At 61.4% G+C, this 453997-nt stretch carries 442 protein-coding genes, 2 tRNA genes and 12 pseudogenes (2 of these 456 running past the window's edge); 275 read left to right on the plus strand and 181 right to left on the minus strand.

Annotated features, from left to right (window positions below; all coding sequences use genetic code 11):
* The 8 genes from malQ to glgB form a co-directional block, all read left to right on the plus strand.
* A protein-coding gene (malQ, locus tag AC2YB9_RS04905; protein WP_487267639.1) for a 4-alpha-glucanotransferase crosses the window boundary here: on the plus strand, positions 1 to 1484 show its 3' portion. It extends 484 nt beyond the left edge of the window; the window shows 1484 of its 1968 coding nt (coding positions 485–1968); the start codon falls outside the window, past its left edge; the stop codon is at positions 1482 to 1484.
* A gap of 16 nt (positions 1485 to 1500) precedes the next feature.
* Complete coding sequence (gene treY, locus AC2YB9_RS04910; RefSeq protein ID WP_487267640.1) at positions 1501 to 3771, plus strand: malto-oligosyltrehalose synthase; 2271 nt, start codon at positions 1501 to 1503, stop codon at positions 3769 to 3771.
* 9 nt (positions 3772 to 3780) lie between these two features.
* Entirely contained in the window at positions 3781 to 5427 is a 1647-nt protein-coding gene (gene treZ / locus AC2YB9_RS04915; protein ID WP_487267641.1) for a malto-oligosyltrehalose trehalohydrolase, read from the plus strand.
* 75 nt (positions 5428 to 5502) lie between these two features.
* The gene (glgX, locus tag AC2YB9_RS04920; RefSeq protein ID WP_487267642.1) at positions 5503 to 7650 is read left to right on the plus strand and encodes a glycogen debranching protein GlgX; all 2148 of its coding nucleotides are present in this window, start codon (positions 5503 to 5505) and stop codon (positions 7648 to 7650) included.
* A 109-nt stretch (positions 7651 to 7759) separates the two neighbouring features.
* Positions 7760 to 9727, plus strand: a complete 1968-nt coding sequence (locus AC2YB9_RS04925; protein ID WP_487267643.1) for a maltotransferase domain-containing protein — start codon at positions 7760 to 7762, stop codon at positions 9725 to 9727.
* Positions 9728 to 11569, plus strand: a complete 1842-nt coding sequence (treS, locus tag AC2YB9_RS04930) for a maltose alpha-D-glucosyltransferase (RefSeq protein ID WP_487267644.1) — start codon at positions 9728 to 9730, stop codon at positions 11567 to 11569. It begins immediately after the preceding gene.
* Positions 11566 to 12963 carry a maltokinase N-terminal cap-like domain-containing protein gene (locus tag AC2YB9_RS04935; protein ID WP_487267645.1) on the plus strand — a complete coding sequence of 466 codons (1398 nt, stop codon included), beginning with the start codon at positions 11566 to 11568 and terminating at the stop codon, positions 12961 to 12963. Before treS ends, AC2YB9_RS04935 begins: the two co-directional genes overlap by 4 nt.
* Before the next feature lie 4 nt (positions 12964 to 12967).
* Complete coding sequence (gene glgB / locus AC2YB9_RS04940; protein WP_487267646.1) at positions 12968 to 14860, plus strand: 1,4-alpha-glucan branching protein GlgB; 1893 nt, start codon at positions 12968 to 12970, stop codon at positions 14858 to 14860.
* A gap of 152 nt (positions 14861 to 15012) precedes the next feature.
* Here glgB and AC2YB9_RS04945 read toward each other — a convergent pair whose 3' ends face one another.
* A complete protein-coding gene (locus AC2YB9_RS04945; protein ID WP_487267647.1) occupies positions 15013 to 16392 on the minus strand; it encodes an FAD-binding oxidoreductase in 1380 nt (459 codons plus the stop codon).
* Positions 16393 to 16397: 5 nt separating this feature from the next.
* Positions 16398 to 17492, minus strand: a complete 1095-nt coding sequence (locus AC2YB9_RS04950; protein ID WP_487267648.1) for a pyridoxal-phosphate-dependent aminotransferase family protein — start codon at positions 17490 to 17492, stop codon at positions 16398 to 16400.
* Between the two features lie 67 nt (positions 17493 to 17559).
* Here AC2YB9_RS04950 and AC2YB9_RS04955 point away from each other — a divergent pair, with 67 nt between their 5' ends.
* On the plus strand, positions 17560 to 18183 hold the full coding sequence (locus AC2YB9_RS04955; RefSeq protein ID WP_487267649.1) for a class I SAM-dependent methyltransferase: 624 nt from the start codon (positions 17560 to 17562) through the stop codon (positions 18181 to 18183).
* A gap of 44 nt (positions 18184 to 18227) precedes the next feature.
* Here the strand turns inward: AC2YB9_RS04955 and AC2YB9_RS04960 are convergent, their stop codons facing one another.
* Positions 18228 to 20441, minus strand: a complete 2214-nt coding sequence (locus AC2YB9_RS04960; RefSeq protein WP_487267650.1) for an NADP-dependent isocitrate dehydrogenase — start codon at positions 20439 to 20441, stop codon at positions 18228 to 18230.
* 137 nt (positions 20442 to 20578) lie between these two features.
* The gene (locus AC2YB9_RS04965) at positions 20579 to 21817 is read right to left on the minus strand and encodes a YibE/F family protein (protein WP_487267651.1); all 1239 of its coding nucleotides are present in this window, start codon (positions 21815 to 21817) and stop codon (positions 20579 to 20581) included.
* Position 21818: 1 nt separating this feature from the next.
* Between AC2YB9_RS04965 and AC2YB9_RS04970 the strand changes: the two genes are divergently transcribed.
* Positions 21819 to 22589, plus strand: coding sequence for a phosphotransferase (locus tag AC2YB9_RS04970; protein WP_487267652.1), 771 nt, complete (start codon positions 21819 to 21821; stop codon positions 22587 to 22589).
* Between the two features lie 3 nt (positions 22590 to 22592).
* Here AC2YB9_RS04970 and AC2YB9_RS04975 read toward each other — a convergent pair whose 3' ends face one another.
* Positions 22593 to 23327, minus strand: coding sequence for a YqjF family protein (locus AC2YB9_RS04975; protein WP_487267653.1), 735 nt, complete (start codon positions 23325 to 23327; stop codon positions 22593 to 22595).
* Positions 23328 to 23494: 167 nt separating this feature from the next.
* Here AC2YB9_RS04975 and AC2YB9_RS04980 point away from each other — a divergent pair, with 167 nt between their 5' ends.
* Positions 23495 to 23764: a hypothetical protein gene (locus AC2YB9_RS04980; protein ID WP_487267654.1), complete on the plus strand. Its 270-nt coding sequence runs from the start codon at positions 23495 to 23497 to the stop codon at positions 23762 to 23764.
* Between the two features lie 25 nt (positions 23765 to 23789).
* Positions 23790 to 25427: an ABC-F family ATP-binding cassette domain-containing protein gene (locus tag AC2YB9_RS04985; protein ID WP_487267655.1), complete on the plus strand. Its 1638-nt coding sequence runs from the start codon at positions 23790 to 23792 to the stop codon at positions 25425 to 25427.
* Positions 25428 to 25475: 48 nt separating this feature from the next.
* On the opposite strand, the gene AC2YB9_RS04990 is transcribed toward AC2YB9_RS04985, so the two are convergent.
* Positions 25476 to 27560 (minus strand): S9 family peptidase, encoded by a 2085-nt coding sequence (locus AC2YB9_RS04990; RefSeq protein WP_487267656.1) that lies wholly within the window; start codon positions 27558 to 27560, stop codon positions 25476 to 25478.
* Between the two features lie 50 nt (positions 27561 to 27610).
* On the opposite strand from AC2YB9_RS04990, the gene mshB reads away from it, so the two are divergent.
* The 4 genes from mshB to AC2YB9_RS05010 are packed head-to-tail and all read left to right on the plus strand — an operon-like array spanning position 27611 to position 31178.
* Complete coding sequence (mshB, locus tag AC2YB9_RS04995; protein WP_487267657.1) at positions 27611 to 28519, plus strand: N-acetyl-1-D-myo-inositol-2-amino-2-deoxy-alpha-D-glucopyranoside deacetylase; 909 nt, start codon at positions 27611 to 27613, stop codon at positions 28517 to 28519.
* A complete protein-coding gene (locus AC2YB9_RS05000) occupies positions 28516 to 28875 on the plus strand; it encodes a hypothetical protein (RefSeq protein WP_487267658.1) in 360 nt (119 codons plus the stop codon). Before mshB ends, AC2YB9_RS05000 begins: the two co-directional genes overlap by 4 nt.
* A 9-nt stretch (positions 28876 to 28884) precedes the next feature.
* The gene (locus tag AC2YB9_RS05005) at positions 28885 to 29418 is read left to right on the plus strand and encodes a flavin reductase family protein (RefSeq protein WP_487267659.1); all 534 of its coding nucleotides are present in this window, start codon (positions 28885 to 28887) and stop codon (positions 29416 to 29418) included.
* Positions 29415 to 31178, plus strand: a complete 1764-nt coding sequence (locus AC2YB9_RS05010) for a VanW family protein (RefSeq protein ID WP_487267660.1) — start codon at positions 29415 to 29417, stop codon at positions 31176 to 31178. The genes AC2YB9_RS05005 and AC2YB9_RS05010 overlap by 4 nt, the downstream gene beginning before the upstream one ends.
* A gap of 44 nt (positions 31179 to 31222) precedes the next feature.
* Here the strand turns inward: AC2YB9_RS05010 and AC2YB9_RS05015 are convergent, their stop codons facing one another.
* On the minus strand, positions 31223 to 32185 hold the full coding sequence (locus tag AC2YB9_RS05015; protein ID WP_487267661.1) for a GNAT family N-acetyltransferase: 963 nt from the start codon (positions 32183 to 32185) through the stop codon (positions 31223 to 31225).
* A 95-nt stretch (positions 32186 to 32280) separates the two neighbouring features.
* Here AC2YB9_RS05015 and fdxA (AC2YB9_RS05020) point away from each other — a divergent pair, with 95 nt between their 5' ends.
* The gene (gene fdxA / locus AC2YB9_RS05020) at positions 32281 to 32604 is read left to right on the plus strand and encodes a ferredoxin (protein ID WP_487267662.1); all 324 of its coding nucleotides are present in this window, start codon (positions 32281 to 32283) and stop codon (positions 32602 to 32604) included.
* 3 nt (positions 32605 to 32607) lie between these two features.
* The gene (dapC, locus tag AC2YB9_RS05025; RefSeq protein WP_487267663.1) at positions 32608 to 33705 is read left to right on the plus strand and encodes a succinyldiaminopimelate transaminase; all 1098 of its coding nucleotides are present in this window, start codon (positions 32608 to 32610) and stop codon (positions 33703 to 33705) included.
* A 1-nt stretch (position 33706) separates the two neighbouring features.
* On the opposite strand, the gene AC2YB9_RS05030 is transcribed toward dapC, so the two are convergent.
* Both AC2YB9_RS05030 and dapD read right to left on the minus strand, forming a co-directional pair.
* Positions 33707 to 34531, minus strand: a complete 825-nt coding sequence (locus AC2YB9_RS05030) for a VldE C-terminal domain-containing protein (RefSeq protein ID WP_487267664.1) — start codon at positions 34529 to 34531, stop codon at positions 33707 to 33709.
* On the minus strand, positions 34531 to 35469 hold the full coding sequence (dapD, locus tag AC2YB9_RS05035; RefSeq protein ID WP_487267665.1) for a 2,3,4,5-tetrahydropyridine-2,6-dicarboxylate N-succinyltransferase: 939 nt from the start codon (positions 35467 to 35469) through the stop codon (positions 34531 to 34533). Before dapD ends, AC2YB9_RS05030 begins: the two co-directional genes overlap by 1 nt.
* Before the next feature lie 36 nt (positions 35470 to 35505).
* On the opposite strand from dapD, the gene AC2YB9_RS05040 reads away from it, so the two are divergent.
* Together AC2YB9_RS05040 and dapE are read left to right on the plus strand one after the other, a co-directional pair.
* Positions 35506 to 36228 carry a VOC family protein gene (locus tag AC2YB9_RS05040; RefSeq protein WP_487267666.1) on the plus strand — a complete coding sequence of 241 codons (723 nt, stop codon included), beginning with the start codon at positions 35506 to 35508 and terminating at the stop codon, positions 36226 to 36228.
* Positions 36229 to 36251: 23 nt separating this feature from the next.
* A complete protein-coding gene (dapE, locus tag AC2YB9_RS05045; RefSeq protein WP_487267667.1) occupies positions 36252 to 37319 on the plus strand; it encodes a succinyl-diaminopimelate desuccinylase in 1068 nt (355 codons plus the stop codon).
* A gap of 72 nt (positions 37320 to 37391) precedes the next feature.
* Here dapE and AC2YB9_RS05050 read toward each other — a convergent pair whose 3' ends face one another.
* Positions 37392 to 39233: an ABC transporter ATP-binding protein gene (locus AC2YB9_RS05050; RefSeq protein WP_487267668.1), complete on the minus strand. Its 1842-nt coding sequence runs from the start codon at positions 39231 to 39233 to the stop codon at positions 37392 to 37394.
* A 159-nt stretch (positions 39234 to 39392) separates the two neighbouring features.
* Here AC2YB9_RS05050 and AC2YB9_RS05055 point away from each other — a divergent pair, with 159 nt between their 5' ends.
* Complete coding sequence (locus AC2YB9_RS05055) at positions 39393 to 40148, plus strand: LOG family protein (protein ID WP_487267669.1); 756 nt, start codon at positions 39393 to 39395, stop codon at positions 40146 to 40148.
* Positions 40149 to 40166: 18 nt separating this feature from the next.
* On the opposite strand, the gene folP is transcribed toward AC2YB9_RS05055, so the two are convergent.
* Both folP and AC2YB9_RS05065 read right to left on the minus strand, forming a co-directional pair.
* Positions 40167 to 41033 (minus strand): dihydropteroate synthase, encoded by an 867-nt coding sequence (gene folP / locus AC2YB9_RS05060; RefSeq protein WP_487267670.1) that lies wholly within the window; start codon positions 41031 to 41033, stop codon positions 40167 to 40169.
* Positions 41033 to 41836: an enoyl-CoA hydratase/isomerase family protein gene (locus AC2YB9_RS05065; protein WP_487267671.1), complete on the minus strand. Its 804-nt coding sequence runs from the start codon at positions 41834 to 41836 to the stop codon at positions 41033 to 41035. Before AC2YB9_RS05065 ends, folP begins: the two co-directional genes overlap by 1 nt.
* Before the next feature lie 107 nt (positions 41837 to 41943).
* Between AC2YB9_RS05065 and AC2YB9_RS05070 the strand changes: the two genes are divergently transcribed.
* Entirely contained in the window at positions 41944 to 42105 is a 162-nt protein-coding gene (locus AC2YB9_RS05070) for a DUF3117 domain-containing protein (protein WP_078700305.1), read from the plus strand.
* Entirely contained in the window at positions 42106 to 42450 is a 345-nt protein-coding gene (locus tag AC2YB9_RS05075; protein WP_487267672.1) for a hypothetical protein, read from the plus strand. It abuts the gene before it with no gap.
* Positions 42451 to 42548: 98 nt separating this feature from the next.
* Here the strand turns inward: AC2YB9_RS05075 and AC2YB9_RS05080 are convergent, their stop codons facing one another.
* Positions 42549 to 43193, minus strand: a complete 645-nt coding sequence (locus AC2YB9_RS05080) for an O-methyltransferase (RefSeq protein ID WP_487268565.1) — start codon at positions 43191 to 43193, stop codon at positions 42549 to 42551.
* Positions 43194 to 43293: 100 nt separating this feature from the next.
* Between AC2YB9_RS05080 and sigE the strand changes: the two genes are divergently transcribed.
* The 3 genes from sigE to AC2YB9_RS05095 all read left to right on the plus strand — a co-directional run bounded on the left by sigE (position 43294) and on the right by AC2YB9_RS05095 (position 45321).
* Positions 43294 to 43860, plus strand: coding sequence for an RNA polymerase sigma factor SigE (gene sigE, locus AC2YB9_RS05085; protein ID WP_487267673.1), 567 nt, complete (start codon positions 43294 to 43296; stop codon positions 43858 to 43860).
* 3 nt (positions 43861 to 43863) lie between these two features.
* A complete protein-coding gene (locus tag AC2YB9_RS05090) occupies positions 43864 to 44721 on the plus strand; it encodes a zf-HC2 domain-containing protein (RefSeq protein WP_487267674.1) in 858 nt (285 codons plus the stop codon).
* 63 nt (positions 44722 to 44784) lie between these two features.
* Positions 44785 to 45321, plus strand: coding sequence for a phosphatase PAP2 family protein (locus AC2YB9_RS05095; protein WP_487267675.1), 537 nt, complete (start codon positions 44785 to 44787; stop codon positions 45319 to 45321).
* Here AC2YB9_RS05095 and AC2YB9_RS05100 read toward each other — a convergent pair.
* The 10 genes from AC2YB9_RS05100 to AC2YB9_RS05145 form a co-directional block, all read right to left on the minus strand.
* Complete coding sequence (locus AC2YB9_RS05100; protein ID WP_487267676.1) at positions 45272 to 46438, minus strand: N(5)-(carboxyethyl)ornithine synthase; 1167 nt, start codon at positions 46436 to 46438, stop codon at positions 45272 to 45274. The two genes, AC2YB9_RS05095 and AC2YB9_RS05100, sit on opposite strands and share 50 nt — an antisense overlap.
* An 87-nt stretch (positions 46439 to 46525) precedes the next feature.
* Positions 46526 to 46846 carry a sec-independent translocase gene (locus AC2YB9_RS05105; protein WP_487267677.1) on the minus strand — a complete coding sequence of 107 codons (321 nt, stop codon included), beginning with the start codon at positions 46844 to 46846 and terminating at the stop codon, positions 46526 to 46528.
* An 8-nt stretch (positions 46847 to 46854) separates the two neighbouring features.
* Positions 46855 to 47997 (minus strand): Mrp/NBP35 family ATP-binding protein, encoded by a 1143-nt coding sequence (locus tag AC2YB9_RS05110; RefSeq protein WP_487267678.1) that lies wholly within the window; start codon positions 47995 to 47997, stop codon positions 46855 to 46857.
* Between the two features lie 48 nt (positions 47998 to 48045).
* A complete protein-coding gene (locus tag AC2YB9_RS05115; RefSeq protein WP_487267679.1) occupies positions 48046 to 48294 on the minus strand; it encodes a hypothetical protein in 249 nt (82 codons plus the stop codon).
* Positions 48295 to 48314: 20 nt separating this feature from the next.
* On the minus strand, positions 48315 to 48569 hold the full coding sequence (locus AC2YB9_RS05120; RefSeq protein ID WP_487267680.1) for a hypothetical protein: 255 nt from the start codon (positions 48567 to 48569) through the stop codon (positions 48315 to 48317).
* A 12-nt stretch (positions 48570 to 48581) separates the two neighbouring features.
* Complete coding sequence (locus AC2YB9_RS05125; protein WP_487267681.1) at positions 48582 to 49076, minus strand: DUF1003 domain-containing protein; 495 nt, start codon at positions 49074 to 49076, stop codon at positions 48582 to 48584.
* Positions 49069 to 50322, minus strand: a complete 1254-nt coding sequence (locus AC2YB9_RS05130; RefSeq protein ID WP_487267682.1) for a magnesium transporter MgtE N-terminal domain-containing protein — start codon at positions 50320 to 50322, stop codon at positions 49069 to 49071. Before AC2YB9_RS05130 ends, AC2YB9_RS05125 begins: the two co-directional genes overlap by 8 nt.
* Before the next feature lie 93 nt (positions 50323 to 50415).
* The gene (locus AC2YB9_RS05135) at positions 50416 to 50841 is read right to left on the minus strand and encodes an MOSC domain-containing protein (protein WP_487267683.1); all 426 of its coding nucleotides are present in this window, start codon (positions 50839 to 50841) and stop codon (positions 50416 to 50418) included.
* A 112-nt stretch (positions 50842 to 50953) separates the two neighbouring features.
* Positions 50954 to 51400, minus strand: a complete 447-nt coding sequence (locus AC2YB9_RS05140) for a hypothetical protein (RefSeq protein WP_487267684.1) — start codon at positions 51398 to 51400, stop codon at positions 50954 to 50956.
* Positions 51401 to 51405: 5 nt separating this feature from the next.
* Complete coding sequence (locus AC2YB9_RS05145) at positions 51406 to 52455, minus strand: alpha/beta hydrolase fold domain-containing protein (protein ID WP_487267685.1); 1050 nt, start codon at positions 52453 to 52455, stop codon at positions 51406 to 51408.
* A 231-nt stretch (positions 52456 to 52686) separates the two neighbouring features.
* On the opposite strand from AC2YB9_RS05145, the gene AC2YB9_RS05150 reads away from it, so the two are divergent.
* The 7 genes from AC2YB9_RS05150 to AC2YB9_RS05180 all read left to right on the plus strand — a co-directional run bounded on the left by AC2YB9_RS05150 (position 52687) and on the right by AC2YB9_RS05180 (position 59331).
* Positions 52687 to 54069 carry a WS/DGAT/MGAT family O-acyltransferase gene (locus AC2YB9_RS05150; protein WP_487267686.1) on the plus strand — a complete coding sequence of 461 codons (1383 nt, stop codon included), beginning with the start codon at positions 52687 to 52689 and terminating at the stop codon, positions 54067 to 54069.
* A gap of 73 nt (positions 54070 to 54142) precedes the next feature.
* Complete coding sequence (locus AC2YB9_RS05155; RefSeq protein WP_487267687.1) at positions 54143 to 55021, plus strand: DMT family transporter; 879 nt, start codon at positions 54143 to 54145, stop codon at positions 55019 to 55021.
* 100 nt (positions 55022 to 55121) lie between these two features.
* Positions 55122 to 56315: an acyl-CoA dehydrogenase family protein gene (locus tag AC2YB9_RS05160; protein WP_487267688.1), complete on the plus strand. Its 1194-nt coding sequence runs from the start codon at positions 55122 to 55124 to the stop codon at positions 56313 to 56315.
* A 48-nt stretch (positions 56316 to 56363) separates the two neighbouring features.
* The gene (locus tag AC2YB9_RS05165; protein WP_487267689.1) at positions 56364 to 56843 is read left to right on the plus strand and encodes a YflT domain-containing protein; all 480 of its coding nucleotides are present in this window, start codon (positions 56364 to 56366) and stop codon (positions 56841 to 56843) included.
* A 9-nt stretch (positions 56844 to 56852) separates the two neighbouring features.
* Positions 56853 to 57887 (plus strand): MaoC family dehydratase, encoded by a 1035-nt coding sequence (locus AC2YB9_RS05170; protein WP_487267690.1) that lies wholly within the window; start codon positions 56853 to 56855, stop codon positions 57885 to 57887.
* Positions 57887 to 58453, plus strand: a complete 567-nt coding sequence (locus tag AC2YB9_RS05175) for a histidine phosphatase family protein (RefSeq protein ID WP_487267691.1) — start codon at positions 57887 to 57889, stop codon at positions 58451 to 58453. Before AC2YB9_RS05170 ends, AC2YB9_RS05175 begins: the two co-directional genes overlap by 1 nt.
* Positions 58454 to 58506: 53 nt before the next feature.
* The gene (locus AC2YB9_RS05180) at positions 58507 to 59331 is read left to right on the plus strand and encodes a PHP domain-containing protein (protein ID WP_487267692.1); all 825 of its coding nucleotides are present in this window, start codon (positions 58507 to 58509) and stop codon (positions 59329 to 59331) included.
* A gap of 78 nt (positions 59332 to 59409) precedes the next feature.
* Here the strand turns inward: AC2YB9_RS05180 and AC2YB9_RS05185 are convergent, their stop codons facing one another.
* Positions 59410 to 60246, minus strand: a complete 837-nt coding sequence (locus tag AC2YB9_RS05185; protein WP_487267693.1) for an alpha/beta fold hydrolase — start codon at positions 60244 to 60246, stop codon at positions 59410 to 59412.
* A 2-nt stretch (positions 60247 to 60248) separates the two neighbouring features.
* Positions 60249 to 61025, minus strand: a complete 777-nt coding sequence (locus tag AC2YB9_RS05190; protein ID WP_487267694.1) for an SDR family NAD(P)-dependent oxidoreductase — start codon at positions 61023 to 61025, stop codon at positions 60249 to 60251.
* A 9-nt stretch (positions 61026 to 61034) separates the two neighbouring features.
* Between AC2YB9_RS05190 and AC2YB9_RS05195 the strand changes: the two genes are divergently transcribed.
* Both AC2YB9_RS05195 and AC2YB9_RS05200 read left to right on the plus strand, forming a co-directional pair.
* Positions 61035 to 61850: a ParA family protein gene (locus tag AC2YB9_RS05195; RefSeq protein ID WP_487267695.1), complete on the plus strand. Its 816-nt coding sequence runs from the start codon at positions 61035 to 61037 to the stop codon at positions 61848 to 61850.
* A 34-nt stretch (positions 61851 to 61884) separates the two neighbouring features.
* Positions 61885 to 62583: a L,D-transpeptidase gene (locus AC2YB9_RS05200; RefSeq protein ID WP_487267696.1), complete on the plus strand. Its 699-nt coding sequence runs from the start codon at positions 61885 to 61887 to the stop codon at positions 62581 to 62583.
* Between the two features lie 56 nt (positions 62584 to 62639).
* Here the strand turns inward: AC2YB9_RS05200 and AC2YB9_RS05205 are convergent, their stop codons facing one another.
* Positions 62640 to 64043, minus strand: a complete 1404-nt coding sequence (locus AC2YB9_RS05205) for a DEAD/DEAH box helicase (RefSeq protein WP_487267697.1) — start codon at positions 64041 to 64043, stop codon at positions 62640 to 62642.
* 113 nt (positions 64044 to 64156) lie between these two features.
* Between AC2YB9_RS05205 and AC2YB9_RS05210 the strand changes: the two genes are divergently transcribed.
* The gene (locus AC2YB9_RS05210) at positions 64157 to 64855 is read left to right on the plus strand and encodes a ferritin-like fold-containing protein (RefSeq protein ID WP_487267698.1); all 699 of its coding nucleotides are present in this window, start codon (positions 64157 to 64159) and stop codon (positions 64853 to 64855) included.
* A 140-nt stretch (positions 64856 to 64995) separates the two neighbouring features.
* On the opposite strand, the gene AC2YB9_RS05215 is transcribed toward AC2YB9_RS05210, so the two are convergent.
* The gene (locus tag AC2YB9_RS05215; RefSeq protein ID WP_487267699.1) at positions 64996 to 65217 is read right to left on the minus strand and encodes a DUF3107 domain-containing protein; all 222 of its coding nucleotides are present in this window, start codon (positions 65215 to 65217) and stop codon (positions 64996 to 64998) included.
* A 2-nt stretch (positions 65218 to 65219) separates the two neighbouring features.
* Entirely contained in the window at positions 65220 to 65903 is a 684-nt protein-coding gene (locus AC2YB9_RS05220) for a TetR/AcrR family transcriptional regulator (protein ID WP_487267700.1), read from the minus strand.
* 96 nt (positions 65904 to 65999) lie between these two features.
* Between AC2YB9_RS05220 and moeZ the strand changes: the two genes are divergently transcribed.
* The 5 genes from moeZ (at position 66000) to nudC (ending at position 74978) form a co-directional block, all read left to right on the plus strand.
* Positions 66000 to 67208: an adenylyltransferase/sulfurtransferase MoeZ gene (gene moeZ, locus AC2YB9_RS05225; RefSeq protein WP_487267701.1), complete on the plus strand. Its 1209-nt coding sequence runs from the start codon at positions 66000 to 66002 to the stop codon at positions 67206 to 67208.
* Between the two features lie 117 nt (positions 67209 to 67325).
* On the plus strand, positions 67326 to 67640 hold the full coding sequence (locus AC2YB9_RS05230; RefSeq protein ID WP_487267702.1) for an MGMT family protein: 315 nt from the start codon (positions 67326 to 67328) through the stop codon (positions 67638 to 67640).
* 65 nt (positions 67641 to 67705) lie between these two features.
* A complete protein-coding gene (locus AC2YB9_RS05235; protein ID WP_487267703.1) occupies positions 67706 to 70930 on the plus strand; it encodes an ATP-dependent helicase in 3225 nt (1074 codons plus the stop codon).
* Positions 70927 to 74085: an ATP-dependent helicase gene (locus AC2YB9_RS05240; RefSeq protein ID WP_487267704.1), complete on the plus strand. Its 3159-nt coding sequence runs from the start codon at positions 70927 to 70929 to the stop codon at positions 74083 to 74085. Before AC2YB9_RS05235 ends, AC2YB9_RS05240 begins: the two co-directional genes overlap by 4 nt.
* 20 nt (positions 74086 to 74105) lie before the next feature.
* A complete protein-coding gene (gene nudC, locus AC2YB9_RS05245) occupies positions 74106 to 74978 on the plus strand; it encodes an NAD(+) diphosphatase (protein WP_487267705.1) in 873 nt (290 codons plus the stop codon).
* 12 nt (positions 74979 to 74990) lie between these two features.
* Here nudC and AC2YB9_RS05250 read toward each other — a convergent pair whose 3' ends face one another.
* Positions 74991 to 75233 (minus strand): mycoredoxin, encoded by a 243-nt coding sequence (locus AC2YB9_RS05250; protein WP_487267706.1) that lies wholly within the window; start codon positions 75231 to 75233, stop codon positions 74991 to 74993.
* 93 nt (positions 75234 to 75326) lie between these two features.
* Between AC2YB9_RS05250 and AC2YB9_RS05255 the strand changes: the two genes are divergently transcribed.
* The gene (locus AC2YB9_RS05255; RefSeq protein ID WP_487267707.1) at positions 75327 to 77393 is read left to right on the plus strand and encodes an ATP-dependent DNA helicase UvrD2; all 2067 of its coding nucleotides are present in this window, start codon (positions 75327 to 75329) and stop codon (positions 77391 to 77393) included.
* Positions 77394 to 77410: 17 nt separating this feature from the next.
* Here AC2YB9_RS05255 and AC2YB9_RS05260 read toward each other — a convergent pair whose 3' ends face one another.
* The 3 genes from AC2YB9_RS05260 to AC2YB9_RS05270 form a co-directional block, all read right to left on the minus strand.
* Entirely contained in the window at positions 77411 to 78766 is a 1356-nt protein-coding gene (locus AC2YB9_RS05260; protein WP_487267708.1) for an ABC1 kinase family protein, read from the minus strand.
* 38 nt (positions 78767 to 78804) lie between these two features.
* Complete coding sequence (locus AC2YB9_RS05265; RefSeq protein ID WP_487267709.1) at positions 78805 to 79701, minus strand: hypothetical protein; 897 nt, start codon at positions 79699 to 79701, stop codon at positions 78805 to 78807.
* Between the two features lie 82 nt (positions 79702 to 79783).
* Positions 79784 to 79942 (minus strand): DUF5679 domain-containing protein, encoded by a 159-nt coding sequence (locus tag AC2YB9_RS05270; RefSeq protein ID WP_487267710.1) that lies wholly within the window; start codon positions 79940 to 79942, stop codon positions 79784 to 79786.
* A gap of 347 nt (positions 79943 to 80289) precedes the next feature.
* On the opposite strand from AC2YB9_RS05270, the gene AC2YB9_RS05275 reads away from it, so the two are divergent.
* Positions 80290 to 80781, plus strand: coding sequence for a YgjP-like metallopeptidase domain-containing protein (locus AC2YB9_RS05275; protein WP_487267711.1), 492 nt, complete (start codon positions 80290 to 80292; stop codon positions 80779 to 80781).
* Here AC2YB9_RS05275 and AC2YB9_RS05280 read toward each other — a convergent pair.
* Positions 80741 to 81292, minus strand: a complete 552-nt coding sequence (locus AC2YB9_RS05280; protein WP_487267712.1) for an NUDIX hydrolase — start codon at positions 81290 to 81292, stop codon at positions 80741 to 80743. The two genes, AC2YB9_RS05275 and AC2YB9_RS05280, sit on opposite strands and share 41 nt — an antisense overlap.
* Entirely contained in the window at positions 81289 to 82596 is a 1308-nt protein-coding gene (locus AC2YB9_RS05285) for a zinc-dependent metalloprotease (protein WP_487267713.1), read from the minus strand. The genes AC2YB9_RS05280 and AC2YB9_RS05285 overlap by 4 nt, the downstream gene beginning before the upstream one ends.
* Positions 82597 to 82642: 46 nt before the next feature.
* Here AC2YB9_RS05285 and AC2YB9_RS05290 point away from each other — a divergent pair, with 46 nt between their 5' ends.
* From AC2YB9_RS05290 to AC2YB9_RS05330, 9 genes are all read left to right on the plus strand, one after another.
* Positions 82643 to 83080: a molybdenum cofactor biosynthesis protein MoaE gene (locus AC2YB9_RS05290; RefSeq protein ID WP_487267714.1), complete on the plus strand. Its 438-nt coding sequence runs from the start codon at positions 82643 to 82645 to the stop codon at positions 83078 to 83080.
* A gap of 9 nt (positions 83081 to 83089) precedes the next feature.
* Positions 83090 to 84175: a YlbL family protein gene (locus tag AC2YB9_RS05295; protein ID WP_487267715.1), complete on the plus strand. Its 1086-nt coding sequence runs from the start codon at positions 83090 to 83092 to the stop codon at positions 84173 to 84175.
* The gene (locus AC2YB9_RS05300) at positions 84166 to 84693 is read left to right on the plus strand and encodes a PPA1309 family protein (RefSeq protein WP_487267716.1); all 528 of its coding nucleotides are present in this window, start codon (positions 84166 to 84168) and stop codon (positions 84691 to 84693) included. The genes AC2YB9_RS05295 and AC2YB9_RS05300 overlap by 10 nt, the downstream gene beginning before the upstream one ends.
* 21 nt (positions 84694 to 84714) lie before the next feature.
* The gene (locus tag AC2YB9_RS05305) at positions 84715 to 87624 is read left to right on the plus strand and encodes a UPF0182 family membrane protein (protein ID WP_487267717.1); all 2910 of its coding nucleotides are present in this window, start codon (positions 84715 to 84717) and stop codon (positions 87622 to 87624) included.
* A 167-nt stretch (positions 87625 to 87791) separates the two neighbouring features.
* A tRNA-Met gene (locus tag AC2YB9_RS05310) sits at positions 87792 to 87868 on the plus strand.
* A 271-nt stretch (positions 87869 to 88139) separates the two neighbouring features.
* Positions 88140 to 89000: an IS30 family transposase gene (locus tag AC2YB9_RS05315; protein WP_487268566.1), complete on the plus strand. Its 861-nt coding sequence runs from the start codon at positions 88140 to 88142 to the stop codon at positions 88998 to 89000.
* A complete protein-coding gene (locus AC2YB9_RS05320; RefSeq protein WP_487266537.1) occupies positions 88954 to 89385 on the plus strand; it encodes a hypothetical protein in 432 nt (143 codons plus the stop codon). Before AC2YB9_RS05315 ends, AC2YB9_RS05320 begins: the two co-directional genes overlap by 47 nt.
* Positions 89382 to 90431, plus strand: a complete 1050-nt coding sequence (locus tag AC2YB9_RS05325) for a transposase (RefSeq protein WP_487266536.1) — start codon at positions 89382 to 89384, stop codon at positions 90429 to 90431. Before AC2YB9_RS05320 ends, AC2YB9_RS05325 begins: the two co-directional genes overlap by 4 nt.
* 122 nt (positions 90432 to 90553) lie before the next feature.
* The gene (locus tag AC2YB9_RS05330) at positions 90554 to 91846 is read left to right on the plus strand and encodes an IS256 family transposase (RefSeq protein WP_487267718.1); all 1293 of its coding nucleotides are present in this window, start codon (positions 90554 to 90556) and stop codon (positions 91844 to 91846) included.
* 45 nt (positions 91847 to 91891) lie between these two features.
* On the opposite strand, the pseudogene AC2YB9_RS05335 reads toward AC2YB9_RS05330, so the two are convergent.
* Positions 91892 to 92218, minus strand: a pseudogene (locus tag AC2YB9_RS05335) (transposase); the annotation flags it as partial.
* A 236-nt stretch (positions 92219 to 92454) separates the two neighbouring features.
* The gene (locus AC2YB9_RS05340; protein ID WP_487268567.1) at positions 92455 to 92985 is read right to left on the minus strand and encodes an IS110 family transposase; all 531 of its coding nucleotides are present in this window, start codon (positions 92983 to 92985) and stop codon (positions 92455 to 92457) included.
* Between the two features lie 211 nt (positions 92986 to 93196).
* On the opposite strand from AC2YB9_RS05340, the pseudogene AC2YB9_RS05345 reads away from it, so the two are divergent.
* Positions 93197 to 93703 (plus strand): annotated as a pseudogene (locus tag AC2YB9_RS05345) (IS30 family transposase); the annotation flags it as partial.
* A gap of 140 nt (positions 93704 to 93843) precedes the next feature.
* Here the strand turns inward: AC2YB9_RS05345 and AC2YB9_RS05350 are convergent.
* Entirely contained in the window at positions 93844 to 94512 is a 669-nt protein-coding gene (locus AC2YB9_RS05350) for a response regulator (protein ID WP_487267719.1), read from the minus strand.
* A 68-nt stretch (positions 94513 to 94580) separates the two neighbouring features.
* Here AC2YB9_RS05350 and AC2YB9_RS05355 point away from each other — a divergent pair, with 68 nt between their 5' ends.
* The 5 genes from AC2YB9_RS05355 (at position 94581) to AC2YB9_RS05375 (ending at position 99325) form a co-directional block, all read left to right on the plus strand.
* A complete protein-coding gene (locus tag AC2YB9_RS05355) occupies positions 94581 to 95921 on the plus strand; it encodes a sensor histidine kinase (protein WP_487267720.1) in 1341 nt (446 codons plus the stop codon).
* A 455-nt stretch (positions 95922 to 96376) separates the two neighbouring features.
* Entirely contained in the window at positions 96377 to 97366 is a 990-nt protein-coding gene (locus tag AC2YB9_RS05360) for a R2-like ligand-binding oxidase (RefSeq protein WP_487267721.1), read from the plus strand.
* 91 nt (positions 97367 to 97457) lie between these two features.
* The gene (locus tag AC2YB9_RS05365) at positions 97458 to 98480 is read left to right on the plus strand and encodes an NAD(P)/FAD-dependent oxidoreductase (protein ID WP_487267722.1); all 1023 of its coding nucleotides are present in this window, start codon (positions 97458 to 97460) and stop codon (positions 98478 to 98480) included.
* Between the two features lie 40 nt (positions 98481 to 98520).
* Positions 98521 to 98838, plus strand: a complete 318-nt coding sequence (fdxA, locus tag AC2YB9_RS05370; protein ID WP_487267723.1) for a ferredoxin — start codon at positions 98521 to 98523, stop codon at positions 98836 to 98838.
* Between the two features lie 79 nt (positions 98839 to 98917).
* Positions 98918 to 99325, plus strand: a complete 408-nt coding sequence (locus AC2YB9_RS05375; protein WP_487267724.1) for an SCP2 sterol-binding domain-containing protein — start codon at positions 98918 to 98920, stop codon at positions 99323 to 99325.
* Positions 99326 to 99746: 421 nt separating this feature from the next.
* Here AC2YB9_RS05375 and AC2YB9_RS05380 read toward each other — a convergent pair whose 3' ends face one another.
* The 4 genes from AC2YB9_RS05380 to AC2YB9_RS05395 all read right to left on the minus strand — a co-directional run bounded on the left by AC2YB9_RS05380 (position 99747) and on the right by AC2YB9_RS05395 (position 105262).
* Positions 99747 to 101345: a GMC family oxidoreductase gene (locus tag AC2YB9_RS05380; protein WP_487267725.1), complete on the minus strand. Its 1599-nt coding sequence runs from the start codon at positions 101343 to 101345 to the stop codon at positions 99747 to 99749.
* A 58-nt stretch (positions 101346 to 101403) separates the two neighbouring features.
* Positions 101404 to 103131 (minus strand): aldehyde dehydrogenase family protein, encoded by a 1728-nt coding sequence (locus tag AC2YB9_RS05385; RefSeq protein WP_487267726.1) that lies wholly within the window; start codon positions 103129 to 103131, stop codon positions 101404 to 101406.
* Positions 103132 to 103177: 46 nt separating this feature from the next.
* Entirely contained in the window at positions 103178 to 104731 is a 1554-nt protein-coding gene (locus AC2YB9_RS05390; RefSeq protein WP_487267727.1) for a long-chain-fatty-acid--CoA ligase, read from the minus strand.
* 186 nt (positions 104732 to 104917) lie between these two features.
* Positions 104918 to 105262 carry a hypothetical protein gene (locus AC2YB9_RS05395; protein WP_487267728.1) on the minus strand — a complete coding sequence of 115 codons (345 nt, stop codon included), beginning with the start codon at positions 105260 to 105262 and terminating at the stop codon, positions 104918 to 104920.
* Between the two features lie 518 nt (positions 105263 to 105780).
* Between AC2YB9_RS05395 and AC2YB9_RS05400 the strand changes: the two genes are divergently transcribed.
* Genes AC2YB9_RS05400 through AC2YB9_RS05450 form a run of 11 tightly spaced genes read left to right on the plus strand, consistent with a single transcriptional unit; the run spans position 105781 to position 119558 of the window.
* Positions 105781 to 106494 (plus strand): MlaE family ABC transporter permease, encoded by a 714-nt coding sequence (locus AC2YB9_RS05400; protein WP_487267729.1) that lies wholly within the window; start codon positions 105781 to 105783, stop codon positions 106492 to 106494.
* A gap of 10 nt (positions 106495 to 106504) precedes the next feature.
* Positions 106505 to 107371: an ABC transporter permease gene (locus AC2YB9_RS05405; RefSeq protein ID WP_487267730.1), complete on the plus strand. Its 867-nt coding sequence runs from the start codon at positions 106505 to 106507 to the stop codon at positions 107369 to 107371.
* Positions 107372 to 107421: 50 nt separating this feature from the next.
* Positions 107422 to 108252: an ABC transporter ATP-binding protein gene (locus AC2YB9_RS05410; RefSeq protein WP_487267731.1), complete on the plus strand. Its 831-nt coding sequence runs from the start codon at positions 107422 to 107424 to the stop codon at positions 108250 to 108252.
* A gap of 3 nt (positions 108253 to 108255) precedes the next feature.
* The gene (locus tag AC2YB9_RS05415; RefSeq protein ID WP_487267732.1) at positions 108256 to 109488 is read left to right on the plus strand and encodes an MlaD family protein; all 1233 of its coding nucleotides are present in this window, start codon (positions 108256 to 108258) and stop codon (positions 109486 to 109488) included.
* Positions 109485 to 110879, plus strand: a complete 1395-nt coding sequence (locus AC2YB9_RS05420; protein ID WP_487267733.1) for an MlaD family protein — start codon at positions 109485 to 109487, stop codon at positions 110877 to 110879. The genes AC2YB9_RS05415 and AC2YB9_RS05420 overlap by 4 nt, the downstream gene beginning before the upstream one ends.
* A gap of 1 nt (position 110880) precedes the next feature.
* A complete protein-coding gene (locus AC2YB9_RS05425) occupies positions 110881 to 112176 on the plus strand; it encodes an MlaD family protein (RefSeq protein ID WP_487267734.1) in 1296 nt (431 codons plus the stop codon).
* Positions 112176 to 113483, plus strand: a complete 1308-nt coding sequence (locus AC2YB9_RS05430; protein ID WP_487267735.1) for an MlaD family protein — start codon at positions 112176 to 112178, stop codon at positions 113481 to 113483. Before AC2YB9_RS05425 ends, AC2YB9_RS05430 begins: the two co-directional genes overlap by 1 nt.
* The gene (locus AC2YB9_RS05435; RefSeq protein ID WP_487267736.1) at positions 113480 to 114742 is read left to right on the plus strand and encodes an MlaD family protein; all 1263 of its coding nucleotides are present in this window, start codon (positions 113480 to 113482) and stop codon (positions 114740 to 114742) included. Before AC2YB9_RS05430 ends, AC2YB9_RS05435 begins: the two co-directional genes overlap by 4 nt.
* A 9-nt stretch (positions 114743 to 114751) precedes the next feature.
* A complete protein-coding gene (locus tag AC2YB9_RS05440) occupies positions 114752 to 116044 on the plus strand; it encodes an MlaD family protein (RefSeq protein ID WP_487267737.1) in 1293 nt (430 codons plus the stop codon).
* Positions 116041 to 118383: an RND transporter family protein gene (locus tag AC2YB9_RS05445; protein ID WP_487267738.1), complete on the plus strand. Its 2343-nt coding sequence runs from the start codon at positions 116041 to 116043 to the stop codon at positions 118381 to 118383. Before AC2YB9_RS05440 ends, AC2YB9_RS05445 begins: the two co-directional genes overlap by 4 nt.
* Complete coding sequence (locus tag AC2YB9_RS05450; protein ID WP_487267739.1) at positions 118380 to 119558, plus strand: peptidyl-prolyl cis-trans isomerase; 1179 nt, start codon at positions 118380 to 118382, stop codon at positions 119556 to 119558. The genes AC2YB9_RS05445 and AC2YB9_RS05450 overlap by 4 nt, the downstream gene beginning before the upstream one ends.
* Positions 119559 to 119574: 16 nt before the next feature.
* Here AC2YB9_RS05450 and AC2YB9_RS05455 read toward each other — a convergent pair whose 3' ends face one another.
* Positions 119575 to 119817, minus strand: coding sequence for a hypothetical protein (locus AC2YB9_RS05455; RefSeq protein WP_487267740.1), 243 nt, complete (start codon positions 119815 to 119817; stop codon positions 119575 to 119577).
* A gap of 160 nt (positions 119818 to 119977) precedes the next feature.
* On the opposite strand from AC2YB9_RS05455, the gene AC2YB9_RS05460 reads away from it, so the two are divergent.
* Complete coding sequence (locus AC2YB9_RS05460; protein ID WP_487267741.1) at positions 119978 to 121273, plus strand: PucR family transcriptional regulator; 1296 nt, start codon at positions 119978 to 119980, stop codon at positions 121271 to 121273.
* A gap of 287 nt (positions 121274 to 121560) precedes the next feature.
* Here the strand turns inward: AC2YB9_RS05460 and AC2YB9_RS05465 are convergent, their stop codons facing one another.
* The gene (locus AC2YB9_RS05465; RefSeq protein ID WP_487266536.1) at positions 121561 to 122610 is read right to left on the minus strand and encodes a transposase; all 1050 of its coding nucleotides are present in this window, start codon (positions 122608 to 122610) and stop codon (positions 121561 to 121563) included.
* Complete coding sequence (locus AC2YB9_RS05470) at positions 122607 to 123038, minus strand: hypothetical protein (RefSeq protein WP_487266537.1); 432 nt, start codon at positions 123036 to 123038, stop codon at positions 122607 to 122609. The genes AC2YB9_RS05465 and AC2YB9_RS05470 overlap by 4 nt, the downstream gene beginning before the upstream one ends.
* Positions 123039 to 123122: 84 nt before the next feature.
* On the opposite strand from AC2YB9_RS05470, the gene AC2YB9_RS05475 reads away from it, so the two are divergent.
* From AC2YB9_RS05475 to mobF, 4 genes are all read left to right on the plus strand, one after another.
* The gene (locus tag AC2YB9_RS05475) at positions 123123 to 123284 is read left to right on the plus strand and encodes a hypothetical protein (RefSeq protein WP_487267742.1); all 162 of its coding nucleotides are present in this window, start codon (positions 123123 to 123125) and stop codon (positions 123282 to 123284) included.
* A gap of 131 nt (positions 123285 to 123415) precedes the next feature.
* Entirely contained in the window at positions 123416 to 124009 is a 594-nt protein-coding gene (locus AC2YB9_RS05480; protein WP_487267743.1) for an ArsR family transcriptional regulator, read from the plus strand.
* Positions 124009 to 124464, plus strand: a complete 456-nt coding sequence (locus tag AC2YB9_RS05485) for a HEPN domain-containing protein (RefSeq protein WP_487267744.1) — start codon at positions 124009 to 124011, stop codon at positions 124462 to 124464. The genes AC2YB9_RS05480 and AC2YB9_RS05485 overlap by 1 nt, the downstream gene beginning before the upstream one ends.
* A gap of 372 nt (positions 124465 to 124836) precedes the next feature.
* A complete protein-coding gene (gene mobF, locus AC2YB9_RS05490) occupies positions 124837 to 128253 on the plus strand; it encodes a MobF family relaxase (RefSeq protein ID WP_487267745.1) in 3417 nt (1138 codons plus the stop codon).
* Positions 128254 to 128824: 571 nt separating this feature from the next.
* Here the strand turns inward: mobF and AC2YB9_RS05495 are convergent.
* Positions 128825 to 130165 carry a hypothetical protein gene (locus AC2YB9_RS05495; RefSeq protein WP_487267746.1) on the minus strand — a complete coding sequence of 447 codons (1341 nt, stop codon included), beginning with the start codon at positions 130163 to 130165 and terminating at the stop codon, positions 128825 to 128827.
* Between the two features lie 791 nt (positions 130166 to 130956).
* Here AC2YB9_RS05495 and AC2YB9_RS05500 point away from each other — a divergent pair.
* Together AC2YB9_RS05500 and AC2YB9_RS05505 are read left to right on the plus strand one after the other, a co-directional pair.
* Positions 130957 to 131766, plus strand: a complete 810-nt coding sequence (locus AC2YB9_RS05500) for a hypothetical protein (protein WP_487267747.1) — start codon at positions 130957 to 130959, stop codon at positions 131764 to 131766.
* Positions 131767 to 132643: 877 nt separating this feature from the next.
* The gene (locus tag AC2YB9_RS05505; protein ID WP_487267748.1) at positions 132644 to 134902 is read left to right on the plus strand and encodes a restriction endonuclease; all 2259 of its coding nucleotides are present in this window, start codon (positions 132644 to 132646) and stop codon (positions 134900 to 134902) included.
* Between the two features lie 191 nt (positions 134903 to 135093).
* Here AC2YB9_RS05505 and AC2YB9_RS05510 read toward each other — a convergent pair.
* Both AC2YB9_RS05510 and AC2YB9_RS05515 read right to left on the minus strand, forming a co-directional pair.
* Positions 135094 to 135707, minus strand: a pseudogene (locus AC2YB9_RS05510) (recombinase family protein).
* 142 nt (positions 135708 to 135849) lie between these two features.
* On the minus strand, positions 135850 to 136479 hold the full coding sequence (locus AC2YB9_RS05515; protein WP_487267749.1) for a TetR-type transcription factor C-terminal domain-containing protein: 630 nt from the start codon (positions 136477 to 136479) through the stop codon (positions 135850 to 135852).
* A gap of 29 nt (positions 136480 to 136508) precedes the next feature.
* Between AC2YB9_RS05515 and AC2YB9_RS05520 the strand changes: the two genes are divergently transcribed.
* From AC2YB9_RS05520 to AC2YB9_RS05605, 18 genes are all read left to right on the plus strand, one after another.
* Complete coding sequence (locus tag AC2YB9_RS05520; protein WP_487267750.1) at positions 136509 to 137294, plus strand: hypothetical protein; 786 nt, start codon at positions 136509 to 136511, stop codon at positions 137292 to 137294.
* Positions 137291 to 138112, plus strand: a complete 822-nt coding sequence (locus AC2YB9_RS05525) for an alpha/beta fold hydrolase (protein ID WP_487267751.1) — start codon at positions 137291 to 137293, stop codon at positions 138110 to 138112. The genes AC2YB9_RS05520 and AC2YB9_RS05525 overlap by 4 nt, the downstream gene beginning before the upstream one ends.
* A complete protein-coding gene (locus tag AC2YB9_RS05530) occupies positions 138109 to 139740 on the plus strand; it encodes an AMP-binding protein (RefSeq protein ID WP_487267752.1) in 1632 nt (543 codons plus the stop codon). The genes AC2YB9_RS05525 and AC2YB9_RS05530 overlap by 4 nt, the downstream gene beginning before the upstream one ends.
* Positions 139741 to 139852: 112 nt before the next feature.
* A complete protein-coding gene (locus AC2YB9_RS05535; RefSeq protein WP_487267753.1) occupies positions 139853 to 140947 on the plus strand; it encodes an ABC transporter substrate-binding protein in 1095 nt (364 codons plus the stop codon).
* Between the two features lie 27 nt (positions 140948 to 140974).
* Entirely contained in the window at positions 140975 to 141868 is an 894-nt protein-coding gene (locus tag AC2YB9_RS05540; protein WP_487267754.1) for a branched-chain amino acid ABC transporter permease, read from the plus strand.
* Complete coding sequence (locus tag AC2YB9_RS05545; RefSeq protein WP_487267755.1) at positions 141865 to 142800, plus strand: branched-chain amino acid ABC transporter permease; 936 nt, start codon at positions 141865 to 141867, stop codon at positions 142798 to 142800. The genes AC2YB9_RS05540 and AC2YB9_RS05545 overlap by 4 nt, the downstream gene beginning before the upstream one ends.
* The gene (locus tag AC2YB9_RS05550) at positions 142790 to 143545 is read left to right on the plus strand and encodes an ABC transporter ATP-binding protein (RefSeq protein ID WP_487267756.1); all 756 of its coding nucleotides are present in this window, start codon (positions 142790 to 142792) and stop codon (positions 143543 to 143545) included. Before AC2YB9_RS05545 ends, AC2YB9_RS05550 begins: the two co-directional genes overlap by 11 nt.
* Positions 143526 to 144239: an ABC transporter ATP-binding protein gene (locus tag AC2YB9_RS05555; RefSeq protein WP_487267757.1), complete on the plus strand. Its 714-nt coding sequence runs from the start codon at positions 143526 to 143528 to the stop codon at positions 144237 to 144239. The genes AC2YB9_RS05550 and AC2YB9_RS05555 overlap by 20 nt, the downstream gene beginning before the upstream one ends.
* Positions 144236 to 144361 carry a hypothetical protein gene (locus AC2YB9_RS05560; protein WP_487267758.1) on the plus strand — a complete coding sequence of 42 codons (126 nt, stop codon included), beginning with the start codon at positions 144236 to 144238 and terminating at the stop codon, positions 144359 to 144361. Before AC2YB9_RS05555 ends, AC2YB9_RS05560 begins: the two co-directional genes overlap by 4 nt.
* Complete coding sequence (locus AC2YB9_RS05565) at positions 144358 to 144834, plus strand: MaoC/PaaZ C-terminal domain-containing protein (protein ID WP_487267759.1); 477 nt, start codon at positions 144358 to 144360, stop codon at positions 144832 to 144834. Before AC2YB9_RS05560 ends, AC2YB9_RS05565 begins: the two co-directional genes overlap by 4 nt.
* A complete protein-coding gene (locus AC2YB9_RS05570; protein WP_487267760.1) occupies positions 144831 to 145535 on the plus strand; it encodes an enoyl-CoA hydratase/isomerase family protein in 705 nt (234 codons plus the stop codon). The genes AC2YB9_RS05565 and AC2YB9_RS05570 overlap by 4 nt, the downstream gene beginning before the upstream one ends.
* On the plus strand, positions 145532 to 146770 hold the full coding sequence (locus tag AC2YB9_RS05575; protein ID WP_487267761.1) for a CoA transferase: 1239 nt from the start codon (positions 145532 to 145534) through the stop codon (positions 146768 to 146770). The genes AC2YB9_RS05570 and AC2YB9_RS05575 overlap by 4 nt, the downstream gene beginning before the upstream one ends.
* The gene (locus AC2YB9_RS05580; protein WP_487267762.1) at positions 146767 to 147606 is read left to right on the plus strand and encodes an HpcH/HpaI aldolase/citrate lyase family protein; all 840 of its coding nucleotides are present in this window, start codon (positions 146767 to 146769) and stop codon (positions 147604 to 147606) included. Before AC2YB9_RS05575 ends, AC2YB9_RS05580 begins: the two co-directional genes overlap by 4 nt.
* Positions 147606 to 148778, plus strand: coding sequence for an acyl-CoA dehydrogenase family protein (locus AC2YB9_RS05585; RefSeq protein ID WP_487267763.1), 1173 nt, complete (start codon positions 147606 to 147608; stop codon positions 148776 to 148778). Before AC2YB9_RS05580 ends, AC2YB9_RS05585 begins: the two co-directional genes overlap by 1 nt.
* Positions 148779 to 148780: 2 nt before the next feature.
* Positions 148781 to 149521: a 3-oxoacyl-ACP reductase FabG gene (gene fabG / locus AC2YB9_RS05590; protein WP_487267764.1), complete on the plus strand. Its 741-nt coding sequence runs from the start codon at positions 148781 to 148783 to the stop codon at positions 149519 to 149521.
* A gap of 137 nt (positions 149522 to 149658) precedes the next feature.
* Complete coding sequence (locus AC2YB9_RS05595) at positions 149659 to 150408, plus strand: FAS1-like dehydratase domain-containing protein (protein ID WP_487268568.1); 750 nt, start codon at positions 149659 to 149661, stop codon at positions 150406 to 150408.
* Positions 150409 to 150431: 23 nt separating this feature from the next.
* A complete protein-coding gene (locus AC2YB9_RS05600; protein WP_487267765.1) occupies positions 150432 to 151640 on the plus strand; it encodes an acetyl-CoA C-acetyltransferase in 1209 nt (402 codons plus the stop codon).
* Positions 151641 to 152056: 416 nt separating this feature from the next.
* Positions 152057 to 152383, plus strand: coding sequence for a VOC family protein (locus AC2YB9_RS05605; RefSeq protein WP_487267766.1), 327 nt, complete (start codon positions 152057 to 152059; stop codon positions 152381 to 152383).
* Positions 152384 to 152592: 209 nt separating this feature from the next.
* Here AC2YB9_RS05605 and AC2YB9_RS05610 read toward each other — a convergent pair whose 3' ends face one another.
* A complete protein-coding gene (locus tag AC2YB9_RS05610; RefSeq protein WP_487267767.1) occupies positions 152593 to 154149 on the minus strand; it encodes an IS1182 family transposase in 1557 nt (518 codons plus the stop codon).
* 356 nt (positions 154150 to 154505) lie between these two features.
* A complete protein-coding gene (locus tag AC2YB9_RS05615) occupies positions 154506 to 154682 on the minus strand; it encodes a DUF255 domain-containing protein (RefSeq protein WP_487267768.1) in 177 nt (58 codons plus the stop codon).
* Between the two features lie 148 nt (positions 154683 to 154830).
* On the opposite strand from AC2YB9_RS05615, the gene AC2YB9_RS05620 reads away from it, so the two are divergent.
* Entirely contained in the window at positions 154831 to 155199 is a 369-nt protein-coding gene (locus AC2YB9_RS05620; RefSeq protein WP_487267769.1) for a helix-turn-helix transcriptional regulator, read from the plus strand.
* Between the two features lie 800 nt (positions 155200 to 155999).
* Here AC2YB9_RS05620 and AC2YB9_RS05625 read toward each other — a convergent pair.
* Positions 156000 to 156269 carry a hypothetical protein gene (locus AC2YB9_RS05625; RefSeq protein ID WP_487267770.1) on the minus strand — a complete coding sequence of 90 codons (270 nt, stop codon included), beginning with the start codon at positions 156267 to 156269 and terminating at the stop codon, positions 156000 to 156002.
* A 608-nt stretch (positions 156270 to 156877) separates the two neighbouring features.
* Complete coding sequence (locus AC2YB9_RS05630) at positions 156878 to 158284, minus strand: IS1380 family transposase (RefSeq protein ID WP_487267148.1); 1407 nt, start codon at positions 158282 to 158284, stop codon at positions 156878 to 156880.
* A gap of 334 nt (positions 158285 to 158618) precedes the next feature.
* On the opposite strand from AC2YB9_RS05630, the gene AC2YB9_RS05635 reads away from it, so the two are divergent.
* Positions 158619 to 159812 (plus strand): CaiB/BaiF CoA transferase family protein, encoded by a 1194-nt coding sequence (locus tag AC2YB9_RS05635; RefSeq protein ID WP_487267771.1) that lies wholly within the window; start codon positions 158619 to 158621, stop codon positions 159810 to 159812.
* Positions 159813 to 159831: 19 nt separating this feature from the next.
* On the opposite strand, the gene AC2YB9_RS05640 is transcribed toward AC2YB9_RS05635, so the two are convergent.
* Both AC2YB9_RS05640 and AC2YB9_RS05645 read right to left on the minus strand, forming a co-directional pair.
* On the minus strand, positions 159832 to 160338 hold the full coding sequence (locus tag AC2YB9_RS05640; RefSeq protein WP_487267772.1) for a winged helix DNA-binding protein: 507 nt from the start codon (positions 160336 to 160338) through the stop codon (positions 159832 to 159834).
* Positions 160339 to 160623: 285 nt separating this feature from the next.
* Positions 160624 to 162222, minus strand: a complete 1599-nt coding sequence (locus AC2YB9_RS05645; RefSeq protein ID WP_487267773.1) for a hypothetical protein — start codon at positions 162220 to 162222, stop codon at positions 160624 to 160626.
* Positions 162223 to 162427: 205 nt separating this feature from the next.
* Here AC2YB9_RS05645 and AC2YB9_RS05650 point away from each other — a divergent pair, with 205 nt between their 5' ends.
* The 18 genes from AC2YB9_RS05650 to AC2YB9_RS05735 all read left to right on the plus strand — a co-directional run bounded on the left by AC2YB9_RS05650 (position 162428) and on the right by AC2YB9_RS05735 (position 181641).
* Entirely contained in the window at positions 162428 to 163618 is a 1191-nt protein-coding gene (locus tag AC2YB9_RS05650; protein ID WP_487267774.1) for a Rieske 2Fe-2S domain-containing protein, read from the plus strand.
* A 9-nt stretch (positions 163619 to 163627) separates the two neighbouring features.
* Positions 163628 to 164662, plus strand: a complete 1035-nt coding sequence (locus AC2YB9_RS05655; RefSeq protein WP_487267775.1) for an FAD-binding oxidoreductase — start codon at positions 163628 to 163630, stop codon at positions 164660 to 164662.
* A gap of 31 nt (positions 164663 to 164693) precedes the next feature.
* Positions 164694 to 165605, plus strand: a complete 912-nt coding sequence (locus tag AC2YB9_RS05660) for a VOC family protein (protein WP_487267776.1) — start codon at positions 164694 to 164696, stop codon at positions 165603 to 165605.
* A 19-nt stretch (positions 165606 to 165624) separates the two neighbouring features.
* Positions 165625 to 166917, plus strand: a complete 1293-nt coding sequence (locus tag AC2YB9_RS05665; RefSeq protein ID WP_487267777.1) for an amidase — start codon at positions 165625 to 165627, stop codon at positions 166915 to 166917.
* 25 nt (positions 166918 to 166942) lie between these two features.
* The gene (locus AC2YB9_RS05670) at positions 166943 to 168274 is read left to right on the plus strand and encodes a M20 family metallopeptidase (RefSeq protein WP_487267778.1); all 1332 of its coding nucleotides are present in this window, start codon (positions 166943 to 166945) and stop codon (positions 168272 to 168274) included.
* Between the two features lie 42 nt (positions 168275 to 168316).
* Positions 168317 to 169153, plus strand: a complete 837-nt coding sequence (locus AC2YB9_RS05675) for an alpha/beta fold hydrolase (RefSeq protein WP_487267779.1) — start codon at positions 168317 to 168319, stop codon at positions 169151 to 169153.
* Positions 169153 to 169926 (plus strand): SDR family NAD(P)-dependent oxidoreductase, encoded by a 774-nt coding sequence (locus tag AC2YB9_RS05680; RefSeq protein ID WP_487267780.1) that lies wholly within the window; start codon positions 169153 to 169155, stop codon positions 169924 to 169926. Before AC2YB9_RS05675 ends, AC2YB9_RS05680 begins: the two co-directional genes overlap by 1 nt.
* Before the next feature lie 16 nt (positions 169927 to 169942).
* Positions 169943 to 170842: an AAA family ATPase gene (locus AC2YB9_RS05685; protein ID WP_487267781.1), complete on the plus strand. Its 900-nt coding sequence runs from the start codon at positions 169943 to 169945 to the stop codon at positions 170840 to 170842.
* Positions 170843 to 171738: 896 nt separating this feature from the next.
* Positions 171739 to 172068, plus strand: a complete 330-nt coding sequence (locus AC2YB9_RS05690) for a DUF6907 domain-containing protein (protein ID WP_487268569.1) — start codon at positions 171739 to 171741, stop codon at positions 172066 to 172068.
* Positions 172069 to 172277: 209 nt separating this feature from the next.
* A complete protein-coding gene (locus tag AC2YB9_RS05695) occupies positions 172278 to 173138 on the plus strand; it encodes an enoyl-CoA hydratase/isomerase family protein (protein ID WP_487267782.1) in 861 nt (286 codons plus the stop codon).
* A 222-nt stretch (positions 173139 to 173360) separates the two neighbouring features.
* The gene (locus AC2YB9_RS05700; protein WP_487268570.1) at positions 173361 to 174086 is read left to right on the plus strand and encodes a (Fe-S)-binding protein; all 726 of its coding nucleotides are present in this window, start codon (positions 173361 to 173363) and stop codon (positions 174084 to 174086) included.
* Entirely contained in the window at positions 174083 to 175537 is a 1455-nt protein-coding gene (locus AC2YB9_RS05705) for a lactate utilization protein B (protein WP_487267783.1), read from the plus strand. Before AC2YB9_RS05700 ends, AC2YB9_RS05705 begins: the two co-directional genes overlap by 4 nt.
* A complete protein-coding gene (locus tag AC2YB9_RS05710) occupies positions 175534 to 176127 on the plus strand; it encodes a LutC/YkgG family protein (protein WP_487267784.1) in 594 nt (197 codons plus the stop codon). The genes AC2YB9_RS05705 and AC2YB9_RS05710 overlap by 4 nt, the downstream gene beginning before the upstream one ends.
* 72 nt (positions 176128 to 176199) lie before the next feature.
* Positions 176200 to 176979: an IclR family transcriptional regulator gene (locus AC2YB9_RS05715; protein WP_487267785.1), complete on the plus strand. Its 780-nt coding sequence runs from the start codon at positions 176200 to 176202 to the stop codon at positions 176977 to 176979.
* Between the two features lie 67 nt (positions 176980 to 177046).
* Positions 177047 to 177886, plus strand: coding sequence for a 2-keto-4-pentenoate hydratase (locus tag AC2YB9_RS05720; RefSeq protein ID WP_487267786.1), 840 nt, complete (start codon positions 177047 to 177049; stop codon positions 177884 to 177886).
* Entirely contained in the window at positions 177883 to 178857 is a 975-nt protein-coding gene (locus AC2YB9_RS05725) for an acetaldehyde dehydrogenase (acetylating) (RefSeq protein ID WP_487267787.1), read from the plus strand. Before AC2YB9_RS05720 ends, AC2YB9_RS05725 begins: the two co-directional genes overlap by 4 nt.
* A complete protein-coding gene (gene dmpG, locus AC2YB9_RS05730; protein WP_487267788.1) occupies positions 178854 to 179906 on the plus strand; it encodes a 4-hydroxy-2-oxovalerate aldolase in 1053 nt (350 codons plus the stop codon). Before AC2YB9_RS05725 ends, dmpG begins: the two co-directional genes overlap by 4 nt.
* Positions 179907 to 180924: 1018 nt before the next feature.
* Positions 180925 to 181641: a sulfite exporter TauE/SafE family protein gene (locus AC2YB9_RS05735; protein WP_487267789.1), complete on the plus strand. Its 717-nt coding sequence runs from the start codon at positions 180925 to 180927 to the stop codon at positions 181639 to 181641.
* A 105-nt stretch (positions 181642 to 181746) separates the two neighbouring features.
* Here the strand turns inward: AC2YB9_RS05735 and AC2YB9_RS05740 are convergent, their stop codons facing one another.
* Positions 181747 to 183891, minus strand: coding sequence for an MMPL family transporter (locus tag AC2YB9_RS05740; RefSeq protein WP_487267790.1), 2145 nt, complete (start codon positions 183889 to 183891; stop codon positions 181747 to 181749).
* Positions 183892 to 184018: 127 nt separating this feature from the next.
* Between AC2YB9_RS05740 and AC2YB9_RS05745 the strand changes: the two genes are divergently transcribed.
* From AC2YB9_RS05745 to AC2YB9_RS05760, 4 genes are all read left to right on the plus strand, one after another.
* Positions 184019 to 184624, plus strand: coding sequence for a TetR/AcrR family transcriptional regulator (locus tag AC2YB9_RS05745; protein ID WP_487267791.1), 606 nt, complete (start codon positions 184019 to 184021; stop codon positions 184622 to 184624).
* 60 nt (positions 184625 to 184684) lie between these two features.
* The gene (locus tag AC2YB9_RS05750; RefSeq protein WP_487267792.1) at positions 184685 to 185338 is read left to right on the plus strand and encodes an LmeA family phospholipid-binding protein; all 654 of its coding nucleotides are present in this window, start codon (positions 184685 to 184687) and stop codon (positions 185336 to 185338) included.
* A gap of 90 nt (positions 185339 to 185428) precedes the next feature.
* Positions 185429 to 187090, plus strand: a complete 1662-nt coding sequence (locus AC2YB9_RS05755; RefSeq protein ID WP_487267793.1) for an FAD-dependent monooxygenase — start codon at positions 185429 to 185431, stop codon at positions 187088 to 187090.
* Positions 187090 to 187584 (plus strand): hypothetical protein, encoded by a 495-nt coding sequence (locus AC2YB9_RS05760; RefSeq protein WP_487267794.1) that lies wholly within the window; start codon positions 187090 to 187092, stop codon positions 187582 to 187584. The genes AC2YB9_RS05755 and AC2YB9_RS05760 overlap by 1 nt, the downstream gene beginning before the upstream one ends.
* Positions 187585 to 188684: 1100 nt before the next feature.
* Here AC2YB9_RS05760 and AC2YB9_RS05765 read toward each other — a convergent pair.
* The gene (locus tag AC2YB9_RS05765; RefSeq protein WP_487267795.1) at positions 188685 to 188870 is read right to left on the minus strand and encodes a YneF family protein; all 186 of its coding nucleotides are present in this window, start codon (positions 188868 to 188870) and stop codon (positions 188685 to 188687) included.
* A 232-nt stretch (positions 188871 to 189102) separates the two neighbouring features.
* Here AC2YB9_RS05765 and AC2YB9_RS05770 point away from each other — a divergent pair.
* The 4 genes and pseudogenes from AC2YB9_RS05770 to AC2YB9_RS05785 all read left to right on the plus strand — a co-directional run bounded on the left by AC2YB9_RS05770 (position 189103) and on the right by AC2YB9_RS05785 (position 193690).
* Positions 189103 to 190126: pseudogene (locus AC2YB9_RS05770) on the plus strand (IS3 family transposase).
* Between the two features lie 157 nt (positions 190127 to 190283).
* Positions 190284 to 190967, plus strand: coding sequence for a hypothetical protein (locus tag AC2YB9_RS05775; RefSeq protein WP_487267796.1), 684 nt, complete (start codon positions 190284 to 190286; stop codon positions 190965 to 190967).
* 72 nt (positions 190968 to 191039) lie between these two features.
* Positions 191040 to 192374: a phosphoribosyltransferase family protein gene (locus AC2YB9_RS05780; protein ID WP_487267797.1), complete on the plus strand. Its 1335-nt coding sequence runs from the start codon at positions 191040 to 191042 to the stop codon at positions 192372 to 192374.
* Positions 192371 to 193690, plus strand: coding sequence for an erythromycin esterase family protein (locus AC2YB9_RS05785; RefSeq protein ID WP_487267798.1), 1320 nt, complete (start codon positions 192371 to 192373; stop codon positions 193688 to 193690). Before AC2YB9_RS05780 ends, AC2YB9_RS05785 begins: the two co-directional genes overlap by 4 nt.
* Positions 193691 to 193895: 205 nt before the next feature.
* Here the strand turns inward: AC2YB9_RS05785 and AC2YB9_RS05790 are convergent.
* Positions 193896 to 194030 (minus strand): annotated as a pseudogene (locus AC2YB9_RS05790) (IS3-like element ISAar4 family transposase); the annotation flags it as partial.
* A gap of 169 nt (positions 194031 to 194199) precedes the next feature.
* Between AC2YB9_RS05790 and AC2YB9_RS05795 the strand changes: the two are divergent.
* From AC2YB9_RS05795 to AC2YB9_RS05815, 5 genes are all read left to right on the plus strand, one after another.
* On the plus strand, positions 194200 to 194754 hold the full coding sequence (locus AC2YB9_RS05795) for an arsenic resistance protein (protein WP_487267799.1): 555 nt from the start codon (positions 194200 to 194202) through the stop codon (positions 194752 to 194754).
* Between the two features lie 255 nt (positions 194755 to 195009).
* A complete protein-coding gene (locus AC2YB9_RS05800) occupies positions 195010 to 197340 on the plus strand; it encodes a nitric-oxide reductase large subunit (RefSeq protein WP_487267800.1) in 2331 nt (776 codons plus the stop codon).
* 5 nt (positions 197341 to 197345) lie between these two features.
* Entirely contained in the window at positions 197346 to 198008 is a 663-nt protein-coding gene (locus AC2YB9_RS05805; protein ID WP_487267801.1) for a hypothetical protein, read from the plus strand.
* A complete protein-coding gene (locus AC2YB9_RS05810; RefSeq protein ID WP_487268571.1) occupies positions 198008 to 198802 on the plus strand; it encodes an SPFH domain-containing protein in 795 nt (264 codons plus the stop codon). Before AC2YB9_RS05805 ends, AC2YB9_RS05810 begins: the two co-directional genes overlap by 1 nt.
* On the plus strand, positions 198792 to 199094 hold the full coding sequence (locus AC2YB9_RS05815; RefSeq protein ID WP_487267802.1) for a hypothetical protein: 303 nt from the start codon (positions 198792 to 198794) through the stop codon (positions 199092 to 199094). Before AC2YB9_RS05810 ends, AC2YB9_RS05815 begins: the two co-directional genes overlap by 11 nt.
* A gap of 160 nt (positions 199095 to 199254) precedes the next feature.
* Here the strand turns inward: AC2YB9_RS05815 and AC2YB9_RS05820 are convergent, their stop codons facing one another.
* The 3 genes from AC2YB9_RS05820 to paaZ all read right to left on the minus strand — a co-directional run bounded on the left by AC2YB9_RS05820 (position 199255) and on the right by paaZ (position 202232).
* Entirely contained in the window at positions 199255 to 199554 is a 300-nt protein-coding gene (locus AC2YB9_RS05820) for a hypothetical protein (protein ID WP_487267803.1), read from the minus strand.
* A 328-nt stretch (positions 199555 to 199882) separates the two neighbouring features.
* A complete protein-coding gene (locus tag AC2YB9_RS05825) occupies positions 199883 to 200194 on the minus strand; it encodes an EthD family reductase (protein ID WP_487267804.1) in 312 nt (103 codons plus the stop codon).
* 1 nt (position 200195) lies between these two features.
* Positions 200196 to 202232 carry a phenylacetic acid degradation bifunctional protein PaaZ gene (paaZ, locus tag AC2YB9_RS05830; protein ID WP_487267805.1) on the minus strand — a complete coding sequence of 679 codons (2037 nt, stop codon included), beginning with the start codon at positions 202230 to 202232 and terminating at the stop codon, positions 200196 to 200198.
* Between the two features lie 122 nt (positions 202233 to 202354).
* Here paaZ and paaA point away from each other — a divergent pair, with 122 nt between their 5' ends.
* The 8 genes from paaA to AC2YB9_RS05870 are packed head-to-tail and all read left to right on the plus strand — an operon-like array spanning position 202355 to position 208917.
* The gene (paaA, locus tag AC2YB9_RS05835; protein WP_487267806.1) at positions 202355 to 203323 is read left to right on the plus strand and encodes a 1,2-phenylacetyl-CoA epoxidase subunit PaaA; all 969 of its coding nucleotides are present in this window, start codon (positions 202355 to 202357) and stop codon (positions 203321 to 203323) included.
* Positions 203320 to 203610, plus strand: a complete 291-nt coding sequence (gene paaB / locus AC2YB9_RS05840) for a 1,2-phenylacetyl-CoA epoxidase subunit PaaB (protein ID WP_487267807.1) — start codon at positions 203320 to 203322, stop codon at positions 203608 to 203610. The genes paaA and paaB overlap by 4 nt, the downstream gene beginning before the upstream one ends.
* A gap of 7 nt (positions 203611 to 203617) precedes the next feature.
* Positions 203618 to 204544, plus strand: a complete 927-nt coding sequence (gene paaC, locus AC2YB9_RS05845; protein WP_487267808.1) for a 1,2-phenylacetyl-CoA epoxidase subunit PaaC — start codon at positions 203618 to 203620, stop codon at positions 204542 to 204544.
* Between the two features lie 2 nt (positions 204545 to 204546).
* Positions 204547 to 205041 (plus strand): 1,2-phenylacetyl-CoA epoxidase subunit PaaD, encoded by a 495-nt coding sequence (gene paaD / locus AC2YB9_RS05850; protein ID WP_487267809.1) that lies wholly within the window; start codon positions 204547 to 204549, stop codon positions 205039 to 205041.
* Positions 205041 to 206117: a 1,2-phenylacetyl-CoA epoxidase subunit PaaE gene (gene paaE, locus AC2YB9_RS05855; RefSeq protein ID WP_487267810.1), complete on the plus strand. Its 1077-nt coding sequence runs from the start codon at positions 205041 to 205043 to the stop codon at positions 206115 to 206117. The genes paaD and paaE overlap by 1 nt, the downstream gene beginning before the upstream one ends.
* A 24-nt stretch (positions 206118 to 206141) precedes the next feature.
* Positions 206142 to 207320 (plus strand): thiolase family protein, encoded by a 1179-nt coding sequence (locus tag AC2YB9_RS05860; RefSeq protein ID WP_487267811.1) that lies wholly within the window; start codon positions 206142 to 206144, stop codon positions 207318 to 207320.
* Entirely contained in the window at positions 207317 to 208072 is a 756-nt protein-coding gene (locus AC2YB9_RS05865; protein ID WP_487267812.1) for an enoyl-CoA hydratase/isomerase family protein, read from the plus strand. The genes AC2YB9_RS05860 and AC2YB9_RS05865 overlap by 4 nt, the downstream gene beginning before the upstream one ends.
* Positions 208069 to 208917, plus strand: a complete 849-nt coding sequence (locus tag AC2YB9_RS05870; RefSeq protein ID WP_487267813.1) for a 3-hydroxyacyl-CoA dehydrogenase family protein — start codon at positions 208069 to 208071, stop codon at positions 208915 to 208917. The genes AC2YB9_RS05865 and AC2YB9_RS05870 overlap by 4 nt, the downstream gene beginning before the upstream one ends.
* Here AC2YB9_RS05870 and AC2YB9_RS05875 read toward each other — a convergent pair.
* On the minus strand, positions 208905 to 209534 hold the full coding sequence (locus AC2YB9_RS05875; protein WP_487267814.1) for a TetR/AcrR family transcriptional regulator: 630 nt from the start codon (positions 209532 to 209534) through the stop codon (positions 208905 to 208907). The two genes, AC2YB9_RS05870 and AC2YB9_RS05875, sit on opposite strands and share 13 nt — an antisense overlap.
* A 135-nt stretch (positions 209535 to 209669) precedes the next feature.
* On the opposite strand from AC2YB9_RS05875, the gene paaK reads away from it, so the two are divergent.
* The 4 genes and pseudogenes from paaK to AC2YB9_RS05895 form a co-directional block, all read left to right on the plus strand.
* Positions 209670 to 210977, plus strand: coding sequence for a phenylacetate--CoA ligase PaaK (gene paaK / locus AC2YB9_RS05880; protein WP_487267815.1), 1308 nt, complete (start codon positions 209670 to 209672; stop codon positions 210975 to 210977).
* Positions 210974 to 211444: a hydroxyphenylacetyl-CoA thioesterase PaaI gene (gene paaI / locus AC2YB9_RS05885; protein WP_487267816.1), complete on the plus strand. Its 471-nt coding sequence runs from the start codon at positions 210974 to 210976 to the stop codon at positions 211442 to 211444. The genes paaK and paaI overlap by 4 nt, the downstream gene beginning before the upstream one ends.
* 2 nt (positions 211445 to 211446) lie before the next feature.
* Positions 211447 to 211614: pseudogene (locus AC2YB9_RS05890) on the plus strand (hypothetical protein); the annotation flags it as partial.
* A gap of 28 nt (positions 211615 to 211642) precedes the next feature.
* Positions 211643 to 211919, plus strand: a pseudogene (locus AC2YB9_RS05895) (hypothetical protein); the annotation flags it as partial.
* 266 nt (positions 211920 to 212185) lie between these two features.
* On the opposite strand, the gene AC2YB9_RS05900 reads toward AC2YB9_RS05895, so the two are convergent.
* From AC2YB9_RS05900 to AC2YB9_RS05910, 3 genes are all read right to left on the minus strand, one after another.
* Complete coding sequence (locus AC2YB9_RS05900; RefSeq protein WP_487267817.1) at positions 212186 to 213604, minus strand: MBL fold metallo-hydrolase; 1419 nt, start codon at positions 213602 to 213604, stop codon at positions 212186 to 212188.
* A gap of 196 nt (positions 213605 to 213800) precedes the next feature.
* Positions 213801 to 214142: a rhodanese-like domain-containing protein gene (locus AC2YB9_RS05905; protein ID WP_487267818.1), complete on the minus strand. Its 342-nt coding sequence runs from the start codon at positions 214140 to 214142 to the stop codon at positions 213801 to 213803.
* Positions 214142 to 214948, minus strand: coding sequence for a GntR family transcriptional regulator (locus AC2YB9_RS05910; RefSeq protein ID WP_487267819.1), 807 nt, complete (start codon positions 214946 to 214948; stop codon positions 214142 to 214144). The genes AC2YB9_RS05905 and AC2YB9_RS05910 overlap by 1 nt, the downstream gene beginning before the upstream one ends.
* Positions 214949 to 215255: 307 nt before the next feature.
* Here AC2YB9_RS05910 and AC2YB9_RS05915 point away from each other — a divergent pair, with 307 nt between their 5' ends.
* Positions 215256 to 216044 (plus strand): sulfite exporter TauE/SafE family protein, encoded by a 789-nt coding sequence (locus tag AC2YB9_RS05915; protein ID WP_487267820.1) that lies wholly within the window; start codon positions 215256 to 215258, stop codon positions 216042 to 216044.
* Between the two features lie 607 nt (positions 216045 to 216651).
* Here the strand turns inward: AC2YB9_RS05915 and AC2YB9_RS05920 are convergent.
* From AC2YB9_RS05920 to AC2YB9_RS05960, 9 genes are all read right to left on the minus strand, one after another.
* The gene (locus AC2YB9_RS05920) at positions 216652 to 217074 is read right to left on the minus strand and encodes a hypothetical protein (RefSeq protein WP_487267821.1); all 423 of its coding nucleotides are present in this window, start codon (positions 217072 to 217074) and stop codon (positions 216652 to 216654) included.
* A gap of 716 nt (positions 217075 to 217790) precedes the next feature.
* Entirely contained in the window at positions 217791 to 218582 is a 792-nt protein-coding gene (locus AC2YB9_RS05925; RefSeq protein WP_487267822.1) for a metal ABC transporter ATP-binding protein, read from the minus strand.
* The gene (locus tag AC2YB9_RS05930; RefSeq protein WP_487267823.1) at positions 218579 to 219445 is read right to left on the minus strand and encodes a metal ABC transporter permease; all 867 of its coding nucleotides are present in this window, start codon (positions 219443 to 219445) and stop codon (positions 218579 to 218581) included. Before AC2YB9_RS05930 ends, AC2YB9_RS05925 begins: the two co-directional genes overlap by 4 nt.
* A 5-nt stretch (positions 219446 to 219450) precedes the next feature.
* Positions 219451 to 220395, minus strand: a complete 945-nt coding sequence (locus AC2YB9_RS05935) for a metal ABC transporter substrate-binding protein (protein WP_487267824.1) — start codon at positions 220393 to 220395, stop codon at positions 219451 to 219453.
* Position 220396: 1 nt separating this feature from the next.
* A complete protein-coding gene (locus tag AC2YB9_RS05940) occupies positions 220397 to 220873 on the minus strand; it encodes a Dps family protein (RefSeq protein ID WP_487267825.1) in 477 nt (158 codons plus the stop codon).
* 277 nt (positions 220874 to 221150) lie between these two features.
* Entirely contained in the window at positions 221151 to 221417 is a 267-nt protein-coding gene (locus AC2YB9_RS05945) for a hypothetical protein (protein WP_487267826.1), read from the minus strand.
* Between the two features lie 58 nt (positions 221418 to 221475).
* Complete coding sequence (locus AC2YB9_RS05950) at positions 221476 to 221913, minus strand: universal stress protein (RefSeq protein ID WP_487267827.1); 438 nt, start codon at positions 221911 to 221913, stop codon at positions 221476 to 221478.
* 90 nt (positions 221914 to 222003) lie between these two features.
* A complete protein-coding gene (locus AC2YB9_RS05955; protein ID WP_487267828.1) occupies positions 222004 to 222435 on the minus strand; it encodes a hypothetical protein in 432 nt (143 codons plus the stop codon).
* Between the two features lie 202 nt (positions 222436 to 222637).
* The gene (locus AC2YB9_RS05960; RefSeq protein ID WP_487267829.1) at positions 222638 to 223702 is read right to left on the minus strand and encodes an IS110 family transposase; all 1065 of its coding nucleotides are present in this window, start codon (positions 223700 to 223702) and stop codon (positions 222638 to 222640) included.
* 177 nt (positions 223703 to 223879) lie between these two features.
* On the opposite strand from AC2YB9_RS05960, the gene AC2YB9_RS05965 reads away from it, so the two are divergent.
* Positions 223880 to 224323 carry an IS30 family transposase gene (locus AC2YB9_RS05965; protein ID WP_487267830.1) on the plus strand — a complete coding sequence of 148 codons (444 nt, stop codon included), beginning with the start codon at positions 223880 to 223882 and terminating at the stop codon, positions 224321 to 224323.
* 78 nt (positions 224324 to 224401) lie between these two features.
* On the opposite strand, the pseudogene AC2YB9_RS05970 reads toward AC2YB9_RS05965, so the two are convergent.
* A pseudogene (locus tag AC2YB9_RS05970) lies at positions 224402 to 224602 on the minus strand (transposase); the annotation flags it as partial.
* 132 nt (positions 224603 to 224734) lie between these two features.
* Positions 224735 to 226900, minus strand: coding sequence for an MMPL family transporter (locus tag AC2YB9_RS05975; protein WP_487267831.1), 2166 nt, complete (start codon positions 226898 to 226900; stop codon positions 224735 to 224737).
* Positions 226901 to 227053: 153 nt separating this feature from the next.
* On the opposite strand from AC2YB9_RS05975, the gene AC2YB9_RS05980 reads away from it, so the two are divergent.
* Both AC2YB9_RS05980 and AC2YB9_RS05985 read left to right on the plus strand, forming a co-directional pair.
* On the plus strand, positions 227054 to 227215 hold the full coding sequence (locus AC2YB9_RS05980) for a hypothetical protein (protein ID WP_487267832.1): 162 nt from the start codon (positions 227054 to 227056) through the stop codon (positions 227213 to 227215).
* On the plus strand, positions 227215 to 227475 hold the full coding sequence (locus tag AC2YB9_RS05985; protein ID WP_487267833.1) for a metal-sensitive transcriptional regulator: 261 nt from the start codon (positions 227215 to 227217) through the stop codon (positions 227473 to 227475). The genes AC2YB9_RS05980 and AC2YB9_RS05985 overlap by 1 nt, the downstream gene beginning before the upstream one ends.
* Before the next feature lie 85 nt (positions 227476 to 227560).
* Here AC2YB9_RS05985 and AC2YB9_RS05990 read toward each other — a convergent pair whose 3' ends face one another.
* From AC2YB9_RS05990 to AC2YB9_RS06015, 6 genes are all read right to left on the minus strand, one after another.
* Positions 227561 to 229288: an aminotransferase class V-fold PLP-dependent enzyme gene (locus AC2YB9_RS05990; RefSeq protein ID WP_487267834.1), complete on the minus strand. Its 1728-nt coding sequence runs from the start codon at positions 229286 to 229288 to the stop codon at positions 227561 to 227563.
* Positions 229285 to 229536 carry a YgaP family membrane protein gene (locus AC2YB9_RS05995; RefSeq protein WP_487267835.1) on the minus strand — a complete coding sequence of 84 codons (252 nt, stop codon included), beginning with the start codon at positions 229534 to 229536 and terminating at the stop codon, positions 229285 to 229287. The genes AC2YB9_RS05990 and AC2YB9_RS05995 overlap by 4 nt, the downstream gene beginning before the upstream one ends.
* The gene (locus tag AC2YB9_RS06000; RefSeq protein ID WP_487267836.1) at positions 229533 to 229715 is read right to left on the minus strand and encodes a hypothetical protein; all 183 of its coding nucleotides are present in this window, start codon (positions 229713 to 229715) and stop codon (positions 229533 to 229535) included. Before AC2YB9_RS06000 ends, AC2YB9_RS05995 begins: the two co-directional genes overlap by 4 nt.
* Positions 229716 to 229773: 58 nt before the next feature.
* Positions 229774 to 229968 carry a hypothetical protein gene (locus AC2YB9_RS06005; RefSeq protein WP_487267837.1) on the minus strand — a complete coding sequence of 65 codons (195 nt, stop codon included), beginning with the start codon at positions 229966 to 229968 and terminating at the stop codon, positions 229774 to 229776.
* Positions 229969 to 229973: 5 nt separating this feature from the next.
* A complete protein-coding gene (locus tag AC2YB9_RS06010; RefSeq protein ID WP_487267838.1) occupies positions 229974 to 231428 on the minus strand; it encodes an NAD(P)/FAD-dependent oxidoreductase in 1455 nt (484 codons plus the stop codon).
* Positions 231429 to 231542: 114 nt separating this feature from the next.
* Entirely contained in the window at positions 231543 to 233072 is a 1530-nt protein-coding gene (locus AC2YB9_RS06015; protein ID WP_487267839.1) for an aldehyde dehydrogenase family protein, read from the minus strand.
* 384 nt (positions 233073 to 233456) lie between these two features.
* On the opposite strand from AC2YB9_RS06015, the gene AC2YB9_RS06020 reads away from it, so the two are divergent.
* Together AC2YB9_RS06020 and AC2YB9_RS06025 are read left to right on the plus strand one after the other, a co-directional pair.
* On the plus strand, positions 233457 to 233798 hold the full coding sequence (locus tag AC2YB9_RS06020; RefSeq protein ID WP_487267840.1) for an HPF/RaiA family ribosome-associated protein: 342 nt from the start codon (positions 233457 to 233459) through the stop codon (positions 233796 to 233798).
* Positions 233799 to 233919: 121 nt separating this feature from the next.
* Positions 233920 to 234198: an MMPL family transporter gene (locus AC2YB9_RS06025; protein WP_487267841.1), complete on the plus strand. Its 279-nt coding sequence runs from the start codon at positions 233920 to 233922 to the stop codon at positions 234196 to 234198.
* 76 nt (positions 234199 to 234274) lie between these two features.
* Here the strand turns inward: AC2YB9_RS06025 and AC2YB9_RS06030 are convergent, their stop codons facing one another.
* The 5 genes from AC2YB9_RS06030 to AC2YB9_RS06050 form a co-directional block, all read right to left on the minus strand.
* Positions 234275 to 235420 (minus strand): Dyp-type peroxidase, encoded by a 1146-nt coding sequence (locus AC2YB9_RS06030; RefSeq protein ID WP_487267842.1) that lies wholly within the window; start codon positions 235418 to 235420, stop codon positions 234275 to 234277.
* A 79-nt stretch (positions 235421 to 235499) separates the two neighbouring features.
* Positions 235500 to 236063, minus strand: a complete 564-nt coding sequence (locus tag AC2YB9_RS06035; RefSeq protein ID WP_487267843.1) for a copper chaperone PCu(A)C — start codon at positions 236061 to 236063, stop codon at positions 235500 to 235502.
* On the minus strand, positions 236060 to 236614 hold the full coding sequence (locus tag AC2YB9_RS06040) for a copper resistance CopC family protein (RefSeq protein ID WP_487267844.1): 555 nt from the start codon (positions 236612 to 236614) through the stop codon (positions 236060 to 236062). Before AC2YB9_RS06040 ends, AC2YB9_RS06035 begins: the two co-directional genes overlap by 4 nt.
* A gap of 111 nt (positions 236615 to 236725) precedes the next feature.
* The gene (locus tag AC2YB9_RS06045) at positions 236726 to 237298 is read right to left on the minus strand and encodes a hypothetical protein (RefSeq protein ID WP_487267845.1); all 573 of its coding nucleotides are present in this window, start codon (positions 237296 to 237298) and stop codon (positions 236726 to 236728) included.
* Between the two features lie 261 nt (positions 237299 to 237559).
* Positions 237560 to 237985: a pyridoxamine 5'-phosphate oxidase family protein gene (locus AC2YB9_RS06050; protein WP_487267846.1), complete on the minus strand. Its 426-nt coding sequence runs from the start codon at positions 237983 to 237985 to the stop codon at positions 237560 to 237562.
* A 258-nt stretch (positions 237986 to 238243) separates the two neighbouring features.
* Here AC2YB9_RS06050 and AC2YB9_RS06055 point away from each other — a divergent pair, with 258 nt between their 5' ends.
* Positions 238244 to 238726, plus strand: a complete 483-nt coding sequence (locus AC2YB9_RS06055; RefSeq protein WP_487267847.1) for a cation:proton antiporter regulatory subunit — start codon at positions 238244 to 238246, stop codon at positions 238724 to 238726.
* A 2-nt stretch (positions 238727 to 238728) separates the two neighbouring features.
* Complete coding sequence (locus AC2YB9_RS06060) at positions 238729 to 239889, plus strand: cation:proton antiporter (RefSeq protein ID WP_487267848.1); 1161 nt, start codon at positions 238729 to 238731, stop codon at positions 239887 to 239889.
* A 55-nt stretch (positions 239890 to 239944) separates the two neighbouring features.
* Here AC2YB9_RS06060 and AC2YB9_RS06065 read toward each other — a convergent pair whose 3' ends face one another.
* From AC2YB9_RS06065 to trxA, 3 genes are read right to left on the minus strand one after another with little or no spacing between them, the layout of a single operon-like run.
* Complete coding sequence (locus tag AC2YB9_RS06065; RefSeq protein WP_487267849.1) at positions 239945 to 240208, minus strand: metal-sensitive transcriptional regulator; 264 nt, start codon at positions 240206 to 240208, stop codon at positions 239945 to 239947.
* Complete coding sequence (locus AC2YB9_RS06070; RefSeq protein WP_487267850.1) at positions 240208 to 240612, minus strand: DUF302 domain-containing protein; 405 nt, start codon at positions 240610 to 240612, stop codon at positions 240208 to 240210. The genes AC2YB9_RS06065 and AC2YB9_RS06070 overlap by 1 nt, the downstream gene beginning before the upstream one ends.
* On the minus strand, positions 240612 to 240977 hold the full coding sequence (gene trxA / locus AC2YB9_RS06075) for a thioredoxin (RefSeq protein WP_487267851.1): 366 nt from the start codon (positions 240975 to 240977) through the stop codon (positions 240612 to 240614). The genes AC2YB9_RS06070 and trxA overlap by 1 nt, the downstream gene beginning before the upstream one ends.
* Before the next feature lie 208 nt (positions 240978 to 241185).
* Between trxA and AC2YB9_RS06080 the strand changes: the two genes are divergently transcribed.
* Positions 241186 to 241353, plus strand: a complete 168-nt coding sequence (locus AC2YB9_RS06080; protein ID WP_487267852.1) for a hypothetical protein — start codon at positions 241186 to 241188, stop codon at positions 241351 to 241353.
* A gap of 116 nt (positions 241354 to 241469) precedes the next feature.
* Here AC2YB9_RS06080 and AC2YB9_RS06085 read toward each other — a convergent pair whose 3' ends face one another.
* Both AC2YB9_RS06085 and AC2YB9_RS06090 read right to left on the minus strand, forming a co-directional pair.
* Positions 241470 to 242438, minus strand: coding sequence for an SLAC1 anion channel family protein (locus AC2YB9_RS06085; protein WP_487267853.1), 969 nt, complete (start codon positions 242436 to 242438; stop codon positions 241470 to 241472).
* A gap of 31 nt (positions 242439 to 242469) precedes the next feature.
* Entirely contained in the window at positions 242470 to 243195 is a 726-nt protein-coding gene (locus AC2YB9_RS06090) for a peroxiredoxin (RefSeq protein WP_487267854.1), read from the minus strand.
* A 254-nt stretch (positions 243196 to 243449) separates the two neighbouring features.
* Here AC2YB9_RS06090 and AC2YB9_RS06095 point away from each other — a divergent pair, with 254 nt between their 5' ends.
* Together AC2YB9_RS06095 and AC2YB9_RS06100 are read left to right on the plus strand one after the other, a co-directional pair.
* The gene (locus AC2YB9_RS06095) at positions 243450 to 244148 is read left to right on the plus strand and encodes a PIG-L family deacetylase (protein ID WP_487267855.1); all 699 of its coding nucleotides are present in this window, start codon (positions 243450 to 243452) and stop codon (positions 244146 to 244148) included.
* A gap of 97 nt (positions 244149 to 244245) precedes the next feature.
* Positions 244246 to 244932 (plus strand): carboxymuconolactone decarboxylase family protein, encoded by a 687-nt coding sequence (locus AC2YB9_RS06100; RefSeq protein ID WP_487267856.1) that lies wholly within the window; start codon positions 244246 to 244248, stop codon positions 244930 to 244932.
* A gap of 603 nt (positions 244933 to 245535) precedes the next feature.
* Here the strand turns inward: AC2YB9_RS06100 and AC2YB9_RS06105 are convergent.
* Positions 245536 to 246351: a hypothetical protein gene (locus tag AC2YB9_RS06105; RefSeq protein ID WP_487267857.1), complete on the minus strand. Its 816-nt coding sequence runs from the start codon at positions 246349 to 246351 to the stop codon at positions 245536 to 245538.
* Between the two features lie 697 nt (positions 246352 to 247048).
* Positions 247049 to 247342, minus strand: a pseudogene (locus AC2YB9_RS06110) (ABC transporter); the annotation flags it as partial.
* A gap of 54 nt (positions 247343 to 247396) precedes the next feature.
* On the opposite strand from AC2YB9_RS06110, the gene AC2YB9_RS06115 reads away from it, so the two are divergent.
* The 3 genes from AC2YB9_RS06115 to AC2YB9_RS06125 all read left to right on the plus strand — a co-directional run bounded on the left by AC2YB9_RS06115 (position 247397) and on the right by AC2YB9_RS06125 (position 249873).
* The gene (locus AC2YB9_RS06115; RefSeq protein ID WP_487267858.1) at positions 247397 to 247606 is read left to right on the plus strand and encodes a hypothetical protein; all 210 of its coding nucleotides are present in this window, start codon (positions 247397 to 247399) and stop codon (positions 247604 to 247606) included.
* Positions 247603 to 248019, plus strand: a complete 417-nt coding sequence (locus tag AC2YB9_RS06120; protein WP_487267859.1) for a hypothetical protein — start codon at positions 247603 to 247605, stop codon at positions 248017 to 248019. Before AC2YB9_RS06115 ends, AC2YB9_RS06120 begins: the two co-directional genes overlap by 4 nt.
* A gap of 441 nt (positions 248020 to 248460) precedes the next feature.
* Positions 248461 to 249873 (plus strand): MFS transporter, encoded by a 1413-nt coding sequence (locus AC2YB9_RS06125; RefSeq protein WP_487267860.1) that lies wholly within the window; start codon positions 248461 to 248463, stop codon positions 249871 to 249873.
* Positions 249874 to 249904: 31 nt separating this feature from the next.
* On the opposite strand, the gene AC2YB9_RS06130 is transcribed toward AC2YB9_RS06125, so the two are convergent.
* Both AC2YB9_RS06130 and zwf read right to left on the minus strand, forming a co-directional pair.
* On the minus strand, positions 249905 to 250339 hold the full coding sequence (locus AC2YB9_RS06130; RefSeq protein WP_487267861.1) for a DoxX family protein: 435 nt from the start codon (positions 250337 to 250339) through the stop codon (positions 249905 to 249907).
* 48 nt (positions 250340 to 250387) lie between these two features.
* The gene (gene zwf / locus AC2YB9_RS06135) at positions 250388 to 251803 is read right to left on the minus strand and encodes a glucose-6-phosphate dehydrogenase (protein ID WP_487267862.1); all 1416 of its coding nucleotides are present in this window, start codon (positions 251801 to 251803) and stop codon (positions 250388 to 250390) included.
* A gap of 125 nt (positions 251804 to 251928) precedes the next feature.
* Here zwf and heR point away from each other — a divergent pair, with 125 nt between their 5' ends.
* Positions 251929 to 252726: a heliorhodopsin HeR gene (gene heR / locus AC2YB9_RS06140; protein WP_487267863.1), complete on the plus strand. Its 798-nt coding sequence runs from the start codon at positions 251929 to 251931 to the stop codon at positions 252724 to 252726.
* On the opposite strand, the pseudogene AC2YB9_RS06145 reads toward heR, so the two are convergent.
* Positions 252723 to 253037: pseudogene (locus AC2YB9_RS06145) on the minus strand (IS630 family transposase); the annotation flags it as partial. The gene heR and the pseudogene AC2YB9_RS06145 overlap by 4 nt on opposite strands.
* A gap of 382 nt (positions 253038 to 253419) precedes the next feature.
* On the opposite strand from AC2YB9_RS06145, the gene AC2YB9_RS06150 reads away from it, so the two are divergent.
* Positions 253420 to 255066, plus strand: coding sequence for a GMC oxidoreductase (locus tag AC2YB9_RS06150; protein WP_487267864.1), 1647 nt, complete (start codon positions 253420 to 253422; stop codon positions 255064 to 255066).
* The gene (locus tag AC2YB9_RS06155; RefSeq protein WP_487267865.1) at positions 255063 to 255533 is read left to right on the plus strand and encodes a hypothetical protein; all 471 of its coding nucleotides are present in this window, start codon (positions 255063 to 255065) and stop codon (positions 255531 to 255533) included. The genes AC2YB9_RS06150 and AC2YB9_RS06155 overlap by 4 nt, the downstream gene beginning before the upstream one ends.
* 90 nt (positions 255534 to 255623) lie before the next feature.
* On the opposite strand, the pseudogene AC2YB9_RS06160 reads toward AC2YB9_RS06155, so the two are convergent.
* Positions 255624 to 256259, minus strand: a pseudogene (locus tag AC2YB9_RS06160) (IS630 family transposase); the annotation flags it as partial.
* Positions 256260 to 256280: 21 nt separating this feature from the next.
* Here AC2YB9_RS06160 and AC2YB9_RS06165 point away from each other — a divergent pair.
* Positions 256281 to 257519, plus strand: a complete 1239-nt coding sequence (locus AC2YB9_RS06165; protein ID WP_487267866.1) for an NAD(P)/FAD-dependent oxidoreductase — start codon at positions 256281 to 256283, stop codon at positions 257517 to 257519.
* 101 nt (positions 257520 to 257620) lie between these two features.
* Here the strand turns inward: AC2YB9_RS06165 and AC2YB9_RS06170 are convergent, their stop codons facing one another.
* The 8 genes from AC2YB9_RS06170 to AC2YB9_RS06205 all read right to left on the minus strand — a co-directional run bounded on the left by AC2YB9_RS06170 (position 257621) and on the right by AC2YB9_RS06205 (position 266957).
* Positions 257621 to 258598 (minus strand): SDR family NAD(P)-dependent oxidoreductase, encoded by a 978-nt coding sequence (locus tag AC2YB9_RS06170; protein ID WP_487267867.1) that lies wholly within the window; start codon positions 258596 to 258598, stop codon positions 257621 to 257623.
* Positions 258599 to 258686: 88 nt separating this feature from the next.
* A complete protein-coding gene (locus AC2YB9_RS06175; protein ID WP_487267868.1) occupies positions 258687 to 259310 on the minus strand; it encodes a CPBP family glutamic-type intramembrane protease in 624 nt (207 codons plus the stop codon).
* Between the two features lie 119 nt (positions 259311 to 259429).
* The gene (locus tag AC2YB9_RS06180; RefSeq protein WP_487267869.1) at positions 259430 to 260329 is read right to left on the minus strand and encodes an NAD(P)H-binding protein; all 900 of its coding nucleotides are present in this window, start codon (positions 260327 to 260329) and stop codon (positions 259430 to 259432) included.
* A gap of 40 nt (positions 260330 to 260369) precedes the next feature.
* A complete protein-coding gene (locus tag AC2YB9_RS06185) occupies positions 260370 to 261725 on the minus strand; it encodes a TIGR01777 family oxidoreductase (RefSeq protein WP_487267870.1) in 1356 nt (451 codons plus the stop codon).
* Between the two features lie 335 nt (positions 261726 to 262060).
* Positions 262061 to 262879, minus strand: coding sequence for a GAF and ANTAR domain-containing protein (locus AC2YB9_RS06190; protein ID WP_487267871.1), 819 nt, complete (start codon positions 262877 to 262879; stop codon positions 262061 to 262063).
* 807 nt (positions 262880 to 263686) lie between these two features.
* Positions 263687 to 264118, minus strand: a complete 432-nt coding sequence (locus AC2YB9_RS06195) for an SRPBCC family protein (RefSeq protein ID WP_487267872.1) — start codon at positions 264116 to 264118, stop codon at positions 263687 to 263689.
* Positions 264119 to 264318: 200 nt separating this feature from the next.
* On the minus strand, positions 264319 to 265512 hold the full coding sequence (locus AC2YB9_RS06200) for a GGDEF domain-containing protein (RefSeq protein ID WP_487267873.1): 1194 nt from the start codon (positions 265510 to 265512) through the stop codon (positions 264319 to 264321).
* A gap of 233 nt (positions 265513 to 265745) precedes the next feature.
* On the minus strand, positions 265746 to 266957 hold the full coding sequence (locus AC2YB9_RS06205; RefSeq protein WP_487267874.1) for a PucR family transcriptional regulator: 1212 nt from the start codon (positions 266955 to 266957) through the stop codon (positions 265746 to 265748).
* 102 nt (positions 266958 to 267059) lie between these two features.
* Between AC2YB9_RS06205 and AC2YB9_RS06210 the strand changes: the two genes are divergently transcribed.
* Both AC2YB9_RS06210 and AC2YB9_RS06215 read left to right on the plus strand, forming a co-directional pair.
* On the plus strand, positions 267060 to 268184 hold the full coding sequence (locus AC2YB9_RS06210; RefSeq protein WP_487267875.1) for a ferredoxin reductase: 1125 nt from the start codon (positions 267060 to 267062) through the stop codon (positions 268182 to 268184).
* 24 nt (positions 268185 to 268208) lie between these two features.
* The gene (locus AC2YB9_RS06215; RefSeq protein WP_487267876.1) at positions 268209 to 269390 is read left to right on the plus strand and encodes a fatty acid desaturase family protein; all 1182 of its coding nucleotides are present in this window, start codon (positions 268209 to 268211) and stop codon (positions 269388 to 269390) included.
* 14 nt (positions 269391 to 269404) lie between these two features.
* Here the strand turns inward: AC2YB9_RS06215 and AC2YB9_RS06220 are convergent, their stop codons facing one another.
* On the minus strand, positions 269405 to 269623 hold the full coding sequence (locus tag AC2YB9_RS06220) for a hypothetical protein (RefSeq protein WP_487267877.1): 219 nt from the start codon (positions 269621 to 269623) through the stop codon (positions 269405 to 269407).
* A gap of 208 nt (positions 269624 to 269831) precedes the next feature.
* Between AC2YB9_RS06220 and AC2YB9_RS06225 the strand changes: the two genes are divergently transcribed.
* Entirely contained in the window at positions 269832 to 270704 is an 873-nt protein-coding gene (locus tag AC2YB9_RS06225) for a universal stress protein (protein ID WP_487267878.1), read from the plus strand.
* Positions 270705 to 270815: 111 nt separating this feature from the next.
* Here AC2YB9_RS06225 and AC2YB9_RS06230 read toward each other — a convergent pair whose 3' ends face one another.
* From AC2YB9_RS06230 to kdpF, 7 genes are all read right to left on the minus strand, one after another.
* Positions 270816 to 271190 carry a hypothetical protein gene (locus AC2YB9_RS06230; protein WP_487267879.1) on the minus strand — a complete coding sequence of 125 codons (375 nt, stop codon included), beginning with the start codon at positions 271188 to 271190 and terminating at the stop codon, positions 270816 to 270818.
* Between the two features lie 258 nt (positions 271191 to 271448).
* Positions 271449 to 272162, minus strand: a complete 714-nt coding sequence (locus tag AC2YB9_RS06235) for a response regulator transcription factor (protein WP_487267880.1) — start codon at positions 272160 to 272162, stop codon at positions 271449 to 271451.
* Positions 272159 to 274654 (minus strand): DUF4118 domain-containing protein, encoded by a 2496-nt coding sequence (locus tag AC2YB9_RS06240; RefSeq protein WP_487267881.1) that lies wholly within the window; start codon positions 274652 to 274654, stop codon positions 272159 to 272161. The genes AC2YB9_RS06235 and AC2YB9_RS06240 overlap by 4 nt, the downstream gene beginning before the upstream one ends.
* Positions 274655 to 274659: 5 nt before the next feature.
* Positions 274660 to 275247: a potassium-transporting ATPase subunit KdpC gene (gene kdpC, locus AC2YB9_RS06245; protein ID WP_487267882.1), complete on the minus strand. Its 588-nt coding sequence runs from the start codon at positions 275245 to 275247 to the stop codon at positions 274660 to 274662.
* Positions 275248 to 275252: 5 nt separating this feature from the next.
* Positions 275253 to 277169 (minus strand): potassium-transporting ATPase subunit KdpB, encoded by a 1917-nt coding sequence (gene kdpB / locus AC2YB9_RS06250; RefSeq protein ID WP_487268572.1) that lies wholly within the window; start codon positions 277167 to 277169, stop codon positions 275253 to 275255.
* An 89-nt stretch (positions 277170 to 277258) separates the two neighbouring features.
* The gene (kdpA, locus tag AC2YB9_RS06255; RefSeq protein WP_487267883.1) at positions 277259 to 278917 is read right to left on the minus strand and encodes a potassium-transporting ATPase subunit KdpA; all 1659 of its coding nucleotides are present in this window, start codon (positions 278915 to 278917) and stop codon (positions 277259 to 277261) included.
* Positions 278917 to 279012 (minus strand): K(+)-transporting ATPase subunit F, encoded by a 96-nt coding sequence (gene kdpF / locus AC2YB9_RS06260; protein WP_487267884.1) that lies wholly within the window; start codon positions 279010 to 279012, stop codon positions 278917 to 278919. Before kdpF ends, kdpA begins: the two co-directional genes overlap by 1 nt.
* A gap of 191 nt (positions 279013 to 279203) precedes the next feature.
* On the opposite strand from kdpF, the gene AC2YB9_RS06265 reads away from it, so the two are divergent.
* Positions 279204 to 280145 carry a DUF389 domain-containing protein gene (locus tag AC2YB9_RS06265; RefSeq protein WP_487267885.1) on the plus strand — a complete coding sequence of 314 codons (942 nt, stop codon included), beginning with the start codon at positions 279204 to 279206 and terminating at the stop codon, positions 280143 to 280145.
* A 29-nt stretch (positions 280146 to 280174) separates the two neighbouring features.
* Here the strand turns inward: AC2YB9_RS06265 and AC2YB9_RS06270 are convergent, their stop codons facing one another.
* On the minus strand, positions 280175 to 281164 hold the full coding sequence (locus AC2YB9_RS06270; protein ID WP_487267886.1) for an Acg family FMN-binding oxidoreductase: 990 nt from the start codon (positions 281162 to 281164) through the stop codon (positions 280175 to 280177).
* Positions 281165 to 281319: 155 nt separating this feature from the next.
* Entirely contained in the window at positions 281320 to 283989 is a 2670-nt protein-coding gene (gene ppdK / locus AC2YB9_RS06275) for a pyruvate, phosphate dikinase (RefSeq protein ID WP_487267887.1), read from the minus strand.
* Between the two features lie 280 nt (positions 283990 to 284269).
* Here ppdK and AC2YB9_RS06280 point away from each other — a divergent pair, with 280 nt between their 5' ends.
* On the plus strand, positions 284270 to 284695 hold the full coding sequence (locus AC2YB9_RS06280; protein ID WP_487267888.1) for a hypothetical protein: 426 nt from the start codon (positions 284270 to 284272) through the stop codon (positions 284693 to 284695).
* A gap of 71 nt (positions 284696 to 284766) precedes the next feature.
* Here the strand turns inward: AC2YB9_RS06280 and AC2YB9_RS06285 are convergent, their stop codons facing one another.
* A complete protein-coding gene (locus tag AC2YB9_RS06285; protein ID WP_487267889.1) occupies positions 284767 to 287304 on the minus strand; it encodes an ABC transporter permease in 2538 nt (845 codons plus the stop codon).
* A gap of 1 nt (position 287305) precedes the next feature.
* Positions 287306 to 288097 (minus strand): ABC transporter ATP-binding protein, encoded by a 792-nt coding sequence (locus AC2YB9_RS06290; RefSeq protein ID WP_487267890.1) that lies wholly within the window; start codon positions 288095 to 288097, stop codon positions 287306 to 287308.
* 346 nt (positions 288098 to 288443) lie between these two features.
* Here AC2YB9_RS06290 and AC2YB9_RS06295 point away from each other — a divergent pair, with 346 nt between their 5' ends.
* Together AC2YB9_RS06295 and AC2YB9_RS06300 are read left to right on the plus strand one after the other, a co-directional pair.
* Positions 288444 to 289388, plus strand: a complete 945-nt coding sequence (locus AC2YB9_RS06295; protein ID WP_487267891.1) for an ABC transporter ATP-binding protein — start codon at positions 288444 to 288446, stop codon at positions 289386 to 289388.
* Positions 289385 to 290134, plus strand: coding sequence for an ABC-2 transporter permease (locus AC2YB9_RS06300; protein ID WP_487267892.1), 750 nt, complete (start codon positions 289385 to 289387; stop codon positions 290132 to 290134). Before AC2YB9_RS06295 ends, AC2YB9_RS06300 begins: the two co-directional genes overlap by 4 nt.
* 243 nt (positions 290135 to 290377) lie before the next feature.
* Here AC2YB9_RS06300 and AC2YB9_RS06305 read toward each other — a convergent pair whose 3' ends face one another.
* Complete coding sequence (locus AC2YB9_RS06305) at positions 290378 to 290596, minus strand: hypothetical protein (protein WP_487267893.1); 219 nt, start codon at positions 290594 to 290596, stop codon at positions 290378 to 290380.
* Positions 290597 to 291008: 412 nt separating this feature from the next.
* Here AC2YB9_RS06305 and AC2YB9_RS06310 point away from each other — a divergent pair, with 412 nt between their 5' ends.
* Positions 291009 to 291536, plus strand: a complete 528-nt coding sequence (locus tag AC2YB9_RS06310) for a DUF7010 family protein (RefSeq protein ID WP_487267894.1) — start codon at positions 291009 to 291011, stop codon at positions 291534 to 291536.
* A gap of 23 nt (positions 291537 to 291559) precedes the next feature.
* On the opposite strand, the gene AC2YB9_RS06315 is transcribed toward AC2YB9_RS06310, so the two are convergent.
* Together AC2YB9_RS06315 and AC2YB9_RS06320 are read right to left on the minus strand one after the other, a co-directional pair.
* Positions 291560 to 292225 (minus strand): hypothetical protein, encoded by a 666-nt coding sequence (locus tag AC2YB9_RS06315; protein WP_487267895.1) that lies wholly within the window; start codon positions 292223 to 292225, stop codon positions 291560 to 291562.
* Between the two features lie 61 nt (positions 292226 to 292286).
* On the minus strand, positions 292287 to 292628 hold the full coding sequence (locus AC2YB9_RS06320; RefSeq protein WP_487267896.1) for a sll1863 family stress response protein: 342 nt from the start codon (positions 292626 to 292628) through the stop codon (positions 292287 to 292289).
* A gap of 195 nt (positions 292629 to 292823) precedes the next feature.
* On the opposite strand from AC2YB9_RS06320, the gene AC2YB9_RS06325 reads away from it, so the two are divergent.
* Positions 292824 to 293888, plus strand: coding sequence for a zinc-dependent alcohol dehydrogenase family protein (locus AC2YB9_RS06325; RefSeq protein ID WP_487267897.1), 1065 nt, complete (start codon positions 292824 to 292826; stop codon positions 293886 to 293888).
* Here the strand turns inward: AC2YB9_RS06325 and AC2YB9_RS06330 are convergent.
* Both AC2YB9_RS06330 and AC2YB9_RS06335 read right to left on the minus strand, forming a co-directional pair.
* Positions 293869 to 294783 carry a hypothetical protein gene (locus tag AC2YB9_RS06330; protein ID WP_487267898.1) on the minus strand — a complete coding sequence of 305 codons (915 nt, stop codon included), beginning with the start codon at positions 294781 to 294783 and terminating at the stop codon, positions 293869 to 293871. The two genes, AC2YB9_RS06325 and AC2YB9_RS06330, sit on opposite strands and share 20 nt — an antisense overlap.
* Complete coding sequence (locus AC2YB9_RS06335; RefSeq protein ID WP_487267899.1) at positions 294780 to 294995, minus strand: hypothetical protein; 216 nt, start codon at positions 294993 to 294995, stop codon at positions 294780 to 294782. The genes AC2YB9_RS06330 and AC2YB9_RS06335 overlap by 4 nt, the downstream gene beginning before the upstream one ends.
* A 357-nt stretch (positions 294996 to 295352) precedes the next feature.
* On the opposite strand from AC2YB9_RS06335, the gene AC2YB9_RS06340 reads away from it, so the two are divergent.
* From AC2YB9_RS06340 to AC2YB9_RS06350, 3 genes are all read left to right on the plus strand, one after another.
* Positions 295353 to 295526, plus strand: a complete 174-nt coding sequence (locus AC2YB9_RS06340) for a CsbD family protein (RefSeq protein ID WP_487267900.1) — start codon at positions 295353 to 295355, stop codon at positions 295524 to 295526.
* Positions 295527 to 295627: 101 nt separating this feature from the next.
* Entirely contained in the window at positions 295628 to 297619 is a 1992-nt protein-coding gene (locus AC2YB9_RS06345) for a PAS domain S-box protein (RefSeq protein ID WP_487267901.1), read from the plus strand.
* A gap of 161 nt (positions 297620 to 297780) precedes the next feature.
* Entirely contained in the window at positions 297781 to 298098 is a 318-nt protein-coding gene (locus AC2YB9_RS06350; protein WP_487267902.1) for a DUF7218 family protein, read from the plus strand.
* On the opposite strand, the gene AC2YB9_RS06355 is transcribed toward AC2YB9_RS06350, so the two are convergent.
* Positions 298076 to 298612 carry a type 1 glutamine amidotransferase domain-containing protein gene (locus AC2YB9_RS06355; RefSeq protein WP_487267903.1) on the minus strand — a complete coding sequence of 179 codons (537 nt, stop codon included), beginning with the start codon at positions 298610 to 298612 and terminating at the stop codon, positions 298076 to 298078. The two genes, AC2YB9_RS06350 and AC2YB9_RS06355, sit on opposite strands and share 23 nt — an antisense overlap.
* An 88-nt stretch (positions 298613 to 298700) precedes the next feature.
* On the minus strand, positions 298701 to 299402 hold the full coding sequence (gene ku / locus AC2YB9_RS06360; RefSeq protein ID WP_487267904.1) for a non-homologous end joining protein Ku: 702 nt from the start codon (positions 299400 to 299402) through the stop codon (positions 298701 to 298703).
* 54 nt (positions 299403 to 299456) lie between these two features.
* Here ku and ligD (AC2YB9_RS06365) point away from each other — a divergent pair.
* Positions 299457 to 300799, plus strand: a pseudogene (ligD, locus tag AC2YB9_RS06365) (non-homologous end-joining DNA ligase); the annotation flags it as partial.
* 63 nt (positions 300800 to 300862) lie between these two features.
* Entirely contained in the window at positions 300863 to 301882 is a 1020-nt protein-coding gene (gene ligD / locus AC2YB9_RS06370) for a non-homologous end-joining DNA ligase (RefSeq protein ID WP_487268573.1), read from the plus strand.
* Positions 301883 to 301950: 68 nt separating this feature from the next.
* Here the strand turns inward: ligD (AC2YB9_RS06370) and AC2YB9_RS06375 are convergent, their stop codons facing one another.
* Both AC2YB9_RS06375 and AC2YB9_RS06380 read right to left on the minus strand, forming a co-directional pair.
* Positions 301951 to 302949 (minus strand): DNA topoisomerase IB, encoded by a 999-nt coding sequence (locus AC2YB9_RS06375; protein ID WP_487267905.1) that lies wholly within the window; start codon positions 302947 to 302949, stop codon positions 301951 to 301953.
* 72 nt (positions 302950 to 303021) lie between these two features.
* A complete protein-coding gene (locus tag AC2YB9_RS06380) occupies positions 303022 to 303177 on the minus strand; it encodes a hypothetical protein (RefSeq protein WP_487267906.1) in 156 nt (51 codons plus the stop codon).
* A 218-nt stretch (positions 303178 to 303395) separates the two neighbouring features.
* Here AC2YB9_RS06380 and AC2YB9_RS06385 point away from each other — a divergent pair, with 218 nt between their 5' ends.
* A complete protein-coding gene (locus AC2YB9_RS06385; RefSeq protein WP_487267907.1) occupies positions 303396 to 303698 on the plus strand; it encodes a hypothetical protein in 303 nt (100 codons plus the stop codon).
* A 20-nt stretch (positions 303699 to 303718) separates the two neighbouring features.
* Here AC2YB9_RS06385 and AC2YB9_RS06390 read toward each other — a convergent pair whose 3' ends face one another.
* The gene (locus AC2YB9_RS06390; protein WP_487267908.1) at positions 303719 to 304540 is read right to left on the minus strand and encodes a sigma-70 family RNA polymerase sigma factor; all 822 of its coding nucleotides are present in this window, start codon (positions 304538 to 304540) and stop codon (positions 303719 to 303721) included.
* 170 nt (positions 304541 to 304710) lie between these two features.
* Between AC2YB9_RS06390 and AC2YB9_RS06395 the strand changes: the two genes are divergently transcribed.
* On the plus strand, positions 304711 to 306021 hold the full coding sequence (locus AC2YB9_RS06395; RefSeq protein ID WP_487267909.1) for an ANTAR domain-containing protein: 1311 nt from the start codon (positions 304711 to 304713) through the stop codon (positions 306019 to 306021).
* Positions 306022 to 306063: 42 nt separating this feature from the next.
* Here the strand turns inward: AC2YB9_RS06395 and AC2YB9_RS06400 are convergent, their stop codons facing one another.
* Positions 306064 to 306639, minus strand: a complete 576-nt coding sequence (locus AC2YB9_RS06400) for a DUF488 domain-containing protein (protein ID WP_487267910.1) — start codon at positions 306637 to 306639, stop codon at positions 306064 to 306066.
* Positions 306640 to 306838: 199 nt separating this feature from the next.
* Between AC2YB9_RS06400 and AC2YB9_RS06405 the strand changes: the two genes are divergently transcribed.
* The 10 genes from AC2YB9_RS06405 to AC2YB9_RS06450 all read left to right on the plus strand — a co-directional run bounded on the left by AC2YB9_RS06405 (position 306839) and on the right by AC2YB9_RS06450 (position 312992).
* The gene (locus AC2YB9_RS06405) at positions 306839 to 307000 is read left to right on the plus strand and encodes a GPGG-motif small membrane protein (RefSeq protein WP_487267911.1); all 162 of its coding nucleotides are present in this window, start codon (positions 306839 to 306841) and stop codon (positions 306998 to 307000) included.
* 226 nt (positions 307001 to 307226) lie between these two features.
* Positions 307227 to 308045, plus strand: a complete 819-nt coding sequence (locus AC2YB9_RS06410; RefSeq protein WP_487267912.1) for an acyl-CoA dehydrogenase family protein — start codon at positions 307227 to 307229, stop codon at positions 308043 to 308045.
* 8 nt (positions 308046 to 308053) lie between these two features.
* Positions 308054 to 308761 carry a PIG-L deacetylase family protein gene (locus AC2YB9_RS06415; protein ID WP_487267913.1) on the plus strand — a complete coding sequence of 236 codons (708 nt, stop codon included), beginning with the start codon at positions 308054 to 308056 and terminating at the stop codon, positions 308759 to 308761.
* Complete coding sequence (locus AC2YB9_RS06420; protein ID WP_487267914.1) at positions 308758 to 309468, plus strand: class I SAM-dependent DNA methyltransferase; 711 nt, start codon at positions 308758 to 308760, stop codon at positions 309466 to 309468. The genes AC2YB9_RS06415 and AC2YB9_RS06420 overlap by 4 nt, the downstream gene beginning before the upstream one ends.
* The gene (locus tag AC2YB9_RS06425) at positions 309386 to 310000 is read left to right on the plus strand and encodes a glycosyltransferase family 2 protein (RefSeq protein WP_487267915.1); all 615 of its coding nucleotides are present in this window, start codon (positions 309386 to 309388) and stop codon (positions 309998 to 310000) included. Before AC2YB9_RS06420 ends, AC2YB9_RS06425 begins: the two co-directional genes overlap by 83 nt.
* A 524-nt stretch (positions 310001 to 310524) precedes the next feature.
* Positions 310525 to 310851, plus strand: a complete 327-nt coding sequence (locus tag AC2YB9_RS06430; RefSeq protein ID WP_487267916.1) for a hypothetical protein — start codon at positions 310525 to 310527, stop codon at positions 310849 to 310851.
* Between the two features lies 1 nt (position 310852).
* Positions 310853 to 311164, plus strand: coding sequence for a phage holin family protein (locus AC2YB9_RS06435; RefSeq protein WP_487267917.1), 312 nt, complete (start codon positions 310853 to 310855; stop codon positions 311162 to 311164).
* Positions 311165 to 311166: 2 nt separating this feature from the next.
* Positions 311167 to 311547, plus strand: coding sequence for a DUF3618 domain-containing protein (locus AC2YB9_RS06440; protein ID WP_487267918.1), 381 nt, complete (start codon positions 311167 to 311169; stop codon positions 311545 to 311547).
* A complete protein-coding gene (locus AC2YB9_RS06445; protein ID WP_487267919.1) occupies positions 311544 to 312644 on the plus strand; it encodes a YihY/virulence factor BrkB family protein in 1101 nt (366 codons plus the stop codon). Before AC2YB9_RS06440 ends, AC2YB9_RS06445 begins: the two co-directional genes overlap by 4 nt.
* A 51-nt stretch (positions 312645 to 312695) precedes the next feature.
* Positions 312696 to 312992: a DUF4235 domain-containing protein gene (locus AC2YB9_RS06450; RefSeq protein WP_487267920.1), complete on the plus strand. Its 297-nt coding sequence runs from the start codon at positions 312696 to 312698 to the stop codon at positions 312990 to 312992.
* A gap of 5 nt (positions 312993 to 312997) precedes the next feature.
* On the opposite strand, the gene ric is transcribed toward AC2YB9_RS06450, so the two are convergent.
* From ric to AC2YB9_RS06465, 3 genes are all read right to left on the minus strand, one after another.
* The gene (gene ric / locus AC2YB9_RS06455) at positions 312998 to 313702 is read right to left on the minus strand and encodes an iron-sulfur cluster repair di-iron protein (protein WP_487267921.1); all 705 of its coding nucleotides are present in this window, start codon (positions 313700 to 313702) and stop codon (positions 312998 to 313000) included.
* Between the two features lie 51 nt (positions 313703 to 313753).
* Entirely contained in the window at positions 313754 to 314083 is a 330-nt protein-coding gene (locus AC2YB9_RS06460) for a metal-sulfur cluster assembly factor (protein WP_487267922.1), read from the minus strand.
* Between the two features lie 118 nt (positions 314084 to 314201).
* Positions 314202 to 315071: an alpha/beta fold hydrolase gene (locus AC2YB9_RS06465; protein ID WP_487267923.1), complete on the minus strand. Its 870-nt coding sequence runs from the start codon at positions 315069 to 315071 to the stop codon at positions 314202 to 314204.
* A 269-nt stretch (positions 315072 to 315340) separates the two neighbouring features.
* Between AC2YB9_RS06465 and AC2YB9_RS06470 the strand changes: the two genes are divergently transcribed.
* Positions 315341 to 315514, plus strand: coding sequence for a CsbD family protein (locus tag AC2YB9_RS06470; RefSeq protein ID WP_487267924.1), 174 nt, complete (start codon positions 315341 to 315343; stop codon positions 315512 to 315514).
* Positions 315515 to 315611: 97 nt separating this feature from the next.
* Entirely contained in the window at positions 315612 to 316658 is a 1047-nt protein-coding gene (locus AC2YB9_RS06475) for an NAD-dependent epimerase/dehydratase family protein (RefSeq protein WP_487267925.1), read from the plus strand.
* A 4-nt stretch (positions 316659 to 316662) separates the two neighbouring features.
* Here AC2YB9_RS06475 and AC2YB9_RS06480 read toward each other — a convergent pair whose 3' ends face one another.
* Positions 316663 to 317967 carry a hypothetical protein gene (locus AC2YB9_RS06480; protein WP_487267926.1) on the minus strand — a complete coding sequence of 435 codons (1305 nt, stop codon included), beginning with the start codon at positions 317965 to 317967 and terminating at the stop codon, positions 316663 to 316665.
* Between the two features lie 121 nt (positions 317968 to 318088).
* On the opposite strand from AC2YB9_RS06480, the gene AC2YB9_RS06485 reads away from it, so the two are divergent.
* From AC2YB9_RS06485 to AC2YB9_RS06495, 3 genes are read left to right on the plus strand one after another with little or no spacing between them, the layout of a single operon-like run.
* Complete coding sequence (locus AC2YB9_RS06485) at positions 318089 to 318757, plus strand: glycosyltransferase family 2 protein (RefSeq protein ID WP_487267927.1); 669 nt, start codon at positions 318089 to 318091, stop codon at positions 318755 to 318757.
* Positions 318754 to 319416 carry a TIGR04282 family arsenosugar biosynthesis glycosyltransferase gene (locus tag AC2YB9_RS06490; protein WP_487267928.1) on the plus strand — a complete coding sequence of 221 codons (663 nt, stop codon included), beginning with the start codon at positions 318754 to 318756 and terminating at the stop codon, positions 319414 to 319416. Before AC2YB9_RS06485 ends, AC2YB9_RS06490 begins: the two co-directional genes overlap by 4 nt.
* Positions 319413 to 320051, plus strand: coding sequence for a class I SAM-dependent methyltransferase (locus AC2YB9_RS06495; RefSeq protein ID WP_487267929.1), 639 nt, complete (start codon positions 319413 to 319415; stop codon positions 320049 to 320051). The genes AC2YB9_RS06490 and AC2YB9_RS06495 overlap by 4 nt, the downstream gene beginning before the upstream one ends.
* Before the next feature lie 18 nt (positions 320052 to 320069).
* Here AC2YB9_RS06495 and AC2YB9_RS06500 read toward each other — a convergent pair whose 3' ends face one another.
* Both AC2YB9_RS06500 and AC2YB9_RS06505 read right to left on the minus strand, forming a co-directional pair.
* Positions 320070 to 320600: a hypothetical protein gene (locus AC2YB9_RS06500; RefSeq protein ID WP_487267930.1), complete on the minus strand. Its 531-nt coding sequence runs from the start codon at positions 320598 to 320600 to the stop codon at positions 320070 to 320072.
* Between the two features lies 1 nt (position 320601).
* Positions 320602 to 322002: a molybdopterin-dependent oxidoreductase gene (locus AC2YB9_RS06505; protein ID WP_487267931.1), complete on the minus strand. Its 1401-nt coding sequence runs from the start codon at positions 322000 to 322002 to the stop codon at positions 320602 to 320604.
* 194 nt (positions 322003 to 322196) lie between these two features.
* Between AC2YB9_RS06505 and AC2YB9_RS06510 the strand changes: the two genes are divergently transcribed.
* A complete protein-coding gene (locus AC2YB9_RS06510) occupies positions 322197 to 322883 on the plus strand; it encodes a hypothetical protein (protein ID WP_487267932.1) in 687 nt (228 codons plus the stop codon).
* Between the two features lie 147 nt (positions 322884 to 323030).
* Here AC2YB9_RS06510 and AC2YB9_RS06515 read toward each other — a convergent pair whose 3' ends face one another.
* Positions 323031 to 323510 (minus strand): STAS domain-containing protein, encoded by a 480-nt coding sequence (locus AC2YB9_RS06515; protein WP_487267933.1) that lies wholly within the window; start codon positions 323508 to 323510, stop codon positions 323031 to 323033.
* A 183-nt stretch (positions 323511 to 323693) separates the two neighbouring features.
* Between AC2YB9_RS06515 and AC2YB9_RS06520 the strand changes: the two genes are divergently transcribed.
* Both AC2YB9_RS06520 and AC2YB9_RS06525 read left to right on the plus strand, forming a co-directional pair.
* On the plus strand, positions 323694 to 324929 hold the full coding sequence (locus AC2YB9_RS06520; RefSeq protein WP_487267934.1) for an MFS transporter: 1236 nt from the start codon (positions 323694 to 323696) through the stop codon (positions 324927 to 324929).
* Between the two features lie 58 nt (positions 324930 to 324987).
* Positions 324988 to 325530: a universal stress protein gene (locus AC2YB9_RS06525; protein ID WP_487267935.1), complete on the plus strand. Its 543-nt coding sequence runs from the start codon at positions 324988 to 324990 to the stop codon at positions 325528 to 325530.
* Between the two features lie 50 nt (positions 325531 to 325580).
* Here AC2YB9_RS06525 and AC2YB9_RS06530 read toward each other — a convergent pair whose 3' ends face one another.
* Together AC2YB9_RS06530 and AC2YB9_RS06535 are read right to left on the minus strand one after the other, a co-directional pair.
* On the minus strand, positions 325581 to 326417 hold the full coding sequence (locus AC2YB9_RS06530) for an SDR family oxidoreductase (protein WP_487267936.1): 837 nt from the start codon (positions 326415 to 326417) through the stop codon (positions 325581 to 325583).
* A 12-nt stretch (positions 326418 to 326429) separates the two neighbouring features.
* Complete coding sequence (locus tag AC2YB9_RS06535) at positions 326430 to 327770, minus strand: cytochrome P450 (protein WP_487267937.1); 1341 nt, start codon at positions 327768 to 327770, stop codon at positions 326430 to 326432.
* A 100-nt stretch (positions 327771 to 327870) separates the two neighbouring features.
* Here AC2YB9_RS06535 and AC2YB9_RS06540 point away from each other — a divergent pair, with 100 nt between their 5' ends.
* Positions 327871 to 328485: a TetR/AcrR family transcriptional regulator gene (locus AC2YB9_RS06540; protein WP_487267938.1), complete on the plus strand. Its 615-nt coding sequence runs from the start codon at positions 327871 to 327873 to the stop codon at positions 328483 to 328485.
* The gene (locus AC2YB9_RS06545) at positions 328401 to 329753 is read left to right on the plus strand and encodes an alpha/beta hydrolase family protein (RefSeq protein WP_487267939.1); all 1353 of its coding nucleotides are present in this window, start codon (positions 328401 to 328403) and stop codon (positions 329751 to 329753) included. Before AC2YB9_RS06540 ends, AC2YB9_RS06545 begins: the two co-directional genes overlap by 85 nt.
* A 59-nt stretch (positions 329754 to 329812) precedes the next feature.
* Here the strand turns inward: AC2YB9_RS06545 and AC2YB9_RS06550 are convergent, their stop codons facing one another.
* Positions 329813 to 330811, minus strand: a complete 999-nt coding sequence (locus tag AC2YB9_RS06550) for a YeiH family protein (RefSeq protein WP_487267940.1) — start codon at positions 330809 to 330811, stop codon at positions 329813 to 329815.
* 193 nt (positions 330812 to 331004) lie between these two features.
* Between AC2YB9_RS06550 and AC2YB9_RS06555 the strand changes: the two genes are divergently transcribed.
* A complete protein-coding gene (locus AC2YB9_RS06555; RefSeq protein WP_487267941.1) occupies positions 331005 to 331928 on the plus strand; it encodes a LysR family transcriptional regulator in 924 nt (307 codons plus the stop codon).
* A gap of 106 nt (positions 331929 to 332034) precedes the next feature.
* Here the strand turns inward: AC2YB9_RS06555 and AC2YB9_RS06560 are convergent, their stop codons facing one another.
* Together AC2YB9_RS06560 and AC2YB9_RS06565 are read right to left on the minus strand one after the other, a co-directional pair.
* Positions 332035 to 332688, minus strand: a complete 654-nt coding sequence (locus AC2YB9_RS06560; RefSeq protein ID WP_487267942.1) for a fasciclin domain-containing protein — start codon at positions 332686 to 332688, stop codon at positions 332035 to 332037.
* Positions 332689 to 332727: 39 nt separating this feature from the next.
* Positions 332728 to 334293 (minus strand): molybdopterin-dependent oxidoreductase, encoded by a 1566-nt coding sequence (locus AC2YB9_RS06565; protein ID WP_487267943.1) that lies wholly within the window; start codon positions 334291 to 334293, stop codon positions 332728 to 332730.
* 113 nt (positions 334294 to 334406) lie between these two features.
* On the opposite strand from AC2YB9_RS06565, the gene AC2YB9_RS06570 reads away from it, so the two are divergent.
* Positions 334407 to 335084 carry an alpha/beta hydrolase gene (locus AC2YB9_RS06570; RefSeq protein ID WP_487267944.1) on the plus strand — a complete coding sequence of 226 codons (678 nt, stop codon included), beginning with the start codon at positions 334407 to 334409 and terminating at the stop codon, positions 335082 to 335084.
* Positions 335085 to 335087: 3 nt separating this feature from the next.
* Here the strand turns inward: AC2YB9_RS06570 and AC2YB9_RS06575 are convergent, their stop codons facing one another.
* From AC2YB9_RS06575 to AC2YB9_RS06600, 6 genes are read right to left on the minus strand one after another with little or no spacing between them, the layout of a single operon-like run.
* Positions 335088 to 335372, minus strand: coding sequence for a WhiB family transcriptional regulator (locus AC2YB9_RS06575; protein WP_487267945.1), 285 nt, complete (start codon positions 335370 to 335372; stop codon positions 335088 to 335090).
* Position 335373: 1 nt separating this feature from the next.
* Positions 335374 to 336609 (minus strand): class I SAM-dependent methyltransferase, encoded by a 1236-nt coding sequence (locus tag AC2YB9_RS06580; protein ID WP_487267946.1) that lies wholly within the window; start codon positions 336607 to 336609, stop codon positions 335374 to 335376.
* Positions 336606 to 337352 (minus strand): DUF1365 domain-containing protein, encoded by a 747-nt coding sequence (locus AC2YB9_RS06585; protein WP_487267947.1) that lies wholly within the window; start codon positions 337350 to 337352, stop codon positions 336606 to 336608. The genes AC2YB9_RS06580 and AC2YB9_RS06585 overlap by 4 nt, the downstream gene beginning before the upstream one ends.
* On the minus strand, positions 337349 to 338617 hold the full coding sequence (locus tag AC2YB9_RS06590) for an NAD(P)/FAD-dependent oxidoreductase (protein WP_487267948.1): 1269 nt from the start codon (positions 338615 to 338617) through the stop codon (positions 337349 to 337351). Before AC2YB9_RS06590 ends, AC2YB9_RS06585 begins: the two co-directional genes overlap by 4 nt.
* Before the next feature lie 58 nt (positions 338618 to 338675).
* Entirely contained in the window at positions 338676 to 339476 is an 801-nt protein-coding gene (locus AC2YB9_RS06595; RefSeq protein ID WP_487267949.1) for a DUF1295 domain-containing protein, read from the minus strand.
* Positions 339473 to 340768 (minus strand): class I SAM-dependent methyltransferase, encoded by a 1296-nt coding sequence (locus AC2YB9_RS06600; RefSeq protein ID WP_487267950.1) that lies wholly within the window; start codon positions 340766 to 340768, stop codon positions 339473 to 339475. Before AC2YB9_RS06600 ends, AC2YB9_RS06595 begins: the two co-directional genes overlap by 4 nt.
* Positions 340769 to 340946: 178 nt before the next feature.
* Between AC2YB9_RS06600 and sigK the strand changes: the two genes are divergently transcribed.
* Both sigK and AC2YB9_RS06610 read left to right on the plus strand, forming a co-directional pair.
* A complete protein-coding gene (gene sigK / locus AC2YB9_RS06605; RefSeq protein ID WP_487267951.1) occupies positions 340947 to 341543 on the plus strand; it encodes an ECF RNA polymerase sigma factor SigK in 597 nt (198 codons plus the stop codon).
* A complete protein-coding gene (locus AC2YB9_RS06610; protein WP_487267952.1) occupies positions 341540 to 342241 on the plus strand; it encodes an anti-sigma factor in 702 nt (233 codons plus the stop codon). The genes sigK and AC2YB9_RS06610 overlap by 4 nt, the downstream gene beginning before the upstream one ends.
* 74 nt (positions 342242 to 342315) lie before the next feature.
* Here the strand turns inward: AC2YB9_RS06610 and AC2YB9_RS06615 are convergent, their stop codons facing one another.
* The 7 genes from AC2YB9_RS06615 to AC2YB9_RS06645 form a co-directional block, all read right to left on the minus strand.
* Positions 342316 to 342663: an ArsC/Spx/MgsR family protein gene (locus AC2YB9_RS06615; protein ID WP_487267953.1), complete on the minus strand. Its 348-nt coding sequence runs from the start codon at positions 342661 to 342663 to the stop codon at positions 342316 to 342318.
* 1 nt (position 342664) lies between these two features.
* Positions 342665 to 343255, minus strand: coding sequence for a DUF2238 domain-containing protein (locus AC2YB9_RS06620; protein ID WP_487267954.1), 591 nt, complete (start codon positions 343253 to 343255; stop codon positions 342665 to 342667).
* A complete protein-coding gene (locus AC2YB9_RS06625) occupies positions 343252 to 344094 on the minus strand; it encodes an SCO6745 family protein (protein WP_487267955.1) in 843 nt (280 codons plus the stop codon). The genes AC2YB9_RS06620 and AC2YB9_RS06625 overlap by 4 nt, the downstream gene beginning before the upstream one ends.
* 25 nt (positions 344095 to 344119) lie before the next feature.
* Positions 344120 to 344536 carry an alternative ribosome rescue aminoacyl-tRNA hydrolase ArfB gene (arfB, locus tag AC2YB9_RS06630; RefSeq protein ID WP_487267957.1) on the minus strand — a complete coding sequence of 139 codons (417 nt, stop codon included), beginning with the start codon at positions 344534 to 344536 and terminating at the stop codon, positions 344120 to 344122.
* Positions 344520 to 344651 (minus strand): hypothetical protein, encoded by a 132-nt coding sequence (locus tag AC2YB9_RS06635; RefSeq protein ID WP_487267958.1) that lies wholly within the window; start codon positions 344649 to 344651, stop codon positions 344520 to 344522. The genes arfB and AC2YB9_RS06635 overlap by 17 nt, the downstream gene beginning before the upstream one ends.
* Positions 344652 to 344682: 31 nt before the next feature.
* Positions 344683 to 345114: a CBS domain-containing protein gene (locus AC2YB9_RS06640; protein ID WP_487267959.1), complete on the minus strand. Its 432-nt coding sequence runs from the start codon at positions 345112 to 345114 to the stop codon at positions 344683 to 344685.
* A 62-nt stretch (positions 345115 to 345176) separates the two neighbouring features.
* Positions 345177 to 346091 carry an inositol monophosphatase family protein gene (locus AC2YB9_RS06645; protein ID WP_487267960.1) on the minus strand — a complete coding sequence of 305 codons (915 nt, stop codon included), beginning with the start codon at positions 346089 to 346091 and terminating at the stop codon, positions 345177 to 345179.
* Positions 346092 to 346154: 63 nt separating this feature from the next.
* On the opposite strand from AC2YB9_RS06645, the gene AC2YB9_RS06650 reads away from it, so the two are divergent.
* Together AC2YB9_RS06650 and AC2YB9_RS06655 are read left to right on the plus strand one after the other, a co-directional pair.
* The gene (locus AC2YB9_RS06650) at positions 346155 to 347069 is read left to right on the plus strand and encodes an ATP-binding cassette domain-containing protein (RefSeq protein ID WP_487267961.1); all 915 of its coding nucleotides are present in this window, start codon (positions 346155 to 346157) and stop codon (positions 347067 to 347069) included.
* Positions 347066 to 347875: an ABC transporter permease gene (locus tag AC2YB9_RS06655; protein ID WP_487267963.1), complete on the plus strand. Its 810-nt coding sequence runs from the start codon at positions 347066 to 347068 to the stop codon at positions 347873 to 347875. The genes AC2YB9_RS06650 and AC2YB9_RS06655 overlap by 4 nt, the downstream gene beginning before the upstream one ends.
* A 6-nt stretch (positions 347876 to 347881) precedes the next feature.
* Here the strand turns inward: AC2YB9_RS06655 and rsgA are convergent, their stop codons facing one another.
* Genes rsgA through AC2YB9_RS06675 form a run of 4 tightly spaced genes read right to left on the minus strand, consistent with a single transcriptional unit; the run spans position 347882 to position 352317 of the window.
* On the minus strand, positions 347882 to 348883 hold the full coding sequence (gene rsgA, locus AC2YB9_RS06660) for a ribosome small subunit-dependent GTPase A (protein WP_487267965.1): 1002 nt from the start codon (positions 348881 to 348883) through the stop codon (positions 347882 to 347884).
* Positions 348880 to 350160, minus strand: coding sequence for a 3-phosphoshikimate 1-carboxyvinyltransferase (gene aroA, locus AC2YB9_RS06665; RefSeq protein WP_487267966.1), 1281 nt, complete (start codon positions 350158 to 350160; stop codon positions 348880 to 348882). Before aroA ends, rsgA begins: the two co-directional genes overlap by 4 nt.
* A 38-nt stretch (positions 350161 to 350198) precedes the next feature.
* Complete coding sequence (locus AC2YB9_RS06670; protein WP_487267967.1) at positions 350199 to 350663, minus strand: DoxX family protein; 465 nt, start codon at positions 350661 to 350663, stop codon at positions 350199 to 350201.
* A gap of 40 nt (positions 350664 to 350703) precedes the next feature.
* Positions 350704 to 352317 (minus strand): sigma-70 family RNA polymerase sigma factor, encoded by a 1614-nt coding sequence (locus AC2YB9_RS06675; protein ID WP_487267968.1) that lies wholly within the window; start codon positions 352315 to 352317, stop codon positions 350704 to 350706.
* 147 nt (positions 352318 to 352464) lie between these two features.
* On the opposite strand from AC2YB9_RS06675, the gene AC2YB9_RS06680 reads away from it, so the two are divergent.
* The 4 genes from AC2YB9_RS06680 to rsrA all read left to right on the plus strand — a co-directional run bounded on the left by AC2YB9_RS06680 (position 352465) and on the right by rsrA (position 354958).
* Positions 352465 to 353124 (plus strand): hypothetical protein, encoded by a 660-nt coding sequence (locus tag AC2YB9_RS06680; protein ID WP_487267969.1) that lies wholly within the window; start codon positions 352465 to 352467, stop codon positions 353122 to 353124.
* Positions 353125 to 353217: 93 nt separating this feature from the next.
* Positions 353218 to 353922, plus strand: coding sequence for an SOS response-associated peptidase (locus tag AC2YB9_RS06685; protein WP_487267970.1), 705 nt, complete (start codon positions 353218 to 353220; stop codon positions 353920 to 353922).
* A gap of 131 nt (positions 353923 to 354053) precedes the next feature.
* Entirely contained in the window at positions 354054 to 354671 is a 618-nt protein-coding gene (locus tag AC2YB9_RS06690) for a sigma-70 family RNA polymerase sigma factor (RefSeq protein ID WP_487267971.1), read from the plus strand.
* Positions 354668 to 354958, plus strand: a complete 291-nt coding sequence (rsrA, locus tag AC2YB9_RS06695) for a mycothiol system anti-sigma-R factor (RefSeq protein WP_487267972.1) — start codon at positions 354668 to 354670, stop codon at positions 354956 to 354958. Before AC2YB9_RS06690 ends, rsrA begins: the two co-directional genes overlap by 4 nt.
* Before the next feature lie 68 nt (positions 354959 to 355026).
* Here rsrA and AC2YB9_RS06700 read toward each other — a convergent pair whose 3' ends face one another.
* Genes AC2YB9_RS06700 through AC2YB9_RS06720 form a run of 5 tightly spaced genes read right to left on the minus strand, consistent with a single transcriptional unit; the run spans position 355027 to position 358619 of the window.
* A complete protein-coding gene (locus tag AC2YB9_RS06700; RefSeq protein WP_487268574.1) occupies positions 355027 to 355101 on the minus strand; it encodes a 50S ribosomal protein bL37 in 75 nt (24 codons plus the stop codon).
* Between the two features lie 26 nt (positions 355102 to 355127).
* Positions 355128 to 355502, minus strand: a complete 375-nt coding sequence (locus AC2YB9_RS06705; protein ID WP_487267973.1) for a thioesterase family protein — start codon at positions 355500 to 355502, stop codon at positions 355128 to 355130.
* A gap of 9 nt (positions 355503 to 355511) precedes the next feature.
* On the minus strand, positions 355512 to 356024 hold the full coding sequence (locus AC2YB9_RS06710) for a GNAT family N-acetyltransferase (protein WP_487267974.1): 513 nt from the start codon (positions 356022 to 356024) through the stop codon (positions 355512 to 355514).
* Positions 356021 to 357691, minus strand: a complete 1671-nt coding sequence (locus AC2YB9_RS06715) for an acetolactate synthase (protein WP_487267976.1) — start codon at positions 357689 to 357691, stop codon at positions 356021 to 356023. Before AC2YB9_RS06715 ends, AC2YB9_RS06710 begins: the two co-directional genes overlap by 4 nt.
* 25 nt (positions 357692 to 357716) lie before the next feature.
* Positions 357717 to 358619, minus strand: a complete 903-nt coding sequence (locus AC2YB9_RS06720) for a DUF2785 domain-containing protein (protein WP_487267977.1) — start codon at positions 358617 to 358619, stop codon at positions 357717 to 357719.
* A 39-nt stretch (positions 358620 to 358658) separates the two neighbouring features.
* On the opposite strand from AC2YB9_RS06720, the gene AC2YB9_RS06725 reads away from it, so the two are divergent.
* Positions 358659 to 360128 (plus strand): sensor histidine kinase, encoded by a 1470-nt coding sequence (locus AC2YB9_RS06725; protein ID WP_487267978.1) that lies wholly within the window; start codon positions 358659 to 358661, stop codon positions 360126 to 360128.
* Between the two features lie 63 nt (positions 360129 to 360191).
* Here AC2YB9_RS06725 and AC2YB9_RS06730 read toward each other — a convergent pair whose 3' ends face one another.
* Positions 360192 to 360443 (minus strand): WhiB family transcriptional regulator, encoded by a 252-nt coding sequence (locus tag AC2YB9_RS06730; protein ID WP_487267980.1) that lies wholly within the window; start codon positions 360441 to 360443, stop codon positions 360192 to 360194.
* Positions 360444 to 360605: 162 nt separating this feature from the next.
* Between AC2YB9_RS06730 and AC2YB9_RS06735 the strand changes: the two genes are divergently transcribed.
* The 3 genes from AC2YB9_RS06735 to AC2YB9_RS06745 all read left to right on the plus strand — a co-directional run bounded on the left by AC2YB9_RS06735 (position 360606) and on the right by AC2YB9_RS06745 (position 363314).
* On the plus strand, positions 360606 to 361013 hold the full coding sequence (locus tag AC2YB9_RS06735) for a hypothetical protein (protein WP_487267981.1): 408 nt from the start codon (positions 360606 to 360608) through the stop codon (positions 361011 to 361013).
* Positions 361014 to 361137: 124 nt separating this feature from the next.
* The gene (locus AC2YB9_RS06740; protein ID WP_487267982.1) at positions 361138 to 362337 is read left to right on the plus strand and encodes an NAD(P)-dependent malic enzyme; all 1200 of its coding nucleotides are present in this window, start codon (positions 361138 to 361140) and stop codon (positions 362335 to 362337) included.
* Between the two features lie 8 nt (positions 362338 to 362345).
* On the plus strand, positions 362346 to 363314 hold the full coding sequence (locus AC2YB9_RS06745; protein ID WP_487267983.1) for a zinc-binding dehydrogenase: 969 nt from the start codon (positions 362346 to 362348) through the stop codon (positions 363312 to 363314).
* A gap of 5 nt (positions 363315 to 363319) precedes the next feature.
* On the opposite strand, the gene AC2YB9_RS06750 is transcribed toward AC2YB9_RS06745, so the two are convergent.
* The 4 genes from AC2YB9_RS06750 to AC2YB9_RS06765 form a co-directional block, all read right to left on the minus strand.
* Positions 363320 to 363496 carry a DUF6104 family protein gene (locus tag AC2YB9_RS06750; protein ID WP_487267985.1) on the minus strand — a complete coding sequence of 59 codons (177 nt, stop codon included), beginning with the start codon at positions 363494 to 363496 and terminating at the stop codon, positions 363320 to 363322.
* An 11-nt stretch (positions 363497 to 363507) separates the two neighbouring features.
* Positions 363508 to 367233, minus strand: a complete 3726-nt coding sequence (locus tag AC2YB9_RS06755) for a multifunctional oxoglutarate decarboxylase/oxoglutarate dehydrogenase thiamine pyrophosphate-binding subunit/dihydrolipoyllysine-residue succinyltransferase subunit (RefSeq protein WP_487267986.1) — start codon at positions 367231 to 367233, stop codon at positions 363508 to 363510.
* A gap of 162 nt (positions 367234 to 367395) precedes the next feature.
* On the minus strand, positions 367396 to 368457 hold the full coding sequence (locus tag AC2YB9_RS06760; RefSeq protein ID WP_487267987.1) for a winged helix DNA-binding domain-containing protein: 1062 nt from the start codon (positions 368455 to 368457) through the stop codon (positions 367396 to 367398).
* Between the two features lie 38 nt (positions 368458 to 368495).
* Positions 368496 to 368936, minus strand: coding sequence for an OsmC family peroxiredoxin (locus tag AC2YB9_RS06765; protein ID WP_487267988.1), 441 nt, complete (start codon positions 368934 to 368936; stop codon positions 368496 to 368498).
* Between the two features lie 173 nt (positions 368937 to 369109).
* Here AC2YB9_RS06765 and AC2YB9_RS06770 point away from each other — a divergent pair, with 173 nt between their 5' ends.
* On the plus strand, positions 369110 to 370933 hold the full coding sequence (locus AC2YB9_RS06770) for an alpha/beta fold hydrolase (protein ID WP_487267989.1): 1824 nt from the start codon (positions 369110 to 369112) through the stop codon (positions 370931 to 370933).
* Positions 370934 to 371077: 144 nt separating this feature from the next.
* Here the strand turns inward: AC2YB9_RS06770 and AC2YB9_RS06775 are convergent.
* Positions 371078 to 371149 (minus strand) — tRNA-Arg (locus AC2YB9_RS06775).
* A 51-nt stretch (positions 371150 to 371200) separates the two neighbouring features.
* Here AC2YB9_RS06775 and AC2YB9_RS06780 point away from each other — a divergent pair.
* The 25 genes from AC2YB9_RS06780 (at position 371201) to AC2YB9_RS06900 (ending at position 394448) form a co-directional block, all read left to right on the plus strand.
* Positions 371201 to 371590, plus strand: coding sequence for a response regulator transcription factor (locus AC2YB9_RS06780; RefSeq protein ID WP_487267991.1), 390 nt, complete (start codon positions 371201 to 371203; stop codon positions 371588 to 371590).
* A 429-nt stretch (positions 371591 to 372019) separates the two neighbouring features.
* Positions 372020 to 373684, plus strand: coding sequence for an arginine--tRNA ligase (gene argS, locus AC2YB9_RS06785; protein ID WP_487267992.1), 1665 nt, complete (start codon positions 372020 to 372022; stop codon positions 373682 to 373684).
* Positions 373681 to 375078 (plus strand): diaminopimelate decarboxylase, encoded by a 1398-nt coding sequence (gene lysA, locus AC2YB9_RS06790; protein WP_487267993.1) that lies wholly within the window; start codon positions 373681 to 373683, stop codon positions 375076 to 375078. Before argS ends, lysA begins: the two co-directional genes overlap by 4 nt.
* 5 nt (positions 375079 to 375083) lie before the next feature.
* On the plus strand, positions 375084 to 375734 hold the full coding sequence (locus tag AC2YB9_RS06795) for a DUF1345 domain-containing protein (RefSeq protein WP_487267994.1): 651 nt from the start codon (positions 375084 to 375086) through the stop codon (positions 375732 to 375734).
* Between the two features lie 62 nt (positions 375735 to 375796).
* On the plus strand, positions 375797 to 377116 hold the full coding sequence (locus tag AC2YB9_RS06800; protein ID WP_487267995.1) for a homoserine dehydrogenase: 1320 nt from the start codon (positions 375797 to 375799) through the stop codon (positions 377114 to 377116).
* Positions 377116 to 378189, plus strand: a complete 1074-nt coding sequence (gene thrC / locus AC2YB9_RS06805; RefSeq protein ID WP_487267996.1) for a threonine synthase — start codon at positions 377116 to 377118, stop codon at positions 378187 to 378189. Before AC2YB9_RS06800 ends, thrC begins: the two co-directional genes overlap by 1 nt.
* Positions 378186 to 379067 (plus strand): homoserine kinase, encoded by an 882-nt coding sequence (gene thrB, locus AC2YB9_RS06810; RefSeq protein ID WP_487267997.1) that lies wholly within the window; start codon positions 378186 to 378188, stop codon positions 379065 to 379067. Before thrC ends, thrB begins: the two co-directional genes overlap by 4 nt.
* Positions 379068 to 379247: 180 nt before the next feature.
* Complete coding sequence (gene rho, locus AC2YB9_RS06815) at positions 379248 to 381179, plus strand: transcription termination factor Rho (protein WP_487267998.1); 1932 nt, start codon at positions 379248 to 379250, stop codon at positions 381177 to 381179.
* A gap of 50 nt (positions 381180 to 381229) precedes the next feature.
* On the plus strand, positions 381230 to 381721 hold the full coding sequence (locus AC2YB9_RS06820; protein WP_487267999.1) for a glutathione peroxidase: 492 nt from the start codon (positions 381230 to 381232) through the stop codon (positions 381719 to 381721).
* Between the two features lie 110 nt (positions 381722 to 381831).
* Entirely contained in the window at positions 381832 to 382038 is a 207-nt protein-coding gene (gene rpmE, locus AC2YB9_RS06825) for a 50S ribosomal protein L31 (protein ID WP_487268001.1), read from the plus strand.
* A gap of 135 nt (positions 382039 to 382173) precedes the next feature.
* Positions 382174 to 383253: a peptide chain release factor 1 gene (gene prfA, locus AC2YB9_RS06830; RefSeq protein WP_487268003.1), complete on the plus strand. Its 1080-nt coding sequence runs from the start codon at positions 382174 to 382176 to the stop codon at positions 383251 to 383253.
* A complete protein-coding gene (gene prmC, locus AC2YB9_RS06835; protein WP_487268004.1) occupies positions 383250 to 384107 on the plus strand; it encodes a peptide chain release factor N(5)-glutamine methyltransferase in 858 nt (285 codons plus the stop codon). Before prfA ends, prmC begins: the two co-directional genes overlap by 4 nt.
* Before the next feature lie 85 nt (positions 384108 to 384192).
* Entirely contained in the window at positions 384193 to 384663 is a 471-nt protein-coding gene (locus tag AC2YB9_RS06840) for a VTT domain-containing protein (RefSeq protein WP_487268006.1), read from the plus strand.
* Between the two features lie 21 nt (positions 384664 to 384684).
* Positions 384685 to 385338, plus strand: coding sequence for an L-threonylcarbamoyladenylate synthase (locus AC2YB9_RS06845; protein WP_487268007.1), 654 nt, complete (start codon positions 384685 to 384687; stop codon positions 385336 to 385338).
* Entirely contained in the window at positions 385338 to 386456 is a 1119-nt protein-coding gene (locus AC2YB9_RS06850) for a glycosyltransferase family 4 protein (RefSeq protein WP_487268008.1), read from the plus strand. The genes AC2YB9_RS06845 and AC2YB9_RS06850 overlap by 1 nt, the downstream gene beginning before the upstream one ends.
* Complete coding sequence (locus AC2YB9_RS06855) at positions 386453 to 386872, plus strand: Cg1360 family ATP-synthase-associated protein (protein ID WP_487268009.1); 420 nt, start codon at positions 386453 to 386455, stop codon at positions 386870 to 386872. The genes AC2YB9_RS06850 and AC2YB9_RS06855 overlap by 4 nt, the downstream gene beginning before the upstream one ends.
* A 215-nt stretch (positions 386873 to 387087) precedes the next feature.
* A complete protein-coding gene (gene atpB, locus AC2YB9_RS06860) occupies positions 387088 to 387864 on the plus strand; it encodes a F0F1 ATP synthase subunit A (protein ID WP_487268010.1) in 777 nt (258 codons plus the stop codon).
* 100 nt (positions 387865 to 387964) lie between these two features.
* Entirely contained in the window at positions 387965 to 388150 is a 186-nt protein-coding gene (atpE, locus tag AC2YB9_RS06865; RefSeq protein WP_049798293.1) for an ATP synthase F0 subunit C, read from the plus strand.
* 31 nt (positions 388151 to 388181) lie between these two features.
* Entirely contained in the window at positions 388182 to 388721 is a 540-nt protein-coding gene (locus AC2YB9_RS06870) for a F0F1 ATP synthase subunit B (RefSeq protein WP_487268011.1), read from the plus strand.
* The gene (locus AC2YB9_RS06875; protein WP_487268012.1) at positions 388721 to 389521 is read left to right on the plus strand and encodes a F0F1 ATP synthase subunit delta; all 801 of its coding nucleotides are present in this window, start codon (positions 388721 to 388723) and stop codon (positions 389519 to 389521) included. The genes AC2YB9_RS06870 and AC2YB9_RS06875 overlap by 1 nt, the downstream gene beginning before the upstream one ends.
* A 42-nt stretch (positions 389522 to 389563) precedes the next feature.
* Complete coding sequence (gene atpA / locus AC2YB9_RS06880) at positions 389564 to 391207, plus strand: F0F1 ATP synthase subunit alpha (RefSeq protein WP_487268013.1); 1644 nt, start codon at positions 389564 to 389566, stop codon at positions 391205 to 391207.
* Between the two features lie 3 nt (positions 391208 to 391210).
* Positions 391211 to 392143, plus strand: coding sequence for a F0F1 ATP synthase subunit gamma (locus tag AC2YB9_RS06885; protein WP_487268015.1), 933 nt, complete (start codon positions 391211 to 391213; stop codon positions 392141 to 392143).
* Positions 392144 to 392148: 5 nt separating this feature from the next.
* Complete coding sequence (atpD, locus tag AC2YB9_RS06890; RefSeq protein WP_487268016.1) at positions 392149 to 393597, plus strand: F0F1 ATP synthase subunit beta; 1449 nt, start codon at positions 392149 to 392151, stop codon at positions 393595 to 393597.
* A complete protein-coding gene (locus AC2YB9_RS06895; protein ID WP_487268017.1) occupies positions 393594 to 393974 on the plus strand; it encodes a F0F1 ATP synthase subunit epsilon in 381 nt (126 codons plus the stop codon). Before atpD ends, AC2YB9_RS06895 begins: the two co-directional genes overlap by 4 nt.
* A gap of 27 nt (positions 393975 to 394001) precedes the next feature.
* The gene (locus AC2YB9_RS06900; protein ID WP_487268018.1) at positions 394002 to 394448 is read left to right on the plus strand and encodes a DUF2550 domain-containing protein; all 447 of its coding nucleotides are present in this window, start codon (positions 394002 to 394004) and stop codon (positions 394446 to 394448) included.
* Positions 394449 to 394483: 35 nt separating this feature from the next.
* Here the strand turns inward: AC2YB9_RS06900 and AC2YB9_RS06905 are convergent, their stop codons facing one another.
* Positions 394484 to 395071, minus strand: a complete 588-nt coding sequence (locus AC2YB9_RS06905) for a cob(I)yrinic acid a,c-diamide adenosyltransferase (protein WP_487268019.1) — start codon at positions 395069 to 395071, stop codon at positions 394484 to 394486.
* A 98-nt stretch (positions 395072 to 395169) separates the two neighbouring features.
* Here AC2YB9_RS06905 and AC2YB9_RS06910 point away from each other — a divergent pair, with 98 nt between their 5' ends.
* Positions 395170 to 397143, plus strand: coding sequence for a protein meaA (locus AC2YB9_RS06910; RefSeq protein WP_487268020.1), 1974 nt, complete (start codon positions 395170 to 395172; stop codon positions 397141 to 397143).
* Positions 397144 to 397224: 81 nt separating this feature from the next.
* On the opposite strand, the gene AC2YB9_RS06915 is transcribed toward AC2YB9_RS06910, so the two are convergent.
* Positions 397225 to 397392, minus strand: coding sequence for a hypothetical protein (locus AC2YB9_RS06915; protein ID WP_487268021.1), 168 nt, complete (start codon positions 397390 to 397392; stop codon positions 397225 to 397227).
* 47 nt (positions 397393 to 397439) lie between these two features.
* Here AC2YB9_RS06915 and AC2YB9_RS06920 point away from each other — a divergent pair, with 47 nt between their 5' ends.
* Both AC2YB9_RS06920 and AC2YB9_RS06925 read left to right on the plus strand, forming a co-directional pair.
* Positions 397440 to 397991 carry a ferritin gene (locus tag AC2YB9_RS06920; RefSeq protein WP_487268022.1) on the plus strand — a complete coding sequence of 184 codons (552 nt, stop codon included), beginning with the start codon at positions 397440 to 397442 and terminating at the stop codon, positions 397989 to 397991.
* The gene (locus tag AC2YB9_RS06925) at positions 397984 to 398382 is read left to right on the plus strand and encodes a hypothetical protein (RefSeq protein WP_487268023.1); all 399 of its coding nucleotides are present in this window, start codon (positions 397984 to 397986) and stop codon (positions 398380 to 398382) included. The genes AC2YB9_RS06920 and AC2YB9_RS06925 overlap by 8 nt, the downstream gene beginning before the upstream one ends.
* A gap of 77 nt (positions 398383 to 398459) precedes the next feature.
* Here the strand turns inward: AC2YB9_RS06925 and nucS are convergent, their stop codons facing one another.
* Together nucS and AC2YB9_RS06935 are read right to left on the minus strand one after the other, a co-directional pair.
* A complete protein-coding gene (gene nucS / locus AC2YB9_RS06930; RefSeq protein WP_487268025.1) occupies positions 398460 to 399137 on the minus strand; it encodes an endonuclease NucS in 678 nt (225 codons plus the stop codon).
* A 9-nt stretch (positions 399138 to 399146) separates the two neighbouring features.
* The gene (locus AC2YB9_RS06935; protein WP_487268027.1) at positions 399147 to 399587 is read right to left on the minus strand and encodes a hypothetical protein; all 441 of its coding nucleotides are present in this window, start codon (positions 399585 to 399587) and stop codon (positions 399147 to 399149) included.
* A 43-nt stretch (positions 399588 to 399630) separates the two neighbouring features.
* On the opposite strand from AC2YB9_RS06935, the gene AC2YB9_RS06940 reads away from it, so the two are divergent.
* From AC2YB9_RS06940 to AC2YB9_RS06955, 4 genes are all read left to right on the plus strand, one after another.
* Entirely contained in the window at positions 399631 to 400812 is a 1182-nt protein-coding gene (locus AC2YB9_RS06940) for a 3-hydroxyacyl-CoA dehydrogenase family protein (protein WP_487268028.1), read from the plus strand.
* A 103-nt stretch (positions 400813 to 400915) separates the two neighbouring features.
* Positions 400916 to 401308, plus strand: coding sequence for a hypothetical protein (locus AC2YB9_RS06945; protein WP_487268030.1), 393 nt, complete (start codon positions 400916 to 400918; stop codon positions 401306 to 401308).
* A gap of 34 nt (positions 401309 to 401342) precedes the next feature.
* Positions 401343 to 401615 carry a hypothetical protein gene (locus AC2YB9_RS06950; protein WP_487268031.1) on the plus strand — a complete coding sequence of 91 codons (273 nt, stop codon included), beginning with the start codon at positions 401343 to 401345 and terminating at the stop codon, positions 401613 to 401615.
* On the plus strand, positions 401616 to 402398 hold the full coding sequence (locus AC2YB9_RS06955; RefSeq protein WP_487268033.1) for an alpha/beta hydrolase: 783 nt from the start codon (positions 401616 to 401618) through the stop codon (positions 402396 to 402398).
* Between the two features lie 31 nt (positions 402399 to 402429).
* Here the strand turns inward: AC2YB9_RS06955 and AC2YB9_RS06960 are convergent, their stop codons facing one another.
* The 3 genes from AC2YB9_RS06960 to mce all read right to left on the minus strand — a co-directional run bounded on the left by AC2YB9_RS06960 (position 402430) and on the right by mce (position 405591).
* Entirely contained in the window at positions 402430 to 403551 is a 1122-nt protein-coding gene (locus AC2YB9_RS06960) for a hypothetical protein (protein WP_487268034.1), read from the minus strand.
* Positions 403552 to 403683: 132 nt separating this feature from the next.
* On the minus strand, positions 403684 to 405021 hold the full coding sequence (gene ccrA, locus AC2YB9_RS06965) for a crotonyl-CoA carboxylase/reductase (RefSeq protein WP_487268035.1): 1338 nt from the start codon (positions 405019 to 405021) through the stop codon (positions 403684 to 403686).
* A gap of 138 nt (positions 405022 to 405159) precedes the next feature.
* Positions 405160 to 405591, minus strand: a complete 432-nt coding sequence (gene mce, locus AC2YB9_RS06970) for a methylmalonyl-CoA epimerase (protein ID WP_487268037.1) — start codon at positions 405589 to 405591, stop codon at positions 405160 to 405162.
* Positions 405592 to 405707: 116 nt separating this feature from the next.
* On the opposite strand from mce, the gene AC2YB9_RS06975 reads away from it, so the two are divergent.
* The 9 genes from AC2YB9_RS06975 to AC2YB9_RS07015 all read left to right on the plus strand — a co-directional run bounded on the left by AC2YB9_RS06975 (position 405708) and on the right by AC2YB9_RS07015 (position 413246).
* The gene (locus tag AC2YB9_RS06975) at positions 405708 to 406898 is read left to right on the plus strand and encodes an acetyl-CoA C-acetyltransferase (protein ID WP_487268038.1); all 1191 of its coding nucleotides are present in this window, start codon (positions 405708 to 405710) and stop codon (positions 406896 to 406898) included.
* A gap of 11 nt (positions 406899 to 406909) precedes the next feature.
* Complete coding sequence (gene meaB / locus AC2YB9_RS06980; RefSeq protein WP_487268040.1) at positions 406910 to 407872, plus strand: methylmalonyl Co-A mutase-associated GTPase MeaB; 963 nt, start codon at positions 406910 to 406912, stop codon at positions 407870 to 407872.
* Positions 407873 to 407894: 22 nt separating this feature from the next.
* Entirely contained in the window at positions 407895 to 408896 is a 1002-nt protein-coding gene (locus tag AC2YB9_RS06985) for a GTP pyrophosphokinase (protein WP_487268042.1), read from the plus strand.
* 157 nt (positions 408897 to 409053) lie between these two features.
* Complete coding sequence (locus AC2YB9_RS06990; RefSeq protein WP_487268043.1) at positions 409054 to 409215, plus strand: hypothetical protein; 162 nt, start codon at positions 409054 to 409056, stop codon at positions 409213 to 409215.
* 12 nt (positions 409216 to 409227) lie between these two features.
* Positions 409228 to 409770: a PH domain-containing protein gene (locus tag AC2YB9_RS06995; RefSeq protein ID WP_487268044.1), complete on the plus strand. Its 543-nt coding sequence runs from the start codon at positions 409228 to 409230 to the stop codon at positions 409768 to 409770.
* Positions 409770 to 410261 carry a MarR family winged helix-turn-helix transcriptional regulator gene (locus tag AC2YB9_RS07000; RefSeq protein WP_487268045.1) on the plus strand — a complete coding sequence of 164 codons (492 nt, stop codon included), beginning with the start codon at positions 409770 to 409772 and terminating at the stop codon, positions 410259 to 410261. The genes AC2YB9_RS06995 and AC2YB9_RS07000 overlap by 1 nt, the downstream gene beginning before the upstream one ends.
* A 56-nt stretch (positions 410262 to 410317) precedes the next feature.
* Positions 410318 to 411217 (plus strand): co-chaperone YbbN, encoded by a 900-nt coding sequence (locus AC2YB9_RS07005; RefSeq protein ID WP_487268046.1) that lies wholly within the window; start codon positions 410318 to 410320, stop codon positions 411215 to 411217.
* Between the two features lie 116 nt (positions 411218 to 411333).
* Positions 411334 to 412284 carry a hypothetical protein gene (locus AC2YB9_RS07010; RefSeq protein WP_487268047.1) on the plus strand — a complete coding sequence of 317 codons (951 nt, stop codon included), beginning with the start codon at positions 411334 to 411336 and terminating at the stop codon, positions 412282 to 412284.
* Positions 412281 to 413246: a DUF8094 domain-containing protein gene (locus AC2YB9_RS07015; RefSeq protein WP_487268048.1), complete on the plus strand. Its 966-nt coding sequence runs from the start codon at positions 412281 to 412283 to the stop codon at positions 413244 to 413246. Before AC2YB9_RS07010 ends, AC2YB9_RS07015 begins: the two co-directional genes overlap by 4 nt.
* 12 nt (positions 413247 to 413258) lie before the next feature.
* On the opposite strand, the gene AC2YB9_RS07020 is transcribed toward AC2YB9_RS07015, so the two are convergent.
* Entirely contained in the window at positions 413259 to 414122 is an 864-nt protein-coding gene (locus AC2YB9_RS07020; RefSeq protein WP_487268049.1) for an NUDIX hydrolase, read from the minus strand.
* A gap of 163 nt (positions 414123 to 414285) precedes the next feature.
* Complete coding sequence (locus AC2YB9_RS07025) at positions 414286 to 416202, minus strand: maltotransferase domain-containing protein (protein WP_487268051.1); 1917 nt, start codon at positions 416200 to 416202, stop codon at positions 414286 to 414288.
* A 176-nt stretch (positions 416203 to 416378) separates the two neighbouring features.
* Here AC2YB9_RS07025 and AC2YB9_RS07030 point away from each other — a divergent pair, with 176 nt between their 5' ends.
* The 17 genes from AC2YB9_RS07030 (at position 416379) to AC2YB9_RS07110 (ending at position 439975) form a co-directional block, all read left to right on the plus strand.
* Entirely contained in the window at positions 416379 to 417170 is a 792-nt protein-coding gene (locus AC2YB9_RS07030; protein WP_487268052.1) for an enoyl-CoA hydratase/isomerase family protein, read from the plus strand.
* Between the two features lie 283 nt (positions 417171 to 417453).
* Positions 417454 to 420378, plus strand: a complete 2925-nt coding sequence (locus tag AC2YB9_RS07035; protein WP_487268053.1) for a hypothetical protein — start codon at positions 417454 to 417456, stop codon at positions 420376 to 420378.
* Positions 420323 to 421057 carry a hypothetical protein gene (locus AC2YB9_RS07040; RefSeq protein WP_487268054.1) on the plus strand — a complete coding sequence of 245 codons (735 nt, stop codon included), beginning with the start codon at positions 420323 to 420325 and terminating at the stop codon, positions 421055 to 421057. Before AC2YB9_RS07035 ends, AC2YB9_RS07040 begins: the two co-directional genes overlap by 56 nt.
* Positions 421058 to 421328: 271 nt before the next feature.
* Positions 421329 to 422108 carry an electron transfer flavoprotein subunit beta/FixA family protein gene (locus AC2YB9_RS07045; RefSeq protein ID WP_487268056.1) on the plus strand — a complete coding sequence of 260 codons (780 nt, stop codon included), beginning with the start codon at positions 421329 to 421331 and terminating at the stop codon, positions 422106 to 422108.
* A 13-nt stretch (positions 422109 to 422121) separates the two neighbouring features.
* A complete protein-coding gene (locus AC2YB9_RS07050; RefSeq protein ID WP_487268057.1) occupies positions 422122 to 423078 on the plus strand; it encodes an electron transfer flavoprotein subunit alpha/FixB family protein in 957 nt (318 codons plus the stop codon).
* 213 nt (positions 423079 to 423291) lie between these two features.
* Positions 423292 to 424914 carry a peptide ABC transporter substrate-binding protein gene (locus AC2YB9_RS07055; RefSeq protein WP_487268058.1) on the plus strand — a complete coding sequence of 541 codons (1623 nt, stop codon included), beginning with the start codon at positions 423292 to 423294 and terminating at the stop codon, positions 424912 to 424914.
* Between the two features lie 92 nt (positions 424915 to 425006).
* Positions 425007 to 425933 (plus strand): ABC transporter permease, encoded by a 927-nt coding sequence (locus tag AC2YB9_RS07060; protein ID WP_487268059.1) that lies wholly within the window; start codon positions 425007 to 425009, stop codon positions 425931 to 425933.
* The gene (locus tag AC2YB9_RS07065; protein WP_487268060.1) at positions 425926 to 426900 is read left to right on the plus strand and encodes an ABC transporter permease; all 975 of its coding nucleotides are present in this window, start codon (positions 425926 to 425928) and stop codon (positions 426898 to 426900) included. Before AC2YB9_RS07060 ends, AC2YB9_RS07065 begins: the two co-directional genes overlap by 8 nt.
* Entirely contained in the window at positions 426897 to 428606 is a 1710-nt protein-coding gene (locus tag AC2YB9_RS07070) for a dipeptide ABC transporter ATP-binding protein (protein ID WP_487268061.1), read from the plus strand. Before AC2YB9_RS07065 ends, AC2YB9_RS07070 begins: the two co-directional genes overlap by 4 nt.
* Before the next feature lie 139 nt (positions 428607 to 428745).
* Complete coding sequence (locus AC2YB9_RS07075) at positions 428746 to 429408, plus strand: hypothetical protein (RefSeq protein WP_487268062.1); 663 nt, start codon at positions 428746 to 428748, stop codon at positions 429406 to 429408.
* Complete coding sequence (locus AC2YB9_RS07080; protein WP_487268063.1) at positions 429408 to 430925, plus strand: DNA polymerase Y family protein; 1518 nt, start codon at positions 429408 to 429410, stop codon at positions 430923 to 430925. Before AC2YB9_RS07075 ends, AC2YB9_RS07080 begins: the two co-directional genes overlap by 1 nt.
* 104 nt (positions 430926 to 431029) lie before the next feature.
* A complete protein-coding gene (locus tag AC2YB9_RS07085; protein ID WP_487268065.1) occupies positions 431030 to 434431 on the plus strand; it encodes an error-prone DNA polymerase in 3402 nt (1133 codons plus the stop codon).
* A gap of 99 nt (positions 434432 to 434530) precedes the next feature.
* Positions 434531 to 435232 (plus strand): NUDIX hydrolase, encoded by a 702-nt coding sequence (locus AC2YB9_RS07090; RefSeq protein WP_487268067.1) that lies wholly within the window; start codon positions 434531 to 434533, stop codon positions 435230 to 435232.
* Entirely contained in the window at positions 435229 to 436485 is a 1257-nt protein-coding gene (nadA, locus tag AC2YB9_RS07095) for a quinolinate synthase NadA (protein WP_487268068.1), read from the plus strand. Before AC2YB9_RS07090 ends, nadA begins: the two co-directional genes overlap by 4 nt.
* Positions 436486 to 436494: 9 nt before the next feature.
* A complete protein-coding gene (nadB, locus tag AC2YB9_RS07100; RefSeq protein WP_487268069.1) occupies positions 436495 to 438009 on the plus strand; it encodes an L-aspartate oxidase in 1515 nt (504 codons plus the stop codon).
* The gene (gene nadC, locus AC2YB9_RS07105) at positions 438006 to 438851 is read left to right on the plus strand and encodes a carboxylating nicotinate-nucleotide diphosphorylase (protein ID WP_487268071.1); all 846 of its coding nucleotides are present in this window, start codon (positions 438006 to 438008) and stop codon (positions 438849 to 438851) included. The genes nadB and nadC overlap by 4 nt, the downstream gene beginning before the upstream one ends.
* On the plus strand, positions 438848 to 439975 hold the full coding sequence (locus tag AC2YB9_RS07110; RefSeq protein ID WP_487268073.1) for a cysteine desulfurase family protein: 1128 nt from the start codon (positions 438848 to 438850) through the stop codon (positions 439973 to 439975). Before nadC ends, AC2YB9_RS07110 begins: the two co-directional genes overlap by 4 nt.
* A 24-nt stretch (positions 439976 to 439999) precedes the next feature.
* Here the strand turns inward: AC2YB9_RS07110 and AC2YB9_RS07115 are convergent, their stop codons facing one another.
* From AC2YB9_RS07115 to AC2YB9_RS07125, 3 genes are read right to left on the minus strand one after another with little or no spacing between them, the layout of a single operon-like run.
* Positions 440000 to 441820: an ABC transporter ATP-binding protein gene (locus AC2YB9_RS07115; protein WP_487268075.1), complete on the minus strand. Its 1821-nt coding sequence runs from the start codon at positions 441818 to 441820 to the stop codon at positions 440000 to 440002.
* The gene (locus tag AC2YB9_RS07120) at positions 441817 to 442500 is read right to left on the minus strand and encodes an ABC transporter ATP-binding protein (RefSeq protein WP_487268575.1); all 684 of its coding nucleotides are present in this window, start codon (positions 442498 to 442500) and stop codon (positions 441817 to 441819) included. Before AC2YB9_RS07120 ends, AC2YB9_RS07115 begins: the two co-directional genes overlap by 4 nt.
* Positions 442419 to 443600 (minus strand): ABC transporter transmembrane domain-containing protein, encoded by a 1182-nt coding sequence (locus AC2YB9_RS07125; RefSeq protein ID WP_487268076.1) that lies wholly within the window; start codon positions 443598 to 443600, stop codon positions 442419 to 442421. Before AC2YB9_RS07125 ends, AC2YB9_RS07120 begins: the two co-directional genes overlap by 82 nt.
* A gap of 236 nt (positions 443601 to 443836) precedes the next feature.
* On the opposite strand from AC2YB9_RS07125, the gene AC2YB9_RS07130 reads away from it, so the two are divergent.
* Genes AC2YB9_RS07130 through AC2YB9_RS07140 form a run of 3 tightly spaced genes read left to right on the plus strand, consistent with a single transcriptional unit; the run spans position 443837 to position 447134 of the window.
* The gene (locus AC2YB9_RS07130) at positions 443837 to 445042 is read left to right on the plus strand and encodes a cysteine desulfurase family protein (RefSeq protein ID WP_487268077.1); all 1206 of its coding nucleotides are present in this window, start codon (positions 443837 to 443839) and stop codon (positions 445040 to 445042) included.
* A complete protein-coding gene (gene mnmA, locus AC2YB9_RS07135; protein ID WP_487268078.1) occupies positions 445039 to 446133 on the plus strand; it encodes a tRNA 2-thiouridine(34) synthase MnmA in 1095 nt (364 codons plus the stop codon). Before AC2YB9_RS07130 ends, mnmA begins: the two co-directional genes overlap by 4 nt.
* Complete coding sequence (locus AC2YB9_RS07140) at positions 446130 to 447134, plus strand: uroporphyrinogen decarboxylase/cobalamine-independent methonine synthase family protein (protein WP_487268079.1); 1005 nt, start codon at positions 446130 to 446132, stop codon at positions 447132 to 447134. The genes mnmA and AC2YB9_RS07140 overlap by 4 nt, the downstream gene beginning before the upstream one ends.
* Here AC2YB9_RS07140 and AC2YB9_RS07145 read toward each other — a convergent pair.
* On the minus strand, positions 447131 to 449167 hold the full coding sequence (locus AC2YB9_RS07145; RefSeq protein WP_487268081.1) for an endonuclease/exonuclease/phosphatase family protein: 2037 nt from the start codon (positions 449165 to 449167) through the stop codon (positions 447131 to 447133). The genes AC2YB9_RS07140 and AC2YB9_RS07145 overlap by 4 nt on opposite strands.
* Here AC2YB9_RS07145 and AC2YB9_RS07150 point away from each other — a divergent pair.
* The 4 genes from AC2YB9_RS07150 (at position 449150) to AC2YB9_RS07165 (ending at position 452962) form a co-directional block, all read left to right on the plus strand.
* Positions 449150 to 449419 (plus strand): type II toxin-antitoxin system Phd/YefM family antitoxin, encoded by a 270-nt coding sequence (locus tag AC2YB9_RS07150; protein ID WP_487268083.1) that lies wholly within the window; start codon positions 449150 to 449152, stop codon positions 449417 to 449419. The two genes, AC2YB9_RS07145 and AC2YB9_RS07150, sit on opposite strands and share 18 nt — an antisense overlap.
* Positions 449420 to 449851 carry a type II toxin-antitoxin system VapC family toxin gene (locus AC2YB9_RS07155; RefSeq protein ID WP_487268085.1) on the plus strand — a complete coding sequence of 144 codons (432 nt, stop codon included), beginning with the start codon at positions 449420 to 449422 and terminating at the stop codon, positions 449849 to 449851.
* Complete coding sequence (gene ligA / locus AC2YB9_RS07160; RefSeq protein ID WP_487268087.1) at positions 449848 to 451935, plus strand: NAD-dependent DNA ligase LigA; 2088 nt, start codon at positions 449848 to 449850, stop codon at positions 451933 to 451935. The genes AC2YB9_RS07155 and ligA overlap by 4 nt, the downstream gene beginning before the upstream one ends.
* A gap of 208 nt (positions 451936 to 452143) precedes the next feature.
* Entirely contained in the window at positions 452144 to 452962 is an 819-nt protein-coding gene (locus AC2YB9_RS07165; RefSeq protein WP_487268576.1) for a pseudouridine synthase, read from the plus strand.
* 10 nt (positions 452963 to 452972) lie between these two features.
* On the opposite strand, the gene AC2YB9_RS07170 is transcribed toward AC2YB9_RS07165, so the two are convergent.
* Entirely contained in the window at positions 452973 to 453320 is a 348-nt protein-coding gene (locus AC2YB9_RS07170; RefSeq protein WP_487268088.1) for a DUF2568 domain-containing protein, read from the minus strand.
* A 99-nt stretch (positions 453321 to 453419) separates the two neighbouring features.
* On the opposite strand from AC2YB9_RS07170, the gene gatC reads away from it, so the two are divergent.
* Together gatC and gatA are read left to right on the plus strand one after the other, a co-directional pair.
* Positions 453420 to 453731 (plus strand): Asp-tRNA(Asn)/Glu-tRNA(Gln) amidotransferase subunit GatC, encoded by a 312-nt coding sequence (gene gatC, locus AC2YB9_RS07175; RefSeq protein WP_487268089.1) that lies wholly within the window; start codon positions 453420 to 453422, stop codon positions 453729 to 453731.
* A gap of 76 nt (positions 453732 to 453807) precedes the next feature.
* On the plus strand, positions 453808 to 453997 hold the beginning of the coding sequence (gene gatA, locus AC2YB9_RS07180; RefSeq protein ID WP_487268090.1) for an Asp-tRNA(Asn)/Glu-tRNA(Gln) amidotransferase subunit GatA. The gene runs 1322 nt beyond the window's last position; the window shows 190 of its 1512 coding nt (coding positions 1–190); it begins with the start codon at positions 453808 to 453810; its stop codon lies off the right edge, out of view.

The raw sequence follows: 453997 nt of genomic DNA on the forward strand, positions 1-453997 counted from the left end.
TTGCTCGGCGCGCTGGTTTGGAGCAAGGCGCCGGAGTGATCGTGGTCAACCCGGTCCAAGCCATCGCTCCCACGCACCCGATCCAGCGGTCGCCTTACTCGCCGGCGAGTCGCCGGTTCGCCAACCCAATCTATTTGTCCGTGACCACGACTGCTGCTTTCGCCGACGCCGACGCAGCGACCCAGGCAGCAGTGTTGGAACGGCGCCCTGATCGCGACACCACGTTGATCGACTACGACGCGGTCTGGGAGGCCAAGCGGCGCGCGCTCGAACTGCTTTGGCAGCACCGACCAGAGCGCTCGTACGAGCCGGACCCACAGCTCGAGGACTTCGCGACGTTCTGTGCGATCGCTGAGCAGCACGGCGACGACTGGCGCGATTGGCCTGAGCCTCTGCAGAACCCCGACGGGGCCGCGGTCGCCGAGCTACGGGTAGACCTCGCCGACCGCATCGCGTTCCACGTCTGGCTCCAGCATCTGTGCAGGGAACAGCTCGATGGCGCTCGAGCCGCCGCCCATGCTGGCGGGATGCGCGTCGGGATCGTCCATGACCTTCCCGTTGGCGTGAGTGCAGGGGGTCCGGACACGTGGTCGCAGCGCGAAATGTTCGCGCCATTAGTTCGGGTTGGATGCCCAGCCGATGCGTTCAACGAGCTAGGACAGGACTGGGGTTTGCCGCCGTTCAAGCCGGCCGAACTGGCAGCAGCGGGATATGCGCCATTTCGGGACGTCGTGCGCAGTGTGTTGCGGCACGCCGACGGCATCCGGATCGATCACATCGCGGGGATGTGGCGATTGTGGTGGATCCCGCCCGGAGAGCCAGCCCACCGTGGGACGTATGTGCACTACGACGCGGACGCGATGCTCGCGGTTCTGGCCCTTGAAGCCCATCGGGCTGGCGCGATCATTGTCGGCGAAGACCTGGGAACCGTGGAGGAAGTTGTCACGCGCACGATGCATGAGCGCGGGATGCTGAGTTCTGCTGTTCTCTGGTTCGAGCGCGACTGGGACGCACCCGGACAGCCATTCCTGTCGCCCGCCGAATGGGAACCCGAGACGATGGCGAGCATCACGACGCATGACCTCCCGACTGCTACCGGGTGGCTTGAAGCCGAACATGTCCGTTTACGGGCCTCGCTCGACCTGCTCGACGGACCGGCCGATGACGCCTACGTCGCGGCAGCCGCCGACCGTGCGGCGCTCATGGAACTCATAGCTCAGGAAGGCATACCGTTCGACGACCCAATCGTCGCCTTGCACGCCGTGATCGCGCGGGCCAGTTCCTGCCTGGTTCTCAGCGCCCCGACTGATGTCATTGGTGAACGTCGGCAGCCGAACCTGCCTGGCACGATCGACGAATATCCCAATTGGCGGATTCCGTTGGGGATTTCGCTTGAGGAGTTCTTCACTGACGCGCGGGTAAGCGCCGCAATCGAGCCGCTGAGAGCAGCTCGCCCGGTTACGTCCGGTGGTCGTTCGTCATGATGCATCGGGTCACCGCATGACAACGCCATCATCGACGTACCGGCTGCAACTGCGTCCCGAGTTCGGCTTTGACGCTGCCCGCGAAATTGTCGATTATCTGGCGGCACTCGGCGTCGGGGCAGTGTATGTTTCGCCGATCTTTGACGCCACACCCGGCTCGACCCACGGCTACGATGTCACGGATCCGCGCATCGCGCGGCCGGCGCTTGGTGGTGAGTCGCAACGGCTCGAACTCGCCGACGCGATTAGATCTGCGGGGATGGGACTCATCGTCGACATCGTGCCCAATCACATGTCGATCGAGGTGCCGTCGGCCAACCCGTTCTGGTGGGACGTGTTGGCGAAAGGGTTGGCGTCCCAGTTCGCGCACTGGTTCGACATCGACTGGAGTCGTCAACGGATCTTGGTCCCGATTTTGGGCTCGGCGGCGGACCTGTCCGAACTGCTGATTGACGGCGATGAGCTTGTCTATTACGACCACCGTTTCCCCATCCACGGCGATCACAACGGCACTCCCCAAGAGGTCCATGACCGTCAGCACTACGAACTCGTGGATTGGCGGCGCGGCAACGTCGAGCTGAACTATCGACGATTCTTCGACATCGTGACGCTCGCGGCCATCTCCGTTGAGCAGCGAGACGTCTTCGAGGCGACCCATCGCGAGGTGCTGCGCTGGGTCGCGAATGAAGAAGTCACCGGACTGCGCGTCGATCATCCCGACGGGCTGGCCAACCCATCGACATACATGCGCTGGCTTCGTGCGGCCGCACCGACAACCTGGATAGTCGTTGAGAAGATTCTCCACCCGGGAGAAGATCTTCCAGCCAGCTGGCCGATCGACGGGACGACTGGATACGACGCTCTGGGCGAGATTTGCGGTGTCCTGATCGACCCCGCCGGCGAAGCGCCGTTGACAGCGCTCGCGGCAGAGCTCGGCCAATCGACGGATTTCCGCGACGTCGAGCTGACCGCACGACGTCTCGTGACCGATCACATCCTTGTGGCCGAGGTACGCCGGATCGCCGCGCTCATCGATGGAGTTGACGCCGAAACCGCCGAACATGCTGTTGCCGAAACGATGATCGCGTTCAAGGTTTACCGGTCGTACCTGCCCGAGGTGGGTGAGTCTTGGACCGAGGCGATCACCGCAGCGCGTATGCGGCGACCGGATTTGGTGGCGGCACTCAACCGGCTCGACCGTCAGGTGACCGGCAACCCTGATGGTGAGCTCGCGACGCGAATACAGCAGACCTCCGGAATGGTGGTGGCTAAGGGCACCGAGGACACAGTGTTTTATCGGTACACCCGATTTGCCGCGCTCAACGAGGTCGGCGGCTCACCGGACCGGTGGGGCATCGGCGTCGATGAACTGCACCGACTCGCTGCCGCTCGAGCCACCGACCAGCCGGCCACGATGACGACGCTCACGACCCACGACACCAAAAGATCAGAGGACACGCGCGCCCGAATGTTGGTGCTGGCAGAGGTCGCTACCGAGTTCGCAGCCGCCGTACGAGTCTGGTCGGCACAGTGCGGTCTTGATGAGCCATCGCTCAACCTGTTGGCCTGGCAGACCCTGGTCGGAGCATGGCCGATCAGTGATGAACGAATAGTTGACTACCTACTCAAGGCAGCGCGGGAATCCAAGTTGCGAACGACGTGGACCGAACCCGACCTGACATTCGAGCAGGCGATTCGCGATTGGCCGGCCCGGGTCCACGGCCTGGTCGGTGACGACGTTGAGGCGTTCGCGCGAAGAATAACCGGTCCGGGCTGGTCGAACTCGCTGTCACAGAAGATCATCCAGCTCACCGCGCCTGGCATCCCGGACGTTTATCAGGGCACTGAGCTTTGGGACTACTCGCTGGTCGACCCCGACAACCGTCGCCCAGTCGATTACGGCCGGCGGCGCGAACTACTCGATCAGATCGGCGATGGATTTGTGCCCGAGGTTGACGCATCGGGCGCGGCCAAAATGTTGGTCGTCCACCGAGCGCTCGCGCTTCGGCGTGAGCGCCCGGACCTGTTCGACGGCTACACGCCGTTGCAGGCCAGCGGACCGGCTGTCGACCATGCCGTTGCGTATGCGCGCAGTGCCGACCTTGTTGTGTTGGCCACGCGACTCCCCGCTGGCCTGGCCACGGCGGGCGGTTGGCGCGACACGGTGCTTCCACTCGCCGCCGGGCAATGGGTCGACGTCATCACCGGAGACCGCATCGACGGGGCCGAGGCACAACTGTCGGCGGTGCTCGATCGCTATCCGGTGGCCCTCCTCGTGCGGGACTAAGGTCGGCGTATGCCGTTTCGCGTGTGGTGCCCCAATCACGAACGTGTTCAGATCGTCGTTGACAGTAAGCCGCACGAGATGACGCGTGCCGAGGGCGGCTGGTGGCACGCCGACATTGCAGGGACCGACTACGCCTTCCTCCTCGGGGACGATGCCACGCCGCTGCCGGACCCACGATCGCGATGGCAACCCGCCGGCGTACATGCGGCTTCTCGGACCTACGACCACGATGCTTTTGCCTGGACCGACGACGTGTGGCCTGGAAGGACGCTCGAACGATCGGTGATCTACGAACTGCACATCGGTACGTTTACCCCCGTCGGCACCTTCGACGCGGCGATCGAACGGCTCGATCATCTGGTGGAGCTCGGTATTGATCTTGTCGAGGTGATGCCGGTCAACTCCTTCGACGGCCCACACGGCTGGGGTTATGACGGAGTCGCTTGGGGTGCGGTGCACGAGCCATACGGTGGCCCGGACGGGTTCAAACGGTTCGTTGATGCATGCCATGGACGTGGGCTCGGTGTCATCCTCGATGTGGTCTACAACCACCTGGGACCGTCAGGGGCTTATCTTGGTCGGTTCGGCCCCTACTTCGCGGGCCGGAACGACTGGGGTCCGGGGCTGAACCTCGACCGATCCGGCTCCGATGAGGTAAGAGCCTACGTCCTCGACAACGCACTCAGCTGGCTACGAGATTTTCACGTCGACGGGCTCCGTCTTGACGCCGTCCACGCGCTCGTTGACGAGCGGGCGCTGACGCTGCTGGAGACCTTGTCGGCCGAAGTTGCGGCGCTGTCCGACCAGCTGGGTCGCCCGCTCATGTTGATCGCCGAGAGCGACCGCAACGATCCGCAGACGGTCACGCCGCGGGCCGATCACGGTCTGGGCATGAATGCTCAGTGGTCCGACGACCTGCACCATGCGATGCACGTACGACTGACAGCGGAGACCGACGGCTATTACGCCGACTTCGCCGCGCCGGGTGCCCTAGCGAAGACCCTCCGGGGGGCGTTCTTTCACGACGGCACATGGTCGTCGTTTCGGGGCCGGACGCACGGCCGTTCCATCGATGCGGCGTCGCTTGCGGGCACCGCCTTTCTGGCATACCTCCAGAACCACGACCAAATCGGCAACCGGGCGACCGGTGACCGCATCTCGGCGACGATCTCACCCGACCTGCTGGCGTGCGGTGCCGCGATCGTGTTGCTCGGCCCCTACACACCGATGCTGTTTATGGGCGAGGAATGGGCTGCGTCGACGCCATGGCAGTTCTTCGCGTCCTTTCCTGATCCTGAGTTGGCCGCGGCGGTGCGAAGCGGGCGACGCCGCGAGTTTGGACGACACGGCTGGGGCGCAGCCGACATCCCCGACCCTATGGACGCTGCGACATACGAGCGTTCAAAGCTCGACTGGTCGGAGCTTGATGAGCCAGCGCATCGCGAGACGCTCGACCTCTACCAGCGACTCATCTTGATGCGCCGGGAGCACCCCGAGCTTGCCAACCCATCCTTGAACGACTTCGCGGTCGATGCAGCCGACGACGACTCATGGATCGTGATGTATCGCGGGTCATTACGGGTCGTCGTGAACTTTGTCGAGGAGACAGTCGAGGTGCTGGACGCCTCCGGCAAAACTCTTGTATTCACCGGTTAAAGTTTCGACATGAGGGACTGGCTCCCGAACTATCCCGGTTCCGCGCGCGGATACACCGACCTGAAAGACTGACATATGGCCACCGAACTCATCACAGACTCGCGAATCCTTGCCGGTCGACCGTTCCCGCTGGGCGCCCATCCGGAAGCTGGCGGTGTTCGGTTCGCTGTTGCCAGCAGGGTCGCCGAACGGGTCGAGCTCTGTCTGGTCGACGACGACCTCAACGAGCAACGCATCGAGTTGACCGAGCGGACGTTCGGCGTGTGGCACGGTCTAGTGCCGGGCGTCACCGCCGGCCAGAAGTATGGCTTCCGGGTCCACGGTCCGTACGATCCTAAGACCGGCTTTCGCTGCAACCCGCACAAGATTCTCCTCGATCCGTACGCGCGGCGGATCAGTGGCTCGATGACCGATATGGCGGCCGCTTACGGCTATGCCGACGATCCCGAGGGCGTCGAGCCCAGCACGGTTGACTCCTTGGGCAGCGTCCCACTCAGCGTTGTTACGAGCCCGGGTGGACCTGAAACCGGTGCCAAACTGGAAACACCGTTCGAGGAGACCGTGATCTACGAGCTACACGTCAAAGGCTTCACCGCCTTGCATCCCGACGTGCCGGAGCGGCTGCGTGGCACGTACCTCGGGCTCGCGCACCCCGCCGTGATCGAGCATCTTCTGCGCCTTGGCATCACCGCCGTCGAGTTATTGCCAGTCCAGTCGTTTAGCGACGAGCCGGCGCTCGTGCGCGCCGGACGACAGAACTATTGGGGCTATTCCCCGTTGGGTTACTTCGCACCGCACGCGGCCTACGCGAGCGAGGCGGGCGACGAGGTTGAAGAGTTCCGAACGATGGTGGCTGCGATGCACGCTGCCAATATTGAGGTCATCATCGATGTCGTCTACAACCACACCTGCGAAGGCGGCCCGGACGGACCAACGCTGAGTTTTCGCGGCTACGACGCGCCGGCCTATTACCTACACGACGACAACGGCAATATGGCCGATATCACCGGTTGCGGCAACACGCTTGAGGCGAGCTCGCCCACGATGATCCGGATGGTCACAGATTCGTTGCGTTATTGGGTGACCGAACTCGGAGTCGACGGTTTCCGGTTCGACCTCGCCAGCACTATGGGTCGCCCGCGCGGTGGGACGTTCGACCGTGATTCGGCACTACTGACTGCGATCACGACGGATCCGGTGCTTGCACGCTGCAAACTTATTGCGGAGCCGTGGGATGCGACCAGTGACGGCTACATGGTCGGATCCTTTGGTGCCCAGTGGGCCGAGTGGAACGGCATCTACCGCGATACGGTCCGTGATTTCTGGCGTGGCGCCACCGGCGTCGACGATCTCGCCTACCGGCTGTCCGGTTCGTCCGACCTTTACGATCACAGCCTCCGCCGGCCGTGGCAGTCGATCAACTTCATCGACGCACATGATGGCTTCACGCTTCGGGACCTTGTGTCTTACGACGACAAACACAACGAAGCGAACGGCGAAGACAACCGCGACGGCACCAACGACAACCGCTCGTGGAACTGCGGGGTTGAGGGCGAGACCGACGACCCGGAGGTCACGGAGCTACGCGCCAGGCAGGCCCGCAACGTGTTTGCGACGCTGCTGCTGTCAACCGGCACGCCAATGTTTGTGGCAGGCGACGAGCGGTGGCGTACGCAGGGCGGCAACAACAACGCCTACTGTCTCGACGACGCGACATCTTGGGTCGACTGGACGACCACCGAGGTTTCGGATGCGATGCTGGCCTTCGCTCGACGAGTGGTCTTCCTGCGCGCCAACAGCCCCGCGCTGCGCCAGCCGGAGTTCTTCGACGGACGCCCGACGCCGACCGGCCGGCCCGACCTGATCTGGCTCAGATCGGACGGCGAAGAGTTTGACGAAGCGGCCTGGGACGACGGCGAATGTCGCACGCTCGGGATGTGGATCGACGGGTCCAACAGCCAGTCCCGCACGCGCGAGGGCCAGCTTCTGGCGGACCATTCGTGGCTGCTGCTGATGCACGCAGGCGCTGACCCGATCGAATTTACGCTGCCTGACGTCGAGTTCGGCACGACGTTTGAGCCGACGCTGGACACCACGTCGACCGATGGGACCCCAGCATCGGGCGAACCGTTGCTGGCCGGCGCGAAGGTGACTCTTCCGGGCCGATCGCTCCTGCTGCTCAAGGCTCCGCGAGTCCAGCCGGAGGCCACCGGGACAGTGTGACGGTGGTGTTGATGAAATCTCACTGGCAAGGTAGGACTTAGAAGTACGGCACAGCGACACAGAGGACAGCGGCGCAGGGGACAGCGACACAGAGGGGAGCGCGTTCGACATGACGGGTCGACTCGGTATCGATGACGTTCGACCTGAGGTCTCTGGCGGGCGTGATCGGGCCAAAGCAGTGGTCGGTGAACACGTGCCCGTGACAGCGACGGTGTGGCGTGAGGGCCACGACGCCGTCGCCGCGACCGTGGTGTGGAGCGGCCCTGACGGTGTGGAGCGCACGGCCCGCATGATTGAGCAGGGTTCCGGGCTTGACCGTTTCGCCACGACGATCGTGCCGGGCACCGCCGGCACCTGGACATTCCGCGTCGATGCGTGGGGCGACCCGTGGTCGACCTGGACCCATACGGCATCGGTCAAGCAGGCGGCGGGCCAGACCGCCGACGAGATGGCCAATGATCTGGAGATCGGCGCCAGGTTGCTGGACCAAAGGGTCGGCAGCAACCGCGGCAAGAACATTATCAAGGCTGCTGCGGCCGCACTCCGCTCGACCAAACTCCCGCTCGATGACCGACTCGCACCGGCCCTCGCCAAGGACGTTCAACAACGGATGTATGACGACCCGGTGCGTGAGTTTCTGACCGAAGGGGAGCCGCATCTGATCTGGGTCGATCGTGAACGGGCGGCATACGGGTCTTGGTATGAGTTGTTCCCCCGATCCACCGGCGGCGTCGATCCGAAAGGGCGGCCGAAGCACGGCACGCTCAGATCGACGGCGAAGGCCCTGGATCGGGTCGCGCGAATGGGGTTCGACGTCATCTACTTCCCGCCGATCCACCCCATCGGCCGCATCAACCGCAAAGGCAAGAACAACACGCTCGCCCCCAAGCGCGATGACGTCGGCTCGCCGTGGGCGATCGGCGCTGCTGAGGGCGGTCATGACACGATCCATCCTGATCTCGGCACGTTCACGGACTTCGCCGCGCTGGTGAAACGGGCGAAGTCCCTCGGCCTCGAAGTCGCGCTCGACCTCGCCCTGCAGACCGCGCCCGACCACCCGTGGGCGGCTGAGCATCCGGAGTTCTTCACGGTCCTCCCCGACGGAACGATCGCCTACGCGGAGAATCCGCCGAAGAAATACCAAGACATCTACCCGCTCAACTTCGACAACGATCCAGAGCGCGCGTACGCGGAGATGCTGCGCGTCACGATGGTCTGGGTTGACCAAGGCGTACGAATCTTCCGTGTGGACAACCCACACACCAAGCCCACGAACTTCTGGGCGTGGCTCATCGCGACGGTCAAGGAAACGCATCCCGACGTGCTGTTTTTGGCCGAAGCATTCACGCGGCCGGCCCGGCTCTATGGGCTCGGCCGCGCCGGCTTCACGCAGAGCTACACCTATTTCACCTGGCGAACCACGAAGCAAGAGATCATTGAGTTCGGCCAGGAGATCCGCGACCACTGGGATGAGTCACGGCCTAATCTCTTCGTCAACACGCCGGACATCCTGCCGGAGCATCTGCAGGTCGGTGGGCCGGCGATGTTCGCGATCCGCGCCGCGCTCGCCGCGACGCTTTCACCGACGTGGGGGGTCTATTCGGGTTTCGAGCTGTATGAACACGAGCCTCAGGCACCTGGGAGCGAGGAGTATTTGCACTCGGAGAAGTTCGAGTTGCGGCCCCGAGACTTTGACGCCGCCATGGCGGCCGGAGTGTCACTGGAGCCCTGGATCACTAGGCTCAACGACATCCGGCGGTCTCACCCGGCGCTGCAGCAGATGCGGACGCTGCACTTCCACGACGTCGATAACGCCGCACTAATCGCCTATTCGAAGGTCGATCCCGAGACCGGTGACACGGTCGTTGTCGTCGTCACAATGGACCCACACGAATCCCACGAGGCGACCCTTCATCTTGACCTGCAGCAGCTGGGACTGGAGCGGGACACGCGACTCGTCGCGCACGACGAGATCACCGGCGAGACATACGACTGGGGTGCCGACAACTACGTACGTCTCGACCCGTCCCGGGCCGTTGCGCATATCTTGACGATCCAACCGCGGAAGAAGGTCTGAATGGCTGATGAAGTGGATTCCCTGACCGATCTGCCAGCGCCCGATGCCGGTCTGATTGGGCTCGATGAGACGCCGCACACCGGCGAGGCCGTTGACGATGACGGCACACTGGTCGAGCCCCAGGCGGGCGACTTCCAGCATGCTGAGCAGGCACCGAGCGACCCGGATTGGTTCAAGCGCGCGGTGTTCTACGAGGTGCTGGTGCGGGCGTTCGCGGATTCCAACGGCGACGGCACGGGCGATCTTCGCGGCCTGGCTGGCAGGCTGGATTATCTCCAGTGGCTCGGTGTCGACTGCCTTTGGCTGCCGCCCTTCTATGCCTCGCCGCTGCGTGACGGCGGTTATGACATCAGTGATTTCCGCGCTGTGTTGCCCGAGTTCGGTACCGTCGACGACTTTGTGTTTCTTCTCGAAGAGGCGCACAAGCGCAATATTCGCGTCATCACGGACTTGGTGCTCAACCACACCTCGGATGCTCATCCGTGGTTTCAGCAGTCCCGAAATGATCCTGACGGTCCCTACGGCGACTACTACGTATGGAGCGACGACGACTTGGCTTACGCGGACGCCCGAATCATCTTCGTTGACACCGAGTCGTCCAACTGGACCTACGACCCGGTGCGGGGCCAATTCTTCTGGCACCGCTTCTTCTCGCACCAGCCGGATCTCAACTTCGAAAACGAGGAGGTCCAGACGGCAATGCTCGACATCCTGCGGTTCTGGTTGGATCTCGGGATCGACGGCTTCCGGCTCGATGCAGTGCCGTACTTGTTTGAGGAGGAAGGCACCAACTGCGAGAACCTCCCACGGACGCATGAATATCTTCGCCGAACACGTGCGACGATCGACGCCGAATATCCTGGCCGGATCTTGCTGGCCGAAGCCAACCAGTGGCCCGCCGACGTGGTGGAGTACTTCGGCGATCCCGAGGTCGGCGGCGACGAATGTCATATGGCGTTCCACTTCCCGCTGATGCCACGCATCTTTATGGCCGTACGCCGTGAGTCAAGGTTTCCAATCTCGGAGATTTTGGCGCAAACGCCGGCCATTCCGGAGGGCACTCAATGGGGCATCTTCCTGCGCAATCACGACGAGCTGACGCTGGAAATGGTGACCGACGACGAGCGCGACTACATGTACGCGGAGTACGCCACCGACCCGCGCATGAAGGCCAACATCGGGATCCGTAGACGTCTCGCCCCGCTGTTGGACAACGATCGCAACCAACTCGAGTTGTTCACCGCGTTGCTGATGAGCCTGCCAGGGTCCCCGGTGCTTTACTACGGCGACGAGATTGGGATGGGTGACAACATTTGGCTCGGCGACCGTGACGCGTTGCGAACCCCGATGCAATGGTCGCCCGATCGCAACGCCGGATTCTCCAAATCCGATCCCGGCCGGGTTTACCTGCCGCCGATCATGGATGCGACCTATGGCTACGAGGCAATCAATGTGGAGGCCCAGCAGGACAATGCCGCGTCGCTGCTCAACTGGACGCGTCGCATGATCGCTGTGCGCAAGGGGCACCCATCATTCGCTGAGGGGGAGTTCGTTGACTTGGGCGGCTCGAATCCGAGCGTGCTTGCCTATAAACGAGTGTGGGAAGGTCCCGACGGCGAGCACGACGTCGTGCTGTGCGTCAACAACTTGTCGAGATTTCCGCAGCCGGTCGAACTCGATCTGTCTGAACACCTCGGCTTCACACCGGTCGAGTTGAGCGGCAGCGTACGGTTCCCGCGCATCGGTGAGCTACCTTATCTGCTGACTTTGCCGGGCCACGGTTTTTATTGGTTCCAGTTGTCTGAGTTGGACGATGAGGGCGAACGGAGGAGCCGGATATGAGTGAACCTATGACTGACCCGATGGAAAGCGAACTGATTGGGCAGATCGCGGCGGCACTTCCGGACTGGTTGCCGACCCAGCGATGGTTCGGTGGTAAGGATCGCGACATCGACGCGGTGCGCCCGCTGGTCTGGACGACGCTGCTGGACGGCGATCCATTGCTGATCCATTTAGTTGTCGAGGTTGAACAAGGCGATCGGCGTGAGTCCTACCAGTTGCTGATCGGCAGCCGCCAGGACAAGGTTCCCGACGTGTCCACAACGGCCTCGATCGGTCTGGAAGATGGGCGCACCTGTTACGAGGCGAGCGGCGATGCCGACCTTACGGCGCACCTCCTGGACCTGATCGCCGACGACGGTCAGGTTGGCGATCTACGCTTCACACCCGAGCCCGGAGTCGAGCTCACGACCGGACTGCGCGCGCACCCGATCACGACCGAGCAAAGCAACACGTCGTTGGTCTACGGCAGCCAATACATCCTCAAACTGTTCCGCAAACTCATCCCCGGCGTAAATAAGGATCTCGTGCTGCACCGTGCGCTGCGTGAAGTCGGTTCTCAGCAGATCGCTGAGCCGCTGGGTTCGATTAGCGGCAAGCTTGCCGGCGAGGAAATTACGGTCGGCATGCTGCAACGGTTCCTGCCCGATGCAGTCGACGGCTGGGTCATGGCGACGACCAGCGTGCGCGACTTCATGGCTGGTCCGTCGGATCTGGCACCCGAAGACGTCGGCGGCGACTTCGTGGGCGAGGCATACCGGCTCGGCAAGACCGTCGCCCAGGTTCATACCGACCTCGCGCGAGCACTCGGCACGGAGGAAGCCGACGCTGCCGAGATGGGGCGTACGGTTCGGTCGATGCTGGACCGGCTCGAACGCGTGTCGGCGCAGGTTCCCGAGCTAGCCGGGCATCGAGCTAGGTTGCAGACGACATTCGAGCGGCTTGCCGACGTCCCGCTGCCGGTGTCGATACAAGCGGTTCATGGTGATCTACATCTGGGTCAAGTGCTGCGGACCATCCACGGCTGGTTGCTGCTGGACTTCGAAGGTGAGCCCGCCGCGAGTCTGGCCGAGCGCTCAGCGTTGCGGTCGCCAGTCCGTGACGTTGCCGGCATGCTGCGGTCCTTTGACTACGTCGCTCAACAGCTCCTCGTCGGCCAGCCGGAGGATCCCGAGCAGGTCGCCCGCGCGATGCGCTGGTCTACGCGCAACCGCGCGGCGTTCTGTGATGGATATGCCTCGGTGGCCGAGCACGATCCACGCGATGAGCCCGACCTGTTGCGTGCGCTCGAACTCGACAAGGCGGTCTACGAAGTCGGCTATGAGCATGCGAACCGGCCCGAATGGTTGACGGTGCCGTTGGCATCGATCGACCGGATTATGGCCGAAGGTGAGTGACCCCGTGAGCAATACCTACCCCTGGCCACCGTCGGTCGGCGAGCTTGACCTGCACCTGATCAGCGAGGGCCGGCACGAACGATTGTGGGAAGTCCTCGGCGCTCACGTGCATACGCTGCAGGGACCACAAGGGCCAGTCGAGGGCACCTCGTTCGTGGTTTGGGCGCCAAACGCGCAAGCCGTGCAGGTCGCTGGCGACTTCAACTTCTGGAGCGGTGACGAGCATCCGATGCGCTCACTCGGTGGCTCGGGCGTGTGGGATTTGTTCGTGCCGGAGGTTGGTGCTGGTGCGCATTACAAGTTCCGCATTCACGGAGCAGATGGGCAGTGGTACGAAAAGGCCGACCCAATGGCCTACGGCACCGAACTGCCACCGGCCACAGCCTCGATTGTCGTCGACTCGCGCCACACCTGGACCGACGACGCGTGGGTGAGTCAGCGCGACACGACGACATGGCTCGACGCGCCAATGAGCATCTACGAGGTGCACCTCGGGTCGTGGCGACCTGGGCTGAGCTATCGAGAGCTTGCCGATGAGCTTGCGGACTACCTCACCGAGACCGGGTTCACGCACGTCGAACTGATGCCGATTGCTGAGCACCCGTTCGGTGGGTCGTGGGGCTACCAAGTCACTTCCTATTACGCGCCTACGTCGCGATTCGGCACTCCCGATGACTTTCGCTGGTTTGTCGATGAGCTGCATAAACGTGGCTTCGGGGTGATTGTCGACTGGGTACCCGCGCACTTCCCGCGTGACGAGTGGGCGCTGGCCCGCTTCGACGGCACTGCGCTTTACGAGCACCCGGACCCACGTCGAGGCGAGCAGCCCGACTGGGGCACGTATGTCTTTGATTTCGGCCGGCCACAGGTGCGCAACTTCCTCGTCGCGAATGCGTTGTTCTGGTTCGAGGAGTTCCACCTCGACGGGCTGCGGGTCGACGCGGTCGCATCGATGCTTTATTTGGACTATTCCCGCAAGGCGGGGGAATGGGTGCCCAACAAGCACGGTGGCCGGGAAAACCTAGAGGCCGTGCAACTGCTGCAGGAACTCAACGCGACGGTCTACAAACATCATCCGGGCGTTGTCATGATTGCCGAGGAATCAACCGCCTGGCCGGGTGTCAGCAGCCCGACGAGCGGCGGCGGACTGGGGTTCGGCTTCAAGTGGAATATGGGATGGATGCACGACTCGCTGGACTATCTCAGTCACGATCCGATCCAACGGTCCTTCCATCACGGTGAGATGACGTTTTCGATCGACTACGCCTGGACCGAGAACTTCATTCTGCCGCTGTCGCACGACGAGGTCGTACACGGCAAGGGTTCCCTGTGGCAGCGGATGCCTGGCGACGACTGGAACAAGGCGGCCGGTGTACGCGGACTGCTGGCGTTCATGTGGGCGCACCCTGGCAAGCAGATGTTGTTCATGGGCGGTGAGTTCGGCCAGGTTGGGGAATGGGCCGAGTCGGGATCACTCGACTGGGATGCGCTGGGGCAGCCGCTGCACGCGGGCATCCTGCGCTTGGTCAGCGATCTCAACGCGTACTATCGATCGGCGCCAGCACTTTGGTCTTCCGACGGCCGCCGCGAGGGCTTCCAGTGGATCGATGCCAGCGACACGGCCAACAACGTCATTGCGTTCCTGCGCATCGGCTCCGACGGATCACAGGTTGCCTGCGTAGCGAACTTCTCCGGACAGCCGCACCACGACTACCGAATCGGGTTGCCGTCGGCAGGCACGTGGCACGAGGTCATGAACACCGACGCCGAGACTTATGGTGGGTCGGGAGTCGGCAACCTTGGTGCAGTGATTGCCGAGGACGTTGCGATGCACGGGATGCCCGCGTCAGCGGTCCTGCAACTTCCACCGGCGGGCGTCCTCTGGCTCACGCCCTGACTGGCCAGCGACCCCCGGTGGCAGGGCGTGGGGCTAGGCGTTCCGTTTCAAACATCTGACCTCATCACAGGAAACTGTCGCTTATGACAGGTTGCAACCTGTGAGGAGTGACAGTTTCCCACGATATCCTGGGAAACTTGGGACGGGAGGGGCTAGAAGACTTTGCCGGGGTTCAGCAGATTGGCGGGGTCGAGGGCTTTCTTGATGTCGCGATGCACGCGCAAGCCGATATCGCCGATCTCGATGGCGAGACCGTCGCGCTTCAACAACCCAATGCCGTGTTCACCAGTGATCGTCCCGCCGAGGTCAAGACCCAACAGCATAATCTGGTTAAAGGCGATATGCGCACGCTCCGACTCGGCAGCATCAGCACCGTCAAACACAATGGTCGGATGGAAATTGCCGTCGCCCGCGTGCCCGACGAGGCCGATCGTCAGGCGCTGCTCGGCGGCGATTGACTTGACCCCTGCGACCAGGTCCGATAGGTGGTCACGCGGCACACAGATGTCATCGACCATCGTGGTGCCAATCGCCTCGAACGCAATTAGTACCTCGCGGCGGGCCCGCAACAACGCGTCGGCCTCCTGCTCGGACTGGGCGATGATGACGTCATCCGCACCGGCCGATCTCAGCAACTCGGCGAGCGCATTGATCTCGGTCTCGCCAGCCGCGCCACCCGCATCAGATTGGGCCAGTATGACTGCGCCGACAGCATCGTCGAAGCCGAGGCGAAACTGTTCGTTGACTGCCCGAATGCTGGTGCGGTCCATGAACTCGAGCAGGCTAGGAACGAGCGAAGATGTGACGATCGCTGTCACGGCACGTGCTGCGCGCTCGGTGTCAGCAAAGGTGGCCGCGAGTGTGAGTGGCCGTTCGGCGGCGGCGCGCAACCGAAGCGTCGCCTCGGTGATGATCCCCAGCGTGCCTTCGGCGCCAACGAACAGCCGTGCGAGGTCGTAGCCAGCAACGCCCTTGACCGTGCTTCGGCCGGTGCGGAGCACCTCACCCGAAGCCAACACGATTTCTAGTCCGAGTACGTAGTCGGTCGTCACGCCATATTTGACGCAGCACAATCCTCCTGAGTTCGTGGATAGGTTGCCGCCAATCGTGCAGAACTCCTTGCTGCTTGGATCGGGCGGATAGAACAATCCCTGCTCTGCCACGGCCCGCGCGAGCACGGCGTTGAACACCCCCGGCTGGGTAACGACATAGCGATTGGCGTGGTCGATCTTGATGATCTGATCCATCGCCTCAAGGCTGATAACAAGGCCGTCCTCGATCGCGTTGGCGGCGCCGGACAGTCCACTGCGCGCACCTTGTGGAACCACCGGTATGCCGTGGGCCGAAGCCACCTCCATCGATGTGACGACATCTGCAGTCGATCGGGCTCGTATGACGGCCAGCGGCATACCGGAACTGCAAAACTTCGCGCGGTCGACCCGGTATTTCTCCATGATGCCCGGATCGGTGACGAGGCTCGGCCCAGGCAGGCGCGCACGAAGTTCGGCCAACGCGGATACCTGGGCAGTCATGAGCGTTAGGCGTTCTTGAGCGCTTCCTCGAGCGCACCGAGGATGAGCGTGACCGAGGCCGGATTGGCGTTTGGGCCCATAAGGCCGATGCGCCAGACTGTAGCTGCATATTTGCCAACGCCGCCGCCGATCTCAAGATCGAAGTTGTGCAACAGAAATTGCCGAATCTTCGCCGAGTCGGCGCCTTCAGGCACTTTCACCGTGGTCAGCTGCGGCAGCCGGAAACCCTCGGCCGCGAACAATTCAAGGCCCATCGCCTGCAGCCCCGACTGCAGTTGATCGCCAGCCGATTGATGCCGCGCCCAGGCGTTTTCTAGCCCCTCAGCCAGGATACGATCCAATGCCGCTTCAAGGCTCGCAACCATCGCGACCGGTGCGGTGTGGTGATAGGTGCGTCCGCCGTTCGCCTGGCCGAGATAGCCACCGAGAAGACCGAGATCCACGTACCAGGATTGCGGATGCGGATTGCGACGCTCGAACGCCTGATCCGAAATCGTGAACGGGGCTAGCCCGGGCGAGACGCCCAGGCACTTTTGCGTGCCGGCATAGCCGACATCGATACCCCAGTCGTCGGCACGAAGTTCGGCGCCGCCGATCGAGGTCACAGCATCGACGATGAGGAGCGCATCGCCCTTGATCGCGCCGAGGGCCTTGATATCGGAGCGCACCCCGGTCGACGTTTCGGCATGCACGGCAGCGATGACCTTCGGGTTCGGATGCGCGGCTGCGACGCGTTCGGCATCGACCGGTTGCCCATACTCGTGATCCACCCGTATGACTTCGGCGCCACAGCGGGCCGCAACATCGCACATACGTTCACCAAACAGCCCATTGACCGCGATGACCGCAGCATCGCCAGGCGAAATGGTGTTGACGAACGCGGCCTCCATACCCAGCGATCCGGTGCCACTCAGCGGCAGCGTGCGGGCGTTATCGGTGCCCCAGACCGTGCGAAGCCCCGCGCAGGTGTTGTCGAGCCGGGCGATGAAGTCCGGATCCAGGTGGCCCAGCAACGGATAGCCAAGGGCTGCCGTCGCTTCTGGGTAGGGGTTAGTGGGGCCGGGGCCGAACAAGAATCGACTGGGAATGATCTGAGCCATGAACCGATCATAGGACGAAGGGCTGTGTCTGGATCAAGTACTTCGAGCGGGCACTACGCTTGGCGGTATGTCGCTTTGGAATGACCGTGTCCTGCCCCGACTCGTCGACCGAGCCTTATCGGCCGGTGCGGTGATGAAGGAACGCCAACGCTTATGTGCGCAGTTGAGCGGCACGGTGCTGGAGCTTGGCTTCGGTTCGGGCCTCAACATTGAGAAGTACCCCGACGCGGTCGAATCGGTTGCCGCAGTCGAGCCGTCCGATAAGGCATGGGAGCTGTCAGAGCAGCGGCGTATGGCCAGCAGCACGCCGATTGTGCGTTCCGGCCTCGATGGGCAGCATCTTGCAGAGGCGGACGATTCGTTCGACATGGTCTTGACGACCTTCGCGCTGTGCACGATTCCTAATGCGGAACTTGCACTGGCCGAGGCGCGACGGGTGCTCAAACCCGGTGGACGGCTCGTGTTTCTTGAACACGGGTTGTCGCCCGATCAAGGTGTCGCCAAATGGCAGCATCGTCTTGACCCACTTCAGCAGCGGGTCGCTGGCGGCTGCCACCTCGCGCGCGACATGCCAAAGCTATTGACCGCTGCCGGCTTCCGAATCGACGATTTGGAAAAGCGCTATTTGCCGGGACCAAAATTCGCCCGCCCATTTGGCTATGCCTACTCCGGTGCCGCCACGTCGATCTGATCTCGACGCGACGGCCCGGCGTACGACTTAACCCTGCATCTGATTCAGTTCAGGATTGCGAGAACCTCAAGCAGGGTTGCGGACGGGCGCATGACGGCCTTGACCTTGGTTTCGTCGGGGCGGAAGTAGCCACCGATATCGGCCGGTGAGCCCTGCACCGAGAGCAATTCTTCGTTGATCTTTGTCTCGTTGCTGGCAAGGTCGCCGGCGACCTTCGTGAACGCGGCCGCGAGTTCACCATCTTCGGTCTGCTTCGCGAGCTCCTGGGCCCAGTAGAGCGCCAGGTAGAAGTGGCTGCCGCGGTTGTCGATCTCGCCAACCTTGCGGCTGGGCGACTTGTTCTCATCGAGGAATGTCCCGGTGGCCCGGTCCAAGGTGTCGGCAAGGATCTGGGCACGCGCGTTGCCTGTCGTGACTGCCATGTGCTCGAAGCTCGAAGCCAGTGCAAGGAACTCTCCGAGGCTGTCCCAGCGGAGATGGTTTTCCTTGATGAGCTGCTGCATGTGCTTGGGTGCCGAACCGCCGGCACCGGTCTCGAAGAGGCCGCCGCCCGCGATGAGCGGAACGATCGAAAGCATCTTTGCGCTCGTACCCAACTCAAGGATCGGGAACAAATCGGTGTTGTAATCACGCAGCACATTGCCAGTCACCGAGATCGTGTCCTGACCCTTACGGATCCGATCGATCGAGAACTGGGTGGCCTCAACCGGCGACATGATCTCGATCTGCAGGCCGTCGGTGTCGTGCTCGGTCAGATACTGCTTCACCTTGGCGGCGATGACAGTGTCGTGTGCGCGGGTCGGATCGAGCCAGAAGACGGCCGGCGTGTCAGACGCACGGGCGCGGGTGACGGCCAACTTGACCCAGTCGCGTAACGGAATGTCCTTGGTCTGGCAGGCACGCCAGATATCCCCAGCGTCGACTTGGTGCTCGATGAGGACTTCGCCGGCGCCGTTGACCACTTGCACGGTTCCAGCGGTGGCGATCTCAAAAGTCTTGTCATGGCTGCCGTATTCTTCGGCGGCCTGAGCCATGAGCCCGACGTTGGGTACCGATCCCATCGTGGTCGGGTCGAAGGCCCCATGAGCGCGGCAATCGTCGATCACGGTTTGGTAAACACCGGCATACGAACTGTCCGGGATCAACGCAAGCGTGTCGGCTTCGCCGCCATCAGGGCCCCACATGTGGCCCGATGTGCGGATCATGGCCGGCATTGAGGCATCAACGATGACATCGCTGGGCACGTGCAGGTTAGTGATGCCCTTGTCCGAATCGACCATCGCGAGGGCGGGACCGTCGGCAATGCCCTTGTCGATTGCGGCCTTGATCTCTGCGCCATTGGGCAGGGCATCTAGGCCGGCAAGGATCGCGCCGAGGCCGTTGCTGGAGCTGAGGCCAGCGGCGGCAAGGTCATCACCATATTGTGCAAATACGTCGGGTAGGAATGCTTCGACGGCGTGGCCGAAGATGACTGGGTCCGAGACCTTCATCATCGTGGCCTTGAGGTGAACCGAGAAGAGAACGTCATCGGCCTTGGCGCGGGCGATCTGAGCGGTCAGAAACTCGTCGAGCGCGGCTGCCTTCATAACGGTGCCGTCAATGATTTCACCGGCCAGTACTGGGAAAGCTTCTTTGAGCGTGGTCGTCGTACCGTCGTCACCGACCAGCTGGATCGTGATCGTGCCATCGGATTCGATGACCACGGATTTTTCGTTGGCACGGAAATCGCCGCCGTCCATCGTGGCGACATTGGTCTTCGAATCGGCGCGCCAAGTACCCATCGAGTGCGGGTGGCTACGAGCGAAGTTCTTGACCGAGGCAGGTGCGCGACGATCGGAGTTGCCTTCGCGCAAGACTGGGTTGACGGCGCTGCCCTTGACCTTGTCGTAGCGGGCGCGAGCGTCTTTTTCGTCGTCCGTCGTGGGGGAGTCGGGATAATTGGGCAGTGCGTAGCCCTGGCTCTGGAGCTCGGCGATGGCGGCCTTGAGTTGGGGGATTGATGCGCTGATATTGGGCAGTTTGATGATGTTGGCTGCTGGCTGCTTGACCAGTGCCGCGAGTTCAGCGAGCGTGTCGTCGACCTGCTGCTCGGGGGTGAGACGATCGCCAAAAAGGGCGATGATGCGGCCGGCGAGCGAGATGTCGCGGGTCTCGACTTCCACACCGGCGGTTGAGGCATAGGCCTCGACCACGGGGAGGAAGGAGTAGGTGGCGAGCATGGGCGCTTCGTCGGTATGGGTGTAAATAATCGTGGACATGGGTTCGGCGACTCCCTCAAAGATGTTCGGATGCCTAAAATGTTGTTTGACGTCAAGATACCTGATCTGGGTGACGCGGCAAAGTCTTGCACCTGCGGGCCGCTCAGCAGCAATCCGTCGAGTGGCACGTACATGGGCTAGTTCCGCGTGTTTGAGCCTAGGTACGTGCCACTCGATGGACGGGGGTCGCTCGGCTCAATTGCCCGTGGCGCGAGAGCAACCGCGAACAGAGTCGTGATCGGAACGGCGAGAACTAGCCCGATCGCACCCACGAGCGTACGGACGATTTCTTCGGCGATCTGTTCAGTTGTTGCCATTTCGGCCAGCCCACGTTGATAGGCCGTGATCAATAACAGGATCGTTAGCGCCGAGCCGGCGTATGCGAACACGAGCGTGTAGACGCTGGAGGCGATGTGATCGCGTCCGATCCGCATGGCCGACACGAACAGGTCGCCAGCACGGACAGCAGGCTGGATCGCACGGAGCTCCCAGACCGCGCTGGCTTGGGTCACCGTGACGTCGTTGAGGACACCGAGCCCGGCGATGACCATGCTCGCTGCCACGACGCCCGACATATGGATGTTTGGAGCGATCGCGATGAGGGTTTGATCATCCTCGGAGCCGATACCGGTCAGACGTGCCCAGTTGCTGGCGATCACCCCGATGCCAGCGGTTAATGCAAGGCCGACCAACGTGCCGAACAGCGCAGACGTCGTACGAATCGAGACGCCATGGGCCAAATAGAGCACGACGAGCATGATCGCCGCCGAACCGACAATTGCCACCAGCAGCGGATCCTCGCCCGACAGAAATGCAGGCAACATAAATTTGGTCAACGCCAGCAACGTCACGCCGACGCCGAGGATCGCGAAAAGGCCGCGCCACCGGGCAACAGCAATGACAGCAACCGCGAAAATCAGCGCAAGAGTGATCAGCGGGAGCCCACGCCGGAAGTCAAGAAATTCGTACGAAGCGGTCTGCCCGGGCGGCTGGAGCCTGATCACCGTGATCCTGTCACCGGTCTTCATCCCGGCCTTGAAATGCCCGGCATCGAGGTCAAACTTCGCGGTCCCATCGGCAATCGAAGCGGCCACATGGGCACAATCGCCACTCACCGAGGGCAGCCCGTTGGGACCTTCGCCACCGCTGCCGCAATTGAAGGCGTTGACCGAGGTCACAGTCGCGTCGACGATCGAGACACCCTGCCCGCCATAAGGATTGGCCGACTCAGGCACGCGGTCGCCGTTGGGCCACAGCGCGATCATGCCGGCAATTACGCCGATTGCAATGATCGCTACGACCACGGTCAGAGCGGCGGCAAGTGCGCGGCGGGTCGGGGCGACTTCGGCTGGAGCGTGTGAATGCGAATGTGTCACGATGAGTAGCGTGCCATCATCTGACAAAGAAGAAGTAGTCCTCCCCGGCGGCGCGGTCGGCGGCGCAGTGCGTGTGGGCCGGACGGTTCGTCGTCCCACCGGCCCGTGGACGCCTGCCGTACATGAATTGCTAGACCATTTGCATGCCGCAGGATTGTCTGGCGTTCCCGAATTCCTCGGCGTGGATGAGCAGGGACGTGAATCCCTGTCGTACGTCGAAGGCCGCGGTGTCGAACCCGATCGCGAGGTCGTTCTCGATTCGGTACTCGTCGAGGCAGTGACCTGGTTGCGTGACTATCACGACATCATCGATGGCTTCCGACCCGACGGATCGCGCATCTGGCGCGGCGGCGAAGCCGAGCTTGGCGCCGACGAGATCATCTGCCACAACGATCCGGGCGTCTACAACTGGATCATCCAGAGCGGCCATTTCGTTGCGATGATCGACTGGGACCTGGCCGGTCCGGGCAAACCGCTCGATGATTTGGCATTCCTGGCCTGGACCGCGATTCCGCTCTACCGCGAGACCCCACTGACTGAGGTCGTGCGGCGGCTCAATCTCCTCGTCGACACCTACGCCGAATGGGGCCCGCTGACAGTTCTCAACGCGGTTGCCGATCGTATGACAACGGCCAATGACCGCATCGAGGCCGGCCAGGCCCGCGGCGACCAAGGCATGCTCAATCTCGCCAAGGTCGGCGAGCCGCAACGAACCCGGGATCGAGTCGAGGCATTCAGAGATCGGATACCGGCCATCGACGCGGCGCTCTAGGCTTCAGGTCTGCACAAGTGTTGGGGTGCCGAACACAGTTCGGACACCTGCCGAATACAGCACCGAGTCCGGTGCTCTGTCCACGACGCCCGGCAGACCCGCAGCAGCGACCAGAGTGTCGTCAAGATGCTCGATGTAGGCATGCTGCAGCGGCCACGGCTCGTGATGGTTAGGTATCCACAGGGTCCGGCCAAACCAGCGGGTGTGGAGACCGAAACGAGCCGTGACGAAACTCTCGACCGATGAGGGTGCATCGATTGGTTTTCCGATCCTGACCGTGATTCGGCCGCCGGCCCGCAGAGGACCGGGCCAGCGGCGAGACGTGGCGTAGTCGATCGTGTCGTCGATTTCGCTGATGCGCATGCGAGCCCATGTGTAAGGCAGCGTGAAAACCAGCCGGGCACCCAAGGTGGCGATCAGGCGAGATGCTTCCAGCGATCGGAACACCACGCCGTGGCGGCCGGCCTCGTCGACCGAATAGAGCCGCACATTCGTTTCGGCGAAGTCTCCGAAGTACGGAATGGCCGGTCCGCAACCAAATCCAGCCCGGCTCATCTTAAAGGGGATCAGGCCGACATACGTCACCCCATTAAGCACATCGGGCCGGGTCCCGCGGGGCAGCAGCGGCGCCACAAGTGCCGGATCGACGGCCCAGTGCACAAACGTGATTCGACGCCATCCCTGCGCCATCAGTCGAATACCGGCGACTGGAAGTGGGATCGCATTGAATGTGGTCACGCACTAATTCTGTGCCCTCGCGCTGCGTGCCGCAATGCCAGATCGCGCCGGTTATGTCACATCACGGACCCGAACCACCCAAGGGCTGGATCAATGGGGACAGATAGTAAATCAGCACGCGAAATCGGCTATCGAGATAACAACTCTGGCGGTGTATCTTCTGGACCATGACGCGTATTTATTTCGACGAGCCGGAGGATTCGGCCGAGCTTGCTGGCGCACTGGCAGCTGAGGGCTACACCGTTGAGACGGTTCGCGAGGCCTTCGCTGGCGAGGATGACGCCGAGGACCGTTCGTGGGTCTTAGTCGTCGCACAGGACGATGAGCGGATCGCGGAGATGGTGGACGTGTACGGCGGTTGGTTGCCGGGCGACGAACACCTCCCGGCCGAGCCGCTCGCCTTGCCCGACCAGCCCAAACGGCGGAAAAACAACTGACGAACCGCGCCCCTAGGATGGTGCGGTGAGCGCAACTCTGGTGGCCAAGGATCTCGCGGGCGGCCACGCCCATCGCACGCTTTTCTCGGCGCTCGATCTGACCGTTACCCCCGGCGACGTTATCGGGGTGGTCGGCGCGAATGGGGCAGGGAAAACCACGCTGCTGCGGCTGTTGGCTGGCGTCGATGCACCGCTCGGCGGCACCGTGTCGACGGCGCCCGCGGATGCGTTCATCGGTTGGCTTCCACAGGAACACGAACGCCTCCCCGGCGAGACGATCGCCGCCTACATCGGTCGCCGAACGGGCGCCGTTGACGCAACGGTTGCGATGGAGTCGACCGCGACTGCACTCGGCGCGGAAACTCCGGGCGCCGACGATGCGTATGCCGCGGCGTTCGACCGGTGGATGGCCAGTGGGGCCACCGATCTCGATGACCGCATCGCACCAATGCTCGCCGACCTCGGCCTCGACGTCGGGCCGGATGCCCTGATGACGTCGCTGTCGGGTGGCCAGGCTGCGCGCGCCGCGCTCGCAGCACTGTTGCTCAGCCGATTTGATGTGGTCCTGCTCGACGAACCGACCAACGACCTCGATCTGGCCGGACTAGAGCGGTTGGAGACCTTCGTACGCGGCCTGCGCAACGGCGTCGTACTTGTGTCCCACGACCGAGAGTTCCTGGCCCGTTGTGTGACCCGGGTCGTGGAACTTGATCTGGCGCAGAACCAGGTTGCGGTCTATGACGGTGGCTATGACGCCTATCTCGAGGAGCGCGCCGTCGCTCGGCGGCATGCGCGCGAGGCTTATGACGAGTTTGCCGACAAGAAGTCCGATCTGGTCGCCCGCACTCGCACCCAACGCGAGTGGAGTTCGCAAGGCGTACGCAATGCGATGAAGAAGGCTCCGGACAACGACAAAATTCGACGCAAGGCTGCGACCGAGTCCTCGGAGAAGCAGGCGCAGAAGGTACGTCAGATGGAATCGAAGATTGCCCGCTTGGATGAGGTCGAGGAACCGCGCAAAGAGTGGGAACTTCAGTTCACGATCGGTTCGGCGCCGCGTTCAAGCGCCGTCGTCGCGACTCTCAATGAAGCGTCGGTGCGACTCGGAGATTTTCAATTTGGTCCGGTGTCACTGCAGGTCAACGCGCGTGATCGCATCGGGATCACCGGACCCAACGGGGCTGGGAAAACGACGCTGCTGCGACTCTTGCTGGGCCGATTGGCGCCAGCTGCCGGCTCGGCAGGACTCGGTGCGAGTGTTGCGATAGGCGAGATCGACCAAGCACGTACGAGCCTTACCGAGGATCTCTCCCTGGGCGATGCATTCGAACTGGTCGTACCTGAATTCACCGCGGCAGAGGCACGGACGCTGTTGGCCAAATTTGGCCTCAAGGCCGATCAGGTCACCAGCCTTGTCGGCCGGCTGTCGCCGGGTGAACGTACGCGTGCCGTCCTTGCCCTCTTGCAGGCCCGCGGCGTCAACCTGTTGGTCCTTGACGAGCCGACCAACCACCTTGATCTCCCGGCAATCGAACAGCTCGAAGAAGCGTTGGAGTCGTATGACGGCGCGTTGCTACTCGTCACCCACGATCGCCGACTGCTGGACAACGTCCGTCTCGATCAGCGTTGGCATGTCGAAGCTGGACGAGTAACGATTCACTGAGGTTCTGGTCGTTGCGTCATACCAAATGTGGCTCCTGAGCCTCAATCGTTATGACGTAACGCCGAGCGCGTCTTTGAGGAAGCCGATCTGGAGCAGCTTGAGGTTCTCGGCGACGACCTCTTGTGGGGTCATATGGGTGACGCCGGAGAGCGGCAACACCGTATGTGGACGCCCGGCGGCAAGCAGCGCCGAGGACAGCCGCAGCGTATGGGCAGCAACCACATTGTCGTCGGCCAGACCGTGGATGATCATCAACGGGCGTTCAAGCCCCACCGCTAATGGGATCAGTGAATTGCGGTCGTAAACCTCGGGCTGATCGTTCGGATTGCCCAGATAGCGCTCGGTATAACAGGTGTCATAGAGCCGCCACTCGGTCACTGGAGCGCCGGCCACAGCAACGTGGAAAACATCTGGCCGTTTCAGCACCGCGAGTGCCGCGAGGTAGCCGCCATATGACCAGCCGGTGATGCCGACGCGCGTGGTGTCGACGTCATCGGGGAACGCCGCGGCCACCGCGTCGAGCGCGACGATTTGGTCGGCGAGAGTCACGGACGCGAACTCATTGAGGATTGTTCGCTCAAAGGCTGGACCGCGTCCCGGCGTGCCGCGGCCGTCGGCCACAACAACGCAGAATCCCTGATCTGCGAGCCACTGTGCTTCGAGGAAAGCCCTTGTCGAGGCTAGGACGCGTTGGGCGTGCGGACCGCCATAGGGATCCATCAAGACCGGTAGGCGAACCGATCCGCGTACGTGGCCTTGCGGGAACAGGACCGCTGTACGCAGCGCATCCGGACCGGCATGAAGCATTGTCACGACCGGTTCGAACGGCACCGGCTCGCTCAGCACTCGCAATGTTTCTGCGTCGCCGCTGGCCGGATGAACCGTCACCGACGTCGTGGGTGAGTCGAGCGACGAACGACTGATCACGATGGTTGGTCCACCGGTCACAGCACCGTGTACGGCCGCCCCTTCGGTCATCGCCATCGTCGAGCCGTCGAAACCAAACCGCACGACCTGCACCTCGGTTGGCTCGGCGGATGCGGTGCTGATGACGCAATCAGCTTCGACACTGACAATGCCGCGGATTTGCCAGGCAGCATCTGAAAATGGCGTGCCGTTGAGCACGAGTCGACGCGATTCGTCACAATCTTCGACGGTCAGGAGCCCGCCGCCGGCAATCATCCGAGGCGCAGCGATGAGTTCGACCCAGGCATCGTCATGGAGTTCACGGAGCACCTGCGTTGCGCCGGTGGCCACATCGACGCTCAGGATCTGTGAATCCTTCTGGTCCCGACTCAACACCTGAATAACCGGATCGCCGTGCTCGGACCACGACACCCGGCCAAGATATTCAAAACGGTCGTGATCCCACCTGATTTCGGTACGCCGGCCGTCCAGCGTGATGTGCCACAACGACACGGCTGCGTTCGGCGTACCGGCCGCGGGATAACGCTGCACGACCGGTTCACGTTCGGGATTCTCTGGATCAGCGATATGCCAGGTTTGTACAGGGGAGTCGTCGAAGCGTTCGACCAGCAGGGACTGACTGTCGGGCGCCCACCAGAAGCCTTGGAAGCGATCCATTTCCTCAGCCGCGATGAACTCGGCCTGCCCCCAAACCTCCCGGCCTTCGGGTTCGACGAGCGCGCGGTCGTCCTTGCCAGTCACGCCGATGACGCGCAAGGCACCACCAGAGGCATACGCGATGGCACGTCCACGGGGATCGATACGCGGGTCGATGACAGCCCCGGTGCTCGGCAGCGCCTTGACCGCGCCAGCGACGAGTTGCACGGACCACAACCGGCCCGACAGGGCGAAGGTGGCCCAACGACCATCATGATCGGCGGTGAAACCGACCAGGCCGGCAGCCGATTCGCGACTGCGTTCGCGACGAGACTGCTCCGCGGCCGACAATTGCTCGCCGTCCTCACCAAGCAGCGCCGTCGGATCCACCACGAGTCGCTCCGTGCCGCTTGCGATGTCGTACGACCAGAGCTGCCCGGTCCGCGTGACACCATCGGGTGTGCGGATGAAGTAGACCTTGCTGCCGGAGTCATTGACCCAAATGTTGCGCGGGATTCCGAGCGTGAAGCGCAGGGTGCGTGCGGCGAGCCGCGGGTAGGAGACGGTCATGCTCCGATCCAATCACGGTGGGCCATAACCGGAGGCCGTAGCCTTGACACATGACCCAGAACGCTCGTCGAATGTTGCTCGTCCACGCCCATCCCGATGACGAGACCATCGGCACCGGGGCCACGATGGCCCGCTATGTGGCTGAAGGCGCTCAGGTCACCTTGATCACGTGCACGTCCGGCGAGGAGGGCGAGATCCTCGTCCCTGAACTCACCCATCTGGCCTCCGATCAGGAGGACGGCTTGGGCGTCCATCGACAGGGCGAGCTGGCTGCGGCGATGAGCATTCTTGGCGTGACGGATCACCGTTTTCTAGGCGGACCGGGACATTTCCGTGATTCGGGTATGAAATGGGGCGAGGACGGTCATGCGACCGTCGCCGACGCAACTCGTCCTGACACGTTCTGGCATGCCGACCTGACGGTAGCCGCAGACCTCCTGGTCGAGATCATTCGCGCGGAGCGGCCGCAAGTCGTTGTGACCTATGACCAGTTCGGTGGCTACGGCCACCCCGATCACGTGCAAGCTCATCGGGTCACGACCTATGCCGTTGCGCTGGCGGGCGTGCGGTCCTACCGCCGCGATCTTGGCGCCGCCTGGGATGTTCCGAAGCTCTACTGGACGGCAATGTCTGCATCGCGTATGTCAGAGGGCTTACGCCAACTGCGCGACGCCGGCGATACGACGACATTCGAAGGTATGGATCCCGATCGTCTGCCACCGTTCGCGGTCAAAGACGAAGACCTTGACTCGGCGATCGACGGCGACGCATACGTCGACCACAAGATGGATGCCCTGCGGGCGCATAGAACTCAGGTCGCGGTCGATGGGCCGTTCTTTGCGCTGTCCAACAATGTTGGCAGCAAGGTGTGGGGCACCGAGTTCTTCCGCCTTGTCAAGGGTGTTCGCGGCCCGGTCGGAGACAGCGGTTTTGAAACGGATCTTTTTGCCGGGCTGTGAGGACTCAATCGGCACGCATCGGGACGGCACGCATTGGGCTCGTGCTGCTGGGCGTGTATGTCTGTCTGCTGGCCAGCATCGTTCACCGCCTGACGTTCGATCTGGCTGGTGTTCCCGTGCCATGGGCGTTGGTACTGAGCTTGATCGCGGCCTATTCGATTGCCCGCACGGTCCGTCCGTGGGTACGCCTCGGTGACATCTTCTTCGCGCTCGGTTGGGCCGTCGGCCTGACCGTTCCGATGGTCGCCGCTAGCGGCAGTTATTTGATCGCTCAGGATTGGCGGGGTCTGACCTTTATGTTCGGTGGACTTGCAGCGTTGACGACCGCAGTCATCCGTTCGAGCAACGACCAATAGGCTTAATCCGTGACTTCGAGTGTTGATCAGGGGGCGTTCCGTGGCGCGCTGGGACGTTTTGCCAGTGGCGTGACGGTTGCGACGACGATTCTCGACGGCGTCGATCACGCGATGACAGCAAGCGCATTCACCTCGGTTTCGCTTGACCCGCCGCTCGTTTTGCTGTGCTCACACAAGAAAAGCCGGTTCAACGACGCGGTGCTCCAATCGGGTGTTTGGGCGGTGTCGATCCTGGCGGAGAGCGGCCTCGAAGCATCCGCGTGGTTTGCGCATCGGGGTCGACCGCTCGATGATCAGCTCGCCGACATCCCATTTCACCGAACCGAATCGGGCATCGCGCTGATCGACGACTCGCTTGCGTGGCTAGAATGCACAACGACGCAGGTGCACGATGGCGGCGATCATTCGATCCTCATTGGGGCAGTCACCGGAGCCGGGGTCAATGAGTCCGTTGATGACCCGCTGCTTTACTACCGGTCGCACTACGGAACGATTGTCCGTTTGGATGAGAACGAGAAATCGGTTTATCAGGATGGTGCATGAAATTCCCGAAGCTGAAATTCCCGAAATCGAAACAGGCGAAGCAGAAGCGCCCAAAGCAGAAGCGCCGGGGACGAGGGCTGCTGCTCGGCGTGATCGTGGTGCTGGCGGTTCTGTATGGCGTCGGCGTCCTGTTTACCGGGATTCGGATGCCAGCCGGCGCGACCGTTGCTGGCGTCGACGTCGGCGGTATGACCTCGAGTGCCGCCAAGACTAAACTCGACAAAGTTTTGACCCCCCGCTCGACAAAACCGATCCGATTCGTTCATGACGGCAAGAACACCAAAATTCCAGCGCAGGAATCGGGTCTGACCCTCGATCTGCAGCGCAGTGTTGATGTGGCCGGCGGTAAGCGGACCTTCAATCCAATCACCATGGTTAAACGGTTGTTCGGCGAACCGCGCTACCCGGCACGATTCAACGTCGACGCCACCACATTCGACGGTGTTCTTGATGCAATAGGCACCTCAATCAACGTCGATGTTGTCGAAGCGCAGATCACCTTCAAGAAAACCAAGCCGGTGGCCCGTCAACCGAAGGCCGGGCTGATCGTCGACCGAGCCGAGACGCTCGCGGCGGCCGAAGCCCAGTGGCTTGAATCGAAACAGCCAATCGAAGTGCCGACAATTGTGCTGCAGCCGGCTGTCGATGCGGCTGGACTCGACAAGGCGATGACCGAAATCGCCAAACCTGCCGTCAGCGGCCCGATCGCCCTCCATGTTGGCAAGAAGGATGTTGAGTTAGCGCCGTCGGCATACGCGCCAGCCCTGACGATCGGTGTCAGGGGCGATGAACTCGTACCCATGATCGATGCCAAAAAACTTGCAAAACCTTTGACCGACTCGACCACTGGGTTTGGCGCGAAGGCGGTCGACGCAACGTTCCGGATCAAGGGCAAGAAAGCGATTGTCGTGCCGAGCAAAGTCGGGCTTGGTTTGCAACCCAAAGAGATGGCCACCAAACTCATACCCGTTCTGACCAAGACCGGGGCAGAACGTGCCCTGACGATTCAGGCGAAGCCGGTCGAGCCGGAGTTCACCACCGCGGATGCTAAGAAACTCGGTATCAAACAACAGATCGGGACGTTCACGACTTACTACGCGCCGGCCGCCTATCGCGACATCAACCAAGGCCGCGCCACCGCGTTGATCGACGGTGTCATCGTGAAGCCCGGGGAGACGTTCAGCTTCAACAAAACCGTCGGCGAACGTACCAAGGCCAATGGCTTTGTGGTGGGCACCGTCATCAATGGTGGTGTGTTCCGCGAAGAACAGGGCGGCGGTGTTTCGCAGGTCGTGACCACGACATACAACGCAGGTTTCTTCGGCGGGATGGCCGATATCGAGCATCATCCGCACGACCTGTACATCAATCGCTATCCGGTGGGGCGCGAAGCGACGGTCTACTGGGGCGCGCTTGATCTGCGCTTCCGCAATGACACCAAGTACGGCGTGCTGATCAAGGCTGGCGTGCGGAAGAGCACGGGCCGTACCCAGGGTGCGACGACGGTGAGTCTGTTCAGCACGAAGGTGTGGGACATCAAGGCTGGGTTGTCGGCTAAGCGCAATATTCGTCAACCGAAGGTTACCTACGATCCGACCAATCGTTGCGTGCCGCAGAGCCCGTCGATCGGCTTCGACGTCGATGTCTATCGGTACTTCTTCCGGAACGGCAAGAAGGTCAAGACCGAAACCGATACGGCTCACTATCGGGCTACCGACGATGTGCGTTGCCGGGCAAAACCGAAGCCCAAGGACGACTAGCGGCGCTTTGCGTCATACGAATCGAGGCCTATAGGCCGCAATCGTTATGACGCAACGACGGCTCCCGGGGTCAGGTAGACGTACTCGTGGTGGGTTCGGAATCCGTACGGGGCGTAGAGCGCAAGCGCTGCCTCGTTGGCTGCCATGGTCTGCAGGTATGCCTTGTCGGCGCCGTGCTTGTGTGCCCAGTCGAGGCCAGCCTCCACGATGCGACGGCCGAGGCCCTGACGGCGCTGGCCGGCGGCAACTTCAACGCATGCCATGCCAGCCCACTCGCCGGTGACCACGACGCGGCCAATCGCGGCCATCGTGCTGCCGATCGACAAGAATGAGACGGTGTTCGGACCGGTCAGAACGGCACGCGCGGACGCTTCGTCGTCGCCGACGCGGTGATAGCGCGCCAGCCATGCCTCGGACGGCTCAGTTGCGATCGTGACTCCAACCGTGGAAAAGCTTTCGCGGAGCCGGGCCACCTGAACAATTGCCCCTGAATAGCCTTCGATCGGCACCCAGCCGGCGGAGCCAAATTTCGCGGCATCGTCCGAGTCGACGACCACCTGGACAATGGGTCGCTGGCCGCGCGCGGCATAAAACTCACCGACCTCAGTGAGTGCGTCGCTGAAGGGGACTCCGGGGTCACCGTGCACGGCCACCGAGTTGGCCCGGCCGGTGAATCCGGCTGAGGCCCGCAGTTCCCAGTCGCCAAGCGCCTGCGATTCGATCGCCGGCCAGCCACGTGAGGTGATCCGAGTCAGATTATCTGCACTGACCGCCATCGCGCCACGGCTGCGTTTGGGCGCATCGGGCACAAGTTTGGTCACGACGATGCTTGCCAGCTCGACCGACACCTCACTGCCATCTCGTCTTTCGAGACGTACCGACGTGGTGTCGAAGGTCACCACGCGGCCGATCACATCGGTCATCGCCGGTCCACCGGTCGGCCCCCGGCCCGGAATCACGTACCGCACCACAAATCGGCGACCGATCGATCCGCTGTCCAATGCCATACCCAGAGCCTATTGCCGTCCATTAGGTGGACCTCGCCTGCGGTTTAATATGCACGGGCGCAATACTTGAGGCACATCGCAAAAGGAGAACGCCCGTGACTTACGTCATCGCTCAGCCGTGTGTGGACATCAAGGACCGATCCTGTGTCGACGAATGCCCGGTGGACTGTATTTATGAAGGTAACAGGATGTTGTACATCCAGCCCGATGAGTGCGTCGATTGTGGTGCCTGCGAGCCAGTTTGTCCGGTCGAAGCGATCTTCTACGAGGACGACACCCCGGGGGAGTGGAAGGACTACTACGACGCGAATGTGAACTTCTTCGACAAGCTCGGCTCGCCCGGTGGCGCGGCCAAACTTGGTGTGATTGACAGCGATCATCCGATGATCGCTGCATTGCCTCCACAGAACCAGGAATAGTAGATGCGCCGGGTTTCGGCGCGGTTTCCGGATTTCCCATGGGACACTCTCGCCGCGGCCAAAGCAGTTGCGGCCGCGCATGACGGCGGCATCGTCGATCTGTCGATCGGTACGCCGGTAGACCCCACCCCGCAGGTCGCTCAGAACGCGCTTGCCGCGGCGGCCAACTCGCCGGGCTATCCCACCGTGTTCGGCCCTGAAGCACTTCGTCAGGCGGCCGCAGACTGGTTGGCACGACGGTTCGGGGTCTCCGAACTGTCGGCTGAGCAGGTCCTCCCGACGATCGGCTCCAAGGAGTTCATCGCCAATCTGCCCATGCAGTTGGGCTTCGGTGCCGGTGACACGATCGGCATACCGGCACTTGCCTATCCCACCTATGAAGTGGGTGCCCGCTATGCCGGGTGCAACGTGATCGCCAGCGACTCGACGATCGGTTTTGGTCCGATCACCCCGAAACTCATATTCATCAACTCGCCAGCCAATCCGCACGGCAAGGTGTTGCCAATCGATCATCTGAAAAAAGTCGTCGACTGGGCGCGTGAACGTAATGTCATTCTGGTCTCGGACGAATGCTATTTGGAGTATTCGTGGGATGACGAGCCATGGTCGATCCTGCATCCGGACATTTCTCGCGGCAGTTTCGACAATCTGTTGACGGTGCATTCGCTGTCCAAACGTTCCAATTTGGCTGGTTATCGGGCCGGTTTCGTCGCCGGTGACCAGACTTTGATCGACGAATTACTCGCGGTGCGTAAGCATCTTGGCTTCATGCTTCCGACCCCGATCCAGGCGGCGGCAATTGCGTCGCTCGGCGATGACGCCCATGTGGACGAGCAGCGCAAGGTTTATGCCGCTCGCCGCAACGATCTTCGTGCGGCGCTTGAAGCGGCTGGCTTCACGATCGATCAGTCGGCGGGCGCTCTCTACCTGTGGGCCACGCGTGGCGAGCCATGCCGCGACACGATCGACTGGCTGGCCGAGCGCGGCATCCTCGCAGCCCCGGGTGACTTCTACGGGGCAGCCGGCAGCCAACACGTGCGCGTCGCATTCACCGCGACCGATGAGCGGATTGCGACGGCGGTGGCTCGACTCACCAGTTGAGTCAGTTCACGGCAGTGCGTACGGAATCGGCTTTGCTGTCCGTCTGTCTGGTCCACCCATTGGGGGAATTATCCGCGGTCCAGAGCCGGCCAGCGAAACTCACTTCGGTGATCTTGAGTTGGCTGGCGTTCGCGACGAGATAATGCGCCAACGCCCAGCCGTGCGCGGTGCGGGTGACTTTCGAGCCGCTGACGGGGTAGGAAAGATCGTCACCGCTGATGACCGCTGGGGTAGGACCGAAGGCGTTTTGCACATCCTTGTCGACCGCTGCGATGCTGCCGCCACTTTGCGGGTCGATTTGGCAAGAAAATCCGGCGGGGCTAAACCCTGTGAGCGATGACGCCAGCGCCCGCGCGTACTCCTCGTGCTGGGCGTAGGCACCGCCGAAGGCCGAGCGTTGGACCTTCTGGGCAGCGACCGTGATCTTCATCGACTGATAGCCCTTAATCTTGATGAGGGCGTCATAGAATTTGCCGATCGAGTAGTGCGGATCGAGGATCTGTTGGACAGTTCCCCACCCTTGCGATGGCCGTTGTTGGAACAACCCGACTGAGTCGCGATCGCCGTAATCAATGTTGTGCAGCTTCGATTCTTGGAATGCGGTTGCGATTGCGATCGTGGTCGCCCGCGGCGGGAGTGCGCGCTGGATGCCGATTCCGGCCATTAACGAGGCCCATTGGCCTTGTTCCAGGTCCACCTGTCCTTCGAGGTCGCCGACTTTGACGGTGCAGTATTCACTGCGGTTCGGTGGCCGATCGGCAAGTACCGTGACGACGAGAACCCCCGAAATCACCAGCGCTGCCGCAAGTGCCCAGCGAAATTTCATTAATTCGCGTGCAGCGCCGAATTGAGTTCGATGCCAGCGCGCGCACCGCGTGGACGGGCCTCGATGGCCCCGGTCTGACTGTTGGTCCAGAACTGGATGCCGTCCTGCCCGGACAACTCGGCGGCCTTGACCGTGGTGCCGTCGGGCAACGTGATCTTGGTACCGGCAGTGACATAGCAACCAGCAGCGATCACGCAATCATCGCCAAGTGAGATGCCGAGGCCAGAATTGGCGCCAAGTAGGCAGTTCTCACCGATGCTGATGACCTGCTTGCCGCCGCCGGACAGCGTTCCCATGATCGATGCGCCGCCGCCGACATCGGAACCGTTGCCGACGACGACGCCTGCGGAAATTCGGCCTTCGATCATCGCGGTGCCGAGCGTTCCGGCGTTGAAGTTGACGAATCCCTCATGCATGACTGTCGTACCGTCGGCCAGATGGGCGCCAAGGCGTACGCGATCCGCGTCGCCGATACGTACGCCACTGGGAATCACATAATCGGTCATGCGCGGGAACTTGTCGACGCTCGTGACCTGGACGTGCAATCCGGCGGCGCGGGCGCGAGCGCGGGTGTGTTCGAAGCCCTCGACTGCACAGGGCCCGATTGAGGTCCAAACGACATTGGTGAGCAGGCCGAACATCCCGTCGAGATTCTGCCCGTGCGGCAGCACCAGCCGGTGCGAGAGGAGATGAAGACGCAGGTAGGCGTCATATGCGTCGCTTGGCGCGGATTGGAGATCCTCGATCTCGGTATGCACGACGACACTGCGAATCTGACGGATTTTGTCGTAGCCACCGAGACGGGTCAACTCCTCGGGCTCGGGGTCATGAGCGGGAGCTGCGCCCAGTCGCGGTTGGGGATACCAAACATCCAGCACAGTGCCTTCGTCGGTGAGGGTCGCAACGCCGTAGCCATGGGCGCCATTCGCGGAAGTCATGCACTCAAACCTACCGTGTCGGCGTTAGTGTGCAGCATGGCTCTAGTCACCTTTAAGGATCTTTGTATCGATGCCGTCGATCCCCTTCCGATGGGCGAGTTCTGGGCTGCCGCACTTGGACTTCGCGCCAAAAGGCTCGCCGACGGTGACCTGTTACTCAGCGGTACCGATCGGTCGCACACGGTGTGGATCAATCAGGTCTGGGAACCAAAATCGGTCAAACAATGTGTGCATCTCGACGTCGACGCGCGCTCGGTCGCCGAGGTTGAGGCGATGGGCGCGTATGTTCTGCCGGAATGGGATTCGTTCGACTGGACTGTGATGGCAGATCCGGAGGGTGGAGAGCTGTGCGTGTTCGCACGCGACCAGCCGCGGGCGCCACGACATCAGGAGGTGTCGCCGCACTGGGACGATGCCTATCGGCTGTACGAGTTGAGCGTGGACGCGGTTGACGCCAAGGCGATCTCCCAATGGTGGGCCGATGTTTTTGGGGCGACGCCATTTGACAGTGAGCAGGAATTCTCCTGGATCGAGGGCATCGAAGGATGTCCGTTCGACCGCTTCGTGTTTCCTGATGTGGCCGAATCGAAAACCGTCAAGAACCGCATCCACTGGGATGTCTCGCTCGTGCGGGGCGCGACGGTGGACGATCTGATCGCCAAAGGTGCGACGGTCATACGTGGCAGGGGTGCGGACCTCGATTGGACCGTCATGGCAGACCCCGAAGGCAACGAATTCTGTGTCTTCGCTGCTGACTGATCGCCGCATGATGGAATGGCTCCATGGCACAACTGGATCTGGGTATGGATGTCGTTGCTCTCACGGCGGCCCTCGTCGACATCGAGTCGGTCTCACTCAACGAATTGTTGATCGCCGATCTCGTGTATGCCGAACTGGGCAAGCTTGGACATCTGACGCTCGAGCGCGACGGCAACACGATTGTCGCCCGTACCGAGCTTGGTCTTGCACAGCGCGTCGTCATTGCCGGCCACCTCGACACTGTGCCGGTCAACGACAATTTGCCGTCGCGGTTCGATGGTGAGTTCCTCCATGGGTTGGGCACGTGCGACATGAAGGGCGGCGTGGCGATCGCACTGCGGCTTGCCCATACGGTCGCGGCGCCGACTCGAGACATAACCTTTGTGTTCTACGACGGCGAGGAGATTGCGCACGAGTTCAACGGTCTCGGCCGCGTGGCGCGTGAACAACCCCGACTTCTCGCCGGCGACTTCGCGATCCTGATGGAGCCGACCAACGCGGTGGTCGAGGCCGGCTGTCAGGGAACACTCCGCGTCGAGATCGTGACGCATGGTGAACGGGCGCATTCGGCACGGTCGTGGATGGGGATCAACGCGGTGCACGCGATGTCGCCGATCCTGCAGCGGCTTGAGGCGTATGAGCCCAGGCAGGTCGAGATCGACGGACTGATCTACCGCGAGGGGCTCAATGCGGTTGGCATCAGCGGGGGAGTGGCGGGCAACGTCATTCCTGATGAGGCTCGTGTCACGGTCAACTACCGGTTCGCGCCAGATCTGTCCGAGCAGCAGGCGCTCGATCACGTACGTGCTGTGTTTGACGGCTTCGAGATCATCTTGACCGATACCGCGCCAGCAGCGATGCCTGGCCTCACTGTCCCGGCTGCTGCCGCCTTTGTGGATATGGTCGGGGGCTCTCCGCGGCCAAAATTCGGCTGGACTGATGTCGCGCAGTTCACCCAACTCGGCATACCGGCAGTCAATTATGGTCCAGGCGACCCGCTGTTGGCACACAAGCAGGAAGAACACGTACCGGTCGCACAATTGATCGAGATCGAGGGCAAGCTCACCAGTTGGCTGACCGCGCTTGACTGAACGGGACGAAGTGGGACGAACGATGAGGGATTTGGGCCTTCGGGCGACATTTTTCCCTCATCGTTTGTCTCGTCAGCCGGCGGCCTTCGGTGTAACGCCCTGACTGAATTGTGTTGTGTAAAGCTCCTCATAGCGCCCACCGAGCCGCATCAATTCGGTATGCGTACCGCGCTCGGCGACCCGACCATCCTCGATCACCAGGATCTGATCGGCGGCCCGTACGGTGGAGAGCCGGTGTGCGATGACGATCGACGTTCGTCCCTTGAGCGCGACCGCAAGAGCCTCCTGTACCGCAGCCTCGGACGTTGAATCCAGATGAGCGGTGGCCTCATCGAGGATCACAACCTGTGGTCGGGCAAGGAGAAGCCGCGCGATTGTCAGGCGCTGCCGTTCGCCGCCGGACAGCCGGTAGCCGCGCTCGCCGACGACGGTGTCGAGTCCATCGCTCAGCGAACGCACCAGATCATCGAGTCGGGCATCGTGCAGTGCCGCCCAAAGGTCGGCCTCGGAGGCGCCCGGCTGGGCCAGCAGGAGATTTGAGCGGATGGATTCGTGGAACAGATGACCGTCCTGGGTGGCCATCCCCAGGGTCTCGCGCATTGTCGAGAGACGGAGATCCCGCACATCGATGCCATTGAGCCGGACTGCGCCGTCGTCGACGTCATACAGACGGGGCAGGAGCGAAGCGATCGTGGACTTTCCGGCACCGGAGCTGCCGACCAGCGCGACGAGCTGTCCGGGCTCGACGTGGAAGGACACTCCGTGCAGGACGTCGACGCCGCCGCGATTGTCTAGGACCGCCACCTCCTCGAGCGAGGCGAGGGAAACCTTTTCGGCAGACGGGTATGCGAACGTCACGTTGTCGAAGTCGACGGAGACCGGGCCGGCCGGCAACTCCACGGCATCCGGCCGCTCCTGGATGAGTGGTTCCAGATCGAGGACCTCGAAGACCCGCTCGAAGCTGACCACTGCGCTCATGACCTCGACCCGTGCCGAGGCAAGGGCGGTCAGGGGTGCATACAGGCGCGTCAGAAGCAGTGCGAGCGATACGACGGCACCGGCGTCCAGAGTTCCGCGCAGGGCATAGAAACCACCCAGACCGTATACGAGGGCCAGTGCGAGTGCCGACACGGTCGTGAGCGCGGTCACGAACACCGATTGCAACATTGCCGACTTCACGCCGATGTCGCGAACTCGGCGGGCACGGGTCGCAAACTCGGCCGACTCGACGTCAGGGCGGCCAAAAAGTTTGATCAGGGTCGCGCCCGGCGCCGAGAACCGTTCGGTCATTCGGGTCGCCATGACCGCGTTATGGTCGGCAGCCTCACGACTGAGGGCAGCAAGCCGGCCACCCATGCGGCGCGCTGGGATGACGAAAACCGGCAGCAGGATCAGCGCGAGCAGCGTGATCTGCCAAGAGATGCTGAGCATGACGACCAAGGTCAATGTCAGGGTCACAACATTGCTGACCACGCCCGACAAGGTATTGCTGAACGCGCGCTGCGCCCCCAGAACGTCATTGTTGAGCCGACTGACGAGCGCACCGGTCCGCGTACGCGTGAAAAACGCGATCGGCATGCGCTGGACGTGATTGAACACCGTCGTACGCAGGTCGAGGATCAGTCCCTCACCGATATTGGCCGACAACCACCGGGTCCACAATCCGAAGCCAGCATCGGCGAGTGCAATCAAGGCGATGAGTCCGGCAAGCCCGAACACTTTGCCAGTGGACTCCTTGCCGACGATGGCGTTGACGACCCAGCCAGCCAAAACAGGCGTGGCGACGGTCAGGATCGCCGTCACCACACTGAGGACCAGAAACTGAATCAGCCGTCGCTTGTGCGGCGCGGCGAAGCGCGCAATCCGATTGACGGTCTCGCGGGTCAGTTTCTGCGGCCCGTTCTGTGTGGTCATCGCCCGATGCAGAGACATCCAGGCGGCACCATCCATACTCACGATGTTCTCCAGATGCTGCGTTGTGGCCGGCCGATGATCATCGGTCGCCTGCCAACCCTAGATCGTCCGTGCGCGTTGCGTTCAATCGACGAAGTGTTTTCGGCTAGCCTGCTGAACATGACGAAGCCTCGTGAATCCCGAAAGGGCCCGATCCGGTTGCGCCGTGATCAGGTCGAGGACAGTACGACCGATCAGCGACTGCTCGAATCGCGTGACAAGAACGACTGGGTTCACACCGATCCGTGGCGGGTGATGCGGATCCAGTCCGAATTCGTGGAGGGCTTCGGCGGACTGGCCGAGCTCGGCCCTGCGGTTAGCGTCTTCGGCTCGGCGCGCACCACGAAGGACGACCCGATGTATGGCAAGGGCGTCGAAGTCGGGATGGCACTGGTCAAGGCCGGATATGCGGTCATCACCGGTGGCGGCCCGGGCGCGATGGAGGCGGCCAATCGCGGCGCGGTCAAGGCCGGCGGGGTGTCGGTCGGCCTGGGGATCGAGTTGCCATTCGAGCAGAGCATGAACCGCTGGGTCGATCTCGGCATCAACTTCCGCTACTTCTTTGTGCGCAAGACCATGTTCGTCAAATACGCGCAGGGCTACATCGTCCTGCCCGGCGGCTTCGGCACGCTCGACGAACTGTTCGAGGCAATGACGCTTGCCCAGACCGGTAAGGTGACGTCTTTCCCGATCGTCTTGATCGGCAAAGATTACTGGGGCGGCCTGATCGACTGGCTCCGCAACACGATGCTCACCGACGGCAAAATCAAGGAGAAGGACCTGGATATGATCCTTGTGACCGACAGCGTGCCCGAAGCGATCAAGTATGTCGTTGCGGTCGATCGCGCACAGGGGAACGACATCGGCTTGCACTGACGGCGATCTCGACCGCGGTCAGGCCAATCCGCGGCGCGCCACAGCAGGTGGCCGGTTGCCGCAGATCGAGGCAATCATGTCCAAGGTCTGTTTCGTCTCGGCGACATTGTGGGCCCGGAAGACGCGGGCGCCCTGCCAGGCCGACACGGCGGTTGCGGCAAGGGTTCCCGGTAGGCGATGGTCTTTGTCCCGGTCCAGTGTTTCGCCGACGAAGTCCTTGTTCGACAGTGCCACCAAGACCGGCCAGCCAGTGTCAACCAGTTCGTTGAGTCGTCGGGTCAGTTCGAGGCTGTGGCGGGTGTTCTTACCGAAATCGTGGGTTGGATCGATCAGAATTCCGTCTGGTCGCACTCCATCGGCCATGGCCTTCTCGGCCAGCCGGGTAGTCGTGGCAATGACATCGTCGACGACGTCGTCGTAGGCGATCCGGTGCGGGTCGGTACGTGGCCCCAAACCACCGCTGTGACTGCAGACGAGCCCAGCACCATGTTGGGCCGCAACCAACGTCAACTCCGGATCGGCGCCGGCCCAGGTGTCATTGATCAGATCGGCACCGAGGCCACACAGGACATCGGCGACCTCACTTCGCCAGGTATCGATGCTGATGATCAGATCGGGGTGTCGAACACGTGCCTCAGCGACAAAATCGGCCGTACGTCGCAACTCTTCGGTGCTGTCGACCGAGGGGCCATAGCCAGCCTTGACGCCACCGACATCCACGATGTCTGCACCTTCGGCGACTGCCGCTTCCAAGTGAATCAGAGCAGCTTCGATATCGAACGTTGCACCCGAGTCGTAGAACGAGTCCGGGGTGCGGTTGATGATGGCCATGAGCGCGAAATCGCCCGGTCGGAAGACACGGGTGCCGAGCAATAGATCGCTCATCAACGACCCTCGAAGGCAGGCTTCTCTTTTGCGAGGAAGGCCTTGACTGCGGCCAAATGGTCCGAGGTTGCACCGGTCAAGGCCATCTTTTGTGCTTCGTGCTCGAGTGACGCTGGCAGATCGTGGGTAGTCGAGAAGTTAAGTGCGCGTTTGATCGACGCATACGCAATCGTCGGTCCGTCAGCCAACGTACGAGCTAACGTGGCCACTTCGGCATCGAACGTGTCGTCGGAGACGACCGAGGTCGCCATGCCAAGACTGAGCGCTTCGGCCGCTCGAATCGTGCGGGGGAGCAGCAGCAACTCGGTGGCCTTGCCACGGCCGATCAGGCGCGGCAGCGTCCACGAGATGCCGGTGTCGCAGGACAATGCGATGCCGGCGAAAGCAAGGTTGAAGCCGGCTGACTCCTTCAAGATGCGAAAGTCTGATCCGAACGCAAGCGAGGCCCCTGCGCCGGCAGCGATTCCGTTGACAGCCGCAATCACTGGCTTGGGCATCGTGGCCAGTGCGGTGACGATCGGGTTGTAGTGCTCGGTGACGGTGCCATTGAGTCCGGCCGCGTCGGGGGATTCCAAGCCAGCGACGTGCTCCTTGAGATCCTGACCGACGCAGAAGGCGCGGCCGGTGCCGGTTAGCACCACCACGCGGGCCGAACTGTCCGCAGCAGCATCGTGTACAGCCTCCTTGAGTTCGCTCTTCGCCGCCAAGGTGAGGCTGTTCATGCCCTCGGGTCGATTGAAAGTGATGGTGGCGATGCCATCAGCCACTTGATAGGTCACGGCCGGTTTGTTGGTGTCGCTCATTTCGCTCCCAGGGGACTGCGTTGATCGTACTGAGTGGGCATAGGCGATAATAGTTCCACGCGCTCCGCTCAAGGATGACGGGACGCACACCGATGAGAGGGGAACCTATGGCGGCCATGAAGCCACGGACCGGAGACGGACCGATGGAGGTCACCAAAGAAGGACGTTGCATTGTCATGCGCGTCCCGCTCGAAGGCGGCGGACGACTCGTGGTTGAGCTCAATAATGACGAGGCTGCCACCTTGGGCGACGCTCTCAAAGCAGTCTGAATGTACGGCCTTACGGTGCGCTGGTCGTTGACCGCGGCACCGGCAACAGTGCTGGCCGAGCTTCGGGATTACGTCGAGAACCAGTCCTACCCCAAATTTGCCGGACTCGACGGTCTGCAGTTCAAGACTTGGCGCGCCGTCGAAGGCCAGTGGTTTGAGGGCTGTTATGTCTTCAGCGATGATGCGGAGCGTGCGATGTTCCAGGCCGGTTTTGAGAAGGTTGCTGCCGAATCAGCGGGATCGAAGATCGTCGGCAGCGCCCCGATCCTGATCGAGCCGTGCGAAATCGTCGCGGTTGTCGGTGGCCCTGAAGGCTTCCGCGCATCACCGACGTTCGAAAACTAAGCCCCGTCCCCAAGATTTGGCGGGAACGATCCCGTTTCGGCTGGGATTTCGCGCAAAAACGGGACGAGATCGGCCAAATCTTGGGGATCTGCGGTGCGTTAGGCGATGCGCTGTGCCGCGAGCAACCCGTCGCCGACCGGCAACAAGATGCTGCGCAGATTCTCGTCGTCGGCAACCCGCTTGAGCATGTCGCGGATGGTGGTGGTCTCAGCATCACGCTGCGCAGGATCGGCGACCCGGTCGTGCCAGAGCGCATTGTCGACCGCGATCACGCCGCCCGGACGCACTAAGCGGAGCGCCTCATCAAGATATTCGCCGTACTCGATCTTGTCGGCGTCGAGGAACACCAGATCGTAGCCAGCATCAGTCAACCGCGGCAAGACATCAAGCGCGGAGCCTGCGATCAGACGGAATCGTTGCGGCGCGAAACCGGCAGCCGTGAAGGCGTCACGGGCATGTCGCTGGTGCTCGGCCTCAAGATCGACTGAGGTAAGCACGCCACCGGAAGCCATACCGCGCAGCAGCCACAACCCTGACACCCCCGTGCCGGTGCCGACTTCCACGATGTTCTTGGCCTGGAGCAGTGCGGCAAGGAAATTGAGTGTCGCGCCGCCACCGTTGCCGATCGGGCTGACACCAACTTCGGTCGCCCGTTCACGCGCAGCGACGAGGTGATCGTCCTCGTTCGAAAATTCCTCGGAGTAGGTGAGGCTGGCTGCGCTGATGATGGCGATCTCCTTGATCTAGGTCTGAACTCCAGACTAGTGCCACTGGAGTGAGAATTTGGGGAACACCAAGCCAGTTTTAGGCGTTCTCTCAGTAACGGGGTACAAGATCGGCGCTATGAAAGTAGAAACAGTGGAGCAGGCAACACCGAGTTGGGATGAGATCGTCGCGAACCATTCGGCGCGCGTCTACCGACTCGCGTACCGACTCACCGGCAATCGCCAAGATGCCGAGGACCTCACTCAGGACGTCTTCGTCCGGGTGTTTCGTTCACTCGACACCTACCAGGCCGGCAATTTCGAGGGCTGGTTGCACCGTATTACGACCAATCTGTTTCTTGACCGTATGCGTCGCAAGTCCAAAATCCGCATGGACGCCTTCGGTGAAGGCCAGGAAGATCGCGTTGAGAGCGTCGAGATCCAGCCGGAGCTTGCGGTGCACGACGCCAACTTCGACCCTGACATCGAGGCCGCGCTGGCCCGGCTACCCGAGGAGTTTCGTGTGGCCGTCGTCCTGTGTGACATCGAAGGATTGTCGTACGAGGAGATCGCCTCGGTGCTGGGCATCAAACTCGGTACCGTGCGTTCGCGTATTCACCGCGGTCGCACCCAGTTGCGTGACACATTGGCCCATCGGGCGCCAGGCAAGGGCCGTACCCGCGTTTTGGGAGCGCTGGGGGCATAAGGAATGAGCCATCTCGGTGTCGATGTAGCGGCGTTTGTGGACGGGCAATTGTCCGGACCACGAATGACCTCTGCCCGCGCGCACCTCGATGGCTGTGAACCCTGCCAGCTGGCGGTCCGTCAGCAAGAGCTGCTCAAATCCCGTATGAGCGCGGTCGGTGGTCCGGATCTGTCGCCGGCGCTACGGGCCGCACTGTGCGGACTACCCGGCGCCCAGATCCACGAGGAGTCGCGGTGGAGCCGCGTACGCCGGTCCGGTTCGGTGCGACTGGTGAGCGTTGTCGTCGGAGTTTCGCTCGCGGTGAGTTGCATCGCTTACACGATCGGCGGGGTGGGCGAGGAGATCGGCGATCGCGTCACACCGGCAACTGAGGCCTACACAGCGGACTTCACCTCCGCGGCCGTGCGACTTTCTGCCGCACCGGCCGATGATGAATTGACCGCGGCCACTCTCAAACGCCTTGATGCGCAGGGCTGGCCGTGTCACGGGGCGCTTGCAGGTGACATGGTCCGGACGCGGGCGGTATTTCTCGATGATGGTGGCGTCGTCGCGCTTACCTATGCCAACGCGACCCATAAGCTCGACCTGTTCGAACAGAATGGCGCACTCGACCCGGAGGGGCTGCGCGGCTTCACCCAGCGCACGATCCACAACTCGCCGGTATGGGTTCGCGATGGGCGTCCGACAGTCGCTACCTGGGCCAACGATGGCGTTGTCTACACAATCGTGACCGACGCTGATCATGACCGGCTGGCGCAGGCCGTCGCCGAGTTGCCCACCCCGGAACCTGAGCCTGGCCCGATGGGCCGGATCGGCAACGGATTCGACCGTATGGCGACCTGGGTCATGCCTGCGGCCTGACCTGCACCAACCGAATCCAACCAGTCAGGTTATTGGCAGGTTCGCCCGCTTAATGTCGGGACAATGAGCGACTTCAATGATCATCTGTATCTCGCGGTCAATGCCTTCGCCCGCAATACGCCGTGGCTGCATGCCCCTGCTGCGGCATTCGCGAAGTACGGCGTGGTTCTCTTTGGGCTTGCGATCATCGTTGTCTGCCTATGGTCCTTGCGTTCGACGCCGCGTAACGTGGCGGTAGCGGTATGGATCGGGCTCGCGACTCTCTTGGCGGTGGCAATTAATCAACCGATTGGTCACGCCTTTGGAGTCATGCGGCCCTACGTCACACATCCGCATGCGCTCGTCCTAGTCAATCGAACCAGCGACTTCTCGTTCCCGTCCGATCACGCCGTGATGGCGGGCGCAGTCGCCGCGGGGCTGATCATCCTGTCGCGCCGGTGGACCGTTGTGGCAGTGGTTAGCGCCTTGCTGATGGCGATTGCGCGGGTTTACGTCGGCGTACACACTCCCGCAGACGTTGTTGCCGGATTAGCTGTCGGCGCTGTCGGGGTCACCGCACGGGTTCGTGCGGATAGATCGCTGACCGTTCCTGGAACTTAAGAATTGCCGGATTGACGATGACCCCGTCGCGGATCTCGATGGCGTGATCGATCGGCTCGTCCAAACTCCAAGCGGCTGGGCCGCCCATGACCGTCTCGAGGAATGGCAGGAGCGCCTCGCTGACTTCCCACGATGCGGAGTCCCAGAGGTATGAAGGGGTGTGGTCGACGCCGTAATAGCGGATGTGGTCGCCGACTTCGAACATCGGTTCGGCAAATGAGGTCGGTCGAGCCCAACTGAACCCCATACCCTCATCGCAGGACACGTCGACGATTAGGCTGCCGGGGCGGAATTGGTCAAGATCGGTTTCCTGCAGGTAGGTCAGTGGATCATTCGGATCCTGCAGCGTGCAGTTGACGATGATGTCGCTCTCGGCGAGGAACGGCGCCAGCGGCACGCGGCCACGGTTGGTGATGACCTGGCTCAGGAATGGTGCGTTCTCGTCCTGATCAAACTGGACGATGCGCACCGAGTGGATCGGTGAACCAACTGCCGCGACACCACGGCTGGTGAGCACCTTGACGTCATGGATGCCGTGCGCGTTGAGCGCGGTCACGGCGCCACGCGCGGTGGCGCCGAAGCCGATGACCACGGCGCTCAACCGTCGTCCGTAGTCGCCGGTTGTCCCGTAGAGTTGGAGCGCGTGGAGCACTGAGCAGTAGCCGGCCAGTTCGTTGTTCATGTGGAACACATGCAGACCGAACCGATTGTCACTGGTCCAGTGGTTCATAGCCTCGAACGCGATAAGCGTCAGTTTCTTGTCGATCGCAATCTGGGTCAGTTCGCGATCCTGTACGCAGTGCGGCCAACCCCACAGTACCTGACCGTCACGGAGGTCTCGCAGATCTGCGTGCTGCGGCTTCGGCAGGAGAATCACGTCGGCTGCCGCGATGACCTCGTCGCGGGGCAGTATGCGCTCAACCAGGGGCCTGAGCTGGGCATCGGATAGTCCGAATGGCTCGCCGTAACCCTGCTCAAGGAGTATTGATTTACGCAGCCCGGCATCGATCCAATCGAGATGGCGAGGGTGGATCGGGACCCGTCGTTCGCCCGGTTTGTTGGATTTGCCGATGACGCCGAGCGTCAAATTATTGTTTTCCTGCGGCCCGACGGCCATAGCGACTCCCTCAACGGGGCCGCGATGGCACCGTGTGCCTGACCATACGCGCTATTTGAGGGGCACCTGACCGCACCGACCCCGTGCTCAGGTCGATTCGTCGTCGAACGGGGGCATCTCGCCGGGTGCCAACGAGCGTTGGGCGACCGGCGTACTTGTCACTGGTTTGTCATCGTCCAGCATTGAGCGACGTACCATTTCGCGCGGGTCAAGATCCTTCAGGTTGTAGCCCGAGAGGTCCTGACCGATCTCCTTGCCCAGATCGTCGCGGGCATTTTCGGCCATTTGTTTGACGGTGCGAATGAACCGTCCGGCCTGGCGAGCAATGTCAGGAAGCTTGTCGGGGCCGAACACGAGCATCGCGACAATGCCGATGACCAAAACTTCTGGCACACCCATGCCGAACATAGGTGGACCTAGAGCCGGCCGGCCGGCGCGAGGCCGAGTTGCATACCGGCGAGACCGCGTGAGCGGCCGCTTAAAGTGTCGGCGACGCGCTGGAGCTCTGTTGCGGCGATCGAGTCGGGGTCGGCGTCGATAATCGGTACGCCATTGTCGCCACCGATACGAATCTGTTCGTCGAGCGGGATCTGGGCGAGCAGCGGAACGTCGTAGCCAAACCGGCCGCTGAGCGTGTTGGCTACCTTCTGGGCGCCGCCCGAGCCGAAGATCTCGTGCCGCTCGTCACTGCCGGGCAGCTGGAGGTAGGACATGTTTTCCACGATGCCGATGACGCGCTGGTGCATCATCGAGGCCATTGTGCCGGCCCGTTCGGCGACCGATGCGGCAGCCGATTGCGGGGTAGTGACGACGATGACTTCGGCGTTCGGCAGATGTTGTCCGAGGCTGATCGCGATGTCGCCGGTGCCCGGCGGGAGGTCGAGGAACAGGGCGTCGAGATCGCCCCAGTAGACGTCGCTGAGCATCTGCACGAGGGCGCGATCGAGCATCGGGCCACGCCACGCGACGACTTGATCCTTGCGGGGTTTGAGCATGCCGACGCTGATCACCTTCATGCCCTTGACGGGGACCGGCATGATCATGTCTTCGACTTGGGTCGGCCGCTCGTCGCCGATACCGAGCATGTCGGGAATCGAGTGGCCATAGATATCGGCGTCAATAATGCCGACCTTGAGACCACGATTTGCCATGGCGACGGCCAGATTGACGGTCACCGACGACTTGCCGACACCCCCCTTTCCGGACGCCACGGCGTAGACCTTGGTCAACGATCCGGCCTGGGCGAATGGAACTTCGCGCTCAACCCGGCCGCCGCGCAGCATGTCCCGCATGCCCTTGCGTTGCTCGTCGGTCATCACACCCATCTCGACGGTGACGGTGCTGGTTGGAGCGACCGTTCCGACGGCGGCAGTGATGTCACGGTTGAGGGTGTCCTTGAGTGGGCAGCCCGAAATGGTGAGAAGCAATTTGACGGTGATGTCATTGCCATCGATCACGATGCCGTCGACCATGCCGAGTTCGGTGATTGGACGTTTGATCTCGGGATCATTGACCGTGCCGAGCGCTTCGAGGATCTGTTCTTCGGTTACTGCTGCCATAGGCTTAATGGTACGTGGTCGAATTTCTCCGGTAGCGGCCACCGACGGCTATTCGGCGAGCAGGTCCGTGTTGGTTGGACTGGTGGCAAGGACTGCGCTGGCGGTGACGGCCAGAGTCACAGCGAATAACGCGGGAATCGCCCAGCCGGGACGGACTCGATCGCCGAGCGCGGCCACGCCCACCACACCGGGAACGATGACCTCGACAACCCACATGGTGGCCGTTGCGGCGCCGACATTGCCGCCTTCGAGCGCTCTAAGGTAGGCGATCGCACCGGTGGCGCCGAAGAGGATCAACGACCACGACAGCGGGCTCGTTATGAGATCTTGCCAGCGGTCGATGGCACCAAGCGCGCGCCCACACAACGCGGCGCCAGAGAACGCGATACGGGCGAGGAGAGCGAGGGGATGGAGGCCGCCCAGGCGAGGCCGTCGGCGATGAGCCCACCGAGATAGAGCGGCTGCCGCCAGATCGCCGTACCGCTCGCCCGGGACGTTGCTGCGGCTTGCAGCACCGACGCGGTGCCGTAGCCGACCATGCCGATGAGTGCGGCCAGAACACCGACGATCATGGGCGGAGTGGACTAATTGTCGGGCTCTGACGACTTGTCGTCGAGCTCGCTGAGTAGGCCACGCAACTCGCTGCGCAGGAAGTCGCGGGTCGCGACCTCGCCGAGTGCTAGCCGCAGACTGGCAACCTCACGCGCAAGGAACTCCATGTCGGCATGTGACTGAGCAGTCGCGTCCCGGTCCTGTTCTTGGGTGACTCGATCGCGTGCCTCTTGTCGGTTCTGCGCCAAGATGATCAGCGGCGCCGCATAGGACGCCTGGGTTGAGAAGAACAAATTCAGCAGGATGAACGGATAGGGATCCCACTCGAGGCCGAAGATGCCGATGACGTTGATCGAGATCCAGACGATGACAAACACGGTCATATAAGCGATGAACTTTGCCGTGCCCATGAACCGGGCAAACGTTTCAGCGAACTTGCCGAAGGCTTCTGGATCAAAATCGGGTCGATGGATCCGTGAGTGCCGATCTCTCGGCTGATCGAGGCGCGGGCGATTGCGCTCAGGCATCCGCGTTCACCCCACCGCCACGCTCACGCCAGTCCTCTGGCAGCAGGTGATCAAGGACATCGTCAATCGTGACCACGCCGAGTAGGTGCTGATTCTCATCGATGACCGGCAGGGCCACCAGGTCATAGGCGGCGAGCAGACTTGCGACCTGTTCGAGCGACGATTCTGGGCGCGGCCAGTCGATATCGTTGTCCACGATCGCGCCGACGAGGGTTGATGGCGGATCGCGGAGCAAGGCTTGGAAGTGGATGATGCCGAGGAATCGTCCAGTTGGGGTCTCGGTCGGAGCTCTACATACATAGGCCATGGCCGCCAGAGCCGGGCTGAGTTCGGGCTCGCGGACACGTGCCAATGCCTCGGCAAGGGTTGCATCGGGCGAGAGTATGACCGGCTCGGTGGTCATCATGCCGCCCGCGGTGCGCTCTTCATAGACCAGCAGCCGGCGTACGTCGTCGGCATCCTCAGGCTCCATCAGCGCGAGCAGGCTCTCGGCGGTGCTGCTGGGGAGTTCGTTGACGAGGTCGGCCGCGTCATCGGGGTTCATTTCCTCGAGCACGTCAGCGGCGCGTTCAGGATCGAGAACGCTGAGGATGTCGACCTGCACCTTCTCGGGAAGTTCCTCGAGAACATCGGCTAGGCGCTCATCATTGAGCTCAGCAACGATCTCCATACGACGTTTGTGGGTGAGGTCGCGCAGGGCATTGGCAAGGTCGGCAGGCCGCATCTCGTCCATTGTCGCCAGCAAATGGGTGGCGCCTTGGGCTGCTTCTTCGACTGTGAGGCCGCTGACCTCTTGCCACTCAACGACATGGCTCGGTCCGCGACGGCCGAAGCGCTTGCCATTCTCGTGCACCGCGATCTGGCTGATCGCCCAGTCCTTGCGGCTATCTTGTTCCATCGCAACGTCATAGACCGTGCCATTGACGTTGTCGGCCAAGGCAACGGTCCGGTCGAGTAGTTCGTGCAGCACCAGCGTTTCGGTGCGGCGTTTTTCGAAGCGGCGCACATTGAGCACGCCGGTTGTGATGATCTGGCCGGAGTCGAGCGACGTCACCCGCGTCATTGGTAGGAACACGCGGCGGCGGCCAAGCACCTCGACCACTAGGCCGAGGACACGTGGTCGTTGAGTGGCCGAGCGCACCGCGACGACAACGTCGCGGAGTTTGCCGACCTGATCGCCCGCGGGGTCGAAAACTTCCTGCCCGATCAGGCGCGACAGAAAAATGCGGTTGGGTGCTGTGCTCATTCGAGATCCCCGCGGACATGCGTGCGCAGCGTGCAGTTACGTGGGGTGATCACGGTCAAACCTTACCGGTCGCTGTCGGCAATCGGGTCGCTATCAGACCCGTTGCAGTGGCCGATGCACTCCGGTGGGCAGGCGCACGTCGATCCGGTCGCCGGCCGAGACCTTTCCGTCAGCGAGCACGACGCCCATGGCACCGGCCTTAAAAATGGGTTCACCGCCGGATTCGTGCACGACGACCTGCTTTAACAGCCCGGGCTGGAACTGCTCGATCTGTTTGCAGGGATTGCGGAGCCCGGTGATTTCGACGATGGCATCGGGACCGAGCCGTAGCGTTGTCCCGGTCGGGAGGCCGAGCAGATCAAGCCCTCGGGTGGCAACATTTTCGCCAAGTTGACCGGGTCGGGCGAGATAGCCTACGACCGCATGCTCGTCGAATAATTCGGTGTGGATGAGGTGTACTTGACGCAGGTTGGGCTGGGTTGGGTCCCTGGCGACTCGTGAACGATGTTGAACAGTCACACCGAGATGTGCATCGCCCTGGACACCGAGCCCGGTCAGTAGCGTGACGTTCGGTTGCGGGACTTGCTGAAGCGGTGTTCGCCATCGTGTGCGACTGCCACGACCTGTGCTGTCACCGGCGGGACAACTTCGGTACCGACTGGCCGATCGTGGCATCGAGTTCGGGTGCTTGGGTGATGACGCCGGTGGGAACGAAACGAAGGACGGTCGATTCGCGTGCCCAGCGCTCGGTTGCCGTGTCGCGATCGCGCAGATTAAGTCGGCCATTGCGAAGGGCGGTTGTCACGCTGTCCCAGGCGTCATCGCTCGGAGTAAGGACGTGGACCTCGGCCTCGGCCGCGGCGATCAAGAACCGAGTAGCTTTGCTGCGCAACAGCAACGTAACGACAGATTGATTGGTGACATCGGGCAATGGCTGCTCGTCGCCCCCGACGACCACACATACGGCGTCATCGACCCACTCGTGCCAAACCGGATGCGTCTGGTCGGAATAGGCAACCCACAACAATCCCGACTTGCGGGCTAGCTCGGCGACGAGCGCCTGCGCGAAGTCGGTCATGCAGTTCAGCCTACGCTGGCCACCTTGCGGCTTTGGGTCGTTCTGGGCGCCCGAACGGTCGTGGCGCGTGGTACGTCGACCGTCTCGAGATTGCGGATGAAGCTGCCGATTTCCTTGATCGAGGCGCGCGCTTCGGGAAGCCATGCCGCCGCCGCTTGGAAGGCATGAACTTGGCGGTCCCACACCTGCAGATCGCAGGGGATTCCGGCGGAAGCCAACCGGTTGGCCATGAGTTCGGCATCGGCCAGCAACACCTCGTGCGATCCCATCGTGATGAGGCTGGGTGGCAGGTCGTCCTTGTTCATATCGACCGGGCAGATGACCTGACCGGCCACTCCATGCCGGACATCAAGGTCGTCGGCGAATTCGGTCAGCCGTGCAATTGCCGCTGGCGGGAACGTTTCGCAACGATTGGCGTTCCGGTGATTGAGTTTGCCGGTCGGGTCGAAATCGAGCAACGGTGAGAGCGCAACGACTCCGGCAGGACGGCCCCAGCCGTTGTCGATCACCGCGCGCGCCACGCAGAACGCCAAATAACCACCGGCCGAGTCGCCAGCAACGGTGATGTTCTTTGCCTGGTAGCCCTGGTCCAGAAGCCAGCGGAAACCGTCGACACAGTCATCGACGGTGTTCAACAACGGGTCATGCGGCATCTGGCGATAGCCGACATTCAGGATCGGCTGCTCGGCGGTATAGGAGATGCGGGCCGCGAGCGTGCGATGGGTATTGAGCCCACAGGTCACGAACGCACCGCCATGGAAATAGAGAATTGCTCGTTCGTTGCCCGCGTGGATGTCATTGACGCCCTTGGCCTGCAGCCATTCGGCCCGACAGTCACTGAGGTCGACGGGCCGCCACATCGTCCCCCCGGGGGCAGGGAGGATTCTGGCCGCGTGCTCGATCAGATTCGGCGGGACTGGCCGGAACGGGAGCTGCGCCCATACATTGAGCAGCGGTCGTACGGTGTGCCGGAGACCGAATCCGAGGAATTTAGCCTGCCGGCTGGTGCCCTTAATGAAGTGCGGCTTGACGGCTAACGACAGATGCGAACTCATTCGACATCCTCCCTGCGAACCGAACGTTTGCGAACTGTTCACATCTAGTGACTTGCACCACACGACGGTGAAAGACTAACCCCACCACTCGCTCAGCGTGCGGTAACCCACCGATTTGTCGAACGCGGGTCCAACCGACGAAGTTCGGCGGCGGTCGGTACGCGGGCTTAACGCAGACTCAATGCAGCCGGTGTAACCTCCGGTTAACCCGATCAATTGTGAGGATGAAACATGCCGTTCATGCCGCCGACCGATTCGATGTTTCTTCTTGCCGAATCGCGCGAACATCCGATGCATGTGGGTGGCCTGCAGCTGTTTGTTCCGCCGAAGGACGCGGGCCCGGAGTTCGCACGCGAACTGCTGGCGACGGTCCGAGCGAATGATTATGTTTCGGAACGCTTTCGCAAGCGTCCTGCCGAACCGGTCGGGTCGTTGGGCAACACGTGGTGGTCGGTCGACGAGACGATCGACTTCGACTATCACATTCAGCACTCTGCGGTGCCGGGTCCGGGACGTATCCGAGAACTTTTGCAACTCGTGTCGCGACTGCATAGCTCGTTGCTGGATCGGCATCGGCCGTTATGGGAGGCACACGTCATTGAAGGACTGGCCGATGGGCGGATCGCGGTTTATACGAAGGTTCACCACTCAATGGTCGACGGCGTCTCCGCGCTGAAGCTGATGCGCAACTCGCTCAGCGAGGATTCCGAGGCGCGCGACTGTGTTGGTCCGTGGGCGCAGAAGCCGAGACCGCGATCAGCGTCGGCGAGTTTTGAGCTCAGCCCGATGGGTCTCCTGCGCTCTGGCCTTCATGTTGCTGGGGACGTTGCGGGCCTTGCACCCGCCTCGCTCAAGATCGTCAATCAGATCATTCGAGATGGCGACATTGCGCTGCCTGCCGCGCCCAAGACGATGCTCAACGGGCAGGTCGGGGGAGCACGTCGCTTTGCTGCGCAGTCCTGGGAGATCGAACGGATCCAACGCGTCGCTCGTTCCTCGGGTACGACGCTCAATGACGTGGTGCTCGCGATGGTGTCGGGCTGTCTGCGCGACTACCTGATCGAACAGCATGCGCTGCCGGGCGAACCGATGACCGCGATGGTGCCGGTGTCACTGACGTTGCGCGCTGAGTCGGCCGGCCAGAGTGATGACAGCGGCGGCAACTCGGTCGGCATGATCATCGTCAATCTCGCGACCGACAAACGCGACGGCGCCACGCGGCTCGAAGAAATCGCCTACTCGTCGGGACGGGCCAAGAAAATTATGTCCGGGCTCACCGCGACCCAGATCCTGGCCTTCTCGGCATTGCAGATGGCGCCCATCGTGCTGGCGCCGGTGCCGGGCTTCCTAAAGTATGGTTCGCCGCCATTCAACGTCGTGGTGTCCAATGTTCCGGGACCGAAGAATCCGATGTATTTCAACGGCGCGAAGCTCGACGGGCTTTACCCAGTGTCGATTGTCACCGACGGCCTCGCGCTCAACATCACGCTATGCAGTCGCGACAAATATCTTGATTTCGGCGTAATCGGCTGCCGTCGCAGCGTTCCACATCTGCAACGGATGCTCACCCATCTTGAGTCCGCGCTGGCCGAGCTCGAAAAGTCCTGGGGCTAGAACTTCGGGCTGGTCCGCATACCTGGCCTGCGGTGGATGCGTCGCTGCGAGCTATCTACGGCAGACTTGTTTCGTGCCAGTCCTGCTTGCTGTGATCGCCATCGTTGGCGTTTCGGCGTCGGGACCGTTAATGGCGGCCACCGCGGCACCGGTGCTCGCGATCGCGTTCTGGCGCAATGCGGGAGCAACCGCGCTCATCGCACCTTTTGCACTGGGACTGAATCGCCGTGAGGTCGCCGCGATCGGGCGTGCGCGCTGGCTGCGGTGTGTACTTGCGGGAGTCATGCTGGCGCTCCATTTCGGCACGTGGGTTGCGGCGCTCAAACTGACTTCGGTTGCGGCCGCCACGGCGCTCGTCACGACCCAGCTGATCTGGGTTGTCTTGATTGATCGAATCGGCGGCGTACGCCCGGCCCGAGCGGTCCTGGTCGGATCAGCCATCTCCATCTCGGGCGTCCTGGTGATCTCGGGCTTTGACTTCACGGTCTCCAACCGCGCAATCGCCGGCGACCTGCTCGCGATCGCTGGCGGATTGTTCGCTGCCTTGTATCTGGTCATCGGCAATGACCTCCGCAAGACGCTGTCCACAACGGTCTACACATTCAGCTGTTATGGAAGCTGTGCGGTGGCCCTCGCCGCGGCGATGCTGATCAACGGGGACAACTTTGCGGGCTATTCGGTCAAGGCTTGGCTGTTGATCGGGAGCGTGACGGTATGCGCCCAATTGCTCGGCCATTCGTTGTTCAATCATCTGCTTGCGGTGATGAGCCCCGTGGTGATCTCATTGCTGCTTCTGCTTGAGGTGCCGGGCGCAGCGCTCATTGCCGGAACCTTCCTCGGTCAGACCCCACCGCGGGCCGTGTATGCGGGTTTGGCGCTGCTTCTGCTGGGCCTGATCATTGTCGCGACCAACCGCACGCAACGTTCAAATGAGGCAGTTCTCCCCGGTTGAACCGCGCCACGTGGCGAGCCTCACCGCCGGGTACTGACGACGGGACCAACCGATCTCGGTAGAGTTGACAGGTCATCACCGCTATTCCTAGGAGTCCCTGATGGGTCGTCTCGCCACCACCGAAGGTCTTACCGATATTCAGGAGGAAATCCTGAAGACCGTCCGCAAGTTCGTGGACGAGAAGATTCTTCCGGTTGCCACCGAGCTCGAGCACAAGGATGAATACCCAACCCAGATCGTTGAGGGACTCAAGGATCTGGGCATCTTCGGGCTCATGATTCCCGAAGAGTTTGGTGGCATTGGCGAATCGCTGCTGACCTACGCGTTGGTCGTTGAAGAGATCGCACGCGGCTGGATGAGCGTTTCGGGGGTCATCAATACGCACTTCATCGTGGCCTACATGCTGATGCACCATGGCACCGACGAGCAGAAGCAGAAATATCTGCCAAAGATGGCCACCGGGGAGACGCGTGGCGCATTCTCGATGTCGGAGCCGGCGCTTGGTTCGGATGTAGCGGCAATCACGACCAAGGCGGTCAAGGGCGAGGACGGCGATTACACGATCGACGGCCAGAAGATGTGGCTCACCAACGGTGGTTCGTCGAATCTGGTGGCCGTGCTGGTGAAGACCGATGAGGGTGGCGCGACCCCTTACAAGAACATGACGACATTCCTGATCGAGAAGGAATCGGGCTTCGGCGAGACCGCGCAAGGTGTCACGGTCCCGGGCAAGATCGAGAAGATGGGCTACAAGGGCGTCGACACGACCGAACTTATCTTCGAGGGTCACAAGATCTCTGCTGATCAGATCCTTGGCGGCGTGCCGGGCAAGGGTTTCTACCAGATGATGGATGGCGTCGAGGTCGGTCGCGTTAACGTCGCCGCCCGCGCAGTTGGGCTGGCCAATCGAGCCTTCGAGTTAGGCGTCTCGTATGCGCAGCAGCGCGAAACGTTTGGCAAGAAGATCGCCGAGCACCAGGGCATCCTGTTCCGAATCGCTGACATGGGCACCAAGGTTGAGGCCGCGCACCAGATGGTCGTTACCGCCGCGCGCAAGAAGGATTCGGGCGCCCGCAACGACCTCGAAGCCGGTATGGCCAAATATCTCGCCGCCGAGTTCTGCCGCGATGTGGTCGAGAGTTCATTCCGCATCCATGGCGGCTACGGCTTCTCCAAGGAATACGAAATTGAGCGCCTCTATCGGGAGGCCCCGATGCTGCTCATCGGTGAAGGCACCGCCGAGATCCAAAAGATGATCATTGGCCGCCGGTTGCTCGAGGATTACAAACTCTAAAATCTGCACGATCTCCGCGTGCTATTGCACCCCATCTAGGCTGGTCTCATGACTCCAACGTTTTCCCTCGAATATCCGCAATCACTCGGCGTGTACGGCAACTATGCGGACGCACAAAAAGCGGTCGATTTCCTGTCTGACAATGAGTTCGCAGTCGAGAACTGCCTCATCGTCGGAACCGAGTTGAAACAGATTGAGCGCGTCACCGGACGCCTTACGTGGAGCCGCGTTGCGATGGCCGGCGCGGCCTCTGGCGCTTGGCTGGGACTACTGATCGGTCTGCTCTTCAGCATCTTTGCGGAGAAAGGGCAGGGCTTCTCGACGATTATCAGTACGGTGGGAATTGGTCTGATTTTCGGCCTCGTCTGGGGCCTGCTTGGCTATGCCGCAACCCGCGGTCAACGTGATTTCAGCTCGGTCAAACAGGTCGTCGCCACGAAGTATGAAGTGCTCGTCGAACACAAACTGTTGGCCAACGCGCAGCAACTGCTGACCACGATGCCCGGCCACGATCCCTTCGCCGGCTGAGAGGACGCGATGAGCAAGACGAATCCAGGCAACTTCTTCGAGGATTTCACGATTGGCAGCGTGCTTGAGCATGCGACGCCGCGCACCGTGACCGAAGGCGATCGGGCGCTCTACGGCGCGCTTTATCCGACCCGCTTTGCGGTGCCGTCGTCGGCCGAGTTCGCGGCCTCAGTCGGCCTTGCCGGCGCCCCGGTTGAAGACCTGATCGCCTTCCACATCGCATTTGGCAAGACCGTCCCGGACATTTCGCTCAACGCAGTCGCGAATCTTGGCTACGCAGAGTGCCGATTTCATCAACCTGTCCTAGCCGGCGACACACTCAGCACAAAGTCCGAGGTCATCGGGCTCAAACAGAACTCCAGCGGCAAGACCGGCGTTGTGTATGTCCGCTCAACCGCAACCAATCAGCGTGGCGAGGTGAGTCTCGAATGGGCCCGCTGGGTCATGGTGCACAAGCGCGATCTTGATGCTCCCGCCCCGACGACGGTGATTCCCGAACTTGCCGAAGCGGTCGCACCACAAGACTTGATTCTTCCCATCGGACTCGACTTCAGCAGCTATGACTTCACCGCAGCCGGTGAGTCGCACCGGTGGGGTGACTATGAGGTGGGCGAGAAGATCGATCACGTCGACGGTGTGACGCTGACCGATCCTGAACACATGCTGGCGACCCGGCTCTGGCAGAACACGGCAAAGGTCCATTTCAATGTCGAGGCACGTCCGGACGGGACGCGTCTGGTCTATGGCGGACACATCATTTCGTTGGCGCGCGCGTTGTCGTTCAATGGGTTGGCCAATGCGCAACTGATCTCCGCGATCAACGGCGGAGCGCATACTGCTCCTGCTTTCGCGGGCGACACGATTTACGCCTGGTCCGAAGTACTTGATAAAGCCGAGACCGCAGCCCCCGGCGTCGGCGCGCTGCGGCTTCGGTTGGTGGCCACCAAGGGCTGCGACACGTCGATGACGTTGCGCGCTGCCGATGGCAAGTATGCATCTGGTGTCCTGCTGGACCTCGACTACTGGGTATTGATTCCGAACTGATGGCGCACCATGGTGAACTCTGGTTGATCCGCCACGGCGAGACCGAATGGAGTGCGTCGGGCCGGCATACGTCGGTCACTGATCTCGATCTGACCGCTGCTGGCGAGGCCGCTGCGAGAACTCTGGTGTCCCGGCTCGCGGGCATCGAGTTCGCTCAGGTGCTGACCAGCCCGCGCCTGCGCGCAACGCATACCGCAGCGCTCGCTGGTTTCCCTGCTGCTGAGATCGATGCCGATCTTGCCGAATGGGATTATGGCGACTACGAAGGCATCACGACCGCGCAAATCCGGCAGAGTGTGCCGGGCTGGACGGTCTGGACTCATCCATGCCCGGGCGGTGAATCCGCCGATCAGGTCGGCGCCCGATTGGATCGCGTTGTGGCGCGCGCCCGCGCCTGTGAGGACAAGACGCTGGTGTTCGCACATGGTCATTCACTCCGGGTGCTGGCTGCCCGTTGGCTCGGGTTTGAGGTCGTCGAGGGGCGAGTCTTTGATCTGGACACCGCAACGATCTCGGTTCTGGGATTCGAACGCGAGGTTCCGGCGATCCTGCGCTGGAATGCCTGACCGGTCGGGGCGCGCCCCGACGCATTGTAGTGTCGGCTCGGTATGGTGATTGCGTGCGCATCGATCTGCATACTCACTCCAACCGTTCCGACGGCACCGACGACCCGGGTATTTTGGTGGAGAAGGCGAAGACCGCTGGCCTCGACGTCGTGGCGCTGACCGACCACGACAGCACGGTCGGTTGGGACGAAGCAGCTGATGCCGCCGCCAATGCCGACATCGAGCTGGTTCGTGGCATCGAGATGTCCTGTCTGTGCGAGGGAAAGAGTGTCCACCTTCTGGGCTATCGCTTTGATCCGCTGAATCAGCCGCTTGTCGACGAGTTGAATCTCGTCCTTGACGGTCGCACCAGCCGATTGCCGGCAATGCTCGAATGCTTGCGATCGCTGGGAATCGACATCACCGTGGCCGATGTTGAAGCGTGGTCAGGCAAGGCGGCCGCAACCGGTCGCCCGCATGTCGCGGACGCACTCGTTGCCCAAGGCATCGTGGCCGATCGCACCGAAGCCTTCGAGAAATTCCTCAAGCCGGGGCGGCCCGCATACGTCGCCCGCTACGGCATCGAGCTGGCAACCGGCATCGGGCTGCTCAATGCGGCCGGCGGAGTCGCGGTTATCGCCCATCCCTGGGGTCGTGGCAGCCAGCAGGTGCTCACACCGACTCGGCTTGCTGAATTTAAGACCGCCGGACTGGCCGGCATCGAAGTCGACCACAACGATCACGATGCCGAGGCACGAGCATCGCTCCGGCAGATTGCGCGCGAACTTGATCTCGTCCCGACCGGATCCAGTGACTATCACGGCACCGGAAAGGTCGGCTTCGATCTGGGTTGCAACACGACCGATCCCAAAGAGTTCGAACGCTTGATGGCGCGATGATCACCAAGATGTGACGGGTGGTGCATCAAAAAAATCGCTTGCTGCGGCGCATGATCGGCCAAATCTTGGGGACGACGCCTAGGCCCAGAACTTTTCCAGTGCTTCGGCGGTTTCTTCGGTGTTCTCGACCGCAGGGGAGTGTGCGGAGTCGTGGATGATGACGATGTCGACACCGAGCCGCTTGGCCATGTCGGCCTGAACATCATGCGGCCACGCGTCATCATTCTTGCCCCTACCTACCCACTTGGGTAGATCGAGTGCGGCGACCTGATCGATTCGATCCGTCGCGTTGATCAAGATCTCCGTCATCGCCTTGAGCGACGCGGGAGCATTGGCGCTGAATCGATGAGCCAAAAACTCGGCGATTTCGGGTGCTCGTTTGATTCCGGTCATTTTCTCGCGCAGCTCGTGGATCTGCGCGAGCGGGACAACACCAATTGCGTCGGCCAGCATCTGAAGCGGACGGACCTCTGAGTCGTTCTTGCCCAGCGGCCCCGGGCCAGTGCAGAGCAGGCTCAGGCTCGCCCAGACACCCGCATCGGCAAGTACCGCATTTTGTGCAACCAGCCCGCCGAATGAGTGGCCGAGCAGATGGCTCTTCGGGTGACCTGATGCTTGCTGCACCGCAACCGCATCGGCGGCGAAACCTTCGAGCGAATAATCATCATCGGCACCGCCGAATGTTTCGAACTGGCCGCGTTGGTCGTATGCGGTGACATCGAGTCCGGTGGCGGCGATGAATGGCAACAGCGGGGTGAAGTCTTCTTTGCTGCCGGTCCAGCCCGGGACCAACAGCACATGGCCACGTGCGTCGCCGACAGCTTGCGCGGTTTGGGTCGCGAACTCGCCGCGTGCCGTTGACAGCGCCTGGGCGCTGACGCCAGCGGGAAGTTTTAGAGTGCGAGGAATGCTCACGCTCAGCGGCCGATCTTGGCGAGTCGTTGCACGATGCTGCTGGGCACATACTGCGCGAGTGTTGCGAGAATCTTGTAGCGCAGGCTCGGGACCGACACCGCTTTGCCCTTGTCGAGGTCCTTGAGTGACGCCTTGACGACCTTGTCGGCCTTGAGCCACATCCACCGCGGGATGTTGTCGGTACGGGCGCCCATACGCTGGTGGAATTCGGTGTGGGTGAATCCCGGGCAGACCGCCATGATCGTCAGGCCGGCGTCTGCGTACTGATTGTTAGCCCAACGGCTGAGGTTGACGATCCACATTTTGTGCGCTGAATAGGTACCCCGCGGGGTGAAAGCCGCAACGCTTGCGACATTGATGATCTTGCCGTATCCGCGGCCTGACATCGACTTAATGGCCGCATCGGTCAGATGCATAGGGGCACGCACCATGAGATCGAGTTGGTGATCTTCGGCAGCAATATCGCTTGAACCGAACCAGTTCGGCAGGGATGAGCCAGCATTGTTGATCAACAAATCGATCGGCATCGCGGTGCTGGTCACCGCATTGGCCACACGCTCGACACCATCGGGTGTTGCGAGGTCTGCACTGATCACGTCGACGCTAACGCCGTGCTTCGCGCCGAGTTCGGCGGCGACCTGATCGAGTCGAGCGGTGTCGCGCGCGACGAGGGTCAGATCGTAGCCGCGTTTGGCCAAGGCCCGGGCGTACGCATTTCCGATTCCGGCGGTGGCGCCGGTGATGAGTGCTCGAGTTGGTGCAGACGAAGATTGGGCCATAGTCCAAGCATGTCAAATGCGCTTCGCGCGTTGCGCGGAGGAGTCATCAAGTGTGCTGGCAGAATGGTCGACATGACGACGACTCTTGCTGTGGCCAATCAGAAAGGCGGCGTCGCCAAGACCACGACCGTGGCTTCACTTGGCGCTGCCCTGTTCGAGTTGAAGCAACGCGTTCTCCTGGTCGACCTGGATCCACAGGGCTGCCTGACCTTCTCACTTGGCATTGATCCGGAAGAACTCAACGTCACGGTTGCGGAAGTTCTTCTTGGTACGAAGAAACCCGACGACGCGATTGTGGTGACCGAGGATGGCATGCACTTGTTGCCGGCGAACATCACGTTGACCCAGGCTGAGGAGGGGCTCGTCAATCGCACCGGCCGAGAGCAGCGCCTACGCGTTGCATTGGATAAGGTCGCGGCCGACTACGACTGGGTTGTGATCGATTGCCCGCCTACGTTGGGCGTTTTGACCGTCGGCGCACTGTCTGCGGCCAATAAAGTGCTCATCCCGTTGCAGTGCGAGACGTTGTCGCACCGCGGGGTGGGGCAATTATTGGACACGATCCACGACGTACGGGAATACATCAATCCGTCACTTGAAATCCTCGGTGTACTGCCAACGATGTTCGACGGCCGTACTCGGCACTCGCACACCGTGTTGGATGCGATTCGCGACAACTACGACCTCGACGTCCTGATGCCGCCGATTCCCAAGACGATTCGGTTCGCGGAGTCGCCAGCGATCGGCCGTTCGATCCTGAGCACATCCAAGACCCACAAGGGTGCCGAGGCATATCGTCAAGTCGCCGCCGCGCTGCTGCGATGACCGGGTGATCCCGATTCCCAGGTAGACTGAACCTGTGTCCAATCGGTATGAACCTCGTCGACGTACGACCGATTCGTTCGGTCAGGCGGGCGGCTCACACCGTATGGTTCGTGAACGCAGCCGGGCTGGCATCTTTGCCGCTGCGATTGCCCTGACCGTTCTCATTGGTACGGCCGGGATCGGCCTATTCCCGCATTTCCAGGACTCGCCGTTGTCGGCCTCGCAGAGTGCTTCGTCCGCGTTTGAGCGGGCCGCGATCGCCACGATCGTGGCCGCGCCGGTCAAGAAGACGGTGTCGAAGACAAGCGCCGTGGCGACGAAGAGTGCCGTGTTGCCGGCCGATTCGGGCACTGGCCGACGTGTCGTCTTCTCCCAGAGCGATCAGCGGGTCTGGCTCGTCGAGGCCAACGGTGCGATCGCCGACACCTATTTGGTATCGGGCAGCACCCACGACAACCTCAACCCGGGCACCTATGCCGTGCAACTCCACCAGATGGACGCCACGGCTTACGACTACAAGAGCCACATGAACTATTTTGTCCAGTTCACTCGTGGCAAAAATGCCGCGATTGGTTTCCATGACATCCCGGTCAGCAACGGTGGACAGGTGTTGCAGACGACCGCTCAGCTTGGCACCCCGCTGTCCTCGGGCTGCATACGTCAGAATCGCCCGGATGCGATCAAACTCTGGAACTTTGCTCCGGTCGGAACCAAGGTTGTCGTCACTGCCTGATCGCGAAACGCCCGCCGGAGAACCGGCGGGCGTTCGTTCGTGAATTGCGTTGCGCGCTATTCGGCTACGTTCACTGGTGCACCGCTGCGGGTGCGATTGCGATTGCGGTTGCGCCGACGTGGCTGGCCGCCCTCGCTTTTGCTGCTGCCTTCACGCTGCTTGTCGCCGTCGCGACGCTGGCCGTTATTGCGATCCTTGTTGGGACGTCCGCCGTCGGAGCGTCCGCCACCGGGACGACTTGATGACTTGCGGTCATCCTTGGCCGTCGGGCTGGGATCGACGAGACGACCCTTGACATCGTGCGAGATGCAGAGCTCCTCGAACAGGTGATCAGACGTCGAGTAGGTCTCGCGCGGCTCATCAAAGGGCAGCTTGAGTTCTTTGTTGATCATCTTCCAACGAACCAGATCGGCCCAGTCGACGAATGTCACGGCGATGCCGGAGTGTCCAGCGCGGCCAGTACGACCGATGCGGTGGACATACGTCTTGTGATCCTCGGGACAGTTGTAGTTGATGACGTGGGTGACGCCCTCGACATCGATGCCGCGGGCGGCGACGTCGGTGGCAACGAGGATGTCGATCTTGCCGTCACGGAAGCGGGTGAGCGCCTTTTCGCGGGCCACCTGCGCCATGTCACCATGCAACGGCGAGGTCGGGAAGCCACGTTCTTTGAGATCGTCGGCAACCCGCTGCGCAGTGCGCTTGGTGCGGGTGAAGACGATGACACGACCGACTTCGTCAGCCTGCAGAATGCGGGCGACAATTTCCGGCTTGTCCATGTCATGGGCCTGCCACACGAACTGTGCGGTCTCGGGCACCATCTGGTTGTCCTCGCCGGATTCGGCGCGGATATTCATCGGATTGCGCATGTGCTTGCGCGCCAACGAGATGATCGCGCTCGGCATCGTGGCCGAGAACAGCATCGTCTGGCGGCTGTCCGGCGTTTTGGCGAGGAGCGACTCGACATCGGGCAGGAAGCCCAAGTCGAGCATCTCATCGGCCTCATCGAGGACAAGCGACTTCACGTGCGACAGATCGAGCGCGCCGCGATTGGCCAAGTCGAGCAGCCGACCGGGGGTGCCGACAACGATGTCGATCCCGCTGGTGAGCGCATCAAGCTGGCCCTCATACGGGACGCCGCCATAAATTGTGAGGTTGCGGGTGCCGCGCTTGGCCGAAGCGACATTGATGTCGCTGGCGACCTGAATCGCGAGTTCGCGGGTCGGCGCGACAATGAGTGCCTGCGGCTTGCCCGGCGCATCCAGTTGGTCGTAACCGTCGTCGTGGGGTGCGACAACACGCTGGATCACGGGAATGCCGAACGCAAGAGTCTTGCCGGTTCCGGTGCGAGCTTGGCCGATGAGGTCGCTGCCCATCAGGGCGACCGAGAGGGTCATCTCCTGGATCGGGAACGCATGTTCGATGCCGGTCTCTTTGAGCGCGTCGGCAATTTGGGGCATAACGCCCAGTTCACTAAAGGTCGTCAGGGGACTTCTCTAATCTTGAGATTCATGTGGTAATTAGAACCAGTCTAACGCGCATTCAGTTCGGCTCTGACGCTACGCTGCGGAGCATGGCAAAACCTAAGTCCCCCAAGCCCGCTGTTTTTGATGATCCGCAGTACCTTACCGGCGTGATCGACCTCCTCGGCTGTCTCTCCTACGGTGAGCTCAGCGCCTGTGAACGGCTTTCCGAGGACGCGACCATGGCGCCGGAATTGGCGACCAAAGTGGAGATCATGGCGATGGCTGCGGCCGAATTTGACCACTTCGCGAAACTCCGCGATCGACTCGTCGAGCTTGCTGTCGATCCATTTTCGGCCATGGCGCCGTTCGCGACGACCTTCGAGCGATTCCACCGCCAAACTACGCCGGCGGACTGGTTGGAGGGCCTCATCAAGGCGTATGTCGGCGACGGTCTTGCCTCCGACTTCTATCGCGAGATCGCGGCCTACCTCGACGAGAACACCCGCGAACTCGTACTTAACACACTCAGTGGGACCGGCCACTCCGAATTTGTGATCGACGCGATCCGTTCGGCGATTCGTACCGATCCGCGAGTTGGTGGCCGGCTTGCCCTGTGGGGGCGCCGGCTCATGGGTGAGGCGCTCAGCCAAGCCCAGATGGTGGTCGCCGAACACGATGCGCTCAGTTCGGTGCTCGTGGGATCGATCGACCGACCGGGTATGGATCTGGCCGGGATCGGCCGGATGTTCGCCCGAATCACCGAGGCGCACGCCAAGCGGATGGACAAATTGGGCCTGGCCGCCTGACCCATTCACCGTTAACCGGTTTACCACCGTTAACCGGTTTACCACGGTCCCACGGCAAACCTCATCCGAACGCAGCAAGTATGCCGCGGGGAGATTCAACTTGCAGGGGGAACGTGGTAAACCCGCGGAGGCGGGAGGAACTAGCCGCCGAAGCCGACCTTCCGGCCGGTCTCCTCCGCGAATGAGATGTAGGCGATTTTGTCAGCCGGAACGATCACGGTGCGGCCCTTGCTGTCGGTGAGCGTGAGTACACCGGAGTCCTTGAGTGCAGCGGTCAGCGCCGCGTGCACCTCATCGGCGCTGCTATCGGTGTCGACACTGAGTTCACGGGCGGCATTCTGCACGCCGATTTTGACCTCCACGGTCATTCCTTTCCACGTTCTTGGGTGCTGTTCCGGGTCGTTCTGAAATCTTCGGACTTGTCTTCATCGCTGCGCGGGAAACCGCCGATGCCACGCCACGCCAAGCCGGCGGCGAGCTCGATCGCCTCATCCTTGCTGAGCGTCGAATTATTGTCGAGCCAGTAACGCGCGCCGATCTGACCCATGCCGACCAGGCTGACTGCGAGCAGTTGCGAGCCGGCCTTAGCCATCCCGGTGTCCTCCTGGATCACTTCGGCGATCAGAGCGGCTGACTCATGCACCACTCGGTCGATCTGCTGGCGTACGGAGGGCTCGTTGGTGAGGTCCGACTCGAACACGAGGCGGAACGCGGCGCTCGCCTCGGACACATAGTCATACCAACGCGCGATCGTGGCCTGAACTCGGCGCTTGTTATCGACCGTCGAAGCGAGCGCAGCGCGTACGCCGTCGACAACGGTGTCGGCCGAGGACTCGATCAGAGCGAGATAGAGATCAAGTTTGCCGGGAAAATGTTGGTAGAGGACCGGTTTCGAGACCCCGGCGCGATCGGAGATCTCGTCCATCGATGCGGCGTGATAGCCCTGCTCGACGAACACTTCGAGCGCAACCGCCAACAGTTGTTCGCGACGGGCCTTGCGCGGCAAACGGTTCGTGCGCGGGCGCAGGGGAGATACGGCTTCGGTCACTCGTCGATCCTAGTCGGTCGGTTTCAACATGCGGACGCTGTGGGCCGACCCGTGGATGATCAGGGAACATAGCGGCATGACGAAGTGTTATTCCCTATGCCCGTCATACCCACTGCACCTGAGGAGAAACACGTGGTTGCGCCACTTGTCGAGCCGGCAGCTGAACTCACAATTGATGAGGTCCGTCGTTACAGCCGGCACCTGATCATTCCCGAAGTCGGTATGACCGGTCAGAAACGTTTGAAGAATGCCAAGGTCCTGATCATTGGCGCCGGCGGCCTTGGCAGCCCCGCGCTGCTGTATTTGGCCGCGGCCGGTGTCGGCACACTTGGCATCATCGATTTCGACATCGTTGACGAGTCGAATCTGCAGCGACAGGTCATTCACGGACAGAGCGATCTGGGCAAGTCCAAGGCGGTTTCGGCTGCCGAATCGGTCGCCGAGATCAACCCACTCATCTCGGTGGTCCTGCATGAGGAGCGACTCGAGAATCACAATGTGCTCGAGATCTTCGCGCAGTACGACCTGATCCTTGACGGCACTGACAACTTTGCGACCCGCTACCTGGTCAATGACGCCGCGGTCATCCTCAATAAGCCGTATGTGTGGGGCTCGATCTACCGGTTCGAGGGTCAGGTTTCGGTGTTCTGGAACCAGGAAGGACCGCATTACCGCGATCTCTATCCCGCGCCGCCGCCGCCCGGCATGGTGCCGTCGTGCGCCGAGGGCGGTGTTCTGGGCGTTCTGTGCTCCTCGATCGGATCGATCATGGTCACCGAAGCGATCAAGTTGATCACCGGCATCGGCGATCCGCTGATCGGGCGACTAGTGGTCTACGACGCGCTCGAAATGCGTTATACAACGCTCAAGATTGGTCGCGATCCCAATGGTGCGCCGATCACCGAGTTGATGCCCGATTATGAGGCGTTCTGCGGCGCGATCAGTGACGAGGCGGCTGAGGCGGCTGCCAATTCGACGATCTCGGTCACGACGCTTGACGGTTGGCTCAAAGAGCGCGCCGATGGTGGCCGGGACTTCGTCTTGGTCGATGTGCGTGAGCCCAATGAGTATGAGATCAACAAGATTCCGGGCTCGATCCTGATCCCCAAGGGTGAGTTCCTCAACGGCAAAGCGCTGGAACAGCTGCCCAGCGATAAGCAGAGCGTTCTGTACTGCAAGTCCGGTGCGCGTTCAGCCGAGGCGCTCGCAGTGCTCAAGGGCGCCGGCTATTCAGACGCGGTGCATGTCGGCGGTGGCGTGGCGGCGTGGGTCAACCAGATCGATCCCAGCCAACCGGCTTACTAACACCGTGAGCCCGACGTTTCGGCCCCCAAAACCATATTTAGGGGCCGAAATGTCTCCCCCAAGCACTTCGTGCAGGGCGGTGCCCCCACCTCAGCGGGTAGGTGAGAAATTAGCGCCATGACATTGTCGGAAGATTTCACCGAGCGTGTTCTGTCGCTCGTTGAGCAGATTCCCCCGGGCCGGGTCTTGTCGTACGGCGTCATTGCCGAGCTTCTGGACGATGGCGGCCCACGGCAGGTTGGCTCGGTCATGGCCCGTGATGGTGGCGGCGTGCCATGGTGGCGGGTCGTACGGGCCGATGGCAGTCTGCCGCGATCGCATCATGGGCGCGCGCAGGAGGAATATCGTCGCGAGGACACGCCGATGCGCGCTGGCGGCGAAGCGGTCGACATACGACGGGCGTTGTGGGATGGGCCGTTCGAGCAAGCGTGAAAACGTAGGTTCGAGGATGCCTCGGTCCGTCGATAAATGTCAGTGCGATCTGGTGTGATGGACCCATGCCGATCGAGTACGAGCTGACGCCGCCCGCTCAGCGTCCTATTGAGGTGCTGCAGCTTGATCCGAGCCAGCAGGCAGTCGTCGATCATCCGGGCGGGCCGCTGTTGGTGCTGGCTGGCCCGGGCACCGGCAAGACCACGACATTGATCGAAACAGTCGTGGATCGGATCGACAACCGCGGGCTCATCCCCGATCAAATACTCGTTCTGACTTTCAGCCGCAAGGCCGCCGATCACCTGCGCGCTAGCATCGCCGCGCGACTTGGCCGCACCACTTCGGCCGCGCCCGCGATGACGTTCCACTCGTTCTGTTACGGCCTCGTCCGCGAGTTCGCTGATCCCGACTCGTATGTTGATCCATTGCGGCTGCTCAGCGCACCGGAGCAAGACGCAATGATCAAAGAACTTGTTGACGGGACCGGGGCCGAGGAATGGCCGACACACCTGCATCCGGCGCTGCGCACGCGGGGCTTTGCGGGGGAGCTGCAGGCGATCATGGCGCGTGCGCGGTCGCTCGGTATGGATCCGATCGACATGTCGCAGGCCGGCAAGGCTGCTGACCGGCCGGACTGGCGCGCCGCAGCGCGATTCTTCGAGCACTATCTCGAGGTCTCGGCGCAGGCAAATACGATCGACTACTCCGATCTGGTCTACCAAGCATTGGAGATCGCCGCCGATCCCGACATCAGTGAAGTGTTGCGGCGGCGCTACCGGCTGGTGGTTGTCGATGAATATCAGGACACCGATCCGTTGCAGGTCCAGTTGTTGCAGGCGATCGCCGGCGATGGCCGTGACCTGATCGCGGTCGGCGACCCAGACCAGTCGATTTATGCCTTTCGCGGCGCAGATGTCGCAGGCATCCTCAAATTCAGCACCGATTTCGCCACTCCGGCGGGCCCCGCGCCGATGCTCGCGCTCGAATCGACCCGTCGCTTTGGGCCCAAGATTCTGGCTGCATCGCGCGATATCATCGGCCGAATCGGTGTCGCGGGGCATCTAGACCGGGAAGCGTTTGAGCGCTTCCGCAACCCAAAATCCAAGGCAGTCACCGACGGCACGATCGAGGTCAGGACGTTCGCCACGGCTGCGGCCGAGTCCGAACAATTGGCGTTCATGCTCCGCGAAGCACATCTGCGGGAAGGCATCCCGTGGGGCCAGATGGCTGTGCTGGTTCGATCGGGGCGGGCTTCGCTGCCGCGATTGCAACGGGCGTTCGTTGCCGCCGGCGTGCCGGTCGACGTCGCGGGAGATGAGGTTCCGCTCGCGGTGGAGCCGGCCGTGCGTGCGCTGCTGGCGGCGTTGCGGCTCGCCGAGACGCTGAGCGTAGGTCGCCCGATCGGCCAAGACCAGGCCGAAGCCGTGCTGACTGGGCCGCTGGGCCGCCTTGATGCGGGTGACCTGCGGCGGTTGGGTCGTGCCCTTCGGCAGGCCTCGGCGGTTGCCGGCGAAACGCCGCGACCTTCGGCCGAACTCATCGCTGCATCGCTCGCCGACCCGGTGTCATTGCGCATCGGCGGCTTTGCCGACGGACCGACGGGGGCAGCAGCCAAACGGGCACATGCGTTGGCCGCCCTGCTGCATGCCGCCGCTGATCAGATTAAGGATCGGGTGGCCCCCGAACAGGTTCTGTGGACCATTTGGGCAGGCACGGATTGGGGGAGCCGGTTGCGTGCGGAGTTCGAATCTGGTGGCGAAGGCTCGGCGCGCGCCGACCATGATCTCGACGCCCTGTGTGCGCTGTTCTCACTTGCGGCCAGGGCCGAAGAACAACAGCACCGCCGGTCGGTGACCAACTTCCTCGAGGAGCTTGAGGCCCAGCAGATCCCGGCCGACACCCTCGCCGATAGTGGCTCCAGCGGCACCGCGGTGCGGCTCATGACTGCGCACCGGTCCAAGGGTCTTGAATGGCAACTTGTCGTCGTTGCGGGCGTGCAAGACGGCGTTTGGCCGGACGTCCGCTATCGCGGCTCGCTGCTCCAGTCCGACCGTCTGCAACCGGGTGGTGTCGGTCAAGCCCCACCGACGTCGACAGCTCTCGCCGAAGAACGCCGGCTGTTTTATGTCGCCTGCACCCGGGCCACCGAGCGACTGATCGTGACGGCGATTGAGAGCTCATCGCCCGGCGGCGATCAACCATCGCGGTTCCTGCGCGAGCTGCAGCAGTTCAGCGTCGGCGAGGGCAATCCACTCCCACCACCATTGCCGCGTCCGGACCGGCCGCTGTCGCTGCGTGGGGCAATTGCGGAGCTACGTACGGCCGTCGAAACATCGGACAGCCCGCTCATCCGCACGAAGGCGGCCGAACAACTGGCCCGACTTGCTCATCTCGACCGCTTCGCCACGCGCGGTGCGCATCCGGACCGTTGGTGGGGAGTCCTTGACCTCACTCACAGTGAGCGGCCGGTCACCGATCCCGAGCAACAACTCAAATTATCGGCCAGTGGAGTCAGTGCCATTATTGATTGCCCGCTCAGCTGGTTCCTCGACCGCAAGGTCCACGGTGGGAGTGCCACCACATCGGCCCAGGGATTTGGCTCGATCGTGCACGCTCTGGCCGCCGACGTTGTCCGCCAGAAAAGCGTCAACGTTGAGGCGCTCGACGCGCAGTTGGCGACCGTATGGGGCCAGCTCCAGTTCGCCGCGCCGTGGATCGGAGCGCGCGAACGCGCCAATGCGCACGAGGCGATTAGCCGATTTGCGCATTGGCATCTGGCCAACGCGCGCACCCCATTGGCGGCCGAACACCACTTCTTAGTCGACTTCGAGATCGCCGGCGAAACCGTCCTCCTGCGCGGTTCGATGGATCGGGTCGAACTCGATGTTGACGGCCAGCTCCACGTCATCGACCTCAAAACCAGCAAGACCGCGCCAAATAACAAGGACATCGCTGAGCATCCACAGCTCGGGTTCTACCAAGTCGCGATCGAGCAGGGCGCTGCTGCCGAGTTGGCTCCCGATGCTGGCTCAGGCGGTGCCGAATTGGTGCAGCTGCGCAATGATGCCGGCGCCAAGGCACCGGGGATGCCGAAGGTGCAAGCGCAGGCCGCGCCGTCGGTCGACGAACCATTCTTTGCGGTCGACCAGATTCGCTCCGTGGTCCATACGATCCGTGCTGAGGAGTTTCCGGCCACCCCATCGACCAAGGCGTGCCAATTCTGCAGCTTCAAACGCGTATGCCCGGCGCAACCCGAGGGCGCGACGATTCTGGACGGAGAGCGCTCATGAACGCAATCGATAATGCGGCCGCACTGAGCGCGCTGATGCAGATCCCGTTCAGCCGTGCGCAATTGGATGCCATCACCGCGCCGGCCGATGCACCCCAGGTCATCATTGCCGGCGCTGGATCGGGCAAAACGACTGTCATGGCGGCGCGGGTGGTCTGGCTGGTGGGTCATGAGGACATCGATCCGGCCACGATTCTCGGCCTGACCTTCACTAATAAGGCCGCCGCCGAACTTAGCCACAAGATTCGCCAGGCATTGGCACTCATACCGGCTGATCCTGAAGGTGCAGGCGAGCCGACGGTGTCGACCTATCACGCCTTCGCGGGCACGTTGATCGCCGAGCATGGACTTCGACTCGGCATCGAACCCGACTTGCGCATCATTTCTGATGCCTCCCGCTTCCAGCGGCTGGCTAAGGTCATCGAGACCTACCAGCAGCCGCTGGAGTTCGTGTCGACGCACGTCCCGACCCTCATCGGCGATGTTCTTGCACTTGATGGTGAACTCGCTGAACATCTTGTCGAGACGGAAGCGTTGCGAGCCTTCGACGACCACCTCATCGCTGAAATTCAGGCGACACCGGTGATTAGGGGTGGGTTAACTGGGAAGCTCCAAGAATCGACCATCGCAACCTCGCGCAAACGGATCGAATTGAGCCGGTTGGTCGATCGTTATCGCGAGTCCAAGGCGGCGGCGGGCGTAATGGACTTCTCCGATCAGATGGCCTGGGGCGCGCAGCTTGCCGCGCTCCCGGCGGTCGGCGAGGCGCTGCGTGAACGGTTCGGCGCCGTGCTGCTCGACGAATATCAAGACACATCGGTCGCCCAGCGCGACTTGCTCAAAAACTTGTTCTCTGGCCCCGACGCCGAGCACGGCCGCGGACATAACGTCACCGCCGTCGGCGATCCGGCACAGGCGATCTACGGCTGGCGCGGTGCGGCTGCGGGCAATCTCGCCGAGTTTCTCACGCATTTTCCGTGCGCGGACGACGCGACTGGCGTGCTGCACACGCTTGATGTGAGTCAACGGTGTGCCGAACCAATCATCGACGTCGCTAATACGCTCGCCAAACCCTATTACGACAGCACCTCGGTGGTCAGCCCGTTGCGAGCCGCTGATCTTGAAAAAAGCGGCGAGGTCACAGTTGGCTTGTTCGAGACGGTCGATGATGAGATCGAACATGTCGTCGCAACGATCGTCGAGGCGCACGCGCAGCACGAGTGGCGCGAGATCGCGATCCTCGTACGTGAGGGCAAGGAGATCGGGGCGATCGTCAGAGCGCTACGCGGTCATGGTGTTCCGGTTGAGGTCGTCGGGCTCAACGGTCTGTTGTCCCAGCCTGAGACCCAAGATCTGCTTTCGGTGCTTGAGGTCATTGAGGACGTCACCGCTAATCCGGCGCTGCTACGCCTGCTCACCGGTCCGCGCTGGCGGATCGGACAACGCGATCTGGCGCTGTTGGGTCAGCGCGCGGCTGAGTTGATCAACACGATCCACCTACCGGCCGGCAATGATGGCCTAGCCGCCGAACTCCAACGCGCGGTCGAGGGCACCGATCCGACCGAGGTCGTGTCGCTCGCCGATGCGCTCGAAGACCCAGGTGCGCTGCCCTATTCGCCCGAAGCCTTGACGCGGTTCGCGCAACTCGCCGGGTTGCTGCGTGGACTCCGTCTGCATGTGGGTGAGCCGTTGGTCGACTTCGCTCGCCGCGTCATTAGGACAATCGATCTGGATCTGGAACTACAGGTCCAGCCGACCGGCAATGGAATGGACAATCTCGCGCTGTTGCTCGAGGCGATCGCAGCATATTCCGAAACCGACTCCTATGCCTCATTGCGTGGTCTGCTTGCCTACCTAGCCGCCGAGAACGACTACAACAAAGGTATGGAGGTGTCGGCCCCAAGTGACGCCGACTCGGTCAAGCTACTGACCGCACACAAGGCCAAGGGCCTCGAATACGAATGTGTCTTTGTCCCGTTCATGGCAGCAACGGTGTTCCCCAGCGGACAATCACGCGGCGCATGGTTCAGCAAGAGCGCCGTGTTGCCGGTCGCACTGCGCGGTGATCGCGACACGGTGCCTGACATCGCGCAATGGACTTCCAAGGGGGTCGAGGCATTCAAGTCGGCCAACAAGGAAGAAGGGCTCAACGAAGAGCGACGACTCGGTTACGTCGCATTCACACGGGCCAAGAACGCCTTGCACGTCAGCGGTCACTGGTGGGGGCGCACCCAGATCAAACCACGTGGCGCATCGGAATTTCTCGAAACGGCGCATGACTGGGTCGTCGACCGTGGCCTGTCGATCGGACCGTGGGCTGCGGCCCCTGGCGATGACGACGCCAACCCTTTCCTCGATCAGCTCGACCAAGTTCCGTGGCCGGCTGAGGTCGGTGGCGTCGAGCGACGCCGCGACGCCGCGGTGCTCGTACGTTCTCATCTCGATGGGGCCGCTGACGAAACCCCGGTGGCAACCGGGAGCCAAGCCGAATCGCAGCAACTGGACCGGATGACACGTTTGACCGCCGATATCGACCTACTGATCGAGGAAGCCGACGCTGCCATGTCAGCCACCCATACGGTCACGCTGCCGGCCACTTTGTCGGCGACGACGGCGCTGCGGTTGGCCGATGACAAAGCAGCGTTGCTGCGCGAGCTAGCGCGGCCGATGCCGCGACGGCCATCGACTGCCGCTCGATTCGGGACCCGGTTCCACGCCTGGGTCGAAGCCCACTTCGGCCAACAGACATTGCTTGACCCAAGCGATCTGCCCGGGCAAGGGGACGCGGAGGTTGCCAATGACAGCGAACTGCTCGAGTTGACCGAGTCCTTCCGCACCGGACCCTATTGTGAGCAGGAGCCCTTCGCGGTCGAAGCGCCATTCTCACTCGTACTCGGTGGCCAGCAGATTATCGGTCGGATCGATGCGATCTATCGGACCGCCGCCGGCTTCGAAGTCGTCGACTGGAAGACCAACCGAACCGCCAATGCTGATGCGCTCCAGCTCGCGCTCTATCGGCTCGCCTGGGCCGAACTCCAAGGTATCGATCCCGCCCAGGTCACTGCCGCGTTCTACTACGTACGCCTGGGCGAGGTGAAACGCTTCGACGATCTGCCCGACCGGGCCGGACTCGAGGCGCTGTTCGGACTCGGCTGATCAGGACTAGCCTGAATATCGTGGACTACGCCTTCTCGACAGCTCAACACGATCGCTCGGCCTTTCTGCGCAAAGGCCAGTGGATGACGCCGAATCTGCTGGTCATGGTGGTCGGCGGCGAACACGTCAGCGCCAACCTGGGTGCAGATGGCCAAGGCAAGGGCATCCGTTGGCTCACCGTCGACGCCGCACCACAGGGGGAGTGGGTGTTCCTCGGCTACCGCGGCGAACAAGGATTCGCTGCCGTGATGGTCGATCGCGTCGCCCCCGAATTCACCCCGATGAGTCTGCGTATGTTGGGCCCCTCGATTGCGCCGGAGGATGCTTCGCTCGCCGTCAACGCGGTGGGCTTGGCACGTTGGCACCAAACCAATACGCATTGCTCGCATTGCGGCGCAGTGACCCAGCCGCAGCAGGCGGGACACACCCGCGTATGCCCGTCGTGTGGCACCGAACATTTCCCGCGCACAGATCCAGCGGTCATCATGCTCATCACCGACGATCAAGACCGCGCACTTCTGGGTCGCGGCAAGGGCTGGCCGGAGGGCCGTTTCTCAACATTGGCTGGCTTCGTCGAATCGGGAGAGTCGCTTGACGACGCTGTACGTCGTGAGGTCAAGGAAGAAACCGACATCCAAGTCGGCGGCGTGACCTATGCGGGCAGCCAACCGTGGCCATTTCCCTCGAGCCTCATGTTGGGCTTCTTTGGCCATGCCCAATCGACCGAGGTCACCGTCGATTCAAATGAGATCACGGAAGCGCGCTGGTTTACCCGACAAGAAGTCACCGAACTGACCGCCGCCACCCAATTGTTATTGCCGCCGATCGTGTCGATCTCACGTTGGCTGGTTGAACAATGGCACGGCGGCGAGATCACCGGGAAGTGGTCATAAGCCGGTCAACGACTAGGCGATAAGCTGGGCCTTGACCTCGGCGACCGAAGGATTGGTGAGCGCCGAACCATCGGCGAAAACCAGCGTCGGGACGGTCTGGCTGCCCTTATTGGCTTTTTCGACGATCAGCGCCGCCTCGGGTACCAGTTCGATGTCGACCTCAAGATAACTGATGCCCTCACGGTCCAACTGCCCCTTGAGGCGCTTGCAATAGCCGCACCATGGAGTGGAGTAGATGGTGAACTGCTCGGACATGTTGTGTCTCCCTTGGCGGTTAGCCTGAATGCGGCACTAAGTACTCTGCCAGTGAAACACCCCGACCGCGACTGCTATTCCAAAAGGACCCACGTGCCCACTGCCGACGACCTGCCCACTGCGGACAATCTGCTCAGCGCTCTCGATCCCGAACAGCGGGCAGTCGCATTGTCGCTGCGCGGACCGGTCTGTGTGGTCGCTGGCGCCGGCACCGGCAAGACCCGGGCGATCACCCACCGTATTGCCTATGGTGTGGCGACCGGAGTCTATGAGCCGACCGAGGTGCTGGCCGTGACGTTCACCCGTCGCGCGGCCGGTGAGATGCGCGGCCGTCTCCGTATGCTCGGCGCCGCAGGCGTCCAAGCGCATACCTTCCACTCCTCGGCGCTGCGCCAGGCACGCTATTTCTGGCCGCAGGTCTACGGTTCGGAATTTCCCGAAGTCACCCGCTCGAAGATTCCGTTGTTAAGTGAGGCGTCCCGTCGCTGTGGGCTCCGACCGGATCAAACCGTTTTGCGCGACTTGGCCGCAGAGGTCGAATGGGCCAAGGTCAGCAATGTGCGCCCGATTGATTATGCCAAGGCGAGTGGGCCAGCGCGGCGCGAAGTCGCCAACGTCGAGCCGCCGATGATCGGCAACGTATTTGCCGCCTATGAGGAGATCAAACGCGACCGAAACCGGATCGACATGGAAGACATACTGCTTGTGACCGCAGCGATCCTTGCCGACGACGAGCGGGTTGCTGCACAGGTCCGGCGGCAATATCGCTGGTTCATCGTCGATGAATATCAGGACGTCAACCCGTTGCAAGAAACGCTGCTGAAGCTGTGGCTCGGTGGACGTGACGACGTCTGCGTGGTCGGCGACCCGGCGCAAACGATTTATTCGTTCGCGGGCGCTTCGCCGCAGATCCTCGGTTCGTTCACCCGAACCTACCCGGCTGCTGAGCGGCACGAGCTCGTCCGAAACTATCGTTCGACGCCGCAGATCGTTGCTGCAGCCAACGCGGTGTTCACCGGCAGTGCCAAGGGCGGCAACGTCAAGCTCCAATCACAGCAAGAATCCGGCGATCCGGTGAGTTATACCGGCTATTCCGATGAAGTAGCCGAAGCCAGTGCGGTTGCCAACGAGATTTCCTTGCTGCATCGTGGCGGGACGGACTACAAAAATATGGCGATCCTCTTTCGGATCAATGCCCAGTCCGAGGCCTTTGAAGAGGCGCTGGGCCAACACGGGATTCCGTATGTTTTGCGCGGTGTCGACCGCTTCTTTGAGCGCCCCGAAGTCCGCCAGGGCATTACGCTGCTGCGCGGCGCAGCTCGCGGCGGCGAGCCCGGCGATGATCTCCTCGCCGAGGTCAAGGCCGTGCTCGCGAGCGTTGGCCATGCCGACGAGCCGCCCGCAGGCGCGGGCGCTGCCCGCGATCGTTGGGAGTCGCTGCACGCGCTCGTGTCGATGGCGACCGATCTTGCCGCTTCGGATGTGGGCGTCGGGTTGACCGAGTTGGTGGCCGATCTCGATCGCCGCGCCGCCAATGCCAATGCTCCAGAGGCCGACGGCGTCACGCTCACCACGATTCATTCGGCCAAAGGACTTGAATGGGACGCGGTCTTTTGTGTTGGCATGCACGAGGGCATGATGCCCAGCATTCATGCGACGACCGATGGCGAGATCGAGGAAGAGCGCCGTTTGTTCTACGTCGCGGTGACTCGTGCTCGCACTGGATTGTTCATCTCTTGGGCCGCGGCACGCCGGCCCGGCGGTCGCGCCACCCGGAAGCCGACGCGCTTTCTTGATGCATTGCTGCCGGCCAGCCATCAATCGCGGCGGGCGGTCGGTCAGACGCGTGAGCGCAAAGTTGCCCGCTGCAGGGTATGCGGCAATCTGCTTGCGACCGCATCGGAACGCAAGTTGGGTCGGCACGAGGATTGTCCCTCCAACTATGACGAGGCGCTGTTCGAGCGCTTGCGTGAATGGCGCAAGGGGCAGGCGACCGAGCAGAGTGTTCCCGCTTACGTCATCTTCACCGATGCAACCCTGCAAGGAATCGCTGAGGTGAAGCCGCAAGATGGTCGTGCGCTGGGACGGATCACCGGGATCGGCAAGGTTAAACTCGATCGTTACGGCGAAGAACTGCTCGCGCTGTGCGCGGCCCAATGATCCCGTCAGCAGAGCGATTAAGCGTCGCCCGGCCGACCGAAGCCGGGGAGTGAGTCGATCAAGATCTGCCGGAACGGCGCCTCTGCGCCGAGCTGGCTGAGCACCCCGATACCGCCGATCCATACGCGGTGGATCAATAAATACTGACGTGGCAGGTTGATTTTGACCGCCATTCCAAGGCCCTCAGCATTCGGCGCGCTGGTCCGGGCCAATTGGGCTCGCATCCAATCGCGGCTGAAGGTGAAGCGCTCGACCTGCGCCGGTTCGACGAACGGGCCGATGTATCGCGCAATGACTTCTGGACTCAGATTAACGCCGGGTCGTAAGAATCCTTCGGTCCGGAGCCCATCAACGACCGCGGCGTAGTCGTCGTCGACGGCGGCGCGGAGGAGTTCGCCGACCACTGGAGGAAGCCCTTCGGGAAGTCGGGCCACGGCGCCGTAGTCGACCACGCCGAGTCGGCCGTCGGACAGGATACGAAAATTACCTGGATGCGGATCGGCGTGCAGCAACCCCGTCCGGGCCGGACCGTCGAACATGAAGCGGACATACAGTTCACCGAAATGATCACGCTGGTCTTGGCTTCCAGCGGCAATGATCGCGGCCAACGATGACTCACTCTCCAGCCACGTCGTGACGAGTGCCTTCTGCGTATGGGCGATGACGCGCGGAATCACGTAGTCCGGATCAGCGGCGAACGCTTCGGCGAAGATCGACTGAGCGCCGGCCTCGAGCGAGTAATCCAATTCTTCAGCGACGCGTTCCTGTAGCTCCTCGACCAGCGGTTTGACGTCGACCCCGGGGGCGATCACGCCGAACAATCGGGCCACCCGGCCGATTTGCTTGAGATCGGACAGAAGCGCCTTCGCCGCGCCCGGGTATTGCAGTTTGACCGCAACCTCGATCGGCTCGCCGTCATCCCAGATCGCTCGATGAACCTGACCGATCGACGCTGCGGCAGCCGGAATGTCATCGAAGGAGGTGAAGGTCGTACGCCAATCGGCGCCGAACTGCTCGGCCATGACGCGGTGAACGACCGCTGGCGGCATTGGGGGAGCGGCGTCCTGCAGTTTGGTGAGGGTCTCGCGGTACGGTCCAGCGACCTCGTCGGGGAGCACCGCCTCGAAGATACTCATGGCCTGCCCGAATTTCATCGCGCCGCCCTTGAGTTCGCCGAGCACCTTGAAGATCTGATCAGCGGTGCGGCGTTGGACCTCGTCGAGCACAGCATTCGCGGGGACGCCGACCATACGCTTGCCTACGCCCAACGTGGTGCGCCCGGCGAAGCCGACTGGAAGTGACGCGAGTCGGGCAGTCCGAGCGAACACGCCGCTCGGCATTGAGCGGCGCTTGTTGTCATCGTCGGAGGTCACATCCACAGGATAGTTGGCACTGCTTCACGAGTGCCGACTCAGGCCGCAATCAGCAGCGTGCAACTGCATTGCGGGTGAAAGGTCACCGGCCAACTATTGAGCTCATCATGGCCCGGGCCGAGAACAAGGCAGCTGCCAAGCGCGGTCAGGGTGGAGTGTCCGCAGTAGGAAATGACTTCGGCGGCTACGACGACTGCAGCGTGATAGAGCATGAGCGTGTCGAGCGCGGGGGCGGGAGCAGCACTCGCACTGCCAAACTGAGTCATCAGCGCGGGCCAGGCGGCGTCCCAGTCTCGGCGATGTAGATCATGACAGTTGATGCACGGCGTGCGGCCGGGCTGGACGAGCGGTCCGATGCGGACCCGCGATTCCTCGACGACGACCCGAAGATGATCGAGCCCCGAATCCATTGCCGTCTCGAAGCGGGTTCGATTCGGCTCACCGCTGCTGATCATGATGTGAAGCACCGGATCAAGATCGTTTGGTGCGGTAAAGCCGGATCCAATAAGGATCTCGGTGACGATATCGGCAAGGCCTTGCACCTGTGCGTCGGCGTTGATGGTCCAGCGGAACGTCGATCGCAGACCCACTCCGGCTGGCTCGTGTCCGACCAACGCGGCCGCTCGTGCTTCGAGGCTGAGTTGCGGGGCACCGGGAAGATCCCATAGGCGAGCGTCGAAGACGACCCCTGCAGCCATGAGTCCTTGGAGGGTTTCGGCAAGGTCGTCAGTGAATTCTGGGATAAATCGGGAGGCCAACGTAATGAGTCGGCGCACATCGCGGATGCCGTCGAGAAGCGTGAGCATCGAGAACAATCCGGGCCGGTCAGTGAGTACATAACCCGGTGAGGTGCCGACCTGCAGATGGTAGGAATCGCGGCGGAGCAACACCGCACCGGGACGCAGCGCCGGTCGCCACGAAGGAAGTTCAGTCATAATCGAAGCGTGGCGCCGTTTGACAAAAATGGCGAGTGAACTGTCCACAGAGCCGTTCAGAACTCGGCGGTCCTTGTTTTGGTCAGGCCTTGCCCAAAATCCGATTGAGTTTGGTGCCGCACACGGGGCAGACGCCCTTGGCCATACGGGTGCCCTTCTCGCTTACGTGAACGTCACCCGTAGCTTCGCGCTTGTCCTTGCACTTCACGCAGTAGAACTCTCCACTCCACGTTTCCGACATGATTGCCTCCTAGGCGATGTGGTGCTGGTCACGCTCAGACTACGGGTCATTCGGCGAATTGTGTGTCAGCCGGGCGGGGAGTCGTCGCTCGGATCTGCGCACGGTAGGACCGCCGGTTCGCCCGGGTCAACAGAATTGGGAAAATAGTTGTCCACGCCTGTGGATAAAGTTGGGGAAAGGATGTGGGGAACGCCGGAAAAGCTTGTGGACAGTGCGGCGATGGCTGTGGAAAACTTGTGCATGACAACCTGAGGGAGCCTCAATTGTGTGCTCTGACCTGCCCATTCTTCGGCGCATGTTGACGCGCGGAAAAAAGTTGCCAGTTGGCGTCGCGCTACCGTAGTTCTGTGGGTGAAATCGAGATCCGGCGTAGCACTCGTCGGAAGCGGTCGGTGCAGGTTCGTCGTGAAGGCAACAGGACGATTGCCCTGGTTCCTGCCCACCTGTCGAAGGCCGAGGCCGATGCGGTCATCGCACGTCTGGTCGAACGACTTGATCGTCGCGGCCGCCGTCAGCCGATCAGCGATACAGATCTCCTGGCCCGGGCGATCCGACTCTCGGCCGAATGGCTCGACGGAAGCGCTGTGCCGTCATCGGTACGGTGGGTGTCCAATCAGAACACTCGCTGGGGATCGTGCACGATCGATGCTGCGAGCATACGGCTCTCCGATCGCCTGATCGGCATGCCGGACTGGGTTATTGACTACGTTCTGGTCCACGAACTCGCGCATTTGCTTGAGCCCAATCACAGCGTGCGATTCTGGCATTTGGTGGCGGCCTTTCCGCGGGCCGAGCGGGCTAAGGGCTTTCTCGAAGGCGTCGCGCACCAGCCAAAGTGAGCTCCCGAACCGAGGCATCGGTGTCCTCGGGCAGGGAATCGACATCCCACCAGCGGAGATCCTCGGACTCATCGCTGATCACCGGCTCCGCGCCGGCTGGTGCGACGGCCACGAATTGCACGTCCAGATGATGGGCTGGCCGGATCGGGCCACACGGCACCTCATGGCGGGACAACCAGACGGGTGTCGGATCGACCGAAAGGTTCGTGATCCCACTTTCCTCGCGGCCCTCCCGTAGCGCGGCATCGACGAGCGTGCTGTCGCTGTCCTCACAGTGCCCGCCGGTCTGCAACCAACGGCCGATGACCTTGTGGAGCGTCAATACGACCTGGCGGTGGTCGGCGGAGAAGATCAGTACACTCGCGGTCAGGTGATCGGGATGGCAGCGGCGTTGCATCGCTTGGGGATATTCGGCCAGGTGGGTCAGATAGGTCCGCCGCAACCGCTCTTGATGGGGGCTTGAAGGCTGCCAAGCAGCGAGGGCGGCGCGCGCGTCGTCGTGGAGGGTCACGCCGAAGCAGGTCCGTCGGTCGGTGGCTCTTCATCGAGCAGCTGATTCAACGCGGCATCAAAGTCAGCACTTGACTCATCGGCCATCTCGCCCTGCGCGAAGCCCAGTGGGTCATCGAGATCGGCGCTGCCGGGCATCAGATCTGGATGTGCCCATACGGCGTCGCGTGCCTCAGGCCCTTGCCGATCGCGCAACGCGGCCCACAGCGTGTTGGCATCGCGCAGCCGGCGTGGCCGAAGTTCGAGCCCAACGAGCGACGCAAACGTTTGTTCAGCCGGTCCACCAGCACCGCGACGTCGGCGCATCGCTTCGCCGAGTGCAGCGGCGGACGGCATACGCTCCTTCGTCGCCTGACTCACGACTTCATCGACCCAACCCTCGATGAACGCCAGTAGCGATTCGAGCCGGTCCAGCGCGGCCTGCTGCGCGGCAGTGCGAACCGGTTCGAACAGGCCGCCGGTGAGGGCCTCTTGAATCTCCTCGGGACGGGACGGGTCGAGCGACTGGATTTGCGCTTCGATCGCGCTGATGTCGATCGTCGTGCCGCGACCGAACTCCTCGATCGCGCCGATCAGTGCCGGCCGCAACCAGCCGGAGAAAGCGAATAGGCGATGGTGAGCGCATTCGCGCAGCGTGATGTAAAGCATGACGTCGGCATCGCTCTGCTCAAGGCCCGCGCCGAACTTCTTGACACCATCGGGCAGGATCGCGGCGACCCCGGTGGGCCCGAGGGGCAGCCCAACATCGGTCGACGATGCGACTTCGCCGGCCAACGCGGCCAACGCCTGGCCGATCTGCTGACTGAACATCGCGCTACCGGCCTGGGTCAACATGCCGAGCAGCGGGCCGGCCATGGCTTTGGCCTCTTCGGGTATGGCGCTCGCCATCGCTTTGACGACATTGCCGGCAATCGGCTCGACGAGTTGCTGCCAGGTGTCAGCGGTTGCCTCAACCCACTCCGCTTTGCTCCACGCGGCGGTATTCGACGTGCCAGCAGGCAGCGAGGTGGCGCTGTCGAGCCAGAGCTCGGCCAGACGCACCGCGTCGTCGACCGCACCAATCTGGTGGGTGTTGGGCGAAGGATCTGGGCCCGCCGCGGCAAGTGCGTGGCGAGCAACCTCCTTAACCACATCAAAGTTGACGTTGCCCTCGTGCGGGGTGAACATCTTCTGCATCTGCCCCATGAGGGCATTCATGTCGGGCATCTGTCCACCGGTGAATCCGGCAAAGAGCTGCTCCATAGGGGTTCCGGCAAATGGATTGTCGGGTTTGGATTCGTCGTCGCGGTCTTCTGGATCGGCCATGACTCCAAAATAGCCGGTTAGCGGTGATGGCCGTAGGCTTGAGGGGATGAATACCGTTCGGCTGATCGACATACGTGACACCGCACTGAGTTTGGATGAGCTCTATGCGGCCGTGCGCGACGACCGAGCCGGCGGGATCACGCTGTTTATCGGCACCGTTCGCAATCACGCCGATGGCCACTCGGTCGAGGCGCTGGGTTATTCCTCACATCCAACCGCGCGCGCCGAATTGACCAAGGTGGCCGAACGTATCGCTGCCGAGTCCGACGTCATTGCCTTGGCTGCTGTGCATCGTGTGGGCGATTTGGAGATCGGCGACATTGCCGTGATCGTTGCCGCTTCGGCCGCGCATCGAGAGCAGGCATTCGAGGCGGGGCGACGACTCATTGACGAGCTCAAAACCACCGTGCCGGTATGGAAGTACGAGACCTACAGCAGCGGCGCTGGCGAGTGGGTTGCCAATCATGTTGATACGACCGCCTAGTCTTTGTCTGTGACCGAGCCCAACGACGCTCATCCGATTGCGATGAGCCAGCGCTACGCAACTTTGGTGGTGGCTGCGCTGTCGGTCATCGTTCTGACCTGCGTCGCGTTCCTCGCACCGCTGCCGTATGTGACGATGAAACCGGGACCGGCATTCAACACACTCGGCAGCTTCGACGATAAGCCGATGTTCACCTTCGGCAAGGGCGTCAAGACCTATCCGACATCAGGCGCACTCGACTTCACGACGGTGTCGGTGACCCGCGCCAACACCCATGTTTCGTTGTTCGAGGCCGTGACGTCCTATTTCGACAAGAGCGTTGCGGTCGTACCCAAATCGCTTATCTATCCCGATCATCAGAGTGAGAAGTCCTCATCAAGCCAGGGTGCCGTTCAACTCGCCGGCTCGAAGGACACGTCACGGGCGGCGGCACTCAAGGCTGCTGGCTATCAAGTGCCGTCCGTGCCGGTGGTTCAGCAGGTCCTCCCCGACGGTGCGGCGAAGGGCAAGTTGGTGGCCGGCGATGTCATCAAGCAGGTTGATGACAAAAAGACCAGCACTGCCAAAGCCGTCGTTGCGGCCGTAGGTGCGCACCGACCGGGGGACAAGGTCGACGTGGTTGTGTCCCGCGACGGCGCGACGAAGACGATCAGCTTGACCACCCGACCTGATGCCAAGGATAAGAAACTTCCCCGTGTCGGCATTTCAATCGGCGAGAAATTCGTCTTCCCGATTCAGATCACCAACAATGTTAACGAGGAAATCGGCGGACCGAGCGCTGGCACGATGTTCGCATTGGGCATTTATGATCGGCTCACGCCAGGCAGCCTGACCGCTGGCAAACGGATTGCGGGTACCGGCGAGATCACCGGCGATGGCGTTGTCCAGCCGATCGGCGGTGTACACCAAAAAATTGCCGGCGCGCACGCCCAGAAGGCGACGATCTTCTTGGTCCCCGATGCCAACTGCAAGGAAGCCGCAGGCGGCAAGGATCTCGGGATAAAATTAGTGCGAATAAAGACGTTGAAGGGCGCGATCTCGGCCCTGGAAAAACTGGCCAAGGATCCGAAAGCGAAGGTCTCGACATGCAATTGATGCCCGACAGCCCGCTGCGGCAAGTCACCATCGAGATCGAGGCGCATGTTGCTCAGGACGGCTGGGATCAACCGGCGCGGCTGTATGCGCTGGTCCGGACGGCCAAGCTTGCTGAACAAGAGCCCGAATTGGCCAAAGCGCTTGGTGTCGGGGACGATACGCCGGCTGGCGGATACACCCCCATTGAGCAGGAATCGTTGCCGCCGGAGGTCTCGTTAGAAGACGCGCTTGCGCAGATCATGTGGCCCGATCAGGTCATTGGCTGTGCCGCCGTGATCGAACGCATCATGTTGCCGCCGGAGGTCGAGGACCAGCTTCCCGATGATCCCGATGAGCTGTTGGCATTCGCCGCCGCCCATCCCGATCGGCAAGAAGTGCGCCTTGTCGCCGCGGTCACTCGTGCCGGTGGCGTCCACAGCGCCGTGCGCGCACGGGTCCCCGAAAACGGCGAACTTCTCGAAGGGCCAGAACTCGTACCCGGACTGGTCGCCCAACTCAAACAGACACTGGCAGACTAGAGCCACCGACACAGGAGACTCGTGAGCGACATCTTTGGAACACCCCGCCCTAACCCACGTCCGCCAAGCCCTCGGGCCGAACGCCGACGTAGGGTTCTCGTCCCGACGCTGGTGACGCTGGCGCTTTTGTTGTTGGCCGGATCGGTCTTCACCGGCATCTGGACGGATCGACTTTGGTACAAGTCGGTCGGCTTCAGTGGCGTCTTCAGCACCGTCATTTGGACGCGGATTTTGATGTTCATCGCGTTCGGGCTGATCTTCGGGGGCGTGGTCATGGCCAACATCGCTCTGGCCTACCGCACCCGGCCAGCGACGGCGCCGGTGCGGCGCGACGACCCGTCATACCGCTATCGGCAGCTATTGACGCCGATCTTGCGTCCGGTCGTGATCGTGTTCTCACTGATCGTCGCCGCGATCGCTGGCTCTGTGGCGGCGGGTCACTGGCAGACGTTCCAGATGTGGAAGAACAGCACGCCGTTCGGCAAGCAGGACGCGCAGTTCCACAAGGACATCAGTTTTTATACCTTCGACTATCCGTGGCTGCGTTTCCTCACGTCATTCGGGTTCGCGCTGATCGTTGTCGCCATCGTCGTTGTTCTGTTCATCAACTACGTTTACGGCGGCGTGGGTATCGCCAACCGCGGCCCACGTTTCGCCCGTGCCGCGCAGATGCATATCTCGGTGCTCGTTGGGCTGGGCTTGCTGCTGAAGGCGTTCTCCTATTGGCTTGACCGGTTTGGTTTGGCGATCGGCGACGGCGGACTCATCGACGGCGTCACCTACACCGGCGATCACGCACGTATTCCGAGTAAGAATATTTTGGTGGCAGTTGCCATCGTCTGTGCGCTGCTGTTTTTCTCCAGTTTGTTCCTCAAAGGTTGGATGCTGCCGGGGATCGGCCTGGGCCTGATGGTGCTCAGCTCGATTTTGATCGGCGGAATTTGGCCGGCCGTGATGCAGTCGTTCCAGGTCAAGCCGTCTGAGCCGGACAAGGAAGGGCCTTATATCGCGCGCAATATCGCCGCGACACGAGACGCGTTCGAGGTGTCTGACGTACAGGTCAAGCCGTATGACGCGAAGACCGCGCTGACGCCGACCGAGCTGACTCAATCGGCCGAGTCGCGGGTCAGCAGCCGGTTGCTCGATCCGACACTGGTCGCGCCGGCCTTTGAGCAGTTGCAGCAGGTCCGTGGCTACTACTCGGTGCCGCAGACACTCGACGTGGATCGCTATCGCTTGGGTGACAACAAGCAACCGCAGGACATCATCATTGCGGCGCGTGAACTTGATCTCAACGGTCTCGAGTCCAGCCAACGCAACTGGAACAACGACCATACTATTTATACGCATGGCTATGGCGTCATTGCGGCCCGCGGCAATCAGCGTGGCCCGCAGGGGCAGCCGGTGTGGGTGGAGAAGGACATTCCGCCCGTTGGTGAACTCAACATCACGAAGGAACCGCGGATCTACTACGGCGAACAGTCGCCCAGTTATTCGATCGTTGGTAGCCCGAAGGGCGCGACCCCGATTGAGGTCGATATTCCGCGTGGTGGCGCAGCCAGTGGCAAGACCACCAAAGCCAATGCCACCCAGAACACGTATGACGGCAAGGGCGGCGTTCCAGTTGGCGGCGCGTTCAACAAGATGCTGTATGCGTTCAAGTTCGGCGAGCCCAACATTGTCTTGTCTGGCCGTGTCAATAAGGCATCCAAGATCCTGTACGACCGCGAACCGCGTGAGCGGGTCAACAAGGTCGCGCCATGGCTCACCGCCGACGGCGATCCTTATCCGGCCGTTGTCGGAGGCCGAGTCGTGTGGATCGTTGACGGTTACACGACCAGCAACTCCTACCCGTACTCGCAGCGACGCTCGCTCGAAACGGCTACGTCGGACTCGTTGACCGGTGATGGGGGAGCGCAGGCCATCCTGCCGGCCGATCAGGTCAATTACATTCGCAACTCGGTCAAGGCTGTCGTCGATGCCTACGACGGCACGGTCAAGCTCTATCAGTGGGATGCCAAGGACCCGGTGCTCAAGACGTGGATGAAGGTGTTCCCAGGCGTCGTCAAGCCGAAATCGCAAATCTCCGACGCGTTGTTGGAGCACCTGCGCTATCCGGTCGATCTGTTCAAGGTGCAGCGTGATGTGTTGCAGCGTTATCACGTGACCGATGCGCAGACCTTCTATGAAGATGGCGAGCGTTGGAAGGTGCCGGTCGATCCGGCGTCGTCGACCAAGAAGCTCCAGCCGCCGTACTACGTGTCAATCACGCAGCCGGGTGAGCCATCGCCCAACTTCGCGTTGACAAGTGTTTATCTGCCGAACAGTCGAGAGAACCTCGCGTCGTTCGTGTCGGTTAACTCTGAGGCTGCGGATAAGGCCAATTATGGCAAGTTCCAGATTTTGCAGTTGCCTAGCGACACGCAGATACCCGGACCGAACCAGATGTCGAACCAGTTCGATGCCGATAAGGGCGTCTCGCAGGCGTTGCTGCAGTATCAGCAGTCAAAGTCGACGACGATTCTTTACGGCAACTTGCTGACGCTTCCGGTCGGAAATGGTCTGCTGTATGTCCAGCCGGTTTACATTAAACGGTCTGCTGAGCAGGGATCGTATCCGGTTCTGCAGTTCGTGATCGCCTCGTTCGGTGAGAAGGTTGGCTTCGGTCAGACACTTGACCAAGCGTTGCGGGTTGCAGTGGGACTTGAAGCTGGTTCGGCGACGCCGGACAACAACGGCAGCGCCGCACCTCCTGCGTCTGGAACCACATCGAAGACGGCCGCGCAATATCTGGCCGATGCTTCCGATGCTTACAACCGGGCAAAGAGCGCGCTCAAGAAGGGCGATCTGGCGACCTACCAGAAGGAAATCACCTCGATGGGCGATGCGATTGATGCTGCTCAGAAAGCACTCCCGACCCCGAAGAAGTAGCCGAAGAAGTAGCCGGGGGTTTACCACGTTCACCCGGTAGGTTTCATCTGGTCGCGGCAAACTTGCCGTGACCAGATGATGCTTGCCGTGCTCGGCCACACTGTCGGGCGTGTACGGGACCCCCGATTTTGCACACAGGCCGCTTACCCGTAGACTACTTAAAGCGACGCGGGGTGGAGCAGTTCGGTAGCTCGCTGGGCTCATAACCCAGAGGTCACAGGTTCAAATCCTGTCCCCGCTACCAAAGAAAAGGTTCCTGATCAGCAGAAATGCTGGTCAGGAACCTTTTGTATTTACCGGGCCAGGCGGGTGATTTTCGATGTAGTGCTGGCGGATTCGTGCGAAGCGCATCGGCCGCTTTCGAACGATCGCGCGTCCTGGCCTGAAACCCGAAACTGGTGGTTTCGATTGGTGGTCGCAACACTTCCTAAATAATAGGGGTTGTGTTGTCATCGTCTCGTCGTGTGAAGAAGGGGCCGGGGCGTCGTCCGCAGTCGGCCAAACGTCAACGGTTCATGGAGCTGCGTGAGCGTGGCTGGCCTGTTGTGGCCGCCGCTCGTGAGGTCGGTGTTTCTCGGACAGCGGGGAACAACTGGTCGCGTGGTCATAAGACCTATCGAGACGGCCGCGCCACCGGTTTCGTAGCTCCGTTGGATCGGTTGGCGGTGCGCCAGATCAGCTCGAGGTTCTTGTCTCAAGACGATCGGATCCAGATCGCCGATCTGCATAGTGCGGGTTTGGGTGTTCGGCAGATCGCTCACCGGTTGAGTCGGGCGCCGTCGACTATCTCGCGTGAGTTGCGCCGCAACGTGGCCAGCGGGCAGGGGTATCGGCCCTTTGAGGCGCACCGTCGGGCGGCGGTGAGTCGGGCTCGACCTTGCCGCCGTCGTATCGAGACCAGCGGTGAACTTCGGCAGGCGATCGGTGAACTGTTGGACCAGCGGTGGAGTCCGCAGCAGACCAGCCGTCACCTGCGGTCGAAGTTCCCCGAGGAGTCGGACATGTGGCTGTGTCACGAGAGCATCTACCAGGCGATCTACCAGCCTGGCTCGGTGCTTCTGCGCCCCTCGCGATTGGCGCCGCATCGTCGTTCGCCGTTGCGCACTGGCCTCGATCACCGTCGAGCACATCAACATGCCGAACGGCGCCGGCCGCGGTTCGAGCAGCCGGTGTTCACCATTCACCAGCGCCCATTCCAGCCAGAAGACCGCACAGTGGCTGGGCATTGGGAATCTCAATGCTGTTGTCAAGCCCCTCTCTGTCAGGCTGAGGTGAGACACCGCTCGTGTTGTGGGGTGGTCTTTGAGAGGGCGGGGATCGGACGTAATTATGTTGAATCCAGAGGCCCAAATGCCGTTGTCGGGCGATGGTGTTGATCCGGCTGCGAAGCCGACTCGTCGGTCGTTCACGGCGGAGTATCGGGCCCGCGTGTTGGCCGAGTACGAGGCGGCACCGCATGGGGAGAAGTCCGCGGTGTTGCGTCGCGAAGGGATCTATCAGACACAGGTCGCTGAGTGGGCCAGAGCCCGCGATGCGAAGGCCGTCGGCATCACGTATCGGCGGGATCGTAAACCGCGGTCGAAAGAGTCATCGGCGGCGGTCCGGGCGGTGAAGTTGGAGGCCGAGAACAAACGATTGGCCCGCCAGTTGGAGACCACGCAGGCAGCTTTAGATGTGATGGGAAAAGCGCACAGGCTCTTGGAGTTGCTCTCGGCGAGCAACGACGAGAGCCAGCCGACAGCGACGAGGGACCGGTCGTGAGTGCCGACTCGATTCTGGGCGATGCGTTCACTGCGTTGATCGCCTTGAGCCTGACTGTGGTGGCAGCGTGCGCGTTGACCGGCCGGTCACGGGCGACGCACTACCGGCGCGTCAAACCGCCGGCGGGCAAGGTCGATTCGATGGCGCAGGCTGATCGGACCAAACCGCCGTCGACCCTGTCCCACACTGAGCGAGTCAACGTGCTGGAGGTGATCAATTCAGTCCAGTATGCCGATTTGTCGATCTGTCAGATTTGGGCTCGTGAACTCGACGAGGACCGGTATCACTGCTCGATGTCGAGCATGTATCGGATCGCTAGGACGGCCGGGCAAACCCGCGAACGCAGACGCCTGGCCACGCATCCGGCGAAGGTCAAACCCGAACTCCTAGCCACCGGGCCGTCACAAGTCTGGTCGTGGGATATAACGAAACTCCGTGGCCCGGCCAAGGGGATCTGGTTCCATCTTTATGCGTTGATCGACATCTATTCGCGTTACTCACCGGGCTATCTGGTTTGCGCTGCAGAGGACTCGGTCGTGGCAGCGGACTTCATCGACGGTGCCATCTGTCGTAACGGCACCGCACCACACACTGTTCATGCCGACAGGGGAACGTCGATGACGTCCAAACCGGTCTCCGCGCTGCTGGCCGATCTGGGCATCACCAGGTCACACTCAAGGCCCCGAGTCTCCAACGACAACCCGTTCTCCGAAGCACAGTTCAAGACGTTGAAGTATGTGCACGACTTCCCGCACCACTTCGATTCACTGGCCGAAGCGCGGGTCTTCTGCGACGGGTTCTTCGCCGAATATAATCACGTTCATCATCATTCGGGCATCGGTTGGCACACGCCAGCATCGGTCCATTACGGCACCTACGGAGCCATCGACGACGCCCGACAACAAACCCTGAACCGGGCCTGGCAGAACCATCCCGAACGCTTCGCCCGCCAGCCGGTCCCGCCCCAGATCCGGACCGAAGTCTGGATCAACGAACCACAGACGGAGGCGAATCTGGCGGCGATCCCAGCGACACAAACAGTCTAAAAAGAAACTGTCTCACTTGACTTGAAAAATACCGAGCCGCGAGAGACGTTTTGGGACTGTGGATTTAAAGGTGTTTCCGGCCTGACGCGCCGAACGGATTGTTTGGCGGGAAAGGTGCCGTGATGACCGCGACACTGAACGATGTGAATTCGAACAATGAGAAGAAGCCCAGCCCGTCTGCTGAAGAGGCCGCGGCCGTTGAGCTCGTGCGGCTGGCCAAGGAGCAGGGACTCTCGCTCACTGGCCCTGACGGACTGCTGAAACAGTTCACCAAGAACGTCCTAGAAGCTGCTCTGAACGAGGAAATGACCGAGCATCTGGGTCATGAGAAGAACCGTGTCCCTGATGGTCGTGAGTCGGGCAATGTGCGTAATGGGACCCGTCCCAAAACGGTGTTAACCGAAGCGACCGGGCAGGTTGAGATTGATGTCCCACGCGATCGGGATGGGACGTTCACTCCGCAGATCGTGAAGAAGCGTCAACGCCGGTTGACCGAGGTTGATGAGATCGTCCTGTCGCTCTATGCGAAAGGCCTGACCACGGGTGAGATCGCTGCGCATTTTGCCGACATTTATGGCGCGAGCGTGTCCAAGGAAACGGTCAGTCGGATTACGGACAAGGTGATCGAGGAAATGACCGAGTGGGTCAACAGGCCCCTCGCGCCGGTTTATGCGGCAATATTTATTGATGCCATTCATGTGAAGATCCGTGACGGCCAGGTCGCGAACCGGCCGATCTATGCCGCGATCGGGGTCAGTTTGGCTGGTGAGAAGGATGTTCTAGGGCTCTGGGCCGGCACTGGCGGTGAGGGCGCGAAGTTCTGGATGAGCGTCCTGACCGACATGAAAAACCGTGGCGTCACCGACACGTTCTTCCTGGTCTGCGACGGCCTCAAGGGACTGCCCGACGTGGTGAGCAATGTGTGGCCGCTGGCGACAGTGCAAACATGCATCATTCATCTGATTAGGAACACCTTTCGGCTGGCGTCGAAGAAGGACTGGGATGCGCTCAAACGAGACGTGAAACTTATCTACTCAGCCGTTAACGCCGACGCCGCGAGAGCGGCGTTGGACGACCTGACCGAGAAGTGGGGCAAGCAATACGGAGCGATCGTGAAACTGTGGGAATCGGCGTGGGAGGAATTCATTCCGTTCCTCGATTACGACGCCGAGATACGCAAAGTCATCTGCTCCACAAATGCGATCGAAAGCCTGAACGCCCGCTACCGGCGAGCGGTCAGAGCACGCGGGCATTTCCCGACCGAGCAAGCGGCGCTGAAGTGCTTGTATCTTGTCACCAGAAGCCTCGACCCAACCGGTCGTGGACAGACACGATGGACGATGCGTTGGAAGCCCGCTCTCAACGCCTTTGCCATCACTTTCGCCGACCGCTGGCCGGCCGCAGAAACCTACTAAATGAAAACGCCGGAAACACCCTTAATGAGACAGTCCCTCAACCAAAGTCTGGGCAGTCCCTTCGGCTCGTTTTCGGTCGTAGAACGTTCTGGATGCTGGACTGTTCTTCAGGCTCGATAGGGCGGCGAGATAGCAGGTCCGTAGGAGTCGGCGGTTGAACCGTCGGGGTCGGTGCAGGTTGCCGCTGATGCGTCCGGAGTCGCGTGGAACTGGTGCGAGTCCGGCGACGCTGGCGAGCCGGTCGACACTGTCGAACCCATCTAGGTTGCCGCCGATGTTGGCCAGGAATGTTGCTGCGAGCAATGGCCCGAAGCCGGGCATGCTGAGCAAAATAGTGGCGCTCCCATGTTGGTGGAACCGTTCAGTGATCTGGGCATCGAGATCAGCTAGTTCACGGTCAATCGACGTGATTAGGGCAGCTAGTTTGGTCACCAACAACGATCCGGTCGGTTGGCATCGCAGCGTCGTGTGTTGGGCGTTGGCTGCGTCGAGGGCCTTCTGGGCGACGGCGGCACTGTTGCGGCAGCCGCGTTTCTCCAACCAGGCGGCGAGGCGGGCCACGCCGATACGGCGCAACCTCTCTGGTGTCTGATAGGAGCTCAGCAGCGTCAGCGCGGCTTTGTTCTTGGAGTAGTCAAAGGCACGCTCAAGGGCAGGGAAATACTCCAGCAGCTTTGCCGGAGCCGGTTGATCGCACGGACCCGGTCACGCATCACGTCGGTGCGGTGCGCGGTGAGGAGCTGCACATCGACACTGATCTGATCGGGCCTGCGAACCGGTTGCAGGTCGGCGCGCATGCGTGCTTGATCAGCGAGAATCCGGGCGTCTTTCGCGTCGGTTTTGCCGTCGCCGTGATAGGTGGCTGCCGCGTGATGAATGATCCGTCCGGGAATATAGAACAATCGTTGCCCATGGGCCTCGAGTAGTCCGATCAGTAACGCCGCGCCGCCGGCGTTCAGATCTGTTGCCCAGCACACGCCATCCCCCTCTGCCATGTCGATCACTGTCCCAATCAGGTCCAGCAGTATCGTCTCGTCGTTGTCAACGCGTTGCGACAGCAACACCACGCCCGTCTGGTCGATAAACACACAGTGATGTGTCCTTTTTCCTGCATCGACCCCTGCCCATATTGCCGGCATATTGATTCGTCCCTTCACATAGTTTCAACTGGGTGAGCCCTATCGATAACCACGCCGGCACGTCCTTACACAGCGATCAATGTCGCAATTCTCAATCAGCGGTCGAGTCATCAAACGGGCGACGGGCGGCCATTCCCAGTAAGCCGTCCAAGCGGCAAGGCGATCTCAGCCATACCCGCCGCCCAGGGTGCTCGAAACGCTACGACAGCCTCGAAATCACCCACCACAACAACGTAAGGAGGGGGACCTCATCATCGGCAAGGACCAAGGATCAGCGATCGGCACCCTGGTGGAGCGGCAAACCCGGATGGTCCGACTATTGCATCTTCCTCAGCGTGACAGCGAGTCTTTGCACGAGGCGTTGAAGGCACGGATGACAGACCTGCCGGCGAGGCTGTTGCGGTCCATCACCTGGGATCAGGGAACCGAGATGGCCCGCCACGTCAGCATTGCCCGGTCACTCGGCGCATCGATCTACTTCTGTGACTCGCATTCGCCGTGGCAACGCGGCTCCAACGAGAACACGAACGGGCTGCTGCGTGATTACTTCCCCAAGGGCACTGACTTGAGCATCCATTCTTCAAACCATCTCCTGGACGTCGAAAACGAACTCAACAACCGGCCCCGTCTCGTCCTCAACGACAATGTCGCACTCGCTGTGGCGATCAGGCATGTGTGGGCGCGCAAGCAGCTGAACTGTGGAAAATCAGACGGATGAGCGCTGGAAGCTGGGATTTCGCGCGGTTTGAGTGATTCATCGAGCTAGAACATCGCGGTAGTGGCTTTGGTGCGTTGACCGGTGGGCTCGCCCAGACCATCGGATGCTAGCAGCCGGGAGCGCAGGTAGGTGCTCGACGATCAGTCTTGATCTACTGTGCGTCCGCCCAGCAGGCCATAGTGGCCGGCCATCCCTGCCGCGACGACCCGATTTGCAGCGCCGAGCTTGTTCAGGAGCGAAGCCACCATTCGCTTGGCGGTGCGTTCTGAAACCAGCATGTGTTCAGCGATCTCCGTCGTCTCAAGACCGCGCGAAAGCAGCACCCATAGTCGGATGCTCTCCGCTGAGAGTTCATCGAGAAGTTCCTCTGGGGCGTGGCGCACAGCACCGAGGAGCGCCATGAACAAGCCTTCCTCGATGACACGAAAGCCAGCCGCCACGCTCAGGAGTGGAGCAACCAGTACCTCGGGGTCGGCTGACTTCGCTAAAAATCCATCCGCTCCCGCGCGCAAGGCCTCTTCGGCAAGTCGGTAGTCCGTGGTCCCGGACAATGCGATCACTTTGGTCTGGGGATACCGGCGCTTGATCTGACGAATCGCCGGTATCCCGCCCAACGGTGGCATCGCAAGATCGACGATGGCAATGTCCGCACCGCACTCGCCGACCAATGAGGCTGCCTGTTCGGCGTGGGTTGTAGTCCCACCTACCTCAAAACGGTCGCCGGCCTTTTCCTTGAGGAGCAGCGCCAATCCCTGGGTGAATAGATCATGATCATCGACCAGGACCAAGGTCAGTTTGTCGTTGCTCACGGCATGACCGCCTGAATGTGTAGGAGTGACCAAGGGGGCACCATTTGCTGAACGCTAGTGTCGGCGTCATGGAGATGACAGTACCGACCATACCGTGGTGGCGTTCGGCTCGGTCTCGGGCGTTTAGGGGTATGGAAGCGTTTCGGGACGATGACATTAGGGCCGTCGAACGAATCACGGCCAGCGTTCGGGTCGGAGTCGTGCTGTCGGTAGTTGTGATGCTGGTGGTGGGGTCTCGTGAGGTACACCAGCATCTCGGGTTGGCTATTGTTGCGGTGAGTTTGGCGAGCGTGCACGCCATTGGGGTGTTTTGGAATCCTTCGACCGAGATGCGTACCAAAAAATCCTCGTTGGTGGTCACGTTTCTAGACGCCGCCCTTGCCCTCGGCATCGTTGCGACGACCGGCGGCAGGACTAGCCTTGCGGTATCGCTGCTGTTCCTCGTCATCGCCGCGGCAGCAACGCGGTTATCCTTTGTGGAAACTGTCGTACTCGCCTTTGCGGTTGGCTCTGCCTACTTCTTTGTAGCGGTGTTTGTGGATTCCGATGGAGCGTCTTGGGAGACCAGACTGCAGGTGGGGCTTTGGTGGCCGGTCTACCTGATGTTTACTGCAGCGCTGACGGCTGGTTACGCCTTATTGACCGAGCGTGCGATTGAAGCCCACAGCATCATCCAAGCGCGCGCGGACGTTGAACATGCTGCGGCAGAGGAGGAACGAGACCTTCGCGCGCGACTGCTGAAGTCCTATGAAGCACAGGAGACCGGTCTCCAAGTGATTTTGCATGAGTTTCGGACACCGATTACTTCGTTAAAGGCCCTGACCGACAACCTCTCTGACCAACTCAATTCACCCGTTACGGAAGACAGGAAGACCCGGGCTCGGTTACTGGCCGCTCACGCCGGACACCTTTCGGCGATGATCGACGCGCTCAGCGATGTGGCGTCGAGCCGCCAGCCAACCTTCAGCACGGGACGCCAGCGCGTTGTTGATCTGGGGGAGTTTCTGCACGCTACGGGGGATGCCGCAGGTTTAGCCGAATCCGAGTTGAAGATCACCATCTCGCCGCAGGGCGCCCGATGCCGCCTCGACGCACAACTCCTGCGCCGCGTAATCACCAATCTTTTGGAGAATGCTGCCCGGCACGGTCGTGGTTCGCTAGTTGAACTCGTCGCACAGGTGAATTCGGATAACCTACAAATCGAGATCCTTGACCGGGGCCTCGGCTTCTCCTCGGAATTCACCGCCGACGCGACCGAGCGATTCGTCTCCTTTGGTGAGGATCGAGGTACTGCGGGGCTTGGCCTGTGGATCGCTGACCAGATCGTGCGCTCACTCAATGGCCGGCTCCGCTTCAACTCTCGGCCGGGTGGCGGCCTCACCGTTTGCCTGGAAATACCCATCGGCTGAACGGGGGTCACCCGCAGTGGTGACCGAAAGCCTTATTTTGCAGTTTGCAGCGAGCCGTTGCGGTAATTAAGTCCGATCGACCCTGCTCGACGGTGCGTTCAGTCTGGCACGCAGGGGCCACTAATGGCACGCCTGACCCCTCGGCAGTACGTCATTTTATGTAACTGTGATCACGTCATCGAAAGGCCAAGCGCTTCATCAAAGAGGAGTTAATTTCAATGCAGCCGAGTGTCGCGGTCCGGTGGGGAAGGAAACCCACGCGGCAGGTCGACGAGGTTGGCACTGATTCCTTGAAGGCGGGCCAAGCGCACGGACAGCATCAACAAGTTGGTCACGGCGCAGGACCCACAGCATCGTCAGTGGAGTGCACCTACGCGGCCTGATTGGCTTCTGAATTCCACGTTCCAGCCCCCGTCCTGGGCGAGATTAGACAAATCAAACACAAGGAGATTGACATGGCAACCGAACGCAATATTGAGCACGGCAAACGAGACGGTTATGCGAGCCTCAGCCCGGGCCGCCTGCGGATGGACTCGTTCCCGATGCGACTATTCCGCAAGGGGAACCAAAAACATTGGGATCCCGAAGCCATTGACTTCACCCAAGACGCGTTGGATTTCGCCGCAATGACAGATGCAGAGAAGCGGCAGACCCTCATTCTGGCCTCGCACTTCATGGCTGGCGAAGAATCGGTGACGCAAGACATGCAACCGTTCATGTCCGCCATGGCGGCTGAAGGCAGACTGGGCGACGAGGCTTACCTTACCCAGTTCGTCTTCGAGGAAGCCAAACATATGCAGGCGTTCCGGTTGTGGTTCGACGCAGTAGGCGTCAAGGGCGACTTGCACGAATATGTCGAGTACAGCGAGCACTACACGCGGATTTTCAGCGAAGAGTTGCCAAAAGCGATGTATGCGCTGACCGATAGCCCGTCACCTGCGGCGCAGATCCGCGCATCAGTGACCTACAACCATGTCGTCGAGGGCTGCCTCGCGCTTACGGGCTACTTCGCCTGGGTCAAGATCTGCAAGAGCCGGAACATTCTGCCCGGGATGCAACAGATCATCAAGCACGTAGGCGATGACGAACGACGTCACATGGCATGGGGAACTTTCACCTGCCGCCGGCACGTGGCCGCTGACGATAGCAACTGGGACGTCGTTGACGAGCAGATGCAGGAACTGCTGCAGCCGGCGCTCGGAGTCATCGTTGGATTGTTCGAGGAGTTCGGCGACGATGCACCCTTCGGAATCAGCATCGACGAGATGACTGATTATGCGCTGGATAAGGTCAGTCGCCGGCTTGAGTCGATCGAGAGCGCGCGAGGCTGCCCGCTGGAAGAGATCGACGATGATTATTCGCCAATGCAGCTTGAGGACAAGTTCGCCGCAGAAGATGAGGCGGCGGTCGCCAAGATGATGGAAGGCGTTGGAGTCGGAGTCTAAGGACCAATACGAGTTCGCTCCGTGATCGTGGCCGCAATTGTGCGGCCACGATCCTCAACCAGGTCGATTTCGGCTGCAATTTAAGAAAGCCATGAGTATGGAACAGGAATCTTCTACCGCGGTGTGTGACGTCGACATTCTGTTCATCGGAGCCGGTCCGGTGGGCCTTTTTGGGGCATATTATGCGGGTTTTCGTGGACTGCGTATGGCTGTTGTTGATGCGTTGCCTGAGGCGGGCGGACAAGTACAGGCGATCTATCCGGAAAAGAACATCTACGACATCGCCGGTCTCCCCGGTGTGCAAGGGCAAGAGCTCATCAGGAACCTCGTCCGACAGGCGAGCCCGTTCGCGCCGATCTACCTGCTCTCGCAGCAGGTTGTGCAGATGGAGCGTCGCCCGAGCGGATGGCGCGTTACCACATCGACGGGAACTGTGGTTGACGCAAAAACTGTAGTGATTACTTCCGGCGTCGGGGCAGTCACGCCAAGACCGATTCCCGCTGGAGAAGTATTCCTTTATCGTGGGCTCCGTTATTTTGTGCCGCAGTTGGGTGTCCTAGACGGTCAAGACGTGGTTGTAGTCGGCGGCGGTGACTCTGCGGTGGATTGGGCGCTGGCGGCATTGCCGCGGGCACGGTCGGTAACGCTGGTGCATCGGCGCAAGCAGTTCCGGGCCCATGAGCATTCGGTTCGGCTGCTCCAAGAGTCGTCTTGCAATCTATTGCTCGACGCAAACGTGGTCGAGTTGCGCGGTGATGATCAAGTGGAGAGCGCCGTCGTTCAGGTTGCCGGAGAAACATCCACTCGCGAACTGAAGGCTCAAGTCGTCGTAGCGGCACTTGGCTTCTTGATGAACCTCGGGCCAATAGCTGACTGGGGTTTGGAACTTGATGGCCGCGCGATTCGGGTGGACACCCGAATGCGAACGAACCTGCCAGGAGTATTCGCTGCCGGGGACGCTGCCACCTTCGAAGGAAAAGTGAAACTTATCGCCGTTGGCTTCGGTGAGGTGGCTACGGCCGTGAACAACGCCGCAGTGGCGCTCGACCCTAGCGCGGAACTGGCGCCGGGCCATTCGAGCGATCTGATACCGATGAAGAAGGCGTCGTCGTGATTCAGGGTGCGGGAATTAAACAGGTTAGGAAGTGGGACTGATGGCCTTTGTGATCGGTGATCCGTGTGTTGACATCAAAGATAAGTCGTGCGTTGAGGAATGCCCGGTGGATTGTATCTACGAGGGCGACAGGATGCTCTACATCCACCCAACCGAATGTATCGATTGTGGAGCCTGCGAGCCGGTCTGCCCGGTGAACGCAATTCGTCCTGCGCAGCAGGTGGACGACCAATGGCGCATGTTCCAGGAGTCGGCCAAAGAAGCGTTTGAAGAAATCGGGAAGCCAGGAGGTTCGTTCAAAGTGGACCTGCCGATCGATGACACGGACTTTGTGAAATCGCTCGAAAAAAAGGATTAGCTGCTAACTCGGTCGTCGCAGCCGCTGCGGCATTGCCACCTCATTCGGAACAATCAAACAACGAAGGGAAGTAACAAAGATGGGTACTTTCAAGGATGATACGGAACTCTATAAGTACATCGGCGGTGTCTTCGAGAACGGTTTGGCCGATCCGGAGATCGGTCCGAAGCTGAGCGGTTCGGGCGTGGTGCTGCAAATTGCCTACACCGACCCCGAAGCGACGATGACTATCGATATGCCCGGCGGTAAGGTCCACACCGGTGAAACCGATGTAACGCCCGATGTCCAACTGACGATGTCTGGTGACACCGGCAACCGGTTCTGGCTGGGCAACGTGAACTTGGCCATCGCGCTGGCCAAGGGTCAGGTTAAAGCGAAGGGTCCAGTTGCCAAGATCCTAAAACTCATCCCCGCCGCAAAATCCTTGTTCCCCACATATCGCGCAATGCTTGAGGCCGACGGCCGGGCTGACCTGCTGCAGGCGTGAACGACAAATAATCCGGTCCGATCCCGCCGTCGTACAGGCGGGATCAGCCGGACTGAATAACAAGATGCTTGGCCGGTATTGGTTCCCGTACCGGCCAAGCTTTTGCGCTGTATCAGTTGCCAGAATGCAGTTCTCCCGCCAGATCAAAGGTGGCGGACCGTTGCTGGCAGTGGCTTGGCAGATACTGATCGATTTTACTGATCAAGCTGGCAATCTTGCGGGCAACTCATCACGAAACAGTGCCGCCATTCTTGGGTCACCGGGCGACGACAGCACAGCGTTAGCGCGGACGACAAAGGCCTCCGGTTGTGAGCCATGGTGTCACTCACAACCGGAGGCCTTCATCTTCGAGCAAATCAGTGCCGCGTCACGACACCCGGCCCGGGCTAGCGCACCTGGCTGGCGCGCTGGCTCTCAACTCTCAGCGGGTGCCGCTGCGGATGAATTCGGCCGCCATCTCGCCGATGACAACCGACGGCGCGTGGGTGTGCCCACGAATGATTGTCGGCATCACTGAGGCATCCGCAACGCGAAGACCCGTTACGCCACGTACCTTCAACTCAGGATCGACGACACTTGCCGAATCTGTACCCATCCGGCAGGTTCCCACTGGGTGGTAGAGGGTATGGGCGTGCTGTTCCAGAGCCTGCTGGATGACGTCTTCGTCAGGCATCGAGGTAGGAACCGGCGGCTGCATGTAGCCGTTAAGGTGAGCTTTAAGCGCCGGTGCTGAGGCGATCGCTAGGCTGACCCGCAGCCCTGCCAGCATCGCCGCGCGGTCGATGCCGTCGGGATCGCTGAGGTAGCGCGGATCGATCAGTGCTTTGGCCAACGGATCGCCTGAGACAAGCTGAACGTGTCCGGTGCTCTGCGGCTTGACCAAGATGGTGCCGATTGCCGCGCCATGTCCCTCGGCAGGCACCAGCCCCTCCTTGATGAACGGGGCGGCCCCAAACAATAGTTCTAGGTCCGGCAGTTCAAGGTCAGGACGGCTCCGAATGAAGCCGTATGCCTCAGCGACGTTAGACGTCAGCATCCCGCGACGCCGAGCCAGATAGTTGACCAGCTCAGGGATCTTCTCGGCAGCAAACAGCGTATTGTCCGTCGCCTTGTATGCCACAAGCGCCACGAGGTGATCCAGAAGATTCTTGCCGACGTCGGGCAGATTATGGTTCACCGCGATGCCGTGTTGGGCAAGTTCGTCGGCGGCTCCGATTCCGGAGAGCATCAACAGTTGCGGTGTGTTGATTGCGCCGCCGGAAAGAATTACCTCTCGGCGGGCGTGAACAACGTGTTTCACGCCGTCCTTGAGGTACTCCACGCCGGTGGCCCGGGTGCCGTCAAAGATCACTCGAGTAGCGTGGGCGCCGGTGTGGATCGTCAGGTTTTCCCGCTTTTGGGCCGGCCTCAGGTAGCCATCAGCGGTGGACCATCGTGCGCCGCGCTTTTGGTTGACCATGGTCTGTGTGAAGCCCTCAGGCTGCGCGCGGTTGGCCCTTTCGACCGTGTGACCAGTCTCCTGCACAGCTTTCAGGAAAGCTGCGGTCAACGGTCGAGGGCTGCGCTGGTGGGAGATCACCATCGGCCCATCGGTGCCCTCGTCAGGCTCAGATGCACCTTCGATGGACTCGATACGACGAAGATGCTTGACGACGTTGCCATAGGACCAAGCCGAACCAGCATGCGTGGCCCATTCGTCGTAGTCGGCGGCGAAGCCACGTACCCACATCATGGCGTTCATCGAAGAGGATCCACCGAGCATCCGTCCGCGCGGGAAGAAGATCGTGCGGCCGCCTAGTTCTGGCTGTGGCGCTGTGTCGTAGTCCCAATCCAGCTCGCTGCGAAACAGTTTCGAGAAGGCGGCTGGGATGTGGGCGAACTTATTTTTGTCTGCTGGGCCGGCCTCTAGCGCGACGACAGCCGATGACGTGTCTTCGCTCAGCCTGGCCGCTACTACGGCACCGGCCGATCCGGTGCCGACGACCACGTAGTCGGCTGTACTGGTGTGGTTGGCGCTCATCTGGGTTCTCCATTCAGCGGGATTGATCCCACGGGTAGTTATAAGGGGCGTATGCGAGTTAGCCGCGCAGTGCCGATGAGAAAATGGCAGGCAGTTTGGACCAGGCTGGACCAGCTGCGAACTTAGTCAGCCGCCGCGACGTGGTCGAGGCCGTTTTGTTGGTGACGAACCACGGCGGTTTGGGTGAGATCGAGGGATGCCGGCTGAATAGCGCGCGCTGGATTGGACGGAAGGGACCTCGGACGACAGTGCGTTCGGCACGATCGATCAACAGGCCGTTGTGCACGACGCCAATCCCACTTTGAATGTCGTCGATTGTGTGGCCGGGGAATGCACCCCACGTTGCTCGCGCAGTGAGATATCCCAAGCCGGTCCATGCGTTGATCGCGATGGTGCCGTAATTCAGGTCCTCCACTGCTGTGTCGAACACGGTGCCGAGTTCACGCATCGTCTTTGGGTGGGCGATGATGTTGGCCCCCAGAGTTCCGACGAGTTTGGTGTTGACGTACTGCACTGATGCGCGCGCAAAGTCCGCGCCGGTCTCCGGGAGTTCCACAATGCCGAGAACCGGCGCGAAGTACTCGGTGTCGGCCACCGGGTGTTGTGCGCTGGTGTCAAGCCCGGCGATGAGGACCCGACCATTGTCAACACCGAGCCGTTCGGCGTTAGGCGAGCAGTCCAGCGCCGATTGCACCCGATCAGCGCTGCCTGGGTAATAGGCCATCCGGGCAGGTGCGCGAGTCATGGCCGCGCGTAACTCATCGACGAACTGCTCCTTCTGTGGCCAAGCTGCGCTCAGGACCACAGTCTGCGCTGCGATGCAGTTGTATCCACCGTTGTGCAGGCGCTGAGTCGTGACGTGCTCGGCTTGGAAACGTAAATCGGCCTTGGACCACTTGCCGGGGAAAATGATGGTAGGAGACACGCCGCCGAGCTCGCTGCTGATCGGTTTATCCAAGATTGGCGCTACTTCGGCTTTGCGGTGTTGCCCATCGGGCCCAGGGCCGAAAACTATGGCGTCGTGGGTCGCGGCACTGCCAGTCATATGGATGTGCGACACGCGGTCGTGCTGCGTGAGATAGGTTCCAACGTCGGCTCCACCGGTGACGATGCGCACCATGTCGCGGTCGATGAACGGCGCGAAAATCTTGGAAAACACCGGAAGCATCCGGTCCATAATGGGGTTGAGCTTGAGCACGACAACCCGGTTGTGGGCGTAGATCTCGTACAACACGTCCAACGGTGCGATCGAGGTGATGTTTCCTGCGCCGAGCACCAGCCCGACGCCCTGTGTGGAGGTCGGCGTGCGCTGTCCTAGGCCAGCTGCCTGTCGTGCACCTTCGGCGTCCACACCGGGCTGCAGCCAGACCTCGGCGCTGTATCCGTTGAGCAGTAGCTTGTCGAAGATGTTGTGTGGCATTACCTCGACGGAGACTCTGCCGCCCGGCGCGGCAGTGATGGGCAAGCCATCCAGAGGACTGCCACCGGACTCGAGCCGCGTCAAGCTTTCCGCCAGCGCGCCGAGGCTGGTGAGCAGCGCGTACGGGCCGGATAGCCACTCCTCGCCGACTAACGGTGAATTCGCATCGAGCCCCTTGATCTCCAGTGCGGCTTGCACCCACTCTTCAGCGTTGGCAGCGGCGCGGCCGTGAAGCTCCTGAAGCAGCTCCCGACGGGCCGAGAGCGGGGTTTCGGCCCAGTTCTTGTCACCGCGTTCGAGGTCAGTTAACGCGACGTCGAGGTACGTATGGTCGATATCAAGTTGGCTGTCATGGGTGCTGGTCATCGTAGGCCTTCATTCGAACTATTGGAGGAATCACTGGCAATGCGCTTCATGCTTGGGCCGGTTCGGTAGCGGTGGACAGTTCGCGTTTGAGGATCTTGCCGGTCGCCGTCATCGGCATTGAGTCGACCAGTTCGATGATCCGGGGGTATTTGTACGCCGCCATTTGTTCGTGCGACCACTGAACTAGTTCGTCGGCAGTCACCGCGGCGCCCGGCACGGGGATGATGAATGCCTTGATCTCTTCGCCGTACTGCGGGTGGGGTACTCCCACCACGGCAACGAGCGAGACGGCCGGATGGGTCGCAAGAACCTCTTCAATCTCCCGCGGGTACACGTTGAATCCGTTACGGATGATCATGTCCTTGGCGCGGTCGACGATGTAGTACCAACCATCTTCGTCACGGCGAGCAAGGTCGCCGGTTCGGAACCATCCGTTGCGGATTACCTCATCGGTGGCCGCCGGTCGCCGGAAGTATCCCTTCATGACGTTGTGGCCATTGATCGCGATCTCTCCGATTGCATCGGGTCCTGGTTCGATCTCATCCCATGATTCGGCCGCTAATAGTTTCATCTCGACGCCAGGGATGGGCATACCGATCGACCCGACGCGCGGTTGCTGACCGAGTTGGGAGAAGGATGCCACCGGGGACGTCTCCGAAAGGCCGTAGCCCTCCAAGATCGTGACACCGAATCGCTCGCGGAAGTTCTTATGGACCTCGGTAGGAAGTGCTGCGCCGCCAGAAACCGCGATCCGAAGATACTTGGCAACCGCGGTGTTGTCGACGCTCTCATCGAGGGCTCCAAGAAGCGCCCAATACATCGTAGGGACCCCTGCGAAGAAGGTCACGTGCTCCTTCAGCATCAGGGCGATGGCGGTGGCCGCATCGAATCGCGGCAGCATGACGATTGTTCCGCCCAGCCCGATGGCGCTGTTTTGGATCGTGGTCTGCCCGAATGAGTGGAATAGCGGCAGCACGCACAAATAGGTGTCCGGATTCGACGCATCAGCGTTAAAAAGCTCAGCGCAGGTGTAGGCATTTGCCAGCATGTTTCGGTGGCGCAGTTCGGCGCCCTTAGGTTGGCCGGTCGTGCCCGACGTGTAGAGGATGACAGCTGTCGAATCCGCGGACACCTCGACTGTTTTGAAAGTGGTCGGTTGGTCGGCGATCGCGGCGCCCAAGGTCTCGATACTCTCGAGCTCAGAATCTGCTGCCTTTGCTCCTGCGGTGATGAGGAAGAAATCTTTGCCGTCCGACTCGTCGAAGCCGGCCTTGCATTCGCGGCCGATGGGAAGTTCCGCGGAGCCTTCAAAGGCGAAGTGCGCTACGGCTTGAGAATCGTCGAGGTGATAGGCAATTTCACGGGCCTTGAGCAGCACGTTGAGCGGCACCACTGTCGCGCCAGCCTTCAGAATGCCAAAGTAGACAATTGTGAATTGCGGGATGTTCGGGCAGCTGAGTGCGACATTGTCGCCGCTTCCGATCCCACGCGACGTAAGCAGATTGGCGACTCGGTTGGCCGCGCCGTCCAGATCTGCGTAGCTTAGACGGTGTTCGCCGAGAACGACTGCCGTGCGGTCCGCGTACTTGCTTGCGCTCACATCGAGCAGGGTGGCTAAATTGTGCATCGGTTCAGCTCTCCATCTTGGTTAGTCCCACTGGTTGGTTGGTTTGTCGAGGCCGGGCAACATTGCCTTTCTTACGTTTGGGCAAGCGCTGATGCGTGTCCACCTGCACGGTTCTTCTGCTCATAGCAGCAAGGGCGTAGTGGACGTGACTTACGGAATTTAGATGGGTAAAGGTCTTTCGCGCTTTGACTGAATCCAAGCGGTAGACGCGCCGACCGAGATTGCCGTGGCGAGCGTGAGAAGGATCTGTGGCAGATTCCGAGTCGTTTGGAACGGAAGAAGCAGCGGGAGCACAAGCGCGTAGGCCAACAAGGCAGCCACCGCGCCGTGAAGTTGTGGAACTTTCGACCGGCCGATCTTACGTGCAGCAATGGCGAACGCTAGCACCGCCGTCAGCGTCAAAAACACGCCGCCTAGGGCCGGCACCGCGAGCCCTGCCAAGGGAGCAAGCAGACCGCCAATCAACAGAATGCTGAACCCGGCCGAACCTCCACGGATGGCCATGGGAACGTCAACCAGGCTGCTCCGCAGGGCCGCACCTTTGGCTGGTGTTCGCGACGATCTAGCGTTCGCGGACATCAATTAGCAACATCTGTTGGGCCTGAATTTTTGCGAATGGCGCTCATAATCTCACGCTATCCAGACCTAAGGCTTAAACCTAGATGGCGACTGCACAGTGAATTCTCTGGACTCTGTCTACCGCACACAATGACACGCGTCCCGAACGCTGCAAGCCTTGTGAAGGATTCGAAACCGCAAGTTTCGAGCTAACAAACTTCGAGACAAAAAAGCTTGAAACTCTCTTTCCGACAATTCAACTTCCGGGCGGTGCAAGACCCATGTTCGAGTTTTCTACTGACCTGTCGCGCGTTTGCATAAGCGTCACCGCATGAGCAATAAGACCTTCGGAGAGGAACGCGTCAGTGGCCCCGAGCAAGCCTAAAGTGAAGTCCCCCAGTTCGACCCGCGCGTTGATCGTAGAGCTGGGTGAGATGGGGATCCTCGCTGTTCAAGTTTTATATATGGCGACCAGGGGACCTTGGGATTACTGGCGCGATACCGCTGACCAGATGTACTTGATCCTCAAGCAATGCTGGGTACCGATGGCCGTGTCGTGCACCTTTTTCGGCCTCGGCGCCCCCGGCCTCCAGGGCGGCAATATTTACGCCTTGTTCGGTATGCCCGAGCGGTTGGGTTCGTTCTTCATCATGGCGAGTATCCGAGAGTTTGCTCCTTGGGTAAACGCGATGGTCGTCGCGGGCGTGGTCGGATCGGCGATCACCGCAGATCTGGGCGCTCGGCGGATCCGAGAGGAGATCGACGCGATGGAAGTTCTTGGCGTCGATCCGATCCGGGTACTAGTTCTGCCCCGCGTTATCGCGGTAACCATCATCACCGGCCTCCTCGATGTCATCGCACTATGTTTCGGACTGCTGGGCGGATTCATTGCCGCGGTGCCGATCCTGGGGGCCAACCCATCGGCTTTCACCAACAGCCTTTTCGTCAACCTCACCACTCCCGATATCTGGGCGAGTGTCCTCAAGACGACGATTTTTGGGCTGATTATCGGCGTCGTCTGTTGCTACAAGGGCATCTCAGCCAAAGGCGGTGCAATTGGGGTTGGCCGGGCAGTGAACCAAGCCGTCGTCATTGCATTCGCGATGATCTGGATCGTGAACGTTGTCTTCACCAACATCGTTCTCGGCCTCAATCCCGAAATACAGGTCTTCAGATGAGGTATGCGTGATGAGTATCATCGAGGAGCGCCCCGAAGGCGCTGGCCGCATCGAGCCGCCGAAACCCGAAGACACGATTGTCAGTGTTCGAAGCGGATTTGAATCGGTCAAGGAAGCGTTGCGAACCGGCGGCGAAATCCTACGATTCTCAGCACAGGTAACTAGGTGCTTGCCCGATGTGCGTACGCACTGGAGCGAGGTCGTGCGTCAAACCGCGATCCTAATCCTGTCGAGTGGACTGATCATCTGGGGCATGCAGTTCGTCATCGGCACAATGTGCGGCACCGAAGCGATCTACTCGCTCAAGCAGGTGGGTGCGCCGATCTACTCGGGAATTTTCAACGCCTGGTGTGCGGTGCGCGAACTCGTTCCCTACATGTGGGGTTACATCTTGGCCGCGAAAGTGGGTTGTGGCCTCGTCGCCGAGATCGGCTCGATGCGGATTTCGGAGGAGGTCGATGCCCTCGAAGTGATGGGCGTCGACTCGCGTAGTTACCTGGTCGGAACACGTGTGGTTGCGGCGTGGATCGCGATGCCCTTCCTGTATGCGGTCAGCCTCGGAATGATGTCGCTGGGCGAAATCCTCGTCACGGTCTATTACATCGGCGGCGTGTCCCCTGGTGGACATATGTACATTTTCTGGCTGTATCAGAACCCACTCGATTATCTCTATTCCATGATCAAGGCGATGACGATGGGCACGGTCATCGTGTTCGTTGCGTGTTACTACGGCTACAACGTGCGTGGTGGTTCAGTCGAAGTCGGGAAGAACACTGCGAAATCAATGATGTTGAACATGGTCCTCATTCACTTGATCGGAGCCCTCGGGACTCAGCTGTTCTGGGGGTTGTCGCCCAATGCGCCAATCGGCAACTAACCGCGCCGTTCTCGTTTCTGCCACCTTCAACCATGGACAGGGGTCCTGATATGACGATCGACCTGGACAACAGCACATCGATGACACAGGTGCTGCCGGCTGCAGGTCCGGACGCTACTCCGGGCCTTGAGTACTCGATGGAAGTTCGTGACGTCCACAAGTCGTTCGGAAGTTTCGACATCCTCACTGGACTCAATCTGAACTTCGTCAAGGACTCCGTCACCACGATCCTCGGCCCCTCGGGCACGGGCAAGAGCGTACTTATCAAGCATCTAGTGGGGCTGCTGGAACCGGATCAGGGTGAAGTGCTGATTTTCGGTCAAGACATCTGGAACATCTCCAAGAAGGATCGTTACGCGCTTCGCAAACGCTTCGGCGTGCTGTTCCAGGACGGGGCGTTGTTCGGGTCGATGAACCTTTTTGACAATGTTGCGTTTCCACTCCGGAAGCACACGGACACCAGCGAATCAGAGATCGCGGACATGGTCATGAATAGCCTTGCGGAGGTCGGGCTGGGAAAGGCTGCCTCAAAGCTTCCCAGCGAGATCTCTGGAGGTATGCGTAAGCGGGCCGGATTCGCACGCGCGCTCATCCTCGACCCTGACATCGTCTTGTTTGACGAGCCGGACTCCGGGCTCGATCCGGTGCGCACCAGCCTGCTCAACGACGTCATCCTCGATATGCACGCACGGCGCAAGGGTACTTATCTTGTGGTCACCCACGACATTCGTACCGCGCGCAAAGTAAGCGACTATGTCGGCGTGATTTGGAAGGGAAAATCGGTTCACTACAGCGAGGCCGAAGAAGCCTTCAACTCCTCTGACCCCTTCGTCCGACAGTTTCTGTCTGGCGACTCCTCCGGCCCCCTCGGAATGGAATGATCTGTGCGGAAACTCAGTGCACCCATTGTTGTTCTCGTTGTGGCGCTGCTGATCGGTGGAGGAACCCTCCGCTTGACGGCGGACGACTACAACGTGAGCCTCGTCCTTCCTAATGCCAATAATCTCTTCATCGGCGGTTCGGTAACGCGTGATGGTTCGGTCGCTGGATCCATTCGAAGCATCGACGTCGAAGACGGTAAAGCGCGTGTCAACGTCAAGCTTGATGAATCGTATGGACCACTTCACGAGGGAGCCAAGGCCGAAGTGGCCTGGAAGGCGATGCTCGGGGAGCGGCTGCTCAGGATTGAGGACGGCCCCGCCGATAATGGTGAAGTGCCTTCGGGCGCCATGCTCACTGGCGTAATGGCTGAACCGGTTGAACTCTCCGAGGTTCTTGAAGCACTTGATGAGCCGACGCGCAAAAACTTGAACTCGGTCATCAAAAGACTGTCCAAGACAATTGACGGTCGGGAACAGAACATCAATGAAACGCTGCACACGGCCGGCCCCGCTCTGAAGGCGCTGGGAGCCGTTCTTCGCGGCATCGGAACCGACGGTGCGGCGATCAAGCAGCTGGTCAGGCAACTGAACCGGACCATGAAGATTCTTTCCGATCGTGATGCGGGTGTTGACAACATCGTCAACGACCTCAGCGCCACGACTTCGACTTTGGTCAATCAACGTCAGGCATTGGGCAAGACCCTTCACCAGTTGCCAGATTTGGTTAGCCAAGCCGAAACCACGCTGAGCAAAGTCCCTGGTGCAGTCGACGAAACAGTGCCGCTACTCGAAGACCTCGGGCCTGCCACCAAGCGGCTGCAATCGGTATCGAAGAACCTGCGTCCGCTTCTTCGGGACCTCCGACCCACGGTTACTGAGTTGCGACCGACGCTCGATTCTGCAGTAGAACTCCTGCGTTACACGCCAAGCCTGTTGGATACGGGAAGCGAAACCTTCCCGGCAGCCAACAACGCATTGAGTGAAATTGCGCCGGCATTGGACTTCCTACGTCCGTACACGCCGGAGGTCGCCGGATTCTTGACGACCTGGGCCTCCGCAACAGGAAACTATGACGCCAACGGTCACACCGCCCGCATCCACATCCTGGCGGGAACCGAGACGGCAGTCGGAGTGACATCGACGCCTGGGCCCGGAGTGACGCAAAACCTGACCCCTAAACCCGGATCTCCTGTCGGGCAGCCGTGGGAAGACGCCTATGGAAGTGAAATGCGATGAAAGCGTGGAGTTTCCGCTCGACTGTGATGTCGTTGTGTGTGGTGCTGGTATTCGCCGGAGTGGCCTTTGGCCTTGGCCAGTCGGGTGAGGGTGACGACACCGTGGTCGCCAAGTTCGTCTCGGCTGCGCCACTGGTGGACGGTAACCAGGTGAAGATCGACGGCGTAGTCGTCGGCAAGGTCCTGGGGATGAAGGTGCGGGGTGGCCACGCTGACGTCACCATGAAGATTGGCAAGGAAGCATGGCCGCTCCACAAGGACGCGACCTTCACAATCAGGCCGGTCAGTTTGCTGGGGGAGCGCTACGTTGATCTCGAACGTGGCGACCCGAAGCAGCCGGCGCTTGACCCCAAACAGCCGGTTCCGACCTCCCAAACGGGTGTGAATGTGGAACTGGACGACGTTCTCAACACGCTTGATGATCCCACCGCCGAGGGGCTCGCCATGCTTGTCACGACACTGGGCGACGGGATGCGTGGCAACGGTAAGAATACGGACAAAGCTATTCGAGCGCTGACTCCGAGCATGCGCGATACGGCCGCCATGACCGCGCTCCTGAAAGAGCACAACGTCCTGCTGAATTCACTGGTCGACAACTTCAAACCATTGGCCCGGGCGCTGGCCGCCGACGACGGGGAAGCACTTGACAAGGTGGTCGCTTCGGCGGACCAATTGCTCGCCGCCGCCACCGCGCAACAAGAAGCATTGGAGCAGACGCTCGAGCGCTTGCCAAAAACGTTGACTTCGGCGCGCACCAGTCTCGGTCATCTTGCTAGGACGTCCGATCAGACGACGCCGACATTGGCAGAGTTGCGTCCACTCACCGACAACCTTCCGGCGGTATCGAGGGAATTGAAAGCATTTGCCGATGCACTCGATCCGGCGCTGGCGACGTCGAAACCGGTTCTCCAACGAGCCGAGAGACTCATTAAAGCTGCCGCTCCGGTCGCCCGTGATCTCAAGGCGGCAGCGCCGGATCTAGCCACCACGGTGCACGCTGCCCGCCCGGTTGTGGCAGAACTTACAGCTAACCGCGAGAACGTCTTCAACTTCATTCGCTACTGGGCGCTGACGACCAACGGCAGGGACGGCCTGTCGCACTATTTCCGCGTCAACATCACAGCCAGCACCGACACGGTCACCGGGCTTCTTCCTGTCGCGGGCTCCGCGGACGGTCTCGGAGCCGCGGGTCAACTGCCGGAGCGGACGGGGCCAAAGAAATCAGGTGGTCTATCCGGACTGCTGGGCAACGGCGGTGGACTGCTAGGCAAGGGTGGCCAACTTCCGTTGTTGAAGCTTCCTGGTGCAGGAAAGAGTAAAAACGACAATCCGACCGGCTTGAGCAAGAAACAGGAGTCCAGCATGCTGAGCTTCCTGTTCGGAGGGAACTGATATGACTAGTAATGCACCGGGAGCGTTGCTCCGAAAGTCACTTTCGCCTCAACAAGCCCCCTTTACGGTGGGGGTCGTGATCATCGCGCTATTTGCGGGCGCCGTGCTGTTTGGACTCAACGCAACTCATGGGATGCCTGTCGTTGAACGAAAGATCGTGAAGGTCGCCTTCGATGACCTCAGCGGTCTCAACACCGGTGACGATGTGCGTATCGCGAGCAGCCGCGTTGGCTTCGTCCAAGATCTTCGTCTTGAGAACGGCAAGGCCGTTGCGGTGCTCAAGATTGATGATCCTAAAACGAAGCTTTATGCCAATTCGAAGGCTGCTTCGGTGTCGGGCCGGTCAGCACTTGGCCAGAAGTTCATCAATATCGATCCTGGTTCGCCTGAAACAGGGGATCTCCGGGACGGAACCACAATTCGGGCTGAGAGTACCGAGTCAGCTCAGGACGTCAACCAACTGTTCAACATCTTCGATTCTGCAACGCGCGACGCTACGTCAAGCACGTTGAAGGAGCTCGGCGGCGGATCGGCTCTGCACTCAAAGGACCTTAACGACGCTATCGGATCGGCGCCAGGGATCTTGAAGGAGGTTGCCACCATTTCGCGAACCCTTTCGGTCAACAAAGGGTCTTCGCTTGTTGGCTTGCTTCGATCGGCAGACACCCTGACGGCGCGTTTTCGGGGCCGTGAAAAAGAAGTCGCCGCGTTGACAAGACAGTTAGGGATGAGCCTTGATGCGCTGGCCGTCGATGAAGGCGTGCCCCTCGAGGAAACCGTGGCCCGGGCCCCGGAGACGTTAGACGCGGCTCGATCGGCTCTCAACACGCTCAACGGTCCCCTCGCGGACACCGAAGCTGCCATGACAAAACTTCGTCCGGGCGCCGTGGCACTCGGACGAGCTGTTCCAGACCTTCGAGCGGTCCTACGCGATGGCGTGAAACCACTGAGAAAACTGCCAGGGGTCAATAAGAAGGCCGAACCCGCCGTAGAGAAGTCGACGGTATTGGTCAAGGATGCTCGGCCGCTGGCCCATCAGTTGATCAAAACGGGAGATAGCGCAGCGCCGCCAGTGTCGGTATTCGGGCGCTACGCCGAGGATATATCGCACTACTTCACCGCGGCCTCCGGCTCGCTTGCGCACGGTGACGACGCCGGTCACTGGTGGCGGGTCATGTTGTTGGCGGGGGCGGAGTCCGTGGCCGGGGTCCCTACGCCCCTAGTTTCGCGCAACGCTTACCCCGAACCGGGTCAAGCGGCCAAAGACAAATCAGTCGCCAACGGAGGCAACCGCTGATGAGTGCAAGAAGAGGACTCCCGCGCCGCTCACGTGTCTCGGCATTGAACATTGGACTGGCGTTCACCATGATCGCCATGATGGCTGGCGTCGGGCTTTTCCAGAAGCAGCGCATTGCGACTAACGTCAGGTCGGGGGAGTTGATTAGCGTGGAATTCGCTGAATCCCCACGCCTCCGTGCATTCAACTCAGAAGCCAAAATCGCAGGCGTTGGCATCGGTGTCGTGAAATCGGTGCGCCAACAGGACTCGGGGTCGACCGAAGTTGTCCTCAAAGTCGACAAGAGCGCTCTGGAAGCGATGGGAACGGCGCCTTCGGCGAGAGTAAGGCCCACGACCTTGCTGGGTGGAAAGTACTACGTCGATATCAAGCCTGGTGGGCTTAGCGGCGCGTTCGAAGGAACAATTCCCCTCGCGCGCACTCAACTGCCAGTTGAACTCGACAGCATCGCCGCTGCGCTTCCCACCGATGCGCGCGATGGCATCCGAAGTGGGGTGAACGACCTGGACAACCTTTTCGATGCGAAGGGGTCAGCCGCTGTGCGAGATCTGGTCAAGAATGCGCCCGGCGCCCTCGACCCGATGGCTGGCGTGTTGCGGGGCGTGCGCGGCACACAACCGAAGAACGATCTGCCTGACCTCGTCAATGGACTGGAATCAACCGCAAGGGTGCTTTCGAAGAAGCAGGATCAGCTCGACGGAATTGTGGCCGACCTTGAGCGGACCTCGGCGATCCTTGCCGACCGTCGGAACGACATCACGACCGCCACAGCGGGTATGCCCGAGACACTGGACAACGTCGACGGTTTGTTGAAAAAACTTCAGGGCTCGCTTGTCAAACTCGAGAAGACTGCGGGCCCAACTCGTCCATCAGTCAAAAAGCTCGATAAGCTCCTTGAAAACGCTGATCCGGTGCTCGTCAAGGCGCGGCCTATCGTCCGGGATTTGCGTGCAGTCGTCGCCGATGCCCGTCCGATCGTCGAGGATCTTGTGCCGACCAGCCGGAACCTCACCGGCACACTCAACGATTTGCAAGGCCCGGTTCTTGATCGGGTAAACGGACCGATCATGAAGACGGTCCTTTCTCCGTGGCATGGAAGCGGGGACTATGCCGGCGGTGGTGCCAACCGCCCGTTCTACAAGGAACTCGGCTATATGGCGTCGAACCTTGCACAGGCCGCCATGGTCGATGAGAACGGAGCAATGCTCAATTACATGCTGGGCTTCGGGCCCGGGGTCCTGGCGGGTCTCCCGATAAGTCTCGAACAACTTTTCACGCAACTCACCCCCCAAGCCGGAGCCCGATGATGAACACGTCCATTAGCAAAAGTCTAGGTCGTTTTCTGGAACGCGCTCGAAGTGAACCGGGTCTGGGACGAAACCTGATTGCCATCCTTGGCCTCGTCGTACTCGGGACGTCCTTCGCGGGCTACTTCCTGGCTCACCAGCGTTTCAACCCGCCGTGGGAAGACAAATACTCGGTAAACGCAACCTTCACCGAGAGCCCGGCGGTTAGCCCGGGCAACGGACAGGAAGTCCGTATCGCGGGTGTTAGCGTCGGCGACATCAGATCCACCTCGGTGTCGAAAAGAGGTGAGGCAGTGCTGAAGATGCGTATTGGCCAGAAGTACCGTGTCTACGACAATGCCAAGGTCGTCCTTCGGCCGAAAAGCCCACTCAATGACATGTACATCGAGTTGAACCCGGGCGGTCCGCCTGGAAAGTTGCTCACCGACGGCGATACTCTGCCCTCGAGTAACTCGGTGAGTCCGATCCAAATCGACGAGGTGCTTGGACATCTCGACGAAAATGCCCAAGCGGCGGTCACTTCTTTGCTCTCCGAAGCCGACGTCGCACTGGCGAACGCGCCGACCGACCTGCCGAAGGGTCTCCGGAGCACCGACAAGGTCCTGGCTGATCTTAAGCCGGTCATGGAGCAATTGGACCGGCGGCGAACAAAACTCGCCCAACTGGTAACCGCATTGTCAGATATCTCGAAATCGGCTGGCGGCAACGACGAGCGGCTCGCCCGGCTGGCCACATCCCTTCAGCGGACGTTGGGGGCGGTTGCAGATCACGGCACATCGCTCGACGATTCTCTTGCCCAACTTCCAGAGTTTTCTGCGAAGCTTCGCAGCGCCTCGGTAAGTGTTTCCGCGCTTGTCGGACAGCTCGATCCGACGCTGGATAATTTGCTTGAGGCGAGTGATGATCTGCCTGATGCGCTTTCACGACTCGATGATTCGGTGGACGATCTGGATTCCTTTCTCAAAGAGGCGCGCCCGGTCGTGAAGAAGTCTCGACCAGTGGTCGCTGATCTGCGGCCGGCGGTCGCGGACCTGAACCGTCTGGCCGGAGACTTGCGTCCGATCAGCAAGCGGTTGGAACCAATTACCGCGGGGCTCCTGCCTTATCTCCCCGATCTGTCGGCGTTCGTCTACAACACGAACTCGATGGCTAGTCTCCGCGATGTCAATCGGGGAATCCTTCGAGGTTTTGTTGCCATTTCGCCCGAAACGATTCCGGTGTCGTTGTTGAACGACACCGCCGCACCGAGCTCCCGATAGGCGGCCCGTATGAGAATTTCACACACGCTGATACCCACCATCCGAATGGCGGTTGTTTCCGCGTTCTTTGCCTTGTGCGCCAGTATCCTTGCCTTTCTCTGGCTGCACGCGGGAGGACAGATACCGTTGGTCTCGGAGGTCGGCTATCGCGTCAGCGTAAGGGTGCCTGACGTCGATAACCTCGTATTCCAATCCGATGTCCGCATGGCCGGAGTGAATGTCGGCAAGGTCAAAGAGATCAAGATCGAGGGCCGCAAAGCCAAGGTCACTCTGGAACTCGACGCTGATGTGGCGCCGCTGCACAGCGGCGCCGCAATCACAGTACGAAACAAGACCTTGATCGAAGAGACCTATCTCGATGTTGCGGACGGCAAGGGTGAAAAAATTGCCGCAGGCAGCAAACTTCCCGACGGCTCGGCTAAGGTCAGCGTGCAGCTGAACGATGTTATGACCAGCCTCGACCAACCCACCAGAGACAAACTTTCCGGACTGCTGAAAGCCACGGGGAAGTCGACTAAGGGCAGCAAAGAGGACGTCGACGATCTGCTGCAGGGGTTGGGAGATCTGGGTAGAGAGGGCGGTGGCGCGCTCGAAGCGCTTGCGGCGCAGTCCAAGGATCTCGCCGAGCTCATCAAATCCTCCACAGTGGTCCTGAATTCGCTTGACACCCGGCAGGGCCGGATCGTTCAACTTGCTCGGGATTCGGACAACCTCACCGAAACGATCGCGGGCAACAAGACCGATATCGAGTCATTAATGCGGAAACTCCCGACCTTCATGGAGACCACGCGTGAAGCGAGCACCGAATTGACTCGCCTCGCTGATCCACTCGGCATCGTTGCTCGTAATCTCAAAGCAGGTTCCACTGATCTGAGCGCTGCATTGGAAGAGCTCCCGGTAATGACCCGTGACCTTCGGGGCCTGTTACCTTCGCTCGATCGAACCCTCACACGTGCCCCCGCGACGCTCACCCGCGTGTCAAAATTCACCAGCGCAGCTCGGCCCGTGATCAGTTCCCTCGAAACCGATATGGCCGACATCAATCCGATGCTCGCCTACCTCAAACCCTATGGGCGGGACATTGCGTCCCAATTCACCAACTTCGCCCAGGCCGCCAGCGGCTCGGACGCCAATGGCAACATCGGAAGGTTGATGCTGTTGTTCAGCGCCAACTCGGTCAATTCACCTCTGAAGCTGAGCCCGCTCGTGATGTACAACCCCTATCCGACCGCCGGCAGCCACGATGCGCCCAAGGACTTCAGCGGCGAGTATCCGCGAGTCCGGGAAGATGACATTCCGTGATAGCGGGGGAGCCCGCACTCACCAACGCCCAACGTCCGCTTCGCGGACTCCGGGGCGTTGGCCTTGCGGTGGGTATCGCTGTTGTTCTGGTCTTCGTCCTTGGCGGTGTCGCTAAGCTCCAGATCGCAACGGGCGTGAAATCGTTCGTCCCGGCAGGCGACCATACGGCGAAGGCGACAGCGAAGGTAGCTTCGGCATTTGGCGGCGATCCGATGGTGGTCCTGCTCGAGTCGAAGGAACCGCACGAGTTGCTGTCCAAGGAGAACCTTCCGACGTTGCTGCGGCTGGAAGGCAAACTTTCGCAGCTGAAAAATGTGGCGGCCCTTTACGGCCCGGCAACTGTTCTCAATCAGATTGCTGGCCAGGCGCAGAATTTGCTAGCCGAGCTGGTGGGATATCGCGACGGACTACGTGCCCAGGCCGTCGCCAAGGCGCGCCGTGACGGGAAGTCAAAAACGCAAGGAAACGCAACGGGACAACGAGCGACCAGCGACTTTGATGAGCGGTACTCCTCGCTGCTGGCGCACGGTTTGCCGGGCGGACTGCCCACCTTGCACAACCAGAAGTTCGTCAGGAACGTCGTATTCAACGCAGCGGGCGAGCCGAGACCGCAATGGGATTTTGTCGTGCCGGCCGAAGACGCTGTTGCGATTCTTGTTCGGCCCAATCAGGACCTAGATCAAGACGCGGTCGAACAACTTGTACGCAGCGTCAACGGCATTGTCGCGAAATCCGAAGTGAAAGCTGATCGAGTTACGGTCTCGGGTGTTCCTGCAATCGTCTCGGCGCTGGGTGGCCAAGTGCGGCAGGAGGTGCCGATTCTTGGTGGTCTGGCGCTGCTGGGCGTCGGAGCTTGGTTCGTCTTCATGCGGTGGACTCGACGGCGGTTCCGTCTGTTGCCGCTCGCCGCCACCCTTACTGGCACTGCCTCGACCCTGGCGCTCGCTGGCTGGCTGTCAATTCCAGTCTCGCTTGGCGTGGTGGCGTTTCTTCCGGTACTGCTTGGCGTGGGCAGCGATTTCATGACATATCTTCATCGCCGCGTCGGACAACGGACTGTCATCGCCGCAGCCTTGGCCACAGCGGCGAGTTTTGGCGCCCTAACCATTACCCCGATCGTGGCAGCGCGTGAGCTTGGTATGGCGTTGGGGGTAGGAGTGGTCATAACCCTTCTTGTCAGCCTAGGCGCCCAGCGTTGGCTTCTCGGCGATACCGGAGTTGTGGATGAACAGCCTCCGATTGAAGCGGACCGCCTGTATTTGCAGACCCGGGCAGCCGGAGTGTCGCTGCGAACCCGCGTGGCCGCCGGTGTGACAGCTTGCCTCATCGCGGCCGCAGGCTGGGCGTCGTTGCCGAGTCTTCCGCTTGCCGCAGATTTTCAGGCCCTTGCCTCGAACCTGCCGGCCTTCGATAGCGCCCGACACATCGAAAATGTGATGGGTTCCTCTGGCGAGATTGCCATTGCGTTGACCGGAAAAGACACCGTAACCAAGGAATCCCTCGACTGGATGAACCGGGCTCAAGACGTGGTCATCGCGGCTCACGGCGACGAAATGCGCCCGGTTATCTCGCCGCCCTCGCTTTTCGAATTCCTCGGTCGGACTCCCACAGCAGATCAGTTGGAGGCGGCGCTTCGACTATTGCCAAAATATTTGGCGACCAGTGTGATGCGAAGCGATCAGTCGATGTCGATCCTTTCCTTCGGCGTGAAGCTGGACGATGCCGAGCGATTGCAAGCCCTGCGCGATGATGTCCTCCGCATTCTTCCCCCGGCACCACCGGGAATCGAGGTCGAGATCACCGGGCTGCCTATGGTGGCGGTGTCGGGCTATGAAGCCCTTTCGGCTAATCGCTATTTAGGTGCGGCGCTGGGCATCGTGGTTGCCGGACTCGTTCTGTTTCTGATGCTACGACGGCGTACCGATGCCCTTCTCGCCGTTGCGGCCGCGATTCTGACGACCGGTTTTGTCCTATTGGGCATGCGGATGGGCGGGATCGGGCTGAACCCGCTCACGGCGGCTATCGGTTCGCTTGCTGCGGCAGTGGCGTGTGAGTTCACGATTGTCCTCGCCGAGGCAGTACGACGGCGTGATGTCGGGATTCAGCGGGCTGTCCTGTTAGCTGCCGCAGCGTCAGCGATTGGCTACGGAGTCCTCGGCTTGTCCCACCTCACGATCATCCGGGAGTTCGGGCTGCTGCTAGCAATCACCGTCGGCTTCGCTGCAGCCGCCGCTCATTTTGTCGTCTGGCTCGCAGCGGTCGACGATGGGGCACACACACCAACACCCGAAGCGGGCGAAGTAGTAACCCCAAAACAACTCGTGGGAGCGAATAGATGAAAGACGTATCGCCGGACCAGCCGGCTGAAGCTGAACCCACGCGACCCGCAACGAAAAGTGGCGGCGCCCGATTGGTCGAGGTGAGAATCGATGCGGAGCGTGCTCGCTTTTCGTTGCCAGCCTCTCGACGAGGAAAACGAACTCTTGCCCTTGTTGTCGCCTTCGCCGTCGTGGCCGGGATCATCGCGACGCAGGTAGGTCCGTGGACTTCTAAGGTCCCTGAAGGGGCCGCCTTCGTTATTGGTGACCAGGTCGTGACCAAGACCGACCTTGACAAACGCATGGACACGCTGCGGGCACTGTACGGAGTTGTTGCACCCAAAGAAGCCAAAGCGTTGGCCGAGTTCCGCCGGAATTCGGCGAAGTCTTTTGTGGTCAGCCTGATCCTCGATGAACAACAGAAGAAACAGAAAATCACGATTTCCGACAAACAGGCCGGTGATGTGCTGGACCGATTTATTCTGCAGCAGTTCGGTGACGGCGGGCGGCAAGAGTTCGTGCGGTCGCTGGGCAACGTGGGTACTTCGGAGAAAGAAGTGCTCGATGAGATCCGACGGCAAGTGTCCTTAGAGCTCCTGATGGGCGAGATTGTCGGAACGGTCGACGTCACTGACAAAGAACTGGCCTCGGCCTTCGCTGCTCGCAAGAAGCAGTTGGCGACGCCGGAGTTGCGCAGCGTTCAGAACATCGTGGTGGCTGATGAAGCGGGCGCACAGGCGGTTTACAAACGGGTGAAGAAGGGTGAGGCATTGGCAACGGTCGCAGCCGATGTCAGCATCGACGAGAGCACCAGAGACGAAGGTGGGGATCTAGGACGGGTCTCTTTCGATCAACTGGAAAAACCGGTCGCAACGGCAATTTTCACTGTGGCAAAGGGCCAGCTCTACGGGCCAGTCAAGGGCGAGCACGGTTGGAACGTCGGCTATGTCAAGGATGTCCATCCGGCAGTTGCGGCCGACTTCCAGAAGATCGGTGAGGAATTTCGTCAGCGGCTGAAGGTTGAGAAATCACGCGATAAGTGGCGCGCCTGGTTGTCGAAGCAGATTCGCGCTGCCGATGTCGAATATGCCGACGAGTATCGCCCGGTTGATCCGGATGCCGCGCCTCCGAATGGCCCGCAAGACTGGTCGCCCGGAGGGCAACCGGCGTCACCATCTTCCGGCGAAGGGAAGTAAGGGAATGTTTGAGGCACTATTTTTTCTGGTATTTGCTGCCATGCTGGCCCCGCTGGGCAGATGGGGTCGGCGTCACGTGCAGGATTTGGTGCCAGGCCACTATCCAGACGAGGACCGCGAACATCGCGCGAGCGTCCTTCGTAGGGGTGCGCTCACGGCCGAGGTTGTCGCGGTGGTGTTCGCCCTGGTCGGGGTGCTGTTGTTGTTTGTGTGAAGGAAAGGCCTTGATTTGGGTCGGGGTGGACGTCAGCGCGGACACCGACACAGTTTTGCGGCTGCACAAAGCACTCAATCTCCGACAATTTTGGTCGATGGCTAGTTCTCGATGTAACGTGACAGCACCGGAAGGCATCTGGTGGAACGTCGGTTAGAGTGCGTCCGATTCGGCTCTCGACGGTTTTAAACCTAAAGGAGTCCTCTTGGAAACGCTGAATGGCGAGGTCGCTGAGCTTGTGTCCACGGTCGCGAGCCGGCTACAGCGCCGTTGCAGTGCGGTGATCGACTCGACGAGCGCGCTCCTGCTCCGCGATGTTGACGGGCTCGCTGGGGACCCGGAACTCGTAAAGTTGCTTCACGACGCTGTCGACGGCAACGTCACGACTCTTCTCCACACACTCAGTAACAACATTTCTCTTAAGAACCTGCAGCCGACTACGGCAGCGGTGGAATATGCTCGGCGGCTCGCCCAGCATGGCGTGCCCGATAGCGCGATGCGTCGGGCCTATCATGTTGGGCAGACTAGCGTCCTCAATGAGTGCTATATGGAGATCCTGCAGCTCGACTGCACAGCCGAACTGCGGGTCAAGGTCCTTCACCACGTGAACCAGACCTTGGGCAGTTACATCGATTGGATTACCCAGTACGTCCTGGAGGCCTACGACGATGAACTTCACCGCTGGATAGCCACCCGCGGGAACATGCACACGCCGCTCATCAGCAGAGTCCTGAATCAGGAGTCGGTCGATCCTGAGATGTTCGCCGGCGAGACGGGCTATTCTCTCGAACAGTTCCACGTCGGCGGGGTGCTCTGGCTCCCTGGCGACAATTCCTCCTCCGACACGATGGTGGTTTTGGAGCGCTTCGTGCGTAATCTCAATTCGCGACTCAACCTGCCCTCGGCGCCGATCTTCACCGCAGTCGACCACAATTTGGCATGGCTCTGGTTCGGTCGAGGTGCGGACAAGTCGCCGGTCGACATCGACCTGGCGCGGAGTACTGCCAAAAACGCCAAGGTATGTCTGTCGCTCGGACTTCCGGTGAAGGGCGTGGCGGGATTTCGGCGCACTCATCAGCAGGCCAGCGACGCCCGTGTCGTGGCTCTCGCAACTGCTAGCGCGATTTTAGCGCGGGGCGCTGCTACGCGCTCTTGCTCAGTAACTGTTTCCTTCGGCGACGAACATATGGCAATCGTTTCAATGCTTGCCCGTGATATCGAGTCGACCAGTATCTGGGTCAAGGAGGTACTCGGACCCCTCGCCACAGACGACGCTGACAATCAGCGGTTGCGAGAGACGCTGCTTACCTATTTTTCGGTGGGGGACAGCTACACAGCCTCGGCTGCTCTGCTCAACCTTCACCGAAACTCGGTGAAGTACCGCGTCGAGAAGGCCACAGCCATTCGCGGCCGGTCTTTGAAGAACGATCGGCTCAGTGTCGAACTGGCCTTGCGGGTGTGCCATTTCCTTGGCCCAGCCGTGCTTGCCGACGTCGGTTAAGGGTTTGATGCGCCTGTAAGCATCGGGCGCTGCTTATTGGACGTTCGTCTCACCATCGGTGAGAACGGGTGGCGAGGTCGAGGTGTCGAATATGACAGCAACAGCGACGTGGGACTGCTGCATGATTTAGCGACAGTTTGACGTGCCGATTACCGGCTAGACCGTACTTTCTGGGTGTATGCGATTTCTACAGTCAAACGGACGAAAGATTGGGCCGGTGGCAGAGGCGCCTTGGGAGGGGTCGCTGCGTCTCCGGTATTTTTCAAGTCAAGTGAGACAGTTTCTTTTTAGACTGTTTGTGTCGCTGGGATCGCCGCCAGATTCGCCTCCGTCTGTGGTTCGTTGATCCAGACTTCGGTCCGGATCTGGGGCGGGACCGGCTGGCGGGCGAAGCGTTCGGGATGGTTCTGCCAGGCCCGGTTCAGGGTTTGTTGTCGGGCGTCGTCGATGGCTCCGTAGGTGCCGTAATGGACCGATGCTGGCGTGTGCCAACCGATGCCCGAATGATGATGAACGTGATTATATTCGGCGAAGAACCCGTCGCAGAAGACCCGCGCTTCGGCCAGTGAATCGAAGTGGTGCGGGAAGTCGTGCACATACTTCAACGTCTTGAACTGTGCTTCGGAGAACGGGTTGTCGTTGGAGACTCGGGGCCTTGAGTGTGACCTGGTGATGCCCAGATCGGCCAGCAGCGCGGAGACCGGTTTGGACGTCATCGACGTTCCCCTGTCGGCATGAACAGTGTGTGGTGCGGTGCCGTTACGACAGATGGCACCGTCGATGAAGTCCGCTGCCACGACCGAGTCCTCTGCAGCGCAAACCAGATAGCCCGGTGAGTAACGCGAATAGATGTCGATCAACGCATAAAGATGGAACCAGATCCCCTTGGCCGGGCCACGGAGTTTCGTTATATCCCACGACCAGACTTGTGACGGCCCGGTGGCTAGGAGTTCGGGTTTGACCTTCGCCGGATGCGTGGCCAGGCGTCTGCGTTCGCGGGTTTGCCCGGCCGTCCTAGCGATCCGATACATGCTCGACATCGAGCAGTGATACCGGTCCTCGTCGAGTTCACGAGCCCAAATCTGACAGATCGACAAATCGGCATACTGGACTGAATTGATCACCTCCAGCACGTTGACTCGCTCAGTGTGGGACAGGGTCGACGGCGGTTTGGTCCGATCAGCCTGCGCCATCGAATCGACCTTGCCCGCCGGCGGTTTGACGCGCCGGTAGTGCGTCGCCCGTGACCGGCCGGTCAACGCGCACGCTGCCACCACAGTCAGGCTCAAGGCGATCAACGCAGTGAACGCATCGCCCAGAATCGAGTCGGCACTCACGACCGGTCCCTCGTCGCTGTCGGCTGGCTCTCGTCGTTGCTCGCCGAGAGCAACTCCAAGAGCCTGTGCGCTTTTCCCATCACATCTAAAGCTGCCTGCGTGGTCTCCAACTGGCGGGCCAATCGTTTGTTCTCGGCCTCCAACTTCACCGCCCGGACCGCCGCCGATGACTCTTTCGACCGCGGTTTACGATCCCGCCGATACGTGATGCCGACGGCCTTCGCATCGCGGGCTCTGGCCCACTCAGCGACCTGTGTCTGATAGATCCCTTCGCGACGCAACACCGCGGACTTCTCCCCATGCGGTGCCGCCTCGTACTCGGCCAACACGCGGGCCCGATACTCCGCCGTGAACGACCGACGAGTCGGCTTCGCAGCCGGATCAACACCATCGCCCGACAACGGCATTTGGGCCTCTGGATTCAACATAATTACGTCCGATCCCCGCCCTCTCAAAGACCACCCCACAACACGAGCGGTGTCTCACCTCAGCCTGACAGAGAGGGGCCGGCGATGGGTGTCGCGAAGCTCGGCAATGAGGGCGTCGATGTCGTGGTCGAGGACCGCAAGGCGTTGGGCATTCCAGTCGAGCGTGAACCATTCGTGCGAATGCTGGGAGGTCCAGCGTTGCCCTTCGGCGGGACGTGGACCCAGGCCACGTGCCACCTCATCTAGTTTTGCTCGGTAGTTCGTCATACCTTGGCGGCCGAGCTCCTTGACGAGGCCTGCGGACCGGATGGGCACGATGAGGGGTGTGAGTCGCGGATGCCTTGACTATCCCTTTAGATGGGAGATATATTCCAGTTATGCGTAGTAGTGGACCGGCGCTGCTTCCGGTGTTCCGGTCGCAGCATCAGGCGGAGTTGCTGATGTGGCTGATGCTGCACCCCGACCAGGAGTTTGGCGTGAGTGACCTCGCCGTGCGTTTGGGCGTGCCGCTGTCCACCCTCCATCGCGAGGTCGTCCGACTCGACGAAGCCGGCCTGATCAGCAGCCGTCCGCTTGGACGAAATCGGCTCGTGCGAGCGAACATCGACCACCCCGCGGCGCCAGCCCTGACCAAGTTGCTGGAAGTCACCTTCGGCCCCAAGGCAGTTGTCGCCGAGGAGTTTGCCATCCCTGGTGCCGAGCAGGTAGCGATCTTCGGGTCGTGGGCCGCTCGATATGCCGGCGAGGCCGGACCTCCGCCGCACGACATTGACGTGTTGGTCGTCGGCAAGGTCGACCGAGCTGACCTCTACGAAGCAGCGGACCGAGCACATGAGCGGCTCGGTATCGAGGTCAACCCGGTTGTCCGTACGTCGAAGCAGTGGGAAGACCCTTCCGATGCGCTCGTTGCACAGATCAAGGCTTCGGCATTCGTTGTCGTCCTTGACATTCGTGATCTGGCGGACGTCTGATGGCCCGGTGGAAACGTGGTGAGGCTGAGATCGAAGCGCTCATCGCATCGGGCGACCTCCAAAAGCTCACTGGTGACGCCGCCAACGGCGAGCGGCTTCTGAAAAAGGCAGCTGTCACCCTTGAGACGGCACGGTCGGCTACCGAGCGCGACCCTGATTCGTCGTTTGTTTTGGCCTATGATGCCGCCCGACAGACAGTGACCGCGCTGCTCGCCCACCAAGGACTTCGGCCTTCGACGAAGGGCGGCCACTACGCGGTCGAGATGGCTGTGCGCGCGCAGTTCGGGCCCGGCTTCCGGCAGTTCGGTGCTTTGCGGCGTCGTCGCAACGAGTTGGAATATCCGGAGCGGCCTGGCGACGACGCTACTGTCGAAGAGGCTAGTGAGTCCGTCGAACATGCACAGGCGATCGTTACCGCGGCCAATAGTCTCATCGATCAGCTCGGCCTGTTCTGACTAATCGATGTCCGAGGGCGGGTCAACCTGCCTGAGTTGGAGCGGTCACCGACGCGCACCTCGTCTGACGGCCTGCGTGATCAACGCTGAACACGTCCCGCGGATAGGTCGACGAACTGACTGGCGCCCACCGAGATTCGCCGGATCTACCTGTCCCGACCGAAGCACGGAACTATTCATCAAGACCTCGTTTCGAACGGTTACGCCTCTGGCAGATCGAGGCGGGTCCGAAATCTGGTCGTGACAGATGAAATAAATGAAGCGCTCCAAGCGGTCAATTGCCGGAACGGTAGCGGCTAGTTCTGCCACCAGAGATCGCCGATAGTTCGTGGGAGCGTGTGAACACCTACCTCCCGACGGGGGAGTGCGTCGATGGTTGTTTCGTTGCGCAAGATGTCCGCCGGCGACGGCTTCAAGTATCTGCTCAAGACCGTGGCCGCTGGTGATGGTGATCGATCCTTATCGACGCCACTGACTCGGTATTACGCGGAGACCGGCACACCGCCTGGCTGGTGGCTCGGCTCGGGCGTGAAAGATCTCGACCTCGTCGAGGGCGAGGAAGTGACCGAACGGCAGCTGGAGTTACTGATCGGCCACGGGCGGCACCCGATCACCGGACAGCAACTCGGCCGCGGCTATCCCGCATACAAAATGGGCAGTAAGCAGAAAGCAGTAGCCGGCTTCGACTTCACGTTTTCGATTCCGAAGTCGGCGAGCGTGTTGTGGGCTGTCGCCGATGCGGGGACGCAGGCGATCATCGCGGACGCGCATCATGCGGTGGTGGCCGAAATCGTCGGTTTTATGGAGCGTGAGATCGCTGCGACCCGCACCGGGGCCGGGACCGGCAAGGGCGCCGCAGCGCAGGTCGAGATCACTGGGCTGATCGCCACGGCATACGACCATTACGACTCACGTGCTTCGGACCCGCATCTGCACACCCACGTTGTCATCAGCAACAAGGTCAAGACTGTGTACGACGACAAGCGGCGGTCTCTCGATAGTCGGCCGTTGCATTCCTGGACGGTCGCCTTGTCGGAACTTCATCAGGCTGTTTTTGCTGATCACCTCACCCGGGCGCTTGGCGTCAGGTGGGAGCCGCGTGAGCGCGGACGCGACCGCAACCCCGACTGGGCAATTGCAGGTGTCCCACAGCACCTGGTAAAACTGTTCTCCAGCCGTGCAGCCGACATTGATGTCGAAGCAGACAAGCTGATCGACGGGTATGTCGCGAAGTACGGCCACCGTCCTGGCCGCGGCACACTCAACAAGATCCGTAATCGCGCCAGCCTCGCCACCCGTCCGGCCAAGGAAGTCCGCTCCCTGGCGGACCTCACCGAGGATTGGCGTGTTCGAGCCACCGAAGTGCTTGACCGTGACGCGACGATGTGGGCGAGCGAGATGGTGAGGAACCCGTCGACGCGCGCGCTGCGTGCCGACGATGTACCGCTCGATGTTGTCGGCGACGTCGCCCAGACAGTGCTGGTCGTGGTGGGGGAGAAGCGGTCGACGTGGCGCCGGGCCAATCTCTACGCTGAGGCGGCCCGGCAGACGATGGGTTGGCGCTTCGCGACGGCAATCGACCGCGAAGCGATCACCGGAATGGTTGTCGACGCCGCCGAGCAGTCATCACTTCGCCTCACCCCTCCCGACCTCGCGACCGTTCCGGCGATCTTCACCCGTCAGGACGGCACCAGCAGGTTCCGTCCCAGACATTCTGTCTTCTACTCCTCTGAACAACTTCTCGCCGCCGAGGACCGTCTCCTTGAACGCGCCGAGATCCACGCAGGCCCGATAGTCGACATCGAGCTCGTTGATGAGATTTCGGCCCGCCCGGTCAAGGGCCAACAGCTCAGTCCAGAGCAAGTACGTGCGTTGGCAACCATCGCCACCGATGGCCGTCAACTTGACCTGCTTGTCGGTCCAGCCGGAGCCGGCAAGACCACCTCGATGCGCGCTCTCCACGAGGTCTGGACCAAGAAGCACGGAAAGCACAGCGTCGTCGGCCTGGCCCCAAGCTCCGCAGCCGCCCAAGTGCTTGCCGAAGATTTGGGTATCGATTGTGAGAACACCGCCAAATGGCTCTACGACTACGACCACGGCCACGCGAACTTCAACAAAAATCAGCTCATCATCGTCGACGAAGCCACCCTCGCCGGCACCCTCACGTTGGACCGAATCACCGCCCGCGCCGCCGAGGCCGGAGCGAAGGTGCTGCTGGTCGGGGACTGGGCGCAACTCCAATCCGTCGACGCCGGAGGAGCCTTCGCCATGCTGGTGGACGCCCGCGACGACGTCCCCGAACTAGTCGACATCCACCGTTTCACTCACGAGTGGGAGAAAGCGACCTCTCTGGATCTGCGACACGGCCGCCGCGGGGTAGTCGATGCGTATGTTGCTCACGACCGGGTGCGCGAAGGAACCAGCGACGAGGTCCACGAGGCGGCGTACACGGCGTGGCGCGCCGATGTCGCAGCAGGCAAGTCGAGCGTGCTCGTCGCTGACTCGACCCACACCGTCAACGACCTGAACACCCGGGCCCGTGCCGACCGCGTCACCCTCGGCGAGGTCGACCAAGGCAAATCCATCGCTCTGATCGAAGGCACTCGTGCGTCAGTCGGCGACCTGGTCATCACACGCCGCAACAACCGCCGCCTGCGTACGCTGCGCAACGGCTGGGTCAGGAACGGTGACCGCTGGACCGTCACCGACGTCCGTACCGACGGGTCCCTCGTCGTGCGGCGCCAGGGCAAGAAGTATGGCGGCGCTATTGTGCTCCCTGCGGCCTACGCCGCCGAACACGTCGACCTCGGTTACGCCGTCACAGCCCATCGGGCCCAGGGCGTCACCGTCGATACCGCCCACGTCGTTGTTGGTGAGACCACCACACGCGAGAGTCTCTACGTCGCCATGACCCGCGGCCGTGAGTCTAACGTCGTCTATGTCGCAACCGATTCGGTCGATGAAAGTCATAGCGAACCGGCTGGCGACGCTACAGCAACGGATGTGCTGCACAAGATCCTAGCCAACACCGGCGCCGAACTCTCTGCACATCAGTCGATCGAGGCCGAACAGCAGGCATGGAGTTCCATCGCCCAGCTCGCAGCCGAGTACGAGACCATCGCCGCCGCGGCACAACACGATCGATGGGCCACACTGATCAGATCCTGCGGACTCACACCCGAGCAGGTCGAAGTATGCGTCGAATCAGATGCCTTTGGGCCACTCACTGCTGAGTTGCGACGAGCAGAAGCCAACGGCCACAACATCGGGGGCCTCCTTTCGGCTGCCGTCGATCGGTATGGATTTGGGGATGCCGAGGACATCGCCGCGATCATGCGACACCGAGTGAGCCTCGCGACCGCATCAACGGGGCGCGGGCTCGGCCGGCGGCGATCTAAGCTCATCGTCGGGCTCGTCCCCGAAGCGCTCGGGCCAATGACACCGGATCTGCGCGCAGCCCTGGACGAACGCCGCGACCTCATCGAGCAGCGCGCCCGGACCCTCGCCGAGACAGCGCTTCGCACCAAGGCGCCATGGACGAGGCAAATGGGGGAGACACCCACAGATCGTGTTGAGCGCAACAAATGGGTGGAGGCACTTGTCACCGTCGCCGCCTACCGCGATCGATATGACGTGACCTCGACGAAGCCGCTTGGCGGACAGCCGATGAACGACGCACAACGACTCGACCGGGCACGCGCGAAAGCTGTCACACAAGAGATCATGAGGGTCGCGGAAGCGGCTGGGCGCGGCCATGACCTCGGCGGACAGAACGCGCTTGGACTATGAGATCGGATCGACGCCAACGTGGCGAGCATCGCGTGTATCGGCCTCGACGTCGTCGACCCCGTGAAGGCCGAGCCGCACTATCCCTATATGCGCTGAGGAATACCCTTCGAAAGTACGCAGCTGAATCTCCGTATGACTCCGCCACCCCGGAATGCCCGTCCGGACAGCGCTTACAGGACGCTCTGATCTCCAGCGACGGCTGCGCTCCTTCCGGAGTTATATTTCCGGGACGCCAACGGCGCGTTATGGAAGCGCACTGCTCGAGGAGTGCTCTTCCAGATCCAGGAGTGCCGACCGATGGCCCAGTCAAGCAGCTTCCGCGACAGGTTTGACGGACGTCATGACTCGCCGTAGGCGTCGCTGCCCTGCGGCTCGATAGGGCAGGTCTTGCCAACGCCGAGGGGCCAAAGTCAGGCTCTCCGTGACGGCGAAGTCCTTGCTCGTTCTCAGCAGCTGACGTTATCGGCGCTCACGTTAGGCCCTGTTCCATAACCTCGACGTAGGCCGGATCGGCGTCGAGAGCCATCTGGTTGTGGACGCGTGAAAGCACGGTTCGAGTGATACGGAACGTTTAACTGGCGGTTTCGGGTCCATCTTGGGAGGACTTGGCAGTGGAGACCAACGCGACGGGAATGTCGGGCACAGGTTCGGTTTCTCGGAGTTTGGGAGGGTTGGGCGCCCAAGCTTTCAAATGTTCTAACGTTTCGCCGTAGAATTCATCGATCATGTCGAGCACGGAGTCGATGAACGCACCCCGACCGCGCCCACCTTTGCTGCCCATCGGAACGGACAATGCGACACGGAACGAGTTGATCTCGCGCGTTCCGTCACCGATAAGAAGTTTCGGGTTTTGGCGCACATCATCTAGGAGTTCTGCCGGGTTGGTTCCACGGGTTCGCGCGAGGGACGCTTCGATGCGCAGATCGCCACGGGCGTTCTTCAACTGGCGCAGTAGCCAATTAACGCGTGTGGTGGATCGGCCTTCCTTCGGTGCTTCTATATCGATATGGCAGATCACGCGTTTTGCGCGCAGGTCGGCGGTAATTGTGAGCGGTGAAACGGTCTTGGGGATTCGGATGGCACCGGTGATCGAGCCAGCGTTGACCAGTGAGTCGATCAGGGCATTGGCTCGAATTGTGGGCTCGGCTGCTTCCTTTCGTGTCAATAGCTGAGTCACGTCTGTTCCTAGGCGTTGGCCGAGTCGCAGACTCGCGTATCGGAGTAGCGCGTCGAACCGGCCCACGACCTCTACGACGCCGTCATCGTTCGCTCTCAGAATTCCGTTAGTGACAGCATCTCGGATCGACACCCAGTGTTGGCTCATGTCTTCAAGCTCGAGGGCACCCGAACGCTCATGTTCCAGATAGCGGATGAGTTCGCCCAATATCCAGGCTTGTTCGGGATCGGCTACACCACGATGTTCCTTTTGAACGATCGCAGTCGACAGAACGTACGACCATGACCAATGGTGCAAGGCCACCTTTTTCAGTTTGCGCTTGTCAACTTTGGTGGGGTGTTGTCCCGGCGTTGGCGGGATTTCGTTGCTAATGGTCAGGAGAACATCAAATTCTTGTTCCTTTGCCACGTCGAGATAGTTTTCAAGTTGCGTGGTCTCGAGCTTGTTTTTGCCGGTTTTGACCTCGACAAGCGCGGTCCACCGTCGGGCTCCTCGCGTCACGCGGAGTAGTCCGTCGGGGTAGATCCGGGAGCCCGATAGGTCGAACGGAACTTCGATATACGTGTCGACATTGCCAGCCCCGGCGCCGATTGGACCGAGGAGCGCTTTGCTGAAGTCGGGCACAATACTCAACACAGCCAGCAAGGCTGAGGTTGCACGGCGCTCTTGTTCCTGTGAGCCATTAATTCCCGACGTGGGAATCAGCCTCGCGTGATGCCATGATTCTTCAGCCACGTGTCCTCCGGAATTGGTTGAATCTGCACCATAGCGTTTCGACGATTCAAAATGTGTGTTTTACCGGTCAGCCCGATATTCAAACGCACATCCTTGCACGCAGCATCCACCGCCTGGAATTGTGGCATTCACATCTTCGACTGACGCTCCAAGGCATGTCGCATTGCGGCTACCTCACGGGTGAGTGTCTCCACATCGCGTCTGGTTGCTGTTTGTGAGCCTTTCTCGAGTTTCGCTACGCGCTCGAATAGCCAGGATGCGGTGACGACGCTCAGGAGAGCGACGCCGGAGATCATCAGCGCGGCAACGATAAGTGGCCAATGGTTGATCGCAGGCGCCCACGTCAGCAACCGGCGTTTCGCTGTTCGTGTCTACGACGTCGCCGCAAACCTCGCAGCCTTCGCCGTTGCGTCATATGCGGCTACTAGAGACTTTCCTCAGGATCGGTGTCGGGCCAGACTCGATCTAGGTGCCTGGCGAAACGCTCTCTTTGCGGCTGCCCACCCGTTCGTGGGTGTGGCTCTCTTTCGGTATGCGGGACGCCAGGTGCCGTGATGAGGCGTGGCTCCAGAGGGGACTACCCTGCTCGTAGTAGCATTGCCCGCAGCCCCATCAGCCAAGCTGATAGCAGTGCAGTCGGTTTGCTGTCGCGATCGTCTGGCCTGTTTGGTAACCGGTCAGTCCGCAAGTCCTAGGTACCGTGACAAGCGAGCTTGCTTCGCACTCGGCAGTCACGACGGAATGCTGTCAATCGCCGATGCGGTGGGCCTCTTTTTGTTAGGGTCGCGGTTGTGTCTACGAGCGATGAGTCCAGCCCAGGTCTGCCCAACCGTGAGCCGGAGGACCCCGACCGGTTTGAGTACAAGAACGTGCGCGCCCTCCGTGGCATGGAGGCTCGCAGCATCGCGAAGTGGGAGTCTGACGGTTGGGAGCTGGTCGCCCGGGAGGCCGTCCCGCTGATGCGCACGGACATGCGGTTCCGTCGGGTGTGGCCCAAGACGTTGAACGCGTGGGTGGCACAGAAAGTGGGTGCGTTCCAGCGTCTGCCGCGGGGTCAACAGGCCCGTATCGGTGGCATCGTGGCCGGTGTCGTCGTCGTACTGATCGTGGTTGCGGGCGTGGCCAGCAACCTTGGCGGTGGTGACGATGCGGATCCTATGGCGAAGACGCCGACGCCGGCGGCGACGTCGACGAAGCCGTCACCAATGCCCACCCCGAAAGCGACAACGCCGACCACCGCCCTCGCGACGCCAAAACAGACGCCGAAGCCCCCCAATAACCATGACGCTAAAGCCATGGAGAAGGCGTACGTGGCTCACCTCGGCGGCAAACCCATCGCAAGCCTCTGTGATGACGCGTACACGAACTGGTCTTGTTTTTACGACGGGGTGAAAGATGGACCAGGGTTCCTCCGGGTAAACCTCACCACCGACGGTGGATGGTCAGAAGCTGACCTGGACGAAATGGCCAATCAGTCTGGCCGCGCATGGTTCAACTTTATTGGCTGTGACTTCCGCGATTTGAAGACTATCGTCGTATCGATCAATGGACTCGATCACAACGTTTCTCGCTCCAGCACCCAGGCTGATTCCTTGTGCTGACTGGACGCTAACCCCGTCGGACACCTGTGCGATCCGAGGACGTTTTTGATATATTCGCTTACCTACCGATGGCCACGGAGGGTCTCATTATGTCTCGTCAGCACTACGGCCTAATGCACTTCGGCCTGGACATCCTCCTGTGTGTGATCACTGGCGGCTTCTGGCTCATCTGGATCTTTGTCCGAGAGATGCGACGTAGATAACGCTTCGATGTTTCCTTAGAGGGACCCGTCTCGACGAACTCTGTCAGGTTGCTCGGTGCGCGACCCCCGTCGACATGTGCGCGGATCGTGGCAGAAGTGGCCGATCGTCGAGTTGAGCGCAGGAGGAGCAGCCCAAGTCAAACGCGGCGGAATGATGCACTCGAGTGCATCTGGCCTAGCAGGCGATGCGCCGTGGGCCAGTCTTGTTGCTCCCCAGAGATATCGTCAGTTCATGGCAAAGAAAAGTGGTCTGATCTCACCACCGGTCAACAACGGACGATTGTCGTGCCGGGGCGGCAGAGGCGGTCCTCACTGCTGCCGCCTTGCGTGACCTTGCTTCTCGTCCCGCTGCCAATGTGCGCGGCCCTAAGGTTTTGTGGCTACTCGCGTTTTTCGTCCAACCCGTCGGCCCGCTCGCGTAATTTGCAAAGGGCCGTAACTAGAGCCTCGGGCCCACCAGCCGCGGCGGTTAGACGCAGGTCTGGCGTGGAACCACCGAATTTCGACATGCGATCGACGCTAGCGGCCTCCCGCCTCGCGAATACCGATCACCGAAAGCAGTAGCGGGTGCTGTGTCACAGACACGCGCCCGCGGCAAGAAGGTCAATATGTCTGCCAAGATCGGTGAAAATGATCGATGCTCAATTTGGAACCTGCCTCACCTAGGACGCTCAATGGACAAGTTTGATCTCGACCGACTTACACCGACTGACTTCGAATCGGTGTGCAAGGACATTTTCGAGACGGTTCTCGGAGAGCGGCTCGAGATCTTTGCGCCTGGTGCGGACGGAGGCGTGGACCTTCGACGAATATCGCCGAAAACCCGCAGCAAGCTGATAATTCAGTGCAAGCACTGGGGCAGGTCTGGGCGCTCAAAGCTGCTTTCTCACTACAAGCGAGTGGAAGCTGACAAGGTTGTAGCGGCCGCACCGGACCGCTACATAGTTGCGACCACAGTCGAGCTAACTCCGGCATCAAAAGATGTCCTGGTCGATCTGTTGAAACCGTTTCTGCTCACCACCGGTGACATCTACGGGGCCGACGAAATTGAGGCGATCCTCCGCGAACAGCCCGAATTGGTTCGTCGGCATATTCGTCTGTGGCTTGCGAGCGCCCAGGTCCTCGACGCGCTGCTGAATCGGGACATACACAAGCGGGCCGCCTTCTTTTCGGAGGAAGTAGTCGAAACGCTCCGCACATTCGCACCAAGTCGCGCATTTGACGAGGCAATGGCGATCCTCGAGGCGCACCGAGCCTGCGTGATTGTCGGCATCCCAGGGATCGGGAAGACCACTCTCGCGCACGCGATGGCGGCTTCGTGTGCGGCTGACGGGTATGAGTTGTACGAGATCGCCGGAGACATCGATGAAGCACTGAAGGTATGGGACGACTCGGTCAAACAACTCTTCTACTATGACGATTTCCTTGGCCAGACCTCACTGCGGGACACCGTGGACACGAGCGAAGACTCTCGACTGGTTCAACTGATCAAGAATGTCTCGCGCAGCCCGAACAAGTTGCTCGTGATGACTTCACGCGAGTACATCCTCGCGCAAGCTCGGATCAGGTCTGAACGAATCATGAATGCCCAAAACTTGGAACTATCTAAGTTCATTCTCGACATCGACAAGTACGGGCTAGCCACCAAGGCCGAAATTCTCTACAACCATCTTTGCTTCTCGAACCTGCCAAACGACGTCCTCGCTACGTTCGCCGAACCAGACGTATATGGGCCGATCATCAATCACCGAAATTTCAGCCCGCGACTGGTAGCTCTAACGATCGAGTCTGCGGGCCAGGATTCAGAGCCGACTGAGACCGCTCAGTCGCTGATTGAGAATCTCGACAACCCTGATGCCCTGTGGTCCCACATGTTCGACAACCAGCTCAGCCAGGCGGAGGCGGACCTCGTCCTGGTTGTCTACACACATCTTCATCCGATCGATTTCGACGCCGCCGTGGACATCTGGGCTAAGAGTTCCGTGGCCGCAGATGGCGGCAATCCTCACCGAACGGTCAAAACAACTGTTGCGATGCTGGAAGGGACGCTTCTGCGAGTACTCCGGCCGGTCGGCTCAGGACGCACCGCGCGCTTGGAATTGCACAATCCGTCGATACGTGACTTCCTTCGTGCACGTTTGTCATCGGAGCCCGCCTCGGTCAGATCCGTGATCGAGCGCGCGCAATCGTTCGAACAAATCGCGACCATGTTCGTCGTGGCCGACGGATATGGCGGGGACGAGCTGCTGGCGCGCCTCAAAACAATGAGCGAGCTTATCGAGAGCCGAGTTTCTGCCCTCCTCCCCGCCGAATTGAGCGACCCTGACTGCGACGAATGGCTGCAATTTCTGGGCCAAGCAATTGAAATTGGCTGCGTCCTCGGGAGTTCGGTGATCGAACAGATCTGCGGCGATGCGCTCGCCAATGGGTTCCCGAGCTATGCCAGCGACCCTGCTGCCGCAGTGCGGGCCATACGTGCCATACGAGAGACGGATGCCACGTCCCCGCCCAACGGGTACGAGAGGTCTCTGACTGAATGGTTCATCGATGATCTGCTGAGTGATGTATCGGATTGGGATATCGCGCGATCAGTTGAGGGCTATCTAATCGATCTAGGAGGCGATCTTGCGCAAGCAGCCATGGCGTCGACGTTCGAGCGCATGGACGATATGGCAATAAGAGCAGCCGAATCTTTCGCGCACGACGGCCATTACACGAATCTGTCTACTGCGCGGGACATGGTGGACCACTTGGGCCAAGGAGATCCAGACGACGTCTTTGGTTACGGGGAAATGGCCGCAGCCGTTGAAGAGGCGCATGAGCGTCAGTGGGAGGAATACCGAGATCTTGGCAGTCCGGGGCCCTCGAGCGGATCAGAAGGCACATCCGAGATCGCAGCGATGATGTCGAACCTCCGAGACATGGGCCGCTAGATAACGCGACGGGACGGCGCCGGCCTAGATCGCCCAACCGTCACTGATCGGCGAGACGTTCCTGTACGAATCGCACGAATGGCTCTACCTCGAAGGCACGAAATTCAACCTGTTCCAAGTCACTGTCTGCCCGACTAATCACCTGGCCGCGTCATTATGGGCGGAAGGCAGCACGTCGCCTGGCGGAGTGTTCAGTCGGGATATGCTTCGGCCGGCTGACGGTGGTTGCAATTACGGTCTCGGCTGTTCGGCAATTGCGGTGCAGAGGGTTGGCGGCTGACGTCGAGGTTTCGTGCGATGGCTGCTTTCGGCAGGCCCGCGGCGACACGTTCGCGTGCTACGGCGATCTGTTCGGTGGTCAGTCCGGGTTTGCGGCCCTTATATACCCCGCGAGCTTTGGTTTTGGCGATACCTTCGGATTGGCGTTCGCGGATGATGGAACGTTCCAGCTGGGCGACGGCACCGAGAATGTGCATCTGGAATTCGGCGTACGGGTCGTTGGTTCCTGGTTTGAATATGAGTTGCTCTTTGGCGTATTCCACGGTCACGCCGGCCGAGGTCATCTCAGTTACCAGTGCGACCAGATCGCTCAGGGAGCGCGCAAGTCGATCCATCGAATGCACCCTGATGATGTCGCCTTCATGGACGAATGGAGTAGCTCGGCGAGTGCGGGCCGGTTCCGGTCTTTGCCGGAGATCTTGTCTTCGAAGATTCGGTCGACGTCGCCAAGGTCTTGCCAGTCGGTTTTCTGATCGGCACTGCTGACGCGAACGTATCCAACGGTCTGCCCTTTGTGCTCAACCATCTCCAGACCCTCTCGACATAACTGTCCAATAACTCTGCATGGAGTCTAGGTGGACACTCTGACGAATACTTGGCAGTTGTCACTTTGGGGTGTACCCAAACGAGAAACGTTCCCAGCTGACCTACTGGCTTGTCCGACCGAGTCAGATGGACGAGGGGCGAACCTCGAGCATCCCAAGCGCCAGCCGACTCTGAATCGCAGCTATCTCCACCGCGGTGCTGCCCCCGTCCGGCCGGTACCAAGTGGCGAAGGCTGAGCAGAGCAGCACGATGTTGCGGGCGGCATGGCGAGGGTAAGGATTGGCGAACTCGCCGTCGCGGACGCCGCGCTCGGCGATCTCTGTGAACAAGCGTTGGGTGTCGTCCCGCGCGCTCACGACGGCCCGGCGTTGGGGGCCGGTCAAATAGCGGAATTCTCCGATGGCGATGATTCCTGCCGACTGGTTGGTTGCGCTCCACAGCACGTAGGTCTCGACGGCGGTGCGCATCTGCTCGGTCGAAGTTGCACCGGCGGCCTCGAGTGCATCGCGGAGCTTGGACAGCAGGTCGTCGTTGGCCCGCCGCAAAACTTGCGCGAGCAGGTCGGCCTTGCAGGGCACGTAGTTGTACATGTTCGCGAGGCTCGTACCGGCCCGCGTGGCGATTTCCCGCATCGAGGCGCCGTTGAACCCGAGCGCCGCGAACGCCTCCAGTGAGGCCGCGAAGATCGCCGCCTCGTTGGGACGGCGCTTCTTCTGAGATTTTGGACGAGGGTCTTGACTGGGTGATGTCATACATACATACTACGTACGAACGATCGTTCGTGACTACCCTCACATCCTACTGGAGGATTTCCGTGTTCGACGACCTAGAGATCGGTGACACATTCGTCACCGAACCAGCGGTGCTGTCTGCCCTCGCCCCGTCGGCTCACCCGGCTGCGGTGGCGGCACAAGTGGCGAGGCTGTGGCTGGAAAGCGGCGTCCAGCGCGACGCCGTGGTTCGTCACGTACACGTTGACGGCGACATCGTCTGCTCGGTCCCGAACGTCGCGGAGCTGTCGCTGCGCACCGTGGTGGTGCGGCTCGAGCCGCACTTGGATGGCAACAGCGGGCAGGTCACCTGGCACCACGAACTGCGAACCACGGCCGGCCATGTTGTGTACGCGGGCACCACCGCCGACGTCCTGCGAGCTGACGATGCCTCCGGGCGTCGTCAGCACCGCGATGTCGGCACTCTCGCTTGGGGCGATGAGCTTGCCACGCTGCTGGCGACCGACCCGCGGTTCACGGAGGCGGTGGCCACCTGGGACGGAGCCATAGGGTTGAGGTCCGACGAGCGCATAGTGGAGTTGCGGCTGTACCGGGGTCGCGTCATCGAAGTGACTCGGCGCTCGCCGCATGGTGCGACGTTCACGTTCGGCACTGACGCCCGGACCTGGGCCGACGTCCTCACCGGCACTCCCGTGCCGTTCGGTGTGCGGCTGATGCGCGGGGAGTTTGACGTCACGGGCGATCCCTACGAGTACCTCCGGCTGACGAAGGCGCTGGAGATCGTCGTCGACACGGCCTGTGTCCTCGCCGCCACGGTCGCGGAGGCCGTGCGATGAGGCTCCACGCCCACCACGTCGTCGTTGACGGTCGGATCGGTTTCGTACAGGAGACGGTCCCCACCGACCCAATCGGTATCACCCTGCTGGTGCTCCACACAGCCGGGCAGAGTGGCGTGCAGTGGCGCCATGTGCTCGAGGAACTCACCACCCGCGGCTATCGGGTGGTCGTGCCTGACCTGCCCGGTCATGGGCACAGCGAGCCCGCGGCCCACGGCCCGGTCACGGAGGTGTCCTGGTACGCCAACTGGCTGGTCGGTGTCATGGACGAGCTGCGGATCGAAACGCCGGTGGTGGTTGGATGCTCGATCGGCGGCAAGATCGCGCAGGAGCTGGCGGTCCGGCACGGCCAGCGCCTTGCCGGCTCGGTGTCAATGTGCGCCGAGCCCGGTCCCGGCCGAGGGAAGCTGCACGCGCTGGTCCGCGAGCTCGAGGACAGCGCCGCGCCGGCCCGCAGGGATCGCACGCACCTGGGCACGCGGGCGGTGATCGGTCGGCACGTCCCCGAGGCACGGGCGGCCCTCATCGCGCGGATGCACTGCCGCGAGGACCCAATCGTGTCCAACAGCGACCTCATCGGCTGGTGCGGCCACGACCTACGCCAAGACCTGCCCGGGGTCGGCTGCCCGATGACCTTCGTCGCCGGGACCGACGACCTGTGGGTCGATGCGGGCGCCGTCAAGCGGGCGGCGGCCGAGGTGCCGGGCGCAACGTTCGTCCTCCTAGACGGGGTCGGCCACTATCCCATGGAGGAGATGGAGGACTTCGCCCAGCTACTCGATGCCTGGGTCCGGGACATGGAGGTCACGGTACGATGACCGGTCTCGGCTTTCTCGACGTCTTCACCGACCTGGTCGAGCAGGACCCGGCGGCCACGGTCTTGTACGACGCCCACGCGGGCCAGGCGCCGCCCACGGTGGTAAGCCGCGTCGAGCTCGCTGCGACGGCCGCGTCCCTGGCGGAGGACTTGCGCTTCCTCGGGGTGGGCGAGGGCGACTGCGTTGCGGTCTGGCTGCCGAACTGGTCGACCGCGGTCGCCGCTCAGTTGGCCGTGCTCTCGCTGGGCGCGCACGTGGTCGGCGTCAACACGCGGTACAACACCGCCGAGGTCAGGCACGTCTTGGAGATGGCTCGTCCCTCGGTCGTGGTGGTGGCGCACGACTTCCACGGCCTGGACCTGGCCCGACGTCTACAGGCCGCCTTCGCGAATGTCGATGTCACGGCGCCCGGCGTCTTGGTCGTTGCGGCTCCCGGTGCGGGCCCGGCGACTGACGTGTCGACCTACAATCTAGGTGGTGGAGTTCGGGCCTTCGCCGCGTCGCCTGGCGTGGAGCCACTCACCCCGTTCCCGCGGATGGCGTTGGCGGTTTCCTTCACTACCTCCGGGTCAACCGGTCGGTCCAAGATCGCGGCCCACTCCGAGACGGGTCTCGTTGCCCACTCCCGCGCGGTCGCGGTGGCAGCTGGAATTAGCGCCGGAGACACGGTGCTGGGAGCCCTCCCGTTGTCTGGTGTCTTCGGCTTCACGCCCGTCATGGCCGCGGTTCTGACCGGCGCGAGCGCTCTCCTAGAGCCAGTGTTCGACCCCGTAGGGGTGCTCGACGACATGGTTGCCTGCCAAGTGACGCACGCCGCAGGGGCCGACGATATCTTCGGCCGGTTGCGGGCCGCTTGGGCGGAGCATCGCGTGCCCCTAGTCCTTCGTTGGATCGGCATCGCTGACTTTGAGGGTCGATCCCGTGAGGTGGCGGACTGGGCGCGGCGAGAGTTCGGCACGTGGGTCGGCGGTGTCTACGGATCGTCCGAGCTCTATGCCCTTGCCGCCTTCTGGCGAGAGGGCACGCCGCTAGACCGAGCAGTCGATGGCGGTGGCACGGTCGTGTCGACCGCGATTGAGTATCGGGTTGCGGACCCCGTCACCAACGAGGAGGTCCCCGAGGACGGCGAGGGCGAGCTACAGTTCCGAGGTTGTTGTGTCGTGGATGCCTACCTGGGCGATCCGTCGCTGTCCGAAGGTACTTTTACGGTGGACGGTTGGTTCCGTAGCGGCGACATGGGTCGCCGCGTCGGCGACGACTCCTTCCGTTTCGTATGTCGCATGGGCGACGTCCTGCGACTCCATGGCTTTCTCGTCGAACCTTCCGAGATCGAGCTGCGGCTGAGCGCCCATCCAGCGGTGGCCCTCGCCAAGGTGGTTGGGGTGCCCTCAGAGGCCGGCGGCACCGTGGCCGTTGGCTTCGTGGTGCTTCGGTCAGAGCTGCCTACCCCGACGAGCGATGAGCTTCGTTCCTGGTGCGCCGACAGCCTGGCGAAGTTCAAGGTGCCAAGCACGGTCATCACGGTCGCGGAGATGCCGATTACGTCGGGTACCAACGGCACAAAGGTCCGGGTTGCGGCGCTGCGCGAGCAGGCTGCGGTCTGGCTCCGGGCCGGGCCCGCATCCTGAACACACGAACCCCACTAACACCCAACGGCCGCCCGTCGGCCTACAAACGGAGGTAATAATGCAGGCACGATTGAAGCGCTACTTCGCAGTTTCCGCGATCGCGGCGCTGACTATGACCACGGCCGCGTGCGGTGCGGGCGGCTCTGCGGGCTCGGCTAACGGCGACGTGCTGATCGGAGGCCTCTGGGCCACTAGCGGTCCGCAGGCCGTTTACGGCGACTATTTCGATCACGGGGCCGCGCTGGCTGTCAAGGACATCAACGCCGAGGGCGGTATCGCCGGCAAGCACAAGCTCAAGCTCGCGGTCGAGGACACTCGCGCCCTTCCCGGGCCGGCGGTCACGGCGTTCCAGAAGCTGATTGGCAACGACGTCAAGATGGTGCTGAGCTCGTTCTCGAGCCAGACCCTAGCCTTGATGCCGATCGCCACGGGCAAAAAGATTCCCGTGATGAACGGAGGTGCCCAGAGCGACGCGCTGGGCGCCGCCGGCGACTTCCTGCTCAATACCATTCCGCTGGTGAAAAACGAGAGCGGCGTCCTGGCCAAGTACCTCATCGATGAGAAGAAGTTCAAGAAGGCTGCCGTGATCTATACCAGTGACGACGGCGGTGAGTCGGCTCGCGACAGTTTCAGCAAGGCTTACAAGGCCGATGGTGGCCAGGTCGTCGCAGAGGAGAGCGGTGAGTACCAGGGCACCGATTATCGCTCCCAGCTCACCAAGTTGCGCGCCTCCGGTGCCGACGTGTTGGTGATCGGCGCCTTCGGTCAGGACACCAACAACATCGTCAGCCAGGTCCGCGAGATCGGTTGGGACGTCCCGATGGCGAACACCTCCTGGGCCGCCATCCCCGAGGTTCTCGCCAACAAGGCGGCCGAGGGCTTGATCTTGACGTCGATCCCGTTCAACCCCGAGCCGGCCTTTGTCAGCCGATACAAGAAGGCGTACGGCGAGGCGCCGACCAGCTCGTACATCGGCAACTACTACGACGCCGTGAAGGTCTTCGCCCAGGCCTACGCGGTGGCTCTGAAGGACGACAGCGACGTCACCGGCGAGGACATCATCAAGGCCATCAACGAGATCAAGACGTTCCACTCTGTCTACGGCTCCGACCTGACCTTCGAGGGCGGCGTCGCATCGCGGCCGATCAACGTCGGCGTCGTCGAGGGCGGCAAGGTCAAGACGCTCGCTGAGAACTACGGCCGCTGACCCACCACCCCCACCGATAGGATATTCATGGACCTGTTCGTCCAGCTCCTTCTAAACGGTCTCGTGGCCGGGAGCCTTTACGCCCTCGTGGCGGTCGGCTTCGCGCTCATCTTCGGGGCCACGCGACACTTCCACATCGCCCACGCCGGCGTGTTCAGCTCGGCCGGGTACCTCGCCGTGATCGCCACCCAAGACTTCGGGGTCTCGGAAGCGCTGGCCCCGGTGCTCGGGGTGCTGCTGGCTGTCCTCCTCGGGGTCGCTCTGGTCCGCTTCCTCTACGTGCCACTCGGGCGGCGCGGGGGTGAGGGCTTCGTGCTCTTCCTGGTCTCGCTGGGGGCGCTGGTCATCGTGGACAACCTGTTTACGATCAACCTCGGTGCCCGCCCCGCCAGGGTCGCCCTCGGCGACTGGTTCCACCACGTCATCCACCTCGGCTACTGGTCGATATCCGCTGGCCAGGTCGTGTTCGTCGTGCTGACGGTCTCAATGTTCGCGGCGCTGGTCCTCGTGCTGGCGCGCACTCGGGCCGGCAAGCTGATCAAGGCATACTCCGGCAACCCGGAGTTCGTCCAGGTCGTCGGCCGCCGCCCGCGCCGGGTCCTGGTGCTGGTCTACGCGACGGGCTCTCTGTTCGCCGCGATCGCCGGCCTCTATGTCTCGGCCGACACCGGCATGCAGCCGGGGCTGGGCGAGACCTACTTCATCATCTCGATCATGGCCGTGTTCATCGGCGGCATAGGCAGCGTCGCGGGAGCCTTCGTGGCCGCCATGGCCCTGGGCATCCTGCAGAACATTCTGCTGCTGCGCATCGACCAGCAGTGGACGCTGCCGGTCATCTTTGTCCTGTTCCTGGTGCTCATCACCGCCAGCCCCGGCGGGTTGACGGCCCTGCAGCTGAAGCCGAGGAGGCGGACCGCGTGAGCCCCTACATCCTGTCCATCCTGATCTCGATTGCGATCTTCGCGATCCTCTCGGTCTCGCTGAGCCTGCTCATCGGGCACCTCGGGATCTTCTCCATGGCCCACGCGGCCCTGTTCGGGGTCGGCGCCTACACGTTCGCCCATCTCACCGTGGACCGTGGCTGGTCGGCGCTCGCGGGCACGGTCGCGGCCATGGTGCTGACCGCGGTGGCCGGTGGCCTGATGGCGGTCCCGGCGCTGCGGGTGGCCGGCGACTACTTCATCGTCGCGTCGTTCGCCCTCCAGGTCGTCGCTTCGAGCGTGTTCACCGGTTGGACGTCGGTCACCGGCGGCACCAGTGGGGTCCCGGGCCTGGTCCGGCCCGTCCTCGGCCCCTTCGACCTCTTCGCCGATGAACCGTTCCTCGTGTACTCGCTGGCGGTGTTGCTCGTCGTGGTGACGCTGGCGTTGTGGCTGGTCCGGTCGCCGTACGGCCGGATGATGCACGCGATCCGCGACGACGAGATGGTCGCCGCCACGATGGGCAAGCCGGTACGCAGCACCAAGCTGCTCGTCACCGTGCTCGCCGGTGCCTTCGCCGGCCTGGGCGGCGTCGTCTACGGCCAGTACATGATGTACATCAGCCCCGGCTCCTTCGAGGTCGGCACCTCGGTCAGCATCATCACGATGGTCGTCATCGGGGGGATGACTTCGGTCGTGGGCGCCGTCATCGGGGCGGCGGTCATCGTGCTCATCCCGCAGCTCCTCCAGCAGGTCAACCTGGCGCAGTCCGTGGCCGGCCCGCTCGAGCAGGTGTTGTTCGGCGTGCTCCTCGTTGTCCTCATGTTCACCCGTCCACAGGGCCTGGTGTCCGACCGGCCCCGGGTCCGGAAGCGCTCCGAACCGTCCGCCGAAAGTCCCGACGCCACGCCGGAGGTCAGCAATGCTTCTTGAAGTCAGCTCCGCATCCAAGTCCTTCGGTGGGCTCCAGGCGGTGAAGAACGCCTCCTTCGGGGTCGAGGACGGTCAGGTCACCGGGCTCGTGGGTCCCAACGGCGCGGGCAAGACCACGCTGTTCAACATGATCACCGGGACAATCCCCACCGATCAGGGAACGATCATCTACGACGGCAAGGACATCACCCGCGCCAGCCCACAGGAGCGAGTCGGAGTAGGTATCGGTCGCACGTTCCAAGACGTGCGGCTGCTGCCTCGGCTCAGCGTCGTCGAGAACGTCTGCGTGGGTGTCCAACAGGCGCCCGGGGAGCGCATGCGCAGCGTGTACTTTCGTCCGCGACAGGTCCTCAAGGCCGAGCGGGAGACCGTCGACTTTGCTCACGAGTGCCTGGACTTCGTCGATATCCCCGAGCCCGTGCGACACCAAGCCGCCGGCTCGCTGTCGTACGGTGAGCAGAAGCTGGTTTCCATCGCCCGGTTGCTGGCCACCCGATCCCGGCTACTGCTCCTCGATGAGCCCACCTCGGGCCTCGACGAGTCCTCACTCGACCGGTTCCGCCAGGTCTTGGCCCGGCTCATCGCAGACAAGCGGACGGTGCTCCTCGTCGAGCACAACATGCTGCTGGTCCGCGAGCTGTGCAACCGGGCTGTGTTCCTCGGCACCGGCGAGGTCCTCGCCATCGACACCCCCGAAAAGCTCATGGAAAGCGAGGTGCTCCGCGATGTCTACTTCGGCGCCTGAAGAGACCACGGCCCTGTTGAAGGTCGAGGACGTACATGTCGACGTCGCCGGCCAGCCGGTTCTCCAGGGCCTGTCCCTGGACATCGCCGAGGGCGAAATGGTGGCCGTGCTCGGCCACAATGGTGCCGGCAAGTCCACGCTGCTGCGCACGCTGCTCGGCTTGGCTCCGGCGAAGTCCGGACGGGTGCACCTCGCCGGGTGGGATATCACCCGCGTGGCCACACCTGACATAGTCGCCGCCGGGGTCGCCCTCGTCCCCCAGCAGCGGGGCTACTTCGAAAACCTCTCCGTGGCAGACAACCTCACGTTCGGCGAGCGCGGCGACGGCCGGATCTCGCGGGAGCACGTCCTCGAGATGTTCCCGGCCCTCAAGGAGCGCATGAGCCAGCTGGTCGGCACCATGAGCGGCGGACAACGACAGATGGTCGCCATCTCCATCGCGCTCATATCGAGCCCGCGACTACTGATGCTCGACGAGCCCTCGGTCGGCCTCCAGCCCAACCTCGTCGACACGGTCATGCGGGCAGCCCAGCACATCAACCGCGAGTTCGGCATCACGGTCGTGCTCGTGGAGCAGAACATCGAGAAGGCCCTCCAGGTCGTCCAGCGCGTCGTCGTGATCAATCGAGGTCAGGTGATGCTGGACAAGCCCGTCGGCCAAGTGACAGCCGACCAGATCTGGCGGCTGCTGTGAGCATCTCCGTCAACGGGCTGGTCGTCGACCACCCACTCACCGTGTCCGACGTGCACCGACGGATGGAGTTGGGCGAACACGACGGACTCATCGTGCTCTCGATGAAGGGCGGCAGAGCATGACGTCACACGTGGACGACCACAGTCTCTACTACGAGGATCTCGAGATCGGGATGATGCTCCGCTCCTCGGCCCGGACAGTCACTGAGACCGACCTGGTGACCTTCTGCATGGTCTCCGGCGACTGGAACCCCATCCACTCCGACGAAGAGTTCGCGCAGGGCACACACTACGGTCGGCGGGTCGTCCACGGCCTGTTTGGCATGTCGTTGCTTACCGGGCTGATGGATCGTGCAGGCTGGTTCTCCTCGACGGCGGTGGCCATGCTCGGCATCAAGGACTGGGAGTTCCTCAAGCCGCTGTTCGTGGGCGACACCGTGCACTGCGAGCTCGAGATCACCGACCTACGCCTCACGAGCCGGGGGACCACCGCCGTGGCCGGCCGCCTCTTTCGGCTGGTCGACCAGCGCGGCGAGGTGCTCCAGAAGGGGCAGATCCCGCTAATGGTCCTGGCCCGTGGCATGGAGGTGACATGAACGATCCCGTGGAGCTGCGGCAGTCGGGTGTGGTTGCCACGATCATGCTGCACCGTGCCGAGCGTCGCAACGCCCTCGACCTGTCGGCCCGGGAGGGGATGCGGCCCTGCCTCGACCGGGTACGCCGGGATCCGGGCGTCCGCTCCGTCATTCTCACCGGCGGCGATGCGTTCTTCTCCGCTGGCGAGGACATGTCGTCTATGCAGGGCGTAGGTGGTGCGCTCCTCGCTCCGGTCGAGCGCTACGCCATCGGAGTGGCCTGGGGCTTGGTGCTCAGCTGCGACCCCGTCGTGGCGGGCGAGTCGACCTACTGCCGGGCGCCGTTCGCGCACCGGGGTCTCGTGGCAGACGGGGCCGTGGCCTGGCACCCGGCCCGTCGACTCGGACGCCACCGGGCTAACCGTCACCTGCTCCTGGCCGAGCGGATGCCCGCCAACACCGCCGCGGCCGCGGGACTCGTAAACCACCTCGCCGAGGACGGCAGCGCCACCCGGGTCGCCGGGGCCCTGGGGGCCGAGCTCGTGTCCAGTCCCCGCGAGAGCAACGCGCTCGCCAAGTCCCTGACCACGCGTGGCGAGGACCTCAACCTGCGCCGGTTCCTCGACGTCGAATGGACAGCCGTCGCGCTCGCGGCCCACGACGCCGACGCCACGGAGGGCCGAGCGACCTTCACCGACAAGCGATCCCCGGAGTTCCCATGACAGCACAGCCACATCCCCTGGCCGGAGTTCGCATCGTCGAGGGGGCCACCTTCGTGGCCGGCCCCTCGGGCGGCATGGCCTTGGCCCAGCTCGGCGCCGAGGTGATCCGCGTGGACCCGCCACGCGGCGGCAGCGACTACCAGCGGTGGCCGGTCGACCCGCAGGGAGCAAGCCTCTACTGGGCGAGCCTCAACAAGGGCAAGAGCTCGGTGGTCATTGACTACCGCCGCCCTGAGGGCCGCGAGCTGTTCCTAGAGCTCGCCACCGCCCCAGGTCCGGGCGCCGGGATCTTCCTCGACAACATGGTCGGCCGGGCGCGCCTGACGTACGACGATCTCAGCGCCCGCCGTCCCGACATGATCCACGTGCACGTGGCCGGCCGGTCAGACGGACGCCCCGCGGTCGACTACACGGTGAACGCAGGAGTGGGGATCCCCGACATGACCGGGCCTGAGAACGCCGGATCGCCGGTCAACCAGGTCCTGCCGGCCTGGGACCTGCTGACTGGCATGACGGCCGCCACGGGGGTCCTGGCGGCGCTGCACCAACGCTCCTTGTCGGGCGAGGGGTCGCGGATCGACCTAGCGCTCACCGACGTCGCCCTCTCCGCCGTCGGTAGCCTGGGGTGGCTCGCCGAAGCCGAACTGGAGCGCCGGCCACGGCCCCCCCACGGCAATCACGTGTATGGCTCGTTCGGCGTCGACTTCGCCACATCCGACGGGCACCGGGTCATGGTGGTGGCCCTCACCGGCAGGCAGTGGCACGCCCTGTGCCAGGTGACCAACACGGCGCCGGTCTTTGACGTGCTGGCCCAGTCGCTGGAGGCCGACCTCGACAACGAGGCTGACCGCTACCGGCTCCGGGAGACGATCGCCGCGATCCTGCGACCCTGGTTCACCGAGCGGACCTTGGCCGAGGTCAGCCGGGAGCTCGATGCCGCCCGGGTGCTCTGGGGCCCCTACCGCACCATGGCCGAGGCCGCCGATGATGCGCGCGCCGCCACGGGATCGGTCGCCACAGAGATCCGGCAGCCCGGGGTAGGTGCCATGCTCGCCACGGCCGGTCCGCTGCGCTGGGACGCCGAGCTGGCGCCACCGGTGCCGGCCCCCCAACTGGGCGACGACACCGAGCGGGTGCTGGGCGACATCCTAGCCCTGACCCAGGCCGAGGTCGGCCAGCTCGCCAACCAAGGCGTCGTGGGCACCGGTAACGCGCACGCCAGGGGCGGCGTATGAGCACCCTCACCGGACGCGTCGCCACGGCCGGCACGCTGCTGTTCGTCCCCGGCCACCGGCCGCACCTGTTCGACAAGGCGACTGCGGCCGGCGCTGACCTGGTCGTCCTCGACCTCGAGGACGCAGTGCCGCCGGCGGCGAAGGATGAGGCCCGTGGGGCGGTCGTGGCGTGGCTGGCCGGCGGATCGGTGGCCGCCGTGCGCGTCAACGGCTCTGGCTCGTCCTGGCACGCCGACGACGTGGCGGCGCTGGCGGATTGGACGGGCATCGTAATGGTTCCCAAGGCCGAGAACCCGGCTTTGCTGGTCGCGCTGGCCGACCGGCTCGACCGGGCGACCCTGATCGCGCTGGTCGAGACGGCTCGCGGCATCGTGGCCGCACCGGCGATCGCCGCCGCCGAAGGCGTGGCTCGGCTCGCGTTCGGGAGCATCGACCTCGGCGCCGAGCTTGGTGTCGACCCCGAGGACCGGGAGGCCATTGCAGTCGCCCGGGGCGCGCTCGTCCTAGCCTCCGCTGCGGCCGGTATCGCGCCGCCGATCGACGGGGTGACACAGGATCTGGTCGACGACGCGCGGCTGCGCGAGGACGTCAGCTACGCGAGGCGGAGGGGGTTCACCGGCAAGCTCTGCGTCCACCCCCGCCAGGTGCCCGTGGCCGCCGCCGCTCTCGCCCCCACCAGCCAAGAGTTGGCCTGGGCCCGGTCCGTGGTGGCGGCCGCCGGTGACGGCGGGGTCGTGTCGCTCGACGGGCGGATGGTCGACCGTCCGGTCGCCGAGCGGGCCCGGCGGATCCTCGGCACCACCCACTCGACATCAGACGACACCGAGGAGGCGTGATGCCGGAGCTCAGCGAGGACGAGCAGGAGATCGTGGGGCTGGTCGCGGAGTTCGTGGACCGGCGCGTTAAGCCGCAAGTGCGGGCGCTCGAGGCCGCGGACGTCTACCCAGAGGAGCTCATCGAGGGGATGAAGCGGCTGGGCTGCTTCGGGATGCTCGTCCCCGACGAGTACGGCGGCGTCGACGTCAGCATGGCGTGCTTCGCCCGGGTCACCGAGGAGCTCTCCCGTGGCTGGATGAGCCTCGGCGGCGCCATCGGGGGCCACTCTGTCATCACCTACCTGATCAAGACGTTCGGCACCTCGGAGCAACAGGTCCACTACCTGCCCCGAATGGCCGACGGCAGCGTGCGCGCCACGATGGCACTCACCGAGCCCGGCGGCGGCAGCGACCTGCAGGCTTTGCGCACCACCGCCCTCCCGGACGGTGACGACCTGGTCGTCAACGGCTCCAAGACGTGGATCTCCAATGCGCAGCACGCCGGCCTGATCGGGTTGCTGTGCAAGACCGATAAGGACGCCGAGCCGGCCCACCGAGGCATGAGCGTGGTCTTAGTCGAGCCCAGCGACGGCCTCGAGATCTCCGGGAAGATCCCCAAGCTCGGCTATCGGGGGGTCGAGGCCTGCGAGCTGGTCTTCGACCGGATGCGAGTGCCCGCCGGGGCGGTGCTCGGCGGCGTGCCCGGCGCCGGCTGGGCCCAGATGATGCGCGGGCTCGAGGTCGGCCGCGTCCAGGTCGCCGCCCGGGCGGTCGGCGTCGGCCAGGCCGCCCTCGATTCGGCGGTGGCCTACGCCCAGCAACGCGAGTCGTTCGGCCAGCAGATCTGGAAGCACCAGGCGGTCGGTGCCCATCTCGCGAACATGGCGACCAAGGTGCAGGCCGCGCGCCTGATGACCCTGGATGCCGCCAGCCGGCTTGACACCGGTCGCCGCGCCGACATGGAGGCCGGGATGGCGAAGCTGTTCGCCTCCGAGGCGGCCATGGAGGTGGCCCTTGACGCCATGCGTGTGCACGGTGGCTACGGCTTCTCCAAGGAGTACGACGTCGAGCGGTACTTCCGCGACGCCCCGCTGATGATTCTCGGAGAAGGCACCAACGAGATCCAGCGCAACGTGATCGCTGCCCAGCTGATCGCGCGCGACCGCCAGCACGGCAAAAGTGAAGGAATGTGACCATGAAGCTTCTCGAAGGCAGGACCGCGGTCGTGACCGGCGGTGCCCAGGGCATCGGTCTGGCCATTGCGGAACGATTCGTCGCGGAGGGCGCCCGGGTGGTGCTCGGCGACCTCGAGGAGGCCGCGGCATCCGCGGCGGCCGAGATGCTCGGCGGACCGGAGAAGGCGATCGCCGTCCGGTGCGACGTCACCCGGGCCGACGAAGTCCAGCAGCTGCTCGAGGCCGCTACCACCACGTTCGGCGCCTTGGACGTGCTGGTCAACAACGCCGGCATCACCCGCGACGCCACGATGCGCTCCATGAGCGAGGACCAGTTCGACCAAGTGGTCTCCGTACACCTCAAGGGTTGCTGGAACGGCACCCGGCTCGCGGCCGCGATCATGCGCGAGCAGAAGTCGGGCGCGATCGTGAACATCTCATCCCTCTCGGGGAAGGTGGGCATGGTCGGCCAGACCAACTACTCGGCGGCCAAGGCGGGCATCGTGGGGCTCTCGAAGGCGGCCGCCAAGGAGATGGCGCACCACGGTGTGCGGGTCAACGTCATCCAGCCCGGCCTGATCAGGTCCGCGATGACCGAGGCGATGCCGCAGAAGGCATGGGACCAGAAGATGGCCGAGATCCCGATGCAGCGTGCAGGCGAGCCGGCCGAGGTCGCCTCGGTGGCGCTGTTCTACGCCAGCGACCTGTCTTCATACATGACCGGCACGATCGCCGAGGTCACGGGCGGGAGGTTCATGTAGCCGTGGACTGGCAAGCACACACCATCGTTACCGAGGAGCGCCTCCAGCCGGGGCCAGTCGCCGCGCTCGCACGGCTCCTCGACGACGGCACGCCCCTCCCTGCGGACGGCGACGTCCTGCCGCCTCTGTGGCACTGGGTGGCGCTGCCGCAGTGGCCGCCAGCGTCCGAGACTGGCGCCGACGGTCACCCACGCCGGGGGTCGTTCCTCCCTCCGGTGCCGCTCCCGCGGCGGATGTTCGCTGGCGGTGAGGTGCGGCTACACAGACCGCTGCGGGTCGGGAGCACCGTGCGTCGCGAGAGCACCGTGCTTTCGGTGACCGACAAGGAGGGACGGTCCGGCCCGATGGTGCTCGTGACGGTGGAGGTCCGGCTGTACGACGAGCACGGCGCGCTGGCTCTGGAGGAACGGCAGGACCTAATCTACCGCGAGGGCGGCGGCCCATCGGAGCACTCTACGGCCGCGGTGCAGCCCGTTCCCGTCGTCGGCACACCGATCGCGTGCACCGGGCCATGGGACGCTGAGCTTAGGACCGATCCGACGGTCCTGATGCGCTTCAGCGCAGCCACCGCCAACGCCCACCGCATCCACTACGACTGGCCCTACGCCACCGCCGTCGAGGGCTATCCCGGACTGGTGGTGCACGGTCCCCTGCTGACGCTCGCCCTGGCCGAGATGCTGCGCCTCGACGCCCCCGACCACCAGGTCACGAGGCTCGTCCACCGCAACCGCCAGCCGCTGTTCTGCGGTGAGCCCGCCCAGATCCGTCGTACGCACGCCGCGAGCGACGAGATCAGCCTGGCCCTGCTCGGCCCGCCCCGGAAGCCAAGTGATGACGACCGGCTCCTGACCAGCCTCGACGTCGAACTCGGCGCGACCACCCCCTGAACCCCCAGAGAAGGAAGACTCCCATGCGCGAAGCTGTCATTTGCGAACCCGTCCGCACCCCCATCGGCCGATACGGCGGGATGTTCAAGTCCTTGACCGCCGTGGACCTAGGCGTCAGCGCCCTCCAGGGGCTGATCAAACGGACCGGGATCGATCCCGCCCTCATCGAGGACGTCATCCTCGGCCACTGCAACGGCAACAGCGAGGCCCCGGCCATCGGGCGCGTGGTCGCCCTTGACGCCGGCCTGCCGGTGACGGTGGGGGGTCAACACCTCGACCGGCGCTGTGGGTCCGGGCTCCAGTCGGTTATCAACGCCGTGATGGCCGTGCAGAGCGGCGCCAACGACGTCGTCGTGGCGGGCGGCACCGAGAGCATGAGCAACGCGGCCTTCTACTCCACGGACATGCGGTGGGGCGGCGCGCGCCACGGCGTCCAGATCCACGACAGCCTGATGCGGGCCCGGTCGACCGCGGGCGGACGTTTCCACCCCGTCCCCGGTGGGATGGTTGAGACGGCGGAGAACCTGCGCCGGAAGTACGACATCAGCCGCGGCGAGCAGGACCGCTTGGCCATGATCTCGCACCAGCGCGCGGTGGCAGCCCAGCAGTCCGGCGTCTACGCGGAGGAGATCATCGCGACGACTGTGCCCTCGCGCGGAGAAGACGTGATCGACACCGATGAGCACCCGCGCGCCGACACTTCGATGGAGAGCCTAGGCAGGCTCAAGCCGATCCTCGGCCGCAGCGACCCCGAGGCTACGGTGACCGCCGGCAACGCCAGCGGCCAAAACGACGCGGCCGCCGTCTGCCTAGTCACCACCGCCGAGAAGGCCGAGGAGCTGGGCCTGCGCCCGCTGGTCCGGCTGGTCTCGTGGGGTGTGGCGGGGGTGCCGCCGCACCTGATGGGCATCGGACCGGTCCCCGCCACGGCGAAGGCACTCGGACACGCCGGCCTGTCGCTCGACGACATGGACGTGATCGAGCTCAACGAGGCGTTCGCGGCCCAAGCACTGGCCGTGATGCGGGAGTGGAAGTTCACCGACGACGACCTAGAGCGAACGAACCTCCACGGCTCGGGCATCTCCCTGGGCCACCCCGTGGGAGCCACCGGCACCCGGATGCTCGGCACGCTCGCCCGCGAGCTGCATCGCCGCGGGGCCCGCTACGGTCTCGAGACGATGTGCATCGGCGGCGGCCAGGGCCTGGCAGCGGTCTGGGAGCGGGTCTCCTAACCAGACTTGATCGCTGCGGCCTTCGCGCCATCACGATGCTCTCGAACCTCATCATTCAGAACGGGCCCCGGGCGGCTCGTCGGCAGGTCTCCGCGGACTGCGGTCGAGAAACACAGTCAGCGTTTTCATTCAGCGCTGCCCGCAGGCGCGCTCCGTGGCACGCACGTTGGCGCCGACGCCGCCCGAACCGTCACTGTCATGGGGATCGGGACTGACTTCGAAGCAGCGGGTCGTAGTAGCGCCGCAACCGCTCGACCGCAGACATCAGGCTCGGATCCTCCAAGCTCACCGCACTCAGCGCCTGACCTAGCGCAATTCGACTGATCTTCGAACCCAACAGCTTCCAGGCCAGAGGCAACCGATAGGTGCGTCCGTCGCCGTAGATGCCTAGCGCCTCGCTTACTTTTGCCAGGGTCTTGCCTCCGCAGCGCCAGCACCCTCGGAAGATTCCGGCCGATGCAGGAACTGTAACGGCTGCGACCGCCGATGAGAATGGCCTCTGGACTCAGGAAACAGGGCAGACAGCGTTCGCGACGCTCGAATCCGGAACCGAATACTTCGGGTCGCCCCAGCAACAGACAATGCTCAACTTCCGGGTCCGCGACTTGGCGGCCATGCTCGTCCAGTTGCGCTGTAAGGGAGCAGACGTGGCCGATGAGGTGCAAGACATTAAAGGTGTCGGTCGATTCGGTTGGGTAACCGATCCGGAGGGCAATCGGGTGGAACTATGGCAGCCCGCCTGACACAGTTGTTGAGTAGTAAGGCGAGCGAGGCGGCAGGACGACTGTCTAGGAGTCTGCTGAAGTAAGCCTGTTCTGGGGTGTGCGCGTGAGCATTGCTGTTGTCTGGGCCTGCTCTGATGACGAGTTGGGTTCTTTGGCGATGTGGTGTCGCGCAGAATTCGGTCCGGGTCCCTGGGGCACGCAGTCGCGGCGGCGCAGCCGCCGTGGGCTTATGCGGTTGCCCAGGTCCCGTTTTCGAGGGTGAGTCCGAGGTTGAGGAGTCGTTTGAGATTGATTCCGGCTGCCCTCGTGGCCCACCAGGCGTTGTTCTTGACCACACCCCGGTAGGGGACACGGCGGGCGTCGCGTGTCATCCAGGCGATCGACCGTTCGACCATGGGCCGGTGTTGTTGGTAGACGGCCTGGAAGTCTGGATCCTTCGCGCTGGCCCGGTGTTCGCGTTTGATCTGGTCGTGGACGCCGATCAGCATCTTGCGGCCTCGCGCCGACTTGGTGCACTGCGCTGCCAGTGGGCATGCCGAGCAGATAGAGCCGAACGTCACGCGGCCCTTTGCGGTGATCTTCCGGGTCTGCCCGGCCGGACACGTCACTGTCCGGCTCTGATGGTCGACGGCGAAGTCATCAATTGTGAAACCACCGGGAACGGCACGGTTGATCGGCATCGGTTTGATAATCGCCCTGTGTCCAGCTGCTCGGATCGCAGCGAGCATGTCTCCTGATCCGTAGGCCGAATCACCCAACACCTCAACGGGTTGGCCGCCGATAGACGTGTCGGCGGCGATGAGCTCGGCGCCGCGGGCCGCGTCACCGTTCTGGGGTCCTGCAGCTTTCGTGAGTGCTGCGGCGGTGACCAGGCCGGTGTCAGGCTCGATCACGATGTGGGCTTTGAACCCGTCCTGCTTCTTCTCCCGCGACTTGTGCGCATGCCGTGTCTGGGGATCGACGGTGGAGATGACCCGGTCGGGGGCGACCTTGCGCGCGATCTGCCACCGGCCGTCGGTGCCATCAGTTCCCTCAGCAGGTTCCACATCCTGACCAGCAACGAGTGCCAGCAGGGCGACCGCCTCGGACTGCGCCTCGCTCAACTCGGCGCCCTCAAGACCAGCCAGGACGCTCAGTGCGTCATTGACCAGGTTCGTGATGAGTTGCTCGCGGGCTGCCCGGTCGTCCCAGGCGATATCGGGTTTGCCCGGCACCGAATAGTCATGCCCGCTCAGGCTGGCGACCAGATCGCCAGCTTGCGGGACCAGACGGGCGACGCGGCGGATCTGCGCGATCAGCTGGGTGACGGTGTCTTGACGGGCGACCGCATCGTCGAGGATCGTCGAGTCCACAGCCCTGCGTCGACGCCCCGACAGGACACCGGTGGCGGCGATGACCTCGGCGACGGCGTCGAAGATCCGGTGCGGTCGTTCGCTGGCCGCGAGCCGGCGGCGCCAATACGTCAGAACCGAGTGATGGAAACTGGTGTCAGTCACCGCGAACCCACACGCGGCTTTCCAGCGCAGATCGAACGTCACCGCCTCCGCGGTCTGCCGATCCGACAAATTGTGGATGGTCTGCAACACCAGCACCGACGCGATCACCTCGCCCGGGATCGATGGCCGGCCCCGGCCCGACGGGAATAGATCAGCGAACCCGTCATCGGGGAACAACACGCCCCGGTTCTCGGCAAGGAAAGCGAACACCGACCCCGCCGGAAGCAAATGCCCCGCGACCGACTCCACATCCAAAAACTGACGCTGCCCATCATCACGACCCTGCATAGATCAATGATCCCAGCCCAAATCAGACCGACCCCGCAGACACGCCATTGTTCAGCAGACTCCTAGGCACTGAAGTCACCGATGGGATCCCAGACACATCCGCGGCCCGGCTCTTCATACGAGCAGAACAGTCGCTTCATTCCGCCGCGATGGACGCACAGCGACGAGTGCTGCCGGGGTCCCGAATCTTGGGCATCTGATGGCTACTGGCTGATCCCAAGATCAGCATTCGTCGAATGCTGAACCAGCATTCGGTCTAACGGAAACCCTGCAATGACGCGAAATAAAACGGCACAAATCGTCACACACCGAATACGGCCATATAGCTCTGACCTCCGGAAACACTTGAATTGCAGTCAGTTGCTTGACAAGTGGCACCAGTGGCAGGCCGCATAGCCAATGCTCAGAAAGATCGGCCGGTTCTGATCGGCGGCAGCGGTTAGCGCCTCAGCGCCCCATTCATACCAATCGACCGGATTGTCCTTGTGTTGCAGGAGGTACGGCGAAGTTGAATACGCAAGTCTGTTGGTCACATCCCTACCCTGCCATCACGTATCGAACGGGTTAGATTTGCCCTGAAGCGCTCTCCCAGCATTTCCTCAGCATTCGACCACGTCTCCGCGACGAAAATATCGCGTGTGCACGGTTGCAACCATTCGGACGGTTCAAACGGTTCCGGTCATGATCAACTATTCCGTGCCACCTGAGCACACATTCCTTTCCGCCAAAGAAATCATCGCCCGTATCGGTTGGGGCCGCACCAAGGGCTACAAAAAAATCAAGGCACCAACGTTTCCGAAGCCAGTTGCAGGCCGCTATCGCTTGGACACGCTGCTCGCATGGGAAGAGTCGTTCTTCGAAGATTCAGGCGCAACGCATGCCACTATCGCCCAAGCACCAGAGACCGACAGTCGCACGGCGCTTCCTGCCACGGACGTTCATACATTCGACGTCGCATCGCAGCCACAGCTCACAAACCCGTCAGAAGAAGTGGTTTCGCTCCCCTCCCGCCGACGCACTCGCAACACAAACAAGACACGAGTCAACTGATGTCGAAAGGGGTTGCCCAGAGTTCTGTTGACACTTTGACCTGCCCCATGGCCTAGTTACCCGGTGAGTTGTGAATTTCAGGCTGGGATGAGTGGTTGTTTGTAGGCTAGCTCGAATTCGATCGGTGATCGATTGTCCAGGCTGGAACCGCGCCAGAACCCTCGGTGACACTGACCCGACCACAGCCTCGTTGCCGGCCGCACGAACGTCTCAACTGATGACGACCAATTCGAACGGAGCACGTACGCCAATCATTCGGGCCCCGTTCCCAAAGCCGCTGCATTCTGGGCGAAATGCACCACTCCGCTCGTCAGCAATCCGGATAGAACCGTCACCGGTCAGGGATCGGCTTGCGGAGACGAGATCCGGCCACTCGACCACTTGGTTTGGGACAACGGGTTCCGAAGGTTTCGATGAGTTCTCGACGGCGATGGCCGGATACGGTCGCGACCACCGCAGGCGCAGACCGGCCGATGTCGATGCTCTGCTGGCTGAGGTGCGCGAAGACCTCTGACACGGCAATGCCGCGACACCCCCGACGCGTTGTTCATCGCATCGTTCACACGGGGACGGCGGCCTAGTGCGGACCAGTTGCCCCGACCGTGATCTTAGTGGTGAATCAGAACGTTCCGTCCGACCTGCGGTCCCGTCGAATCGGCGGCACCGATCAGGACGCCGCTGGGAGCGTGGAAACCTCGCCCAGACTCATTCTGCTGGGGCCAAGGAGAGGATGAAAATCAGAGGCGCTCACACTTTGACCATGCTCCGGGTTGCGGGCGCTGTCAAGCACTTCGCGGCAATTAGTTTGCCGATGCAAAGACATTCCGCGACAGCACGAAATGACACGAACTAGCACGCAGTGCCGCGGCAAAAACCATTTCGTTGACCACGTCGTATTGGCTGCCGGAGTCGGCCAGCACAGGGACAACCCGCCGCAGAAAACCCATCGAAATGCCATCAAGATCAGCCAGAAAAACTCCCAAACGACCAAAAGTAATGGGTATACTGAGACGGTCGGCTGCCAGTCGATCTTCGTGTAGATCAAGGCAACCAAAGCTATCCAAAGACATTTCGATGTTACGGGTGTGGCTCCTGGGACTTACCAGAGGTCACAGGTTCAAATCCTGTCCCCGCTACGATTCAACACTGCGAACAGCGTGTTGGGTGAAGGCCTTCCAAGCATGATCTGGGAGGCCTTCAGCGTTTTCTCCGGATTCACCATTATTGATCGACTTCGCCCGCCAGGTGCGTTCTGCGGCAGCAGCTGTCACCCTGCCGCCGTTGCGGGATCGCGATCACGCTGGCCTGGCAATCTTGCATCCTGGGAGAGGGGTATCAATGGTTGGCACTTCGTGCGAATAGGAAAGCCCTGTCGTCTAATGACCGCGGATAATTGGATTCATAACTATCAACGTGCAGACGGTGCTCAGATACGCAAGGATGCATGCCCTCGCGGAGGTTTTCGTGATCGACCACATCAGCAATTAGAAGTGCTGTGCAGTTTCAACGCGACGAGATCGGCGCGAGCCCAGACTCAGCCTGAATCCACCGATGCCCATCGTTTGAGTGGTCGGTTCTGATTTTGGTGACGGGGTCGACGTTTGGGCAGGAGGGGCTGGCGGACCTCGTTGTCCGTGTTGTCCACTGGGTTTTCGTGTCGCGCCGGTTGGCTGGATGGTCAGGCAGCGGCCGGTGTTGGCGGTCCGCAGCCGATGGCATTGTGTAGTTCGTTCCAGGCCGTTTCCCACTGCCAACCTTCGGGCAAATGCAGCACGATCCGTCGGGCCGAGGAAGCGATTCGGGCCGGAACCGTGATGAGTTTGCGTCGGATCGTGGCGGTGGTCGCTTTCGCCAGGCCCGGTCCGGTGAGGGTTGCGGATGCGCGGGTGAGGTTGAATGTGATCACGGCCAGGACCAGCCAGGCGCTGTTCGCGGGAAACGATTTTGACGGCAGATGAGCCAGCGACGAGTGTTTCAGATCGGCGTGGACTTGCTCGATGATCGCGTGCTGGCGGTGGGTCTTGTCCGCGTCCACGGTTCCCAGATCGCTGGTGGTGAAGAAGGCGTGGAACCGCCAACTGTCGAACAGCGTGGACTGGCCGTTCTTGGCCTGGGTGTTGAGGGTGGGGGTTCGGCGGACCACGAGCCGCCCGGCAATATGGCGGGCTTTCTTCTGTGACGCGAAAGCGATGAATTCGATTTCGGCGACCTCAGCCCGCGACACCCATTCGCCGGTGTCTTGGTCGAAGACCGGGTGGGTGTATTCGATTTTCTGCCAGTTGGTCTCACCGATGGCCGTGATCGCGGCCTTGACGGCCGGGTCCAGCCTGGCCGTGACCGACACATCGGCGCCGGTTTTGATCGCTGCACTGATTGTCGGATGGCCATAGAATGCTGAATCGGCGCGCAGCAAAACCTTGCCCGGAGTGTCTGCCCTCTGGAGCTTCTTCAGGGTTGACATGGCTTCGGCGACCAACTGGGATGCACCCCGCGCAGAGTTCGCGGCGCCTTTGCGCATGCGTTGGGCGATGATCACAGGTGCGGCCAGTTTCGTCGACACTGTCACGATTGCTGCGTTGAGCCCGCGGACACCGGAATAGCCGTAACCAGAACCCTGCTTGGTATAGCCGTGGACCTCGACGATGGTGTCGTCGATGTCGACCATCACATAGTCGTCGCCATCGTCGAGACCAGCGATCAGCGGCGTCTTCGTGGCGAGTGCCTTCAGGAAGCGGGAGGCAATCGCGTCGAGTTGGCGGACATGACCGAAGGTGAACGTTCGCAGGAACGACCCCAACGTCGACGGCGCATAGACATGCTTGAACAGGCGCCTCATGCCGCCGTGGCGAAGGACACCCATGTCATCGATCGAGTCAGCCCCGGCGACCATCCCCGCAACCAAAGACATGACCTTCAGACCCGCATTTGCGCCCTTGTCGGTGGGAACACTCAGATGTTTGTCAGCCAGATCACGAAGCCCCGCCGATTCGGCCAACCTGACAACCGGGACCAGACCTGCGGCCGACACGAGATTCGGATCATCGAACGAGGCTGAAACAGCGTGGCGTTTATGAGAGAGTTGCATTTACGAGATGTCCTTCGTGTCGCGGAATTTGGAACCTTAAGCAGCTCCAATTTTCCCGCAACACGAGGGCATTCTCGTGTTACGACGCACTCAACCCCAGATCAACATCGGTGGATTCAGGCTCAGGCGTCGCCGCATCGTGCGGCAATCCTGTCTGACCCCTCCTGCGTGTCGGACGAGCCTGCCAGCGGCGGCGTGCAACGGCGCGGAGAAGCCTGGTGTGTGATCGAGGAGTTGACGAGTGGCGCAGCCGTTTCGCCGCCGTAGATGTTGTTAGACTTTTCAGGTAAGTTCAAAGCAAAGTCTAATGTAATGACTAGATCGGTGACACAGTATGAATGAATTTGCCGGAGGCTCTCCGTTGGCAGGAACCGTCGTCCTCGATCTGTCGCGCGCCCTAGCGGGGCCGCAAGCCACGATGATGCTGGGTGACATGGGCGCTCGCGTGATTAAGATCGAGTCGCCGGCCGGTGACGACAGCCGCCATTGGGTCCCCTTCATCGGGGAGGGGGAGCGGCGCGAATCGTCCTACTTCTTCAGCTGCAACCGCAACAAGGAGTCGATCGTCCTCGACCTGAAGTCCGAGGACGGAGCGGCGGTTCTGAGACGACTCGTGTGCCGTGCCGACGTCCTGGTGGAAAATTTCCGTCCCGGAGTCATGGACCGGCTGGGGTTCGGGACGGAGTACCTGCACGAACTCAACCCTCGGCTTGTCGTTCTCTCAATTACCGGGTTCGGCCACGACGGGCCCGAGGGCCGACGCGCCGGCTACGACCAGATCCTTCAGGGCGAGGCGGGACTGATGAGCCTGACTGGGCCGACTCACGGCCAGCCCACCAAGGTCGGTGTCCCCATCGGCGATCTCATGTGCGGTATGAATGGTGCGTTCGGGGTCGTTGCGGCCCTCTATCAACGGGAGCACACAGGGCGGGGCCGAGTCGTGCGCACTTCATTGCTCGCTGCGATCAGCGGCGCACACACGTTTCAGGCCACGCGCTGGACGCTCGCTGGTCAGGTCCCCCAACCCTCGGGCGCTCATCACCCGGCGATTTCGCCGTACGGGCTCTTTCGCACCCGCACGTCCCCCATTCAAGTGGCTTGTGCTTCGGAGCAGTTGTGGAAGTTGTTCGCTCCCATCATCGGTGTCAGTCCAGCAGAAGGACGGTGGGCTACAAACGAAGACCGAGTCAGAGCGCGCGACGACTTGTCAGCGGCCATTGAAGATGTGTTCACCACAGAGTCGGCGGAGCACTGGCTGGAGCGTCTTGAGATGGCGGGTGTCCCGGCCGGGTTGGTGCGCAACATGCAGCAGGTCTACGAGTGGCCCCAGTTCCGTTCGCAGGGCTTGGCCGTGGAGGTCGATCATCCCACCCAGGGGCGGGTGACGATCCCGGGCCCGGTGATCCGCTTCGACGACAACTCCGTTGCGGGGGGCCGCGAGAGCGTTGCCCCGCCGCCGACGCTCGGCCAGCACAACGAGAGCGTTCGGGCGTGGCTCGACGAAGCGGATGCCTCCCAGCGGGAGTGAATGCCGCTGCGAGGTGGGGTCAGAATAATTTGTCGGGGTTGACCGCTGAACTGGTGCGGGTGGCCGCGTCATACTCGCCCGTCATGGCGTGTAGGCGTCGGGTCGTTCGCTCCAGGCCGACCAAGAAACTCGACTCGTCCTGTAAGTCCATGAGGAAGACCTGCTCCCGGAGCCATCCGTACCGGTCCGTCCACAGGCGCCCTTCATCGGTGACGGTGTACAGCGTCGCGGAGCGCGCCTTGGTCTTGGCCACCAGATTAAGCGCGAGAAGCTTGCGTAAGTTGTAGAGGACGTTGGCGTGGTCCTCGCGATTGCACAGCCGAGCCACAGTGGCAGCGTCCTTCGGGCGATCCTGCATCCGCACCATCTGCAGGATGACGATCTCGTTGAACGTCAGATCTGGGCCAGCTACCAGATTGGATACTTGGGTCGCCCAGCGCTCGAAGGCGGTGTAGGTCTGCATCAGTGCGACCTCGAATGCGGTCACGACGTGACCGACCTCGCTCTTCGCGAGGTGCCAGATCATGGCCTCCGAGTATCTGGATTCCGAATCCTCTGGAGTCATTTGCTGATGCGACGGTACCAGGCCTTCCGCTTGGGGAGGGACCTGGGACTTGGCCTCGCGGGTCGCGGGGTCCAGGTCGGCCCCGCTGGGCCTCGTGTCGGCGGCGGCGTCGTGATCGGACTGGCGCACCCTAGAATTGTTGGTCTTCACCTTCGGGGAAGCCCCTTTCTTGCTGTCGCGAGTTCGACTTGAGCCTCGGCTCTCCGGCGTCGTGGCCATGTGGTTCCCTCCTGAGGCTTGCCTGCATCAACTAGCTGTAGCGAGGATACCCGTAACGTGCGCGATCAGGTTGAACGCGGCATCTTGCCTTGTCCCGTCCACGACGAGGCTTCCTGGTGGCGCCCAGGCTCCTTCACCTATCCAGAGCACGTGAACACCAGCGCGGATGAGGGCATCGACTTCAGCGGCTACGTGCCGCCGGTTCGGTAGACGACCGTCGGAGTTCACGATGAGGATGCGAGAACCGTGGCTCCACGAAAGCGCAAGCAGACCGTCCAAAGCGCGCACCGACTCCGGGCAACCCGCCGATCCTCCTGAGCACGCAGGCGTCGCGACGAGATCCGGGGCATGATCGGGCATGATCACTGGCCGGGCACGGTCGTTGAAAGCCACCGCGGCGAACCGACCGCCGACCTGTCGGACCGCCCTGCCGAGCGCCCATGAGAGTGCGCAGAGTTCGGGGTGGAGACTATGGCGCGACTGTGAAATGTCCCAGCTCAGTCCCAGTGTGAGGCGCGGCTCCTCGGGCGGCCGTCGGCGCAGCTGGGACCACGGGGTAGCTGTTGGCGGGGCACCAACGGCTACCTGTCCGGCTCGCCTGCGCAACTGCGGCATGATGAGCTGCCCGGGGGGCGTTCTTGACCGGGTGCGCATGAGGGTCGACGGCCGTTCCTGGGCGCTTCTGATACGGCGGGCGAGGTCGCGCGCCAGCAGTCGGGTGGCTGCGTCTGGCTCGACGTGTTCAAGAGCGTCGTGCCGTTGGCTGACCTGCTCGCCGGTGACCTGCGAGTTGACTCGGGCGAAGGACTCTCGCTGCCGCACGTTCTCGGCGCCGCTGTTTCGGGGGCCTGCCTCGCCCTCGAGCTGTTCTTGCGCGGTCCGCCGCGTTTCGCCGGCCCACAAGTCGATCTCGTCATCGATCAGTTTCTCGTCATGGCTCGTTCCCTCGACAATGCGGTGCAGTCTGTTTGCCACCGCGATGAGCTGCGCCCGATCATCTGGGCTGAGCGCGCACACTCGACGCAGTGCTTCTTCGACGAAGTGGACCTGGCCGTGATCGAGAACTGTGACTAGCCGGTGTCGGAGTTTTGCGGTTTCGCGTTCAGAGAGCGCCCCGGCGATGGCCAGGCCGAGGATTTCCACCGAAGCGCGGAGCCCGCGTTTGATCGAGAGCTGCCGGCCATGACGTCGTGCGTTCGCGATCCGCAGCCACAGACGGTCGCCTGGACGCTCCGACAATTGGGCGGCCTGCACACGGACCCGGTCGAGCGACTCTACCCACGCTCGGAGTGGGTCGGGAAGGTCCTCAGGGAGTGGGCACCCAGCATGGCGGGCCAGGCCGACCGTCTCGATGAGTTCTGATCCGAGCTCCGGACGGTCGCGCCAGTGCGCCTCGTCGGCCCGGACGTGGCCGGGATGGTCCGCGGGATCGTTGAGGACGAACCGTGCGCCGATGGTTGCGGTCGCATTCTCGGGCCGCCAGGCAAGGACAGACTCCGCGTCCGGCGTGATGATCACGACGATGTCGGAACGGCCGCTCAGTCGGTTGACCTCACGCTGGGCGCGCGCCGACAGGTCAAGCCAGCCGGGGTCGTCGGCATCGGACCACACATACGGGAAGCCCATGTCCTTCTCCTTTGCCCCAGATGAGATGAGTCAAGAGACGTTGTATCGAACCCAGTTTGATCTACCATAGAGGCTATATTAAATTCCTGTTATAAATTCCATTGACTTTCAACAAAGATTCAACGAAGATTACTCAACAGTTCAGCATACGGGCGGTGCGGTGCCCCAATAGGCACATGTACGGCCACTAATCAGGAGGCGCAGGATGAGTGAGCTCGCTGTCGGAAAATCCAGCGGAATCGTCAGGTCGTATGGTCCGTACGTTCAGGCCGACTGGGGCTATGCCAATCACTGGTATCCGGGCGTCTACAGCCACGAGGTCGAGGAGCGTGGCGTAGTTGGTATCACCATCGGTGGAAACGACATCGCAGTCACACGCGATGCTTCGGGGAACGCTTGGGCGATCAGCGATCGCTGTGCCCACCGTGGCGTGAAGATGTCTGCCAAGCCGACCTGCTTCGCGGACAAGACAGTCTCATGCTGGTATCACGGCTACACCTATGACGCCGAGACCGGCAACCTGAAAACCATCATCGGTAGCCCCGACGACAAGCTGATCGGGACCATCGGCGTGCAGAGCTACCCGACGGAAGAGTTCGCCGGGATCATCTGGGTCTTCGTCGGCGACAAGGACTTCGGTGACCCGCCGCCGATCGAGAGCGACCTGCCCATCAAGGTGACGGACAAAGTCAACGCGATCCCGCACCTCATGGATGACGACTGCATGGCGCTCGGAATTCGACGCAAGTTGCATGGCAACTGGCGTCTCGCAGTTGAGAACGGGCTGGACCCCGGTCACCTCCTCGTCCACTGGGACAACCAGATCATCGTCGCGCTCGACCGCGCCATGCCTTTGGGTATGAAGGCACTCCGCGATGACGCCACTGAACTGATCGATATTCCGGACGGTCCGAAGGGCGTCATGAACCGGTACGACAAGCCGGAGAACTATGAGCCCATCCTTGAGAACCCGATGGTGGATATTCACGCACGCGGAAATACCCAATACGAGATCTTCCGCGTCTCGGCCTGGGTGCCGGGCAGCCTCATGATCGAGAACTGGCCGACGCCCAACATCGGCCAGTACGAGTTCTACGTGCCGATTGATGACCACAATCACATGTACTGGGAGATCATCGTCGACCACGGTACGACGGCTGAGGAACTGAAGGACTTCACCTTCCGTTTCGACAACTTCTACAAGCCGCTCGGCCTCCTCGACTTCAATGACCGCGACATCATGGCGCGTGACGCGACCGAGGAGTTCTACGAGCGACACGATGGATGGAACAACGAGACCCTGTGCGACATGGACTTCTCGGTGGTTGCTTGGCGCCGCCACGCATCCAAGTTTGGTCGGGGCTACTTCCAGTCCCCATACCTGGACGAGGAGTAAGCCGGCCTCGTGACGAGCACTGATGGCGCGCGTCGGACGGTCACACTCCGGTTCACAGACGGCGAGACCCGCGAGGTTGCGGTGGGAGAGGAAGAGACAATCCTGGCCGCCGCGAAGACTGCGGGCCTCGACCTAGTGAGCCAATGCGAGGTTGGCACCTGCACCACATGCGTGGGAACGCTGGTCGAGGGTTCGGCCGTGATGCCAGAGGGCGTGCTGACGGGTCTCCGGCGCGAAGAGATCGACGCTGGCCAGCTGTTGCTGTGCCAGACGCGCGCCCTCAGTGACACCGTGTTCGACCTCGACTACCCAACCGCGCTCCTCGAGGCTAATCCGCCGATCCAGTTCCAGGCGAAGGTCACCCGAGCCGACTGGCTAGCCCCGAACGTCGTCGAGCTGCAACTACGGGTCCCCAAATCGATCCGCTTCAACTTCACCGCCGGTCAGTACTGCCGGCTCAAGGTGCCGGGTAGCGAGGAGTGGCGCTCCTATTCGATGGCATCGGGGGAACATGAAAGGTTCAAGTTGACCTTCCTGATTCGGGTCCTGCCCTCGGGTGCGATGTCGGATTTCATTCGGCACCAGGTGACAGTCGGTGCACGGATCGATGTCGAAGGTCCCAAGGGCGGGTTCGTTTTGGATCCGGTTCCACTGCCCACCGTGCTCATGGCTGGCGGGACAGGTTTGGCACCGATGTTGTCGATGTTGGACCGGCTGCGCACCGTCCAGCCGTGTCCACCTATTCTGCTTCTCTTCGGATGCCAAACGGTCGATGATCTCTTCCACCTCGACGAACTCGACGCGCGCCGGTCCTTTATGCCGAGCCTCGACGTCCGCGTCACTCTCGCCGAGAACACCGGCAGCGCGGGCATCGCCAACGGCAACCCGGTCTCGGCACTGACCCCGGCCGACATGGCACCCGCCACCGTGGCTTACCTCTGCGGCCCACCCGGGATGATCCAGGCCGCCACAGCAAAGCTCGCCAGTCTCGGGGCGGCAGCCCATGACATCAGGTCCGAGCAATTTCTCGACAGCTCGAACTAAGAACAACACCCACCTCTGGAGGCTCACTACCATGATCAAACGTCTAGGCGCACTGTCGTACAACGTCACCGACATCGAAAGTTGGCGCGTGATACTCGTCGACATTCTCGGAATGGAAGAAGGCTCGCGCCGAGAAGATAGCGACCCTTTCCGTTTCCGCTACGACGACCTCGAATACCGCTACGAGCTCATCCCGTCAGACGAAGACTCGATCGCGCGGATCACCTGGGAGGTCGACCACGCCGATGAGCTCGCGACGCTCGCGGTGAGGATCGAGGCGAGCGGTGTAGAGGTGGAGTGGGCCGATCGCAGCCCTAATGCAGAACGTGACTTCGTCCAAGCGATTCGCTTCATCGATCCGGGAGGCTACCCGACAGAAGTCCGCTACGGAGCGACCTGGGACCACAAAGAGTTCCGCCCAGGGAATCAGATTATTTCCGGTTTCTGTACCGGTGAATACGGCATGGGCCACGTCGTCATGCATTACGCAGACTATCCCGCGGCTGTGAAGTTCTACACAGAAGTTCTTGGGTTTGTGGTTTCCGACTACATCGTCTGGGAGGACGCTGACGCGACCTTCTTCCATGTCAACGGCCGCCACCACAGTCTTGCCGTAATGAACGAATGTTTCGGTGTCAAAGGCGGTTCCTTCAACCACTCGATGGTCGAGGTGAACACCATCGATGACGTGGGCAGGGCATACGAAGTTGTCAAAGCGATGGGCATTCCGATCACGATGGACTTTGGCCGTCACACGAATGACGCGATGACCTCCTTCTACATCCGCACGCCCTCGGGCTGGCAGCTCGAGATCGGCACCGGCGGAGTGCTGGTCAATGACGCCAATTGGGAGGTCCGGACGTGGCGGGCCACCGCCCGCTGGGGCCACGAGCTCATCAAGGACAACGCCCGCTCGGGTGGGCCCAACGGGTCGATCGCTTGACCCCCAAAGGAATCACACTATGACCGCCACGACGTTTCTCACGACCTTGCCTAGCGCTACCAGCCAGACGAGGGCCTGCCTCGACCGCATCGATGCCCGTGACGAGCACGTGCATGCCTGGGCACACCTAGACCGCGACTTGGCCATGACCCAGGCACGCACCGTCGACGAGGCGAAGACGGACTTCGCGTTGCGTGGTGTTCCAGTAGGGCTCAAGGACATCATCGAGACCGGTGATCAGCCGACGGCATATGGATCTTCTCTCTGGGCGGGTCACCGACCGCAGCAGGATGCCGAAGCCGTCCGTCGTCTTCGTGCGGCGGGCGCTGTCATCCTCGGCAAGACAACGACGACCGAGTTCGCCACGTACGACCCGACCGAAACCTGCAACCCCTTTAACGAGCGGTACTCGCCAGGAGGCTCGTCCAGCGGCTCGGCGGCTGCGACGGGTGACGGCCAGGTGCCTCTGGCCCTCGGTACCCAGACTGCCGGTTCTGTCAACCGTCCGGGGTCGTACTGCGGGGTCTTCACGATCAAACCGACGTACAGCCGTTGGCCGTTCTCCGGCGTGCTCCCCGTCGCGCTGACGTTCGACACGCTCGGCGGGTTCGCGAGGGACCCCGAACTGCTACTTGCACTCGACCGAGTGTTGGCTTTCCCGCGTGCGGATGGAAGCCTGACGAGGTCCAGGCCGCTCCCCGAGATGGCAGCCTTGCGCGTTGGCGTGTTGCACCTTCCGTGGTCCGACCGCGCCCAGCCTGAAGCGCTGGCTGCGTTAGAGATTGCGGTGGAGCGATTGGCGAAGCACGTCGGGCGGATCGAGCCGGTGGAGGTGCCGGCGTGGGTCGCTGACCTGCAGTCCGCCCATGCCGAGATCCAGAATTACGAGGCGGCATCAGCGCTGCAACAGATGATCGCCCCAGCTCCCGACCGGATCAGCGAATTGCTCCGGCAGCACCTTGCGGACGGCCGCTCGCTCACGACCGATCGCATCGGAGCTAGCCGAGACGTATTGCGACGCATGACGCTCTACCTTGACGGACTGCTGCGTGAATACGACGTGCTGATCACGCTCGCGGCAACTGGCGAGGCGCCCGACTCGCTCGCGACAACGGGCGACCCTATGTTCAACCGCCCTGCATCGACAGCTGGCCTGCCAGCGGTTGGATTCCCGATCGGGCTAGGCCCCGACGACCTCCCTCTTGGGGCGCAAATCATCGGACCGTACGACTGCGACGGTGACCTGCTCAGGCTCCTCATCACCCTTCACCGCGAGACCGATGTTGTTGAACTCCCGGACCTTCCTCGATGATTCCACTGGCCGAAGGACCTCAAACATGAAGGTGACGACGCATCTTTTGCCCCTGACCGGTGAACGCCAGGAGATGCTGGACCGGCTCTATGCATGCCTTGATCCCGACCGGATGCAGGACCTTCTGGTCAAGCTGGTCGACATCCACAGTCCGACCGGAGCCGAGCGTGAAGCCTCGGAGTTCATGGCGGGACACTTGCGCGACACAGTGGGCATCGACGCGCATTACATGCCTATTTCCCAGGCGACCGGCAATGCCCACGGCGAGATCCTCGGCTCTGGCGATGGGGCCCGGCTGCTGCTCTACTGCCCCATCGACACCCACATCGAGCCCGAGGACGACGTTCCGACCGTTGGGCCTGCGCTGCGCGATGACATGATTCCCCATGCGCGGGTGCAGGACGACCTGGTCATCGGCCTCGGCGCATCCAACCCCAAGGTCATGGTCGCGGGGCTGACCGAGGTCGTCCACGCCTCACAGGACGCTGACCTCGACTTCATCGGTGACCTCGCGATTGGGTTCGCCGGCGGTGGCATGCCGTGGATGAACAGCAAGCGTGACCACGTCGGGATGAGTACCGGGATCTATCACTTGCTTAACCGTGGCCTGTATCCGGACTACTGTCTGCTGCTCAAGCCCCGGCCGGGTGTCTACGCGGAGGAGCCAGGCATGGCGTGGTTCCGGGTCACCGTCCGGGGCACCTTTGGATATGCCGGCATCACTCGCGGCACCCCCGGCTTCCGGTCGGCAATCGTGCCGGCCGCGACTGTCATCCAGGAACTCGAGGAATGGCTGCCCCGGTACACAGCCGCGAACACGAACGGCGGGGTGCTACCCGAGGGATGGATCTCAGCGGTCCGTTCAGGAAACCCTGACAAGCCAGGTTTTCCGTCTGCGACGGCCGAAATATTCCTGGATCTGCGCATCAACCCCCGCGTCTCACCAGCCAACGTCCGCCGCCAGTTCGGCGATGTCATCGCCGCTATACGAGCACGTCACCCGCAGATTGAGGTTGAGTTCGACATGTATGGGTCGTTGCCAGGCGGCGCTACGGACCTTGATAACTGGATCATCCAGTCCGCCCAACGCGGTTGGTCCGAGGTGACTGGTGCCCCATACACGGAGACTCCCTATCAGGCCGGGCAGACGGACGGCGCCATGCTTCGTGTCCTTGGCGTGCCGACGGCTCGTGTGGGATACCCGTGGCCCCCAGAGACTGCGCCACCGGAGCTCAATGAGGGCCTTGGTGGCATGGGTGTTGCGTCTGTTGACGACGTGATGCACGGCGTTAGGGCCATCGCGTACTCCGTGGTCGACACGCTGACCCGCACGCGAGCCGAGCTCGGACTCAAATGATCCCCATGTCCACGAACCATCCAACTACCAGGAGGAATCCAGATGTCTAAGTCCACGCCGGAGATCGGCACATCCATCCAGACCGGAAACTACTCGACGAACTATCACGACCTCGGTGAGGGGGAGCCAGTCATCTTCCTGCACGGCTCGGGCGCGGGTGTGAGTGGCTGGGCCAATTGGCGAGGAACCGTCGCCAACCTCTCCCAACACTTCCGCACGATCGTCCCCGACCTCGTGGGCTTCGGCTATACCGAGATCAGGGACGACCAAGAGTTCCACATCTACGACACCTGGCTCGACCAGTTGATCGCCCTGATGGACGGGCTGGGAATCGAAAAGTCCCACATTGTCGGCAACTCCTTCGGTGGGGGGCTCGCGCTGCACCTCGCCGTGCAGCATCCCGAGCGCGTCGGGCGAATCGCCCTCATGGGCGCCGGTGGGGTCAAGCAGGAGATGAATGACAACCTGCGCCAGCTGTGGAACTACACACCGTCGGTTGAGAACATGAAATCGATCATGGACATCATGGCCTACGACCGGGCGCTGGTGACAGACGAGCTAGCCCAGCTTCGCTACGAAGCGACGATCCGCCCTGGAGTCGTCGAAGCTATGGCTCGCATGTTCCCAGCACCGCAGCAGGCGCATCTCGACGCGGAGGTTGTCCCCGAAGAGGACCTCAAAGCACTACCTCACCAAACCCTCATCTTCCACGGCCGCGACGACATCGTGGTGCCGTTCGAGAACTCGCTCAGGATGTTCGAGATGATCCCGAATGCCCAACTGCACGGCTTCGGGAAGTGTGGCCACTGGACGCAGATCGAGCATGCGGCGCGGTTCCAGCAGCTTCTCATCAACTTTTTCAACGACGAGGATAACTGATGGGAACCGCCCATCTGTTCGACCTCAGCGGCAAAGTGGCCCTTGTCACGGGTGCATCCGTCGGCATCGGCAGGATGATCGCGCAGGGCTTGGCGGATGCCGGTGCCACCGTCGGGCTGGTGGGCCGCACCCAGGCGGACCTGGATCAGGTCGTCGAGGATCTCGTCGGGGGTGGAGGAAAGGCCTTCGCGATCCGGGCGGACCTCAGCCAACCAGATGCACCCGAGCTGGTGGCGAAAGAGTTCGCGGAGCACCACGACGCTCTCCACATACTCGTCAACAACGCCGGCACCATGGCGGAGGCGAGCATCGAGGAGTTCACGGTCGACGAGTGGGACTCCGTGGTCAACTTGTGTCTGCGGGTCCCGTTCTTCCTCGTCCAGGCGCTGCTCGGCCCGTTGCGCGCGGCGGCATCGTTGGACGACCCAGCCCGAGTGATCAACATTGGCTCAGCGGATGGCATCAAGCCGCCGTTCCTGTCGACCTACCCCTACCCGGCGGCAAAGGCAGGGCTTCATCAGCTGACGCGACACATGGCCAAGACTCTCGGGCCCGAGGGGATCGCCGTCAACGCGATCGCCCCCGGCGCTTTCCCGAGCCGGCGTGCGGATCCTGTGCTCGCCGTGCATCTCGATGACTTCATCAATGTCACGCCGTTGCGGCGGATTGGTCGACCGGACGACATGGCGGGCACGGTCGTCTATATGTCGGGGCGGGCGGGCGCCTTCCTCTGCGGCTCGGTTATCAGCCTCGACGGAGGATTGGTGAGCTGACGCAGTGATTCCAAGCATGGGTAAATCGAATTCAAGTGACGCCGGACCGGAGTGGGCGAGCATCCCAGGCCCGTTCCTGGCGCTTGTACCCCCTGTCGAGGGGTTCAGCCGACCCAATGGGCAACGGTATCTGCCGCGTGACCTCGGTGGGCTACCCGACGTGCTCGTGTTGCGCTCGCTCGCGACGCTTGAGCAGCCCGTGCTGCTCGTCGGAGATCCCGGCGTCGGGAAGACGGCGCTCGTCGAAGCCGCATTTGAGGACCTCGTGACGGTGCAGTGCACCGGAGATATGGTGGTGTCTCACCTTGTTGGATCCCACCTACCGCGCGCGAACGGTACGTGGGAGTGGCATGACGGGCCGCTCATCACTGCGATGCGGGACGGCAGGACCCTCTACCTCGATGAGGTCGATGCAATGCCCCACGAGGTCTCCACCGTGCTCCACGCAGTGATGGACGGGCGCGGACGACTGACGATTGACGACCTGCCGGGCTCCGCCCCGGTCGTGGCCCAACCCGGCTTCTATGTTGTCGCTGCCTATAACCCCGGTCGCGGCCGATCAAGGCGGCCGTCGGAGGCAATCATGTCCCGTTTCACCGTGCAGGTGCAGGTGACGACCGACTACGACGCTGCACGGTCACTCGGCGTGTACGAGCCGTTTGTTTCCGCAGCGGAGAACCTGACGATCCGTGGCCTCAACGACATTGAGAGCGGTGGACTGGGCGTCTGGGCACCACAGATGCGTGAGCTGCTCGCTGCGCAGAGCCTGATTGATGGCGGCCTCGGGGCCGAGTTCGCCGCTGCTGCCATGGTCGCCCAGTGCCCGTGGCCCGAGGATATCGAGGAGGTTCTGGATGTCGTCCAGCACGTTCTGGGCGTTCGCATGCAGCCGCTCCGGCTAGGGCGCCAGATCTAGGTGAGTCTCCCTATTCACGGAGCTGGATCGTAATTGCGCGTGAGGCTAGTGTTTCGCACCATCAATTCGTTGGCTATCTAGATAGAACAGGGCATGTCGAAAACGGGGCGACCCAAGTCAGAGTTGGGGTGGAGTGCCGAGGAATGTGAGCAGCTGCGCCGATGGGTGCGTCGGCATACATTCAACGCAATCCTCGTGCTTGGTCGTAGCGGGTTCCGATCCGCATTGGCTGTTGCTTGGCCTGACTAAATGGTCGGTCGCGGCCGCCAACCGGCTACGAGCGCAACGCAGCGTGAGGCATGTGTCCAGCGGAAGCGATCTGCGCGTCCGCCCCAGCGGTGCGGACCAGCTTGAGGTATTCAGCCCCGCCGCGGTGATATCAGGGATGCCTTGGTCGCCGCCTCGCCGCTTCTCGAAAATTCTGTCGATTTAATCCTGATTAAAAATATGTGTAAAATTATCAAACTTTCTATTGACGTAAGATTAAAAATCAAAGTATGTTCTCTCCTAACGTCCTTCCCTGCCCGCGACTTCGTGGGGAGCGCGAGCGAGCGACTGAGTCGCCAGATGGCGTGGATGGGTGGTTAATCAGGATGAATGTGTCACTCAAGAGCTGGTGGAGTGATCGCGGGCTGTCTGCTCGTCCCGCGGCGGACCATCGTCGCCGCGACGTTCGACAAAGCGTCGGCGCATGAGGCGTGACGAGAAGTGCCGGTCAGCGACGCGAGAGCGAGCCCAGAGGGGCACCGGCGTCCCATTCCCCAGTCCACCCACTGGATGCCGCCTCGACGAGAGAACTCGCACATGGCGCCACCTATTTTCATGATGGCCATTCGTCCAGAAACATCCGCATACCCCAACCCTTCTCAGGAGGTACCTCGATGAGGAATCAAGAAATGTTGGATCGTTGCCCGCCCTGGTGTATCTCCGCTCATGAACAGGCTGGAACACCGCACGAGGGTCGGGCCCAGCGGCTATCGGTTGACGCATGTTCGCCTGCAGCCGAGCAATGGTTGGAGGTGCGTGCGGTGCAGTATCTTCCGCTTGACGAAGACCCCCTTGAGGGTGACTGGTCTCCCTTCGTGGAGATCGCTCACCATGCTGACGGACGTTATCGCGTCGTCAACGTGCGACCCGACGACGCGACCGATCTAGCGAGGGTCCTGGAGCGCTGCGCGGATGACGCCCGTCAATGGCGACGCATGTCTGCGGGTGTGGCTCATTAACCCTTGGCGGCGGGAATCCGAACGCCTCCAGTGCTGACGTTCGCAGCCATTGCCTCGACCAGGCGTCCCCCGCGACCGACCGCGAAGCCCGGAGATCGCCCTCCGCGGTCACTGAAGTTTGGGAACAATCGTCGTCTTGGGCATCTGGGCTCGGCGACATCAACTCGTGCATTGGAGCCGGTGTGAGAGAGAATTATCAAGCTAACCCCATGACGGCGGTCCTGCTCAGCGAGGTGCCTGAGTCGGCTGTCGAAGATATGGTGGGGATTCAGGCTGTAGACCTCGCTGGCCGCACGGCTGTGGTGGTGACCCTGAGCAACCCCGCGCAGTTGAACGCGCTGAGCATTGCGGGATGGCGCCGTCTCCGAACTCTCTTCGAGACGCTCGCCGGAGATCCAGGGCTACGCGTTGTGGTGGTTCGTGGCGCGGGGGAGCGCGCGTTTGGTGCGGGTGCGGACATCGCGGAGTTCCCACGCGAGCGTCTCGGAGCGGCCACTGCAGGTGGGTACAACAGCGCAATATCCGCGGCGCTCGAAGCCATCCAGAGTGTGACTGTTCCTGTCATCGCCATGGTTGGAGGTCTGGCTGTTGGCGGAGGTTGTGAACTCGCAGCTGCCTGTGACGTGAGGATTGCCAGCGAGGACTCCCGATTCGGAATTCCGATCGGAAAGCTTGGCGTCATCTTGGGTCTGACGGAAACGCGCGCTGTCGCCGCTGTCATTGGGGTTGCGAACCTCAAGTACCTGCTCTTCAGCGGTGAGCTTATCGACGCATCGCAGGCCTTCGTCTGGGGTTTGGTTCAGAAAGTTGTCGCAAGCGAGGATCTTGCAGCCCGCACCGCCACGTTGGCCTGGTCAGTTGTCACCAGCTCAGAGGTCACCATTCGCGCCAGCAAGCTCATGGCCACCTTGGCGGCGGATCCCACTGTCGACGAACAACATCCGACCCTTCTCGCTCTCCAGACGGAGACGTACGACGGTGACGACCTTCGAGAGGGCGTCAGCGCCTTTCTTGCACACCGACCGCCTCAATTCGGTCACGAGGACTCGGATCTCCATGGCTCCGTCTGAAAGGAATGTCGGGATGGGTGGCCAGTTGGTCGGTGAGATCTTTCTCGAGTGCAGAGATCTGGGCGTTGAGAACCCGTGCGAGGGCGACCCAACCTCGCGAGACTCATGCCGGAATTCAAGGATCGAGGACCGTCAGCGACGGTCCGGTGGGGACCAACGCTGCACCGACAGCCCATCTGGAACCGCTGACAAGAGAATGGTGCACCGGTGAGGGTCGCGCTGATGGTCACCTGCATCAACGACGTGATGTTCCCTGAGACCGGGAAAGCCGTGGTGAAGGTGCTGCGTGATCTCGGGGTGGAGGTGGACTTCCCCGACGCGCAGACGTGTTGTGGTCAACCGATGGTGAACACCGGCTACCTTGACGAGGCCGTCCCGGCGGTACGACGGTTCGTGGACGCCTTCGCGGGCTATGACGCGGTCGTCACACCGAGTAGTTCGTGTGCCGGGTCAGCCCGGCATCAGCACAGTCTGGTCGCTCGACGGAGCAAGGACGCCGGTCTGCAGCGGGCCGTGGCGGAAGTGTCGCCGAGGACCTACGAGTTGAGCGAGTTCCTCATTGACGTCCTCGGCGTCGAGGACGTTGGCGCGTCGTTCCCGCACCGGGTCACGTATCACCCGACGTGCCACTCTTTGCGGATGCTCGGCGTCGGCGACCGGCCGAAGCGGCTTCTGCGAGCAGTCAGGGGACTGGAGTTGGTGGATCTGTCCGACGCCGAAGAGTGCTGCGGTTTCGGAGGCACCTTCGCGATGAAGAACGCAGAAACGTCAGTGGCGATGGGCTCCGACAAGGTGCGGTGGGTACGCGACACCGGCGCGGAGGTGCTGGTAGCCGCCGATAACTCCTGTCTGATGCACGTCGGTGGCCTATTGTCGCGGCAGCAGGCGGGGATACGGGTAATGCATCTCGCCGAGGTACTCGCCGCACGGGAAGGGACCCGCGCATGACGGACACATTCATCGGCATGCCGGCCTTCCCGGAGGCAGCGCGTGCGGCGTTGGTGGACAGCCAGTTGCGGACCAACCTCGGCCATGCCACGGCGACGATCCGCGCGAAGCGAGCAGCGGCGGTCGGCGAGGTCGACGACTGGGAGCTGTTGCGGGATGCCGGGGCGGCGATCAAGGACGAGGTGCTGAACCACCTTGACGACTATCTGTTGAAACTAGAGGAGTCGCTGGTCCGAGGCGGCGCCGTCGTGCACTGGGCCGCCGACGCGGCCGAGGCATGCGCGATCGTGGCAGGCATCGCGAAGCACCACGCCGTCGATGAGTTGGTCAAGGTTAAGTCGATGACCACCCAAGAGATTGGTCTCAACGAGGCGCTTGCCGAACAAGGCATCGCTGCGTGGGAGACAGACTTGGCAGAGCTGATCGTGCAGCTTGACGGCGACCTGCCCAGCCACATCCTGGTCCCGGCGATTCACCGCAACCGCACGGAGATCAAGGATATCTTCACCGCAGAGATGGGGAAGGTTGGTCGGCCGGCTCCCGATGACCTGACCGACGAGCCCGCAGTACTCGCTGCCGCAGCCCGCGAGCATTTACGGGAGAAGTTTCTGCGCGCGAGGATGGCCGTGTCCGGCGCGAACTTCGCCGTCGCCGATTCGGGGACTCTCGTCGTGGTGGAGTCTGAGGGAAATGGTCGGATGTGCCTGACTCTGCCCGAGGTACTGGTCAGCGTGGTGGGCATCGAGAAGATCGTGCCGACGTGGGCGGACCTGGACGTCTTCATGCAGCTGCTGCCCCGCTCCTCAACCGGCGAACGGATGAACCCTTACACCTCCACCTGGTCGGGCATCACGCCCGGCGACGGACCGCAGGAGGTGCATGTGGTGCTGCTGGACAACGGCCGCACCCAAGCACTGGCGGACGAGGTCGGTCGGCAGGCGCTGCGTTGTATCCGCTGCTCGGCGTGCCTGAACGTCTGCCCAGTTTACGAGCGTACCGGCGGACACGCCTATGGCTCGGTCTATCCCGGCCCGATCGGCGCGATTCTCAATCCGCTCTTGCGCGGCGTTGGCATTGACGAGCAGGTCGACTCGCTGCCCTACGCCTCGTCGTTGTGCGGCGCTTGCTATGAGGTCTGCCCGGTCAAGATCGACATTCCCAGCGTGCTCGTCGAGCTGCGCGCACAGGTCGTGGACGCCCACCGCCCAGGGATGCCGAAGCCGGAGGCAGTTGCGATGAAGCTGACAGGGTGGTCGTTCGGGTCGGCCGCAAGGCTGGGACGACTGGAGGGCTTGGCCAGCCGTTTCGGCAAGCTAGTCGGGCGTCGTGCCCGACTGCCCGGACCCGCAGCCAGCTGGTCGAATGCCCGGGATGTGCCGGTACCCGCCCGGGAGTCGTTCCGCGCCTGGTGGCGACGAACCAACGGCGGCACCAACGAGGACGCCTCGTGAACACACGGGAACGGGTGCTCGGAGCAGTACGAAGTGCGCTGGGCGACAACGAACGCGGTCGTCGGGCCGATACCGCTGAGCGGTCGACCCGAACCCAGGGTAGGGATTTGCTGGACCTCTTCACCGAACGGGTTGAGGACTACCAGGCCACGGTGGTGCGGTGCTCAGCCGCGGACGTGGAGGCGGAGATTGCCAATGCGGTGGGAGGCAAATCTGTGATCGTGCCGTCGGAACTGCCCTGGAAAGTTCCCAACAGCATCCGCGAGAAAGAGCAGTCTGCTGCCGAGCTCGATCGGATCGACGCCGTCGTCACCGCCGCGCGAACAGGTATCGCGTTGACCGGCACGATCGTGCTCGACCACCAATCTGACCAGGGCCGACGAGCCATCAGCCTCGTGCCCGACACCCACATCTGCGTAGTCCGGGCCGACCAGATCGTGGCCGGTGTTCCCGAAGCGTTTCGCCGGCTGGATCCGTCCTGGCCGACCACATGGATCAGTGGTCCGTCGGCCACGAGCGACATCGAGCTCAGCCGAGTGGAAGGGGTGCACGGTCCGCGCACACTGCACGTGATCCTCGTCGTTGGCTGAGGTGCCAAGCCCCACTCAGTGGAACGCTCGGCACGATGGTTGAGCGACACTTGTAAAGATTGGAAGACCTAGATGTCGTCAGATAACAGGCAGAGCCATGACAGCGTGCTGAGCAAGCTGATGGTCATCCTGCACGCGTTCCGTGTGGACGACCATGGAGTGGGTTTTGCCGACCTCCAACGGCGTACCGGCTTGGCGAAGGGCACGCTGCACCGTCTCCTGGCAGATCTCGTGGCCGCGGGGCTGCTGGTCCGAATTGACGGGCGCTACCACTTGGGGAATCACCTGTTCGAACTGGGCATGCGCGCGTCTGTGGAGCGCGGGCTCCTCGAGGTGGCCACGCCATTCATGGAGGACCTGTACGAGCGCACGCACGAGATCGTGCACTTAGGTCTGCGGGAAGGTGCCGAGGTCGTGTACGTCGCCAAGGTGGGTGGGCATCGACAGGCAAAGTCGCCGTCACGGCTCGGCGGGCGGATGCCGCTGCATGCTACCGCGATCGGCAAGGCGCTGCTGGCGCATGCCCCCGAGCAGGTACGGCGCGAAGTGCTTTCGGCCGGTCTGGTGCGGCTCACGCCGCGGACAATCACCGCGCCAGGAATATTGCGCGCGCAGCTCGAGACGATTGTCGAGACCGGCGTCGCGTACGAATTCGAGGAGTCAGCGGTGGGACTGGTCTGCGTCGCGTCCACGGTGCTGGATCGTGATGACGAGGCACTGGCAGCGATCAGCGTGACCGGCCCGGTGACCCGCTTTCGCCCCAAGGAGCACGCTGGCTCGGTTCACGCCGCAGCGATAGGCATCGCGGCCACCCTCGCGCGTCGGGAAGAGATGAGGGAACGAGCCGAGTGACAAGGGGGTTCCGTTCTGCGGAACTCTTTGCTGGTGCTGCATGGGGACCGCCGGACATGATCGCCGTATGACATCTTCACTCGTGGCCGGTTCTATGGTCACCCAAGTACAGACGGCTCAGGCGGCGGAACGCCTGTTGACGGCGACCCGCACTGGATCCACCTGTGCGCCGGTGCGCGACCTCATCGGCAGCGCCGATGTCGCTGCGGCGTACGCAGTACAGGAGCGAACCACGTCTGCCCGATTGGCCACTGGGGCCCGAATCGTTGGCCACAAAATTGGCCTCACTTCGCTAGCTGTTCAACAGCAGCTTGGTGTAGACCAGCCGGACTTCGGTGTGCTCTTCGATGACATGGCCTGTGTCGAGGACGTGCCCAGCGAGCGACTGTTGCAGCCGCGAGCCGAGGCGGAGATCGCCTTCATCCTGGCCGACGACCTTATCGATGGCCCCTTGGACATCGCCCAGATGCGGGCGTCGATCGACTACGCGGTTGCCGCCATTGAGATCGTTGACAGCCGGATTGCCGGTTGGGACATCAGCTTCGCAGACACTGTTGCCGACAACGCCTCGAGTGGCCTCTACGTTCTCGGAATCGAGCGCCAGTCCCTGGATGCCTTCGAGCCCGTCGCAGCGACGATGGAGATGACTCTCGATGGCGAAGTGGTCTCCACCGGCCGCGGTGCCGAGTGTCTGGGCGACCCGCTCAATGCCCTGTCCTGGCTAGCGAGAAAGGCCCGCGATTTCGGTGAGCCACTGCGCGCCGGCCAGGTTGTTCTCTCCGGGGCGCTCGGCCCAATGGTCGCGGTCGCGCCCGGCTCGGTCGTGACCGCGACGATCTCGGGGCTGGGCGATGTCACCGCCCGTTTCAGCAACCACACCGAAAACGACCACGAGGAGACCCGATGAGTCGGACCAAGGTAGCCATCATTGGATCGGGCAATATCGGCACTGATCTGATGATCAAGGTGCAAAGTCTGTCCGAGACCCTGGAGATAGCGGCGATGGTCGGCATCGACCCTGGCTCCGACGGACTGGCGCGTGCGGCACGGCTCGGAGTGCCGACCACGGCAGGCGGTGTCGACGGACTGGTCGTGATGCCAGATTTCGACGATATTGAGATCGTGTTCGACGCCACTTCGGCTGGCGCCCACAAGGCGAACGCGGTCGCCTTGGCGCCGTACGGCAAGCGGCTGATCGACCTGACTCCGGCCGCGATCGGGCCATTCGTGGTCCCGGCAGTGAACATGGAGGCACACCTCGATGCAGAGAATGTCAACATGGTCACCTGTGGTGGCCAAGCGACGATCCCGATCGTGGCAGCAATCTCCCGGATCACGCCGGTGCCATATGCCGAGATCGTGGCCTCCATCGCGTCGAAGTCAGCAGGTCCGGGAACGCGCGCCAATATCGACGAGTTCACCGAGACGACCAGCCACGCCATCGAGGTCGTCGGCGGGGCCGCGAGAGGAAAAGCGATTATCATCCTCAACCCCGCAGAGCCTCCGCTGATCATGCGCGACACCGTGCTGGCGCTTATCACCGATGCGGACGAGAACGTGCACGAGCAGATCCGTGTCTCAATCGAGCAGATAGTTGCCGCCGTCACCGCATACGTCCCGGGGTACCGGCTCAAGCAAAAGGTACAAATCACACCGGTGCCAGAAGGCCAGCCGGTGCGCACACTGCTCGCCGCCGGAGCCACGGCGACCGCCACCCACCAAGTGTCGGTGTTCCTCGAGGTCGAAGGGGCCGCTCATTACCTGCCTGCGTACGCCGGAAACCTAGACATCATGACTTCCGCCGCGCTGCAGGTGGCTGAACGGATCGCCAGCCGGACCGACACCGACACAACCCAGCGACTGGAGACAGCCCGATGATCACGACACCCCCCAAGAAACTGTTCATCCAGGACGTCACACTGCGCGACGGTATGCACGCTGTACGGCACCGGATCACTCCCGAGGATGTCTCCTGCATCGTCGCCGCCCTCGACGCCGCAGGTGTGGATGGCATTGAGGTGGCCCACGGCGACGGGCTGGCGGGTGGCTCGCTTAACTTTGGGCCCGGCTCGAACACCGATTGGGAGTGGATCGAGGCCGCGGCCGCGCAGTGCCACCGCGCGCGGCTGACCACGCTGCTGTTGCCTGGCGTGGGCACGATCGAAGAGCTTAAACATGCCTACAGCCTGGGTGTCCGTTCTGTCCGGGTGGCGACCCATTGCACTGAGGCCGATGTCGCCGCCCAGCACATCGCCACCGCACGCGACCTGGGCATGGATGTCGCCGGCTTCCTGATGATGAGCCATCGGGCCGACGCCGGAACGCTCGCCCAACAGGCGAAGCTGATGGAGTCGTACGGCGCGCACTGCGTCTATGTGACCGACTCGGGTGGCAGGTTGACCATGGACGGCGTGCGCGAGCGGCTTCGTGCCTACCGCGACGTTTTGGACCCCTCCACCGAACTGGGCATTCACGCCCACGAGAATCTGTCGCTGTCGGTCGCCAACTCCGTCGTTGCTGTGGAGGAGGGCGTCACCCGCGTCGATGCGTCACTTGCCGGCCACGGAGCGGGAGCGGGCAACTGCCCGATTGAACCGTTCATCGCCTTGGCCAACATTTACGGATGGGAGCATGGCAGTGACCTGTTCGCTCTCCAAGACGCGGCCGATGACCTCGTGCGTCCACTGCAGGACAGGCCAGTGCGCGTAGACCGCGAGACACTGACCCTGGGGTATGCCGGGGTTTACTCCAGTTTTCTGAGGCACGCGGAAACTGCGTCTGAACGCTACGGTGTGGACGTGCGCACCATCCTTCTCGAGGTCGGCCGCCGAGGACTGGTGGGCGGTCAGGAAGACCTGATCGTCGACATCGCCCTTGACCTAGCTTCGCGTGGTGAAGCGTCCGAGTCTGATGCCGCTGCTGTTTGAGCCCAGGAGGGTGAGCACCATGTCGAAGTACATCGATGGCCGGTGAGCCATCCGAATAGTGCAGGCCAGGTGACTGCCGGCAGTGGAGAATCAGATTCATGACTATCAACGTGTCGACCATGCTCAGGTCCGCAAGAACGCACGTCCTTGGGAATGTTCTTGGTTCCGGCTAGTCGATTAGTCTCAGCGGGACTGCTGCACAATCTGGTGACATGCTGACCTGCCTATGGTTTGACCACCGATTTGGCTGGCAAGTTGAATGTTTGTCCACGGCAGGTTCTCCATGCTTGTTTAAGCGCAAATCACGAGTGCGTTGGTTTTTTCGCTGGTCAGAAGTATTCTGCTGTAACTCAATATTTTTGGGGTGGCATTTGCGACCGTAACCATCAACTTCACGCTTAGAGAGCTTTCAGCGGACCTGGCAGGCGCAGTTATGCAGCCTGTCCCCGCTACCATTTAATACTGCAATTGCAGTGTTGTGTGAAGGCCTTCCAGACTTGATCTGGGAGGCCTTCGGCGTTCTCTCCGAATTCAGCACCCTCAACCGGTTTCGCTCGCCGGGTTTGTCGTGCGATGGCAGCTGTCGCCCTGCCGCCGCAGCGGAGTCACGGTTACGCTGGCCAAGTCATTGGGTGGCGTCGAACCTGATCGCCCGATAGCCTTCCATCCGCGGGGAGGGATATCGCTGCTCCGTGATTCACCCAAATAGGTTACGCCAGTTGTTTGACGGCAGTCGATAATTGGATTCATAACTATCAACGGTCCGACCATTTTCAGGTACGCAAGAATGCTCGTTTTTAGGAATGCTCCTTCTTCTGGGTCGTCGCATTAATCTCACGACGGGGCCGTCTGAAGCGAGACATGTTGCTTCTGTAAGTCTGGAGTTTTCACAATCGGCGACATCCCAATGAGAAACATTGTGTAATTCCAATGTGAAGAGATCGGCACGAGGCCAGACTGCGGTGTTACAGGATCGTGCAGCAGCCAGGTGTACTAACCCAAACGGAGCGCCGTTGACATGAGCGCCACAATCGGTGCACTGATTTTTGTCACGTTGTTGGCAGGGATCGCGGGGGGTGTGACGGGGTTTGGGTTCAATGTGCTTGCGGCACCCTTCTACTTGCTGTGGCTTCCTCCCGAACAGGCCATCCCCTACGGCGTAATTGTCGGCGTGGCCGCGTATCTAACGCTGGTCAGTCATAGATCCATATGGGAAGCAGCGGATCGAAGCGTTGCGGTTCTAGGAATATTGTCGGCAATTCTTGGTATTCCCGCCGGATTGTGGTTGCTTTATACCTGCCCGGTCTCTGCCTTGCGAATCGCGGTGGGACTGATTGTCATTGGTTTTGCCGGGTTCATCTGGCTAGTGCATTCGTGGGAGCCGGCGAACAGATGGGACTGCCCCCGATTTGGTCGCCCGTTGAGTTTGTCCTTGGCCAGAAGCATTCTGATGGGACTCAATATCTTGGGGTGGCTTTGCGACCGCAACCATCAGCTTCGCGCTTCGAGAGCTTTCAGCGGACCTGGCAGGCGCAGTTATGCAGCCTGTCCCGCTACCAAAGAAAGGGCCCCTGACCAGCAAAAATGCCGGGTGGAGGCCTTTTGTGTGTCTTGGCTGAGGGCCACTTGTCGTCGCTTCGTTGGCCGATTGGCTCGGGGCGCAAGACTGCATTGGAGAGAAGCCCTCGACTCACTACCAAATCTGGAAACCAAACCGTGGGTCAGGTCAAACTGACAACCAAAGTCTGGGCAGTCCCTCCCTTGAGTCTGGCGTGAAAGGGAATCACGGATGGCGCTCTATATGAGACTGCTGATGGTGATGGTCGCCAGCGGGGCACCCTTAATGTGCGGCGGTGGATTCCTCGTGCGTTTGAGGCTCTGTGCCGAATCGCGGTAGTAGACGGTTGAGCCAGGCTGGCAGGTACCAGGCCCTCCGACCTGCGATCGACATCGCGGCAGGCACCAACACCATCCGTACGACGGTGGCGTCGATCGCGATGGCGATGGCCAGGCCGAAACCGAATAGGTTGACGACCCGTTGGTCGTTGAGCAGGAAGCTGGCGAAGACCACGACCATTACCGCGGCCGCCGCAGTGATGACCCGTGCGGTTGCGGCGACCCCGTCGGCGACCGAGCGTCCGGGGTCGCCGGTGCGCAGATACTCTTCGCGGACTCTGCTGAGGAGAAAGACCTCGTAGTCCATGGATAGGCCGAACAGGACCGCGAACAGCATCATTGGTGCGAATGACTCGATCGGGCCCGGTTGCGCGCCGAACAGGTTGGCGAACCAACCCCATTGGAAGACTGCGACTACTGCCCCGTAGGCGGCACCAACGGAGAGTAGGTTCATCACCGCTGCCTTGATCGGCACGAAAATCGACCGGAACTCTACTAGTAGTAGCAAGAAGCTCAGTCCGACCACGAAGGCCATGAACCATAGGATTCTCGCGGCTAGCTGATCTGCTAGGTCGATCGCGGTGGCGGTCGCTCCACCGACGTGAATGGCGGTGTCGGCTTGCTTGGGGACTACCTCGTCACGGATGCGGTGCACCAAGTCCTCGGTCTTTTTGTCATCGGGGGAGGCGCCAGGGACCACGGTGAATACTGCAGTTTTTCCTGATTGGTTGAACCGTGGCGGGGGCACCTGTGTCACGCCTTCGGTCGAGGCCAGCTCTCCGCGGAGTCTGGTCGCTGCTGCGGCGTTGGCCGAGGGTGTGCTGTCGTATTTCGCGATTACCAGCAGTGGTGCGCTCCAGCCGGCGCCGAAGGAATCGGCGACGAGGTCGTAGGCCTTGCGTTCGGTGCTTGCTGTGGGAGCCGACCCGTTGTCAGCGGTACCCAGTTGCAGATCGAGCAAGGGGGTTGCCAGGGTGAGGAGCAGTGCAGTCGCGGCGACAAAGTACGGCCAGGGGCGGCGCTGAACGTGCCGGGTCCATCGGTGCCAACCGTTAGGCCTGTCGGGGTCGCGGTTGGGCCGGGTGCGGTGGATAGTGAACCGGTCGAGGTTGCTGCCAAATACCGCTAGTAGCGCTGGCAGCAGGGTGATGGCGGCCAGCAGCGTGGTTGCGACGGTGATGGCGCTGGCTAGCCCGAGCGTGGCGACGAACGGGATGCCGATTAGGTAGAGCGAGAGGAGTGCGACGATCACCGTGCTGCCCGCCACGAGCACCGACCTGCCGGCAGTCGACAGTGCGAGTGGGATCGACTCCTGCGGGGTGTGACCATCGGCTAGGCCTTCGCGGTGCCGGGTGACGACCAATAGGGAGTAGTCGATGCCCACACCGAGGCCGATCATCGCAGCCACGACCGGGCCTGAAGTGCCGATAGTTATCCACCCGGCCAGGAGTCGGATCGCCCCCAATCCTAGGGCGAGCGCCATCACTGCAGTGATCAGCGGGACCGTCATTGCGAACACGGACCCGAACGCGAGTAGCAGTACGAGTACCGCTGCGGCGAGGCCGATCAGCTCGCTGCCTGAAGGACCTGACTCGGTGTTCAGTGCCGCACCGCCGTACTCGACCTCGACGCCGAGGTCACGGACCGAGGCGAAGGCCGACTGGACGGCGTCGATCTGCGCGGTCTCTAGGTCTGCGGCGCGCTCGACGAACCGGACGGTGGCCAGGGCGGTGGTGCCATCTTTGGAGACCATCTCTTGGGCCGGGTTGTAGGGAGATTGGACCGATGCCACTCCGTCCATCCCACGTACCTTAGCCAGCGCGCCCTCCACTTGGTCGCGTACCGACCGATCGGTGACCCCGTCTCGATCGTGGAGCACCACCTGCATTCCGTCGCCGGACATCTCGGGGAAATTCGTGGTTAGCGACTTGTAGGCGGCTTGGGAGTCAGTGTTCTCTACCGAAAGATTGTTGCTGAAGGATCCGCCAACGCTTTGGCCGAGGACGCCGACTCCGACGACCAACAGCAACCAAGCCAGGATCACAAACCCTCGATATCGGACTGAGAACGAGGCAAAGCTGCGTAACATGACTACTCCTGCGCGAGTCGTAATTTTGCGTGGCTAGTGAGTTACAGAGCCAAAGTAAGACATAAGTGTCTCAGATAATTCGAGGATACTCAATCCTGAACAAATCGCAACCGGTAACGTCGGAGCCATGAACGACTCGCCCGAAGCCATCAGAGTTGATGCCGTCCGCAACCGGGAAACGATTCTCGACGCGGCCGTCGAGGTGCTGGCCGACACCCCCTCAGCCTCGCTAGCTGAAATTGCGAAGCGCGCGGGTCTCGGTCGGGCCACCCTGTACCGTCACTTCGAGAACCGGGATGCCTTGGTGGTGGCGATTCGGACGGAGGCGCTGGCACGCGCAGCAGTGGCGCTCGACGCTGCTGCCGTTGATGAGGGTTCGGCTCGCGAGGCTGTCCAACGGGTGGTCCTTTCCCTACTGCCGCTGGGAATGCGGTTCAGGGTCATTCTCGACGAAGCCGCCCACGGGGACTCGGACTTCATGGCGGCGCGAGAGCGAGTGCTCCAGCCGTTGCTGGGGTTGATGATCCGGGCGATCGGCAACGACGAACTGGATGCTCAGGTTGATCCAGTGTGGATCGCCACGGTACTGCCCGCATTGCTGATGGCAGCAGTCCGGCTCGCCGCGGCTGGCACCCTGGACATCGAGCGCGCAGCGGACCTAGTCTGCCGCACCCTGTTCGACGGGCTCGGTAGCGCGAAACCGTCCGCGCCGGCCTCCACCAGCGAGGGCTGAACTGAACGCTCCGTCCGCTCTTTTTGTTAAATGAGACAATTATGTCTACTATTTCCGATCATGAGACGACGACTTATCGCGGCTGGTGCCGCACTGCTGATCACCGCAGCCGCCCTGACGCAGATCCTGCTTCCTTCAATGGCAGAGGGTCGGGTGCGTGGCGAATTACAGACACTCGGCGAGGTGACCAGCGTCCAGATCTCCTCCACGCCCGCAGTAAAGTTGCTCTTCGGCGCGGTGGACAACGTGAGGGTCAAGATGGACGGCGCCAACTTCGATGCTGGTATAGACCCCGCGATCGCCGAAAAGGCCAAATCGGTGCACGCGATGGAGCTGAGTATCGACGAACTGCATGCCGGCCGGATCAGTGCCGCGGGGGTGTCCATGAACAAGGACGGCGACCAGCTCGATATCTCCGGAAACCTCAACATCAAGGACCTTGAGTCACTCCTGCCAGGCGCAAAAGTGGAGGTGGAGAATGGCATGATCGTCATCGAGCTCTCCGCCGCCGGGCTGCCGGTGCCCGGGCCGATCCAGTTGGAGATCACCGTCGATTCCGGCCGGGTGGTGGCTCGACCGAGGGGAATGATGGCGGCCATGTTGCCTCCCCAATCGCTTCTGGACCGACCGGAGTTCGCGGTGAAAGGCCTCCAAGCACAGCTCCACGGCGGGCGGCTGGCGGTGTCAGCGAACGCGGTCCTCACCGATTCTTGAAGCACCCTCACCTCGTATCACTAGTCTGGTTGCTGGGCGCCATATCAAAATAAACTAGACATTAATGTCTCGTTTATTTATTGTTGCTGCATGACATCCTCCCAAGACGCTCAGCTGGCACCGAATCTTCATCAGTTAGGCGGTCATGCCGTGGACGTGGATGTTCTCGTAGTCGGCGCAGGTCCGACGGGTCTTACCGCCGCCGCGGAGGCACTGCGTCACGGCTTGAGCGTCAGAATCGTGGAAAAGAACTCGACACGCAACGATTTCTCCAAAGCGCTTGTTGTCCACGCCCGCACGATGGAAGTATTCGCCCTCATGGGAATCGACCGAGAAGTGCGGGCACTGGGTGCACCGTTCGCTGCTCTCAACCTTCATTTCAACAATCGTCAGCGGCGCGTGCGCGTGGATCTTCTTGACCAACCCTGGGGAGATACTGAGTACCCGTATTGGCTCTCGGTGCCCCAGTGCGACACCGAACGAGCGCTGGAGAGCCACCTGCGCCGACTCGGAGGCAAGATCGAGTGGTCCCACCCTCTGCACACCCTGAAAGACCACGGCGACTTCGTCGAAGCAACGCTCGGGAGTGACAGCACCATGGAGACGATTCGGGCCCGCTGGGTAATCGGCTGTGACGGCGGCCGAAGTACAGTCCGGGACCAGACTGACATCGAACTGAAGCGAACTGGAGCAGGGGCCACCTTCCTGCTGGCGGATGTGAAAACCGCTAGCGGGCTGGTCGAGAATGAAGGACATCTCTACCTTGCGCCCGAAGGCCTACTTATCCTCGTACCGATGCCCGAATCACGCCGGTGGCGAGTGATCGCCCACGTGGTCTCAAGCCTTGCTAAAGACACCAACGTTGATGCGGCATATCTGGACAAGCTCATTCGAGATCGCGCCGGAATCACCTTTGATGCACACGATGTGACCTGGACTTCGCAGTTCGACCTCAGCCACGGCGTGGCGACCAGTTTCTCGTCGGGACGGATCTTCGTCGCCGGTGACGCCGCCCATATTCACAGCCCAGTAGGCGGACAAGGTCTAAATACCGGTGTCCAAGATGCCCACAACCTCATCTGGAGGCTCGCTGAATCCCGGCATGCAACACCCGAGGGCGCCCAGAAGTTGATCGGAGAATATGAATCGGAACGCCGCGGCACGGCAGGGCCGATGGTGCACGGCGTGGCCCGTATGACATCGATCATGACTTCGCCCCGGGGCTCGGCCCGTCACCTGCGCAGTTACCTCGCACCACGGGTACTCTCCCGCCCCTCGGTGCAGGCGAAACTGGGGCGAGGCGTGGGGATGCTCAACTTGTCTTACTCGCCGCGATTTAGCCCACGCAGCCGCACACAATGGGTTGCGGGGCATCGTTTACCAAATCCTAAGGTCAAAACTGGTGGGAGGCTGTATGACAAGATGCGCGCCACCGGGTATTGCTGGGTGGTCCGTGATCAAGGCGAGCAAAAACTAACCACACCGGAACCAAACGCATCCTGCTGGATGGGTCTACCCGTGGTAACCCTGACGGAAACCGACCCAATCGAACGCGCCCGACAGAGAACGCAGAATCGTATTGTTCTGGTTCGGCCCGACCGCTACATTGCGGCAGTCGGACCGGACCCAGAATCATTGACCCACGCGCTACCGCAGCCGCGCGCGACAGACTTGGAAACGGATCGTTCAAAGGACTCAAATACAAGCGAGGTTGCAAACGGCACTACGAGCGACTCTGTTGAGGTGTCCTGATGGACTGGGTATTCAACGGTCTTCCCGTTCACGTACTGCTCGTCCACTTCATCGTTGTCGTCATTCCGGTAGCCTCGCTGGCTCTGATTTTCTCGACGTTCCGGCCCGCAGCGCGGCGCCGATTGGGTCTGCTCACCCCTGGCCTCGCGCTGGCAGGTCTGATTGCCGTGCCATTGACGGTCTCTGCCGGCCGCTGGCTATACGCACGGGTTGAACACACCCCCGCCGCCCAGGCACATGAAGAGATCGGCACTTCGATCCTGCCTTGGGCCATCATGCTTTTCACGGTTGCTGCGCTCCAGTGGGGCTGGTACCGATTTGCTGACAAGCGGTATGCCGGATCCGAGGTTGGCATAAGAGCTCGGATCCGTTTGGGAGTGGTGACAGTGCTTATGGCGGCGGTGCTCGTAAGCGCCATCGGATCCGTCGCCACGGTTGTCAAAATCGGAGACAGCGGGGCTAGCGCGGTCTGGCAAGGAAACTTCGACAACTGAACGGTTGCAAAAATGCGAAGATTTCGCGCGCACCGAGAATCTGAACAGCGCGGCCAGAACATACCGATGAACGTCTTCGGGCCGTGACAAAGTGGTGACCTTGGCTGGAGGTCAACGAGGGGTGACTTTGATGGCGGGCCACTCGAGTTCGCACGCGGTTGGGCAGATCGTTGAACGAACAGTCCTCGATCAACAGATGGCCATTTACCATTCAGGACTGCTGCTGAGCGGGCCGGGATTATGGATGGTGTGTGTGCCGTGACCTAGCACTAAATCCCAGTGAACGCCGCCGAGTTGGCAGCGGGTCGGTCGCATCCGGATGAGTCCTGTCTAGCCAAGTTTTTGATGCAAGGAGCCGCCGCTGAATCCGGAAAGATGACGCTAGCCGTCGAACACGCGTCCGCAAATGAGATCGACCCGAACAGACGAACCTATCCGCGTTCCTGGTGATGGCTGAAACGGTGACGCCGGGGCGGCTGAACGACTCGGTGACAGTTCATTCCAAAACGGGCCGGACCCCGTTGCCTAAATTTTTCAGACTCAAATCGGTGTGTCTGTGGACAACCAAATTCATGTGGCTATGCCAACCCAAGTCGCACTGATCTATCCCGGGTTTCTTGGATATCAATGTTGACGCAAGAATCACTTCGAGAGAGGCTCTCTTGGCTTGGTGGTGTGGAAATCTAAGAACGCGCCGCTTTTGTCCCCGATCGGAAGTAGTCTGTTTTGAGTCAAGATCGTGGGGTGGCATTTGCCACCGCAACCATCAACTTCACGCTTAGAGAGCTTTCAGTGGACATGGCAGGCGCGGTTTTTGAGCCTGTCCCCGCTACCAAAGAAAAGATCCCTGACCAGCAGAGATGTGGGTTGGGGGCCTTTGTCATGTCCAGACGGGTGCGGGTGGTTGAGGTTTCGTTGGCTGAATCGTTTGAGGGCGGTGACGGGTACCTCACGAAGACGACGTTGAGATTTCGACCTCGACCGTTCGAGCCTCAATGCAAGACCTCCTCCACGAGGTGCAGGCCGCATATAGCGAGCGCTCTCCCGGTGAGTACTCGGCTCCTGCCCGCGTGCTGCCCGGCGAGCGAGTGTTGCCACGTTTAGGCATCGTGCCGCCTGGCGATGACAGCCGCGATGACTCCGCTGACGATGAACGTCAAAATGCCGAGGCCGAGTCCGTAACCGATGACATTGCCTTTGGAGGCATCGGTCGCCGTCTCGATGACTATATAGATTACGGCCGCGATCAGCGCGCCGAGCAGTGCAGTCCGGAATTGTTCATTCATTTCTTTCGTAGTTCCTCCGATAGGCATCGAGCATTTGTCGTCAGACTAGACCCGAACCAATGTCCAGGGCCGGCTGCTGATCGTTGCTAGGGGGATCGATCAGCATCGCGGGGTCGCGAACCTCGCGTGGCGTGCCGGGTCTGCCCAGACTTTGCTTGACACCTTGATCTGACCTACGGTTTGGTTTCCAGAATTGGTGATCAGTCGAAGGCCTTACTGAAAGGCTTCGACAATGCCACGTCCTTATCCTCCCGAGGTCCGTGCTCGTGCCATCGCGTTGGTTCGTGCGGGCAAACAGGTCAAGCAGACCGCCTACGAATTGCGCATCAGCGCCGACTGCCTGCATCAATGGTTGAAACAGGATCGCATTGACCGCGGCGAGCTTACTGGCAAGACCACGGCCGAGCGCGCGGAGCTTCGTGCCGCGCGCAAAAAGATCCGCGAGCTTGAGACCGAGCCCGGGATACCGGTCGACAACTGCTGCCGCGTCCTTGGGGTGGCTCGTCAGGGTTACTACCGGTACAGACGTTGTCCGACATTGGCGACCCAGTTGCGTCGGCAGCGCATCACCGTGCTGGTCGGGAAGATCCACGTTGCTTCACGGGGAAGATACGGCTACTGACGCATCCACGCCGAACTGACAATGGCAATGGATATCAAGTGCAGTTCACGACTGATCTCAGTGCTGATGACCTAGTGAACCGCAAGTTCCGCCGCGTGCACCCCAACGACCTATGGGTTACCGACATTCCCCCGAGCACTCGGTGCAGGGAGGGACCCCCACGGAACATCCAACGAGGGAAGGCAAGGTCTTCTGCGCCGCAGTGCCGGATGCTTTCAGCCGACGAATCATCGGCTGGTCGATCGACTCCCGGCAGGACTCCACGCTGGTCGTCAATGCACTCGACATGGCCATTCGCAACCGGCGTCCCGAACCCGGTGGGATCGTCCATGCCGATCACGGAGTTCAATTCACTTCCTGGGCCTTCGGGGAGAAGACCCGTTCCGCCGGCCTGATGCCATCGTTCGGCAGCGTCGGCGACGGACTCGACAACGCGATGATGGAATCCTTTTGGTCTTCGATGCAGATCGAGCTTCTCAACCGCAAGAAGTGAAAGACTCGCCTGGAACTCGCGAACGCGTTCTTCGACTACATCGAGATCTTCCACAACCGCCAGCGCCGACACCTCTCGCTCGGCTATCGCACCCCAATCGAATACGAACTGCTCTCCGAGAAGAACCCCATCCCAGCCTGAAACTCACCACCGAAAGTTGAAACCAAGCAAATCGGGGGCATGCCCGGATTGAGTGACCTTTGGCCCTGTTGAGGGCGGGTGCCGTGTTTCTAGGCTCGGTCCCAGCCGGTGATGGAGCCCAGCCTGATGCGAAGCGGCCGGCAGAGGGGAAGACAACATGCACAACATCGACCTTCCGACCCGGGACGAACTGACCAGAATTGCGGGCATCCGCGAACCCGGAAGCGTCACGATGTATGTTCCGACGTCGGTCGAACTCAACGAGTCGGACAAGGCGCGAATCGAGGTCGAAAGTCGGTTGCATGAGGCGGTCGCCCAGCTTGAGTTCGCGAGCACGGACGCCGCTATCATCGACTCGATAACGAACGCGGTCGACGAGTTGCTGACCGACGGCGACTTCTGGCGTCGTCAGTCCAACAGCCTCGCGATCTTCGTGAATCGTTCGACGCTCTCGACTTTTCGGGTCGGCAACAAGCTCATCGGCCTTACTGGCGTCTCCGCATTCGTGCTTGCGCTTTCGCAGAACTCCGTGCGCCTCATCGACGTTTCCCCCGCGCTGCGTGCGAGCGAGGTCCCGGTGCTCGACGCGGTGCACGCGAAAGAACTCGCCGCCCAGGTCGCTCGGTTCGAGGAGGCTTCCTCGCCCGACCTGACCGACAGCACACTCAGCGGCGTCGTCTTCGCCGTGACGTCGAAGGATCGACACCCTCTTCGTCGACGAGTTGAGCGGCGTCATCACCCGGAGCAAGACGGAAGATGCCTTCGACTACGACATGGTCGACGAGATCGTGCGACGCGCCCTGTTGTCGGATGCGTGGGTGATCGCCGTGCGCGCCGGTGAGGTGCCGGAGCCCAGCCGGGTCGCCGCGATCCCGCGTTTTGCGATGCACATCTAACCCAACGGAGGTTCGCCATGTACGTTTTCGACGATCGAATCGATGCTGGCCGACAACTGGCCGCCCGGCTCGACGCGCTCAAGAGTTCCGACATCGTCGTGCTCGGGCTGCCTCGAGGCGGTGTTCCCGTCGCCGCCGAGGTCGCGAGGGTCCTCGACGCCCCGCTCGACGTGATCGTCGTGCGAAAACTCGGGGTGCCGTTCCAGCCAGAAGTGGCGATGGGCGCGATCGGTGAGGGTGGTGTGCGCGTCCTCGATGACAGGGTGCTCGCGATGACGCACGTGTCGGAGGCAGAGCAGCGCGAAGTGGAGGACCGCGAACGGGTGACCCTCGAGGCCCGAAGCGTGCGGTTTCGTCGCGGCAGGCCGCGGATCGACCTCACCGGCCGCGTCGCCGTCATCGTTGACGACGGAATCGCTACGGGTTCGACGGCTCGGGCGGCATGTCAGGTCGCCCGCCGACTGGGTGCAGCGCGGGTGGTACTCGCGGTGCCGGTCGCACCCCGCGACACCGTCGAACAGTTCGCCGACGCCGATGAGGTGATCTGCGTCGCGACTCCGTCGAACTTCCTCGCAGTCGGCTACCACTACCGGGATTTCTCGCCGACGAGTGAGGAGGAGGTGATCGTGCTTCTGGATGCGGCGGCGAGGCGCGTACAGCTGGGCCACGCGGCAACGGAAGCCGACAGCGACAGGGACGTCACGATCCCGGCCGACGGCATCCGCATGGAGGGGCACTTGCACGTGCCGGAACCGGCCGCCGCGGTCGTCGTCTTCGCGCACGGGAGCGGCAGCAGCCGGCACAGCCCCCGCAATCGCTTCGTCGCCGACGTGCTCTACGAGGCCGGACTCGGCACTCTCCTGCTCGACCTCCTCACGCCCGAGGAGGAGGTGGACCGGTCGAACGTCTTCAACATTGACCTCCTCGCTCGCCGACTCGTCGCTGCGACCGGCTGGCTTGCCGCAGAGCCGGAAACTGCGGCGTGCCGGGTCGGGTACTTCGGGGCAAGCACCGGTGCCGGCGCGGCGCTTCGTGCGGCGGGGGAACTCACGGAACGGATCTCGGCGGTCGTGTCGCGTGGGGGCCGTCCCGAACTTGCGGGACCGGCGATCGCAATAGTCACCGCGCCGACACTTCTCATCGTCGGTGGTGCTGACACGATCGTACTCGAACTCAACCGGCGGGCGATGGAGGCCTTGCATTGTGAGAACCGTCTCGAGATCGTCGAGGGCGCGACACACCTGTTCGAGGAGCCGGGTGCCCTCGTTGAAGTGGCCACTCTCGCTCGAGACTGGTTCGTCGACCACTTGCTGGAGCACACGAATCCACCAGTGGACGGAACACAGAAATGAGCAACCCGAGGCCCGTGGTCGTGGGTCATGACGTCATCGCCGACATACTGGATCTCGCCCGGCCGCTGGGCGGCCCGAGTGATCTCGGTCCGCTCATCAATCGTGTGGGCCAATCGCGCTTTGTCTGCATCGGCGAGGCGTCACACGGTACGCACGAGTTCTACAAGTGGCGGGCAATACTCAGTCGTCGGCTCATCGAGGAGCACGGTTTCACCTGGATCGGGGTGGAGGGCGACTGGCCGGATTGCTGGCGCATCAACCAGTGGCTGAGAGGGCGCGGCGACCAGAGCCTTGACTCGCGGGGGCTCCTCGCGCACTTCGAGCGCTGGCCGACCTGGATGTGGGCCAACGAGGAGGTCGCCGACTTCCTCACCTGGCTGCGCGAATGGAACGCCAGCCAGCCCGAGTCTAGGCGCGTCGGCTTCTACGGCCTCGACGTGTATTCGCTGTGGGATTCGCTCAACGAGATCATCGGCTGGCTCGACCGGCACGCTCCGGATGCCGTCGAGAGCGCCATGCAGGCGTGGCAATGTTTCACGCCGTACCAGGAGGACCCGCACCGCTACGCTTGGAGCACGCGCCTCGTGCCGCAATCCTGCGAGGCAGACGTCGTTGCACTCCTCGTCGAGGTGCGCGCGCAAGTGGCGGCCCGCTCGGGAAATGAAGAGGACTTCAACGCGGAGCAGAATGCCGAAGTTGCCGCGGGTGCGGAGCGTTACTACCGCATCATGGTGCGCGGAGACCGGGAGTCCTGGAACATCCGTGACATCCACATGGCGGACACGATCGATCGTATCGCGCAACACTTGGGTCCGGACTCGAAGGGGCTCGTCTGGGAGCACAACACGCACGTCGGCGACGCGCGCGCGACGGACATGGCGGACGACGGCCTCGTCAATGTTGGGCAGCTCATGCGTGAACGTCACGCGGACGAAGGAGTCTCGCTCGTGGGGTTCGCCTCCCACCGTGGCACCGTGCTTGCCGGAACGGAATGGGGTGCGGCGGAACGGGTGCTCCCGGTGCCGGATGCCCGGATCGGCACTCACGAGGACTTCCTGCACCGTGCGCTCGGCGAGTCCGCCGTGGTCGATTTTGGCGACGATCGTGCCCGGCCGTGGCTCTCCGTTCGGTTGGGGCACCGTGCGATCGGCGTCGTCTACCACCCGGAACGAGAGCACGCGAACTATGTGCCGACGACGATGGGGGGACGCTACGATGCCCTGCTCTGGTTCGAGGAGACAACGGCCCTGCACCCGCTGCGTCACGAGCCGATACCGGAGGAACCCGAATTCGAGACCGAGCCGACAGGCTTCTGATCGTGATTCCCAAGCCACGCGCTCGTCACGGACCTCGGCCAAGACGTGCAAGCTCGCGATAAACCCCGTGATTCGCGGTTATGTTGCTGCGCATCGGCGGGAAGACTGGTCACGGGAGCAAATCGCCGGAGTCTTGGCCAAACGGCATCCGGCAGGGAACAGTGGGCTGCTGTGGTGATTTCGGACAGCGGATTGATGAATTTTCCTATGCTGCCACAGCTGGCTGAAGGTAACCGTAATGCACGTCGTTCGGACGCTTGTACTCGAACGCTGAATGACGGCGGCGGGAGTTGTAGAACCCCTTGATATAGTTGATGGCGTCACTTTTTGGTCGGGCTTTCGGGCTTCTTTTCGATGTCGTCAAGGTCAGAAGCTCGGCGCAGAGTGCTTGGACCTGCCGTTGGATCGCTGCGGGGTTGAGCGGTTTGTTCTCAGACTTCAGAGCAGCCTTGACGGCGATGGCCACAGTGTCCTTGTCGGCTAGGACTCGTCGGAACGGTGTGGCCAGCTTGTCGACCACCGACGCAGGGTTCTCGGTCCGCACGATCGTGATCAGCGTTGTGGTTTTCTTGGGTATTCCGCTGGTTGCTGGCTACCTCTCGCGCACGTTCGGGGAACGGCTCAAGGGCCGCGATTGGTATGAGCAACAATTTCTGCCGCGCATTTCGCCGATTGCCCTGTATGGGTTGTTGTTCACCATCGTGATGCTGTTCGCGCTGCAAGGCGACACGATCAGTCGCCAACCGTGGGACGTGGCCCGTATCGCCATCCCGCTATTGGCCTATTTCGTGCTCATGTTCACGATTGCCTGGCTGGTGGCAGCCCGTCTAGGACTCGGCTACGCGAAGACCGCAACGGTCGCGTTCACCGCCGCGGGCAACAACTTTGAACTCGCCATCGCGGTCACCATCGCAACGTTCGGCGTCACCTCGGGTCAGGCGCTTGCCGGCGTCGTCGGGCCACTCATTGAAGTGCCAGTCCTTGTTGCGTTGGTCTATGTGGCGCTGTGGCTGAAAAACCACACTCAGCTAGACCGTGCGGTCCGCTTACGTCATACCGAATGAGGCCTATAGCCCTCGTTCGTTATGACGCAAGGGAGGCTGTTGTACCCAGGGGAGGCCCCAAAGTCCTGACAGCGTGACGTCCTGCTCAGGGATTCACGCCGCACTGCACAGGCCGGATTAATTCCACTGCTAACGTTTTGCACATCGCCCACACAATGGAAGGCCGATGACGTGTCTGATCCCGTGCAAACCAGGGGCACTAAACGCTCAGAGCTTAATATTTCCAAAGGCTGGATCCAGGGTATAGCCTTGGTCATGTTCTTCGGTTTTTTTGTTATGGGCATGTTGGCCCTCCGGACGTATACGGACGGGATGGAGCTTCCCGATAAGGTCACTAGCAGCAGCGGCGAGGTGGTTTACACCAAGGCTGATGTGACTGCGGGTCAGCGGACCTTTCTGCGTCGCGGCTTGCAGCAATACGGCTCGGTGTTGGGCCATGGTGGTTACCTTGGTCCTGATTACACCGCCGAGTACCTCCGTCGATCGGCTGAGCACATCCGGGGTGAACTGACCGACGCGGGACAGCAGGAGCCGGCTGAGGCGACCAAGCTGATGTTGCGTAAGAACCTCTACAACGACGAGACCGGTGAGCTCCAGTTCACTGACGAGCAGATCTCGGCATTCAACGACGCGAAGCAGTACTATGGCGACTATTTTGGCGTTGACAGCACCGAGCACGGGCTGATTCCGAAGATGATTACCGATCCGCAGGAGATCCACGAGTTGACTGCGTTCTTCTCGTGGACGGCTTGGGCTAGCGCTGCGGAGCGGCCGGGCCATAGTTACTCGTACACCAATAACTGGCCGTCCGAACCGCGCGTGGGGAATGGCCCGACGGCCGACATCGTGGTCTGGTCGGGTCTATCTCTGACGGCTCTATTGGTTGGGCTTGGCGCGCTGTTCGCGCTCTATGGTCGGTGGAGCAGCAAGATTGGCTGGCATTCATCTGAGCGGCCGTCCTTGGCGTTCCTCCAGCCGGGCGAGGTGGAGATCACTCCCTCGCAGAAGGTCACCGCCTGGTTCTTTTTCGTGGTGGCGGCCTTGTTCCTGGCTCAATCGCTGCTGGGTGGTGCGATCGAGCACTATCGGGCTGATCTGAGCACCTTCTTTGGCATCGATCTGGCGCGGGTGTTGCCGTTCAACTTGGCGCGCACCTGGCATGTGCAGCTGTCCTTGCTGTGGACCGCGACCGCATTCTTGGCGGCCGCTATCTTCCTGACGCCGATCATCTCGGGCCGTGAGCCGAAACGGCAGCACTGGCTCGCTTGGGGACTCCTCGGAGCTTTGGTCATCGTGGTCGTCGGTTCGATGGCCGGTGAAGCAATCAGCATCTTCGGCGTCGGCTGGGCGAAGGGGTCGATCTTCTTCGACCAGCAGTGGGAATACCTCGATCTGCCCCGGTTCTGGCAAGCGCTACTGGTGGTCGGGCTCTTCCTCTGGATCGCCATCATCTATCGCGGTATCCGCTCGCGCCTTAAGACCGAACACAAACTCAACATGCCGTGGCTTTTCTTGTATGCCGGTCTCGCGATCCCCGCCTTCTATGCGGTGGGCATGCTCGCCTCGACCGGCAGCAGTATTACCGTTGCCGAATTTTGGCGCTTCTGGGTTGTGCACCTGTGGGTCGAGGATTTCCTTGAGCTCTTCACTACGGTGATGGTGGCCTACATCTTCGTGATGTTGGGTGTGGTCCGGCGCCAGTTGGCGATCCAGATCATTTTCTTGGACGTGATCCTCTACTCCGCCGGTGGTGTGATCGGCACGATGCACCATCTCTACTTCTCCGGCACGCCGGTGGAGCACATGGCGTTGGGCGCGTTCTTCTCAGCGCTGGAAGTGATTCCGCTGACCTTCTTGACGGTCGAGGCGTGGACCTTCCTTCAGCTCGGCGCACGACAACAGATGCGCAGCACTGCACCGTTCCCGCACCGTTGGGCAGTGATGTTCTTGGTGGCTGTCGGCTTCTGGAACTTCGTCGGCGCCGGCGTGTTCGGTTTCCTGGTGAACCTGCCGATCGTGTCCTATTACCAAATCGGCACAGCGCTCACCGCAAACCACGCCCACGGCGCGATGATGGGTGTCTACGGCATGCTCGCGGTCGGGCTGACGCTCTTCGCGCTGCGTTACATTATTCCGCCGAAGAGATGGTCGGACAAGCTCGCGAAGATCTCCTTCTGGTCGCTCAACATCGGTCTGGCTTGGATGGTCTTCGTGACCCTCCTACCGCTGGGTGTGCTGCAGCTGTGGCACTCGGTCAACGACGGCTACTTCGAAGCCCGGACCATCGGTTACATCACCGATCCGGGCAATGCTGTCCTGGAGTGGATGCGGATGCCCGGTGACTTGATCTTGATCGTGGGCGGTGTGCTCCCCTTCCTGTGGATCACCTGGCTCGGTATCCGCTACGGAATCAAGGCGACGACGACCGAGATGACGCCAGAGACCCTCTACGTCGTGGAGAGCCCCGAAGCAGCAGAGGACCGCACCGGCTATCCCGCCACCGTGAGCGCCCGCACGGCCAACGACTCCAGCGTGGTGCCGCCATCAAGGCAGCGCTACGGTTCCGACCGACCTGATGAGCCGTGAGAGCCATGAACAGCTTCTCCGTGAGTGCCGTCGGGTCAGAGGCCTGGCTGGCCGCTGGCTACTGCATAGCGCTGGTGGGACTGGCTTACGTCATCGACGCGCTCGCGCGGCGTGCGGCGTCGGTCTCCGAGGGCGGTATGTCCGGTGGTTTCACCTACCACCAGGACCACGATGCTTGGCTGTGCCCGGAGGACCAATGGTTGTGGCCGCAGTCCTTCGATCCGGACAACCGCGTCATGCGCTATCGGGCCACACCCTCGATCTGCAACGCCTGCCCGGTCAAGGACACCTGCACGACGTCCAGCTCGGGCCGTGAGGTCACGCGTGCTGTCGATTCCTGGCCGGCTTCGGAGGCAGCTCGTTTCCACCGCGGGATCGCGTGCTCCGTGGTGATCCTCGGCCTGGTGTGGCCGCTCGCTGTGGCACTCAGCGGGCCAGGGCGTGAATCGCTCATCGTCCTGGCCGTGTCGGTGGGCGTCGCGTTACTTATCAGCTTGCCGCTGTGGTCGCACCTGCGCCGCAGCGCGGTCCTCATCCCCGAGGGAATGACCCGCAAATCTCTTGACGAGGCGCTCGCCGAGCGCGACGCGGCTGCGGCCGCGCTCGTGCGGAGGCAATCGAGCTACGGCTCGGACCGCCGTGACCATGGAACGGAGGCTGTGAGTTGATCATCATCATCGGTGTTGTCGTTGCGGTCGTACTGATCGTTGTCGTGCTGTCGCTACGCATTCTAAAAGAGTACGAGCGGGGCGTGGCGTTCCGTTTGGGCCGACTGAGAGAGCTGCTCAAGCCGGGCGTGCGGCTCCTGGTGCCGGGCATGGACAAACTGGTCCGGGTGGACCTGCGCGTAGTCACGCTGACCATCCCTCCGCAAGAGGTGATCACCCGCGACAACGTGCCGGCCCGGGTCAACGCCGTCGTACTCTTCCGTGTGGTCGACCCCGTGCGATCGGTGATGGCGGTGGAGAACCATGCGGTCGCCACGTCCCAAATCGCGCAGACCACGCTACGGTCGGTCGTCGGCCGCGCCGACCTGGACACGCTGCTGGCACACCGGGCAGACCTCAACGAAGACCTCGCCAAGTCGATCGCGATACAGACCGAACCCTGGGGTGTCCAGGTCGAGGTCGTGGAGATCAAGGACGTCGAAATCCCCGAGGTTATGCAGCGAGCCATGGCTCGCGAAGCCGAGGCCGAACGCGAGCGACGTGCCAAGGTGATCAGCGCGCACGGCGAACTCCAAGCCGCCACCGAGCTCCGTGATGCCGCAATGATTCTGAGCGAGTCGCCAGCAAGCCTGCAGCTGCGCTACCTCCAAACTGTGCTCGAACTGGGAGCCGACCAGAACTCGACTGTGGTGTTCCCCTTACCGGTCGACATCATCAGCCCGTTCCTCGACGCGCTACGCGGGCGAAGCGCACCTACGGCCAGTGCAGCGGAAAGGACGAATGATGACCACTGACCACGATCCGGTGCTCGATGAGGGCCGACCGATCCGACTTGTCCCGGTGGCCCCAGGAGTCTGGCGTGTTCTCCTAGGCAGCGCAGTGATGGCGCTTGGGCCACTCTTCGGGTTCCTCATCGGCACCATGCTCGGCACCGAACGAGAGACACTGGGAATGAGCCCGATCTACCTTTTCCTTTTCCTCGGATTCTTCGCCGCTGGCCTCGGACTAGGTGTCGTACTCCTCGGTATACGCCGCATCCTCCGCGACCAGCTACTGAGCCAACCGAACGAGGACGAACAACCGTGACCATGGCCGGTCAACGATTGGCCGGCCGGTTGAATGGTTGTCCTCGGCAGATTCTCTTGACTTGTTCAAGCGCAGACTAAGAATGCGTTGGATTTGTCGTTGGCTAGAAGTATTCTGATGGGAGTCAGTACTTTGGGGTGACGTCTGCCGCCGTGTCACCTCAGGTACGCAAGCATGCACGCCCTTGGGAATGTTCTTGCTTGCGGCTAGTCCCATTAATCTCAAGAGGGCTGTTGCGCGACGCGCGACACGTTGCGACGAGTTGGCGGTGACAGGGGGGTGGTCTGCCATCCATGATTTCCCGCATGGCATCCGCAACCGGGGAGGGAGCGCTGAAGTCCGGCTCGCCAAGACTGGGCTTGATGACGTGATGCCCCTGTGCTTCAAGGACCGCGGCTTTCTTGCCGAATTCCATCGCATAAAACGGGGAGGTGTTGTTTGCGCGCTCGGAGATCTTCATGCAGCGGCCTTGGACTCTCTCATTGAAACAGCCTAGTTCGCCTCGTTTTCAGGGTGGGACAGCTGGAACAGTTTCTGGCGTGCCGGGGCACTTGCTGGACCCTTGGCAGCGCTGCGCCACGCGGCCCGACGGTCGTTCATCGAGGGCATCTTCCACGAGCGGGATAAAGAAGCTGTGGGCATCGGAAGGGTTGGTTGCGACCGGTGCCAATGATTCCCTGCCAGTCTTCCTAGTTGAGTATCACCGTATGACAGAGGGGCGCCGCCCGCGATGCGGACGGCGGCCACTCGTAGTCAAGCCACTGTGCGGGGCCGCTGTGCGATGACGTTCAGCTGAGTTGAACTTCGTTGACCTCGCCGCTGAACATCGTGACCGAGGCGACCGAGAAGTTGGCCAAGTCGGCGCCAGCGGCGGCCATCTCTGGTGATTTGATTGCTGCTTTCATGTCGTCTGCGGAGTCGAACCAGAGCTCGGCGATGAAGTAGCTGTCTGGACCCTCGCCCATTGGACGCGGCTTCGACCAGGTGAATCGTTTCAGGCCGGGCAGGCCCTGGGCGATCGGCACGTGAACGTCGAAGTAGTGGCTGTCGAAAGCTGCTGCGTCGATCGGTTGGCCGTATTGGATCGTGATTCTATGCATGTCAGGCTCCTTGGGTTTTGGCGACGAGGGTCAGGACGTCATACGTGGCGACGGGCTTGCCTTCGTCGTTGGTGACGACGGCGTCCCAGCGGACCTCGCCATAGTCGGCATTGGCGCGTGGCGTGATCAGTTTGGCCGTGAGAGTCACGCTGATCGTGTCGCCGGCCTTGACCGGTGTGAGGAAACGAAGGTTATCGACGCCGAAGTTGGCAAGCACCGGGCCGGGGTTGGGTTCGACGAACAGTCCGGCCGCGATCGACACGATCAAATAACCGTGGGCGACGATGCCGCCGAACAGGGGGTTGGCCGTGGCCGCTTCGACATCGGTATGGGCATAGAACGTGTCGCCGGTGAATTCGGCGAAATGCCCAATGTCGTCGAGTGTGATCGTGCGCGACGCCGACTTGATCGTGTCGCCGATCTTCAGCTCGGCGAGGCTCTTGCGGAAGGGGTGAAGCTCTTCGACCGGCTGCTCCGCGCCAATTGTCCACCGACCCGTGATGGCCGTCATCATGTTTGGGGAGGCCTGGATTGCGGAGCGTTGCATGTGGTGCAGGACGCCCCGAATGCCGCCGAGTTCTTCACCGCCACCGGCCCGACCGGGACCACCATGGACGAGGACCGGAAGCGGTGAGCCGTGGCCGGTCGATTCCTTGGCATCATCGCGATCCAGGACGAGGATGCGGCCGTGCCACGGGGCGAGTCCAAGGACGACCTTGCGGGCAACGCTCTTGTCGTGCGTGACCAGGGAGCCGACGAGGCTTCCCTTGCCACGCGCGGCGAGGACAATGGCCTCGTCAACAGTGTCATAGGTGAGGACTGTGCTGACCGGGCCGAACGCCTCGATGTCGTGAGGCTCTTGGGCGCCCTTGCCGGCCCGCAGCAAGAGCGGTGACATGAAGGCGCCCGATTCGGCATCGGCCCCGACGACGTCGACCTTGTCGGGGTCGCCGAAGACGATCGTTGACGAGTTCAGCAGGTCGTTGACGGCTTTGCGGACATCGTCGCGCTGGGAGAGGCTCGCGAGCGCTCCCATCCGGACCGACTCATCGGCGGGATTGCCGACGGTGATCTTGGCGAGCTTTGCCGAAGCGGCCTCGATGACGTCGTCGGCGAGATGCGTGGGGACGATCGCACGTCGGATGGCGGTGCATTTCTGTCCTGCCTTGACCGTCATTTCGGTGACGAGTTGCTTGACGAAGAGGTCGAACTCCGGATCTTCCGGGGTGACGTCAGGGCCGAGGATCGAGAGGTTGAGTGAGTCGGCCTCCACGCCCAACTTGACTCCCCGGTGGATGACCGAAGGGTGGGCCCGCAGGGTGGCGCCGGTGTCGGCTGATCCGGTGAATCCGACCATGTCCTGCGCGCCAAGGTGGTCGAGTACGCCCCGGGCACTGCCGGCGAGCAACTGGAGTGATCCTTCGGGAAGGATTCCCGATTCGATGATTCGACGAACCACGAGCTCGGTGAGGTATGCGGTCTGACTGGCGGGTTTGACAACAGCGGGCATACCGGCGAGGAATGCGGGGGCGAACTTCTCGAGCATTCCCCACACCGGGAAGTTGAAGGCGTTGATCTGAACCGCGACGCCGGGCTTGGAGGAGTAGACATGCTGGCCGACGAATGACCCGCCGCGGCTGAGGCCTTCGGTGGCGCCATCGAGCACGATTGTGTCGTTGGGCAGTTCACGCAGACCTTTGCTCGCGTAACTGAGCACGGTGCCAAAGCCGCCGTCGATGTCGACGCCCGAGTCGCGCAGGGTGGCACCGGTCCTCGCCGACAAGGCATAGAACTCATCTTTGTTGGCAAGGAGATGCTTGCCAAGATTCTTCAGGATTACTGCGCGTTCGTGGAAGGTCAGTTCCTGAATTGCAGGTCCGCCGGTCGTGCGGGCATAGTCGAGCATGCCGGGGATATCTAGGCCGGTGCTCGAGATCCGGGCGACTGGTTCACCGGTCACGGCGTCAGCGAGAGAAGTTCCCTCATCGGACGCGGCGAACCAGCTGCCCTTGATATAGCTCTCGAGAAGTTCGGTCATGTCTTGTACTCCTAGTCGTTGCGAAGTCTGGTTTCTATAGTGCATACTATTACAGACCGATCGTTCAGTAAATCGCTGGTGTGAAGTCATTCTTAGAAATCAACAGAAAGCCTGGAGGACCCATGACGGTGGTGGCCGCCCCGACCGAGTCTGAGTTGCTCGAGGATTTCGATGCGACGATTGCACGTAGTCAGCGCATCGAGCCGCGTGATTGGATGCCTGAGGGTTATCGCAAGACGCTGATTCGGCAGATCGCCCAGCATGCGCATTCGGAGATCATCGGGATGCAACCCGAGGGGGCGTGGATCACCAGCGCGCCGTCGTTGCGGCGTAAGGCGATCTTGTTGGCGAAGGTGCAGGATGAGGCTGGCCACGGCATGTATCTCTATTCGGCCGCCGAAACCCTCGGGGTCGATCGCGCCGATTTGACCGACAAGCTCATCTCCGGTGCGCAGAAGTATTCCTCGATTTTCAATTATCCGACGCCTGCCTACGTCGATGTTGGCACGATCGGTTGGCTTGTTGATGGTGCGGCGATCTGTAATCAGGTGCCGCTGTGTCGGAGTTCCTATGGTCCGTATGGCCGGGCGATGATCCGAGTGTGTAAGGAGGAGTCGTTCCACCAACGGCAGGGCTTTGAGTTGTTGATGACGATGATGCGCGGCACTGACGAGCAGAAGGCGATGGTGCAGGAATCGGTCAACCGGTGGTGGTGGCCTGCGTTGATGATGTTCGGTCCGTCCGATGATGATTCGCCGAACACGGCGCAGTCGATGGCCTGGGGGATTAAACGACATACCAATGACGAGTTGCGCCAACGCTTTGTGGACATGTCCGTCCCACAAGCGGAGATTCTCGGGGTGACGTTCCCCGATCCTGACCTCACATGGAACGAAGAGCGTCAATCCCATGACTTTGGTACGCCGGATTGGTCGGAGTTGATGCGGGTGATCAAGGGAGATGGTCCGTGCAATGCCGAACGCATCGAGAACCGCCGCCAGGCTCATGAGCAGGGCGAATGGGTCCGCGAAGCGGCGCTCGCATTCGCTGCCAAGAACGAGGCTGCACATATAGAAGGGGAGAGCGCATGAGTATCGATGCTGGTTGGCCGTTGTATGAGGTGTTCGTGCGCGGCAAGAGAGGCCTGAATCATGTGCATGTCGGTTCGCTGCATGCCGCCGATGACGAAATGGCGGTGCGTCATGCGCGCGATGTTTACACCCGCCGCAATGAGGGTGTCAGCATTTGGGTGGTCCGCTCGGCCGACATCACCGCGTCAAGCCCCGATGAGAAGGACCCGAATTTCGCCCCAAGTGGCGACAAGGTCTATCGCCATCCGACGTTCTATTCAATCCCTGACAACGTCCCACACATGTGAGCGCCCCATGACCCCTGATGACAACACTGCGACTCTTGATGGGAACCCCGCAACGGTCGACGCCCACGACTCGTCTTACGACGGCCTACTTGGCGAAAATGACGGCCACTGGGCCTTTGGGACTTTCGATCTGAATGCGCACAGCGATGATCCGTTGGCTGGCGTCGACACGACTGTGCCCGAAGGCATCGACCCTGAGGCGCTGGCAACATACTGTCTGATGCTCGGCGACGACGCATTGATCATGTCCCAACAACTCGCGAAATGGACGGCGAAGGCCCCCGACCTCGAAGAAGATGTCGCACTGTCCAACATCGCGCTTGACCTACTCGGCCAGGCCCGACTGTTGCTGGCCCGGGCCGCCGCCGCAGACCCGGACGTGGTGCCGACCATGCCTGAAGGTTCGCCGGTCCCGCCCGATGATGCGCTCGCCTACTTCCGCGACGCTGACGATTTCCGCAACGTGCGTCTCGTCGAGGCCGACAACGGTGACTTCGCCGCCACGATGGCGAGACTGCTGATCTTCACCGTATGGCGGTTGGGGATCTTCCAGAACCTGGCAGGCTCAAACGACCACGTGTTGGCTGCGGTCGCGGCCAAGGGCATCAAAGAAATGACCTATCACCGCGACTATTCAGCCCGCTGGATCGTGACGCTCGCCCAGGGCACGGCGGAGTCCCGCCGGCGCATGATCGCCGGACTCGAAACTCATTGGCCGTTCGTCGATGAGCTGTTTGATTCGAATCGCTCGACAATTCAGGTTGCTCCGATCCGGGGCGAGTTTGACGACATCCTGGGACAGGTTTTGGTCGCTGCCGACTTGGCCGTACCGGATGTCGAACCGGCCACCTTGGGTATCCATACCGAAGCGATGGGTCCGCTACTCGCCGAGCTGCAGTCCGTTGCCCGCCAGCACCCGATGGGGTTGTGGTGAGGATGGAACTTGAACGCGCAACCCGTGTCGCCGAGACGGTGACTGATCCCGAGATGCCGATGCTGACACTGCGCGATCTGGGCGTCCTGCGCGACGTCAAAGCTGATGGTGAGCGTCTGGTCGTGACGATCACCCCGACCTATTCTGGCTGCCCGGCAATGGCCACAATGCGCGCTGACCTCACCCGCTGTCTCCGCGACGCCGGCTTCAGCGATATCGCGGTCAACACGGTCCTCGAACCGGCCTGGTCAAGCGACTGGATCACCGACGATGGTCGGCGCAAGCTCAACGAGTACGGCATCTCGCCGCCTGGCCCAGCCCAGCATCGGGCGGGCCCGGTGCCGTTGACTCTTGTCATGCCGCGGCGCGCCGTCACCTGCCCGCAGTGCGGTTCACCCGACACCGAACTGACGTCGGAGTTCGGCTCGACGGCCTGCAAAGCGCTCTATCGCTGCGCCGAGTGCCGCGAACCATTCGACCACGTGAAGGAAATCTGATGACCGTCCTGACGGCGCCGGTCAAGGCCGCCTTCCACACACTCACTGTTGCCGACATCGAAACGCTGACCGACGACGCCGTCGCGGTGACGTTTGACGTCCCAGACGAGCTCCGCGAGGTCTATGACTTCAAACCTGGCCAGTCGTTGGCCCTGCGCCAGATAATCGACGGCCGCGATCATCGGCGGACCTACTCGATTTGCGCACCAGCGGGTCAGAAGCCTCGGATCGGTGTCCGCGAAGTCCCTGACGGATTGTTCTCCCGCTGGCTCGTCCGAGACCTCCGGGTCGGCGACGAAGTGGAGGTCCAAACGCCGACCGGCACCTTCGCCGCGGAGCCGCAGCAATCGGCCCGCCACGTCATGATTGCCGCCGGCTCCGGCATCACTCCAATGCTCTCAATCGCGGCCTCAGTTCTGGCCAACGAAGGAACCCAAGCCACCCTCTTCTACGGCAACCGCAAGTCGAGCACGGTGATGTTCGCTGAGTCGCTGGCCGACCTCAAAGACTCCTACGGCTCGCGCTTCGACCTATTTCACATCCTGTCCCGCGAACCCCGCGACGTCGACCTGTTCTCCGGCCGCCTGGACGCCGACCGGCTCCGCACGCTGCTGACAACACTCGTACCAGTCGGAGCAGTCGACCACTTCTGGCTGTGCGGACCGTATGCGATGACGACGGAAGCACAGCGTGTTCTCGCTGAACTTGGCGTGCCTGAAGAGCACATCCACCGGGAACTGTTCTACGTCGATGAGCCGCCGCCCGCGCTGCGCCACGTCGATGCGGCAACGACCGGCGACACGAGCGATGTCACGATCATCCTTGACGGCAAAAGTTCGACCTCGCCACTGTCGCGAGATCTGCCGATCCTTGACGGCGCACAGCAACACCGCACCGACCTGCCATTCGCCTGCAAGGGTGGGGTCTGCGGCACCTGCCGTGCGCTAGTAGTCGACGGCGAGGTTGACATGCGCCGCAACTATGCCCTTGAGAAGGCGGAGGTCGCCGAGGGCTTCGTCCTGACCTGCCAGACCTTCCCGTGCAGCGACAACGTCACCGTCGACTTCGACCGCTGAACACTCACTTCGTAAGGATCATTCATGCAGGAAGCTTTCATTGTCAGCGGTGTGCGTACGCCGATTGGTCGCTATGGCGGGGCGTTGGCACACGTGCGGCCCGATGATCTCGCGGCGCTCGTGCTCGGCGAGGTAGTCACACGATCGGGTATTGATCCGGAGTTAATCGATGAGGTGATTCTTGGCGGCGCGAATCAGGCCGGTGAGGACAATCGCAATGTTGCTCGTATGGCGACGTTGTTGGCGGGGTTGCCGCAGAAGATCCCCGCGTTCACTGTCAACCGGTTGTGCGCTTCGGGTATGACCTCGATCGCGACGGCCCGTCAGATGATCGCGGCAGGGGACGCCGATGTTGTGATCGCCGGCGGCGTCGAGTCAATGACACGCGCGCCGTGGGTTCAGGAGAAGCCCTCGAAACCGTTTGCGAAGCCCGGCGCGACGTTCGACACCTCGATCGGGTGGCGCTTCGTCAACCCCAGGTTCCCGGCCGAGACAACGCTCTCGATGCCCGAGACGGCCGAGGAGGTCGCCCGGCGCTGGAAGCTCACGCGCGAGGCGTGCGATGTCTTCGCACTGCAGTCGCACCTGCGGGCACTCGACGCGATCAAGGGCGGTCGCTTCGCCGAGGAGATCATCGCCGTGCCGATCAAGGGCGGCGAAATCAGCCACGATGAGGGGCCGCGTGCCGGCGCCACGTTGGAAAAGCTCAGCGCGTTGCGACCGTTGTTCGGTCCGGGCGGTGTCGTGACGGCCGGCAATGCCAGTTCGCTCAACGATGGTGCCGCTGCGGCCGTCATCGTGAGTGAACGGTTCCTGCTGGCCCACGACCTGACACCGCGGGCTCGCATAGTGGCGAGCGCGAATGTGGGGGTTGAACCCGCGGTTATGGGCATCGGTCCGGTGCCGGCGACGCAAAAGGTCCTCGGCCGCGCCGGGTGGACCACCGCCGATCTCGACGCGATTGAACTCAACGAAGCGTTTGCTACCCAGTCCCTAGCCTGTATGCGTGATCTCGATCTAGATCCGGAGATTGTCAATGCTGACGGTGGTGCGATCGCACTAGGCCATCCGCTGGGTGCGTCGGGCACCCGCATCACGTTGACGCTGCTGGGCCGGCTCGAACGCGCTGGCGCCAGTCGCGGTCTGGCGACGATGTGTGTCGGCGTTGGTCAGGGTTCAGCGCTGCTGCTGGAGCGCCCATGAGCGCGCTGCTGATCGGGGAGCTCGATGACCGGGTCGTCATCCGGCTCAACCGGCCCGAAGCACGCAATGCGATCGACCGGCAGATGGTCGACGAGCTTCACGCGGTGTGTGCCGATCTCGAGGCAGTGCCGCGGATCGCAATCCTTGCCGGCGGCGACGGTGTTTTTGCCGCGGGGGCCGACATCGGCCAGCTCCGCGAACGACGCCGAGATGACGCGCTGGCCGGTATCAACTCGGGTCTCTTCGATCGCATCCAGCGCCTCCCGATGCCGACCATCGCGCTGATTGACGGCCATGCATTGGGCGGCGGTGCCGAGCTCGCATACGCCTGCGACTTCCGCATCGGGTCGGTGCGGGCACGCATCGGCAATCCGGAGACCGCACTCGGCATCCTGGCCGCGGCCGGGGCCAGCTGGCGGCTCGCCGAATTGGTGGGCGAACCGCTCGCCAAGGAGATTCTGCTGGCCGGACGGGTCCTGACCGCTGAGGAAGCCCTCGCCGCACGACTGCTCAACGAGGTCGTCCCCGTCGAAGGGCTCGACGCCGCCGGTGAGGCCTGGGCCGACCGCATCGCCGCCAACGCCCCGCTGGCAGTCCGCCTCACCAAACGCGCGATCCATGCACCCCGTGAAGCCCATCCGCTGATCGACGACATCGCCCAAGCGGTGTTGTTTGAAACTGAGGAGAAGTTCACCCGCATGGATGCCTTTCTCAATCGCACAAGCCCCAACCGTAGGAAGGACATGAAATGACCTCACTTCCCGCCCACGTCGGCGTGTTCGGCGGCGGCCGTATGGGCGCAGGTATCGCCCATGCCTTCCTGACCGGCGGCTCCGACGTCATCCTGATCGAGGCCTCGCCCGATGCTGTTGAAGGCGCCCGCGAACGGGTGACCTCAAGCCTCGCCGCGAGCGACAAGCGCGGACTCCTCGACAAGCCTGTCGGCTTCTATGCCGCCCACCTGACCGTCACTCAGGATCACCAATCCCTCGCCGAAGCCGGGCTAGTCGTGGAGGCAGTACCCGAGGACACGACGATCAAGACGGCTGTTTTCGAGGCAATCGAGGCTGCCGTCGGCCAGGATGCGATCCTGGCCAGCAACACCAGTTCACTCTCGATCGACGGACTGGCCAAGGTCTTGCGGTACCCTGAGCGATTCCTCGGACTCCACTTCTTCAACCCGGTACCGGCCAGCACCCTCGTCGAAATCGTCATAGGCCAGGCAACGAGCGCCGAATGCGTCACCGCAGCCCAGGGATGGGTGACCGACCTCGGGAAAACCGCCGTCACCGTCAAGGACTCGCCGGGCTTCGCCAGCAGCCGTCTTGGCGTGGCGATCGCCCTCGAAGCGATGCGCATGGTCGACGAAGGCGTCGCCTCTGTCGAGGACATTGACGCAGCCATGACGCTGGGCTACAAGCATCCGGTCGGCCCGCTGCGCACGACAGACCTCGTCGGCCTCGACGTCCGACTCGCCATCGCCGAACACCTTGAACGTGAACTCGGGCCGCGTTTCACCCCGCCGCAGATCCTCCGCAACAAGGTCGCCACCGGCGAGCTTGGCAAGAAGACCGGCAAAGGATTCTACAGTTGGTAGGACTCGATGGTTAGCCCGTCGAAGGCGATCTTGGCCAACGCCTCGGCCACGGACTGCGCATTCTTGGGGCCCTCGGGTTTGTACCACTCGATCAGCGAGTTGACCATCCCGAACAACAGCCTCGAGATTAGCTGCGGATCGATATCGGCGCGTAATGCCCCTTCGTCGACGGCATCACGTACGAGGGCCGTTAGAGCTGCATCGATCGTACGACGGCGCTTTAGCGCATCAAGTTCGATGGGACTGTTGCCCCGCACCCTGAGCAGCAGGGTCACGGCCGGCTGATGTTCGATAAGGACGATGACGCTCTCGGTCACCGCGGCGCGAAGGCGATCATATGCCGACTGCTCGGCATCGCCATCCCGCGCGTCGTCAATTGCCTTGCTCAGGGCGCTGAGACCCTCATCGAGCGCCGCTTCGAGCAGATGGCTCTTGCCGGGGACATGGTGATAGATCGCCGATTTGGTGAAGCCGAGTTCCTTGGCGAGGTCCTCCATGCTCGTGCCGTCATAGCCGCGCTGATTGAACACCTCGATGGCCCGGCGCATGACAGTTTCCTGGTCGTGGCCCGGGCGGCCCCGACGAGGCGCTGCTTTGGGTGTGGCATCGGCGATCATGCACCAAGAATCCCACACCGTGAAATCGGAGGACCGTTGACACGGCGTGAGGGTCGGTCGAATCATCACCCTTTCGGGCCCTACCGTGATAAATTACTGACCGATCGGTGAGTTAATTGAACAGATGGAGCGACAATGGAAAACCTGACACCTCGTCCGAGCGATCTCGACGAAATCGAGACAGCCTCGACCGACGAACTCCAAACTCTGCAGTTGGAGCGTATGCAGTGGTCACTGCGACATGCATACGACAATGTTGATCACTACCGGCGCGCCTTCGACGCCACCGGCGTCCATCCGGACGACTGCCTCAGCCTGGCCGATCTCGCGAAATTCCCATTCACGGTCAAGGCCGATCTACGTGACAACTATCCGTTCGGGATGTTTGCTGTTCCCCAGGATCAGATCTCGCGCATCCATGCCTCGTCGGGGACGACGGGCAAGCCCACTGTCGTCGGCTATTCGGCAGAAGACATCGCGACGTGGTCGAACGTCATGGCCCGCAGTATCCGCGCCGCCGGCGGACGCCGCGGCCACAAGCTACACAACGCCTATGGATATGGGCTGTTCACCGGTGGTCTTGGCGTGCATTACGGTGCAGAGGCCCTCGGCTGCGCGGTGATCCCGGTATCGGGCGGAATGACCGAGCGTCAGGTCCAACTCATCGTTGACTTCGAACCCGATATCATCATGGTCACCCCGTCCTACATGCTCAACATCATCGATGAGATGGAGCGTCAGGGCGTTGATCCGCAGAGCACATCACTCAAAGTCGGGATCTTCGGTGCCGAGCCGTGGACCAACGACATGCGCCTTGAGATGGAGCAGCGCTTGGACATGCATGCGGTCGACATCTACGGACTGTCCGAGGTCATGGGGCCGGGTGTGGCGAGCGAGTGCGTTGAGACCAAAGACGGCCTGCACATCTGGGAAGATCACTTTTACCCCGAGATTATCGACCCCGTCACCGGCGCGGTGCTACCCGACGGTGAAGAGGGCGAGCTCGTTTTCACCTCGTTGACCAAGCAGGTAATGCCCGTCATCCGCTACCGCACCCGCGATCTCACAAGGCTGCTGCCCGGAACTGCCCGCACGATGCGTCGGATGGAGAAGGTCACCGGCCGCAGCGACGACATGATCATCCTGCGTGGTGTTAATCTCTTCCCGACGCAGATCGAGGAACTTATTCTCCGTACGCCCGAACTGTCACCCCATTTTCAGTGCGTTCGCACCCACGAAGGCAACATGGACGTGCTCACGATCCGGGTCGAACGGCGTGAGTCAGCAACTCTGGCCAAGGCAGTTCGTGCGGGGGAGAGCCTGCGCAATCTGATTAAGAGATCAATAGGTGTCACGGTTGGTATGGATGTCGTTGAACTGGGCACGATCGAGCGGTCGGTCGGCAAGATGAAGCGCATAGTCGACAACCGGGTCGAGCGGTGAGTGACGATCTCGCCCGCCGATGCGCCGAGGCCATGTGGGCGGCCGATCTAGCCAGCCAGAAGCTCGGCATGGAACTTCGTGAGATCGGCAGCGGCCGTGCCGTCATGGCGATGACGGTCCAAGACTTCATGGCCAATGGTTGGGGTATGTGCCACGGCGCGTATGTCTCGGCCGTCGCGGACAGCGCCTTTGCATTCGCCTGCAACAGCCATGACGAGGTAACTGTCGCCGCCGGTTTCGACATCACCTTCCTGCTGCCGGCCCAGGTCGGCGATGAACTCATCGCCACCGCGGTCGAACGCGCCCGGCAGGGGCGCACCGGCCTGTATGACGTCAGTGTCGACCGGATCGTGGACGGAGAGACGCAGACCGTCGCCGAACTGCGCGGCCGCAGTCGCTCCCTCGGCAAACCCATCCTCGGGGGCTCCCCGCCGACCGAATCCACAGAAAGCGCTAACGACATATAATCGTGAATCTTAACGACGGGCCAGTTGCGGTCGCTCACACCGGAGCGCTCGCCATCGTCACTCTCAACCGGCCCGAACGGAACAACAGCCTAGACAAGGGTATGAAAGAACTATTGGTCACGATTCTTGCCGACATCACCGGCGATGATGAGGTCAGAGCGGTGCTTCTGACTGGGGCCGGCCGCAGTCAGCCACCGCGACTCGCAAGCCGCTGCCGACATACCGGACTTGGTGCTCCGGGACTTCACCGCAGACCGGCCTGGGATCAAGTTCGTCGGCGACATTACCTACATCCATGCTTGAGCTGGGTTCATCTATTTGGCGACGGTGATCGACTGCGGCGCTGAAGAACGAACTCGTCTACCGAATCGTCCACGCAACCAAAGCGCAGGCCAAGCGTGACGTGATCGGCTACATCGAAGGGTTCTACAACAGCCGCCGGCGCCATTTCGCGCTTGGCTACCAGAGGCCGAACCCGCTAGCCATAGGTTTGCGTGAACGGGGCGGATCGACGTTGCCGACGACGCCACGGTCCTACGGCCAAATGGTTGCCGTGCTCGTCTTGATCGTCGGGTCGGCCCTGACCGGCGCGCTCCTGCTGACACGCGCCGACGACATGTCCTCGGTCAAGCGCGGCGATGTTGAGTCCAGCGGGAGCGCCCGCCGGGTGGTCACTATCATCGCACCCGAGACCGATTCTGCATCGCTGATGTTCATGCTTATTGCGAAGTGTCGCTCCGGTTAGCTGACCGACACCGTCGTTGCCGTTTGCTGCTCAACTTCCCACATCACGTAGGCGTCGTAGCTGCCGTCGAGTTCGACGACGTCGTAGCCGTCACGGCGTAACATACTGGCGACTACCGAGCTACGCACGCCGCTTTGGCAATACATGGCGATCGTGCCCTCGCTAGGCAGTTGTTCCAAGTTCCACAACACGCGACCACCGTGCAATTGAGTGGACTCGGGGATGTGCCCCGCGCTGTGTTCGCTCTTGGCGCGCACGTCGAGCAGTATCGACTTATCCAGATGCTGAACGTCCGGTGCCTGCACGAGTCGCGGAGTCTGCTGCGGTAACCCGCGGATGCTGGTGACATACCCCCGGACCGCGTCGATGCCGACCCTGACCAGGTGATCCCACATCTCCTGAGCCTCTTCTTGGGTCTCGGCGAGCAACACAAGTGGCCGCTGATCACGTTCTGGATCCAACGCCCACCCCGCGTAAGTTGCCATGTTTTTGATCGCCGGGATATTTAATGAGCCGGCAACCGTGCCACCATGTACACCCACATTGTCTCGAGTATCCACGAAGGTAATTTGACCCGCCGCAAGGTCACGGGCAACGCTTTCGACGTCGAGTTCAGGCAGCGCAGCGCGGGCACCCATGACCGCGGGGCCCTGAACGTTCTGACGTTTCATCCGGCCGAAGTAGGCAGGCGCGTCGGGTTGACCGTCTAGAAGTTCGGCGATGAAGCCCTCTTCGTCGCCCTGTTCAAGATAGCGACTCCACCAGGCGAAATGACGCTCATAACCGACCGTGGTGGAAGGGACCGCCCCGAGAGCCTTTCCGCATGCGCTTCCGGCGCCATGGGCCGGATGCACTTGAACGTAGTCGGGTAGCGTCAAGAACTTGTCCCGAAGGCTGGCGAACATCTGCTTTGCCCCTTCGAATCGGGTGTCGATGCCGCCAGCTGCCTCATCGAGCAGGTCCGGACGGCCCAGATCTCCGACGAAGACGAAATCACCCGAGAGCAGGAAGCCGGGTTGATCAGCAAATGCGCCATCGGTGACCAGGAACGAAAGATGCTCGGGAGTGTGGCCGGGAGTATGCAGGGCCATCAGGGAGATGTTTCCGATGGTGATCGCTTCGTGATCGTTGATCGTCTTGGCATCAAATCTGTACAACCAGTCCGGTCCACCTTCGCCGGAGACGTAACTCACCGCATCTGTCGCGGCTGCCAGCTCCCGGGTACCCGAAAGGTAATCAGCGTGCACATGCGTCTCGGTGACCGCGACAATTTTCATATCGTTTTCGGCGGCTAGGTCGTGATAGACGTCAATGTCGCGGCGGGCGTCGACCACGATCGCCTCGCCGGTTCTCTGACATCCGATGAAATAGCTGGCCTGAGCCAAATCCGTGTCATAAATTCTTTCGAACAGCATGTCACTCTCCTTACTCATGTGCGGATACAAATACCTAGGGGGGTATCTGGTTCACGCCCCAGAATAGCTTCTTCCGATCGTCTTTTCAACTCACCGATGCGAAACCTCTAATCTTCTCAGTTGGCGAACGGGATACTCCCAGGTGTGGCCGAAAACGGCGGCGATCGATCGTAGTCACGGGTCGGGCAGTGTAATCTCATGCCGCTGTGCCGGCGTTGCCGTCGTCGGTGACGATGGCCAAGCCTGCTTCCGCCCAAGCATTCATACCGCCAGTCATGTTGACGACGTCGCGACCCGCGGCAGCCAAAAGCTTCGCTGCCTTGCCGGAGCGGTTGCCCGATCGACACACTGCGACGATAGGCCGTCCGGTTGGCCAGGTCTCGGGATCGAGGTCGCCGAGTGGCTGATGCGTGGCATCGGCGATGTGTCCCGCAGCCCACTCATCGGGTTCGCGCACGTCAAGAAGTAGGGCTCCTTGGTCCGCCATCGCACGAGCGTGCATTACGTCGACTTCGATAACCATATTTTCGTCGGACATCAGACCTCCTGTGTCATGGACAACTGTTGGAGCTGTCCGAAGACGTTGACTGTTTGTTGTTTTGGGCTGAATTCGGTAGTGAGGGCGAACCTGTCGCCGCGGACAACGGTCTGGCGCCATTCCACCGGTCGTCCTCGCAGTTCACCCACCCGTTCGATGGATAGAGCCGCAACGTCTTCGGGCATTGACAACTGCGCGCGCTCCCAACGATTCGGAACGATCGCGCGGACGTGCTCCCTGCCACCGGTGAGGTGGACGTCACACCGTTCGGCCAGTTCTTGATAAAGCGAGGTGTTCGTGAAGTCGGCATCAAGCAGCGGCGTGGCTATCGATGCCGGTAGCCAGACGCGGTCCATCGCCAAGGGCACATCGTCTGCAAGTCGCAATCGTTCGAGATAGACAAGTGGCGTCGACTCCGCCAAATCCATCCGTATCGCGACCGTGCCATCGGCTCGCACATCTAATACCCGAACCACACTGCGCTGACTCTGACCCGATGCCCCGACCGAGGAAAACAAGCTGTACAGCGTGCCTTGCGCATTGATCTCGGGAACGGTGGCACGCGTGGGACGACCGCGACCCGAGTCGATCAAACCCTCCTGACGTAGTCCACGAAGCGCCTCACGAACCGTGTGGCGACTGACGACATAATCGGAGACCAGCGTCGTTTCCCCGGGGAACACTTCACTGAACTCACCCCGGCGCAACCGATTGGTCAGATCATCGCGCAACTGTTCCCACAGTGGCATCGCACTCTCTCGGTCTAGGCGAGTGGAAACACCTGCATCGAAACCGGGCCTGTCCATGGCGTTCAGCTCCTCGTTTGACACCGGTGTCTTGCACGCTGTCTTTCATCCGTGTAACGTCACCATCAAATGTACGTACATTTACCTAATCGCGCAACGAGGTATCGATACTGGGCGTTAAGGTCATCGAAACCATCAAGAAACGGTGCAGTATGCGGTTCCTCAGGTGCTACGAGTTGACCCGTTCAGGAGCCGTGCCAGTTTCTCAACCGCACGCACCCCGCCAATTGCCCACAGGTGGGTTCGCTGCGTGGCACGAGATCGGTCTTCCGCCCGTCGATGAAGCAGGCCGATCCGGCAGGGCCGCATGAGCCTGCTACTCGCGCTCGCGTGCGGAGTCGCAATCGGATTGGTGCTGGGTACGCTGGGCGGCGGCGGTGCGATCTTGGCCGTCCCGGCCTTGGTCTACGTCCTTGGTGAATCGCCCAAGGACGCCACCTCGGCCAGCCTGGTTGTGGTGGGCGCCACGGCCGCTCTGAGCACAATTGGCTACCACCGCGACGGTCTGGTCCGGTGGAAGACTGGTGCTGTCTTCGGGGTTGTCGGGATCGCCGCGTCGTTCGCTGGGACGTCGTTGAATCGTCGCGTCGACGGGGACGTACTGCTCGCCGCGTTTGCCGCCGTGATGGCTGTCTCGGCATTTGCAATGATCCTGCGTGGACGGCGCAACCAAGAAACCACCCGCGCGACCGCCGGCGGGCGCGGCGCACTCATCTTTGTGCAAGTGGCGCTGGCTGGTCTGGTCGTCGGTTTCCTGACCGGCTTCCTTGGCGTCGGTGGCGGGTTCGTCGTCGTGCCCGCATTGGTAATGATTTTGGGCTACAACATGCGAGTTGCCGCAGGGACGTCGCTGTTGATCATCGCGCTCAACTCCGCCGTCTCGCTCAGCATCCAGGCCACCCACCATCCGGACTTCAACTGGGCGATCATCCTTCCGTTCACTCTCGCGGCAATCGTGGCATCTCAACTGGGTCGGCGCGTAGCCGGTCGCTTCTCCTCAGCCACCTTGACTCTGCTGTTCGCCGGACTCCTGATAGCGCTGTCTGTGGCGATCGCAGTTCAGGTCTCGCTGCCCTTAGTTGGCGTCGGTCAATGATTGGACGCGCCCGGTCGACGGCCTTCGGTTCAATAGCGACGGAACACTTGTCGGACTGGGTATACCCGTCACCTTCAGGGGCGGAGCACTCGAGAGCGTTGCCAATGTGCGACGTGATCTGCTCAGCATCTGGATCGAGTGGGCAGCCCCCAGATCGCCGGCTGGTGATCTTGAGCGTTCGTCAAGCCGAAGAATTCAAATCCATCAGATGAGGCCGACTCGCACCTCACCAACTCGCCGCATTCCGACAAGGAGTATCAACGCGCCGACCAGCCGTGGGTAAGAGCTGCGGGGTGACGATATGGACCGGTTGCGGCATGCGAGTCAACCAAACCTTCGCCGGAACGCCAACTTAGCAACAGTGCCGTGGGCATCCCCGCATCGCCGCGGTCCGCAGACCGCAGACCGCAGTAGCGTTGGCTGGTGGAACAAACGGCGCCGACGGGAGTCGTAGTTGTGCAGCCAAAAACTGCCCCGGCCCAACTTGTCGCGGTTTTTCCCTCCCGGTAACTCCGGACTGACCCACGCCATGTACGCGTACCCGTGTCGTCCTTGGCTCGGCTGGCGTCAGACCAATAAGGCGGATCGCGATTTCCCGCCTCTCATTTCACTTGAGCCGAGGACAGTCGAACGGACAGGCGTAGTGCCAATCCGTCGGGCCGCTTGCTCTGACGATTTCGCCGTCACTGTCGACCTCGATCAGGAAGCACGAGGCGTTCGCTCGCAACTTGGCCATGAGGACGTCGGCGACACCTAGCAAGCGGTCAGCAAAAGACTGCATCACGAGAACGTCTGACTCGGACGCGCCTCTCATCAGGACGTCCTCTGGATCGCCTTGTTCGAACACGGTGTTGAGCGGAATGTTTAGATCTGGAGCCGTCAGACCGACGCTGACCACGCGGATCTTTGCCCGGTCAGTTAGCGCTCGTTCCAACGCGTACGCCAACGCCCCAGCGTGCGGACGGCCCTGCACGATACCGACGATCATCGCAGCATGACGAGATTGCTGGTGGTCGAGGATCGCGCTCATAGGTACAGCGTGTCAACAAGAGCCCGTCTGCAGTACCGGCTATATGCCCGACCTAGAAGGACTTTGGGCCCTTGCGGAAATCTAGCCGCACTGCCAGGACCGAGTCCGCGTGACCCCGAAGCCTGCTGGCGAATCAGTACGCCGGTGTGGTGCCTGAAAGAGTGAATAGGCTCACGAGTGCAGTACCCCGTGAAGAGACCAAAGCGGTGCCCCGAGGAATGGCCGGCGACGCGCAACCGTGCCCCGAGCCGGCTGATCCTGATTGTCACAATCGACTCTTCCGGCCGCAGACCTGCCTCCGGGTAGACCCAGCGATGCACACTCGCGCAGGACGCACTCCACATCAGCGACCGAATCGCGAGGTGGGCTTGTCTAGGTTCACCGGGTCTCCTCGTGAGCGAGTTACATCGTCACGAGGGGCTTGTCTCGATACCAGTCGAGCCTGAAATTTCGAATCGTTCCTTCCACGGTGCCCGCGCAAGACTCACAGATCTGGGGCCGAATGTGCGCCGGTAGCAGGAGACGCAGTCCGCGATCGGGCGCATCTACCGTGGAGAGACTTCGGCCCGCGGAGTGGTGACCAACGCCAGTGTTGCGACGCTCACCTGTCCGTCAGGGTCAGGATCAGGATCAATCATCGAGAGCGATCCTTTCTCGATGGGGACATTGCACCCGGCCTGCAGCCCACTGAACTGGGCAGGGTGTCCTTCAGCCCATCATGGGTGCGGAGCGTGTGCTGGGTCGTCGAGGAACCCTTGCCATTCGTGTAGGCCACCGAGTCGGTAGGCGGCTTCGATGTTGTGGCGGTTGCAGACTTCGCGAGGTGGCCCGCTGGCGACGACGCGGCCGCTGACGAGCAGCACATAGTCGGCGGCTCGTGCCTCGTCGAGGTCGTGGGTAGTGAGCACGACCGGCGTTCCGTTGTCCCGTTCTTCGTGGATGATTGTGTCGATGGTCCGTGCAGAGACGAGATCGAGCCCGGTCAGTGGCTCGTCGAGGAGCAGGACCTTGTGGTCTTGGACAAGCCCCTGTGCGATGTATACGCGTTGGCGCTGTCCTCCGGACAGTTCGTGGAGGTGGCGACCGGCGATGTCGTCGATCTGTAGCCTCTGCAGCGCCTGATCAATGCGCTGTCGATCAGTACTGGAAAAGTGTCGCCACCATCCAGTGCTCGGGTAGCGGCCCATCGCGACGGTCTCGCGGACCGTCATCGGGGTGGTGTGTGGAACAACCATCGACTGCAGGACGTAGCTCAAGTCCTCGCGCGCCTCGCGTGGACTCCTTCCAAGCACCTTCAGGGTCCCGGATGCGATCGGCAGGAGCCCGGCGATGGCATGGAGGACGGTGGACTTGCCCGAACCATTCGGGCCAATGACCGCAGTGATCCCGTGGCCGGGGATTGTGAAGGTCGAACGGTCGAGGGCGATGTGTCTGCCGTATTGGAGGACCACTTCGTTGGCCTCAGCCACTGGTACTGCGGCCTTCGATAAGGGGGTTGCCGCGGTCATGATTCCTCTGCTCCCGTAGTGGAATTGTGGCGTTCATCCCGGGAACCGAGGGCTGCGAGCGTTCGGGTTGTGGCGAGGGTCAGGAAGAAAACAATGATCGGGACGATCGCCATCGTTGCCGACGCCGCAGTGCCCAGGTGATAACTGATGAGCAGGCCGACGGCGACCGACAACACCGAGATTCCCGCTGCTGTCAGCATCATCAGCGGGACTGTTCTGACCAGAAGCACTGCGGTGGCCGGCGGGCCGATGAGGAGGCCGAGCACGAGCAGGGTGCCGACGGCGCCGTAACTGCCGATAACTGCGGTGGCGATGAGCACGAGCATGAGGGCATGCGTCAACCTAGGTCGCATGCCGAGGAGTTCTGCCTTCTGTTGGTTGAACGCAAGTGCGAGTAGCGGCCGATACATCAGCGCTGAGATGACCAACACCACGACGGTCAGTGCTGCCTGTTGAGCCAGAGCACCGGTACTTACGCCGAGCGCGTCGCCGAACAGGATCGCGGTGAGGCTTCCGGTGTAGGCGTCGGACTTGGAGATGATGACCACACCGAGCGCGAGCATGCCGACGAACAAGAGGCCGATGGCGGCATCCTCTCCGAGAGCGGTCTGTCTGCTCACCAGTTCGATCCCGATCACCATGACCAGGGCTGCCGCAGCTGCGCCAAGCATCGGGTTGATGTCGAGCACCACTGCGGCGGCTATTCCGGGCACGACGCCGTGGACGAAGGCATCTCCGAAGAAGCTCATGCCACGTAGCACCAGCCAGGTACCCACGACTGCGCTCATAATCCCCGCGAGCACACCACCGGCGAGGGCCCGCTGCTGGAAACCCAGTTCGAACGGTTCGATAAACCAGTCCAACGCTGTCACCTCGTCCGTCGCGCGGCCAGCGCGTTCGCGATCAGATTTGCATCCTTGAGCATCATCGCCGAGTAGTTCTCAGCACCGGAGCCGGCAGACCCCAAACTCCCAACGTACAGGGCAACAACCTTGATGGGTCGACCCGTCTCGTCAGCCAGGGTATCCATCAGCGTCGAGTTCTGCGCCACGTCACCGAAGATGGCGGGAACGCCGGTGTCTTGAAGTACTTTGACCAGATCGGCTAGGTGCTGAGAGCTTGGTTGAGCCATGGTCGAGCCGCCGGGGACCAGCACCCCGGCCACGTCGAAGTCATAGGCGGCGGCGAAGTATCCGAAGGCTCGGTGATCGGTGATCAAAACACGGCGTTCGGCAGGTACGCGATCCAGGACCGCCCGAACCTGGGTGTCAACCTCACTCAGTCGTGTGGATTCCTGCTCACCGCAGGTCGCGAACTTATTGTTGTTGGTCAACTTTGTCAGGTTCGCGCCGATATGTTCGGCGGCAGTGGCCATGCGCGTGACGTCGAGCCACACATGTGGATCCAGAGACCGCGCACCGGCGCCTCCGTGGTCGTCACTTTCGTCTGCGACCAGGGGGAGTGGATCGAGCAGGGGTGCGACTTCAAGGACTTTGGCGCCGTCCTTCTTCGCGGTTGCGATCGCGGAGGCGAGGCCCTCTTCGAGCCCGAGACCGTTTGTGACCATTAGGTCGGCAGTGACCATGTGGCGCATGTCAGTCGACGAGGGGCTGTAATCGTGAGGGTCCGCCCCGATCGGTATTAGGGTCCGCATCGTCCCGCCGCCGCAGTCGACGATGTGACCGGCGATGTCGCCAAGGATCGTCGTGGTGGCCACCACAGAGACCTTGCCGTCCGCGCCAGAATCAGACCCATTGCAGGCGGCCAGCGCGAGGCAGACTGCTCCGGTGACTAGAAGCGATCTCGATTTCATGTCAGGAGATGCTTGTGCTCAGGAAGCGAGGGTGCTGCGTAGCATCCTCGTGTGTCTGCATCCGTTGAGTGAGCAGGTCCGCAGTTGGTTCGTCACCGACCTGGTCGGCAAGGACAAAGGCTGAGCGTGCCGTGCGCTGCCCCTGGATCAATTGGGCGATCATCGCCTCGGTGTTCGGGACGCCTTGTTCCTCGGGAATTGAGGAGCGGCTCGCGTACGCTGAATACGAGTCCGGTGCTGGAAATCCGAGCGCTCGGATCCGCTCGGCGATCTCATCGACAGCGAGGGCAAGTTCGGTGTACTGCGTTTCGAACATCAGGTGTAATGAGCTAAACATCGGGCCGGTGATGTTCCAATGGAAGTTATGCGTCTTCAGGTACAGCGTGTAGGTATCCGCAAGCAGTCGCGATAACCCCTCAGCGATGGCCGCTCGATCCTGCTCCACGATCCCCATGTCCATTGGCTCCATCGTCAGCATTCGCCTTCCTAGATAAGTCCCATCGGTTGTCATCTCTGATTCTTCGTCAGATCCAAACGGAACGCATGGGACTTTCGTCCTCGATCCCGGGCCATGAGGCACTGCCTCGGCGCTGCGCTGCACAGGAACCCTTAAGGTATGAGGACGCAGCCCGCTCCACGCGACGATCGCAGCCTCGCCTGTGTGTCTGGGCAGACCCGGCCAACCACATCAGCAGATAGAGAATGGCGCCGGACCGGCTGGCGAGTCGCATTGCGAACCCGAACAGCAGCGCCAGTCAGATGCCGAGCAACCCGATCATGAACAGCCAGTCGGCCCAGCCGGCTAGGGCGATACCGGTGAAGAAACCGTGGAATGGATTGTCTTGGGCCACCCCGTGGCTCAAGAAGCCGTCGATGGGGCTGGCGCCGTGGATCCAAGCGGCGTCGCCGAAACCGTTAACGATGCCGGTTTTGGCGTTCTTGCCGGTGGAGAAACCCAGAGCGAGCAACTTGTCGAGGAATGCCCTCACGTCATAGTGCCCGCTGGTCAGTGCTTCTTTCATCAGGATAGCTGCGGCGAATGCTCCCGGTCACCGAAATCGGTCCATCTCGAAACCATGCTCAACTGTCGTCGGCGTGTTCACGCATCACGACGACAGGACAGTGCGCATGTTGCACGCAGTGTTGACTGACCGATCCCATCAGCATGCCAACAAAGGCGCCATGGCCACGCGAACCCACTACCAGCAGTTGCGCAGATTTCGATGCTGCGACCAGTGCGATCGCCGGATGGCCTCGCTCGACCCGCTTGACTACCTGCGACTCTTCGCCCGCCACATCCTCGATCGTTTCGTCGAGCAGCGTGTGCGCGTTCACTTCGAAACTGTTGTATTCGTCTTCGCGGAAGGTAACGGGATAGCCGTAAACCTGCGGAATATCCCACGTGGTCAACGCGTGCACCGGCACTTCGAACCGGCGTCCGTACTCGACCGCCCACCGTAGTGCTCGTTTGGAGTCCGGCGACCCATCAATACCGACCACGGCTGGTTCGACATCCATCTGCCCACACCACCTTCTGCGCACTACGCGCACATTCAACATCTAGATGCTTCTGATCGTATGTCAATACGAGTAGAAACAGAAGAAACGTCACGCACCGCGTGAAGAGTCGGTCCAGCGCTGCATTGATGCCCGAGTATTCGAACGCAACGTCAACGCTTCCGCCGTTGGTGAGTTCAAGGACTCGCGCGACGATGTTCTCCTTCGTCGCGTCGAGGATGTGGTTGGCAACTCCGATTGGCAACACCTCGGCTTGCGCGCTGCGGTCGGCTCCGACGTAATCACCGTCAGTTCTTTGGCCTTCAGTCCTGCGGCGAGAAGCAACCTGATGCGTCCGGGGCCACCGATCAGCGCAACGTCGCCTGCCTTCGCAACGCCGTGGACAAAGGAGCGGCGTCCGACCGCGAGCGGCTCAATTGGTGCGGCCTGATCGAAGGGGATGTCGCCGATGGGGAGAACCCGGCGGCGGTTGACCATGATCTTCTCGCTGAGTCCGTCACCACCACCGGCGAGCCCTATCATGATCGAGCCGGGCCGCAGAACGGGCTCGTCAACATACTCAATCCTGATGTCCTTGGGGTCTGCCCCCGATTTGCCGCAGTGACCACAACACAGTCGCTGGGCCGTGGTGCTCCCCGATCGAGGATGCCGTGTCGATCTCGGAGCCTCTGGTTGAAGCCGAAGATCGAGCGATTCCTGGGCATTGGGAATCTCAATGCTGTTGTCAAGCCGCGAGTGGTGTTCTGGCGCGGGTGGGTTCTTGATACATGGGGTGGTCGCGGAGCATGGCCCATTGGACGTTGATGCGGTGCCTGGCGAGTGCGATGAGTGCTTGTTTATGGGATTTGCCCTCGGAGCGTTTTCGGTCGTAGAACGCTCTGGAGGCTGGACTGTTCTTCAGGCTCGATAGCGCGGCGAGATAACAGGTCCGCAGGAGTCGGCGGTTGAACCGTCGCGGTCGGTGCAGGTTGCCGCCGATGTTGGCCAGGAATGTCGCGGCGAGCAATGGCCCGAAACCGGGCATGCTGAGCAAAATAGTGGCGCTCCCATGTTGGTGGAAGCGTTCAGTGATCTGGGCATCGAGATCGGCTAGTTCACGGTCAATCGACGTGATTAGGGCAGCTAGTTTGGTTGCCTGCACCGATCCGGTCGGTTGGCATCGCAGGCTCGTGTGTTGGGCGTTGGCTGCGTCCAGGGCTTTCTGGGCGACGGCGGCACTGTTGCGGCAGCCACGTTTCTTCAACCAGGCGGCGAGGCGGGACACGCCGATACGGCGCAACCCCTCTGGCGTCTGATAAGAACTCAGCAGCGTCAGCGCGGCTTTGTTTTTGGAGTAGTCGAAGGCACGCTCAAGGGCAGGGAAATACTCCAACAATGTTGCTCGGAGCCGGTTGATCGCACGCACCCGATCGCGCATCACATCGGTGCGGTGGCCGGTGAGGAGCTGCAAATCGACGCTAATCTGATCGGGCCGGCGAACCGGTTGCAGATCGGCGCGCATGCGTGCTTGATCAGCGATAATTCGGGCATCTTTCGCGTCGGTTTTGCCGTCGCCCTGATAGGTGGCTGCCGCGTGATGAATGATCCGTCCGGGAATATAGAGCAGCCGTTGCCCATGGGCCTCGAGCAGTCCGATCAGTAACGCCGCGCCGCCAGCGTTCAGATCGGTTGCCCAGCACACGGCGTCACCGTGTGCCATGTCGATCACTGTCCCGATGAAGTCCAGGAGTATCGCCTCGTCCGTTCTCCTGCATTGACCCCTGCCCATATTGCCGGCATGTTTATCCATCCCTTCACATAGTTTCAACTGGGTGAGGCCTGTCGATAACCACGCCGGCACGTCCTTATGCAGCGATCAATCTCGCAATTCTCAATCAGCGGTCGAGTTATCAAACGGGCGACGGGCGGCCATTCCCAGTAAGCCGTCCAAGCGGCAAGGAGATCTCAGCCATACCCGCGGCCCAGGGTGCTCAAAACGCTACGACAGCCTCGAAATCACCCACCACAACAACGTAAGGAGGGCGATCTGATCCTGGGCTCGAACTGTCGTTCAGCGATCGGAACCTTGGTCGAACGCCAAAGCAGATACGTGATGCTCGTTCACCTGCCCGACGGGCACAGCGCGGAGAACGTCCGCGACGGCCTCGTCGACACGATCGCTACCCTGCCCACACACCTGCGTCGATCGTTGACCTGGGACCGCGGCATGGAGCTCGCTGACCGCAAGACAGTCACCCAAAACACTGGACTCGATGTCTATTTCGCCGACCCCGCAGCCCCTCGCAACGCGGCACGAATGAAAACACCCAACCGGCAGCTGCGTCAATATTTCCCCAAAGGAGTCTGCATGAAAGACCTCACACAAGACGACCTTGGCCTCGACACCGTCGCCGCGCGGCTAAAAACGTGACCGACGAAGACTCTCAACTTCGACACCCCAGCCGATAGCGCTCCAAGCGCTGTTGCACTGACGGGTTGAGTTCACCATTGCTTTTTTCAGGAAAGCTGTCTCCGCCCGAAGATCAGAATTCTCACGCTCCAACTCCTTGGGCCGAGACCGCTCGTCAACGGTCAACTCAGTTTCGGTGCCGCCATGGCCATCCCTATATTTGATCAGCTATTTCCGCAACGTCTCCGGGCCGACACCATCAGCAACAGCGACGTCCCTGATCGTTTTCGACGTCACGATCTATGTGATGCAGTCACCGCGGATCTCATTTCAGATAGAACCCTCATATTAAGAGGGCCCGCCATCCGAAATCACCGACGCAGACCAGTTGGTCTTTCTGGTTTTTAGCACGAGTTCGGTCGGGTTTTGAGTTTAGTTGTGGGCGAAGCGGATGGCCGGCAGGATCCGTATCAGCCAGCGTGGGGCCCACCAGGCTGCTTTTCCGGTGAGTCGGAGCAGCACCGGAAGCAGGACCAACCGGACTAGGAATGCGTCAAGAAGTACGGCCACGCCGAGCACGATGCCCATCTCTTTGGGCGGCAGCGGTCCTGATAGTGCGAAGGTGAAGAAGACGGCCACCATGACGGCTCCGGCGGCGAATATCACTCGTCCGGAGTGCGCGAGCGCTCCGACCATCGCTTCTTTCGGGTCACCGCTGATTTCGAAGTGTTCCTTGGCGGAGGCCAGCAGAAAGACGGTGTAGTCCATCGCGATCGCGAAGATCATCGCGAAGAAGAAGACTGGTGCCCAGGCATCTAGGAAGCCTTGTGACTCGAAGCCGAAGAATCCTGAGCCCCAGCCTTCCTGGAACACCATCCGCGCGACACCGAACGCTGCCGCGGTGGAAAGGAGACTGACCAACGTACCTAGCAGGGCGATGAGTGGGGCTTGGAGAGCGATGAGTAGGAGTAGGAAGCCGAGGGCGAGGATCACACCGATCACCAACGGGGTTGACTGATCGAGTTGCGACTTGAGGTCAAGGTTTTCTACCGCGGCGCCTCCCACGAGTGCGGTGCTGGGCAACTCGGTGCGGAGCCGGTCAACAGTTTGCCCTAGGGCTGGATCGGAGGGGTCCACCGTTGGTACGGCCTGAATCATTGAGTAGCCGCTGCCATCGGTGGCAGGGATGGCCGGCATGGCGCCGGCTATCCCAGTGTCTGCGTCGAGGGCTTTGGTGGCGCGGTCCGTTTGATTGTTTTTGACGATGATCTGGAGTGTTCCTGGTGCGCCGGGTCCAAAGCTTTCTTGGACCATGTCATAACCGATCCTGGCTGAGGCGGTTTCGGGAAGCACTTTGATTGATGGCATCGCGGTACGCAGGCCGATGACCGGAGCGGCCAGCGCCACCAGCACCAGCAGTGACGCGAGACCCCACACGATCGGGCGGCGCCAGAGGCGTTCGCCCCAGGCTTCAAATTTTGGTGAGCGGTGTTCGCCGGTGTGGACCCACGGCAGCGAGAATTTGTTGATCCGATCGTCGAGTTTGAACAGTACTAGCGGCAGGAGCGTGAGGGTTGCTGCGAGTACGAAGATGACTGCGAGCATGATGCCGCCGGCCATGGAACGGAATGATGGGGAGGGCACCAGCATCACGGCGGACAGCGAGATCAACACTGTTGCTCCCGAGAGCAGGACTGCTTTGCCGGCCGTGTCCATGGTTTCAGCGATCGCTTGGCGTGGAGTTTCGTGCCAGCCCATCCGGGCAGCGCGGAAGCGCACCACGAGGAATAGCGCATAGTCGATGCCCAGTGCGAGCGCGAACATCATCGCGAAGTTCATGGCCCAAATCGACACTGGAATGAAGTGGTTGATCAGCACCAACGATCCGGCCGACGCGATCAGCCCAGAGAGCGTGAGTAACAGTGGAAGGCCGGCCGCTACCAGCGCCCCGAATGCGAGTACGAGGATCGCCAATGTCACCGGCCAAGACACCATTTCCGACTTCAACATCGCATCCAGATTGGCCTCGTTGAAGTCTGACCAGAGCAGCGATGCGCCGGTCGGATTGACTTGGACAGCATTGGAGGACAGGTCCTGGAGCGGTTCTTTCAGATCAGTGGCAGCACGAACCATGTCGTTGGTGTCGGCGGCGGCGCCGGCCAGCAGCACAGCGGTATGTCCGTCTTCGCTCAGCGTTGCGCCGGGTTGTGGCTGCACGATCGCACCGATACGAGAATCCTTCGCCAGCATCGCGGTGGCCCGAGCCAACACGTCGGCCCCTGCCTGATCGGTGACCGACCCTGTCTTCGATCGGACTACGACCTGGATTGCGGAACTTGCATTGCCGCCGAAATGCTGGCGGGCAAGCTCACGCGCGGCGACCGATTGGGAACCATCGGCCTGCCAACCGGCGCCAGACAAATTCGCTTCGACACTGGGGGCGAAGGCACCGAGCCCAACCACAAGCAAGATCCAAACCGCGGTCACCTTCCACCGGTTATGAGTCACCCAAACACCGAGTCGACCGAGCGGGCCGGGGTGGTAGCCGATCTCGGGATCAATGTTGGTTGGTGCGGGCGAAGGTGCTGTGACGGTCATGAAGCTCACTTTCATTTGGGATTCTCACATACCCTATAGGGTATAGTTACACTTAGACAAAACACCCCCTCGGGTATGATTATTCCGTCCACTGTGGACTGACAACATCACGCCACAGCATCCGCCCACTGTTGAAAGGATTGAGGTCCCCAGATGACCGAATACACCCTGACGACAGGCATTTGCGGCATGTTTCGTCAGAATGACTCGGAATTGGTGGCACAACCTGCCGGTGGCGATACATTTGACGCGGTGCCACACGATGCGCGTGGCCGGCACAGAGCCATGCTCGAAATGATCTCGAAGGAGAACTGATGGAACTCGAATCTGGCGCCATGAAACCGGTGATCAACCGGATCAAGCGCGCGCAGGGCCAGTTGGCAGGTGTCGTTCGCATGCTCGAAGAAGGACGCGAATGCGAAGACGTGGTTACCCAGTTGGCAGCCGCATCGAAAGCATTGGATCGTGCTGGCTTCGCCATCGTCGCTACCGGACTTCAACAATGCATCGCCACGAGTGGCCCTGACAGTCTCGACGCCAAGAAGCTCGAGAAACTGTTTCTGTCGTTGGCCTAATGCGGGGCATGGCGGTTGGCGGATTGACCTAGGTCTTTCCGTTCATTGAAATGTTCGTCTCGCCTGATTTGCCTTGGTGTGTTCGCTAGTCCGGAGTGGTTTGACGGATACAGGCGACTGGCAGTTCGAACCACCGGAGATGTTCAAAATCGGCGGACACTAGGTGACCGGGCATGTCCATGATTGCCGGCTTCTGCTGGGTCAGAAGACGAGCGCTCTCGACAAGGTCGCCATTCAAGGACGACTCAGGTGCGGTCAGCGGCTGCGTCGGGTGCTGCATCTGGCCATCTGGGCCATAACCAACTTGCCTCAGTCGCAAGGGCGGCTCCACCAGACCGTTCCGGTGAACCCAAATGCCGGTCTCCGGGTCAAAGCGGTACTCACCAAGCATGCGCCAGCCATCGCGCGCAATGAGTGCAACAGCCTCGGTGATGTAGTCGAAAACTGCTTCGGAGATGAAGTAGTTGAAGTTGATTCGTACCCAACCAGGTTTGATTCCTTCACAGCCGCGGGTGATCTCCCGTCCGAACTCGTGGGATTGCTCGATATCGATGCCGAGCAGTCGGTGGCCGTATGGGCCAGCGCACGAGCATCCGCCCCTGGACTGGATGCCGAACAGATCGTTGAGGAGGGCGACAACAAAGTTGTGATGCAGATACTTTCCGCTCGGCGCGCGAATTACGAATGAAATGATCGAGAGTCGATCCGCATCAAGGTTTCCGAGGATCTCGATGTTCGGCTCGTCGGTCCACCGAGCGAGTGCGCGTCGCAGAAAATCCTCCTCAACTCGGCGGATCGCGTCGATACCAACAGCCTGCTTGAGCTGGAAGACCAGACCAGCCCTGATCGACTCGACGATCGCCGGCGTGCCGCCTTCTTCGCGCTGGGCAGGATCGGTCAGATAGCGGTGTTCGTCGGGATTGACGAAAGCGACGGTCCCACCGCCGGGAACGTCCGGCACACGGTTGGTCAGCAGTTCACGACGAACGACTAACACGCCAGGAGTGCCGGGCCCGCCGATGAACTTGTGAGGACTCAGAAAGATCGCGTCCTTGTAGCAGTGTGGGTCGCCCGTGTCGGGGCCGTTCATCTCGATCTCCACGTACGGTCCCGCGGCAGCGAAGTCCCAGAAAGACAGCGCTCCGTGACGATGTAGGAGAGAGGAGATAGCGGCAGTGTCACTAATAATCCCGGTGACATTGCTGGCGGCCGAGAAACTGCCGATCTTCACGGGACGATCTGCATACCTGACCAGTTCGACTTCAAGTTGAGCTAGATCGATATGGCCGTCGGAATCTGCCGGGATGGGAACGACGTCGGCGATCGACTCGCGCCACGGTAGCTCATTGGAATGGTGCTCAAACGGTCCATGGAACACGACCGGCCGTTCCGAGGCGGGAATCAGAGTGCTGCAGTGATAGCGGTCCTCGAGCGCAGACGGGATGCGAAGTCCGAGGATACCGATCAATTTGTCGATAGCTCCGGTGCAGCCCGAGCCAGCGAAAATCACCACGTTGTTGTCATCGCCACCCACGGCATCATGAATGATCGCCCGCGCGTCCGAGCGCAACCGGGTCGTCTGCAAACCGGTGCCGCTGGACTCAGTATGTGTGTTGGCGTAACTGGGTAGCACCTGTTCGCGAATGAAATCTTCTATAAACCCCAATGCTCGACCCGATGCAGTGTAGTCCGCGTAGGTGACCCGCCGGGGCCCGAACGGACCGAGCATGACGTGATCGTCACCGATGACCGCCTCACGAATCCGGCGAAGAAGTGGAGACTCGCCCGAACCGCCTGACGTGCCGTGCTTCATAGCCCGGTTTTCAGACGAAGATGCTCAATTTCGGTTGAATTAACGGCAGGAGAGGTGCAACTAGTGGAGAGTCCAAGCTTACCAAAAATCATTGCCGCTGGACAGAAGCCGGTGATGCTCGACTGCACGAGGTTAAGGCCGACGAAACCGACGAGGAGCAACCACCATGTCGAGAAGAATACGGTGAGTAGTGCACCGATCAGGACCATGGTGCCAGCGAGTGCGAGGACGGCGCGGTCGACACTCATCGCGCTCCTACGGCGTCGTTGACGCGCTGACGGGGCCACGGCCCGGATGCGTCTGAGCCACTGCTGTGCCCGTCGCACCACTGATCAGTTGGGACGTTTGCGCGAACGTCATCGACATGCTCACCGCAGCCGGACCAGGTCGTCTTGCCGCAGGTGCGGCATTGAATTGCACTACACATTCGTATTCTCCCTCTTGGATTGGTTAGTCGCCTGGACCAGCGTCGTCAGCGAGTACGTCTACTTGTGACCTTTGGCAGCCATCCGGAGGATGCGCAAGTTGAAGGCGATGAACCGGGTCAGTTGGTAGATCACGCTCTTGCGGCGACGCAGCGTGCCTGCGGTGGGCAGCGGCGCCTTGCTGAGGTCGGCCACTGGCTGAAGGCCATTGGTTGAAACGGGGACGGGGGCAGATGAGGGTTTGTTGGTGGGCATGGCGATCACTCCGGGATGAGGTGCCAGCCGAAGCGGGCTTTGGCCTTGTGGATGAACAGATAGTGCAGAACGAGCTTGGCCCAATGACCGCTGAGTCCGATCTCGCCACGAGTGTCGCGCAGGTCGCGACCGGTAGTGAATCGAGCGTAATCGGGCACAACGGGCATCATCGTCATCGATGCGGCCGAACCGCTTCGCATACCCTTGCCAGCCGAAGCGACACACGCCGCGCCCATGCGCGCCATCGAAGCCGTGTGCGCGGGAGCCCGGGAGCCGTGCTTGATCCGGGCGGCGATGGTCAACGCGGCGGTTTTGCCCATAACGCCCGACGGCATTCCCGTGCGCGGCGGTGCCGGCGCGATGGCCGTGCCGTTGACGCTCTTGCGGGGGCGCGAGATCTGGTGCGGGGGAGCGAAGGCAATACCGACCGCAAAGATGTTGTCGTGACCCGGCGCTAGATACGTCTCAGGCCAGTCCTCAGCGCGCCATTCCTCGTACGGCTTGGGCGTGTAATCGGCATCGACCTTCATGAAACCGTTGGGGGCGAACATCGTGGTTGTGATGTCAGCGCCCGTGCGGTCGTAAGCGGCCAGCGGCACCCCGCCGAACGGCGGTAACAGCATCGCGAAGTCGAAGCCTAAACTGTGGTGCTCACCGTCAAGGGTCTCGTAGTGCACGACGCCATCCTCAACCTGCTCGACGTGTGCGCCGAGGATCGGCTCGACGCCGCGCTCGCGGAACAGCGAGGCAGTCCATAGCTCGCTCGAGGTCTCGAAACCCCGGTCTTCAAAGGTCATCCCGTCGACGCCGAAGTCGCCGAGTGCCGCCTCGTTCGTCAGATAGACGAGGCGTGCGAGGTCGCGCACGCCGGCCTGCCGCAGTTCGTGGTCGACGTTGAACACATACTCGAAGGCTGCACCCTCGCACGTGCAGGTGCCGTGCCCCATACCGACGATCAGGGTCTGGGGGGTGCCTGCGCGCATCAGGTCGATCGACTCCCGCAGAGCGGCGGCGGCCTCGATCGCGTGGTCAGCTGTGCACACCGAGACAGTGTGTCCGTCGGGCCCCAATCCTTCGGTGGCGCCGAATTTGAGTTGCGGGCCGGTCGCGTTGATTAGGTAGTCGTAGCCGATTCGTTCTGTCCGGCCCGCGCTATCTGGTCCGGTGTGTTCGATATCGACGGCGCCACGGCCATCGGACTCGTCACCATCGGGCCGGATGGCGACGGCTTTGGCTTGACGGAACTTGATGCCCTTGCGTTTATACACCGGGGCGAGCGGGAAGACGACTTGCTTCTTGGACATCCGGCCGACACCCACCCAGATGTTCGACGGTATCCAGTTCCATTGGGAGTTGGGCGAAACGACCGTGATGGTGTGTTCCTTTCCCAACATGCGCCTCAGGTGAAGCGCTGCAGTATGTCCGGAGACTCCTGCCCCGAGGACGACGACGTCAGCCATCTTGACTCCTTATTAGTGTTGAGGTTTAAATGATACCCCGAGGGGTATTTACTGTCTAGGTCGCACTGGTGTATTCGTGGGTGTCTTCTTGGGGTGAGTGACCCGATAGCGGGCTCAGACGAAGAAGCCGAGTGGCTTCGGGTCGTGGTTGACGAGCACGTTCTTGACCTCCTGGTAGTTGTTCAAGGTCTGCTGGTCCGTCTCTCGGCCGTATCCGGACTGCTTGTAGCCACCGAAGCCCGCACCTGCGGGGTACTGGTTGTAGGTGTTGACCCACACCCGGCCGGCGAGGATCTCTTGGCTTGCCCGGTAGGTCAGATCGGCGTCGCGGCTCCAGACTCCTGATCCGAGCCCATAGATGGTGTCGTTGGCGATCTCGATCGCTTCGTCGTAATCGCTGAACGTTGCGACCGTGACGACGGGGCCGAAGATTTCGTCCTGGAACACCTGCATGTCGTTAGTGCCCTGGAATACTGTGGGCTGGATGAAGTAGCCACCATTGAGGTCGCCCGATAACTCGGCGCGCTCACCGCCTGCGAGAACCTTTGCCCCCTCCTTGGGGCCGAGTTCGAGGTAACCGGTGACTTTCTCCAGCTGGTCGAGGCTGTTCTGCGGACCCATCTCTGTTGTGGTGTCGAGGGGATCCCCGACTTTGATCCGTTCGACGCGCTGCACCGCCTGCTCGAGGAAGCCCGCGCCGATCAGGCCATCTTGGATCAATGCCCGCGATGGGCACGAGCAGATCTCACCCTTGTTGAGGGCGAACATCGTGAAGCCCTCGATCGCCTTGAGATAGAAGTCGTCCTTGGCTCTGGCCACGTCGTCGAAGAAGATGTTGGGCGACTTGCCGCCCAGCTCCATCGTGGTCGGGATGATGTTCTTGATGGCGTACTGCATGATCTCCCGGCCGGTCGCTGTGGAGCCGGTAAAGGCCACCTTGCCGACTCCGTCGTGCTCGACCAGTGCCCGCCCAATCTGGGCGCCACCACCGTTGACGACATTGATCACGCCGGGCGGAAGGATGTCGGCGATGAGCTCCATGATGTAGAGGATCGAAATGGGCGTGGCGCTCGCCGGCTTGAGCACCACAGTGTTGCCAGCCGCCAGTGCAGGTGCAAGCTTCCAGGTCGCCATCAGGATGGGGAAGTTCCACGGGATGATCTGCGCGACGACCCCGATCGGCTCGTAGAAGTGGTATGAAACCAGATCCCCGGTGAGCTTCTTGATATTGCCCTCTTGGGTGCGGATCGCGGCCGCGAAGTAGCGGAAGTGATCGATCGCCAGCGGGATGTCGGCGGCCAGTGTTTCGCGTACCGGCTTGCCGTTCTCCCACGACTCCAACACTGCGATCTGTTCGAGATGTGCCTCCAGATGGTCAGCCACGGCCGTGAGAACGGCGGCACGATCGGTCGTAGAGGTTGCTGCCCAAGCGGGGAACGCACCCTTGGCTGCCGCGACCGCCACGTCGATGTCCTCGACGGTCGAACGTGCGTACTCGGCGATCGGGAGACCAGTGGCCGGCGCCAGATCGTCGGCGTAGTGGCCCTTGAGAGGTTTGACCCAGTCGCCGCCAATAAAGTTGTCGTACCTGCTCTTGAGCGGGACGATGCTGTCGCTGGTTCCGGGACGGGCGTAGATAGTCATGTGCTTTTCTTCCTATTGGTTGTTCTATGAGCGGTACTGGGACAGCTAGGTGATTCATGCAGAGACATAAGCCGTGATCGCGACGATGGTGTCGACAAGGCCCTCCTTTGCATCCGCGAAGAACATGACTGGCGTCATGACTTCCCAATCCGGACGAGCTGTGTGCCCACCCACAATCGAAACTACGTTGAGACAGTGGTCGTCCGCGCCGGCCATACGGTCCAGATGTCCGGACTAAAGTCCCTACTTCGACCTGTCAGAAGATGTGGTTACTCGACTGGAGCGCTCTCCGGCTTCTCAAGCTTGACGGCACACCGGGGACTTTCGCCTCTATGAGATTGGCTGTCTCTGCGCGAGATTGGAGTTACGGACTCAGGAGGTCACATGAAGGTATACGTTCACACCGATCGGAACATCCACGCCGACGCCGGCCAGGCACAACACATTGAGGCCGATCTCTCGAGCGCGCTCGAAAGATTCAGCGACGACCTCACGCGCGTCGATGTGCAGTTGAGCGATGAGAGCGCCGGGAGGAACACCGGCGATGACATCCACTGCCTGCTGGAAGCGCGACCGGCACGCCAGGACGCGGTCACAGTCGCCCACCGGGCGGCCACCGTGACAGAAGCGTGCCAGGGAGCGACGGACAAGCTTGAAGCGCTGCTCACCCACAAGTTCGACCGACTGAACGACAAGGATGGACGCGACACCATTCGCGGTCGCTAACCTCAGTGGAGCAAGGTTGACGCGGAAGGCTGGAAGCACCCTTAAATCCACAATCCCCAACGGCGGTGTTTCAGTGGGGCTGGTTCATCGGCCTTGTCGGCCTTGACACCGACGGGCCATCGTGGCGGGCTTCGAACAAGCCAGCCGTGTCGTTGCCGCCGCTGCCATCATCATGGTCTCCGTGTTCGCTGCGTTCGTTTTCAGCGATGATCCGATGATTAAACAGTTCGGCTTCGCGCTCGCTGTCGGTGTTCTCATCGACGCATTCCTCGTCCGCCTGACGCTGATCCCCGCAGTGATGAGCCTGCTTGGACGCAGCGCATGGTGGCTCCCACGCTGGCTTGACCGGTTCTTGCCCACGACCGACATCGAAGGCCAAGAACACAGCGAAGAGGTGTAGCGATGCCGTCAGCTAGACGGCGGGCATGGTGGCCATCTTGGTTGAGACCGCGCCATCGCTCTGCGGTCTGAGCTAATCAGGCGAGCAATGCCTGGGCGAGATGTTCATCTTCGCGACAACCGGGTGGTATCGCAAATACGGCTGAGCCGATTGGGGTAGTCCATTTGTTGAGTAGGTCGAGTTCATCGAGGCGGCGTTGGATAGGAATGTATTGCTGGTCGACATCGGCTTGGTAGGTTGCGAAGATCAGTCCCGAGTTACTTAGTTCGCCTTTCGCTGGCGGCTCATCATAGTTGAAAGGACGACGCAGGAATCGTTGCCGAGGATCATCGGAACGCGCCCGGCGGATGTGGGCGAACGGCTCGATGACTTCGAGTCCGAGATTGTTCACCGCTTCGAAGTCCGGTTCGTCGCCCTCATGGGTTCCGGTCAGCGGCGCTCCGTTGTTGAGCCGCCGGCCGATTGTTTGCTCGCGTCCGGATCGATCAATCTCGTCCCATGTGTCCAGATCCATCGCGATACGTCTGATGACTAGCGAGGTTCCTCCCGTCAGCCAGTCTGGTTGGGATCCAAACCAATGCCGTGACTGTTCACCGATCCAAAACAACGATGATTCTTTGCGGGTGTCGGGGTTGCGGGTGCCGTCGACTTGCCCCATCAAATTGCGCATTGGTGCGCCAGTCCCGGCGGTGGCTGCTGAGTGCCGAAACCCGCGTTGCACCCAGCGCACCGTCACGAACGTTCTCGCTTCCTTGGTGAGCAGGCGTAGTGCGTGCGAGACGGTCAACTCTTCGTCGGCGCAGATCTGCAGCAGCAGATCGCCGCCTGACCAGGCGCTGTCGAGCCGGTCGATGTCAAATGCGGGTAACGGTTTGAGCCACGAGGGCTTCTGGCTCGCGAGGCCCTCGAGGTCGAAAACCCCTGGGCCGAAGCCGAGCGTGACCGTTAGCCGAGCCGGCATGTGCGCAAGCTCGGGTTCAGTGTCGGCCAGGCCTGGTCGTCCTTCGACGAGCCGGGAGATGTCATCGGTCCAGATCCGCATCAACCGGATAAGTGATTCACGATCTACGCCTTTGCGCAGGTCGTACGCGACGAACGCTGAATAGGCCTGTGGTGTCGTCACAACGCCAGCTTGGTGCGCACCGTGGAACGGCACCATCGCCGCCGCAACCTGTTGTGGATCGCCAGCTGTAGCGAGCGCCGCACCGGCTCCCGCGCCCATGGCGATCCCACCGGCCGCAGCCGCTCCCGTCCGCAACAGATTCCTGCGACTTAGGCCAGTGCTGGGTCCCCGCTTCTGGTTAGTCATGGCTCATGTCGCCCTTGTCCATCCCGCTCATGTCATCGCCCCCGTAGTTCTCGTTTGCGCCGGAGAACGTGCGCGCTGGCGCGGTGAACTTCATCGTTGACTTGTCCGCAAAGGTCAACGTCACCGTGACCATGTCGCCCGCTTTGATGGGTTTGGTGACACCCATGAACATCAGGTGGTCCGCGCCGGGCGCAAGCTTATGCGTGCCGCCAGCGGGGATAGCGAATCCATCCTTCTTGGCGCGCATCACCATTTTGCCGGCATCGTTGGGAGCCATCTCGTGCAGTTCCATCGAGCCGGTCACGGTGCTGGAAGCTGCGACGACAACAACTTTGCTGTCGGAGTCGTTCTTCAGCGTGCCGAAAGCGCCGGTCATGCCAGCTTTGGCCTCCTTGACCCACGGGTCTTGGACCGTGACGGTCGAGGCCTGGGTCGAGCTGCTGGCGTCGTCTCCTCCGCAGGCGACCAAAGTCATTGAAGCGACAGCGGTCAAGATGACGGCGGTCAGAACGCTCGTATATCGGTTCTTGAACAGCAGGGTGGTTGAGGTGGTCATGAGTGGTTCCGATCTGTTTCGGGTGTGTGATGAGAGGTGCGACGTCGCACAAGAAGCAGCAGGATGATGAGGGTGGTGACTGCTGCGATTGGGATGCCTAGTAGTTGCCAGGGCGTGTTCGATAACGCCTTAGCAGCGGGCTCGGCGGAGTCGTCGTCCGTCGAGGTGTTCGAGATATGCCCGATCGCGAACGGAATCGACCCTTGGAGTGGGTGCCCGTCCGAGGCGACGACCCGCCAGACGATTGAGTAGCTGCCGTCAGTTAGACCCGTCGGGAACGGGGTCGAGACGATATTGCGCGCGATCGTGGGCGTCATGCGGCTGATGGCAGCGTTGTTGTCATCACGAAGGACGATGGTGGGTGCGATGTTTGAGATCGCCCCGCTGAATTCGAGTTCGATGGTGTGCGGCGCGGTGGTTAACACCGCGCCTGCTATGGGAGTCGATCCGACCAGAGCACTGTGCGCGGCTGCCGGACCTACCCAGAAAAGGCAGGGCAGGAGAACAAAAACGCACGCCATGATCGTCCGTCCCGTAGGGGACATCCGCATGGTGAGAAATTCCTTAATGGCGCCGGCCGTTGATATCAACGGGCCGACGAATGACGCACCGGTGGGTGCAAGGACGGCAGGTTTACCGCGCGACCTGGCCCAACGCTTCGCTCAGGCTGTGACCGGATGCACGGCGATCATCGGCGGCGCCCGTCCGGGCGCCGTGTGTGGCCAAGTGGCCGGTTGAAGTCGCTGCACGAATGCGATGATCACAGGTGTCGCGACGGCTGCTGGTGCAGTGACCGTACGAAGGAGTTTTGCAGGTCGAAGTGCGATGACCTCGACAAGCGCCCATAGCGAACTCTCGCCCCACCGCACAATGCCGACGAGCATCACCGCGCCCACCATATGGGAAACGAGCATTTGCGTACCCATCCCCGTGGTCGCCATATCGTCAGGGCCGTTCAGCGGGGACATGCTGAGCAGGTGCACTGCGGACTGGGCGAACAGGAATGTTGCGAGCAGTTCGCGCACAGACCAACGGTGGCGGCTCAGCGCCCAACACAGCGCTGCCGCCGGCAAACTGACGAGCGCGATCACAGCCAACGTGGGTGGCATACCGCCACCGGCTACATGGCTTCCCAAACTAATCGTCACGGTCAGCAACGCCACGATGCCAGCACGCCAGAAGCGCGCCCATCCCGAGGTCAACGAAGACCGATCGGTAGGCCGCGGGGTGGTCATCGTGACAATGTATCAATCCGGATCTCTTGTGCTGACAGGAGTACTACATTGTGTAGGAGATGGGCCGAATGCCAAAGACTACTGAAGTCTCTAGGTGAGAAGAAAGAGTCGCCGTACACCCTCGAGAACAGATCAGTTGCATCGGTGCGACCTCACATCGCGGCCCGATCATGGGGGAAGAACATACCGTTGCCGAATGCGGCATGAAGCACGCCGGCTGTCTCCGCGTGCTTGGGAGCGGCATTCCAGAGATCGCGGTGTTCAGTAGCGCTCGGGCTCAGGTCCTGGAACGAAGCGCCGTCCGGTGATCTCTCTGGGCATGATTTCCACGAACGTGTACTTCAGTGTTGGCAGGAGCGGGCGTAGGGGAAGTTTGTTGGCTGCGTCAATCTCAGTTTGTTTTTGCAGGATCCGAGCCGTGCCTTGGATGACGACGCTCCATGCCTCATCGCTGCCTGCCGAATCGGTTTCGAACGCGACTTGCTCGTTGACCGCCACCTGAGCGAGTTTGCTGCCCGGGGCGGTCCGGAATATCAGTCGGTCGTTGGCTACCGAGAAGTTAACCGGAAAAATATCTGGCTGTCCTGCGACACTGACCGCCAAGCGGCCAATCGTCGACGAACGCAGCAGCCGCCACGACTCGCTCTCGTCTAGGACGTCAAACGGTTCCAACTCATCAGTATCCATATTTGACTATCCCACGGGACTGCTCTGACCGGGACCGCCGGCGCCGGCTTACACAGCGCGATTGAAGATCGTCTGCTGCGTAATGTGTTCTCCCTCGCACCCGCATGCAGTCTGCCACCCATCACGGACGACCGCACCGTTCTGGCTGACGTCGACGGGGCGTTTTGCGATCCAGTCGTGCGCTGGTATCTGCGCTGCTTGAAGCGAAAGATGTTACCAAGTCGACAGGATTGGTGTACTGCCGCGAGGATGGTCGGTATGGATGTGAACGAGACTCTTCTTCCCGGCGTCGGTGTGCGCTACGAATTTCACAGCATCGACGGCGACCTGATCGGCGTCGTGGCGCATCGCAACGGTGAGTTCCAGATCGTCGTCTACGACGCAGATGACCCCGACCAGTGCCGCGAAGCATTCCGGCTGGGGCCGGCCGGGGCCGAGGCGCTCGCGCAGATTCTCGGTGCCCCGCGCATCGCCGAGCGATTCGCTGATCTGAGCCGCGAGATCCCGGGGTTGGTCACCGGCCAAGTCGTGGTGCCGCCCGACGGTCCTTTCACCGGCGAGCCACTGGGTCGCACTCGTGCTCGCAGTCGCACTGGTGCGTCGGTCGTGGCGATCGTGCGGGGGCAGAAAATTATCAACTCTCCGGTGCCCGAAGAGGTGATACGAGCCGGTGACGTCCTTGTCGTTATCGGCAGCGAGGATGCGATCGGCGAGGTCGACCGTATCGTCACCCGGGGCTGAGAGTGGAGACGTCAGTTGCGTTGCTACTTGAACTCGGCGTGGTGTTGTTTCTCTTCACTCTCCTGGGTGCCGGCGCACGAAAGGTGGGACTGTCACCGATCCCGCTCTACCTTGTGGGCGGCCTCGCACTCGGTGAAGGTGGCCTCGCTCCAGTCCCTGCCTCCGGTGAGTTCATCAGCGCCGGCGCCTCCATCGGCGTGGTCCTGCTCCTGCTCACGCTGGGTCTGGAATTCTCGCTCGGTGAGTTTGCCTCCAGCATGCGCGCGCACGTGCCGTCTGGGCTCGTCGACCTTCTACTGAACGCCGCACCGGGTGCGCTCGCAGGGTGGCTCATCGGCTTCGACATGGTCGGCGTGTTGGCGCTGGCGGGCGCGACCTATGTTTCCTCGTCGGGGATAATCGCACGCCTACTGAATGAGTTGGGCCGGCTCGGCAACCGAGAGACGCCTGCGATCCTGTCGGTCCTGGTGTTTGAGGATTTCGCGATGGCGGCGTTCCTTCCGCTGCTGGCAGTGCTCGTCGCCGGTGGCGCTTGGTGGCAAGTGCTGGTCGGTGTCGGGGCCGCGGTTGCAGCGCTCACTGTGGCGTTCGTGGTGTCGTATCGCTGGGGCCATCATCTCGGCGAGAAAATGGCCCATCCCGACGACGAACAGCTCCTGCTGCGAGTCCTCGCGCTCACCCTCATCGTCGCGGCACTCGCCGAGTACGTCCACGTCTCCGCAGCAGTCGGCGCGTTCCTTGTGGGGCTGACACTGACCGGGCAGACGGCGGACCGAGCCCGTACCCTCCTCACACCGCTCAGAGACCTCTTTGGTGCCATCTTCTTTCTCTCGATCGGCCTAGCGGTTGACCCGCGAGACCTCATCCCGATGTTGCCCGCCGCACTAGTTCTAGCTGTTGTCACCGGGGCAACCAAGATGCTCACCGGGAGATATGCCGCACGGCGGAGTGGCGTGGGACGCCAAGGGCAGCTGCGGGCGGGCACTGCGCTAGTGATCCGTGGGGAGTTCTCGCTAGTCATCGTCGGGCTCGCAGGCACCGCCGACGAACGGCTCGCGCCACTGGTCACCGCATACGTCATGTTATTGGCGGTGAGCGGACCCATCCTGACGCGTTTCGTCGGCACCGGCAAACGGCCTACCCCCGCGATGGGGCCAGACTGACCCTCGGGAGTTCTCGGCGGAACAGAACTGACTCTCAGCTCCCGATCTGATCACGTCAGGCGAGCGAGAGGAAGACCTTCTCCATCTTCTTCACCTCGAGGCTGTTGGCGTTGTCGCCGTTGGCCAGGCACTGACGCAGTCCGGTCGAAACGATCACGAGGCCAGCGCGGTCTAGAGCGTGCGAGACCGCAGCGAGCTGGGTGACGACATCTTCGCAGTTACGGCCTGCCTCAAGCATGCGCAGCACGCCAGCGAGCTGCCCTTGGGCACGCTTGATGCGGTTGATGACCGGGGTCATCTCCGCGGCATCGAAGTCCATCAGGCGCCCTCTTGTTGGAGCGCTACGAGTGCTGCGGTGAGTCGCCGTTTGGCATCAGCCGCGACACCGTGGAGCCCGTCGTTGCCCGCTAAGCCCATCATCACGTCTGGGTTGAACGCCTCCACGACGGTGGTGGTGTCATCCACGGAACGCACAACAACATTGCACGGCAGCACCGCGGCGATCGATGGCTCGGCCTGCATCGCCTCGTAGGCTAGCGCAGGGCGACAGGCTCCAAGGATCACCTGTGGTGCGACATCGACTTCGAGCTTGGCCTTCATGGTCGCCTTGATGTCGATCTCGGTCAGGATCCCGAATCCCTGCTCGCTGAGAGCGCTGCGAACCGCCGCGACGGCCTGCACATACGGTTGGGCAAGCGTGGTGGAAATGGTGTAATCATTCATCATGCGCTCCTAGTCTGTGTGGCTTCGCTGCGTGCGGCGTCGATGTCGAGTTCGCGCACCGCGGTGATGACTTCCTCGAGGGCTGTGGCCGACAGGGCTCCAGGCTGGGAGAACACTAATGTGCCGTCTTTGAACGCCATCAGGGTCGGGATGGACGTGATTTGGGCGCCGGATGCAAGAGCTGCCTCAGCTTCGGTATCGACCTTGCCGAACACAACATCGGGGTGTGTCGCAGATGCCTGCTCGTAGACGGGCGCGAACTGTCGGCATGGGCCGCACCACGACGCCCAGAAGTCGACGAAGACGACGTCGTTACTGGTGATTGTCTGCTCGAAATTCTTTGAACCCAACTCGATGGTAGCCATCTGTTTCTCCTTATGGTGTGTTTAACGGTCCTTAGAAGCGGTGATACCAAGTATAACCAATATACCCCCTACGGTATTCCAATAGAGATCTTTCCGAGCTTTCGAAATATGCCCCAGCGGGTGGTACGTTCGTATTCAAAGATACCCCAGTGGGTATCTGACAGTTTGCGGTCCAACGAGACAAGCAACCGTTCTAATAGGAGACAGCATGTGCAGAGCAGTCAGGTGCAAGACCTGCGACAAGACCACCTGGGCCGGATGCGGCCAGCATGTCGCGAGCGTGAAGGCCAGCGTTCCGGCAGGGCAGTGGTGCTCCGGGCATCCCAAAGCTGCGCGCACCCACGGTAGTTGGTGGAGTCGATTGTTCGGCCGCTGAAAACAAAGTCGGCGGGCACGGAAAACATGACGACGGCGGCGGCAACGGCAGGGCGGGATGGGGCTATCTGTCCCGGTGGCAGTCTCCCGGACGGGTGCGGTTACGCCCGTCCGGCCTCACTCGGGGACGAGGAGGGTGCCACGTATCAAGGCACGCAGGCTGAGGACGCCGACTACGGTCACCACAAGGGTGGCCAAGGCAAGCAGTGCGATCGCAAGTATGTCGTAGGCGGTCGTGTCTAGTGCTCCAGCGATTGCAATTGAGGCGGTCGCGACTGCGGCGAGGGGGAAGGAGTAAGCCCAGTAGGGGACTGCGAACGGGATTGTTCGCAGCCGCGTGATCTGCGCTAGCAGCAGTAGCACGAACATCACTGCGGTGGAGTGCAGGATGCGAGCTACTGGATCCGCGGCCGCTCCGGTCAGTGCTTGCCACGAGAGCATTCCCACGGCGGGTGGGGCGATGAAGATGGCCAAGGTAGGCAGTAACCGATCGGGCATTGGCGCGTCGTGGAGCAGGACCCGATGGAGCAGGACCGGGAGTAGCGCCAGCCAGAGGACCATTCCCACGGAGAACGAAAACCAGGCTAAATCGGTCGAACCGAGAGCAGGCGCTGCGATCGGGGTGATTGCGTTGCCCACGATCGGGATGAACCAGGCTGGAGTGACGTGGCTGAGCGTGATGTCGGCCCGACCGAACCACGCCGAGAGGATCCCGACTGTCAGCGCGAGGTGACCCAGTGCGCCTACCCACCACAGCCCGGTGGCGACCGGTTTCATGAGGTCTTGTCCGGCCGTCGCGAGCAGCAGTAGCGAAATAGTCACAGTCGGCACAAAGGCCATCTTTACCGGGTGGCGGAGTTCAGCCCGCACGACGTCGGGGTAGCGGATCCACTTAGCGGCGTACGTCGCGACCATCACAACAAAGACCCCCGCTGCGAGGAAGAAGAGGGCATCGCCCATGAGCTCGGGAAGTTCCCAGACGCGCGCGGCACGTCGCCAAGCAAGGGAAAGCCCGCCAATTCCCATGACCGCGGAGAAGAATGCGATTGGGAAGTGCGCGAGTCGGGAGCCTGCTGAGTTCGTCATGGAGCCTCTGTCGTAGTCGTCCCTGAAGGTATTAACTGACGCGGATAGCTGCGTCGACCTGCTGTTCGCTGAGCTCCTTGGTGCAGAAGAACCAGTCAATGCACTCGACGCCATCGTCGCTGTCCGTCATTCTCTCTTCTGCGGTTCCGCAGGAGCCCGCAGGGGGAACGATGACTGCCTCGCCGGGTTGCCAATCGGCGGGAAGCGCGACATCGAAGGCATCTGCCGTCTGTAGTCCTTTGATCACGCGGAGCAGTTCGTCGAAGTTTCTGCCTAGCGCCAATGGGTAGTAGAGGATCGTTCGAATGACGCCGGCTGGGTCGATTACGAAGACGGCACGCACGGCCTGGGTCGTGGCTTCGCCGGGCATGATCATGCCGTATTTGCTGGCAACGTTCATGGACACGTCGTCAATCAGAGGAAAGGTCACTTCAACGTTTTTCATATCTCGGAAGACCATTTTTTCTTTGATCGTCCGCAACCATGCGATGTGGCTGTAGAGGCCATCAATCGAGAGTCCGACCAATTGAGTGTTGTAGGCCTCGAACTCGTCCTGCATCGTCGCGAAGGTCATGAATTCGCTGGTGCACACCGGCGTGAAATCGGCAGGATGGGAGAAGAGGATTGCCCATTTTCCCGCATAGTCAGCCGGGAAGTCGATCGGTCCTTGTGTCGTTTGAGCGGTGAAGGCTGGCGCAAGATCACCGATGCGCGGCATCGGGGTGGCGGTTACCTGTTCTGGGGTGATTTCCTGCATGGTCCTGAACCCTTCGATTAGAGGCTGCTGCTATTAGCTAGAACATACCTAGGGGGGTATATATTCCTGTCCCCGGACAGGCCTATTTGATGGATTTTCATCGGGGTCGAATCGGCACCTCTGCGCCAAACGTGAGAACGCCACCGGATCACCTACCTGAAGCACGCTCGTCGACCTGTCCGGAATCTCCGCTGGCGCTTCCGTGTTGCACTGGTTAGACCGTTATTGGGTATCGATGGACCTTTGGAGATCGTATGCGCGAGATGAACAAACCACCGGCCTTGCGCCACCCGGTTGGACCACTCCCTGCGTGGGAGTCGGTACTTGCTGTGGTTGCCCATCCCGATGACGAGTCCTTCGGGCTCGGCGCGATCCTTGATAGTTTTGTGCGGGAAGGCGCGACGGTTTCGGTTCTGTGCTTCACGCACGGGGAGGCCTCAACCCTCGACGCCGTGACGGGGAAACTCGGTGAACTGCGTGCGTCGGAACTACAGAATGCTGCACGGCATCTGGGCGCGAGTTCGGCGCACCTACTCGACTATCCCGACGGCGCGTTGTCGCAGGTCGAGACGGCAAAGCTCTCAGTTGACGTGCGGCACGAGTTAGGTATGCGGCCCGTTCAGGGGATGGTGGTTTTCGATCCCAGCGGTGTCAGTGGGCACAGCGATCACAGAGCAGCGACCGAAGCAGCCTTGGATGCGGCGGTACGTGAAAATTTGCCCGTGCTCGGCTGGACCTTGCCCTATACGGTGGCTGACGAACTCAACGAGGAATTCGAGGCGAGCTTCGTCGGCCACGCCGACAGCGAAGTGGATCTCGTCATTGCAGTCGAGCGTGAGCGGCAGCAGTTAGCCAGCCTGGCTCATGTAAGTCAGGCCGTGCCGACGAGCGTGCTCTGGCGCAGGCTACAACTCCTTGGGGATCGTGAGTACCTGCGCTGGCTGCGTCAGTGATGGCTTGAACATCGGCCAGCCACGAAGAATAAATACCCATACGGGTATAATTGATATGTATAGCAACGTCACGCTAGGGCATCGGATAAGGATCGACATGATCACCAACGAGACCGCGGCAGAGTCCGCCTCGGCCGCCGGGTCCATCGTCGACGAGGTTGAGCCATTCGACCCGTGGTCTATGCAGGCCGCCAGACACTTTCCAGTACGCGAGGTCTATCGGATCACTCGTGATGCCACGCGGACAGTTCGGCACTTCGTCAGGTTCCGAAAGGTGCAGGGCGAGCAGTTCACGTCCCGCATCATGTTGGCGGTGACGGAAGTGAATGGGTGCGCGATGTGCGCCTATGCGCACACAAAATTTGCCTTGGATGCGGGTATGGATCCAGATGAGGTGCGGCGTCTACTCGGCGGCGTCACTCAAGGCGCTCCGCACGGTGAACTTGCCGCGATCGGGTTTGCACAGTATTACGCCGATACCCAGGCGCATCCCGAGCGGGGCGCCTGGGAACGCCTCGCGCAGATCTACGGTGTTGAGGAGTCGCTCGGCGTGCTCGGTGCCACCCGGATGATGATGTGGGGCAACGCCGTCGGCATCCCGCTCAGTTCATTTCGGGCTAGGCTGAAAGGAAGTCCGCATCCCGACAGCAGCCTGCGGTCTGAGATCGGCGTGATCCTCGGATCCTGGGCGGTGCTGCCGTTCGCTGTTCTTCACGGGACGCTGTCGGCAATTCGCCGCACGCCGCCAATCTCTTTCACGCCGCAGGCCGCGAACACTCACTAGGCATCCGGACTGGCGTTCAACATTGTCGTCGGGTTCGCCCACCGGGCGTGCTCGGCGGTGGCAGCTGTCATCCGTCGCACCCACACGGGGTCACGATGACGCTGGCTAATTCACGGGCGGCGTCGAACCTGCGGGCCCGATGGCCTTCGATCCGTGGGGGAGAGACACCAATGGCGGGTAAATCGCGCGAGTAGGACAGGTCTAGTGTCGGAGCGCAGCGGATAATTGGATTCATACCTATCACCGCGCCGGCCATGCTCAGCTACGCAAGCATGCACGCCCTCGGGAATGACCCTGCTGCCAGCTAATCCCAGCGAAGCGGGATCCGCACCATACTGAAACTGTGACGAACGATATTGATCTCTTCGTGGAGACGCGCGGCGAGAGCTGGCTGATCCGCAAGGACTGTTTTAGCCCAGCACGAATAGCCGCATGCTCGCCGTGAAGGTCACGTCCGATTGCGGCGTGCTGGACCGTAATTGCCTTCCGTGATTTGGTCTGCGGCACAGTCGCCCTCGCGAAGGGCGAGCGTGGCCCGACCTGTCACGCGTCGTGACTCATCGAGCCGCGCGGCGGTTGAGGATCCGGTCGGACCAGTCCATTTCAGAGCTGGTCGCGTCCCTGCGAGGTACTGGGCAGAAATTGCGAAGCGATGTGTTCCCAAGCGTTGTCAATTAGGGTAACTAAATCGATCCGCGTTGCCCTGATTACATGGGGCTTCTCAAGTTCACGATCGACGAAACGCACGATAAACCGGCGCAACTCGTTGTCCATGCCGGTGAGCTTTTGAAGCACGGCCGCGCGCCGACTGTCTGAGACGATCGTCATCACAACGTCGTCGGGGTGTGGCGGGGAGATGTGCCACAAGATTGTCAGAGGCTCAATCAGATCCATCGTGAGTCGCAGAGGAAGCACCAACTCGGCATCGAAACGCAACTTGTCGATGCCCAGATCTAGGTTGAAAGAGACGTTAACCGGCAGGTTGACGTTGTAGCCGACGGCGTCATCCAGCGCCTCTCCGTATGCCGTTCCGAAAACACCACTTGCTGTCACCCTTGCGACCTTGCGTCCCGGGCCCGCGCCGATCGGTCCCAGATGGAACTGTTCGCCTAAGACGCGGTTGATTGATTCCATCACTCGGTCACGATGCAGAACCAAGTTCATAAAACGCGTTCCGAACTCGTCGTAACTAAGTGGCGTCGAGCCTGGACTCAAGAAAGGCACCTCTGGTTGATCCTCAGCCGTGAGATCGACTTCGGGTTCAATCCGGGCTCGCTTCGTGGCTGCCGGCACTTCGAGGATTACGTGGGACTCGTCGAGGCCGGTGGACTCTGCAGACTCAATATTCACTCCGTCGGACATCTCCCAATCATCGTGCACAACTCCTGCGCCGGCGAATAGAAGGTCGACTGCATCCATCGAATCAGCTCTGACCACTGTCACGGCTCAGCTGGTGGCACGAAACCCGGTCGTGCGTAGCAAGAAATAGGAACGCCCAAGTCTAGCTCGCACCTTGGCCTGTGGGGCTGCCGCAGAGATGAGTTTTGGACAGGAATCCCATGTCAGGTCCTTCCATGAATTGTCCAACGCACGATACGACGTCTCAGGCTTCGGAAATGGTTCGTCGCCTTATCCGCGATCTGTCGAATGATGCTCAGGCGATGGACTGAGCCAAACTGTCGTGGACATGGTCGCATCGAAGGCAGATCAGTTTCTGTTCACCGGTGCTCTCGACCGAGGCCACCAAGTGGGGGCGGTCCGACTGGCATTTCATGCAACGAGAGATGACTGGATGTGGGTCACGCTTCAATATGCTCACTACCTCGTGTTTAGGAGTCCGGGTGACTCCGCCATGAAATACCCCAAACAGCGTCCTTCAAACTCCCCTTCACCGCTCAAGTCCCAAAGCGCGAAGGTGTCGCTGCTTGACGAAACTGACCCCTTTTATCGCCGCACCCGTAATACTCGACATTTGTCCTACCTGTTTCAGAGCACGCGGTTGTTCATCATGTGGCTGGGGCCAACACAGGTCAACTCATACTGGAGGGTTCGATTGTCGTGCCACTTCGACGAAGAGCATTCACTCGTAAGACCAGCTGACCATTGGTCGGCCCCGCCCTAGATCGATGACCCAGTCGGCGCTGGCGATCGTGTCGAGATCGTGTTCGACCAGCGCCACGGTGTTGCCGGCGTCCACCAACCGGTGCAGCTGGCGGAGTAGCAGAGCGATGTCGGCAGGGTGCAATCCTGCAGTCGGCTCGTCAAGCAGGTACAGCGCGTGCCCGCGACGCGCCCGCTGCAGCTCGGTTGCCAGTTTAATTCGCTGGGCTTCGCCACCGCTGAGCTCGGTGGCGGGCTGGCCCAGGCGCAGGTAGCCCAATCCGATCTCGCGCAGGGTCGTCAGGCTTCGCGTGGCATTCTTCGTGACGCGCATCATTAACGACAAATTGGGTACCAGACGTTTATGGATAGCGACCAGATTGAAGCAGTGCAAAATGTGATCGACCGAGTCTCCGCCTACCAAGACGGCGCCCCGGAGCCAACCGTCGAGCGCGAGCTTCGAAGTGGGCTCAGCGAAGCTGGGGTCGCTTTGGAGGATTCTCAGGTGAGCGCTCTGGTGTCGGCCATCGAGAAAAGTCCCGGCGAGGTCCAGGCTGCGGACATCCTGCGATGAGCGGGCAGCGGTTCGCTTTCGCTTGGGAACCTCGCTACCGGTTGCCAGCCCTCGCTTTCGGCGTTACACCTCGTACGGCGTGGGTGGAGGTCACCCCGACCGAGTTGTGCGTCCGCTACGGCTTGTGGACGTTGCGCTCCGCACTGGGCAACATTTCTGATGTCGAAACGAGCGGATCGTACGCATTTCTGAAGACCGCCGGACCTCCGCACCTGTCGTTCAGCGACCGCGGAATCAGCTTCGCCACCAATAGTCGGAAAGGTTTGTGTGTCAGTTTCCGCGAACCTGTGGCTGGCATCGACCCCGCGAAGCGCATCAAACACCCGGGAGCCACACTCACTGTCGCCGACGTCGCGGGGCTCGCACATGCCCTCGGATTTCCGGGAGCAGCGGACTCGCCCACCGACTCATGACGTCTGCGTCGACAGAATCACTTGATGATCCGATGGCGGACGTTCGGCAAGCGGTCTTGCAGGTTTTGGTAACCGGCTCAACGTCCTACGAGCTACTCAAGCGACTCAGTGAACGGGTCCCGTGGATTACGCCGGTCCCAGCGTGGATGCGCAGCAAGGTTCAACCCGTTGCCGTCGAGGACGTCGTACATCTCATCGTGCGAGCCGTGAATGCCGAACCGATGAACGCGCACTTGGATGTGGGCGGTGATCAGGCTGGCACGTCATACGGGGAGACGTGCAAAGTGCGGCACCCACCGATACCGCCTAGCCACCCAGACCGCTCAGTTGTCACTGGATCCTGCAGCAGCTCCATACAGTTAGGCTGCAGTGGTGTCCGAAGTTAAGCCTCCAAATGCCGCCCGGGAAGCTTATATTCCGGATCCGAGGCGATGGCGCATATTGTCCGTCTTGCTGGTCACGATCTTCATGTCGCTGATCGGCGTCAGCATCGTCAACGTCGCGCTTCCGTCCATCCAACTGAGCCTGGCTGCGAGTCAGTCACAGATTCAGTGGGTGCTTTCGGGGTACGCGCTGACTTTCGGCGTTGTGCTCATCGCAGCTGGACGTGCCGGTGATCTGTATGGGCGTGGTGCCCTGTTCATCGTCGGCGTGGCGTTGTTCACGCTCGCCTCAGTGGCAGCCGGGCTCGCGCCTGATGCCAACACCCTCAACGGGGCTCGTCTGATCCAGGGCATTGGTTCGGGGTTCATGGGGCCGCAAGCACTCGGCATGATCCAGCAGTATTTTCGTGGTGCAGAACGGGGCAAAGCCTTCGGTCTCTTCGGCAGTACTGTCGGCGTTTCGGTGGCGACCGGCAACATCATGGGTGGTCTACTCATCCAAGGATTCGGCGTCGACAGCGGTTGGCGATGGACCTTCTTCGTCAATGTTCCCGTGGGTATTCTGGCTATTGTCCTAGCATTCGCGTGGTTCCCAAAGCCCCTCATCATCCGTACCAAAAAGGCAAAGAAATCCGCACGATCGTCAGCGCCGCGCAAACCCAAGGACCTCGACGTTGTGGGTGGGCTGCTCGCCGGCTTGGCGGTCCTGACCGTCCTGATGCCTTTCACCCAGCGTCATGCGAGCGCTTTCGTATGGCTGTTGCTTCCCCTTGCCGGGGTTCTGGTGTGGGCGTGGATCCGTTGGGAACGGGCGTACAAGGCGCGAGGTCGCAGCCCGATGGTCGATCTGGACATCTTTCGGACGCCGAGCTTTACCAACGGAACGCTCCTGATTACCCTCTATTTTCTAGGCATAACGAGCATTTTCGTTCTGGTCGCGCTCTACATGCAGGACGGCCTCGGCCACACGGCACTGGAGAGTGGCGCGGCCGGTCTGCCTGGCGCAGTCATGACGATGGTCGCCGCGAACTGGGGAGGCCGCAACGTCATGCGTTATGGACGCACGGTCGTGATCGGCGGGATGGTTGCCGCACTCGTGGGCCTTATCTTGAGCATTCTGGTGGTGCAACTTCGTGCGTCAGATGCTGCTAGCGAATGGTGGTTGCTGCTGACTCTGGCCATCGTTGGCGCCGGGCAGGGGGCTGTCATCAGTCCCAACCAGACGCTGACATTAGAGGACGTACCGTTGCAGTATGCGGGCAGCTCGGGAGGCATCATGCAGACCGGTCAGCGCATCGGAACATCCGTGGGCATCACCGTCATCACCACGATTGCGTTCTTCACCTTGGCACGATCGGACTGGGCCGGAGCTGCCACTGCGGGATTCTCCGCGATATGTTTTGTCATCATTCTTGCCTTGCTGGTCGCCCTTTACGATTCGCGAGTCCGCCGCGCTGCGTCTTCGGCTTAGTCCGCCGTTCTCGGCGGTGGACGTGGCGTGATCATTGGCGCGCCGGAGGCCCAGCTTCCGGCCGACGCCGAACTCTGAGTCGGCCTCGGGACCGCCATGCACCGGTGCTCCACAGGGCCCAAACAACCAGCACAGGCTGGAAGAACAGCCTGATCACCCGCCCACCGTCGGTGTCGAGCCCGAAGGCGTCCGAGTGCGTGACCAGCTGATTGATGTTGCCGGGCAGGACCGCGACGAAGAATGCCGCCACGACCCAGCCGACCAGGATTCGGTGCCGCGCCAGGAACAGCACGGCGAGGCCCAGTGCGATCTCGACAAGGCCGGAGGCGACCACGATGAAGTCCTCGAAGGGCAGCCAGTTCGGAACCTGGGCGCGGAAGGTCTCACGCGCCACGGTGAGGTGCGCCGTGCCGGCCAAGGCAAGGAACACGCCCAACAGCCATCGCCCCACTGTCCGCACCGTCATGCTCTGAGTCTGACGCATAACGCCAACGTCAGCAGCGTGCGCGGTTTCTCAGCCGCTTAAGTGCCAGCCGTCCGCTGGCAGATCGAGCGCTGCTTGCGGTCCCCAGGAGCCCTGTGCGTATGGCTGCGTAGCCGGTGGATCGTCCAGCAACGGTTGGCATGCCTGCCAGATTAGGTCAACTTCCTCGGAGTGGCTGAACAGCAGTTGGTCTCCTCGCATCACGTCGAGCAGTAACCGCTCGTATGCCTCCAAGGGCTCGTCGGTTGGGAAGTCTTCAGCGAAATCAAGCCGCAACCTTGCCGGCGCCACCGCGAGGTCAGGTCCGGGGCGTTTGCCGCGGACCGCAACCTCAATCTGCGGATCGTCGGTGAGTTCCAGGACCAGCTCGTGAGGTTGGGAGTACTCGGTGAACACGTCATGGTCGGGTTCGCGATAGCGCAGGGTGATGGTCCGTCGTGCCTCGGCCAATGCCTTTCCCGTGCGTAGGTAGAACGGCACACCCTGCCATCGGTCGTTGTCGATCCAGGCCTCGAGGGCCACAAACGTCTCGACCGCGGAGTCGGGGTCGACGCCCTCCTCGTCGCGATAACCTTCGTACTGGCCGTACACAGATCTCTCGGGGTCGAAAGCGCGGAGTGACTTGAACGTAGAGGCCTTGGCAATCCTTAGTGCATCAGCATCGAGCTCATCTGGCCTGTCGCTGGCGACGAACCCGAGGAGCTGACACAGATGCGTGGAGATCATGTCGCGCAGACATCCGGTGCCCTCATAGAACGCGGCTCGTCCTTCGAGACCCAGAGTTTCCGGGACGTCGATCTGGACCGATGCGATGCTGTGACGGTCCCAGGCAGCGGCGAAGAGCCTGTTCGCGAACCGGAGCGCGAGGATGTTTTGCACTGCTTCCTTGCCGATGAAGTGGTCGATCCGGAAAACCTGCTCCTCGCTCACGACCGCTTTCAGTGCTGCGTCCAGTTCACGCGACGAGTCGAGGTCGAGCCCGAATGGTTTCTCGACCACTATCCGAGCCCGGTCAGTGAGCCCCTCACTTCCCAGCATGGCGACGATGCCTTCCATCGCGCCGGGAGGCACCGCGAGATACAGCAGCCGGCGCGTGTCTGGACCAAGGTGCTCCTCCGCGTCGCGCACGGCCGCGGCCAATGCCTCCCCATCGTCAGCGGTGGATGACTGGAACGAGAGTCGCTCCAGTAGTACGTCCAGCACTGCCTCATCGACATCTTCCACGAACTCGGCGACGGCATCTCGAACCGTAGACCGGAACTTCTCGATCGATACGGGGGAGTGGCGACCGGTGCCGATCACGGAGTATGCGTCAGGTAGCCACCCGGCGGCGGCCAACCGGTACAAGCCAGGGAAGAGCTTCCGCCGCGCTAGATCCCCTTGGGCACCAAAGAGCACAATTACGTGTGGGGGCAGATCCTGCTTGTCGCCAACATCGTTCAGCATGTGTTGAATACTCGTCGATCAGATCGACAATTCACAAGTCCTAATGTGCTCCGGCCGACGCAGCGACGAAGCTGAATTTCTCAGCACGGCGATTCCCGCGAACCCAGCCGGTTACAATCATGAGCGTGAGTTCTACGAACATTCCTCGGCCGCAGCAATCCGCAGCTTCTGGGGTCACCGAGGCGCGGTTACGCGATTTGCGTCGCTGGAATATTGGCCTTGGCGTACTCCACGCCGCGCAGGCCGTCGCGATCCTCCTGTTGGCTGGCGGTTTCGCCATCACGGTGACGTCGCAATTCCCTCAGGGCCCACCGGGCAGCGACGTGCCCGCGCCTGACGCCCTATTCGATGTGCGGATAGGTGTCGCCATCGCGGTATTTCTCGGCCTCGCCGCTATTGATCACCTGCTCACCGCCACATTATGCAGAACCCGCTACGAACGGGAACTGAAAGCTGGCTTCAACAGGTTTCGTTGGATCGAGTACTCCTTTAGCGCGACCGTGATGGTCCTACTCATCTCCTTGTACAGCGGAATCACTGGAATCTCCGCGGTTGTCGCGATCGCCGGAGCCAATGTCGCCATGATTCTCTTCGGCTGGATTCAAGAAGTCAGTAATCCACCTGGGCGGGCGGCAACCACGATGCTGCCGTTCTGGTTCGGGACCATTGTCGGCGTGGCACCGTGGGTGGTGATCAGCATCAATTTTGTAGGGGCTGGCTCATCGATCCCCGGCTTTGTTGTTGGCATCTTTGTCTCGCTCTTTGTGCTGTTCATGAGTTTCGCACTCAACCAGTGGCTGCAGTATCGGCAGATCGGGCCGTGGAAGAGCTACGCCTTCGGTGAAAAAAGCTACCTCGTCCTGAGTTTGGTCGCGAAGAGCGCTCTCGCTTGGCAGATCTTTGCGGGCTCTCTCGCCACCTAGTGCCCTGTAGTTGAATTGGTTGGATGGTTGGCTTTGGCGAGGATCTGGTCTGCGGTTTTGGTCCAGACGAAGGGACAGGATCGGTCGTTCCAGCCGTTGATGAAGGCCCTGATCTTGGTGGTGAGGTCTTTGACGGAGGCGAAGGTTCCCCGGTGGATGGCTTGCTTCTCGATGATGCCGAATTAGACCTCGACCAGGTTCAGCCACGAGCCGGACGTCGGTGTGGGGGTACCTCCCGCTTGCGGGGGAAAGTGGAAATGGATTCGCGGGTTCGCCTCGAGCCAGTCGCGGGCTTCGACCGTCTTGTGGGTTGCGTCATGGCCGAGCATCGAACCCGGCTGAGCTGTCGCCGATGACCTGGGAGATGTGTCGCCTATGTCCTGAACCAGCACACTGCCCCCGCTACCAAAGAAGTCGAGGTCAGACATCGTCTGGCCTCGACTTCTTTGGAGGTCGCCATCGCGATCCTTCACCTTGTCCTCGGTGGTTGAGGTACGAGCGCAGCGAGCCTCGAAACTACTTCTGTCGTCCCGGTCGGGATCAGGCTGCCTTGCGCACCTGTCGGTCATGCACACCCATGACCTGGGACGGGAGCCCCTGGTCTTCCAGAGCCGGGAGGGCTCGCCCCGCACATTGTTCCGCCGGATTGTGATCAATGGACAACGCTACTGTGACAGCACTAGTGTTACGGACATGCCGGAGTTCGATGCTGACGTGGTCGTGGTGGGCAGTGGCTTCGGTGGGGCGGTCGCGGCGCTGCGGCTGACCGAGGCCGGCCACCGCGTGCTGGTCCTCGAGAAGGGCAGGCGGCTCGGCGACGAGGACCTGCTGCGTGCGCGCCGGGACCCGCGCGCCTACCTCTGGCAGCCGGGCGTGGGCCTGCGCGGCTTCTTCTGGCAGCGGGTCTTCCGCCACGTCGCGATCATTGGCGCGAGCGGTGTCGGCGGCGGGTCCACGGTCTGGGCCGGGGTGTTGCTTGAGCCGCGCGACGGCTTCTACGCCGATCCTGCGTGGTCGCACCTGTGCCCGGACTGGCGTACCGAGCTCGCACCCCACCTCGCCCGGGCGGCGGGCATGCTGGGACGGGTAGTCACCCGCCACCGCGGCCCGATGGACGACCACTTGGCCGCCGCGGCCGCGAAGGTCGGCGCCGGCGCGACGTACGGGCCGGTGCCGGTGGCCATCCACTTCGGGCGCGAAGGCGTCACCGAGCCGGACCCGTTCTTCGGGGGCGAGGGGCCTGCCCGGACCGGGTGCCGCCTCTGCGGGGAGTGCCTGCTCGGCTGCCCGTACGGTGCCAAGAACCAGCTCACCCGCAACTACCTGCCGCTCGCCGAGCGCTACGGCGCTGAGGTACGGGCAGAGCACGAGGTGACCGGGATCCGGCCGCTGCCCGGCGGTGGCTACGAGCTCGCTGTCGCCCACCCGTGGCGGCGCACACCGGTCGCGCCGATCCGGGCCCGTCGCGTGGTGCTGGCCGCCGGCGTGCTCGGGACGCTCGACCTGCTGTTCCGCTGCCGCGACGAGCTGGGCACGCTGCCGCACGTCTCGGCGATGCTGGGCCGGCGGGTGCGCACCAACAGCGAGGCGCTGACGGCGGTGCTCCAGCCGCCCGGTGAGGACCTGTCGCGGGGGCCGACGATCTCCAGCGACTTCTACCCCGATCCCGACACCCACGTCACCCAGAACCGGTTCGTGGGCGGCTGGCACATGCGGCTCCAGGTCGGGCCGATCGTGGACGGCGAGCGGAAGCTGGGCCGAGCGCTACGGACCCTGGGCAGGCTGGCGGCCTCGCCCGTCTCGCAGGTGCGGTGGATGGCCGCGCGGGGCTTCGAGCGCCGGCTCACGGTGCTCACCGTCATGCAGCATCTCGACAACGAGCTGGCCTTCGAGCGCCGGCGGTCCCCCCTCCGGCCGTGGCGGCGCGTGCTGCGGTCGCGGGCGGTGCCAGGGCGCCAGGCGCCGAGCTACCTGCCGGTGGCCAACAAGGTCACCCGGGCCTTTGCCGAGTCGTCGGGCGGCACCCCGCTGAATCTACTGGGCGAGACCGTCGGCGGGCTCTCGGTGACCGCACACATCTTGGGCGGCGCGGTGATGGGTGCCTCGCCGGCCGAGGGAGTGGTGGACACCTCGCACGAGGTGTTCGGGCACCCCGGGCTCTACGTCGCCGACGCCAGCACGATCCCGGCGAACCTCGGGGTGAACCCGTCGCTGACGATCACCGCGCTGGCCGAGCGCTTCGCGTCGCTGTTCCCCTCGGCGCCCGAGGGCGCCGTACGCCGGGAGCCGGTCACCGCGCGCCGGGCCGGCACCCCGACGGTCACGGACGGTGGTCGGTGATCGGTGTGCCCGCGTTGGTGCGCGCGTGGTCGAGCCTGCCGGCGCCCGCACTCGACGACGTCGTGGGCACGCTGTGGGCCGAGTTCGTGGCGCCGCTGCGGCAGGCGGCGCCGGTGGGGCTCGGTCTGGTGGGGCTCCCGCGCTGGCATGGCAAGAGGTTCGCCAGGTCCGGTCCTGGGGAGCTGGTCGGGGTGAACCTCGTCCGCGCGCGGGACGGCTCCGGCTCGCTGGAGGAGCGGCTGGCTATGCGCGCGGTGCTGGGTGAGGGCCTGGCCGACGGGCTGCCCGCGGTGGTGGTCACATACGCCGCCGACGGGCCGCGGCCGTGGCGATGGGTTCGCGACGAGCTCCGGGTCGGGCGCGACGGGGCGCTGGTGGGCATGTCGTACCTCGACCGCCCCCTCCTGCGTCGCGGCGGGCTGCCCTTCCTGCTTCACCACGAGCGCGGAGACGGACCCGGGGGCTGACATCCGCACCCCGAGGCCCGTCCGAGTCCCGTGGATCCGGGACTTTGGACCGTCCCGGTGGATGGCTTGCTTCTCGATGATGCCGAATTAGACCTCGACCAGGTTCAGCCACGAGCCGGACGTCGGTGTGGGGGTACCTCCCGCTTGCGGGGGAAAGTGGAAATGGATTCGCGGGTTCGCCTCGAGCCAGTCGCGGGCTTCGACCGTCTTGTGGGTTGCGGAGTTATCCATGACCAGATGCAATTCCTGGTCGGGGTAGGCCTTCGCAACGTGTTTGAGGAACCGCAAAGCCTCTTGGCGGCGGTGCCTCGGCTGGGTGATTCCGTTGACCTTGCCGGTCGCGATCTCCAAGCTCGCGAACAACGTGGTGGTGCCGTGGCGCACGTAGTCATGGGTGCGACGCTCGGCAAGGCCTGGTTTCATCGGCAACGTCTTCTGCGTCCGATCGAGTGCCTGAATCTGGGACTTCTCATCCACACACAACACGATCGCGTTCTCCGGCGGCGCCAAATACAGGCCAACCACGTCAGTGACCTTCGCGACCAGCTCAGGGTCAGTCGAGAACTTGAACGTCTCCAACCGCCACGGCCGGATTCCATAAGCACGCCAAGCCTTGGCGACCGTCGAGTTACCAATCCCCAGCTTCGCCGCCAACAACCGCGACGACCAATGCGTCACACTGGGCTGACGGGCCAGCGCCCGGCGGGTGTGCACGACTCCAAATATTTGGTCGAGAGGGAATGAGACATGGCAAACGAGACCTGTGACGTTGCGGTAGTCGGAGCGGGGTTGTCGGGATTGTCGTGTGCTCAGCGCCTGACTCAAGCAGGTCTCGACGTGCGTGTGATCGAGGCATCGGACGCGGTCGGCGGTCGAGTGCGCACCGATGAGGTCGACGGATTTCGGCTCGACCGGGGTTTTCAGGTGTTGAATACCGCATATCCGGAACTCTGCGCGCAAGTCGACCTGGACCAGTTAAATCTTCGCCATTTCAATCGGGCGATGCTGCTGCATGTTGAGGGTCAAACTGTTCGGATCGAAGACCCAAGACGCAGACCCCGCGGAATTCTTACCGCAGCGCGTTCACCGATTGGCGGGATGCGGGATAAGTTGGCCCTCGCCGCCTATGCCGGATTCGTCGCATACGCGCCGGTCTCTGTTCTTCAACGACAGAAAGATCAGGCAGCCAACGAGCGGTGGCGAAGTCTTGGAATGTCTCAAACAATCATCGACCGTTGTCTGCAACCCTTCTTTTCAGGGCTACTCCTCGAAACGGATATGTCGACGTCAAGTCGATTTACTGACCTGATGATGCGAAGATTTATCAGAGGCAGCGTGGCTGTCCCGGCGACTGGTATGCAGGCGCTGCCGGAACTGCTGGCTCACGATCTGAGGGTCGAATTGCAGCGTTCGGCGATCGCAATACGGCCGACCGAGGTGGAAACGTCAGCCGGCCTGATTCGTGCCAACGCCGTCGTCATTGCGACCGCCGCCGACGAGGCTGCCGGGCTACTCCCAGGCGTGCGGCTGCCGCAGTGGAGAGGCGTGTCAACGGTGTATCACGCCGCCGAGCAGTCCCCGTTAAACGAACCAACATTGATCGTTGATGCCGAACAATCTCCGGTGAGCAACACCGTCGTGATGACCGAGGCCGCACCGTCTTATTCGTCCGATGGCCGTGCGTTAATTGCCACGTCAGTCGTCCATGACCAAAGCAAAGCACCCAAAGACCTCGACGATTCCGTGATCAGGTCTCATCTTGCGCGACTCTACAACTGCGACACCGCGTCGTGGGAACATATGGCGACATATGACATTCCGCGGGCCCTCCCAGCGATGCCCGCCCCGCACCCGTTCGAGCGATCGGCGCAGGAGGATGGTGTCTATGTTTGTGGTGACCATCGGGACACCAGCTCGATTCAAGGTGCGCTTGTCTCCGGTCGAAGGGTCGCAGAGTCAGTTATTCGTAACTTGGGTGTTGCATAGGTCGAAATGATTGGCGCACGGGCCGGCTTGGCGACGCTTCGTGCTCATCACCGGCCAATGACCTTGTATCGCGGCGGCAGAAGTTCCAATGACAAAAACGCTTACTCGAGCTCCCCGAGCTTGGCAGTCCCCGTTGCCGCTGCGGCATCATTCCACAACCGTTCGCGTTTCTTCGGATCCTCGTCTTTGGCGTGCCCGTAATTGGTCGGCCGTAGGCGTCGGTCGTGCCAAAAATGACTGGTATTGCTGGAGTCCGGGCGGGTTGCCGCCAACCAGATCAGCGTGTCGGCACCTTCGTCCAATGGTCGCAGCACCGGCAGCGTCGCCCGTCGGAATCTCGGCATCGATTTTGCCACGCCGGGAGTGTTGACCCAGCCTGGATGCATGCTTTCGACGGCGATGTGATCGTCGGCAAGTCGGTCCGCCCACATCTGGGCGAGGACGACCTGCATACGTTTCGTCCGCGCATATGCCTTGGCGCCCGCATACTGACCGATACGATATTCGGGATCGTCGTCGCGAAGATCTGCGGTGTACATTCCACCGGATGACATGAAGATGACGCTGGCGGCATCGCTGGCGGCGAGTTCCTTTCGCAGCAGAGTGGTCATGAGATGTGGGCCAAGCACGTGGGTTGCATACGTGACTTCGTGCCCGGCAGCGGTCTCGGTACGTTCGGTCATCATCGCTCCGGCATTGTGAATCAATCCATCCAACACGGGCACCTGGTGCCGGTACTCCGAGCAGAATCGGCGCACGTCGTCGAGATCGCTGATGTCGCATTGCTGTGGATGAAATGTCCCGTGTGGCACCTGGTACCGCAACGTCATCAAGGCGTCATCCAACTTTTCTCGACTACGCCCCAAAATGTCCACTTCGGCGCCAAGTTTGGCCAACCCTGCCGCCGTTGCCAGGCCGATACCGGAGGTAGCGCCGGTGACAATGACCCGACGCCCGGCCATTGAGCCTGCGGCGGGATCGGCGGGCCACCACCGGCGGCGTAGCAGCGGACCGATGCGTGAATATCCCAGAATGATCGAACGGTCGAGCAAAGTGTCGACGGAGCTGTTGAACGTCATAACAACATTCCTTTCGCACGGGGGACTGGACGAACGGGTAGACCGCACAATCTCACCGCTTTTCGGATGATAGATCTGCTGGCGTGTCTCATGCTCGGGGTGGGAATTTGCGACGGAACAATGGCGGTAGGAAGCGCACCATAAGGATGGACCAGGTCAGGTGAGTCAGTGCCGGCGCTTGAATGCCGCCGGATGCCCGCCGCTGCAATCCGAACAATCCACCCATCACCACGCTCGCGATAACCAAGGCCGGATTCCGTGTGCCGATTGTGGTCGCCGTATACGCAGCGGTCGACACTGCTACCGGATTTTTCTGGCCGACAGCGTCATATAAGGCACCGCGGAAAAAGATCTCCTCGGCGAGCCCATTGGCGCAAGTCGTCAGCAACACGAGTGCGGAATGCTCGTCGTCGGCGAACTCCATCACCTTGACCAGAGCATTGTCCAAAACAGGAATTCGACGGGCCACGAGAGCCGCACCATAAAACAGCGCGAAAGCGCCAGCCGCGGTGGCGACGGGAACGATGATTGGCCGCCTGAACTTGCCACTGCGCATCTCGATCCACCCAAGGTGCAACGGCCCCGACCACGCAGCTCCGCCCGTCCAGATCGCTGCAGTCGCTAACGATGAGGCGTAAAAACGATTTGATCCGGGCCGCGTCGAGAGCGAATATTTCAACGTGCCGGTTCCGAGCAGCATGACTGTGCCCACCACCTTGCGCCTGTGTCGCGTTGCTTCGAGCGGCTCGAGGTGCAAACGGGGTGTCTGTCCGGTGAGACCTTTGGGCAGTGCAGCAAGCCACCTCAACTGTTTCCGGCGACGTGGAAACCTCATCGTTTGGTTCGCTTCTCGCGAGCGCGCTCACCCAACGCTTTGAGCACGGCGTCGTCGTAGTCCATCGGCTCAAACGGTACCAATCGTCGGATTGAATCATCTTCGACAACGACCTCATTCGTCATCGAATCGATCAACGTACGTCCGGTCTGGATGTCCACATTGGTGACCAGTGCCAACCACAGTGACGACAGCTGTGGGCTAAGCAACGGGACGGGAACAACAGGAATCCAGCGTCCTTGGATCGCCGCGAGCCGGCGCATCATGGTCAAATATTCGAGGACTTCGGGTCCGCCGATATCGAACGCTCGACCGGCAGTCTCGGGAACGTCCAGCACACCCACGAGATAGCGGACCACGTCATCGATGCCGATCGGTTGGGTCCGAGTATTCACCCAGCGAGGAACCACCATTGCCGGTAAGTGTTCAACGAGCTGTCGGGTCAATTCCCATGATGTCCCACCGTGGCCAACGATGACTCCAGCTCGGAGACTGGTGACGGGGACATCCGCGGTGCTGAGCAGCCGCTCCACCTCGCGGCGGCTCCGCAGATGCGCCGAAAGGTCATCGGAATCCGCACCGAGACCACCAAGATAGATGATGCGCTGCACATCCATGTCGGCCGCAGCGCTGGCAAAACTGGTCGCTGCCTCGGCGTCGAGGCGTTGGAAGTCGCTGGAATCCAGGGAGTGCACCAGATAGTAGGCGACCTCGCACCCTTCCAACGCGGCCGCCAGAGTGGGGGGGTCATGAACGTCGCCGTAGACCGGTTCGCCCGCGCCGGTGTATGTGTTGGGGTGGCGAGTCATGGCCTGCACGGTGTGCCCGGCTTCTTCCAATGCAGAACAGAGTCGTTTCCCGACGAAGCCTGACGCTCCCGCTACGACTATGCGCATACTCGATTCCTCTCGTTGTTGTTGCCGTATGTCATTTGGTTCATTCAGTGCGCCCGAGTTGGTGGCTTAACGCGGCGCCGAGGGTTGGATGTCGGAACTGATATCCGGTGGCTTCCAGTTGTGTTGGCATGACCCGCTGGCTGGCATTGGGAATCTCGGCGGCGCCTTCTGCGCCAAGAAGCAGGCGTGGGCCCAGAGCCGGTACCGGCAGGACCGCGGGCCGGCGGAGCGTGCGGGCGAGGATCTGTGTGTACTCACTGTTGCGTACCGGTTCTGGTGCCGTCGCGTTCATGGGTCCAGAAATGTCGGTGTCGATCAGGGCGTGATGGTAGGCATAAACAAGATCGTCCAATCCGATCCACGACTGCCATTGCCGGCCATCACCGACCCGTCCACCCAGTCCGGCCGCGAACAAGGGGCGCAACAGGTGCAGCGCTCCGCCACGTGGAGATTGCACGATCCCGGTGCGCACGTTGACGACACGGATACCAGCCTCGCGCGCAGGGATCGTGGCGTCCTCCCACGCCCTGACGACGTCGGCAAGAAATCCCGTGCCAGGTGCGCTCGCTTCGGTGAGGGTCTCATCGCCGCGATCAGCGCCGTAGAAGCCAATGGCAGAGGAGACGACGAAGGCTTTGGGTCCGCCGTCCATGGTCGCGAGGAGTTCGGCCAGTTTCTTCGTTGGGGGTATGCGGCTCTCTCGAATTTTCCGCTTGTGCTCCTCGGTGAACCGTCCAGCAATGGGTTCACCCGCGAGGTGAATGACCGCGTCGACGCCGTCAAACAGGCTTCGATCGGGATTATTCGGATCCCAACGACGTTCATCGGGCCCGGTAGGTGGGTGGCGTACCAGCCGAATGATCCGGTGGCCGCCGGTGCTCAGAAATGCGGACAATGCCGTTCCGATGAGCCCTGAACTTCCCGTCATCGCCACCGTCAGCGTGCGATTGGTTTGGGTTGCCGCCCAACGGTGTTCGGCGAGGTCGGCTGCCAGTTGATTGTGCCGGTACTTGAACATTTGGTGGAGCATGCGCTCGGGAATTTTCGACTCAACGTGATCGGTCACATTGGTCCGATTCCCCTCGACCGTGGTGAAATCATGGGCATGTCGCCACGTCAATGCGACGGCGAGTGGTTTCGACGAAACTCCGTCGGAGACCAGTTCATCAACGAATCGGCTGTTTTCCACGTAAGCGGATGCGTCGTGTTGTGCAATCCATTTCAGACCGGCGGGGAACTCGAGAACTGCTCGCCCGTCTTTGAGTGACGTCGCTTCCGCGCCGATGCGAACAGGCATCCACGGCGGCGTCAGACGGGTCATCGCACCGCAGCGAGCGTGCCACGCAAACACCTCATCACGAGGCGTGTCGATGACGCTCGAATAGGTGATGCCCATTTCGTTATCCCTGCTTACCGTCGTGGTGCGTAGTGTCGTGCTTGGTCCCGCGAGACCTTCATGTCCATCAAGATTTGATGCGGGGCCATTGATTTTCAGCGCAGTATTCGGGTATGTCCGTGTCTGCCAAACACTCCGAAGTGGGGCTTGTCTATGTCGACCCATCGACCGTTGCGTCGAACTTTGAGTACCCAATGGTTTTCTTTTCGACTTGCAGCGATTTCTTTGGCCCACCGAGTAGCCGACTCGCGATCGAAAAACACCCCACCGCGGTGGTACCTCGTGGCCGGCTCGAAGTAAACGAAGGCCTTCGCTGGTTCGCTCAACGTAATCCCTCACCGATCTGATTTCTTGGGGCGGTCCACTTCCGTGTGAAACGAGCCATAAACGTGTGCGCTAGGTACCCCTTCCGCGCGAAACCAATCCGACAGACTAGACGTTTGGACCAGACCTCGCGCGATCTCGACCAGCTTGATGTTCATTTCATTGGAGTAGCGCCGCAAAATAGCGAACGACTGGTCGCCATCGACACTCAAGCGATTCATGAGAATTCCTTGGGCCTGTCCGATCACCGTGCGGTTTTCCAAGGCCTGCTGCAACTCTTCGACAGCACGAGCCGCAGTCAAAGCGACCGAGGCATGGCTGGCAAATATCTGAGCCATGCGGACATGGTGTGGTGCGAACTGCCCGGTTCTTGTCCCATACATGTTCAGGGATCCTATCGGGGCCCCGCCGGCGTGAAGCTCGGCCGAGAGAACACTCAAGAACCCTAGTCCCGTGGCTTGGCGACTCCACCGCGGCCACCGTGCATCGGTCGCCAGGTTCTCGCAAGTCACCGTACGCAACTCGGTCGCCGCGTCAATGCACGGCCCTTCTCCATCGTTGTACTGAAACTGATCGGCGCGAGCGACGAGATCGGACGTTGGCCCAAGTGTTGCGAATCTGCCGCGGCTCTGCAGCATCGTGACACCGGCAAATTGGGTGCCGAACGCTTGCGTCGCGAAAAAAACTATCTGCGTGACCGCCTGTTCGGTCGTCTCGGCCCCCGCCATCTCGCGACTCACCCGGGCGAGGACTGCGGCGTCGATTGTCTGTTCAAACGGTTTTGTACCGTCGCGGGTGGGGTCGGTTCGTAGAACATCCTCGATTGTCATGAGTCTGACCTTTTGGCGTAAGTCTCGTAAGTCATCTCAGCGGCGGTAGCGCAGATTTTTGTGGTGAAATCCGTGCCGCTGAGCCGTCAAATCGATCGCGCACTCAAGAAGCATCATTGTCGGGCCTTTCGTAGGATGAACAGTTCAAGTCTCTCCCGCAGATTCGCTCTTTTGGAGGATGAAATCTATGCATTTCTCCGCCCTCATCGGGCCCTTGCTCGTGGGTCCTCAGATTTGGAATGTCCGAACATCGAACGAGTTGCATAAGTTTCGAGTGCTGATCACCGAGAAGAGCCGATAGTTTTGGTCCACCGGCTCGGCAGCAGGCGGTACTGATCGTTTCCAGACGGGACAACTATGTCGAATCTCTCGCACAAGACTGCCCAGCCTTGGTGCCTCGAAACCTTCAGCATGGTGGGTCAACGGCAGCAAGATCGCGTCTTGGCAGCATTCAGCCGCGTCAGCTTGCCGGCGGTCATCGTGGAAGGGGTTGACCGCGACCAAGAGTGGTTCGTCATCGTCGACTCCCCGTCGATTGCTCACGCGTTCAGGGCGCGCCGCGTTGTCCGCGTCATTGACCCCCACGCGGTGCTGACTTATTCGACGAATTCCCGGCACCTAACCGGGCAGGTACTGAGCAACGAACGGCGATAAATACCAGCCAGCTGACGACCGGCCGCTGTTCGAAGAGCCGACTTCATCGGCATCTGCGTCCGTCGTTTCGGGGTGTGGCAAGAAAAGTAGGTTGCCGGAAACGTGCGGGAAACGATTGATCAGACTGAACTCGGGCTGGAGGGTCTCGAGGGGTCAGAGGTTGGAGAGGTGGTCCTCGAGGCTGCTTGCGACTTTGTTGGCGAGCAGTGCCAACGCGGCAGGCATCAGCGGTTCGACCAGTTTGGCGACGCCGGTGGGCTCAAAACTGGCGTGATAGGTCACCATCGTCACATCGCCCGTTGACGAGAATGTCATAGTGTCTAGCAGCTGGATCGAGCCAGCGTCTCCCCTCAGTTGGAAGCGCTCGTGCTCGATGTATTCGGTGACGATGTAGTCCACCTCAGTCTCACGACCGGCGAATTTAGAAACGTTGTGATACGTCGTTCCCACGCCCCCATCACCGGAGGTCCGGCTGGTGCTCACGCTCGGTGGGTCCCATTCCTGGCTGGTGCGAAAATCTGAGAGGTAGGCCCACACCTTCTCGACCGGTTGCCGGACCGTGACCGTGCGTTCCACGCTGGGCATCGTTAACCCTTTCCGTTGACGAGCCACCACCGTACTCGGCCTAGTCCGGGAAATTCGCATGCAACCATCGCCAGCTGTGCCACCTACGACGCGGCCCAGCGGGAACAGCGCGACATCACTAGCTGCGTTGGCCGAAATGGTGTGGAGGGCGGCTGTTCCGTGCCGACGGCGTCCACCTGTCTGGACGAACGGACAAAGGATCAGGGTCGAGGTGCTGGCTTTGGGGCCGGGGTCGAAGGATTGAGCCCGGCAACTTCCTCATCTTCACGTGCCACCTGGATCGGGCCGCATTGCTTTGCTCGATACAGCGCCGTATCGACCGATGAAATTGCGTCGTCCAGGTTTGCCCCAACAGCCAGGTGCCCCACTCCATAGCTGCCGCTGGGAACGCCAATTCCCATGGAAGCGGTCGATTCCTGAAATCGTAGGTTGATTTGCGCTGCAGTCTGCGCGGCGCGGTCCAGGGTCGTGCCCGGCAGCAGCAGGATGAATTCGTCGCCGCCATAACGGCCGATCAGATCAGTGGAGCGAACCGCTGCTAGGCATGCGGCTGAGAATGCTTCCAGCACGCGATCACCGACGGGATGTCCGTAGGCGTCGTTGATGCTCTTGAAATGGTCGAGATCGGCAAGGATCAGCGCGCCGGCTAATGAGCGTTTCGAGTTCTGAGCTGCGTTGCCAGCAAGACGGAGAAACTCCGCGCGATTGAGAAGCCCGGTCAACCCGTCGCGTGTAGCCCTGGCCGTAAGTTCCTTGGTGGATTGTTCGTGGCTCAGTTCTGACATGCTGTAGGAAACCACGGCCAGTAGTGTCAAATTCAGGAGCGTTGTGGTCGCCGATCCGAAATAGGCGGTGAAAGCGTGGCCTTCGGAGCCATGGATCAGATAGACGATCCACCGAAGGAAGTAGTAGAAACTTATGAAGCCGGCTGAGACCGTGAGCATCATTCGAACACTGGTATCGGTGTGTTCCATCCGCCAGAGCTCTACGGCGCACAGACCGATCGTCGCGCTCAGCGCGAAGAGGAAGATGTAACCTCCCGACCAGATGTTTGAATCTGGATGGTCCAAGCAAGAAAGTATGAAGGTCGGTATCGGTGCGATAGCAATTTGCCAGCCCGGCGGTCGCGGTGCTCGCAACGTCCTGGCGCCCGCCCAGACGGCGGCACCGCCGAACACCAACATCGCGTTACCGAGCGGATTGCTCCAATATTGCTGTGGCGTGCCGTCGAGAAGGTAGGCGCTCGAACCGCCCAGGAACGAAGCAAGTGCCACACACCACCATCCGCAGTAGGGGGAGCGAGTGGAACGGTAGGTCGAAAAATAGAACAGGATCAGCATGGTGAACGCCACGACGGCGAACGCCACACGAAGACTTGCCGTGTCGAGCATCATGGGTAGACGGTCACGGCAGGCGGCAGGATGACGAAACCCAACCAAGACAGTCGTAGACCGTCGAAAGAAGACACCAAATCCCTCCCCGATCATCGGCCCCGGCATCTCAGAATAGCGCGAAAGCGGCGCATTCTGATCAAATTCCCGACGCAACGGGCGGAGCCGCTCGGTCCATCAGGGGCCGAAGCGCGTTCCGACGCTGCTGGGACCGCCGCAGGCAGTGTCATTGCGCTTCACGCCGGTGGTGTACTGACCGGCAGGTCGTGCAGGGCGTGCAGGGCGATCGTCAACTCGAGCACCGTGGTGGGATCGTTCAGGCTGTCGCCGAACAGCTCCTTGAGTTGCCCCATCCGGTAGCGGACGGTCTGAGCATGCACGAACAAATCTGCTGCCACATCGTCGCGACGACCTTGGTGCAGAAGCCAGGAACGAAGCGTCTCAGCGAGTTTTTCGGCACTTGCTGGTCGGAGGTCATCGAGCGGAGCGAGGACTCGTCGCCGAAGGTCAGCAATGGCTTCGGGGTCTGATCCGATGACCAAAGACGCGAGATGGAGTTCGGTGTCTATTGGGCCGGTGGTGTCCGCAACTAGTTGCCAGGCTCGCACCGCACGCAGATAGGACGATCGCGATTGCATCCATGGTTTGGCCGGGCCAACGATCGATTGGCGATCGGCCAGAAGCCCGAGGAGCTTCGCTCGACCTGCACCGTCGACATCAGGGGCCAGTAGGACGGCCAGCCCCGCGGCCTTGTCGAGCCCGGGCAGATCGTCTTCGAGGTGGAGAGTTCCCGCGCCAAGCCGTGAGATGACTGCTCGCTGTTGTGAGATGGGGACGAGAACTACCGTCAGAGTGCTGGGCACTCGCCACGTGGCACGCTCGGCGCTTGTACGGAGTGCATCTGGCGACGCACCATTCAACAATTGCCGGGTTAGGTCTTCGAGATGGCGATCGAGTACCCGCCCGCTGGCGGACAATTGATCGGCATGGCCGGCGACGCTGGCGGCAGAGAGTTCATCTATGTAGGCGAACAACAGCTCGGCGAACTTGGCCATCGTTTCCGCTGACATGCCGGCTTCGGTGGCTACAACTGCCATCTCTCGCCACGCCACACGAGCGCCGATCCGGTAGGCCATAAGTAGTGCATCCATCGCGCGGTCACTGCGGGCCTCGCCTTGGCCGAGGGAATAGGCAGCGTCAATGACCGGAGCGAGCGGAACGCCAGGGTCGGATTCGCGTGACGTCAGGGTGAGGAACCCACCAATGCCGAGCTGCACTGCATTTTGTATGTTCTCGCCCATATGACCGGCGAGGGGCCCTGCATAACTCGGCACTTCAACGATGATCGCCGCTATAGCTTGCTCCGCGATGCGTGGCAACACTTCTCGAAGTGAGTCATAGATGCCAGCATCAAAACCGAGTTCGGCTGCGCCGGGGGAGACGTGCACAGAATTTCACTCTCACTAGTTTGTTCGCAAAAAACAAAAGCATGTATTTAATTCACATTGTTTGGTCAAGACTTTACACCGGTTGGACTACATCATGGAAGTATGACGACAACTATCCAGAGACCACGTGCATCGCTGCGCGATCGCGTCCTCAAGGTTGCCGAGCGTGTGACGACTCCATTGCTTCCGTCGGATTACCTCGACCTCATCAGCCCACTGCGTAGCGGCGCTGACCTGCGCGGACGCATTGTCGAGGTCGTCCCGGAGACTGCCGACGCCGCAACGATAGTGATCCGCCCCGGCGCTGACTGGGCAGGGCATGTGCCCGGCCAGTACGTCCGCATTGGCATCGACGTCGATGGTGTTCGTCAATGGCGCGCATATTCCCTGACCCATGGACAGCGCAGGGACAAGAACATATCGATCACCGTCAAAGCAGTCCCCAACGGCACCGTGAGCAACCACCTCGTTCGCGAAGCCGCTCCCGGAGTCCTTGTGCACCTCGAGCAGGCCACGGGCGACTTCGTTCTTCCTGACTCGGTCGCGCAGCACGGCAAAGGCAAACTCCTGTTCGTAACGGCTGGTTCGGGCGTAACCCCCGTCATCGGGATGTTGCGCAATCTGTTCCCGGTGACGGACACCGGTGTCGTACGCCTTGCCCGGAGCAACGAAATCGACATCGTGGTCGTCCATGTCGCCCCGACTGAGCCGGACTCGATCTTCCTGAGCAATCTCAAGGAACTCGACGAGGTTGGCGCCATCGATCTGATCCCCAAGTATGACGATGTACACGGCGTATTGAATGTCGAAGACCTCATCAATCTCGTCCCAGATCTCGCCGAACGCAGCACCTACGCCTGTGGCCCTGCCGGACTGCTTGATGCCTTGCAGACACATCACGATGCGGCTGGCTTGGCGCTCTTCACGGAGCAGTTCCGCGTGGCGCTCATGGAAGCAGGCGAAGGTGGCACGCTCACCTTCACCGGCAACGACACCTCGGTTGAGGCCAACGGCAGTACGCCGATCCTCGAGGTCGCCGAAGCCGCTGGCGTCCTGATGCCGAGCGGCTGCCGGATGGGCGTGTGCTTCGGCTGCGTAGTGCCCTTGCGCCAAGGCGTCGTGCGCGATCTGCGCAGCGGCGACCTGACCACCGCTTCACCCGGCGACGGCGTGAACATCCAGACCTGCATTTCCGCGGCCGCCGGGCCCTGCGAGATCGACCACTGACCACCACCTCCCCAAGGAGCACCCATGACTGTCATCAGTAGAAAACAGATCGACCCGACCGCCCATCTCACAGCCGAAGACATTGAAAACCTCGGCATCGAGCTTGACGCGATCCGCGCCGACTTCATCGCCGCCCGTGGTGCAAGTGATGCGGCCTATATCCGCAAGGTCATCGACAGCCAGCGCAAACTCGAGCTCGGCAGTCGCGCAGTTCTTCTGTTCTCACTCTTCCCGCCCGCGTGGCTCGTCGGAACCGCTGGCCTCTCGGTGGCCAAGATCCTGGAAAATATGGAGATTGGCCACAACATCATGCATGGCCAGTGGGACTGGATGCGCGATCCCAAGATCCATTCGACCACCTGGGAATGGGACAACGCCTCCCCGTCGGCGCAGTGGAAGCATTCGCACAATGAGTTGCACCACACCTACACCAACGTCATCGGCAAGGACAACGACCTCGGCTACGGCATCATGCGCGTCGATGAGGATCAGCGCTGGCACCCGTTCTACCTAGGTCAACCATTATGGAACTTCATCAACGCCTGTTTCTTCGAATACGGGATCGCGGCGTATGACCTTGAGCTCGGCAAGAACCTGAAGTCCAAGAACCGCAAGAACCCCGAATTCGTCAAAAATTACAAGCAGGTTCTCAAGAAGATCCGGAAGCAGGCCACGAAGGACTACGTCGTGCACCCGCTGCTTTCTGGCCCGTCATTCCTCACGACGATTGGCGCCAATGCGACGGCCAATGTCGTACGTAACCTGTGGACCCATTCGGTCATCATGTGCGGGCATTTCCCCGAAGGTGTCGAGACCTTCGAGAAGAAGTCCATCGTCGGCGAAACGAGGGGGGAGTGGTACCTCCGACAGATGCTCGGCTCGGCCAATATCGACGGCAGCAAACTCATGCACATGATGAGTGGCAATTTGTCGTTCCAGATCGAGCACCACCTGTTCCCAGACCTGCCAAGCAACCGCTACCAAGAGATTGCGCCGCAGATACGTGACTTGTTCGACCGTTACGGCTTGACCTATACGTCCGGTTCGCTCCCGCGTCAGGTCGGTTCGGCGTGGAAAAAGGTCGTTCGACTTTCACTGCCGAACGGTTTCCTCGACAAGGCGACCAAGAACGTCGCGGACATCGTGACGATGCCAGTCAAGTTCGTACGCCCGGTTTCCGACGTCTCGAATGAAGACGCCGCCTGATTCACAGTCTCCGTTCAGGTCTGAGCGCGATCCAGGATGCGCCGGCGCCCGGACTCCAGGACAGCACTGGACAGGATGAAGCCGCCGATGAGCACGAAGAGTAGGTAGATGAAGTCGTCACTTGCCTTGTCCACGACCGCGGCTGCAAGCATCGTTGCGGTCCACACGAAGGACATTTGCAGGATCAGTCGGCCGTAGGCGGCACTCAACTGCGCCCGGGTCTGGTCAGTCATCGGTGTCTCCCTCTCACTCTGAAGTGTCTCCAGCCTGCCGCGTTCCCGCAGCGGTTGCCAGAGCCGATAGTCCCTCGACGTGGTGGGGCCCGAGGCATCGCCCGTCGGCGTGTGCCGGGGTACGGAAAATCTGTGGCGGTGAGTGGTTTGGACAGCATGAGCAGTGCGATACGGTTGAAGAAAATTGACGAGAATGGCGAGGTTGCAAATGTCCGGTGTGCTGGTGGTCGGTGTCGATGGTTCCGAAAACAGTGCCGCGGCGCTGGAATGGGCTGTGACGGAGGCGGCAATTCGTGGTGACGTCCTTAAACTCATCTATTGCCTCCATCTTCCAATCACGACAGCCGCATTTGCCGGTGCGGTGGCGGCCCCGCAGCTCGACGTGATGCGCGAATACGCCGATGGCGTGCTTGCCGCCGTGGCCGAAACGGCCCGCAGCATGGAACCGGAGTTGGAAGTACAAACCCAACTCGTGATGGGTCCGCCCTCGGCCGGATTGCTGGACGCATCGAAAGACGCTTCTCTGCTCGTTGTCGGCGCCCGTGGACTCGGCGCCTTCGGCTCGATGTTCCTGGGTTCGGTGAGTACGCGCGTCGCAGCACGTGCCGAATGTCCGACAGTGGTCGTACCGTCGGACGGGCATGAACACGATCGCTCGGGCCCCATCGTGGTCGGCGTAGATGACTCGCTACACGCGGTCGCCGCCCTGCGGTTCGCCGCAGACACGGCCAGTTTGAATGGAAACGAGATCATCGCGGTCTATGGACGCGGCGACACGTCCAATCTGGACCTTCCTGCCAATGTCGAACGCACCGAACAGGCACAAGCTGAAGCCGTTGTGGCCGAAGCCATCGAGCGCGCGGGGCTGGATCGGGAGGGGCTGGATCAGAAGGTGACGACACGGGTCGTGGCTGCTGATCCCGGTGAAGCTCTTCTCGAAGCTGCCGAGAACGCCTCGCTCATTGTGGTCGGCTCACGTGGACACGGTGAATTCCGCGGGATGCTGCTCGGGTCGGTAAGCCAGTCGGTGCTCCATGGAGCGAAGCGTCCGGTTGCTGTAGTCCGCGCCGAGCAGGACTGAACCGCCGCGGCGCTCTCGAGAGTCAGCTGAGTGGCTACGAGAAGCTGACTCTCGACAGACGAGGCGCGAAAAGACGGCTCTCAGTCGCCATCGGGCGGGTCAGCAATCGCATTAATCAGTGCGGCAGATCGTGACGTTCGGTTCGTCATGAAGCAGACGCAGAAGGTGCGTGGCGTAGTTATACGTTGTCGTTTCTCTCAGCTCACATCGAAGCGGCATGGCGGGACTGACGACGAGAACGACGCCTTTTGTGGCGTATTGGCGACGGATGTAGTCGACGATGGGACTCGAACGATCTCCATCGGTTCCAGCGAGGAACACCATTGTTAGACCGGTGTTCCACTCATCCCACTCCCGCTCGAATTCACGTTCTTTGGATCGCGAGTCGGGCGCACAGACATGGATCGCGAGTATCTCGTCGGTTTCCATGCTGACGGCAGTCTCTAGCGCGTGTTTTGTGTCGTGGTTGAGAAGTCCGATGGGCACGATCGCTACCGTTGGCGCCGTGCCCAACGGGGACGTGGCTGGAGTCGATGAGTCTGATCGTGCGGGCGCGTGGTTTCGGTCGGTGGTCGGTTTATGTCCGAACCGGTGTTCGTGCCGGCTGATTCGACGGGTAAGGCTCATGCCTCAAAGGTATGTTTGCCAGTTGGCCTCGAGACCGTTGTTCACGCAACCTTCATGGGTCTTCACGAATTCTTTGCGGTGATCGCGAGACGGGCGGTCATCACCATGGTGGTTGGGCTATTGGGGAGAACTGGGGTTCCTGGGAAGAACATCTGGCCCGGGGGAGAAGCGATATCCAAGGCCAGGTTCAGTGATGAACAATCGTGGGTGACTGACATCCACTTCGAGTTTGCGGCGGATGCTAGCCAGGTGAACGCGCAAATATCCAGTTTCGCGGTCGTAGCCCGCCCCCCATACGGCGCGGAGAAGTTCCGACTTGCGCACCAGCCGGCCCCGGTTGCGAGTGAGCACCTCGACGATCGACCACTCGGTGGGTGTCAGATGAATATCTTGCTGATCGCGGGTGGCTTTTGAATCCGCGATGTCCAGAAGAAGGCCGTCTATTTCGATGGCTGGTGGCGCTGGTTCGACACCAATGCGGCGAGTGGCCGCTCGTATGCGTGCGAAAAGTTCCTCGATATTGAACGGCTTGGACACATAGTCATCGGCACCAAGATCGAGGGCTTCGACTTTGTCATCGGATTCTGAACGGGCCGAGACAACGATGACGGGCACTTGGCTGAAGGAGCGCAACTGTCGAAGGACCGCAATGCCGTCGAGGTCTGGGAGTCCAAGGTCCAGCAGGATGACATCAGGCATCTCCTCGCTCACAATGTGCAAGGCAGAACGGCCATCACCCGCGACTTCCACCTCATAGCCGCGCGCTCGGAGGTTGATTCTCAGTGTGCGAAGGATCGCTGGGTCATCATCGACGACAAGCACTCTCGTCACATTGGCCCCCTGACAGACTTAAGCGTGAGAATGAAAGTCAGGCCACCTCCGGGGGTGTCCTCAGCAATGAGGGTAGCTCCCATCACGTCGGCCAAACCCTGCGCGACGGCCAGACCTAAGCCGATGCCATCGCCTGCGGGTACGTCGCCAAGGCGCTGAAACGGCGCGAATAGCCGGTCGTAACTTTCGGGCTCGATACCGGGGCCGCTGTCCGCAATGCGTACTGCAACGTTATCCCCAATCGTGAACGCATCAATCACAATGGGCACGTCTGGCGGCGCATATTTGAGCGCGTTCTCGCAAATGTTTGCCAGTATGCGTTCGAGTAGTCCCGGGTCGGCCTGAACCGCCAAGTTTTCATCGCTGATCTTGACGTCGATGCGTTCGCTGCCTGGAATCGAAGCCAGTGACCCTCTGATGCTGTTGGCCAGACCGACGTCGGTGAGTGTCGGACTGATGGAACCGGTCTGTATCCGGGTCATGTCAAGCAAGTTCGCTACCAGCGCTTCGAGGCGATCGGTCGATTCTTCGATGGTCTCAAGAAGGTCGGCCTCGTCCTGTTCGGACCACTTAATGTTCGTGTTTCGCAGGCTGCTGACGGCCGCTTTGGCCGCTGCTAACGGTGAGCGCAAATCATGCGAAACAGCCGCTAACAGTGCCGTGCGGATCTTGTTGCCTTCAACAAGTTGCGTGCGTTCGATCTCGATCTGCGTCGCACGTCCGCGTTCTGCTAACACAGCTGCGTGGGCGGCATATGCCTTGAGGAGTTTACGGTCTGAAGCATCGGCCCGACCGCCGCAAAGGGCAAGTGTTGTGGTCTCGGCGATCGTCATTGTCATGTCGGCGGAATCTATCGATGTGGGTGGTGTGCCGGCCGATGCGATCGTCTGTTGTACACCGTCGGCGGTGGCGAAAATTGCGGCTCCGCGGGCACCAAAAAGCTCAACGGCACTCGACAATAAATGCGGGAGGTCGTCGCCGGCATACAGCAGGCTGTGCGATAGAACTGTGAGCGCATCGGCTTCGGCACGGGCTTTCCGGGCTTGCGTGGTGCTGCGGGCGGCAAAGTTAACAACCGAGGCCACCGCAATTCCAACGACAACGAACAAAGCAATTGCGAAGGCATTCTCAGGGTCAGCGATAGTCAGCGTCCGCAGCGGCGGAGTGAACAAAAGATTAAGCAGAACGCCGCTTAGCACCGCCGAGATGATCGCCGGGATGAGTCCGCCAATGATGGCGGTGGTGACGACCACGGTCATCATCACCATCGCCTCCGTCGGCAGCCCATGAAGACTGGCAGTGAGTTCGAGCAGTCCGCTGGCTGCCAGCGGGGCTAGGAACCCCAGCGCATATCCGGCCATCAACCTGCGTGCGCCGAGGCTGCCGGCTCCGCGAAGCGTACGATTTTTTCGACGTGCGTCGTCGTGACTGACGACATGGGCGTCGATGTCGCCAGACTCGGCGATGACGGTCTCGCCGACGCCGGGTCGCAGCAGGGTAGAAATGCGGCCACGCCGGCTAGCGCCGATCATGACTTGGGTGGCGTTTTCAGCGCGGGCGAAGTCAAGGATTGCGGTGGCGGTGTCATCGCCGACGACGGTGTGAAGCGTGCCACCAAGATCTTCGGTGACCTTTCGCAGTTGGTGTAGCTGATCTGGCGATATTCCCGCAAGACCGTCACGTTGCGCGACATAGAGCGCCATCCACTCTCCACCCGCGCCACGAGAGGCGATGCGGACGGCACGGCGCATCAGCACCGAAGATTCGGGACCCCCAGTGACCGCCACGACTATGCGTTCGCGCGTCGCCCAGGTGGAGTCGATATCGTGCTGGGCGCGGTACTGGTCAAGCCCTTCATCTACACGGTCTGCCAGCCACAGCAGCGCCAATTCGCGTAACGCGGCGAGGTTACCTTCGCGAAAGTACTGCGACAACGCGGCATCGACGGTGTCGGGGGTGTACACATTTCCGTGAGCCATGCGGCGGCGAAGCGCTTGCGGGCTCATATCGACCAACTCGATGGCGTCGGCCTGACGTACAACCCGGTCGGGGACTGTCTCGCGTTGGCGAACTCCGGTGATCGATTCCACTACGTCGTTCAGAGATTCAAGATGTTGAATGTTGACAGTTGTGATGACATGTATTCCAGCATCGAGGATCGCTTCGACGTCCTGCCAGCGTTTTTCGTGCACTGAGCCGTCGATGTTGGAATGGGCCAATTCGTCGATCAGCGCGACTCGCGGACTGCGCCGCAATATCGCTTCGACGTCCATTTCCAAGTAACTGGTGCCGCGATAATCAATTGATTTTCGCGGCACCACCTCTAGACCCTGCATAGCTTCTTCGGTACGAGGGCGGTTATGGGTCTCAACCAAACCGATGACAACATCGGTTCCTCGGTCGGCCCGACGTCGACCTTCGGCGAGCATCGCGAACGTTTTGCCCACTCCAGGTGCGGCGCCAAGGTAGACTCGTAGTTTGCCTCGCTGCATGGTGCTCAGTCTGTATTACTGGAGCTGGCGGACCTAATGGCGATATTCAGAAGCAACACGTTGACGCCGGGTTCGCCGAGGAAGCCCAGCGAGCGCCCGTCAGTGTGATTCGCCATCAGTTGACGCACCCGCTCGGGGGCGAGGTCGTTCGCCGCAGCTACCCGCGCAACCTGGATTTCGGCGTAGGCCACAGATATTTGCGGATCCAGGCCCGACCCCGACGCGGTGAGTGCATCTGGGGGCACTTGGGAGGGATCGACCGACTCGGTCTTGGCAACCTGCTCGCGGCGCTTGTCGATTGCCTTGATCAAATCAGGGTTGGACGGACCCAGATTTGTTGGTGCCGAGGCGAGCGTGTCGTAGTCGTTGGCTGAGGGTCGGGAGTGGAACCACTGTTCGCCGGTGAAGTTTTGGCCCAGCAGCGCCGATCCGGCAATCCTGCCATCGAGGTTGACTGGCTGTCCTTGAGCTTGATTACCGAAGGCCTTGCTCACGCCCCATACGGCCGTGGGATAGGCGACCGCGAGGATCGCGATGAACACAATCAGTATGCGCAATCCGGCGAGGGACTGGCGGCCTAAATCTTTGAGCATGATGATTATCCGATTCCTGGGATGGTGGAGATGATCAGATCGATAAGCTTGATGCCGACGAACGGTGCGATGATGCCGCCGAGGCCGAAGACCAGAATGTTGCGGCGCAGCACGGCCGAGGCCGACGCTGGACGAAACTTGACGCCGCGTAGTGCGATCGGGATCAACGCGACGATGATGAGTGCGTTGAAGATCACCGCCGATAAAATCGCTGACTGCGGGGTTGCCAAGCCCATGACGTTGAGCGCATCCAATGCCGGGTAGGCGACGACGAACATGGCGGGGATGATCGCAAAATACTTCGCAACGTCATTGGCGATTGAGAATGTGGTCAAAGCTCCGCGGGTGATGAGCAGCTGTTTGCCGATCTCGACCACGTCGATGAGTTTTGTCGGATCCGAGTCGAGGTCGACCATGTTGGCTGCCTCTTTTGCCGCCGATGTTCCGGTGTTCATGGCGACACCGACGTCCGCAGCGGCTAATGCCGGGGCGTCATTCGTGCCGTCTCCGGTCATCGCCACGAGACGACCGCCGGCCTGTTCACGCCGAATCAGGTCCATTTTGTCCTGCGGGGTGGCCTCGGCCAGGAAGTCATCGACACCGGCTTCGGCGGCGATCGACTTGGCCGTTAACGCGTTGTCGCCGGTGACCATGATGGTACGAATGCCCATGGTGCGCATTTGAGCGAACCGTTCAGCCATTCCTTCCTTGACCACATCCTTGAGATGGATGACGCCCAGCACGGTTCCCTTGCCGTCATGCTTTGTCGCCACGATCAACGGGGTGCCGCCGTCGTTGGAGATCTCCTCGATCGTGTCGGTCAACTCGACCGGCATCGAACCGCCGATCCAGCCAAGAATCGCGGAACCCGCGCCCTTACGGATCTCGGTACCATCATCGAGATCTACGCCCGACATCCGCGTCTGGGCAGTGAACTCGATGAACGCAGCACCGGTGGGTAGATTTTGGTCATCGGCGCCCTGTTCCAATGCGAGGGTCACGATCGAACGGCCCTCAGGGGTCTGATCGGCCAAGCTGGACAACCGGGCGGTGTCACGCAATCGGTTCTGGGTGACCTCGCCGATCGGCACGAATCTGGCGGCCTGACGGTTGCCATAAGTGATCGTGCCGGTCTTATCCAACAGGAGCGTGCTCACATCGCCGGCCGCCTCGACAGCGCGGCCGGACAGCGCCAGCACGTTAACTCGTACGAGCCGGTCCATTCCAGCGATGCCGATCGCGCTCAACAGTGCGCCGATCGTGGTTGGGATCAGGCACACCAATAGCGCGATCAGGACCACAAGATCTTGATGTGCGCCGGCATAATTTGCCATCGGCGCGAGTGTTGCCACGGCGAGCACGAAGATTAACGTCAGACTGACCAGCAGGATCGACAGGGCGATCTCGTTTGGTGTCTTGCGTCGCGATGTGCCCTCGACCAAGGCGATCATTTTGTCCAGGAACGTTTCTCCCGGCGCCGATGTGATCTTCACGATGATTTCATCGGAGAGCACTCGCGTGCCGCCGGTGACAGCACTTCGATCTCCACCAGCCTCACGGATCACCGGCGCTGATTCGCCGGTGATGGCCGACTCATCCACCGAGGCGACACCCTCGACAACATCGCCGTCACCGGGAATTATCTCGCCGGCGGCAACAACCACACGGTCGCCGATCTTCAATTGTGTGCCCGGTACGGACACCTCACTGCCGGTTGAATCGAGCAACCGTGCGACAGTGTCGCTGCGCGCCGCCCGCAGCGAGGCCGCTTGCGCCTTGCCGCGCCCCTCGGCGACAGCCTCGGCCAAGTTGCCGAAGATCACTGTCAGCCACAGCCAGGTCGCCAACGCGATGACGAAGACGCTCGGATTGATGAACACCGCGATCGTGGTTGCTACTGAACCGAGCCACACGATGAACATCACCGGGCTGCGCCACAGGTGGCGTGGGTCGAGCTTGCGCAACGCCGCGGGAAACTGGGTAAGCATTTGTTTCATCAAAAGTTGGAGCGTCATGACAGTGCCTCTGCGATCGGTCCGAGTGCGAGCGCGGGGAAGAAGGTCAGCCCAGTGATGAGCAGGATCACCCCGACGAGAAGTCCCGCGAAAAGTGGTGTGTTGGTGGGCAGGGTGCCGCTGGTTTCTGGAACCTTGGCCTGATTGGCCAAGGAGCCTGCCAACATGAGCACCAGCACGATCGGGATGAGCCGGCCCAACAGCATCGCCGAGCCGATGGTGATCTGGAAGAAGTCCGATGTCACCGTGATGCCGCCGAAGGCGCTGCCGTTGTTATTGGCCCCTGAGGTATAGGCGTAGACCACCTCGCTGAATCCGTGACCGCCTGGATTGCCCATCGCACCCGGTGTGTTGCCTAGTGCGATCGCGGTCCCGACGCCAACCAGGATGATGGCCGGAACTGTCAGCACATACAAAGCGACATAGGTCATCTCCTTGGAGCCGATCTTCTTACCCAAAAACTCCGGGGTGCGTCCCACCATCAGGCCGGCGATGAAGACCGCCAAGATCGACATGATCAAGATTCCGTAGATTCCTGAACCGACGCCGCCGGGTGTGACTTCGCCGAGCATCATGTTCAGCAACGCCATGCCACCGCCGGTGGGTGTCAGTGAATCGTGGGCATTGTTGACAGCGCCAGTCGAGGTTCCGGTCGTTATCACCGTGAACAGGGACGAGCCCCATTCGCCAAGCCTCGTTTCCTTGCCTTCCATGGCTGCCCCTGCAGCACGAGCTGCCTGCGAATGCGCGCCCACCTCGGCCCACGTGACAACCGCGACGAATACCGCCATCAGCGAGACCATGGCACCTAGGATCGTCAAACCCTGACGCCGATTCTTCAGCATCGTGCCGAGCGTACGAGTCAGGCAGATCGGGATGAGCAGAATGAGGAAGATCTCTAGCAGGTTCGTGAACCCGTTCGGATTTTCAAACGGGTGCGCCGAGTTGGCGTTGTAAAAACCGCCGCCATTGGTGCCAAGAAGCTTGATGACCTCTTGGCTCGCGACCGGCCCGCCGGTGATGACCTGGCTATGGCCAGAAAGGGTGTCAACTGATGTGTCGGTGAAATTCTGGACGACGCCGTTACCGGCCAAGATGAGAGCACCCAGGAAAGCGATCGGCAGCAGTATGCGCAGCGTTCCGCGCGTCAGATCGACCCAAAAGTTGCCCAGCGCACCATTGCGTACTCGCACGAATCCACGAATCAACGCGATCGCGACAGCCATGCCCACAGCGGCAGAAAGGAAGTTTTGTACGGTCAGACCGCCCATTTGAGCAGCGAACCCTAGAGTCGACTCACCTCCATAGGATTGCCAGTTTGTGTTCGCCACGAATGATGCTGCCGTGTTATATGACATCCAAAACGGCATACCTGGCAAGTCACGATCGAACGGCAAATGTGCCTGTCCAATCAAGATCGCCATCAGTGCCACGACGCTCACCACCGAGAAGCCAACAACACTCAACGCATACGAGCGTGAGCCCTGCTCGGCGGCCGGGTTGACGCCGGCAAGCCGGTAGATTCGCTGCTCCACACGACTATGTTTCGATGACGTATAAACGCGCGCCATATAGTCGCCGAAGGGCACGTAAACCAGCGCCAAAATACCCACTAGCGCCGCAATGGTCAGAAGCCCACTCCAGGTATCAGACATTAGAAACGCTCCGGAAAGATCAGGGCCGCCAACAGGTACGCCACCAAGGCGGCGACCAGGGCTATCAGAAAAACACTTTCAACACTCATGGGCATCAGTCAACGCCCCGCTCTCGTCGTTTTGGCCAACCTTGGCGGCGTATTAGCGGTCGCTAACAGATTCTTAACGCTGTGCCCTTCGGCGGCGACGACTTCACGCGCCGAGGTGGATTCGGACGTGATTTGCACGGCTCCGTAGATCGGTCGACTACTGATCGAGCAGACTAGGTCTGTTGCATACTGACACCATGTTTCACGTCCGGATCACGATCCCTGCCTACCTGACTGAGCAGGTCCTCGAGGAGCTGTCCAACGATCCTGCGGTGAGCTCTTTGACAGTGTTGCGCGGCGTATCGCTCAAACCAGCCGGCGACGTCGTGCTGGCTGACGTCGCACGTGAAGCCACCAACGAGATCATCGACGCCCTGGACCGCCTCGGCGTTCCTGAATGCGGGACCGTGCACCTTGACCCCGTCTCGACGTGGGTTTCACGGGCCGGATATGAGGCGGCGCGGGCGACGCCAGGCGCCAGTGCTGATGCCGTCGTTTGGGTTGAAGTGACCCAGCGGGCCTATGAGGAGACGGAGCTGAACTGGACGTACCTGACCTTCATGACACTGGCCACGGTCCTGGCCAGCATCGCGATCGTGGTCGATTCCCAGATCCTGGTCATTGGGGCCATGGTGTTGGGCCCGGAGTTTGTTGCGGTCGCGGCGCTAGGTTTGGCACTTGTCCGTCGCCGGCGCGGCCTGTTCGTTTCAGCGGTGAGAATACTGGGCGTGGGGTTCGTGGCCGCCATCGCCATTGCGACGGTAATGGCTCTTGTCGGACGACTTCTGGGCTGGGTCGTCGTTGAAGATGTGACCGGGCCGCGGCCGGGGACGGCCTTCATCTACACGCCGGACAAATGGTCGTTCATCGTGGCGCTCATCGCCGCAGCAGCGGGAGTGCTGTCACTGACCTCGGCCAGAATTGGCGGACTCTCTGGCGTCTTCATCTCGGTCACAACCGTCCCGGCCGCGGGTAATATCGCCCTCGGTCTCGCCTTCGCACAGTGGTCGGAAGTCGCTGGCAGCAGCGCTCAACTCGCTCTCAACATCAGCGGCATGGCGCTGGCGGGATGGCTGACTCTCGTGCTGCAACAGCAGGTATGGAAACGCAAAGCTGCGCGACGACGCCGATCGAACTGAATCCAGAGGTCGGTGCAACGGTCCGCTGGTCACACTGTCGTTAGGACGTCGGACACGGGACGGCGTGCGGTGCGGGGGATCTGGCTGCGGCTGGTGGGCTGCCATCCGATCCGCACCAGAATCAGCGGCTGTCCCATTCCACCGAGGACGTCCGAACACAGCGCGCGACGTGTCTCATCCACCTCGATGACCTGGCTGAGTGGAACGAGGGAAAACCCCAAAACCGTCGCGGTGAGCCACATTGCGCTGAGTCCTTCACCGGCCGCTAGCCAACTTGCCGGTGTGTCCGTGCCGGCAACGAATAGGATCAACCCGTCACCGCTCTCGACCTCATACTCTGGATCGGCCAGTTGGCCGTCGGAAAACCGAGAGCCGCTGCCATTCGCCATGGCCTGGCCTTCGGCTGGCAGCACCTCGGAGGGGATTCCATCATCGGCGCTGTGATCAATCCATGGCCGCTGTTCTGAGACGATTTGGTCCTCGGATGACTGACGTTCGGCGGCGCGGTTGACGAGTAGCTCGGTATGGAACTTCTTGGCCACGTCGATCAGCGGGACCGCGTGGGCGCCGCGAGACGTCGCGGTCTCGGCGAGATGTTGGAGTCGCTCGTCGGGTATGGCCCAGGAAGTGAAATGGCGGCGATCGGTGCAGCGTTCCTCGATGGCGCGCACGTCGGCGTCTGCGGTCGCCGACGATGCCCCTTGGCGCAGCATGAGCCGGGCTATCAGGCTCGATGTTGGCCCTTCGGGCAGTCGCTCCACCTCGGCGTCCCAGCCCAGTGCCGCGGCGGCGACCAAGGCGTGGTCGAGGGCGGCGCCGCAGCTGATCATGAGATTTCGACCCTGCGGGTCCGAGCGTTGCAACTGGCGTGCCCGATCCGCGTGTAACTCGAGTCCGTCCTCGGTCGCTCGCCACCGCCAGGGTTGGGTGTTGTGGAAGCTTGGAGCGCGGGAGGCGATCTCCACGAGACGAGCGACTACGCGCGGTGACGGCTGGGGTGACGCGTAGTTGGTGGACACTATGTCTCCTAGTTTTCTCGGGCTGTCCCGAGCCTGATGAATTAAGACTGCACGAAGGCGCCGCCTCGACCACAGAGTCGTTGGTCCTTTGATGGCGGGACCGGTCCCGCCTCAGGCCGCAAGGAGTTGCTCGGAGCCGGAGGCACCGCTCGTGCTTAGACCGTTGTGAGGGCTGCCCGTCCTGCTTCGAGCCGGGCCACGGGAACCCGGAACGGTGAGCAGGAGACGTAGTCCAGACCGACTTGGTGGAAGAAGTGGATTGATGCGGGGTCCCCTCCGTGCTCTCCACAGACCCCGATGTGCAGCCTTGGGTTGGCGCGGCGGCCGTCCTCGGTTGCCGTGCGGATCAAGGCCCCCACACCCTCGACGTCAAGTGACTCGAACGGGGAGACGGGGAAGATCGCATCTTCAAGGTATTTGGAGAAGAACGATGCTTCGACATCGTCGCGGGAGAATCCCCACGTCATCTGGGTGAGGTCGTTGGTTCCGAAGGAAAAGAAGTCGGCGCAGGCCGCAATTTTGGCTGCTGTTAGGGCTGCGCGAGGGACCTCGATCATGGTGCCGATCCGGCACGATAGCTCCCGACCCACCTCCACCTCGATGTCGGCGCGAACCTGCTCGAGCTCTGCTCGCACGGCCTCCAACTCATGGACCGAAGCGACTAGCGGCACCATGATCTCGACCCGCGGGTCGGCGCCGGCGGCGAGCTGGTCCGCGACGGCCAGGAGCAGTGCACGGGTCTGGGTCGCGAAAAGTCCCGGGACAATCAGGCCGAGCCGGACTCCACGGAGTCCGAGCATCGGGTTCTGCTCGTGCAGGCGCCGGACCTCCGCAAGGAGGCGAACGTCGTGGTCGTCGACCAGACCCCGCTCCTCCGCGAGCGCTACACGGACCGACAGCTCGGTGAGGTCGGGGAGGAATTCGTGCAGGGGTGGGTCGAGCAACCGGACGGTGACTGGCAGACCGTCCATCGCGGTGAGAATGGCGATGAAGTCGTCGCGTTGGAGGGGCAGCATGGCCGCCAGTGCCTCATTTCGACCTTGGTCGTCCCGGGCAACGACTAGCCGCTCGACCAGTTGTCGACGCTCGCCAAAAAACATGTGTTCGGTCCGGCACAGACCTATCCCGGAGGCGCCGAAGCGACGGGCGCGGGCTGCTTCATCGGCGGTGTCGGCGTTTGCGCGGACACCCAGCTGGCGTCGTTGGTCGGCGTGCTGGGTGAGAAGGGCAACGGCGGCGACCAGGTCGTCTTCGATCGGCCCGCCCTCGAACCAGCGCACCACGGGGGAGTCGACAACCGGTACCGATCCGGCGAAAACCTCGCCGGTGGCACCATCGAGCGAGATGAGGTCACCCTCCACGAGAGTGGCCGTGCTGCCTCGGATCGAAAGCCGCTGTGCGGTCGCCTCAACCTCGAGTTCATCGGCACCGCAGACGCAGGTGCGCCCCAGTCCACGGGCCACGACAGCGGCGTGGGAAGTGCGGCCACCGCGGCTGGTGAGCACTCCCTTGGAGGCGATCAAACCAGGCAGGTCGTCCGGGTCGGTCTCTTCACGGACCAGGATGACATCCTCACCCCGTGCTGCCCAGGCGACCGCAGTCGCTGAGTCGAAAACTACCCGTCCGACCGCCGCGCCCGGGGAGGCGTTGACGCCTCGGGTGATCAGGACCCGCGAAGCGGTCGGGTCGAAATGGGGGAACATCAGCGCGGCGAGCCGGGCGCCACTGACCCGGCGCAGCGCCTCATCGAGGTCGATGACGCCCTCAGCAACCATGTCGGCAGCGATCCGGAAAGCCGCCTCGGCGGTCCGCTTGCCTACCCGGGTCTGGAGCACCCAGAGCTGCCCGCATTCAACGGTGAACTCGATGTCGCACAGGTCGCGGTAGTGCTGTTCGAGGGTGTCCATCACCTTCAGAAGTTGTGGGTATGACGTGGGGTCGAGGGCCTCGAGGTCAGTGAGCGGCACCGTGTTGCGGATACCTGCGACGACGTCCTCGCCCTGCGCGTCGGACAGGTAGTCGCCGTACACGCCGCGGTGTCCGGTGGCGGGGTCGCGGGTGAAACAGACTCCGGAGCCTGAGGTCGAGCCCCTGTTGCCGAAGACCATCGCCTGGATGTTGACAGCGGTGCCGAGATCCTCGGGGATCTGCTCCTGTCTCCGGTAGATTTTGGCCCGGTCGGTGTGCCACGAGTCGAAGACCGCACGGATGGTCATGTCGAGTTGTTCGCGTGGGTCTTGCGGGAACGGGTGACCTGTCTCCCTCTTGACCAGTTCGCCGAATGTCGTCACGAGAGAGCGGAGGTCCTCATCAGTTAGATCGAGGTCCTGCGTGGTTCGGCGGGCTGCCTTCAGGTCGTCGAGTGCAGACGTGAAGAGGCGTTGGTCGATGCCCAGGACGGTCGCGCCGAACATCTGCATCAGGCGGCGGTAGGAGTCCCAGGCAAACCGTTCTGAACCACTCTGCTTGGCCAGTCCGTGCACCGAGGCGTCGTTGAGACCCACGTTGAGAACGGTGTCCATCATCCCGGGCATGGAGAACTTGGCGCCGGACCGTACGGAGACCAACAATGGGTCGTCGGGGTCGGACAGTTGCCGACCCATCCGGTCCTCGAGCGCAGCGAGGTGGGCCCCCACCTGTTCGTCCATACCGGCAGGGGAGCGGCCCTCGACGAGGTACGCGCGGCAGGCCTCCGTCGTGACCGTGAACCCCGGCGGGACCGGAAGTCCCATCCGGGTCATCTCGGCCAAGTTGGCCCCCTTGCCCCCGAGCAGGTCGCCCTGCTCCATGCTGCCGTCGGCGAAGTCATACACATGTTTCTCCATACTCCTGACGCTGGAGCATTGCCGGCTTCCCCGACAGTGGCCAAGGGCCTCCCGACGCGGGCCCTAGGTCCTCAAGGTCCTCGGCTGGCACGGTGCCATGACGCTTGCCATATCGATCCACGATGCTGAGGCGGGGATCGTGCGGGTGCCGACGAGAGCGCCACCTTCCAAGTAGTGGCTGAGCGTGCTGTAATGAGGAGCAACGCAGGAGTTCGATGGGAGTCAGGTCGAAAGCGTGGCCAACAACTGCGCAATATCACTCTCGGGAGAGGAGCCCCAGATGGAAGCGACATCCCCAGACGAGCCGTTAACCCAAGCGGTGGCGGATGCGCTTGAAGAGTCGGCTCGGGAACGAGATGCCCGCGCCACTGATCGTGAAGCATACCTGGACGCGCGAGAGGTTCAGGCTGACGCTGACGAAGTTCGGGCGTCAGAGCGGTCCGTGGAGGTTGACGAGATCTTGGCTGCTGCCGATCAACGGGACGAGCGTGCCGAGATCCGTGACGAAGCGGCGGACAAGCGTGAGCAGGTAGCCAGCCTCCATTCCTTCCTTCATGATCCCGAGTACGAGGCGAGCCTGAAGGCGCGACGTGCTGCCGCCGCTGACCGGTCACACTCCAAGAACGACCGCTCCGAAGGCGCCACTGACCGTTCCAAACTCAGTGACCGCCCTCCGAAGGATCCCGACGACGAGAGCGAAGGCTGACCCAGAGCGAAGGTCAGCGTGGACCCGCGGAAGCGCAAGCACTCTTAGCGAGCCCTCCGTTTGACGGCGCGCTAGGAGCTGACGATCGCTTTCAGGATGTTCAGGCGCATCGCCCGCATAGCCGGAAGACCGGCTGCGAGCACCCCGACGACGCCGGAGGCCAGCAGGATGGTGAGGATGAGTGTCCAGGGAATGGCGAGTGTTGTCAGTCCTTGAGCGACGAGCCCGCGCTGTAGCGCGATTCCCAGTCCGAGGCCGAGTGCGGTGCCGAGTAGTGCTCCGAATACGGCGGTGGTTACGGCTTCGATGGTGATCATGGCGCTCAGTTGTCGGCGTCGGAGCCCGATGGCCCTGAGCAGTCCGATTTCACGGGTCCGCTCGAACACGGAGAGGGCCAGTGTATTAATGATTCCGAGGATGGCGACGATGACGCTGAAGAGTAGGAGGACGTAGAGCAGGTTGATCAGGAGGTCGATGGAGGAGCCTGCGGCGTCGGCGAATTCCGTACCGTCCTGGACCGAGACGATCAGATAGGGGTGGACGATGTCGGTCAGCTCGGCTCGTAGTGCGGAGAGGTCGGCCCCGGGTACGGCCCGCACGAAGACTCGGAGATCAGCTTGCTGATTTGCAGGTAAGGCGGCCTCGTAGAGAGAACGGTCGATGATCATATGCGAGCCGAAGGCCTGGCTGTCGCGGTAGATGCCACCCACGACGAGCGTCTCACCGCCCAGGGTGCCGACTGTTCCGTTCAGGGAGTCTCCGACATGCCAACTATGGGCGCTGGCGGTGGTCTCGTCGATCAGGATGGAGTTTCGGCTGAGCGTTGACAAGGTGCCGCTCTTCATCGGTAGCAGAAAATTGTCCGCAAGGTCGGCGGCAGCGATCGCGGAGGCGTCGGTTTGGAATGTTCCGATCCGCGCTTTCACGAAACTCAAAGCAGCTACCGAGCGTACGGCGGGCAGGTCGCGGGCGGCGACAGCGACCGGCGCAGGTACCGGGGCGACGTTGCCGCTGTTGAGCACGAAGTCCGATGTCAACTCCTGGGCGACCCCGGTGCTCACGCTGGCCTTGACGCTCTGAGCTAGCACCGAGATGCCGGCGATCAGGGCGAGGCCGATCATGAGAGCGCTCGCTGTGGTTGCCGTACGTCTGGGGACGCGCAGCGCGTTTTCGCGCGCGAGCCTGCCGACGGCTCCGAAAAGGACGACGAACGGCCAGGCGATGAATCGCACGACCGGGCGGGTCGCCAGCGGTGCGGCGACCAGCATGCCGAGCACGGCAGCGATGGCTCCGAGCGCCGCTACGGGCCAAGCGACGTGCGTGCGCGTAACGGCCACGCCGAGGGCCAGCGCGCCGGAGACCATCAGGGTCAGGCCGATCAGGCCACGCCGACCGAGACCACCACTGACCGCACCGGCATCCCCGCGCATGCCGGCTACCGGGGCGACCCGGGAGGCACGTCGAGCTGGCAGCACCGCAGAGACGACGGTGACCACCACCCCGACGAGAACACTCAGCACGACAGTGGTCGGATGGATGGGTAGCTCGGATCCGAGGTCAGTGCTGAAGAGCGCCCGGATGGCCGCCTTGGCACCGGCGGCAATCAGCAGTCCGAAGCCGATGCCGAGGACAGAGCCCACCAAGCCGATGATGACTGCCTCGCCGAGTACGGAGCGGATCACTTGGCCTCTGGTCGCTCCGATGGCCCGTAGCAGGGCGAGCTCACGGGCGCGTTGGCCGACCAGCATGGAGAAGGTGTTGACGATGATGAACGAGCCGACGAATAGCGCGACGCCGGCAAAGACCAGCAGGAACGTGGTGAAGAACGAGAGTCCCTGCTGTATCGAGGTCTCGGTCTCGCTCTCCACGGTCTCCCCGGTGACCGCCTCAAGGTTCGGGGGCAGGGCTTTCGCCACGGCTGCTCGCAACTCCGTCTGGCTCACCCCCGAGGCGGCGGTGACCGACAAAGAAGGCACCGTGCCATCGGGGGCGAAGGCGCGCCGCGCGGTGGCCCCGTCGACCAGCACGGCGGTGGCACCGAAGAGGGATCCGAACTCCACCTCCCCTGTGATGGTGACTTCTCGTGCTTCGTCACCGATGACGGCGCGGGTGTGATCTCCGATCTTCAGGTGTGCCCGGTTCAGTGTGCTGGTTTCGACGGCGATCTCACCGGGACCAGTAGGTCCGCTGCCGGAGACCAGGGTGAACGACGGGCTGTCCTTGCCGAAGGCAAACCCGAGCGAGGGTGCACCGCCGTTTCGAACCGCGATGCCATCCCTGCCCGCCAGGATGGCGCTACCCTGCAGGTCCGGCACCACCCGCGCAGCCCCTGGTACAGCCGCGATCGTCTTGACGAGCGCCAGGGGTACGCCCGTGCTGATGTTGGATCCGTCGCCCGAGACCGGAGACATGGCCTCGGTATCGGCAGCTCGCACTGACACGTCTACCCCCTTGGATGCCTGGCCGACGAGACCACCGAGGGTGTTGTCGATGCTGTCGCGCAGCACAAAGGTGCCGGTGACGAAGGAGACGCCCAGCATCACGGCGAACGCCGTCAGGAGCAGACGGACGACATGTCCTTGCAGCCCCCTGAGGGTGACGTGCAGCATCTCAGGACTCCAGGCCGGTGAGTTCGAAGCTCTTCATCCGCTCGAGGACCGATGAGGTGGTCGGCGCGAGGATCTGGTCGACGATGCGGCCATCGACCAGAAACAGCACCCGGTCGGCATACGATGCCGCGACCGGGTCGTGGGTGACCATCACGATGCTCTGGCCGAAGTCGTCGACCGAGCGGCGCAGAAACGCCAAAATCTCAGCGCTGGCACGAGAGTCCAAGTTGCCCGTGGGCTCGTCGGCGAAGACGATCGCCGGTCGCCGTATCAAGGCCCGCGCGCAGGCCACACGCTGCTGCTGTCCGCCGGAAAGCTCATCCGGTCGGTGGCTCAGACGGTCCCGGATCCCGAGCGTGTCCACCACGGTGTCGAACCACTCAACGTCGAGTTTTGCGCCCGCGATGTCGACGGGCAGAGTGATGTTTTCACGAGCAGTGAGGGTCGGCACCAGGTTGTAGGCTTGGAAGACGAAGCCGAGCCGGTCGCGCCGCAGTAGCGTCAGCGCTTTGTCTTTGAGACCGCGGATGTCGACACCGTCGATATCCACCCGACCCGATGTCGGTGCATCTAGTGCGGCCATGCAGTGCATCAGAGTGGACTTACCAGACCCCGACGGGCCCATGATCGCCGTGAGCCGGCCACGGCCGAACTCCACCGTGACATCGTCGAGCGCCACGACCTGGGCATCGCCGGTCCCATAAATCTTGCTCAGGTGTTCGGCGCGCGCGACTGCATCCCCGTCGGTGAGAGCGTCAATCTCAGCCGAGCTGCGCGCGTAGGTGATCGTCATGTCGAACTCCAGAACAGTCAGCGAGGAGGCAGACCGAGTTGTCGTGTGCAGGCACGTCGCCCGGGCGTTCTGGCATACGCGTTTCCCTAACCAAGACGCTAGGTGCAGCCGTGAGGCACCGTAAGGGCACAACGTCCCCGCAGCGGGGACGTTTGGCACTAGCCGGGGGGCGCGCAACGCGATGTGATCGAGAGGTCGAGTGAACGTGCCATCCGGTGCATCGACTCAAACTCCAGATGAGGTCGTGGACAGGTGGACATCACAGTCACCATTTTGGTCGCTAACGAGACGGGTCTACCCCCGCTGAGTCGCACGGCCCCCATCGACTCAACGTCCGAGAGGAACGATGTCTATGTACACCCTTGAGTTCAAGAACATCACCAAGAGTTACGGGCACGAGGTCGTCGTCGACAACCTCACCTTCACTGTGCAGCCCGGACGGGTCACAGGATTCCTGGGGCCCAACGGCGCCGGTAAGTCCACGGCGATGAAGATTCTGCTGGACCTCGCCAAAGCCGATCATGGTCGCGCCACGATCGGCGGGCGGCGATACCGCGAGATGAGCGACCCGGCGCGCAGTGTCGGGGTGGTGCTCGAGCCGAACGCCTTTCACCCCGGACGGAGCGGCCGCAACCACCTGCGGGTGCTCGCTGACGGTGCAGGTATTGACCCGACGCATATTGGCGAGATGCTGGAGTCCGTGGGTCTGACCCACGCGGCCGACCGCCACGTTGGTGGCTACTCGTTGGGGATGCGACAGCGCCTCGGGTTAGCGGCCGCCCTGCTCGGAGACCCGCCGGTGTTGGTGCTCGATGAGCCTGGCAACGGACTCGACCCCCAAGGTATCCGCTGGCTCCGCGACCTCTTGCGTGAGCGGGCCGCCGCTGGCGGCACCGTGTTCGTGTCGAGCCACCTGTTGGCAGAAGTTGAGCACCTGGCCGATGAGATCGTGGTCCTGAACCGCGGACAACTCGTCGCCACCGGGACCCTCGCTGACCTGCAGCAAGCGGGCACGTCAGTCCGCACCGAAGCAGTACGACCGCTGACCCAACTACTCACAGCGGCCGGTGCCACCGTTCACACCGGCACCGAAGGCGAACTCGTGGTCCGCGGCATCGGCATCACCGAGATCGGGGACCGAGCCTGTGCCGCGGGAATCGCTCTGCACGAACTCAGCCCCCAGGCCGGTTCCCTAGAGGAACTCTTCTTGGCATGGACGGGCAACGACCCCCACACCAGCGATGCCGACACTGTCACCACCACGCCCGAGAGGCAGGCAGTACCGCTATGACCACCATGCTCCGACTCGTACGCGGAGAGTTCCGCAAACTCGCCACCACCAAGTTGCTTTGGGGCTTCCTCGCCGTCCTCGTCGTCATCGCAGGACTGGACGCAGCCGTCGTCGCGTTCGCCACCGAGATGGACGGCAGCAAGGCTTTCGTCGCCACTGCCGCCGACCAACAGTCGCTGATGGCCTTTGCCTTCAACGCCATGATCGGCACCAGTTTATTTGGCGCTATCGCCGTGGCCCGAGAGTATGGACACCGCACGGTCGTGCCGATGTTCCTGACCTCCCCGAACCGCACTCGAGCGGTGTTCGCCCAGCTGATCGCAGTGCTGACAGCTGGCGCCGTGCTGGCCTTCCTCGGACAGGTGCTGGTTGTCGCCGGGGTCGCCCTGACGTTGCCGAGCACCGACAACAGCTTCCTGGTCCCGGCCGGCGATCTGGCCCGGCTCTTCGCCGCGACGACGCTCGCTGGCGCCGTCGGCGCCACCCTCGGCGCCGGACTCGGGGCTCTCATCCGCAACCTCGGCGGTGCGGTCACGACCGCGATACTGGTTGTCTTCGTGATCCCGCCGCTCATCGCACAACTGTTTACCGATGCCGGATCGTGGATCCCGCCGTCGCTGTTCGCCGTCATCTCCGGCGTCACCACTGACGTGAGCCTGTGGGCTGCCCTGCTGGCAATCGGTGCGTGGGCGCTGGTCCCCGTTGCCGCCGGCCTCGTGGCAGTCCAGCGACGCGACGTCGTCTGAAACAGCTACCCGAGAGACGAACGCCAAGAAGCACCCGTGAACAACAGCCAGAGGCAGAGAGTCGAAGAAAAGCGGAGGTACCCCGAAGTGATCGTCGACCCTGTACCGGCTGGTCCCGCTGCAAGTGTGGATCTGTACTGGCTGCCACTTGGAGCCGGTGGTCGTTTCGTACGCCTGAATGGTCGCGTCTTCGAAGCCGCCGATGCCGGTCTGCACCGTCGGCGAAGGTGCGATCTCTACCACTCAGCGTTGGCGGTGCGCCTCGGGGACTACCGCGCTGTCATCGAGCAGGGGCCGGTCTGGAACAACAAGGTTCCAGAGCGGGGCGTGGTCGGTGAAGGCCCAGTCGGATCCGTGTGGCTGGGCCGAAGCCGCATGTTTCGCTACGAGGTTCGGTGCTGGCGTGACGGCGTAATCCCCGACCTGGCCGAGGCCGTCGCCAGTCCGGTCCGGATGAGTCACAATGCTGTGTCTGCGCGCCGGGTCATCGACCTCGTGCCCCAGGCCCCCCGAATGACCTGGGGCCGCGACGAGCTTGAGACAGGCGAGATGTGGAACTCGAACTCGTTAATCTCGTGGCTGCTCGCGCGTAGCGGGCACGACACCCAATCGATTACCCCTCCGCCTCAGGGTCGCGCTCCAGGGTGGAACGCGGGGCTGATCGTTGCCAGACGTAGCCTCGAACCTGTGCCGCCATCTCGGCCGCGCAGGACCGGTGCCGTATTGTCGCGGGACGGCGACCATGAGCGAAATGTATGACTTGGCCTGCACCGACCTCGACGTCACCTACCGTCGCACACGGTCCAGGGTCGGCATAGAGACCTTCCGTGATCTTGAGAAACCCACTAATTGTGCTGGATGAGGAAGGCCGCGAATGTCGATAATCGAAGCACAGGGTGATGTGCGTCGTCTCTACTCGGGTGGCTTCTACGGTCAACTGGTGTCCGCGATGGTGTGGCTATCGGCGGCTGTAATGGCCACATGGGTCTCAATCGCGGGTGCCGTCGTCGTGCTTTTTCTCGGCGGGACCCTGATCTTCCCGCTCACGTGGCTCAGTATCCGACTCACGGGACGCGCAGCATCGCTGCCACCTGGGCATCCGATGGCGGCGTTGGCGATGCAGATCGCGTTCACCGTACCCATTGGCATCGTGGTGGTCGTGGCCATACTGGCAGATCAGGACGAACTATTCTTTCCGGCCTGCATGGTGATTGTCGGTGCGCACTATCTGCCGTTTGTCTTCCTCTACGGCATGCGGATGTTCGCGTACCTGTCGGCGGCGCTGATCGTGCCGGGCGTCATTCTCCTACTGTGGGTGCCCGGCCCCGTCGCGCTCGGTGCATGGATCACCGGCGCGGTCCTCGCGATCTTTGCCTTCCTCTTGCGTCGAGCCGCCGATTAATCAGCGGTGCTCGCGGAGCTGGGTCAGAGCCCCATGATGTGGCTGGCTTCCCAACCATTTGCCGCGACAAGCGCTGCAATCGCTACGGCTAGTCCGATGCTCGCCTGTGGGTTGCGCCATCGGCCCTCGGATGGCTGGAACCGGATTGCTTTCGTCTTGCCTTGGATCTTGACGTCTTGCCATCGGCTGATCTCATACGTTGCTGCCGCAGCCAGCGCGTATGCCGCGAGTTCGTAGAAGCCGGGCGTGATCAACCAGTAGAGCGACGGCGCGATCTTGCCTTCGTCGAAGGGGAACGTGAAGGAGTTGGTCCCGGTGACGACCCCGAAGTAGGCCTGCATCACGATGACGGTGTTGTAGCCGAGCGGCACACCGTTGGAGAGGCGGATGAGGTTGGCTGCCACGTAAAAAAGAAGGAGGATCACCAAGTTGAAGCCCGCAATGTGCGCCCACTCGGCCGCGAAGCTCTGGGCGGCCTCGTCGCCCGTGGCAAGTGCTCCACCGCTTCGTCCGCGCAGCAGACCCTCAGGTAGCCACCAGTAAGCGATCGTTTGGCAGAGAACGAACGTGGCCATCCCGAGGCTGAGCAACGTCGCGTAACGGACGCTCAGCCGCCGGGACAACAAAAGACGGACCAGTTGAGCAGGAACGATCCGTCCTCGGACGCGTGCCGGGGGCGAATGGCTCATGGACCCTCACTCAAAGGATTTTTGTTCCGTCGCGAAGGCCGCCGTCGTATGTGGTTGTGACTCAGCTGAGTTGTTTACGTGAGGCCATGAGGGCGTCGCGGAGTTCGTGGTAGGCCTTGTCGAGGCCGGTCTGCAGGGTTTCGGCGACAGTAGTGGTGGTCGTGGTCGCATCCTGTAACTGGCGGCGTGTCTTGTCCCATCTGCTCTGAAGGTTCGTGGTCAGGGCGGTGAACCGCTCGGTCGTTTCGAGTCTGCCGAGGTGCACTTGGAGCTCGAGCTCGTCGATCCGTGCCTGCCACTGGTCGATGCGGGCTTCGACGAACTGGCGGGTCGCCGTTTCGTTGGCTTCGGTGAGTGCGTTGATCCGGGCTTCGAGGGAGGCAAGTCTTTCATCAGTTGTCATATACACAGTCTTGCGACCGCTCTTGTCGGAGCACAGGGTCGAAAGGCCTGACTTCCACGTTGTCAGCTATTACTGCCACGGCTACCAAACGTCCTGTGAGGCAGGGACGTTGTGCTCTGATGATTCGCCGGCTTGGACATCAGACTTGAGGAAGGACTCGCCAACCCCGGCCGGTCTAGCGAATCAGGAGCAATCATGAAGGCACTCGTCTACCACGGTCCCGGTCAAAAGTCCTGGGACGATGTTCCGGACCCGACGATCAAGGATCCAACCGACATCATCGTTCGCGTCGAGACGACGACTATCTGTGGCACCGATCTGCATATCCTCAAGGGCGATGTACCCGCGGTCGACGAGGGACGCATCCTCGGACACGAAGGTGTCGGCACAGTGGTCGAAATCGGCCCCGCCGTCTCAACCGTCAGCGTCGGTGATCGAGTCATCATTTCCTGTGTCAGCGCCTGCGGAGCGTGCTCGTACTGCCATCAAGGCCTGTACTCCCACTGTTTAGCTGATGAGGGAGCGAGCGGCATCGGTTGGATCTTCGGCCACCTCATCGACGGGACTCAGGCCGAACTGGTGCGAGTGCCGTTCGCGGACAATTCGGTCTACCTGATCCCCGAAGGGGTCAGCGACGAGGCGGCGGTGATGCTTTCCGACATCCTGCCGACCGGCTTCGAAATCGGTGTGCGTTATGGCGGGGTGAAGCCTGGTGACGTGGTGGCCGTCGTTGGCGTCGGCCCCGTTGGTCTAGCGGCGGTCATGACGGCGAGCCTGTATGGCGCGGCGCGGATCATTGCCCTCGATCTTGACCCGAGCCGTCTAGAGCAGGCGCGGGACTTCGGGGCCACCGACACTGTCAATAGTGGAGACGCCGACTGGGTCGACCAGGTGAAGGCATTGACCGACGGTCTCGGTGTCGACGTCGCGATCGAGGCCGTAGGCGTCCCTGCCACCTTTGCGGCCTGCATCAAGATCGTCCGTCCGGGCGGGTCGGTCGCCAACGTTGGCGTGCACGGCGCTCCAGTCGAGCTCGCCCTGCAGGATCTGTGGATCATGGACCTCTCAATCACCATGGGTCTGGTTAGCGCCTCGACCACGCCGATGCTGCTCAAGTTGGTCGCCCAGCACAAATTGGATGCCGAAAAGTTCGTTACCCATCACTTCACCTTCGACCAGATGCTAGAGGCTTACGACACTTTCGGCCGGGCAGAGGAGACGAAAGCACTCAAGGTTGTGATCAGCCGCGACCAGGGCTGAGTGCCGGCCTGCCGAGCTCAGCGTGCAAGCCGTGGCGGTCAACTGCGTGTTCGATCGCATCGAGGATGTCGACAGGAGTGTGCTCTAGCAGAAGCCGGATGTGGTCTGGATTTTTCATGGCGCCGCCGAGGAGCCTTGGCCAGAGGTGACCGGGTGTGACCGCGCCGACCAGCGCAGCGATCGACTCTTCATCCAGGTCAGCGACAAGATCAGCTACCGGGCCACGGCGTGCGTCGGAGAGATGATCGAGTAAATCCAGAGCCTCGGGCCACAACCCCAGCTGGGACGCGTTCGCGATGAGGCTGGCGAGTCGCTCCGGGGGAAGCAGCCCGAGAGCATGGTCGAGGTGGTCTTTGTTTTCGAGGACGAAAGCCGTACGCAGCAGATCCTCGTCACTAAGGGTGGTCATCGCGGCGACGGTCGCTTGGTCGGGCAGGTAGGCGAGGAAGCGTCCCATAGTGACGTGTTCTGCGCGCTTAGCAAGTTCGGCGGCAACCGGGACGACGAGCGCCTCGGGAACGCGCGAGATAGTTTTTGCAACGCGGCGCGGGTCGAGCTGGACGGTCACGTCGGCCAGGAAATTGGCCGGTAGTCGCTTGGCGACTTCTAGCGCTTTGGCCGGGTCGATGGCTCCTGCGGCGCGCGCACAGAGCAGTGGTCCGAAGGATCTTCTGGCGATCGTCGCGATCAGTGGCGAGGGGATCAATTTCGCGGCCGCCGATATTCGTTTCAGTGTCTGCTCACTGGCATCAAAAATGGAGGTGGTGACGCTTTCCCGAAGTATCTGTAGTTCCTCCGACGGCACCGAATCGAGGTAGTCGAGCTGGGCGGGATCGACGTCAATGAGGCGGGCGAACTTGAGGATCTCGGCCGCGGTCTCCATTTGCGGGCTCATCGGAACAACGCCTTCCGGACGGTGCCGCGCAATATTGGTGGCACGATGACGAGACCGTTGTTGATCGCTTCGGTTAGCGCGGACTTCTGGCTGCGCTTGGCATCGCTGATCGCGCTGGCCAACGCATCGAGGTCGACTTCGTTCAGTGCGGCTAGGCCGGGTGTGAGCGGGCCGCCAAGATGGCGGGCGAGTCCATCACGGGCACTGCTCATAAGGCTTCCTTCTTGCGCGACGACGACTGGTGGTGCTAACCATTCCACAACCATCGCCCTGAACTGGCCGTTGAGTGGTTTCGATTGTGGTGGATTCGCCGCATAAATTTGGTTGGAGGGGTGCGGCGGGATCGACCTCTCCATTGGGGTCGTTATCGGGGTCTACCTGCGGGTCGATGGGGTCGAGTGGCTCGTTCGGATCGAGCGGAGTAGTAGTCATTGGGGTTCCGTGCGCCATTCCGATCCTTACTAGCGACTGCAAGCCATACTGTCGACGAATGAGACGAATTCTCGACCCGTCGCATACCTCATGAAGATTGGGGTACCGCATGCAAACACCGACTGAAAGGAAAGGGCATGGGTTTCAAGGACAAGATCGATAACGCCGTTGACGACCTTCAGGGCAAGGCCAAGGAAGCCACTGGCAAGGCGCAGGATGATCCTGACAAGGAGGCCGAAGGCAAGGTTGACCAGGCCACCGCCGATCTGAAAAAAGCCGGCGAAAATGTGAAGGATGCCTTCAACCACTGATGTATAAGAATGGGGGAGCCTCGGGCGATAAAGGTCGGGGCTCCCAAAAACATAACGCCAGGCGATGTGCCGGTGCGTTAGCAGCGGAGTAGGTTCTGTCCATGCGGAATGTCTTACCAACGATCGTCATTATCGACGATTCCGCGGAAGTCCGCTCCCTGATCCGGACCAGATTGAAATTGTCGGGCCGCATCAGCGTCGTCGATGACGGAGTTGACGGAATGGATGCGATTAGGCTCGCCGATCGTCACAAGCCGTCACTGATTCTGCTTGATACATCGATGCCGGGTATGGATGGTCTTGAGGCTCTCCCAGGCATATTGACAGCTTCACCCGAAACTAGAGTCGTTATCTATAGCGGCTTCGACGAGGATGGACTTGGAGCACGCGCACGTGAATTAGGTGCTGTTGCATTCATCGAGAAATCTCTGCCGATCAATCTTTTGGCCGATGAACTCCTTTCGGTTCTGGATTCTGTGAACCACCGGGCTGAGACCGACGACGATGCCATGTCGGCTGGACCCCGCGCATTGACGCTAGTGCCGGATGCCCGCGACGAGGTTGCCGACGCCGCAGGCCATGAGGACCAGACGCTGCTGGGTAACCACCTAGAGCGTTTCCGCGAAGTCTTCGAAGAGGCGGCCATCGGCATGGCCACGATGACACTGACTGGGAGCATCGTCCGCGCCAACCGTGCACTTGGCGAGTTGATGTTGTGCCGTCGCGAAGAGCTGGTCGGAGTCGATTACGGCCGACTCACGTGCGGCCAAGGCGAGTTACTCGACACAGCCCTCGAAAACATCAACGGACGAGGCGCGAACCTCGTACACATCGAGCATGACGTGGCTGGTGCGTCCGAACCTCGAAGAGTGCGCGTGAGTCTTGCACCGGTCCGCGACTCGGAAGGTCAGGCGCTTTACGTGTTTCTGCAGGTTCAGGACATCACGGCACAGCGAGCGGCCGAGGATCAACTCAGACGGAGCGAGGGCCACTTTCGACTCCTTGTTGAAGCCGTCGAAGACTACGCGATCTTCATGTTGTCTCCGGAGGGGATCGTCGTCAGTTGGAACGCCGGAGCGCAGCGCAGTAAGGGTTACCGCGCCCAAGATATCCTCGGCAAGCATTTCCGAATCTTCTACACACCGGACAAACAGAACGCGAATCATCCCGAAGATGAGTTGGAGAGCGCGCTACGCAATGGCCGCTACCAAGAAGAAGGCTGGCGAGTCCGACAGGACGGCACGCAGTTCTGGGCGAATGTCACGATTTCGGCGATCTTCGATGAATCCGGTCAGCATCTGGGTTTCGGCAAAGTAACACGGGATGTCACCGAGCGACGACTGGCCGATCAGAAACGGGATGATGCCGAGGCCGAACTCGCTGAGGCAAACGCGTCACTGGATTCTCTCAACCACCGACTGGCGCGGACGGTGGAGGATCAGTCGCAGTTTCTCGCAGTCACAGCCCACGAGTTGCGTAACCCCGCAGCAGTGCTCGGCGGCTCTGCACAGACCTTGGCTAACCACTGGCACGAGCTAACGGCCGACGAACGCGAACGTTTGCTGGGTGGAATGACCGACAGTGCGGTCCGTCTCCATCGGCTCTTGTCCGATTTACTCACCGTATCCTCGCTCGAATCCAAATCATTGCGACTTGCGGTCGTTCCCTCACAATTGTCGGGAATATTGGAGACGGCCGTCAACGCGATGAGCGCGACCAATCCGGATGCCAAGATCATCATCGAGCCGCATGCTGAAATAGACCTGCAAGCCGATCCGTTGCGACTCGCCCAAGCCGTCGACAATCTCCTCATCAATGCATTGGCGCACGGCTCGCCGCCCATATTCATCCAGGCTGTCGTGGAAGACACAATGGCGGTGATTCGTTTTGTCGACTCCGGCGCCGGTGTCGATGCTGCTTTACAACCCAAGCTTTTCGAACGATTTACCGCCGGCGACAATGTCATGAGCACCGGTCTTGGCCTCTTTATCGTCCGAGAGTTGGCGCGGGCTCACGGTGGTGATGCATATTACGAGCAGCGATCTCCTGAACGTCCCGCGGGCGCCTTCGTGCTTTGCATCCCCTTGGCCTGAGGCGCCGAACTAGGGCGATCCCGGGCGCCGCGTCTCTGGACGTCCCGGGATCTTGTCCACAACCATTCGCGCGAATAGGCGCAGACTCAATCTCCTCGTACCCCAAAAGTGGACACGCGAACAGTGCAACGTGAACTTTTCTTGGGGCAGCTTGATTCGAAATGCCAGGCAAGAAGAACCCCAGCCTTAAGAAACCAGACAGGTATGAGGATCTGCGTGATGAAGGCGCATTTAAGGAGAAGGCGGCCCGTATCTCGAGCGCCGCAGCACGAGATGGCAAGTCAAAAGTCGACAAACGCGGTGGCAAGTGTCCCTCGTACCAGGATTGGACCGTTGGCGAACTGAAGAAGCGCGCGAAAGAACTCGGTCTAACAAACTATTCGGACAAGAAGAAAGGCGAGTTCATCACCGCGCTGCGAGATCACGGACGCTGTTGGCGAGCCGCGTCACCTGCGATCACGCGCCGAACACTTCGATGAGTTTCGCATTGAACGCGTCGAGATCGCCGGGGTTCCGTGAGGTGACTAGGTCCCAGCCGGCTGCCGGGCAATGCATGACTTCTTGATCCACCCAGCTGCCGCCAGCATTTGTGATGTCGGTCCGCAGCGACGGGTAGGACGTAAGTGTCTTGCCGGGCAGAACACCCGCCTCGACGAGACCCCACGGCCCGTGACAGATGGCCGCTATTGGCTTCTTGGCCGCTACGAAACTCTGGATAAAACCCACGGCTTGCTCATTCATCCGCAACTTGTCGGCGTTAACGGTGCCACCGGGGATGATGAGACCGTCGTAGTCTGCGGGGGACACGTTCGCGACCGCCTTATCGGCTTGGTGAACGACGTCCTTATCGACATCGTGGTGCATCGTCCGGACGTTCCCTGCCTCGGGAGCAAGATGCTCAACCTCCCAACCCTGCTCGGAGATTGCCTGCATGGGCGATTCGAGTTCTGACCTCTCGACACCGGTGTTGGCTGTGAGGATAGCGATTTTCATAGTAGGTCTCCGTCGATCCGGTCTTCAAGTTCGTTGAATGACTTGCCCATGAGTCTGCGGTACCCGACGCGAAGAAAGGTATGCGGGCTCAGGCCTTCTTTTTGGACCGTCCGGTCGAGGATTTTTTCGCCGGCCTGCTGCTCTGTTTGGTCTTCTTGTTTTTGGCCACGCTTTTGCGCAGCGCCGCCATCAGATCGATGACCTCACCGCCCTCGTCGTCTGCGTCCGTTTCTCCAAACGTCGCCTCGGTGTCTATGGACTCGCCCTTCTCGAATTTCGCCGCGCGCAACTCATCGTCCCAAAGCAGACCCTGCATGGTCAGGACGTCGCCCCAGGCGCGAAGTGCGCCCAAGCGGGTCTTTTGACGCAGCGCGAACTGCACGATTGCCGTGCGATCTGTCTCCTCGAGGGTGCGTCGAAGCAGAACATAGGCTTTGATGGATTTGGAGTCGGGTTCGAGGTAGTAACTCTTCTCGAAACGCAGCGGATCGATCTGGTCGTTTGGTACGAACTCGACAACATCGATCTCTCGGCTCATCTCCTCCGGCAGTGTCGACAAGTCGTCCGCGGTGAGAACAATGGTCTTGTCGCCTTCTTCGTAGGCCTTGTCGATGTGTTCGTAGTCGACGACCTTGCCGCAGATTTCGCAGCGCCGCTGATAGCGGATGCGACCACCGTCTTTGTCGTGGACCTGATGCAGTTTGACGTCGTGATCTTCGGTCGCGCTGTAGACCTTGACCGGCACGTTGACCAGACCGAACGTGATCGCGCCCTTCCAGATTGATCGCATGCACCACTACATACCCCTTGCATGGAACTTCTAATCGGGGGAACCTTGGTGCTCATGTCATCAAATGCGTCTAACTCCAAAAAGCAGAGCGTGCGTGTCGAGGGCCACCGCATCTCGCTGACAAACCTCGAGAAGGTGCTGTATCCGGAGACCGGGACGACCAAGGCAGATGTTCTTGCCTACTACGCGGAAATCGCGCCGGTCCTGATTCCGCATGCCGCTGACCGGCCGGCAACGCGTAAACGCTGGGTGAACGGAGTTGGGACAACCGCCAAGCCAGGGAAATCCTTCTTCAACAAAGATCTCGACGCCAATGCTCCGTCGTGGATCCGGCACTACGCGATCGAACATTCAGACCATACGAATGACTACCCGCTGATCAACGATCTGGCGACGTTGACCTGGTTCGCGCAACGTGCCGCGCTCGAGATCCATGTCCCGCAATGGCGGTTCGGTCGTGGCGGCAAGCAACTCAATCCTGATCGGCTTGTTCTCGATCTGGATCCGGGGGAGGGAGCTGGCCTGGCCGAGTGCGTCGAGGTGGCGCGGGCGGCCCGCACGATCCTGCGTGGCATGGATCTTGATCCGATCCCCGTCACGAGTGGCAGCAAAGGTATCCATCTGTATGCCGCTCTGAACGGGCAACAAACCGCCGAGGAAGTCACGGCCGTTGCACATGAACTGGCCCGGGTGTTGGAGGCTGATCACCCCGACTTGGTCGTCAGCGACATGAAAAAAACATCCGTGGTGGCAAAGTTCTGGTCGACTGGAGTCAGAACAATGGCTCGAAGACGACGGTGGCACCCTATTCGCTGCGCGGACGGTCCCGTCCCTACGTTGCAGTGCCACGCACGTGGAAGGAACTAGACGCCGGTCTCCAGCAGCTCGAGATGGGCGAGGTGCTTGCCCGAATGAAACGCCGTAAAGATCCGATGGCCAAGATACTCAAGGACTCCGGCAGCGCCCTCGATCCCGAGGAGTTGGCCTCGACCGACCGTTTGACCACTTACCGAGGCAAGCGGGACGCCGCGAAAACGTCGGAGCCCGTTCCCGCAGGCAGCCCCGAAAGCGGTAGCGGCCAGAGTTTCGTCATCCAGGAGCACCACGCGAGCCGGCTCCACTACGACTTTCGGCTTGAGCACGATGGCGTGCTGGTCTCGTGGGCGCTTCCAAAAGGGGTGCCGACCGATCCGAAGCAGAATCGGCTTGCTGTGCAGACCGAGGACCATCCGCTGGAGTACGGATCCTACGAAGGAACCATTCCGAAGGACGAGTATGGCGCGGGCACCGTGACGATTTGGGACGCCGGAACATATGAGTTGGAGAAATGGCGTGACGGCAAGGAGATCATCGCGACCCTGACCGGGCGCCCACACGGCGGCCTCGACGGTCCGCGTAAATATGCGTTGATCCACACTGGCGGCGAAGGCAAGGCCGATGCGCACTGGTTGATTCACCTCATGTCAGGCGCCAGAACGAAACCCAAGACGCGATCGAAAGTGAAGCCTCGCCGCGTCAAGGCGGTGGCACCAATGCTGGCAACCCTTGGTGATGCCAGCAATCTGGACACCGGCGATGACTGGGCATTCGAGATGAAGTGGGACGGCGTCCGGGCGGCCGTTCATATCGACGGCGACGATGTGCGGTTGATGAGCCGCAACGGCAATGACATGAGCGCGACCTATCCCGATCTGGTCGAGGCGATCGGCGCGGCGATCAGCGTCGACTCGGCAATTCTCGACGGCGAGATCGTTGCGCTGGATAAGCGGTCACGCCCCGACTTCGGTCTTCTGCAACGGCGGATGGGACTGACGAAGAAACGAGATGTCGAGCAGGCGGTCAAAGACGTTCCGGTCGGGCTTATGTTGTTCGACGTATTGGAGATTGACGGCGATTCGGTGCGCAAAAAGTCGTATGATGACCGCCGGAAATCGCTGTTGGCGCTGGTCGACGGCTCGGCCGCTATCCAGGTTCCGCCCGCCTTCGATGGTGGATTCGATGCGGCGATGGCGAGCAGTAAAGACCTCGGTCTTGAGGGAATTGTCGCTAAGAAGCGTGACAGCACCTACGTCGTCGGCCGTCGCTCGCGGGAATGGATCAAGGTTAAACATCATCTGATGCAGGAGGTCGTGATCGGTGGCTGGCGTCCCGGCAAGGGCCGCCGATCCGCATTCGTCGGATCGCTACTGATGGGCATACCGGACGACAACGGCGCCCTTGAATACGTGGGTCGTGTGGGCACAGGCTTTCGAGACAAGGATCTCCTCGAACTCATCAAAAAATTGCAACGATTGGAGCGGAAGACGTCGCCATTCACTGACGTCCCGAAACCCGATTCCAATGATGCGATCTGGGTCAGCCCCAAACTGGTCGGCGAGGTCGAGTTCGCCGAATGGACGCCGAGCGGGAAACTTCGGCATCCGTCATGGCGCGGATGGCGCGACGACAAGTCGCCCGCTGACGTGCATCGCGAGACCTAGTCATTGCGACGCCGGTGCGTGCGTTTGTGGGCACACCGCTGGTGGCAACGACGGGTATGTGTACCCCTTCAGTCAACCAGCAGACTTCTGACCGCAGTCTCCAGTTTTCGGCCCGCAGCTCGTCCGGCCTTAGGCATCTGCCGGCGAGCCAAGTCAGGATCGATCGTTGTGCCCGCCGCATAGAGATCGACGATGCGCGGGTCGACATAGCCTGATCGGGCGACCGCGGGCGTATTGCCGAGGAATTCGGCGACGTCGCGCATCGTCTCGGCAATCGCGTGCGGGCGTGCCGTCGAACGGTCTGCGGGACGAACGGCCAGCGCGGCCGCCGCGATGACATTGGCCTGCCACGTGCGGAAGTCCTTCGCCGACGATTCCTCGCCGAGCCGTTCCTTGAGATAGCCATTCAGCTGCTCGGCACGGAGATCGCACCACCGCCGGCCGTCCTTGTACGCGAGCAGGCGCTGGTCGCTGGGACCGCGACGTGATCGCAGGACTTCGAGCACGTCACACAGTAGTTTGTCTTTTGTCTCAAGCGACCGTTCCTGCCCGGATTTGGCCAGATAGGTGAAACTCACGCCCGGCCCCGTCTTCTGCACGTGTCGCCGTTCAAGCGTTAGCAGGCCATAGCTGCCGTTGTCCTCGGCATAGCGTTCCGAACCGATGCGGAAAGCGCCGACGTCGAGCATTCGGAAAGCCAACGCGCACACGCGATCGAGACCCGCCCCCTCCGGTTGCAGGTCACGACGCACGCGTCGGCGGGCGCTCGGCAGACGACCGGAAAACTCGAGCATAAAGGTAAATTTCTCCTGATCGCGCCGCGCGCGCCACTCGGGGTGATAGAGGTATTGTCTGCGCCCCGCTTCGTCCGTGCCAACTGCCTGCAGATGCCCGTTGTCGTACGGACAGATCCAGACGTCGCACCAGGCGGGCGGGATGACGAGTGCTTTACAGCGTTCGATTTCCCCAGCGGAGAGTTTTCGGGCACCGTCCAAGTACACGAATCCGCGACCATGTTTTTGCCTGCGCCAGCCGGGCATATTTGGCGAGACTGTGCGTAAGCGCATAACCCCAGGATCAATCGTTAGGCGATGTGATGGCAGGTTGCGCTGTCGCGGATGTTCATCGCAGCCGCGCGATCACCAGTAGTGTCGGCGTCCACCGACACCACGGTCCAACGAACCGAGAATCCACAACACGGCACCGACGACGACGAGAATGCCGCCGATCGTATAAAGAATCGGGATGTTCGCGAGTGCCCCGATGATTAGTAGAACAATTCCGAGAATGATCACGATAGGTCTCCTTTGGTTGCTGGCCGACGTTTGTCGGTGAGCGAGGAGTACCCCGGTTTGCGTCGTCTAAAACCAGGTCGAACGAAACGTTCTCTTATGTGCGTGGCAACTAGGTTTGTGGGCCTGTTCGGAAGAATCGGGGTGCATGCTTGGCGGATCGGCGGGTACTTGTACCCCAAAGCTAGTTTTCTCTTGGGAGTCAAGGAGTGTGGTGTCAGATGGTTCGTAGGCGTTCCAAGCCGGCAGATAAGGATTCGAGGGGGCGCGAGTCGATGAGCGGCCGTGGCGCAATAAAGTTCCGATTGGCGCTCGCTACCTTTGCTCTTCTTATCTTGGGGACCACAGCAGTAGTCGCCTTTCTTTGGGACGACCCTCCGTTCGACATCATCGTGCTCGGCAGCGCATGCGTCTTTTTAGCGATAGTGGCACTCATCGACATCGGCGTCGTAGTTATTCGTCTCGGGACGTCCGACCAAAATACGCTGCAGCAAAAGGCTCCTCGCGACATCGGCGGAGCTTAGGGCAGACGGCGCCCTGACGACTAGGCACAGTCCGCAGCTGGATCGAGCGCTGTGCGCAGTTCGCGCATGAGCCGACCGAGTCGTCGAGATATTTGCATCTGGGAAGTGCCAAACTTCTCTGCGATTTGCTGCTGTGTCCATTCCTCAAAGAAGCGCAGCGAGAGAAGTTCCTGATCAGCTTCGGCGAGTTGCCCGATCACGGATTCAAGCATTAGCCGCGCTTCGACGCGGGCAGTGTCGCGACTCTCGTCGCAAATCATGTCGGCCAGCGTCGTCGCGGAATGCGACGTGAGCTGGATGTCCAGCGAAACAGGAGTGAAACAGCCGCGCGCGGTGAGGGCCTCGGTCACCTGGCTGACCGGGATGTTGAGTTCGCTGGCAATTTCATCTGTCGTGGGTTGTCTGCCGAGATCCTGGTTTATGTTCGGCCGCACTGCATTGATGTTTCGTTGCAGGTCTTGGATCCGCCGAGGGGGGCGAACGGTCCAGCAGTGATCGCGAAAGTGTTTCTTGAGTTCGCCGGTGATGGTGGGGACGGCGTAGGAGAGAAAATTATGGCCGAGCTCCATATGGAAGCCTCGTGCAGCCTTGGTGAGTCCGACGTATGCGACCTGCTCGAGATCATCGTTGTTCTCACCATGGCCGAAGTAGCGACGTGCCAACGATTGGGCGATTTGCATGTTGATCGCGACGATTTGACCGCGTAGATTCTCGATCTCGGTGTCGTCTTCGCATTGTGCAATGCGACCGAAAAGGGTCTCGGTCAGAATTTCTCGATCAACCTCGGCATCAGGACCGACTGCGAAGTTGAGGTCAACTGCGGGAATCATCGTGTTTGACATGAAGTGCCACCAATCGAATCTCCATTGGATGTGGCGCACTTCTAGACCACACATAATTTCTAGCACAAAATGATTATTGACGCCACATCCACGTTTTGGCTCACGGGTTAAAAAACACCATTAGGCTGGCGTTCTAACATTTTTGCGGTGAGTTTCACGAGAGGCGTCGTATGTCGGCTGTCGAAGAAATAGACGAATCTCACGAACCAAATGTTCGCGACGTCCTCGATGTCGCCAACGCGCTCGGCGAGCGACTTGTACAACTGGGCGACGGCATGGTCCCGCCGGCAGAAAAGTTACTCAAAGAACTGGCTGAGGCTCAACAGGAACTCCAGATTGCCTGGGATTTGATGCGCCCGCAATACAGCGATCTGGCCAGCATTATTGACGAACAGCGTGCAGACCATTGGTGGCAGCGGAAGCTGATCGCGACACTGCCGATGCCGGTTCTGGAGACGGAGCCGAGCGGGCGAATTATCTGGGCGAACAGCGCCGCATCTGCCACCTTGGACCGCCCGGTTCTCCAGCTGCTACGGTCAAAAATTCAGAAGTTCGTCCATGCTGACGACCGGTCAGTGATTGACGGCTTGCTCGAACGCTTCGCTGACACCCAGTTTGACGATGTTTCCCACGTGGAGTCGGTCATCCGAATGATTCCAAGCGTCAGTGCGACCGTCACAGTCGAACTCGTACCCACCGTGCGCCGTGAGCGCAATGGGGAGCGCACCGTCATCACCTGGGTCCTCCAGCCGGTCGAGGAGGGCAGCGGCATCAACGAACCGTTGATCGCCCACACCTTCAGCCAGTTGTGCATGCTGCCGCTGCGGTCAGGTTCCGTTCAGGACCTTCTTTCTGAGGCTTCACGTCTGTGTGAGGACGTATGTGCGTCACATTCGTCGGTGAGCGTCACGATCGGCGCTCCTGCCGAGCCCGAGCATTTGGCCTCGTCGTCGGAGTTCGCGCAGCGGGTCGACGCCGCTCAGATGAGCGCCAACCAAGGTCCGTGTCAGGAGTCTTGGGAGACGGGGATGATCGTCTACTCCAATGAGGCCCTGACCGATCCACGGTGGCCACTTTTTAATCACGCAGCAATCGATTCGGGCATTGCCAGCGCCTTGGCTGCACCTATCCGGGTGGGGGATGAGGTCCTCGGGGTTCTCAACGTCTACAGCCGTGACATCGATGCCTTTCAGCCCAGCGGTATGCGTGTCATTGAGCTGCTGGCCGAGGCCACCGGGGCGATCATTCATCACGTGGGGGAGGAGCAGCAATTGCGGGAGTTGACCGCCCAGTTGGAGGAGGCGATGAAATCCCGCGCAATCATCGAGCAGGCCAAGGGCGCGTTGATGATCAAATATCGCTGCAGCGCCGATGAAGCCTTCGCCCGATTGGCGAAGGTCAGCCAAAACCGCAACATTCGAATCCACGAAATTGCGCAGACTCTGATCGACGGCCTGCATACCGAAAGTTCGCACGATTGACCTCTGGCGCGACCGGGCGAACCCTCGCTACGGCCGTCGGGATCATTCGGCTTCTGAAGCGGGATAGGTGATTGTGTCGTCTTGTACGTGCGCGAACGCGGTAAGTTCCGCACGCCGGGTGACGGAGACGGACATGATATTGAAAACATCGATACCCGCGACGATGAGTGCGTCGGTGATTAACCGCCGGTGACAGCGCCACGGTACGGCCTCGCTGCACATGATGGCAGGCACCGTCTCGTTGGTGATCTTTAGCAATTCAGCGAAGCCGGAACGGAACTCATCGGTGGCCATGTAGTCGGCGTAGTCACGGAAGGCTTTGACTCGCCATGCGCCGTTCGGGCTCGACACACCAGTCGGCGTATAGCGGCGACCGCCGATATCCTGAAGCCACCGATACCCAATATCGGCCGGAAGCGCATCCTTGATCGCGTTCTGATTCCACTGCGGATACTTCCGCGACGACGGATAGGAACGTACGTCAGCCAGCAGCGTGACTCCGTTCGCGCGGAGCATCTCGAGCACCTCATCAAAATCACGAGTGGAGTGTCCGATCGTGAATACCCGATCGGATGTAACGGGCGCTCCTGACCGGCGAACTTCAACGCTTTTGCTCATACAGATACTCCGTAATCGTCACGACACTTTCTCGCTTTGTTTCAAGAATTTTCTGCAAAATTAGTGCGGTTCGGGTTTGAGACTACGCGGTCAGGGGTAATGCTCTTATCGCCTGACCTTCGGGTCTGGCAGCAGTTCGCCCCATGGCGTGCTGCTCACGGGATGACAGGTGTCATCTCCAAAAGAGAGGGAGCTCATCATGGGATTTTTATTGTGGATAGTGGCGGTCGCGCTCGTCATCTACGGCGTTATCACCCTGATCAACGGCGGCATCCTGCTGGGAATCGTTCTTATTGTCGTGGGTCTCGCTGTAGGCCCTGGCGGTTGGACCATTTTCAGTCGACGCGGCGCGCGCACGTAAATATTGTTCTGATCTCGGAGATCCGAGGTTCTCACCTTGGATCTCCGAGCGAACAGGAAGACGCATGTGAGCGGCGTGATCGAATGAATTCGACGACGGCAGGTACCTGTCCATCATGAGTATCGCTTTGCCCGGCATTTCGAAAGCAGCACTTCAAGAGCAGGTGCGAACGCCGTGGCCGCACCCGGGCGGCGGAATGACATCGGAGCGGTGAGATCTGCTGGCCGTGCTTGCGCGCCGGGACCTCCCGTTGGCCAAACTCGTCGAACCTCATCACGATGCGTTGGCCATCATGGGTGATCTGGGTGGAACGGGCGCACGTGCCGATCAAATCTGGGCGGTGTGGGCTGCGGAACCGCCATTCGCGGTACTTGAAGCGAAACACAGCAGAGCAGGTTGGCGTCTCGCGGGCACGAAAGCATACTGTTCTGGCGCGGATCTGGTCACCCATGCGCTGGTCACCGCGTCCGTTGGTGACAAAAGTCGACTTTTCGCGATTGAACTCAATGGCGATGTCATAGAGGACAAATCAGCACCGGTATGGACCGGCGCCGGCATGAGCCGAGCGCGCACGGCAACTCTGAGGTTCACGAATGTTTTGGCCGAGCCGGTCGGGGCGGCGTCGGCCTACGTTGACCGGCCCGGATTCTGGTGGGGTTCGATCGGAATCGCAGCCGCCTGGTTTGGCGGTGCCTTGGGCGTCGCCGATCTGGTCGAAACCGCGATCGACCGACTGGATGCTCACGGACTGGCACATCTGGGTGCGATCCGAGCGGATCTGGACACCTTAAAACTCATCTTTGAAGCGGCCGCGTATCGAGTCGACAGTGAACCCAGCCGCGTCGAAGACGCCGAACGCCTCGCTCTCGCTGTGCGCGCCCGTACGGCAGCAACTGTCGAGAACGTGATTTCACGCGTTGGACGGGCTCTCGGTCCAGCACCGCTGGCCTTCGACTCTGCTCATGCCGAACGTGTTGCCGATCTACAGGTGTTCGTCCGACAGCATCACGCCGAACGAGACCTCGCACGCTTGGGCAGTCTGTAGGGGTGGCCATGAATAGCGTTAGCAGCAGCGGCTGGCGGCACCGGTTGGAGTCCCTGCAACCGGCCGAATCGATAGATCCTGGCGGGCGCCTTCTGGTCCTCTCGGCCCATCCCGATGATGAGGTACTCGCGATCGGGGGATGGCTTGCCGGACAGACCGAACGCGATGTCACCTTCGTCACCGCAACCGACGGTGAAGGTTCACATCCCTCCAGCGCCAGCATCACTCGTGACGAGTTGCGTAGACGACGACCTCAGGAACTCATCGAAGCGCTGGAGCGTCTCGGTTTCATGAACCCCGCCATCCACCGTCTGGGACTTCCCGATGGTGGCCTCGACACGGAGACGGCCGCGCTGAAGTCGGCGCTCGGTGATCTCGTCGATAATGCAGATCTCGTCTTGGCGCCGTTCGAACGGGACGGACACAGCGATCACGACACACTTGGCGCGGTCGCCGTCGACCTGTGCGGGAACCGCCGACGGTTGTGGCGTTTCCCTATTTGGACTTGGGCCTGGACCCAACCCGGCCAGCAAGAATGGCTGGAAAACATACAACGACTCAAGTGCACAGCGCAGGGCCGATTCCTCAAACGTCACGCAATCGCCGCGTTCGAAACCCAAATTAAGCCGATTAGCGACGATCCGGACGATGTGCCGGTGGTTGAACCGGCGCTACTACAGCATGCGTTTTATGCCCCGGAAGCTGTGATCATATGACCTCGCCAGACTATTTCGAAGCGCTTTACGAGCAATCGGCCGATCCGTGGCAATTGGCCGAACGCGACTATGAGTTGCGCAAATTCGAGGTGACTGCGGCCTGCCTACCGCGGCGTCGATATGGGCGTGCATTCGAGCCAGGTTGTTCGATCGGAGTTCTGACCGGGCTGCTGGCGTCCCGCTGTGACGAGATTCTGGCTATGGACCAGATACCTCGAGCGGTAACGTCCGCGCGAGCGCGAAACGATGCACCTTCGGTGACCGTCCGGGCCGGTTCTGTCCCCGCCGACTGGCCTACCCAAACATTCGACCTTATCGTCATCTCCGAGATGCTCTACTACCTCACGGCTGCGGACCGAGAGCGGGTCAGCGAACTCAGCCTGGAGACTCTCGCGACCGATGGACACCTCGTACTTGTGCACTGGCGTCACCCGTTCGAGGAAGCCCAATGCACCGGTGACCGGGCGCATGACGAGGTGGCTGCACGCGGCGAGTGGCAGCGAGTGGTCGAGCACATCGAACAGGATTTTCGCCTTGACATCTTTACCCGTGTCGGACGCGGTGATTCGAGAGATCGCCGTTGTCGTTCCTGCAAGAGACGAGGAAACGGCAATAGAAATCGCATTGGCCGCGATTTGTCGATCAGCCTCGCTTCTGCCCGGCAACATACGAACGAGTGTTTTGGTGATCGCCAATGGGTGTCGTGACGAAACAGCCAAGCGTGCACGCTCATTTGGCGCGATGACCATCGAGGCGAAGATCGCTAATGTCGGCGCCGCTCGGTCGGTGGGCGTAGCGCGGGCGATCGGTGCGAGCAGCGCATCTCTTGATGAGTTATGGATCGCCAGCACCGACGCCGACAGCGAAGTTCCTGACGGCTGGCTGCGGGCGCAGGTTGAGGCCGCCGCTGACGGAGCCGATATGTTTCTCGGCACGATCGCTCTGAGCGCGAGCGCGGCCGAGGCCCACCCCAGGTGGTCGGCAAAATATGCGGAACCACTTCGGTTGGACAGCCATGGACATGTCCACGGAGCCAACCTAGGATTCCGCGCATCTGCTTACGTGGCCGTGGGTGGTTTCCGTCCGCTTCACTTCGACGAAGACGTCGACTTAGTAGACCGCATACGGTCGCGGGGCGCCCGCATGATGTGGGTTCCTGACGTCGCAGTATTGACGTCGGCTCGTCATGACCCGCGGGCACAACGTGGCGTGGGCAGCGACCTCGCAGCATCCGGCTGAACCGGTTTTAACCGGAGGGTGTTTGATCTGTGCGTCATCCATGGACAGGTTGTAGCCCGCCGACGGCTCGATGCACCGGCAGTATTGAAGATTGGTGGCAAAGTAGCGCGATCAAATCTGTCGTCGGCCTAGTCGGGTTTCGGCTCTGGCAAGTCCGGAGATTCAGGATCTTCGGAACCAGGCACTGGATTCGTTGGGTCATCGCTCGGGCGTGGCTCTAATGGTTCAAGCGGAGACACCGACATTGCTGCACCTTTCGTCAGATGGCCGATTGGTCACTGAATGGCTCAGTGCCCCAAACACCTCAGTCCATGCGCTCGGACGCGCGGTTCGGACGTTTCGCGCCAGCACGGCACAAGATTAAAAGTCAACTGGAAGGTTTACTTTTTCTCCGCCCGGGCACTTGAGAGTTTGTTCGACAGAATAGTTCTTAGATTTTTTGCCGGCGGCGGGGGCTCAGCCCCGGCTTCGCCGCCGCGGGATCGGCACGATGTGCTGATTCCTCAAAGGGAGGAGTCCCACAGATGGGTAAATTGAAGGCGGTCGCGTTCGTAGCGGCAGGGTATGTGTTGGGTACGCGGGCCGGTCGGGAGCGCTACGACCAAATCGCGGACCGGGCTACCAAGATTTGGAAGAATCCCAAGGTTCAGCAGGGGGTTCTCGACGCCGAGCAGGCTGCCAAGGACGTCGCTAGAGAGGCCGCGCCGAAGATCCAGGAGAAGGTCGCTGATGCCGCTTCGAAAATGCGTCCCAAAGAATCATCCAAGCAGCAAGCCGATTCCGGCCAGACGGATGAGAGCGGTCGAAGCGTCACGATAGCCGACTTCGACAGCGTTTCCGGCGGCGCGTGAAGTGGCTGAGATCGGGAATCAGAGTAGTTTCATCGAGGCCCCAACTCACGAGAACGGTGCGGAACCGTCGACCGTTGAGTTGGTCACTCAGTTGACCGAGCAGTCCACTCGACTGGTGCGCGCTGAGCTGCGGCTGGCGAAAGCCGAACTGTCGGCCAGCGTGAAGCATGCCGGGATCGGAGCTGGCATGTTCGGGGCTGCAGTGATCGCGGCATTGCTGGGCAAGAAGAAACTGGCGCAGGCGTCACCTGTGCCAGAACAGACCGTGCAGAACATCAAAGCCGACGTCGCTGAAGTTAAGGATCGCCGCTGATCATGAGCACTCAACACGATCACGACCTCGATGCAGATCCGTCGCTACCGGATCAGTCGGTGCGCAGTACCGGGATCGAACCTGAGGTCGGAGAACCCGGTAATGATGCCGACGTTGACGAGTTACTAGCCGACATCGACCGTACCCGGGAGCAGTTCGGGCAGACGGTCGCAGCACTGAGTCACAAACTCGATGTCAAGGAACAGGCTGGCGAACGAGTCGCGCACGCCCGGAGTTGGGCCGTGGATCGAGTCGACCGCGGTCGGCAGGCAACCACCGACGCCAACGGCAAAACCCGGCCGGCGATCCGCATCGGCGCACCGGCGACCCTCGGTGCGGTCGCCGTCATCGTTGGTCTGCTGGTGTGGCGGCGAAACCGATGAGTATCGGCTCCGGCGGCACGGGTCATAGAAGGGGCGCCGGCAGCAATACCGGCGCAGATCTCGATTCGGTGGGATCGGCGCGGCGACACGATCATGACGAGGACGTCAAGCCCGACTCGATGGGCGATGTATCGGGTCTGGCGTGGAAGTATGTGGCACGCAAAACACTGCGGAAATTTGGCAATGACCAGTGCACCGACATGGCCGCGGCATTGACGTATTTCTGTGTGTTGGCACTCTTCCCCGCGGTGATCGCGATCCTGTCGCTGCTCGGGGTGTTCGGTCAGGGCACCAAAACGATCGATACGATCCTGACGATCGTTTCGAACATTGGCGGTTCTTCCATCGCGGACTCCTTGCGGTCGCCATTGATGTCGTTGAGTCAGACGCAGGGCGCGGGTATCACCTTAATCATCGGCCTGCTGGCCGCATTGTGGTCCGCTTCGGGCTATATCGGCGCATTCAGTCGGGCGATGAACCGCATCTACGAAATTGGCGAAGGCCGTCCGATCTGGAAACTGAAGCCGGTGATGCTTTTAATCACCCTGGTGACCGTCGTTCTGGCTGTTTTTGCCGCACTGATCTTGGTGCTCAGCGGACCAGTGCTTGCCGAGATCGGTAGTCAACTGGGTCTGGGATCAACGGCCTTGTTGATCTGGAAGATAGCGAAATGGCCGGTCCTGTTGTTGATCGTCGTGTTCATCACGGCGTTCCTGTATTACACGACGCCGAACGTCAAACAACCGAAATTCAAATGGATCAGTCTCGGTGCGGTGGTTGCGATTGTCGTCTGGATTCTTGCCTCTGCGGCGTTTGGTTTCTACCTGTCGAATTTCTCTTCGTATAACAAAACCTATGGGTCTCTGGCTGGCGCGATCGCGTTCCTGTTGTGGCTGTGGATTACCAACGTGGCGTTGCTGTTCGGTGCCGAGTTGAACGCCGAACTGGAGCGCAGCCGTGAGCTTCAAGCCGGCATAGTCGCCGAGGAGACCATCCAATTGTCACCGCGTGACACCAGCGGCATCGACAAAGCCGATAAGAAACATGCCGAAGACCTCGCCGAGGGCCGCGCTCTGCGGCGGCGTCGACCGCGGTGACAGCCATGCCCATCTCATTCAGTTCTACACACCGTAAGGAAGGTTCACATCATGGTTGCTGAGAAGCCCGGGAGCAAGCTGGCCAAGATCCTCTACCGCCCGTTCGGGATGGCGGGCAGCATCCTTGCCGGCATCGTCGCTGGCAAGCTGGTCAACGTCGCCTGGAAACACGCGACTCCCGGCGACTCGGCAGAGGCACCAAAGGCGCTGGAATCGGAGTACAAAGTCCGCCAGGTTGTCGTCGCCGCAGCGGTGCAAGGGATGACCTTCGCCGTCGTCAAAGCGCTGGTCGACCGCGCTGGCGCTCGCCTGTTTCAGCGCTACACGGGTGAATGGCCCGGCAACTAGAAGAGTTAGCCGCGAGCGGCCTGTTGTTCGAGTTGGAGCACCCGCGGGAAGAGAACGTTGTTCTCTTTGTGAATGTGCTCGTGCAGATCGAGCTCCATCTCCTCCAAGCCCGTGAGCATCGCGCGGTATGAGTTGCACACGTCCGCGGGGACGGCGTACCCATTGGTGAGGGTCCGAATTTCCTTGAAGAGCGCGCCGACGGCATCGTGTTCGGAGCGCAACTGTCGAATGGGCTTGGCAAGCGAGCGAGCCTCTGTTGGTGCTTGGGCCTTCTCGAGCCGGCTGATCGCGGGGAAAATGACACGTTCTTCGGTAGTCATATGCGGGTCTAGCGCTGCGATGGCTTCGGCGTATGCCTGTTGCGTGCGGGTGAGTTCGGGGTGTCGGTCGCCGTGCACCGCTTGGACCTTATCGACGAGTGCCTGCAGTCGAGGCATTTCCTCCCACATATAGGCGTGGTGGGTGTCGATGATGTCGTGTGCGAGCGCCGCGTTGTCGCCGGGCTGCTGCTGTTGATGGGTGGGTGCGGCATTCGGAATGTCCAGTGCGTCCGCGATGTCGGCAAGGTCAAGCCCGGCTGCGCTAGCGGCGTCGGCCAGCGACCTATGTCCGTTGCAGCAATAATCGATGCCGAAGCCCTCTAGCAAGCGACTACGACGGGGGTCTTCAGTGACTAGTTCACCTACGGTAGTGCTGGTATCTATGGGCATGCCCACATGTTATGTGAGGCAAGAGCCGTGATTAAAACTCTTCGTGAAGGCTTACACGTTGAAGCCGATGGCGCGCATCATTTCCTTGCCGTCATCGGTGATCTTGGCCGGCGACCACGGCGGCAGCCAAATCCATTCGATGGTGTGGTTCGCGACAATCGGGCCGACCTCCTGAGCGATTTGCGCCGAGATGACGTCCTGCAGCGGACACTCAGGCGTCGTCAATGTCATGAGAATCGTGAGCGCGTTCTCAGCCTCATTCCAACCCAATTCGTAGATGAGGCCCAAGTCGAAGATGTTGATGCCGATTTCGGGATCGATGACTTCCTTCAAGGCTTCCTCTATGTCTTCGAGACGAGAGGTCTCTTTGGATGTCTCCATTATTCAGCTCCCACCAGTACGGCCGTGTCTTAATGTATTAATTACAGTTTGCGCCGTGTTTAATACAAAGACAACGAAATGCGACACAATCGTTGCCGATCGAATACGTGCGTAGGTGCTACGCGTCGGTGCGCTGGGTCCCAGCGGCGAGCGCGCCAGCGAGGACGTCGTCGAGAAGGCGATTGATCTGTTTGGTCGCCTCGATCTGCACCATGTGGCCGATATTGGGGAGCAGCGTGAGGATTGCTCCCGGAACCGATGCGGCAAGTGCGCGTGCACCCTGAATGGACACCAAACGGTCGCGGGTGCCGTGCACGATCTGCGTCGGGACGCGGGACAGTCCGTCAGCCCCGGTTGGCATCGTGCACGCCAGCACTGCGCGTGTGTAGGCAGCGAACGTCGCGAGTGGCGTGCCGTTGAGTTGCTTTCGCATGGCCTGACGAGTCTGCGGTGTGGACTGCGCGCTAGCGACACGGACCCCGATTCCTGTCTGTGCTCGCGCCATCAGTGGATCCAGATGCAGACGACACGCCATATCGGCAACGTGCGCCAGCACCGGAATTGAACGACGCAGTCTCAGGGACGTCCCACCGGTGACGAAGCGGCCTTCCCCGGGCCCCGCGAGGAGCATCACTGCGACGATGTGGGAGCCAAAAATGTCCGGCTGATCCTCCGCAAGCGCTTGGACGGTCAGTGTGCCCATCGAGTGGCCCACCACCACCACCGGGCCATGCTGGGCGTCGACGATCTCGCCAAGGTCCTCGCCGAGTTGCTTGACCGTGGCCGGGCCGCCGGGCCATATGGCCGAGGCGCCGAAGCCGCGGTGGTCATAGTAGATCTGTCGCACGTTTGACCCGGCCAGGTGAGCACGCTGAAGGTCCCAGGTGTGCAGATTGACGCCCAGACCGTGGACGAACACCACGGTCAACGGAGCGTCTTTGGGGCCGGCAATCTCGACGTAGATCTGGGTGCCGTCACACATGTCCATTTAGACAGAATAGAAGACGAGTGCAGACCGTGCGGGGAGGCGCCACACGTCGCGAAGGCGTCATCACTTCGGATGCCGACTACGTTGCGCGAGCGAGCGCACTCAGTGCGGCCTACGGCCGTCGTTTCGAGTCGGCGGACCAGAACTAGCACCAAGACAGCGTTCGGCGATCTCGATGATTAGTCGCTGCATATATTTGTGGCTTTCGGGTACAACTGGAATATACCTTGATTACACCGAACTAGTTACACCGAACGAGAGGACAGATCATGGGTCTGGAAGACAAGATGAAGAACGCTGCCGAGGATCTCAAAGGCAAAGCGAAGGAAGCATCGGGCAAGGCTCAGGGTGATAAGTCGAAGGAAGCCGAAGGGAAGGGCGATCAGACGAAAGCCGACTTCAAGAAGGCCGGCGAAAACGTGAAAGACGCCTTTAAAGACTAATCAGCTACAGATTGATCACTAGGTTCGAACATGTTGGGCTCCGGGGTTCCGGAGCCCAACATGTTGTCCGGCTGCGGAGGGATGGCATGCTCAGGCCATGAAAATTCTGCTGACCGGTGCGGCGGGGTTCATTGGCGGCCACATCGCGCTTCAGGCCCGCGAGCGCGGCCACGAGGTGATCTCGCTCGACGCATTCCTCCCACAAGCACATGGGAGCGGGCGGCACGAAAGCTCCGACATCGCGAAGCTGGACTTGTGTCACGACGCGCTCGATCCCGTTCTCGACGGTGTAGATGTTGTCTGTCATCAGGCCGCGATGGTCGGCAACGGCGTCGATGCCCAGGATCTGCCGCTCTATGCCGACAACAATGAGGTCGGGACGGCTCGGCTTCTCGCCGCAATGTCCCGTGCAGGCGTCGACAATTTGGTGCTCGCATCGTCGATGGTCGTTTACGGCGATGGCCGCTACACCTGTCCGATCGATGGTGATGTGCCGCCGGCAATCCGGCGTGACGCGGATCTGGCCGAAGGCCGGTACGACCCGCGGTGTCCGGTGTGTGGAGGCGACGTCAGCTGGCATCAGGTCGCCGAGGATGCGCCGTTTTTGCCCCGCACCAGCTATGCGACATCCAAGGTTGCACAAGAGCATTATGCGGGGGCTTGGTGCACGTTGGAGGGCGCGCGCGCTATTGCACTTCGCTATCACAATGCATACGGACCGGGTATGCCCGCGGACACCCCGTACGCCGGGGTTGCGGCCATCTTCCGGTCGTCGATCGCGCGCGGCGAAGCACCGCAGGTGTTCGAGGACGGCGAACAGATGCGCGACTTCGTCCATGTCAGTGATATTGCCCGGGCTAATGTTCTCGCTATCGAGCAGGTTGCCGAGCACCCAAACGGTGTGACGCCCTACAACATTGCTTCGGGCCACCCGTTCACAATCGGTCGGATGGCCAGCGTGCTGGCGGCTGCGGCCGGTGGCAAGGAGCCAGTGCATACCGGCGAATATCGGCCTTTCGACGTACGCCATGTGGTTGCATCACCCGCAGCGGCGGCGCGCGGTCTCGGCTTCACCGCGCAGGTACTGCCCGCCGATGGATTGGCAGCGCTGGCGACCGATCCGCTCCGGACCCGGCAACCCTGACGCGTCACCAGCGGGTCAACAGCACCTGTTGGACGCACAATGCCAGCGCCACTTGTGAGAACAGGAGTGGTCGGTGCCACGAGCGTGGCGTGAGCGCCGGCAGCGCCACTATCCAAATGGTGAATGGCAGCCAGATGCGCTCGACCTCGGCCTTACTCATCCCCGACACGGTGGCGACGATGATGGTCAGCAAAGCGGCGTCGGCAAGTAACGCGAGTGGATCTCGGCGTCGCGCGGCACCGACCGCTGCGGGGAACGCCGCCCAGACGGCAAGACCCACCGTGAACGTCCATGCGGCGATATTGGCCCATACCCAGTAGGAGTAGGGGCGGTCCGAAGCGATACCTGCGTTGTAGCGCTCGACGAGCACCGGATAGGCCTGCCACCACGCAAAGCCAGCCGCGGTGAATATTGCTGCAACGGCGGCGGCGCCGCCCAGCGCCCACGGCAACGGTTGCCATGAGCGTGCAATGAGCAGCACCGCGATCGCCAGGATGGCGAGCAACACGAGGCCGTACGACAGATAGACGCACAGGCCCAGAAGGAGGCCGGCGCCGATGGCAGGGAGCGCGCGGCGTCTGGACCGCTTTGCTGCGATTGCCAGCAGCGCGAGTCCCCACGCTGCCACTGCGGTGTACAGGGCATCACCGTTGACACCCATCCATACTGCCGTCGGAGCCAGAACGAGCCACGGCATCGCGCTGCGTGCAAGGCGAAGCGAGCCGAGTGCGCGCAGCGTAATCAATACGGCGACGACAGCAGTGCTGGCGATAGTGACGACAACGACGCCGATCCAGAAAGGATCCTGGATGCCGAGCCGGTCGAGCAGCACGAAGAACAACAGCGCTCCGGGCGGGTGGCCCGCGACGTGGGTGTGCCAGTGGTCGGGCGACTGCCGGGGGATGTGATCGATGAAGGTGTGCAGCATCGGGCCGATCGCTTTGACCCGTTGCGCGTCATAGACGTACTCGCCGCCGCGTTCGAACACCCGAGCCAGTCCGGCTTTGCCTTCGGTCATGGCCACGGCCATGGTCCAAAGCCAGGCGCCGGCGAAGGCCGTCAGAAGCAGCAGGGGCCAAGACAGCCGCTCGCTGAGCCGGGGGAGTAGCAGCCAGAAGATCAGGCCGAGCGCAATTGCCGGCAACACCATGACGCTGAATCGGGGATCCCAGTCGGCGTGCAATGGCGGCCAATGGACGCGGACATCCTGATTCGTCCACCAAGGTACGAGTATCGCCGTTGCCACGAGTACGAGTCCGGCGCCAGCCACGACGACGGCCGCACGGATCGAAGGAGGTCGGGAGCGCACGACGACCAGCCTACGGTGGGCTGCCAGATCGCACCGATTGAGCCACCGGTCCCACGCACGCTAAACGGTATCTTTGCAACGAATTACCAATCCGCGTGCATATCTGCAACGAATTAAGGGTATGACTACATCTATGGCTGTATGCGACGTGGTGATCCCTTGCCGGGATGAAGCACGAGCGCTGCCGATTGTGCTTAGCGACATACCGTCGGATTGGCGCATCATCGTGGTCGACAATGGCTCGGTCGATGGGACTGCCGACGTCGCCCGGACACTCGGCGCCGATGTGATCCATGAACCGCGGGCGGGCTATGGCGCAGCGGTGCATGCTGGCGTGCTCGCTGCGGATGCCGAATTCATCGCCGTCATTGATGGTGATGGATCGATGCAGCTGGCGGAGCTTGAAGCGATGCTCGATCTGGTTCAATCCGGTGCCGCGACGATGGCGGTGGGTCGACGCCGCCCGATTAGTAGTGGCGTTTGGCCGTGGCACGCGCGCGCTGGCACCCATCTGCTGGCGACCTGGATTCGCCGCAGAAGCGACTTTCCGATCCACGACTTGGCTCCGATGCGCGTGTGTCGGCGTTCGGACCTGCTTGCGCTCGACGTGCAGGACCGCCGTTTCGGCTATCCGCTCGAACTCATGCTTCGCGCAGCGCGCTCAAACTGGACGGTTCGTGAGATCGATGTGAGCTACCGGCCGCGCGCGGCCGGCACCCGCTCGAAGGTCTCCGGTTCGGTTCGGGGCACGGCACGTGTCATCCACGATTTCGCGAAGGTTCTGCGATGAATGTTATGAATACGGTGAGCCCGACGCTGCTTGTCGTCGCTAAATCGCCAGTTCCCGGGCTCGCCAAAACCCGTATTGCCGCCACGATCGGCGATGAAGCGGCTGCCGCGCTCGCCGCCGCGGCACTGCTAGACACCCTCTTGACCGTCACAGCCCTGGGCTGGCCTGTCACCGTGGCAATGACCGGTGTTCTCGCCGACGCTGCCAACAGCGCCGAGCTCAGCGTCGCATTGGCAACGACCCGAGTTATCGAACAACGTGGCGACGGCTTCGGCGAACGGCTCGTCAATGCGCACCTTGACGCCGACGAAGGACACGGCATCGTGCAGGTCGGCATGGACACGCCGCAGCTCACGGTCCGTGACTATCTTGATGCTGGGATCGAGGTCAGGCGCGGCGCACGCGTCATCGGCCCGGCCGAGGACGGCGGCTGGTGGCTGCTCGGACTGGCAGACCCGACGGAGGCCAAAGGTCTTCTCGACGTATCGATGTCCGAACCTGACACCAGGACATGTACTGAAGCCGCGCTCGGCGGGGATTTCTTACACTTGTCGCGCCGCCTCGACATGGACACCTGGGACGACGCCGTCGCGATTGCTGACAGCCTCCCGATTTCCTACCTGGCGCAAGCGGTCCATCGAATTGGAGCATCTGTATGAGCGTTGATTTCGACCCCGTCAGTGCATTCGATGCGGCTTTCTGCGGCAAGACAGCACACCTGATCGATCACATTGGCCGGTCCAGCCCGCTCGACGTCGAACAGTGGGCGTCACCAGACTGGGTCGACCGTTTGCTGTTCGTCGATCCGTGTGACGGGCCGACTCTGGACGTAGGCTGCGGGCCTGGACGCCTCGTCGGCGAGCTCACGGCACGTGGTGTGCCGGCAGTGGGCATCGACGTGTCAGCCGAAGCGGTCCGACAGACTCGAGTCCGCGGCGCGTTGGCGCTGCGCCGTGACGTTTACGCGACCGTTCCGGGGGAGGGCCGTTGGGATTATGCGCTTCTGGCAGACGGCAACCTGGGCATCGGCGGCGATCCGGTCCGTCTCCTGGCCCGCCTTCGGGAAATGCTCAAGCCGGCTGGTCGCGTGATCGCCGAAGTCGCTGACGAAGGCGCCGGGTTCGTGTGTGAACGGCGCCGGTTGCGCGTGGAAGGCCGGCTCTCGACGCACTTCGAATGGGCGATCGTCGGGCTCGACGCAATTGGTGACGTGGCCAGCGATGCCGGTATGTCGGTCCTCAGCACCCGCAGCGTCGCCGGACGGCATACCGCGACCCTGGTTCGTGATTCGTGATTCGTGATTCGTGATTCGTTATGAGGATGACGCGTTAACTTTGCGCCGCGCAACCAGGAGCCGGACGAGGTAGGCGACGGTGCTGAGGGCGAAGATGATGGCCACCAGAAGTAGCCAGCGGCCAAGAAATGGCGCCTGGGTTTGACCAGTCGCCCGCAGATAGGTGGGTGCGCCTTGGCCGATGATGCCAGGGAAGAACAGCAGGAACAGTAGCCCGGTGGCCAGGACTGGAACCCGTATGTAATTCAGTGCTGGGACGACCGGTGGGTGAGTTGGCTTGGAGCCTCGGCGTTGGCGCAGTGCGCGCACCCAGGCGAGGTGGGTCCGGTCGGCGAGGGCATAGATCGGAAACAAGATGAAGTCGTGAAACACGACAGCCCCTAGGAACCACACCAGAATCGACTGCCACCAGACGTCGGGATCCCATAAGGTAGCCAGCCCCATGACATATATGACGTAGCCGAAGACCGCAAAACTGGCCAGCACGACGAGCAGGTGCAAAGGGTGGGCGCCGTAGAAGGCGCGGAACCGGGCAAAAGTTGTGGTCATGTCAGCGGCTTCTAAATTCGATGGATTGCACCCATTTGGTGTTGTGGACGCCAGGGATGGCCGGGACGATGATCCGCGCGGGAAAGCCGTGGTCCAGTGACAGATCGACGCCGTTGACCTGCAAAGCGAGCAAGGAATCGGGATTTAAAACCTGATTGTTCTGCAGTTTGACCTTGTTGAAGGCGCCTTTCTTCTGCAACGATTTGGCCTTCGCCCACCGAGGGTCCGGAACTCCTGCCAGCACGGCTAGGTCGCGCAGACGTACGCCGGTCCACGTCTGGGTGGTCGACCAGCCTTCCACGCAGGCGATGGGCAGCACCGCGGTGTGCTGGGGCATGGCCAGCAATGCGGCCCGATCCAGCGTATGCAGAGCCAAGCCGTTGACCGTCAGTTTCCAGCCGTCGCCGACATCGGCGGCGCTGATCGCGGCTGCCTTGGCAGTCTTGTTGACCTGAAAATCGTTGGGCCCATCACCGCGGCCGCGCCCGCGTGGCAGTAGGAAGGCCAACGGCCGGGTCGGACCACCGAGGGTCTGTCCAAGGGTGAGCACTGCCACGAGGGCTGAGCCCCCACCGACGAGGGCGAGCGCGCCGCGGCGACTCATCGTGGCAGGGTCGGGGTCGGTGGCGACAAGGCCATCGGCGTCGGCCGGCTCGGAAACGGTGCGATTGACCGGGTCCCGGAGCATCTCGGTGAAGGAGCGCGACTTCAGCGCGGAGCGCATCTTCGGGAATTTGATGCCAACGTGAACAACGAAGCCCGCAATGAACACCCACGCGCCGTAGTAGTGGGCGGTGTAGAAGCTGAATCCAAAAATGTAGTCGTACTGGATGTTCAGCACTCCAGTGATGATTTCGAACAGGATGCCGCCGACGAGCATCAGCAGCGAGATCCGTTCGATCAATTCGGCAATCGAGCGGGCCGGTGGCCAGACAAATAGTCTCGGAATCACCGACCATAACTTGGCAAGGACCACGGGGATGAGGATTAACCCGAGTCCCACATGGGTGCCCTGAGTTAACCGGTACAGCCACGACGGTCTGGTGGGCCAATCAAACGTCGGCAACTGCAACCACCCGACCGAATTCGGGATGGCTTGGTTCAACTGCGGGCCATAAGCGACGTAGGACAACAGCCCGGTGATGATCACGATCGGCAACCCAACCAACAGCACCGATCCGAACACCGACGTCAACCAAGGACCGCGCAACGGCGAACGCCAAGCCCGCAACCGATTCACACCGGGCGGCGGGTGTTGTTCGAGCGCACGCCACAACGGTGCAGGAAAGCCGTATGTCGGACTATTGCGCTCGGCGTCTAGGTCGGGAACGTCCCGATCCTGCGGTGGCACTTCGCCGTGAGGCGAATTTGAGTCTGGGAACGATGAAGTCGTCGGTGTCATGAGCGGCTCCTGCCTCCGGGCATAGGCACCCGTCGCTAACGGTATGCCTCTTGGATGGGTTCGGCGACTTGGCAAAAAGAAAGACTGCACATGTCTTGACCAATCCACCTGTGGCGCAGGTTCGAATGATCCATGTAACGACCACCAATACAAGTTACCAATGCAAGCCACCAACCCAAGGATGTGGAATCACCATGAACAACAATTCGATTTTTAAGAACCGCAAGTTTGTCGCTGGCGTCGCGCTGGCCGCGGCTGCGATGTTCCCATTGACCGCGTGTGGCTCGTCGAGCTCGGCCGCCGATTCGTCGAGTTCCAGCAAGGCTTCGATCGCTAAGCCCGTCGCTCGTATCAACGCTTTGAGCGGTGGCACGACTGCCATCGCGCTGGATAAAGGTTTTACCGACGCGTTGACGTCGCTGAAGCTGACTCCTGGCGTTGTTGATGGCGCGACACTTGTCGATGGTTCGCTGATCTTCCCGATCACCGGCGGCAATGTCACCTACTTCAAGCCTGGCACCGTTAAGCCGTACGTCATCGGACAGATCCAGCACGAAGAATCGGGTCTCTCGCTGACTGCGGGTGACACCAAGGTTGAGTTGACTAACTTCAACGTCGACCCGGGCATCTCGCGTGTCTATGGTGACGTCAAGGTCAACGGCAAGACCGTAGTCAATAGTGCGTTCCTGTTCCAGCTGCGTGGCGCCACGTTGAAGCCACTGCAGACTGAGGGCGACACTGCGATCCTCGAAGGCACCAAAGTCTTCATCAGCCCGGTGGCTGCGGGTCTGTTGAACAAGACCTTCAAGACCGACGCTGTCACTGACCAGCTCCTGGTTGGCGTCGCGAAGATCACCGTTAATACCACTCCCGCGAAGTAAGCGGCTGGCTGTCTCGGCTGTGATTCATCTCAGCTGAGACGGCCGACGGCGGATGTGTCCCCTAAGGGGACACATCCGCCGTCGGCATCCCAAACTGGTGTCCCGGTCCATCCGGTGGTTGGTGGGCCGGGACACCACTCCATTTTGTTACAAGAATTTGTTACAACAAAAACGGCGAACCGGCGGGTCGTAGATATCCCGATTAACGGCTGGACCGGATCTCTGCGGGATCGGAGCGATCGGTGCAACGTCAACATCAGACGGAGGTCGACCCGCTGCATAAATGGACGGATATGACGGGAACGCTTTAGCCCTGCCGGCCATGTCTAAGAGCCGGCGAACTACACGACACGGGGCGACCAGATGCAGCGATCCGCCAGCAGATTGCGCTCGGCTCCGTGCCTCGGTCAGCACTCCGAGTGCAGCACCTTCCAAGAAGGTCACTCCGCTCAAGTCCAGAACCACTCGAGGCGGGCTCCCGAGCAGTTGAACGTTCAGCTTCGCACGCAAACCGACTGCGGTGTTGACATCGAGCGCGCCGGTTGCCACGGCGACAGTGAATAGGTCATGCGAATCACTGGCTGAGAAGTCCTCAGAAGCCGATTCATAACTCTTCACGAATAACACCCATCTTGACGTCAAGCACAAATAACAGCGTCTCGACGTGGGGGGTCTGGCGCGCCGCTCACCCCGTAGCAGCGAAATTTGGGCAGAATCGGGTCTTTCGACCCCTAGCGTTTTCCATCCTGACGTGACAGTTTTGTTGGTGAGAATTCACTGCCCATTTTGTGTGACCACACTGGAGAAAACATGGCAATGCCGGCCCAACAAACCGACAACAACAGCAAGGTTGCAGGCAACCCAACGCTCATGCTGGCGATGGCCACGATCGGGTTCGCCGTTAACTTCTGGGCATGGGCATTGTTGAGTCCACTCGGGCCACTGTTTCGCAGCACCGGCAGCTTGGGGAAGTTGTCCGAATCCGATGTGGCGCTCTTGGTGGCAGTGCCGGTGATAGTCGGATCGTTGGGACGTATTCCGGTCGGATCTTTGGCTGATCGTTTCGGCGGCAGGGTCATGTTCCCACTAATTTCGGCGCTCACGATCATCCCAGTGCTGTTTATTGGATTCTTCGGCCTTAATTCCTATGGCGCTTTGCTCTTTGGCGGATTCTTTCTTGGCTTGAGCGGGACGATATTCGCGGTCGGAGTGCCGTTCGTCAACGCTTGGTTCCCGCCCGAACGTCGCGGACTCGCCATCGGAATATTCGGTGCCGGTATGGGCGGAACCGCGATCAGCGCGCTGACAACAGTGCGGCTTTTCAACAACGTCGGCGAGAGGTCACCGTTTCTGATCACCGCAGTGGCGCTCGCGGTCTTTGCAGTTGTTGCCTGGTTTGTCATGCGCGATGCGCCCGGCCGAACCGCGCCGACTGGCACATTGATGAGCCGGCTGGTGGCAAATGCCAAGCTGCCGATCAGTTGGCAGGCCTGTGCGTTGTACGCCGTTGCTTTCGGCGGTTATGTTGCGTTTTCGGTGTACCTCCCGTCGTACCTCAAAGTCGCCTACGACCTTCAGCCGGCCGATGCCGCCAACCGGATGGCCGGTTTCGTGCTGGTCGCAGTGCTGATGCGCCCGGTCGGTGGATGGCTTTCCGATCGAATCGGTCCGATTCCCGTCCTGGCAGTTGGCTATGGCGTGGTGGTCCTCGGTGCCGCTCTGGCAGCAACCAATCCTTTGCTCGAACATGTTGGAACGGTTGCCTTCCTAGCAATGGCCGCAGCACTGGGCTCGGGCAGTGGCGCAACATTTGCACTCGTTGCAAAGGTGACCGACCCATCGAGGGTTGGCGGGGTCACCGGTTTGGTCGGTGCCGCCGGAGGGATTGGCGGTTTCGTCCCGCCGCTGGTGATGGGCTACATCTACGGCCGCACCGAATCGTATTCGATCGGGCTGGTGTTGTTGGCGATTACCGCAGCGCTTGCGCTACTTCTGACGTTGACCCTGGTGCGAGCTACGGTGCAAGACGCGGTCGAGGCGGTCTGAGCACTGGCGTCACACGTAACATGGGGCATTGAATTGTTGTCACAATCGGGAGTGGTTCATGATGGTGTCGAAAACGATTGATGTGCAAGGCGGCGTGCTTGTCGGCCATGACGGTTCGACCCACGCAGATCGTGCGCTTGACGAAGCCGTACGTCTTGCCGGGGCCTTTCAGCTGCCACTGGTTGTCGTACGTGCCTGGAGCATGATGACGGCGCCGCGGCCGGACACCTGGACTACCGGTTTCGTGCCACCGCTGGAAGATTTCGAGGCGGCCACGTTGGCCGCACTCGAAACTGATGTTGCAGCCATACGCCGCAGCAATCCAGACGTCATGATCAGGACGCTGGCGGTTCGTGCCAGCCCCGCCGAATGCCTGATTGAGGCGTCGGCCCGGGTCGACTACATGGTGGTGGGGCGGCGCGGACTTGGCGGGTTCACGGGATTGTTGCTGGGCTCAGTTTCCGATCAGGTTGTTCGTTACGCCCGGTGCTCAGTATTGGTGGCCAATCGCGAGCGCGACGAAACCGATGCAGCGGACCCGGGGCAGCGGCAAGTCATGGAGCGGGCGCTTGCAAGCGAACTCAAACTCTCCGCCGACTGACGCCCAACGCACATACTGCGCTCGACATGCGGCACCGCTGCCCAACTGTGTCAGTGCGAGTCCGCCGCACGTCGCTCGTACTCGGCGCGCGCGTCCCGGTCGATGTTGCTCAATGACGTGTCGGCACCCATGAGGCGCTCGATGGTGCTGCGTGCGCGACGCGGCATTGCGTTGGCCGAATAAAACAGTCCCTTGGCGTAGCCCGGAATCCAGGTTTCGAACACGGGCTTAGTTGAGACTTTGACGATCGCGGACGCGACTTCTTCGGGCTTGCAAGCCCGCATCCCTTTCGTGGCGGTGATCCCGGCGCCCAACTCGGTTGCGACCACGGTCGGAAGGACGCAGGACACATCGACGCCGGCTGGCGCTAGTTCGGACTGCATCGCCTCGGAGAATCCTACGACCGCGAATTTGCTTGCACTGTAGGTCGCGCCATTTGCCATCGCAATCCTGCCGACGGCGGAGGCGACGTTGATGATGTGGCCGCGGCCGCGCTGGATCATTCCCGGTGCGACGAGTTTGGTTCCGGTGATGACACCGCGCAGATTGATGTCGAGAATGCGATCGGTCGCCGCGTCGGTTTCTTCAACTAACGGTGATAGCGGCATGATGCCAGCGTTGTTCACCAAGACATCGATGGGTCCTTGCTCCTCTGCGAAGGCGATGAATGCGGCGTAGGACTCGCGGTTGGCGACATCGACGGTATGCCCGACCGCACGACCGCCGACTTGGAGCGCGGCCTTGGCGGCCACGTCGTCATCGAGATCGCCAATCACGACGATCGCCCCGGCGGCCGCGAATTGTGCTGCCGTGGCCAAGCCGATACCGCGGCCGGCGCCGGTGATGACGACAACAGCGTCCTTCAATTTGATCTGGTTTTTGGGCATGTCAGCGGCTTTCTATCGGCGGATGAGGTTGATTGGCTGGCCGTCACTGGGGAACGGTAGGGAATGGTAGTTCATGGGCACTTGATAATTCGCGTCGACGGTCCAGGTGAAATCGCGGAGCAACCGATGCATGATCGACTTGACTTCGGCGCCAGCGAAATACATGCCGATACATTTGTGCACACCGCCGCCGAATGGAGACCATGCGTAGCGGTGGCTTTTATCTTCGCGGCGTTCAGGAGAGAACCGTTCGGGGTCAAATGTGGTCGGCGAGGTCCAGTAGTCCTCCATCAGGTGGTTGAAATGTGGTGCCGCGAACACAAAATGGTCTGCCGGAATGGTGACTCCAAGCACCTCTGTGGCCTTGACCGTCTTGCGCGCCAGAACCGGTACCGGGCTGACCAGCCGTAGGCATTCCTTCATCACCAGGTCGAGCGAGACCAGTCCGTCAAGATCGGCGAGAGTTGGCTCCTCTCCCAGCGTCGCGGACTCGACTCGACAGCGTTCCTGCCAGTCGGGATGCTGACCGAGGTATTGCAGCATCGTCGACAACGTGATCGTCGAGGTGTCGTGTGCCGCCATCATCAAGAAGATCATGTGGTTGATGACGTCATCATCGCTGAAGGTCTCACCTTCATCCGAGGTGATGTGGCACAGTGTTGAGAGCAAATCATCGGTCGCGACGGCTCGCCGCGCTGGTAAGTAGCTGCGCAAAAATTCTTCGAGATGGCGGCGAGCTTTGGTGCCACGGTGCCATCTCGTGCCCGGGATGTTCTTGCGGACGATGCCGGTCGCGGTCTGGACGCAGTCAATGAATGCCGCGTTCACCTCGTCCATCTCGGCTGGTGTGGTGTGCTCGGCGCCGCCCATGAAGATCTCTGCGGCGACGTCAAGTGTCAGTTGCTTGAGCGCCGGATAAACCTTGAAGGATGGGTCCGTCGGCCATTTGGCGAGGCCGTCCCGTACCACCGGCTGCAGTCCTGCGGTGTAGGTTTCGAGCCGGTCGCGGGTGAAGGCCTGCTGCATGATGCGACGATGCATGTGGTGTTCCTCGAAGTCGAGCAACATTAGTCCGCGGCTGAAGAATGGTCCGACCAAGAACGACCAGCCGGGCGCATTCGCAAAGGCCTTATCCGCGTTTCGGAGTGCGACCTCGCAGGCCTCAGGCCCCAACAGCATTGCCCACGGCTTACCCAGCAGACCGATTCTGGATACGGGGCCGTAGGCGTCCCAATGGGCCTGAAAAAGCGCTTGTGGGTCGCGGACATATTTAAGTGTGTGACCAACGAATGGTAGTCCCGAAGTTCCGGGCAGCGTCTGGCTTGTCGAGGTGGTGGTTGTAGACGATGACATCGGACTCATTCCTGTCGGAGGTTCTCATTGGGATTCTGATCGGCGACTCTGTCAATTGATCCAGTTTGATTCAGACATGACATTCTGTCAACATTACGCTATGGCGGTTAAAGCGGGAACATACCGAGGAGTCAGCGCGGCCGATCGTTCGGCCGATCGTCGACGCCGCCTGCTTGAAGCGACCCTTGAGCTCTGGGGTCGCAACGATGGGGTGCGGATCACGATGACACGGGTCTGCGCTGAAGCTGGCCTGACTGAACGCTATTTCTATGAGCAGTTCTCCGGCCTTGATGATGCGCTGATCGCCGTTGTGGACGGCATCGCGGAGCAGATTGCTGCCACCAGTCTCGCGGCCATCGCAGCGCCGGGTGATTCGATCGAACGAGTTCGTGCTGCGATCGCGGCATTTGTCAGAATTCTCACCGACGACCCCCGCAAAGGCAGGATTGCCATCGTGGAGGCAGCCTCACACGAGGCAGTGCGGCCGCGCCGAAATCAGTTGTTACTCCAATTCGCCGATCTTGCTGCCACTGAAGCGCGCGAACTCTATGGCGACCGCGCATGGACCGGACGCGAGGGCGAGTTGTCGTCCTTTCTCTTCATCGGCGGTCTTGCCGAACTCGTCCGTGCGTGGGTCGACGGCGAGGTCGCTGGCACGCCCGAGGACTTGGTCGAAGCTGCCACCCGAAACTTCACTCTGACCGCGCAGCGCTAGTTCGCCGGTGCAGTAGCAGCTGCCGTGCTTGCGGGCCGAACTATCTCCCCGCGCTGATCAAGGCCTCGTCGCTGCTCGCCGCGACCCAGCTGCATACTCAGGCGGCCAACCCGACCCGGCTTGCGCTCGCCGCAGGTACCCTCGTTCCCGGCTGGAACGTCGGCAACCCGCTCAGCGCCGGCTGGAACGGCACGCGCGGCATCTCGAAGCAGGTCACGTTCACGAATCGCTACGGCGCTCTGCTCCGTGGCACGGTCTACGCGCCAAAACCGGGCGCGAAGGACCCCTACACCGGCAAGACGCTCAAATGCCCTTACCCGGGTGTCATCATCACACCGGGATCAGCCCAAGGATCTGCGGGCAGGTACGTCTGGCTGGCCCAGGATCTTGCCGAGCGTGGCTACGTGACCATGACGTTTGACGTCCAAGGTCAGGGCACCAGTGAGACGCTGCCACACGAGTCCGGATCGGCGGTGCCGTTCTGCAATCCCTTCGCCACGCCGAAACAGGGCGAGCTGCTCAGCTGTCCCGGCGTACCGTTCCAGCAGTTGAGCAACTTCGTCGTCGGCACCCAGGACGCGCTGAGCTTCTTCACCTCAACGACGGACAAGCCAGATGCGAACCCGGGTGCTGCCGGCGCCAACGTCAACGCGGCCAATCCGTATGCCTCGATCTTCGACCACAGCCCAGACACCCGCACGGTCACGAAGGGCCGTACGACGCGCATCGCGATCATCGGGCACTCACTGGGTGCGGCTGCGGTGTCCAAGGTGCAGGGCATCGACAAGCGGGTTGAGGCCGTTGTGGCCCTCGACAAGCTGTTCGGCCCTGGTGAGGCAGGTCTGACCGACGTAATCGCCAACAGTAGCGATAACGATCCGGTAGTCCCGGCACTTGCCATGCAGTCCGAATACGGCTTCACCGTGTCGCCTTACGTCCTCAGTGGCGGTGTTTCCCTCCTTCCGGCGCCTTCATCTAACGGTCCGGACCCGATGCGTGAACGCATGACCGGATTTGATGCTTGGCGTGCCGACGGTATCGACAGCATGCTGGTTGTACCGCGGGCGTCCACGCACCTCGAGCACACCGACATCCCCTTGGTGCTGCCGGCCAGTCGCTATGGGCAAGGGCGTGTGGAAACCGATTACGATCGACCGCGACAAAAACCTCAGCTTTCACTACTGCTCGGCGTATGCCTTCCGGTCCGGCGCCACTACCCTCAGCAATCCCGACATTGGCGGGGTCGGCGGCTGCGCTTCCTGACCTAAAGGTGTTCGGCGGCCTTCGAAATGTTGCGCTGCATCGATCCGAAAATGATCTTGTGGTGTCAGCCGATGCCGGTGCTGAGCTGTAGGCCGAGACTCGTTAACGCCACGATGATCCACAGGATCCCGCCGAGCATGAGTGGTTTGGGCCCGGCCTTTTTGAAGCCGACGATGTCGGTGGACAGTCCGATCGCTGACAGCGCGATGGTTATCAGGAACACCGACACTGTTGTGAGTGGTGCATGAGCTCCGGCTGGGATCAGTCCGACCGAGTTGATTGCCGCCACGATGATGAAACCGGTCAGAAACCAGGGCACCATCCTGAGCGGATTGATGCGTTTGCGTGCTGGTTGCGTTGTGTCCTCAACGGTGCCATCGATTGCTTCTTGGCGACTGATTCGTCGTCCGGCCCACCAAGCCAAACCGATGCAAATCGGGATGATCATGAGGGTCCGGACCAGTTTCACCACGACTGCGAAATGCGTCGCAGAATCACCGTAGGTGCTGGCCGCAGCGACTACTGACGACATGTCGTTGACTGCGGTGCCAGCGAACAATCCGAATCCGTGCTGGCTCATACCGAGCAGGTGGCCGATGAATGGAAAGAGCAGCACCGCGGCGATGTTGAAAACGAAGATCGTTGAGACCGCGTAGGCGACATCGATGCTGACGGCACCGATGACGGGCGTAACGGCGGCGATCGCCGAGGCGCCACACACGCCGGTCCCGACGCCGATGAGCGTACGTAGGTCGCCGACGATGCCCAACATGCGGCCGATCAGCCACGCGGCAACAAAGCAGACTCCGAGAGTGCCGAGCATGACTGGCAACGATTCCGCACCGACTTTGGCGATCTGGGCGAGTGAGAGTTGTGCTCCTAACACGACCACTGACAGTTGCAGGATGAACTTGCTCGCGGTTTTGATACCCGGTTTTAGTCGGTCGATCGATTTGAGCGATCCCGCGAGTAGAACTCCGATGACAACGCCGGATACCGGGCCCCCGATAATCGGGAAGAAATGGCCGATGACCGTGGCAACGACCGCAATTGCGATAGCCACCGACAGCCCAGGTGTTCGCTCAATGATGCGGCGCCAAAGCTGGCTACTTGGCGATGATTCAGTTGGGTCAGGGGTCTCAATCGGATTCACAATTTTGATGATTCCAGTGCTTGCCCGGTTGCGGTAGCGATCTTGTTCTTGGGAGGATACAAGCCGGACTTGTATCCGGTCGAACGCAGCACAGGAGGACGCCATGTTGAGCCCACGGGTACCGGAACTCTCCGCACTGCAAATGTTGAGCAGTATTAGTCGGCTGGGCAGCTTTTCGGCGACCGGCAAGGAACTTGGGCTCTCGCAACAGGCGGTGTCGTCGCGGATGCGAGCATTGGAGCGGCAAGTCGGCTCGACGCTGTTTGTCCGTACGCCGCGCGGCTCGGCACTGAGTCCGACCGGGTTGCTCGTTGCGAATTGGGCCGATGACGTCCTTGCGGCGGCAGCGCGCCTTGATGCGGGGATTGCCGCGATCCGTACCGATGTCGCCAGCCGATTGCAGGTGGTGGCTAGTCAGACGGTTGCTCAGCATCTCCTTCCGCAATGGTTGGTCACGTTGCGCCAGCAGGAGGCAGCACAGAGCCGTACACCGAGCGTTATCGAGCTCAGTGTCACCAACAGCGCTACGGCTATCGACATGGTTATAACAGGTAGCGCGGTGGTCGGGTTCATTGAGACCTCGGTCTTGCCACGCGGCCTGGCGCACGCGGTGGTGGATTGGGACACGCTCGTTGTGGTGGTGGCGCCGGACGATCCGTGGGCGCATCGGCGTTCCGCACTGACGCTTGCCGAACTTGCCGCGACGCCGCTCGTGACGCGTGAAATCGGCAGCGGGACGCGCGAGTCATTGGAGCAGTTTCTGACCGAACGGGTTCCGAACATCCAGCTGGCGGCACCCGTGGTCGAACTGTCCACGACTGCAGCGGTTCGGTCGGCGATTGCGGCCGGTACCGCGCCGGGTGTGCTCAGCACATCGGCGGTCCACGATGACGTGCTGCTCGGCCGCTTGGTGATCGTCCCGACTTCCGGCGCGGTGTTGTCCCGGCCGTTGACCGCGATCTGGCGTAGTGGAGTGAACCCGCCACGCGGCCCCGCACGTGACCTCGTGGACATCGCCACGCGCTAACCCACCTCGCCGTACTCAGCGGGCGTACTGGTTGGGGCTGGGGAATACGAAACGGCCCCAGCTGGAGGACTGGGGCCGAATCGGGTCGTGCGGTGAAGCAACCGCCTTACTTCGGCGGCATCATCACCGTGTCGATGAGGTAAACGGTCGCGTTAGCGGTCGTGACGCCACCACAGATGACCTTGGCCTGGCCGCCACCGGTTTCGATGTTGTCGCCCTGGCCGGTGATCTTGATGTCGGCGCCATTGACAGTCTTGAACGTTCCGTCGATGTCCTTAGGCAGGATCTGCTTGGGGATGACGTGGTAGGTCAGGATGCTCGACAGCGTGTCAGCGCCGGCAGGAGTACCGAGAGTCTTGAGCGTCGCGGCATCGATCTTCGCGAAAGCTGAGTCGACCGGTGCGAACACCGTGAACTCGCCGCCGTTGAGCGTGTCAACGAGGTCGACCTTCGGGTTGATCTTGCCGCTGACAGCAGCGGCGAGGGTCTTAAGCAGCGGGTTGTTGCTAGCGGCAGTCGCCACCGGGTCCTGTGCCATGCCGCTGACCGAGCCCGAACCATCCGGGACAGCCTTGGCGTAGTCGGCGCAGCCAGGACCAACCAGGTTCGCGGCAACGTCGTCGGCCTTCGGTGCCGAGCTTGTCGTGGGCGCATCAGTGGCTGCATCGCTTGAGCTGTCACTCGAACCACATGCTGCGGTGAAGAGCGACATGGACGCGATTGCTGCGACCGCCAGGGTCTTGCCGGTATTTACTCGCATGATTTTCTCCTTGTATGGGTGCTGCTGGGTGGCTTGGTGTTACGCGACCGTGAACTGGACTTTGTGCCAGCCGGTCGTACCGTTCGGGCGAATAGGCGCCCGATCGGAGCTTTGGGTTTTGCCGGCCGCATCCGTGGCGCGCACGGTGAGGGTGTGCCGGCCGGGCGTGGCGTCATCCCACTTCCAGGACCATTGACGCCAGGTTTCTAGGTTGTCTTCGGTGCCGAGCTTGGCTTCGTTCCACGCGCCGTCATCGATCTTGACCTCGACCTTTTTGATGCCGATCGTCTGGGCCCAGGCGACGCCGCCGACTCGGACCGAGTCGGCCTTCAACGACTGGAAGGCGCGCGGCACGTCGATACGTGACGACATTTTGATTGGGGCCTCGGCGTCATAGTCGCGGGTGGTCCAGTAGGCCTTGAAGTCGGCGAACTTGGACACTTCGAGGTCAACGAGCCACTTGGTCGCGGAAACATATCCGTAGAGTCCGGGGACGACCATGCGGGCCGGGAAGCCGTGTATGAGTGGCAGCGGCTCGCCATTCATAGCGATCGCGATGATCGCATTGCGGTCGTCGGTCAGCGCACTCAATGGAGTGCCACAGGTCCAGCTGTCGGCGCTGGTTGTCTTGACCGCATCGGCGCCGGCCTTTACACCGGCCAACTTCAATAGGTCCTTGAGCGGTACGCCGATCCACGTCGCGTTGCCGACATACGGGCCGCCGACCTCATTCGAGACGCAGGTCAGTGTGATACGTCGCTCAACCAGTGGCATGGCCATCAGATCGCGGAAGCTGAGGTTGAGCTCTTTATCGACGAGGCCGTGGATACGAAGGCTCCAGCCCTCGGCAGGCACATCGGGCACTTGGAGTGCCGTGTCGACGCGGTAGAACTTTTTGTTCGGCGTGATGTAACTAGAGATGCCGGGTAGATCCAGCTCGGTGCCGGCGGGGATGACCGTAGCCTTATCGGCTGGGCGAGCGATCTTGAGCGCGGCCCGTGAGGCAGCTGCAGCAGCATTGCCGAGGTACTTGCCAACCGCTCCGCCAACCACGACCAAGGCGCTTGCGCCAACGACGCCCTGGAGGAACTTGCGCCGATTGAAGGCACTGCGCAGGTCATCGGCCTGCTTCGGGGCGAAACGCAGTGCAGAGAGTAAATAGGCCAACGTTGCCAGTGTGACAACCAAGGCGAGCAGTGATGGCAGCAAAGCGACGAATCGACTTGCGGTCGCGGTCCGGTCGATCAACGCCGCGCCGACGGCGACGAGACCGATGAGCCCCACGACGATCATCGCGAGGCGTGGTTTATGGCGGCCGATGACACCGGCTGCTGCGGCAATGATGGCGAGCGTGATGATCACGCCGCCGATCAGGACGGTCTTGTCATTCTCGCCGAAAGTGCGGACCGCAAAGTCTTTGAGGAAGGGGGGCGCGTTGTCGACGGCTTGGTTGCCGACCGCTACGACGGGGGAGGGAACACCATTGAGAAGCGCAGCCAATCCCGTGGCAACACTAACTCCGGCGGCAGTGGACAGCAGACCAGCCAGTGCGCCTGCCCACCATGGTGCGACGGCGCCCTTTGGCGACTTGCTGGATATCTTCACGTGGCTAATTCGGTCCTGCCACGACAAAGGATTGGTACGCGTTTGAAAAATTTTGGGTCAGCTTGGCAGGGGGTCGAAATGCGTGTTTTGTCGGCTCACGGCAAACTCAGAGGGTGACGACTCCACCCCGACTTATTGCCACTTCGGTTCCGGACCATCCAGTCGGCATTGTTTTGGCTCTCCACGGGGGCGCCAGCCGCCCATCTCAGCCAGCGGTCAAAGCGCGACAACTCTCAGTAATTCGGATGGTTCCGATTGCCAGACGGATTGCCCAGGTCGGGCACAACGAATTGGCCGTGTTCCGGTTGCTCAACACGACCCGCGGTTGGAATGAGCGACAATCCCCGGTCGACGACGTCAACTGGGCGCTTCAACACATCGCCGAGCGCTTCGGTTCGGATCTGCCGGTTGCCTTAGTGGGCCACTCGTTGGGCGGTCGCGCTGCCTTGTGTTCGGCCGACCACCCAGCTGTCACGAGTGTTGTTGCGTTGGCGCCGTGGCTCTACGCCGAGGACGGCGGTCTTGATCTAAGTGGCCGCAGCGTCATGTTCTCGCATGGAGCGATCGACCGGGTTGCCGATCCCGCGATTGCTGCGGCCGTTGCCGACCGGCTTGCGGATAAAACGTCGGTTGGCTTCGTAAGCGTTCGTGGTGCCAATCACGCGATGTTGCGGCGGCGTGAAATGTTCGATGGTCTCGCGGCGGACTTCGTTGCGACGACCTTATTGGGTCGGCCGGCCACCGCCTTGGTTCAGCGGGCGCTCAACGGTGACCGATCGATTGTGGTCTGAACGTTAGCCCGCAGCGATGCGGGTGCGGGCATCTTTGCGTTCGTTCGTCGTCAGCCCGCCCCACACGCCATAGGGTTCACGAACTTTGAGTGCATGTTCAAGACAACGCTCAATGACCGGGCATCGGCTGCACAAGGCCTTCGCCGCCGCCTCACGCTCATGTCGACGTGGTCCGCGCTCGGCGTCGGGCGAGAAAAATGCTTCTGGATCGACAGTCCGACACAGGCCTGCGTACTGCCACTCGTACTCTTCTTGAAGCGGCGTCGGTAGACGCGAGATGCTGGCCATGTCAGATCGCCGCCGTTGGCGTGCGCGCGATCTGTAGTTGTACGACGTCGAGGTAACCGGTACGAAAACCGGCCTCGCAGTAGGCGAGATAGAACTCCCACATCCGTCGAAACGACTCGTCGAAGCCCTGCGCGTTGATGACTGGCCAGTTGCGAAGGAAATTTTCTCGCCACAACCGCAGAGTTTGGGCATAATCCTGACCCAAACTGTGCTGCTCGGCCATCGCAAGCGACGTATGGTCGGCGAGTGTCGTATCGATTGCCCGCAAGGAGGGGATTAAGCCGCCTGGGAAGATATATTTTTGGATCCACCCATACGAATTACGGGTCGTCAGGTAGCGATCGTGCTCCATCGTGATCGCCTGGATTGCGACTTTGCCACCGGGTGCCAGCAGCGCGTCGATCGTGCTGAAATAGGTTGGCCAGAATTCTTCACCGACAGCTTCGATCATCTCGATGCTGACGATTGCGTCATAGCTGCCGGTCACTTCGCGGTAGTCGACCAATTGCAGATCAACATCGACGCCGGCGGCATCAAACTGTTGTTGCGCGTATGCGGCTTGTTCCTTGGAGATCGTGATGGTCGTGACCTTCGCGCCTCGGAGTGCGGCGCGTAGGGCAAGTGCGCCCCAGCCGGTGCCGATTTCCAACAGCCGCGTGCCAGCGCCAACATCAGCCAGATCCAATGCGGCATCCAATTTGGCGATCTGTGCTTCTTCGAGCGTCATACCCGGATGGGTGAAAAGCGCTGCCGAATAGGTCATCGTGGGATCGAGGAACTGCGCGAACAAGTCATTGGACAGGTCGTAATGACGTTCGATATTTGATCGCGACCCACGCAGCGAGTTTCGCTCGTGGTGTGGCAGCTGTTGATCGACAAAGCCGCGAAAACGTTGCAGCGGCTTGGGAATCAGCCCGCCGAGCTGTGCCGCAAACGGGGTCAGTAGGTCAGCCAGATCGGTGTCGGGCCCAGGCATCCAGTCGCCGGCGACATAGGACTCGCCGAAGCCAATCTTGCTGTCGCTGCCGAGCCGGGCAAAGAAGGCGCGCGGCCGTTTGACCTGCATCTCGGGCGAACCTGAGTTACCGGCGCCCCACTGAGTTCCGTCGGGGAACGTCAGCTGAACTGGCACCCGTCGAGCGGCGGCCTTGAGGATTGGTTTGGCAATACGTGCTTTAACCGGGGTGCGTGGGGTACGCGCGACACCTGGCCAAGAAGTGGTGGCAATGCTGCTCATCGGGAGTCCTCCTTCGATTCGGGCTTTGGCCGCGGGATGATCGGTAATCTGCGCAACCAGAGCCATACACCATGTATTCGGATCTGCAGGCTGATCTGATGGGTCATCAATGGCTTTTTTATAAGAAGTTTTGCGAGCTTGCCGCTGGTGGCCGGGGTCGATTGACCGCGGAACGTTGCCGTGAACACCGGATTGCCGTCTTGATGCAGAATGACAATCGTTGATACGGCCTTGGGATCAAGCCGAAATTGCAGCGAGTAGCGGCCGTCGACGGTGAAGAACGGCGATACATAGAAGTCTTTGTCTACCTCGGTGCGACCAGCGGCATCAGGAAACACCAGATAGCCGTGGCGCTCGCCGTAGGTGTTGTGCACCTCGGCCAGAATGCACTTCAGCGAATCATCCGGGTTGAGAATCCAGAACACACTCAACGGGTCGAAGGTGTGGCCAAAAATGCGCGCATTGGCCAACATGATGATCCGTAGGCCGGCAACATCGGTTCCCTTGCTGCGGCAAAAATCCTCAATGTTGGTGCGGAGCGTCTTGGCCGGATCACCGATGTGGTCCGCTGCGCTGAAGGTCGAGAACGGTCGCAGCCACCACGCCATCTTGGGCAACGCATCGAGATCCACGAGCCATTGGTAGACCGAGTTGTCGAACCGGTGCTTGACCGGGCCGCGGCGGGTATGGCCGACAGTGCCTTCGACGAGCGCGGGCAGTTGAGGAAGGTCGATGACGGTCATGCCCAATCAACGCCCCACGTTGCGACCGCGTCTACTGCGGAGCGGCAGCCATCCTCGTGAAATCCCCAACCCTGATAGGCACCGGCGTAGATGGTGCGGTCGGTAAAGATTTCGCCGATTCGCCGCGCTGCGCCAACCGATGCTTGGGTAAAAATAGGATGTTCGTACGTCATCGAGGCGATCGTATCGGTTTCGGCGATCACCTCCGCCGGGTTGAGCGTGACCAGCAGGGGAGTACTGCTCTCAATTCCTTGCAGCCGGTTCATCCAATAAGTGACCATCGTCTGCGGGGTCTCGCTGTGGCAGCTGTCCATCCGGTAATTCCAAGCGGATCGTGCGCGATTTTCCAGCGGTAGGAAATGTTCGTCACGGTGAAGGACTGTGGCATTGCGTGAATAGCCAAAGCTGCCCAATAATTCTGTTTCTCGCTCGGTTGGATCTGCCAGCATGCTCAGCGCCTGATCGGCGTGGGTCGCGATGACAACACGATCGACGTGATGGACGGCGCCGGCGGTGTCGATAAGTTCCACGCCGTTGTCACTGCGCGTGACACTCGCAATACCGGCGTTGATGCGAACATCGCCGATCGCAGCGACGATCTTGTTGATATAGCTGTGCGAACCATCGACGACGGTGAACCACTGTGGTGAACCCTTGAGTGAGAGGAAGCCGTGGTGGCGCAGGAACTCGAAGAGATAGCGGGCGGGATAATTGCGCGCATCCTCACCGCCGGACGACCAGACGCAGGACACGATTGGGATCGCATAGTGGTCGACGAAGTACTCGGAGAACTTGTGTTCGTCAAGAAATTCTCCGTAGGTCTGCGGGCCGGTCTCATCGGTGTCGAGCAGGTGGAGTGCGAGGCGCTGGAAGCGCTTCACTGACAGCAACATACGCAAATAACGCGGATCTAGAAGCCGGCGCCGCTGGGCAAATATTCCGGTCGCGCCACGGCCACCGGAATATTCGAGTCCGCAACCGTCACAATGGATACTCATACTCATCTCGGTGGGTTGTACCCCGACGTTGAGTTCGGCAAACAGCCGCCGCAAGTGAGGATACGTACGATCGTTGTGGACGATGAACCCACTGTCCACACGATGTGATGCCGTGGAATCGGCGACATCGTGGGTGTGGGCATGGCCACCGAGGCGGTCATCTGCTTCAAAAACCGTGACATTGAAGCGGCGACGCAGTAGATAGGCGGCGGTCAGTCCAGAGACTCCGGAGCCGATGACGGCGACGTGTTCGCGTGTTTCAGGCATGCTCATATGGCTGGTTCGTCACAATCAGCCGGTTGGATTGGTCGCGGTGCTGTTCTGTTCAGCCCCTCGGCGGCAGCGGAATGAAGCCACTTGTGCGCGCAACGTACTCCGCGTAACCCGGCTTCGAAGCTGACATTCCCTTCTCGTTGAGTGTTTTTCCGGTGACACGAGTGAGGAATACGGTCATCGCGATCGGTCCGATGATGCTTGCGACACCGAGCCATGAGGAAGCGGCGATCAACCAGATGCCCCACCAAACACAAGCATCACCAAAATAGTTTGGATGCCGCGTGTAGCGCCAGAGGCCCTGATCCATCAGTTTGCCGGAATTGGCCGGATCACTCTTGAACCGGGCGAGTTGCGCATCGCCGGTCGCCTCAAAGAACAGCCCCGTCGCCCATACGGCAACGCCAGCCACGCATAGCCAAAGCACGGGATCGGTGTTGTTGACCCCGATCATGACCGGAGTCGCAACGAGCCACATCGAGATGCCCTGTGGGCCAAACACTTTGCGCAGTGCGATCTGCCCGAACGAACCCGAGGATCGTTCGACTAGATCGACATAGCGCGGATCTTCGGGCAGCTTGGCGTTGCGGGTTTGTAGATGCCAAGCCAGACGCAGACCCCAGAGCCCGACCATCGCGAACAAGATCCAGGGCATGATTCCCGAGCCGTTACCGCCGAGTGAGATGAGCGCCGCGACGGCAGCGATCACCACGAAGCCCAGCCCCCAGGCGGTGTCCACAATCACGAGCTTGCGCCGCCGTACCGCAATCGTGAGGCACAACCCCATGAATGCGGCGACTGCAATCAGCCCGCCGAGCAACGTCAGCAGTGTCTGGGAAACATCGTTGTTCATGCGCTCAGCCAGTCCAGCGGAGAGAGCGGCATCGCGCTGGTGCCGCTGGTTGCTGGCCGCACCGCGAGAATCTGGTCGACGCCCATGCGGTTCTGTTCGAACGCCAATGAGCCGCCGGCCAGATATAGCCGCCAGACCCGTGCATTCTCGACTCCGATGAGAGCGCAGGCCGTGTCCCAGTTGTCCTCAAGATTTTTGGCCCACGCCGTGACCGTGAGTGGATAATGCTCGCGCATTGCCTGCACATCGCGAATCTCCAATCCGGCGTCGGCGATGAGACCAATCGTCCGAGCGAGCGGTTTCATGTGCATGTCAGGAGCAATGTAGGTCTCGATGAAGGGGCCGCCACCGGGATGATCGCCGGGACTTCCATTGGCGCGCGACATCTGCTGGATCAGCACGCGTCCGCCGGGCCGCAGGTAGCGCCAGATTGCGTCGCAGAACACGATGTATTCCTTGTCGCCGACGTGTTCACCCATCTCGACCGAGGCAACCGCATCGACATTGCTTGCTTCAAGATCGCGGAAATGGCGCAGGCTCACATCGACCTGATCAGACAGGCCACGCTCGGCCGCCCGCTTGAGCACGAAATCGCGCTGTTCCGAGGACAGCGTCACACCTGTGACATGGACGCCGAAGTGTTCGGCCGCATACAGGGTGAGTGAGCCCCACCCCGAACCGATGTCCAGCATCCGCATTCCCGGTTTCAGGCCGAGCTTGCGACAGATCAGCTCGAGTTTGGCGTCTTGGGCCGTCTTGAGATCGGTCGTGGGGGAGGCAAAATAGCCGCTTGAGTAGGCCAGATTTGAGTCGAGAATGAGTTCGTAGAAATCATTCGACAGATCGTAATGATGTGAAATCGCTGCACGATCACGTTCACGGGTATGCAGATCGCCACCCAAGATGGCCTCGCCGGCCGGAGCGGCTGGTCGTCGTCCGAGTGCTCCAAGGCGTACAGCCAGAGCGGCGCCAACCATCGCGTTGCGTATGCCGATATGTGTTCGTCCCGCCTCAGCATTGCCCGCCCGGGCGCCATCGACGGCGAGCCACATCGTACGCAGTGCAGCAGCGAGATCGCCCTCAATGTCGATATCGCCTTGCACATAGGCACGTGCGACGCCGAGTTCGCCGGGCTTCCACAGAATGTGCCGGAGCGCTCGTTTGGACGTGATGATAACGACTGGTGCCCCTGGGACGCCGGCTTGGCTGCCATCCCACGTGCGCAGCTGAAGGGGCAACGTCATGCCCAGCGTGCGCTCGGCAAGATCAAGAAGTGCGCGTGCTTTGTTCATGGCTCAAGTCAAACCGCTAAAAGCAATTCCCGCCAATCGAAGTCGTGAGTAGGGAGTCCACCCCGGTGCCACCTAGTATCGAAGACATGCTGACGCGAAATTTTTTGCCGATTAGACCCATCTATGTCTCTGGCGGCTGCGAATGAACATTGCAAAGTTCTTCGCGAAGGAGTCCGATATGAGCCAGTCGATGCGAGAGTCGCATCTCAGCAGCGTGCCGGCTGTTGCCGACGTCATTGACCTCGACGAACTGCTCGTGCACGTTTCGCACGGTGACGAAGCGGCGTTCGGTCAACTCTACGACGCGATGAGTTCTTCGGTCTATGGACTGGCGCGTCGAGTCATCCGCGATCCGTCCCGAGCCGAAGAGATTGCCCAAGAAGTTTTCCTGCAGGTCTGGAAGTCGGCTGCTCGCTTCGATCCGGCTCGCGGCCGGGCCAAGAGCTGGATCCTGACGCTGACCCATCGACGTGCGGTTGATGCGGTGCGACATGATCAGGCGGCCACCAATCGTGACTTGAAGTACGACTGGTCCGGCGGTCCCGACTACGACCAAGTCGATGAGCAGGTTTCGGCCAATCTTGAACACGAACAGGTTCGCCATTGCATGAAGGGGCTGACGCAGCTCCAACGCGAAGCGATCAACCTGGCCTATTACCAAGGACATACCTACGCGGAGGTCGCCGAAGTTCTCGACGTCAATCCCGCGACTGTTAAAACCCGAATGAGAGACGGTCTTGTCCGCCTCCGAGACTGCATGGGAGTTGTGGCATGACTATTGATATCCATTCCCTGTTGGCGCCGTACGCGTTAAACGCGCTCGACCCTGATGAACGGGCACGCTTTGAGGCGCACATCGCGCAATGTGATGATTGCGGCGTCGAGCTGCCTGGCCTTTTGACCACGGCTGGTCGGATGGGTGCGGCGGCCGAGCAACGGGCTCCTGAGGAATTGCGGGATCGCCTGATGGCGACTGTCGCGCGCACCCCGCAGGAACGACCGGTGGTCACGGCGATGGCAACACACAGTCGGGTGCGGCGTGCGCTGCCGCGCATGCTGGTCGCGGCCTCGATGCTGGTCGCGTTGGCCGGCATCGGCGGATTTGCGGTCGAGCGCAATAACAGTACGAACCTGCAGGCGCAGCAGACGGCGATGTCTGAGGTATTGACGTCCTCCGACGCCCAGATGCAAAACATGACCATCAAGGGTGTCGGTGCGGTGCGATTGGTCGACTCTAAGAGCGCCAATGGCGCGGTTCTGCTCACCAACGGGATTCGCCAGATCAGCGACAAGACCTATCAACTGTGGACGATCGAGGCGGGCAAGGCTCGTTCGCAAGGTCTTATCAAGGCTGGTTCGGGCGTTTATCTAGTCAAGAATCTCGGCAGCGCTGACAGCATCGCGATCACGGTCGAACCGGCGGGTGGCTCCAAGCAGCCGACAACCACTCCGGTTATGACGGCAGCGGTCTGATCGAATCGAATTTGCGGGCTGGCCCAGCCACGGTGTTGTTCTCGGGACCGTGGCTGGGCCAAAGCGTGGGTGCGTCAGAGCACCTTTGCTAGCGACTCCGAGTCACGGCCGATAACCGTTGTCCCGTCATCGGCAGTGAGGATGGGGCGCTGGATGAGGATCGGGTCGGCGATCATCGCAGCGATCCAATCGGCACGATGCTCAGCATCCTTGGGCAGTGATTTCAATGCAGCTGCCGGGGCTTCGGCCATGCGGACAATGTCCCACGGTTCTAGGCCCATACGATCGAGAACGTCAGCGAGTTCGGCGGCGGTCGGCACATCATCGAGATAACGGCGCACCGTGTAGTCGATGCCGGCCGCGTCGAGCGCAGTCGTCGCAGTGCGGCATTTGCTGCATGCCGGGTTGATCCAGATTTCCATGTCAGTCCCTTCCGGCGCTGCCGGTCGTACGGGCGACTAGGAATGCCGCCACAAGCGCTCCGAGCGTACCGAGTGCCTCATCGCCAAGCGTGTCTTGATAGGCATTGTCGAGTTCGGTGCCGTGCCGGATGAACGTGTACCACTCGCCGAGCTCCCAGCCAATCGCAAGAATTGCCCCAAGTCCGGTGATCGTGAGAATCAGCGCCCAACGCGGTGTGACACGAGCGTGGGTGATCAGAAGGCCGCAGCCCCACAGCAAGAACAGCCAGTTGGCGAAGTGGTTGAGGTCGTCCCACCAGGCAATCGAATCGTACAGATTTAAGGTATTGCCAGTCACATCGATAAAGAACGGCAGCATGATCAGCGCAAATGCGGGCCAAGGGAGCGGCCGGTCGTATGACCGTGCGCGGCCGATGAGCCACCAGAGGAACGGCACCGCCGCCATCATGATCGGGTAGGCGATCAGTCGCGTGCCGAACGCTTTCCCCTCGAACTGAGGAATGTTCGGAACGAATTGTGCGACTGCCAACTGTCCAGTGGTCAGGACGAACAACGCGCCTGCTGCGATCGCACCCGATCGCCTTGCCATCATGTCTTGGGCACGCCGCTGAAATTCGGGAGCGTTATCGCGTCGCTCTTGCTGATCGTTCGGGCCCAATTGAGCAACGAATCAGCGGTGGGTGTGTCGATCAGGTCGAGTATGGCCGAATTGCTGGCCACATCGGTAAGGGTTTCAATTTCCTCGCGCTCGTCGGTTCCCAGTTCGGTCAGCGCGCCGTCCGCGTCGATCCAGCCACGGCCCACGAGCCGATCGTGTCCGGCGGCCCAGTCCCTATCGCTCCAGCCACGTGCGGCTTGCTGATCATCGAATGCTTTGCCGAGGGCGGCCTGCAGGATGTTCGCGTCGACCGGTCCGACGTGCGCAGCGGTCAGCACGGCATTGTGGCCATCCCCGCGATACTCACGCAGGATCGAGGCCGCGTGCCAGAGTCGCGCCAATGGCGTTTCGGGAACCGGAAGCGCCCGGTGGGCGGCGGCGAGCGTGCGGCCGGCATACGACAATGGTTCGGTCGCCGCCATCAGTTGGTCGGCGACTGCGCTGACATCCGCGGTACCGAGAGTCGGCTCAAGCACGTTGACGGCGATGCGTTCCCTAGTCGCGAGAATCTCATCGCGATCGGCGAGTGTCCAAGCCTCCGGAATGGCCTTGGCAACCATCTCAGGCGCGAATCCATAGAAAGTCGAAGTCACGACCTCGACGCTCGGCGTACCTAGCGGAGCGGACCGGGAGGCAAAATAGCCGCTCCAATAGCCGCGCAGCCCGATCGACTTATATGCCGATCTGGACTCGGGCGAGAAGTAGACGATGGTGTGGATGGTCTCGACGGTGCGCCAGAATTTGCGGATGGCTTTCGGCGTGGGTGTGCTCACGATCGAATCGTCCCATAGGGCGGGGCTACTCGGGCGGCTTCCGTAGCCGTTTCGTGTCGCTGCGTCGCTTCTTCTCATCAAGTCGGCGCTGCCGGGCACCTCTGCTGGGTTTGGTCGCGTGGCGAGTTTTTGGCGGTATCAGGGCCCGTGCGAGCAGCGTCTCCAACCGGATGCGGGCGGCTTCTCGATTGCGATGTTGGGATTTGTATTGTGAGGCGACGATCGTGATCGTTCCGTCGATCAGCCGGCCACGCAATCGGCTAGTGGCAAGCATCTTCTGTTCGTCGGTGAGCGCTGCCGTCGCGGTGAGGCTCCACAGGAGTTCGACGCGTGAATCGGTCGTGTTGACGCTCTGTCCGCCCGGCCCTGACGAGCGAGAAAACCGCCAGGTCATCTCGCTCTCGGGCACGGTGATACGTGCTGGCTTAGCTGTTCTGCTCATCGTCGGCAAGTATGCGGTACACCGTCCTGCGTATGTCGGCCAGGACCTCGCCGAGTGGCGCAAGAATGACAACGAGTGGCGCAGGGATGACGAGATTTCGGTCGAAAATCGTCATCCCTGCGCCACTCGCGGAGGTGGGTGGCGGATCAGCCGCCAGCGACGTAGTTGTTGAGTTGATCGCGCTCGAACTCGAGTTGGTCCATCCGATATTTGACCACATCACCGATGCTCAGCACACCGACGAGTCTGCCCTCTTGGAGCACCGGAATGTGCCGCACTCGATACTTGGTCATACTGGCCATGAGTTCGCCGAATGAATCGCCAGGCGAGCACGTTTGGATGTTGGTTGTCATGATCGTGTCGACCGTACGAACACTCGCATCACCGACGCCGCGAAGTTTTCGTACGACATCGCGTTCGGACACGATGCCGATCAACTGATGGCCGTCGTCGCTCACGACGAGCGCTCCGACATTCAGGTCTGCCATCTTGTCGAGCAACTCGGCAATCGTGGCATCGGGTCGAACTGTGTAGACCTCGGCACTGCCCTTTGAGGCTAGGACGTCACTGACACGCATGCGTTCGGCTCCTTAGGGTCGATTAGTCCGACAATAGCGCGAAGTCTGCGGTTTGGGCAGGGTCAGCGCTCATCATCTGGACGACTGAAGTCGAACGGTCGAACATTCGAGGGCAGCTCCTCGGGTTCATCGCCCCAGTTGTCGTCGGGATCCTCGCTCAAATTTTCAGCGGTGTCAGGAAAATGTCCCAGATAAGCCATCGCGGCATCATGCAGCCGGGTATTGGTGGCAATCGCATTGCCGCCCCATGGTCCAAGTCGGCCTGCGAGGCTGGTGAAAGTGCCGCCGGCCTCACGCACGATGACATCGAGCGCGGCCATGTCCCAGACTTTCAACTCGGGCTCTGCGGCGATGTCGAGCGCGCCTTCGGCCAGCAACATATAGGACCAAAAATCCCCGTAGCCGCGGGTACGCCAGCAACGACGGGTCAAGGCGACGAAGGCTTCGAGCTTGCCGATCTCCTCCCAGCCATGAAGTGACGAGATTGAAAATGAGGCATTGTCGAGTTCAGCGACGTCCGAAACATGAATCTGGCGCGAGTTCAGCAAAGACTTGCCGGTGAAGGCGCCGCCGCCCTTCGAAGCCCACCAGCGCCGGCCCAGAGCAGGTGCGGATACGCATGACGCAACGACCTCGCCGGCCGCTTCTAGCGCGATAAGCGTCGCCCACACCGGGACGCCGCGCACAAAATTGGAGGTTCCATCGATTGGGTCGATGATCCAGCGCCGCTCCTGCGATCCGCTGGAGCCAGCCTCCTCGCCTTGTTCCTCACCCAGGATCGTGTCTCGGGTACGAGCGGATTTGAGCGTGCGGCGAATTGCTTCTTCAACCGCTTGATCGGACTCGGTCACGTAGGTCATGTCCGGCTTCGTGGAGACCTTGAGGTCGACCGCCATGAAGCGTTCCATCGACAACGAATCGGCGTTGTCGGCGAGTACGTGGGCGAGGCGCAGATCGTCACTGTGCGAATGTGCCATGATGCCTAGCGTACGGGGGAATACGCCTGAAATGGCGCATTCGCAGGCTCGAAAGGGGTGCCGATGTCTGGCGAAATCAGGTTTGATCGACTGACGAAGTCATTTGCTGAAATTCAGGCGGTCGATGATCTGAGCGTCATGGTCCGGCCGGGCGCAGTCACAGGCTTTCTGGGACCAAATGGTGCTGGCAAAACCACAACGCTTCGGATGCTGCTCGGATTGGTTGAACCGACCTCTGGGAGCGCAACGATCGGTGGTAGTCGCTATGGCGATCTGACCGTTCCTGCGCGCACAGTTGGCGCGGCGCTTGAAGCGGCCAGCTTCCATCCAGGCCGTACGGCGCGGAACCACCTGCGGATGTTCGCACCGCAAGTTGGCGTCTCGGATCGGCGCTGTGATGAGGTGCTCGAGGCCGTGGGTCTGACCGATGCGGCACGGCGCCGAGTGGGTGGCTTCTCGATGGGTATGCGCCAGCGGCTTGCGCTCGCGACGACGCTGCTTGGCGATCCCGATGTTCTCATTCTGGATGAGCCCGCAAATGGGCTTGATCCCGAAGGCATCAAATGGCTACGGCTTCTACTGCGGCATCTCGCAGGCGAGGGCAAGACGATTCTGGTCTCGAGCCACATGTTGCCCGAAATTCAACAAACCGTTGATGATGTCGTCATCATTGCCGGCGGCCGGCTCGTCCACTCCTCGTCGATTTCTGAACTCGCTGCATTAGCTGGTTATCAGGCACGTTTGGTCACCCCCGATCGCGAAGGGTTGGAGCGGCTCGTCGCCGAACACCAGTGGCGTCTGCTCGACCAGGCCGACGGCAGCGTCCTTGTCGACTCGGTGACTGCCGCTGAGGTTGGCGCGGCGGCATTTGCCAGTCAGTTGGAGCTACATGCGCTCAGTGATCGTGCCGTCGACCTTGAGCAGGTGTTCTTCGATCTGACCGAACAGGGCGCGGATGTGAAGGGAGCCGCCGTATGAGGGCAGCGTTGCTGACCGAATACCGGAAGTTCACCACGACCCGGCTGTGGTGGTTGTTGCTGATTGTGATGGCCGGCTACATGGCGTTCCTCGGCGCGGTAATGGCATTCTCGCTCGGCTCCGATCCGAGCAGTTCGATGATGGGCGGTTCGGGAGCCACCCCATTGCCCGATAAAGCCATCGCCCAATCGGTCTACACCCTCGGCAACACCCTCGGGTATGTCTTTCCGTTGATCATCGGTGCACTGGCGGTCACGACGGAGTTTCGGCATCAGACGATCACCCCGACACTTTTGTTCGAACCGAGGCGCAGCGTGGTCCTTGGCGCCAAACTCGTCACTGCGCTACTCATTGGTGTCGTCTACGGCGCAATCGGCACGCTGTTCGCAGTCGCTGGCGGTGCGCCAGTGCTTGCGCTCTATGACGTCAATCTGTCCTTGGGCGACGCGGACGTCATCACCTCGATCGCGATGGCGGTCGTCGCCTTGGCGCTCTGGACCTTGGTCGGAGTCGGACTCGGCTCCGTTCTGCCCAATCAGGTGGCGTCGATTGTCGTGATTCTGGCCTTCACGCAGTTTGTCGAACCTTTGCTGCGGGTGGGGATGTCGCTGGTCGATGCGCTGGAGGGAGTCTCACGTTTCCTGCCGGGCGCGGCGGCCGAGTCGATCGTCGGCGCCAGCCTCTACAGCGAATCGGGCGCACTGACGTTGCTCGCCAGATGGGAGGGCGCGCTCGTCCTCTTGGCATATGTTGCCGTGTTGACGCTGGTTGGCCGCGTTACGACCTTCCGGCGCGATATCACCTGAGCAGGCTCAGGAGGGATGATCGGTGGCTGATTCCTTGCTGGTCAACAGTCGGCGAAATGACTCGACCCGGGCCGCTCGAAGGGTCTGATCAGCTACCGCGACATCGAGCGCGCATTCGGGCTCACTCGCCAGGTGCGGGCAGCCACGCGGGCAGTCGGCGGTCGCGGCATCAAGATCGGGGAACGCTTTGAGGATGTCTTCGACATTGACGTGCGCGAGTCCGAAGGAACGTATGCCTGGTGTATCGACAATCAGACCTCCGAACGGCAACTCCAGCACGATTGCCGACGTGGAGGTATGCCGGCCCCGTCCCGTAATCGAGTTGACATGGCTGGTGGTGCGATCGGCATCTGGCACCAATGCGTTGACCAAGGTGGATTTGCCGACCCCGCTGTGACCGACCAAGACGCTCACTTTGTCCGCAAGCATGGTGCGCACCGCAGACAAGTCGCCGCCCTGCTCGGTCACCAGGACAGCGACGTCGAGCGGCTCGAGCAGACCCAATAATTCGGTCGGATCGGCGAGATCGGCTTTCGTCAGACATACGATCGGCTGCATCCCGGCGTCAAACGCAGCGACGAGACAACGGTCGATGAGCCCCGTGCGTGGCGGCGGATCGGCAAGTGCGGCAACGATGACCAATTGTTCGGCATTGGCCACAATGATGCGCTCGATTGGATCGTCGTCATCGGCAGTGCGGCGAAGCACCGTGCGCCGTTCGTTGACCTCGACGATGCGAGCGAGTGTGTCAGTACGGCCGCTGATGTCGCCGACGACGCGGACCTCATCACCGACAACGACGCCTTTACGACCCAGATTGCGTGACTTCATGGCGGTCACGACGCGTTCGCCAGCCGCATCGACCAGCAACAAGCTGTAACGGCCGCGATCGATCGTGATGACCCGGCCGACCGCCGCATCATCGTAATTGGGATGGTCTTTCGTACGCGGACGCGTACGGCGCTTGGGTCGCTCAAACCGGGTGTGCTCGTCGTCCTCGGGTCTCATGAGGTGATCAGACGCTCCCACACCGGCGCGAAATTGGGGTAGGTCTTGACCGTCGTCACGACATTTTCAACGAACAAATCCTTGGTACGTAGGCCGAGCACAACGGCAGCATGGGCCATGCGGTGATCGTCGTAGGTTTGGAAGATCTCAGCATGCAGCGGACGAGGCGAAATGAGCAGACCGTCCTCAAGTTCGGTGACATCACCGCCGAGCCGATTGATCTCGGTCGCCAATGCCGCGAGCCGGTCAGTTTCGTGGCCGCGTAGATGTGCGATGCCAGTCAACCTGGATGGTTCGTCCGCCAAGGCGCACACGGCAGCAATCACCGGAGTGAGTTCGCCTTCGTCGTGCAGGTCCAGATCGACGCCGTGCAAAGAGTCTCCCGCCGTGAAGATCAGATCCGCGCCATCACGTTTGCTGGTGCCGCCGAATGCGGCAAAAAGTTCCTGCCAACGGTCGCCAGCCTGCTCGGTGTGCTCAGGCCAATTGCGGATGCGGACCTGTCCATGGGTCACGAGCGCGGCGGCAATAAACGGTCCGGCATTGGAGAGATCGGGCTCGATTTCGGTGTCGAGGGCCTGAATCGACCCCGGGTGAACGACCCAGCGATTGGCTTCGCTGTCGTCGACCCTCACACCACGGAGCCGCAGTTGGGCAATCGTCATCTCGATGTGTGGCATTGACGGCACCGGATCGCCGACATGCCGTATGTCGATGCCCTGCTCGCAGCGGGCGCCAATTAGCAACAATGCGGACACAAACTGGCTTGACGCGGAAGCATCGATCTCGACGGCTCCGCCGGCAAGTCCGCCCGAGCCGTGGACCGTGAATGGCAGAGCGCCGCGATCGTCATCGGTGATCTCAGCGCCAAGTAAGCGCAGCGAATCGATAATCGTGGCCATCGGGCGTACCCGGGCATGCTCGTCACCGTCGAACGCGACGTCGGCCGAGGCGAGCGCTGCCACCGGTGGCACGAATCGCATGACCGTGCCGGCCAAGCCGCAGTCGATCTGAGTTGGCGCGGTGCCGGTGAGCGGCGTCGGTGTGATCGTCCAGCGGATCCCATCACGGTGAATTTCGGCACCGAGTGCGGTCAGTGCTCCGAGCATCAGATTGGTATCACGTGACCCCAGCGGTCGCGTTATGACCGACGGGCCGTCAGCGAGCGCGGACAGGATCAGGACGCGGTTGGTCAGTGATTTGGAGCCGGGGATCAACAAGGTGCCGTCCAGCGGTGCTTCGCGGAACGGCGCCAGCCAAGGCAGAGGAGCAGTCATCAGAACCAGCCTATCGGGGTCCGTCGCCCAGCCGTGGCTCAGTTGCGGATCTGGTCGATCTTCTCGACCGCCTTGTCCTTCGCCCGGCGGGGAAGGATTTTCTTATGCGGATCGGGATCCAGAGTCGCCATCAGGAGCCCGCCGAGCATCGAAACATTCTTGAAAAAATGAACTCGCTGATTGGCGCGCATACCTGGATCAGTCTCTTTCCAGAATTGATGCCCTTGGAGCGTCGTCGGCACCAGTGAGCCGGCGAGAACGAAAGCAGCAATTCGCGGGACTCGCCCGCTGGCCAATGCGGCGCCCGCAGTCAAATGGACGACACCGTTGAGACGTACGAGATTGGCTGCGGAGAGCGGTAATGAGGGCGCGAGGCTGGAGATCTGATCGGCCAGCGGTTGGGCCTTCGGAGCCAACACTTTCGCATTCTTGACAGCGTTATAGCCGCCGACGAAGAACATCGACGCGAGCATGGGACGAGCGGTTTGACGGAGGAGAGTCATGTCCTATTCATACAACATGCAGATGAATGACGCGGAAGATTCAGCGTAGATGCCATCGTGGCGCGGTGAATCGCGCCGTGTTGTTCGCCGTCGCCGGATCGTCATTGGCGGCCGCAGAGACTGAAATCGTGCCCGTTGGCGGTAGTAGCCGGATCGCTTTGAACACCAAAGCGGGCACTTGCGGGCCACTTTGCATGCGGGTGCAGTTCAACGCCTTCATCGGACGGTTACGTTTAGGTGCGTCACAGGCCCACCCGGAACTAACCACTCCGCGAAATAGGACCGCATGGTCGAACGCAACGGTCAGCAAAATCGTCAGATCCTGAGCCCGCCCGGCAGTTACTGATGTGACCGGGATGGTGAAGCGTCGCTGGAAGGCAGCGTCATCATTGCTGATTGCGACGGCGCCGATCCCCAAATCGCTCGCTACGATTGGTGGCGGCGACGGCGTGGTCGGTGTCGGTTGGGGTGCCGGCGTGACCGGTGTCGGTTGGAGCGTCGTCGGAATGCCGGGTGCTGGCGGTGCTGGCGCCTCTGGCGGTGCTGGCAGCGGTGGTGGAATTGTTGGGGTTGCCGAGGGTCCGGCCGAAGGTGTGGATTTTGGTTTCGGCGCGGGCGATGGCGCTGTTGTCGGGCCCGGAACCGCCGGCGCTGATACTGCCGGAGTAGCGGGCGGTTTGTCGTTCCCGATATTGGTGGCCGCGAAGGCGACTGTGCCGGTAGCGGCAACCGCGACGGCCGCCACAGCCGCTGACGCGCCTGGCGAAGCGACGATGGCGGCCTTGACTGGCTCGAACACTGAGTTCAGCAGGAATGGTTTAAGCGCAGCTAGACCGGTTGCCCCGGTGGCTCCGGCCACAGCTACCGAACTTGCAGTCAGGTAGCCGGCGGCCGCCGTGCCAAGCAGCGCCGGCGCCAGAATGCCCGACAAATTGCAGTTGATTTCGGTGAGTTCGAGGTAGATACCCATGCAGCGGCGGCATTCGTCGAGGTGTTCCTCAACCTTCATGGATTCCCGGCTGGACAATCCTTTGCGCACGAATGCACCAAGTCGTTGGGTGGTCCATCGACAGTTGCCTTCGGCGGTGTCGGCGAGATGATGTTGGAGATATGCCTGCCGGAGGCCCTCTCGGGCCCGATAGGCAAGCGCCGAGACACTGTTGGCGCTCATTCCCAGCAACGGAGCGACGTCGGCAGGCTTTTGCCCTTCGACGTCAAGATGCCACAGCACGAGCTGCCAGCGTTCGGGCAACGAGGCGAAAGCATCGGCTGCGGTACCGCGCTCAAAATTGATCGCAGCAAGATCGAAGAACTCGACGTGGCGGTCGAGTTCGGATTCATTGTCGGTCGGACGTAGGCGCTGTCCGGCACGAATGCGATCGACATGCAACCGGCGGATCGCGGTCAACAGGTAGGCGCGAAACGCTACATCGGGCCCCTTGCCGTTTTGCAGGAGCACGAACACCTTGGTGAACGCCTCCGAAACGAGGTCCTCGGATTCGGAATCGGTCAACAGCTGACGTGCGAGCCGCAATGCCGCACCACGATGTCGCTCAAACAGCAATCCGTACGCCGTGTTGTCGCCTGCGCGCACGGCAGCGATCAACTCGGCATCACTCTGCTCGAGTTGTGTTTCGGTGGTGTTGATCGTCACGAAATGCGGTCCTCCTACCCGTACAACGAGGCAGGGCGTCAAGGTGTCACGAAATTGTTTGGACAATCCGCGTCATGACAAATACCTCGCATCGTCTCATACATGTCCGACGCTCGAAACAGCTGAGCAAACCGAGGGAGGCACGACGTGGAAGATCTCGTATCAACGCCGTTTGTGGCCATCGAGGAAGCCCTCAATTCCGGACTGGTGGATATTGCCGCTGTTGCACACGAGGTGGGAGCGAGTGCAGCAGCGTTTGGCAGTCCGCTCCAGGAAGTCTTGGACGACCTGGAGCGGATGTATTCCGACCACGGGCAGTGGCCCGGGTACGACGTGACGAAGGCGATTTCGGTCGGCTGGTCCGAAGAGACTCTGGTGCATCAACACCAGATTTCTTGTGAAGATCCGCTGACGACGTTGTCCAGTACCGCGCATTTACGCAGCCGTCTCAATGACGTCTATCGAGCTGCGGAGCGAGATGGGGTTAGCGCTGGCGATCGGTACGAACTCATCGTGGTAGATCTTCCTGCTACCTCGGCGAATGCGTTGGCGGTGTCGCTGGCACTTCTTGAGACCGCAGATGCAATGCGGACGATTTACAGCGGCGACGAGACAATTGCGACGCTCTCGACCCATCGCGCGGCGGCATTGGTCGAGAGGCCTCGGACCGATCGATCGACCTTGGAGCTTCTCCACATTCTGATCTGGCGCATCCAGACCGGCGATGCTGAGCCGCGCCTCTGGTTGGAATCGCTGCCACGTCACGCGGCGGGGATCGGATGGCTTCTGGCCGAGTTGGCCAGATAACTAGCTAGCCGCTGCGCCCATATCTCGGGGTGGGCGCAGCGGCTGTTGGTCCAGCGAGTTTCCTGCGGGCGATCTGCATGGCAGGCTTGAATCATGTGTGGACGGTATGCGACAGCGTTGACGGCGGCTGCTGTCAACGCCGAATTCCAGATCGACTTGGCCAATTCATTCGTTGAGTTAGTGCCCAACTACAACCTTGCACCTACCGATGCGGCGCCGATCGTGGTGCAGCGTCGGCGCGAGGGCGAGACCCCCGAGCATCGCGAGGTGCGTACCGCGCGATGGGGGTTGATTCCGCATTGGGCAAAGGACCCTTCGATCGGTAGTCGGATGATCAACGCTCGTATGGAGACGGTTGCCGAGAAGCCATCGTTCCGTGGTGCCTTTGCGGCCCGGCGGGCACTTGTTCCAGCGTCCGGCTACTACGAATGGTACAAGGGTCAAGGCAAGGCCAAACAGCCATTCTTCATCACCCCCAAGGATCGTTCGGTGTTGGCGATGGCTGGCCTGTATGAGTTTTGGAAACAACCCGACACGGGGGAGTGGGTCGCGAGTTTTACCATCCTGACCACTGCTGCGGAGGATTCCCTCGGTCATCTGCATGACCGAATGCCGTTGCTCGTCGAGCGTGACGCATACGCCGAGTGGCTCGATCCCGAACCACAGCCGCGCGATCAATTGCTCGGGCTGTTAGTTCCAGCAGCGCCCGGGCTACTCGATGCATTTCCGGTCTCCACAGCAGTGGGAAATGTCCGTAACAACGGTCCCGAGTTGATCGAACCGCTCCGACCCGAATAGGGAACAAAGACTGCGATATTGCTGTTGTGTAGGGCAGGAGGTAATTGATGTTGGCATGTCCAGAACGACTAGCAACATGCAATGACACAGCCACAGCACATGGTCTGTCCCCCGGGGTAGGCTTGAGGCAAATGACCGACAAGTCGGAAACACCAGAGACCGCGGCGGCCGAGACCCCGGAGGAGCAGCAGGCCCGTTTCGAGGCCGATGCGCTGCCCTATATCAACCAACTTTATTCCGCTGCGCTGCGCATGACCCGCAGCCCACATGATGCCGAGGATCTGGTTCAAGAGACCTACGCCAAGGCATTTAGCGCGTTCCATCAATTCAAGCCGGGCACTAATCTGAAAGCTTGGCTTTACCGCATCCAGACCAACACCTACATCAACAGTTATCGCAAAAAGCAGCGCCAGCCGCAGCAGATGACCGATCAGATTGAGGATTGGCAACTTGCCTCGGCCGAATCACACACCTCCGGCGGTTTGAAATCTGCCGAGATGGTCGCGCTCGAACATCTCCCCGACAGCGATGTCAAGGATGCGTTGCAATCATTGCCTGAGGATTTCCGTTATGCGATTTATCTCGCCGACGTCGAGGGCTTCCCTTACAAAGAAATCGCCGAAATCATGGACACTCCAATTGGCACCGTAATGTCGCGGCTGCACCGTGGCCGCCGCATGCTTCGTGACCTGCTTGCTGACTACGCACGGGACCGCGGGATGGCCGCCACGGGGGTGAGGGACTCATGAACATGTGCGCCGACGGCTCGGGATCGGAGTGCAGCAAAGCACTCGAAAGCCTCTACCTGTTCATCGACAACGAGATGGACGATGCGAGTTGCGAAGAGATTCAGGCCCATATTGAGGAATGCGGGCCGTGCTTGGGCGAATTCGATCTCGAACGGGTCGTGAAAAGCCTTGTTTCGCGCTCCTGCCACGAGGTGGCACCGGCGCCGCTGCGAGACAAAGTCTTGGTGTCGATCCGGACCGTGCAGGTTCAGATTTCCCCGATCCAAGCCGGCCAGGACTTTGCCTGACGCGTTCGATACCCATCAATACGTGAGAAGCCCCAGTCGAATCGACTGGGGCTTCCGACGTTTACGGCTCAAGCGTTAGGACGCTTGCCGCGGTTCGCGCCTTTCTTCTTGCGTGCACGACGCTTCCGGCCTCGCTTGCTCATCTGTCCTCCTAGAAAGATCAAGGTGGCTATTCTTTCATACTGCGTGTTCGGGCCATGAACCGCGCACGATCGACGATCACGCGTCGAATTTCGCCGCTGCCGATCAACTTTCCGTCAGCATCCTGTGCGACAACTTGAAATCGTAGCAAGCGTCCGTCGGTATGGATTACGGTCGCGGTCGCGGTGACGGTGGCGCCGACTGGACTGGCGGCAAGATGTTCGATGTCAACACGCGTTCCGACACTCGTTGAGCCGGCGTTGAGATCCAGCGCGGCACAGGTTGCCGCTTCGAGCCACGCGAGCAGTCGAGGCGTTGCCAGCACCGGCAGATCGCCGCTGCCGAGCGCGATTGCGGTGTCGTCGTCGCTGACGGTGTAGGTGACTGTCGCGGACTGCGTCATAGCTGAACCTTAGTTGCTGCTGTCGGTAGCGAATGCCCAAAGGTTGACTCCCGGGATCGGCGACCAGTCTGATTCAGGGCGGCGGGCGAAACCAACCGATGCATACAGCCGGTGGGCTGGCAACATTTCGGGGAGTGAGGACAATACGACCTCGGCGAGGCCGTCGCTGCGGGCGCGGTCGAGGCAGAATTCGACGAGCGCACGGCCCGCGCCGCGGCCACGTGCTGCGGGCGCCACAGCCAGACTGCGAAATTCACCCTGTTGGTCGTGCGTGGCGAGCTCTCGGTAGGGCGAACCGACCGGACACCAGGTCACACAGCCAAGAATCTGCTCAGCATCGACCGCCAACCACAATTCACCCTGTGCGTCACGCTCAGCGCTGTTGCGCAGGAACATGGCGTAATGGTCGTCGAAATTGCCATCGGGGTGCGTCAGATAGCCATCGTGGCCATAACTGTCGACGATCATCTCGCCGACTGCGACATACTCGTCGGGCGTGATTCTGCGTATTGTGAGTGTCATATTCCAGTCGTCGAGCGCGGGTATGCGGCGTTGACATCGGTCATGACATTGACCAGATACGGAATGCCGGAGGCGAAGGCACGATCGAGTGCCGGACCGATTTGATTTGGATCGGTCACCATTTCGCCGCCACCACCAAGCGCCCTGACGACCTCGTCGTAGCGGGTCTGTGGGGCCAGGTCGGCGGCCACGTCGTAGCCGTACAAGAACTGCATGGGCCCCTTTTCCAGGCCCCAGGCTGAGTTGTTGCCGACGACCATGACGACTGGAAGGTTGTGTCGTACGAGTGTGTCGACATCCATCAAGGACATGCCCGCAGCGCCATCGCCGTAGAGCAGGACTACTTGGCTGGATGGCCGGGCAATACGGGCGGCCATCGCCGCGCCCATGCCCGCGCCGAGACAGCCGTACGGCCCCGGGTCGAGCCAACCGCCAGGGCGTTTGGGCTCGACGAACTTACCGGCGAATGACACGAAATCGCCGCCGTCGCCGATCACGACCGCGTCGTCGGCGAGACGGGGGAGCAGCTCACCGTAGATCCGCGCCGGATGGATGGGATCGGCGGTCGCGGTGAGGAGTTCGTTATCGCGCGCGGTGGATATCGCCACCGTTGCTTGCAGATCGCCCAACCACGGTGCCCAGTCGGGCTTGCTGCCGGCGCGCGACTGAAGCGCGGCCAATAAGCCGTCGAAGCACTGGGTGAGGTCGCCAGCTGCTGTGGCCGCAGTTTCAGCGTGGGTCGAGACCTGCCCGGGCGAGTCGGCGATGTGAACGGTGGCGGCCTGTGGTGCGCCGTCCTTGCCACCGAAGATGCCGTAACCCAGACGGAAGTCGAGCGGGGTGCCGACCACAAGCGCCAGATCGCACTGGCCAAATGCCTTCGACCGAGCTTTGGTCACGAGACCAGCATGGCCGCCGGGCACGATGCCGCGGCCCATCCCGTTGGAGATCACCGGGATTCCGGTCGCTTCGACAAAATGGAGTGCGGCGAGTTCGGCGCCATCGGCCCAGACGTCGGTGCCAATCACGAGAACTGGTCGGTCTGCTGCCGCGAGGAGATCGGCGATCTTGGCTAGCGCATCGGCATCCGGGGCCAAAAGTTCGCTCTGATTTCCCAGTGGCGCGCCGGTGACGGTCGTGGATGAGAAGAACTGGTCCATCGGAACGTCAACAAAGGCTGGTCCGCGGTGGGATGAGCCGGCAAGCGTGAACGCCTTGTCGATCGTCGGTGCGATCTCGTCGACCGTAGCGGCGGTGGTTGAGAACTTCGACACCGTTTCAAAGATCGGCGGATGATCGAGCTCCTGCAGACTGCCCATACCCCAGCGTCCAGTTGGTGCCCGGCCACCGATGACAACGAGCGGCGAACCGCTGAAATGTGCCTGGGTCACAGCGCTAACCCCATTGGTCACACCTGGGCCGGCGGTCAGGACAGCGAGCCCCGGTTTACGCGTCAACTTGCCGATCGCCTCGGCCGCGAAGACTGCCGACGGCTCATGTCGCACGTCGATGATCGGCATCGGTGGATCGGCCTTGACCGCGCCGTCATACATGGGGAAGACATGTGCCCCCGACAGGGTAAACAGGGTCTGGGCGCCATGTGCGCGGGCCACATCGATTGCGTGTACGCCGCCATGGCCCTCTTTGGCAGCCTCAGATTCGCTCATGCCAATACGCTACTCGATGGTTCGGTCACGACGATGCAGGTCGAAACAGCCACGGACTTTCAGCGCGGATCTGTTTGATCACTGCGAGCACCAGATCGGCGCGGCCGACCGGCCGTTCGGCGAACAGCAATGCATCATGGTCGCCGTCGGCTCGACCCTGGACATCGAGCGCCAGCTGGAGCTGCAGTGCACGAAGAAACATCGAGGTGTTGTGGGCCGCAGGCGTTGGCCATTCCGAATCGGCATGGCCCCGAATTCGTGGTTGCCGAGTGCCATCTCCAAGTCGTGCCAACCAGGCATCGATAAGGTCGAACGACAATTTGTTGCGGTGCAGCACCGTCATTACGGAATAGGCCAATCGATCCTCCGCACCGTGGCGCCATACGTATGACGTGGGTTTGAGTAGCCGATCAGCGATGACATCCAGGAGAACGGTGAGTTCCATATCGTCAAAATGTTGCGACTGTGCCAGCGCTGCAAGCGCGTCCGCGCCGTGTGCGACTGTGTTGAACCACCCAACGCCGGGAATCCAACCACGTAGATCGCATTCGCGGACATACCAACTGGTGATCTGGTCACCCCAGCTCAGGACGCGATGGCGGTCCAGAATCTGCACGGCATTGTTACGACCGATGATTTCGGCCAGCAGGAGAGCGCTGTAGGACCGTCGGAGCGTTGATATTTCACCGTCGGTGCCGAGGCCTCCAAGCAGGCCAGCGGTCAAACCATCGCCGAGACCGGTCAACAACTGGTCGTAGACACCTTGATGGATCCAGCGGGCAAGCAGTGGGAACGCCACATCTTCGCGCATACGTGGATCGGGATGGCCGAGCATCTGCACTAGTTCTGCAGTCGACTCATCAAGGCTTCGGTCGGCCGGGACACTCATCCCAGTCCGCATCACCGATTGCCAGTACACCTGCGCCATCGTCCCATCGTGTCACGGCCGAACCACTAAGGTTGGAGGGTGCCCACGCTGGACGAAATCACGCGCCATCAGACCTCGCTCGAGCGCGCCGACATCGCTTGGCTCCATGCGCTCATCGCAGAATGGCAGATTCTCGCTGACCTCTCCTTCGCCGACCTCGTTTTGTGGGTCCCGGATGCAGAGTCGCGCGGATTTTGGGCGGCCGCACAGATTCGTCCGACTACTGGGCCGACATCACTGATCGATGATGTGGTCGGAACTTTCGTGCCAGCCGGCCGGTCAGAGTTGTTCGAACGGGCCGTTGTGAGTCGTGACTTGCACCAGGCTCGAAACGATGAATGGCGAGACGGCGTTCACGTCGGGAACGAGGCGATCTCGGTTACTCGTGCCGGCTCGGTTGTCGGCATCCTTGCGCGTCGCACCAATCTCGCAGGGGTGCGAACGCCGAGCAATTTGGAGGCCGCGTATCGAGAGACGGCCGTAATACTGTTGATGATGATCAGCGCTGGTGAGTTTCCACTCCGAGGTGAGCGCTCCGATCTCGCTGACTCCTTGCGGGTAGGCGATGGCTTTGTCCGCACCGACGCAACTGGTTCGGTGACATATGCGAGCCCGAATGCGTTGTCGGCCTACCGGCGTATCGGCTTGGCGGGCGATCTTGTCGGTTCGGACTTGGCCGCTGTCACAAGATCTTTGGTTGGGGTGCGGGCAAGCGACTCAGCAGCACTCAACAGCTTGAATTTCGTCGGCGGACACTCGATCGCTGAAGCCGAACTTGAGGGCGCTGCCGCATCGCTGTTGATGCGGGTCATCCCGCTGCGGCAATCCGGACAGCACGCGGGGACGGTGATTTTACTGCGGGACGTCACCGAGTTGCGACTGCGCGAACGCGAGCTCGTCTCCAAGGAAGCGACAATCCGCGAGATACATCATCGCGTCAAGAACAATTTGCAGACCGTCGCCGCGCTCTTGCGCTTGCAGGGTCGGCGCATGGACAATCCCGAAGCGCGAACAGCGCTCGACGATGCAGTGCGCCGGGTCGGCTCAATTGCTCTCGTGCACGAGACGTTGAGTCAATCTTTCGACCAGACCGTGCACTTCGATGAGATTGCGGATCGGTTGCTGCGTACGGTCCTCGATGTGTCTGCTGCTGAGCCCTCCGGTGCGGTCCATCATGTGACCGCCGAACGGATCGGGTCGTTCGGCTCATTACCCGGCGAGGTTGCGACGCCACTGGCGATGGTGCTGACCGAACTCATCCAGAATGCCGCTGAGCATGCCTTCCCGGCAGGAGTTGGCCGGATCGCCTTGTCGGTCAACCGTATCCGTGAGCGTCTTCGTATGCGGGTGAGCGATGACGGCATCGGGCTGCCCGAGGACTTCGATCCAACCCGAAGCCTCGGCCTGTCGATCGTATCGACGCTGATCGAATCCGAACTCGGCGGCCAACTCGCCTTCGAAGCGGGCCCATCGGGCGGCACGACCGTTTCGATTCATCTGACGCTCTAGCGCCCACGATGCAAAGAACCCCGCACCCTTGCGGGGTACGGGGCTCGTCTCGAACGTCAGTGCTCAGGCGGTACGGATACGCGCCCGAGCGTTGCGGCGCTTCAGCGTGCGACGTTCGTCTTCGCTCAAGCCTCCCCAAACACCATGATCTTGACCGGATTCCAGCGCCCAAGCTAGGCACTGTTCGCGGACGTCGCAGCGACGGCATACGACTTTTGCCTCTTCGATCTGAAGGATGGCGGGACCAGTGTTGCCAATGGGGAAGAAGAGTTCTGGGTCTTCATCAAGGCAGGCAGAACGATGACGCCAATCCATAAGAAGACACTCCTTCCCGTTCGTTTGTGCTGCACTCCGGGCGTGGCCTGTTGGTCACGTTGTCGTTGTGCGTGATCTATCTTCGCAACAAAACTGCCTCGGCACAAGGATTTTGCAGGCCACGCCTTTGTTCAATCGGTCACACTCACATAAGCTTCGTTCGTGACCGAAGATCGGACGTGGGCGCGGTTGCGTCGAAACGCCAGACCGTATCTACTCATGAGCTGCACGATCATCGCTATTGAAGGTCTGACTTTCCTGCTGCTCGGTGTGCTGGCATTGGCTGATGCGGGCGGCACGAACGCCGCCAGCGACGTCGGTATTGCCTTGTTTCTAGGGGCTTATGGCGCGGCCCAGCTATATGCCTGCCGGCAGCTTCTGACCTGGCATTCTGGTGCGCGCAGCCCACTCGTCTTAACGCAACTCATCCTGCTCGGATTGGCCTGGGGGCTCAGGGATTCCGATCAGCCCTGGCTCGCGGCCCTCATGGCGGTCGGCGCAGTAGTCGCACTCATCGGATTGCTGGCGCCGGCGGTGACCCGCGCCCTGAACGCTGATGAGGCCATATGAGAGACTGGAATTCGGGCAAAACCCGCACGAGGACCGCTTAGGCAGTCCGATCCGTGAAAAATAGTGTCAGTCACCAGATCGGTCAAAACTGACACTCGCGGATTGCCCATTTCCAGGTATACCGATGGTTGCCACTGATGATGAGAAATACGTGAATTCCCTAGATCTTGAAGATCCGATTTTCGCACTACACCGCGGCGGCAAGATGGAAGTCGTTTCGACCGTGCCGTTGGCTACTGCCGAGGACCTCGCGATGTCCTATACCCCCGGCGTAGCGAAAGTATGTGAGGCGATTGCCGCCGACCCTGAGGTCGCACACGACTACACTTGGGTGTCCAACACCGTCGCCATAGTGACCGATGGGACGGCTGTTCTTGGCCTCGGCGACATTGGCCCGGCCGCCGCGATGCCGGTCATGGAAGGCAAAGCCGTTCTGTTTAAGCAGTTCGGTGGGGTTAACGCGATTCCGATCGCGCTCGCGACTACCGATGTCGATGAAATCGTCGAGACGATTGTGCACTTGGCCCCGACATTCGGCGGCGTCAACCTCGAGGACATTTCCTCACCGCGCTGCTTCGAAATCGAACGCCGCTTGATCGAACGCCTCGATATTCCGGTGTTCCATGATGATCAGCACGGCACCGCCGTCGTGGTTCTCGCCGCGCTGTACAACTCGCTCCGGTTGACCGACCGGGATATGACGGACGTCAAGATCGTGATTTCCGGAGCTGGCGCCGCCGGCGTCGCAATCACCAAGATTTTGCTCACTGCCGGTGCGTGCAAAATTGCTGTTGTCGACCGCAAGGGTGTGATCCACCCGGAGCGCGATGATCTCAATTCGGTCAAGCAAGAGCTTGCGACGTTGACCGCACCGTGGGCTCGCCCGGGCACAGTCTCTGACGCCTTGGTCAACGCCGACGTCTTCGTTGGTGTGTCGGGCGGAAGCATCCCCGAGGAAGCCGTAGCCCAGATGGCGCCGGAGGCGATTATCTTCGCACTCGCCAACCCGACTCCAGAGGTGCTGCCCGAGGTCGCGGCACGTCACGCTCGAGTCGTCGCGACCGGCCGGTCAGACTTTCCCAACCAGATCAACAATGTTCTCGTGTTCCCTGGCATTTTTCGGGGCGCGCTTGAAGTCCGCGCCACCCGGATTTCAGAAGGCATGAAGCTGGCTGCCGCGCAGACCGTCGCCGATCTCGTCGGTGATGATCTCGCCGCGGATCACATCATCCCATCACCGTTCGACCCACGGGTCGCGGTCGCTGTCGCAAAAGCTGTCACTGACACCGCCCGTCGCGAAGGTCTTGCACGCCGTCCCTACTGAGGAGCACAATGCTTGCCGTTTACGCCGATTCGATTAACCCAGAGGACCCGCTGGCCGGGTTGAAAATTGGCGAGCGTCCTGAACCTGAGGCGCCCGATGGATGGACGACGGTGACGGTCAAAGCCGCCTCGATAAATCACCACGACGTCTGGAGCCTCCGCGGCGTTGGCTTGCGCGCAGAATCGCTGCCGATGATACTCGGTTGTGACGCCGCAGGTCTGGATGAAGACGGTAACGAGGTCCTCGTACACGCCGTCATCAGTGATCCGGCGTGGCGCGGCGACGAGACGCTCGACCCGAAGCGCTCGCTGCTCTCCGAACGGCATCAAGGAACCTTCGCCGAGCGGGTCATCGTGCCCAGCCGCAATGTTGTGGCCAAACCAGCCGGTATGTCGTTTGCCGAAGCGGCCTGCCTCCCAACAGCCTGGCTCACCGCATACCGGATGTTGTTCACGCAGTCAGGCCTCAAACAGGGTGATTCGGTCCTAATTCAGGGCGCTGGCGGCGGTGTGGCAACGGCCGCGATTACGCTCGCACGCGCCGCAGGTTTCCGGGTCTATGCGACGAGTCGGGATGAAGTCAAACGAACCCGGGCGCTGGAGATCGGTGCCCATGAGGTGTTTGAGTCCGGTGCCCGATTGCCCGCAAGAGTCGATGCGGTGATTGAAACCGTAGGTGCAGCGACCTGGTCACACTCGATCAAGTCGATGCGTCCCGGCGGGACGATCGTGATCGCCGGTGCAACGTCGGGCGATGCGCCCAAAGCGGCCGAACTCACGAGGATCTTTTTTCAACAGATGCGAATCCACGGGTCGACGATGGGAACGCGCGATGAACTCCACGCGCTGGCACAGTTTATGGATGTCACCGGCGTTCGCCCATTGATCGATCGGGAGATCCCGATGGAGGATGCAGCTGACGGACTGGCCTCGGTCATCGACGGCAGCGTCTTCGGCAAGATCGTACTCACCCGCTGACCCGCTCAGTCATCCTCATCATCGAGGCGGGCTAGCCAGGTCGCGAGGCGTTCGACTGGAACCTCGAAATCCGGGTTCAGGTCCACGAACTCGACGAGCCGCTCGGACAGCCACGACAGCGTGACTTCCTCATCACCCCGCCGCTTTTCCAACTCCTCGATCCCACGATCGGTGAAATACATGGTTCGGCCGATCAGGAAAATGCCTGCTGCATGAGCGCGGCGTGTTCTTCGAGGTGGCGGGCGTGGGAGCCAACCGATGGTGCGGCCGATTCTGGCCGGGAAACGCGCAGCAGCGGCAGCCCATCGAACTCGCCGCTGAAATGCAGCGCGATGTGCGGCCACGGACCTTGGTTGGCTGGCTCGTCCTGAACCCAACGAACTTCCTTAGCGTTGGTGAACCTAGCGACCTCGGCGTTGAGTTCGGCAGTCGGCTGCGGGTAGATCTGCTCGAGTCGAACGATTGCGGTGCGCGACTGATCGGCCTCACGCTTGGCGCGCTCGGCGAACAAATCCCAAGTGATCTTGCCGCTGCACACCAAGACACGTTCGACCTGTGCGGCATCGACCGTGTCGTCGCCGATGACCGGAAGAAAGGTGCCGTTGGTGAAGTCCTCTGGCGCCGACGTCGCGGCCTTGTTGCGCAGCATCGACTTCGGTGTGAAGACGATCAACGGACGATGTTCGCCCGACAGATTCTGCCGACGTAGCAGGTGAAAGTACGACGCGGGGGTTGACGGCTGCGCAATAGTCACGGACTCATCGGCGCCGAGCAGTAGGAAGCGCTCGATCCGCGCCGAGGAATGGTCTGGTCCCTGACCTTCATAACCGTGGGGGAGGAGTAGGACGACGCCCGACTTTTGTCCCCACTTGGCTTCGCCAGAAGAAATGTACTCATCGATGATGGACTGTGCGCCGTTGACGAAATCGCCGAACTGCGCCTCCCACATCGTGAGTGCCTCGGGACGCGCCACCGAATAGCCATACTCAAAGCCGAGCGCAGCGTATTCCGACAGCATCGAGTCGTAGACGAAGAACTGGGCTTGCGTGTCGCTGACCGAGGCGAGTGGCGTCCACTCGGCACCATTCTTGCGGTCGATGACCGTCGCGAAACGGGTTGTGAAGGTGCCGCGGCGGGTGTCCTGACCGGCCAGTCGTACGGCCCGGCCTTGCATCAGCAATGAGCCCATCGCGATGATTTCGCCAGTGCCCCAGTCGATTGGGCCCTGGGTGATCGCGGCGGCGCGGCGTTGCAGTTGTGGCAGCACCTTCGGATGCACCGTGAAGCCGTCGGGAACATTCGTGTAACTGTCCGCGATTGCCTTGAGGGTTTCGATCGAGACCGCCGTATGCAGTCCGGACTCGAGCGCGCTCGATTTGACCGGGTAAGCCGGCGTGCGGGTGTAATGGCTCGTGCTCGCGGTGGCTTCCTTGACTTCCTTGAAGTTACGTTCGAGCTGCGAGCGATAGTCGGCGAGGGCGGCCTCGGCCTCTTCCATCGTGATGTCGCCACGGCCGACGAGCGCCTCGGTGTAAAGCTTGCGCACCGACTTCTTCTTCTCGATTGTGTCGTACATTATCGGCTGGGTGAAACTGGGATCGTCGCCCTCGTTGTGGCCGCGCCGGCGGTAGCAGACGAGATCGACGACGATGTCCTTGTTGAAGGTGCGTCGATATTCATAGGCAAGGCGTGCCACCCGAATACAGGCTTCGGGGTCATCGCCATTGACGTGAAAGACGGGGGCCTGGATCATCTTGGCCACATCGGTGCAGTACATCGACGAACGCGATGCCGCGGGAGCGGTGGTGAAGCCAACCTGGTTGTTCACGATGACGTGGATGGTGCCACCAGTGCGGTAGCCGCGAAGTAGCGAGAGATTGAGCGTCTCCGCTACAACCCCTTGGCCAGCAAATGCCGCATCGCCATGGACAAGAACCGGAAGAACCGGGAATTCTTCGCCACGGTTGAGCAGATCCTGTTTGGCCCGGGTGATGCCCTCGAGCACAGGGTTAACGGTTTCGAGGTGGGACGGATTGGCAGCGACTGAGACCTTGATTTTGTCGCCGTTGCCTGCGGTGAACTCGCCTTCGACGCCGAGGTGATATTTCACATCGCCGGAACCTTGAACGGTCCGCGGATCGATGTTGCCCTCGAATTCGCGGAACACGTCGCCAGCGCTCTTGCCGGCGATATTGACCAAGACATTGAGTCGGCCGCGGTGGGCCATGCCAATGCAGACCTCTTCGAGGTTGTCGGCGGCTGCGGCCTCGCAGATCTCGTCGAGGAACGGGACGGTGGTTTCGCCGCCTTCGAGACTGAAGCGTTTCTGGCCAACAAACTTGGTCTGCAGGAAGGTCTCGAAGGCCTCGCCCTGATTGAGCTTCTGGAGAATGCGCAACTGCTCCTCGCGCGGTGGTTTCGTGCGAGGGCGCTCAATGCGCTCCTGGAACCAGCGGCGTTCGTCTGGATCATTGATGTGCATATATTCCAGGCCGACCGTCCGACTGTAGGAATCGCGCAGGATACCCAGAATGTCGCGCAGCTTCATGAAGCGCTTGCCGTTGCCGAATGAACCGGTCGCGAATTCGCGCTCCAGGTCCCAGAGCGTCAGAGCATGGGTCGCGGTGTCGAGATCGGGATGGCTGCGCTGTTTGTACATCAACGGATTGGTGTCGGCCATGAGATGCCCACGCACGCGGAACGCCTGGATGAGTTCGAGCACACGAGCTTGCTTGTGAACGTCATCGTCGTGGCTGACGGCGATGTCTTGGGCCCAGCGGATCGGGTCGTAGGGAATCTTCAGTGCTTGGAAGATCTCGTCGTAGAAATCGTCCTCGCCCAACAGCAGCGCATGGACCTTCTTGAGGAACTCACCTGAGCCAGCGCCTTGGATGACGCGGTGGTCATAGGTCGACGTGAGGGTCATCATCTTGGAGATGGCCATTGTCGCGATGGTGTGTGCGGACGCACCTTGGAACTCGGGCGGGTAGTCCATCGAACCAACGCCAATGATGACGCCTTGACCTGCCATGAGCCGGGGGATCGAGTGATTCGTACCGATGCCGCCGGGGTTGGTCAAACTGACCGTCGTGCCCTGGAAGTCTTTGACTTCAAGTTTATTGTTGCGGGCCTTGGTGACCATCGTCTCGTACGCAGACCAAAACTCTGCGAATGCCATCGTGTCTGCGGCCTTGATGTTGGGCACAAGAAGTGTGCGTGTGCCATCAGGCTTGGGCAGGTCGATCGCGAGGCCGAAATTAATGTGCTCGGGCTTGAGCTGCGTCGGTTTGCCATTGACGACAGCGAAGCCGGTGTTCATAGAGGGTTGGGCCTTGATCGCCTGCACTACCGCATAGCCGATCAAGTGGGTGAATGACACCTTGCCGCCACGGGCGCGAGCGAGATGATTGTTGATCACGATGCGATTGTCGAAGAGCAGCTTGACCGGAACGGCACGAACGCTGGTTGCGGTCGGGACGGTCAGGCTCTGGTCCATGTTGACGACAGTGCGCGCGGCAGCGCCGCGAAGGGTCACACCGTCAACATCTGTGGACGCCGCCGGCGCCGCTGGCTTTGCAGCCGCCGCGGGAGCAGCTGGCTTGCTCGCAGGGGCGGCAGCCTTGGCGGCTGGCTTTGTAGCAGCCTTTGGTGCTGGTGCTGGTTCGGCAGGGGCCGGTGCTGGCGCCTTCTCCGGCGCCGGAGCGGCAGGTTTCTCAGCCGCGGGGGCCGCAGGTTTGGCTCCGGGGGCCGCGGGCTTGGCTCCGTCATCTGACGGAGCGCCGTGACCACTCTCGAAGAACGACACCCACGTAGGATCCACGGATTTGGGATCGGCCTGGAAGCGGTCGTACATCTCTTCCACGAGCCATTGATTGGTGCCAAAATCTGGTTGCGAGCTGTCTTGCGAGGACTCGGACACGACCTCGATCGCCTCTTCTGAGTTAGGTACGTTTGCGTGTGGGGAAATACTGTGTATCAGGGTATCGCTGCGTGCTTCCAAACCGCAGGGCGGCTCCGCAGAAAACAGGCATTGTGACCACAATCTCACCTTGACACATGAGGCCGCCCGACGGGCGCATTTTCAGCTATTGATTTGTAGTGTCGGCTGCGTGCGCAGGAACACGGCGAATCTTTCAGCGTCGGCCTCGATTGCTGCGATTTGCTTGCGACTGAGTCGGCACTGAGGAGTCACATCGATGTCGATTGAGCTGGCTCGGATCGTACGCTGCCAGCCGCCGCCGATGACGCCGTCGATGAAGAGAAGTCCGCCGCCGCGGGCCAGATCGGGCTTGAATCCGGGGTAACGCATCGGATCGAGCGGCTTGGACATATAGGAGATTGACTCGTCGAAGGCCGGCATCAGCGCAGCCGCAGGAGGATCGATTTCCGTGGGGGCAGCGGAGTCTGACCAATAGGTGGAGCCATTGATGGAGAGCGGTTCCAGCTCAGCGAGATCGAATGCCCGTCGGGATTGCGCGAGTGTCAGGCTCGACCACCAGCGCAGATCTTCGGGTCGACTCGGTCCATGACCACGGATATAAGTACGGGCCAGCCGCGCCAGCGTCTCGTCCTCGCTGCTGGTTTCGGCGGCAGCAACCGACGGTGGCACAAGCACGTAGGTGTGACTTTTGGCTTTGAGCGGGCCGCTGCAGATGAGCTGCTCGAGTTCGGCCGCCATGAAAATCTGGGCGAGCTTCTGGCCAGCGGCATCGATGCCAGCTGCACTGAGCGTCTCGGCGAGTTCGGCGCGGGTACGGGGGATAGCGTCGGAGAGTTTCGCGACGATGACGCCGGCGGCACGAGTGAAGATCTTGTCGGTCAAGCCCAGGGCTTTGTTAACGGAGGCCGACAGCCGGTGAACGCGAGGAGCGGTCAGCCGCATGAGCCAGCCGAGATCATCAGGAAGAAGCAGGTGCCAGGTCGGCCGCAGGATGTGGGTACGCAGGAATCGCCCCGACGTGAACGCCTCATCGAGGTCGGCATTTGTGAGCGTGTCGCTACGGCGCGCGATGGCCCACTTCGCCATTGCGAAGTCTTGTGCCTGAACACAACCGAAGTGGCCGACGAGATCCTCGGAGGAGGAGCTCGTCGGCGCACCTAGCCGCTGAGCGGCAGTCCGGGCACGGGTGAGCGATACGGTCATGGACCGATCGTTTCATCCGGTGCGGACAGAATCGTCGGTCAGGAAACTAACGTGGCATCGAGGGTGATCTCGACCCCTGTGAGGGCCTTGCTGACCGGGCAACCGGCCTTGGCCGCGGCGGCCGCGGCTTGGAAGCCGGCGTCGTCGATGCCTTCGACCTCACCGCGTACGGTCAACGCGATGCCAGTCAGTTGGAATCCGCCAGCTGGATCGGCTCCGAGTGAAACGTCGGCCTTCACCTCGATCGACTGAGGAGTGCCGCCGGCACCTTCAAGTTCATGCGAGAACTGCATGACGAAACAAGCCGAATGGGCGGCCGCGATGAGTTCCTCGGGGTTGGTCGCTCCGCCGCCGTCATCGGAGGCCCGCTTTGGGAAAGAAACGTCGAACGTACCGAGTCCAGAACTGGTGAGTTCGACTTGACCGGAACCGGTTTCGAAGCCGCCATCCCAGGCGGTGCGTGCGCTACGTGTGGGCATGAATATGTGCCTCTCTCTCGGGTTGTGATCTTGACGCTACTGCGTACGCGAAATTGTGCAAGGAAGAATTCAAAGTTGTACAGAAAGCCATATCTCGTAACTGTTGGCTCGGCGACTCGTTTCACTTAGCAGACGAAGGTGAGTCAACTCACCTTTTCCGAGAGGACGTTTTCGTGAAACGTACGACCGTGTTGATCGCAGCCGTTGGTCTTGTTGCTTCCGTGTTTGTCGGCCTGGCTGGCGTGTCGAGCGCTTCGGCGGTGGCCAAGTACACGATGCAGACCTTGCATTTCAAGGTCGCCACGGGCTCCACGGGGGCAACGAAGTGCGACATCATCGGTGATCTTTATCTGCCTACCGCGGCAAGCAAGAGGAAGCCGGTACCTGCCATCTTGACGACAAATGGTTTCGGTGGTTCGAAGGATGGCCAGGCTGGCATTGGTAAAGCGTTCTCCGCACGCGGCTATGCAGTGCTTACCTATTCGGGGTTGGGTTTCGGTGGCTCGAGTTGCAAGATCACCCTGGACGATCCTGATTTCGACGGGCGCGCGGCAAGCCAACTCGTGAGTTACTTGGGCGGCGCGGCCGGGATCGCATTCACCGACGCCAAACACACCCAGGCAGCACCGGTATTGACCATCATCAAACGGGACAAGAAAGATCATCTTGGCAAAACCAGCAAGAATGATCCGCGCGTCGGCATGGTCGGTGGCTCCTACGGCGGCCAGGTCCAGTTCGCGGCCGCCTCCGTTGATCCCCGGATCGACACGATCGTGCCGATCATCACATGGAGCGATCTGTCCTATTCGTTGAGCCCCAACAACACCGACCAAATCCGTGGGGTCACAGCCACGACACCAGGTGCCATCAAACTGATCTGGGGCGTTGGCTTCAGCGCGCTCGGTGTGATGAACGGCGTGCAGAACGCACAGGTCGATCCCGGCCGGCTGCTGCCGTGCCCCAACTTCGCCACCTTTGTCTGCCCGGCGTTGGTGACGGCCGGGGCCACCGGATATTTCCAGAACGCGGACGTCGCGGCATTGCGCCACGCCTCAGTGACCTCGTACATCGCAAAGATCAAGGTTCCTACCTTGGTGATCCAGGGCCTGAACGACACCCTGTTCAACATCAATGAAGGCGTCGCGAACTATCAGGCGTTGAAGAAACAGAAGACTCCAGTCAAGATGATCTGGCAGTCGTGGGGCCATACGAATCTGACCCCGGCACCAGGCGAGATTGATCTGGCCGCCCCCAATCCGTCGACGCAATACGAAACCGGTCGCATAGCCAACTGGTTTGATCATTATCTCAAGGACAGCAAAGTTTCCACCGGCCCAGAATTTGCCTACTTCCGCGATTGGATCAGTTACAAGGGCATCGCGACTCCTGCGTACGCCGCCGCGCCAAGCTACCCGGTCGGATCAGCGCGCACGATGTATCTGTCGGGTAAAAGCGATTTGGTAAGTGACCGCGCGGCGGTCGCAGCCGGTTCACAGGCCTTTGTCACTCCGTTGGCCGGATTGCCGACGAGTCTGGATCCAGCGGATGCGTTGGGCGCTTTCCTCAAGACCCCGCTACCGCTGCCGGAAACTGATCTTCCTGGCACATTCGCCTCGTACCAAGGCGGCGTGCTCGCATCACCGCTCAGGGTGGTTGGGTCTCCGGTGCTCAGAATGAAGGTCAACGCGCCCACCGTTGGCCTGACTGAGATCACCGAGCCACTCGGCAAACTCGTACTCATCGTCAAGGTCGTAGATATTGGCCCGGACGGCAAGTCGAAGCTCATCAAGAACCTTGTTGCGCCGGTCCGCGTCCCGACTGTCAACAAACCGTTCACAGTGACGTTGCCGGGCATCGCGCATCAATTCGGCAAGGGGCACAGGGTTGGCCTCATCGTGGCGGGCGGTTCACTCAACTACCGCGGCAATATCGTGGCAGCGCCGGTGACCATTGCGTCGGGCGCGACACAGACTCTGTCGCTTCCGGTGGTCAAATAGTCGGCAGCTCAGCGCCGGGGCGTTTCGAGTGTCACTCGCGTAACTAAAAAGTGCCCCCGGCAGGACTCCGTCGGGCGCTGGGCGCCCTCCTCCCCGAATCCTGAGCGCCGGGGCGTTTCGAGTGTCACTCGCGTAACTAAAAAGTGCCCCCGGCAGGATTCGAACCTGCGCTCCCGCCTCCGGAGGGCGGTGCTCTATCCCCTGAGCTACGGGGGCATTCCGCAGTAAGGGCAAGATGAAGCGTATCTCACCGCTACGGTGGACTTTGTGCCAACAGTCCTTGTCGTGGATGACACCCCGTCGATCCGGCTTCTGATCCGTATGAATCTCGAGCTCGAGGGCTTCGAGGTCGAGGAAGCAGCCGACGGAATCGAGTGCCTTGATCGTATGTTCAGCGGTGCGCCGCTGCCCGATATTCTGGCCGTTGACGTCATGATGCCGCGGCTCGACGGCCTCCAGACGGTTAAGGCGTTGCGTGCTGATCCGCGTACGGCGACCGCGTTGATCGTCATGGTGTCAACGCAAGCGCAGGCGGCCGACCTACAACGCGGTGCGGAAGTGGGGGTCGATGCCTACATCACCAAACCCTTCGACCCGGACGTACTCGTGCAGACCATCAAGGACGTATATGTGGCGCGTCACGGTTCGATCGATTGACCCCTTGCCAGCGCCCGGATCCGGACGTACCGTTTTTGTACAGCGAAAGGAGGTGGTCGAAAGAATGAGTGACTTTCGGACAAGTGAGGTGGCTGAACGCAGCCGCCGGATTTGCTTCGGCTAACAGATCACACGTTCCCGTTATATCCGTGTGATCCCAGCAGCGGCGAATCCACACAGCCACCCGACCCGCAGGGCGCCGATGGTCCACTCGGCAGGCGAGCAATCGTCACCCCTGTGGGTTGTCTGCTTTCTGCCGCAGATGTGAGTGCAAGTAGGGGCTCATGAGAGAACCCAACACCACAGCATCCCGCCGAGTGGCGCAGGAATGACAGATTCCGGACACGATTTGGTCATTCCTGCGCCACTCGCGGTGGATGCGTAGGCCGAGGGTCGGGCCGACGTGATCCTTGACGATAGTCTTGGGTTGTGACTCCCGAGCAACTTTCCGACGCCATCGTCGCTGCCCTGACCGCGCTTATTGAGGCCGGATCCATCACGCTGCCCGACGGCGCACCCGCCCAGGTCGTCGTGGAGCGACCCAAAAATCGCGAACACGGCGACTACGCGACGAACGTCGCCCTCCAGCTGGGCAAAAAGGCCGGTATGAATCCGCGCGAGTTCGCGCAACTGCTCGCTGACCAACTAGTGACGTCTGACGGTGTGGCCAGTGCCGAGATAGCTGGCCCCGGCTTCCTCAACATTCGTGTTGATGCGGGTGCCCAGGGCGCGCTTGCGCCGCAGATCGTGGCAGCCGGAGCCGCTTACGGCACCACCGATATCTATGCCGGCGAGCGGATCAACCTCGAATTCGTCAGCGCCAATCCCACCGGCCCGATCCACATCGGCGGCGTTCGGTGGGCCGCGGTCGGTGATTCGCTCGGCCGGATCTTGACCGCCGCTGGCGCCGAGGTGACGCGGGAGTACTACTTCAACGACCATGGTGCGCAGATTGATCGGTATGCGCGTTCACTTTTGGCCGCTGCTCGTCATGAACCGACACCCGACGACGGTTATGGCGGCCAGTACATCGCCGACATTGCCGCCGTCGTCATAGCGAAGTATCCGGACTGGGCGGATCAGAGCGAGACAGACATGCTCGAAACGTTCCGCGCTGAGGGCGTCGCGTTGATGTTCGATGAAATTAAGCAGAGTCTGCATGATTTCGGTGTCGACTTCGACGTCTACTTCCACGAGAACGATCTGCACAACTCCGGTGCGGTCGATCGGGCGATAGCTCGGCTTGACGATCTCGGCATGATGTTCGAGAAGGATGGCGCGCGCTGGCTGCGGACTTCAGACTTCGGTGACGACAAGGACCGCGTCGTCGTCAAGTCCGACGGCGAACCCGCGTACATCTCCGGCGACCTCGCCTATTACCTCGATAAGCGCGAACGCGGATTCGACCGCTGCATGATCATGCTTGGCGCTGACCATCACGGTTATGTATCGCGGCTGATGGCGATGTGCGCGGCCTTCGGTGACACGCCGGGCGTCAACCTCGAGATTCTTATCGGCCAGATGGTCAACCTGCTCAAGGACGGTGAGGCGCTTCGTATGTCTAAACGTGCCGGCACCGTCGTGTCGCTGGAGGATCTTGTCGACGCAATCGGCGTTGATGCATCGAGGTATGCGCTTGCGCGCTTCTCGACTGATTCGACCATCGATCTCGACCTTGACCTGTGGGCCAAACAGACGAGCGACAACCCGGTGTTCTACGTGCAGTACGCACATGCGCGACTTTCATCGATCCTGCGCAATGGGGTCGATCTGCAGCTAACCCCTGATGCCGCGTCATTCGATCCCGCGCTGCTGTCCACCGAACGTGAGGGTGAGTTGCTACGGTCATTGGCCGCATTTCCACGGATTGTCGCCCGTGCCGCCGAACTACATGAGCCACACCGGGTGGCTCGCTATCTCGAGGACACCGCCTCGGCATTCCACAAGTTCTACGACGTCTGTCACGTGCTGCCCAAGGGCGATGAGGAAGCCACGGACCTGCATCGCGCCCGGCTCATGTTGGTCGCAGCCACCCGACAGGTCATCAACAACGGCCTTGGATTGCTCGGCGTCAGCGCCCCGGAGCGTATGTGATGCGGGCACACGAAGCAGGCGCCCTTCACGGCCAGTCCGGCGATCGCGGACCGGCGTGGCTGAATGCGCCCGAAGATACCAATGAATTGGTGCCGCAACTTTGGGCGTCGTCGGTTTCGAAAGTCGACGGGGTTCTGACGATCGCGGGGGAGTCGGTGCTCGACATCGCTCAGGAATTCGGCACCCCCACCTACGTGGTCGACGAGGACGATTTCCGTGAACGTGCACGTGCCTTCCGGGATGCATTCCCTGCTGCGGCCGTCTACTACGCGGCCAAAGCATTCTTGTGCTTGGCCACCGCACGCTGGGTCTGCGAAGAAGGTCTCAACCTTGATGTCTGCACCGGCGGTGAACTCGCGGTCGCATTACGCGCTGAGGTTCCGCCGGCGAACATCGGCCTGCACGGCAACAACAAATCGGTTGCTGAATTGCGCACGGCGCTTGAGGCCGGCGTCGGCCGCATCATCATCGACTCGGTCGAAGAGATCGGCCGGCTCATCGCGCTGACCGAGGAACTCGGCGTCACCGCGAACGTCATGGTTCGGGTCACCGCCGGCGTTGAGGCGCATACGCACGAATACATTTCCACCTCGCACGAGGACCAGAAATTTGGTTTCTCAATCACCGGGGGAGATGCGTTCGACGCCGTCCGGCAGATTCTGGCCGAACCGCGACTCCATCTGCTCGGCCTGCATTCCCATATTGGTTCGCAGATCTTTGTGACCGATGGTTTCGAGGTCGCGGCCAAGCGAGTGCTCCGTCTGCATGCGCAGATCGCCTCCGAATTGGGCTACGTAGCACCCGAGTTCGACCTTGGTGGCGGCTATGGAATTGCCTACACGACCCAGGACGACCCGCAGACCGCCGCTCAACTCGCAGACGGCATGCTCAAGATCGTCGCGGCTGAATGCGCTGCGCTCGACATCGACATCCCGCAGTTGTCAATCGAACCGGGCCGCGCAATTGCCGGCCCATCCACCTTCACCTTGTATGAAGTCGGAACCACGAAATCGGTATCCCTCGACGGCGGCTCAGCGCGACGCTACGTCTCGGTTGACGGCGGTATGAGCGACAACATCCGCACCGCACTCTATGGCGCCGACTATTCCTGCACCCTCGCTTCACGACGGTCTGAGGCCCCGCCCGTGCTGAGCCGCGTCGTCGGCAAGCACTGCGAGTCTGGTGACATCGTGGTCAAGGATGAATTCCTTCCCGGTGATGTCAAGGCAGGTGATCTGCTGGCGGTTCCGGGCACCGGTGCCTATTGCCGTTCGATGGCCAGTACCTACAACCATGTGCCCAGAGCGGCAGTGGTTGCCGTCCGGGGTGGAGAAGCCCGATTGATCATGCGTCGTGAGACCGAGGATGACCTTTTCACCCTCGACGTTGGCTGACCGGCATGAGCGAATCGCGATGGAACTCCCCAGCGCATAGGACCGGTGTGCGGCTGGTCGTGATGGTTGTCGCGGGTGTCGCCGCAGCTGGTCTGACCGGTGTGATGGGTTCGTGGGCCCCAGCTCCGGTGGTTGGTTGGGTTGTCGCGGCCGCGATCTACAACGTCTGGGTTTGGCTCGTGATTGGCCGATTGGGCCCGGCGGACACTGCTTTACACGCGGTTCGGGAGGATCCGTCGCGGGCCACCTCGGATCTTTTGGTAGTCATTGCCGCGGTCGCGAGTCTCGCCGCGGTTGGCTTCGTTCTGATTCAGGCCAAGGATGCTTCCGATGCCACACGCGCGTTGTTCGCGTCGCTCGCGCTGGCCGGTGTCGCGCTTTCCTGGGTGCTCGTCCATACGTTGTTCACGCTGCGTTATGCGAGTTTGTATTACCGCGACGGTGGCGGCATCAGCTTCAATCAGGACACACCACCGCAATACACCGACTTCGCCTATCTGGCCTTCGATATCGGTATGACCTATCAGGTGGCCGACACCAATATCGAGACTCATGTGATTCGCGCAGTCACGCTGCGGCACATGCTGTTGTCGTATGTCTTTGGTGCCGTCATCCTCGCCACGACGATCAACCTCGTCATCGGCCTCGCGAGCTAGTCAAGGAGCGCATTTTTGCAACCGTCGTGAGTCTTGCCATGACGCGTCGATACCCTTGAGCAGTGACCGCTCCAAGTACTTCCAGTGACCGCACGCTCCGTGTCGCCCTTTTGGGTTGTGGAGTCGTTGGCACGGCGGTCGCCCGGCTACTGACCCGTGATGCCGATGAGCTTGCCCTGCGCGTCGGCGCTCCGCTTGAATTGGTTGGCATTGCTGTGCGTCGAATGGGCCGAGAACGCGACCTCGACGTTCCTGCCGAACTGTTCACGACTGACGCCAAAGCGCTCGTGTCGCGTGACGACGTCGATGTTGTTATCGAGGTCATCGGCGGAATCGAGCCAGCGCGTGAACTCATACTCCTTGCCCTTGAGCATGGGGCCTCGGTCGTCACGGCCAACAAGGCGTTGCTCGCCGAAGACGGCGCGACGCTGTATGAAGCCGCAGCCAAGGCCGAGCGGGACCTGTACTTTGAGGCTGCAGTAGCCGGTGCGATCCCCATCGTTCGCCCGTTGCGCGACTCATTAGCCGGGGACAAGGTTCAGCGCGTCCTGGGTATCGTCAACGGCACCACCAACTTCATCCTCGATGCCATGACCACAACCGGAGCCGGCTTCGGTGATGCACTCGACGAGGCCCAACAGCTTGGCTTTGCCGAGGCCGATCCAACCGCTGATGTTGAGGGCTTCGATGCTGCGGCAAAGGCGGCGATTCTTGCGAGCCTTGCGTTCCATACCCGGGTCGGGCTTGGCGACGTATATCGCGAAGGCATCACCGAGGTCACATCGGCCGATGTGAAATCTGCCAAAGAGATGGATTGTGTCGTCAAACTGTTGGCCATTTGCGAGCGCAGCGAAACGCCCGATGGCCCGGCGGTTTCGGCGCGCGTACACCCGGCAATGATCCCCATCACTCATCCATTGGCGAGCGTTCGCGGCGCCTACAACGCGGTGTTTGTTGAGAGTGAGTCGGCCGGCGAACTTATGTTTTACGGACCGGGTGCCGGCGGTGCACCGACCGCAAGTGCGGTGCTCGGCGATGTCGTCTCCGTCGCTCGCAACCGCCGCGCCGGCGTGTTTGGGCCGGGGGAGTCAAGCCATGCTCAGCTGGCGGTTCTCGACATGGGACGTACCCGCACCCGCTATCACATTGCGATCGATGTCGAAGACAAGCCGGGCGTCCTGGCGGCGGTTGCCCAGGTGTTTTCAGAATTCGGCGTATCGATCAAGATCGTCCGGCAAGATGGTCATGGCGGTGACGCCCAACTCGTCGTTGTCAGCCATGAGGCCGATGATGCCGCGTTATCGGCCACCGTCGGCAAATTACGTGAGCTCGACATGGTGCGTGCCGTTTCATCGGTCATGCGCGTCGAGGGAGGAAACTGATGACCAATCCAGCGCATTTGTGGCGTGGCGTGATCGAGGAATACCGCGATTGGCTTCCAGTTACCGACGCGACGCCGGTCATCACTTTGCTCGAAGGCGGCACTCCGCTGGTCAATTCACCGTGGCTGTCGGACATCGTCAAGGGCGACGTCTGGCTCAAGGTCGAAGGCAGCAATCCGACGGGTTCATTCAAGGACCGTGGGATGACGATGGCCATGTCGATTGCTGTGGGGGAGGGTGCCCAAGCCGTTGTTTGTGCCTCCACTGGTAACACCTCTGCGTCGATGTCTGCGTATGCCGCGCGCGCCGGGATCACCCCGATCGTGCTCGTCCCCGAAGGGAAGATCGCGGCTGGCAAGATGGCTCAGGCGATCATGCATGGCGGTCAGGTCATTCAGGTCCGGGGCGGTTTCGACGAGTGCCTCGAACTCTCGCGGGCGCTCGCGGACAAATACCCGGTCGCGTTGGTCAACTCGGTTAACCCGATGCGTATTCAAGGCCAGAAGACTGCATCATTCGAAGTCATCGACGCCTTGGGCAAGGCTCCTGACCTACATGTTCTTCCCGTCGGTAACGCCGGCAATATCACCGCCTATTGGCTCGGCTATCGCGAATATCGTGACGCTGGAATGAGCGACAAGACTCCAGCGATGTGGGGATTTCAGGCGGCCGGCGCAGCGCCAATCGTTCGTGGTGCCCGAGTTGCTCATCCTGAGACGATCGCGAGTGCGATTCGGATCGGCAATCCGGCCTCATGGCAACTAGCCGAGGCCGCACGCGATGAGTCGGGTGGCCGTATCGAAGCGGTCAGCGACGATGAGATTCTTTCCGCACAGCGTAGTTTGGCCGCAAAAGCTGGCGTCTTTGTCGAGCCCGCATCGGCTGCGGGCGTCGCAGGCCTGCTCAACGCGGTCGAGGCAGGCGACGTCGATGCTGGCCAGACGATTGTTGTGACCGTCACCGGCCACGGTTTGAAAGATACTGAGACCGCATTGTCGGGCATCACCGAAATCGTTGACTCAGTCATTGATTTTGACCTCAGCCAAGCTGCCGAGGCAGCCGGCCTTCGATGACATTTGTTTCTGGCCCGATTACGCTTCGGGTTCCGGCATCCAGTGCGAATCTTGGCCCTGGCTTCGACTCCCTCGGACTTGCCGTGTCGCTGTATGACGAGATCACCGTTGAGGTCACGCCGGCTGGTTTGACCGTCGACGTCGATGGCGAAGGCGATGTTCCGTGCGACGAACAGAACCTCGTCGTGTCGACGATGCGACGAACATTTGCAGCGCTCGGCGAGCAGCCCACTGGTCTCGCGGTTTCGTGTCGTAACGTCATTCCGCATGGTCGGGGCCTTGGTTCGTCCGCGGCCGCGATCGTAGGCGGTATCGTCGCGGCGCGCGCGCTCGTCGAGGACGGTGACACCCGGCTCGATCAGGCCGCCGCTTTGGCGCTGGCCAATGACATCGAGGGCCATCCCGACAACGTTGCTGCAGCGCTACTCGGTGGGCTCACAATTGCCTGGACCGAAGATGGCATCGGCAAGGCCGTACGACTGGATGCACAGGCCGAGTTGTCGGTGTTTATCCCACCGGTCGCGGTTTCTACACATACGGCACGGTGCGTTCTTCCCGCCACGGTGCCGCATGTCGATGCGGCGGCCAATGCCGGCCGGGCCGCATTGCTAGTGGCAGCCTTGGTCGGTGGCCACGATGACGTACTTCTGGCCGCGACTGAGGATCGGATTCATCAGAATTATCGGGCCAACGAGATGCCTGATTCGCATGCTTTCATGCTGGCCCTGCGGGCCGAGCAGATTCCGGCGATTATCTCCGGGGCCGGGCCGACCGTTCTGGCATTTTCACGAGGTCGAGACCTCGCGTCATACACACCTCAGGGTTGGCGGCAGCGGTCCCTGAGCGTCGACCGTCAGGGTGCGACACGCATTCACTGACGACCCGATGTGCGGGTCGTTCCTAGACCGGGTGTTACAGTTGAGGTGTCGGAGTCGAGTTCATGAACTCCCCCGACTGAATGATCAGTAATTCACTTGGCTCGTCGGATACGGGCAAGCCTTCATGCAATCTGGACTCTCCAGATCCTGGCCACTCGGCCTCACGAATAAGGAATCCACGTGACAGAAACCATCACAGCAGCTGACGGCAATACGTCAGCTGCGGCATCGGCCGCCCCGAAGCGAAAGACCGGAGGCCTCAGCGGCAAAGTGCTCGCCGAGCTTCAGGACATTGCTGGCGGGCTGGGCATCACCGGCACAGCCAAAATGCGCAAGGGCGCCTTGATCGATGCGATCAAGGAAGCTCAAGGTGGTGCAACGGCTGCCCCCCGTGCGGCCACGAAGGCTGCAGCACCCAAGCAGGTCAAGCGCGATCAGCCCGCTGCCGACAAAGCCGAGCAGCCCAAGGTCGAGCAGCCCAAGGTTGCCGCAGACAAGACCGAAGTGGAGAGGTCCGACAAGGACAAGGCTGACAAGAGTGAGCAGCCGGGCCGGGCGACGCGTTCCAGGAACCGCGCCGATAGCGACCGCAACCGGAACAACGACGACGGCGCGAATGACGGCCGGCGTCATCAGAACAACCGCGGCGACAGCAACCGCGATGACAGCAACCGCGGCGACAGCGACCGCGATGACAACAACGACGGCGGCCAGCACGACCGCAATAACGGCGATGCTGGCAACAACCGCAACCGCAACAACAACAATGATGACGACGGCAACCGGGGCAACAATCGCAACCGCAATCAGAACAACAACCGCAACCGTAATCAGAACAACAGCAACAATGATGACGACGACTTCGGTGGTGGCAATCGCAACCGCAATCGCAATCGCAACCGCAATCGCAACCGGAATGATCGCCATCGCGGTCCTGAGGCCGAACCGGTCATAACCGAGGACGATGTCCTGATCCCCGCCGCGGGCATCTTGGATATCCTCGACAATTACGCATTCGTCCGCACGACCGGCTACCTACCCGGCGAAAACGATGTCTATGTCTCGCTCTCGATGGTCCGCAAGTGGGGTCTGCGCAAGGGCGATGCCGTTGTTGGACAGGTCCGTCAGGCGCACGAAGGTGAACGTAAAGAAAAATTCAACCCGATGGTCCGGATCGACTCGGTCAACGGTATGGCGATGGAAGAGGCCAACAAGCGCGTCCAGTTTGCTAACTTGACGCCGCTCTACCCGTCAGAGCGTCTCCGTCTTGAGACCGAGCCGAATATCCTGACGACACGCATCATCGACATCGTCGCACCGATCGGCAAGGGCCAGCGCGGACTCATCGTGTCGCCGCCCAAGGCTGGCAAAACGATGGTGCTTCAGGCGATCGCGAATGCGATTACGACTAACAACCCTGAGTGCCACCTGATGGTCGTCCTCGTCGATGAGCGTCCCGAAGAAGTCACCGACATGCAGCGAACGGTTAAGGGCGAGGTCATCGCCTCAACCTTCGATCGTCCGGCCGATGATCACACGACGGTTGCTGAACTCGCGATCGAGCGCGCCAAGCGCCTGGTCGAACTCGGCCACGACGTGGTCGTGCTCCTCGACTCGATCACCCGATTGGGTCGTGCCTACAACCTCGCCGCTCCCGCGAGTGGACGCATTATGTCCGGTGGCGTCGATTCCTCGGCGCTCTATCCACCCAAGAAGTTCTTTGGGGCGGCACGCAACATCGAAGATGGTGGCTCACTGACGATCTTGGCTACGGCACTGATCGAGACCGGTTCGCGCATGGACGAGGTCATCTTCGAGGAGTTCAAGGGCACCGGCAACATGGAGCTGCGACTGCGCCGCGAGTTCGCTGACAAGCGAATCTTCCCGGCGATCGACATTGATGCTTCGGGCACCCGGCGCGAAGAGTTGCTCATGGCGAAGGACGAACTCGCCGTGGTGTGGAAGCTGCGCCGCGTCGTGTCGGGCCTTGACGGTCAGCAGGGCCTTGAGTTGATGATCGGCAAGCTCAAGGAAACCAAGAGCAACATCGAATTCCTGATGCAGATCAACCAGACGATGCCGCAGACCGGTCGCGATACCGACAACGGCTGACAGTCACTTTCCCTAACGCGCGTTAGGGAAGTCAGCGATAGGGTTGAGTCATGACTTCTGTGTATGACTTTTCCGCAACCACTAACTCGGGCGTCGAGCAGCCGCTCGCGGACTATCGGGGCAAGGTGCTGCTAGTCGTCAATACGGCAACGCAGTGTGGATTCACGCCGCAGTTCAAGGGTCTTGAAACGGTCTACCAGGAGTACGTGGATCGCGGCCTGGTTGTGCTCGGATTTCCCTGTGACCAGTTCGGCCATCAGAACCCAGGTAGCGATGACGAGACCGCGTCATTCTGCGAACTGAACTACGGAGTGACGTTCCCACTATTCTCCGAAATCGAGGTTAACGGCGACGGTGCGCACCCGCTCTACAAGTGGCTCAAGCAGGAAAAGGGCGGCGTTGGTCCCAGCAAGATCAAGTGGAACTTCACCAAGTTCCTCATCGACACGGAGGGCAATGTGGTCAAACGCTATGGCTCGTCGACCAAGCCGGAAAAGATTGGCGCCGACATCGAGAAGCTACTCCCCGCCGGCACGGAATAAGCAGCGACCCGATTGGCGTTACACCATCGTCTGATGGCAGACTTATCCCTTGGCTCTGGTTCACGTAAGCCCACCGGCATACGACCCAGCGGTCGCAATGAGAGGAAATCATGAAGCGCGACATCCACCCCGAATATTTGGAGACCCAGGTCACCTGCACCTGTGGCAACTCCTTCACCACCCGCAGCACTGCGAAGTCCGGCGTCATCAAGTCCGAGACCTGCAATGCCTGCCACCCGTTCTACACCGGCAAACAGCGCATCCTCGACACCGGCGGCCGCGTGGCCCGCTTCGAGAAGCGCTACGCCAAGAAGTAGCACAAGTACGGCGCCGGCCCCGACGGATTCATTCCGCGGGGTCGGCGCCGTTCGCTTTGCCGGCCGTGTGCTTGCGTCATAACATGTGCGGCCCCTGACCCTCATAACTTATGACGCAATGAACCAGGAGGACACATGTTCGAAGCCGTCGAAACCCTCGTGGCCGAGCATGCCGACCTCGAACTCAAGATGTCCGATCCGGCAGTTCACTCCGATCAGCGGCTTGCCAAGAAGTATGGCCAGCGCTACGCCGAGGTGACTGCGATCGTCAAGACCTATCGCGAATGGCAGCACGTCAACGACGATCTCGAGGCTGCCAAGGAGCTTGCTGGCGAGGATGAATCGTTCGCGCTCGAAGCCGATGCGCTCGAGACGCGTCAGCATGACCTCGGCGAGCGACTGCAACGGCTGCTCGTGCCCCGTGACCCGATCGACTCGAAGGATGCCATCTTCGAGATCAAGGGCGGTGAAGGCGGCGAGGAATCGGCGCTGTTTGCCGGTGATCTCCTGCGTATGTATTTGCGTTATGCAGAGCACCGTGGCTGGAAGACCGAGATTCTTGATTCGACTGAGTCGCATCTGGGCGGTTACAAGTCGGTGACCATGGCGGTCAAGGCCAAAGGCACACCGGAGCCAGGCGAGGCGCCCTACGCGATGCTCAAATTCGAGGGCGGAGTGCACCGTGTCCAGCGCGTTCCAGTGACCGAGTCCCAGGGCCGCATCCATACCTCCGCCGCGGGTGTCCTCGTGATGCCTGAGGCCGATGACATTGATGTTGAGATTCACGACGCGGACCTGCGGATCGACGTCTACCGTTCTTCGGGACCCGGGGGTCAGAGCGTCAACACGACCGACTCGGCGGTACGCATCACGCACGTGCCGACCGGCATCATCGCCAGCTGTCAAAATGAGAAGAGCCAGCTGCAAAACAAAGAAGCCGCGCTGCGGATCCTGCGCTCACGACTGCTCGAAGCTGCGCAGGCCAGTGCCGATGCTGAGGCCGCGGACGCGCGCAAATCCCAGATCCGTACGGTCGACCGCTCCGAGCGCATCCGTACTTACAACTTCCCTGAGAACCGCATCTCCGATCACCGGACTGGTTTCAAGGCCTATAACCTCGACCATGTCATGGATGGCGCCCTCGACGACATCATCACGTCGTTGATCGACGCCGATCTTGCCGACCGGCTGAATGCGGTCGAGGCCGGGCATTGAGCGTCGAGTCCATCCTGGCGGCCGCGACGGAGCGCCTCACCGAAGCCGGCATCGCCGCCGCCCGCAACGACGCCGAGATCCTGCTGAGCCACGTCACCGGCGTGCCGCGATTGTCATTGAAGCTGCGTGCCCACCCCAATGACATCCAATACCGGACGTTCAAGACGCTGATCAAGCGGCGAGCCGCACGTGAACCGCTGCAGCACCTAATCGGTACCGCGGCGTTTCGGTATGTGGATCTGGATGTCGGGCCGGGCGTTTTCATCCCTCGACCGGAGACTGAATTGTTGGCTGGCTGGGCGATCGAGCAAGCCAAGACGATGGCCGCCCCGATCATCGTGGATTTGTGCACCGGATCGGGCGCAATTGCGCTCTCGATCGTTGATGAAGTTCCTGGTGCCCGCGTGTATGCGGTCGAGCTCGATGAGGTCGCCTTCGGTTGGGCGCATCGCAATCTTGCCGGCACGGGTGCCGACTTGCGCCAGGGCGACATGGCGCAGGCGTTCACCGATCTCGACGGCACGGTCGACATCGTCGTGAGCAATCCGCCATACATCCCGCTGGATGCGTGGGAGAGCGTCGAGGTCGAGGTGCGTGATCATGACCCCGCGACGGCGCTCTGGTCGGGCGACGACGGACTTGATGCAATGCGCGTGCTCGAACGCGTGGGCCATCGACTGTTGCGAGCCGGGGGAGTGCTTGGCGCTGAACATGCCGACGTCCAAGGTGAGTCGGCGCCGCAGGTGTTCACCGCCACCGGCCATTGGAGCGCGGTGCGTGACAACGAGGATTACGCCCACCGACCGAGGTTTGTGACGGCAACGCATCTGGCTCTCTCAGCCTCAAGCCGCTAACCCGCAGCGCAATACTCCTGCGGTCCAGCGAGGCGGCGGAGCGTTGCGAGAGGTCGCCGATAGGGTTGCCCCCATGGGCGATTGGGTGACGTTCGGCGCCGCCTTTGCCTTCGGGATTGGCTCGGCGCTGTTGCCGATGTTCCTCAATGCCGAGGCCTATGTGATCGCGATGGGCGCGCTCGTCGGCACCAGGGTCACGCTCGTTCTTGCGATCTTCTCGCTCGTGCTCGGCACCGTGGTCGGCAAGGCTTTCGTATTTGAGGTCGCTCGCAAGGGCAGTTCAAAGATTCGTAGTGTCGATCGCAAGCCGTCACGCAATGCTTTTTTCGCCAAGGTGCGGCAATTCAGTGACTGGCTTCTCAGCCTGCTTGATCGCCGCTATGCCGGCGCATTAACGGTGTTTATGTCCTCACTTTCCGGCCTACCGCCGCTGGCTGCTGTCACCGTCATTGCAGGGGCTTCGAAGCAGTCGCGCTGGATCTTCTTGACCATGGTGTTCGTTGGGCGCATGATCCAGTTTCTGGCCATTGCGTTCATCGTTCACAAGGCGACATGACACGACGCATAGGATGAGCACGTGATTTTCGACTGCGCTATTGAAGAGGAATGCGACCGCGGGCTCGATGCGGCAAAATTGGCGATTGAGGCGGGCAAACTCGTCGTCATGCCAACGGACACGGTCTATGGGCTGGCTGCCGACGCATTTTCGGCGGCGGCCGTGCAGCGGTTGCTCGATGCCAAGGGCCGTACCCGGCAGATGCCGCCCCCGGTACTTGTCGGTGCCCCCACGACGCTGGATGCCCTTGCGGTCGAGATCCCGACCTATGTCCGCGATCTGATTGAAGCGCTGTGGCCCGGACCGCTTACGATCATCTGCAAGCAGCAGCCATCGCTTAACTGGGATATCGGCGAGACCCACAACACCGTCGCGGTTCGTATGCCTGCCGACGAACGTGCCCTAGACCTGCTCAAAGAAACCGGCCCGCTTGCGGTGAGCAGCGCCAACTCAACCGGCAGTCCGGCCGCCCAGAATATTGCCGCCGCGCAGGAGATGCTCGGCGAGAGCGTGGCGGTCTATTTAGACGGCGGTCCCACCGCCTCAGGCATTCCCTCGACGATCCTCGATATCACCGGCGCGACACCACGCATACTGCGTGCTGGCGCGATCGATCTGGCACGCTTGCATGAGTTCAACAACACGATCGAGCCCATGCAGGGGGAGACTGCCTAGTGCGTGAATATCTCGTCGTATTCGGGGTGGCGCTAGGAGTCACATATCTCCTCGCCTCGATCGCCCGAATGCTTGCGGTGCGCTTCAATGCTGTGGCGCAAGTCCGCGATCGTGATGTGCACTCGGTCCCGATTCCCTATTTTGGTGGACCGGCAATGCTCGGCGGACTCGTTGCCGCCTACCTGATGGCGACTCGGCTACCGTTCCTCTCCGGCGCCGACGAGGCGGTGTTCGGCGACGCGCTGGCCGTGCTGATCGGCGGAACTGTCATCTGCATCGTGGGGATCATCGACGATCTGTATGAACTCGACGCGCTGAGCAAGTTCGCCGGTCAGGTGCTCGCCGCGGTGATCGTTGTGGCGATGGGGGTCAAGTTTGTCTATCTGCCGTTGTATGGCAACTACCTCGGCTTGGATCAGGCTCAGGCGCTGATTTTCTCGGTCCTGTTGATCGTCGGAACCGCGAATGCGGTCAACTTCGTCGACGGGCTCGACGGGCTGGCTGCGGGCATGGTCGCGATCGGTGCGATCGCCTTCTTTTCCTACTCGTTCCTCCTCGCGGTCGAGAACGGCGAAACGCGCGCGATCGCCGCGTCGTTGCTGACTGCTGCCCTCGCGGGCGCCTGCATCGGCATACTTCCGCACAATTTCTTCCCAGCGCGAATGTTCATCGGCGACTCCGGCTCGATGCTGATCGGGTTCGTCCTTGCGTGTTCGTCGATCAGCCTTACCGGACAATTTCCCGCGACCCGTATATCCGAAGGCATCGGCGGGGCTGAGAACAATTTCCTGCCGGCGTTGTTGCCGCTGATCTTGCCGATTGCCATGTTGTTGGTCCCGTTCGTGGACCTTGCGCTGGCCGTAGTCCGACGGACTCGCGCCGGCCGCTCGCCATTTAGTCCCGACAAGATGCACATCCATCACCGTTTGCTCGAGATCGGCCACTCGCATCGCCGTGCGGTCCTGTCGATGTACATGATCGCGGCGTTGGTGGCCTTCGGTACCGTCATCGTCGGACTATTTAATGGCTGGCAGTCGATTCTCGGCTTCGGTGTCATGACCGTGTTGACCGGTATCGTGGTCTTTGTGCTGCCACGTGTGGGGAGGAAAACGGTATGAGTCTCATCCGCGGGAGCTTGCTGCCAGCGCTCATCGCAACGATCGTCTGCATCATCGTCGGGGGAGTGACCAGCGGCGGCAAAGGGGCCGTCGGCGCGCTGCTAGGGGCGTTGATCGTCGCGGGATTTTTCGCCTCGAGTCCAGCAATGCTGGGGCCGATCACCAAGGTCAGTCCGCACCTCTCGCTTCTCGTTGCGTTGACGTTCTTTTTCACCAAGGTGATTGCTCTTGTGGCCCTCATGATCGTCATACTCGATCGCAACGGAATCGCCCGGCACCTGAACAAATCGGTGCTCGGAGCCACCATCATTGCGATGACACTCGTGTGGACGTTCTCGATGGTTCGAGCGTCGACAAAATCGCGGCAGCCATATTTTGATGTGAAAGAGCTCGACCTGACTGAGGATGGCAAGTAGCCGCCTGATAATCTAAATTCTGCAATGAGCCGGTGGCATGCGGCTTCGGACGGACGTCCCGCTCATGGCAACAATCAGTGGTCGGGCGAGAAAAACTGGCTCCGAATTGATGGTTGCCAGCATAAATGACGCAGGCCGTATGTAGCTGGATCGCGACGTTTTTTGGAGCGACCGCGCCATAGATGGGGTGACGAGTGACAACTGCAGGAATTACAGTGCGCGCGGAGGGTTTCCATGCTCCCGGCCCCGGTGATTTTGACCTTCCTGCGATCTTCCACATCGGTGGCCTTGGCGTAACCAAGCCGATGCTGCTGATCATCCTTTCGGCGGTGATCGTCTTCGGCTCCCTGTATGCCGCCTCCCGTAAGGCAGCGGTCGTACCGAGCAAACTCCAATATGCTGGCGAACAGGGTTACGACTTCGTCCGCAACGGCATCGCACGCGACTCCATCGGCTCGGCCGACTTCATGAAGTTCGTGCCGTATCTGGTTAGCCTTTTCTTCTTCGTCTTGGTCAACAACCTGTTTGGCATCATCCCGTTTATCCAGTTCCCCGCGATGTCGCGCATCAGTTTTGTCTATGGGATCACCGCGATAACGTGGATCACCTACAACTTGGCAGGCGTCTTACGTCATGGTGTCGGCGGCTACTTCAAGTTGCAGTCGGTACCAGCGGGGGTCAACGGGCCGGTTTTGCTCCTGATCATCCCGCTTGAGTTCATCTCAAACATCCTTGTTCGCCCCGTTACTCTGGCACTGCGACTATTTGCCAATATGTTCGCGGGCCATCTCCTGCTGATCTTGTTCACCCTCGGTGGCCAATATCTCGTGTTTGAGTCCGGCAATAGCTTGCATGCCCCGGTCGGAATCATCGCGTGGATTCTGGCGATTGCCGTTAGTTTCCTCGAAATCTTGATCCAGTTCCTGCAGGCCTATGTTTTCGCGTTGTTGACCGCCATGTACATCGGCGGAGCACTGGCCGAAGAGCACTAAATTCAACTCGCTTTAACGTACTACCCACTCTTAACGCACCAGCGTTACTACGAAAGGAAATGCTGTGAATGGCACACTAGAATTGGCCGGCAACCTCAACATGATCGGATACGGCCTGGCCGCAGTTGGCCCCGGCATTGGTATCGGTCTCATCTTCGCCGCATACATCAACGGCGTTGCTCGCCAGCCCGAAGCGCAGTCGCGCCTGCAGTCGATCGCGATTCTCGGCTTCGCGCTCGCTGAAGCCCTTGCCATTATCGGCATTGCGCTCGCATTCGTCCTGTAACAACGCTCATTCCGACTGACAAGGTCACTCCATGACTAAGGCTTTTCTCGCGGCTGCTGCCGAAAAGGGACCGAGCCCGCTTGCCGTTCACAAGGCTGAGTTGATTCTCAGCATTGTGGTCTTCGGCATTCTGGTCTTCCTCATCTGGAAGTTCGTCGTGCCCAATTTCGAAAAGGCATATGCGGCGCGTGCTGCTGCCATCGAGGGCGGTATGGACGAAGCAAACCAGGCTCAGGCGGAGGCGGAAGCGCTCAAGGCCCAGTACACGGCTCAGCTTGCTGACGCTCGCCATGAAGCGGCTCGCATTCGCGAAGACGCCAAGGAGCAGGGCGCGCAGATCGTTGTTGAGATGCGTGGCCAGGCTCAAGCCGAAGCCGAGCGCATCACCTCGACTGCCCACACGCAGATTGAGGCCGAGCGCACCCAGGCGTTCCAGCAGTTGAAGGGCGAGGTTGGCAACGTTGCGACCCAGCTCGCTGGTCGTATCGTCGGGGAGTCCCTCGATGATCAGGCTCTGCAGCGTCGTACCGTCGAGCGCTTCATCGCAGAACTTGAAGAATCGGCCAACTGATGCGTGGTCTTTCAGCGAAGTCGTTAGTAGGCGTCCTCGCAGCCGTTGAGGCTGCGAAGGGCGATGCTGACGTCATCGGCAACGAATTGTTCGACGTTGTCGGCATCCTCGATATGTCGCCGCAATTGCGTCGCATACTTGCCGATCCTGCGATCGAGACACAGGCACAGGACGGGCTCGCCCGCTCGGTGTTTGGCGGCAAGATCGGCGAAGGCGCCTTGTCGACTGTCATTGCGGCTGCATCCGCACGTTGGTCGTCTGGACGCGACATGTCCGACGCCCTCGAGACTGCGGGTGTCATGGCGCACGTCATCGCTGCCGACAAAGCAGGTTCACTCGACACGCTGGAAGATCAGCTCTTCGGATTCGGCCAAGTCGTCGATTCCGATCCCGAACTGCGTCGAGTCATCACCGATCGCACGATCGACGCGGACTCGAAGAACACCCTCATCGGGCGGCTGCTCGATGGCAAGGTTTCGGCATCGGTCGAAGCGCTTGCCAAGCAGGCCGCAACTGCCCGTACGGGATCCTTTGAGAAGCGACTCGCGGCATTCACTGAAATCGCCGCGACTCGCCGCAATCGCATCCTCGCCGTGGTTCGTGTCGCCTACGAATTGGGCGATGCAGAAAAGGCCCGACTGACCGCAGCGCTCACGGCAAAATACGGCCGCGATGTCCACATCAATATCATCGTTGACACCGAAGTCGTCGGCGGCATTTCAGTTGCCGTCGGTGATCAGGTTGTTGACGGCACCGTTTCCAGTCGCCTCGAAGACGCCCGCCGGCGTATCGCAGGCTGACTCCAGACCACTCAAGCTACAAAGAAGAAGGCAGGCATACTTATGGCGGAGCTCACGATCCGTCCGGACGAGATCCGTGACGCATTGCAGCAGTTCGTTGCCGACTACAAGCCGAGCGCGAGCAAGACCGAAGAGGTCGGCATCGTCGCATCGGCCGGTGACGGCATTGCCCGCGTCGAAGGTCTCCCGTCGGCAATGGCCAATGAGTTGCTTGAGTTCGAGGACGGCACGCTCGGCCTCGCGCTCAACCTCGATGTCCGTGAAATCGGCGTCGTTGTTTTGGGCGACTTCGCTGGTATCGATGAAGGCCAGACGGTGCGCCGAACTGGCGAGGTCCTCTCGGTTCCCGTCGGCGACGCTTATCTCGGTCGCGTTGTCGACCCGCTCGGTAGCCCCATCGACGGCCTCGGCGAACTCAAGACCACGAAGCGTCGTGCACTCGAACTCCAGGCGCCCACCGTCATGGAGCGCAAGAGCGTTCACGAGCCAATGATGACCGGGCTCAAGTCGATCGACTCGTTGACGCCTATCGGCCGTGGCCAGCGTCAGCTCATCATCGGTGACCGTCAGACCGGCAAGACCGCCATTGCGATCGACACGATCATCAATCAGAAGGCGTTTTGGGAGTCTGGCGATCCGAACAAGCAGGTTCGTTGCATCTATGTCGCAATCGGGCAGAGGGGCTCAACCATCGCCGCCGTGCGTGGTGCGCTCGAAGAGGCCGGGGCACTTGAATACACCACGATCGTCGCAGCTCCTGCGTCCGACTCCGCCGGCTTCAAATACCTCGCTCCGTACACCGGCTCGGCAATCGGCCAAGAGTGGATGTACGACGGCAAGCACGTTCTGATCGTGTTTGACGATCTGTCCAAGCAGGCCGAGGCATACCGCGCTGTGTCGCTGCTACTTCGTCGCCCGCCGGGCCGCGAGGCATATCCCGGCGACGTGTTCTACCTGCACAGCCGTCTGCTCGAACGTTGCGCCAAGCTCAGCGATGAGCTGGGTGCGGGCTCAATGACGGGTCTCCCAATTGTCGAGACCAAAGCCAATGATGTGTCGGCCTACATTCCGACCAACGTCATCTCAATTACTGACGGCCAGATCTTTTTGCAGTCGGACCTTTTCAATGCCAACCAGCGTCCTGCCGTCGACGTCGGCATCTCGGTCTCGCGCGTCGGTGGTGCGGCGATGCAGAAGTCGATGAAGGCAGTCACCGGCTCGCTCAAGGTAGAGCTCGCCCAATACCGGGCCATGGAAGCATTCGCGATGTTTGCCTCCGATCTGGACGCGGCTTCCAAGCAGCAGTTGGCGCGCGGTCAGCGGATCATGGAACTGTTCAAGCAGGGTCAGTACGCGCCGTTCCCGGTCGAGGATCAAGTGGTTTCGATCTGGGCCGCCACGACCGGCAAGCTGGACGTCGTACCAGTGCCCGATGTTCACCGGTTCGAGACTGAGTTCCTTGAGCACGTGAAGCATGTTCACGGCGGGATTCTCGATGCGATCCGTGAGAGCGGAAAATTCGAGGACGACAGCGAGCACGCGCTCGAAGGCGCCTACAACGAATTCCTCGAGCAGTTCGAGACCAGCGCGGGTGAATCGCTGATCAAGGCTGGGCGCGAAGAAGTTGAGGCACTTGGCGACGAGGACGTCGAGCAAGAGCAGATCGTCAAGCAGAAGCGAGGTTGACGAATGGCAGCATCAGTTCGTGAACTGCGCGCGAAGATCAGGTCGACGACGTCGATGAAGAAGATCACGCGCGCGATGGAACTCATTGCTGCGTCCCGCATCATCAAGGCGCAGCAGCAGGCGGCAGCAGCGACTCCGTATGCGCGTGAGTTAACTCGTGCAGTGTCTGCGGTAGCGACGTTCTCCAATGTCGAGCATCCGTTGACGACAGAGAAGATCCAGCCGAAGAAAGCCGCAGTCCTGGTGATTGCGAGCGACCGTGGGCTTGCTGGTGCATATTCGTCGGCGGTGATGAAGGAGACGGATCGCCTGATCGAGAAGTTGCGCGGTGAGGGCAAAGAGGTCGATATGTACCTCACCGGTCGAAAGGCCGAGGCTTACTTCAAGTTCCGCCAACGCGACTACATCAGGTCGTGGTCCGGATTCTCCGATAAGCCTGAATACGCCACCGCACGTGAGATCGGCAATCTGCTGGTGGAGGCGTTTAACTGCGACGAAACCGATGAAGAAGCGGTCGACCCCGAATTGGCGGTCGACGAATTGCATGTTGTCTTCACGCGCTTCAAGTCGATGCTGACCCAGGAGCCGGATGTCATCCGGTTGCTGCCGCTTGAGGTCGTCGAAGGCACCGAAGCACCCGAGGCGGACGACATTCTTCCGCTCTACGAGTTTGAGCCGTCGGCACACGAAGTGCTTGATGCGCTGTTGCCAAGATATGTGCACAGCAGGATTTTCTTCTGCATGTTGCAGGCAGCGGCATCGGAACTGGCTGCCCGCCAGAAGGCCATGAAGTCGGCCACGGATAATGCCGAAGACATGATCCAGAAATACACCCAGATCGCGAATCAGGCCCGTCAGGCCGGAATTACCCAGGAAATCAGCGAGATCGTCGGTGGCGCCAATGCGCTCGCCGATGCGACCGCTGGGAGTGAGTGAGAGAGATGACTGCAGCAGTCGAAGAGAAAAAGGCAACTGGCGTCGGGCGCGTGGCTCGGGTCATCGGCCCGGTGCTCGACATCGAGTTCCCCAGCGATGCCATCCCTGAGATGTACAACGCGCTCAAGGTTGACACCGAGATTGCGGGCGTCAAAGAAACACTGACCCTGGAAGTCGCGTTGCATATCGGCGACGGCCTGGTGCGAGCCATCAGTCTTAACCCCACCGACGGCATCGTCCGCGGTGCACCGGTGATTGACACTGGCGGACCGATCACGGTCCCCGTTGGTGACGCGACGCTCGGCAAGGTGTTCAACACCATTGGCGACGTCATGAACCTCAAAGAGGGCGAGACCTTCGAGCCGGCCGAGCGTTGGGGCATCCATCGCAAGTCGCCGGCTTTCGACACGCTTGAGTCCAAAACCGAGATGTTCCAGACCGGCATTAAGGTCATCGACCTCCTGACGCCGTACGTGCTGGGTGGCAAAATTGGTCTGTTCGGTGGTGCCGGTGTCGGCAAGACCGTTCTGATTCAGGAAATGATCGCCCGCGTGGCACGCGACCACGGTGGTGTGTCGGTGTTCGCCGGTGTCGGTGAGCGCACTCGTGAGGGCAATGACCTCATTGTCGAAATGGAAGAGGCTGGCGTTCTCGGTCAGACCGCACTCGTGTTCGGACAGATGGATGAGCCGCCGGGAGCGCGTCTGCGCGTGGCACTGTCGGCCCTGACGATGGCCGAGTATTTCCGCGATGTGCAGAAGCAGGATGTGTTGCTCTTCATCGACAACATCTTCCGCTTCACCCAGGCCGGTTCCGAGGTTTCGACGTTGCTCGGCCGGATGCCGTCCGCCGTGGGTTACCAGCCGACTCTCGCCGATGAGATGGGCGTTCTCCAAGAGCGCATCACCTCGACACGTGGCCACTCGATCACCTCGTTGCAGGCGATCTATGTGCCGGCCGATGATTACACCGACCCGGCGCCCGCCACCACGTTCGCGCACCTCGATGCGACCACCGAACTCAACCGTGAAATCGCCTCGATGGGCATCTACCCGGCCGTGGATCCGCTGACCTCAACGTCACGAATCCTCGACCCGCGCTACATCAGTGACGATCACTACAACACCGCCAACCGGGTCAAGGGCATCCTGCAGCGCAACAAGGAACTCCAGGACATCATCGCGATTCTTGGTGTCGACGAGCTCAGCGAAGAGGACAAGACCCTCGTTTCGCGCGCGCGTCGGATCCAGCGCTTCCTGTCGCAGAACACCTACGTGGCCAAGCAGTTCACCGGTCTTGAGGGCTCGACGGTTTCGATCGACGAGACCATCGATGGGTTCACCAAGATCTGTGACGGTGACTACGACCATGTGGCCGAACAGGCCTTCTTCATGTGTGGCGGTCTTGAGGACGTCGACAAGAAGTGGGAAGAGATCCAGAAGAGCCTCAAATGAACGACGACGTGTTGCAGATTGAGCTGGTCGCGGCCGACCGTGTGGTGTGGTCAGGACAGGCGGCGCAGATCATCGCCCGGACGGTGGACGGCGATGTCGGCGTGCTGCCCAATCACGCGCCGATGCTTTCGCTGTTGCGCGCGGGGGTCGTCGAGATCACCGCGCCCGAAGGGCATGTGGTGCTCGCAGCGGTTGAAGAGGGTTTCCTTTCGGTGGCCGACAATCGTGTGTCGATCCTGAGTGATGATGCTTTTCTGGCCGATGAGATTGACCCCTCGGCCGCGCGCGCCGAACTTGATCGGCTCCGTGACGGTGACGATGAGGTGGCATTGCGCTGGGCTGAGGCAAAGATGCGCGTGCTCGAGAAGAAGTCCTAACCGCATCCAAGCACTGGGAGGAACGCCGTGCCGGTTTGGCTCTGGTTCATTGACTCCCTTGCGTTCACGCTCGGCCTCTGTGTCCTCACCGTAGCTGTGCTTTTCTTACGTCGCCGCTCGATCACCCGATCGAGCGGCGCGTTTGATTTCAGCATCAATCGACGCGGTGAAGCCGGCAGCAAAGGCTGGACGCTCGGCACGGGCCGCTATACCGAGAATCATCTGGAGTGGTACCGGACGTTTTCGTTGTCATTGCGGCCGCGTTATCGTTTCGAGCGAGGAGCGATTGGCATTGAGGGCCGCCGTCAGCCGGTCGGGCGCGAGGCATTTGCGATCCACCCGGGGCAGGTGATCGTGGCGTGTCAGACTGTGGTCGGCGTCGAACAGATTGCGATCGGTCCGAAAGCGCTTACCGGCTTGCTGGCGTGGCTTGAGGCCTCACCGCCGGGCCAACGCATCAACAACGTCGTCTGACGCCTAGGGCGCGACGCGAACGTGCTGAGCGTTCCTCAGCGCTCGCCTCCGGGAACCCAGAGGACGTCGCCGGTTCCACCAGCGTGCTCGGCAAGGTTGGCACAACGGGCAAGGATGAATAGCAAGTCGCTGAGTCGGTTGAGATATTTTGCGGTCAGAACACTTGTCGTCTCGCTGTGTTCGGCAATTGCCGCCCACGCGGACCGCTCCGCGCGCCGGGTGACTGTGCGAGCAATGTGCAGCGCGGCAGCGGTCTTGGTGCCAGCGGGCAGGATGAACGACCGTAGCTTTTCGAGCTTTTCGTTGTAGTGATCGCACCACTGTTCGAGCCGGTCGATGTAGTCGGGCTCGACGCGCAGCGGCGGATATTCGGGGTGTTCGACGATTGGGCAGGACAGGTCCGCGCCGACATCGAACAAATCGTTCTGGATGTGGGTCAACACCTTGACGATGTCATCGGGCAATTCGCCTAGGGCGATCGCGAAGCCGATGTGGCTGTTGGCTTCATCGATATCGGCGTATGCGCCCAACCGAAGATCGAGCTTGGAGGTCTTACTCATATCGCCGAGGTTCGTCATGCCAGCGTCGCCGGTGCGGGTATAGATGCGCGATAAAATGACCATGTGGCCAGTCTAGGGGTGGTCAATTGCACGACGAGTGTGAGGTACAACGCCCTAGCAAAGAGTTACGGGCCAGCAAGGTTCGACGGTAACCTGTGCCCATGGCGGATAAACCTTGGGTAATGCGGACGTATGCTGGCCACAGTTCAGCTGAGGAGTCGAACAAGCTCTACCGACTCAATCTCGCGAAGGGCCAAACCGGACTTTCGGTAGCCTTCGATCTGCCGACGCAGACCGGCTATGACCCCGATCATGAGCTCAGCCGCGGCGAAGTCGGCAAGGTTGGTGTCCCGATTCCCCACCTAGGCGCCATGCGCAAATTGTTCAAGGACATTCCGCTGGAAACCATGAACACGTCTATGACGATCAATGCGACGGCCATGTGGCTGCTTGCGATGTACCAGGTTGCGGCCGAGGAACAGGGCGCCGCGGTCTCGAGCCTGTCGGGCACGACTCAGAACGACATCATCAAGGAATACTTGTCGCGCGGGACGTATGTCTTTCCGCCCGTTGCCTCAATGCGCCTCACGACGGACATGATCGCCTACACCGTAAGTGAAATGCCGAAGTGGAATCCGCTTAACATCTGCAGTTACCACTTGCAGGAGGCCGGCGCGACGCCTGTGCAGGAACTCGCCTATGCGCTATGCACGGCGATCGCGGTGCTGGATGCGGTGAAAGATTCCGGCCAGGTGCCGGCGGATAAGTTTGAAAATGTCGTCGGTCGCATCTCGTTCTTCGTCAACGCAGGAGTTCGATTCGTTGAGGAGACCTGCAAGATGCGGGCTTTCGGCCAACTGTGGGATGAGATCACCGCACAGCGCTATGGCGTGCAGGATCCGAAGATGCGCCGCATGCGCTATGGCGTGCAGGTCAACTCGCTGGGCCTGACCGAGGCGCAGCCAGAAAACAACGTTCAGCGCATCGTGCTAGAAATGCTCGGCGTGACGTTGAGCAAGAACGCCCGCGCTCGTGCGGTGCAGTTGCCGGCGTGGAATGAAGCACTCGGCCTGCCGCGACCATGGGATCAGCAATGGTCGCTGCGCCTTCAGCAGGTCCTCGCCTTCGAATCGGACCTGCTCGAGTACGAGGACATCTTCGACGGCTCACACGTCATTGAGGCCAAGGTCAAGGAACTCGTTGACGGTGCGAAGGCCGAGATCGACCGAGTTCAGGCCATGGGCGGTGCAGTCCAGGCGGTCGAATCGGGCTACATGAAGCAGGCTCTGGTCGGCTCGCATGCGGAGCGTCGAGCCAAGATCGAAGCCGGCACAATTAAGGTCATTGGCGTCAACTCCTATGTGGAGACCGAGGAGTCGCCGCTGACAGCGGACTTGGACGGTTCGATCATGAAATCCGATCCACAGGCCGAGGCCAATGCAATCGCCGATGTTCAGCAATGGCGTAGCGAGCGCGATCAGGCCGCAGTCGATGAAGCGCTCGCCCGGTTGAGTGCCGAGGCCAAGACTGAGGTCAATCTGATGCAAGCCACACTTTCCGCGGTGCGGGCTGGTGCGACGGTGGGTGAATGGTCGGCTGCGCTACGCGGCGTTTTTGGCGAGTTCCGAGCACCGACGGGCGTCACCGGCGTCGTTGGCGTCACCGAAGCGGCTGAGGATCTCAAAGCCGTACGGTTGCGGGTTGAAGCGACCGGCAAAGAACTCGGCGGCCGACTGCGGTTATTGGTCGGCAAACCGGGCCTTGACGGCCACTCGAACGGCGCTGAGCAGGTTGCAGTGCGTGCCCGTGATGCTGGCTTCGAAGTTATCTACCAGGGCATCCGGCTCACCGCTGCAGAGATTGTCGCGGCCGCCGTCGCCGAAGACGTCCACTGCGTGGGGTTGTCGATCCTGTCCGGCTCACACATGGAACTCGTTCCACAGGTCAAGCAGGGCTTGGCCACGGCCGGCCTCGGCGACGTACCAATTATCGTGGGCGGCATCATCCCCGACTCCGATGCGAAGCGGCTTCAGGCCGACGGCATCGCCAAGGTGTTCACCCCGAAAGATTTTGGGCTGACCGAGATCATGGATCAGATCGTTACAGCGATCCGAACTGCCAACGGCCTCGACTGAGGCGAGCCACACCTTCGTGGAAATGCTGCCGCAACTCACCTAGGCTCTGAACCGCAACGATTCCTGAAAAGGATGTGTTCGTCAGGCTGCAATCTTGGTTTTGGCCTTCTTGGACTGTTTGGCCTTGACCAAGGTGCGCTTCTTGACCGTGTAGCCCTCGGGCAGCGTGCCGTTAGCCATCATGCGTATCGGGCAACGCTTGCACTTTGGCTTCGACGAGCAGCATTTCTTCTTGGGCTTCGGTGGCACAGAAGTTATGGTACCAGCCTGAGGTAAGGCGTACCTAACATCAGTTTTTGTCCAACAACGAGCTGGAGATTCCGATGGCAGCCCCCAAATTCGCCGACCAACTTCGTACGCAAATTGGCAACGAGTTCAGCGCGCATCACCAATATCTCGCGATCGCGACGTACTACGACGCTTTGACGATGCCGCGTGTTGCGGCGCTGTTCTATGGGCAGGCGCTGGAAGAGCGCGCCCACGCGATGATGATGGTCCAGTACCTCTTGGATTCCGACGAAAAGGTTGTTATCCCCGGTGTCGACGCTCCCAGTTGTGAGTTCACCGACATCGTCGAACCCGTTCGGGTCGCGCTTGAGCAGGAAAAACAGGTCACCGACCAGATCAACCAGCTGACACGCATCGCTCGCGAAGAGTCCGACTTTGCCTCGGACCAGTTCATGCAGTGGTTCATCAAGGAGCAGGTCGAGGAAGTGTCCAAGATGAGTGACCTGTTCGCTGTCGTGAGCCGTTCGAAGGACGATGTCGAGCGGATCGAGGACTGGGTTGCCCGCGAGCACAGCCGCGAAGGAAGCGATCCGATGGCGCCGGCGATCGCTGGTGGCTAGACCGGCTGTTCTGGCAGCCCTGGCACTGGCGCTGCTGGCAGTCGGGGGCTGCGGTAGCGGTAATACGTCGGGCAATGATGGACCTGCCACGGTCGTGGATATGACCTATTCGGCTGGCGGACCGGTCAAGAAACAGACCCTCGATTGCGCGACTCCAACTGCCAACGACAAGCCGTCCTGCATGCTATTGGCAAAGCTGCCGGCGAGCGCTTTCAAACCCGTTCCAAAGGACGCCATGTGCACGATGATCTACGGCGGCCCAGAGACGGCCACGATCAAGGGCACCGTCAACGGCGCGAAAGTCGATGCGCAGTATGCGCGCTCAAATGGCTGCGAGATCGCTCGCTGGGCCAAGGTCGAGCAACTCTTCGCGGAAATGGCTGGCAACTAGCCTGATCCGACGAACGATGAGGCTTGTATGCCGTCCGCACGACACAAAACGATCATCGTTCGTCTGCTGCGCGGCGGCTAGAACAGCCGCAGGCTCGGATCGTCGAGGCCGCGCAAGTCGTTGTAGTCGACGACAACGCATTCGATGCCGCGATCCTCGGCGAGCGTACGGGCCTGTGGCTTAATTTCCTGAGCGGCGAAGATTCCCCGGACCGGTCGGAGTTTGGGCTCGCGATTCATGAGTTCGAGATAGCGGGTGAGTTGCTCGACACCATCGATTTCGCCGCGACGTTTGATCTCGACCGCGACGGCAGCGCCGTTGGCGTCGCGGCACAGTAGATCGACCGGGCCGATGGCGGTCATGTACTCACGACGTACAAGACTCATGCCGTCGCCCAGCATTGTGGTGTGTTCGGCGAGCAGTTCTTGCAGGTGCTTCTCGACGCCGTCCTTCTGAAGGCCGGGATCGACGCCAAGATCATGCGCCGAGTCCTGCAGTATTTCCTCGATCAAGATCCGCAAGGTGGCATCGGCCTTCTGCGCCGTGACGGTCCACTCGATCGCGCCGTTCTCGGTCGTGCCCTCGATCAGTTTGCATGGGGGACTCATCCAATTGAGCGGCTTATAGGAGCCGCCGTCAGAATGCACGAGAACCGAGCCGTCAGCCTTGAGCATCAGGACGCGGGTCGCCATCGGGAGATGAGCGGCCAGCCGCCCCGCATAGTCCACCTGGCAACGTGCCACGACAAGACGCATCGAATGGATCTACTTTCGAGTTAGGGTGCCAAGGCGGAACTTGAGGCTTTCGCCCTTAATCTGGCCCTTGTCAGTATTGCCGTCGCCGCCGATCAATGAGACCTCGGTTCCCGAAACCTTATAGGTGCCGACGCGGAAGTCCTTATTGCCTTGGAAATCCTCAACAAAGGTTCCGTCGGACTTGAAGTGCATGACCCACTCTGCCTTGGTGCTCTCCCAATCGCCGACCAGATCTTTGGCTGATGAAAGTGTTGGCGCGGTGGTGGCGGGTGTGGGCGGTGTGGTCGTTGCCGACGTTGGTGCGGTGGTGGCCGGTGTAGTTGGCGCTGGATCGGCAGAGGTCGAGCCGGGCATACTGCACGCGCCGAGTGTGAAAGGTCCAACTACCAGCGCAAATGTGGCCATTGCCATACGCTTTTTCATCACTTCTCCATATCGGCGGCGAGTCATGAACGATAGTCTGTCACGACCGTTTACAAAAAGGAGACACGGCATGCAGGAGATCGTCGACCGCTTGGCTGCGGAGGACAAAGGTGCGCAGATTGCCAATACGCTGCTGCTCCCTTACCTCAATCACGCTGCAACGATGTTCGAAAGCGGGTACGCGACGCGGGATGACATCAACGCCTCGATGCGTTTCGGCTGCGGCTACCCAATCGGCCCATTGGCCCTGATCGATGCGATCGGCCCGGATGTTGTCGCGGCCCGATTGACCGCGCTTTTCGAGCAGACCGGCGATGAGCTGCATCGGCCAGTGTCGTTCCTGACCGACCCACATTCTGCCGATGGCAGTGACCCGACCGATGCGGCACCTCAACTGCGGCACACGATCGAACGAGTTGGCGTCGTCGGAACCGGCACGATGGCTTCTGGCATCGTCCAGGTCTTCGCGCAGGCTGGCTATGACGTGACGTACGTGGGCCGCTCGGAGGAAAAGGTGGCCGGCGTCGTTGCTGGTATCACCAAGAGCCTCGACAAGGCCATCGCGCGAGGCAAACTGGACGAGGATGGCAAAGCAGCCGTGCTCGGACGACTGACCGGTGCTATCAGCCAGGATGCACTTGCTGACGCCGACATCATCGTCGAGGCGATTGCCGAAGACCTCAGCATCAAGCTCGAACTCTTCAAGAACCTCGATCGCATCGCGAAGCCGGGCGCAATCCTCGCCACCACGACGTCATCGTTATCGATCGACACCTGCGCCGGTGCCACGGGCCGTCCGCAAGATGTCATTGGAATGCATTTCTTCAACCCTGCGCCGATCATGAAGCTCGTTGAAGTCGTTTCGGGCACCGAGACCTCAGTTGAAGTCGCTGAAACCGTCCGCGCGCTGTGCCTCAGCACCAAGAAGCACCCGGTGTCTTGCAGCGATCGGCCCGGATTCATTGTCAACGCGTTGCTGTTCCCCTACCTCAACGACGCAATCAAATTCAATGAGGCCGGCGTCGGCACGCTTGAGGAGATCGACGCGGCGATGAAGGGGACCAACCTGCCGATGGGACCCTTTCAGCTTCTCGACGTCGTCGGCAACGATGTGTCGCTGGCAATCCAACAGACTCTTGTCGAGGCATTCGGTCATGAAGGCTGGGAACCGGCTGAATCGCTGCTTAAAATCGTTGCAGAAGGCAAGCTCGGTCGCAAGACCGGCGAAGGATTCCACTCGTACACCATGTAGTCACAATGAGTCATTTCGCAGCGAGTCCGGTAACCACAAGTTACCGGGCTCGTTGTCATGTACAGGAGAATCAGCTCGCGTAACCGGCAGGAAGGGATTACCCATGTTTGGCGCTACGCCCCTCTCCGCCCAGTCGTTCAGCCTAGTTGTCCGCCGGATGACGATGGTCTTCGTCGGCACATTTGTGTTCGGAACTCTTGCCCTGACCTTCGCCGCGAACCTGATGTTCGGAGTATCGCGGAACGCCCAGGACATGACGGTGTCGACCGCTGAGTGTGGCCGCACGTCGACCTCTTGCCCGGTGGCTGAGGAGTTGGTCGCTCGCGCCGTCATCGAGCAGCGTGCCAGCGGACTGAACTGCACGACCAAACCTGAGCTGACCGATGTCGTGCTCTTTCAGTACGCGGACGACCAGCGCGTCGCGATCTTGACCTTTGATGAAGCGCTCGCAGACTCAGGCCGGAAGCTCGGCTGGGTCCAGCGCTATTGCCGTTGACTCATCAGTTCGCGGCGACCTCTAGCATGAGGGCATGTCTCGACGTCGTGTCCATCCCAGGCGGCCGCGGGACAAACCGCTTGAGTTGAATGACCGGGTTGAGACCAAACGCGATGGTGATTGGCATTCGCGTTCAATCACTGGTTCGTCATCGACCAAGCCCTATCGATGCCCCGGTTGTGATCACATGATTCAGATGGCGACACCACATACCGTCGTCTGGCCAGTCGAGAAATCCCTGCTGAGCGAATCAGCAATTGATGAACGTCGGCACTGGCATACCCACTGTTGGAAGAGGCGTCCCTGAATGACCCAGATGATTCGCGGCAACACCATCTTGCCAGCGCGGCGTACGCCCATCACGCTCCACACCGCTGACGGGCTGAATCTAGTGGGGGAGTTGGCGCTCCCACCCGAGCATGACCCAGTTGCGACCATGGTCTGCCTGCATCCGCTGCCGACCCACGGCGGGATGATGGACAGCCACATCTTTCGCAAGGCCGCCGCCCGGCTCCCAGCGCTCGCGGACATTGCAGTGCTTCGGTTCAACACTCGCGGCACATCGAGCGTGCAGGGCACGAGTGAGGGCGCGTTCGACGATGCCGTTGCGGAGAAGTTCGATGTCGCCGCGGCGATCGAGTATGTGGAATTCGCTGATCTGCCTGCGATCTGGCTTGTCGGCTGGTCATTCGGTACCGACCTGGCCTTGATGTATGGCCTTGATCCTGCTGTCACCGGACTGATCCTGCTGTCACCGCCACTACGATATTCAGCTCCTGAGCAGCTTGCTGCCTGGGCAGAATCGGGCAAACCGGTGACCGCGCTGGTCCCTGAGCATGACGATTACCTGCAACCAGCGGCAGCGCGTGAACAGTTTGCAGTGATTCCGCAGGTGGAGATCATCGCTGTCGATGGGGCCAAACATCTGTGGGTTGGTGATGCCGAGCGGGTGCTCGACGAGATCACGCACAAACTGGCGCCGTCAGTCGAGGTGCCGCTGCCTAGGCACTGGGACGGTCCGATCGCGACCGCCGACACGTCTGCATATGCCGATCGCACGACTGCCGCGTTCAAAGACCTGCCGCGTTAGCGAGCACTAATGCGGCAGGTCTAGGGACTAGCTACTTGGCCGCTTCTTCGGTTTCGGTCTTCTCGGCTTGTGGCTCGGCTTGTGGCTCATCTTTATTGGGGGTGCTCTCGGGGTCGACCGAGCCAGCAAACGAGGCAACGATGTCGCGAAGTTGACCCATCTGCTTCATGATGCCTTCGCGCTTGCGCTGGAGTTCTTCGACCTCAGAGCGCAATGAACGAGTCTGGCGCTCGACGTCGGTGGCCGCGCTGGCCCGGATATGGTCGGCCTCGGCGCGCGCGCTGGACAAGATCGCAGCCGATTCCTGCTTGGCTCGATCGAGGAAAGTGTCGGCCTCGGCCTTGGCGGAATCGCGATTCTTGTTGGCTTGGGACAAGACTTGGCGGGCACGATCCTCAGCTGCAGCGGCGCGCGTCTCGGCGTCGGCAACGAGCTTGGCTGTTTCGGCAGTTGCGGCCTGGTGGCTCTCGGTCGCCTCACGGGTAAGACGTTCCTTCTCGACGGCCAGAACGCGACGCGCTTCGGTGACTTCACGGTCGGCGCCGGCACGTGCCTGTTCGACCTCGCGGGTCACGCCCGTGCGTAGGTTGTTAGCTTCTTGTTCAGCCGACAGTTTGACGCGCTCGGACTCGCGCGCAGCAGTGGCACGCAGCTCTTCGGCCTGCGACTCGGACTCGGCCCGTGCTGCCGCGGACTCTTCGAGCAACTGTGCGCGTTTGGTTTCGATCTCGGTGACTGCTGCGACGCGGAGCGACTCCGCCTCTTTTGTTGCACTCGACCGGATAATTGCGGCCTCTTCTTGAGAATTTTTCAACCGTTCGTCGGCGCTGCGGGCGGCCCGTGCGGTCACTTCGGCGGCTTCTTGCTCAGCCAGTGACAGCAACTGTGCGGCATGCCCGCCCAGGGTCGCATACGAGGGGTGTTCGATGTCCTTGACTGCGGCCTTGGTCTTTTCCAGATCGGCGCGCAGATTGGCTGCCTCGGCGTGAGCGGCCTGGGCACTCTGCTCCGCTCGTTTGACTTCGTTGGCACGTGAGCGCAGGAACGTGTCGACCGCGTCGGTGTCATAACCACCGCGGCGGGCCATCGGAAATGTTGATTCGCCGGGGCGGTTGGCTGATTCGAAAATGGATAAACCGGACTGCTCAGACATCTAAAACCTGTTCCTCAACGTGGACAGAAAAGTATGTCTACAGACTACCCCGAGACGACAATGGTATCGCCGCGCTAGCTGCCATGCCATTGTCGTGTCGTTGCTGAAACCGGCTCGTGCCGTGAGAATGGATCAAACGCCGCGGAAGCGGTTGATCTCATTGATGTGTTCGGCTCGCTTTTCCTCATCGCGCACGCCGAGGCCTTCTTCGGGAGCGAGGCAGAGAACGCCGACCTTGCCCTGATGAAGATTGTGGTGGACGTCGAGCGTTGCCTGACCGACATCATCCATCGCGTAGACCTTGGAAAGAGTCGGGTGGATGAGTCCCTTGTCGATCAGCTTGTTGGCTTCCCACGATTCGCGGTAGTTGGCGAAGTGGGAGCTGACGATGCGCTTCAGGTTCATCCACAGGTAACGGTTGTCGTACTCGTGCATGAAGCCGGAGGTTGAGGCGCAGGTGACGATCGTGCCGCCCTTGCGTGCCACAAACACACTCGCGCCGAACGTCTCGCGACCGGGATGCTCAAACACGATGTCGGGGTCATCGCCACCAGTGAGCTCGCGGATCTTCTTGCCGAACCGGAGCCATTCCTTCGGATCCTGGGTGTGCTCGTCCTTCCAGAACTTGTAGCCCTCGGCCTTACGGTCGATGATCAGCTCGGCGCCCATCTTGCGGACGATCGCAGCTTTTTCGGGGGAGGACACAACACATACCGGCGTCGCGCCGCCGTTGAGCGCCATTTGTGTGGCATACGAGCCCAGACCGCCGGAGGCGCCCCAGATCAGGACGGTGTCGCCCTGCTTCATGTCGGCGCCATTCTTGGAGACGAGCTGGCGGTATGCGGTCGAATTGACCAGGCCTGGGCTGGCTGCTTCTTCCCAGGTCAGATGATCGGGTTTGGGCATCAGCTGGTTGGCCTTGACGATCGCCAGCTGTGCGAGCCCACCGAAGTTGGTCTCGAAACCCCAGATGCGCTGTTCGGGGTCCATCATCGTGTCGTTGTGGCCGTCGGGGCTCTCGAGCTCGACCGACAGGCAGTGTGCGACGACCTCACGGCCGGCCTTCCACAGGTTGACCCCGGGGCCAGTACGCAGCACGACACCGGCAAGGTCAGAGCCGATCACGTGATACGGAAGATCGTGACGTTTCGTGTATTCGGACAACCGGCCATAACGTTCAAGGAAGCCAAATGTCGGCATCGGCTCGAAAATTGAAGTCCACACCGTGTTGTAGTTGATTGAACTCGCCATAACCGCGACGAGCGCCTCACCCGGAGCCAGCTCGGGAATCGGAACCTGATCCAGATGCAGACTCTTGCGCGGATCCTTGTCGCGGCTTGCCAGTCCCTCGAACATGTCCACATCTTCTTTGTGGATTGTGACCGCTTTGTAGGTCGCGGGAAGTTCGAGCGCGGCGAAGTCTTCGCTGCTTGTATCTCCGGCCAGAATGGCGTCAAGAATATGTTGCACGTGGTCCTCCAAGGTGACGGGCGGCAATGTGTCCAGATAGGTGGGGATTGTCGGTGATGTTACCGGTGAGTCACCGGTAACCGCCAGATAACCGAGGTGTGATCCGGCACTCAGCGCCCAAGGACGGGCGCGATGGCCTCAGTGTGTGGTGGCGGGCTCCACCAGTTCGATCAGCACGCCGCCGGCGTCTTTCGGGTGGACGAAGTTGACCCGGCTGTTCGAGGTGCCGCGCTTTGGCTCGGGGTACAGCAGGCGTACACCGCGTTCGCGCAATGTCGCGGACACCTCGTCGATATCACTGACGCGATAGGCCAACTGCTGGATGCCCTGGCCATTGCGGGCGATGAACTTCGCGATCGTCGAATCCTCGTTGAGCGGCGCGAGCAACTGAATGCAGGAGCCGGAGTCGCCCACTGCGAGCATTGCTTCGCGGACGCCCTGCTCTTCGTTAACTTCTTCGTGGATTGAATGGAGACCGAATGTGTTCGCATAGAACTCGAGGGCGTCGTCGAGATCCGGGACTGCGATGCCGACGTGGTCGATTGCGATGATGAGGTGCTTGGGAACCATGGTCCCCAGACTAAAGCACAGCATCGACCCGGTGTTGGTGATCTGCGCTACACCTCGCGCAACCGGAGCATCGCGGTGAGTACAGTTGGGGCACCGTCACCCGAAGGAGAATCGCAATGACTCAGTCCGTAATTGTCGCCGGAGCACGTACACCGGTCGGCCGCCTACTTGGCGGTCTGAAGACGCTTTCCGGCTCAGACCTCGGTGGCATTGCCATCAAGGGAGCTCTCGACAAGGCTGACGTCAGCCCCGACCAGATCGACTACGTGATCATGGGTCAGGTTCTGACCACCGGGGCGGGTCAGGTCCCTGCTCGGCAGGCCGCCAACAAAGCCGGTATCCCGCTCAGCGTCCCCGCGTTGACAGTCAATAAGGTCTGCCTGTCCGGTATCAACGCGATCTCGCTGGCCGATCAGCTGATCCGTGCCGGTGAGTTCGACATCATCGTCGCTGGTGGCCAGGAGTCGATGACTCAGGCCCCGCATTTCCTCGCCGGATCGCGTGAGGGCACCAAGTATGGCGACACCAAACTCGTCGACTCGATGGCATACGACGGTCTTTACGATATTTTGACCGATCAGGCCATGGGCACGCTCACCGAAGACTGCAATGCCGAAGGCCTTGGGCTTAGCCGCGAGGAGCAGGACACTTTTGCTGCTCGCTCGCACCAGTTGGCTGCAACGGCGCAGAAGAATGGCGTCTTCGACGAGGAGATCGTGCCCGTCACGATTCCGAATCGACGTGGCGACGATCTCGTGGTTTCGGCCGATGAAGGCGTTCGGGGCGATACGACCGCCGAGTCGCTCGGCAAGTTGCGTCCCGCATTCGGCAAGAACGGCACGATCACAGCCGGCACGGCCAGCCAGATCTCAGACGGCGCTGCCGCGGTCGTCGTGATGAGCAAGGCGAAGGCCGAAGAGCTTGGCCTCTCTTGGGTTGCCGAGATCGGCGCGACCGGCATCGTTGCCGGTCCCGATTCGACGTTGCAACTGCAGCCGGCCAACGCGATCCGGAAGGCCTGTGAGAAGGAAGGCATCAAGCCCTCCGACATCGATCTGTTCGAGATCAACGAGGCATTTGCCGCAGTCGGCATCGCCTCGGCCCGCGAACTCGGCATCGATGTGGACAAGGTCAACGTCAATGGCGGTGCGATCTCGATCGGTCACCCACTTGGCATGAGTGGCGCCCGCATCGTTCTCCACCTCGCGCTCGAACTCAAGCGCCGCGGTGGTGGCATCGGCGTCGCCGCGTTGTGCGGTGGCGGCGGTCAGGGTGACGCGCTGATCGTGCGCGTTCCCAAGAGCTGAACGGAATCTCGATGACGGCCCGTGGTCGCCTCCTGTCGGTTCCCGAGCTGGTTTCTCGGGCTCAGAAGGGCGAGGCCCGGGCCGTTGCTCGTTTGATCTCGCTGGTCGAGAATGATTCGCCAACGCTCCGCGACGTCAGCGCCGCGCTTGTCGCCCATACCGGTAAGGCGCATGTTGTCGGTATCACCGGTTCGCCTGGCGTCGGCAAGTCGACGTCGACGGCTGCGCTCGTCGGTGCCTTGCGCAAGCAGGGCAAGCGGGTAGGTGTTCTTGCGGTGGATCCTTCCTCGCCGTTTTCCGGTGGTGCGCTGCTCGGGGACCGCATTCGTATGCAGGAGCACGCGATCGATCCGGGCGTCTACATCCGATCAATGGCCAGCCGCGGACACCTCGGCGGACTGGCATGGGCGGCGCCGCAGGCGATTCGTGTTCTCGACGCGGCTGGCTGCGATGTCATCTTGGTTGAGACCGTCGGGGTCGGCCAATCGGAGATTGAGATCGCCGGCATGTCCGATACGACCCTCGTACTCCTTGCCCCTGGCATGGGCGATGGAATCCAGGCCGCGAAAGCCGGAATTCTTGAGATCGGCGACATCTTCGTGGTCAATAAGGCCGATCGCGACGGGGCTGCCACGACCCGGCGCGAATTGCGGTCGATGATGTCGCTGACCGAACGTTCAGGGACGGCATGGAAGCCACCGATCCTGATGACGGTTGCGTCGAAGGGCGAAGGGATCGACGCGGTCGCCGACGCCATCGCCAAGCATCATGCGGCCGGCGCGAAGTCCGGTGCGTTGGCATCGAGGCGGCTGGCGCGGGTCCGTCGCGAGATCGAGTCGATCGCCCTCGTCGAGATACGGCGCAAATTTGGTGATCTGTCCGGCGATGTGCGCCTTGATGCGCTCGCGGCGAGCGTTATCGCCGGTGACAACGATCCATACGGCGCAGCCGACGTGTTGATCGACAGTTTGTGACCTACGCCCCGATACTAGGTGTATGCAGTTCCCCGAGACGGTCCGAGATACGGTGCAGGCCTACGCGGCAATGCAGCCTCAACTCCATGAAACCACCGACCGTTACATCGCATTGGTGACAACGCTTCTTGACGATGCCGGTATCAACTATTTGAGCATTACTGGTCGCACGAAGAGCGTCGCGTCATTTGCGGCCAAAGCGGCCAAAACGGTTGACGGTTCGGCGGTGTTCGCCGATCCGCTCAACGAAATCACCGATCAGATCGGCGTGCGCGTCATCACCTATCTGCACAGTGACGTCGCTGCAGTTGCCGATGTCTTGGCCGAAGAGTTGACGATCCTCGGTGATCGCGATCTTGGTCAGGAAAACGCGGACGAAGGCCAGTGGGGGTATGCGAGCCGACATCTGTTGGTGGGGCCGAAAACGGCTGCCGATGGGGTTGGCGTCGAGCACATTGCACAAGTCCAGATCCGCACGGTCCTCCAGCACGCATGGGCTGAATTCGAGCATGCAATTCGCTACAAAGGTACGATCCCAGCGGACAAGGCGCCGGATCTCGATCGGCGTTTTACCCTCGCCGCGGGACTCCTGGAGTTGGCCGATCGTGAGTTCTCGATGATCCGTGACGAACTCCAGGCCACCGCCGTTGATCAGCAGCCAGCATCGAATAACGGCGATCCGCGTATTAGTTCTCAAGACCTCGCGACCTTCTTGGCCGGCCAGTATGCCGATGCCGGCTGGTCACGGACCGACCACTATGCGTGGGTGTCGGGTCTCCTCCTAGAACTCGGCATCACATCGCTTGAAGAGTTGGCCGGGTTGTTGGGTTCAGTTGATGGTGACGCGATCAATGCACGAATGGGCTATCGCTATCCCGCTGGTGCCGTCCGGCGGCTCGACGACGCACTGTTGGCGGTCTTCGGGACCCGCTATTTGGAACTCCACGGCAATCAGCATCGCGAAGCGATGCTGCGGACACGGCTCGACAAGCTCCGTGCCACCGTCGATTCGTCTGAGGGCTGAATCATCTGGCTCGACGGGCAGAGCCTGCCAACCGCAACTTCTCGAACACCGATCGCGGGCAACAGTGGTCAAAGGGTTGCAAGGGACAAAAACCACAGTGACCGATTTCGCGGCGCGCCTGTGCGTGAATCGCGCAGCTTTCCGGTTGAATGGCCATGTGCTGAAGAAAGTCGTCATGCTCCTCATCGTGGGATTTGCGGTCTATTACCTGCTGACCGCACCTGCGGGCGCTGCCGATGCCGTACGCAATGCTTTCGGCGCCGTGATCGATGCCTTCGGCCAGGTCAACGTCTTCGTCAACAATTTGTTCTCGTCCTAACGGCGGGCGATCGTGCTGCAACGGCTGCTCGACCGGCTGCCCGATCAGGAGATCGAGGCGCATCTGCTGACCGATGAAGGCGAACAGGTCATTGATCTTGTCCGCCATCACCGGGTCGTCTATTGGCGGGCGACGCTCGAAACATGCGGCTGTCTCGGATTGTGGCTGCTGGCAATCTTCGGCCCGATCAAACTGGGCTGGCTGTTTATTCTCCTCGGTATCGGGCTGGCGCTGCATGCAGCATTTCTGACACTGCGCGAACACCGCGATGTTTTTGTCATCACCAATATGCGGGTGTTTCGCGCGTCGGGGGTTTTCAATGTGCGCGTCGCCACGATGCCGATTGCCCGCATCCTCGACATCACGGTCCAGAAACCATTATTGGGTCGTTTCTTGAACTACGGTCACTTCACTTTCGAATCTGCCGCTCAGGCACAGGGCTTGCGCGATATTCGTTATATCGGCGACCCCGATCGCCGGGACCTCACGATCCAGCGGGTCGTTCAGCGTTCCGGCATTCGTGGGCGTCAGGCACAGTTTCCGGAGCCGCGTTGATGGCGGGTCTACCGTTCGACCCGATCGATGAGGCCGCCCGACAATGGGATCTACGTTGGCCGGTCGCCAAACGTATGCATACCGTCACGTCGATCATGCGGGCGCATCAATTGCTTATTGCGCGGCTCGATGCGCTGCTCAAACCGTACGATCTGACTTTTTCGCGTTACGAAGTTCTGGTCTTGCTGACATTCTCGAAGGAGGGTCAACTGCCGATGGGCAAGGTTGGCGAACGACTCCAAGTCCACGCGACATCGGTGAGCTCGCTGATTCAGCGACTCCGAGCAAGCGGTTTTGTTACCCGCGAACAGCATCCTAATGACGGCCGCACCTATCTGGCGCGAATCACGACCGCGGGACGCGACGTCGTCGAACGGGCGACCAAAGTTCTGACCGACGAGCAGTTCGCGATCGGCGCGCTCACCGATGAGCAACTCGATCGAGTTTCGGCAGATCTGAAGGTCCTGCGCCGCAAAGCGGGCGACTTCTGATGCATCACCCCCCACCGACGGTGCCGGTATGAGCACCTCTTTGGCAAGATGGTGCCATGAGTTTTTCGCGTCCTGGTGCCATTGACCTTTCCGCATTCAAGAAGCCGGCTGTCAGCGCCGCAACAGCTGCTGCAGGCGGGGCCTACGTTGTGGACGTCACGGAGCAAAATTTCCAAACGATCGCGCTCGAAGCATCGCTGAAACACATTGTTGTCCTGAGTCTCTGGTCGGCGCGGGCGCCGCAGAGCGAGGCCTTCAATCAGATCCTTGCCGCGGTCACGAATCAGTTCGACGGTCAGATTCTGCTCGCGCGAGTTGACGTCGACACGAATCCGTCGATTGCTCAAGCCGTGGGAGCGCAGGGCATCCCCTTTGTTCTCGGACTAGTCAAGGGACAGCCAGTGCCGCTGTTCCAGGGCACCAAAGACGAGGCCGAAGTTCGCGCATTGTTCGAGGAACTCATCCGGGTTGGGGCCGAGAATGACGTTGTCGGACGGGTTGGCGGAGCGGTCGAGCCGGTGACCGAAGACGAGCCGCCAGCAGATGATCCACGCTTTGCCGCCGCTGATGCGGCGTTTGCCGCCGGCGACTACACCACCGCGATCGCCGAGTACGAGAAATTGGTCGCACAGTATCCAGCCGAGGCCGAGATCGCTGAACGTCTTGCCGGGGTCAAACTTCTTGAGCGTACGAAAGACGCTGACCTGCAGGCGGCTCGCACAGCCGCCGGCGATGCGCCCGACGATGTGGCAGCGCAATTGTTAGTCGCTGATCTCGATGTCAGCGGCGGCCACATTCAAGACGCATTTGACCGGCTCATTCAGCTCATCAGCCGGCTGCCGGCCGAGACGCGTGAACCAGTGCGCGAGCGGCTGTTGCAACTGTTCTTGATTGTTGGGACGAGCGATCCGCGCGTTTCCGCTGCCCGAAAAGCATTGGCTACCGCGCTCTACTGAGTGCGGTCCGAACGAATTCCTGTGCGGCGAGGCAGCGGGTTCTGCACCTGCGTGTTGGCAACATCGCTATCCTTCTGAAGCCCTAGGCTGGGCCGGAGCAGAGATGGGGAGAAGGCATGCGCGCCAAGATCGGCTGGGTCGTGACGCTGTTGAGCGTCCTCGTGGCGCTGCTCGGCCTTGCCATCATGATCTATTTGGGGCCGGATGGTCGCCGTGCGACTGAACCTCATGTCATTGAGACCGACGGAATCGCGATTGTTACGACGCCCAAAGTGCTTGGCTGGGCGGGCGTACAACTCGATGTTCGGGCCGAGGTGCCAGCGAACAAGCCGGTGTTCATTGGGATTGGGAATGCGGTTGACGTCGATTCCTATGTCGCCAAGACCACCCGTATCGAAGTGAGCAGTTTCCACATGCCGTGGCAGCTAAAGTCCTGCACGATCAAAGCCTCGAGCAATTTGCCGGCGTCCCCGATTGCGCTCGACTGGTGGTTGGCGGAGAACGCCGGCCTCGGCGGTGCAACCATCAGCACAACGCTTCCCAATGAGACCGTTCGGCTGGCGATTCTTTCGGTCGGAGCATCGAATCTCGGTGGTCTCAAGGTCACCGTTGCTTACGGGCTAAAGGGCGGCTTCGCCAAGGGTGCCGGACTTCTGTTGTTCGGGATCGGCGGAGTTTGGCTGGGCTTGCTGATGCGGCGGGGCAGTGATCTTCTGCGCGATCGTGGCTTCGAAGACGTCGAAAATGACGAAGCTGACGAAGAGCTGGAGTTCGAGGAAATCGAGGAAATCATCTACGTGTACGTCGATAATGACGGCGTCGAACATGAAGTGTCGGCCGACGAAGCCGAGCAGCTCGGCCTAGCGATCGAAGACGAACCAGAGCCGGAAGCCGAAGTCCACCGGGAGCCCGAACGCGAACGCGAAGCAGCACCCGACGCAGCAACGGTCGGCCGTGCAAGCCCCCCGGTTACGTATCTCTTCATCGATGAGGGCGGAGTTGAGCACGAGATCGGCGAAGATGAGTTGGCCGACTATGAGGTTGTCGACGAGGGGGATGACCGGTGAGAAAACTTCGTCTTGTCGCCGCAGCGATCCTTGCGGCCGGAGTCCTCTCCGCATGCACAGTTCCGCACAAAAAATCCGACTTTTCGGTGGAGAAAGTATCGGTGAGCCAATCGGATGCCCAGGGCATCTTCGCGCGTTATCGCAAAGTACGCGGCCTTGCCGTTGATCTCAAAGATCCCCTCCCATTGTCGACCGTTGAGACCGGGCCGATGCTGGCGATCGATTCGGGTTCGTTCAAGCTCGCAGAGGCACAATCCGCGAAGTCGTCGGCCAACGCGCCAAAGGCGGAGGTCTTGGAGGTTAAGCCGATTCTCGCCAAGAAGTACCCATTGTGGTTTATGGCCCAAGTGCGTGATCGGGACAAGGGCGTCGTCAAGGTTCAAATTTACGAACGATCCACCTCGGCAGACTCCTGGTTTCTGGTAGCGAGCCCGGAGACGCTGATAGATACGAGTCTTCCCGCGTTGCGGAGCGGAAAGAACGGCACGATCGTCCCAGTCGGGCGGAAGAACGAATCGGGATTGTCGATGAGCCCACAGACAGCGGCCGATGATTATGCGGCCGCGTTGGCCAAACCCGACTCGAAGGCTGCGGCACGTTTTGAGAACGATGGCTTCATCCGACAGATGACTGCCGCCGCTGGTGTGAACAAGGCGCTCAAGAACGTTACCTTCACTCAAACTTGGGCCGCTGACGATGTTGAGTTCGCCGCTCGCACCTCCGATGGCGGAATCTTGATATGGGCCACGTTGCTCAGGCTCGATGGCTATGGGGTCAAGAATGGCGTCTCGGTGGCATTCCCGCCTGGCTCCCCGCAGCAGTCCTTCTTGGGTAAAAACATCACGACATCGGGCCGCTTGCGCTACTACCACCAGGTATTGCTCTACGTTCCCGGCACCGATGGTGGCAAGCCGCGAGTCTTGGGTCAGTACGGCGGAGTCGTCGGAGCTGACGGCTTCTGACGTGACCGCGAATCAGGGGGCAAGCGGGGCTTCGCGGTAAGGACCGATTTCACCTGCGTCGATCGCCGCCAGCAGCTCAATCGTCGCACTCGTGGCCTGCATTTGTACGGTGGCCGGATCGCACCACTGCACCGATTTGATCTCGGTGGCCTGCAGTGTCATGGCCGTGGTGCTGTTGGACTCGATGACGCCCAGATCGAACAAGAAGATGCAGGCATCGTCCCAACTGTGCCACGCCGGCAGCCAGTTCATCGTGATCAGACCGCGCACGTCTACGGTGATACCCAGCTCTTCCTGGAGTTCACGTACGAGCCCGGCAGCCGGGGCTTCGCCCGGCTCGACGACTCCACCGGGTAGATCCCATTGGGATTTGTAGGTCAGTTCGCACAGGAGTACTCGCCCGGACTCATCGCGGATCAGCCCTTGCGAAATGACCCGTTTTCTCGGCAGGCCGGCATTTAGAATCGCGATGAAACCGTCGTGGCTGAACGGTTCGGGATCGGCGGCGAGCCGGGCGACCATGACCCGGTCGGGATCGTCGCCGTTGCCGCGGATGATTCCTTCACGGCGAAGCCCGGCGATTGAAGCGTTGCGGATCGCGGAGTGGTCGTCGATGTCGATCTTGACCTCTACCCGAGTGATACCGAGTTCGGCAAATGCGAAATCGACCGCAAGCCGAAGGGCGCGGAAGGCAGTGCCGTGTTCGCCGGTTTCGGACTTGATGTTCCAACGGATCGCGGCGACTCGGGCCTCAAGGTGTTGCAGGGCAACAGTGCCGACCCGGGCATCCCCCAGTTTAATGGCGAATCCGGTGAACTCTTCGGAGCCTGTTGTCGGCACGAGGCTCAGATCGTTATCGGTCAGGAGCGCGTTCATACGGAGTCCTGTCGCTGGGTCGTTTTCGGCCGATTATGCCAGCCGCAGAGTTGAGCACCCGGGTCGCGGTCCAAGATCTGTTCGCTGACGGGAATTTTTCCGGACACAAACGGGCGTGAAGCGAACAAATCTGGATGATTCACTGGAGGTTTCACTGGATGATTCATTCCCGGCAGGGGGTGACCACGGCGAGGATCCGCGCTGGATGATCGCGGCTGATTGTGACCCGATCGGCGGAGGTTGCTTGGCCTGAAATCTCATCATGAAGGAGATACCGATCGCCAACACGTAGCCCGAGATCGGCGGGGTCGATCGTGAGTTGGACCGTCTTGGTGGCGCTCGGCGCAAGGTCGATCACGATGATCACCGCGTCAGCGCCGGAGCGTTTCGAATAGCACAGTACCGAATTATCATCGGTTCGTTGAATCGTGAGATTGCGTAATTGTTGGAGTGCCGGATGAGACCGACGGACCATATTGAGCCGGGTGATGAATGGCGCGAGGCTGCCGGGCGCTTCCCAGTCGCGCACCTTGATTTCGTATTTCTCTGAGTTCAAATACGCATCGCTGTCGGCGCTCGCTGGCTCGTGCTCAAGAAGTTCGTAACCCGCATACATGCCCCAGGTAGGTGAAGCAGTGGCAGCCAGCATCGCGCGCGAACGGAACAGCGCTTCGTCGCCCGCCTGCAACTGGCGCGGCAAAATATCCGGGCTGTTGACGAACAGGTTCGGGCGTAGGAAGTGACTGGTCTCGTGGGCGAGTTCAACAAGATAGTTGGCGGTCTCATCCTTGCCTTCACACCAGGTAATGTAGGTGTAGCTCTGCTGGAACCCGACCATGGCGAGCGCTTGCAGCATCGCTCGCGCGGTGAATGCGTCGGCAAGAAAGATCACTTCGGGGTAGACCCTGCGGCATGCTGCCATGAGCCGCTCCCACATGCCCAAGGGTTTTGTATGGGCGCTCTCGACACGAAAAATCGTGACATCGTGATCGAGCCAGAACTGCAGCACCCGGAGAATCTCGGTGTACAGCCCCTCGGGGTCGTTGTCGAAGTTAAGTCGATAGATGTCCGTGTAGGTCTCGGGTGAATTCTCCGCACACGCGATGCTGCCATCGACCGAGGTTGTGAACCATTCGGGGTGCGCGCTGACCCACGGATGATCGGGTGCACATTGCAGCGCGAAGTCGAGCGCGATTTCAATGCCGCGCGTCCGCGCGTGGGCAACGAATGCGTCGAAATCGTCGATTGTGCCCAAGCCGGGGTCAATTGCATCGTGGCCACCGTCGGCTGACCCGATCGCCCATGGTGAGCCCGGGTCGCCGGGCTGCGCGGTGGGTGCGTTGTTACGGCCCTTGCGATTGACGGTGCCGATCGGATGAATTGGCGGCAGATAGATCACGTCGAAACCCATGTCCGCGACCGCATCGATGCGCTTGAGCGCAGTCTGCAAGGTGCCGGCGGTTATGGTCCCATCGTGATTGCGCACCGCACCCTCCGAACGCGGAAAGAACTCATACCAAGAGCCGAACAACGCTCGTTCCCGGTCGACGAACAATGGCAACGGTCTGCTGCTGCTCAGATTATTCCGAATCGGTTCGGCCTCAAAATAGCCGGCGACGGACATACCGGCGATCAAACGGACAACTGCGTCGGCCGAACTGTCGGCCAGCGCCGCCACTTCATGGTTGAAGACCGGATCCTCATGGCCGGAGCGCCGAAGTAGCGCGGCGCCCTCGGCAAGTGTCCGGTTGACATCGACACCTGCCTCGACCTTGATCGTCGCATCTCGAACCCAGGTTGCGTAGGGATCGGTCCACGACTCGATGTGGAAGGTCCAGGGCCCCGGATGGGTGGCGGTGACGTCGGCGCTCCAGACGTCATTGCCAATATGATGCATCGGAATCGCCTGATGCGGTGCCCCCTCGGGATCGGTGAGGACGACGGCGGCACCGATAACATCACGGCTCTCGCCAAAGATGCGGGCCTGCACGGGGAAACTCTCGCCAACGGTTGACTTGGCTGGAAAACGCCCGCCTTCGAGCTGCGGGGTCACAGCCAGGATCGGGATGCGGGTGATCATGTCGCCAAACCTAGTGGAGTCGCGCGTGAACGGTTAACCGAATCAACGATATGGAGGCAAACGCTTGGGTGACGGGATTGCATTGCATAACCTGTTCGGTGCGCGCGGAAAAACACGCCCGCATCCTGCACTAGTGTGAACGGCTACCGCGCCAACTGTCCCGCGGAGAAGATTTTATGGAGGTCATGGTGGGAGAATTCGTAAGACTTGAGGTTGCTGACGGCGTCGGCACGATCCATCTCGATCGACCAAAGATGAACGCGCTCAACGCACAGATGCAGAGCGAGCTCGCCGAGGCTGCGACGGAGGCTGATCGCCGCGATGACGTTGCTGCCGTTGTCATTTATGGCGGTGAGCGAGTGTTTGCTGCCGGAGCCGACATCGTTGAGATGGCGGATATGACGATGCCCGACATGGCGCGTCATTCGAATCTGCTCCAAGATTTCACCAAAGCAATTGCGGCCATCAGCAAGCCGACGGTTGCGGCGATTACCGGATTCGCACTGGGTGGTGGCTGCGAGGTCGCTTTGACCGCCGACGTACGGTTTGCCGCCGACAATGCCAAGTTCGGTCAACCCGAGATTCTGCTCGGCATCATCCCCGGTGCTGGTGGGACACAACGGTTGAGCCGATTGGTAGGCCCAGCAAAGGCCAAAGACATTATCTTCACGGGTCGATTCGTTGCTGCTCAAGAGGCACTCGAGATTGGTCTGGTCGACAAGATCTTCCCGGCCGATGAGGTTTACCAGCAGGCGCTCGACTGGGCGAAGCAATTCGTCGGAGCCGCAGGGCTCGCGCTGCGGGCTGCGAAGCAGTCGGTCGATCAGGGGCTGGAAGTCGACCTGCAAGCTGGGCTTGAGATCGAGCGCCTCCAGTTCACCGCGTTGTTCGCCACCGAGGACCAAAAGGCTGGAATGACATCATTTATCGACAACGGTCCGGGCAAAGCAACATTTGTTGGTAAGTGACGCGGCAGTTCATCAGATACTGGTGACGACCGACCTGGTTGAGGCCGCGTGGACTGATACCAGGCTTAGCTAGTCGTTCTGCCTCGTCAGAGAGCGCTCAGACCGACGACGAAAGGTCATCGGCGTCCCCTGGGAACGGTGTCCTGCGGTGAATGAATTGACGTGCCTGCGTGCGTTGGATGCAGACAAGTGCGAACATTGCCGCACTGTGACTGTTCATCCGTCGGATGTACGGCATACTGATATCTGTTGTGATCACAGCTTTGGTGTACGAAAGGGAGTCATGCCCGACTCGGAATCGAATCAGCCGGTTGAGCGCAAGCGCGCCGACCCATTGCAGGTAGCCGCCGACATGTTGGCGCAGGCTGAAAACGATCACATTGCCCAAAAAGTGGTGGAGACACGTTCGCACAAGGCCGAGCCATCGAAGACTGCCACACAAAGATCTGCAGAGGTGCGTGAAAGCGCACTAGGAGTTGCTGCCGCAGCAACCGACTCTGCCCCGCCGGTCACCCCGGCCGTTTCATCGACCCAATTGGAGAACCCCGTGGAGACCTCCTCCGAGAAGAATCCAGCGTCGGCCGAAGGTCATGATTTGTCGCCGCGCGAACGACGCGCCGCCGCACGGGCATCGCGTCAGGTGGCGGCCGACAAGCGCCGGGCTGAAAAGTCTGCTGCCAAGGCATTTGCCGCTGCCAAGCGTCATTCGGTCCGGGGCGACAATTCCGATGACAGCAAGGATTCCAGTGCTGAGGCGGCGCCCGCTGATGGCATGACCTTGGCACAAAAGTTGAGCGCGGCCAAGAGTGAGAGCGCGGCGCAGCCAGCGACGGCAGTTGAGTCCGAATCAACTCAGCCCATGCCAGCTGTTGCCTACACCGAGCCCGCTGATGACTTAACCGCGGATACATTCGTTGAGGTCGGTCCTGCCGAGGTTACCAATCAAGAGCGTCCAGCCACACGTCCGGCCATGATGCAGCAGACCGCGCAGGATGTGGTCGCCGCCGACGACGCTCGTACCGAAAAGTCGGCCAGCGGTCAGAAGGCGGCCCACGAGAGTCAGACCCAGGCCGATCAAGAAGCTGCTGATAAGGCAGAGTCCGACGCCGCACAAAAAGCCGCCGAGGACAAGATCGCCGCGGTCAAGGCCGAGCAGGCGAAGGCCGCGCAGGAAGAAGAACTGGCCGAACAGGCTGCGGCGGAAAAAACTGCCGCCGAGCAGGCCGAGAAGGCCGCGGCAGACCAGGCGGAGAGGAACAAAGCCGCTGAGAAGCAGGCAGAAGAGGACAAGGTGCAGGCCGAGAAGGCCACTGCCGCGCAGGCTGAGAAAGAAAAGGCTACTGCCGACAAAGCTGCTGAGGACCGAGCTGCGGCAGACAAAGCCGTTGAAGACAAAGCTGCTGAAGACCGTGCCGCCGCCGATCAGTCGGCGCGCGACGAAACCGCACACCGAGTCGCGGCTGAGCCAGATGCGTCCGTAGATTCCGAATCCAGTGGTGCTCCGGTGACATCATTTGCCGAGAAGTTGGCCGCGGCAAGCGCCGCTGCACAGCAGCGCGTCGCCGCGGCTCGCGCCGAGGCCGCACGGTTGATGGAGGTGGCAGCCTCTGAACGCGCCGCCGCTACCGCGCAACTTCAGGCGGAGCAGGAGGCTGGCCGCGAGCAGGCCGCTCAACGACTCCGGGCTGCCGAACAGGTTGCCGAAGAGCGCGTGGCCGCTGCCAAGGCCGAAGCCGATCGTGTCACGGCTGAGATTGCCCGCGAACGCGAAGCCGCCGCAGCCAAAATTCTCCAAACACAGCAAGAGGCCGACACGCGTGTCGAGGCGGCCAAAGTAGAGGCCGAGCGTCTCGCTGCCGAACGCATCGAGGAGGCACGGGCGGAGGCTCAACGGGTCGCTGAGGCTGGCGAGAAGCAGGCGAATGAAACGGCCGCACTGCGATTGGCCGAAGCTGAGAAGGCCGCCGAAGACGCATCAACGCGACGCCTTGCTGCGGCCGAGCAGGATGCGCAGCGACGCATTGCACAGGCCCGCGAAGAGGCTGACAAATTGGCCGCGCAAGCCGCCAATGATCGGGAAGCTGCCTTGGCGCAATTGGCACGCGAGCGTGCCGATGCGAATGAACGGGTCAGCGCCGCCAATGCCGAGGCCAAGCGCGTTGCCAAAGACGCTGAGGATGAGCGCAAGAGTTCCGAGCTGCGTGTCGCCGAGGCAGAGAAGAAGGCACAGGAAGATGCCGCAGCTAAACTGGCCGAGGCTGAACGAGTTGCTACCGATCACGTCAATGCGGCAAAGGCGGAGGCCGAGCGCTATGCGCAGGAATCGGCTGCCGAACGGGTAGCGGTTGCGGTTAAATTGGCCGATGCGGAGCGTCTGGCTCAGGACAAGATCGTGGCCGCACAGGCCGAAGCAGAACGTCTGGCTCGAGAGTCTCAGGCTCGTCACGAAGAATCCGCCGCACAGCTTGCGAAGGAACGCGATGAGGCCAATGCCAACGTCGCGGCGGCACAGGCTGAAGCAAAAACGTTGGCCACTGAGGCTGCTGCCGAACGCGCCGAAGCGTCGCGCAAGCTGCAAGATGCCGAACGTCAGGCCGAAGAGCGGGTGCGTGCAGCACAGGCCGAGGCCGAACGCGTCGCCGCTGATGCGGCCAAGACAGCTGAGACCGCACAGCTCGCACGCGAGGATGAGCAGCGCAAACGCAGCGCTGAGCAAGAAACCTCTCGAGCCGAGGCCGAGCGGCGTATCGCAGCGGCCGAAAAGGACGCTCAGGACAAAGTTGTCGCGGCCCAAGTCGAAGCCAAACGGGTGATTGAGCAGGCCGATAAGGATGCCAAACGCCGAATCGACGAAGCCATGACACAAGCTGAACGATTGACGCTTGAGTCGAAGCGTGACGCCAATGACCGACTGACCCAAGCCGTAGCGGCCGCACGTCGGGCTGCCGATGAGAAGCTGCAGGAAGCCGAACGGACGGCGATGGAGTGGGTCGCCGCGGCCGAGGCTGAAGCCGACCGTGTCGCACAGACACAGATCGTGGCGGCGGGTCATCCGCAGCCTGCAGCGCTGGCCGAGCCGGCACCGATCGTCGATGAATTCGTGGATGAGCAGCAACCAGATTCAGCAGCAACTGACAAGCCCGGGGTGGTGAGTGACGAGTCTTGGGCGCTCCTCCCTAAAACCAAAAGAGTCGTCCGGAAAAAGTAATTTCCCCACTGCGGGCGATATTGCCGCTGAGTCCGAGGCGCAGCCCAAGGACGAATCGCCGCTGACAATTGTCGATGACGGTTCTTATCAGATTGACGTCAATGAACCATCGACTGAGACGCCCGCCTTGATGGCCGGGGCGAGCATGGCCGAGGCGAGCACAGTCAAGCTCGTGAAGCCGAAGGACAAGGCACGCGCGCCGAAGCCAACGAAGGCACCGAAGCCGCCGCGCGAGAAGAAGGTGCGTGAACCCAAACCGGTCAAGGAGCCCAAGGCGAAGGCAGAAAAGCAGCCCAAGCCAGCTAAGGCGGAAAAACCAGTTAAGCCGCCCAAGCCTGCGAAGACGCCCAAACCGCCCAGGACACGAACCAGCCGTAGCGCAGTTCGGCTCACCCTGCTGGCTGGAATCATTGGTGCAGCAGGGTTGATTTTGTCGGTCATTCTTGCTGTCGGCGCGTTGTTCATCGCCCTCGATGCGGCTCAGGGTTCGGCATTCTTTGGCCACCTGTCCGATCTGTGTGATGCGCTAGTCGGCCCACTCAAGGATGTGTTCACCTTCTCGGGCAGCAATGCTGGCAAGAAGGAATCCTTGGTCGGTTGGGGGCTTGGATCGATGGGTTATTTGTTGATCGGCCGGTTCATCCAGTCGGTCCTGCAGAGCAAGGTCCCGGAGAACTAAAGCATCGCGAGTTACTCACCGGTCATGCCAGCTGGCTGCGCGACATTGCTAGGCGACGAGGTTTTGCGCTCAAAATTGAGTATTCTGAATTGGTGTGACGTATTCCATGGACCCCATACCTCGCAGTGACTAAAACCAGTCGGTAACATGCATTATGCAGGGTTAGTGACAATTTCACTGTCATGATCCCCGAATGCATATCTGACCAACAGATTGCCGCGGCGCCACCCGGTGTCGTGACCCGTCGATGCACAGGAGTTGCCCCAGGGCTATGAATATCGTCGTCTGTGTGAAATACGTGCCCGATGCTACGGCTGACCGCACCTTCAATTCTTCCGACAACACCGTCGACCGCGTTGGCGTCGATGGCTTGCTATCCGAACTCGATGAGTATGCGGTTGAGCAGGCAATGCAGATTGTCGAGGCAGGGGAGGGCGAAGTCACTGTGTTGACCGTCGGTCCTGACCAAGCCTCCGATGCGATCCGCAAGGCGCTGCAGATGGGTGCTCACAAGGGCGTCCACGTCGCTGATGATGCGATCCACGGCTCAGATGCCGCGGCAACATCGCTGCTGCTGGCCGAAGCGCTCAAGAAGCTTGACTACGACTTGATCGTGTTCGGTATGGCTTCCACCGATGGTGGCCTGGGCGTCGTCCCGACCATGGTCGCGGAGCGGCTTGGGTTGCCTGCCATCACGTACGCCTCAGAAGTCACCGCCAATGGTTCGTCGTTGACGATCCGTCGCGATGAGGACAGTGCAACGCAGATGATCGAAGCTACCGGCCCGCTCGTGCTGAGCGTGACCGACCGCACCGGTGAAGCGCGTTACCCGTCGTTTAAGGGGATCATGGCCGCCAAGAAGAAGGAAGTGACCGAGTGGTCGCTTTCGGATCTCGGCGTCGATGCCGCTCAGGTCGGCCTAGATGCAGCTTGGACCAAGGTGGCCTCGTTCACCCCGCGTCCGGCTCGTACGGCCGGCGTTATCGTGACCGATGAGGGTGATGGCGGCGTCAAGCTCGTCGAATATCTCGCATCGCAGAAGTTCGTGTGAGTAGGAGCCCACAATGAGTGAAGTACTTGTTCTCGTCGATCACCTCGACGGCAATGTCACCAAGCCGACGCTCGAACTATTGACGATTGCGCGCCGTTTCGGCGAGCCTTCGGCAGTGTTCTTCGGCACCCAGATCGATGCGGCAAAGGACTCGCTGGCGGAGTACGGTGCGGCAAAGATCTACCAGCTCGACGATGCCGCATTCAGCGACTACCTCGTCGCGCCGAAGGCCGAAGCACTTGCACAGTTGGTCAGTGAGAAATCTCCGGCTCTGGTGCTTGTGCCGTCCACGTCAGAAGGCAAGGAGATCGCCGGTCGTCTGTCGATCAAGACCGAATCAGGTCTGATCATCGACGCCGTCGACGTGCAACCCGGCGATGGTGGCGTCGAAACCACACAGTCCGTGTTCGCTGGCAACTTCAAGGTTCAGGCCACCGTTGCGAAGGGCACGCCGATCGTTGCGGTCAAGCCCAACTCGGCGGCACCTGAAGCTGCTGCAGCTGCCGGTGCGGTCGAAGCTGTGACTGTGTCGCTGTCCGATGTCGCCACCTCGGCGAAGATCACCGAAACCAATCCAAAAGCTGCGTCGGGTCGACCCGAACTGACCGAGGCGGCAATTGTCGTGTCGGGCGGTCGCGGAACGAGCGGCGACTTCAGTGAGGTTGAGGCATTTGCCGATTCGCTCGGTGCCGCAGTCGGCGCATCGCGTGCGGCAGTTGACTCAGGTTGGTACCCGCATTCTTTCCAGGTCGGTCAGACTGGCAAGACGGTATCCCCACAGTTGTATGTCGCAAACGGTATTTCCGGCGCGATCCAGCACCGGGCCGGCATGCAAACCTCCAAGACGATCATTGCGGTGAACAAAGACGAAGAAGCACCTATCTTCGAACTTGTTGATTTCGGCGTCGTTGGCGATCTGCGGGTCGTGCTTCCGCAGGCAACCGAAGAAGTTATCAAGCGCAAGGGCTGACCAGTCCGCGTGAAATCCCCCCGACCACATTGCTGGTCGGGGGGATTTTCGGTTCTGGTTCGATCGGACTATTGACGAATCTGCTCGCGGCGGGTCGGGATTTGGTTCCAGTTGCATTACAGCGGCGTTTTGGACTGTTACCGAAGTCACTTCAAGTGGTACCAATATGTGGACGCGTATTTGCGCGCCTTTCATAATTCACAGGAGGAATCCATGCGACTCTCTCGGCGTACACGCCTGGCGGGCGTGGCATTGCTGGCGGTTGGCGGCATGACCCTGGCCGCGTGCGGTGGCAATAGTGAGAAGGCCGGCGGCAGCAGCTCCGACGCCGTCATCACTTCGTACAGCGTTCAGCCCCAGAACCCATTGATCCCAACCGACACCAATGAGGTTGGTGGCGGCAACATCGTCGACCTCATCTTTGCCGGACTCATCTCCTACAAGGTTGATGGTTCGAGCACGAATGAAGTTGCCGAATCGATCAAGTCGCCCGATAACAAGGTCTGGACGGTCAAGATCAAGCCGGGCTGGAAGTTCTCTGACGGTTCCGCCGTAACGGCCAGTTCGTTCGTCGATGCGTGGAATTATGGCGCTGATGCCACCAACAAGCAGCTGTCGAGCTACTTCTTCTACCCGATTGCGGGCACTGACGACAACGGCAACATGGCCAAGGGTGCCAAGACGTTGTCTGGACTCAAGGTCGTCGATGATTCGACATTCACGATCACGCTCAAGCAGGGCGAGTCGGACTTCCCGTCGCGGCTGGGCTACTCGGCCTACTTCCCGCTGCCTAAGTCGGCATTTGACGACATGAAGGCATTCGGCAAGAACCCGATCGGCAACGGTCCGTATGACTTTAAGTCGCTCAAGACCAATGTTGAGGCCGTGCTCGCGCCGAGCAAGACCTATAAGGGTGTCCGTCCGGCCAAGAACGGCGGCGTGACGCTGAAGTTCTACACCAGTCCCGATGCTGCGTTCTCCGAGGTGCTGGCTGGCAACCTCGATGTTCTTGATCAGGTTCCGCCGAGTGCGCTGACGACATACCAGAAGGAAAAGTCGATTCAGGCGTTCAGCGAGCCGGGTTCGCCCAACTCGACGATCACCATCCCTGAATCGTTGCCTGGCTTTGCCAAGGGCGAAGAAGGCGATCTGCGTCGTGCGGCCATCTCCAAGGCGATCAACCGTGAACAGATCTGCGACAAGATCTTCAACGGTGCGCGAGTTCCTTCGACCGACTTCAGCTCACCGCTGATGCCGGGCTTCACCAAGGACATCGCGGGCGCGGATGTGCTCAAGTTCGATGCCGCCGCTGCGAAGGATCTGTGGACGAAGGCCAACGCAATCAAGCCGTTCACCGGTAAGTTTGCCATCGCCTACAACGGTGATGGTGCCGGCAACAAGGAATGGATCGAAGCGGTCGTCAACCAGCTCAAGAACAATTTGGGCATCGACGCCGCGCCGAAGGCATTCCCGACCTTCGCCGGGCTTCGCACGAAGGTCACCGATCGCACGATCGGCACGGCCTTCCGTACCGGTTGGCAGCCCGACTACCCGTCGATTGCCAACTACCTCGGCCCGATCTTCCAGACCGGTGCTGGCTCGAACGACGGCGATTACAGCAATAAGGCGTTCGATGCTTTGTTGAACAAGGCAGCCGCAGCCCAGAACGATACCGATCGCTACAAGGATCTCGCCGACGCGCAGGCCATCCTGTTCAAGGACCTGCCGGCGATCCCGCTGTGGAACCAGAGCATCTCCGCAGCAGCAGCCAAGGGTGTCGACAATGTGGTTTTCAACTGGCAGAACAAGCCAGAACTTGAGAACATCACTAAGTAGTTACCGAGTTCCGTGACTAGAGTGGGGCGGGAGCCTTTGGGCCTCCGCCCCACTTAGTCTGGGACGACATTCCGACGAGAGGCACATGATTCATGCGCTGGTATATCGGTCGGCGGGTGTTGCAGACAATCCCTGTGCTGCTCGGCTCGACCCTCCTCATCTACGTCATGGTCTTCCTCCTACCCGGGGATCCGATCAAGGCTCTTTTCGGCGACAAACCCATTTCGCCGGCCGTCGTGGCAAATCTGCGGCAGGAATACCACCTAGATGATCCGTTCTTGATTCAGTGGCTCAAATATCTCGGCGGCGCCTTGCATGGTGACTTCGGCACGGCCTACTCCGGTCAGCCGGTTTCGGAACTGATTGGCGCTGCCTTCCCTGTCACCCTCAAACTTTCGGTCATGGCATTGGCGATCGAATCGGTGCTCGGTATCGGCGCAGGCTTCTACGCGGGTCTTCGCCGCGGCAAGATTTTCGACTCCACAATGCTGATCGCCTCATTGCTCGTGATCGCCATCCCGATCTTTGTCCTCGGCCTGCTGATGCAGTTGATCTTTGGACTAAAACTTCACTGGGCAGCGATCACCGTCGGCGGTGACACTTCGTTCCGCAACCTGCTCTTGCCAGCAATTGTCTTGGGACTGGTTTCCTTTGCCTACATTTTGCGGCTGACTCGAACCTCAGTCGTCGAGAACCTCACCGCTGACCATGTCCGCACCGCCCGTGCCAAGGGACTCTCCGAAGGCACCGTCAATACTCGTCACGTGCTGCGTAACTCGTTGATTCCGGTGGTGACCTTCCTCGGCGCCGATCTCGGTGGCCTGATGGCGGGCGCAATCGTGACCGAAGGCATCTTCAACATCCCCGGCATCGGCAACCTGGCCTACAAGGCAGTCCTTCAGGGCGAGGGGCCCACCGTTGTGTCGGTCGTGACCCTCATGGTGTTTGTGTATGTGGTCATGAGTCTGATTGTTGATCTTTTGTACGCGTGGCTCGACCCGAGGATTCGATATGCCTGAGATTCTCCGTCCCGGTCAGGAGCGATTCGTCGCACCGATCGAAGCAACTCCACTCGAAGAGACCGGAGTGGTCGACACATCGACTCCGCCGGCAAGCCAGTGGAAAGAAGCTTGGAAACTATTGCGTCGCAATTGGCTGTTTTGGGTCTCGGCAGTCATGATCCTGCTCGTTGCGGCCGTGGTCATTGCTCCCGGCCTGTTCACCAGCCTAGATCCAACCAAGCCCGACCTCTCCCGGAGTCTCGATGGCTCCAGCAAGGGCCATATCGCCGGTTTCGACAAGCAGGGTTATGACGTCTTCGCGCGCACGATCCATGGTGCTCGCGCCTCGGTCTTGGTCGGTACGCTCAGTACGCTCGCGATCACCGCCGTTGGTCTGGCGACCGGTGCCGTTGCGGGGTTCTACGGCGGCTGGGTCGACTCGATCTTCTCCCGTTTCGCGGATATGTTCTATGCGATCCCGTTGTTGTTGGGTGCGATCGTCGGCTTGTCGGTGGTCAACAACTTCTGGCCGGATCGTGGATTCTTCGGATCGATTCTCGCGGTCGTGATCGCGCTGGGTGTCTTCGGCTGGCCTCAAATCACCCGTATTTCGCGCGCCGCGGTGCTGGAGGTCAAACATCTCGAGTTCATCGATGCCGCGCGTGCAATCGGTGCTACTAAGCGAAGCAATCTTCTTCGCCATGTCATTCCGAACTCGCTCGCGCCGGTCATCGTCATTGCGACGGTTTCACTCGGCATTCTGATCGTTGCCGAGGCGACGCTGTCCTTCCTGGGCATCGGCCTTCCGTTCGGTGTTGTCTCCTGGGGCAACGACATTGCTGCCGCCCAGGTGCAGGTGCGTTCCGGTCAGCGCATGGGTGTCATGTATTGGCCAGCCGGCGCGCTGGCATTCACCGCGCTCGGATTCATCCTGATGGGTGATGCCGTGAGTGACGCGCTCAATCCGCAAAGGAGGGGCGAATGAGCTCCGGACCCGTGCTCGAGATCCGCAATCTTCAGGTCGCGTTCGCGGCTGGCAAGAAATTGATCCCCGCTGTGCGTGGTGCGAGCCTGATGGTGTATCCAGGTCAGACGGTGGCGATTGTGGGCGAGTCGGGATCGGGCAAGTCCACGACGGCCCATGCGGTTATCGGTCTGTTGCCGGGCACCGGTCGGGTGACCGGCGGTGAGATCTTGTTCGAGGGCAAGGACATCGCTCAGGCCCGCAAGAAGGACATCCGCGCACTTCGTGGATCATCGATCGGTCTGGTCCCGCAGGACCCCATGACCAACCTCAACCCGTTGTGGCGAGTAGGTGCCCAGATCAAAGAGGCCTTGGTCGCCAATAATGTGGCCAAGGGCAAAGCCGCGGACAAGCGGGTAGTGGAGTTGCTTGAAGAAGCAGGCCTTCCCGACGCCAAACGACGGGCACGTCAGTATCCGCACGAGTTCTCCGGCGGTATGCGTCAGCGGGCACTCATCGCGATGGGTCTGGCTGCGCGGCCTAAATTGTTGATTGCCGATGAGCCGACGTCTGCCTTGGACGTGACGGTGCAGAAGCAGATTCTTGACCATCTTGACTCGTTGACAAAAGAACTGGGCGTTGCCGTCTTGCTCATCACCCACGATTTGGGCCTCGCCGCCGAACGCGCCGATCATCTTGTCGTGATGTACAAGGGGCAAGTCGTCGAATCGGGCCCGGCTCTGGATATCTTGCAGGATCCGCAGCATCCCTACTCCAAACGGCTGGTCATGTCGGCACCGTCGCTTGCCTCGCGTCGATTGTCGTCGGAGCGGGCTCGTGTGGAGGTTCGCGAACAGGCGACCGAGGTGGCTGAAGAGATGGCTACCAAAGTCGCCGCAGACAGCGATGCGGTCGGCAAGGGTCATGACACGATCATCGAGGCCAAGCATTTGGTCAAGGAGTTCAAACTTCCCGGTGGCCCGCCGGGAGTGTCCAAGACATTTCTCGCGGTCGATGATGTGTCGTTCTCGCTCGCGCGGGGCACCACGACAGCAATCGTGGGGGAGTCCGGTTCGGGCAAGTCAACTGTCGCGCAGATGATCCTGGGGCTGCTCGATCAGACCTCGGGCACCGTGGAGTTCGACGGAGTCGACATGGCGGCGCTGCGCTCTAGGTCGCAACAATTGGCCTTGCGGCGCCAGATGCAGCCGGTGTTCCAGAATCCGTATGCGTCCCTCGATCCGATGTACTCGATTTATCGTTCGATCGAGGAGCCGCTGCGCACTCACAAGATCGGCAACGACAAGGAGCGCGAGGCCCGGATCCGGGACCTGCTCAACAAGGTTTCGTTACCGGGTTCGGTCATGCGCCGCTATCCCAATGAGCTCTCCGGTGGGCAGCGGCAGCGCGTGGCGATTGCCCGCGCCTTGGCGCTCAAGCCGGAGGTCATGATCCTTGACGAGGCGGTGTCCGCGCTCGATGTTCTAGTGCAGGCGCAGATTCTCAACCTGCTCAATGATCTGCAGGCCGAGCTGGGATTGAGTTATCTGTTCATCACTCATGACCTCGCGGTCGTACGGCAGATAGCCGATAATGTGCTCGTGATGCAGGATGGCCGGGTCGTGGAGACCGCATCGGTGACTGAAGTGTTCGATTCACCGCGTGAGGAATACACCAAGCGGCTGCTCAACGCGATCCCGGGCGCAACCATCGAGCTCAGCAGCTAACTGTCCCCAAGATTCGGCCGATTTCATCCATTTTCCGACGGATCTCTTTCGGATTCTGGGATTAAATCGGCCAAATCTCTGTTCCGGGCGGGCTTCATGCCGTCTTGACTTAATCGAACAGGTGTTCGATCATTAGTTGGTGACGGTTTCGGCATTTTCCTCCTCCTCGGCGACGCTTCGAGAGTTGCAGGATCGGGTCGACCGGATGCAAGAACGACCAGCTTCGCAACCCCTCCCGACCCATCCAGCCTTCACCGATCTTCTGGATCTTCGGACCGGTTCGAGCTATGGCGTGGACAGCGCGAGCCTGGCCATGGCGCTCATGGCCGGCCCCTCGGGCGATGGCGCCTGGTGCGGAGTAGTCGGTTCAATCGAGTTCGGCATCGAGGCTGCCGCCGCGGCTGGTATCGAGTTGAGCCGTACGATCTTGGTGCCCGAGCCGGCCGACCAGTGGCTCGACGTGACGTCGGCACTCATCGATGTGCTCACCGTCGTCGTGGTCAAGCCGCCGGCATCGGTGTCGGAGCGCGACGCCGCCCGCATCAGTGCTCGACTTCGCCGCCGCGGAGCGGTGTTGATCGCCTGGGGCGACTGGCCACGGTGTGACGCTCGATTGACGATGAGCAAAGCCGAATGGGTGGGGTTGGGCCGCGGACATGGTCACCTGACCGCCCGACGAGCCACGGTGTCGGTGCGTCGAGGCGCCGCCCCAGCCAGAAGCCGGCAGTTGTGGCTGCCCGCCGCCGATCGGACGATCCGTCGTGTTGAAACCCCGTCGGTGCCAGTTCGGCGGGTTGGCTGATGGCCCGCACCATGATCATCTGGTGCCCCGATTGGCCGGTCATCGTCGCTACCGCGGATTCACCCGCCAGCGGACCTGCCGCGGTGTTCGACAAGGGGCGAGTGCTGGCGTGTTCATTGTCGGCGCGGGCCGACGGCGTACGCCGAGGCATGCGCCGCCGTGATGCCCAGTCTCGATGCCCCGATCTGCAGATTTTCGACCACAATGTCGATGCCGACGCGCGTGCTTTTGAGACAATTCTTGCTGCGATTGAAGCGCTGAGTCCCGGAGTTTCTCCGCTGCGTCCTGGACTGTGCGCACTGCGTGCGCCGAGCCGCTATTACGGTGGCGAGGCTGCGGCAGCTGCGGTGATCGCCGAACGTTTGGTCGGCCTTGGTGTGTGGGATTGCCGCATCGGCATCGCCGACGGACTGTTCGCTGCCGAGCAGGCAGCCCGGCGAGCAGTCACTCAAGACTGCCTGATCGTGGCGCCCGGTGGATCGCCCGATTTTCTGAGCGGACTCCCCGTCGAGATCCTCGATGATGCCGAAATGGTCAGTTTGCTGCGGCGGATGGGAATTCGGACGGTCGGTGCTTTTGCTGGCCTGGCCGGACGCGATGTTCATACCCGATTCGGCCCACACGGGGCACTGTTGCACCGGCTGGCGCGGGGGCAGGAATCGCAATCGTTCGCGCGCCGCAAACCGCCGCCAGATTTCGAGCGCACGCTGCTGCTCGAGCCGCCACTCGAACTCGTCGACCCGATCGCATTCAGTATGCGAACCACCGCTGAGCGATTCGTGGCCGATCTCGCCGATCAGGGGCTGGTCTGCACAACCGTACGCATCGATGTCGACTCCGACGGCGCGCTGGCCAACAGTCGCCGCTGGCTGCATCCGCGTTGGTTCGGTGCCACCGATCTGATTGACCGGATTCGTTGGCAGTTGTCCGCCGATGGTGGGGAGGCCGTACGAGCCCCGGTAGATTGCCTGCGGCTCGTCCCCGAAGTTGTCGAACCACTTGGAGATCATGCCGACAGTTTGTTCGGTGGTGGCCCTGATGAGCAGGTGGATCGGGGATTGGCGCGCGTACAGAGCATGGTTGGCCATGAAGCCGTGGTCTCGGTGGCTGTGCAGGGTGGCCGGAGCCCGGCCGATCGACAACTCATGGTCCCGTGGGGTGAACGTGCAATCGGTGCGCGCCGGACGGGATTGCCGTGGCCTGGCAGCATGCCGCCACCTGCCCCCGCGACGGTGTTTAGTCAGCCACAAGAAGCGCTCGTGGTCGGTGCCGAAGGCATGCCGATCGGGGTGAGTGGCCGCGGCATGATCAGCGGTGAGCCGGCGCGCTTTCGTGCTGGTGATGGCCAATTGCAGCCGGTGGCTTCGTGGGCTGGGCCGTGGCCGATCGAGGAATTGTGGTGGGACGAGGTAGGGACCCGACGGATTGCCCGATTCCAAGTCGTCGGCGTTGACGGCAGCGCCTGGCTGATGATCGTCGAGAACGGTCGCTGGTGGACAGAGGCTAAATATGATTAGTCAACTCATCGCGAGTGGCGCAAATTCGGGGAGTTCGGGGCCGAAAAACCCCGAACTTGCGCCACTCGCGGTCAAACGTGCGCCACTCGGCGGGGGGGTGAGCCGTGGGGTGGAATAACCCGCCGACATCTTGGCGTGAACACGAGCGGCTGCTCTCGGGTCGACCGGTGCCTGAGGACGGTGACGGGCCGGGCCATTCCCGTAAGCGCAAGAAGTCCGAGCGGGATGAACAGCTCAGACGTCCTGACGGCCCGGTTGTGCCCTATGCCGAGTTGCACTGTCACAGCAATTTCAGTTTTCTCGATGGAACTAGTGGTCCAGATGCTCTCGTCCAAGAAGCGATCGTGCAGGGATTGCAGGGGCTGGCGCTCACCGATCACGACGGTTTCTATGGGGCACCACGATTCGCGGAGGAAGCCCAGCTCTACTCACATCTCGGGCTCAAAACGATTTATGGTGCTGAGCTTTCCTTGGGATTGAGCGGCCCACAAAATGGCACCGCCGACCCTGAAGGCAATCACCTATTGGTGCTGGCCCGCGGCGTCGAGGGTTATCACCGCCTTGCTGCGGCCATCACCGATGCCCAGCTGCGTGGCGATGAAAAAGGTAGGCCCGTCTACGACCTCGAGGAGCTTGCCGAACGCGGCCGCGATCATTGGCTGATTCTCACTGGCTGCCGCAAGGGACACGTACGCAGTGCGCTCGCCACCGACGGGAAAGCCGCGGCCGCTGCTCAGTTGGACCGATTGACCGCACTGTTCGGGATGGACAACGTCGCAGTTGAGCTGATCGATCATGGTTTCCCAACTGACAGTGCGATCAACGATCACCTCGCAGAACTCGCCGTTGACCATGAACTGCCAACAGTGGCGACCAACAATGTGCATTATGTGCGGCCCGAGCGGCGACAACTTGCCGCGGTGATGGCGGCCGTACGTGCCCGGCGTGGCCTTGCGGAGATGGACGGCTGGTTGCCGGCGACAGGATCTGCCCACATGCGTTCCGGCCAGGAGATGCAGAGAATTTTCTGGCGCTATCCGGGATCTGTCGCCCGGACTGTCACCTATGCCGATGAGCTGGCTTTTGATCTGCAGGCCGCCAAACCCAGACTCCCCGTGAATGCTCCACCTGGCTACACGCCCATGGAATGGCTACGAAAACTTGCCGAAGACGGCATTCAGGATCGCTACCGTAACAATCAGGACGAAGCTCGTAGCCGCATTGAACACGAACTGGCAGTGATCGAAGAAAAGGATTTTCCGGGCTATTTTTTAATCGTTCACGACATCGTTCGGGAAGCGCGGCGGCGAGGAATTTTGTGTCAGGGCCGAGGTTCTGCGGCCAATTCGGCGCTTTGTTATGCCCTCAAAATCACGGCAATTGACTCGATCTACTACAACCTTCCCTTCGCCCGTTTTCTCGCTACCACGCGGGAGGAAGAGCCCGATATCGACGTCGATTTCGATTCCGATCGCCGCGAGGAGGTCATCCAATGGGTCTACGACAACTATGGCCGTCACAATGCGGCGCAGGTTGCCAATGTCATCAGTTATCGGCCCCGCTCGGCCGTACGGGATGCGGCCAAGGCGCTCGGCTATTCGACCGGCCAGCAGGATGTCTGGTCGAAGGAAATCGACCGTTGGGGAGCGGAGAGCTTGGCCGATCAGGACATACCGCCCCAGGTAATCAAGATTGCGGGGGAGTTGATGAAGGCGCCGCGTCATCTGGGCATTCACTCCGGCGGCATGATTCTGACCGAACGGCCCATCGGGGAGGTTTGCCCGATCGAGCGCGGCCGGATGGACAACCGTACGGTCTTGCAATGGGACAAGGATGCCTGTGAATGGATGGGGCTGGTCAAATTCGATCTGCTCGGCCTCGGGATGCTGGGTGCCCTCGACCATACGTTTCAGATTGTCGCCGGGCAGCTGGGTGAGCAATGGGATCTTGACCTGATCCCCAAGGAAGAGCCAGCGGTCTACGACATGCTGTGTCGTGCCGATTCGGTCGGGGTGTTCCAGGTGGAGAGCCGTGCCCAGATCGGCACATTGCCAAGACTTCAGCCGCGCGAATTCTATGATCTCGCGATCGAGATCGCCTTGATCCGGCCCGGGCCGATCCAAGGCGGCGCGGTGCACCCCTACATCCGCCGGGCCACCGGCGTGGAAGCGGTGACGTATGCGCATGAAGCGCTCGAACCAATCCTGAAACGTACCCTGGGCGTCCCGCTCTTTCAGGAGCAACTCATGCAGATGGCGGTCGAGCTTGGCGGCTGCAGCGATGATGACGCTGATCTGTTGCGTCGCGCGATGGGATCGAAGCGCGGGGTCGAACGTATCGAGTCACTCAAAGATCAGCTTTTCGCGGGCATGGCCGCACGCGGGATCGACGATGCTGAGGCCATGGCGATCTATCTCAAGATCGAATCCTTCGCCAATTTCGGTTTCGCTGAGAGCCATGCGCTCAGCTTCGCGCTGTTGGTCTATGCGAGTTCTTGGCTCAAGCTGCACTATCCAGCGGCATTCCTTGCCGCCTTGTTACGCAATCAGCCGATGGGTTTCTATTCGCCGCAATCGCTCACCGCAGATGCCCGGCGGCACGGGGTGAAAATCTTGCGGCCGGACATTCTGCTTTCGCAGGCTCAGTCCGATCTCGAAATGCTGGACGAGGGCGGCAGCACCGGTACCGATGCGTGCCTCGTGACGGTGAAGAGTCAGGGGAAGCCCCCGAGGTTTATCCCCGGTACCCCCGATCCGACACCGCAGCACCGCCGCGACGCTAACTTCGCCGTACGCCTTGGCCTGGACGAGGTGCAGGGCATCGGTAAGGCCGTCGCAATGCGGATCGTTGCCGAGCGCGAGCGGCAGCCATACAAGGACATGACCGATGTCTCCCGTCGCACCGGACTCTCGGTCACTCAGATGGAGTCGCTGGCCACCGCAGGTGCCTTCGATGCGTTTGGGCTGACGCGGCGGCAGGCGTTGTGGAATGCCGGTTATGTCGAGTCGCTCGATCAGTTCGAAGGCACTGCAGTCGAATCGCCGCCCCCAATGCTGCCGGGGATGAGCGCGGTCGAGACGACCCTTGCCGATCTGTGGTCCACCCGAATCTCGCCCGAAACTCACCCGATCGAACACCTGCGAGAACTCCTACGGAGCGAAGCGATCCTTTCGGTCGCGGAAGCCGGTGAATTCGAGGCCGGCCGGCGGGTCCGAGTCGCTGGCCTCGTCACGCACCGGCAGCGGCCGTCAACTGCCGGGGGAGTTACCTTCCTCAATATCGAGGATGAAACCGGCATGCTCAATGTCGTGTGCTCCACCGGAGTGTGGGATCGCTATCGTCGGGTGGGTCGCAATGCTGCTGGTCTGATCATCCGCGGCATGCTTGAACGCGGCAAAGAAGGCGTCACCAACCTCGTCGCCGAAAAGCTCGAATATATTGAGAGCGTTTATCCCCAGACCGCTGGTGCGATTCCGCTGCGGCATCGCTCTCGCGACTTCCAGTGATGGCCGACTAAATAACAAAATTTGAGAATTTTGTTACTTAGGGTTGATCTGACCCTAAGCAGGGGTTAGAGTCGAGTCAACCCTAAGGTAGGAGGCGTCATGCCGACTCAGATCGAGACCGAAGTGTCGCTAGCCGTATCCACGGTGATTTTCGCGCTGCGCCCCGATCCTGCCAGCGCTTTGATGACCCTCTGGTTGCCGCTTGTGCGGCGCATCCGCGAGCCATATGAGGGCCGCTGGGCGCTACCCGGGGGACCCCTGATCGCAGGTGAGGAGCTTGCCGAATCGGCCAATCATACGCTGCAGGACACGACCGGCCTGGCCCCCAAATATCTCGAACAGCTCTATGCCTTCGGCGCGATCGATCGCTCACCGGATCGAGTCGTCTCAATCGTCTACTGGGCACTTGTCCAGCCGGGGGAGGCCTCGCGTACGAATGAGGATGAGAACATTCGCTGGTTTCCTGCCGACGCATTGCCCGAGTTGGCCTTTGATCACAACACGATTGTCGACTATGCGCTGTGGCGGCTGCGCAACAAAATGGAATACAGCCGGATCGCGCACGCGTTTCTTGGTGAGACTTTCACTCTTACCGAACTGCGCGAGGTCTACGAGGCCGTGCTGCGCAAACCGCTCGATCCGGCCAATTTTCGCCGCCAAATCCTCACTGCCAAGACGATCGAGGCAACCGGCCACCGCGTGACCGGCACCAGCCACCGCCCGCCTCGGCTTTATCGCTACAACAACACCAATCAACTGGCCGATCAAGGCCCGCTCATCCGCAATCAGGAGCACCGATGACATCAATCGACGAACGCGTCGCCGCCGAGCCCGCCGCGACCTGCAACCCCCGTCTGGTCGAAGCGCCATGGGAGTTCGATGACATGCCGGGTTATGGACCGGGATCATCGCAGGATGATGTGATCCCCGATCCGATCATTCGACATGGCCAGCTGCCGGTCGAATATCAAAAAGCGGCGCCGGAAGACTTACATGCCCGCATTCTTGCGGCCAAGGCAAAGCTTGGCGACAAACTCCTCATCCTCAGCCACTACTACCAACGCGACGAAATTGTGCAGTATGCCGACTTCCTCGGCGACTCCTTTCAGCTCGCAAATGCCGCACTAACCCGGCCGGACGCCGAAACAATTGTCTTCTGCGGTGTGCATTTCATGGCCGAAACCGCTGACATTCTCACTACGGCCGACCAGTCTGTGATCCTTCCCAACCTGGCCGCTGGCTGCTCAATGGCCGACATGGCTGATGAGGAGTCAGTTGAGGCCTGTTGGGAGGAGCTGTCCGAGCTCTACGGCACCGCACCCGATGCGAACGGCAAACAGCCGGTCATTCCGGTGACTTACATGAATTCCTCGGCTGCACTCAAAGCATTCTGTGGTCGTAACGGTGGCATCGTATGCACGTCTTCCAACGCAGCGACCGTGCTGGAATGGGCCTTCGAGCGCGGTCAGCGGGTGTTGTTCTTCCCCGATCAACACCTCGGCCGAAACACCGCCAAGGCAATGGGTATCCCGGTCGAGCAGATGCCGATGTGGAACTCAAACAAGCCACTCGGCGGCAACACCGAGACCGAACTTCAAGCCGCCAAGGTGATTCTGTGGCATGGCTTCTGCTCGGTGCACAAACGCTTCACTGTTGCCCAGATCGAGAAGGCGCGCGTCGACTACCCGGGCATAAGCGTGGTTGTCCACCCCGAATGCCCCGCACCCGTGGTTGATGCGGCCGATGAATCTGGTTCGACGGCATACATCCTCAAAGCGGTCGAAGAGGCTGAGCCCGGCGCAGTTCTCGCGATTGGCACCGAAATCAATATGGTCAATCGGCTCCAAGCGGAGCACCCCGACAAAACGGTTTTCTGCCTCGACCCGGTGGTCTGCCCGTGCTCGACGATGTACCGCATCCATCCGGGCTATCTCGCCTGGACGCTCGAGGGGCTCGTTGAGGGCACGGTGCTCAACCAGATTACGGTCGAGCCGGAGATCGCCCAAGACGCCAAGATCGCGCTCGAGCGCATGCTCGCAGCCAAGCCGAAGTAAGGAACGATCATGCGCATCCTTGTCATCGGCAGCGGAGTGGCCGGTATGACGGCAGCACTCGAGGCGGTCGACTCCCACGACGTCACCTTGTTGACCAAGTCTGATCTGTCGCAGAGCAATACCCGCTATGCCCAGGGTGGCGTTGCCGTCGTGACGACCGACGACGACAGTGTTGAGTCTCATGTAGCTGACACGCTGATCGCGGGCGCAGGTCTCAGCGATGCCGACACAGTTCAGGTCTTGTGCGAGGAAGGCCCGGCCGCAATTGATGAGTTGATTGATCGCGGCGTCAAATTCGACCAGGTCGACGGTCACCTGGCGCATGGGCTTGAAGCCGCCCACTCGCATGCACGCATTTTGCATGCCGGTGGCGATGCGACCGGCGCGGGCATCGCTTACGCGCTGATTGATCAGCTCAAGGCAAGTGCGGTCACGGTCCGTGAGTCGACGACTGCGATCGATGTGATTGTCGAAGCTGGCCGGGTGGTCGGGGCCAGACTCCTCGGGGGTGGGGAACTCCGTGCCGACGTGATCATTTTGGCGACCGGTGGTGCTGGCCAATTGTTCCCTTACACGACCAATCCGGAGGTTGCGACCGGTGACGGGGTCGCGATCGCGTTGCGCGCTGGTGCGATCGTTGCCGATCTCGAGTTCTATCAATTCCATCCGACCTCGCTCGAAGCCCCGGGCAATTTCCTGATTTCCGAGGCTGTACGCGGTGAGGGCGCGGTGCTGATCGATAAGGATGGCGGGCGCTTCATGCAGGCCATTCATCCCGATGCCGAACTCGCCCCACGCGATGTTGTTGCTCGTGGCATCGCCGCGCAAATGGTCAAGCAGCCGGGCATACCGGTGCGGCTAGATGCGACCGGGCTCGGCGCTGAGTTTCTTGCGAAGCGCTTCCCTAATATTGATGCGGCGTGCCGTGCGCAAGGATTTGATTGGGGCTATGACCCGGTTCCGGTCACGCCAGCCGCGCATTATTGGATGGGTGGCATTCGCACCGATCAGTGGGGCCGAACCTCGATTCCTGGCTTATATGCCGTCGGTGAAGCTGCCTGCAACGGACTACACGGTGCCAACCGGCTCGCCTCCAACTCACTCCTCGAGGGCGCGGTCTACGCCACCCGCTGCATCGCGGCACTGGCGGATCCGCCACCGGCCGAGGAATGGGACGCCGATTGGTCAGACTCGGCCGCACTCGATCTCGACGATGCACCCGGCGCCGATAATTTCACCCGCGATGACTTGCAGACACTGATGTGGCATGCGGTCGGACTGACTCGCAGCCGGGAGGATATGCGCTCGGCGATGTCCTGTCTCGCACGCTGGTCGGCTGCGGCCGTCACTGATGCCAAGTCGGCCGAGGACGCTAATTTGTTGATCGTCGCGCGCGCAGTGGTCGCGATGGCCGAAGCACGTGAAGAATCTCGCGGTGGTCACTACCGCGCTGACTTCCCTGTTTCGATTGAACAGCTCGCGCGGCATTCCGCGGCGACCGCACGTACGAAAGGCAATGTATGAGCTTGCTCGGCCCCGAACAAATTGACCGCGTGGTCCGCATGGCATTGGACGAGGACGCCCCGTGGGGCGACATCACGTCCGAGACGCTCGTACCCGAATCAGCAGTTGCGGTGGCCGACTTAGTTGCGCGTGAGCCCGGAGTGTTCAGCGGCGGCGACGTTTTTGCCGCCGCGATGACCGCACTCGACTCAAACGTTACGGTGACGATTCACGTTGCCGACGGCAGCCTTTTCAAGACCGGCGCGGTGCTGGCGAGCGTCGAGGGTGCTGCCCGGAGCGTGCTTCGTGCGGAGCGCGTGGCGCTCAACCTCGTACAACGCATGACCGGCATCGCAACCCTGACGGCGGTCTACGTTGCCGCGGTCGCAGGCACCAAAGCGCGGGTCGTCGACACGCGCAAGACAACGCCGGGGCTTCGGGCACTCGAACGCGCAGCCGTACGCGCGGGTGGCGGCCATAATCATCGCTACTCGTTGTCGGACGCGGTGATGGCCAAGGACAATCACCTCGCCATGATTGACGATCTGACTGCGGCATTGAAACAGGCCCGCAAAGATCTACCGCACACCACGTCGATCGAAGTCGAGGTCGATCGGCTCGAACAACTGGATGCGGTCCTTGCTGCCGGTGTCGACACGATCATGCTGGACAATTTCAGTCTTGAAGACCTGCGAAAGGGCGTCGAACTCATCGGCGATCAGGCCATCGTCGAGGCCAGCGGAGGCATCACCCTCGACACCCTTGCCGACGTCGCCAAGACCGGCGTCGATGTCATCTCGGTTGGCGCGCTCACCCACAGTGTGCGCTCGCTCGACCTGGGGCTCGATATCTCGATCCGATGATCTACCTCGATGCGGCTGCCACCACGCCGCTGCGCCGTGATGTGTTGGAACAGATGTGGCCTTACCTCGGCCCGGAGTTTGGCAATCCGTCGAGCCATCACGAGGTGGGGGAGTCGGCCAAGCGCGCGCTCGATCGGGCTCGTGCTGATGTCGCGCGCAAACTCGGCGCCAAACCCGGCGAGATAATCTTCACGTCCGGCGGCACCGAAGCCGACAACGCCGCGATCAAGGGCATCGCGTTGGCCGATCCGCGTGGACGGCACATCATCACCGCCTCGATCGAACATCCGGCGGTGCTCGAATCGGTTGCTTTCCTCGGCCGGCTCGGCTTCGAGGTGACGATTCTTGGGGTCGATGAGTTTGGGCGAGTTGCGCCGGCTGATCTGGCCGCAGCGCTCCGTGACGACACGACCGTGGTCAGCATCCAGTACGCCAATAATGAGGTCGGCACGATCCAACCGATCGCCGAACTTGCAGCCCTTGCACAAACTCGCGGTGTCCCATTTCATACCGACGCCGTCCAGGCCGCGGGCTGGCTTGATCTCGATGTGACTGCGCTCGGCGTGCAGGCAATGAGCATTTCGGGCCACAAGCTCGGCGCCCCCAAGGGCATCGGTGTCCTGTATGTCGCTCGGCGCACGCCATTCGAGCCGCTTATTCACGGCGGTGGGCAAGAGCGCGGGCGTCGATCTGGCACCGAGAATGTGGCCGCGGCGGTCGGTATGGCGGCGGCATTCGGCCTGACCGGAACGCCTGCAACGGACGTCATCGACCGCCGGGATCAGTTCATCGCTCAGATTTTGGCCGCAGTTCCGGGCGCATTGCTGAGCGGTCACCCGACCGAACGGCTGCCAGGGAGTGCGTCATTCGTGTTTCCCGGCACGAGCGGCGAGGCAATTTTGTTAGAGCTCGAGGCGCGCGGAATCGTCTGCTCCAGCGGCTCGGCATGTGCAGCCGGCAGCGACGAACCGTCCCACGTACTCACCGCGATGGGCTTCGAAGGCCCCGTCGCACAGACCGCGGTGCGCTTCACCTTTGGTCGGGACATGAGCGACGATGACCTCGACACTGCGGCGGCCGAACTCGCCAGCGCGGTCGCTCGGGTGCTGACAATCGGCGGCTGAACCGCTCCGTCCCGCGCAAACGGTTTAAACCAGCGATGCGAGCCAAGCGTCGTGCAACTTGGCATAACGTCCGGCTCCGCTTGCGATGAGTTCGGTGGGAGTGCCGTCCTCCACGATCTGCCCGTGTTCCAACACCAGCACCCGGTCGGCAATCTCGACGGTGGTCAGACGATGCGCGATGATGATCGCGGTTCGTTCGGTGAGGATCGTGCGTAGGGCCCGCTGCACGAGACGTTCGCTTGGCACATCGAGTGATGAGGTTGCTTCGTCAAGGATTAGTACGGCGGGGTCGGCGAGGAACGCGCGCGCGAACGCGACGAGCTGACGCTGGCCGGCCGAGAGACGCCCGCCGCGGCTCTCCACTTGGGTGGCAAATCCTTGCGGCAGGGCATTGATGAACGTGGCTGCGCCGATGGCCTCGGCCGCCGCGCGAATCTCATCATCATCAGCATCGGGGCGGCCGAATCGTATGTTGTCGGCGATCGAACCGGCGAATAAGAAGTTTTCCTGAGTGACCATGACGATGTTGTGACGAAGGGTCGCATCGTCGAGATCGCGCAGGTCGACTCCGTCGAGGAGGATGCGTCCGGAATTCGGGTCATAGAAACGTGCGACCAGCTTGGCGATGGTGGTCTTGCCCGCGCCGGTTGTGCCGACCAGCGCCAACGTCTGACCAGCCGGCACTTCAAGGTCGAGGTTGCTGACGATCGGCCGTTCAGCGACGTACTGAAATGTGACTGAATCCAGGGTCAATTTGCCGTGCGCGTCGCCCAGCGCGACCGGTGACTCCGGATCGCGGATTTCTGCTTCTTCCTCCAGCACTCCGGACAGCTTTTCCAACGCGGCGCTCGCCGATTGGAAGGTGTTGTAAAACTGGCTGATGTCCATCATCGGTTCGAAGAACTGGCGCAGATAGATCAGGAATGCGGTGAGTACACCGATTGTCACTTCACCACGGTAGGCGCGATAGGAGCCGACCAGTAGAACGATGGCGATGGTGATGTTGCCGATCAATTTGATGCCCGGCATGAACAGACCGATCAGCCGCCACGCGTCCTCATTGGCATCACGATTGTCGTCGTTCACCTCGGCGAAAATCGTCTCATTGCGCGGTTCGCGGCGAAAGGCCTGGACCGCTTTGATACCGGTCATCGACTCAACGAACTGCACGATCAACGCGGCGATGGTGGTACGCGTACGGCGATAGTAGGTCGCCGATCGAGTGCGGAACCAGCGAGTGATCAAATATAAGAACGGGAACGACAGCAGCGCGATCAGTCCGAGTTCGACATCGAGAAAGAGCAATAGCGCGGCGGTGCCGAACAGCGTAAGGGCTGCTGTGATGAGCCCGTCGAAGCCGTTGTCGAGCATTTCCTGGATCGCATCGACGTCCGAGGTCGAACGCGAGATCACCCGGCCCGAGGTGTAACGGTCGTGAAATGCTGGGGTCAGTGTCTGGAAATGCTTGAACACCCGGCGTCGTAGTTCGAGTAAGGTCTGCTGGCCGATTCGCCCGGACAGGATCAGGAACGCCAGCCGGCTTACGGCCTGAATTGCAACGATCAGGACGACGACGGCGACGATGGTCAATAACACGTTGTTGCCGTCACCGCGGCGGATCGGTGGGATACCCGAATCGATGCCCTCCTTGACCAGATAGGGAATCGCGAGTCGCGCGGCATTCTCGATGAGCACGACGACTAGGACAATCAGCAGCGCCTTCTTATGCGGACGCAACAGCGAGCCGAGCAGTCGCCGAGAACGGTCACGAAGGAGCAATGAGGCGTTGTCCGATACGTCATCTATGTCCTCGGCAGCGACACCTCGCCAGTTGGTCGGGCTCATGGGGTTGTCACTGAGTCGGGCGAATCGGCGGCCAACAATTCGCGGTAGGCGGGTACCGAGTCCATGAGTTCTGCGTGCAGACCCAGGTGGGTAATTGTGCCGTTCTGCAGGAGCGCCACCCGGTCGGCGAGCTGCACGGTCGAGGCGCGGTGCGCAACCACAATCGACGTTGTCGTGGCCAAAACGGTTCGCAATGACTCCTCGACGAGCGCCTCGGTATGGATGTCGAGCGCCGACAAAGTGTCGTCGAGGATCAGCACGTGTGGCTCGGCGACGATGGCACGAGCAAGTGCGAGCCGTTGGCGCTGCCCGCCAGATAACGACATGCCTTGCTCGCCGATGCGAGTGTCGAGACCCCATGGCAGGTCATAGAGAAACAATGCCTGCGCGATTTCGAGACCTGCGCGGATCTCCGCATCGGTTGCGTCGGGGCGACCGAGCGCAATGTTCTCGCGTGCACTCATGCTGAACAGGGTGGGTTCTTCAAATGCGGTTGCCACCATCGATCGGAGCGATTCGACGGTCAGATCGCGGATGTCGATGCCATCGAGCAGAATCCGACCGGCGGTGACATCGCGCAATCGCGGGATGAGGTCGGTCAGGGTCGATTTTCCCGAACCGGTGGCCCCGACGATCGCAATGGTCTCACCTGGCGTGATGTCGAGGTTGAGGTCGTGCAGGACTGGTTCGTCGGCATCGGGGAAGGTGAAACTGACCCCTCCAGCCGAACACGGCCGTGTGGCTCAGTCACGACCGCATCACCACCGATGATGCTTGGTTTGGTGTCGAGGATTTCTAGCACCCGGTCGGCGGCGGTCATGGATTCCTGCATCATCGCAAGAATTACGCCTAGCGACTCTACCGGCCAGATCAGACTCAGCATGAGCGTCACGAACGCGACAAGGGTGCCGAGACTTAATACGTCATTGCCGACCGCCATAGCGCCGATAAGCAGGACGAGAACAAGCGCCAGATTGGGCAGCACCTCCAAAAAAGTCCAGAACCGCGCAGCCAACGTCACCTGCTCCATCTCCGAGTCATACAGCCGCTTGGCGCGGGTGTCGAACTTATCGAAGGCATAGCGGCTGCGACCGAAACTCTTGATGTTGCGAATGCCGAGCGCCGACTCTTCGACCTGCGTTGCGATGTCGCCGCGCTGATCCTGAACCCGCCGGGAGATCACCACATATCGCTTCTCGAAATGCATCGAGGTGTAGATGATCGGCGCGGCCGCGATGATGACCACCAAGCCCAGCGGCCAATACAGGTTCAACAGCAGAACGATGGTGAGGATGAGTTGTATGACGTTGGTGATCAAGAAAATCAGGCCGAATCCGGAGAACCGGCGGATGGTGGACAAATCGCTGGTGACGCGCGACAACAGTTGACCCGATTGCCAACGCGTGTGAAATTCCATCGGCAGTGCATTGAGATGTTGGTAGAGGTCGCCACGCAGGGTGGCCTCCATGCCCATCACCGCCGGCGCTTGGACCCAGCGACGTACGAAGATGAGGAGCGCTTCGATAACGCCCAGTCCGAGGGTCAGCAGGCCGAGTTTGAGGATGCCGCCGGAATTATGATCGTGGATCGGGCCGTCGACCATCGCACGGATAATCAGCGGGATGGTGAGGCTCACGACGACCGCGGCTAGGGCGGCAGCCAGCATGGTGATCAGATGCCATGTGTATGGACGTAGGTAGCCGCGTAATCGCCACAGTGATGCGCTGGTCCGGGCCTTGGCATCGGGAGAAGGCGATCGGACGACTGACGATGGCAGCATGGGTTGGCCTGAACTCCTCACCGCGAGCGGAGGGTGGTTGCGCGCGACAACCTTCAACGTATGCCACCGCCGGGACAGAAAGAAAGTCCAGCAACTTGACCGGTATTGCTGCCACCGCATTAGGTTGGGTTGACCGCGACTAAACTTGCCATTTCGTCCGCCGGGCGAGGTCAACCGGGATGGGCTCGTTCCCGGCGAATTGGGCTGGTTGAATGAGCGACTACTCTAGAGGAGCGATGGACACCCCGACAGATACCGTTTACCTCGACCATGCGGCCACGACGCCAATGCTGCCCGAGGCGATTGCGACGATGGCCGAACAACTTGCCCGCGTCGGCAACGCCTCGTCGCTGCACGCCTCCGGTCGCATCGCCCGCCGTACGGTCGAAGAGTCGCGCGAACTAATCGCCGATCGTTTCGGTGCCCGCCCGAGCGAGGTTGTCTTCGTTTCCGGTGGCACCGAGGCCAATAACCTTGCGGTTAAAGGACTCTTCTGGTCTCGGCGTGAGGCCGATCCTGCGCGTAATCGTGTTGTTTTCAGCGCGATTGAACATCATGCATTGCTCGATCCGGCCACCTGGTTGGCCAAACACGAGGGTGCCGACGTCTCGGTGACCCCGGTCGACGAATATGGCCGCATCATTATCGACGAGCTTCGCTCCTGTGTGGAGAGCGATCCGGCCAGCGTCGCTGCGATCACCACGATGTGGGCCAATAACGAGATGGGCACCGTACAACCGATCGACGAGGTCGTCCAGATCGCGCAGCAGTACGGCATTCCAGTGCACAGCGATGCGGTTCAGGCCGCTGGTTATCTGCCACTCGATTTTGCTGGTTCAGAACTCGACGCCATGACGGTCACCGCACACAAACTTGGCGGTCCGGTCGGGATCGGCGCGCTGTTGATCCGCCGTGAACTCAAGCCGACGCCGCTGCTCCATGGCGGCGGTCAGGAACGCGATGTGCGGTCCGGCACGATCAGTGCCGCGTTAATCGCTGCCTTTGCCAAAGCGGTCGAGCTCAGCACCGACCGCCAGAGTGCGACGGTGGCTCGCGTCGAGGCGCTGCGCCAGCGTTTGGTTGAGGGCGTATGTGCCTTGGTTCCGTCAGCGATCGTCAACGGCGATCCCGAACCCGGTCCCGATCACCGCCTGCCGAACATCGCGCACATCACGTTTCCCGGTTGCGAAGGGGATGCAATGCTGATGCTGCTCGATGCGCAGGGGGTCGAATGCTCGACCGGATCGGCCTGCAATGCAGGGGTGCCACAACCCAGCCATGTGCTCCTTGCGATGGGTTATGGCGAAATTGCGGCCCGCGGTTCATTACGTTTCAGTCTTGGCCATACGACCACCAACGCGGACATCGATCGCCTGCTAGCCGCTCTTCCCTCGGTCTATCAGCGCGCGCATGCCGCCAATCTTGTAAGGAGCGGCTCATGAGGGTCATTGCCGCAATGTCCGGCGGGGTCGATTCGGCGGTTGCGGCCGCGCGAGCGGTCGACGCCGGCCACGACGTCACCGGGATTCATCTTGCGCTCAGCCGCAACCCAAAGTCCTACCGCACGGGTGCTCGCGGTTGCTGCTCGATCGAGGATTCCAATGATGCTCGCCGGGCCGCCGATGTGCTGGGCATTCCGTTCTATGTGTGGGACATGAGCGATGAATTCGCCGAAGAGGTTGTCGAGGACTTCATCGCCGAATATGCCGCTGGCCGTACCCCTAATCCGTGCCTGCGCTGCAACGAGAAGATCAAGTTTGCCGCCGTATTGGATCGCGCGCTTGCGCTCGGCTTCGATGCGGTTGCGACGGGACATTACGCACAATTGCGCACCGATGCTGACGGCGTGATCGAAATGCACCGGGCCATCGACATGGGCAAGGACCAGTCCTATGTCCTGGGCGTTTTGACTCAGGAGCAATTGGCGCATTCGTTGTTCCCGCTGGGTGACACCGTCAAGGATGTCGTACGAGCTGAGGCCGCCAAGCGCGATCTGGCCGTGGCGCAGAAGCCCGATAGCTATGACATCTGCTTCATCTCCGATGGCGACAACGCCGGCTGGTTGCAGGAGAAGCTTGGCGCCAAACCAGGACCGATCGTCGATGAGGACGGCGCTGTTGTGGGCGATCATGACGGTGCCTATGCGTTCACGATCGGCCAGCGACGCGGCCTAAAACTTGGCGTCCCGGCCGATGACGGCAAACCACGCTTCGTGCTCGACATCGAGCCGGTCAGTGGCACAGTGACGGTTGGGCCGCGCGAAAAACTTGATGTCGATCGACTCGAATGCATCAAGCCGCTGTGGTGCGGTGCGGTGCCGAGCGAGCCGCTCGAATGCACGGTTCAATTGCGCGCTCATGGCGGTGAACACCGAGCCACAGTTACGGTTTCCGGCTCCGACGTATTGGTTGATCTGCACGATCCAGCCAGCGGCATCGCACCGGGGCAGGCCTGCGTCATCTATGCCGGCACACGAGTCGTCGGAGCGTCAACGATTGCCAAGACCGCGCGGCTCAGCGAAGCATCTCGTTGAGCATTGGCGGCGGTGCTGGCGTCGCTGCCGGCGTCGGTTCGATGCCCGGCGAGGACTATGCCGAAACAGTCCGCATCGTGCTGGGCGAGACTCCTGATCTGTTCGCGATCCCCGAACTCCCTGGACGAGGCGTCCACGCGGCGATGATCGGTCGCGGCGCTGGAATGCTTGCCGAACTCGGCGCTGATCTACAGCCGTCGGGTTGGCGACTCACCGGGGGCGGATCGGGGTCCGATCAGCGTCGTGCACGCTCGCTGCTGGCCCAAGATCTCGACACCGTCGAGGAATTCCTCGATGGCTTCGATGGCGTCGTGAAAGTCCAGATCGTCGGCCCGTGGACGCTGGCGGCTTCGGTTGAACGGCCGCGCGGTGATGTCATACTTGCCGATCACGGGGGTCGTCGCGAGCTCGCCCAATCGTTGGTCGAAGGCATTCGCGAACGCCTGACCGATCTGGTCCGCCGGGTTCCGCATGCCACATGGATCCTGCAACTTGATGAACCGTTGTTGCCGGCGGTTCTCGCCGCGCAGATCCCGACCGCCAGCGGCTGGGGCCGACATCGCGCGATCGGCGAGCCAGAGGTTGACGCGACACTGCGACAATTCGTCGAGGCAGCGCACGACTCGGGCGCGCGTGCCGCCCTTCACAGTTGTGCGCCCGGGGTTCCCGTCGCACTCATCGGCGGCGCCGGTTTCGATGCGCTGAGTTTTGATCTCGCCCTTGCAACACCGGACGACGTATGGGCCGAGGCCTTCGACGCGGGGCTCGACCTCTGGCCCGGGGCTGTCCCAGCGACCGATGTTGACGGCGCTGACTGCAGTGACCGGGCGCTGGTCGAACGCATCCAACGATTCTTCGACCGGTTGGGATTCCCGGTCGAAACTTATGCCTCCCGGCTTACGGTCACACCAACGTGCGGGCTTGCCGGTGCATCACCGGTTTGGGCACGGCGCGCACTTGGCCTCAGTCGTACGACCGCTGCGGCTTTCGAGCACAACTAATCGCTGACCCGAAGCTCAGCAAAGACCGGCAGATGATCGGAGTGTTCGGTCTTTTTTGTATACGCCTTCCGCACGCCCAACCCGGGTGTCACGAACACGTGATCGATCGACTCGACCGGATGATCGGCGGGCGATGTCAACATCGGTCGATCGCTAGCGAGCGCGTCGACGTAGCCACTAGTCAGCAGTTCTGTCCATGCTGCGCTTGCCGGCGTCGTGTTGAGATCACCACCCATTACGGCGCCGTCGTGGCCGGCGGCCCTGGCCCGCATGATCTTGGCCAATTCCTTCGCTTGCTGCACCGTGCCGTTGGTCTTTGCGTTGCCAGGCTGCAGATGGGTCGAAATGATCGCGATCTTCTTATCGCCGACGTTGATCGTCGCGGACAGCACCTCGGCCCCGGTCACAGCGCCATAGCGCTCGAATGCTTGTCCACGTATGTCGTTGAGTTTGTGGCGCGAAAGGATCGCATCACCCCAGACTGGGTCGGCGGCAGGTCCGAATGCCATGTGCATGTCGAGCAGTTGAGCAAGGATGCGCAACTGATCCTGACCGCCGTTGAGTAGCCAGCCGCGATCGATCTCGCTCAGTACGATCACATCGGCGCCCCGCAGGGCTTGAGCCACGCCGCGCGGGTCAAACCGACCATTCATGCCATAACCCATACGCAGGTTGTAGGTCGCGAATGTGAGCGTCGCGGGATTGCTCGCCCTGCTGGCACTGATCGGCGCGGTCGTCAGTCCTGGTCCGAACCACGCGGTGATAACGGCCGCGACGGCGGCGAACGAGAGCAATGCCGGTGAGTAGCTGGGGCGGCGTGGGCTTGCGCCATTGGTCGAGGCAGCGAGGATGCCGATGATGAGGGCCACGATCACCATCAGGCTGTCGGCGCGATAGCCGAGGTCATAGCCTGCGTAGTAGGCAAAGAACAGCAGAACCCAGATGACTGCGCCGCCAGCGACTCGAAGCGATGAGCCGGGCTTGCCCCTGGCTGCGGCAGCGAGCAGATGTGTCGCGGCCGGCAAACCGAAGACATACGCGGGCAAGACCCATCTGGGGCTGACCCCCGGCACCTGGTTGACAGTGACTTCAACGCCAAGCACGAGCGCCGCGGCGATGATGAAGACCACCATCGCGATTGCCACCGAGGTGCGTCGGACTACGAGTCCTGCGGCCCAAATGCTGAGGATCGCGCCGACGCTGACACCCACGAGTCCGACGCCGCCGGCGACCGCTGATGCGCGGCCGGCATTGGCGAAGGCGATCCCGGTCAGCAGGAGGAGCGGGAACAGCAGCCAACATGCGCGGGCACCGAGCGGCTTGCTCGCCTGGCTGTGGCGATGCGCAAGCAACAATCCGATGAGTTGAACGGCCAACAAGGCGTAGGCCCAGGCATCATGCCGCCAGATGGCACCCCACGTTCCCAGCGCGGCGTGGGTGATTGTCGATATTGCCAATCCAACCGCGACGCCGATCACGACATCACGACCGTATGACTGCGCGGCGAGCGCGAGCCACGTGACCCCGGCGGCGATACCGAGCGAAGCGATCCACAACTGCGGATCGCCGCCATCGGTGAACTGCAATGCGACCCGTGTCGCGGCCATGATGGTCAACGCGCCCAACAGAGCAACGCGGGTATGGCGTTGACGAAACAGCAGCAGCGGGATCAGCGCGATCGCGACGCAGCCGAGTGCGTACGCACCCATCAACTCAGCTGGAGTTGATGCGGCTTGGCCAAAAATTGTGATCAGAGACGGTGCCCAGACGCGTTGCAAATCGATGAAAATCCACAACCCGAGCGCGACTGCCCACGCGTTGGCGGTGATCGGGCGCGGTCCGGTGATCGGGTGCATACCTGTTTCTATCGTGTCGGGAGGCTGGATTGGGGGAGGGCCGAGGATTGTCACGTTGTTCGTGTCCGACCATGCCGATATGATGACTATGTAGTTGGTCACCTGGAGATCGATCACCTGGAGGCCGATCACCTGGAGGCCGATCACCTGGAGGGAAGTATGGCTGTCGATGCTCACGCAGACCCGTTGCGTTCGGTCAGCGTTGCCGAGGCCAAAGCGCACTTGAGTGAGTTGCTTGATGCTGTCGAGAAGGGGGAGCGTGTGCAAATCACTCGGCGTGGCAAGCCAATCGCCGACATCGTGCCCAAGATCCAACCCAAGATCCCGATCGATTTAGCGTGGTTCGATGCGCTGGATGCCCAGATGACATCGCCCGAAGTCGACTCGGCCGATCTCATCCGCACGATGCGTGCTGAGGCACGTTACTAAGTGTTTTACCTTGACACCAGCGTCCTCGTGACGGCCATGACGCCCGAGAGCGGCCGTCGTCGCGTGCGGACGTGGCTGCTGGCGCATCAGGCGGACAGCTTCATCTCGGGATGGGTCATCACCGAGTTTGCCAGCGCGTTATCGCTAAAGAACCGCCACGCGCGACTCAGCGGTGACGATCAGCTGCTCGCACTCGCGCAATTTGATCGTTATGTCGATGAGGCAGCCGAAGTTCTCGCCATCGGCATCGCGGATTTCCGACTGGCAGCGACGTTCTGCGCCGATCCCGAAACCGGACTGCGAGCAGGTGAGGCGCTACATCTCGCAGTGTGCGCTGCGCATGGACTGACCATCGTGACGAGAGACCGGAGCATGGCATCGGCCGCCACCGGGCTCGGCATGCCCGTTACCGATCTGGATGAGGTCGCATGACTGACGATAAACTCCGGCAACGGCACAAGGAGCTAACCGAGACGATCGAGGATCATCGACAGCGTTATTACGTCGATGACGCTCCGACCGCATCCGATGCCGAATATGACGTCCTGATGCGCGAGCTTGAACAGCTTGAGGAGCAGGCGCCCGAGCTTCGGATCCCGGACTCGCCGACCCAAACCGTCGGTGGCTATGCGTCCTCGACTTTTGAGTCCTACGAACATCGCGAACGGCTGCTGAGCCTCGACAACGCTTTCAGCCTCGAGGAGCTTGAAGCTTGGCATGCGCGGCTTGGCCGCGAAGGCGTTGAAACGGCCGATTTTCTGTGTGAGCTCAAGGTGGACGGCCTTGCCATCTCGCTGACCTATGCGGGCGGCATCCTCACTCGCGGCGTCACTCGCGGTGATGGCCGGGTCGGCGAAGATGTGACCAACAACGTTCGCACGATTGGGGCCATCCCACACCGGCTCCGTGCCGCAAAGGACTATCCGATCCCGGCGTATGTTGAGATTCGCGGCGAGGTGTTCTTCCCAGTCAAGGAGTTCGAGGAGTTCAACACGGCCTGGGCCGAATCAGGCAATACGCCGTTCTCCAACCCACGCAATGCCGCCGCCGGCACGCTGCGAATGAAGGATTCCTCGGTCACGGCATCGCGCCCATTGTCGATGGTGTGCCATGGCTTGGGCTATCGCGAAGGCTTCGAGCCGGTTCGTCAATCCGCGGCATATTCGGCGCTCAAAGCCTGGGGGCTGCCGACGAGTGATCGAGCCAAGGTTGTTCCCGATATCGCCGCGGTCAAAGAGTTCATCGACTACTACGGCGAACACCGTCATGGCGTCGCCCATGAGATTGATGGCGTCGTGGTCAAGGTCGACCGGGTGGATCTCCAGCGCAGACTCGGATCAACATCACGCGCGCCGCGCTGGGCAATTGCGTGGAAATATCCACCCGAAGAGGTCAACACTCGACTGCTCGACATCCGTGTCAATGTCGGTCGCACGGGGCGCGTCACTCCCTATGGCGTCATGGACCCCATCCGGGTTGCTGGCTCGACCGTCGAGATGGCGACCTTGCACAATCAATATGACGTCAAACGCAAAGGCGTTTTGATCGGGGATATGGTCGTTCTCCGCAAGGCCGGCGACGTCATACCGGAGATCGTTGGACCGGTCGTGGCGCTGCGCGATGGTTCCGAACGCGAGTTCGTCATGCCGACCGACTGCCCGTCCTGTGGCACGACCCTGGCGCCGTCGCGTGAGGGCGACAAGGACATTCGGTGCCCCAACACGCGGTCCTGTCCGTCTCAACTGCGCGAACGATTGACCCATGTCGGTGGACGCGGCGCCTTCGATATTGAGGTCTTCGGCTGGGAGGGCGCGACCGCGCTGCTCGATGCAGGAGTGCTGGTCGACGAAGGCGGATTGTTCGCGCTGACTGCAGAGGATCTCATGACGGTCCCGCTCTACACGCGCGCCGCCAAGCCAGCCGAACTCAAGGCGGGCTCAGCTGATCGGTTGCTGAGTGCCAATGGGATCGCTTTGCTCGACAACCTCGAGAAGGCGAAGGTCCAACCGCTGTGGCGAGTCCTCGTCGCGCTCTCGATCCGGCACGTCGGACCCACAGCGGCACGGGCCTTGGCGACTCACTTTGGCTCGATGGACGCGATCCGCGCAGCATCGGTCGAGGAACTGTCCGCGGTCGAAGGTGTTGGCGGCACGATCGCTGAGGCGGTTGTTGACTGGTTCACCGTCGATTGGCACGATGCCATCGTCGTAGCGTGGGACGCGGCTGGCGTGCGGATGACGGATGAGCGTGACGAGTCGATTGAACGCACTTTAGAAGGCCTCACGATCGTCGTCACCGGCTCGTTGGTCGACTTCACCCGCGACTCGGTCAAGGAGGCGATCATCGCCCACGGCGGCAAGGCTTCGGGCTCGGTGTCGAAGAAGACCGACTATGTCGTGGTGGGGGAGTCGGCCGGATCCAAGGCGGACAAAGCCGAACAACTCGGCGTCACGATCCTCAACGAAGAAGCTTTCAAGGGGCTCCTCGCCAACGGCCCACCCCCACCATCCCCGTGAGCCCGACGTTTTGGCCCCAAATTCGACCGTTTTGGGGCCGAAACGTTCCCCCGAGCACTTCGTGCAGGGTGGTACCCCCAGACTCAGCGGGTGCTCGTAGCATCGACGGGTGCCTCCTCGTTCGCCATTGCCGCCGCGTCACGGACTCGGCGCAGCCTGGTTGCGTACGCCGGATCGGGACCGACCCCGGCCGGAGCCGTGGCCGACGATGGGCGCCTGGCTCCGCCACCGGTTACCCGAACGGGTTGATGTGACTCAACTGCTTGCCGATGAGCGATTCGTCTACGACAACGGCCTGCCCGTAGCTGAGGATGATCACTACACGCCCCACACGTTCATCTGGTTTCACCGCGATCTGCCCGTCGAAGTCGAGGTACCTGGCCAGCTCCATATCGTTCATCGCGACGAACGCCTCGTGGTGGTCGACAAACCGGCCTTTCTCTCAACGATTCCGCGTGGCCAGCACGTGCGGCAAAGCGTCGTCGTACGCCTGCGTGATGAGCTGGGACTGCCCGAGTTGTCGCCGCTGCACCGGCTGGACCGCGTCACGTCTGGTTTGCTGATGCTGGCAACCGAACGACGCTGGCGCGGCGCTTATCAGACGATGTTCCAGGACAGCGAAGTCCGCAAGACCTATTGGGCATTGGCGTCGCTGCGACCGGAGTTAGAACTACCGGTCGTGGTGCGCAATCACATCGTCAAACGACGCGGCAACTGGCAGGTCGACGTGGTACCGGACGCACCGGTCAACGCCGAGACGCTAGTCGAACTGGAGTCACAAAGCGGTGAGCATGGGGTTTATCGGCTGACGCCACGCACCGGCCGTACTCATCAATTGCGGGTCCACCTGCACAGCCTGGGCATCCCCATCGTTGACGATCCGCTCTATCCGAGCGTTCAGGACATCGCGGTCGACGATTTCAGCCGGCCACTGCAATTGCTCGCCGGCAAGCTCGCGTTCACTGACCCATTCGATGGCTCGCCTCGACAGTTCCACAGCGTTCGTGCCCTACCACTCATTGATTGATTCGGTTCGGTTAAGCGGTCAAGTTGCGTTGGGCGGTGAAGACCGCGATTGAGACGACTGCGAAGCCGAGCGCCCACCAGATCAACCCACCAGCCGCCGCATACAAAGCAGCGGTCAAAATGATCATCACCTGCACGAAAAATCGCTTCGGTCCTTCGATATAGCGGATCGAGTTCGGTGACATCCATTGCACCCAGAGGCCGATCGCAACGACGCCCAGAAATACGCCGATCGCCCACCCCTGCCAGCCATGGGCGAAGCCGTGCCCGGCAAAAATGAGCAGGATAACCATCGCGATCTCACAGATCAGGCCGAGTGAGTCGAACAGTTCGGCGTCGGTGGGGCGCGAGGGCGTCATGATCGCAGCATAGATGCCCCTCGGGTGCCATCGGACGAACCCCTAAGATGGACGCATCTCCCCACTAATCCACGAACCACAGCAATTTGAGGTATGTGCATGACTGACCCCGCCAAGGGCATCTCCCGTGAGGACGTGGTCCATCTGGCCAATCTCGCGCGAATCGATCTGAGCGACGCCGAGCTCGATCAGATGGCCGCCGAGTTGCCGGTGATCCTTGAATCCATCGCCAAGGTGCAAGCAGTTGCCAGCGCCGACATCGTCGCGATGAGTCACCCGCTGCCTGTTAACAATGTGTTCCGTGCCGATGTCGTGCGCCCCGGTCTTACCGTCGAGGAAGCGCTGTCCGGCGCCCCCGCCGCCGAACAAGGTCGATTCCTCGTTCCCCGAATTCTTGGGGAGGACGCATGAGCGAGCGTGAGCGAGCGAACAATTGGCAGCTCATGCCGCTGCCTCCCTACCGTGCTTTTTTGAGGGAGGTCGCGGCATGAGCGATGTCACTCGTATGAGTGCGGCCGCCCTCGCCGACAAACTGGCCGCCAAGGAGATTTCCTCGGTCGAAGCGACCCAGGCCAGTCTCGATCGGATCGCCGCGGTTGACGGCTCGATCAATGCCTTCTTGCACGTCGACACCGAGGGCGCTCTTGCCACCGCAGCCGATGTCGACGCCCGGCGTG

The organism is Aeromicrobium changchenzhani (assembly GCF_057586615.1).

Bases quoted from the DNA above. Each gene is read 5' to 3' on its own strand.
- AC2YB9_RS06620 (WP_487267954.1), bottom strand. From the start codon at position 343,255: ATGATGGCAAGGCGATCGGGTGCGATCGCAGCAGGCGCGTTGTTCGTC.
- AC2YB9_RS06535 (WP_487267937.1), bottom strand. From the start codon at position 327,770: ATGTCATCGTCTACAACCACCACCTCGACAAGCCAGACGCTGCCCGGA.
- AC2YB9_RS05100 (WP_487267676.1), bottom strand. From the start codon at position 46,438: ATGGCCGTCGGGCCGCAGGAAAACAATAATTTGACGCTCGGCGTCATC.
- sigK (WP_487267951.1), top strand. From the start codon at position 340,947: ATGAGCCAGTCGATGCGAGAGTCGCATCTCAGCAGCGTGCCGGCTGTT.
- AC2YB9_RS05540 (WP_487267754.1), top strand. From the start codon at position 140,975: ATGGACCTGTTCGTCCAGCTCCTTCTAAACGGTCTCGTGGCCGGGAGC.
- ric (WP_487267921.1), bottom strand. From the start codon at position 313,702: ATGCCCATAGATACCAGCACTACCGTAGGTGAACTAGTCACTGAAGAC.
- mce (WP_487268037.1), bottom strand. From the start codon at position 405,591: ATGGTTCCCAAGCACCTCATCATCGCAATCGACCACGTCGGCATCGCA.
- paaC (WP_487267808.1), top strand. From the start codon at position 203,618: ATGACCCCTGATGACAACACTGCGACTCTTGATGGGAACCCCGCAACG.
- AC2YB9_RS05705 (WP_487267783.1), top strand. From the start codon at position 174,083: ATGACGGACACATTCATCGGCATGCCGGCCTTCCCGGAGGCAGCGCGT.
- AC2YB9_RS05715 (WP_487267785.1), top strand. From the start codon at position 176,200: ATGTCGTCAGATAACAGGCAGAGCCATGACAGCGTGCTGAGCAAGCTG.
- AC2YB9_RS05555 (WP_487267757.1), top strand. From the start codon at position 143,526: ATGTCTACTTCGGCGCCTGAAGAGACCACGGCCCTGTTGAAGGTCGAG.
- AC2YB9_RS06130 (WP_487267861.1), bottom strand. From the start codon at position 250,339: ATGACGGTGCGGACAGTGGGGCGATGGCTGTTGGGCGTGTTCCTTGCC.
- AC2YB9_RS05975 (WP_487267831.1), bottom strand. From the start codon at position 226,900: ATGACCGTCACAGCACCTTCGCCCGCACCAACCAACATTGATCCCGAG.
- AC2YB9_RS06505 (WP_487267931.1), bottom strand. From the start codon at position 322,002: ATGACACCGACGACTTCATCGTTCCCAGACTCAAATTCGCCTCACGGC.
- AC2YB9_RS05095 (WP_487267675.1), top strand. From the start codon at position 44,785: ATGAGCGACTTCAATGATCATCTGTATCTCGCGGTCAATGCCTTCGCC.
- AC2YB9_RS05805 (WP_487267801.1), top strand. From the start codon at position 197,346: ATGAACAGCTTCTCCGTGAGTGCCGTCGGGTCAGAGGCCTGGCTGGCC.
- AC2YB9_RS05140 (WP_487267684.1), bottom strand. From the start codon at position 51,400: ATGACCGACTTCGCGCAGGCGCTCGTCGCCGAGCTAGCCCGCAAGTCG.
- AC2YB9_RS06310 (WP_487267894.1), top strand. From the start codon at position 291,009: ATGTCGATAATCGAAGCACAGGGTGATGTGCGTCGTCTCTACTCGGGT.
- glgX (WP_487267642.1), top strand. From the start codon at position 5,503: ATGGCCACCGAACTCATCACAGACTCGCGAATCCTTGCCGGTCGACCG.
- AC2YB9_RS05355 (WP_487267720.1), top strand. From the start codon at position 94,581: ATGGAGATGACAGTACCGACCATACCGTGGTGGCGTTCGGCTCGGTCT.
- AC2YB9_RS06390 (WP_487267908.1), bottom strand. From the start codon at position 304,540: ATGTCAAACACGATGATTCCCGCAGTTGACCTCAACTTCGCAGTCGGT.
- AC2YB9_RS05820 (WP_487267803.1), bottom strand. From the start codon at position 199,554: ATGAAGATCTCCGAGCGCGCAAACAACACCTCCCCGTTTTATGCGATG.
- rsgA (WP_487267965.1), bottom strand. From the start codon at position 348,883: ATGAGACCCGAGGACGACGAGCACACCCGGTTTGAGCGACCCAAGCGC.
- AC2YB9_RS06285 (WP_487267889.1), bottom strand. From the start codon at position 287,304: ATGCTGCACGTCACCCTCAGGGGGCTGCAAGGACATGTCGTCCGTCTG.
- AC2YB9_RS06405 (WP_487267911.1), top strand. From the start codon at position 306,839: ATGGGATTTTTATTGTGGATAGTGGCGGTCGCGCTCGTCATCTACGGC.
- AC2YB9_RS06115 (WP_487267858.1), top strand. From the start codon at position 247,397: ATGGATAGCGACCAGATTGAAGCAGTGCAAAATGTGATCGACCGAGTC.
- AC2YB9_RS05235 (WP_487267703.1), top strand. From the start codon at position 67,706: ATGCCGATCGAGTACGAGCTGACGCCGCCCGCTCAGCGTCCTATTGAG.
- AC2YB9_RS06760 (WP_487267987.1), bottom strand. From the start codon at position 368,457: ATGACCGTATCGCTCACCCGTGCCCGGACTGCCGCTCAGCGGCTAGGT.
- AC2YB9_RS05685 (WP_487267781.1), top strand. From the start codon at position 169,943: ATGGGTAAATCGAATTCAAGTGACGCCGGACCGGAGTGGGCGAGCATC.
- AC2YB9_RS06220 (WP_487267877.1), bottom strand. From the start codon at position 269,623: ATGACTGACCAGACCCGGGCGCAGTTGAGTGCCGCCTACGGCCGACTG.
- AC2YB9_RS05745 (WP_487267791.1), top strand. From the start codon at position 184,019: ATGAACGACTCGCCCGAAGCCATCAGAGTTGATGCCGTCCGCAACCGG.
- paaZ (WP_487267805.1), bottom strand. From the start codon at position 202,232: ATGACCGAACTTCTCGAGAGCTATATCAAGGGCAGCTGGTTCGCCGCG.
- AC2YB9_RS06415 (WP_487267913.1), top strand. From the start codon at position 308,054: ATGAATAGCGTTAGCAGCAGCGGCTGGCGGCACCGGTTGGAGTCCCTG.
- AC2YB9_RS05365 (WP_487267722.1), top strand. From the start codon at position 97,458: ATGAGTATGGAACAGGAATCTTCTACCGCGGTGTGTGACGTCGACATT.
- AC2YB9_RS05960 (WP_487267829.1), bottom strand. From the start codon at position 223,702: ATGGATAAACATGCCGGCAATATGGGCAGGGGTCAATGCAGGAGAACG.
- AC2YB9_RS06955 (WP_487268033.1), top strand. From the start codon at position 401,616: ATGACCCAGATGATTCGCGGCAACACCATCTTGCCAGCGCGGCGTACG.
- AC2YB9_RS06055 (WP_487267847.1), top strand. From the start codon at position 238,244: ATGGATGTGAACGAGACTCTTCTTCCCGGCGTCGGTGTGCGCTACGAA.
- AC2YB9_RS05290 (WP_487267714.1), top strand. From the start codon at position 82,643: ATGAATACCGTTCGGCTGATCGACATACGTGACACCGCACTGAGTTTG.
- AC2YB9_RS05765 (WP_487267795.1), bottom strand. From the start codon at position 188,870: ATGAATGAACAATTCCGGACTGCACTGCTCGGCGCGCTGATCGCGGCC.
- ppdK (WP_487267887.1), bottom strand. From the start codon at position 283,989: ATGGAGAAACATGTGTATGACTTCGCCGACGGCAGCATGGAGCAGGGC.
- AC2YB9_RS04990 (WP_487267656.1), bottom strand. From the start codon at position 27,560: ATGACCGTCTCCTACCCGCGGCTCGCCGCACGCACCCTGCGCTTCACG.
- AC2YB9_RS06645 (WP_487267960.1), bottom strand. From the start codon at position 346,091: ATGGCACATTCGCACAGTGACGATCTGCGCCTCGCCCACGTACTCGCC.
- AC2YB9_RS05315 (WP_487268566.1), top strand. From the start codon at position 88,140: ATGGAGCTGCGTGAGCGTGGCTGGCCTGTTGTGGCCGCCGCTCGTGAG.
- AC2YB9_RS06280 (WP_487267888.1), top strand. From the start codon at position 284,270: ATGGAAGCGACATCCCCAGACGAGCCGTTAACCCAAGCGGTGGCGGAT.
- AC2YB9_RS06350 (WP_487267902.1), top strand. From the start codon at position 297,781: ATGCCAGGCAAGAAGAACCCCAGCCTTAAGAAACCAGACAGGTATGAG.
- ligD (WP_487268573.1), top strand. From the start codon at position 300,863: ATGTCAGGCGCCAGAACGAAACCCAAGACGCGATCGAAAGTGAAGCCT.
- prfA (WP_487268003.1), top strand. From the start codon at position 382,174: ATGTTCGAAGCCGTCGAAACCCTCGTGGCCGAGCATGCCGACCTCGAA.
- AC2YB9_RS06170 (WP_487267867.1), bottom strand. From the start codon at position 258,598: ATGACGTTCAACAGCTCCGTCGACACTTTGCTCGACCGTTCGATCATT.
- AC2YB9_RS07045 (WP_487268056.1), top strand. From the start codon at position 421,329: ATGAATATCGTCGTCTGTGTGAAATACGTGCCCGATGCTACGGCTGAC.
- AC2YB9_RS05755 (WP_487267793.1), top strand. From the start codon at position 185,429: ATGACATCCTCCCAAGACGCTCAGCTGGCACCGAATCTTCATCAGTTA.
- AC2YB9_RS06795 (WP_487267994.1), top strand. From the start codon at position 375,084: ATGAGCGAATCGCGATGGAACTCCCCAGCGCATAGGACCGGTGTGCGG.
- AC2YB9_RS07060 (WP_487268059.1), top strand. From the start codon at position 425,007: ATGCGCTGGTATATCGGTCGGCGGGTGTTGCAGACAATCCCTGTGCTG.
- AC2YB9_RS06295 (WP_487267891.1), top strand. From the start codon at position 288,444: ATGTCTATGTACACCCTTGAGTTCAAGAACATCACCAAGAGTTACGGG.
- AC2YB9_RS06650 (WP_487267961.1), top strand. From the start codon at position 346,155: ATGTCTGGCGAAATCAGGTTTGATCGACTGACGAAGTCATTTGCTGAA.
- folP (WP_487267670.1), bottom strand. From the start codon at position 41,033: ATGAGCGATCTATTGCTCGGCACCCGTGTCTTCCGACCGGGCGATTTC.
- AC2YB9_RS06430 (WP_487267916.1), top strand. From the start codon at position 310,525: ATGGGTAAATTGAAGGCGGTCGCGTTCGTAGCGGCAGGGTATGTGTTG.
- AC2YB9_RS06010 (WP_487267838.1), bottom strand. From the start codon at position 231,428: ATGGCTGACGTCGTCGTCCTCGGGGCAGGAGTCTCCGGACATACTGCA.
- meaB (WP_487268040.1), top strand. From the start codon at position 406,910: ATGACGGCCCGTGGTCGCCTCCTGTCGGTTCCCGAGCTGGTTTCTCGG.
- AC2YB9_RS05525 (WP_487267751.1), top strand. From the start codon at position 137,291: ATGAGGCTCCACGCCCACCACGTCGTCGTTGACGGTCGGATCGGTTTC.
- AC2YB9_RS05320 (WP_487266537.1), top strand. From the start codon at position 88,954: ATGTTGAATCCAGAGGCCCAAATGCCGTTGTCGGGCGATGGTGTTGAT.
- AC2YB9_RS05635 (WP_487267771.1), top strand. From the start codon at position 158,619: ATGAATGAATTTGCCGGAGGCTCTCCGTTGGCAGGAACCGTCGTCCTC.
- AC2YB9_RS05010 (WP_487267660.1), top strand. From the start codon at position 29,415: ATGAAATTCCCGAAGCTGAAATTCCCGAAATCGAAACAGGCGAAGCAG.
- AC2YB9_RS05780 (WP_487267797.1), top strand. From the start codon at position 191,040: ATGTACGTTTTCGACGATCGAATCGATGCTGGCCGACAACTGGCCGCC.
- atpA (WP_487268013.1), top strand. From the start codon at position 389,564: ATGGCGGAGCTCACGATCCGTCCGGACGAGATCCGTGACGCATTGCAG.
- AC2YB9_RS06200 (WP_487267873.1), bottom strand. From the start codon at position 265,512: ATGATGCTCGACACGGCAAGTCTTCGTGTGGCGTTCGCCGTCGTGGCG.
- AC2YB9_RS05950 (WP_487267827.1), bottom strand. From the start codon at position 221,913: ATGGATGTCGAACCAGCCGTGGTCGGTATTGATGGGTCGCCGGACTCC.
- AC2YB9_RS05430 (WP_487267735.1), top strand. From the start codon at position 112,176: ATGAGTGCAAGAAGAGGACTCCCGCGCCGCTCACGTGTCTCGGCATTG.
- AC2YB9_RS07055 (WP_487268058.1), top strand. From the start codon at position 423,292: ATGCGACTCTCTCGGCGTACACGCCTGGCGGGCGTGGCATTGCTGGCG.
- AC2YB9_RS06750 (WP_487267985.1), bottom strand. From the start codon at position 363,496: ATGTATTTCACCGATCGTGGGATCGAGGAGTTGGAAAAGCGGCGGGGT.
- AC2YB9_RS06905 (WP_487268019.1), bottom strand. From the start codon at position 395,071: ATGGTCATTTTATCGCGCATCTATACCCGCACCGGCGACGCTGGCATG.
- AC2YB9_RS05475 (WP_487267742.1), top strand. From the start codon at position 123,123: ATGGGTGTCGCGAAGCTCGGCAATGAGGGCGTCGATGTCGTGGTCGAG.
- AC2YB9_RS05470 (WP_487266537.1), bottom strand. From the start codon at position 123,038: ATGTTGAATCCAGAGGCCCAAATGCCGTTGTCGGGCGATGGTGTTGAT.
- AC2YB9_RS05065 (WP_487267671.1), bottom strand. From the start codon at position 41,836: ATGAGCGACACCAACAAACCGGCCGTGACCTATCAAGTGGCTGATGGC.
- AC2YB9_RS07170 (WP_487268088.1), bottom strand. From the start codon at position 453,320: ATGACGCCCTCGCGCCCCACCGACGCCGAACTGTTCGACTCACTCGGC.
- AC2YB9_RS06590 (WP_487267948.1), bottom strand. From the start codon at position 338,617: ATGCCTGAAACACGCGAACACGTCGCCGTCATCGGCTCCGGAGTCTCT.
- thrB (WP_487267997.1), top strand. From the start codon at position 378,186: ATGACATTTGTTTCTGGCCCGATTACGCTTCGGGTTCCGGCATCCAGT.
- AC2YB9_RS05210 (WP_487267698.1), top strand. From the start codon at position 64,157: ATGGCAAAACCTAAGTCCCCCAAGCCCGCTGTTTTTGATGATCCGCAG.
- AC2YB9_RS06040 (WP_487267844.1), bottom strand. From the start codon at position 236,614: ATGCGGATGTCCCCTACGGGACGGACGATCATGGCGTGCGTTTTTGTT.
- AC2YB9_RS05300 (WP_487267716.1), top strand. From the start codon at position 84,166: ATGCAATTGATGCCCGACAGCCCGCTGCGGCAAGTCACCATCGAGATC.
- AC2YB9_RS06180 (WP_487267869.1), bottom strand. From the start codon at position 260,329: ATGCGCATAGTCGTAGCGGGAGCGTCAGGCTTCGTCGGGAAACGACTC.
- AC2YB9_RS07000 (WP_487268045.1), top strand. From the start codon at position 409,770: ATGGCGGGTCTACCGTTCGACCCGATCGATGAGGCCGCCCGACAATGG.
- AC2YB9_RS06035 (WP_487267843.1), bottom strand. From the start codon at position 236,063: ATGACCACCTCAACCACCCTGCTGTTCAAGAACCGATATACGAGCGTT.
- AC2YB9_RS06745 (WP_487267983.1), top strand. From the start codon at position 362,346: ATGCTTGCCGTTTACGCCGATTCGATTAACCCAGAGGACCCGCTGGCC.
- AC2YB9_RS05690 (WP_487268569.1), top strand. From the start codon at position 171,739: ATGTTGGATCGTTGCCCGCCCTGGTGTATCTCCGCTCATGAACAGGCT.
- AC2YB9_RS05485 (WP_487267744.1), top strand. From the start codon at position 124,009: ATGGCCCGGTGGAAACGTGGTGAGGCTGAGATCGAAGCGCTCATCGCA.
- AC2YB9_RS05530 (WP_487267752.1), top strand. From the start codon at position 138,109: ATGACCGGTCTCGGCTTTCTCGACGTCTTCACCGACCTGGTCGAGCAG.
- AC2YB9_RS06640 (WP_487267959.1), bottom strand. From the start codon at position 345,114: ATGCGTGTCAGTGACGTCCTAGCCTCAAAGGGCAGTGCCGAGGTCTAC.
- ku (WP_487267904.1), bottom strand. From the start codon at position 299,402: ATGCGATCAATCTGGAAGGGCGCGATCACGTTCGGTCTGGTCAACGTG.
- AC2YB9_RS06440 (WP_487267918.1), top strand. From the start codon at position 311,167: ATGAGCACTCAACACGATCACGACCTCGATGCAGATCCGTCGCTACCG.
- AC2YB9_RS06290 (WP_487267890.1), bottom strand. From the start codon at position 288,097: ATGACGATCACCTACGCGCGCAGCTCGGCTGAGATTGACGCTCTCACC.
- AC2YB9_RS06575 (WP_487267945.1), bottom strand. From the start codon at position 335,372: ATGGCCAGCATCTCGCGTCTACCGACGCCGCTTCAAGAAGAGTACGAG.
- kdpF (WP_487267884.1), bottom strand. From the start codon at position 279,012: ATGCCCATGAGTGTTGAAAGTGTTTTTCTGATAGCCCTGGTCGCCGCC.
- AC2YB9_RS05515 (WP_487267749.1), bottom strand. From the start codon at position 136,479: ATGACATCACCCAGTCAAGACCCTCGTCCAAAATCTCAGAAGAAGCGC.
- AC2YB9_RS06345 (WP_487267901.1), top strand. From the start codon at position 295,628: ATGCGGAATGTCTTACCAACGATCGTCATTATCGACGATTCCGCGGAA.
- AC2YB9_RS05735 (WP_487267789.1), top strand. From the start codon at position 180,925: ATGAGCGCCACAATCGGTGCACTGATTTTTGTCACGTTGTTGGCAGGG.
- AC2YB9_RS06420 (WP_487267914.1), top strand. From the start codon at position 308,758: ATGACCTCGCCAGACTATTTCGAAGCGCTTTACGAGCAATCGGCCGAT.
- AC2YB9_RS05900 (WP_487267817.1), bottom strand. From the start codon at position 213,604: ATGCTGTTCGAAAGAATTTATGACACGGATTTGGCTCAGGCCAGCTAT.
- AC2YB9_RS05330 (WP_487267718.1), top strand. From the start codon at position 90,554: ATGACCGCGACACTGAACGATGTGAATTCGAACAATGAGAAGAAGCCC.
- AC2YB9_RS05570 (WP_487267760.1), top strand. From the start codon at position 144,831: ATGAACGATCCCGTGGAGCTGCGGCAGTCGGGTGTGGTTGCCACGATC.
- AC2YB9_RS06560 (WP_487267942.1), bottom strand. From the start codon at position 332,688: ATGCGAGTAAATACCGGCAAGACCCTGGCGGTCGCAGCAATCGCGTCC.
- AC2YB9_RS05785 (WP_487267798.1), top strand. From the start codon at position 192,371: ATGAGCAACCCGAGGCCCGTGGTCGTGGGTCATGACGTCATCGCCGAC.
- AC2YB9_RS06485 (WP_487267927.1), top strand. From the start codon at position 318,089: ATGACTACATCTATGGCTGTATGCGACGTGGTGATCCCTTGCCGGGAT.
- AC2YB9_RS06935 (WP_487268027.1), bottom strand. From the start codon at position 399,587: ATGACTCGCCGCCGATATGGAGAAGTGATGAAAAAGCGTATGGCAATG.
- AC2YB9_RS06940 (WP_487268028.1), top strand. From the start codon at position 399,631: ATGCAGGAGATCGTCGACCGCTTGGCTGCGGAGGACAAAGGTGCGCAG.
- AC2YB9_RS06340 (WP_487267900.1), top strand. From the start codon at position 295,353: ATGGGTTTCAAGGACAAGATCGATAACGCCGTTGACGACCTTCAGGGC.
- AC2YB9_RS05400 (WP_487267729.1), top strand. From the start codon at position 105,781: ATGGCGACCAGGGGACCTTGGGATTACTGGCGCGATACCGCTGACCAG.
- sigE (WP_487267673.1), top strand. From the start codon at position 43,294: ATGAAAGTAGAAACAGTGGAGCAGGCAACACCGAGTTGGGATGAGATC.
- AC2YB9_RS05750 (WP_487267792.1), top strand. From the start codon at position 184,685: ATGAGACGACGACTTATCGCGGCTGGTGCCGCACTGCTGATCACCGCA.
- AC2YB9_RS04935 (WP_487267645.1), top strand. From the start codon at position 11,566: ATGAGTGAACCTATGACTGACCCGATGGAAAGCGAACTGATTGGGCAG.
- AC2YB9_RS05630 (WP_487267148.1), bottom strand. From the start codon at position 158,284: ATGCAACTCTCTCATAAACGCCACGCTGTTTCAGCCTCGTTCGATGAT.
- AC2YB9_RS05620 (WP_487267769.1), top strand. From the start codon at position 154,831: ATGATCAACTATTCCGTGCCACCTGAGCACACATTCCTTTCCGCCAAA.
- AC2YB9_RS06595 (WP_487267949.1), bottom strand. From the start codon at position 339,476: ATGAACAACGATGTTTCCCAGACACTGCTGACGTTGCTCGGCGGGCTG.
- mshB (WP_487267657.1), top strand. From the start codon at position 27,611: ATGACCCAGAACGCTCGTCGAATGTTGCTCGTCCACGCCCATCCCGAT.
- AC2YB9_RS06555 (WP_487267941.1), top strand. From the start codon at position 331,005: ATGTTGAGCCCACGGGTACCGGAACTCTCCGCACTGCAAATGTTGAGC.
- AC2YB9_RS05935 (WP_487267824.1), bottom strand. From the start codon at position 220,395: ATGAAATCGAGATCGCTTCTAGTCACCGGAGCAGTCTGCCTCGCGCTG.
- AC2YB9_RS06895 (WP_487268017.1), top strand. From the start codon at position 393,594: ATGAACGACGACGTGTTGCAGATTGAGCTGGTCGCGGCCGACCGTGTG.
- AC2YB9_RS05580 (WP_487267762.1), top strand. From the start codon at position 146,767: ATGAGCACCCTCACCGGACGCGTCGCCACGGCCGGCACGCTGCTGTTC.
- AC2YB9_RS06655 (WP_487267963.1), top strand. From the start codon at position 347,066: ATGAGGGCAGCGTTGCTGACCGAATACCGGAAGTTCACCACGACCCGG.
- AC2YB9_RS06530 (WP_487267936.1), bottom strand. From the start codon at position 326,417: ATGCCCAAAAACCAGATCAAATTGAAGGACGCTGTTGTCGTCATCACC.
- fdxA (WP_487267723.1), top strand. From the start codon at position 98,521: ATGGCCTTTGTGATCGGTGATCCGTGTGTTGACATCAAAGATAAGTCG.
- AC2YB9_RS06690 (WP_487267971.1), top strand. From the start codon at position 354,054: ATGACCGACAAGTCGGAAACACCAGAGACCGCGGCGGCCGAGACCCCG.
- AC2YB9_RS05265 (WP_487267709.1), bottom strand. From the start codon at position 79,701: ATGACTGAACTTCCTTCGTGGCGACCGGCGCTGCGTCCCGGTGCGGTG.
- AC2YB9_RS06085 (WP_487267853.1), bottom strand. From the start codon at position 242,438: ATGACGAACTCAGCAGGCTCCCGACTCGCGCACTTCCCAATCGCATTC.
- fabG (WP_487267764.1), top strand. From the start codon at position 148,781: ATGAAGCTTCTCGAAGGCAGGACCGCGGTCGTGACCGGCGGTGCCCAG.
- AC2YB9_RS05380 (WP_487267725.1), bottom strand. From the start codon at position 101,345: ATGAGCGCCAACCACACCAGTACAGCCGACTACGTGGTCGTCGGCACC.
- AC2YB9_RS06070 (WP_487267850.1), bottom strand. From the start codon at position 240,612: ATGAATGATTACACCATTTCCACCACGCTTGCCCAACCGTATGTGCAG.
- AC2YB9_RS05150 (WP_487267686.1), top strand. From the start codon at position 52,687: ATGCCGTTCATGCCGCCGACCGATTCGATGTTTCTTCTTGCCGAATCG.
- AC2YB9_RS06215 (WP_487267876.1), top strand. From the start codon at position 268,209: ATGACTGTCATCAGTAGAAAACAGATCGACCCGACCGCCCATCTCACA.
- AC2YB9_RS05990 (WP_487267834.1), bottom strand. From the start codon at position 229,288: ATGAAGCACGGCACGTCAGGCGGTTCGGGCGAGTCTCCACTTCTTCGC.
- treY (WP_487267640.1), top strand. From the start codon at position 1,501: ATGACAACGCCATCATCGACGTACCGGCTGCAACTGCGTCCCGAGTTC.
- AC2YB9_RS07010 (WP_487268047.1), top strand. From the start codon at position 411,334: ATGCGCGCCAAGATCGGCTGGGTCGTGACGCTGTTGAGCGTCCTCGTG.
- AC2YB9_RS05340 (WP_487268567.1), bottom strand. From the start codon at position 92,985: ATGCCGGCAATATGGGCAGGGGTCGATGCAGGAAAAAGGACACATCAC.
- AC2YB9_RS05865 (WP_487267812.1), top strand. From the start codon at position 207,317: ATGAGCGCGCTGCTGATCGGGGAGCTCGATGACCGGGTCGTCATCCGG.
- AC2YB9_RS05425 (WP_487267734.1), top strand. From the start codon at position 110,881: ATGACTAGTAATGCACCGGGAGCGTTGCTCCGAAAGTCACTTTCGCCT.
- AC2YB9_RS06710 (WP_487267974.1), bottom strand. From the start codon at position 356,024: ATGACACTCACAATACGCAGAATCACGCCCGACGAGTATGTCGCAGTC.
- AC2YB9_RS05175 (WP_487267691.1), top strand. From the start codon at position 57,887: ATGGCGCACCATGGTGAACTCTGGTTGATCCGCCACGGCGAGACCGAA.
- AC2YB9_RS05700 (WP_487268570.1), top strand. From the start codon at position 173,361: ATGGTCACCTGCATCAACGACGTGATGTTCCCTGAGACCGGGAAAGCC.
- AC2YB9_RS05870 (WP_487267813.1), top strand. From the start codon at position 208,069: ATGACCTCACTTCCCGCCCACGTCGGCGTGTTCGGCGGCGGCCGTATG.
- AC2YB9_RS07070 (WP_487268061.1), top strand. From the start codon at position 426,897: ATGAGCTCCGGACCCGTGCTCGAGATCCGCAATCTTCAGGTCGCGTTC.
- AC2YB9_RS06705 (WP_487267973.1), bottom strand. From the start codon at position 355,502: ATGACGCAGTCCGCGACAGTCACCTACACCGTCAGCGACGACGACACC.
- AC2YB9_RS07165 (WP_487268576.1), top strand. From the start codon at position 452,144: ATGGGCGCCTGGCTCCGCCACCGGTTACCCGAACGGGTTGATGTGACT.
- AC2YB9_RS05760 (WP_487267794.1), top strand. From the start codon at position 187,090: ATGGACTGGGTATTCAACGGTCTTCCCGTTCACGTACTGCTCGTCCAC.
- AC2YB9_RS06500 (WP_487267930.1), bottom strand. From the start codon at position 320,600: ATGACCACAACTTTTGCCCGGTTCCGCGCCTTCTACGGCGCCCACCCT.
- AC2YB9_RS06945 (WP_487268030.1), top strand. From the start codon at position 400,916: ATGTTTGGCGCTACGCCCCTCTCCGCCCAGTCGTTCAGCCTAGTTGTC.
- treZ (WP_487267641.1), top strand. From the start codon at position 3,781: ATGCCGTTTCGCGTGTGGTGCCCCAATCACGAACGTGTTCAGATCGTC.
- rsrA (WP_487267972.1), top strand. From the start codon at position 354,668: ATGAACATGTGCGCCGACGGCTCGGGATCGGAGTGCAGCAAAGCACTC.
- AC2YB9_RS05815 (WP_487267802.1), top strand. From the start codon at position 198,792: ATGACCACTGACCACGATCCGGTGCTCGATGAGGGCCGACCGATCCGA.
- paaD (WP_487267809.1), top strand. From the start codon at position 204,547: ATGGAACTTGAACGCGCAACCCGTGTCGCCGAGACGGTGACTGATCCC.
- AC2YB9_RS06885 (WP_487268015.1), top strand. From the start codon at position 391,211: ATGGCAGCATCAGTTCGTGAACTGCGCGCGAAGATCAGGTCGACGACG.
- AC2YB9_RS05550 (WP_487267756.1), top strand. From the start codon at position 142,790: ATGCTTCTTGAAGTCAGCTCCGCATCCAAGTCCTTCGGTGGGCTCCAG.
- AC2YB9_RS05640 (WP_487267772.1), bottom strand. From the start codon at position 160,338: ATGATCTGGCACCTCGCGAAGAGCGAGGTCGGTCACGTCGTGACCGCA.
- AC2YB9_RS05075 (WP_487267672.1), top strand. From the start codon at position 42,106: ATGTACGGCCTTACGGTGCGCTGGTCGTTGACCGCGGCACCGGCAACA.
- AC2YB9_RS06960 (WP_487268034.1), bottom strand. From the start codon at position 403,551: ATGTCTGAGCAGTCCGGTTTATCCATTTTCGAATCAGCCAACCGCCCC.
- AC2YB9_RS06335 (WP_487267899.1), bottom strand. From the start codon at position 294,995: ATGAGCAGTGCCCGTGATGGACTCGCCCGCCATCTTGGCGGCCCGCTC.
- AC2YB9_RS05090 (WP_487267674.1), top strand. From the start codon at position 43,864: ATGAGCCATCTCGGTGTCGATGTAGCGGCGTTTGTGGACGGGCAATTG.
- AC2YB9_RS05645 (WP_487267773.1), bottom strand. From the start codon at position 162,222: ATGGGCTTCCCGTATGTGTGGTCCGATGCCGACGACCCCGGCTGGCTT.
- AC2YB9_RS05910 (WP_487267819.1), bottom strand. From the start codon at position 214,948: ATGGACAGGCCCGGTTTCGATGCAGGTGTTTCCACTCGCCTAGACCGA.
- aroA (WP_487267966.1), bottom strand. From the start codon at position 350,160: ATGACTGCTCCTCTGCCTTGGCTGGCGCCGTTCCGCGAAGCACCGCTG.
- AC2YB9_RS05625 (WP_487267770.1), bottom strand. From the start codon at position 156,269: ATGTCTTTGGATAGCTTTGGTTGCCTTGATCTACACGAAGATCGACTG.
- AC2YB9_RS05575 (WP_487267761.1), top strand. From the start codon at position 145,532: ATGACAGCACAGCCACATCCCCTGGCCGGAGTTCGCATCGTCGAGGGG.
- AC2YB9_RS06470 (WP_487267924.1), top strand. From the start codon at position 315,341: ATGGGTCTGGAAGACAAGATGAAGAACGCTGCCGAGGATCTCAAAGGC.
- AC2YB9_RS06100 (WP_487267856.1), top strand. From the start codon at position 244,246: ATGATCACCAACGAGACCGCGGCAGAGTCCGCCTCGGCCGCCGGGTCC.
- AC2YB9_RS06240 (WP_487267881.1), bottom strand. From the start codon at position 274,654: ATGCAGCGAGGCAAACTACGAGTCTACCTTGGCGCCGCACCTGGAGTG.
- AC2YB9_RS06080 (WP_487267852.1), top strand. From the start codon at position 241,186: ATGTGCAGAGCAGTCAGGTGCAAGACCTGCGACAAGACCACCTGGGCC.
- AC2YB9_RS05480 (WP_487267743.1), top strand. From the start codon at position 123,416: ATGCGTAGTAGTGGACCGGCGCTGCTTCCGGTGTTCCGGTCGCAGCAT.
- AC2YB9_RS06320 (WP_487267896.1), bottom strand. From the start codon at position 292,628: ATGACAACTGATGAAAGACTTGCCTCCCTCGAAGCCCGGATCAACGCA.
- arfB (WP_487267957.1), bottom strand. From the start codon at position 344,536: ATGAGCAGAACAGCTAAGCCAGCACGTATCACCGTGCCCGAGAGCGAG.
- AC2YB9_RS06375 (WP_487267905.1), bottom strand. From the start codon at position 302,949: ATGCGCTTACGCACAGTCTCGCCAAATATGCCCGGCTGGCGCAGGCAA.
- AC2YB9_RS04970 (WP_487267652.1), top strand. From the start codon at position 21,819: ATGAGTAGCGTGCCATCATCTGACAAAGAAGAAGTAGTCCTCCCCGGC.
- AC2YB9_RS07130 (WP_487268077.1), top strand. From the start codon at position 443,837: ATGGACACCCCGACAGATACCGTTTACCTCGACCATGCGGCCACGACG.
- AC2YB9_RS06615 (WP_487267953.1), bottom strand. From the start codon at position 342,663: ATGGAAATCTGGATCAACCCGGCATGCAGCAAATGCCGCACTGCGACG.
- AC2YB9_RS05670 (WP_487267778.1), top strand. From the start codon at position 166,943: ATGAAGGTGACGACGCATCTTTTGCCCCTGACCGGTGAACGCCAGGAG.
- AC2YB9_RS06445 (WP_487267919.1), top strand. From the start codon at position 311,544: ATGAGTATCGGCTCCGGCGGCACGGGTCATAGAAGGGGCGCCGGCAGC.
- AC2YB9_RS06910 (WP_487268020.1), top strand. From the start codon at position 395,170: ATGGCGGATAAACCTTGGGTAATGCGGACGTATGCTGGCCACAGTTCA.
- AC2YB9_RS04945 (WP_487267647.1), bottom strand. From the start codon at position 16,392: ATGACTGCCCAGGTATCCGCGTTGGCCGAACTTCGTGCGCGCCTGCCT.
- AC2YB9_RS05125 (WP_487267681.1), bottom strand. From the start codon at position 49,076: ATGCCTGAGCGCAATCGCCCGCGCCTCGATCAGCCGAGAGATCGGCAC.
- AC2YB9_RS06870 (WP_487268011.1), top strand. From the start codon at position 388,182: ATGACTAAGGCTTTTCTCGCGGCTGCTGCCGAAAAGGGACCGAGCCCG.
- AC2YB9_RS05955 (WP_487267828.1), bottom strand. From the start codon at position 222,435: ATGATAGGGCTCGCCGGTGGTGGTGACGGACTCAGCGAGAAGATCATG.
- AC2YB9_RS04950 (WP_487267648.1), bottom strand. From the start codon at position 17,492: ATGGCTCAGATCATTCCCAGTCGATTCTTGTTCGGCCCCGGCCCCACT.
- AC2YB9_RS05945 (WP_487267826.1), bottom strand. From the start codon at position 221,417: ATGAAAGAAGCACTGACCAGCGGGCACTATGACGTGAGGGCATTCCTC.
- trxA (WP_487267851.1), bottom strand. From the start codon at position 240,977: ATGGCTACCATCGAGTTGGGTTCAAAGAATTTCGAGCAGACAATCACC.
- AC2YB9_RS06520 (WP_487267934.1), top strand. From the start codon at position 323,694: ATGGCAATGCCGGCCCAACAAACCGACAACAACAGCAAGGTTGCAGGC.
- AC2YB9_RS06020 (WP_487267840.1), top strand. From the start codon at position 233,457: ATGAAGGTATACGTTCACACCGATCGGAACATCCACGCCGACGCCGGC.
- AC2YB9_RS04925 (WP_487267643.1), top strand. From the start codon at position 7,760: ATGACGGGTCGACTCGGTATCGATGACGTTCGACCTGAGGTCTCTGGC.
- atpE (WP_049798293.1), top strand. From the start codon at position 387,965: ATGATCGGATACGGCCTGGCCGCAGTTGGCCCCGGCATTGGTATCGGT.
- AC2YB9_RS05405 (WP_487267730.1), top strand. From the start codon at position 106,505: ATGAGTATCATCGAGGAGCGCCCCGAAGGCGCTGGCCGCATCGAGCCG.
- AC2YB9_RS05600 (WP_487267765.1), top strand. From the start codon at position 150,432: ATGCGCGAAGCTGTCATTTGCGAACCCGTCCGCACCCCCATCGGCCGA.
- AC2YB9_RS05070 (WP_078700305.1), top strand. From the start codon at position 41,944: ATGGCGGCCATGAAGCCACGGACCGGAGACGGACCGATGGAGGTCACC.
- AC2YB9_RS06610 (WP_487267952.1), top strand. From the start codon at position 341,540: ATGACTATTGATATCCATTCCCTGTTGGCGCCGTACGCGTTAAACGCG.
- AC2YB9_RS05435 (WP_487267736.1), top strand. From the start codon at position 113,480: ATGATGAACACGTCCATTAGCAAAAGTCTAGGTCGTTTTCTGGAACGC.
- AC2YB9_RS05385 (WP_487267726.1), bottom strand. From the start codon at position 103,131: ATGACCAGCACCCATGACAGCCAACTTGATATCGACCATACGTACCTC.
- AC2YB9_RS06855 (WP_487268009.1), top strand. From the start codon at position 386,453: ATGAGTCTCATCCGCGGGAGCTTGCTGCCAGCGCTCATCGCAACGATC.
- AC2YB9_RS07110 (WP_487268073.1), top strand. From the start codon at position 438,848: ATGATCTACCTCGATGCGGCTGCCACCACGCCGCTGCGCCGTGATGTG.
- AC2YB9_RS06585 (WP_487267947.1), bottom strand. From the start codon at position 337,352: ATGACCGTCATCGACCTTCCTCAACTGCCCGCGCTCGTCGAAGGCACT.
- AC2YB9_RS05030 (WP_487267664.1), bottom strand. From the start codon at position 34,531: ATGAAATTTCGCTGGGCACTTGCGGCAGCGCTGGTGATTTCGGGGGTT.
- AC2YB9_RS05055 (WP_487267669.1), top strand. From the start codon at position 39,393: ATGACGAAGCCTCGTGAATCCCGAAAGGGCCCGATCCGGTTGCGCCGT.
- AC2YB9_RS06875 (WP_487268012.1), top strand. From the start codon at position 388,721: ATGCGTGGTCTTTCAGCGAAGTCGTTAGTAGGCGTCCTCGCAGCCGTT.
- AC2YB9_RS06300 (WP_487267892.1), top strand. From the start codon at position 289,385: ATGACCACCATGCTCCGACTCGTACGCGGAGAGTTCCGCAAACTCGCC.
- AC2YB9_RS05130 (WP_487267682.1), bottom strand. From the start codon at position 50,322: ATGAGCACAGCACCCAACCGCATTTTTCTGTCGCGCCTGATCGGGCAG.
- AC2YB9_RS05695 (WP_487267782.1), top strand. From the start codon at position 172,278: ATGACGGCGGTCCTGCTCAGCGAGGTGCCTGAGTCGGCTGTCGAAGAT.
- AC2YB9_RS05875 (WP_487267814.1), bottom strand. From the start codon at position 209,534: ATGATCGCCGATGCCACACCCAAAGCAGCGCCTCGTCGGGGCCGCCCG.
- nadB (WP_487268069.1), top strand. From the start codon at position 436,495: ATGCGCATCCTTGTCATCGGCAGCGGAGTGGCCGGTATGACGGCAGCA.
- AC2YB9_RS05050 (WP_487267668.1), bottom strand. From the start codon at position 39,233: ATGACCACACAGAACGGGCCGCAGAAACTGACCCGCGAGACCGTCAAT.
- AC2YB9_RS06385 (WP_487267907.1), top strand. From the start codon at position 303,396: ATGGTTCGTAGGCGTTCCAAGCCGGCAGATAAGGATTCGAGGGGGCGC.
- AC2YB9_RS07030 (WP_487268052.1), top strand. From the start codon at position 416,379: ATGGAGGTCATGGTGGGAGAATTCGTAAGACTTGAGGTTGCTGACGGC.
- AC2YB9_RS05725 (WP_487267787.1), top strand. From the start codon at position 177,883: ATGAGTCGGACCAAGGTAGCCATCATTGGATCGGGCAATATCGGCACT.
- mnmA (WP_487268078.1), top strand. From the start codon at position 445,039: ATGAGGGTCATTGCCGCAATGTCCGGCGGGGTCGATTCGGCGGTTGCG.
- AC2YB9_RS05105 (WP_487267677.1), bottom strand. From the start codon at position 46,846: ATGTTCGGCATGGGTGTGCCAGAAGTTTTGGTCATCGGCATTGTCGCG.
- rpmE (WP_487268001.1), top strand. From the start codon at position 381,832: ATGAAGCGCGACATCCACCCCGAATATTTGGAGACCCAGGTCACCTGC.
- nucS (WP_487268025.1), bottom strand. From the start codon at position 399,137: ATGCGTCTTGTCGTGGCACGTTGCCAGGTGGACTATGCGGGGCGGCTG.
- AC2YB9_RS05285 (WP_487267713.1), bottom strand. From the start codon at position 82,596: ATGGCCGATCCAGAAGACCGCGACGACGAATCCAAACCCGACAATCCA.
- AC2YB9_RS05995 (WP_487267835.1), bottom strand. From the start codon at position 229,536: ATGAGTGTCGACCGCGCCGTCCTCGCACTCGCTGGCACCATGGTCCTG.
- AC2YB9_RS05505 (WP_487267748.1), top strand. From the start codon at position 132,644: ATGGACAAGTTTGATCTCGACCGACTTACACCGACTGACTTCGAATCG.
- AC2YB9_RS06015 (WP_487267839.1), bottom strand. From the start codon at position 233,072: ATGACTATCTACGCCCGTCCCGGAACCAGCGACAGCATCGTCCCGCTC.
- AC2YB9_RS05535 (WP_487267753.1), top strand. From the start codon at position 139,853: ATGACCACGGCCGCGTGCGGTGCGGGCGGCTCTGCGGGCTCGGCTAAC.
- AC2YB9_RS05250 (WP_487267706.1), bottom strand. From the start codon at position 75,233: ATGTCCGAGCAGTTCACCATCTACTCCACTCCATGGTGCGGCTATTGC.
- AC2YB9_RS05565 (WP_487267759.1), top strand. From the start codon at position 144,358: ATGACGTCACACGTGGACGACCACAGTCTCTACTACGAGGATCTCGAG.
- AC2YB9_RS06005 (WP_487267837.1), bottom strand. From the start codon at position 229,968: ATGCCCACCAACAAACCCTCATCTGCCCCCGTCCCCGTTTCAACCAAT.
- AC2YB9_RS06050 (WP_487267846.1), bottom strand. From the start codon at position 237,985: ATGGATACTGATGAGTTGGAACCGTTTGACGTCCTAGACGAGAGCGAG.
- AC2YB9_RS05825 (WP_487267804.1), bottom strand. From the start codon at position 200,194: ATGCATAGAATCACGATCCAATACGGCCAACCGATCGACGCAGCAGCT.
- AC2YB9_RS05675 (WP_487267779.1), top strand. From the start codon at position 168,317: ATGTCTAAGTCCACGCCGGAGATCGGCACATCCATCCAGACCGGAAAC.
- AC2YB9_RS06525 (WP_487267935.1), top strand. From the start codon at position 324,988: ATGATGGTGTCGAAAACGATTGATGTGCAAGGCGGCGTGCTTGTCGGC.
- AC2YB9_RS07035 (WP_487268053.1), top strand. From the start codon at position 417,454: ATGCCCGACTCGGAATCGAATCAGCCGGTTGAGCGCAAGCGCGCCGAC.
- AC2YB9_RS06495 (WP_487267929.1), top strand. From the start codon at position 319,413: ATGAGCGTTGATTTCGACCCCGTCAGTGCATTCGATGCGGCTTTCTGC.
- AC2YB9_RS07150 (WP_487268083.1), top strand. From the start codon at position 449,150: ATGGCTGTCGATGCTCACGCAGACCCGTTGCGTTCGGTCAGCGTTGCC.
- AC2YB9_RS07065 (WP_487268060.1), top strand. From the start codon at position 425,926: ATGCCTGAGATTCTCCGTCCCGGTCAGGAGCGATTCGTCGCACCGATC.
- AC2YB9_RS05665 (WP_487267777.1), top strand. From the start codon at position 165,625: ATGACCGCCACGACGTTTCTCACGACCTTGCCTAGCGCTACCAGCCAG.
- dapD (WP_487267665.1), bottom strand. From the start codon at position 35,469: ATGACTTCCGCGAATGGCGCCCATGGCTACGGCGTTGCGACCCTCACC.
- AC2YB9_RS06600 (WP_487267950.1), bottom strand. From the start codon at position 340,768: ATGAACAAAGCACGCGCACTTCTTGATCTTGCCGAGCGCACGCTGGGC.
- paaK (WP_487267815.1), top strand. From the start codon at position 209,670: ATGGAAAACCTGACACCTCGTCCGAGCGATCTCGACGAAATCGAGACA.
- AC2YB9_RS05925 (WP_487267822.1), bottom strand. From the start codon at position 218,582: ATGACCGCGGCAACCCCCTTATCGAAGGCCGCAGTACCAGTGGCTGAG.
- AC2YB9_RS05110 (WP_487267678.1), bottom strand. From the start codon at position 47,997: ATGGCAGCAGTAACCGAAGAACAGATCCTCGAAGCGCTCGGCACGGTC.
- AC2YB9_RS06465 (WP_487267923.1), bottom strand. From the start codon at position 315,071: ATGGACATGTGTGACGGCACCCAGATCTACGTCGAGATTGCCGGCCCC.
- AC2YB9_RS05165 (WP_487267689.1), top strand. From the start codon at position 56,364: ATGACTCCAACGTTTTCCCTCGAATATCCGCAATCACTCGGCGTGTAC.
- AC2YB9_RS05440 (WP_487267737.1), top strand. From the start codon at position 114,752: ATGAGAATTTCACACACGCTGATACCCACCATCCGAATGGCGGTTGTT.
- AC2YB9_RS07090 (WP_487268067.1), top strand. From the start codon at position 434,531: ATGCCGACTCAGATCGAGACCGAAGTGTCGCTAGCCGTATCCACGGTG.
- AC2YB9_RS06355 (WP_487267903.1), bottom strand. From the start codon at position 298,612: ATGAAAATCGCTATCCTCACAGCCAACACCGGTGTCGAGAGGTCAGAA.
- AC2YB9_RS05450 (WP_487267739.1), top strand. From the start codon at position 118,380: ATGAAAGACGTATCGCCGGACCAGCCGGCTGAAGCTGAACCCACGCGA.
- gatC (WP_487268089.1), top strand. From the start codon at position 453,420: ATGACTGACCCCGCCAAGGGCATCTCCCGTGAGGACGTGGTCCATCTG.
- AC2YB9_RS05240 (WP_487267704.1), top strand. From the start codon at position 70,927: ATGAACGCAATCGATAATGCGGCCGCACTGAGCGCGCTGATGCAGATC.
- AC2YB9_RS05660 (WP_487267776.1), top strand. From the start codon at position 164,694: ATGATCAAACGTCTAGGCGCACTGTCGTACAACGTCACCGACATCGAA.
- AC2YB9_RS05740 (WP_487267790.1), bottom strand. From the start codon at position 183,891: ATGTTACGCAGCTTTGCCTCGTTCTCAGTCCGATATCGAGGGTTTGTG.
- AC2YB9_RS06185 (WP_487267870.1), bottom strand. From the start codon at position 261,725: ATGGGCATCACCTATTCGAGCGTCATCGACACGCCTCGTGATGAGGTG.
- AC2YB9_RS07020 (WP_487268049.1), bottom strand. From the start codon at position 414,122: ATGAACGCGCTCCTGACCGATAACGATCTGAGCCTCGTGCCGACAACA.
- paaA (WP_487267806.1), top strand. From the start codon at position 202,355: ATGACGGTGGTGGCCGCCCCGACCGAGTCTGAGTTGCTCGAGGATTTC.
- AC2YB9_RS05985 (WP_487267833.1), top strand. From the start codon at position 227,215: ATGGAACTCGAATCTGGCGCCATGAAACCGGTGATCAACCGGATCAAG.
- AC2YB9_RS06400 (WP_487267910.1), bottom strand. From the start codon at position 306,639: ATGAGCAAAAGCGTTGAAGTTCGCCGGTCAGGAGCGCCCGTTACATCC.
- AC2YB9_RS05145 (WP_487267685.1), bottom strand. From the start codon at position 52,455: ATGAGTTCGCATCTGTCGTTAGCCGTCAAGCCGCACTTCATTAAGGGC.
- AC2YB9_RS07115 (WP_487268075.1), bottom strand. From the start codon at position 441,820: ATGAGCCCGACCAACTGGCGAGGTGTCGCTGCCGAGGACATAGATGAC.
- thrC (WP_487267996.1), top strand. From the start codon at position 377,116: ATGACCAATCCAGCGCATTTGTGGCGTGGCGTGATCGAGGAATACCGC.
- AC2YB9_RS06450 (WP_487267920.1), top strand. From the start codon at position 312,696: ATGGTTGCTGAGAAGCCCGGGAGCAAGCTGGCCAAGATCCTCTACCGC.
- AC2YB9_RS05610 (WP_487267767.1), bottom strand. From the start codon at position 154,149: ATGCAGGGTCGTGATGATGGGCAGCGTCAGTTTTTGGATGTGGAGTCG.
- AC2YB9_RS05160 (WP_487267688.1), top strand. From the start codon at position 55,122: ATGGGTCGTCTCGCCACCACCGAAGGTCTTACCGATATTCAGGAGGAA.
- AC2YB9_RS05410 (WP_487267731.1), top strand. From the start codon at position 107,422: ATGACGATCGACCTGGACAACAGCACATCGATGACACAGGTGCTGCCG.
- AC2YB9_RS06510 (WP_487267932.1), top strand. From the start codon at position 322,197: ATGAACAACAATTCGATTTTTAAGAACCGCAAGTTTGTCGCTGGCGTC.
- AC2YB9_RS06460 (WP_487267922.1), bottom strand. From the start codon at position 314,083: ATGGAGACATCCAAAGAGACCTCTCGTCTCGAAGACATAGAGGAAGCC.
- AC2YB9_RS05940 (WP_487267825.1), bottom strand. From the start codon at position 220,873: ATGCTGACGATGGAGCCAATGGACATGGGGATCGTGGAGCAGGATCGA.
- AC2YB9_RS05190 (WP_487267694.1), bottom strand. From the start codon at position 61,025: ATGGCCCAATCTTCGTCTGCACCAACTCGAGCACTCATCACCGGCGCC.
- AC2YB9_RS06315 (WP_487267895.1), bottom strand. From the start codon at position 292,225: ATGAGCCATTCGCCCCCGGCACGCGTCCGAGGACGGATCGTTCCTGCT.
- AC2YB9_RS05420 (WP_487267733.1), top strand. From the start codon at position 109,485: ATGAAAGCGTGGAGTTTCCGCTCGACTGTGATGTCGTTGTGTGTGGTG.
- AC2YB9_RS05230 (WP_487267702.1), top strand. From the start codon at position 67,326: ATGACATTGTCGGAAGATTTCACCGAGCGTGTTCTGTCGCTCGTTGAG.
- atpD (WP_487268016.1), top strand. From the start codon at position 392,149: ATGACTGCAGCAGTCGAAGAGAAAAAGGCAACTGGCGTCGGGCGCGTG.
- AC2YB9_RS05680 (WP_487267780.1), top strand. From the start codon at position 169,153: ATGGGAACCGCCCATCTGTTCGACCTCAGCGGCAAAGTGGCCCTTGTC.
- AC2YB9_RS06325 (WP_487267897.1), top strand. From the start codon at position 292,824: ATGAAGGCACTCGTCTACCACGGTCCCGGTCAAAAGTCCTGGGACGAT.
- AC2YB9_RS05040 (WP_487267666.1), top strand. From the start codon at position 35,506: ATGGCTCTAGTCACCTTTAAGGATCTTTGTATCGATGCCGTCGATCCC.
- nadA (WP_487268068.1), top strand. From the start codon at position 435,229: ATGACATCAATCGACGAACGCGTCGCCGCCGAGCCCGCCGCGACCTGC.
- AC2YB9_RS06820 (WP_487267999.1), top strand. From the start codon at position 381,230: ATGACTTCTGTGTATGACTTTTCCGCAACCACTAACTCGGGCGTCGAG.
- AC2YB9_RS05170 (WP_487267690.1), top strand. From the start codon at position 56,853: ATGAGCAAGACGAATCCAGGCAACTTCTTCGAGGATTTCACGATTGGC.
- AC2YB9_RS06730 (WP_487267980.1), bottom strand. From the start codon at position 360,443: ATGGATTGGCGTCATCGTTCTGCCTGCCTTGATGAAGACCCAGAACTC.
- AC2YB9_RS06045 (WP_487267845.1), bottom strand. From the start codon at position 237,298: ATGACCACCCCGCGGCCTACCGATCGGTCTTCGTTGACCTCGGGATGG.
- AC2YB9_RS06000 (WP_487267836.1), bottom strand. From the start codon at position 229,715: ATGTGTAGTGCAATTCAATGCCGCACCTGCGGCAAGACGACCTGGTCC.
- AC2YB9_RS05395 (WP_487267728.1), bottom strand. From the start codon at position 105,262: ATGGCCATCCGTGGAGGTTCGGCCGGGTTCAGCATTCTGTTGATTGGC.
- AC2YB9_RS06195 (WP_487267872.1), bottom strand. From the start codon at position 264,118: ATGCCCAGCGTGGAACGCACGGTCACGGTCCGGCAACCGGTCGAGAAG.
- AC2YB9_RS06150 (WP_487267864.1), top strand. From the start codon at position 253,420: ATGCCGGAGTTCGATGCTGACGTGGTCGTGGTGGGCAGTGGCTTCGGT.
- AC2YB9_RS06395 (WP_487267909.1), top strand. From the start codon at position 304,711: ATGTCGGCTGTCGAAGAAATAGACGAATCTCACGAACCAAATGTTCGC.
- AC2YB9_RS06540 (WP_487267938.1), top strand. From the start codon at position 327,871: ATGGCGGTTAAAGCGGGAACATACCGAGGAGTCAGCGCGGCCGATCGT.
- AC2YB9_RS06105 (WP_487267857.1), bottom strand. From the start codon at position 246,351: ATGGATGCAGTCGACCTTCTATTCGCCGGCGCAGGAGTTGTGCACGAT.
- AC2YB9_RS05775 (WP_487267796.1), top strand. From the start codon at position 190,284: ATGCACAACATCGACCTTCCGACCCGGGACGAACTGACCAGAATTGCG.
- AC2YB9_RS06740 (WP_487267982.1), top strand. From the start codon at position 361,138: ATGGTTGCCACTGATGATGAGAAATACGTGAATTCCCTAGATCTTGAA.
- AC2YB9_RS06670 (WP_487267967.1), bottom strand. From the start codon at position 350,663: ATGACTCTCCTCCGTCAAACCGCTCGTCCCATGCTCGCGTCGATGTTC.
- AC2YB9_RS05015 (WP_487267661.1), bottom strand. From the start codon at position 32,185: ATGGCATTGGACAGCGGATCGATCGGTCGCCGATTTGTGGTGCGGTAC.
- AC2YB9_RS06765 (WP_487267988.1), bottom strand. From the start codon at position 368,936: ATGCCCACACGTAGCGCACGCACCGCCTGGGATGGCGGCTTCGAAACC.
- AC2YB9_RS06190 (WP_487267871.1), bottom strand. From the start codon at position 262,879: ATGACAATCGAGGATGTTCTACGAACCGACCCCACCCGCGACGGTACA.
- AC2YB9_RS06490 (WP_487267928.1), top strand. From the start codon at position 318,754: ATGAATGTTATGAATACGGTGAGCCCGACGCTGCTTGTCGTCGCTAAA.
- kdpC (WP_487267882.1), bottom strand. From the start codon at position 275,247: ATGCTCAAAGATTTAGGCCGCCAGTCCCTCGCCGGATTGCGCATACTG.
- paaB (WP_487267807.1), top strand. From the start codon at position 203,320: ATGAGTATCGATGCTGGTTGGCCGTTGTATGAGGTGTTCGTGCGCGGC.
- AC2YB9_RS06330 (WP_487267898.1), bottom strand. From the start codon at position 294,783: ATGAGCCCGCAAATGGAGACCGCGGCCGAGATCCTCAAGTTCGCCCGC.
- kdpA (WP_487267883.1), bottom strand. From the start codon at position 278,917: ATGTCTGATACCTGGAGTGGGCTTCTGACCATTGCGGCGCTAGTGGGT.
- AC2YB9_RS06475 (WP_487267925.1), top strand. From the start codon at position 315,612: ATGAAAATTCTGCTGACCGGTGCGGCGGGGTTCATTGGCGGCCACATC.
- AC2YB9_RS05375 (WP_487267724.1), top strand. From the start codon at position 98,918: ATGGGTACTTTCAAGGATGATACGGAACTCTATAAGTACATCGGCGGT.
- AC2YB9_RS06095 (WP_487267855.1), top strand. From the start codon at position 243,450: ATGCGCGAGATGAACAAACCACCGGCCTTGCGCCACCCGGTTGGACCA.
- AC2YB9_RS05915 (WP_487267820.1), top strand. From the start codon at position 215,256: ATGAGCCTGCTACTCGCGCTCGCGTGCGGAGTCGCAATCGGATTGGTG.
- moeZ (WP_487267701.1), top strand. From the start codon at position 66,000: ATGCCCGTCATACCCACTGCACCTGAGGAGAAACACGTGGTTGCGCCA.
- dapE (WP_487267667.1), top strand. From the start codon at position 36,252: ATGGCACAACTGGATCTGGGTATGGATGTCGTTGCTCTCACGGCGGCC.
- AC2YB9_RS06065 (WP_487267849.1), bottom strand. From the start codon at position 240,208: ATGGACTTCGATGCCGCGGAGATGACCCCGGTCATCAACCGCATCAAG.
- AC2YB9_RS05860 (WP_487267811.1), top strand. From the start codon at position 206,142: ATGCAGGAAGCTTTCATTGTCAGCGGTGTGCGTACGCCGATTGGTCGC.
- AC2YB9_RS04980 (WP_487267654.1), top strand. From the start codon at position 23,495: ATGACGCGTATTTATTTCGACGAGCCGGAGGATTCGGCCGAGCTTGCT.
- AC2YB9_RS06165 (WP_487267866.1), top strand. From the start codon at position 256,281: ATGGCAAACGAGACCTGTGACGTTGCGGTAGTCGGAGCGGGGTTGTCG.
- dmpG (WP_487267788.1), top strand. From the start codon at position 178,854: ATGATCACGACACCCCCCAAGAAACTGTTCATCCAGGACGTCACACTG.
- AC2YB9_RS06975 (WP_487268038.1), top strand. From the start codon at position 405,708: ATGACTCAGTCCGTAATTGTCGCCGGAGCACGTACACCGGTCGGCCGC.
- zwf (WP_487267862.1), bottom strand. From the start codon at position 251,803: ATGCTGAACGATGTTGGCGACAAGCAGGATCTGCCCCCACACGTAATT.
- AC2YB9_RS06985 (WP_487268042.1), top strand. From the start codon at position 407,895: ATGCAGTTCCCCGAGACGGTCCGAGATACGGTGCAGGCCTACGCGGCA.
- AC2YB9_RS06950 (WP_487268031.1), top strand. From the start codon at position 401,343: ATGTCTCGACGTCGTGTCCATCCCAGGCGGCCGCGGGACAAACCGCTT.
- ligA (WP_487268087.1), top strand. From the start codon at position 449,848: ATGACTGACGATAAACTCCGGCAACGGCACAAGGAGCTAACCGAGACG.
- AC2YB9_RS05270 (WP_487267710.1), bottom strand. From the start codon at position 79,942: ATGTCGGAAACGTGGAGTGGAGAGTTCTACTGCGTGAAGTGCAAGGAC.
- AC2YB9_RS07125 (WP_487268076.1), bottom strand. From the start codon at position 443,600: ATGCTGCCATCGTCAGTCGTCCGATCGCCTTCTCCCGATGCCAAGGCC.
- AC2YB9_RS06120 (WP_487267859.1), top strand. From the start codon at position 247,603: ATGAGCGGGCAGCGGTTCGCTTTCGCTTGGGAACCTCGCTACCGGTTG.
- mobF (WP_487267745.1), top strand. From the start codon at position 124,837: ATGGTTGTTTCGTTGCGCAAGATGTCCGCCGGCGACGGCTTCAAGTAT.
- AC2YB9_RS06225 (WP_487267878.1), top strand. From the start codon at position 269,832: ATGTCCGGTGTGCTGGTGGTCGGTGTCGATGGTTCCGAAAACAGTGCC.
- paaE (WP_487267810.1), top strand. From the start codon at position 205,041: ATGACCGTCCTGACGGCGCCGGTCAAGGCCGCCTTCCACACACTCACT.
- nadC (WP_487268071.1), top strand. From the start codon at position 438,006: ATGAGCTTGCTCGGCCCCGAACAAATTGACCGCGTGGTCCGCATGGCA.
- AC2YB9_RS05585 (WP_487267763.1), top strand. From the start codon at position 147,606: ATGCCGGAGCTCAGCGAGGACGAGCAGGAGATCGTGGGGCTGGTCGCG.
- AC2YB9_RS05905 (WP_487267818.1), bottom strand. From the start codon at position 214,142: ATGTCCGACGAAAATATGGTTATCGAAGTCGACGTAATGCACGCTCGT.
- AC2YB9_RS06090 (WP_487267854.1), bottom strand. From the start codon at position 243,195: ATGCAGGAAATCACCCCAGAACAGGTAACCGCCACCCCGATGCCGCGC.
- AC2YB9_RS05195 (WP_487267695.1), top strand. From the start codon at position 61,035: ATGTCAAATGCGCTTCGCGCGTTGCGCGGAGGAGTCATCAAGTGTGCT.
- AC2YB9_RS05650 (WP_487267774.1), top strand. From the start codon at position 162,428: ATGAGTGAGCTCGCTGTCGGAAAATCCAGCGGAATCGTCAGGTCGTAT.
- AC2YB9_RS06720 (WP_487267977.1), bottom strand. From the start codon at position 358,619: ATGGCGCAGGTGTACTGGCAATCGGTGATGCGGACTGGGATGAGTGTC.
- AC2YB9_RS05920 (WP_487267821.1), bottom strand. From the start codon at position 217,074: ATGAGCGCGATCCTCGACCACCAGCAATCTCGTCATGCTGCGATGATC.
- AC2YB9_RS06210 (WP_487267875.1), top strand. From the start codon at position 267,060: ATGACGACAACTATCCAGAGACCACGTGCATCGCTGCGCGATCGCGTC.
- AC2YB9_RS05120 (WP_487267680.1), bottom strand. From the start codon at position 48,569: ATGATCGTCGGTGTTCTGGCCGCACTCATCGGCATGGTCGGCTACGGC.
- AC2YB9_RS06715 (WP_487267976.1), bottom strand. From the start codon at position 357,691: ATGAGCGAATCTGAGGCTGCCAAAGAGGGCCATGGCGGCGTACACGCA.
- AC2YB9_RS06635 (WP_487267958.1), bottom strand. From the start codon at position 344,651: ATGACGATTTTCGACCGAAATCTCGTCATCCCTGCGCCACTCGTTGTC.
- AC2YB9_RS05980 (WP_487267832.1), top strand. From the start codon at position 227,054: ATGACCGAATACACCCTGACGACAGGCATTTGCGGCATGTTTCGTCAG.
- AC2YB9_RS06265 (WP_487267885.1), top strand. From the start codon at position 279,204: ATGTTTCACGTCCGGATCACGATCCCTGCCTACCTGACTGAGCAGGTC.
- AC2YB9_RS06030 (WP_487267842.1), bottom strand. From the start codon at position 235,420: ATGGGCGCGGGAGCCGGTGCGGCGCTCGCTACAGCTGGCGATCCACAA.
- AC2YB9_RS06580 (WP_487267946.1), bottom strand. From the start codon at position 336,609: ATGAGCAGCATTGCCACCACTTCTTGGCCAGGTGTCGCGCGTACCCCA.
- kdpB (WP_487268572.1), bottom strand. From the start codon at position 277,169: ATGTTCATCGTGTGGCTCGGTTCAGTAGCAACCACGATCGCGGTGTTC.
- AC2YB9_RS05360 (WP_487267721.1), top strand. From the start codon at position 96,377: ATGGCAACCGAACGCAATATTGAGCACGGCAAACGAGACGGTTATGCG.
- AC2YB9_RS07005 (WP_487268046.1), top strand. From the start codon at position 410,318: ATGAGTTTTTCGCGTCCTGGTGCCATTGACCTTTCCGCATTCAAGAAG.
- AC2YB9_RS07050 (WP_487268057.1), top strand. From the start codon at position 422,122: ATGAGTGAAGTACTTGTTCTCGTCGATCACCTCGACGGCAATGTCACC.
- AC2YB9_RS07025 (WP_487268051.1), bottom strand. From the start codon at position 416,202: ATGATCACCCGCATCCCGATCCTGGCTGTGACCCCGCAGCTCGAAGGC.
- AC2YB9_RS04960 (WP_487267650.1), bottom strand. From the start codon at position 20,441: ATGTCCACGATTATTTACACCCATACCGACGAAGCGCCCATGCTCGCC.
- AC2YB9_RS06685 (WP_487267970.1), top strand. From the start codon at position 353,218: ATGTGTGGACGGTATGCGACAGCGTTGACGGCGGCTGCTGTCAACGCC.
- AC2YB9_RS05205 (WP_487267697.1), bottom strand. From the start codon at position 64,043: ATGCCCCAAATTGCCGACGCGCTCAAAGAGACCGGCATCGAACATGCG.
- treS (WP_487267644.1), top strand. From the start codon at position 9,728: ATGGCTGATGAAGTGGATTCCCTGACCGATCTGCCAGCGCCCGATGCC.
- AC2YB9_RS07080 (WP_487268063.1), top strand. From the start codon at position 429,408: ATGGCCCGCACCATGATCATCTGGTGCCCCGATTGGCCGGTCATCGTC.
- AC2YB9_RS05720 (WP_487267786.1), top strand. From the start codon at position 177,047: ATGACATCTTCACTCGTGGCCGGTTCTATGGTCACCCAAGTACAGACG.
- AC2YB9_RS05800 (WP_487267800.1), top strand. From the start codon at position 195,010: ATGTTCTTCGGTTTTTTTGTTATGGGCATGTTGGCCCTCCGGACGTAT.
- AC2YB9_RS04955 (WP_487267649.1), top strand. From the start codon at position 17,560: ATGTCGCTTTGGAATGACCGTGTCCTGCCCCGACTCGTCGACCGAGCC.
- dapC (WP_487267663.1), top strand. From the start codon at position 32,608: ATGCGCCGGGTTTCGGCGCGGTTTCCGGATTTCCCATGGGACACTCTC.